Source organism: Empedobacter sp. ULE_I140 (assembly GCF_053482575.1).
This window is the reverse complement of the sequence record NZ_JBQMTX010000001.1, coordinates 1,903,156-2,364,528: the sequence shown is the minus strand read 5'-3', so window position 1 is coordinate 2,364,528 and position 461,373 is coordinate 1,903,156. Positions and strand designations below refer to the sequence as shown.

Annotated in this window: 437 protein-coding genes, 10 pseudogenes and 1 riboswitch (1 of these 448 only partly in view); of the genes and pseudogenes, 254 read left to right on the top strand and 193 right to left on the bottom strand. The window is 30.7% G+C overall.

Annotated features, from left to right (window positions below):
- Positions 1-212 precede the first annotated feature (212 nt).
- Positions 213-1,007 (top strand): alpha/beta fold hydrolase, encoded by a 795-nt coding sequence (locus ACTS9J_RS11260; protein ID WP_219035213.1) that lies wholly within the window; start codon positions 213-215, stop codon positions 1,005-1,007.
- Positions 1,008-1,059: 52 nt separating this feature from the next.
- Here the strand turns inward: ACTS9J_RS11260 and ACTS9J_RS11255 are convergent, their stop codons facing one another.
- Positions 1,060-1,341 carry a hypothetical protein gene (locus ACTS9J_RS11255; RefSeq protein ID WP_219035212.1) on the bottom strand — a complete coding sequence of 94 codons (282 nt, stop codon included), beginning with the start codon at positions 1,339-1,341 and terminating at the stop codon, positions 1,060-1,062.
- A 112-nt stretch (positions 1,342-1,453) separates the two neighbouring features.
- Here ACTS9J_RS11255 and ACTS9J_RS11250 point away from each other — a divergent pair, with 112 nt between their 5' ends.
- From ACTS9J_RS11250 to ACTS9J_RS11240, 3 genes are all read left to right on the top strand, one after another.
- Positions 1,454-2,332 carry an IS982 family transposase gene (locus ACTS9J_RS11250; RefSeq protein WP_219034401.1) on the top strand — a complete coding sequence of 293 codons (879 nt, stop codon included), beginning with the start codon at positions 1,454-1,456 and terminating at the stop codon, positions 2,330-2,332.
- 249 nt (positions 2,333-2,581) lie between these two features.
- Positions 2,582-2,848, top strand: a complete 267-nt coding sequence (locus tag ACTS9J_RS11245) for a transposase (protein WP_219033924.1) — start codon at positions 2,582-2,584, stop codon at positions 2,846-2,848.
- Between the two features lie 23 nt (positions 2,849-2,871).
- Positions 2,872-3,759: an IS3 family transposase gene (locus ACTS9J_RS11240; RefSeq protein WP_448353039.1), complete on the top strand. Its 888-nt coding sequence runs from the start codon at positions 2,872-2,874 to the stop codon at positions 3,757-3,759.
- Here the strand turns inward: ACTS9J_RS11240 and ACTS9J_RS11235 are convergent.
- Complete coding sequence (locus ACTS9J_RS11235) at positions 3,746-4,081, bottom strand: hypothetical protein (protein ID WP_219035349.1); 336 nt, start codon at positions 4,079-4,081, stop codon at positions 3,746-3,748. The genes ACTS9J_RS11240 and ACTS9J_RS11235 overlap by 14 nt on opposite strands.
- Before the next feature lie 609 nt (positions 4,082-4,690).
- Here ACTS9J_RS11235 and ACTS9J_RS11230 point away from each other — a divergent pair.
- Positions 4,691-5,512, top strand: coding sequence for a hypothetical protein (locus ACTS9J_RS11230; RefSeq protein ID WP_286496213.1), 822 nt, complete (start codon positions 4,691-4,693; stop codon positions 5,510-5,512).
- A gap of 52 nt (positions 5,513-5,564) precedes the next feature.
- On the opposite strand, the gene ACTS9J_RS11225 is transcribed toward ACTS9J_RS11230, so the two are convergent.
- The 3 genes from ACTS9J_RS11225 to ACTS9J_RS11215 form a co-directional block, all read right to left on the bottom strand.
- Entirely contained in the window at positions 5,565-6,857 is a 1,293-nt protein-coding gene (locus tag ACTS9J_RS11225; RefSeq protein ID WP_448353252.1) for a serine hydrolase domain-containing protein, read from the bottom strand.
- A gap of 167 nt (positions 6,858-7,024) precedes the next feature.
- Positions 7,025-7,459, bottom strand: coding sequence for a hypothetical protein (locus tag ACTS9J_RS11220; protein WP_291063257.1), 435 nt, complete (start codon positions 7,457-7,459; stop codon positions 7,025-7,027).
- Positions 7,460-7,609: 150 nt separating this feature from the next.
- Entirely contained in the window at positions 7,610-8,551 is a 942-nt protein-coding gene (locus ACTS9J_RS11215) for an MBL fold metallo-hydrolase (protein ID WP_291090253.1), read from the bottom strand.
- 118 nt (positions 8,552-8,669) lie between these two features.
- Here ACTS9J_RS11215 and ACTS9J_RS11210 point away from each other — a divergent pair, with 118 nt between their 5' ends.
- Both ACTS9J_RS11210 and ACTS9J_RS11205 read left to right on the top strand, forming a co-directional pair.
- Positions 8,670-11,555, top strand: a complete 2,886-nt coding sequence (locus ACTS9J_RS11210) for an alpha/beta hydrolase family protein (RefSeq protein ID WP_448353251.1) — start codon at positions 8,670-8,672, stop codon at positions 11,553-11,555.
- 172 nt (positions 11,556-11,727) lie between these two features.
- Positions 11,728-12,216, top strand: a complete 489-nt coding sequence (locus ACTS9J_RS11205; protein ID WP_448353250.1) for a hypothetical protein — start codon at positions 11,728-11,730, stop codon at positions 12,214-12,216.
- On the opposite strand, the pseudogene ACTS9J_RS11200 reads toward ACTS9J_RS11205, so the two are convergent.
- Together ACTS9J_RS11200 and ACTS9J_RS11195 are read right to left on the bottom strand one after the other, a co-directional pair.
- Positions 12,196-12,291: pseudogene (locus tag ACTS9J_RS11200) on the bottom strand (IS982 family transposase); the annotation flags it as partial. The gene ACTS9J_RS11205 and the pseudogene ACTS9J_RS11200 overlap by 21 nt on opposite strands.
- Positions 12,271-12,549: pseudogene (locus ACTS9J_RS11195) on the bottom strand (IS982 family transposase); the annotation flags it as partial. The pseudogenes ACTS9J_RS11200 and ACTS9J_RS11195, both read right to left, overlap by 21 nt.
- Positions 12,550-13,328: 779 nt before the next feature.
- Between ACTS9J_RS11195 and ACTS9J_RS11190 the strand changes: the two are divergent.
- A complete protein-coding gene (locus ACTS9J_RS11190; protein ID WP_448353249.1) occupies positions 13,329-14,366 on the top strand; it encodes a hypothetical protein in 1,038 nt (345 codons plus the stop codon).
- Positions 14,367-14,378: 12 nt separating this feature from the next.
- Here ACTS9J_RS11190 and ACTS9J_RS11185 read toward each other — a convergent pair whose 3' ends face one another.
- A complete protein-coding gene (locus ACTS9J_RS11185; protein ID WP_448353248.1) occupies positions 14,379-14,594 on the bottom strand; it encodes a hypothetical protein in 216 nt (71 codons plus the stop codon).
- Positions 14,595-14,928: 334 nt separating this feature from the next.
- Here ACTS9J_RS11185 and ACTS9J_RS11180 point away from each other — a divergent pair, with 334 nt between their 5' ends.
- The 9 genes from ACTS9J_RS11180 to ACTS9J_RS11140 all read left to right on the top strand — a co-directional run bounded on the left by ACTS9J_RS11180 (position 14,929) and on the right by ACTS9J_RS11140 (position 27,581).
- A complete protein-coding gene (locus ACTS9J_RS11180) occupies positions 14,929-17,268 on the top strand; it encodes a type I restriction-modification system subunit M (protein WP_448353247.1) in 2,340 nt (779 codons plus the stop codon).
- Positions 17,269-17,271: 3 nt separating this feature from the next.
- Positions 17,272-18,465: a restriction endonuclease subunit S gene (locus tag ACTS9J_RS11175; RefSeq protein ID WP_448353246.1), complete on the top strand. Its 1,194-nt coding sequence runs from the start codon at positions 17,272-17,274 to the stop codon at positions 18,463-18,465.
- Positions 18,466-18,498: 33 nt separating this feature from the next.
- Entirely contained in the window at positions 18,499-19,329 is an 831-nt protein-coding gene (locus ACTS9J_RS11170) for a hypothetical protein (RefSeq protein WP_448353245.1), read from the top strand.
- Positions 19,330-19,339: 10 nt separating this feature from the next.
- Entirely contained in the window at positions 19,340-20,134 is a 795-nt protein-coding gene (locus ACTS9J_RS11165) for a hypothetical protein (protein WP_448353244.1), read from the top strand.
- 20 nt (positions 20,135-20,154) lie between these two features.
- Positions 20,155-21,228, top strand: coding sequence for a DUF4917 family protein (locus ACTS9J_RS11160; protein ID WP_448353243.1), 1,074 nt, complete (start codon positions 20,155-20,157; stop codon positions 21,226-21,228).
- A gap of 16 nt (positions 21,229-21,244) precedes the next feature.
- The gene (locus tag ACTS9J_RS11155) at positions 21,245-24,259 is read left to right on the top strand and encodes a type I restriction endonuclease subunit R (protein WP_448353242.1); all 3,015 of its coding nucleotides are present in this window, start codon (positions 21,245-21,247) and stop codon (positions 24,257-24,259) included.
- Positions 24,260-24,612: 353 nt separating this feature from the next.
- Positions 24,613-25,242 carry a hypothetical protein gene (locus ACTS9J_RS11150; RefSeq protein WP_448353241.1) on the top strand — a complete coding sequence of 210 codons (630 nt, stop codon included), beginning with the start codon at positions 24,613-24,615 and terminating at the stop codon, positions 25,240-25,242.
- Positions 25,243-25,747: 505 nt separating this feature from the next.
- Positions 25,748-26,278, top strand: a complete 531-nt coding sequence (locus ACTS9J_RS11145) for a YqiA/YcfP family alpha/beta fold hydrolase (RefSeq protein WP_286485445.1) — start codon at positions 25,748-25,750, stop codon at positions 26,276-26,278.
- Between the two features lie 67 nt (positions 26,279-26,345).
- Positions 26,346-27,581 (top strand): porin, encoded by a 1,236-nt coding sequence (locus ACTS9J_RS11140; RefSeq protein WP_180904677.1) that lies wholly within the window; start codon positions 26,346-26,348, stop codon positions 27,579-27,581.
- Positions 27,582-27,852: 271 nt separating this feature from the next.
- Here the strand turns inward: ACTS9J_RS11140 and ACTS9J_RS11135 are convergent, their stop codons facing one another.
- From ACTS9J_RS11135 to porX, 4 genes are read right to left on the bottom strand one after another with little or no spacing between them, the layout of a single operon-like run.
- Positions 27,853-28,212: a hypothetical protein gene (locus ACTS9J_RS11135; protein ID WP_147280013.1), complete on the bottom strand. Its 360-nt coding sequence runs from the start codon at positions 28,210-28,212 to the stop codon at positions 27,853-27,855.
- 17 nt (positions 28,213-28,229) lie between these two features.
- Positions 28,230-29,435, bottom strand: a complete 1,206-nt coding sequence (locus tag ACTS9J_RS11130; protein ID WP_448353240.1) for an alanine dehydrogenase — start codon at positions 29,433-29,435, stop codon at positions 28,230-28,232.
- A 6-nt stretch (positions 29,436-29,441) separates the two neighbouring features.
- The gene (gene tsaE, locus ACTS9J_RS11125) at positions 29,442-29,846 is read right to left on the bottom strand and encodes a tRNA (adenosine(37)-N6)-threonylcarbamoyltransferase complex ATPase subunit type 1 TsaE (RefSeq protein ID WP_291090274.1); all 405 of its coding nucleotides are present in this window, start codon (positions 29,844-29,846) and stop codon (positions 29,442-29,444) included.
- Positions 29,847-31,400 (bottom strand): T9SS response regulator signal transducer PorX, encoded by a 1,554-nt coding sequence (gene porX, locus ACTS9J_RS11120; protein ID WP_291063273.1) that lies wholly within the window; start codon positions 31,398-31,400, stop codon positions 29,847-29,849.
- A 276-nt stretch (positions 31,401-31,676) separates the two neighbouring features.
- Here porX and ACTS9J_RS11115 point away from each other — a divergent pair, with 276 nt between their 5' ends.
- The 5 genes from ACTS9J_RS11115 to efp all read left to right on the top strand — a co-directional run bounded on the left by ACTS9J_RS11115 (position 31,677) and on the right by efp (position 36,764).
- Entirely contained in the window at positions 31,677-32,867 is a 1,191-nt protein-coding gene (locus ACTS9J_RS11115; RefSeq protein ID WP_291063275.1) for an HD domain-containing protein, read from the top strand.
- An 87-nt stretch (positions 32,868-32,954) separates the two neighbouring features.
- Complete coding sequence (lpxD, locus tag ACTS9J_RS11110) at positions 32,955-33,980, top strand: UDP-3-O-(3-hydroxymyristoyl)glucosamine N-acyltransferase (protein ID WP_115001039.1); 1,026 nt, start codon at positions 32,955-32,957, stop codon at positions 33,978-33,980.
- A 6-nt stretch (positions 33,981-33,986) separates the two neighbouring features.
- Complete coding sequence (locus ACTS9J_RS11105; RefSeq protein ID WP_135835139.1) at positions 33,987-35,375, top strand: bifunctional UDP-3-O-[3-hydroxymyristoyl] N-acetylglucosamine deacetylase/3-hydroxyacyl-ACP dehydratase; 1,389 nt, start codon at positions 33,987-33,989, stop codon at positions 35,373-35,375.
- Between the two features lie 17 nt (positions 35,376-35,392).
- Positions 35,393-36,178, top strand: a complete 786-nt coding sequence (lpxA, locus tag ACTS9J_RS11100; protein ID WP_115002092.1) for an acyl-ACP--UDP-N-acetylglucosamine O-acyltransferase — start codon at positions 35,393-35,395, stop codon at positions 36,176-36,178.
- Positions 36,179-36,197: 19 nt separating this feature from the next.
- Positions 36,198-36,764, top strand: a complete 567-nt coding sequence (gene efp, locus ACTS9J_RS11095) for an elongation factor P (RefSeq protein WP_038336113.1) — start codon at positions 36,198-36,200, stop codon at positions 36,762-36,764.
- Positions 36,765-36,813: 49 nt separating this feature from the next.
- Here the strand turns inward: efp and ACTS9J_RS11090 are convergent, their stop codons facing one another.
- Complete coding sequence (locus ACTS9J_RS11090; RefSeq protein WP_286496220.1) at positions 36,814-38,520, bottom strand: M64 family metallopeptidase; 1,707 nt, start codon at positions 38,518-38,520, stop codon at positions 36,814-36,816.
- A gap of 157 nt (positions 38,521-38,677) precedes the next feature.
- On the opposite strand from ACTS9J_RS11090, the gene ACTS9J_RS11085 reads away from it, so the two are divergent.
- Both ACTS9J_RS11085 and ACTS9J_RS11080 read left to right on the top strand, forming a co-directional pair.
- Positions 38,678-39,334, top strand: a complete 657-nt coding sequence (locus tag ACTS9J_RS11085; protein WP_125349808.1) for a SanA/YdcF family protein — start codon at positions 38,678-38,680, stop codon at positions 39,332-39,334.
- Between the two features lie 10 nt (positions 39,335-39,344).
- Positions 39,345-39,716 carry a hypothetical protein gene (locus ACTS9J_RS11080; RefSeq protein ID WP_038336116.1) on the top strand — a complete coding sequence of 124 codons (372 nt, stop codon included), beginning with the start codon at positions 39,345-39,347 and terminating at the stop codon, positions 39,714-39,716.
- 56 nt (positions 39,717-39,772) lie between these two features.
- Here the strand turns inward: ACTS9J_RS11080 and menD are convergent, their stop codons facing one another.
- A complete protein-coding gene (gene menD / locus ACTS9J_RS11075) occupies positions 39,773-41,443 on the bottom strand; it encodes a 2-succinyl-5-enolpyruvyl-6-hydroxy-3-cyclohexene-1-carboxylic-acid synthase (protein WP_280051849.1) in 1,671 nt (556 codons plus the stop codon).
- A gap of 82 nt (positions 41,444-41,525) precedes the next feature.
- Positions 41,526-42,269, bottom strand: a complete 744-nt coding sequence (fabG, locus tag ACTS9J_RS11070) for a 3-oxoacyl-[acyl-carrier-protein] reductase (RefSeq protein WP_038336119.1) — start codon at positions 42,267-42,269, stop codon at positions 41,526-41,528.
- A 147-nt stretch (positions 42,270-42,416) separates the two neighbouring features.
- Between fabG and ACTS9J_RS11065 the strand changes: the two genes are divergently transcribed.
- Both ACTS9J_RS11065 and ACTS9J_RS11060 read left to right on the top strand, forming a co-directional pair.
- Positions 42,417-42,800, top strand: a complete 384-nt coding sequence (locus ACTS9J_RS11065) for a hypothetical protein (protein ID WP_221856850.1) — start codon at positions 42,417-42,419, stop codon at positions 42,798-42,800.
- Between the two features lie 95 nt (positions 42,801-42,895).
- Complete coding sequence (locus ACTS9J_RS11060; protein WP_448353239.1) at positions 42,896-43,273, top strand: hypothetical protein; 378 nt, start codon at positions 42,896-42,898, stop codon at positions 43,271-43,273.
- Between the two features lie 59 nt (positions 43,274-43,332).
- On the opposite strand, the gene metK is transcribed toward ACTS9J_RS11060, so the two are convergent.
- Positions 43,333-44,592, bottom strand: a complete 1,260-nt coding sequence (gene metK / locus ACTS9J_RS11055) for a methionine adenosyltransferase (RefSeq protein WP_038336123.1) — start codon at positions 44,590-44,592, stop codon at positions 43,333-43,335.
- Positions 44,593-44,922: 330 nt separating this feature from the next.
- Here metK and ACTS9J_RS11050 point away from each other — a divergent pair, with 330 nt between their 5' ends.
- The 3 genes from ACTS9J_RS11050 (at position 44,923) to msrA (ending at position 46,970) form a co-directional block, all read left to right on the top strand.
- Positions 44,923-45,801 (top strand): IS982 family transposase, encoded by an 879-nt coding sequence (locus tag ACTS9J_RS11050; protein WP_219034401.1) that lies wholly within the window; start codon positions 44,923-44,925, stop codon positions 45,799-45,801.
- 107 nt (positions 45,802-45,908) lie between these two features.
- The gene (locus ACTS9J_RS11045; RefSeq protein ID WP_115001022.1) at positions 45,909-46,370 is read left to right on the top strand and encodes an Lrp/AsnC family transcriptional regulator; all 462 of its coding nucleotides are present in this window, start codon (positions 45,909-45,911) and stop codon (positions 46,368-46,370) included.
- Between the two features lie 66 nt (positions 46,371-46,436).
- Complete coding sequence (gene msrA / locus ACTS9J_RS11040) at positions 46,437-46,970, top strand: peptide-methionine (S)-S-oxide reductase MsrA (protein WP_448353238.1); 534 nt, start codon at positions 46,437-46,439, stop codon at positions 46,968-46,970.
- 28 nt (positions 46,971-46,998) lie between these two features.
- Here msrA and ACTS9J_RS11035 read toward each other — a convergent pair whose 3' ends face one another.
- Entirely contained in the window at positions 46,999-48,354 is a 1,356-nt protein-coding gene (locus tag ACTS9J_RS11035; RefSeq protein ID WP_125349811.1) for a DEAD/DEAH box helicase, read from the bottom strand.
- Positions 48,355-48,464: 110 nt separating this feature from the next.
- On the opposite strand from ACTS9J_RS11035, the gene argS reads away from it, so the two are divergent.
- Complete coding sequence (argS, locus tag ACTS9J_RS11030; protein ID WP_286475224.1) at positions 48,465-50,237, top strand: arginine--tRNA ligase; 1,773 nt, start codon at positions 48,465-48,467, stop codon at positions 50,235-50,237.
- A 63-nt stretch (positions 50,238-50,300) separates the two neighbouring features.
- Positions 50,301-50,771, top strand: coding sequence for a DUF1810 family protein (locus tag ACTS9J_RS11025; protein WP_135835150.1), 471 nt, complete (start codon positions 50,301-50,303; stop codon positions 50,769-50,771).
- Between the two features lie 86 nt (positions 50,772-50,857).
- Here the strand turns inward: ACTS9J_RS11025 and ACTS9J_RS11020 are convergent, their stop codons facing one another.
- The 3 genes from ACTS9J_RS11020 to ACTS9J_RS11010 form a co-directional block, all read right to left on the bottom strand.
- Complete coding sequence (locus ACTS9J_RS11020; protein WP_219035089.1) at positions 50,858-52,063, bottom strand: IS256 family transposase; 1,206 nt, start codon at positions 52,061-52,063, stop codon at positions 50,858-50,860.
- 97 nt (positions 52,064-52,160) lie between these two features.
- Positions 52,161-52,400 carry a helix-turn-helix transcriptional regulator gene (locus tag ACTS9J_RS11015; RefSeq protein ID WP_219035088.1) on the bottom strand — a complete coding sequence of 80 codons (240 nt, stop codon included), beginning with the start codon at positions 52,398-52,400 and terminating at the stop codon, positions 52,161-52,163.
- Between the two features lie 282 nt (positions 52,401-52,682).
- On the bottom strand, positions 52,683-53,378 hold the full coding sequence (locus tag ACTS9J_RS11010; protein ID WP_291048991.1) for a hypothetical protein: 696 nt from the start codon (positions 53,376-53,378) through the stop codon (positions 52,683-52,685).
- Between the two features lie 174 nt (positions 53,379-53,552).
- Between ACTS9J_RS11010 and ACTS9J_RS11005 the strand changes: the two genes are divergently transcribed.
- Together ACTS9J_RS11005 and ACTS9J_RS11000 are read left to right on the top strand one after the other, a co-directional pair.
- Positions 53,553-54,080 carry a hypothetical protein gene (locus tag ACTS9J_RS11005; RefSeq protein WP_147280012.1) on the top strand — a complete coding sequence of 176 codons (528 nt, stop codon included), beginning with the start codon at positions 53,553-53,555 and terminating at the stop codon, positions 54,078-54,080.
- Between the two features lie 29 nt (positions 54,081-54,109).
- Positions 54,110-54,607, top strand: a complete 498-nt coding sequence (locus tag ACTS9J_RS11000) for a hypothetical protein (protein WP_244957947.1) — start codon at positions 54,110-54,112, stop codon at positions 54,605-54,607.
- Positions 54,608-54,859: 252 nt separating this feature from the next.
- Here ACTS9J_RS11000 and ACTS9J_RS10995 read toward each other — a convergent pair whose 3' ends face one another.
- Complete coding sequence (locus tag ACTS9J_RS10995) at positions 54,860-55,909, bottom strand: acyltransferase family protein (protein WP_416410610.1); 1,050 nt, start codon at positions 55,907-55,909, stop codon at positions 54,860-54,862.
- A complete protein-coding gene (locus ACTS9J_RS10990; protein ID WP_291062134.1) occupies positions 55,909-56,514 on the bottom strand; it encodes an IMPACT family protein in 606 nt (201 codons plus the stop codon). The genes ACTS9J_RS10995 and ACTS9J_RS10990 overlap by 1 nt, the downstream gene beginning before the upstream one ends.
- 92 nt (positions 56,515-56,606) lie before the next feature.
- Between ACTS9J_RS10990 and ACTS9J_RS10985 the strand changes: the two genes are divergently transcribed.
- Positions 56,607-57,074: a hypothetical protein gene (locus ACTS9J_RS10985; RefSeq protein ID WP_313254566.1), complete on the top strand. Its 468-nt coding sequence runs from the start codon at positions 56,607-56,609 to the stop codon at positions 57,072-57,074.
- 39 nt (positions 57,075-57,113) lie between these two features.
- Here the strand turns inward: ACTS9J_RS10985 and ribD are convergent, their stop codons facing one another.
- The 6 genes from ribD to ACTS9J_RS10955 are packed head-to-tail and all read right to left on the bottom strand — an operon-like array spanning position 57,114 to position 63,583.
- On the bottom strand, positions 57,114-58,166 hold the full coding sequence (ribD, locus tag ACTS9J_RS10980; RefSeq protein WP_291062130.1) for a bifunctional diaminohydroxyphosphoribosylaminopyrimidine deaminase/5-amino-6-(5-phosphoribosylamino)uracil reductase RibD: 1,053 nt from the start codon (positions 58,164-58,166) through the stop codon (positions 57,114-57,116).
- 9 nt (positions 58,167-58,175) lie between these two features.
- Entirely contained in the window at positions 58,176-60,038 is a 1,863-nt protein-coding gene (locus ACTS9J_RS10975; protein WP_416410612.1) for a DUF349 domain-containing protein, read from the bottom strand.
- A 54-nt stretch (positions 60,039-60,092) separates the two neighbouring features.
- The gene (locus ACTS9J_RS10970) at positions 60,093-60,830 is read right to left on the bottom strand and encodes a shikimate dehydrogenase family protein (RefSeq protein ID WP_416410614.1); all 738 of its coding nucleotides are present in this window, start codon (positions 60,828-60,830) and stop codon (positions 60,093-60,095) included.
- Complete coding sequence (locus tag ACTS9J_RS10965) at positions 60,827-61,504, bottom strand: DedA family protein (protein WP_038336669.1); 678 nt, start codon at positions 61,502-61,504, stop codon at positions 60,827-60,829. The genes ACTS9J_RS10970 and ACTS9J_RS10965 overlap by 4 nt, the downstream gene beginning before the upstream one ends.
- A 6-nt stretch (positions 61,505-61,510) precedes the next feature.
- Positions 61,511-62,821 (bottom strand): UDP-N-acetylglucosamine 1-carboxyvinyltransferase, encoded by a 1,311-nt coding sequence (murA, locus tag ACTS9J_RS10960; protein WP_125349822.1) that lies wholly within the window; start codon positions 62,819-62,821, stop codon positions 61,511-61,513.
- 24 nt (positions 62,822-62,845) lie between these two features.
- Entirely contained in the window at positions 62,846-63,583 is a 738-nt protein-coding gene (locus ACTS9J_RS10955) for a DUF4290 domain-containing protein (RefSeq protein ID WP_416410616.1), read from the bottom strand.
- A gap of 484 nt (positions 63,584-64,067) precedes the next feature.
- Between ACTS9J_RS10955 and ACTS9J_RS10950 the strand changes: the two genes are divergently transcribed.
- Positions 64,068-65,273 (top strand): amidohydrolase family protein, encoded by a 1,206-nt coding sequence (locus ACTS9J_RS10950; protein ID WP_448353237.1) that lies wholly within the window; start codon positions 64,068-64,070, stop codon positions 65,271-65,273.
- A gap of 187 nt (positions 65,274-65,460) precedes the next feature.
- Positions 65,461-66,387, top strand: a complete 927-nt coding sequence (locus ACTS9J_RS10945; RefSeq protein ID WP_416410619.1) for an alpha/beta fold hydrolase — start codon at positions 65,461-65,463, stop codon at positions 66,385-66,387.
- Between the two features lie 24 nt (positions 66,388-66,411).
- On the opposite strand, the gene ACTS9J_RS10940 is transcribed toward ACTS9J_RS10945, so the two are convergent.
- Positions 66,412-68,088: a PNGase F N-terminal domain-containing protein gene (locus tag ACTS9J_RS10940; RefSeq protein ID WP_416410621.1), complete on the bottom strand. Its 1,677-nt coding sequence runs from the start codon at positions 68,086-68,088 to the stop codon at positions 66,412-66,414.
- Between the two features lie 72 nt (positions 68,089-68,160).
- Positions 68,161-69,327: an acyl-CoA dehydrogenase family protein gene (locus tag ACTS9J_RS10935; protein ID WP_416410623.1), complete on the bottom strand. Its 1,167-nt coding sequence runs from the start codon at positions 69,325-69,327 to the stop codon at positions 68,161-68,163.
- Between the two features lie 141 nt (positions 69,328-69,468).
- On the opposite strand from ACTS9J_RS10935, the gene amaB reads away from it, so the two are divergent.
- From amaB to ACTS9J_RS10880, 11 genes and pseudogenes are all read left to right on the top strand, one after another.
- Positions 69,469-70,998: an L-piperidine-6-carboxylate dehydrogenase gene (amaB, locus tag ACTS9J_RS10930; RefSeq protein WP_416410625.1), complete on the top strand. Its 1,530-nt coding sequence runs from the start codon at positions 69,469-69,471 to the stop codon at positions 70,996-70,998.
- 12 nt (positions 70,999-71,010) lie between these two features.
- Complete coding sequence (gene lat / locus ACTS9J_RS10925) at positions 71,011-72,300, top strand: L-lysine 6-transaminase (protein WP_291052399.1); 1,290 nt, start codon at positions 71,011-71,013, stop codon at positions 72,298-72,300.
- Between the two features lie 60 nt (positions 72,301-72,360).
- A complete protein-coding gene (locus ACTS9J_RS10920; protein WP_291048964.1) occupies positions 72,361-73,140 on the top strand; it encodes an HAD family hydrolase in 780 nt (259 codons plus the stop codon).
- Between the two features lie 144 nt (positions 73,141-73,284).
- A complete protein-coding gene (locus tag ACTS9J_RS10915) occupies positions 73,285-74,037 on the top strand; it encodes a GLPGLI family protein (RefSeq protein ID WP_291048962.1) in 753 nt (250 codons plus the stop codon).
- Between the two features lie 6 nt (positions 74,038-74,043).
- On the top strand, positions 74,044-74,769 hold the full coding sequence (locus ACTS9J_RS10910; protein WP_448353236.1) for a GLPGLI family protein: 726 nt from the start codon (positions 74,044-74,046) through the stop codon (positions 74,767-74,769).
- A 14-nt stretch (positions 74,770-74,783) separates the two neighbouring features.
- Entirely contained in the window at positions 74,784-75,014 is a 231-nt protein-coding gene (locus ACTS9J_RS10905; protein ID WP_448353235.1) for a hypothetical protein, read from the top strand.
- Positions 75,015-75,068: 54 nt separating this feature from the next.
- Positions 75,069-75,947 carry an IS982 family transposase gene (locus ACTS9J_RS10900; RefSeq protein ID WP_448353131.1) on the top strand — a complete coding sequence of 293 codons (879 nt, stop codon included), beginning with the start codon at positions 75,069-75,071 and terminating at the stop codon, positions 75,945-75,947.
- Positions 75,948-75,965: 18 nt separating this feature from the next.
- Positions 75,966-76,520 (top strand): annotated as a pseudogene (locus ACTS9J_RS10895) (GLPGLI family protein); the annotation flags it as partial.
- Positions 76,521-76,788: 268 nt separating this feature from the next.
- A complete protein-coding gene (yaaA, locus tag ACTS9J_RS10890) occupies positions 76,789-77,544 on the top strand; it encodes a peroxide stress protein YaaA (protein WP_038336050.1) in 756 nt (251 codons plus the stop codon).
- Positions 77,545-77,610: 66 nt separating this feature from the next.
- Positions 77,611-79,929, top strand: coding sequence for a hypothetical protein (locus tag ACTS9J_RS10885; RefSeq protein ID WP_448353234.1), 2,319 nt, complete (start codon positions 77,611-77,613; stop codon positions 79,927-79,929).
- Positions 79,930-79,932: 3 nt separating this feature from the next.
- Positions 79,933-80,346, top strand: coding sequence for an SRPBCC family protein (locus tag ACTS9J_RS10880; protein WP_221855866.1), 414 nt, complete (start codon positions 79,933-79,935; stop codon positions 80,344-80,346).
- 33 nt (positions 80,347-80,379) lie between these two features.
- Here the strand turns inward: ACTS9J_RS10880 and ACTS9J_RS10875 are convergent, their stop codons facing one another.
- Positions 80,380-84,102, bottom strand: coding sequence for a metallophosphoesterase (locus ACTS9J_RS10875; protein ID WP_448353233.1), 3,723 nt, complete (start codon positions 84,100-84,102; stop codon positions 80,380-80,382).
- A 24-nt stretch (positions 84,103-84,126) separates the two neighbouring features.
- On the opposite strand from ACTS9J_RS10875, the gene ACTS9J_RS10870 reads away from it, so the two are divergent.
- Positions 84,127-85,320: a Pycsar system effector family protein gene (locus ACTS9J_RS10870; protein WP_291090032.1), complete on the top strand. Its 1,194-nt coding sequence runs from the start codon at positions 84,127-84,129 to the stop codon at positions 85,318-85,320.
- Here the strand turns inward: ACTS9J_RS10870 and ACTS9J_RS10865 are convergent, their stop codons facing one another.
- Positions 85,321-85,788 (bottom strand): DUF6265 family protein, encoded by a 468-nt coding sequence (locus tag ACTS9J_RS10865; protein ID WP_448353232.1) that lies wholly within the window; start codon positions 85,786-85,788, stop codon positions 85,321-85,323. It abuts the gene before it with no gap.
- Positions 85,789-85,951: 163 nt separating this feature from the next.
- Here ACTS9J_RS10865 and ACTS9J_RS10860 point away from each other — a divergent pair, with 163 nt between their 5' ends.
- Positions 85,952-87,760, top strand: a complete 1,809-nt coding sequence (locus ACTS9J_RS10860; protein ID WP_125349835.1) for a chloride channel protein — start codon at positions 85,952-85,954, stop codon at positions 87,758-87,760.
- 52 nt (positions 87,761-87,812) lie between these two features.
- Here the strand turns inward: ACTS9J_RS10860 and ACTS9J_RS10855 are convergent, their stop codons facing one another.
- Positions 87,813-88,652, bottom strand: coding sequence for a GNAT family N-acetyltransferase (locus ACTS9J_RS10855; RefSeq protein ID WP_185144180.1), 840 nt, complete (start codon positions 88,650-88,652; stop codon positions 87,813-87,815).
- 589 nt (positions 88,653-89,241) lie between these two features.
- Here ACTS9J_RS10855 and ACTS9J_RS10850 point away from each other — a divergent pair.
- Positions 89,242-90,567: a DcaP family trimeric outer membrane transporter gene (locus ACTS9J_RS10850; protein WP_291052391.1), complete on the top strand. Its 1,326-nt coding sequence runs from the start codon at positions 89,242-89,244 to the stop codon at positions 90,565-90,567.
- Between the two features lie 15 nt (positions 90,568-90,582).
- Positions 90,583-91,965: an MFS transporter gene (locus ACTS9J_RS10845; RefSeq protein WP_180904577.1), complete on the top strand. Its 1,383-nt coding sequence runs from the start codon at positions 90,583-90,585 to the stop codon at positions 91,963-91,965.
- Between the two features lie 124 nt (positions 91,966-92,089).
- Here the strand turns inward: ACTS9J_RS10845 and ACTS9J_RS10840 are convergent, their stop codons facing one another.
- From ACTS9J_RS10840 to ACTS9J_RS10815, 6 genes are all read right to left on the bottom strand, one after another.
- The gene (locus ACTS9J_RS10840; RefSeq protein ID WP_019975917.1) at positions 92,090-92,377 is read right to left on the bottom strand and encodes an HU family DNA-binding protein; all 288 of its coding nucleotides are present in this window, start codon (positions 92,375-92,377) and stop codon (positions 92,090-92,092) included.
- Positions 92,378-92,509: 132 nt separating this feature from the next.
- A complete protein-coding gene (gene fmt, locus ACTS9J_RS10835; protein ID WP_257468211.1) occupies positions 92,510-93,451 on the bottom strand; it encodes a methionyl-tRNA formyltransferase in 942 nt (313 codons plus the stop codon).
- Between the two features lie 2 nt (positions 93,452-93,453).
- Positions 93,454-95,316, bottom strand: coding sequence for a RecQ family ATP-dependent DNA helicase (locus ACTS9J_RS10830; protein ID WP_221855933.1), 1,863 nt, complete (start codon positions 95,314-95,316; stop codon positions 93,454-93,456).
- 151 nt (positions 95,317-95,467) lie between these two features.
- Complete coding sequence (locus ACTS9J_RS10825) at positions 95,468-97,510, bottom strand: S9 family peptidase (RefSeq protein ID WP_286495778.1); 2,043 nt, start codon at positions 97,508-97,510, stop codon at positions 95,468-95,470.
- Between the two features lie 36 nt (positions 97,511-97,546).
- Positions 97,547-98,308: a hypothetical protein gene (locus tag ACTS9J_RS10820; RefSeq protein ID WP_280036346.1), complete on the bottom strand. Its 762-nt coding sequence runs from the start codon at positions 98,306-98,308 to the stop codon at positions 97,547-97,549.
- Positions 98,309-98,315: 7 nt separating this feature from the next.
- Positions 98,316-99,074, bottom strand: a complete 759-nt coding sequence (locus ACTS9J_RS10815) for a hypothetical protein (RefSeq protein ID WP_291072382.1) — start codon at positions 99,072-99,074, stop codon at positions 98,316-98,318.
- Positions 99,075-99,262: 188 nt separating this feature from the next.
- Here ACTS9J_RS10815 and ACTS9J_RS10810 point away from each other — a divergent pair, with 188 nt between their 5' ends.
- Positions 99,263-100,015: an SDR family NAD(P)-dependent oxidoreductase gene (locus ACTS9J_RS10810; RefSeq protein WP_291072381.1), complete on the top strand. Its 753-nt coding sequence runs from the start codon at positions 99,263-99,265 to the stop codon at positions 100,013-100,015.
- Positions 100,016-100,098: 83 nt separating this feature from the next.
- On the top strand, positions 100,099-100,755 hold the full coding sequence (gene fsa / locus ACTS9J_RS10805) for a fructose-6-phosphate aldolase (protein ID WP_125349844.1): 657 nt from the start codon (positions 100,099-100,101) through the stop codon (positions 100,753-100,755).
- A 386-nt stretch (positions 100,756-101,141) separates the two neighbouring features.
- Here the strand turns inward: fsa and ACTS9J_RS10800 are convergent, their stop codons facing one another.
- The 3 genes from ACTS9J_RS10800 to ACTS9J_RS10790 form a co-directional block, all read right to left on the bottom strand.
- Positions 101,142-102,251, bottom strand: a complete 1,110-nt coding sequence (locus ACTS9J_RS10800) for an endonuclease (protein WP_125349845.1) — start codon at positions 102,249-102,251, stop codon at positions 101,142-101,144.
- Between the two features lie 85 nt (positions 102,252-102,336).
- On the bottom strand, positions 102,337-102,858 hold the full coding sequence (locus tag ACTS9J_RS10795) for a hypothetical protein (RefSeq protein ID WP_115000770.1): 522 nt from the start codon (positions 102,856-102,858) through the stop codon (positions 102,337-102,339).
- 21 nt (positions 102,859-102,879) lie between these two features.
- A complete protein-coding gene (locus ACTS9J_RS10790) occupies positions 102,880-104,160 on the bottom strand; it encodes a UDP-N-acetylmuramoyl-tripeptide--D-alanyl-D-alanine ligase (RefSeq protein WP_448353231.1) in 1,281 nt (426 codons plus the stop codon).
- 221 nt (positions 104,161-104,381) lie between these two features.
- On the opposite strand from ACTS9J_RS10790, the gene ACTS9J_RS10785 reads away from it, so the two are divergent.
- On the top strand, positions 104,382-104,909 hold the full coding sequence (locus ACTS9J_RS10785) for a GNAT family N-acetyltransferase (protein ID WP_286495783.1): 528 nt from the start codon (positions 104,382-104,384) through the stop codon (positions 104,907-104,909).
- 74 nt (positions 104,910-104,983) lie between these two features.
- Here ACTS9J_RS10785 and gldJ read toward each other — a convergent pair whose 3' ends face one another.
- The gene (gene gldJ, locus ACTS9J_RS10780) at positions 104,984-106,618 is read right to left on the bottom strand and encodes a gliding motility lipoprotein GldJ (RefSeq protein ID WP_448353230.1); all 1,635 of its coding nucleotides are present in this window, start codon (positions 106,616-106,618) and stop codon (positions 104,984-104,986) included.
- 158 nt (positions 106,619-106,776) lie between these two features.
- Here gldJ and porU point away from each other — a divergent pair, with 158 nt between their 5' ends.
- From porU to ACTS9J_RS10760, 4 genes and pseudogenes are all read left to right on the top strand, one after another.
- Positions 106,777-110,640 carry a type IX secretion system sortase PorU gene (gene porU, locus ACTS9J_RS10775; protein WP_416425955.1) on the top strand — a complete coding sequence of 1,288 codons (3,864 nt, stop codon included), beginning with the start codon at positions 106,777-106,779 and terminating at the stop codon, positions 110,638-110,640.
- A 33-nt stretch (positions 110,641-110,673) separates the two neighbouring features.
- The gene (porV, locus tag ACTS9J_RS10770; protein WP_448353229.1) at positions 110,674-111,879 is read left to right on the top strand and encodes a type IX secretion system outer membrane channel protein PorV; all 1,206 of its coding nucleotides are present in this window, start codon (positions 110,674-110,676) and stop codon (positions 111,877-111,879) included.
- A gap of 126 nt (positions 111,880-112,005) precedes the next feature.
- Positions 112,006-112,911: pseudogene (locus ACTS9J_RS10765) on the top strand (pirin family protein).
- A gap of 7 nt (positions 112,912-112,918) precedes the next feature.
- Positions 112,919-113,320 (top strand): OsmC family protein, encoded by a 402-nt coding sequence (locus tag ACTS9J_RS10760; RefSeq protein ID WP_291061660.1) that lies wholly within the window; start codon positions 112,919-112,921, stop codon positions 113,318-113,320.
- Positions 113,321-113,370: 50 nt separating this feature from the next.
- Here ACTS9J_RS10760 and ACTS9J_RS10755 read toward each other — a convergent pair whose 3' ends face one another.
- Together ACTS9J_RS10755 and ACTS9J_RS10750 are read right to left on the bottom strand one after the other, a co-directional pair.
- On the bottom strand, positions 113,371-114,276 hold the full coding sequence (locus ACTS9J_RS10755) for a polysaccharide deacetylase family protein (protein ID WP_448353228.1): 906 nt from the start codon (positions 114,274-114,276) through the stop codon (positions 113,371-113,373).
- Positions 114,277-114,355: 79 nt separating this feature from the next.
- A complete protein-coding gene (locus tag ACTS9J_RS10750) occupies positions 114,356-115,171 on the bottom strand; it encodes an HAD family hydrolase (RefSeq protein WP_291096588.1) in 816 nt (271 codons plus the stop codon).
- A 218-nt stretch (positions 115,172-115,389) separates the two neighbouring features.
- Here ACTS9J_RS10750 and ACTS9J_RS10745 point away from each other — a divergent pair.
- A pseudogene (locus ACTS9J_RS10745) lies at positions 115,390-115,650 on the top strand (transposase); the annotation flags it as partial.
- Between the two features lie 225 nt (positions 115,651-115,875).
- Here the strand turns inward: ACTS9J_RS10745 and ACTS9J_RS10740 are convergent.
- Entirely contained in the window at positions 115,876-116,205 is a 330-nt protein-coding gene (locus ACTS9J_RS10740; RefSeq protein ID WP_219034982.1) for a DUF190 domain-containing protein, read from the bottom strand.
- A 34-nt stretch (positions 116,206-116,239) separates the two neighbouring features.
- Positions 116,240-117,547, bottom strand: a complete 1,308-nt coding sequence (locus tag ACTS9J_RS10735) for a voltage-gated chloride channel family protein (RefSeq protein WP_448353227.1) — start codon at positions 117,545-117,547, stop codon at positions 116,240-116,242.
- A 29-nt stretch (positions 117,548-117,576) separates the two neighbouring features.
- Positions 117,577-117,645, bottom strand: a riboswitch (Fluoride riboswitch).
- A gap of 63 nt (positions 117,646-117,708) precedes the next feature.
- Between ACTS9J_RS10735 and ACTS9J_RS10730 the strand changes: the two genes are divergently transcribed.
- The 20 genes and pseudogenes from ACTS9J_RS10730 (at position 117,709) to ACTS9J_RS10635 (ending at position 134,447) form a co-directional block, all read left to right on the top strand.
- Positions 117,709-118,623, top strand: a complete 915-nt coding sequence (locus ACTS9J_RS10730) for an IS481 family transposase (protein WP_280046477.1) — start codon at positions 117,709-117,711, stop codon at positions 118,621-118,623.
- 23 nt (positions 118,624-118,646) lie between these two features.
- Positions 118,647-118,802: a hypothetical protein gene (locus tag ACTS9J_RS10725; RefSeq protein ID WP_448353226.1), complete on the top strand. Its 156-nt coding sequence runs from the start codon at positions 118,647-118,649 to the stop codon at positions 118,800-118,802.
- Between the two features lie 790 nt (positions 118,803-119,592).
- On the top strand, positions 119,593-120,246 hold the full coding sequence (locus ACTS9J_RS10720; protein ID WP_448353225.1) for a MarR family winged helix-turn-helix transcriptional regulator: 654 nt from the start codon (positions 119,593-119,595) through the stop codon (positions 120,244-120,246).
- Positions 120,247-120,257: 11 nt separating this feature from the next.
- Positions 120,258-120,662 (top strand): hydroxyisourate hydrolase, encoded by a 405-nt coding sequence (gene uraH / locus ACTS9J_RS10715; protein WP_291049426.1) that lies wholly within the window; start codon positions 120,258-120,260, stop codon positions 120,660-120,662.
- Positions 120,663-120,671: 9 nt separating this feature from the next.
- Positions 120,672-122,144, top strand: a complete 1,473-nt coding sequence (locus ACTS9J_RS10710) for a phytoene desaturase family protein (RefSeq protein WP_448353224.1) — start codon at positions 120,672-120,674, stop codon at positions 122,142-122,144.
- Positions 122,145-122,150: 6 nt separating this feature from the next.
- Entirely contained in the window at positions 122,151-122,987 is an 837-nt protein-coding gene (locus ACTS9J_RS10705) for a phytoene/squalene synthase family protein (RefSeq protein ID WP_448353223.1), read from the top strand.
- Positions 122,984-123,442: a hypothetical protein gene (locus ACTS9J_RS10700; protein WP_448353222.1), complete on the top strand. Its 459-nt coding sequence runs from the start codon at positions 122,984-122,986 to the stop codon at positions 123,440-123,442. Before ACTS9J_RS10705 ends, ACTS9J_RS10700 begins: the two co-directional genes overlap by 4 nt.
- 3 nt (positions 123,443-123,445) lie before the next feature.
- Positions 123,446-123,904: an SRPBCC family protein gene (locus ACTS9J_RS10695; RefSeq protein WP_448353221.1), complete on the top strand. Its 459-nt coding sequence runs from the start codon at positions 123,446-123,448 to the stop codon at positions 123,902-123,904.
- A gap of 4 nt (positions 123,905-123,908) precedes the next feature.
- Positions 123,909-124,367: a sterol desaturase family protein gene (locus ACTS9J_RS10690; RefSeq protein ID WP_291049439.1), complete on the top strand. Its 459-nt coding sequence runs from the start codon at positions 123,909-123,911 to the stop codon at positions 124,365-124,367.
- Positions 124,364-125,065, top strand: a complete 702-nt coding sequence (locus ACTS9J_RS10685; RefSeq protein WP_291049442.1) for a lycopene cyclase domain-containing protein — start codon at positions 124,364-124,366, stop codon at positions 125,063-125,065. The genes ACTS9J_RS10690 and ACTS9J_RS10685 overlap by 4 nt, the downstream gene beginning before the upstream one ends.
- The gene (locus tag ACTS9J_RS10680) at positions 125,049-125,612 is read left to right on the top strand and encodes a lipocalin family protein (RefSeq protein ID WP_291049445.1); all 564 of its coding nucleotides are present in this window, start codon (positions 125,049-125,051) and stop codon (positions 125,610-125,612) included. Before ACTS9J_RS10685 ends, ACTS9J_RS10680 begins: the two co-directional genes overlap by 17 nt.
- A complete protein-coding gene (locus tag ACTS9J_RS10675) occupies positions 125,602-126,900 on the top strand; it encodes a cryptochrome/photolyase family protein (RefSeq protein ID WP_448353220.1) in 1,299 nt (432 codons plus the stop codon). Before ACTS9J_RS10680 ends, ACTS9J_RS10675 begins: the two co-directional genes overlap by 11 nt.
- A gap of 397 nt (positions 126,901-127,297) precedes the next feature.
- Positions 127,298-128,326, top strand: a complete 1,029-nt coding sequence (gene hemH, locus ACTS9J_RS10670; protein WP_291049451.1) for a ferrochelatase — start codon at positions 127,298-127,300, stop codon at positions 128,324-128,326.
- Between the two features lie 572 nt (positions 128,327-128,898).
- A pseudogene (locus ACTS9J_RS10665) lies at positions 128,899-129,062 on the top strand (IS982 family transposase); the annotation flags it as partial.
- Positions 129,063-129,288: 226 nt separating this feature from the next.
- Complete coding sequence (locus ACTS9J_RS10660; protein ID WP_448353219.1) at positions 129,289-129,957, top strand: catalase; 669 nt, start codon at positions 129,289-129,291, stop codon at positions 129,955-129,957.
- Position 129,958: 1 nt separating this feature from the next.
- Complete coding sequence (locus ACTS9J_RS10655; RefSeq protein WP_448353218.1) at positions 129,959-131,413, top strand: catalase; 1,455 nt, start codon at positions 129,959-129,961, stop codon at positions 131,411-131,413.
- Positions 131,414-131,689: 276 nt separating this feature from the next.
- The gene (locus tag ACTS9J_RS10650) at positions 131,690-132,205 is read left to right on the top strand and encodes a pyridoxamine 5'-phosphate oxidase family protein (RefSeq protein ID WP_448353217.1); all 516 of its coding nucleotides are present in this window, start codon (positions 131,690-131,692) and stop codon (positions 132,203-132,205) included.
- Between the two features lie 128 nt (positions 132,206-132,333).
- Positions 132,334-132,585, top strand: a complete 252-nt coding sequence (locus ACTS9J_RS10645) for a GlsB/YeaQ/YmgE family stress response membrane protein (protein WP_019976198.1) — start codon at positions 132,334-132,336, stop codon at positions 132,583-132,585.
- Between the two features lie 77 nt (positions 132,586-132,662).
- A complete protein-coding gene (locus ACTS9J_RS10640) occupies positions 132,663-133,658 on the top strand; it encodes an SDR family NAD(P)-dependent oxidoreductase (protein ID WP_286496329.1) in 996 nt (331 codons plus the stop codon).
- A 195-nt stretch (positions 133,659-133,853) separates the two neighbouring features.
- Complete coding sequence (locus ACTS9J_RS10635; protein ID WP_291069958.1) at positions 133,854-134,447, top strand: hypothetical protein; 594 nt, start codon at positions 133,854-133,856, stop codon at positions 134,445-134,447.
- 33 nt (positions 134,448-134,480) lie between these two features.
- On the opposite strand, the gene ACTS9J_RS10630 is transcribed toward ACTS9J_RS10635, so the two are convergent.
- The 3 genes from ACTS9J_RS10630 to ACTS9J_RS10620 form a co-directional block, all read right to left on the bottom strand.
- Positions 134,481-135,032, bottom strand: coding sequence for a ferritin (locus ACTS9J_RS10630; protein WP_280046562.1), 552 nt, complete (start codon positions 135,030-135,032; stop codon positions 134,481-134,483).
- Positions 135,033-135,147: 115 nt separating this feature from the next.
- Positions 135,148-135,534, bottom strand: coding sequence for a DoxX family protein (locus ACTS9J_RS10625; RefSeq protein ID WP_115000510.1), 387 nt, complete (start codon positions 135,532-135,534; stop codon positions 135,148-135,150).
- A 78-nt stretch (positions 135,535-135,612) separates the two neighbouring features.
- Positions 135,613-136,827: an NAD(P)/FAD-dependent oxidoreductase gene (locus ACTS9J_RS10620; RefSeq protein ID WP_291049470.1), complete on the bottom strand. Its 1,215-nt coding sequence runs from the start codon at positions 136,825-136,827 to the stop codon at positions 135,613-135,615.
- Between the two features lie 177 nt (positions 136,828-137,004).
- Between ACTS9J_RS10620 and ACTS9J_RS10615 the strand changes: the two genes are divergently transcribed.
- From ACTS9J_RS10615 to ACTS9J_RS10605, 3 genes are all read left to right on the top strand, one after another.
- Positions 137,005-137,847, top strand: a complete 843-nt coding sequence (locus tag ACTS9J_RS10615; protein WP_286496319.1) for an alpha/beta fold hydrolase — start codon at positions 137,005-137,007, stop codon at positions 137,845-137,847.
- 3 nt (positions 137,848-137,850) lie between these two features.
- A complete protein-coding gene (locus tag ACTS9J_RS10610; protein WP_260392044.1) occupies positions 137,851-137,979 on the top strand; it encodes a hypothetical protein in 129 nt (42 codons plus the stop codon).
- A gap of 109 nt (positions 137,980-138,088) precedes the next feature.
- Positions 138,089-139,003: an IS481 family transposase gene (locus tag ACTS9J_RS10605; RefSeq protein WP_280046477.1), complete on the top strand. Its 915-nt coding sequence runs from the start codon at positions 138,089-138,091 to the stop codon at positions 139,001-139,003.
- 215 nt (positions 139,004-139,218) lie between these two features.
- Here ACTS9J_RS10605 and ACTS9J_RS10600 read toward each other — a convergent pair whose 3' ends face one another.
- Complete coding sequence (locus ACTS9J_RS10600) at positions 139,219-139,839, bottom strand: DUF6088 family protein (protein ID WP_448353216.1); 621 nt, start codon at positions 139,837-139,839, stop codon at positions 139,219-139,221.
- Positions 139,840-140,225: 386 nt separating this feature from the next.
- Here ACTS9J_RS10600 and ACTS9J_RS10595 point away from each other — a divergent pair, with 386 nt between their 5' ends.
- From ACTS9J_RS10595 to ytxJ, 4 genes are all read left to right on the top strand, one after another.
- Positions 140,226-140,435, top strand: a complete 210-nt coding sequence (locus tag ACTS9J_RS10595; RefSeq protein ID WP_286476319.1) for a helix-turn-helix transcriptional regulator — start codon at positions 140,226-140,228, stop codon at positions 140,433-140,435.
- Positions 140,432-140,752 carry a HipA N-terminal domain-containing protein gene (locus ACTS9J_RS10590; protein WP_219035451.1) on the top strand — a complete coding sequence of 107 codons (321 nt, stop codon included), beginning with the start codon at positions 140,432-140,434 and terminating at the stop codon, positions 140,750-140,752. Before ACTS9J_RS10595 ends, ACTS9J_RS10590 begins: the two co-directional genes overlap by 4 nt.
- A 1-nt stretch (position 140,753) precedes the next feature.
- A complete protein-coding gene (locus ACTS9J_RS10585; RefSeq protein ID WP_286476321.1) occupies positions 140,754-141,740 on the top strand; it encodes a type II toxin-antitoxin system HipA family toxin in 987 nt (328 codons plus the stop codon).
- Between the two features lie 117 nt (positions 141,741-141,857).
- Positions 141,858-142,184 carry a bacillithiol system redox-active protein YtxJ gene (ytxJ, locus tag ACTS9J_RS10580; RefSeq protein WP_286476323.1) on the top strand — a complete coding sequence of 109 codons (327 nt, stop codon included), beginning with the start codon at positions 141,858-141,860 and terminating at the stop codon, positions 142,182-142,184.
- On the opposite strand, the gene ACTS9J_RS10575 is transcribed toward ytxJ, so the two are convergent.
- On the bottom strand, positions 142,173-142,592 hold the full coding sequence (locus ACTS9J_RS10575; RefSeq protein WP_225541533.1) for a hypothetical protein: 420 nt from the start codon (positions 142,590-142,592) through the stop codon (positions 142,173-142,175). The genes ytxJ and ACTS9J_RS10575 overlap by 12 nt on opposite strands.
- A gap of 149 nt (positions 142,593-142,741) precedes the next feature.
- Between ACTS9J_RS10575 and ACTS9J_RS10570 the strand changes: the two genes are divergently transcribed.
- The 11 genes from ACTS9J_RS10570 (at position 142,742) to ACTS9J_RS10520 (ending at position 157,573) form a co-directional block, all read left to right on the top strand.
- A complete protein-coding gene (locus ACTS9J_RS10570; RefSeq protein WP_225541534.1) occupies positions 142,742-142,951 on the top strand; it encodes a hypothetical protein in 210 nt (69 codons plus the stop codon).
- 100 nt (positions 142,952-143,051) lie between these two features.
- On the top strand, positions 143,052-144,650 hold the full coding sequence (locus tag ACTS9J_RS10565) for a type I restriction-modification system subunit M (RefSeq protein ID WP_448353215.1): 1,599 nt from the start codon (positions 143,052-143,054) through the stop codon (positions 144,648-144,650).
- Positions 144,647-145,834: a restriction endonuclease subunit S gene (locus tag ACTS9J_RS10560; protein WP_448353214.1), complete on the top strand. Its 1,188-nt coding sequence runs from the start codon at positions 144,647-144,649 to the stop codon at positions 145,832-145,834. The genes ACTS9J_RS10565 and ACTS9J_RS10560 overlap by 4 nt, the downstream gene beginning before the upstream one ends.
- 34 nt (positions 145,835-145,868) lie before the next feature.
- Complete coding sequence (locus ACTS9J_RS10555; protein ID WP_286476328.1) at positions 145,869-146,285, top strand: hypothetical protein; 417 nt, start codon at positions 145,869-145,871, stop codon at positions 146,283-146,285.
- 119 nt (positions 146,286-146,404) lie between these two features.
- Positions 146,405-147,349, top strand: coding sequence for a hypothetical protein (locus tag ACTS9J_RS10550; protein WP_286476330.1), 945 nt, complete (start codon positions 146,405-146,407; stop codon positions 147,347-147,349).
- 32 nt (positions 147,350-147,381) lie between these two features.
- Complete coding sequence (locus ACTS9J_RS10545; protein ID WP_291050962.1) at positions 147,382-149,262, top strand: DUF262 domain-containing protein; 1,881 nt, start codon at positions 147,382-147,384, stop codon at positions 149,260-149,262.
- 3 nt (positions 149,263-149,265) lie between these two features.
- Positions 149,266-151,635 (top strand): DUF262 domain-containing protein, encoded by a 2,370-nt coding sequence (locus ACTS9J_RS10540; protein WP_286476334.1) that lies wholly within the window; start codon positions 149,266-149,268, stop codon positions 151,633-151,635.
- 1 nt (position 151,636) lies between these two features.
- Positions 151,637-154,804: a type I restriction endonuclease subunit R gene (locus ACTS9J_RS10535; protein ID WP_286476336.1), complete on the top strand. Its 3,168-nt coding sequence runs from the start codon at positions 151,637-151,639 to the stop codon at positions 154,802-154,804.
- 11 nt (positions 154,805-154,815) lie between these two features.
- A complete protein-coding gene (locus ACTS9J_RS10530) occupies positions 154,816-155,214 on the top strand; it encodes a hypothetical protein (RefSeq protein WP_221854658.1) in 399 nt (132 codons plus the stop codon).
- Between the two features lie 166 nt (positions 155,215-155,380).
- Positions 155,381-156,199 (top strand): hypothetical protein, encoded by an 819-nt coding sequence (locus ACTS9J_RS10525; RefSeq protein ID WP_221854659.1) that lies wholly within the window; start codon positions 155,381-155,383, stop codon positions 156,197-156,199.
- Positions 156,200-156,367: 168 nt separating this feature from the next.
- Positions 156,368-157,573 carry an IS256 family transposase gene (locus tag ACTS9J_RS10520; RefSeq protein ID WP_219035089.1) on the top strand — a complete coding sequence of 402 codons (1,206 nt, stop codon included), beginning with the start codon at positions 156,368-156,370 and terminating at the stop codon, positions 157,571-157,573.
- A 67-nt stretch (positions 157,574-157,640) separates the two neighbouring features.
- Here ACTS9J_RS10520 and ACTS9J_RS10515 read toward each other — a convergent pair whose 3' ends face one another.
- Genes ACTS9J_RS10515 through ACTS9J_RS10505 form a run of 3 tightly spaced genes read right to left on the bottom strand, consistent with a single transcriptional unit; the run spans position 157,641 to position 160,119 of the window.
- Complete coding sequence (locus ACTS9J_RS10515; protein ID WP_286476340.1) at positions 157,641-158,099, bottom strand: LexA family protein; 459 nt, start codon at positions 158,097-158,099, stop codon at positions 157,641-157,643.
- On the bottom strand, positions 158,100-159,368 hold the full coding sequence (locus ACTS9J_RS10510) for a Y-family DNA polymerase (RefSeq protein ID WP_448353213.1): 1,269 nt from the start codon (positions 159,366-159,368) through the stop codon (positions 158,100-158,102).
- A 55-nt stretch (positions 159,369-159,423) separates the two neighbouring features.
- Entirely contained in the window at positions 159,424-160,119 is a 696-nt protein-coding gene (locus tag ACTS9J_RS10505; protein WP_448353212.1) for an SOS response-associated peptidase, read from the bottom strand.
- A 124-nt stretch (positions 160,120-160,243) separates the two neighbouring features.
- On the opposite strand from ACTS9J_RS10505, the gene ACTS9J_RS10500 reads away from it, so the two are divergent.
- Complete coding sequence (locus ACTS9J_RS10500; protein ID WP_448353211.1) at positions 160,244-160,780, top strand: hypothetical protein; 537 nt, start codon at positions 160,244-160,246, stop codon at positions 160,778-160,780.
- Between the two features lie 7 nt (positions 160,781-160,787).
- Here ACTS9J_RS10500 and ACTS9J_RS10495 read toward each other — a convergent pair whose 3' ends face one another.
- The 6 genes from ACTS9J_RS10495 to ACTS9J_RS10470 all read right to left on the bottom strand — a co-directional run bounded on the left by ACTS9J_RS10495 (position 160,788) and on the right by ACTS9J_RS10470 (position 166,144).
- On the bottom strand, positions 160,788-161,324 hold the full coding sequence (locus ACTS9J_RS10495; RefSeq protein ID WP_225542508.1) for a hypothetical protein: 537 nt from the start codon (positions 161,322-161,324) through the stop codon (positions 160,788-160,790).
- Positions 161,325-161,517: 193 nt separating this feature from the next.
- Positions 161,518-162,375, bottom strand: a complete 858-nt coding sequence (locus ACTS9J_RS10490; protein WP_286500666.1) for a toprim domain-containing protein — start codon at positions 162,373-162,375, stop codon at positions 161,518-161,520.
- A 218-nt stretch (positions 162,376-162,593) separates the two neighbouring features.
- A complete protein-coding gene (locus ACTS9J_RS10485) occupies positions 162,594-163,742 on the bottom strand; it encodes a VapE domain-containing protein (protein ID WP_286500665.1) in 1,149 nt (382 codons plus the stop codon).
- A 113-nt stretch (positions 163,743-163,855) separates the two neighbouring features.
- Positions 163,856-164,134, bottom strand: a complete 279-nt coding sequence (locus ACTS9J_RS10480) for a helix-turn-helix transcriptional regulator (RefSeq protein ID WP_284583556.1) — start codon at positions 164,132-164,134, stop codon at positions 163,856-163,858.
- Between the two features lie 79 nt (positions 164,135-164,213).
- The gene (locus ACTS9J_RS10475) at positions 164,214-165,014 is read right to left on the bottom strand and encodes a hypothetical protein (RefSeq protein WP_286500663.1); all 801 of its coding nucleotides are present in this window, start codon (positions 165,012-165,014) and stop codon (positions 164,214-164,216) included.
- Positions 165,011-166,144, bottom strand: coding sequence for a tyrosine-type recombinase/integrase (locus ACTS9J_RS10470; RefSeq protein WP_448353210.1), 1,134 nt, complete (start codon positions 166,142-166,144; stop codon positions 165,011-165,013). The genes ACTS9J_RS10475 and ACTS9J_RS10470 overlap by 4 nt, the downstream gene beginning before the upstream one ends.
- Before the next feature lie 388 nt (positions 166,145-166,532).
- Here ACTS9J_RS10470 and ACTS9J_RS10465 point away from each other — a divergent pair, with 388 nt between their 5' ends.
- The 6 genes from ACTS9J_RS10465 to ACTS9J_RS10440 all read left to right on the top strand — a co-directional run bounded on the left by ACTS9J_RS10465 (position 166,533) and on the right by ACTS9J_RS10440 (position 169,637).
- Complete coding sequence (locus tag ACTS9J_RS10465; protein WP_125350794.1) at positions 166,533-166,865, top strand: hypothetical protein; 333 nt, start codon at positions 166,533-166,535, stop codon at positions 166,863-166,865.
- 81 nt (positions 166,866-166,946) lie between these two features.
- Complete coding sequence (locus ACTS9J_RS10460) at positions 166,947-167,771, top strand: hypothetical protein (protein ID WP_448353209.1); 825 nt, start codon at positions 166,947-166,949, stop codon at positions 167,769-167,771.
- Between the two features lie 3 nt (positions 167,772-167,774).
- Positions 167,775-168,131, top strand: coding sequence for an SHOCT domain-containing protein (locus ACTS9J_RS10455; RefSeq protein ID WP_448353208.1), 357 nt, complete (start codon positions 167,775-167,777; stop codon positions 168,129-168,131).
- Between the two features lie 4 nt (positions 168,132-168,135).
- A complete protein-coding gene (locus ACTS9J_RS10450; RefSeq protein WP_448353207.1) occupies positions 168,136-168,762 on the top strand; it encodes a hypothetical protein in 627 nt (208 codons plus the stop codon).
- 110 nt (positions 168,763-168,872) lie between these two features.
- Entirely contained in the window at positions 168,873-169,424 is a 552-nt protein-coding gene (locus ACTS9J_RS10445) for a DUF6934 family protein (protein WP_448353206.1), read from the top strand.
- A gap of 33 nt (positions 169,425-169,457) precedes the next feature.
- Positions 169,458-169,637 carry a hypothetical protein gene (locus ACTS9J_RS10440; protein ID WP_448353205.1) on the top strand — a complete coding sequence of 60 codons (180 nt, stop codon included), beginning with the start codon at positions 169,458-169,460 and terminating at the stop codon, positions 169,635-169,637.
- A gap of 65 nt (positions 169,638-169,702) precedes the next feature.
- Here the strand turns inward: ACTS9J_RS10440 and ACTS9J_RS10435 are convergent, their stop codons facing one another.
- The 11 genes from ACTS9J_RS10435 to ACTS9J_RS10385 all read right to left on the bottom strand — a co-directional run bounded on the left by ACTS9J_RS10435 (position 169,703) and on the right by ACTS9J_RS10385 (position 180,689).
- On the bottom strand, positions 169,703-170,719 hold the full coding sequence (locus tag ACTS9J_RS10435; RefSeq protein WP_448353204.1) for a DUF6371 domain-containing protein: 1,017 nt from the start codon (positions 170,717-170,719) through the stop codon (positions 169,703-169,705).
- Complete coding sequence (locus ACTS9J_RS10430; RefSeq protein WP_448353203.1) at positions 170,719-172,314, bottom strand: DNA primase family protein; 1,596 nt, start codon at positions 172,312-172,314, stop codon at positions 170,719-170,721. Before ACTS9J_RS10430 ends, ACTS9J_RS10435 begins: the two co-directional genes overlap by 1 nt.
- On the bottom strand, positions 172,314-172,670 hold the full coding sequence (locus ACTS9J_RS10425; RefSeq protein WP_448353202.1) for a helix-turn-helix domain-containing protein: 357 nt from the start codon (positions 172,668-172,670) through the stop codon (positions 172,314-172,316). Before ACTS9J_RS10425 ends, ACTS9J_RS10430 begins: the two co-directional genes overlap by 1 nt.
- 67 nt (positions 172,671-172,737) lie before the next feature.
- Positions 172,738-173,757, bottom strand: a complete 1,020-nt coding sequence (locus ACTS9J_RS10420; RefSeq protein ID WP_280049986.1) for a hypothetical protein — start codon at positions 173,755-173,757, stop codon at positions 172,738-172,740.
- Positions 173,754-174,887 carry a site-specific integrase gene (locus ACTS9J_RS10415; RefSeq protein ID WP_171622153.1) on the bottom strand — a complete coding sequence of 378 codons (1,134 nt, stop codon included), beginning with the start codon at positions 174,885-174,887 and terminating at the stop codon, positions 173,754-173,756. The genes ACTS9J_RS10420 and ACTS9J_RS10415 overlap by 4 nt, the downstream gene beginning before the upstream one ends.
- A gap of 44 nt (positions 174,888-174,931) precedes the next feature.
- Positions 174,932-175,312, bottom strand: a complete 381-nt coding sequence (locus ACTS9J_RS10410; RefSeq protein ID WP_448353201.1) for a helix-turn-helix domain-containing protein — start codon at positions 175,310-175,312, stop codon at positions 174,932-174,934.
- A gap of 268 nt (positions 175,313-175,580) precedes the next feature.
- Positions 175,581-176,978 (bottom strand): tRNA uridine-5-carboxymethylaminomethyl(34) synthesis GTPase MnmE, encoded by a 1,398-nt coding sequence (mnmE, locus tag ACTS9J_RS10405; protein ID WP_115000468.1) that lies wholly within the window; start codon positions 176,976-176,978, stop codon positions 175,581-175,583.
- A 464-nt stretch (positions 176,979-177,442) separates the two neighbouring features.
- The gene (locus ACTS9J_RS10400) at positions 177,443-178,177 is read right to left on the bottom strand and encodes an SIMPL domain-containing protein (RefSeq protein WP_291065994.1); all 735 of its coding nucleotides are present in this window, start codon (positions 178,175-178,177) and stop codon (positions 177,443-177,445) included.
- A 65-nt stretch (positions 178,178-178,242) separates the two neighbouring features.
- On the bottom strand, positions 178,243-178,875 hold the full coding sequence (locus ACTS9J_RS10395) for a thiamine diphosphokinase (protein WP_448353200.1): 633 nt from the start codon (positions 178,873-178,875) through the stop codon (positions 178,243-178,245).
- Positions 178,868-179,434, bottom strand: a complete 567-nt coding sequence (locus tag ACTS9J_RS10390) for a cob(I)yrinic acid a,c-diamide adenosyltransferase (protein WP_125350685.1) — start codon at positions 179,432-179,434, stop codon at positions 178,868-178,870. Before ACTS9J_RS10390 ends, ACTS9J_RS10395 begins: the two co-directional genes overlap by 8 nt.
- Before the next feature lie 37 nt (positions 179,435-179,471).
- Positions 179,472-180,689: an MDR family MFS transporter gene (locus ACTS9J_RS10385; RefSeq protein ID WP_219034569.1), complete on the bottom strand. Its 1,218-nt coding sequence runs from the start codon at positions 180,687-180,689 to the stop codon at positions 179,472-179,474.
- A 123-nt stretch (positions 180,690-180,812) separates the two neighbouring features.
- Between ACTS9J_RS10385 and ACTS9J_RS10380 the strand changes: the two genes are divergently transcribed.
- The 4 genes from ACTS9J_RS10380 to ACTS9J_RS10365 all read left to right on the top strand — a co-directional run bounded on the left by ACTS9J_RS10380 (position 180,813) and on the right by ACTS9J_RS10365 (position 185,920).
- Positions 180,813-181,661, top strand: coding sequence for a DUF6929 family protein (locus tag ACTS9J_RS10380; RefSeq protein WP_125350687.1), 849 nt, complete (start codon positions 180,813-180,815; stop codon positions 181,659-181,661).
- A 121-nt stretch (positions 181,662-181,782) separates the two neighbouring features.
- Complete coding sequence (gene secD, locus ACTS9J_RS10375; RefSeq protein WP_448353199.1) at positions 181,783-184,698, top strand: protein translocase subunit SecD; 2,916 nt, start codon at positions 181,783-181,785, stop codon at positions 184,696-184,698.
- 92 nt (positions 184,699-184,790) lie between these two features.
- Positions 184,791-185,345, top strand: a complete 555-nt coding sequence (locus tag ACTS9J_RS10370) for a twin-arginine translocase TatA/TatE family subunit (protein ID WP_236688155.1) — start codon at positions 184,791-184,793, stop codon at positions 185,343-185,345.
- Positions 185,345-185,920, top strand: coding sequence for a phosphatase PAP2 family protein (locus tag ACTS9J_RS10365; RefSeq protein WP_448353198.1), 576 nt, complete (start codon positions 185,345-185,347; stop codon positions 185,918-185,920). Before ACTS9J_RS10370 ends, ACTS9J_RS10365 begins: the two co-directional genes overlap by 1 nt.
- A gap of 286 nt (positions 185,921-186,206) precedes the next feature.
- On the opposite strand, the gene ACTS9J_RS10360 is transcribed toward ACTS9J_RS10365, so the two are convergent.
- Together ACTS9J_RS10360 and ACTS9J_RS10355 are read right to left on the bottom strand one after the other, a co-directional pair.
- A complete protein-coding gene (locus ACTS9J_RS10360) occupies positions 186,207-187,355 on the bottom strand; it encodes an AI-2E family transporter (protein ID WP_291090959.1) in 1,149 nt (382 codons plus the stop codon).
- Positions 187,356-187,500: 145 nt separating this feature from the next.
- Positions 187,501-189,669, bottom strand: a complete 2,169-nt coding sequence (locus tag ACTS9J_RS10355) for a S46 family peptidase (protein ID WP_291090957.1) — start codon at positions 189,667-189,669, stop codon at positions 187,501-187,503.
- 146 nt (positions 189,670-189,815) lie between these two features.
- Here ACTS9J_RS10355 and ACTS9J_RS10350 point away from each other — a divergent pair, with 146 nt between their 5' ends.
- From ACTS9J_RS10350 to ACTS9J_RS10300, 11 genes are all read left to right on the top strand, one after another.
- A complete protein-coding gene (locus tag ACTS9J_RS10350; protein ID WP_291090955.1) occupies positions 189,816-190,580 on the top strand; it encodes a hypothetical protein in 765 nt (254 codons plus the stop codon).
- A 42-nt stretch (positions 190,581-190,622) separates the two neighbouring features.
- Positions 190,623-191,336 (top strand): lipoyl(octanoyl) transferase LipB, encoded by a 714-nt coding sequence (gene lipB, locus ACTS9J_RS10345; protein ID WP_291063248.1) that lies wholly within the window; start codon positions 190,623-190,625, stop codon positions 191,334-191,336.
- Between the two features lie 60 nt (positions 191,337-191,396).
- Entirely contained in the window at positions 191,397-194,114 is a 2,718-nt protein-coding gene (locus ACTS9J_RS10340) for a helix-turn-helix and ligand-binding sensor domain-containing protein (protein WP_291069938.1), read from the top strand.
- 178 nt (positions 194,115-194,292) lie between these two features.
- The gene (locus tag ACTS9J_RS10335; RefSeq protein WP_291046557.1) at positions 194,293-197,223 is read left to right on the top strand and encodes a SusC/RagA family TonB-linked outer membrane protein; all 2,931 of its coding nucleotides are present in this window, start codon (positions 194,293-194,295) and stop codon (positions 197,221-197,223) included.
- A gap of 19 nt (positions 197,224-197,242) precedes the next feature.
- On the top strand, positions 197,243-198,676 hold the full coding sequence (locus ACTS9J_RS10330; RefSeq protein ID WP_448353197.1) for a RagB/SusD family nutrient uptake outer membrane protein: 1,434 nt from the start codon (positions 197,243-197,245) through the stop codon (positions 198,674-198,676).
- The gene (locus ACTS9J_RS10325) at positions 198,676-200,016 is read left to right on the top strand and encodes a glucoamylase family protein (protein ID WP_221855170.1); all 1,341 of its coding nucleotides are present in this window, start codon (positions 198,676-198,678) and stop codon (positions 200,014-200,016) included. The genes ACTS9J_RS10330 and ACTS9J_RS10325 overlap by 1 nt, the downstream gene beginning before the upstream one ends.
- A gap of 10 nt (positions 200,017-200,026) precedes the next feature.
- Positions 200,027-202,273: a glycoside hydrolase family 3 N-terminal domain-containing protein gene (locus tag ACTS9J_RS10320; RefSeq protein WP_291046564.1), complete on the top strand. Its 2,247-nt coding sequence runs from the start codon at positions 200,027-200,029 to the stop codon at positions 202,271-202,273.
- A 93-nt stretch (positions 202,274-202,366) separates the two neighbouring features.
- On the top strand, positions 202,367-202,819 hold the full coding sequence (locus ACTS9J_RS10315) for an endonuclease/exonuclease/phosphatase family protein (protein ID WP_219034582.1): 453 nt from the start codon (positions 202,367-202,369) through the stop codon (positions 202,817-202,819).
- Entirely contained in the window at positions 202,816-203,205 is a 390-nt protein-coding gene (locus ACTS9J_RS10310; protein ID WP_349676128.1) for an endonuclease/exonuclease/phosphatase family protein, read from the top strand. Before ACTS9J_RS10315 ends, ACTS9J_RS10310 begins: the two co-directional genes overlap by 4 nt.
- A gap of 5 nt (positions 203,206-203,210) precedes the next feature.
- Positions 203,211-204,665, top strand: a complete 1,455-nt coding sequence (locus ACTS9J_RS10305; RefSeq protein ID WP_219034584.1) for a glycoside hydrolase family 30 protein — start codon at positions 203,211-203,213, stop codon at positions 204,663-204,665.
- Between the two features lie 103 nt (positions 204,666-204,768).
- Positions 204,769-205,620 (top strand): carboxylesterase family protein, encoded by an 852-nt coding sequence (locus ACTS9J_RS10300; RefSeq protein WP_219034585.1) that lies wholly within the window; start codon positions 204,769-204,771, stop codon positions 205,618-205,620.
- A gap of 372 nt (positions 205,621-205,992) precedes the next feature.
- Here the strand turns inward: ACTS9J_RS10300 and ACTS9J_RS10295 are convergent, their stop codons facing one another.
- From ACTS9J_RS10295 to ACTS9J_RS10280, 4 genes are read right to left on the bottom strand one after another with little or no spacing between them, the layout of a single operon-like run.
- Positions 205,993-206,919: an alpha/beta hydrolase gene (locus ACTS9J_RS10295; protein ID WP_448353196.1), complete on the bottom strand. Its 927-nt coding sequence runs from the start codon at positions 206,917-206,919 to the stop codon at positions 205,993-205,995.
- A complete protein-coding gene (locus ACTS9J_RS10290; protein ID WP_448353195.1) occupies positions 206,916-207,512 on the bottom strand; it encodes a hypothetical protein in 597 nt (198 codons plus the stop codon). Before ACTS9J_RS10290 ends, ACTS9J_RS10295 begins: the two co-directional genes overlap by 4 nt.
- A complete protein-coding gene (locus tag ACTS9J_RS10285) occupies positions 207,493-207,972 on the bottom strand; it encodes a PH domain-containing protein (protein ID WP_448353194.1) in 480 nt (159 codons plus the stop codon). Before ACTS9J_RS10285 ends, ACTS9J_RS10290 begins: the two co-directional genes overlap by 20 nt.
- Complete coding sequence (locus ACTS9J_RS10280) at positions 207,965-208,237, bottom strand: DUF2089 family protein (RefSeq protein ID WP_038331614.1); 273 nt, start codon at positions 208,235-208,237, stop codon at positions 207,965-207,967. The genes ACTS9J_RS10285 and ACTS9J_RS10280 overlap by 8 nt, the downstream gene beginning before the upstream one ends.
- Before the next feature lie 125 nt (positions 208,238-208,362).
- On the opposite strand from ACTS9J_RS10280, the gene ACTS9J_RS10275 reads away from it, so the two are divergent.
- The gene (locus ACTS9J_RS10275) at positions 208,363-208,905 is read left to right on the top strand and encodes a lipocalin family protein (protein WP_219034590.1); all 543 of its coding nucleotides are present in this window, start codon (positions 208,363-208,365) and stop codon (positions 208,903-208,905) included.
- 60 nt (positions 208,906-208,965) lie between these two features.
- Here the strand turns inward: ACTS9J_RS10275 and ACTS9J_RS10270 are convergent, their stop codons facing one another.
- Together ACTS9J_RS10270 and ACTS9J_RS10265 are read right to left on the bottom strand one after the other, a co-directional pair.
- On the bottom strand, positions 208,966-210,336 hold the full coding sequence (locus tag ACTS9J_RS10270) for a peptidylprolyl isomerase (RefSeq protein WP_291053327.1): 1,371 nt from the start codon (positions 210,334-210,336) through the stop codon (positions 208,966-208,968).
- Positions 210,337-210,472: 136 nt separating this feature from the next.
- Positions 210,473-211,339, bottom strand: a complete 867-nt coding sequence (locus ACTS9J_RS10265) for a hydroxymethylglutaryl-CoA lyase (RefSeq protein WP_125350348.1) — start codon at positions 211,337-211,339, stop codon at positions 210,473-210,475.
- A gap of 64 nt (positions 211,340-211,403) precedes the next feature.
- On the opposite strand from ACTS9J_RS10265, the gene pepT reads away from it, so the two are divergent.
- Together pepT and ACTS9J_RS10255 are read left to right on the top strand one after the other, a co-directional pair.
- Positions 211,404-212,645, top strand: a complete 1,242-nt coding sequence (gene pepT, locus ACTS9J_RS10260; protein WP_221855767.1) for a peptidase T — start codon at positions 211,404-211,406, stop codon at positions 212,643-212,645.
- 88 nt (positions 212,646-212,733) lie between these two features.
- Entirely contained in the window at positions 212,734-213,402 is a 669-nt protein-coding gene (locus tag ACTS9J_RS10255; protein ID WP_125350349.1) for a head GIN domain-containing protein, read from the top strand.
- Positions 213,403-213,435: 33 nt separating this feature from the next.
- Here the strand turns inward: ACTS9J_RS10255 and ACTS9J_RS10250 are convergent, their stop codons facing one another.
- Positions 213,436-214,527 (bottom strand): DUF3810 family protein, encoded by a 1,092-nt coding sequence (locus ACTS9J_RS10250; RefSeq protein WP_448353193.1) that lies wholly within the window; start codon positions 214,525-214,527, stop codon positions 213,436-213,438.
- Positions 214,508-215,482, bottom strand: coding sequence for a bile acid:sodium symporter family protein (locus tag ACTS9J_RS10245; protein WP_115002064.1), 975 nt, complete (start codon positions 215,480-215,482; stop codon positions 214,508-214,510). The genes ACTS9J_RS10250 and ACTS9J_RS10245 overlap by 20 nt, the downstream gene beginning before the upstream one ends.
- 169 nt (positions 215,483-215,651) lie before the next feature.
- Here ACTS9J_RS10245 and ACTS9J_RS10240 point away from each other — a divergent pair, with 169 nt between their 5' ends.
- Both ACTS9J_RS10240 and uvrA read left to right on the top strand, forming a co-directional pair.
- Positions 215,652-215,990, top strand: a complete 339-nt coding sequence (locus tag ACTS9J_RS10240; RefSeq protein WP_038331633.1) for a hypothetical protein — start codon at positions 215,652-215,654, stop codon at positions 215,988-215,990.
- Positions 215,991-216,141: 151 nt separating this feature from the next.
- Complete coding sequence (uvrA, locus tag ACTS9J_RS10235; protein ID WP_448353192.1) at positions 216,142-218,943, top strand: excinuclease ABC subunit UvrA; 2,802 nt, start codon at positions 216,142-216,144, stop codon at positions 218,941-218,943.
- A 41-nt stretch (positions 218,944-218,984) separates the two neighbouring features.
- Here uvrA and ACTS9J_RS10230 read toward each other — a convergent pair whose 3' ends face one another.
- The 5 genes from ACTS9J_RS10230 to ACTS9J_RS10210 all read right to left on the bottom strand — a co-directional run bounded on the left by ACTS9J_RS10230 (position 218,985) and on the right by ACTS9J_RS10210 (position 222,483).
- Positions 218,985-219,449, bottom strand: a complete 465-nt coding sequence (locus tag ACTS9J_RS10230) for an OsmC family protein (protein ID WP_219034594.1) — start codon at positions 219,447-219,449, stop codon at positions 218,985-218,987.
- Positions 219,450-219,545: 96 nt separating this feature from the next.
- The gene (locus ACTS9J_RS10225) at positions 219,546-220,271 is read right to left on the bottom strand and encodes a hypothetical protein (RefSeq protein ID WP_448353191.1); all 726 of its coding nucleotides are present in this window, start codon (positions 220,269-220,271) and stop codon (positions 219,546-219,548) included.
- Entirely contained in the window at positions 220,268-221,077 is an 810-nt protein-coding gene (locus ACTS9J_RS10220; RefSeq protein ID WP_038330640.1) for a hypothetical protein, read from the bottom strand. The genes ACTS9J_RS10225 and ACTS9J_RS10220 overlap by 4 nt, the downstream gene beginning before the upstream one ends.
- Positions 221,078-221,099: 22 nt before the next feature.
- Positions 221,100-221,927 (bottom strand): hypothetical protein, encoded by an 828-nt coding sequence (locus ACTS9J_RS10215; protein ID WP_219034596.1) that lies wholly within the window; start codon positions 221,925-221,927, stop codon positions 221,100-221,102.
- Positions 221,920-222,483 carry an RNA polymerase sigma factor gene (locus ACTS9J_RS10210; RefSeq protein ID WP_448353190.1) on the bottom strand — a complete coding sequence of 188 codons (564 nt, stop codon included), beginning with the start codon at positions 222,481-222,483 and terminating at the stop codon, positions 221,920-221,922. The genes ACTS9J_RS10215 and ACTS9J_RS10210 overlap by 8 nt, the downstream gene beginning before the upstream one ends.
- Before the next feature lie 313 nt (positions 222,484-222,796).
- On the opposite strand from ACTS9J_RS10210, the gene ACTS9J_RS10205 reads away from it, so the two are divergent.
- Both ACTS9J_RS10205 and ACTS9J_RS10200 read left to right on the top strand, forming a co-directional pair.
- Entirely contained in the window at positions 222,797-223,747 is a 951-nt protein-coding gene (locus ACTS9J_RS10205) for a M20/M25/M40 family metallo-hydrolase (RefSeq protein ID WP_448353189.1), read from the top strand.
- Positions 223,748-223,806: 59 nt separating this feature from the next.
- Positions 223,807-226,002 (top strand): B12-binding domain-containing radical SAM protein, encoded by a 2,196-nt coding sequence (locus ACTS9J_RS10200; RefSeq protein WP_448353188.1) that lies wholly within the window; start codon positions 223,807-223,809, stop codon positions 226,000-226,002.
- Between the two features lie 209 nt (positions 226,003-226,211).
- On the opposite strand, the gene ACTS9J_RS10195 is transcribed toward ACTS9J_RS10200, so the two are convergent.
- From ACTS9J_RS10195 to ACTS9J_RS10185, 3 genes are all read right to left on the bottom strand, one after another.
- A complete protein-coding gene (locus ACTS9J_RS10195; RefSeq protein WP_291069913.1) occupies positions 226,212-227,204 on the bottom strand; it encodes an OmpA family protein in 993 nt (330 codons plus the stop codon).
- 183 nt (positions 227,205-227,387) lie between these two features.
- Positions 227,388-227,780 carry a DoxX family protein gene (locus ACTS9J_RS10190; protein WP_038330750.1) on the bottom strand — a complete coding sequence of 131 codons (393 nt, stop codon included), beginning with the start codon at positions 227,778-227,780 and terminating at the stop codon, positions 227,388-227,390.
- 2,192 nt (positions 227,781-229,972) lie between these two features.
- Positions 229,973-231,610, bottom strand: coding sequence for a helix-turn-helix domain-containing protein (locus tag ACTS9J_RS10185; protein WP_448353187.1), 1,638 nt, complete (start codon positions 231,608-231,610; stop codon positions 229,973-229,975).
- A gap of 346 nt (positions 231,611-231,956) precedes the next feature.
- Between ACTS9J_RS10185 and ACTS9J_RS10180 the strand changes: the two genes are divergently transcribed.
- The 4 genes from ACTS9J_RS10180 to ACTS9J_RS10165 all read left to right on the top strand — a co-directional run bounded on the left by ACTS9J_RS10180 (position 231,957) and on the right by ACTS9J_RS10165 (position 235,068).
- Positions 231,957-232,196 (top strand): hypothetical protein, encoded by a 240-nt coding sequence (locus tag ACTS9J_RS10180; protein ID WP_448353186.1) that lies wholly within the window; start codon positions 231,957-231,959, stop codon positions 232,194-232,196.
- A 28-nt stretch (positions 232,197-232,224) separates the two neighbouring features.
- Positions 232,225-233,298, top strand: a complete 1,074-nt coding sequence (locus ACTS9J_RS10175) for a DoxX family protein (protein WP_448353185.1) — start codon at positions 232,225-232,227, stop codon at positions 233,296-233,298.
- 83 nt (positions 233,299-233,381) lie between these two features.
- The gene (locus ACTS9J_RS10170; RefSeq protein ID WP_448353184.1) at positions 233,382-234,266 is read left to right on the top strand and encodes an IS982 family transposase; all 885 of its coding nucleotides are present in this window, start codon (positions 233,382-233,384) and stop codon (positions 234,264-234,266) included.
- A gap of 511 nt (positions 234,267-234,777) precedes the next feature.
- Positions 234,778-235,068 carry a DUF6520 family protein gene (locus ACTS9J_RS10165; protein ID WP_221855747.1) on the top strand — a complete coding sequence of 97 codons (291 nt, stop codon included), beginning with the start codon at positions 234,778-234,780 and terminating at the stop codon, positions 235,066-235,068.
- Between the two features lie 39 nt (positions 235,069-235,107).
- On the opposite strand, the gene ACTS9J_RS10160 is transcribed toward ACTS9J_RS10165, so the two are convergent.
- The 4 genes from ACTS9J_RS10160 to ACTS9J_RS10145 all read right to left on the bottom strand — a co-directional run bounded on the left by ACTS9J_RS10160 (position 235,108) and on the right by ACTS9J_RS10145 (position 243,206).
- Positions 235,108-237,612, bottom strand: a complete 2,505-nt coding sequence (locus ACTS9J_RS10160) for an alpha/beta hydrolase family protein (protein ID WP_448353183.1) — start codon at positions 237,610-237,612, stop codon at positions 235,108-235,110.
- A 59-nt stretch (positions 237,613-237,671) separates the two neighbouring features.
- Positions 237,672-239,039, bottom strand: coding sequence for a RagB/SusD family nutrient uptake outer membrane protein (locus ACTS9J_RS10155; protein ID WP_313572659.1), 1,368 nt, complete (start codon positions 239,037-239,039; stop codon positions 237,672-237,674).
- Positions 239,040-239,067: 28 nt separating this feature from the next.
- Positions 239,068-242,025 carry a SusC/RagA family TonB-linked outer membrane protein gene (locus ACTS9J_RS10150; RefSeq protein WP_448353182.1) on the bottom strand — a complete coding sequence of 986 codons (2,958 nt, stop codon included), beginning with the start codon at positions 242,023-242,025 and terminating at the stop codon, positions 239,068-239,070.
- Between the two features lie 203 nt (positions 242,026-242,228).
- A complete protein-coding gene (locus ACTS9J_RS10145; protein WP_038337380.1) occupies positions 242,229-243,206 on the bottom strand; it encodes an IS110 family transposase in 978 nt (325 codons plus the stop codon).
- Positions 243,207-244,579: 1,373 nt separating this feature from the next.
- Here ACTS9J_RS10145 and ACTS9J_RS10140 point away from each other — a divergent pair.
- From ACTS9J_RS10140 to ACTS9J_RS10125, 4 genes are all read left to right on the top strand, one after another.
- Positions 244,580-245,074 (top strand): transcriptional regulator, encoded by a 495-nt coding sequence (locus tag ACTS9J_RS10140; RefSeq protein WP_038330667.1) that lies wholly within the window; start codon positions 244,580-244,582, stop codon positions 245,072-245,074.
- 65 nt (positions 245,075-245,139) lie between these two features.
- Positions 245,140-245,337 (top strand): hypothetical protein, encoded by a 198-nt coding sequence (locus ACTS9J_RS10135; protein ID WP_038330669.1) that lies wholly within the window; start codon positions 245,140-245,142, stop codon positions 245,335-245,337.
- A gap of 274 nt (positions 245,338-245,611) precedes the next feature.
- Positions 245,612-247,519 carry an ATP-dependent nuclease gene (locus ACTS9J_RS10130; protein ID WP_201772819.1) on the top strand — a complete coding sequence of 636 codons (1,908 nt, stop codon included), beginning with the start codon at positions 245,612-245,614 and terminating at the stop codon, positions 247,517-247,519.
- Positions 247,520-247,879: 360 nt separating this feature from the next.
- A complete protein-coding gene (locus ACTS9J_RS10125; RefSeq protein WP_448353181.1) occupies positions 247,880-248,590 on the top strand; it encodes a hypothetical protein in 711 nt (236 codons plus the stop codon).
- A gap of 155 nt (positions 248,591-248,745) precedes the next feature.
- Here ACTS9J_RS10125 and ACTS9J_RS10120 read toward each other — a convergent pair whose 3' ends face one another.
- Complete coding sequence (locus tag ACTS9J_RS10120; protein WP_181816276.1) at positions 248,746-249,633, bottom strand: IS3 family transposase; 888 nt, start codon at positions 249,631-249,633, stop codon at positions 248,746-248,748.
- Positions 249,634-249,656: 23 nt separating this feature from the next.
- Complete coding sequence (locus ACTS9J_RS10115; RefSeq protein ID WP_038336637.1) at positions 249,657-249,923, bottom strand: transposase; 267 nt, start codon at positions 249,921-249,923, stop codon at positions 249,657-249,659.
- A gap of 75 nt (positions 249,924-249,998) precedes the next feature.
- On the opposite strand from ACTS9J_RS10115, the gene ACTS9J_RS10110 reads away from it, so the two are divergent.
- The 6 genes from ACTS9J_RS10110 (at position 249,999) to ACTS9J_RS10085 (ending at position 254,395) form a co-directional block, all read left to right on the top strand.
- On the top strand, positions 249,999-250,679 hold the full coding sequence (locus tag ACTS9J_RS10110) for an HNH endonuclease signature motif containing protein (RefSeq protein WP_052217440.1): 681 nt from the start codon (positions 249,999-250,001) through the stop codon (positions 250,677-250,679).
- A 232-nt stretch (positions 250,680-250,911) separates the two neighbouring features.
- A complete protein-coding gene (locus ACTS9J_RS10105; protein WP_448353180.1) occupies positions 250,912-251,754 on the top strand; it encodes a DUF2726 domain-containing protein in 843 nt (280 codons plus the stop codon).
- A gap of 336 nt (positions 251,755-252,090) precedes the next feature.
- Positions 252,091-252,225: a hypothetical protein gene (locus ACTS9J_RS10100; RefSeq protein ID WP_448353179.1), complete on the top strand. Its 135-nt coding sequence runs from the start codon at positions 252,091-252,093 to the stop codon at positions 252,223-252,225.
- Positions 252,226-252,355: 130 nt separating this feature from the next.
- The gene (locus tag ACTS9J_RS10095) at positions 252,356-252,622 is read left to right on the top strand and encodes a transposase (protein ID WP_038336637.1); all 267 of its coding nucleotides are present in this window, start codon (positions 252,356-252,358) and stop codon (positions 252,620-252,622) included.
- Between the two features lie 23 nt (positions 252,623-252,645).
- Positions 252,646-253,533, top strand: a complete 888-nt coding sequence (locus ACTS9J_RS10090; protein ID WP_181816276.1) for an IS3 family transposase — start codon at positions 252,646-252,648, stop codon at positions 253,531-253,533.
- Complete coding sequence (locus tag ACTS9J_RS10085) at positions 253,505-254,395, top strand: calcium:proton antiporter (protein ID WP_448353471.1); 891 nt, start codon at positions 253,505-253,507, stop codon at positions 254,393-254,395. The genes ACTS9J_RS10090 and ACTS9J_RS10085 overlap by 29 nt, the downstream gene beginning before the upstream one ends.
- Before the next feature lie 289 nt (positions 254,396-254,684).
- Here ACTS9J_RS10085 and ACTS9J_RS10080 read toward each other — a convergent pair.
- The 8 genes from ACTS9J_RS10080 to ACTS9J_RS10045 form a co-directional block, all read right to left on the bottom strand.
- Positions 254,685-255,859, bottom strand: a protein-coding gene (locus tag ACTS9J_RS10080) for an IS3 family transposase (RefSeq protein WP_448352912.1) whose coding sequence is annotated in 2 segments (ribosomal slippage) — positions 254,685-255,592 and positions 255,592-255,859 — 1,176 coding nt in all. Because the reading frame shifts where the segments join, the coding sequence is not laid out codon by codon here.
- Positions 255,860-255,941: 82 nt separating this feature from the next.
- Positions 255,942-256,241 (bottom strand): hypothetical protein, encoded by a 300-nt coding sequence (locus ACTS9J_RS10075; protein WP_291047609.1) that lies wholly within the window; start codon positions 256,239-256,241, stop codon positions 255,942-255,944.
- 549 nt (positions 256,242-256,790) lie between these two features.
- Entirely contained in the window at positions 256,791-257,477 is a 687-nt protein-coding gene (locus tag ACTS9J_RS10070) for a type 1 glutamine amidotransferase domain-containing protein (RefSeq protein ID WP_448353178.1), read from the bottom strand.
- 8 nt (positions 257,478-257,485) lie between these two features.
- Complete coding sequence (locus tag ACTS9J_RS10065) at positions 257,486-258,121, bottom strand: nitroreductase family protein (protein ID WP_115000174.1); 636 nt, start codon at positions 258,119-258,121, stop codon at positions 257,486-257,488.
- An 8-nt stretch (positions 258,122-258,129) separates the two neighbouring features.
- Positions 258,130-258,495, bottom strand: a complete 366-nt coding sequence (locus ACTS9J_RS10060; protein WP_038330681.1) for a DUF1304 domain-containing protein — start codon at positions 258,493-258,495, stop codon at positions 258,130-258,132.
- 10 nt (positions 258,496-258,505) lie between these two features.
- Positions 258,506-258,928, bottom strand: coding sequence for an organic hydroperoxide resistance protein (locus tag ACTS9J_RS10055; protein WP_038330684.1), 423 nt, complete (start codon positions 258,926-258,928; stop codon positions 258,506-258,508).
- Positions 258,925-259,350 (bottom strand): MarR family winged helix-turn-helix transcriptional regulator, encoded by a 426-nt coding sequence (locus ACTS9J_RS10050; RefSeq protein WP_038330686.1) that lies wholly within the window; start codon positions 259,348-259,350, stop codon positions 258,925-258,927. The genes ACTS9J_RS10055 and ACTS9J_RS10050 overlap by 4 nt, the downstream gene beginning before the upstream one ends.
- A 164-nt stretch (positions 259,351-259,514) precedes the next feature.
- Positions 259,515-259,787 (bottom strand): DoxX family membrane protein, encoded by a 273-nt coding sequence (locus ACTS9J_RS10045; RefSeq protein ID WP_221856559.1) that lies wholly within the window; start codon positions 259,785-259,787, stop codon positions 259,515-259,517.
- Between the two features lie 1,602 nt (positions 259,788-261,389).
- Between ACTS9J_RS10045 and ACTS9J_RS10040 the strand changes: the two genes are divergently transcribed.
- A complete protein-coding gene (locus ACTS9J_RS10040; RefSeq protein WP_221856558.1) occupies positions 261,390-261,635 on the top strand; it encodes a hypothetical protein in 246 nt (81 codons plus the stop codon).
- Positions 261,636-261,891: 256 nt separating this feature from the next.
- Here ACTS9J_RS10040 and ACTS9J_RS10035 read toward each other — a convergent pair whose 3' ends face one another.
- Both ACTS9J_RS10035 and ACTS9J_RS10030 read right to left on the bottom strand, forming a co-directional pair.
- Complete coding sequence (locus ACTS9J_RS10035) at positions 261,892-262,797, bottom strand: LysR family transcriptional regulator (RefSeq protein ID WP_221856556.1); 906 nt, start codon at positions 262,795-262,797, stop codon at positions 261,892-261,894.
- Between the two features lie 18 nt (positions 262,798-262,815).
- Positions 262,816-263,196, bottom strand: coding sequence for a hypothetical protein (locus ACTS9J_RS10030; protein ID WP_260509637.1), 381 nt, complete (start codon positions 263,194-263,196; stop codon positions 262,816-262,818).
- 97 nt (positions 263,197-263,293) lie between these two features.
- On the opposite strand from ACTS9J_RS10030, the gene ACTS9J_RS10025 reads away from it, so the two are divergent.
- The 26 genes and pseudogenes from ACTS9J_RS10025 (at position 263,294) to ACTS9J_RS09900 (ending at position 290,821) form a co-directional block, all read left to right on the top strand.
- Entirely contained in the window at positions 263,294-264,466 is a 1,173-nt protein-coding gene (locus ACTS9J_RS10025; RefSeq protein ID WP_286496244.1) for an MFS transporter, read from the top strand.
- 9 nt (positions 264,467-264,475) lie between these two features.
- Entirely contained in the window at positions 264,476-265,591 is a 1,116-nt protein-coding gene (locus tag ACTS9J_RS10020) for an alkene reductase (RefSeq protein ID WP_448353177.1), read from the top strand.
- Positions 265,592-265,734: 143 nt separating this feature from the next.
- A complete protein-coding gene (locus tag ACTS9J_RS10015) occupies positions 265,735-266,253 on the top strand; it encodes a zinc-binding dehydrogenase (protein ID WP_286496246.1) in 519 nt (172 codons plus the stop codon).
- Between the two features lie 246 nt (positions 266,254-266,499).
- A complete protein-coding gene (locus tag ACTS9J_RS10010; protein WP_125350263.1) occupies positions 266,500-267,111 on the top strand; it encodes an NAD(P)H-dependent oxidoreductase in 612 nt (203 codons plus the stop codon).
- The gene (locus tag ACTS9J_RS10005) at positions 267,108-267,392 is read left to right on the top strand and encodes a putative quinol monooxygenase (RefSeq protein ID WP_221856550.1); all 285 of its coding nucleotides are present in this window, start codon (positions 267,108-267,110) and stop codon (positions 267,390-267,392) included. The genes ACTS9J_RS10010 and ACTS9J_RS10005 overlap by 4 nt, the downstream gene beginning before the upstream one ends.
- 3 nt (positions 267,393-267,395) lie before the next feature.
- Positions 267,396-268,379 carry an aldo/keto reductase gene (locus tag ACTS9J_RS10000; protein ID WP_221856547.1) on the top strand — a complete coding sequence of 328 codons (984 nt, stop codon included), beginning with the start codon at positions 267,396-267,398 and terminating at the stop codon, positions 268,377-268,379.
- Positions 268,380-270,298: 1,919 nt separating this feature from the next.
- Positions 270,299-270,401: pseudogene (locus ACTS9J_RS09995) on the top strand (IS982 family transposase); the annotation flags it as partial.
- 299 nt (positions 270,402-270,700) lie between these two features.
- On the top strand, positions 270,701-271,858 hold the full coding sequence (locus tag ACTS9J_RS09990; protein ID WP_448353176.1) for a homogentisate 1,2-dioxygenase: 1,158 nt from the start codon (positions 270,701-270,703) through the stop codon (positions 271,856-271,858).
- A 207-nt stretch (positions 271,859-272,065) separates the two neighbouring features.
- Positions 272,066-273,196, top strand: a complete 1,131-nt coding sequence (gene hppD / locus ACTS9J_RS09985) for a 4-hydroxyphenylpyruvate dioxygenase (RefSeq protein ID WP_125350265.1) — start codon at positions 272,066-272,068, stop codon at positions 273,194-273,196.
- A 145-nt stretch (positions 273,197-273,341) separates the two neighbouring features.
- Positions 273,342-274,130 carry a phosphatase PAP2 family protein gene (locus tag ACTS9J_RS09980; protein ID WP_291062426.1) on the top strand — a complete coding sequence of 263 codons (789 nt, stop codon included), beginning with the start codon at positions 273,342-273,344 and terminating at the stop codon, positions 274,128-274,130.
- 129 nt (positions 274,131-274,259) lie between these two features.
- Positions 274,260-275,519, top strand: a complete 1,260-nt coding sequence (locus tag ACTS9J_RS09975) for a dihydrolipoamide acetyltransferase family protein (protein ID WP_291062428.1) — start codon at positions 274,260-274,262, stop codon at positions 275,517-275,519.
- 5 nt (positions 275,520-275,524) lie between these two features.
- The gene (locus tag ACTS9J_RS09970) at positions 275,525-277,579 is read left to right on the top strand and encodes an alpha-ketoacid dehydrogenase subunit alpha/beta (protein ID WP_448353175.1); all 2,055 of its coding nucleotides are present in this window, start codon (positions 275,525-275,527) and stop codon (positions 277,577-277,579) included.
- A gap of 116 nt (positions 277,580-277,695) precedes the next feature.
- Positions 277,696-279,033: a phenylacetate--CoA ligase family protein gene (locus ACTS9J_RS09965; RefSeq protein WP_221855025.1), complete on the top strand. Its 1,338-nt coding sequence runs from the start codon at positions 277,696-277,698 to the stop codon at positions 279,031-279,033.
- A gap of 4 nt (positions 279,034-279,037) precedes the next feature.
- Positions 279,038-279,610, top strand: coding sequence for a TetR/AcrR family transcriptional regulator (locus tag ACTS9J_RS09960; protein WP_038335706.1), 573 nt, complete (start codon positions 279,038-279,040; stop codon positions 279,608-279,610).
- A 1-nt stretch (position 279,611) separates the two neighbouring features.
- A complete protein-coding gene (gene paaE / locus ACTS9J_RS09955) occupies positions 279,612-280,694 on the top strand; it encodes a 1,2-phenylacetyl-CoA epoxidase subunit PaaE (RefSeq protein ID WP_286496253.1) in 1,083 nt (360 codons plus the stop codon).
- 22 nt (positions 280,695-280,716) lie between these two features.
- Complete coding sequence (gene paaA / locus ACTS9J_RS09950) at positions 280,717-281,682, top strand: 1,2-phenylacetyl-CoA epoxidase subunit PaaA (protein ID WP_038335708.1); 966 nt, start codon at positions 280,717-280,719, stop codon at positions 281,680-281,682.
- Positions 281,683-281,686: 4 nt separating this feature from the next.
- Positions 281,687-281,974: a 1,2-phenylacetyl-CoA epoxidase subunit PaaB gene (gene paaB, locus ACTS9J_RS09945; RefSeq protein WP_038335709.1), complete on the top strand. Its 288-nt coding sequence runs from the start codon at positions 281,687-281,689 to the stop codon at positions 281,972-281,974.
- 3 nt (positions 281,975-281,977) lie between these two features.
- Positions 281,978-282,754: a 1,2-phenylacetyl-CoA epoxidase subunit PaaC gene (gene paaC / locus ACTS9J_RS09940; protein ID WP_286496255.1), complete on the top strand. Its 777-nt coding sequence runs from the start codon at positions 281,978-281,980 to the stop codon at positions 282,752-282,754.
- Positions 282,748-283,236, top strand: a complete 489-nt coding sequence (gene paaD, locus ACTS9J_RS09935; protein WP_291062437.1) for a 1,2-phenylacetyl-CoA epoxidase subunit PaaD — start codon at positions 282,748-282,750, stop codon at positions 283,234-283,236. Before paaC ends, paaD begins: the two co-directional genes overlap by 7 nt.
- A gap of 6 nt (positions 283,237-283,242) precedes the next feature.
- The gene (locus ACTS9J_RS09930; protein WP_291062439.1) at positions 283,243-284,028 is read left to right on the top strand and encodes an enoyl-CoA hydratase-related protein; all 786 of its coding nucleotides are present in this window, start codon (positions 283,243-283,245) and stop codon (positions 284,026-284,028) included.
- A gap of 3 nt (positions 284,029-284,031) precedes the next feature.
- Positions 284,032-285,189, top strand: coding sequence for a 3-hydroxyacyl-CoA dehydrogenase NAD-binding domain-containing protein (locus ACTS9J_RS09925; RefSeq protein ID WP_291076573.1), 1,158 nt, complete (start codon positions 284,032-284,034; stop codon positions 285,187-285,189).
- 15 nt (positions 285,190-285,204) lie between these two features.
- Entirely contained in the window at positions 285,205-285,621 is a 417-nt protein-coding gene (paaI, locus tag ACTS9J_RS09920) for a hydroxyphenylacetyl-CoA thioesterase PaaI (RefSeq protein WP_291076575.1), read from the top strand.
- Positions 285,622-285,698: 77 nt separating this feature from the next.
- The gene (pcaF, locus tag ACTS9J_RS09915; protein ID WP_448353174.1) at positions 285,699-286,904 is read left to right on the top strand and encodes a 3-oxoadipyl-CoA thiolase; all 1,206 of its coding nucleotides are present in this window, start codon (positions 285,699-285,701) and stop codon (positions 286,902-286,904) included.
- Between the two features lie 156 nt (positions 286,905-287,060).
- Positions 287,061-287,654 carry an acyltransferase gene (locus ACTS9J_RS09910; RefSeq protein WP_448353173.1) on the top strand — a complete coding sequence of 198 codons (594 nt, stop codon included), beginning with the start codon at positions 287,061-287,063 and terminating at the stop codon, positions 287,652-287,654.
- Positions 287,655-287,805: 151 nt separating this feature from the next.
- Positions 287,806-289,857, top strand: a complete 2,052-nt coding sequence (gene paaZ / locus ACTS9J_RS09905; protein ID WP_291075514.1) for a phenylacetic acid degradation bifunctional protein PaaZ — start codon at positions 287,806-287,808, stop codon at positions 289,855-289,857.
- 208 nt (positions 289,858-290,065) lie between these two features.
- Positions 290,066-290,821: an enoyl-CoA hydratase/isomerase family protein gene (locus ACTS9J_RS09900; RefSeq protein ID WP_219035115.1), complete on the top strand. Its 756-nt coding sequence runs from the start codon at positions 290,066-290,068 to the stop codon at positions 290,819-290,821.
- 52 nt (positions 290,822-290,873) lie between these two features.
- Here ACTS9J_RS09900 and ACTS9J_RS09895 read toward each other — a convergent pair whose 3' ends face one another.
- Positions 290,874-291,770: a hypothetical protein gene (locus ACTS9J_RS09895; RefSeq protein ID WP_416411042.1), complete on the bottom strand. Its 897-nt coding sequence runs from the start codon at positions 291,768-291,770 to the stop codon at positions 290,874-290,876.
- An 87-nt stretch (positions 291,771-291,857) separates the two neighbouring features.
- Between ACTS9J_RS09895 and ACTS9J_RS09890 the strand changes: the two genes are divergently transcribed.
- Complete coding sequence (locus ACTS9J_RS09890; RefSeq protein WP_125350278.1) at positions 291,858-292,292, top strand: FKBP-type peptidyl-prolyl cis-trans isomerase; 435 nt, start codon at positions 291,858-291,860, stop codon at positions 292,290-292,292.
- A gap of 46 nt (positions 292,293-292,338) precedes the next feature.
- On the opposite strand, the gene ACTS9J_RS09885 is transcribed toward ACTS9J_RS09890, so the two are convergent.
- The 4 genes from ACTS9J_RS09885 to ACTS9J_RS09870 all read right to left on the bottom strand — a co-directional run bounded on the left by ACTS9J_RS09885 (position 292,339) and on the right by ACTS9J_RS09870 (position 296,307).
- A complete protein-coding gene (locus ACTS9J_RS09885) occupies positions 292,339-292,470 on the bottom strand; it encodes a hypothetical protein (RefSeq protein WP_257468234.1) in 132 nt (43 codons plus the stop codon).
- Positions 292,471-292,555: 85 nt separating this feature from the next.
- Positions 292,556-294,841, bottom strand: coding sequence for a GH92 family glycosyl hydrolase (locus tag ACTS9J_RS09880; RefSeq protein WP_291047571.1), 2,286 nt, complete (start codon positions 294,839-294,841; stop codon positions 292,556-292,558).
- Between the two features lie 89 nt (positions 294,842-294,930).
- Positions 294,931-295,587 (bottom strand): 3-oxoacid CoA-transferase subunit B, encoded by a 657-nt coding sequence (locus ACTS9J_RS09875; protein WP_219035112.1) that lies wholly within the window; start codon positions 295,585-295,587, stop codon positions 294,931-294,933.
- A 6-nt stretch (positions 295,588-295,593) separates the two neighbouring features.
- Entirely contained in the window at positions 295,594-296,307 is a 714-nt protein-coding gene (locus ACTS9J_RS09870) for a CoA transferase subunit A (protein WP_038331757.1), read from the bottom strand.
- A gap of 209 nt (positions 296,308-296,516) precedes the next feature.
- Here ACTS9J_RS09870 and ACTS9J_RS09865 point away from each other — a divergent pair, with 209 nt between their 5' ends.
- The 4 genes from ACTS9J_RS09865 (at position 296,517) to ACTS9J_RS09850 (ending at position 299,603) form a co-directional block, all read left to right on the top strand.
- A complete protein-coding gene (locus ACTS9J_RS09865; RefSeq protein WP_448353470.1) occupies positions 296,517-297,392 on the top strand; it encodes a sensor histidine kinase in 876 nt (291 codons plus the stop codon).
- Positions 297,385-298,071, top strand: coding sequence for a LytR/AlgR family response regulator transcription factor (locus ACTS9J_RS09860; protein WP_291047557.1), 687 nt, complete (start codon positions 297,385-297,387; stop codon positions 298,069-298,071). Before ACTS9J_RS09865 ends, ACTS9J_RS09860 begins: the two co-directional genes overlap by 8 nt.
- Positions 298,072-298,158: 87 nt before the next feature.
- Positions 298,159-298,995 carry a hypothetical protein gene (locus tag ACTS9J_RS09855; RefSeq protein ID WP_291047555.1) on the top strand — a complete coding sequence of 279 codons (837 nt, stop codon included), beginning with the start codon at positions 298,159-298,161 and terminating at the stop codon, positions 298,993-298,995.
- On the top strand, positions 298,995-299,603 hold the full coding sequence (locus tag ACTS9J_RS09850; protein WP_291047553.1) for a class I SAM-dependent methyltransferase: 609 nt from the start codon (positions 298,995-298,997) through the stop codon (positions 299,601-299,603). The genes ACTS9J_RS09855 and ACTS9J_RS09850 overlap by 1 nt, the downstream gene beginning before the upstream one ends.
- 34 nt (positions 299,604-299,637) lie before the next feature.
- On the opposite strand, the gene ACTS9J_RS09845 is transcribed toward ACTS9J_RS09850, so the two are convergent.
- The 4 genes from ACTS9J_RS09845 to ACTS9J_RS09830 form a co-directional block, all read right to left on the bottom strand.
- On the bottom strand, positions 299,638-300,393 hold the full coding sequence (locus tag ACTS9J_RS09845; protein WP_286496360.1) for an acyl-CoA desaturase: 756 nt from the start codon (positions 300,391-300,393) through the stop codon (positions 299,638-299,640).
- A 521-nt stretch (positions 300,394-300,914) separates the two neighbouring features.
- The gene (locus ACTS9J_RS09840; RefSeq protein WP_219035105.1) at positions 300,915-301,778 is read right to left on the bottom strand and encodes a hypothetical protein; all 864 of its coding nucleotides are present in this window, start codon (positions 301,776-301,778) and stop codon (positions 300,915-300,917) included.
- Positions 301,779-302,378, bottom strand: coding sequence for a hypothetical protein (locus tag ACTS9J_RS09835; RefSeq protein ID WP_349679587.1), 600 nt, complete (start codon positions 302,376-302,378; stop codon positions 301,779-301,781). It lies immediately after the preceding gene.
- A 334-nt stretch (positions 302,379-302,712) separates the two neighbouring features.
- Positions 302,713-303,887 (bottom strand): IS3 family transposase gene (locus ACTS9J_RS09830; RefSeq protein WP_260392374.1). Its coding sequence is split into 2 segments (ribosomal slippage): positions 302,713-303,620 and positions 303,620-303,887, totalling 1,176 coding nucleotides; the frame shifts between segments, so codons are not numbered across the junction.
- Between the two features lie 200 nt (positions 303,888-304,087).
- On the opposite strand from ACTS9J_RS09830, the gene ACTS9J_RS09825 reads away from it, so the two are divergent.
- Positions 304,088-304,543 (top strand): DUF4442 domain-containing protein, encoded by a 456-nt coding sequence (locus ACTS9J_RS09825; protein WP_286496307.1) that lies wholly within the window; start codon positions 304,088-304,090, stop codon positions 304,541-304,543.
- Between the two features lie 353 nt (positions 304,544-304,896).
- Here ACTS9J_RS09825 and ACTS9J_RS09820 read toward each other — a convergent pair whose 3' ends face one another.
- A complete protein-coding gene (locus ACTS9J_RS09820) occupies positions 304,897-306,378 on the bottom strand; it encodes an aminotransferase-like domain-containing protein (protein WP_291069759.1) in 1,482 nt (493 codons plus the stop codon).
- Between the two features lie 86 nt (positions 306,379-306,464).
- Here ACTS9J_RS09820 and ACTS9J_RS09815 point away from each other — a divergent pair, with 86 nt between their 5' ends.
- Positions 306,465-308,324 carry a TonB-dependent receptor plug domain-containing protein gene (locus ACTS9J_RS09815; RefSeq protein WP_291049283.1) on the top strand — a complete coding sequence of 620 codons (1,860 nt, stop codon included), beginning with the start codon at positions 306,465-306,467 and terminating at the stop codon, positions 308,322-308,324.
- A gap of 126 nt (positions 308,325-308,450) precedes the next feature.
- Complete coding sequence (locus ACTS9J_RS09810) at positions 308,451-309,437, top strand: lipoate--protein ligase (protein WP_219035158.1); 987 nt, start codon at positions 308,451-308,453, stop codon at positions 309,435-309,437.
- A gap of 413 nt (positions 309,438-309,850) precedes the next feature.
- On the opposite strand, the gene ACTS9J_RS09805 is transcribed toward ACTS9J_RS09810, so the two are convergent.
- The 9 genes from ACTS9J_RS09805 to ACTS9J_RS09765 form a co-directional block, all read right to left on the bottom strand.
- Positions 309,851-310,483 carry a response regulator transcription factor gene (locus ACTS9J_RS09805; RefSeq protein WP_125349324.1) on the bottom strand — a complete coding sequence of 211 codons (633 nt, stop codon included), beginning with the start codon at positions 310,481-310,483 and terminating at the stop codon, positions 309,851-309,853.
- A gap of 3 nt (positions 310,484-310,486) precedes the next feature.
- Positions 310,487-312,757, bottom strand: a complete 2,271-nt coding sequence (locus tag ACTS9J_RS09800; protein ID WP_448353172.1) for a histidine kinase — start codon at positions 312,755-312,757, stop codon at positions 310,487-310,489.
- A gap of 122 nt (positions 312,758-312,879) precedes the next feature.
- Complete coding sequence (locus ACTS9J_RS09795) at positions 312,880-313,473, bottom strand: hypothetical protein (protein ID WP_291049288.1); 594 nt, start codon at positions 313,471-313,473, stop codon at positions 312,880-312,882.
- Positions 313,474-313,769: 296 nt separating this feature from the next.
- The gene (locus ACTS9J_RS09790) at positions 313,770-314,330 is read right to left on the bottom strand and encodes a hypothetical protein (RefSeq protein ID WP_147279990.1); all 561 of its coding nucleotides are present in this window, start codon (positions 314,328-314,330) and stop codon (positions 313,770-313,772) included.
- Positions 314,327-314,509, bottom strand: a complete 183-nt coding sequence (locus ACTS9J_RS09785) for a YqaE/Pmp3 family membrane protein (RefSeq protein ID WP_038330492.1) — start codon at positions 314,507-314,509, stop codon at positions 314,327-314,329. The genes ACTS9J_RS09790 and ACTS9J_RS09785 overlap by 4 nt, the downstream gene beginning before the upstream one ends.
- Positions 314,506-315,177: an NAD(P)H-binding protein gene (locus ACTS9J_RS09780; RefSeq protein ID WP_115000417.1), complete on the bottom strand. Its 672-nt coding sequence runs from the start codon at positions 315,175-315,177 to the stop codon at positions 314,506-314,508. The genes ACTS9J_RS09785 and ACTS9J_RS09780 overlap by 4 nt, the downstream gene beginning before the upstream one ends.
- A gap of 3 nt (positions 315,178-315,180) precedes the next feature.
- Positions 315,181-316,059, bottom strand: a complete 879-nt coding sequence (locus tag ACTS9J_RS09775; protein WP_038330496.1) for a flavin reductase family protein — start codon at positions 316,057-316,059, stop codon at positions 315,181-315,183.
- Positions 316,060-316,068: 9 nt separating this feature from the next.
- On the bottom strand, positions 316,069-317,037 hold the full coding sequence (locus ACTS9J_RS09770; RefSeq protein WP_448353171.1) for a fumarylacetoacetate hydrolase family protein: 969 nt from the start codon (positions 317,035-317,037) through the stop codon (positions 316,069-316,071).
- 87 nt (positions 317,038-317,124) lie between these two features.
- The gene (locus tag ACTS9J_RS09765; protein WP_286496299.1) at positions 317,125-318,000 is read right to left on the bottom strand and encodes a hypothetical protein; all 876 of its coding nucleotides are present in this window, start codon (positions 317,998-318,000) and stop codon (positions 317,125-317,127) included.
- A 178-nt stretch (positions 318,001-318,178) separates the two neighbouring features.
- On the opposite strand from ACTS9J_RS09765, the gene pepE reads away from it, so the two are divergent.
- Genes pepE through ACTS9J_RS09750 form a run of 3 tightly spaced genes read left to right on the top strand, consistent with a single transcriptional unit; the run spans position 318,179 to position 319,734 of the window.
- Entirely contained in the window at positions 318,179-318,901 is a 723-nt protein-coding gene (gene pepE / locus ACTS9J_RS09760; protein WP_286496298.1) for a dipeptidase PepE, read from the top strand.
- 43 nt (positions 318,902-318,944) lie between these two features.
- On the top strand, positions 318,945-319,265 hold the full coding sequence (locus ACTS9J_RS09755; protein ID WP_125349335.1) for a hypothetical protein: 321 nt from the start codon (positions 318,945-318,947) through the stop codon (positions 319,263-319,265).
- Positions 319,255-319,734: a S41 family peptidase gene (locus ACTS9J_RS09750; RefSeq protein ID WP_448353170.1), complete on the top strand. Its 480-nt coding sequence runs from the start codon at positions 319,255-319,257 to the stop codon at positions 319,732-319,734. Before ACTS9J_RS09755 ends, ACTS9J_RS09750 begins: the two co-directional genes overlap by 11 nt.
- A 20-nt stretch (positions 319,735-319,754) precedes the next feature.
- Here the strand turns inward: ACTS9J_RS09750 and ACTS9J_RS09745 are convergent.
- Positions 319,755-321,112, bottom strand: a pseudogene (locus ACTS9J_RS09745) (IS3 family transposase).
- A gap of 35 nt (positions 321,113-321,147) precedes the next feature.
- On the opposite strand from ACTS9J_RS09745, the gene ACTS9J_RS09740 reads away from it, so the two are divergent.
- Positions 321,148-321,462 carry a S41 family peptidase gene (locus tag ACTS9J_RS09740; protein WP_448353469.1) on the top strand — a complete coding sequence of 105 codons (315 nt, stop codon included), beginning with the start codon at positions 321,148-321,150 and terminating at the stop codon, positions 321,460-321,462.
- 118 nt (positions 321,463-321,580) lie between these two features.
- Positions 321,581-322,981 (top strand): dihydrolipoyl dehydrogenase, encoded by a 1,401-nt coding sequence (gene lpdA, locus ACTS9J_RS09735; RefSeq protein WP_115000751.1) that lies wholly within the window; start codon positions 321,581-321,583, stop codon positions 322,979-322,981.
- Positions 322,982-323,177: 196 nt separating this feature from the next.
- Here the strand turns inward: lpdA and ACTS9J_RS09730 are convergent, their stop codons facing one another.
- Positions 323,178-323,921 carry a hypothetical protein gene (locus ACTS9J_RS09730; protein WP_416410980.1) on the bottom strand — a complete coding sequence of 248 codons (744 nt, stop codon included), beginning with the start codon at positions 323,919-323,921 and terminating at the stop codon, positions 323,178-323,180.
- A gap of 71 nt (positions 323,922-323,992) precedes the next feature.
- Here ACTS9J_RS09730 and ACTS9J_RS09725 point away from each other — a divergent pair, with 71 nt between their 5' ends.
- Both ACTS9J_RS09725 and ACTS9J_RS09720 read left to right on the top strand, forming a co-directional pair.
- Complete coding sequence (locus tag ACTS9J_RS09725) at positions 323,993-324,691, top strand: pseudouridine synthase (protein ID WP_038331486.1); 699 nt, start codon at positions 323,993-323,995, stop codon at positions 324,689-324,691.
- 114 nt (positions 324,692-324,805) lie between these two features.
- On the top strand, positions 324,806-325,399 hold the full coding sequence (locus ACTS9J_RS09720; protein ID WP_038331490.1) for a hypothetical protein: 594 nt from the start codon (positions 324,806-324,808) through the stop codon (positions 325,397-325,399).
- Positions 325,400-325,430: 31 nt separating this feature from the next.
- On the opposite strand, the gene ACTS9J_RS09715 is transcribed toward ACTS9J_RS09720, so the two are convergent.
- The 5 genes from ACTS9J_RS09715 to ACTS9J_RS09695 all read right to left on the bottom strand — a co-directional run bounded on the left by ACTS9J_RS09715 (position 325,431) and on the right by ACTS9J_RS09695 (position 330,408).
- Complete coding sequence (locus tag ACTS9J_RS09715) at positions 325,431-326,567, bottom strand: DUF6438 domain-containing protein (RefSeq protein ID WP_448353169.1); 1,137 nt, start codon at positions 326,565-326,567, stop codon at positions 325,431-325,433.
- Positions 326,568-326,642: 75 nt separating this feature from the next.
- Positions 326,643-327,350, bottom strand: coding sequence for a ZIP family metal transporter (locus ACTS9J_RS09710; protein ID WP_221855878.1), 708 nt, complete (start codon positions 327,348-327,350; stop codon positions 326,643-326,645).
- Positions 327,347-328,093, bottom strand: a complete 747-nt coding sequence (locus ACTS9J_RS09705) for a class I SAM-dependent methyltransferase (RefSeq protein WP_038331749.1) — start codon at positions 328,091-328,093, stop codon at positions 327,347-327,349. The genes ACTS9J_RS09710 and ACTS9J_RS09705 overlap by 4 nt, the downstream gene beginning before the upstream one ends.
- The gene (locus tag ACTS9J_RS09700) at positions 328,084-328,461 is read right to left on the bottom strand and encodes a Fur family transcriptional regulator (protein WP_221855881.1); all 378 of its coding nucleotides are present in this window, start codon (positions 328,459-328,461) and stop codon (positions 328,084-328,086) included. Before ACTS9J_RS09700 ends, ACTS9J_RS09705 begins: the two co-directional genes overlap by 10 nt.
- A gap of 165 nt (positions 328,462-328,626) precedes the next feature.
- Complete coding sequence (locus ACTS9J_RS09695; protein ID WP_221855883.1) at positions 328,627-330,408, bottom strand: aminopeptidase P family protein; 1,782 nt, start codon at positions 330,406-330,408, stop codon at positions 328,627-328,629.
- Positions 330,409-330,686: 278 nt separating this feature from the next.
- Here ACTS9J_RS09695 and ACTS9J_RS09690 point away from each other — a divergent pair, with 278 nt between their 5' ends.
- The gene (locus tag ACTS9J_RS09690) at positions 330,687-331,892 is read left to right on the top strand and encodes an IS256 family transposase (protein ID WP_219035089.1); all 1,206 of its coding nucleotides are present in this window, start codon (positions 330,687-330,689) and stop codon (positions 331,890-331,892) included.
- On the opposite strand, the gene ACTS9J_RS09685 is transcribed toward ACTS9J_RS09690, so the two are convergent.
- Together ACTS9J_RS09685 and ACTS9J_RS09680 are read right to left on the bottom strand one after the other, a co-directional pair.
- Positions 331,864-332,400 carry a hypothetical protein gene (locus ACTS9J_RS09685; protein ID WP_448353168.1) on the bottom strand — a complete coding sequence of 179 codons (537 nt, stop codon included), beginning with the start codon at positions 332,398-332,400 and terminating at the stop codon, positions 331,864-331,866. The genes ACTS9J_RS09690 and ACTS9J_RS09685 overlap by 29 nt on opposite strands.
- Before the next feature lie 456 nt (positions 332,401-332,856).
- Positions 332,857-333,264, bottom strand: a complete 408-nt coding sequence (locus ACTS9J_RS09680; protein WP_416410982.1) for a hypothetical protein — start codon at positions 333,262-333,264, stop codon at positions 332,857-332,859.
- 157 nt (positions 333,265-333,421) lie between these two features.
- Between ACTS9J_RS09680 and ACTS9J_RS09675 the strand changes: the two genes are divergently transcribed.
- The 4 genes from ACTS9J_RS09675 (at position 333,422) to rimO (ending at position 337,725) form a co-directional block, all read left to right on the top strand.
- On the top strand, positions 333,422-334,579 hold the full coding sequence (locus ACTS9J_RS09675) for a THUMP domain-containing class I SAM-dependent RNA methyltransferase (RefSeq protein ID WP_416410985.1): 1,158 nt from the start codon (positions 333,422-333,424) through the stop codon (positions 334,577-334,579).
- A 5-nt stretch (positions 334,580-334,584) separates the two neighbouring features.
- Entirely contained in the window at positions 334,585-335,019 is a 435-nt protein-coding gene (locus ACTS9J_RS09670; RefSeq protein WP_416410983.1) for a DUF2750 domain-containing protein, read from the top strand.
- 6 nt (positions 335,020-335,025) lie between these two features.
- Complete coding sequence (locus ACTS9J_RS09665) at positions 335,026-336,063, top strand: glycosyltransferase (RefSeq protein ID WP_416410984.1); 1,038 nt, start codon at positions 335,026-335,028, stop codon at positions 336,061-336,063.
- Positions 336,064-336,420: 357 nt separating this feature from the next.
- Positions 336,421-337,725, top strand: a complete 1,305-nt coding sequence (gene rimO / locus ACTS9J_RS09660) for a 30S ribosomal protein S12 methylthiotransferase RimO (RefSeq protein WP_125349344.1) — start codon at positions 336,421-336,423, stop codon at positions 337,723-337,725.
- Between the two features lie 63 nt (positions 337,726-337,788).
- Here rimO and ACTS9J_RS09655 read toward each other — a convergent pair whose 3' ends face one another.
- From ACTS9J_RS09655 to ACTS9J_RS09645, 3 genes and pseudogenes are all read right to left on the bottom strand, one after another.
- Complete coding sequence (locus tag ACTS9J_RS09655; protein WP_038335727.1) at positions 337,789-338,139, bottom strand: hypothetical protein; 351 nt, start codon at positions 338,137-338,139, stop codon at positions 337,789-337,791.
- 21 nt (positions 338,140-338,160) lie between these two features.
- Positions 338,161-339,843, bottom strand: coding sequence for a pseudouridine synthase (locus tag ACTS9J_RS09650; protein ID WP_448353167.1), 1,683 nt, complete (start codon positions 339,841-339,843; stop codon positions 338,161-338,163).
- Positions 339,844-340,038: 195 nt separating this feature from the next.
- Positions 340,039-340,916: pseudogene (locus ACTS9J_RS09645) on the bottom strand (IS982 family transposase).
- A 207-nt stretch (positions 340,917-341,123) separates the two neighbouring features.
- Between ACTS9J_RS09645 and ACTS9J_RS09640 the strand changes: the two are divergent.
- Complete coding sequence (locus ACTS9J_RS09640; RefSeq protein WP_286496431.1) at positions 341,124-341,327, top strand: hypothetical protein; 204 nt, start codon at positions 341,124-341,126, stop codon at positions 341,325-341,327.
- On the opposite strand, the gene ACTS9J_RS09635 is transcribed toward ACTS9J_RS09640, so the two are convergent.
- Complete coding sequence (locus ACTS9J_RS09635) at positions 341,324-341,770, bottom strand: hypothetical protein (protein WP_147279982.1); 447 nt, start codon at positions 341,768-341,770, stop codon at positions 341,324-341,326. The genes ACTS9J_RS09640 and ACTS9J_RS09635 overlap by 4 nt on opposite strands.
- Before the next feature lie 23 nt (positions 341,771-341,793).
- Entirely contained in the window at positions 341,794-342,276 is a 483-nt protein-coding gene (locus ACTS9J_RS09630; protein WP_115000270.1) for a hypothetical protein, read from the bottom strand.
- A gap of 505 nt (positions 342,277-342,781) precedes the next feature.
- On the opposite strand from ACTS9J_RS09630, the gene ACTS9J_RS09625 reads away from it, so the two are divergent.
- The gene (locus ACTS9J_RS09625; RefSeq protein WP_221854443.1) at positions 342,782-343,126 is read left to right on the top strand and encodes a hypothetical protein; all 345 of its coding nucleotides are present in this window, start codon (positions 342,782-342,784) and stop codon (positions 343,124-343,126) included.
- Positions 343,127-343,181: 55 nt separating this feature from the next.
- Here the strand turns inward: ACTS9J_RS09625 and ACTS9J_RS09620 are convergent, their stop codons facing one another.
- On the bottom strand, positions 343,182-343,403 hold the full coding sequence (locus tag ACTS9J_RS09620; protein WP_038335762.1) for a heavy-metal-associated domain-containing protein: 222 nt from the start codon (positions 343,401-343,403) through the stop codon (positions 343,182-343,184).
- A 149-nt stretch (positions 343,404-343,552) separates the two neighbouring features.
- Between ACTS9J_RS09620 and ACTS9J_RS09615 the strand changes: the two genes are divergently transcribed.
- Positions 343,553-344,875, top strand: coding sequence for a solute carrier family 23 protein (locus ACTS9J_RS09615; protein ID WP_221854442.1), 1,323 nt, complete (start codon positions 343,553-343,555; stop codon positions 344,873-344,875).
- Between the two features lie 66 nt (positions 344,876-344,941).
- Here the strand turns inward: ACTS9J_RS09615 and ACTS9J_RS09610 are convergent, their stop codons facing one another.
- Positions 344,942-345,991 carry a 2Fe-2S iron-sulfur cluster-binding protein gene (locus ACTS9J_RS09610; protein ID WP_125349352.1) on the bottom strand — a complete coding sequence of 350 codons (1,050 nt, stop codon included), beginning with the start codon at positions 345,989-345,991 and terminating at the stop codon, positions 344,942-344,944.
- 99 nt (positions 345,992-346,090) lie between these two features.
- On the opposite strand from ACTS9J_RS09610, the gene ACTS9J_RS09605 reads away from it, so the two are divergent.
- Both ACTS9J_RS09605 and ACTS9J_RS09600 read left to right on the top strand, forming a co-directional pair.
- Positions 346,091-346,456, top strand: a complete 366-nt coding sequence (locus ACTS9J_RS09605) for a methylglyoxal synthase (RefSeq protein ID WP_019973715.1) — start codon at positions 346,091-346,093, stop codon at positions 346,454-346,456.
- A gap of 110 nt (positions 346,457-346,566) precedes the next feature.
- On the top strand, positions 346,567-346,962 hold the full coding sequence (locus ACTS9J_RS09600; RefSeq protein WP_125349351.1) for a hypothetical protein: 396 nt from the start codon (positions 346,567-346,569) through the stop codon (positions 346,960-346,962).
- Between the two features lie 53 nt (positions 346,963-347,015).
- Here ACTS9J_RS09600 and ACTS9J_RS09595 read toward each other — a convergent pair whose 3' ends face one another.
- From ACTS9J_RS09595 to ACTS9J_RS09585, 3 genes are all read right to left on the bottom strand, one after another.
- Positions 347,016-347,447, bottom strand: a complete 432-nt coding sequence (locus ACTS9J_RS09595; RefSeq protein WP_125349350.1) for a hypothetical protein — start codon at positions 347,445-347,447, stop codon at positions 347,016-347,018.
- A 94-nt stretch (positions 347,448-347,541) separates the two neighbouring features.
- On the bottom strand, positions 347,542-348,198 hold the full coding sequence (locus ACTS9J_RS09590) for an NAD(P)-dependent oxidoreductase (RefSeq protein WP_125349349.1): 657 nt from the start codon (positions 348,196-348,198) through the stop codon (positions 347,542-347,544).
- 53 nt (positions 348,199-348,251) lie between these two features.
- Positions 348,252-348,659 (bottom strand): RrF2 family transcriptional regulator, encoded by a 408-nt coding sequence (locus tag ACTS9J_RS09585; protein WP_221854439.1) that lies wholly within the window; start codon positions 348,657-348,659, stop codon positions 348,252-348,254.
- A gap of 108 nt (positions 348,660-348,767) precedes the next feature.
- Here ACTS9J_RS09585 and ACTS9J_RS09580 point away from each other — a divergent pair, with 108 nt between their 5' ends.
- The 7 genes from ACTS9J_RS09580 (at position 348,768) to ACTS9J_RS09550 (ending at position 354,622) form a co-directional block, all read left to right on the top strand.
- Positions 348,768-349,343, top strand: a complete 576-nt coding sequence (locus tag ACTS9J_RS09580) for a Crp/Fnr family transcriptional regulator (RefSeq protein WP_125349347.1) — start codon at positions 348,768-348,770, stop codon at positions 349,341-349,343.
- A complete protein-coding gene (locus tag ACTS9J_RS09575) occupies positions 349,336-349,935 on the top strand; it encodes a hypothetical protein (protein WP_219035245.1) in 600 nt (199 codons plus the stop codon). Before ACTS9J_RS09580 ends, ACTS9J_RS09575 begins: the two co-directional genes overlap by 8 nt.
- Positions 349,936-350,015: 80 nt before the next feature.
- A complete protein-coding gene (locus tag ACTS9J_RS09570; protein WP_038335748.1) occupies positions 350,016-350,771 on the top strand; it encodes a DUF4241 domain-containing protein in 756 nt (251 codons plus the stop codon).
- A 385-nt stretch (positions 350,772-351,156) separates the two neighbouring features.
- Entirely contained in the window at positions 351,157-352,035 is an 879-nt protein-coding gene (locus ACTS9J_RS09565) for an IS982 family transposase (protein WP_448353166.1), read from the top strand.
- A 338-nt stretch (positions 352,036-352,373) separates the two neighbouring features.
- Positions 352,374-353,123 carry a GLPGLI family protein gene (locus tag ACTS9J_RS09560; protein WP_448353165.1) on the top strand — a complete coding sequence of 250 codons (750 nt, stop codon included), beginning with the start codon at positions 352,374-352,376 and terminating at the stop codon, positions 353,121-353,123.
- Between the two features lie 128 nt (positions 353,124-353,251).
- Entirely contained in the window at positions 353,252-353,551 is a 300-nt protein-coding gene (locus ACTS9J_RS09555; RefSeq protein WP_115000261.1) for a DUF3861 domain-containing protein, read from the top strand.
- Between the two features lie 6 nt (positions 353,552-353,557).
- Positions 353,558-354,622 (top strand): NAD(P)H-dependent flavin oxidoreductase, encoded by a 1,065-nt coding sequence (locus ACTS9J_RS09550; RefSeq protein ID WP_448353164.1) that lies wholly within the window; start codon positions 353,558-353,560, stop codon positions 354,620-354,622.
- Here the strand turns inward: ACTS9J_RS09550 and ACTS9J_RS09545 are convergent, their stop codons facing one another.
- Positions 354,623-355,195 (bottom strand): TMEM175 family protein, encoded by a 573-nt coding sequence (locus ACTS9J_RS09545; protein WP_038335776.1) that lies wholly within the window; start codon positions 355,193-355,195, stop codon positions 354,623-354,625.
- A gap of 139 nt (positions 355,196-355,334) precedes the next feature.
- Here ACTS9J_RS09545 and ACTS9J_RS09540 point away from each other — a divergent pair, with 139 nt between their 5' ends.
- Positions 355,335-355,886: a DUF1697 domain-containing protein gene (locus ACTS9J_RS09540; protein WP_448353163.1), complete on the top strand. Its 552-nt coding sequence runs from the start codon at positions 355,335-355,337 to the stop codon at positions 355,884-355,886.
- Between the two features lie 78 nt (positions 355,887-355,964).
- Here ACTS9J_RS09540 and ACTS9J_RS09535 read toward each other — a convergent pair whose 3' ends face one another.
- Both ACTS9J_RS09535 and ACTS9J_RS09530 read right to left on the bottom strand, forming a co-directional pair.
- Entirely contained in the window at positions 355,965-356,525 is a 561-nt protein-coding gene (locus ACTS9J_RS09535; RefSeq protein WP_115000255.1) for a TlpA family protein disulfide reductase, read from the bottom strand.
- Between the two features lie 70 nt (positions 356,526-356,595).
- Positions 356,596-357,189 (bottom strand): thioredoxin family protein, encoded by a 594-nt coding sequence (locus ACTS9J_RS09530; protein ID WP_448353162.1) that lies wholly within the window; start codon positions 357,187-357,189, stop codon positions 356,596-356,598.
- Between the two features lie 111 nt (positions 357,190-357,300).
- Here ACTS9J_RS09530 and recG point away from each other — a divergent pair, with 111 nt between their 5' ends.
- The 4 genes from recG (at position 357,301) to ACTS9J_RS09510 (ending at position 362,093) form a co-directional block, all read left to right on the top strand.
- Positions 357,301-359,406 (top strand): ATP-dependent DNA helicase RecG, encoded by a 2,106-nt coding sequence (recG, locus tag ACTS9J_RS09525; RefSeq protein WP_448353161.1) that lies wholly within the window; start codon positions 357,301-357,303, stop codon positions 359,404-359,406.
- Positions 359,407-359,584: 178 nt separating this feature from the next.
- Positions 359,585-359,749, top strand: a complete 165-nt coding sequence (locus ACTS9J_RS09520; protein ID WP_181816300.1) for a hypothetical protein — start codon at positions 359,585-359,587, stop codon at positions 359,747-359,749.
- Positions 359,750-359,989: 240 nt separating this feature from the next.
- The gene (locus tag ACTS9J_RS09515) at positions 359,990-361,513 is read left to right on the top strand and encodes a catalase (RefSeq protein WP_180906765.1); all 1,524 of its coding nucleotides are present in this window, start codon (positions 359,990-359,992) and stop codon (positions 361,511-361,513) included.
- A 61-nt stretch (positions 361,514-361,574) separates the two neighbouring features.
- Entirely contained in the window at positions 361,575-362,093 is a 519-nt protein-coding gene (locus tag ACTS9J_RS09510; protein WP_448353160.1) for an ankyrin repeat domain-containing protein, read from the top strand.
- Between the two features lie 57 nt (positions 362,094-362,150).
- Here ACTS9J_RS09510 and ACTS9J_RS09505 read toward each other — a convergent pair whose 3' ends face one another.
- Complete coding sequence (locus ACTS9J_RS09505; protein WP_038335783.1) at positions 362,151-364,022, bottom strand: Nramp family divalent metal transporter; 1,872 nt, start codon at positions 364,020-364,022, stop codon at positions 362,151-362,153.
- A gap of 97 nt (positions 364,023-364,119) precedes the next feature.
- A complete protein-coding gene (locus tag ACTS9J_RS09500) occupies positions 364,120-366,027 on the bottom strand; it encodes an AMP-binding protein (RefSeq protein ID WP_115000246.1) in 1,908 nt (635 codons plus the stop codon).
- Between the two features lie 361 nt (positions 366,028-366,388).
- Here ACTS9J_RS09500 and ACTS9J_RS09495 point away from each other — a divergent pair, with 361 nt between their 5' ends.
- The 5 genes from ACTS9J_RS09495 (at position 366,389) to ctlX (ending at position 372,334) form a co-directional block, all read left to right on the top strand.
- Positions 366,389-368,623, top strand: a complete 2,235-nt coding sequence (locus ACTS9J_RS09495) for a RelA/SpoT family protein (RefSeq protein WP_291048205.1) — start codon at positions 366,389-366,391, stop codon at positions 368,621-368,623.
- A gap of 43 nt (positions 368,624-368,666) precedes the next feature.
- On the top strand, positions 368,667-368,948 hold the full coding sequence (locus ACTS9J_RS09490; RefSeq protein ID WP_038335788.1) for a hypothetical protein: 282 nt from the start codon (positions 368,667-368,669) through the stop codon (positions 368,946-368,948).
- A gap of 466 nt (positions 368,949-369,414) precedes the next feature.
- Positions 369,415-370,392 carry an amidohydrolase family protein gene (locus ACTS9J_RS09485; RefSeq protein WP_291122982.1) on the top strand — a complete coding sequence of 326 codons (978 nt, stop codon included), beginning with the start codon at positions 369,415-369,417 and terminating at the stop codon, positions 370,390-370,392.
- A 78-nt stretch (positions 370,393-370,470) separates the two neighbouring features.
- The gene (locus ACTS9J_RS09480) at positions 370,471-371,385 is read left to right on the top strand and encodes a dimethylarginine dimethylaminohydrolase family protein (RefSeq protein WP_291048210.1); all 915 of its coding nucleotides are present in this window, start codon (positions 370,471-370,473) and stop codon (positions 371,383-371,385) included.
- A 1-nt stretch (position 371,386) separates the two neighbouring features.
- A complete protein-coding gene (gene ctlX / locus ACTS9J_RS09475) occupies positions 371,387-372,334 on the top strand; it encodes a citrulline utilization hydrolase CtlX (protein WP_286494812.1) in 948 nt (315 codons plus the stop codon).
- A gap of 62 nt (positions 372,335-372,396) precedes the next feature.
- On the opposite strand, the gene ACTS9J_RS09470 is transcribed toward ctlX, so the two are convergent.
- The 6 genes from ACTS9J_RS09470 to pafA form a co-directional block, all read right to left on the bottom strand.
- On the bottom strand, positions 372,397-373,230 hold the full coding sequence (locus ACTS9J_RS09470) for a sulfurtransferase (RefSeq protein ID WP_313303705.1): 834 nt from the start codon (positions 373,228-373,230) through the stop codon (positions 372,397-372,399).
- Between the two features lie 69 nt (positions 373,231-373,299).
- Positions 373,300-373,737 (bottom strand): copper resistance protein NlpE, encoded by a 438-nt coding sequence (locus tag ACTS9J_RS09465; RefSeq protein ID WP_416410920.1) that lies wholly within the window; start codon positions 373,735-373,737, stop codon positions 373,300-373,302.
- A 21-nt stretch (positions 373,738-373,758) separates the two neighbouring features.
- On the bottom strand, positions 373,759-374,535 hold the full coding sequence (locus ACTS9J_RS09460; protein ID WP_416410919.1) for a hypothetical protein: 777 nt from the start codon (positions 374,533-374,535) through the stop codon (positions 373,759-373,761).
- Between the two features lie 70 nt (positions 374,536-374,605).
- Entirely contained in the window at positions 374,606-375,775 is a 1,170-nt protein-coding gene (locus ACTS9J_RS09455) for a porin (protein ID WP_286494816.1), read from the bottom strand.
- Positions 375,776-375,829: 54 nt separating this feature from the next.
- Positions 375,830-376,891, bottom strand: a complete 1,062-nt coding sequence (locus ACTS9J_RS09450; RefSeq protein WP_286494817.1) for a linear amide C-N hydrolase — start codon at positions 376,889-376,891, stop codon at positions 375,830-375,832.
- A 406-nt stretch (positions 376,892-377,297) separates the two neighbouring features.
- Positions 377,298-378,944: an alkaline phosphatase PafA gene (gene pafA / locus ACTS9J_RS09445; protein WP_286494818.1), complete on the bottom strand. Its 1,647-nt coding sequence runs from the start codon at positions 378,942-378,944 to the stop codon at positions 377,298-377,300.
- A 104-nt stretch (positions 378,945-379,048) separates the two neighbouring features.
- Between pafA and ACTS9J_RS09440 the strand changes: the two genes are divergently transcribed.
- On the top strand, positions 379,049-379,501 hold the full coding sequence (locus ACTS9J_RS09440) for an SRPBCC family protein (RefSeq protein WP_448353159.1): 453 nt from the start codon (positions 379,049-379,051) through the stop codon (positions 379,499-379,501).
- Between the two features lie 50 nt (positions 379,502-379,551).
- Here the strand turns inward: ACTS9J_RS09440 and ACTS9J_RS09435 are convergent, their stop codons facing one another.
- Positions 379,552-379,758: a hypothetical protein gene (locus ACTS9J_RS09435; protein ID WP_038334195.1), complete on the bottom strand. Its 207-nt coding sequence runs from the start codon at positions 379,756-379,758 to the stop codon at positions 379,552-379,554.
- A 136-nt stretch (positions 379,759-379,894) separates the two neighbouring features.
- Here ACTS9J_RS09435 and fumC point away from each other — a divergent pair, with 136 nt between their 5' ends.
- The 3 genes from fumC (at position 379,895) to ACTS9J_RS09420 (ending at position 382,286) form a co-directional block, all read left to right on the top strand.
- The gene (gene fumC / locus ACTS9J_RS09430; RefSeq protein ID WP_180904387.1) at positions 379,895-381,292 is read left to right on the top strand and encodes a class II fumarate hydratase; all 1,398 of its coding nucleotides are present in this window, start codon (positions 379,895-379,897) and stop codon (positions 381,290-381,292) included.
- A gap of 128 nt (positions 381,293-381,420) precedes the next feature.
- Positions 381,421-381,855 carry an antitoxin Xre/MbcA/ParS toxin-binding domain-containing protein gene (locus tag ACTS9J_RS09425; RefSeq protein ID WP_038334185.1) on the top strand — a complete coding sequence of 145 codons (435 nt, stop codon included), beginning with the start codon at positions 381,421-381,423 and terminating at the stop codon, positions 381,853-381,855.
- Positions 381,856-381,857: 2 nt separating this feature from the next.
- On the top strand, positions 381,858-382,286 hold the full coding sequence (locus ACTS9J_RS09420; RefSeq protein ID WP_286494819.1) for an RES family NAD+ phosphorylase: 429 nt from the start codon (positions 381,858-381,860) through the stop codon (positions 382,284-382,286).
- A 60-nt stretch (positions 382,287-382,346) separates the two neighbouring features.
- Here ACTS9J_RS09420 and ACTS9J_RS09415 read toward each other — a convergent pair whose 3' ends face one another.
- The 3 genes from ACTS9J_RS09415 to ACTS9J_RS09405 form a co-directional block, all read right to left on the bottom strand.
- Positions 382,347-384,749 (bottom strand): heavy metal translocating P-type ATPase, encoded by a 2,403-nt coding sequence (locus tag ACTS9J_RS09415; RefSeq protein WP_286494820.1) that lies wholly within the window; start codon positions 384,747-384,749, stop codon positions 382,347-382,349.
- An 85-nt stretch (positions 384,750-384,834) separates the two neighbouring features.
- Positions 384,835-386,091 carry a sensor histidine kinase gene (locus ACTS9J_RS09410; protein ID WP_286494821.1) on the bottom strand — a complete coding sequence of 419 codons (1,257 nt, stop codon included), beginning with the start codon at positions 386,089-386,091 and terminating at the stop codon, positions 384,835-384,837.
- A gap of 65 nt (positions 386,092-386,156) precedes the next feature.
- The gene (locus tag ACTS9J_RS09405; RefSeq protein ID WP_286494930.1) at positions 386,157-387,503 is read right to left on the bottom strand and encodes a sigma-54-dependent transcriptional regulator; all 1,347 of its coding nucleotides are present in this window, start codon (positions 387,501-387,503) and stop codon (positions 386,157-386,159) included.
- A gap of 191 nt (positions 387,504-387,694) precedes the next feature.
- Between ACTS9J_RS09405 and ACTS9J_RS09400 the strand changes: the two genes are divergently transcribed.
- From ACTS9J_RS09400 to ACTS9J_RS09385, 4 genes are all read left to right on the top strand, one after another.
- Positions 387,695-388,936, top strand: a complete 1,242-nt coding sequence (locus ACTS9J_RS09400; RefSeq protein ID WP_448353158.1) for an efflux RND transporter periplasmic adaptor subunit — start codon at positions 387,695-387,697, stop codon at positions 388,934-388,936.
- Between the two features lie 117 nt (positions 388,937-389,053).
- Positions 389,054-389,764 (top strand): ABC transporter ATP-binding protein, encoded by a 711-nt coding sequence (locus tag ACTS9J_RS09395; RefSeq protein ID WP_286494823.1) that lies wholly within the window; start codon positions 389,054-389,056, stop codon positions 389,762-389,764.
- Positions 389,765-389,769: 5 nt separating this feature from the next.
- Entirely contained in the window at positions 389,770-391,917 is a 2,148-nt protein-coding gene (locus ACTS9J_RS09390) for an ABC transporter permease (protein ID WP_286494824.1), read from the top strand.
- Positions 391,914-392,387: a TolC family protein gene (locus ACTS9J_RS09385; RefSeq protein ID WP_286494825.1), complete on the top strand. Its 474-nt coding sequence runs from the start codon at positions 391,914-391,916 to the stop codon at positions 392,385-392,387. Before ACTS9J_RS09390 ends, ACTS9J_RS09385 begins: the two co-directional genes overlap by 4 nt.
- Before the next feature lie 166 nt (positions 392,388-392,553).
- On the opposite strand, the gene ACTS9J_RS09380 is transcribed toward ACTS9J_RS09385, so the two are convergent.
- Genes ACTS9J_RS09380 through ACTS9J_RS09365 form a run of 4 tightly spaced genes read right to left on the bottom strand, consistent with a single transcriptional unit; the run spans position 392,554 to position 398,863 of the window.
- On the bottom strand, positions 392,554-393,591 hold the full coding sequence (locus ACTS9J_RS09380) for a cytochrome-c peroxidase (protein WP_291048244.1): 1,038 nt from the start codon (positions 393,589-393,591) through the stop codon (positions 392,554-392,556).
- Between the two features lie 7 nt (positions 393,592-393,598).
- Positions 393,599-395,197, bottom strand: coding sequence for a DUF6850 family outer membrane beta-barrel protein (locus ACTS9J_RS09375; protein WP_291048247.1), 1,599 nt, complete (start codon positions 395,195-395,197; stop codon positions 393,599-393,601).
- 12 nt (positions 395,198-395,209) lie between these two features.
- Positions 395,210-396,214, bottom strand: coding sequence for a DUF4876 domain-containing protein (locus ACTS9J_RS09370; RefSeq protein ID WP_219035311.1), 1,005 nt, complete (start codon positions 396,212-396,214; stop codon positions 395,210-395,212).
- 27 nt (positions 396,215-396,241) lie between these two features.
- A complete protein-coding gene (locus ACTS9J_RS09365; protein WP_448353157.1) occupies positions 396,242-398,863 on the bottom strand; it encodes a TonB-dependent receptor in 2,622 nt (873 codons plus the stop codon).
- A gap of 49 nt (positions 398,864-398,912) precedes the next feature.
- On the opposite strand from ACTS9J_RS09365, the gene ACTS9J_RS09360 reads away from it, so the two are divergent.
- Positions 398,913-399,077 carry an NUDIX domain-containing protein gene (locus tag ACTS9J_RS09360; RefSeq protein WP_219035308.1) on the top strand — a complete coding sequence of 55 codons (165 nt, stop codon included), beginning with the start codon at positions 398,913-398,915 and terminating at the stop codon, positions 399,075-399,077.
- Between the two features lie 644 nt (positions 399,078-399,721).
- Here ACTS9J_RS09360 and ffh read toward each other — a convergent pair.
- Together ffh and hemB are read right to left on the bottom strand one after the other, a co-directional pair.
- Entirely contained in the window at positions 399,722-401,083 is a 1,362-nt protein-coding gene (gene ffh, locus ACTS9J_RS09355; RefSeq protein WP_416410212.1) for a signal recognition particle protein, read from the bottom strand.
- 535 nt (positions 401,084-401,618) lie between these two features.
- A complete protein-coding gene (gene hemB, locus ACTS9J_RS09350) occupies positions 401,619-402,614 on the bottom strand; it encodes a porphobilinogen synthase (RefSeq protein WP_038334133.1) in 996 nt (331 codons plus the stop codon).
- A gap of 196 nt (positions 402,615-402,810) precedes the next feature.
- Here hemB and ACTS9J_RS09345 point away from each other — a divergent pair, with 196 nt between their 5' ends.
- Both ACTS9J_RS09345 and trmD read left to right on the top strand, forming a co-directional pair.
- Complete coding sequence (locus ACTS9J_RS09345) at positions 402,811-403,269, top strand: hypothetical protein (RefSeq protein WP_291048257.1); 459 nt, start codon at positions 402,811-402,813, stop codon at positions 403,267-403,269.
- A 43-nt stretch (positions 403,270-403,312) separates the two neighbouring features.
- Positions 403,313-403,999: a tRNA (guanosine(37)-N1)-methyltransferase TrmD gene (gene trmD, locus ACTS9J_RS09340; RefSeq protein ID WP_125349373.1), complete on the top strand. Its 687-nt coding sequence runs from the start codon at positions 403,313-403,315 to the stop codon at positions 403,997-403,999.
- Between the two features lie 42 nt (positions 404,000-404,041).
- On the opposite strand, the gene ACTS9J_RS09335 is transcribed toward trmD, so the two are convergent.
- The 3 genes from ACTS9J_RS09335 to ACTS9J_RS09325 all read right to left on the bottom strand — a co-directional run bounded on the left by ACTS9J_RS09335 (position 404,042) and on the right by ACTS9J_RS09325 (position 406,023).
- Positions 404,042-404,827 (bottom strand): alpha/beta fold hydrolase, encoded by a 786-nt coding sequence (locus ACTS9J_RS09335; RefSeq protein ID WP_291048260.1) that lies wholly within the window; start codon positions 404,825-404,827, stop codon positions 404,042-404,044.
- A gap of 75 nt (positions 404,828-404,902) precedes the next feature.
- On the bottom strand, positions 404,903-405,613 hold the full coding sequence (def, locus tag ACTS9J_RS09330; RefSeq protein WP_291062519.1) for a peptide deformylase: 711 nt from the start codon (positions 405,611-405,613) through the stop codon (positions 404,903-404,905).
- Entirely contained in the window at positions 405,610-406,023 is a 414-nt protein-coding gene (locus ACTS9J_RS09325) for a DoxX family protein (protein WP_291062517.1), read from the bottom strand. Before ACTS9J_RS09325 ends, def begins: the two co-directional genes overlap by 4 nt.
- Positions 406,024-406,145: 122 nt before the next feature.
- Between ACTS9J_RS09325 and ACTS9J_RS09320 the strand changes: the two genes are divergently transcribed.
- The 4 genes and pseudogenes from ACTS9J_RS09320 to ACTS9J_RS09305 all read left to right on the top strand — a co-directional run.
- A complete protein-coding gene (locus ACTS9J_RS09320; protein WP_291062516.1) occupies positions 406,146-406,961 on the top strand; it encodes a hypothetical protein in 816 nt (271 codons plus the stop codon).
- 96 nt (positions 406,962-407,057) lie between these two features.
- Positions 407,058-407,486: a hypothetical protein gene (locus ACTS9J_RS09315; protein WP_448353156.1), complete on the top strand. Its 429-nt coding sequence runs from the start codon at positions 407,058-407,060 to the stop codon at positions 407,484-407,486.
- A 143-nt stretch (positions 407,487-407,629) separates the two neighbouring features.
- Positions 407,630-408,508, top strand: a complete 879-nt coding sequence (locus ACTS9J_RS09310; protein ID WP_219034401.1) for an IS982 family transposase — start codon at positions 407,630-407,632, stop codon at positions 408,506-408,508.
- Between the two features lie 89 nt (positions 408,509-408,597).
- A pseudogene (locus ACTS9J_RS09305) lies at positions 408,598-408,759 on the top strand (DUF4130 domain-containing protein); the annotation flags it as partial.
- Between the two features lie 17 nt (positions 408,760-408,776).
- Here ACTS9J_RS09305 and ACTS9J_RS09300 read toward each other — a convergent pair.
- On the bottom strand, positions 408,777-409,877 hold the full coding sequence (locus ACTS9J_RS09300) for a putative type IX sorting system protein PorV2 (RefSeq protein WP_286494835.1): 1,101 nt from the start codon (positions 409,875-409,877) through the stop codon (positions 408,777-408,779).
- Between the two features lie 105 nt (positions 409,878-409,982).
- Here ACTS9J_RS09300 and ACTS9J_RS09295 point away from each other — a divergent pair, with 105 nt between their 5' ends.
- The 4 genes from ACTS9J_RS09295 to ACTS9J_RS09280 all read left to right on the top strand — a co-directional run bounded on the left by ACTS9J_RS09295 (position 409,983) and on the right by ACTS9J_RS09280 (position 413,952).
- Positions 409,983-410,723, top strand: coding sequence for a CDP-alcohol phosphatidyltransferase family protein (locus tag ACTS9J_RS09295; RefSeq protein ID WP_291066562.1), 741 nt, complete (start codon positions 409,983-409,985; stop codon positions 410,721-410,723).
- On the top strand, positions 410,720-411,478 hold the full coding sequence (locus tag ACTS9J_RS09290) for a 3'-5' exonuclease (protein ID WP_291062542.1): 759 nt from the start codon (positions 410,720-410,722) through the stop codon (positions 411,476-411,478). Before ACTS9J_RS09295 ends, ACTS9J_RS09290 begins: the two co-directional genes overlap by 4 nt.
- 3 nt (positions 411,479-411,481) lie before the next feature.
- A complete protein-coding gene (locus tag ACTS9J_RS09285; protein WP_291062544.1) occupies positions 411,482-412,090 on the top strand; it encodes a fumarylacetoacetate hydrolase family protein in 609 nt (202 codons plus the stop codon).
- 92 nt (positions 412,091-412,182) lie between these two features.
- A complete protein-coding gene (locus ACTS9J_RS09280; RefSeq protein ID WP_448353155.1) occupies positions 412,183-413,952 on the top strand; it encodes a MutS-related protein in 1,770 nt (589 codons plus the stop codon).
- Positions 413,953-413,954: 2 nt separating this feature from the next.
- Here the strand turns inward: ACTS9J_RS09280 and ACTS9J_RS09275 are convergent, their stop codons facing one another.
- Positions 413,955-414,620, bottom strand: coding sequence for an HAD family hydrolase (locus ACTS9J_RS09275; protein ID WP_448353154.1), 666 nt, complete (start codon positions 414,618-414,620; stop codon positions 413,955-413,957).
- 218 nt (positions 414,621-414,838) lie between these two features.
- On the opposite strand from ACTS9J_RS09275, the gene ACTS9J_RS09270 reads away from it, so the two are divergent.
- The 8 genes from ACTS9J_RS09270 to recN all read left to right on the top strand — a co-directional run bounded on the left by ACTS9J_RS09270 (position 414,839) and on the right by recN (position 422,017).
- A complete protein-coding gene (locus tag ACTS9J_RS09270) occupies positions 414,839-415,306 on the top strand; it encodes a hypothetical protein (RefSeq protein ID WP_225540007.1) in 468 nt (155 codons plus the stop codon).
- A 225-nt stretch (positions 415,307-415,531) separates the two neighbouring features.
- Positions 415,532-416,410, top strand: a complete 879-nt coding sequence (gene dapA / locus ACTS9J_RS09265; protein ID WP_416410217.1) for a 4-hydroxy-tetrahydrodipicolinate synthase — start codon at positions 415,532-415,534, stop codon at positions 416,408-416,410.
- An 11-nt stretch (positions 416,411-416,421) separates the two neighbouring features.
- Entirely contained in the window at positions 416,422-416,928 is a 507-nt protein-coding gene (locus ACTS9J_RS09260; RefSeq protein ID WP_448353153.1) for a ferritin, read from the top strand.
- 81 nt (positions 416,929-417,009) lie between these two features.
- Entirely contained in the window at positions 417,010-417,891 is an 882-nt protein-coding gene (locus ACTS9J_RS09255; protein WP_291074479.1) for an outer membrane protein assembly factor BamD, read from the top strand.
- Positions 417,892-417,918: 27 nt separating this feature from the next.
- Positions 417,919-418,242 carry a DNA-directed RNA polymerase subunit omega gene (locus tag ACTS9J_RS09250; RefSeq protein WP_019973784.1) on the top strand — a complete coding sequence of 108 codons (324 nt, stop codon included), beginning with the start codon at positions 417,919-417,921 and terminating at the stop codon, positions 418,240-418,242.
- Positions 418,242-419,441, top strand: a complete 1,200-nt coding sequence (gene coaBC / locus ACTS9J_RS09245; RefSeq protein ID WP_280035658.1) for a bifunctional phosphopantothenoylcysteine decarboxylase/phosphopantothenate--cysteine ligase CoaBC — start codon at positions 418,242-418,244, stop codon at positions 419,439-419,441. The genes ACTS9J_RS09250 and coaBC overlap by 1 nt, the downstream gene beginning before the upstream one ends.
- 8 nt (positions 419,442-419,449) lie before the next feature.
- Entirely contained in the window at positions 419,450-420,358 is a 909-nt protein-coding gene (gene porD, locus ACTS9J_RS09240) for a type IX secretion system protein PorD (RefSeq protein WP_115000576.1), read from the top strand.
- A complete protein-coding gene (gene recN / locus ACTS9J_RS09235) occupies positions 420,359-422,017 on the top strand; it encodes a DNA repair protein RecN (RefSeq protein ID WP_416410219.1) in 1,659 nt (552 codons plus the stop codon).
- A gap of 71 nt (positions 422,018-422,088) precedes the next feature.
- Here the strand turns inward: recN and ACTS9J_RS09230 are convergent, their stop codons facing one another.
- The 5 genes from ACTS9J_RS09230 to ACTS9J_RS09210 form a co-directional block, all read right to left on the bottom strand.
- Positions 422,089-422,961, bottom strand: coding sequence for a nucleoside phosphorylase (locus tag ACTS9J_RS09230; RefSeq protein ID WP_125349389.1), 873 nt, complete (start codon positions 422,959-422,961; stop codon positions 422,089-422,091).
- Between the two features lie 65 nt (positions 422,962-423,026).
- The gene (locus tag ACTS9J_RS09225; protein WP_115002063.1) at positions 423,027-423,356 is read right to left on the bottom strand and encodes a translation initiation factor; all 330 of its coding nucleotides are present in this window, start codon (positions 423,354-423,356) and stop codon (positions 423,027-423,029) included.
- An 86-nt stretch (positions 423,357-423,442) separates the two neighbouring features.
- Complete coding sequence (locus tag ACTS9J_RS09220) at positions 423,443-424,171, bottom strand: hypothetical protein (RefSeq protein ID WP_221854480.1); 729 nt, start codon at positions 424,169-424,171, stop codon at positions 423,443-423,445.
- Entirely contained in the window at positions 424,159-424,398 is a 240-nt protein-coding gene (locus tag ACTS9J_RS09215; protein WP_038334320.1) for a hypothetical protein, read from the bottom strand. Before ACTS9J_RS09215 ends, ACTS9J_RS09220 begins: the two co-directional genes overlap by 13 nt.
- A gap of 156 nt (positions 424,399-424,554) precedes the next feature.
- The gene (locus ACTS9J_RS09210) at positions 424,555-425,256 is read right to left on the bottom strand and encodes a DUF1826 domain-containing protein (RefSeq protein ID WP_221854482.1); all 702 of its coding nucleotides are present in this window, start codon (positions 425,254-425,256) and stop codon (positions 424,555-424,557) included.
- Between the two features lie 111 nt (positions 425,257-425,367).
- Between ACTS9J_RS09210 and ACTS9J_RS09205 the strand changes: the two genes are divergently transcribed.
- The 6 genes from ACTS9J_RS09205 (at position 425,368) to ACTS9J_RS09180 (ending at position 428,873) form a co-directional block, all read left to right on the top strand.
- Positions 425,368-425,583 (top strand): hypothetical protein, encoded by a 216-nt coding sequence (locus ACTS9J_RS09205; RefSeq protein ID WP_038334324.1) that lies wholly within the window; start codon positions 425,368-425,370, stop codon positions 425,581-425,583.
- Between the two features lie 60 nt (positions 425,584-425,643).
- Positions 425,644-426,288 carry a peptidylprolyl isomerase gene (locus tag ACTS9J_RS09200; RefSeq protein ID WP_221854483.1) on the top strand — a complete coding sequence of 215 codons (645 nt, stop codon included), beginning with the start codon at positions 425,644-425,646 and terminating at the stop codon, positions 426,286-426,288.
- A 101-nt stretch (positions 426,289-426,389) separates the two neighbouring features.
- Complete coding sequence (locus ACTS9J_RS09195; protein ID WP_115000587.1) at positions 426,390-426,743, top strand: YkvA family protein; 354 nt, start codon at positions 426,390-426,392, stop codon at positions 426,741-426,743.
- Positions 426,744-426,906: 163 nt separating this feature from the next.
- A complete protein-coding gene (locus ACTS9J_RS09190; RefSeq protein WP_038334338.1) occupies positions 426,907-427,368 on the top strand; it encodes a MaoC family dehydratase in 462 nt (153 codons plus the stop codon).
- A 95-nt stretch (positions 427,369-427,463) separates the two neighbouring features.
- Positions 427,464-428,378 carry a tRNA (adenosine(37)-N6)-dimethylallyltransferase MiaA gene (gene miaA, locus ACTS9J_RS09185; protein ID WP_125349391.1) on the top strand — a complete coding sequence of 305 codons (915 nt, stop codon included), beginning with the start codon at positions 427,464-427,466 and terminating at the stop codon, positions 428,376-428,378.
- Between the two features lie 3 nt (positions 428,379-428,381).
- On the top strand, positions 428,382-428,873 hold the full coding sequence (locus tag ACTS9J_RS09180) for a 3'-5' exonuclease (RefSeq protein WP_038334348.1): 492 nt from the start codon (positions 428,382-428,384) through the stop codon (positions 428,871-428,873).
- Positions 428,874-429,356: 483 nt separating this feature from the next.
- On the opposite strand, the gene ACTS9J_RS09175 is transcribed toward ACTS9J_RS09180, so the two are convergent.
- From ACTS9J_RS09175 to ACTS9J_RS09150, 6 genes are all read right to left on the bottom strand, one after another.
- A complete protein-coding gene (locus ACTS9J_RS09175) occupies positions 429,357-429,683 on the bottom strand; it encodes a DUF493 family protein (RefSeq protein WP_448353152.1) in 327 nt (108 codons plus the stop codon).
- A 95-nt stretch (positions 429,684-429,778) separates the two neighbouring features.
- The gene (locus ACTS9J_RS09170; protein WP_221854488.1) at positions 429,779-430,300 is read right to left on the bottom strand and encodes a GNAT family N-acetyltransferase; all 522 of its coding nucleotides are present in this window, start codon (positions 430,298-430,300) and stop codon (positions 429,779-429,781) included.
- Positions 430,300-430,626: a DMT family transporter gene (locus ACTS9J_RS09165; protein ID WP_219034623.1), complete on the bottom strand. Its 327-nt coding sequence runs from the start codon at positions 430,624-430,626 to the stop codon at positions 430,300-430,302. The genes ACTS9J_RS09170 and ACTS9J_RS09165 overlap by 1 nt, the downstream gene beginning before the upstream one ends.
- A gap of 74 nt (positions 430,627-430,700) precedes the next feature.
- Positions 430,701-431,261: a Crp/Fnr family transcriptional regulator gene (locus tag ACTS9J_RS09160; RefSeq protein ID WP_448353151.1), complete on the bottom strand. Its 561-nt coding sequence runs from the start codon at positions 431,259-431,261 to the stop codon at positions 430,701-430,703.
- 83 nt (positions 431,262-431,344) lie between these two features.
- Positions 431,345-432,049, bottom strand: a complete 705-nt coding sequence (locus ACTS9J_RS09155) for a phosphoadenylyl-sulfate reductase (RefSeq protein WP_115000595.1) — start codon at positions 432,047-432,049, stop codon at positions 431,345-431,347.
- Between the two features lie 791 nt (positions 432,050-432,840).
- A complete protein-coding gene (locus ACTS9J_RS09150) occupies positions 432,841-433,095 on the bottom strand; it encodes a hypothetical protein (RefSeq protein WP_038334370.1) in 255 nt (84 codons plus the stop codon).
- A 120-nt stretch (positions 433,096-433,215) separates the two neighbouring features.
- Between ACTS9J_RS09150 and ligA the strand changes: the two genes are divergently transcribed.
- Both ligA and ACTS9J_RS09140 read left to right on the top strand, forming a co-directional pair.
- Positions 433,216-435,210, top strand: a complete 1,995-nt coding sequence (ligA, locus tag ACTS9J_RS09145) for an NAD-dependent DNA ligase LigA (protein WP_416410226.1) — start codon at positions 433,216-433,218, stop codon at positions 435,208-435,210.
- Positions 435,210-435,767, top strand: a complete 558-nt coding sequence (locus tag ACTS9J_RS09140; protein WP_448353150.1) for a hypothetical protein — start codon at positions 435,210-435,212, stop codon at positions 435,765-435,767. The genes ligA and ACTS9J_RS09140 overlap by 1 nt, the downstream gene beginning before the upstream one ends.
- A gap of 28 nt (positions 435,768-435,795) precedes the next feature.
- Here ACTS9J_RS09140 and ACTS9J_RS09135 read toward each other — a convergent pair whose 3' ends face one another.
- Positions 435,796-436,761 carry a D-2-hydroxyacid dehydrogenase family protein gene (locus ACTS9J_RS09135; protein WP_448353149.1) on the bottom strand — a complete coding sequence of 322 codons (966 nt, stop codon included), beginning with the start codon at positions 436,759-436,761 and terminating at the stop codon, positions 435,796-435,798.
- Positions 436,762-436,798: 37 nt separating this feature from the next.
- The gene (locus tag ACTS9J_RS09130) at positions 436,799-437,332 is read right to left on the bottom strand and encodes a hypothetical protein (protein ID WP_291048334.1); all 534 of its coding nucleotides are present in this window, start codon (positions 437,330-437,332) and stop codon (positions 436,799-436,801) included.
- 112 nt (positions 437,333-437,444) lie between these two features.
- On the opposite strand from ACTS9J_RS09130, the gene ACTS9J_RS09125 reads away from it, so the two are divergent.
- The 5 genes from ACTS9J_RS09125 (at position 437,445) to ACTS9J_RS09105 (ending at position 443,599) form a co-directional block, all read left to right on the top strand.
- Positions 437,445-437,666 carry a hypothetical protein gene (locus ACTS9J_RS09125; RefSeq protein WP_371875736.1) on the top strand — a complete coding sequence of 74 codons (222 nt, stop codon included), beginning with the start codon at positions 437,445-437,447 and terminating at the stop codon, positions 437,664-437,666.
- Between the two features lie 9 nt (positions 437,667-437,675).
- Positions 437,676-437,780, top strand: coding sequence for a hypothetical protein (locus ACTS9J_RS09120; protein WP_409450540.1), 105 nt, complete (start codon positions 437,676-437,678; stop codon positions 437,778-437,780).
- 180 nt (positions 437,781-437,960) lie between these two features.
- Positions 437,961-441,407, top strand: coding sequence for an ATP-dependent helicase (locus tag ACTS9J_RS09115; protein WP_219034629.1), 3,447 nt, complete (start codon positions 437,961-437,963; stop codon positions 441,405-441,407).
- Between the two features lie 62 nt (positions 441,408-441,469).
- On the top strand, positions 441,470-442,753 hold the full coding sequence (gene hemL / locus ACTS9J_RS09110) for a glutamate-1-semialdehyde 2,1-aminomutase (RefSeq protein WP_125349521.1): 1,284 nt from the start codon (positions 441,470-441,472) through the stop codon (positions 442,751-442,753).
- A gap of 288 nt (positions 442,754-443,041) precedes the next feature.
- Complete coding sequence (locus ACTS9J_RS09105; protein WP_291048342.1) at positions 443,042-443,599, top strand: hypothetical protein; 558 nt, start codon at positions 443,042-443,044, stop codon at positions 443,597-443,599.
- 31 nt (positions 443,600-443,630) lie between these two features.
- On the opposite strand, the gene ACTS9J_RS09100 is transcribed toward ACTS9J_RS09105, so the two are convergent.
- Complete coding sequence (locus ACTS9J_RS09100) at positions 443,631-443,945, bottom strand: DUF4286 family protein (protein ID WP_284583689.1); 315 nt, start codon at positions 443,943-443,945, stop codon at positions 443,631-443,633.
- A 111-nt stretch (positions 443,946-444,056) separates the two neighbouring features.
- On the opposite strand from ACTS9J_RS09100, the gene ACTS9J_RS09095 reads away from it, so the two are divergent.
- Positions 444,057-445,439, top strand: coding sequence for a dipeptidase (locus ACTS9J_RS09095; protein WP_448353148.1), 1,383 nt, complete (start codon positions 444,057-444,059; stop codon positions 445,437-445,439).
- A 96-nt stretch (positions 445,440-445,535) separates the two neighbouring features.
- Positions 445,536-446,687: an FAD-dependent monooxygenase gene (locus ACTS9J_RS09090; protein ID WP_291051677.1), complete on the top strand. Its 1,152-nt coding sequence runs from the start codon at positions 445,536-445,538 to the stop codon at positions 446,685-446,687.
- Here the strand turns inward: ACTS9J_RS09090 and ACTS9J_RS09085 are convergent.
- Positions 446,674-447,168 (bottom strand): hypothetical protein, encoded by a 495-nt coding sequence (locus tag ACTS9J_RS09085; protein WP_291051680.1) that lies wholly within the window; start codon positions 447,166-447,168, stop codon positions 446,674-446,676. The two genes, ACTS9J_RS09090 and ACTS9J_RS09085, sit on opposite strands and share 14 nt — an antisense overlap.
- Positions 447,169-447,174: 6 nt before the next feature.
- Positions 447,175-447,477 (bottom strand): hypothetical protein, encoded by a 303-nt coding sequence (locus tag ACTS9J_RS09080; protein ID WP_221856190.1) that lies wholly within the window; start codon positions 447,475-447,477, stop codon positions 447,175-447,177.
- A 168-nt stretch (positions 447,478-447,645) separates the two neighbouring features.
- On the opposite strand from ACTS9J_RS09080, the gene ACTS9J_RS09075 reads away from it, so the two are divergent.
- The 3 genes from ACTS9J_RS09075 (at position 447,646) to ACTS9J_RS09065 (ending at position 449,952) form a co-directional block, all read left to right on the top strand.
- The gene (locus ACTS9J_RS09075) at positions 447,646-448,485 is read left to right on the top strand and encodes an aldo/keto reductase (protein WP_286494862.1); all 840 of its coding nucleotides are present in this window, start codon (positions 447,646-447,648) and stop codon (positions 448,483-448,485) included.
- A 121-nt stretch (positions 448,486-448,606) separates the two neighbouring features.
- Positions 448,607-449,701, top strand: coding sequence for a hypothetical protein (locus ACTS9J_RS09070; protein ID WP_221856186.1), 1,095 nt, complete (start codon positions 448,607-448,609; stop codon positions 449,699-449,701).
- Positions 449,689-449,952 carry a hypothetical protein gene (locus ACTS9J_RS09065; RefSeq protein ID WP_125349508.1) on the top strand — a complete coding sequence of 88 codons (264 nt, stop codon included), beginning with the start codon at positions 449,689-449,691 and terminating at the stop codon, positions 449,950-449,952. Before ACTS9J_RS09070 ends, ACTS9J_RS09065 begins: the two co-directional genes overlap by 13 nt.
- 120 nt (positions 449,953-450,072) lie before the next feature.
- Here ACTS9J_RS09065 and ACTS9J_RS09060 read toward each other — a convergent pair whose 3' ends face one another.
- The 7 genes from ACTS9J_RS09060 to bioB all read right to left on the bottom strand — a co-directional run.
- On the bottom strand, positions 450,073-450,834 hold the full coding sequence (locus ACTS9J_RS09060; protein ID WP_448353147.1) for a LytR/AlgR family response regulator transcription factor: 762 nt from the start codon (positions 450,832-450,834) through the stop codon (positions 450,073-450,075).
- A 56-nt stretch (positions 450,835-450,890) separates the two neighbouring features.
- Complete coding sequence (locus ACTS9J_RS09055; protein WP_221856182.1) at positions 450,891-452,210, bottom strand: RagB/SusD family nutrient uptake outer membrane protein; 1,320 nt, start codon at positions 452,208-452,210, stop codon at positions 450,891-450,893.
- 12 nt (positions 452,211-452,222) lie between these two features.
- On the bottom strand, positions 452,223-455,564 hold the full coding sequence (locus ACTS9J_RS09050; protein WP_221856180.1) for a SusC/RagA family TonB-linked outer membrane protein: 3,342 nt from the start codon (positions 455,562-455,564) through the stop codon (positions 452,223-452,225).
- Between the two features lie 9 nt (positions 455,565-455,573).
- Positions 455,574-458,153, bottom strand: coding sequence for a zinc-dependent metalloprotease (locus tag ACTS9J_RS09045; RefSeq protein ID WP_038335737.1), 2,580 nt, complete (start codon positions 458,151-458,153; stop codon positions 455,574-455,576).
- Positions 458,154-458,232: 79 nt separating this feature from the next.
- Positions 458,233-459,702: a histidine kinase gene (locus tag ACTS9J_RS09040; RefSeq protein ID WP_416425660.1), complete on the bottom strand. Its 1,470-nt coding sequence runs from the start codon at positions 459,700-459,702 to the stop codon at positions 458,233-458,235.
- 326 nt (positions 459,703-460,028) lie between these two features.
- On the bottom strand, positions 460,029-461,300 hold the full coding sequence (gene bioA / locus ACTS9J_RS09035; protein WP_291048364.1) for an adenosylmethionine--8-amino-7-oxononanoate transaminase: 1,272 nt from the start codon (positions 461,298-461,300) through the stop codon (positions 460,029-460,031).
- Positions 461,288-461,373: the 3' end of a biotin synthase BioB gene (gene bioB, locus ACTS9J_RS09030; RefSeq protein ID WP_291095949.1), read on the bottom strand. The gene runs 910 nt beyond the window's last position; only the last 86 of its 996 coding nucleotides appear in the window; the start codon falls outside the window, past its right edge; it ends in the stop codon at positions 461,288-461,290. The genes bioA and bioB overlap by 13 nt, the downstream gene beginning before the upstream one ends.

The window sequence follows — 461,373 nt, the reverse complement described above, 5'->3', positions numbered from 1 at the left end:
TTTTATACATTTGACTAACAAAGTAATTAAAAAATGAAGTTTACGTGCTTATATATGTCGATTCGCAAACAGGTTTGGAATATCCAGACGTGGGAAAGTCATGTATACTAAAAAGAGATTTTATTTTTTAATATATTTTATGTTCCCTGTCGAGTTTCGATGGGGATTTTTTTTGAACAAAAACAACAATTACCAATATAAAATTAAAAACAATGCAAAGTTTACAACAAGTAACGATCCCAGTTTGGCCCTTAGAGGACAACACAATCTTAAACAATGTTTCGGTAACATTTCAACTTTTTGGACTTCCATTAGGAACAGCTCCAGTCATTTTGATTAACCATTCCTTACATGGAGATTCAGATTGTACCTATCATTGGGATGGAGTCATGGGGAAAAACAAAGCAATTGATCTTAATGAGTATACGGTAATCTGTATAGATATTCCTGGAAATGGCGTTTCCGAAACCATAAAGTACGACTATATTCCACGCGATCACATTACAGCACGCGATGTAGCGGTATTGTTTTGGTTGACGTTATTTGAATTGGAAGTAGACGAGATTTTTGCCATTATTGGTGCAGATTTAGGTGGAGGATTAGCGTGGGAAATGGCATGTTTGTATCCAAATAAGGTGCTGAATATTATTCCGATAGCAGCAAGTCCTAAGACTACAGATTGGTTGGTAAAAGAGCCAACAGCTAAAAGCGAATACCTGAAATCTATTTTTTATTCGATAGATATATCACGCAATAGAGGCGATATATTGCAAGTTTCGCAATACATCAAATCAAAAATACATGTGATTTATGTGAAGAATGGAAACTTGTTCAACAAAGCAGAATTGAAACGTTATTACGCCAAACTGCAAGAGTTTAACAAACATGTACAGTTCCACGAAATAGAACAAATAGAAGACAACGAATTACTAAAAGCAAACATCGATAAGGTTGAAAAAATAGTAGACGGTATCCTCGAAAAAGAGTTTATCAATAATGTCGCATAAAAACTAAAGCTCCTGATAAGGAGCTTTTTTTTAGTGAATTTTATATAATATATTAAGAAATAGTCTTCTTGTCTAAATTTATAATTTCTTTGTCTAATAATTCTTTAAATAAATCAATAGTATTATCAATATATTTTCTTGGATTACCAGAAGCAGTTATATAAAATTTGTTTAATTTATTAACTATTTCATTATATTTTAAATCATAATTGTCAGAATCATAACTATCAATAAGAGTCTTATACCAATTTATTGAGTTATGGGTTAATTTTCCATATTTTAAAGGAGTTTTATATTTAAAGAAAGATTTGTATAAGTATTTTAAATCTTTCAAATTTTCATGATTTTCTAATAAATAATACCCGTTGTGCATTTTGATTAATAAAGAATAAAGTTGTTCATTTGATTGAAAATCAGTAAATTGTTTTAATTACAAAACATTTACAATGAACAACTTACTTGCAAATTACGAAAGAATATTGGAAGTTCTTCGAAAAATATCAACAGATACACTTTTAATTTATCAACGTAGAAGACCTAAACTTTTTGATTTAGAACTCATCAGTCTTGTCTTAACAGCTGAATTTATGGGTATTGATAGTGAAAATCATTTATTTCGAAATCTTCCTAATGCGTTAAGTTGTAAAATTGAGCGTAGTATTTACAATCGTAGAAAACGTAGATTATCAGAGCAAATTAATAGTATTCGCCTCAAATTAGCGAAAGAATTTAATGAATTTGAAAATTGTTTCATAGTTGATAGTATGCCGTTGGAAGTGTGTAAAATAGCAAGAATTAATCGCTCGAAAATTTGCAAAGAACATCAGTATAGTGCACCAAATAGAGGTTTTTGTGCTTCTCAGCAAATGTCTTTTTATGGCTATAAACTTCATGCTATTTGTTCTTTAAATGGTGTTTTCCAGAGTATTGATATCAGTCCCGCATCTGTTCATGACATTCATTTTTTGAAAGATGTTAAAACTCAAATGTATGATTGTTTGCTACTTGGGGACAAAGGTTATTTGTCGCAAACAATTCAAATTGACTTATTTAATGAAGCTAATATTCGATTAGAAACACCGAAAAGATCCAATCAAAAAGAGTATAAACCTCAGTTTTGTCCATTCAAAAAGTATCGAAAAAGAATTGAAACGTTATTTTCTCAACTATGTGATCAGTTTATGATTAGACGAAATTATGCAAAGACTTTCGAAGGGTTTAAAACCAGAATTTTAGCTAAAATTACTGCTCTTACTGTGGTTCAGTACATTAATAAAACATACTTTAATCGAAATATTAATAATCTAAAAACCCAAATTATTTAAAATGCACAACGGGTTAAATAATTATCTATTGTATTATGAAAAACTACGCCTAAATGATTAACATCTTCTTCAAGTAAATATGCATCGATTATTGGTTGTCCAAAATAAATTTGTTCACTTTTATTAACACTAATCTCTCCATATGCAATACCTCCTTTTATTGGAATTCCATTTTTAATACATTCCCCATGTAATCTTCCCTAAAAAACGGAACGTTTAAAAATATAGTTTATTAACTTAGGGATAATTATGAAACAAAGCAATTTTACAGAAGTTCAGATCGTCAAGATCTTATCAAAACAAAATCAAGGCAAAACAGTCAATGAAATTTGTCGTGAACATGGAATAAGCCAACCCACTTTTTATAAATGGAAGAGTAAATATGGCGGAATGGAAGCCCATCAATTAGCTCAATTAAAGGAACTAGAGAAGCAATTGTCCCGATATAAAAAAATTGTAGCAGAGCTTACTTTAGAAAACGTAGTTTTAAAAGATGTTATCGAAAAAAAGCTATAACGCCTTGTGAAAAACGAGAATTGGTGTTGTATTCAAAAGCAAAACATCAACTAAGTTCTCGCAGGGCTTGTCGTCTATTTAGCTTAAGAACATCCGTTTTTTATTATCAAAAAGTACGTAAAGATGAGGATGATAAAATACGTTTTCAATTGATAGCACTATCTAACGAGCATCAAACTTGGGGCTTTTGGATGATGCATTATCGTTTACGAAATTTAGGCTTTACTTGGAACCATAAACGAGTTTATCGAATTTATACTTCGATGAAACTTAACCTACGTAATAAACGTAAAAAAAGACTTCCTGCAAGTATTAAAGAGCCGCTTTTACGTCCGATTTATCCAAATGTAACGTGGAGTATGGATTTTATGCATGATAGTTTAGAAAACGGAAAAAGCGTGAGAAGTTTGAATATTATAGACGATTTTAATCGAGAAATTTTGAGTATTTGTATCGACACAAGTTTACCTTCAGCTAAAGTAATTTCTGAACTAGAAAAACTAATCGAATGGCGAGGGAAACCTGAGAAAATTAGAGTAGATAATGGTACAGAATTTATTGCTGAAAAACTAAAACTATTTTGTCAAAAAAAAGCCATTGAATTATATTATATTCAACCTGGGAAACCTACGCAAAACTCTTTGATTGAAAGATTTAATAGAACTTTTAGAACAGATTTTTTAAATGCTTATTTATTTGAAAATATCAAAGAAATGAAAAATTATACAGAAATTTGGATGTGGATGTATAACAATGAAAGACCACATAGTTCTTTGCAATATCTTTCTCCTAGAAACTTTTTATTGAAATATGGTAAGGTCAAAAATCCTAATGATTTTCCTACATTTCAAATTAATCAAAATAATAATACAATAATATTAAATAAAAACTCTACTTTTAAGTGTTCTTAACAAGGGGAAGATTACACCCAAATAAATATCTGACCATAATAAGGAAATATTCAAAATTATATTTATCATCATTTTTAGAGAAGATAACAATTGAATCAGAGAAGTTAACGATATACACTTCAGTATCACTATAGCATCCATCAAGATGAGTACTATAATTTGTTTTTTCTATACTTTTTTTGAATTTGTTAATAGAGGTTAATCTAGAATAAATTTCATCATGAGTATTTCTCATAATACTATCTTTGAAACCTAATATATCTAAAAAAGCTACAAAACGAAAATCAGTTGTTTTCCAATTTGTTTTTATTGTATTAGTCATTAAATCTTGATTTTATTTACTTTTAAAATAGTTAATAATATTTTTTTTTACACTCAAATATACCAAAAAATCACAATCAAACCCCTTATTGTAAAACTACAATCCTACAAATTTTCTCCCACTTTTGCTCGTGTTTTCTTTTACTAATTGTCAAAAAAGAATATATAAATAACGTTGCATAACCCAAAAAGCTCCTGAGAGGAGCTTTTTTTGTGGAGTATATACTATTTTAAAAACTAAGGTTTTCACTACTTCGCATTCTACGTAAGCATAAAAAAAAGCAGTAATCATATAAAATACTGCTTATATAGCTTAAAACTAAACTTCGATAACTCCATAAGAATTAAAAGCTAACTTCGGTTCCGTTCAACAGGCTTCCATCTCATGCCCTCTGGGCAAGACGAAAGCTTAGTTATTGTGCGACGTTTTTATTCTAAACAGATGTGTTTTAACTTACCCGAGTCCTCGGTTGATTATAAACAGGTGTGTTTTACCTTATCCGAGTCCTTGGTTGATAACAAAGAAATTTATTTTTAACTATAATTAGTGAGTTTTAGACGAATTAAAACGTTTATTTTTGGCGTAATATTAATTGAGACTTTCTAAAAAATGAAAAAACTATTTTTATTGACAACATTCTTTATGGTGTCAGCACTTTTTGCTCAACAAGCGACTAATACGTTAGAAGGCGTTTTTACAACAAAAGCAAAAGATGAATTATATAATCCATTGAAATTTGATGGAAAAGGAAGAGTAACAATCGGTGAATTTGATGAGGTTGGTTACGAATTTACAGAACGCAATGATTCGGTTATAATATTTGTCGAAAAAACGGTTTTTATCTTCAAAAAAGAGAAAAATCAATTAAAAGGAATTTCAGATTGGGTGGATAAAAAAGTGTATAAATCAAATTTGAAATCTTTCGAAAATAAACCTCAATCAGATTCTAAATTAGCACAACGTGCAAATTGGATGGCAGAGAATTATGATATTAATTTTAAAAATAATGCAACCTATTTGTTTGATTTTGATGAAGAAAGTTTAACTAAAAAATTAAAAGAAAATGAAGCTGCAAATGCAAAACTGTGTAAAGAAGGTTTTGATGAAAGTTGTAAAGTAGTTTTTGCCTATAAATTTGCTGAACAATCTGGTGGTGTTTTCGAAACATTAAGTGCAACAGAAGAGTTGAAATTAAAACCAAATAAAGAGTTACAGCAATTAGCACAACGTGTGATTGATTTAGGAAATCCAGATGGATACGGATTATTTTATACGTATTACTATTTTACAGGAGAAAAGGAAAAAGCGGAAGAGTTTTTACAAAAAGGATTAGATTTAGGATCTAAGTATTGTACAGAGATTTCATTAAATTCTGCTTTAAGTGAATTTGGAGAAGGCTTACAATCGGAAGTAGAAGAATCAGAAGATTAATTCGAACAAATTATCATATAAAATAAAAGCTCAACATTAGTTGAGCTTTTTGTTATTTAGTCAATAAATATTTTGCAACAGCATGATAAGCTGGTAACGAATACGGGTCGTTCGCACTATTCGATGCAACCGGATTGGAAGCAAATCGCACAATAACCATTTCCGCTTTTGGATCAACATAGATCGCTTGACCATGAACGCCACGCGCCATAAATGCTTGATGCTCATTATTGGTTACCCACCACATATCTTTGTAGCTCCAGCCTTTTAGAAGTTTATAATCTGCCTTTGCAAAAGCTTTTTGATTTCCTCCTTTTTTTATTTCGTCAACCAATTTTTTAGGCAAAATTTGATGATTATTAAAGTAACCATTGTTTCTTATCATTTCTCCAAACATTGCCAAATCTCTAAGGTTTGCATTAAATCCACCTCCTGCAAAAGCAATTCCAGCACCATCAATCTGGTAATATCCATCAAAGTTAGTTCCCAACGGTTGCCAAAATTTTTCAGATAGAATTTGAGCCAAAGGTTTATTCAATACTTTTGTAATAATCCAACCCATCACATCAGTATTCACTGTTTTATAACCAAAAGCTTCGCCATGTTTACCATTTTTCTTGACTGTTTTTAGATAATCATAATAATTTGTAGGTCCATTATAATTAGCAGGTTTAGGAAAAGGATTTCCAGCAGCCGAAAAAGCCCACACTTCTGCATTCGGATCGCTGTAATCTTCACTATACTGTAAAGCTGTGGTCATGTCCAAAACTTGACGAATCGTAGCATCACCAAAAGCTGAGGTTTTCAATTCAGGAATATAATCACTACATTTTTTATTCTCATCTAGAATACCTTCGGCAACTAACATTCCGCCCAATGTACCCGTTAAGGTTTTACTAACCGATATCAAGGTATGAGTTCCGTTTTTGTTTAGTTCTCCAAAGTAATTCTCATAAACAATAGCGCCTTTGTGTAAAACAATAATTCCATCGGTATAATTTTTTTGCAAAGATTCTTTCCATGTCATAGTTTCTTTAGTTTCTAAAGGAGTAAAAGTCACATTATCGATAGATTGATCCAATTTAGTTGCCCAAGTATATCTGTTTTCTTGTGCCGAAGCAACATTTACAGTTGGGAAAAACTCGCGCATATGACAAACGCTGTAACGCAAAGCCGGAAAGTTAAAAAAGCTACCATCTATAGCGGACAAAATATCTTCTTTTGCAGGTGGAAACCCTTTCATCCAATTAAAATTCTTTGGATCCGATTGCTCTGCAGTCAAGAATTGTTGTCCATAATTCATTTGCGTCATCACTAAAATTAAACAAACTAATATTTTTTTCATAGTTGTACTATCTATTTGGTTGATAAATGAAGTAGAGGAGAAGCTTGCTTCTCAAATTTACGAAAACCATTTTAAACTTTATTTTATTAAAAATCGGTGAATTCGAAAGAATAATAAGGTCAAATAACAAGACGAATTCACCGACAAGCTTTGAAGCGTTCGATTGATTAGATCTCAACTTCTCGTTCAGAATTTGTGCAATTGCTATGAACGATATAATCGATTAGTTTTCCATTTTCAAAACACAGCATCAAATCTTCTTCATAAATAGATGTATGTGTCAATTGATTAAATTGTAATAATTTTCCTTTTGGAATTTTAATAATTCCAGAATACCAGCTCGCAAAAACTTCTTCTCTTTTTGGAAATAAATAATTCAATTCAACTTCATCTAAATCATCCAAATATCCTCTGAAATTAATCAAAAACAATTCGTCATTTCTCAATTCCCATTTCCCATAATATCCTCTCCAGCACGTTGGCGAAGGCGGAGTAAAATAAGGTGGATGATTTAATTTTCTAAAATAATGATGTAATGGTTGTTCGGCTATAATATATTGTTGGTTGTCGATTAATAAAATTTCTCCTATTTGCGCGGTCATTTTTTCTTATGGTTTATTCAAATGTAGAATAGACACACGAATTAATGAAAAATCAATAGCGTTAATTTATCAAAATAATAAAAATTGACCGACTAAAATAAAATGATTAAAAATTATCTTGACTTTAAATGATAAATTCGTAATTATTATTTATTTTAGAATTATTCTTTCACCTTGTTGAGGGAAAATATAATTGATGTTGTATGGATTATCTTTTAACAATTCGTCTTTAATTTTTTGCTCATAATCATCTTTTGGCTTGATATGAGTAACGATGATTGTAAAACCTTTCAACTTACTTTTTCCAACTTCTTTCGCTAATTCACCTAATTCTTCGTTCATCAATTTTGGTGTTAAATGACCAAATAATAATTTTTCAGGTTGAGAATTAGGAAAAGAAACTTCTAACATCATTGTTTTCAGTTTACCTGATTTAATTTTAGGCGCAATTGCTTTCCAAATAGTTGCTAAATTTTTAGTTCCTTCGATACGATCTGCTCCTGTATCACCAAAATATAAGACTGCATTTGAGCCATTTTCGACTAATATTGCCGAACTTTTCAAAGGATTTACATGACTCAATTCGTAAATTGTTCCTGTAAAATTAGTTTCTTCTATTGTGAAAGGTGTTCCTATTTCTGCATATTTGTAGTAATATTTATTCAAAATTGGCGATTCGCCTTCATTGGCAAAATTTGCCCAAGCATCATTAGTAAAATATTTATTTTTTAAAACTGAAATTGTTTCAGAAATACCATAAATAGGCTTGTTTGCATCTTCTGGAGAATTAATAATCATGCCTGAAAGATGATCCAAATGTCCATGTGAAATAAAATATCCTTTGATATAATTTTTCAGAACTTTACTATTTTGTTCTTCAAAAGTACCTTTCTCTATTGCTTTATTGATTCCAGAAAGAATTGTCCCAGCATCCAATGCCAAATAGCTATTTGTCGTTTCTTCACCAATCAAATAAGAAGAAAGATTGCTTTCGTTGCTACCACCATAAACTCCAAGTGGAACAATCTGAATATTTTGTGCTGATGCAATCATCGAAATTCCAAATCCAATACTTAATAGATATTTTTTCATAAAAAGAATTTTAACAAAAATACAACTGAAAGTATTATTAAACTAAAATATCCTCATAGTTTCTAAAAACTTTAGTATTTTCACACTTCTATAAAATTAACGCATAAAATTAGTTAGAATGAAATCGAAATTATCTACTAAAATATTGAGAAATTATGCGACTCAACTGATGACAAAAAAAGCAATGTATGCAGCGGCAATCGCTTTATTGGCAACAAATGTTGATGCGCAAAAGAAACCATTAGATTTGACTGTTTTTGATGAATGGCAATCAATTGGAATGAAAGAATTATCGAACAATGGTTCGTGGGTTGCTTATCAAGTTAATGCACAAGAAAGTGATAATACATTGAACTTTTTTGGTTTGAAAACGGATAAAAATCTAAGTTTTCATCGTGGTGAACAAAGTGTTTTTACAGCAGATTCTAAATTTACTGTTTTTAAAATTCGACCTTTTTATAAAGATTTGAAATTGGTCCGAATCAAGAAGAAAAAGGAACATGAAATTGCTAAAGATTCGATCGGAATATTAAATCTTGCAACTAATCAAGTCGAGAAATTACCAAATATAAAATCATTCAAAACACCGAAAAAAGGAGGTTCTTTTTTAGCTTATTTATTAGAAAAAGAAGAATCGAAGAATGATAAAAATGACAAGTCAGATTCTACAAAAACGAAGGATAAAGCTTCTAAACCAGCTGGAAAAGATAAAAAAGATACGCCGTTAGAATTGGTGTTGAGAAATTTGATTTCTGGCCAAAAAAAATCTTTCAAAAATGTGATGAATTATGAGTTTAGCGAGAATGGTAAGCAATTAATTTTTTCGACTAAACAAGAGAAAAAAGATAGTTTAGATAAAACTAAATATGGTGTTTTCTTGGTAAATACCGCAACTTTTGCACAAAAGCAATTGGTTGATACAATTGGAGATTTCAAGCAATTTGCGTTTGATGAATTAGCAAATAAAGTAGCGTTTGTTGGAACTTCTGATGATGAGAAAAAAGAAAACAAAACGTATTATTTATATTATACTGCAACAAATAATTCACAGCAAATTAAGAAATCTGAATTATTAGGATTGAAAAAAGATTGGCAAGTTTCAGAAAATCGTCAACCAAAATTTAGTAAAGATGGAAATTCTTTATTCATTGGTTTGATGCCAAAATTAGCAGACAAAGACACAACTTTAATTGCTGATGATTATGCAAACGTGGATGTTTGGAGTTACAAAGACGATTTTATTCAACCACAACAATTAAAGAATCTTGAGCGTGAAAAAAAGCGTTCGTATTTATCAGTGATTGATTTATCGAATCCTGTAAAAGTGATACAATTAGCGGATTTGGATATGAATCAAGTAGAAATATTGAATGAAGGAAATTCAAATTTTGCTTTAGGAACTTCTGATAATGCCTATCGATTAAGCTCTAATTGGGATGTAACAGGTCGTAAAGATTATTATATCATTAATACGAAAACGGGACAACGCGAGTTATTTGCAAAAGCTTTGGCTGGAAAAGTAGAGATATCGCCAAATGGAAAATTTGCTGTTTTTTATAATGCCGAAAATGGTTTTTGGTCGAGCTATAATATCGAAACAAAGGAAACAAAAGTTCTGAATAAAAAGTTAAAAGTGAAATTCTATGACGAAGAAAATGATTCGCCAACTTTAGCGCAAGAATATGGAGTTGCCTATTTTACTGATAATGACGAAACGGTTTTAATCAAAGATCGTTATGATATTTGGGAGTTTGATTTGGCTGGAAATCGTCGTCCAGAAAATATGACAAATGGTTTCGGTCGTAAACATAATATTACGTTTGATATCAATCAATTGAATGATGATATAAAATCACTTAATCGTGATAATTTAGTTTATTTAGGTGCTTTTAATAATCAGAATAAACAATCTGGAGTTTATCAAACTATCATTTCGAACGCAAAAAATCCTGAAAAAGTTGTAATGTCGAATACTTGGGGAACGCAAAAAATGACGAAAGCGTTGAATGCGAACGAATTTATTTATACAAAAGAATCGTTCCAAAATTCGCCTGATGTATATGTTTCAACTAATTTTAAAGATGAGAAAAAGATCTCTGCAATCAATCCGCAACAAAAAGATTATTTGTGGGGGAACGGTGAATTGGTAACATGGAAAACGTATTCGGGTAAAGAAGCAACTGGAGTTGTGTACAAACCAGAGAATTTTGATCCAAATAAAAAATATCCAATGATTGTTTACTTCTACGAAAAACTTTCGGATAATTTGAATCGTTATCAAGCGCCTGCGCCAACGCCTTCTCGTATTAATCATACATATTTTGTAAGTAACGATTACATTGTATTTACACCAGATATTTCGTATACGATTGGTCATCCAGGGAAATCTGCTGAAGATTATATCAATTCTGGAGTAGAAGCGTTGAAGAAAAATACGTGGGTAAATGGTAGTAAAATTGCCATACAGGGACAAAGTTGGGGAGGATATCAAGTGGCACATTTGATTACTGCAACCAATATGTATGCTGCGGCTTGGACGGGTGCGCCAGTTGTGAATATGACTTCTGCTTATGGTGGAATTCGTTGGGGAACGGGAATGAGTCGTCAATTTCAGTACGAGCAAACACAAAGTAGAATTGGTAAAACGTTGTGGGAAGCGCCAGAATTATACATCGAAAATTCGCCTTTGTTCAATATGCCAAAAGTTACGACGCCAGTTGTAATCATGCATAACGACGAAGATGGTGCTGTTCCTTGGTACCAAGGAATTGAGATGTTTATGGCATTGCGTCGTTTACAAAAGCCAGTTTGGATGTTGAATTATAATGGTGATGATCATAATTTGATAAAACGTGCGAATAAAAATGATATTCAGCAACGTCAAGTGCAATTCTTTGATCATTATCTGAAAGATAAACCTGCTCCAAAATGGATGACAGAAGGCGTTCCAGCAATTAAGAAAGGTATTGATTGGGGCTTTGGATATGAAAATACAATTGATTAAAAACTAAATAGTTAATTATGTAAGTGGTTGACTGTTAAATTAAAGGATCGTTTCAAGTTGATTCATTTTAATTCAATATAATTCACTTTGGTTCAATAAATCTCCCCCTATTTCTCCCCTTGAGGAATAGGGGTATTTTCGTTGTAGTTAAATCAAAAACCAATGTTATAGTATGATTAATTATCATTTGAAAAGTAAGCAAAATAATAAGTCTCAATCTGTAGACGCGTACCTTACGGGGTATTTTAAAAATCCTAGCGACCGTTTGAAAATTTCAGTAGGTAAAACTATTAACCCAATAGATTTCGGAGATGCCGAAGCTAATTTTAAATTCGATAGAGAAAAAATTAATAAGTCAAAGAAGCATGGGGTTATAATATTTAAAAGAGCGCTGGAGGATTTTGAAACAGCGACATCTAAGACGGAGACTTATTTTATTGCGATGGGGTATAAACCAACAAAGGAAGACTTTAAAGAACATCTACTAATAAATTTAGGAAGAAAGGTAGAGATTAAGGAAGAAGATAACAGAATATTATTAGTTGATTTTATCGAGCAATATTGTGATGAGCGAGTAAAGATGACGTTGAAAGGACAGAATCCAATTAAGGAGAATTCATTAAATAAACTCGTAGTGCATTTAGGTAATATTAATTTTTAAGTTGTTAATATTTCGATTTAAGTATATTTTATTAATGTACTGATTCAATGTTAGTGCAGTAATTTTAGTTAGAATACTATTAATTTGCTCTGATAATCTTCGTTTTCTACGATTGTAAATACTACGCTCAATTTTACAACTTAGCGCTTTAGGAAGATTTCGAAATAAATGATTTTCACTATCAATACCCATAAATTCAGCTGTTAAAACAAGACTTATGAGTTCTAAATTAAAAAGTTTAGGTCTTCTACGTTGATAAATTAAAAGTGTATCTGTGGAAATTTTTCGTAGAACTTCCAATATTCTTTCGTAATTTGCAAGTAAGTTGTTCATTGTAAATATTTTGTATTCAAATTAATTTACTTATTTTCAATTAAATGGACTACTTTATTATTTATTAATCAAATGTATAACAGGTATAAATCTTTAGTTATAATACGATCTTTGAGTTTAATAATAATTTACAATTTTTAAAATATGTAGCTTTATTTATACTGGAAATTCAGGGAGATATCCAACCCTCTCAATACTCATATCTAGAAACATAATGTTTACATTTCGATACACGAACACCGAACAAACCATACGGAACGGATATACAATGGATACAGAATGGATACAGCGCGGATACACAACCGATACAGAAAAGTGTCATTTTCGATATACACCGATACAGGAATTTAACACTTTTTAACACACTGTTTCTCTAACCACAATATAAACATAGGTTTTTTTAACCGTTTTTCACTTTAAATAATTTGAGTTTTTAGATTATTAATATTTCGATTTAAGTGTATTTTAATAATGTACTGATTCAATGTTTGTGCAGTAATTTTAGCTAGAATACTATTAATTTGCTCTGATAATCTACGTTTTATACGATCGTAAATACTTCGTTGAATATTACAACTTAGCACTTAAGGGAGATTTCAAAATTAATGATTTTCACTATCAATACCCATAAATTCAACTGTTAAGACAAGACTTATGAGTCCTAAAAAGAAGTTTAGGTCATCTAAATTTATAAATTAAAAAGTGTATCTGTGGATAATTTTCGTAGAACTTCCAATATTCTTTCGTAATTTGCAAGTAAGTTGTTCATTGTAAACACTTTGAAGTTAAATAAATTTACTCTTTTTCAATCAAATGAACAACTTTATTATTTATCAATCAAAATGCACTACGGGTTAAATAAATATAGGGAGCAAGGAACTCACATCAAGAACTATCAGGAATATCTTAAACGACAAATTTATATTGATGAGTTTAGCTATGAAATGTATATGAATTTTCTGGAGGTAATTAATAAAATAGCAATTGGTAAAATTGTTTTAAAACATAATCACATTAAGAGTAAAAGTCGTCTTACAAATAAATTAGGTTATTCTTTGGATACCGTAAATACGATAACAACTAAATTAAGGTATATTTTAAAGCAAGCGCGTATTCGTGGTTATAATTTACATCCTACATTGTTTTTAGATGATGAAAGGTTGGTGGTTGGGACTGGTAAAGGCTCAAGAGATTTTTATTTTAATGAAGAGCTTCTTATTAAGATTTATAACCATCAACCCAAATCTAAAGTTACCCAGCATGCAAAAGATTTTATTATGATTGCATCAACGACAGGAATGCGACATCAATCAGTAGCATTGATATTTGAAGAGAAACCAATCGAAATTATTACGCCATCTGGGGAAAGGTTTTTTGCTATCAAAAATCAGGCAGATAAAACTGGGATCAAATTACTTTCTCCTGTAATGAAGCCAGCGATGGATGTTTATAGGCGATTAGGAAAGTTTCCCTCATATAATAGTGTAACAACAATAACACGGCAAATCAGAAAGTTATTAGTAGAAATGGAGGTTGATGATGAGGTTAATTTGACAAAAACCATTTTTGGTGTAGGTGAAGTTAAAGAAACTAGAAAGTTGAATGAAGTGGCAAGTAGTCATGTTTGTAGAGCAAGTTTCATTACAAATGCACTAAATCTAAGAATGGAAAGAGAAAATGTAAAAATGATGACACATAAAGGAATAAATGATGGATCTGCATTTTCACTTTATGATAAACGAAGTGAGTTAGATCGAGCGATTCAGTTTTACGAGGCGAGTAAGGATTTAAATTCAACATTTTTTACATATAAATAGAAAAAGAGGAGCTTATGCTCCTCTTTTGTGTCTAAGTAACCAACTTACAACATCTTCTTCAATATACATTTTCAGTGATTTTTCGTCTTTTTCGTCCGCTCGGAAAAAGGGTAATCCTTTTTCTTCATAACGTTGTAGAGTTGATCTTGACCATCTCAACATTTTGCGAATATCTGAGCTGTAGAGTATATCTGTTAACTTGTAATTTTTTTTTGACTTCTCAGCCATCTTTTCAAATCTTAAAATTAATGATGTGCTTTCACATAATGATTATTAATTTTTGATCTTTTAAAAAGATCATTTGTTTATTCTACAAATAGATTTAAGATTATTATTTTTTATCCTTAAAATTTGAATTACAAATATATAAATAAAAACCTAATTATAAAAATTATTTATGATTTTATTGTAACCAATAAATAAAATTGATACAAAACTTATTCTTATCTTTTTATCAATTTTTTATTAGTGCTAAAATTATTCAATTAAGTATTGTTGTTTTGTAATAAAATGGTATCATTTATTTTCGTAATTTCGGTGGATTAAATCTTTAGAAAGTAAAATGACACACCAATCACATAATAAATTAGTTAGCTTTATTTGGTCGATCGCAGACGATTGTTTACGCGACGTTTATGTACGAGGAAAATACCGCGATGTAATTTTACCATTCGTAGTTTTACGTCGTATCGACTCGCTTTTAGAAGTTACCAAAGACAAAGTTCTTGAAGAAGTTAAATTCCAACGTGAAGAGCTTGGGCAAGTAGAATTAGATCCACAAGGGGTAAGAGATGCATCGGGTTATGTATTCTACAATACCTCATCGTGGACAATGGAGAAGCTAAAAGGTACAGCTACTAATTCTCAACAAAAACTAATCGCTAATTTTGAAGAGTATCTGAATGGTTTTTCATCGAATGTGAAGGAAATTATCGAGAAATTCAATTTAGTTGCTCAGGTGCGTCACATGGCCTCTAAAGACGTTTTATTAGATGTTTTAGAGAAGTTTACTTCACCATATATCAACTTAACTCCATTTGAAATTAACGATCCCGTAGGTCGTCCTTTACCAGCATTATCCAATCTTGGTATGGGGTATGTTTTCGAAGAGTTGATTCGTAAATTCAATGAAGAAAATAACGAAGAAGCAGGGGAACACTTTACACCTCGTGAAGTGATCCAACTGATGACTGCTATGGTTTTCGAACCAATCAAAGATAAATTACCTCCTGTTATTACGATTTATGACCCATGTTGTGGTTCTGGAGGAATGTTGTCGGAGTCAGAGAATTTCTTAATCGAAGATAGTGGAATCAGTTATGCTGGTGATATTTATCTGTACGGAAAAGAAATCAATGATGAAACCTATGCGATATGTAAATCGGATATGATGATCAAAGGGAAGAACCCAGAAAATATTCGTGTGGGTTCTACTTTATCCACGAATGAATTTTCGGGTGAGAAATTCGATTTTATGCTATCCAATCCACCATACGGTAAATCATGGGCTTCTGAAGTAAAATACATCAAGGACGGTAAAGATGTCATTGATACTCGTTTCCAATTCAAATTAAAAGATTACTGGGGAAATTGGGAAGTAGTGGATGCAACGCCAAGAACTTCGGACGGACAATTACTGTTTTTAATGGAAATGGTGGATAAAATGAAAGCACCAACTGCCAATAAAATCGGAAGTAAAATTGCATCCGTTCACAACGGTTCATCTTTATTTACTGGTGATGCAGGTTCGGGTGAGTCCAACATTCGTCGTTACATTATTGAGAATGATTTATTAGATGCCATCGTACAATTACCCAACAATATGTTTTATAACACGGGGATTACAACGTATATCTGGTTATTGAACAATAACAAACCAAAAGAACGTCAGGGATCTGTGCAATTGTTAGATGCAAATAATTTATTCCAGAAATTACGTAAAAATTTAGGTTCTAAAAACTGCGAATTAACGCCAGCACAAATCCGAGAAATTGCTCAAGCTTATTTGGATAATATAGAGGAAACGAAAGAAGGTTCTGAATTAAAAATCAAACGTTTTAAAAATACGGATTTTGGTTATTACAAAGTAAACATCGAGCGTCCAAAACGTTTACGTGCTCAGTTTACGAAAGAAGCTTTAGAAACTTTACGTTTCGATAAAGCTTTGGCTACGCCAATGCAATTAATTTACGATACCTACGGTGATTTAGCGTATGTAGATTTATCATCGAAAATAGAGGAAATTGCTAAACGTGCAGAAAAAGAAGATTGGGGTTTAAATAAAAAACAGATTGCGAAGTTAGTGGATCCTGCGACTTGGCAAAAACCAAAAGCTATTTACGACGCTGCGCTAGCTTTATGGAATCACGTTGGTGATGATGTTTTTATGGATTTTAACGCCTTTAGTTCGTTAGTGGATGATGTTGTTAAGAAGCATAAAATCAACCTTTCAGCAGCTGAGAAAAAGGCAATCTTAAACGCCATTTCTACTTACGATGCAACAGCAGAAAAAGTAATTAAAAAAGTTGAAAAACTTTCTGGTGACAAGTTAGATCAATTGCTTGATAAATTAGGATGTACGGTGGATGAATTACCATTCTTTGGCTATTACCCAACGGCTAAAGCAGGTGAATTTATTACGTATGAAACAGAATCTGATTTACGCGATAGTGAACAAATTTCGCTAAACGAAGAAATCTTAACGTATTTCCAACGCGAAGTAATTCCTCACGTAGAAGAAGCTTGGATTAATCTCGATTCAGTGAAAATTGGGTACGAAATATCGTTTAACAAATACTTTTACCAACACACACCTTTGCGTGCAATAGAAGACATTACAGCCGATTTATTAGCCTTAGAAGAACAAGGGGATGGTTTGTTGGCAGAAATCCTAAAATTTTAAGCCATGCAAACATACGAACAGTACAAAGAAAGTGGGATCGAATGGATTGGACAGATTCCTGAGCATTGGGAATGTAAACGTTTAGGTAACTGGTTTGAAGAGAGAAGAAAAAAAGTTTCAGATAAAGATTTTGAACCATTATCAGTAACTAAAAATGGTATTGTTCCACAACTTGATAGCGCTGCAAAATCAAATGATGGTGATAACCGTAAATTGGTAATTGCAGGTGATTTTGTAATCAATAGCCGATCTGACAGAAAAGGATCAAGTGGTCTTTCATATTTAGATGGTTCAGTTTCATTAATTAATATTGTGATGAAACCAAGGGGGATTTACCCTAAGTTTTCTGAGTTCTTATTAAAATCAAATGGTTTTATTGAAGAATTCTACAGAAATGGTCACGGTATTGTTGCTGATCTTTGGACAACAAGATACGATGAAATGAAGTTCATTTTTTTGGCTATCCCCCCAATCCACGAACAAGAAGCCATTGCAAATTTCTTAGACGAAAAAACAGCGAAGATTGATGCGTTGGTACAAACCAAAGAGCAACAAATCGAAAAGCTAAAAGAATTGCGCCAAGCAAAAATTCATCAAGCCGTAACCAAAGGTTTAGATGCCAATGCACCCACAAAAGATTCGGGTGTAGAATGGATTGGAGAAATTCCAGCGCATTGGGAGATGAAGAGGTTGAAGCATCTTATGAGAATTAATAATGGGTTAGATTATAAACACGTTCAGGTTGATGAAGGTTACCCAGTTATCGGTTCTGGTGGTCAATTTGCTTACGCATCTAATTATCTATATGATGGTGAAGTATTATTTTTAGGTAGAAAAGGTACTATTGACAAGCCTCTTTATTTTATAGGAAAATTTTGGACTGTTGATACAATGTTCTATTGCGTGGTAAATAATAAGGGAATTACAAAATATTTATATTATTTCTCAACAACAATTCCATTTAAATATTACTCAACGGCAACGGCATTACCAAGTATGACTCAAGGGGATTTAAATAATCATAATATTCCAACTCCCCCAATCAAAGAACAAGAACAAATTGTTGCTTATTTGGATGAAGTCACAGGAAAAATAGACGAAGCCATTACCCAAAAACAAGAACAAATTACCAAATTAAAAGAATACAAACAAAGCTTAATCAACGATGTGGTGACGGGGAAAGTTAAGGTTTGTTAATCAATACCAACTAAACGACTATAAATAAACACTATGAGCCAACATATAGAAATACATACCCAACAATTAATAGATCCAGATCATTTGTATTATTATTTAGAAGCTACTTTAGGTAGTATTAATGCAATTAAAAAATCTGATGAAGGATTATACTTTTATATTCAGGATCAATCAACGCGAGGTGTAGATTTCTGGAAAGAAAATTATGGGTACGAAATACGTTGTACCTCTATGTCGTCGCAAGCAGATTATTCTATAGCTAAAGTGTTGGTTCAATATTTTTTAGACTTTCAAAAATCAGCTGTAATTTTATTCGACAACGAACCTTGGAAATATAATAATGTTGAAAAATTACGTTTCAATACCTTAGAAAGTGACGCTAATATCATTAAAATGATGGTGCAACTGAACAATGAAACGATTACTTTATTTGGTACACAACGTCAATTTCATATAGGAGTTAATGTTCTAAATAAGTTACAGCCGGAAGTAGAAGGTTGGGATCAAAGATTGATGGATTTGTTTTTGAAAGTTCAATATCATTTACCAGAAAGTGAGAGCGATCAAGTAATGATGATTGGTAATGATGAAGAAACAAAAAAAGAGGTGAAATTGGTTAATCGTTCAACAAATTATGTTTTAAGTAAGTATGATTATTTATTATTTTCTGATGAAGAAACCAACGGAACTATAGATAATATGGTTTTGGTAACCAATGATGTATTAAATCAAAATTTACCAGAAAAATGGGAACTTATAGATGAATATACAGTCGTTGCCCCTTCTTTAACTGTTGAAGAATATTTGCTTTTAAAAGAACAACTTAAACCATATAACCAAATTCATGTTTTCGCAAAGAGGTAAATAAATTGTTATGAAAGGAAAATCTATTTTTACCAAAGAAGAGGCTGTTCGTCTAGAAGCTTTAATAAAGCAAAAATGTGAAGCCGAATCTTCTCAACAAAAAAGTATCCGGAATAAAATTCGTGATTTAGGTTTTTATGCTTCAGATTTTGGTATTTCTGGTGGTTACACGGTAACAGATTTTAAACGAGTGGTTAAAATTGTAGGTGATACTAATAAGTCGGTTGTCTCTAATAAAGTTTTCAAAAAAGTAAAGGTAAATACACCAATTAATGTCGTTAATAAAGAAACTTTTGATTTTACAGTTAATTTAAAAAATAATGTCATTTCTAGTTTAAAAAAGTTAGGATATCAAGGTTTTGTAACAATAGAAAGTGTTTATAAAGATTTAAGCTTGATTCCCAAAACTAAAGGTGTTTATATCATTTATTCAGAAAACATCAATCCAAAATTTGAAGAGGTTGGTACAGGAGGTTTTTTTAAACAAAAAAATCCAAATGTATCTCTGGATGAGCTGAATCAAAATTGGGTAAACCAATCAAACATTCTTTATATCGGTAAAGCTGGATCGTTAACAGGATCGGCAACTTTATATTCAAGATTAAAACAATATTTTGATTTCGGTAACGGAAAATCGGTAGGGCATTGGGGTGGTCGGTTGATTTGGCAAATCAACAATCCGTACCAATTAAAAGTTTGTTGGCTACCCACACCAAATAACGATCCGAGAGAAATAGAAAAAAAATTAATCAAACAGTTTATTACGCAATTTGGGCAACGACCTTTTGCTAATTTAACAAACTAATAAAATATCTAAAAATTACTATGGCTAAAAATAATATATCTTTTGATTTGAAATTTGATGATTTGTCGAGCTATCAATCTGTATTAATGAAACTAAATAGTCGAGTTACTCCAAAGCATTTAATAATGGGGAATGGATTTAGTATGGCTTATGATCATAAAATTTTTTCATATAATGCTCTGTATGATTTTATTGAAAAGTTAGAAGATTCTACTTTGTTTAAATTGTTTGAAGTAATTAATACTAAGAATTTTGAATTAGTAATGAGACAACTTGATAATTTTATTGAAATTGCCAAAGCGTTCGATAATACAGGTTCAATGATTGAGGCGTTAGAACATTCTAATCAAAGATTACAAGAGAGTCTTATTGAAGCTGTAAGTTCATTACACCCTGAACACGTTTTTGAAGTACCTAACAATGAAAGTCAATCTTGTTACAACTTTTTGGATGAATATTTGTCCAATGGAGGAAAAGTTTTTTCCACAAATTATGATTTACTTCTATATTGGATATTAATGAGAAATAATTCCAAAAAATCTATAGATGGTTTTGGACATGAACTTTTAAATCCTGTAGAAATGAGCAAAGGAGATGATCCAGTATATGATGATTTATTATGGGGGAAGTATAAAGACGAGCAAACTGTTTTTTATTTGCACGGAACTCTTCCAATATTTGACACAGGTACAGAGATAGAAAAAGAAATTTATAGAGATAGTAAATATTTACTGACTAATATTAAGGAGAGAATGCATCGTAAAGAATATCCAGTTTTTGTTACAGCAGGTAATGGAACTGAAAAATTGAATCAGATTTATCATAATAGATATCTTACTTTTTGTTATGAGAGTTTATCTAAAATAACAGGTTCTCTTATTTCTTTTGGTTTTAACTTTGGAGAATATGATGAACACATTATTGAAGCTTTGAACAAAGCTGCAAAACGTGGTGCACAATCGGGAGATAAACTTTTTAGTGTTTATATTGGGGTTTATTCTGAAGGTGATTTAGAACATATCAAGAATATTCAGCACAAATTTGATTGTAAAGTAAATGTATATAATGCACAGACTGCAAATATTTGGAGGTAATTAAAATGATTATTTAATGTCAACTCACTATAACGAACAAGCACTAGAATCTTCAATTGAAAAATACCTTGTTGGTATTTCCATGGAAGATTTAAAAAACGAAGGTAAATCCTTATCCGTATTCAACGAAGATAATCAAAGCTATATTACTGCAAACAAATATTACATTGGATCGCCAACTGATTTTGATAAAAAGTATGCCATTGATAGCAAGCGTTTCTGGGATTTTTTAGAAAGTACACATAAAGAAGAATTAGAAAAATTAAAAGTTTCTCCAGATTGGCAATTAAAGATCTTGGAACGTTTCGAGCGAATGATCAAGAAAAAAGGATTGTTGCATTTACTTAAAAAAGGATTGGATGTCGACAATGCTCATTTCACTTTATTCTACGAAGCTCCAAGTGCAAGTAGTGCGCAATCGATCAAAGATAACTTCAAGAAAAATCAATTTTCAATTACGCGTCAATTAAGGTATTCTTCGGTAAATACGGGTGAAGAAATTGATATGGTAATTTTCATCAATGGTTTACCGTTTTGTACGATTGAACTTAAAAATCCTTGGACAGGACAAACAGCTGCTGTACAAGGAATTCATCAATATAAATTTACACGAGACTTTAAACAACCATTATTAGAGTTTGGTCGTTGTTTGGTGCATTTTGCTGTAGATACAGACGAAGTGTATATGACAACGAAATTACAAGGCAAAGACACTTTTTTCTTACCTTTCAATAAAGGAAACAACTTAGGGAAAGGAAACCCTGTTAATCCAAATGGGCATAAATCGGCTTATTTGTGGGAAGAAGTTTTTCAAAAAGAAAATATTGCCAAAATCATACAACATTTTATGTTGTTAGAAGGTGCAGACAAAGATCCGTTAAGTAAAAAGTTTTACATCTTTCCTCGTTATCACCAATTGGATGTGGTATCAAAATTAATTGACGATGTACAAACAAATGGCGTAGGTGGAACATATCTTATTCAACATTCTGCTGGATCTGGAAAATCAAATTCAATTACTTGGGCTGCATTCCAATTAATTGAATTAGAAAATACAGATGGCAATCCAATGTTTGATTCTGTTATTGTAGTAACAGACAGACGTATATTAGATAAACAGCTGAGAGATAATATTAAGAGCTTCTCAGATATTAAAAATATAATTGGAGCTGCTTATTCATCCAATGACTTAAAACTCGCACTAGAGGGCGGAAAAAGGGTGATTATCACAACCATCCAAAAATTCCCTTTTGTAATTGATAATGTTGATGAAATGGGAGATAAACGTTTCGCTGTAATTATAGATGAAGCACATTCATCACAAGGTGGAACCGCTGCGGATAAAATGAACCAAGTTCTGGGGAAACTAGAAACAAATGAAGAAGGTGAAGTAGATGGTCAAGATTTAATTCTTCGTGCAATGGAAGCCAGAAAAATGAGATCTAATGCATCTTATTTTGCTTTTACAGCAACGCCTAAAAATGCTACTTTAGAACGATTCGGCGTTAAACAGGATGATGGTTCATTTAAGCCTTTTCACTTGTATTCGATGAAACAAGCAATAGAAGAAGGATTTATCTTGGATGTTTTATCGAATTATACCACATATAAAAGTTATTATCAACTTCAGAAATCAATAGAAGATGATCCTGAATTTAATACAAAAAAAGCCCAACAAAAATTAAAAGCTTTTGTGGAACGTGATGAGCGAACGATAGAAGCAAAAGCAAGAATTATGCTAGATCATTTTGTACAACAAATTTATGATCGAAAATTATTAAAAGGGAAAGCGAAAGCAATGGTTGTAACACAAAGCATAGAATCTGCAATTCGTTATTACAAAGAAATCAAGAAAATTTTAGAAGAAAAAAATAATCCATTCAAAGTGGTCGTAGCATTTTCTGGAACAAAAATGATTAATGGTGTTGAACATACTGAGTCTGGAATGAATGGATTCCCTGACACGGAAACGAAAGATAAATTTGACACAGATGAGTACAAGATATTAGTTGTTGCGAATAAATACCTTACAGGATTTGATCAACCTAAATTAACAGCAATGTATGTAGATAAGAAACTACAAGGAGTTTTATGCGTACAGGCTTTATCGCGTTTAAACCGTTCGAATCCAAAATTGGGTAAGAAAACAGAAGATTTATTTGTGTTGGATTTCTTTAATGACTCGGAAGATATCAAACGATCATTTGATCCGTATTATACCTCAACATCGTTGTCAAAAGCAACTGATGTGAATGTATTACACGAATTGAAAGAAGAACTTGATGATTCTGGAGTTTATGAATGGTACGAAGTGGAAGATTTTAATACCAGATTTTTTAAAGGTGAACCAGCAGAATTGCTAAGCCCAATTATAGATGTTGCGGCACAACGATTTAATTCAGATTTAGATTTAAATGATGATGAGAAAGCTGATCTAAAAATTAAGGCTAAACAATTTGTAAAGGTTTATGGACAAGTAGCTGCCATTATTCCGTTCGAAAAATTGGAATGGGAAAAATTATTTTGGTTTGCCAAATTTTTAATTCCTAAAATGATTGTAAAGCGCAAGGAAGACGAAATACTAGACGAATTGCTAGAATCTGTTGATCTTGCTACTTATGGTATCGAACGAGTTAAATTGAATGAAAAATTAGATCTTGATGATAACGAAACTTCTTTAGATGCAACTGGCAATTTACCACGAGGTGCGCATGCTGATGATGATAAAGCTAGACTAGAAGAAATTATTCGTGATTTTAACGAACGTTGGTTTGCGAACTGGGATGCTACCCCAGAAGATAAACGTCAATTATTCTTTACATTTACGGATAAAGTTATTACCCATCCAGATTATGAGACAAAGTATCTTAATAATCCAGATGAGCATACCAAACAATTGGCGTATAAAAAGATATTTGATGAGGTTGCATTAAGTATGCGTAAATTTCAAATAGAGTTTGCGAAGAAATTAACTGATGAGCATTTCAAGCAGGATATGCTGAATAGTACACAAAGATTTTTAAGAAGATAATTGAAGCAGGATTAGTTCCTGCTTTTTTATACTCCTCCCTCTGGAGTCCTCCTTCCGTATCCTGTTAAATTACCCTCCCTACCTTATAGGTAATAATTTGGAGCAGGTTGTCGAAAAAAATATTTTATAAAATTTATTATTAATAGTCTATTTAATTGGACATAATTTTCAATAATATTGAATATTAAGGTTTTTGTATAATTTTTTTTTAAAAAATATAAATTCATAAATAATTGTATTTTAAACACTTGATATTTATTGTCAAAATTATTTTAGGTCATAACTTGACTTTTTTGCAATTGGTTACTATGTATATATAAAAAGGGCTCATTACGCTCTTATGTAAGATATATATGAAAGAATATAAACCAATAAGATACTTTGTAGAAAATAACCTAACTACTCTTGGTTCAAAACAATTAATGAGAAATGCTTCTAAAGCCTTTATAGCTGGCGATAATTCCGTAATTAAATCTCTGACAAAAAATAATAAAATACAATATGAAATTTTGATAGACGAAATAGAGAGAATAGGAGCGCGAAAGAGAAAACCAAAGGAATCAAAGAAACCAGTCAAAATTATTAAAGAATTTGAATCTAAAACTTCAAGAAATTATATTACTGTTGTAACGATCAATTTCAAAGACTCATCAGATGTTGTATTTTATGATGATTTGGTTTTAAAATTTTTTGAATACTCTAAAAAAGATGATATGTACTATAGCATTGAAATTGATGACGATGGTTATACCCATGTGCATTTTGCTTCAACTGGAGACATTAATTCCACATATAATTATCTTAACCAGATAATAAATATTGAACTGAAATTAAATCAAAAAATAGCGATAAGTAAGAATGGGGAAAAATCGTTTGCTCCAGTTGAGATATCGCCAATGAGAGACCACCAATGCTTTTTAGATTATATTAGCAAAGAATCATTTATTATTTACTTGAACGTAGTTACTCAGAAATGGGCTTAAATACTGGTTATTAATGATAATTTTTATTTTTGTGTAAATTATCTAGTTCTTATTGTAAATAATTTGATGATCAATTGAATAGATTTGTATTTGAAATTTTACTTGGGATAAATTGGTAACTTTTAATAATATTTATAGAGTTAAAATTATTGTAGATATTACGTAATAAAGATATGTTAATATAAGTATTTTTCATATCTTTATTGAAGAAATAGTGGACTCTTTATAGAAAACCAATTTATCCAAAAATCCCCCTAATTCTCACTCTTGATAAAAACACATTTTTTAAATCATTTAATTTCAGTGGTTTAATGCATTAAGAAAGGAATTGATTGGGGCTTCGATCTTGAGAAATAACTTTACAAAATAATAAAAGCGATCAAATTTATTTGGTCGCTTTTTTTGTCAAAAGAATTTCTTACAACACAATTATATTGTTAAATTTACAATTCATTTTGATTAACTTATTGAAAAAGTTTAATTTAAAGGTTTAATTGCACTGAATATGAATACAAATAATCGACAAATTGTTTATATCCATGGACTAAATAGTTCGGCAAATTCAACTAAATTCAAAACTATTCTAAAAAAATATCCTTCAGCGATTTGTATTGAATGGAAAACGGAGGAGAATATTGCAACTATTTTATTTGAAGCTTACGAACATTTAAAAGGTTTGGTAAATGATTTGGCAATTATAGGAAGTTCTACTGGAGGGAATTTTGGTTGGCAATTGCAACAAAAATTAAAGGAAAATGGAAAATCGAGCGAATTGATTTTGTTAAATCCTTTGGTTGATGTTTCAATGAAAGTCGAAAATAATTTTCCTGAAAATCTTTCGCAGTATTTAGTTGATATGAATCGTTTCGAAAATACAACGGTTTTTCTTTCTGTGCATGATGAAGTTTTGGATTTTGAAAAACTAAAAACTTTCTTCGAAATTCAACAAAATATTTTTCCACAACAAATCGAAATCATAGAAATTGATGACAATCATCGAATACGTAACTTCGAGTCATTGTTAACGTTAATTTAATTTACGCTTTACAATTATTTAATTTTATTAACTGCATTTTTGCACACGAATCAAGAAACAAATAAACATGAGGCAATTTTTAATATTAATACTTATTGTATTTTCAATCAGTTCGTATGCGCAAGTAAAAGATTCTACAGAATCTAAAAAGAAAACTGTACAGGATTTTAAGAATATGATGTCGCCCTATTATAGCTATGGTAACGGATTGGGAATTACTTCTCCAGATAGTCTTTATCAGGTCAACATTAGATTTCGTATGCAAAATCGCATTAGTTATAATCATAACGATGGAGAAGAAGATAATATTGATGGACAAATTCGTCGTTTAAGATTGCGTTTTGATGGATATATCGGAGATCCAAAATTTGGTTATTCGATGCAATTATCTTTTGCAGCAGGTGATGTAGGAAAAGCAGAAGAGGGGAAGAATACGAATATTATTCGTGATGCGATGATCTTCTATTACCCAAATAAACATTGGAGTTTAGGATTTGGTCAAACAAAACTTCCAGGAAATAGACAACGTGTTAATTCTTCTGGAGCATTACAATTAACGGATCGATCTATCAATAATGCAGACTTTAATATCGATCGCGATTTTGGATTTCAAGTCTTATACAATAAAAGAAATCAAGAAAAATTCTCATATATTTTGAGAGGAGCTATTTCTACTGGTGAAGGACGAAATTGGACAAATTTTAAAGATACTGGTTTAGCTTATACAGGAAAAGTTGAGTTGTTTCCACTTGGAGAATTTACAAAAGGAGGGAGCAATTATGAAGGTGATTTAGTTCATGAACAAACACCAAAATTGATGCTTTCGGGAGCTTATAGTTATAATGATAGAGCGCATAGAACGGCGGGAATGTTAGGAGATGATATTGTAGGTGGAGGAACAGCTAATATAAAATCATTGTTTTTGGATGCGATGTTAAAATATCGTGGATGGAATTTGATGTATTCTTATATGAATCGTAATTCGGATAATGTATTATTTTATAACCCTGCGGATATTTCTGATTTTAATTATATTTATAATGGAGAAGGGATGGATTTTCAAGGTTCGTACACATTTCCGAAACATTGGGAGGTGATAGGACGTTATTCAACTCAAACAGTAGATAAAGATATTTTTGAGTTTACGCCAAATACAAACCAATTCACATTAGGTTTGACAAAATATATTTGGGAACATGCTTTCAAATTACAAGCAGAATTTACGTACGAACAACAAAAATTCTATAATTTGGAAAAGAAAAACAACTGGTATGCGCGTTTTCAGATAGAAATTGGAATTTAAGATATCTTATTGTAAATTAAATATCTTAGAATAAAATAAAGGTTTGATATTTGATAATATTTAATAAATTTGCAGTCTAATATCAACCCATGCAAGCCAATAAAAAAAGAAAAAGTTTAAACCGAAACGTAGAGTTCGGAACTAAAAAAGTACAATTTAAAGATGTAATTATTGTCGCAATATTAATCTTCGTAATTGTTTTAGTAATTTTGAAATTTATAAATTAATCATAAAACAAAAAAACCACTTCAAACGAAGTGGTTTTTTTGTTTTATTTCTTTTTGATGGAAACTAATTTCGAATCTTCTTTACAAATTTCTAATACAAAATCATAATCTTTCGTATTGTCTTTGCTTTTATAGTTTGCCAAATATTCTCTACAAGGAACCTGATCTTTTTTCGAGTGATCAAAATCAACTTTACTTCTTTTGAATAATTCTTTTTTCAAGAATGTAGAATCTAAATTTTCTGCTTTTAAAAATGCCTGAGCTTCTGGTGAAATAGCTAATCTTTTTGAAAAAGCTTCATCCAAAACCCTTGCATTTGGAAAGTAATTACATGAGAAAGCACGAGGTCCAAACGCCATTGCGACGAAAACTAACCCAATTCCAACTCCCATCAAATACTTCATAAATCTTTGCGTAAACGTCATATGATCAATAAATTAATGTCGTGAAATGGTAAATCAAACCAATCACATAAGTTCTTTTTTACAATTCTTCCTTTGTACAAATATACGCCATTTCTTATAGTTTTATCCGATTGTACCACATTCGCAAAACCAGATTCTTCTGAAATTTGGAATAAATAGGACAAGAAATAATTGCTCAACGCTTTGGTAGAGGTACGTGCGACGCGAGAAGTGATGTTAGAAACCGCATAATGAATTATATCATTCTTAATAATAATTGGATGATCATGAGTTGTTAATTCAGATGTTTCGAAACATCCACCTTGATCAATGCTCACATCAATAATCACAGCGCCAGCTTTCATATTTTGCACCATCATCTCAGTTACAACACAAGGTGTACGTGTTTCTCCTCGAAGAGCACCTATTGCTAAATCGCAACGTCGCAAAGCTTTTCCTAATTCTTTTGGATCTAATGTAGAAGTAGAAACTCGTTGACCGATATTTTGCTGTAATCGTCTTAATCTTGTTAATGAATTATCAAAAACACGAACCGAAGCGCCTAAACCTAAAGCTGTTCTTGTCGCATTTTCTGCAACCGTTCCAGCTCCAAGAATCACGACTTCTGTTGGTCGAACGCCTGTTACACCGCCCATCAAAATTCCGTTTCCTCCGTTTGTAGAAGACATCAATTCGCTTGCGACTAAAATTGCCGTTGTTCCTGCAATTTCACTTAATAAACGAACGACTGGTAAATGATTTTGTTCATCACGAATAAATTCAAATCCAACAGCGTTTACACGTTTTGTAATTAATTTCTGAAAATATTCGCGTCTTAAAGTATTTGTTGGGACAGATGAAATAATCAATGCATTTGGTTTCACCCAATCAATTTCATCTAAAGTAAGTGGACCAACTTTTAGAATAATAGGTTTCTCGAAAACGGCTTGCGTATTGTAAGAAATTTGCGCGCCTGCTTCCGAATATTCTTTATCCGAATAATTTGCACCTTCTCCTGCTCCGGTTTCTATCGTAACTTGATGTCCATTATTGACTAAAATTTCGACTGCATCAGGAGAAAGACAAATTCTTTTTTCTTGATTATTTGTTTCTTTTGGAATTCCAATATCAAAGCGTTCTTTCTTATGAGGAATCTCTAAACGCTCGGGTTGAGGAATAAGATCTTCCTGAGAAAAAGGCGTGAAAATATTTTTTCCGTCCATATACTATTAACTAAAATTTAAATGACGAACGCCATCTACATTTTTCAATGTAATTGTGTGGTGCTCATCTGGTATAAAGTTAGCAATTTTATTTGGCCATTCCATTAAACAATATTGATTAGAATATAAATATTCTTCAATCCCAAAATCTAAGGCTTCATCTTCATGATTTAGACGATAAAAATCGAAATGATAAACTTTTCCTTTATCTGTGTCATATTCATTTACAATCGAAAAAGTCGGGCTCGAAACTTCATCATTTGTTCCCAAAGCTTTTACAAACTCTTTGATAAAAGTTGTTTTTCCAGCTCCCATTTCTCCTTCGAAAGTGATTAATTTATACTGAAGTTGATCGATTATTTTTTGAGCAACTTCTGGTAATTCGTCTAAATTATTGATGATAAATTCCATTTAAATTTTTGGTGTTAAAACAACCATTGGGATAATTATTTCCTCCAACGAAATTCCACCGTGTTGGTAAGTGTTTTTGTAATAATTAACGAAATGATTGTAATTTTTTGGATACGTTAAAAATAAATTTTCTTTTGCAAAGATATACTTTGACGTAACATTAACCTTAGGTAAAAGGAATTTTTCTGGTTGCTCAACCGCCAAAACATCTTTCGGATCGTATTGCAATTGTTTCCCCAATTTATAACGCAAATTTGTACTCGCTTCTTTGTCGCCAATCACCTTCGTAGGCTCTTTTACGTAAATTGTTCCATGATCGGTTGTTACAATAATTTTCATCTTTTCTTGCGCCGCTTTTTTCACAATTTCCATTAAATATGAATTCTCAAACCAATGTTTTGTGATCGAACGATACGTTTTATCATCACGAATAATTTCTCCAACAATTTTGTTGTCTGTTTTCGCATGCGAAAGAATATCGATAAAGTTGTAGACAATTACATTTAGATTATTCTTTTTGTAATTATTAAAATCATCTGCAATTTTTTTCTCGAAATCAGAATTTAAAATTTTGAAATAATTATACGATAAATCGCCAAAACCAAGACGTTTTAATTGTTCTCCTAACAATTCTTTTTCGTACATATTTTTATTTCCTTCATCGGTATCATTCAACCAATATTCAGGATATTTTTTCTCAATTTCCAACGGCATTAAACCCGAAAAGAACGCATTCCTCGCATATTGAGTTGCCGAGGGTAAAATACTATAATATAAATTTTCGGCTTCTGAATTATAATAACGATTGAAAATTGGCTCAATAACTTTCCATTGATCGTAGCGTAAATTATCCACCATAATCAATAAAACATTTTTATCTTTTCCAAGATGAGGTCGAACCAATTGATTGAAAATTGTATGCGATAAAACGGGACGATCTTCGTCCTCGTGCAACCAATCTTCGTAATTACGTTCTATAAATTTGAAGAAAGCTGCATTTGCTTCACTTTTCTGGTTTTCGATGATTTGAGAAAGTGCTGTATCTTCGATATTTTCAAGTTCAAGTTCCCAAAAAACTAATTTTTTATAAATTTCTTGCCAATCCTCATAATCGCGTGCATTCATCATATCCATTGTGATATTTCTGAATTCCTGTTGATAATTGATCACTGTTTTTTCAGAAATAATTTTCGATGCGTCCAAAATCTTTTTCAAACTCAATAAAATCTGATTTGGATTAACCGGTTTAATTAAATAATCTGCTATATGTGAGCCAATTGCATCTTCCATGATATGTTCTTCCTCACTTTTTGTGACCATAATAACAGGAAGATTTGGACGTAATTCTTTAATTTTTGGTAAAGCTTCCAAACCGCTTAAACCTGGCATATTTTCGTCGATTAAAACCGCCGCAAAGTTCTCTTTTTCTATTTCTTCTAATGCATCAGTCGCATTATTTATCATTGTAGTTTCGTAACCTTTCTTCTCTAAAAAAAGTTGGTGTGGTTTCAATAAATCGATTTCATCATCAATCCATAAAATTTTTATAGCCATTTGTTATATTTTTATTTTTTATATTGATTTCTACTTTTAGAATTATTCCAAATATAGCGATTACGGAAATGTTAAAATCAAAATTGTATGTTAAACAAAATTGTAGTTTTCCCAAAATTTGCGATGATTATTTAGCATAAATAATTCCAAAAATGATTTTTATCTAAAATATTTTATAAAAACTATTCTTAATCAAAAAAGTAACGTTCTGAATGAGTAAAAATTCTTATCTTTGCCGACAAAACAGTACGTTTGAATCCATTAAACAATAATAAGTTGAAGATAGTAAATGATCCAGTTCATGGATTTATTACGATTCCAAACGAGCTTATTTATCAGATTATTCAACATCCATATTTTCAGCGACTTCGTAGAATTACGCAAACTGGATTAACAGAAATGGTTTATCCAGGAGCGAGACATTCTCGTTTTCATCACGCTTTAGGTTGTATGCATTTGATGCAAAAAGCCTTAAATATTCTCAAAAGAAAAAACGTCGACATTACTCCAGAAGAAGAAAATGGAGCTTTAATCGCGATTTTATTGCATGATTTGGGACACGGACCTTTTTCTCATTCTCTTGAACATTCTATAATTAATGGTTCGCATCACGAAGAAGTTTCGCTTCGTTTGATGGAAGAATTGAATCAAATTTTTGATAATCGATTAGCTCTAGCTATTCAAATTTTTAAAGGAAATTATCCGAAAAAGTTCTTGTCACAATTAGTTTCGAGTCAGTTGGATTGCGATCGCATGGATTATTTGAAGCGCGATAGTTTTTACACAGGAGTGGTAGAAGGAAATATCAATCCGGAACGAATTATCTCAATGATGAATGTCTCGAATGATGAGTTGGTGATAGAAGCAAAGGGAATTTCGTCGGTCGAGAAATTTTTGATGGCGCGTATGTTTATGTACATGCAAGTGTACATGCATAAGAAATCGTTTACAGCAGAGAATTTTTTGATTAGCGTTTTGAGAAGAGCGAAAGAATTGACAAAAGCGGGAGAAAATCTTTTTGCAACGTTTGCTTTTAAATATTTTTTAGAAGAAAATGAAGTAGGAAGTTTATCGAAAGAAGGATTAGAAATTTTTACCCGTTTGGACGACTCGGATGTTTTATCAGCGATAAAAGAATGGCAGTTTCATGATGATTTAATTTTGAGTAAATTATCAAAAAATATCATTCAGCGTACATTACCAAAATCATATTTGATGGATACAAAATTATCCGAAGAAGAAATTTTGGTTGAAAAAAATAGAGTAGAAAATGCTTTAGGAATTGATGATGCAAGTTATTTTGTGGAACAAACAACGATAAAAATTATTCCGTACGAAAAATCAAAAAGTCCAATAAAGGTTTTATATAAAAATGGTGAGGTAAAAGAAATTTCGAGTTCAGAAAAAAGTTTGTTAACGCAATTTTTGCAACAAGAAATTACAAAATATCATTACCACAGCGTTTAAATAGTGATTTGAAGAATTTGACAAAAAAGTTAAATAACTTAAATAATCATTTTATAAATTTAAGAATAATTATTAGTTTTGCAGACTATGAAATTTAAAGCTGCAGAGATTGCGCAATTATTGCAAGGAACCGTAACAGGTGATGCAAATGTAGAGGTTTCCACATTATCGAAGATAGAGGAAGGAAAAGAAGGTTCGATTTCGTTTTTGGCTAATCCGAAATACGAGCATTTTATCTATACAACAAACGCTTCTATTGTGATTGTGAGTAAGGATTTTGTGGCAACAGATTCTATTTCGTCTACATTGATTGTGGTTGAAGATGCATATCAAGCCTTTACAAAGCTGTTGCAGTATTACAATACGATAAAAAATAATAAAGTTGGAATAGAAGAATATACGAAAGTAAATTCTACTGCGCAACTAGGAGATAATGTATATGTTGGAAGTTTTTCTTATATTGGAGCTAATGTTTCGATTGGGAATAATGTAAAAATATATCCAAATGTAACGATTGGCGATCATGCTAAGATTGGTGATAATACCGTTTTACATTCAGGCGTACAAGTGTATGAAGAGTGTGAAATTGGTCAAAATTGTATCATTCATTCTAATGTTGTGATTGGTGCTGATGGTTTCGGTTTTGCGCCAAATCCAGATGGTTCTTTCGAAAAAATTCCTCAAATAGGAAATGTTTTGATTGAAGATAATGTCGAAATTGGAGCAGGATCAACAATAGATAGAGCAACAATGGGATCTACAATTATTCGTAAAGGAGTAAAATTAGATAACCAAATTCAAATTGCTCACAACGTTCAAATTGGAGAGAATACTGTTATTGCTTCGCAAAGTGGAGTAGCAGGATCTACAAAAATTGGACGTAATTGTATGATTGGAGGTCAAGTTGGTATCGCAGGTCATTTGACAATCGGAGATTTTGTACAAGTACAAGCTCAGAGTGGTATTAATGGTGATGTAGAAAGTAAAACGCAATTGTATGGTTCGCCAGCAATCGAAGCGTCAAGCTTTAGAAAATCGTATGTACATTTTAGAAAGTTTCCAGAAATTGTGAAACGAATCGATAAATTAGAAAAAGAGAACAAACAAAAGTAAAAGTTAATGTCTGATAAACAAAAAACTTTAGCGAATGAAGCCGTTCTAAAAGGTGTTGGCTTACATACAGGTAAATTTGTTACCTTAACATTTAAACCAGCCGAACCAGATACAGGATTTGTATTTGTTAGAACAGATTTAGAAGGTCAACCTCAAGTAGAAGCTGATGCACAATATGTTGTGAGTACAGCTAGAGGAACAACTTTAGAGAAGAAAGGAGTTAAAGTACATACAACAGAGCACGTTTTGGCGGCTTTGGTAGGTATGGATATTGATAATTGTTACATTGAAATTGACAATGCAGAACCACCAATTATGGACGGTTCTTCTCGTTTTTTCGTTGAAGCAATAGAATCTGCTGGAATTGTAGAGCAAGATAAAGACAGAGAATATTATAGAATTAAAGAAATTGTAACGTATGTAGATCCAGAAACAGGATCAGAAATCACTGCGATTCCTGCAGATGAATACCAAGTTACAGCAATGGTAGATTTCGGAACGAAAGTTTTGGGAACTCAAAATGCAACTTTAACATCTATCAAAAACTTCAAACAAGATATCTCTCAAGCAAGAACATTTTGTTTCTTACATGAGTTAGAGCAATTGTTGGAAGCTGGTTTAGTAAAAGGTGGAGATTTAGACAATGCAATTGTTTATGTTGACAAAGAAATTACGCCAGAAACAAAAGAAAAATTATGTAAAGCGTTCAATAGAGATGATGTTTCTATTCGTCCGAATGGAATCTTGGATCACTTGACTTTACACTATCCAAATGAAGCTGCACGTCACAAATTATTAGATGTTGTGGGAGATTTGGCTTTAGTAGGTAAAAAATTGAAGGCTAAAATTATTGCAACAAAGCCTGGACATCATACCAATACAAATTTTGCAAAGAAATTAAGCAAACAAATTAAATTAGCGCAACGCAATAAAGTGCCAGAATTTGATTTGACAGCAGAACCAGTTTATGATATTAATGATATCATGAAGTTATTACCACATCGTCCACCATTCTTATTGATTGACAAGGTAATTTCTAAAAGTGCAACAGGTTTAATCGGCGTGAAAAATGTAACGATGAACGAGCCTTTCTTTGTTGGACATTTTCCTAAAGAACCTGTTATGCCAGGTGTATTGCAAATTGAAGCAATGGCACAATTAGGAGGGTTATTGATTTTAGGAGAATTAGAAAATCCTCAAGATTATTCAACTTATTTCATGAAAATTGAAAGTGCTAAATTTAAACGCAAAATCATTCCAGGTGATACATTGGTGTTTAAATTAGAGTTGGTTGAACCAATTAGAAGAGGAATTGTTCATATGCAAGGAATTGGATATGTAAACAATCAAATTGCTGTGGAAGCAGAAATGATGGCAGTTATTACAAAAGAATAATTAAAGAAATGGAAGTTATGAATCATCCGATGGCATATGTTCATCCAACTGCAATAATAGGTGAAAATGTTACAATCAGCCCTTTCTCTTCTGTTTACGAAGATGTAGAAATTGGTGATGGAACATGGATTGGTCCTAATGTAACAATTATGTCAGGAGCACGTATTGGAAAAAATTGTAAAATTTATCCAGGTACGGTAATTTCTGGTGAGCCTCAAGATTTGAAGTACGAAGGTGAAAAAACTTTAACATATATTGGTGACAATACAACAATTCGTGAATGCGTTACTGTAAACAAAGGAACTAATGCATTAGGTTATACTAAAATTGGTGACAATTGTTTGATTATGGCAACTGCACATATCGCGCACGATTGTGTTGTAGGAAATAATGTCGTAATCGTAAATGCGGTTGGTTTAGCAGGACATATAGAAGTTGGAGATTTCGCTTTTATTGGTGGTTATAGTGCAGTTCATCAATTTACAAAAATTGGAGAACATGCTTTTGTAGCTGGTGCGACACAAATTCGTAAAGATGTTCCTCCGTATGTTAAAGCTGCAAAAAATCCTGTTGCTTATGCAGGAGTTAATGCAATTGGATTGAGAAGAAAAGGTTTTACATCAGAAGAAATCTTCGAAATTCAAGGTATTTACAGAATTTTATATCAACAAAAAAATAATGTATCTCAGGCTGTAGAACAAATCTTAGAAAAATTCCCAGATTCACATTATCGTGAAGTGATCCTTGATTTTATCAATACAAGTGATCGTGGAATTATGAAAGGATATAGCTCGGGAGTTTAATAAAATAACAATAGAATAAATGGCAACAACTTCTGATATCAGAAAAGGTTTATGTATTATTTTTAATAATGATACGTATAAAATTATCGAATTTTTACACGTAAAACCAGGTAAAGGACCTGCTTTCGTTCGTACAAAATTAAAATCATTAACTAACGGAAAAGTATTAGACAATACATTCTCTGCTGGTCATAAAATTGAAGAAGTTCGTGTAGAAACACGTAACTACCAATATTTATATGAAGATGATAATGGTTTCCACTTCATGAATAATGATGATTTCTCTCAAGTTTATTTAAACAAAGATTTGATTGATAATTCGCAATTTATGAAAGCTGGTGACGAAGTGAAAATCTTGTTCCGTGCTTCTGATGAAACAGCTTTAGCAGCTGAGTTACCAACTACAGTTGTAATGGAAATTACATACACAGAGCCAGGTCTTAAAGGTGATACAGCTACAAATGCTACAAAACCTGCAACGACAGAAACTGGTGCTGAAATCCGTGTTCCTTTATTCATCAACGAAGGTGATAAAGTAAAAATCAACACAGAAGATGGTTCTTATGTAGAACGTATTAAAGAATAATTATTCTGAAATATAGATAAAAAAAGCGACCTTTTGGTCGCTTTTTTTATTACAATTTTATTGTAACTTTTTCGCTAGAGCATGTCGTTTCTTTATCTATTTTCTTGACAAAAATTGTAGAACCTAAGAATTCATTTTTGATTGTGATAGATGATGAATCACTCCCTTTATAAACCGTTTTATTCTCTTTTGGATCGAAATTATAGATTCTATTTCCATCTTCATCCAACCATTCGAATTTATATTTCTTATCGTCAGTATTTTTTAAAGTAAGTATAATCGTTCCGTCTTTTTTATTCTGTTTGATACTAACTTTTTCAGAAAAATTAATTTTTTCTAAAACAGTAATTTGAATTGCTTTTCGTTCAGATTTTTTGTTGTTCCAATTACTTTCAACATAATAAGTCTTATTCTCAGTAATAGTTGGACTAATAATATTGCTTCCTTTTACAAATGGTTGAGTAGAATTTAGCTCATCATACCAAAAATATTCAACTTTTGCTTCTGGATTTTTCACCGTTAGTGCCTGATGTTCATTGTAACAACTTTCTTGTTTTTCACCCCATGTCAAAACTGGTGGAGTTAAACTCTCATTATTAGGTTTTGTAATTTCCCATTGCGTTGTGTACATATGATTCGCATGATTTTCTTTTCTTACTAATTGCGTTGTATCCGTCACTTCAGCTCTTAAAATATTTTTTTCTAAGTTGAATTGACCTTTGTTTAGATGAATAGAATCTAAATTTTCTGCAATCAATTTATTATTCAAAATCCATTTTACTTTCAGGGTATTTGGAACTGGTTTTACTAAATTAAGAGTAAAAGCATTCATGTTTTCTGTGTTAACAGGAGTATCAACAGCGGGTTTTGTAGAAATAATTGGATTTGTTTTTTGATGAATTACTTCAATAAATTCTTCTTGACAAACATTACAAAAAGGCGCGATTAAATATTGCATTTTACAGAATTCGTGCGGACGAAACCATTGTGCTCTTGCATCTTTTTCGCCATATGCATAAATTCCAATTCCATTTGTCCCAATCCAATTTTTCCAAGGAACATCTTGTATATTCTGTGTTTTATTTGGACCAGGAACCGTATACAACGGACCAGACCAATATTCGTCTGATAATTTTGCAAACGAATGTCCAATTTCGTGAACAGCGATATCATTACTTTTAAAATTAACTGTTGTCGTCGCAAATTCTCCTCCAGAACCACCATAAAAAGGAGAATTAACAAGAATTACAACTTGACTATAATTGGGAATATTATCTTTCAGAACTTGTAATACCTTTTCATTTTTCGTTGGAACAACTAAACGATGAATTCCAGAAATATCAAAACTACTTCCGAAAATTGTATTTGGATTAGTTTTCGGAACTTCATATTTCTTTACAAATTTATTATAACGTTCAGGTAACTGATCCCAATCTACTTTTTCTGTGGGACATTCTTTGGTAGAATATGGGTGAATTGCACCAGATTCCTCAGAAATACTATTTATAACAAATACATTAAAATAATTGATATATTGACTTAATGGTTCCGTTTTGAAAAAATAGTCTGTAAATCGTTTTGCATCTTCTTTATAATATTTTAATTCGTCTTTTGTATAACCATCTGCTAAAACAACAAGGTTGATAATGTTTTTATCACTTCCCTGATATTGTAAGGTATCAATTTCGAATTTTTGTGCTGATAGAGTTGAAACTGTAAATAGAGTGGTGGCTAGAAAAAATAATCTTGTTCTCATAGTTGTATTTTGAAAAAATAATACGCAATATAGTAAGATAGATTTTTTTAATGAAATTTTGATTTTAAATATTTATTATCGGATAGGAGTTCTTAAATCATTATAAAACTGAAGAATATATTGTATTTTTAACACAAGAAATAATCTTGAACCAACTATGAAAATCAAAACCAAAAAGTTTCTGAAAAAATCTTTTTATACTTTACTTATTTTAGGAATTGGAAGTCTTTTGTTCACAGCTTTTGCAAATTATAAAATAGAAAACTCAACGGAAGAATTTGTCACAGATAAATTAGAGATTTTACCTAAAACCAAAGTTGCGATTGTATTGGGAACAGCGCCAAATTTGGTGAGTGGTTATCAAAATTATTACTTTACGTATCGTATAGAAGCTGCAACAGAATTGTATCAATCAGGAAAAGTAACGTACTTTATTTTGAGTGGAGATCATGGTCGAAAAAACTACAACGAACCTGAAGCAATGAAACAAGCCTTAATAAAAAATGGAGTTCCAGAAAATGTGATTTATTTGGATTATGCAGGTTTTAGAACATTAGATTCTATGATTCGTGCAAAGGAAATTTTTAGTCAGAATGAATTTATTGTAGTTTCCCAAGAGTTTCACAATCAACGAGCAGTTTATATTGCACGTCAAAACGGAATTAATGCGTATGGTTACAGTGCAAAAGATGTCAATAAACATGCTGGATTAAAAACAAATATCCGCGAGTATTTTGCTCGAACGAAAGTTTTTATTGATAGCTTTTTTGGTGTTCAACCAAAGTTTTTAGGAGAGAAAATTGAGATAATTTAATTTTTATTCAATGAATAAAGATATAAAGCAAATAATGAGTAAAATGCTTCTAATTCAATCTTCTGATTGCATTTTTATTTATGGTAAACACAATTTTAAAATAAATAATGAATTAGATTTTACTTTTGATTTTGAAGAATTAGTAGAGTTAAATATTGTAGAAAATAATATTGAGAAGAATCTTTTTACTTCCATCATTAGTCATTGTAAAGGAATTATTAAAAATAATTTTATTGTTGATTTGACTAGTTACAGAAACGCTGAGAATTTATATGTGTATTTAAAGGAAACATCCGAGTATTATGTTATCATTTCAATCGGAGAATACCAACCTAGTTTATATAGAATTTATATAGAAGGTGTCTTTTTGAAAATGTTTTAGGAAAATTATTTGAATTAAAAAGAGAAACCAAACTAATGATTTCTCTTTAATATTTTTTACTTCAAACTACTAAAATATCCTCTCAAAATAGCATCGTTAGCAGAATTTCGTGTATCAATTTCTAAAATCTTCGGGCGATTACTTTCTGCATAAAAATCTTCAAAAGTATTTTCTAAATCAGTTAAATTTGAAACAACTTGGTATTCAAAACCATACATTTTAGCTAAATGTTCGGCAGTGAAATGATGTTTTGTTTCAAAATAATCTTCAACAACATCTGTTTCAGATGGGCCAGGAATAAATTTGAAAATATTTCCTCCGCCATTATTGATCAAAATAATTCTGAAATTATTCGGCATGTTTACATTCCATAACGCATTCGAATCATAGAAAAACGAAATATCTCCCGTAATCATCACCGTATTTTGACCAAAAGCGATGCAAGCCCCAATCGCTGTAGATGTAGAGCCATCAATTCCACTTGTTCCGCGGTTACAAAAAACAGGATTCGAATTGTTGTGATCATACAATAATCCGTAACGAATAATGGTTGAATTTCCGTACTGAATTTGCCAATTTTCAGGATAATTTCTAATAATGGAATCAAATGCTTTCAAATCACAAAATGGAATCATATTGATGTAATTTTTGTGTTTGATATTATTCGCTTCTCGTATCGAATTCCATGTGTTGTAATATTCTGATTCTTTTGGATTAACAAACGGAACAAATTGTTCTAGAAACAATTCAGGTTTCGTCTCAATTTTATCTGTTAATGCTTGGAAAGTGTCTGGTTGCCAATATTCATCTAAATGCCAATGTTGCGTTGGCTTTTGATCACGTAAGAATTTTTTAATCTTTTTGGAAACGACATTTTGCCCAATTGTCAATAAAATATCAGGTTTCAACGCTTCTAATTCTTCTTCCGAATAAGGGAAAATAACTTGATCTATTTTATTGAAAAATCGTTCATCATGAATATTTGATGTTACTTCTGTTAACACAACAACCGAATCATCTTGCGCCAATTGTTTTACAAAATGATCAAATTTGGCATCAGGATGATGTAATCCGACCAAAATCATTTTACGCGTCGAAGCATTCCAACGTTTCATCAAATCAATTACATCAATTTCTGGATAATCTTTTGCAGGAATTGTAATTGTATCAATTTCAATATCTGGTGTTGTTACAGATTCGTACAAAGGCTCAGAAAAAGGCATATTGATATGAATTGGCGCAGATTTGTGCATACAATCAATCAACGCATATTTCGTCAACAACATATTTCGCGTTAAATCATCCGTTTCTTCACTTTCGGAAAGTTGTACATTATGAACTGAATGTTTCTCAAAAATATCTTTTTGGCGAATGGTTTGTCCATCAAAATTATCAACCAAATGCTCGGGACGATCTGCAGAAAGCACGATTACAGGAACATTTTGAAAAAAAGCTTCCGTAATTGCTGGGTAATAATTTGCCGTTGCCGAACCAGAAGTACAACAAACAACAACAGGTTTCTGAATTTGCTGTGCCATTCCCAAAGCGACAAATCCTGCCGAACGTTCGTCGATTACACTATAAGTTTTGAAACGTTTGTCATTCGCAAATTGCATTGTTAATGCTCCGTTTCGAGATCCTGGCGATAATACGATATGATCAATTCCGAAAGCCAAAAAGGTTTCGGCAATCAATTGAACATTTAATTTATTTGATATTTTTCTCAACGTAGTTGTCTTAAATTATAAAAGGTTTTGATTAGCAAATTTACTAAACAAAACCTTTCAAAAAGTATGATATTTTTAAGAATTAAGTATGTAAACCTCCATCTACACTCAAAACTTGTCCTGTTACATAACTTGATAAATCTGAAGCTAAGAATAAACATGCATTTGCAACGTCTTCTGGTTGTCCTCCACGTTTTAATGGAATTCCATTGCGCCATTCTTCAACCACTTTTTGATCTAAAACTTCTGTCATTTCAGTTTCGATGAAACCTGGTGCAATTGCATTACAACGAATGTTACGAGAACCTAATTCTAACGCAACAGATTTAGAGAAACCAATTAAACCAGCTTTAGATGCAGCATAATTTGCTTGTCCAGCATTTCCTTTGATTCCAACAATAGATGACATGTTCACGATAGATCCAGAACGTTGTTTCATCATTGGTTTGATCACTGCTTTTGTTAAGTTGAAAGCCGAATTTAAGTTTGTTTGAATTACTTTTTCGAAATCTTCTGCAGACATTCTCATCAACAAATTATCTTTTGTAATTCCAGCATTATTAATTACAATATCAACTTGACCAAACTCAGCAATTACATCTTCCACTAATTTTTGAGCAGCTTCGTAATCAGAAGCATCAGATTGATATCCTTTTACTTTACCGAATTGTCCCAATTCTTCTTCCAAAGCTTTTGCTTTTTCTACAGAAGAAGCATAAGTAAAGGCAACGTTAGCGCCATTTTTAACAAAAACTTCAGCAATACTTTTTCCAATACCGCGAGTTGCGCCTGTAACGATTGCTGTTTTACCTTGCAATAAATTCATGTTTATAGGTATTATATATTGCTTCAAAAATACGATTTTTTACGAGAGTTAAAAATGTTAAAATTTACTTTATCAATTTTCTTTAACATTTTATGGTATTATAATTGAAAATATTGATTGTTATAACCAAATTAAAAATATAAAAACATGAAGAATCTATTGAAATTTTTAGCGGTAACATTTTTTGCCTTATTTGTATTTACGGCTTGTAGCGATGATGATGATCCAGCAAACAATGATTTCTTTGCAGGAACTTATAAAGGAAAAATAAGTTATGTTGATGGAAATAATACCCTTTCTGCTGATAATGGAAGTGTATTTGTAACTAAAATTGCAAGTGGAACAAAGTATAATTTTGCTTTTTCTGATAAAATTCCAGATTTGAACGGAGTTGAGTTCGAGAAAAAAGGAGACAATACTTTAGTAAGTGTTGGGGCAACAGAATTATCTTACATTAGAATTGATAATTCAAAATTAACTATTCTTTATACAAAAGATGGTAAAACTTGGACTGCGAATGCAACAAGATAATTTTTAGGAATAATAATAAAAGACGTTCAGTTGTGAGCGTCTTTTTTTTGTACAATATTTTGAGTTGAAAATAGTTAAATATAAAATGATGTTTTATGAGAACGATTGTATGTTTTGCTTCTTTATTAATGCTGATATTTTCTTGTAATAATGAAGATGATGGTCTGAATACTATTTATAAAGAAAAATATGAAAGACGATTTATAATTTTTCAAGATTCTTTAGGAGGAATTGTTCAAGATAGTGTAGTAGTGCAAGTTTCTCAATCTAAGAATTTATATAATTTTGATTTTATCACATCTCAAAAAATTGATCCGATAGAAAATATTCAAATGGAAATGACAGGAAGCAATTCGTTACGAAATGTGGGATGGACACCGACAAAACTGATTATGCTTTCTAGAGATAGTATCAATATTTCTTACAAAGATGGAAAACGATATTGGTTAGTCAATTCGATTAGTGAAAATTAATCATAAAAAAATCCACTCAATATTGAGTGGATTTTTTAAGTATGATTTAAAATTTCAGATTATAATCCGAAAGCTGTTTTAATTTGATCTACGAAGTCTAATTTTTCCCAAGTGAATAATTCAACTTCAACTTCAACAACATCTTGTCCATTAGCAGATTCAAAACGTTTTGAAACTGTTTTTGGTTCTCTACCTAAGTGTCCGTAAGATGCAGTTTCTTTGTAAATTGGGTTTCTTAATTTTAATCTTTGTTCGATAGCGAAAGGCTTCATATCAAAGATTTCAGAAACTTTTGTAGAAATTTCTCCTTCAGTTAACTCAACTTTTTGAGTTCCGAATGTATTTACTAATAAAGAAACTGGAGCAGCAACACCAATTGCATAAGAAACTTGTACTAAAACTTCGTCAGCAACACCAGCTGCAACCAAGTTTTTAGCAATATGACGCGCAGCATAAGCAGCAGAACGGTCAACTTTTGATGGATCTTTTCCTGAGAAAGCACCACCACCGTGAGCACCTTTACCACCATAAGTATCTACAATAATTTTACGACCAGTCAAACCTGTATCTCCGTGAGGTCCTCCAATAACGAATTTCCCTGTAGGATTGATATGATAAGTAATACTATCTGTAAATAAATCGCGTAAATGAACAGGTAATTGCGCTTTTACACGTGGAATTAAAATACTTACTAAGTCATTTGTAATTTTATCTCTCATTGCTTCTTCGTTTGCGAAGTCATCATGTTGAGTAGAAATTACAATAGTATCGATACGAACAGGTTTGTTGTCATTATCATATTCAATTGTTACTTGAGATTTAGCATCAGGACGTAAATATGGTAACAAATCTTTTTCGTATTTACGGATATGCGCTAATTCTTTCAATAATCTGTGCGATAAATCTAACGCCAAAGGCATATAGTTTTCAGTTTCGCTTGTAGCATAACCAAACATCATTCCTTGGTCACCAGCACCTTGCTCTTCGTCAGATTGTCTGTCTACACCTTGGTTAATATCTGGAGATTGTTCGTGAATTGCAGATAAAATTCCACAAGAATTTGCATCGAACATATATTCACTTTTCGTGTAACCAATTTCAGCAATTGTTTCTCTTGCTACACGTTGTAAATCAATGTAAGAATTAGATTTTACTTCACCTGCTAAAACAACTTGTCCAGTCGTTACTAAAGTTTCACAAGCTACTTTACTTTTTGCATCAAATGCTAAAAAGTGGTCAAGAATTGAATCAGAAATTTGATCGGCAATTTTATCTGGATGCCCCTCAGAAACTGATTCTGACGTAAATAAATATGACATTTCTATACTTTTTTTTAAAATGATAGAGGGAAGGAGAAAACTGAAGTCCTGTTTTAGCAATTGTTTTATGAGGTTGCAATCAGTCAAATCTTTCCTCTCGATTTTTCGAGCTCAAATATACAATGAATAATATGAATAAAGAAAGATATTTAACATTTATTAGTATATAAAAATTATAGAGTTTAACTTTTTATCTTTTTTTAGAATAGAACAAAAACGGTGTGTTTTAATAAATTATAAATATACCCGTTGTGCATTTTGATTACTAAATAATAAAGTTGTTCATTTGATTGAAAATCAGTAAATTGCTTTAACCACAAAACATTTACAATGAACAACTTACTTGCAAATTACGAAAGAATATTGGAAGTTCTACGAAAAATTTCCACAGATACACTTTTAATTTATCAACGTAGAAGACCTAAACTTTTTGATTTAGAACTCATAAGTCTTGTTTTAACAGCTGAATTTATGGGTATTGATAGTGAAAATCATTTATTTCGAAATCTTCCTAATGCGTTAAGTTGTAAAATTGAGCGTAGTATTTACAATCGTAGAAAACGTAGATTATCAGAGCAAATTAATAGTATTCGCCTCAAATTAGCGAAAGAATTTAATGAATTTGAAAATTGTTTCATAGTTGATAGTATGCCGTTGGAAGTGTGTAAAATAGCAAGAATTAATCGCTCGAAAATTTGCAAAGAACATCAGTATAGTGCACCAAATAGAGGTTTTTGTGCTTCTCAGCAAATGTCTTTTTATGGCTATAAACTTCATGCTATTTGTTCTTTAAATGGTGTTTTCCAGAGTATTGATATCAGTCCCGCATCTGTTCATGACATTCATTTTTTGAAAGATGTTAAAACTCAAATGTATGATTGTTTGCTACTTGGGGACAAAGGTTATTTGTCGCAAACAATTCAAATTGACTTATTTAATGAAGCTAATATTCGATTAGAAACACCGAAAAGATCCAATCAAAAAGAGTATAAACCTCAGTTTTGTCCATTCAAAAAGTATCGAAAAAGAATTGAAACGTTATTTTCTCAACTATGTGATCAGTTTATGATTAGACGAAATTATGCAAAGACTTTCGAAGGGTTTAAAACCAGAATTTTAGCTAAAATTACTGCTCTTACTGTGGTTCAGTACATTAATAAAACATACTTTAATCGAAATATTAATAATCTAAAAACCCAAATTATTTAAAATGCACAACGGGTTATAAATATATTTTCTGTAAATGATTATTTTTTTTAATCTATATAGATAATTATTCAAAATAATATTGTTACTTTAGAAAAAAATTAATTGAAATGAAATTTGACACTCTCGATCAACAGCTTCTAATGTATCTACAAGAAAACAGTAAAATTACCTATAAAGAATTATCTGATAAGTTAAATTTATCGTCAACCGCAATCCATGAAAGAATCAAGAAATTAGAAAAGTCAGGAATTATTTCTAAATATGTTGCGCTTGTAAATAGAAGATTAATTAACAGAGAACTTTTGGTATTTAGCCATATTAAGTTACAACAACATTCTGCTGATAATATCAAGATTTTTGAGAACGAAATTGTGAATTTAAAAGAAGTTCAGGCGAGTTATCATGTAAGTGGTGATTACGATTATATTATCAAAATGTCTTTCGAAAATATGGACGAATACAGAGATTTTATGGTAAATAAACTAACAACAATAAAGGTAATTGGTAGTACTCACAGTACTTTTGTGATTGGTGATGTAAAAGATGATACCGCTTTCCAATTGGTATAAAAATATAAGAATGGTTCTGATAAATTAGAACTTTTTTTCGATTGAATAAGTAAAAATAGAGAAGACATGAGCAAGGAAATAGCAGTTTTAGGAGCTGGTTGTTTTTGGTGTGTGGAAGGAATTTTTAATTCGATAAACGGAGTAGAACAGGCTATCTCTGGATTTGCAGGAGGGAATGTAGAAAATCCTACTTATCGTCAGGTTTGTGATACAGATACAAATCACGCGGAAGTTGTTGAAGTTACTTTTGACAATGAAATGATTTCGTACAAAGAATTATTAGAAATTTTTTGGAATATACATAATCCAACACAGTTAAATAGACAAGGAAACGATGTTGGTACACAATATCGTTCGAGTATTTTTTACACATCAGAAGAACAAAAAAAGCAAGCGGAAGAATCGTTAAAAGAGTTTGATAACGGAACTTTGTATGAAGATAAATTCGTTACAACAATAGAGCCTTTAGATAAATTTTGGCCAGCCGAAGATTATCATCAAGGTTATTACAATGAAAATCCAGATCAGCCATATTGTTCGGCAGTTGTTGGACCAAAAATTGCAAAATTTAAATCTAAATTCAAACAGATTTTAAAATAAGAAAAGCGACCAATTGGTCGCTTTCATTTTATTTTCCTTTTTTACGTGCTTTCGCTTTTTGTTTTTGCTGACCACGGTTTTTAGGTTTAGATTTTGGTGGTTTACGTTTTGTAGGACCACCTAAATTCACCTTTTTATTTTTATCTTTTTTCTCGTGAAATGCTGCACCACGTTCTTCAATTTTTACAGTTGTAAGTTGTTTCATTTTTACAACATCTTTCTCAAATTCACGTTTTACAGGATTTATTTTTACGTCCTCTTCAGGAAAAGGAAGTTCGTTAATCTCTTTATCCATCAATGCTTCAATAGCATCTAAACGTTCAATTTCCTTTTCAGAAAAATAAGAAATCGCTTCTCCTTTTTTATCCGCACGTCCTGTACGCCCAATTCGGTGAATATATTGTTCTGGAATTTCTGGAATTTCGAAATTGATAACATGCGTAACATCAGGAATATCCAAACCACGAGCCATAATATCTGTCGTGATAATTCCTCGGTATTCATCTCTGGTAAAGGCTTCCATTGTTCTCAAACGATAATTTTGAGATTTGTTAGAATGAATTACTCCAAATTCATCTGGATAAATTTCATCTAAATGATTAAAGATTAAATCAGCATGTTTTTTATTGTTTGCGAAAATTAAAACTTTCTCAAATTTTGCTTTGTCTCCTAATTGATGAACAATTAAATTCAATTTTGTATTGAAATTCTCAACTGGAATAGCCAATTGAGTGATTTTTTCTAATGGTGTTCCTGAACGAGCTAAGGAAATTTCAATAGGATTTTTGAAATATTCGTGTAACATATCATCTACTTGATCTGTCATCGTAGCAGAAAATAAAATGTTTTGACGTTTTTCGCTCATCATTGTAAATAAATGAATCAGTTGCGGACGAAAACCTAAACTCAACATTTCGTCAAATTCGTCAACCACTAATTTCTTCATTTCTTTGAATGATAATACATTGTCTATCGCCAAATCTAAAACACGACCTGGTGTTCCAACCAAAATATCAACGCCTTCATACACCAATAATTTTTGAGTATTGATGTTTACACCACCATAAATTCCTAAAACACGAACATTGATAAACTCTGTTAATTGCTCTAAAATATCGGTAACCTGAACAACTAATTCGCGTGTCGGAACCAAAATAACAATCTTTGGTTGATTCGTTTTAGAGTATTGATAAGTATTCAACAAGGGTAATAAGTAAGCCATTGTTTTACCTGTACCTGTTTGGGCAATTCCCATTATATCTCGTCCAGAAAGAATCGGTTTGAATGATTTTTCTTGAATTGGAGTTGGGGTTGTGATATTCAACTTTTCTAAAGCCGAACTCAATTGTTTTGTTAATTCGAAATCCGCGAATGTAGCTTTCATTTTGCAAAGATAAGTTTTCTTGATGACTTCTTAAAAACTCAATGTGCAATCCGTTCAAATTCGTTGAAACTTCGTACTTTTGCATTTCGATTAAGTAAAAAGGAATAAAAATGAGTTTAAAACAATACATCACGCAGAATGTTTTAGAAGCGATTCAAAACGTTTATCAAATTAACCCTGAATCTGTTGAAATTCAGTTTACAAGGAAAGAGTTTGAAGGTGATTATACATTGGTTGTTTTCCCATTAATCAGAACTTTGAAAGGTAAACCAGAAGAAATCGGTGCTAAAATCGGTGAAAATTTGGTTGAAAATAATAAAATTACAGCGTTTAATGTTGTAAAAGGTTTCTTGAATATGAGTTTAAGTTCAGTAGAATTTTTAGAAAATTTTACTCAAAATGCTCAAAATTCAACTTTTGGAATTACAAAAGTTGATGAAAATTCGAGAACGGTAATGGTAGAATATTCATCGCCAAATACAAACAAACCTTTGCATTTAGGACATGTCCGTAATAATTTGTTAGGATTTTCGGTTTCTCAAATCATTGAAGCAGCAGGAAATAATGTGATTAAAACACAAATTATTAATGATCGTGGGATTCACATTTGTAAATCTATGATTGCTTGGGAAAAATTTGGAAATGGTGAAACACCAGAATCTGCAAATATGAAAGGCGACCATTTGGTTGGAAAATATTATGTGGAATTTGACAAACATTATCGTCAAGAAATCAAAGAATTAGAAGCGCAAGGAAAAACGGAAGACGAAGCGAAAAAAGAAGCTCCAATTTTCTTAGAAGCACAAGAAATGCTGCGTCAATGGGAAGCACATGAACCAAAAGTTATTGAGCTTTGGCAAAAAATGAACGGTTGGGTGTATGATGGTTTCGCTAAAACGTACAAACGTCTTGGTGTTGCTTTTGACGAATATTTATACGAATCGAATACCTACATTTTAGGAAAAGATATTGTTGAAGATGGTTTAAACAAAGGTGTTTTCTACAAAAGAGAAGATGGTTCTGTTTGGATTGATTTGACTGCAGAAGGTTTGGATGAAAAATTAGTTTTACGTTCAGACGGAACTTCGGTTTATATCACACAAGATTTAGGAACTGCAGTAGAGCGTTTCAAAAATAATCCAACGTTAGAAGAATTAACGTATGTTGTAGGAAATGAGCAAGATTATCACTTCAAAGTTTTGTTCTTAATCTTGAAAAAATTAGGTTATTCTTGGGCTGATGCTTTACATCACTTGTCTTACGGAATGGTTGATTTACCAAACGGAAAAATGAAATCTCGTGAAGGAACAGTTGTAGATGCAGATGATTTGATGCAAGAAGTTTATAATACAGCAAAAGAGATTTCTGAAGAATTAGGGAAATTAGACGGAATGTCTGATGATGAAAAAGCTGAGTTGTACGAAACAATTGCGATGGGTGCTTTGAAATATTACATTTTGAAAGTAGATCCTAAGAAACGTATTTTATTCGATCCGAAAGAATCTGTTGATTTTAATGGAAATACAGGACCTTTTATTCAATATACTTTTGCGCGTATTCAGTCATTATTGAGAAAAGAATCCCCAAAAGAATTTGATGCAAATGCAATAGAATTGAATGATGCAGAAAAAGAAATTATTCGTGCATTATACGATTTCGAAGATACGATAGAAAAAGCAGCAACAGAAATGAGCCCTGCTTTGATTGCGAATTATGTGTATGAATTAGTTAAATTATTTAATTCATTCTACCAAAACAATCCAATCTTGAAAAATGAAGATGAAAACGTGAAAAATTTCCGTTTATATCTTTCTCAATGGGTTGCAAATACAATTCAGAATTCGTTACGTTTATTAGGAATTGGTGTTCCAGAAAGAATGTAATCGACTTATAGAATAAATAAAATGCCTCATCAATTTGGTGAGGTATTTTTTTAACTTTACAATATGAAAATAGGAGATTTACTGAAACAAAAAGATCCTCACGATAAATTTAATTTGAAACGATTTCACGATGCGCAAAGTTTTGTGTATGATGAAATCTTAATGGAAGTTCATGCAGGAAAAAAACAAACGAATTGGATTGTTTTTATGTTTCCTCAATTAGTTGGATTAGGTTCGAGTGATTCGTCATTAGAATTTTCGATTTCTTCAAAAGAAGAGGCGAGAGCTTTTGTGAAAGATGAAGAACTTTGGGGAAATTATTTAGAAGTTTTATCTGTATTATTAATGCAACATAAAGGCGTAATTCCGCAATTAATTTTCGGAAAAAATGATGCAATGAAACTGAAATCAAGTTTGACTTTATTCAACTTTATAGTTCCGAAAGAAAAAATTATCAAAGATGTTTTGAAGTTTTTTTATGCAGATCAAGTCGATAAAAAAACATTAAGTATATTGAAACAAATGAATAAATAAAAAAATCTCGAGCATTTGCTCGAGATTTTTTATTTAGACACTGTCCAAAATTTTGTGTAAATATATTTCAGGTGGGTTTGACTTTTTTATAGTTGAACCCTTTTTTCAAATATAGTTAAAAATTGATTTAAAATTATTCCCCAATTATGAATTGGTTGTGTCCATTTTTTTGAGATTTGCATTAACGATAGATAAACTGACTTTTTGAGCGCGTCATCTGTTGGGAATACTAGTTTATTTTTGGTATATTTTCGGACTTTTCCATTCAAATTTTCGATAAGGTTGGTGGTGTAAATAATTTTTCTGATTTCAATAGGAAAGTCAAAAAATACAGTTAATTCGTCCCAATTATTTCTCCAAGATTGCATTGCGTAGGGATATTTTTGAATCCATTTTTCTGCAAAACGATCTAATTCTAAAGCAGCCATCTCTCTGTTTGGCGCATTGTAAATGAGTTTCATGTCTGAGGTAAATTCTTTTTTATCCTTCCAGACTACGTATCGAGCAGAGTTTCTAATCTGGTGAACCACGCAAATTTGTGTGTTCGCTTGAGGGAAAATATTGGTTATAGATTGTGTAAATCCGTTTAAATTATCAGTTACTGTAACCAAAATATCTTCTACGCCACGCGCTTTTAAATCCGTCATCACACCTTGCCAAAAAGCAGCAGATTCGTTCTCTCCAAGCCACATTCCAAGGATTTCTTTGTGACCTTCACGGTTTAAACCAACAGCTAGATAAATCGTTTTATTGATTACTTTTCCGCCTTGACGAACTTTAAACACAATGCCATCCATCCAAACAATGCAATAAATAGATTCTAGAGGACGATTTTGCCAATCCAAAACTTGACTATTTACTTTATCAGTAATGATGGATATTGCTGATGTAGAGAGTTTATAGCCGTATAATTCGTAAAGTTCCTGCTCAATATCCGAAACACTTAGACCTTTAGCGTATAACGAAATAACCATATTTTCAACAGAAACTGATTTGGATTGATGTTTTGGGACAATAATTGGATCAAAACTTCCTTCTCGATCTCGAGGAACCTCTATTGTAGATTCCCCATATTCGCTTTTTAAACGTTTTGAAGTTGTGCCATTACGTGCATTGGAATTGTCACTTTTCTCATTTTTTGAGTAACCTAAATGGGCTTCAAGTTCGCCTTGTAGCATGGCTTCTAATAAATCAGAATGCAATTCTTTTAATAATTTACTTAGATCTTCTTGGGTTTTGATCCCTTCTAAATGACCTTGATCTTGGATGAATTGGGCTACAGATTTTTTCATAATAAACTGTGTTTTATAAATTTAATAAAATAAATAAGGTGAGTTACTAAACCCACCTTAATTTATGTTTACACAGTTTTTTGGATATTGCCTTTATTTACAACGAATTACGACTTTCTATTCCCAAAGTATTGTAAATAACCTTTAAATGATATTTCACGGTATTCTCAGAAATATAGAGTTCAGTTGCAATTTCTTTATTTGTAAATCCTTTCTTCACTAATTCGATGATATCCAGTTGTCTTTCCGAAAGATTATAATCACTTAAAATGATTTTCTTTTCAACTTGATTTGCGTTATTCGAATGATTAATCAAATCAGAAAGTTTATTTCTCATCCGTTCATTTTCATTTTCAACAAGTTTTCTTTTTTCGATGTTTATCTTGTAGAATTTATAAAGAACAATTAATAATATGATTAGAATTGTAGAAATAATAACTAGAAATAATCGGATATTTTTTTGATTTCGAACTTCTAAATCATTTCGTTTATTAATAATTTCTCGTTCTAAATTTTGTAATTTTCCACTTTGATTAATTGCATCATAATCAGTTGCAAGATCATTTACAATTAATCTTGTTTTGTATGCTTTTTCCCAATCTTCATTCTGCGCATAATACTAAGTAAGAGATTCATACATATTCAAAATATAAAGTTTTATACTATAATGTTTTGCATAATACAAACCTTTGTTAAAAGCTTCTAAAGCCTTCTTATTGTCCTTTGTTTCTGTATATAAGTGTAAAAGCTTTCTATAAATATTAGGTAAATGTTTGGGAGATTTTTGCTTCAAAATTTCTATACCTTCCAAATAATCTTTTTCTGCCTGAATATAATTTTTATTTAAACTATTCATTGTGCCTAAAACAGAAATATAAAAGCCATAAGTTTCTGCATCCAAATATTTTAAATTAGATTTATTTACTTTTTGAAGCAATTCCTTAACCTTATCATATTTTAAATAATCAAATTGGATGAAGATTCGTTCAATTAAAACTCTTGTCTCAACTTCGACTTTATATTTCGAACTCTTTAAACCATATTTTTCAGCAACGTTTAAATTTTCTTCTGCTTCTGGATAATTTAATAATGTTTTATACGTAAGATATTTTAACAAATACAAATTATATAAATCGTAATTCGTTACGTTTTTAGAATGTATAATACTATCCAATTTGATAATTGATTTATCAAATGAACCAATTTCATTATAAGATGAAATTTTTTTCTTTAGAATTTCGGAATTTATAGTGTTTCCTGTCCCTACCTGGGTAAAAAATAGAGTAAAGAATATAAAAAGTGTTTTGTTATTCATTTTTATTATATAACTGATATTTAGTAAAGTAATTCAACTACCTGTAGGTAGTAATCGTTAAACTACCTCATAACTACTCCTGCAAAAATAGGAATTTAAGTACTGAATCCTAAAATTTGCAAAGAATTTATTTAGCACATAAATCTGGTGTTAATAGCTAATTATTTATTAAAAATGAAGATTATTTTATCTACTTTATTACTACTGTTGTGTAGTTTAGGTTTCTCTCAAAATTTGGATTACAAAAATTTAAAACAATTTATTGGAAATCGTGTAAATGAGTTAGAGGATTTTTATAAGGTTTCTTCTACATCTATTGAAGATAATTTTGGAAACCAAAAAGTAATGTACAATTCAGTAAAAATTGAACCATATACGTTGAATATTGAGGTTGAAACTGAAGGGAAAAATATAAAGCGTATTGTGGTCAAAAATTCTGAAAATAGAACAAGTTTCTTTAAAAATATTGCAGAAGAAATAGAAAAAGAAGCTCCAATTAAGAAAAACTATAAGACGTATTATATCTCTTTAGTTAAGAACTCTACAAAAAAGAAAATTTATCAAGAATCAATTGATCAATTAATTGATTTATTGAAAAAACCGACCACCAATCTAAAAGAAAATTATGGTTTACTGGAATCTAGTCCTCTAAAAACCATAATTACAATCAACGAAACTGAAAGTATTTTAGAAATCAATTAAAATTAAGTCAATATTTAAAACAATTAACAATGAAAAACATTTTTATTTTAGGGTTAGGTCTTATGGCTTCGCTAGCATTTGGACAAGTAGATAAAATTTACAAACATTCTGGTGAGATTATCGAAGGTCAGATTAAGCGTGTGGGAGAATTTACAGTAGAATATACGTATGATGGAGAAGATGCTATACAGTCTTTGAGTAAATATTCTGTTAATAAAGTATTTTACGGGAAAAGCACTCGTATTGAGGATGTTTCTGATAAAATTGAAATTACTGACGATAAAGATTGGGGGAAAGTGATTATTTTGGAAGATAAATCTTTGGTTGCAGGTTTGAAAAAAGGAGATGATTTAAAATCTAAAACAGGTATGATTAACTTCAGAACTGGAAATGGAAAAGATGAGCGTGCAGAAAAAGTTTTAAAACAACAAGCTGCAGAAGTTAGATGTCCATTTATTCTACTATTATCTGATAAAATGACAGGTAAATCGGCAAAGAAAACAGGAAGTTGCTACAAGTACCAGTAATAGGATTACTAAGAACTTTTAACTATATAATGTACTATTAATTATTTGACAAATAAGTCGTGGTAACTCGCGGCTTATTTTCTTTTAAAAAATGAACAAAGAAATAGTGTATTCACGAAAACGCAAACGAACTACAAATTTTGGTTCAAAAAAAATAAATTACTTAGATATTTTGATTGTTGTTTCAATTATTATTGTCACAATCTCAGTTATAATCAACTATTTGAATTAATTTTTTAGAAATACTCGCTACTACTTCACTTTATCTTTGATCCACTTCGCAACGGGTTTCTCAAAATATTCAAACGTTAATGCACTTAAAATTAAAGCAATTACGAAATAAATTCCAATTTTCTGAAAATCATTGATTTTCGGTAAATATTGATTTCCATATTTTATCACAATCATATGAATCATATAAAATGCAAAACTAATTTCACCTAAATAAACCAATGTTTTATGTTGAAGAATTCTCGAAAAGAAACCTTTTTGTAAAGCAAAAATTAGGACAATTCCAACCATCGGAATCCAATAATAAATTCCGTAACGAAAAGCTCTCGCAACATCATTGTGGAAGTAGAAAAAGATTGCCAAAACAGCAATTGCAGCGATTTCTATTAAAGTTCCTCTCGAAAAATTGATAGGCGTATCTTTTATCTTTTTATAGATTTGACAGGTAATAATTCCTAAAATAAAATCGAAACTGCGAACAATTGGATTGATGTAAAAAATCGCTTTTTCCAATTTCATATTTGTTCTGAAATAAGGTTCTGCAAAAATAATAATCGGAATAATTAGTAATAAAATATATTTCAGTTTCGGAAATTTATGTAACCAAATCACATAAAAAGGAAACATTAAATAGAAAAATAATTCGGTCGAAATACTCCACGAAACGTTATTAATAGAGAAATAAAAGTCTTTTACCGGAATGTAAGATTGTAATAAAAATAAGTTTGCACCTGCAATATCCCAATGAAAATAACCTTGCCAAACATTGATGATAATAAACGGCAACATAACACAAAAGGTTAGGACATGAAGCGGATAAATACGAGCAATTCGCGCGATATAAAACTTCTTTTTATCAAAATTTGGATTGTCGATGACTTTCTTTTCGTAATTAAGCGCCAAAACAAATCCGCTCAAAATAAAGAAAAAACCAACACCAAGATAACCTTCGAAAAAGACGTTATTTTTTAGATAATTATACCAAGCTAAATCGGTTTTTACAAACGTTAAATGGCTTAAAAAAACAACAAAAGCAAAGAAAAAACGTAAAGAAGTTAAGCTGTTTAGCATCAGTCAATAATTTTAATTTCCATTTGATAATACTCGTCAAACATGCGAATAAATTCTTCCAATTTACTTTCTCTTACCGAAATTGTAAACATGCATTTATCAGAAAAATGTTTGTCTTTAATATCACCAGAAATACGATCGACATTGCGCTCTACAATTCCTTGTTGATCATAGTTAAAAACCATTTTCACACGTTTTGAAACAAATTTTTCTACAATATTTGCTTCTTCTAACACAACTTGTGCCGCATATTTATAGGCTTTTACCAAACCAGGAATTCCTAATTTTGTTCCGCCAAAATAACGTACAGAAACAATTAAAACATTGGTGATTTCGCTTGATAAAATTTGATTATAAATTGGTAAACCAGCCGAACCACTTGGCTCTCCGTCATCATTTGCACGATGATTTTTACCATCTATTCCAAGAGCGTACGCGTAACAATGATGATTTGCATCGGGATGAATTTCGTGTAATTGATCCAAATAAATTTTGATGTCATCTTCATTCTCAACTGGATAAGCAAAATTAATAAACTTACTACCCAATTCTTTGAAAATTACATCTTCCACCGCTTTCTCGATTGTACGATAATTGTCCGTCATGTTGTATTGAAAAGTAGCGCAAAGATAGTTTAAATAGTACTTTTAAAGAAAAAAGGTTTTATATTTATGAATGGTGAAAAAATTTAATATAAATGAAAGCTTATTTATTTTTATTCATACTAATGTGTTCGAGTATTCTTTTTTGCCAGAGTATTTCAAAGAAGGAATTTAAAAGGATCATTAATAATTCAATGAAAGATTATAATTATAGAATTATTACAGATAATCAAGATAGTATGTTTTACAAAACTGAAAATCTGAAGATTTATAATAGTTCAATTGGAAAATCTAAATTTCAATTTTGTCGTACAATAGAATTTAGATTTTTGAAAAATAATAAAGCAAATTTAATTGATTGCCAAAATTGTAATGAACCATCATTTTGCTATGTAACAAAAAAACAAAATATTTTTAATTATAAAATTGATAATATTGGTGGGAAATTAATATTTAAGCTACAAAATAAATTTTATAAAATGAGTTTTCTTGTTGAATCAATAAATAACATAGAATTTGAGAAGAATAAATTTTCTGAAATAATTATTAAACGAAAATTTTAATAAATTCAAATAAATCATAAATAAAAAAGAACCTCATTTCTAAGGTTCTTGTATATCTAATCTATTTTCGAAAATATTTAATTCATCATTCAAAAAACGATGCTTTTCAGTTCGAATTCCTTTCAGTCGAGGAGCTAAAATTCCTTCATTCCAAATGGTATCCGAACTCAAAATTCGTGCTTCATCCCACAAATTAGCATCAATAAAATGTTGTATGGTATCACTTCCACCTTCAATAATCAAGGATTGAACATTGTTTTCGTATAAATAATCCATCACTTGTGGCAATATTTTTTGCGTAAAATCTAATTGAACAAGTTCTAAATTTTCTTCAGAACAATTTTCAATCGAATTAAAAATAACAGTAGGTTGTGTTTGATCAAACAAATGGAAACTTCTCGGAATCGCTAAGTTTTTGTCAATCGCAATTCTCAACGGATTATTTCCTTTCCATAATCGTGTGTTAAGTTGTGGATTATCAATTAAAGCAGTGTTTTTTCCAACCAAAATAGCTTGTTCTTCCGTTCGCCATTTATGTACTAACTGTTTTGTATATTGGTTTGTAATCCACAATTGTACATCATCACGCCCCATGTATCCGTCTTCTGTTTGCGCCCATTTTAAGATAATATATGGACGTTTTTTCTGATGAAATGTTATAAAACGCTTATTGAGTTTGATACATTCTTTTTCCAAAACACCCAGCGTTACATCAACACCATTTTTCAGCAAACGCAAATAACCTTGTCCATTTACTTTCGCAAAAGGATCTAGAGTTCCGATTACAACTTTTGGAATCTCTTTTTCTATAATCAAATCCGCACAAGGAGGCGTTTTTCCGTGATGTGAACATGGTTCTAACGTAACATATAACGTAGATTCCTTTAATAATTCTTGATTTTTAACCGAATTAATTGCGTTCACTTCGGCGTGTGGTCCACCATATTCTGACGTAAAACCTTCGCCTATAATTTTGTTGTTATGTACAATAATAGAACCAACAAACGGATTAGGATATGTTGTTCCTAACCCGTTTGTTGCAATTTGTATACAACGAGCCATATATTGCTCATCGATAGATTGTTGTGTCATGCCTAAAAATTATGCATTAAAATCAATATTGAATAATGTTTTCAGTTTGATTTCTGCTTCAATTAATTTTTTACGTTTATCGTCAATTTGTTTGTAAACATCTTTTAATAAAGGATTGTTCTCATTTGCATTCGAAAAGAAATGTACATTATTATCCAATTGATTGATTTCTTTTTCTAAATCCTCAATTATTTTACGTGTTTTTCTAATCTCATCATCCAATAAATTACCATTATTTCCAGATTTTACTTTATTGACAAATGATTTCAACTTATAATCGTTCAATTCATTTTTAGAAAGATTTAAAGCATCTAATTTTTTGTGGTAAACATCTGTAAATTCTTGATTGATTGAAATTTTTTCTGATGGAACTTTTCCTAAACTTGTCCAATTATGTTGAATTTCTTCTAATTGTTTCAACGCTTCATCCTTGTTTTCAGAAATCGTTTGATTTTTGAAATCGTTTAAGAAAGCTTGTTTCTTTTCGAAATTTAGTTCCAATTTTTGATTCGCTTGTTCGTGACGTTTTTTGTAACGATCAAAGAATTGATTACATGTATCTTTGAATTCTTTCCAGATTTTGTCTGAATTTTTTCTTGGAACATGTCCAATTTTTTTCCAATCATTTTGGATTTTTTTAATCACTTGTACAGAAGCATTCCAATCCGTGCTTTCCGTATGTTGTTTTGCAATTTCTAACAAAGCCAATTTCTTTTCAAGATTCAGTTGTTGCTCTGATTTTAGATTTTTATAGAAATCATTTTTGATGTGATTAAATTGTCTTGTCACTTCTTTGAAAGCTTCCCAAGTTGCAGAATTTTTATCTTTCGGAACACGTCCAATTGTGATAAAGTTCTCACGCAAAGAGTTTATTTCAGAAATAGCTTTTTGCCAATCGCCATGCGATTTTGTTGTTGCTTGCTCAGAAATTTCTTTGATACGAGCGATAATTTGATTCTTCTTTTCTAAATTATCTTTTTGCTCTTGTTTTATTTTTTCATTCAATTCCCCTTTACGGTCATGAATTTTATTTGTTAATTCTTTGAATTTTTGCCACGTTGGTTCGCGCAAATCTTCTTGTACAGGGACGGCTTCTTCTTTCCATAAACGATGCAAATATTGCAATTCATTCAAAGCTTTTTGCACGTTTTGCTCTCCAATTAATTCTTCTGCACGTTTGATAATCGATTGACGAACTTCCAGATTATGTGCATAATCTAAGGTTTGCAATTCCTTATTCATATCCAAATATGTGTAGAAATTATCTAAATGAAAAAAATAATTTTTGAATACATTTTCAGCATTTTTGCTCGGAATTCTTCCTGCATTGTGCCAACGAGTTTTTAACTCACGAAATTTCTTGAACATTACTGCCGAAGAATCACTTGGTTCTTGATACAAGGCTTTTAATTCGTCAATAATTTCTAAACGTTCCTTTAAATTATCCGATTCCTTTTTTTCGTTTTCTTTATGAAAAAGTGCTAATTGATTTTTAAAATCGTTGTAAACAGCATTAAATTTTGCTCTAAAAGATGTTTCGTATTTAAAATCTAATTCATTACCACCTTCACTTAAGAAAGCCTCTTTTTTCGCAGCTTCATCTTCTTCTAATTTAGCTTTGAATGCATCACGAATTTGATTAAAATGCTCGCGAATCTCTTGAACATCATATTTGCTTAATAGATTTTTTGCTTCGTTAATCAAAACATCAAAACTAAATGTTTCGTAATCTTTGAACGAAATATCGCTTATTTTTTCTTGGTTCGTTAACTCTTCCGTTTTATAAGATTCCGTGTTAGAGTCTTTTGTAGTTGCAGGTTTAGGTAATTGTTCTCCGTCTGCATTTTGCAGGTTATCCATTTCAGTATTCATAAGAAGATATGTTTTGTTTCTCAAATCTAATAAAATTTGAGGACAATATCAAGTCTATTTTGTACGATTATTCCAAATTTCCCAAGCTTTTTCGGCTTGTAGAACCAACATTTCGTGACCATTTTTTATTTTGGCTCCATTTTGTTGACCATTTTCTAAAAATTTTGTCAATGGTGGATTGTAAATTAAGTCGTACAATAAATGATTTTCGTTAATATATTGATAGGGTAGAAGTGGAGCGTTTTCAATAGTTGGAAAAGTACCAACTGGCGAACAATTCACAATAACTTGATGATTATGAATGATTTCTTTATTTAATTCATCATATGAATAATGATTTTCGGTTTTTGTTCTCGAAACAATTTTATAGTCAATTTTCAATAAATCAAGAATATATAAAACCGCTTTTGCAGCGCCTCCATTTCCTAAAATCAACGCTTTTTTGTGATGAGGTTCTAAAAGAGGTTCTATCGAATGATGAAAGCCGTAACAATCTGTATTATGCCCGATTCGTTTTCCATCTTGTATCAAAACAGTATTTACCGCACCAATTGCTTTGGCTTCTGGCGATAATTCGTACAAAAATGGAATGATTTCTTGTTTGTAAGGAATTGTGACATTAAAGCCCACTAAACCTTCGGTTTCGAATACTTTTTCTACTTCATCGATTTGCTGTAAATCAAAAACATTGTAGACAGCGTCTACAATGTTCTCGTTTTTAAATTTTTCAGCAAAATAAGATTTAGAAAATGAATAAGAAATATTTCTTCCGATTAATCCAAATTGTCTCATTCTTCTGTTTTATTTTTATTGAATTGAGCTTTCACGATTCGGATAATTAACGGCATATTCGCCAATAATATAATTCCGAAAATGAATTTCTCTAAATTATTTTTTACAATGTCAAACTGACCTAATGTGTGTCCCAAAAGCGAAATAACGCCAACCCAAAGCACCGCGCCTATAAAACTATAAGTAATAAATGTGCGATAATTAAGGTTTGTAACACCACAAATAAATGGAATTATAGTACGAACAACAGGCATAAAACGAGCAATAATAATTGCTTTTTTACCATTTTCGTTAAAAAATTCTGTTGCTTTTTCGATATGTTTCTTTTTAAGAAACCATGAGTCTTTTCGTCCTAAAATCCAACCGCCAAATTTTCGTCCAACATAATAATTTACGTTATCACCAAGAATTGCTGCAACCATTAGTAATGGAATAATATATTCGATATGCAAATGGTTTTGGTCATCGCTTGCTGCAATCATTCCAATCGAAAAAATTAGTGCATCTCCAGGTAAAAAAGGCATTAAAAATGACATGATAATTAAACCAGTTTCGGCGAAAATTATCAGGAATAAAATAACATATATCCAATAACCGTAATTATTGATAATGTCCATTAATACCTTGTCTGGGCGTTGAACAAAATTGGTGATAAACTCAATAATAGATTGCATTTTTTTTTAAGCTCTAATTATATCAGCTCCAATAGCACGTAAACGTACATCGATATCTTCGTAACCACGGTCAATTTGATCGATATTATGAATAACAGTTTTTCCTTTCGCAGAAAGTGCAGCAATCAATAAAGACATACCGGCACGAATATCTGGCGAGGTTAGTTCGGCTCCTTTCAACGGAGTTTCGTGATTAAGACCAATTACTGTTGCACGGTGCGGATCACATAAAATAATTTGCGCCCCCATATCGATTAATTTATCTACGAAGAATAAACGAGATTCGAACATTTTTTGGTGAATCAAAACACTTCCTTTTGCCTGTGTTGCAATTACTAAAATAATTGATAATAAATCTGGTGTAAATCCTGGCCATGGCGCATCAGAAATAGTTAAAATAGAACCGTCAATAAAACGCTCGATTTCGTAATGTTCTTGAGCTGGAATATAAATATCGTCATCGCGACGTTCTAATTTGATTCCTAATTTTCTGAAAAAATCTGGAATAACACCTAAATTTTCCCACGAAACATTTTTGATTGTTAATTCAGATTTTGTCATTGCTGCTAAACCAATCCAAGATCCAATTTCGATCATATCTGGTAAACATGTATGTTCAGTTCCGCCTAATTTCTCAACTCCTTCAATCGTTAAAAGATTAGAAGAGATTCCAGAAATTTTAGCACCCATTCTGTTCAACATTTTACACAATTGTTGAATGTAAGGCTCGCATGCAGCGTTGTAAATAGTTGTTGTTCCTTTCGCCAAAACTGCAGCCATAATAATATTTGCAGTTCCTGTTACAGAAGCTTCTTCTAATAACATATACGAACCTTGCAATCCGTTTTCGTCGACTTCTACACCATAGAAATCTTCGTCAGGATTGAAACGATATTTAGCTCCTAAAGCAAAGAAACCTTCGAAGTGCGTATCTAAACGACGACGTCCAATTTTATCTCCTCCTGGTTTTGGCATAAAAGCTTCTCCGAAACGAGCTAAAAGTGGTCCCATTAACATGATCGATCCACGTAAAGCAGCACCATCTTTGCGAAATTGTTTTCCTTTTAAATAATCTAATCGTAATTCGTCTGCTTGGAAAGTGAAATCTCCTTTTCCATTTTTTTGTGTTTTTACGCCTAAATCACCCAAAATTTCAATCAAACGATTGACATCTCGGATGTCTGGAATATTTTTAACACGAACTTGTTCATTGGTTAATAAAACCGCACATAAAATTTGTAGTACTTCATTTTTAGCACCTTGCGGAGTAATTTCTCCTTTCAAAGGTTTCCCTCCCTTTATTTGAAATGTAGCCATTTACTTGTATTAAATAGTTTTGATTTAACCTTTATTGTTTCGAATGTTTTGGTTTCGATTGTTGTTATTTTGATTATTTCGGTTATTGTTGTTTTGACGATTATTCGAATTTTGGTTATTATTTCGATTGTTGTTATTTTGATGATTACGATTATTGTTTTGGTAACTTCTATTGTTTTGATTGTTGTTTGAATGATTATTATTCGAATTCAAACGATCAGGTGAAACCAAATGATCATCAACTTTTCTCAAATCAATTTTACCATCAGATAATTCGTACAAATGATTAAAAATAACTTGATCATCAACAGTATCTTTATTCCAAAGTAAATAACATTTTTTCATGTGATTGGCAATCGCAAAGTACAAACCTTCGCGTTTTTCGCCTTCTTCCCACGTTACAGCAACATCAATCATTTTACGAATATTGTTTCCGTAATATCTGTATTTATAGATGCTTTTTGGATATTCTACTTTATTTGGTTTACTATTTACCGTATCTTTTTTTGTCGGAATTGGATAAGGAGATTTTACATCCAAATCAAATTCTGCCATGATAAAAAGTTGATCCCAAAGTTTATGTTGAAAATCTGGTACATCGCGCAAGTGAGGATTTAATTCTCCCATTACTTCAATTATAATTTCGGCAAATCCGTTGCGTTCTGTTTCGTCTGTTATTGTTTTACAATGATTTACCATTTCTTGAATATGACGACCATATTCTGGAATAATCAATTGCGAACGAAGTGTATTATATTCCATTAAATTTTCTAATGTATTGGTTACAAATTTACAAAATTCTATCCGATTATTTGGGTAGAAAAGGTGTATTGATTGCTAATTTTTTATTAAATTTTATTCCTTAAAAAACGATTATAGTCGGAAGAAGATAAGCCGTAAAACAAGATTTTGTCTATTTAATTCAAAACAGTTAAAAATCTTTATCACCAAGGAAAATTAAGTTAAAACCTTTTGGTTGTCAACAAATATAGTATTTTCTTTTAATAAAAAGTAAATTTGGGTTTTTGTTTGAATGATTTAAATGAATATATTTTTAATTTAAACTTTATCCTCAAATTACACGCATTCAACGTATCTTTAGGGCAATTAAACAATAAATTATGAAAATAAAGTCGATAATAGCACTTTTTTTTCTCGCTACCACTTTTACTTTTGCTCAAACAAAACAGTTCCTGATTGAAAATGTTAGGATTTTAGATCATCAAACTCAAGCATTAACATCGCGATGAATGTTTTGGTTTCTGGTCAAAAAATTGAAAAAATTAGTTCTGCAAAAATTTCTTCACCTAATCAAGATGTTGTAAAAATTAATGGAGGAGGAAAAACATTGATGCCAGGTTTAATTGATGTTCATGTACATATGGTATTTGGTTCATTGACGATGACGCAAATGATGTCGCCAGATATGTCAGAAGAAATGTTAATGAATAAAGTTGGCGAAGCTTCCCACAAAATGTTGATGCGCGGTTTTACAAGTGTTCGTGATGCTGGAGGGCCAATTTTTCCTTTGAAATTAGCCATTGATAAAGGTAAAGTTGCAGGGCCTAGAATTTGGCCTTCAGGCGCAACGATTAGTCAAACGGCTGGTCACGGAGATTTTAGAACTCCTGATGAACGTTCTCGTAGATTCTTTGGAAAAGCATCTCGTGCAGAGGAATTAGGAGCTACTTTTATTGCTGATGGAAGAGATGAAGTTTTGACAGCAACAAGAGAAAATTTACGCTTTGGTGCGAGTCAAATCAAATTGATGGCAGGTGGTGGAACGTCTTCTGCTTATGATCCGATTGATGTTACGCAATATACTTTTGACGAAATGAAAGCGGCTGTTGATGCTGCTGAAGATTGGGGAACGTATGTAATGGTACATGCCTATACGCCGAGAGCTGTGCAACGCGCTGTGGAAGCAGGAGTGAAGTCAATTGAGCATGGTCAAATGTTAGATGAAGAAACTTTGAAAATTCTTGCTAAAAAAGGTGTTTGGTTAAGCCTTCAAAATTTGATGGATAATAATGAAAACATGGACGAGCAGCGAAAAGAAAAACGTAAACCAGTTTTGGATGGTCAAGATAAAGTTTGGCCATTAGCAAAAAAACTTGGTGTGAAGCTCGCATGGGGAACGGATTTCTTGTTTGAACCTGAGTTGAATGATGAGCAAAATAGTTATATTTTACGTCTTCAAAAATGGTTTACAAATGCTGAAATTTTGAAAATGATAACACAAGATAATGGAGAACTGTTGCAATTATCTGGTTTAAGAAGTCCATATCCAGGGAAATTAGGTGTTGTAGAAGAACAAGCTTTAGCAGATTTGATTTTGGTTGATGGAAATCCTTTGAAAGATTTATCATTAATTGCTAATCCTGATAAAAACTTTTTAGTAATTATTAAAGATGGTCAGATTTATAAGAATACAATTAAAACGAAAAAGTAAAATTATCGTACATTATAAAAAAAAACGAGGTTAATTTTTATTTACCTCGTTTTTTTAGTTGTAAAAATTAGAAATTTTAGATCTTATTTATCGGCTTGAAATTTGTTGAAAAAGTCAATGGTTTATTTATAAAAATGTTGATTTTGAATAAGTAAAACTGTAAATTAATAATTAAATCTTAATAAAAATGTCAATACCAGAGAATGTTTATTATAGAGTAATTCTTCCAGAAGATGAAATTATAGCTACTTTACTTATTGTCCATGGTATGCAAGAACATAGTGGGCGATATGAAAATTTTGCAAAGTACTTGGCTGACAAAGGAATTCTAGTTTTGTTATATGATCATTTAGGACATGGAAAAACAGCTAAAATAGAAGAAGATTACAGTTTTTTCTGCTTAGATAATCCAAAAGAAAATTTAATAAAGACGGCAAAAGAGTTAGCTAAATTGTTAGAGAATAAATACCCTTTATTACCGCATTTTATTTTGGGGCATTCAATGGGATCGTTTATAACACGTTGCCTACTTCAAGAATATGGAAATCACTTTGATGGTGCTATAATTATGGGAACAGGAGGTAGAATTCCTGGAATTAAATTATTGAGTAGTTTTTTAAGTCTTCTAAATAAATTGATTCCTCATAAAAGAAGTCAATTACTTAATACTATTTTTTTAAAATCGAATAATAAACATTTTCAAAATGAAGAAAATTTTCATGAGACTAATTGGCTTAGTTTAGATGAGTTAAATCGTTTAAATTTTCTGAAAGATCCTCTTTGCGGAATACCTTTCACTGTTAACGGTTTTTATACTTTGATTAATTTAAATATACAAGCAACAAAAAAGAATTGGGCAAAAGATATACCGCAATCTTTACCTATTTATTTTGTGAGTGGAGCAGATGATCCAATTGGTGATTTTGGTAAAGGAGTTTTGCAATCGTATAAAGATTTAAAGCAAAATGGATTTCAATATGTAACAATGAAACTATATCCAAACTTGAGACATGAAATATTGAATGAATCTATCAAAGATGAAGTATATCAAGATATTGTAGATTGGTTAACGGTTTTGATAAATCATAAAAAAATAGAGCAAAAAGACGTTTAATAAATCTTTTTGCTCCAAAAAAAATTATTCTCCTAAAAGAACACCAGAAACATTCCAATAACTGAAACTATTTCCTTCAGGTTTTCCTTGCGGAATTTTTATTTGTATACTATGTTTTCCGGCTTTTAAATTGCCCAAATCTATAAAATAAGGATTTGTAATTGTTCCTGGACACCAATTAGAACGACTATAATCAGATGATGATAAACCATTGTCAAAATTACCAGAAGCTGGATTGTAAGCGCGATAAGAACCACAATCTTGTCTCCAAGGAACTATATTAAATACTTTTTGTCCATCAAGAAAAATACTATTTTCTTTCGGAACAAATTCATCACCATTTTCCCAACCGCCATGTCCAGTTGTTGTAAAACGTAATTTAGCATTATTGTAATCTTCTTTCAACGTGAATTCTACTGTAAAACCATTCGGATTTTCGAACAAAGTAGAGTATTCTTGTCCAGCCATTTCCATCACATTTGCAGTATTGAAAATTGGTAAAGCCTTTTTAATTGGCATTGTTGTAGAACCTGATGGATGAACAGAAATATTGGCAGAAATAATATGTCCGCCTTGATCATAATTTCCAATGAAGAAACCAATCAAAACTTCTTGATCAGATAATAAACCTTGAAATTCTGTGATTTCTTGACGATATTTTGCTTCGGTTTCCCAAGTTTGATTTTTTAATTGAATATGATTGAATTTATTAATTCCAAAAGGTGTGAAAAAGCGCATTAATTCTATCGTTGGTGAATAATTTTCTGTCAAAAAATAACCTTGATATTTCTTGTTATTTGCTGATGTATAAATTGGTAATTCATTGATTCCTTTTTGCAAACCATCCATAAATGTAATTTTAGAATCACGCGGGATCAAAAATACAGAACCTGTTCTGTCGTAAGCATCACCATTTGATTGTTGCGAAACATTTAAGAAAACTTGGCTTCCTTCTTTAATTTGAGGAATTTTAATTTTTCGAACTACAACAGTTCCATTTGCAAAACGATAAATTGAATCATTTGACGAAAAATCTTTACTAAAGTTAACTTGTTGATGTGATAAAAGTGGAATATCAACGAATTTACTTTTCCAAATAATGTCTTTATATGTCAACAAATCAACTCGATTTTGATGCAATTCTTTTTGGATAAATTGACTTGGAATCAAATCTTTTTCGCGTTCTATTTTCGAAGCTCGAATCGTTGAATTATTATTTCGTGTAAGTTCTAACACAAAACCTAAATTCATTCCAACCATTGTTGGAGAGGCATTCAATTCCATATTGTCCACAAACCAAACGTCTATTGTATTCGAATTGATATTTGTTGTTGCTTTTTTACAACGTAAACCTAAAATTCGTTTTGTTTCTTTAGAAATCGTGAAAACAGATTTATTAAACGAGACAGAATCATTTGTAATAATAGAATTAGTCGGGTCAAATTGCGTAATCATTGAGATGATTGATGGATTTGTTTTGGAATAATAAAACATTTCATCAGGATAATTTGTCGAAGAATTAAAGCTTTGTTGCTTTCCAATAATTGTTTCTTTTGTATTCGCAATAACTTGTATGGGGTTATTTTCTTCGACTTTCTTTCCGTTCGAAAAGCGTTCATACGTAATTTTGTAGGTTTCCTGTGCATCAAGAACAATAGCCTGAATACAAAAAATTATAAGTAGAATTGATTTCAATTTCATGTGTGATAAATAAAAAAGGTTTACAAACGAATTGTAAACCTATAAAAATATCTGATTGTATGAAAAAATATCTTATACAAAAGCATTAATACCTGTCACATCTGCTCCAGTAATCAATAAATGGACATCATGCGTTCCTTCGTATGTAATTACAGATTCAAGATTTGCAGCATGTCGCATCATAGGGAAATCGCCTACAATTCCCATTGCTCCAATAATTTGACGAGATTCTCTCGCAATATCAATAGCCATTTTTACATTGTTGCGTTTTGCCATAGAAATTTGTTCAGGAGTTGCTTTATTTTCGTTTTTCAACGTTCCTAATCGCCAACATAACAACTGAGCTTTCGTAATTTCTGTAATAAATTCAGCTAATTTTTTCTGCTGTAATTGATAAGAAGCAATCGGTTTTCCAAATTGTGTTCGTTCTAATGAATATTTCAAAGCTGATTCGTAACAATCAATTGCAGCACCAATTACACCCCAAGAAATTCCGTATCGAGCCGAATTTAAACAAGATAGTGGTCCCCGTAAACTACTCACTTCTGGTAAAATTTGAGATGCTTCAATTTTTACATTTTCGAAAACTAATTCACCTGTTTTTGAAGCTCTTAATGACCATTTATTCAAAGTTTCTGGTGTTGTAAAACCTTGCATTCCACGTTCTACAATAACACCACGAATTTTTCCTTCTTCATCTCTTGCCCAAACAACTGCAATATCACAAATTGGTGAATTTGTAATCCACATTTTTGCTCCATTTAAGATATAATGATCACCATTTTTAGTTAAACGAGTTTCCATTCCGCCTGGATTTGAACCGTGATTTGGTTCAGTTAATCCAAAACTTCCAACGAATTCTCCTGAAGCTAATTTTGGTAAATATTTGCGTTTTTGTTCTTCTGATCCAAAAGAAAAAATTGGATACATCACTAATGAAGATTGTACTGATGCAGCAGAACGAACAGCCGAATCGCCGCGTTCTAATTCTTGCATGATTAATCCATACGACATTTGATCTAAACTAGCGCCTCCATATTCTTCAGGAATATATGGTCCTAAAGCACCAATTGCACCTAATTTTTTCATTAAATCTGGAATATCTTTATGATGTTGCGCAGCATCATCTATCACAGGTTTTATTTCGTTGTCCACAAAATCTCGAACAGATTGACGAATTAATTTATGTTCTTCGGTTAATAAATCATCAATCTTAAAATAATCTGTAGTTGAATTCATTTTATGCGGTTTTATTTTATTAAATCTAACGATTATTCATTAAATTAAAAATTATTCTGAATAATATTTATTAAAAATTTTAATTTATGAAACTTTTGACTAATTTAGGTAAAAGTTAAAAACACAAAATAACACAAAAAAATGATAGAAAACGAATTAAAAGAATTAGGTATTTCTTCCGAAAATTTCGGAACATCGACAGGAAATACTTGGTTTGGAAAAGGTGAAGAGCTTTCTTCTTACTCGCCAGTAGATGGAAAATTGATTGGAAAAGTTAAGTCATCAACAAAAGATGATTATGAAGTAGTGATAAAAGAGGCACAAGTTGGTTTCAAAGAATGGCGAATGATTCCAGCACCGAAACGTGGAGAAATTGTGCGTCAATTTGGAGATAAACTTCGTGAGAAAAAAGCTTCTTTAGGAAAATTAGTTTCGTATGAAATGGGAAAATCCTATCAAGAAGGTTTGGGCGAAGTGCAAGAAATGATTGATATCTGTGATTTTGCAGTTGGATTATCGCGTCAATTATATGGTTCGACAATTCATTCGGAGAGACCTTTGCATCGCATGTACGATCAATATCATCCGCTTGGAATTGTAGGGGTGATTTCTGCGTTCAATTTTCCAGTTGCTGTTTGGTCTTGGAATACGTGTTTAGCGATGGTTTGTGGTGATGTTGTAGTTTGGAAACCAAGTGAAAAAACACCTTTGTGTGCGGTTGCATGTCAACATATTTTAGCAGAAGTTTTAAAAGCAAATAATATTTCAGAAGGCGTTTCTTCTTTGATAATGGGCGATAAAACAATTGGTGAATTAATTGCACAAGATGCTCGTGTGGCTTTGGTTTCTGCAACAGGTTCTACGCGAATGGGAATTGAAGTGAATAAAGTGGTTGCGGCTCGTTTGGGTAAAACAATTTTAGAATTAGGTGGAAATAATGCGATTATTGTTACGCCAAATGCAGATTTAAAAATTATGTTGACTTCGGCTGTTTTTGGTGCAGTTGGTACGGCTGGACAGCGTTGTACAACAACAAGAAGATTGATTGTGCACGAATCTATTTATGATAAGGTAAAAGAATCGTTGATAAATGCTTACAAACAAATAAAAATAGGTAATCCGTTGGATACAACAAATCATGTTGGTCCGTTGATTGATAAACATGCGGTTGAAATGTATTCAAAAGCATTAGAAAAAATTAATGAAGAAGGAGGAAAAATTATCGTTGAAGAAGGAATTTTAGAAGGAAATGGTTTTGAAAGCGGTTGCTATGTAAAGCCTGTAATTGCTGAGGTTGAGAACCATTTCGAAATTGTTCAACATGAAACTTTTGCTCCAATTTTATATTTAATCAAATATTCTGGAGATGTGTTAAATGCAATTGAAATTCAGAATAATGTGGCACAAGGTTTATCGTCTTCTATCATGACAAATAATCTTCGTGAAGCTGAATTATTCTTGAGTCAGCAAGGTTCTGATTGTGGAATTGCAAATGTAAATATTGGAACTTCTGGAGCAGAAATTGGCGGCGCTTTCGGTGGAGAAAAGGAAACTGGAGGTGGACGCGAGTCAGGTTCTGATGCTTGGAAAGCGTATATGCGACGACAAACGAATACAATTAATTATTCGACAGAAGTGCCATTGGCGCAAGGAATTAAGTTTGATTTTTAAAAATTTACAGAGATGAGTACAGTACACGAAAGATTAGCAAAACATATATTGGCAGATGGATATCCGATTGTAATGGATATGGATAAGTCGCATGGATCCTATGTTGTAGACGAAAATGGCATTGAATATTTGGATTTATTTTCAATGTTTGCTTCGACTGCGATTGGTTATAATCATCCACATTTGATGGCGAAAATAGATTTTTTAGGTCGAAATGCAGTCAATAAACCTGCGATGTCAGACATTTATACAAAAGATTACGCCGATTTAATTGATACATTTGAGCGTGTAGCGATGCCGAAAGAATTGCAATATTTATTTTTTATTTCTGGTGGAACATTGGCAGTAGAAAATGCATTGAAAACGGCTTTTGATTGGAAAACAAGATTAAACTTTTCGAGAGGAATTGAGAAAGAAGCAAGTGATGTTATTCATTTTAAACAAGCTTTTCATGGGCGTTCTGGTTATACATTATCGCTAACGAATACGAAAGATCCTCGTAAATACGAATATTTTCCAAAGTTTGATTGGCCAAGAATTGAAAATCCAAAACGAATTTATCCTGTTACAGAAGATAATTTATGCAAGGTTGTTGAGGCTGAAAAACGTGCGATTGAACAAATTGAAAATGCTTTAGAAACACGCAAAAATAAAGTTGCTTGTATTATTATTGAGCCGATTCAAGGTGAAGGAGGAGATAATTATTTTCGAAAAGAATTCTTTCAGAAATTGAGAGAAATTTGTGATAGAGAAGAGATTTTATTGATTTTTGATGAGGTACAAACAGGAATGGGAATGACTGGTAAAATGTGGGCTTTTCAGCATTATGATGTGATTCCTGATGTGATTTCGTTTGGAAAGAAAACACAAGTTTGTGGAATTTTAGCGAATAAAGAAAAGTTAGATCAAATTCCGAATAATGTTTTCAAGGAATCAAGCCGTATTAATTCGACTTTTGGTGGAAATTATATCGATATGTTGCGTTTCAAATTAATTTTAGAAGTGATTGAACAAGAAAAATTAGTTGAAAATGCGGAAGAGAAAGGAAAATATATTTTATCAAAATTGAATGAAATAGCAAAAGAAACGAAGAAAATTCATTCGATTCGTGGATTAGGATTGTTCATTGCGTTTGATTTTTCATCAGATTTGGATCGTTCAGAATTCATCAAAACATGTTTCGAAAATCATATGATTATTCTTCCTTGTGGTGAAAACTCGGTGCGAATGCGTCCTCATCTCAATATTTCCGAAGAAGATACCAATAAAGCAATAGAAATTATTAAATTAGCATTAAAATAAACAGCAAAAGCAACCAAACAAAGGTTGCTTTTTTAATTTTGTAAAAGATAAAACTAAAGTATGATAGATTCTTTTTTCTTCGATTTTGACGGAACATTACAAGGTTTTGAAAACCATGAAATCAGTGATTCGACAATCGAAGCGTTGAAATTATTGAAACAAAAAAACAAAAAAATATACATCGCAACAGGACGAAATATGGTGGATATGCCTGAGCATATTTTTGATTATGGTTTTGATGGTTACATCAATAATAATGGAGGAATGTGCTCCGACGAAAACCGTCAATCATTTTTTGTAGATTACATCAACCCTAATGATATAGAGGCTTTGTTACAATATGATGATGAAAATCCTTTCTCATTTTCGTATATGACGAAAGAAGCGTTTAGTATCAATCGTGTGAATGAGAATGTAGAAAAATCGTTTGCTTATTTTGGAATGGAACTTCCAGAAGTGGTTGATCCTCGAACTTTGCCGAAAGATAATATTATGCAAATGAATTTTTTTGTGAACGAAGAACAAGAAGATTATTTGATGAAAAATGTGTTGACAAACAGTGTAGGAACACGTTGGATAGAATATTTTGCTGATATAAATCCGAAAAATATTAGTAAAATGCGTGGAATAGAGCGAATGGCTGAACGCGATAATTTAGATTTAACTAAAACAATGGCTTTTGGTGATGGTGGTAACGATATTAGTATGTTGAAAGGTTGTAAAATAGGCGTAGCAATGGGCGATGCGAAAGAGAATGTTCGTGAAGCAGCTGATTATTATACAACTTCTGCAGATAATCACGGAATATGGAATGCACTGAAACATTTTGAGGTAATTTAGAAACTTATTTTAATTTTTAGAAAAAAAATCCAGCCTAAGTTGGATTTTTTTTCTTTTCACAATGTTGTGTTAATTGCGCATTCTATTGTTGTAGAATTAAAAAATAAAAATTATTTTAGAGTATTAATTAAAAACTACAATATAATGAAACAATTATTACTAGCTGGATTTTTACTTTTTTCGAATTTTGGTTTTGGGCAAGAAAAGCTTATTGTCGATTATAAATATGATATAAAGCATGATGAAGAAAAAATAAAGGAGTTTGAAAGAGAGCAAGCACAAAAAGGAGGAGGTACAATAAAAATTGGAGGGTCTCCAAATATTTATTATCAATTAGAATATAGTGATCATCAGTCCGTTTACAAAAAAATAGAAACCATTAATAATGATCAAAATGGTAGCTCTATGGGGGCTTTTTCAATTAATATTGGAGGAGAATATAAAGCTTTGATTAATGAAACAAGTAAGAAAGAGTTTCGTCAAGAAGTCGTTTTAGATAAACAGAATTTTATTGTGGTTACGCCATATAAAGACTATGAATGGAAAATTACAGATATTGAAGATACGATTTTGGGTCACAAAGTAAAAAAAGCTATTGGTAATGATAAAGGCAAGCAAATAGCAGCTTGGTTTGCACCAGATATTAAGGTTGATGCAGGACCAAATCAAGTGAATGGATTGCCAGGTTTGATTCTGAAAACGGTGAGCGAAACGGGTGGTAAATTTGGTTCGATTATGACTTATGAAGCGGATAAAATTACCTTAAATCCTAAGAAAATGTCTAAAACTAAACCTATGAAAGGTGAAGAAATAACACAAGAAGATTTTAAAAAATTGCAAGATGAATCTCGTCAAAAAATGAGAGAATCTTTTTCAATAGGAGTGGATAAAAAATAATTTTGAATGAAATATTTAGTAATTTTTATAAGCCTTTTTTCTATTGTGTTACAAGCACAAGATGCATTAGAAATTGAATACGAGGAGGTTTCTATTCCTCGTCTTTTTGGGAAGGATGGAAAGGAAGAAAAATTGGGTGATGATTTTATAAAAGCACTTTCTGTTCCAAAAACTTATGTACTACAAATAGAAAAAGGAAAAAGTGTTTTTTCTAAGATTGAGAAAATTAATAATTCTCAAGGGAATGCGTTAGTTACGATGTATGGTATTTTTTCGTATAATTTTGAACAAGATTTCAATCAAAATAAAATGAAACAAGAATGGATGATAGAGAATAAAAAATACCTTGTAACTGATACCATTTCGACACATTATAAATACGAATTAACGCAAGAAAAATCGACTTATTTGGGTTTTGATGTTAAACAAGCAGTTGTAAAATATAATGACAATAATAAATCAATCATTTGGTACGCACCAAGTTTACCCAAACGTTTTGGTCCAAAAGAATTTATTAATCTTCCAGGTCTGGTATTAAAAATAGAATCTATTCGAAATGGAATTATTGATCCATCTTATTTTTTGAAAGCAACTTCTGTTACAACAAAAGATCATTTAGAATTTAAGAAATTATTCAAGGCTAAGGAAATTTCTAAAGCCGAATTTGAAAAGCTGAAAGCTGATTATAACCAACAAAGTTCGAATGAACACCAAGGTGTAGATAAAGATTAACCTAAATAAAAATTATGAAAAAATTATTATTGATTGTATTAAGCAGCTTATGTTATTTTGCAAATGCGCAAGATGTTTTAGAGGTAGAATATGATGTATATACAGTATATGACGCAAGTAAAACTCAAGGTTCAGTTACAATTGACAACCGAAAATTAAGTAGAGATGAAACGATTAGATACTTTACTGAACAAATGAAAATTCCTAAACCTTACCCGTTGTGCATTTTGATTAATAAAGAATAAAGTTGTTCATTTGATTGAAAATCAGTAAATTGTTTTAACTACAAAACATTTACAATGAACAACTTACTTGCAAATTACGAAAGAATATTGGAAGTTCTTCGAAAAATATCAAGAGATACACTTTTAATTTATCAACGTAGAAAACCTAAACTTTTTGATTTAGAACTCATAAGTCTTGTTTTAACAGCTGAATTTATGGGTATTGATAGTGAAAATCATTTATTTCGAAATCTTCCTAATGCGTTAAGTTGTAAAATTGAGCGTAGTATTTACAATCGTAGAAAACGAAGATTATCAGAGCAAATTAATAGTATTCGCCTCAAATTAGCGAAAGAATTTAATGAATTTGAAAATTGTTTTATCGTTGATAGTATGCCGTTGGAGGTGTGCAAAATAGCAAGAATTAATCGCTCTAAAATTTGCAAAGAACATCAGTATAGTGCACCAAATAGAGGTTTTTGTGCTTCTCAGCAAATGTCTTTTTATGGCTATAAACTTCATGCTGTTTGTTCTTTAACTGGTGTTTTCCAGAGTATTGATATTAGTCCCGCATCTGTTCATGATATTCATTTTTTGAAAGATATAAAATCTCAACTGTCAGATTGTGTGCTACTTGGTGACAGAGGCTATTTGTCACAAACAATTCAAATTGACTTATTTAATGAAGCCAATATTCGATTAGAAACACCGAAAAGATCCAATCAAAAAGAGTATAAACCTCAGTTTTATCCATTCAAAAAGTATCGAAAAAGAATTGAAACGTTATTTTCTCAACTATGTGATCAGTTTATGATTAGACGAAATTATGCAAAGACTTTCGAAGGATTTAAAACCAGAATTTTAGCTAAAATTACTGCACTTACTGTGGTTCAGTACATTAATAAAACATACTTTAATCGAAATATTAATAATCTAAAAACCCAAATTATTTAAAATGCACAACGGGTTAAACCTTATATTTTAATAACAAATAAAACGGCTTCTAATTATAATCAAAAACCAACACTAAATAGTGGAAATTCAGTAAGCTACAGTAGTAATCAAGGAAATGGATTATATTACAAAAACTTACTTGAAAACTTTTATATGCACGAATCGGTTGGCTTTGGGATGGATCGAATTATCAAAGATTCTATTCCTAAAATTAATTGGACTATAACGCGCGACAAGAGAAAAGTCTTAGGCTTTGATGTTCGTAAAGCAACTGCAAAAATCAATAAAGAAGAGTTTACAGCTTGGTTTGCTACTTCTTTGTCTTTTCCTTCGGGACCTGATAAGTATATGGGATTACCTGGTTTGATTTTAGAATTAGAAAGAAAAACGAACGACGATGCTGATATGGTTATTACTTATAATGCAACATCTGTAAAAGAAGCTAAGAAAAATGTAACAATAAATCAACCAAAGAAAGGGAAAATTGTTGATTTCAAAACGTATAAAGCAGAAATGGATGCTTTTTTTAAGAAACAACAAGAAATGAATAGCCAAGGAGTAGATAAAGATTAAGTTTATAGTATAGAGAACAATAAATAAATCAACCAAAGGAAAACAGATAAGTCAGTCAGATTTCGAAAAAATGATTGACGAAGAAAACCGAAAATTTAATTAAATCCTTTTTGATATTAATTAATAGTTATTTATAATCTGTGAATATTTTTAATCAATATAATTACACTTTTTCTAAAGCAAACAATTCTTATCTTTGTTAAAGAAGAGTTGAATTAGATTTTATTCTAACAGAATACTTTTTTTATTAATTAAGATTTTTTGATACATGAAAATATTACTTTCGCCAGCGAAGATGATGAATTTGGAAACGAATGCTAAATGGAGAGCAACAACACCTCAATTTTTAGAACATTCGCAAAAAATTATGGATGTTATGAAAGAGATGAGTACAACTGATCTCGAAAAATTAATGAAAATTTCGAAAGATATTGCAGAAATGAATGTGGAGCGTAATCAGGTTTGGAATGTTAAACCTACTGCGAAACAAGCTATTCCAGCAGCTTTAGCTTTCAAAGGTGAAGTGTATAGAGGTTTGAATGCTGAGACGTTAAACGACGAAGCACTTGATTATTTCAATAAACATGCATTTTTGTTATCTGGGCTTTATGGAATGTTGCGTCCTTCGGATAAAGTAATGTTGTATCGCTTGGAAATGGGTTCGAAATTAGATGTTCATGGTTCGAAAAATTTGTATGGTTTTTGGAAAGAAATTTTGACACCTTTTCTAAATTCGAAACTAAAAAAAGGAGAATTTATCTTAAATTTAGCAAGTAATGAATATGCTAAAGTTTTGGATAAAAAATCGTTAAAAGTTCCGATGATTGATGTAGAGTTTCAAGATTACAAAAACGGTGAATTGAAAAAAATCATGATGTATTTTAAACATGCTCGTGGTGCAATGGCGCGTTATTGTGCAGAAAATAAAGTTGAAACTTTGGATCAAGTGAAAGCATTTGACGTGGATGGTTATCGTTTTGATGAGAACCTTTCTACCGAAGAAACTTTGGTATTTACAAGATAATGACTAAAAAAAATAATAACTTGAAGACTGCTTTATTAGTAGTCTTTTGTTATTTTTAAATCATATATGAAAGAAAATTTTATCGATAAATTACCCATCAAAATTATTTACTCGTTCCAATCGCTGATTGAAGAATTAGAACGATCTGAATACAACTTTGGAGAGTTTAAAGCTTTTTTAGAATATCTGAAAGCTACTCGACCAGAGTTGATTGATGGTGTTGAAACATTTGAAGATTTTCAGAAAATTATTAAAGATGTTGAGCCAATTATTGAGAAAATTATTCCTAAACCATTTGTAAAATATAATTTAAAAGCGATAACTTTTCCTTTTTCTGACAAATTTATTTTTGCAACAGATCGACTTAAAGAGTTGATTGATAATAATGAATCACGACTAAAATTCAATTTTGAAGATTTAGATTATGATACATTGTATAAGTATTGTTGTTGTTTCATCTTGTCTAAGTATTATCATAAAAATTTAGATTTTAATTTATCAAATCAGTTGGTTATAGACAATCAAAATGGTTACAGAACATACCTTGGAACTGATATTAACCACGATTATTTTCAGATTTATCCATCCCAAGATAAATTTAAATTGACTGAAGAGGAAATTGAAGAGTTGTTGAATAATTATGAAGATACAGCTTTGTGGATGAGAAAAATTCCAATTGGATCTTGGATTGCAAAAGGGTTTAATCTTGTTTCATTTTTTGACAATACGACTGAAATTGCACTTTCTAACTTAAAATCTAAATTATTATCTTATGGAGAACCTTTTAATATTGTTCGAAATGATATTATTTCTGCATTAAAATCTATTTTTAGGATCAATAATTTAGAAGTTGGTTTTTCGGCTTATAATTCGGATAAAAATCAATTAGAAATTAGTCATTTATTACAATTGAATGATAGCTTACTGATTGATAATCATAAAAAAATAAAACTGAATGAAGTTTTTTGTGCTGATTTAGAGAACAAAATATCGAAATCAGATTATTATGTTGTTTCTAATATTGACGCAGCTTTGGAGAAGTTTCCACAAGATAAAATGTTGAGAATGGCAAATGAATCTGGTCTAAAAAGTTTGATTCTTTATCCATTGAAAAACGGAAAATCTCATTTAGGTATTTTAGAAATAGGCTCGAAAGAAGCTGGAGTTTTCAATCGAATTAATGCAAACCTTTTACGCGAAATCACGCCTCTTCTAGAAGAATCTATTTATCGCTATACGGTTGAGTTTGAGAATCAAATCAATGCTTATATACAAACCGAATATACGTCGTTGCATCCAAGTGTAGATTGGAAATTTAGAGAAAAAGCTCGCGAACACATATTGCATCCGGGAAACACAAAACAAAAATCGCAGATTTCTTTTCAAAATGTATATCCAATTTATGGTGAATTGGATGTGAGAAATTCGTCAGTGATTCGAAATCAATGTTTAAAAAAGGATTACACGAATCAGATTAATTACTTGATTTTGATTTGTAACGAGTTATATAATCGTACAAAAAAGAATAAATTTTTGGATTATAGTGACGATTTGACTGATTTTTTGCAACGAATAGATAATGTAGATAAAATCTATTTCGAAAGTGAATTATTTGATTACATTACGTTGCATATTCATCCTGAAATTCCCAAATATGTAAAGGATGATGAGAAATCGATTATCGAAGAATATCTAAAAAAATTAGATTCTACAACGGGATTATTTTACGTAGATCGCAAAAAATTTGACCAAACAATTGTAATGACAAATTCACTTTTGTCGAACAAATTAGACACTTTTCAGAAAGATGCTCAAGATGTATTTCCGCATTATTATGAGCGTTTCAAGACAGATGGAATTGATTACAATTTGTATGTTGGGCGAAGTATTGCGCCGTTCAAAAAATTTTCCTATCAAAATATTCGAGAAATTAGATATTGGCAACTACAAGCGATGATAGCTTTGGAACAATCTTACAAAGAAATTCAGAAAAAAACACCATTAAAAGTTGAGGTTGCTTCGTTGGTTTTTGCAACGAATACCACTTTAGATATTTTGTTCAAATTAGATGAGAAACGTTTTGATGTTAATGGATATAACAATGCAAAATATGAAATAATCAAAAAAAGATTGAGTAAAGCTTTTGTGAAAGGAACAAATGAACGAATCAATTTGCCACATAAAATTTGTATTATATATACCGAAGATATTCTAAAAGAAGAATACTCAAATTATATCAATTTATTAATTGATAAGAAATTTTTGAAAAAAGATGTTGAAAATTTGGAAATTGATGATTTGCAGGGTATAAGCGGTTTGCAAGCAATTAGAGTTTCGATTAATTATAAAAATAAACTCGAAAAATATACTAAAATAGAAGAATAAAGAATGGAAAAAGATGATGTATTGCTTAATATTTCGATAGATAGTACTGCCGAAAATATTTGGAAAGTTTTGACAGATGAACAAGCGTTTAATGAATGTTTTGAAAACATAAAAATGACATGTAACGAATGGAAAGTAGGAGAGAAGATAAAATTTGTAACGCAAAAAAATAATGAAACGTTGGTAGATGAAGCCTTGATTACATCTATTATGGAGAATGAACGTTTGCGATATAATTATAAAAAACATAATACAGACCATGAGATTGAAGTAATTTTTAATCTAAAATCTTCGGGTAATTTTACTTATCTATCAATTGAAGGAAAAGATTTTGCAGATGATTATGAACGCTCACATTCAGAGAATGCGTGGATAAATATGATGCAAGCAATCAAGAAATATGTACAAAAAAAATAACCTTCAAATTTTTGAAGGTTATTTTTTTATATGTTAAAATCCGAAATTCAATCCAAAAACGATTCGCCCTGGATCTTCACCTTTAAAGTATGAAACTGTTGCGGTAATAGATTGTGCTCCGTTTATCCAAAGTCCGCCACCCATAGATGAATGCCATTTATTTGAGTCTTCTCCGTTTAACCAAACTCGTCCATAATCAGCTCCAACAAAAACGCCTAATCGTAATGGAACAACGGCTTTGAAACGTAAAGCATCAAATCGTAAATCAGATGTTTGTAAGAAAACTTTGTCTCCTGCAAAACGACCTAATCGATAACCACGTAAATCCTGATCTCCACCTAAATTAGCCATTTGGTAGAATTCCATAAAATTACCCCAAACTGCTTTACCTTTTAGCATAGAAGCAACTGTTAATCTTCCATTTGCAGAGATTTTGTGTGTGAAACCTAAGTTAAGTTCTGTGTAAAAATGATTACGTTCAAAATCTGTCAAGTTAGAAATCCATTTCGCATTAGCTAAAAATGTCATGCCTAATTTTGGTAATGATTCGTTATCGTAATTTTTGAACAAATATTTAGCTCCAATTTCTCCGAAATGTTGTCCTTTGAAAACGTCTCTATTAATTGATGGGAAATCTTCGACAATACGATCTTTATTCTCTTCAATCTTTTTGTAACTATAAATTGCAGAAAAATCTAAACGACCATTGTTATTCATAATCTTGAAAATAGACGGTCCAATGCTATAACTTTCTAATCGAACACGGTTATAATCCATTCCAATTTCTTCTTGATTATTCATGGTCTCGTTTCCTAAACCAAAGAAATTTGTACTATAAGTTGGGCTCGTGTAAGCTGCATTAAGATCTAAATTCCATTTACCCAAAGCTTTTGTAAACGTTCCTTTATATTTGGCATCCCAACCGCCTGTCGCAAAATAATAACTTATTTGCAAATTGTGACGTTGCGAATATGGTTTACGATCAAAACCGTTGACAGTGTAGGTTGGCGATAAACCAATTTTTATTCCGTCATCAGGATTGTAGCCAATATTAGGTAACATAGTAAAGAAATTATACATCGGTTGTTTGTAATCGTATGTATTAACTTCGTAATCGTTGACAAAATTTTTCGATGTTAAAAAGGTAGATTCAGATGCATCGCTTCCGTTAGCGTAATCATATACTTTTACTTTTGCAGAACGCTTTACTTCGTATATATCGTCATCTATTCCACCAATAATACGAACTAAAATAGCGTTATTTGGCTTTCCTTCAACCTTGAATTTATCTTTTCCGTTTAATCCATATAAACGAATTTCTTTTGTTTCTTTTTTATTAAAATCTTCATCAAGAATTAAAGTTCGATCTTGTCCTGAATAGATTTTTACATTTGTTTTTCCCTTTGGTAAACGAGTGATCACAAAATCTTCATCTTCGTCTGTTCCTTTCAGAATAACTAATTTGCGAAGAACTTTATTATATTCTTCAGCAAATTTTTCTAATTTAGATTTTCGGGCAATAAGATTATTAATCACTTCTTGATCATATTCTTGTTTTGTTTCTTCAGGAATTAATTCAAATGATTGTTTGATATAATCATCACTCAAATTATCTTGAATATATTTTGCTTCTTTTTTCCATAAATCAAGATTGGATGATTCTAAAATGGCTAAATCCAACGGATAAGGTTCTCTGTTGAACCATTTTACATTTTTGATATCATCTTTGTAATCTTGCATATGTCTAAGCGGAGGAATTTTCATAATCAAATGAAAGAAAAGTCCGTCATAACGTGGAAATGCTTGGTCTCTATCACGTGGAATTGGTTTGTAAACAGTTTGATTATTTTCTTTGTAAACGCCCCAACGCCATTGATCAGAATGTCGATCCCAATCACCAACTAACATATCAAAAAGTCGTGCACGAATGTAGGCCTGTTTTTCCACGACAACATCTTTGTTTTTGTGAATCGCAGCCAACATATCATCTGTGCTAACAATATGTTTTGGTTTTCCGAAAACACCGTCTTGATATCCGGACATTGGTCGTTCTTCTATCATGTATAATTCATCACCAAAATTTTCATTATATGCTTTCAAGGCTTCTTGTTTTGGAATATAATATAATTTTGGCGTAGAATGCATAATATTGATTGGTTTCATCAAATTAGCAACTGTTAATGGATAATATGGATGATTGGTTGTGTAGAAATCCATCAAAAATTTCTCTGTGAACGAATCTTCAAATTCATCTGCAACATATTTATTTTTAAATGCTACTTGCTGAATAAATTGCGTGGCACTTTTCTTCACCGAGCGCATATTGTATTCTTCACCTTTTGCATTTGCCAATCGTAAACTTTGCGTTTGATGTTCACCACCCATTCTAACAGGGGTTAAACCTCCATTTAGATGACTTAAATTAACAGTATTAGCAGTAATTGTTTGTCCATATGTTCGACGATAATGACGACCAAAAAAGAATTTATACGGATCAGATTTACGTGTAACGTCTAATGGATATACACTTGTTTCTTTCGTTTTTGGCATTTTTTTATCATCATAAACTTGAGCCAAATATTCCTTTTTCTTTTCTGTAATTTGTTTTGCTAATAATAATTCGATTCCACCGTCTTTAAAACCATAGAAATTAGCTTTAGAAGCACCATTATCATACAAATCTAAGACAACAAAACCATTATCTCCGTAAGAAAAATCGTTTTTACCAACCGCTTTTGCCGATTCTTTTTTAGAACCAGAACCGCTGATAATTTGTTTGACATTGTTTTGCTGAATGTATTGCAAGTTGTGATCATGTCCAGAAACAACAATTACATTATTTCTATTTTCGATTAGTGTTGCAATACGAGAAGCCATTTCTCTGTATTTGAAATTATTAACATCTTGAGGACTAAGACCTGTTGTACTTCTTAATAAATTAATAAAAGATCCGATTACAGGTAATGGAACTTTGAAATTATCTCCTAATGGATAAAACTGTTTTTTGAAATCAAATTGTCCACCATGTGTTCCGTTCGAATATAACGGATGATGCATCGTGATAACAGTTGTTCTGTTTTGATATTTGTTCAATTGCGATTCTAATTCTTCGAAGAAAGCTTCTCGTGATTTGATATCACATTTTTCATTTAGACCAGGATGTTTGTCCCAATCTTGTAAATACCATTCAGAATCTATCGCAATAATTCCGATGCTATCATTTACATTTATTTTATCAATTGGACACGCATCTTTTGGTAAAAATGATTTTTTATTACCCAATTGTTTTTTGACTAATTTTTCTTGTTCTTTTAATCCTTTTACACCATTTCGCCAATCATGATTTCCTGGAATAAAAAGGGTTTTTCCTTTAAATTCTTTCGCTAAATCAATCTGAAATTGAAGTTTCTCTCTACTTGTTGTATATTCAGCTTTTGTAGAATCCGTTACAATTCCATTTTCGTAAACATTATCACCTAAAAAGAAAAGATAAGAAGAAGAGTCAGCTTTCGCTAATTGATTCTTTAAAATTTCTAAATTTTGTTTATTTTTTGGTTGATCAAGATCTCCTGCATCGCCTATTAAATAGATAGATTGAATTTTATTTCCTTCTACATTTTGTACTTTTTCTGTCTTAATGTTTCTACCATATTGAGGATGTTGCGTAGCGCAAGATGTCATATAAAGGCAAGAACCTACTAAAGCCAAAAAAGGATAATTCAATTTTTTGTTGTTCAGTGTTGGTAATAATTTCATACATTTAAGCGTTAAAAACTTGTGATGAACCAATTGTTATTAAATTTAGAAAACTATGTTTTCAATCTGTTCAAAGATAATCTTTCTTTAGATTTTACGTATCATAATTTTATGCATACTGTAAAAGTTGTAGAAGCTATAAAAACTTTGAGCGCGGAGGAACAAATCTCTACAGATTTACAAGAGAAATTATTAATTGCTGGTTGGTTTCATGATACGGGATATACAAAAACCGTGCAAGGTCATGAAAGTGAAAGTGCAAATATTGCAAAACAATATTTGAGCGAGCATAATTTTGACGAAAATTACATCAAAGAAGTTCAAGATTATATTTTAATCACAGCGCTAAATAATGTTCCGATAAATATAGGTGAAGCAATTGTAAAAGATGCAGATAACTTTCATTTAGGACAAACTGAATATCCTAAAATTTCTGAATTATTACGTGATGAAATTGCCAAAATTTGTCACAAAGAATTTTCTGATTACGAATGGCATGTAGAGAATAGAAATTTTTTTTTAAAGGTTCATCATTTTTATACGGATGCTGCAAAAAAGCTTTGGCAGAAAGGAAAAGAAGAAAATTTGATCTTTACACAAAATAAAATCAAAGAGATTGAATTGATTGGTGATATTCCTAATAAGTATGAAATCAAGAAAAAGAAAAACGATAAGATTCAACAACCAGATCGTGGTGTTGATACACTTTTTCGTGTAACATTAAATAATCATACTCGTTTAAGCGATATTGCTGATAGTAAAGCCAACATTTTATTGTCTGTAAACGCCATCGTGATTTCGATTGCACTTTCTACTTTGGTTCCAAAATTAGGAAGTCCAAAGAATGAATATTTACTTTTACCTTCAATTGTAATGCTTTTATCAAGCGTTGTTTCAATTATTTTTGCAATTTTAGCAACTAAACCAAATGTAACATACGAAAGTTTTAACGAAGAAGATATCAAAAACAAAAAAGTGAATTTGCTTTTCTTTGGTAATTTTTATCAAATGTCGCTTGATGCTTACGAGGATGCTATGCAAGAACTGATGAAAGACCGCGACTATGTATATACGTCTTTGACAAGAGATTTGTATTATTTAGGAAAAGTCTTGGAACGTAAATATCGTTTGTTAAGCATTACGTACACAATTTTTATGATCGGAACTATTTTATCTGTTCTAACGTTTGCTTACGCGATGATCACAAATGTAGCTTAATTATTTCTTTACTTTTTCGAAATCGAACGCAATATTACTTGATTCATCATTACTAATTTCAGCTTTTAACTGATGACCAATTTTCCAATATTTGATAAGTTTAGGAAAATCATTCTCTTGATTTTCTAATGTAAACGAATTTCTATCAGAATTGATTAACTCAAAATCAGTTGTCTCTTTTTTAGTTTTGTCCAAATTAACTTTCAATATCCATTTATCATCAATCTTTGTGATAGTAAGATGTTCCTGCGAAATTGTATCATTATTTTTGTTTGTAAACCCGCAACCTAAAAAAGTGTTTTTATCAACTTTTTTCCAGTTTTCATACGTTTTTCGATCCGATTTTTCATTTGTTCTAATCCATTCTCCAACCAAAAAATCAAAACTTGGTTTATCAGCAGAAGTTTTAGTTGATTCGCAAGAATTCAACAAAAAAATAAATAAAAGAAGAAAAGTAAATAGTTTCATATTAGTGTGCTTAATAGTAAAAATAATCAATTTGAAATAGTTAAAATGATAGAAATGATTTTTTCTCAAAAATTTTATTCTTTTATGTATTATTGGTTTACTTTTTGTATAATTCGTGGCAGTTAAATTAGGCAATAAACAAAAGGTACACTATTTTTGAAGTATGCGACTTTCTACAAAACAAAAGTTTTTTCAATACATTAAAAAATCATTTAATTTTTTTCAAAACTTGTTGAACCTGTTAAAATTGGTTTTATCAGAGCGACAATTTTTGTATTTATCGTGTATTTTAGTAGCTATTTCATCTGCTTTTGCAGTGATTGTGCTAAAAACTTTTGCGCACAATGTTTTTCAATTTACTATTTATATTAATAATTTAGTCAAACTACCTTATATCAATAGTATATTGCCAATTATAGGTATTTTGTTGACGGTTTTTGTTGTGCAGAAATTTTTGGATGGTTCGATAGAAAAGGGAACTTCTCAAATTATGATTGCTGTAGCTAAAAAGTCTGGAATAATGCCTAAAAAACAGATGTATGCTCAGATTTTAACGAGTTCCTTAACAGTTGGTATGGGTGGTTCGGCTGGTTTAGAATCTCCAATTACAATTACTGGTGCAGCTTTTGGTTCTAATTATGCACAATATTACAGATTCAAATACAAAGAAAGAACACTTTTGTTGGCTTGTGGTGTTGCAGCTGGTATTGCGACTGCATTCAATGCACCAATTGCAGGTGTTTTGTTCGCGATAGAGATTGTATTAGCGGATATGAGTGTTACTGCTTTTATTCCTTTATTGTTATCTTCTGCAACAGGAGCTTTAATTGCCAATTTAACATTAAAAAGCAATATGTTATTATCCTTTCGTTATGCGTTAGGATTTGATTATCATAATGTTATTTTCTATGTGATTTTGGGTGTTTTAGCGGGGTTTGTTTCAGTTTACCATGCTCGATTATTTCGTAAAGTTGAACATTTGATAGGGAATTATTCGGATAATGTATATTGGCGAGCGATTGTTGGAGCGGGAAGTTTAGCAATATTGATTTTCTTTTTCCCAACATTATTTGGTGAAGGTTATGAGAGTATAAAATATTTAGCAAATGATGAAGCTGGTTTTATTTTAAATAATTCATTGTTAGAGAGTTTTAGAACGAATCAATGGATAGTTTTAGGATTTGTTTTTGTCACAATTTTAATCAAATCTATTGCAACAGGTTTAACTTTAGGAAGTGGAGGAAACGGAGGAAACTTCGCGCCTTCGTTATTTGTTGGGTCATATCTAGGTTTTTTCGTTGCAAAATTCTTTAATTTAATCGGTTTCAAAGAAGTTCCAGTCGGTAATTTTACTGTTGTTGGAATGGCAGCTGTTTTAAGTGGGTTATTTCATGCGCCATTAACAGCAATTTTCCTAATTGCCGAAATTACGGGAGGTTATGGATTAATTATTCCCTTAATGATTGTTTCTTCGATAAGTTTTGCAATTTCAAAACGATACGACAAATATTCGATGGATATATACGCAATAGCAGAAAAAGGAATTGTTTTTACATCTGATAAAGACCGAAATTTGTTTAATAAAATTGATTTGTTTTCGATTTATATCAAGAATATCAAAACATTGACGGTTTACAATTCAATTGAAGATATAAAAGAAATTTTTTCTACTACAACACAAGATTTTATTCCAGTCCTCAATGAAGATAAATCGATTCATGGAATTATAGTTTTAGATAATATTCGATCATTTATTTTTAATGATAATATTGATAAAAGTTACTTAGAATGTATAACAGAAGCAACTTCGACATCTATTTTTACGAATGCTGCTAACGTGATGAAAATGATGGAAGCAAAAAAAATAGATTATATTTTACTCACTAAAAAAGGTAAATTTGAAGGTTATGTAACCGAAAGTTTATTATTAGAAAGTTATCGAAGTAATTTGAATAAGTTGAGAATTGAGTAGAAATATTTAAATATAATATACAAAAAAAGCCTCTATTTTTAGAGGCTTTTCATTATAATTCTTTTTTCATTTCATATTGTTTGTCGTACAATTCTAATCCCATCGATTGAATAAAATCATTTGTAGAGATTTCTCTTTCGTCAACATTAATCATTTTAATCTCTTTATTTTTCAAATCGCTGAAAAGGATGGAAGCTAAATAACGATTTCTATAATCGTGATGAACACCAAATTGATAAATACGTGTATTATTTTTGTTGATAATTTTATAAGCAACTAAAATTCCATCTTCATAAATTCCATTTATTTGACAATCTTCGATGATATTTTTTACACTTTGAATATCATTTTTCCAAGTAGGTTTTATGTCCCAAAAGTTTTCACTTGTAATCAAATCTAAATCACTAAATTCTATAATTTCATGTAATGGATTTACGACCAAAATTGGAATTCCTTTATAACTATTTAAAGTTCTTGTTTTTTCGAAACCACAAGCTTCATAAGCGTTAATAGCAAAATCATTTTTAATATTTACTTCTAAAAATATGTTTTTCACTTGTTGTTCTTTCAATTTTGGAAAACTAAAATCTAACATTTGTTGTGTGATTTTTTTTCCACGATGTTCAGGACAAACGCCCGTTCCACCAATATAAGCTGTTTTTACATCATTATAATTTCTAATTCCATAAAGTAAAAAGCCAACTAATTTTCCATCAATACTAGCACCTACAGAATAATCAAGATTGATATCTTCCATTTTTAATTTTCCCTGAAATTGTTCAGTTGAAAGATTGATAGAAACGTAATAATTTTGATAAGAAAGATTATATAAGGCTGATAATTCTTCCAAATCAACATGAGTTAATGAGTGTATTTCAATGTTTGTTTGCATAGCTGTAATTTGCATAGCAAAAATAGCCCCAACATTTAAGTTTTTTCTAAAAAAAATCTTAAAAAATTAATAAAGATTGAATTTTATTTGAACTATGTAATCCGAATTTGATAAAAATATAATTTATTTAATAATATTGACTGAATAATTATACATAAATTTTAAAAATAGTGTAGAGGATAATATATAGAATTAAGAAAACTTCTTTTTTTATGATTTAACATAAGCTTATTATTGATTATGCTGAAGAAAATTCTGTAATCAATAAATTTGCATACATTTTTAAAACTAAAACTACGAGAGAAGTCTAACTTTCTCCTCATTTGTTGAAACAATTATTCTTCTCTCGATTTTTTTTTGAAAAATACTCCTCTAAGAATTCAAGTAAAGTGTATTTCGTACACTAATTAAAATACCAAATTCTCAAAATTTCTTTCCAAAACTTATTTCAAAATATCTATTTCTCAAAAAATATTTAAACATATGATGAATTTAATAAAGCTTTGAAAAATTATTAAAAAATGATTAACGAACATTTGTTAGTTTTTTTCTTTTGATTATTTTAGTCGTTCAAATTATCACAAAAAAAATGAGTAAAAATTTAACAAAATTGGCTTGTCTAGCTATATTTTGCAGCTATAGCTATGTCTCTGCTCAACAGAAAACGACAGATAGTGTGGTTGTAGAAAAAGTAGAATTAATACAACCAAGAGAAAACAAAGACAAAGTTGATGTGCAGTTTTATGGATTTATCAGGAATGATATTTTTATGGATACGCGTCAAATGATTGGAGCAGGAGAGGCTTTGGTTCCGCTTTATCCAAAAGATCGTTTATCGGATGTAAACGGTGCTGATATCAATGCAGCTTCTAAATTTCACATGTTATCGATTGTTTCGAGAGCTGGTGTTAATTTGAAAGGTCCAGAATTACTTGGAGCTAAAACTTCTGGTATTTTAGAGGGAGAATTTTTTGGAGCAACAGAAGGAGGAATCAACGAGTTTCGTTTGCGTCACGCATATGTGATGTTGGATTGGGAGAAAACGCAATTAGGGATTGGACAATATTGGCATCCTTTCGTTGTGTTAGAAGCTTTGCCAAATGTTGCAAATTATGGAACTGGTGCGCCTGTTTATGCTTTGAATCGTAATCCTCAAGTTCGTTTAACGCATAAATTCACAGACAAATTTAAAGTTATTGCTGCTTTACATTCTCAACGAGATTTTACTCCAAATACAGAGCCCTTTCGAAATAGTGGAATGCCAGCGGCTCATCTTCAATTTCAATATAAATCACAAGTTTTTACTGCCGGAATTGGTGCGCAATATGAAAATTTGAAGCCAAAATTATCTTCAGGAAATCCTCCTGTTAAGTCTAATGAACGAGTTGAAAATGTTTCGTTTATGGCTTATTCTAAGTTAAATACAAAACCTTTACAAGTAACTTTCGCTGGATATTTGATGCAAGATGCGTCGTCTTTTGTACAACTTGGTGGAATTGTAGGATATCAAACAAGTCCGACGGCTGTTGAAACATATAAACCAATGAATACGCATAGTATGTGGATTGATTTGCAACAAAACTCAACAGGTAAATTTTCGTTCGGATTATTTGCAGGTTATGTTAGAAATAATGGTGTCAAAAATCCTGTAGAAGGAGCAATTGCATCAACATCTTATGGTGTAACGACAAATTGGGGCGCAATTTCGGCAACTCCAGGTACACGCACTGTAAATTATTTGTACAAAATAGTTCCTCGTTTAGATCTTACCTTAAGCAAAGCCTTAAAATTTAGATTAGAATATGATCGAAGCACAGCGCAATGGGCAGATGCGACGATAAAAGGTACGGGAACCGAAAATAAATATTTAGCAAATAACAATAGATTTCAACTGACAACATTATTTAACTTCTAATATTACACAAAAAACATGAGTACAAATACTTTAGATACTTCGCAAACAGTAGCGAAGAAGGATAATATTTTCCAAATTATTTTAGCATCATCTGTCGGAACATTAATCGAATGGTACGATATGTTCTTGGCAATCATCTTAGCTAGTGTATTATCAACACAATTATTTCCTAACGATGGTTCGTCACATTTCTTAGAAACACTTGCAGTAGTGGTTTCATCATTTATGTTCCGTCCGATTGGATCATTAATTTTTGGAAGTATTGGAGATCGTATTGGTAGAAAATATTCATTCTTAGTTTCTTTAATTATGATGGGAGCAGCTACATTCTTGATTGGTTGTATTCCAACTTTTGATAGTGTAGGTTGGTTTGCTCCTGTTTTATTATTGTTTTGCCGCATTATGCAAGGACTTGCAATTAGTGGAGAATATGCAGGTGCGGTAATTTATGTAGCAGAACATGCTCCAGCAGAGAAACGAGGATTTTATACAGGGTTTATTCAAGCAACTGTTCCAATTGGATTATTATTATGTTTAACAGTTGTTTTCTTAACACAATCATTTTTATCAGAAGAGGCTTTTGCAAGTTTCGGATGGAGAATTCCATTTTTGTTTAGTGGAATATTAGTGATTTTGAGTTACTTTATTCGTCAACGCTTACATGAAAGTCCAATTTTTGAACAATTAAAAAAAGAAGGAAAAACATCTAAAACTCCAATTAAAGATGCTTTTACAACTCCAGGAAACGTAAAGTTAATGTTAAAGGCTATTTTTGGAGGAAATGCGGCGCAAAGTACAATTATGCAAACAACGTTATTCGTAACACTTTTCTTTTTGCAAAGAGCGGTTAATTTACCTTACGAAACAGTTTTAATTGTTGTTTTATGTTCTACATTATTTAGTTCATTTTTTTATCAATGGTTTGGAGCCTTGAGTGATAAAATTGGTCGTAAACCTGTTATGTTAGGAGGAATGATTTGTAGTTTTATTTTAATTCCATTATCATTTTTCTTATACATGAAATTAGGAAATCCTGAAGGATTGAAAGAAGTTCATGATATTTCGAATTTAGCAGTTTTCGGAATTGTTATTGTAAGTTTAATTACTTCAATTGCAGGAGCAGCAACTTACGGACCACTTGGCGCATTTATGTTAGAAATTTTCCCAACTAAAATTCGTTATACAAGTATGGGATTTGCACAAAATATGGGAAATGGATTTATTGGTGGAGCAACGACTTTTGTAACGGAATTAATCAAAAGTACGATTATCGTTTCGGCTGCTATGTCGCCTTATATCGGATTAGCTTATCCATTGATATTAATCTTTATTGCGATTTTAGTGAATTACTTTACAATTCCAGAAACATACAAAACAGATTTAACAGAAGATAATTAAAATCAATAATAGACAAAATGTAAAAATCCTTCAAGTAATTCTTGAAGGATTTTTTTAGAGGAATTAAATTTCAATGCAAAAAAAATCCACTCAAACGAATGGATTTTTTATTGTATCAGAAATATTATTTTTTCTTTTTTGTATCAACTGCTCCTGATAATTCAGATCCAGCTTTAAATTTAGCTACTGTTTTAGCAGCAATTTTAATTTCTTTTTTAGTTTGTGGGTTGATACCTGTTCTTGCAGCTCTCTCAGAAGTTGAGAAAGTACCGAATCCTACTAAAGCAACTTTGTCTCCTTTTGCTAAAGCTTTAGTTACATTTTCTGTAAATGAGTTTAAGGCTTTTTTAGCAGCTTCTTTAGAAATTCCAGCGTCAGCTGCAATCGCATCGATAAGTTCTGATTTGTTCATAGTTGTAACTTTTTAAATTAATTTATACACAAATATACTCTTTCCCTTTATTTGTGCAAGTTTCAACGCAAAAAATTTCAAGAAAAATGCAAAATTTTATGAAATCTGTGTCAAAAATCAGTAAATAAGTACTTATTTTACGAATAAGGTATCCTCGTTTTGATGTCCATTGATGAAATCTTTGGCTGTCATACGACGCTTTCCTTCCGGTTGAAGTTCTAAAATTTCGTAAACTCCTTGAGGTAGATTGATATAAAGGTTATTTTTTTGTAAAATTAATTGATAATCTTCTCCTTCAACAACAATATCCGTTTTTAGACCTGCATATATTTTTAACGATTTATAATTTTCGCCATTTCCAAAAGTTGTCCATGCACATGGATAAGGAGAAAGTCCTCTAATCTTATTGTGAATAGTATTGATTGAATCGTTCCAATCTATTTTACAATCTTCCTTAAAGATTTTTGGAGCATGTTTTAATTCTGTTGTTTCATCTTGCGGATGAGGTTTTAATGAATCATTTTCTAAACCATCCAACGTTTTCACGACTAATTTCGCACCGATATGCATCAATTCGTCATGAATTTTTCCTACATTATCATTTTCTCCAATTTCTACTTTATCAGAAATTAAGATATTTCCAGTATCAATTTTTTCATCAATTAAGAAAGTTGTTACTCCAGTTTCTTGATCGCCATTCATCACAGCCCAATTAATTGGTGCAGCTCCGCGATACTGAGGAAGAAGTGAACCGTGTAAATTGAATGTTCCTTTCGACGGAATTGACCAAACAACTTGTGGCAACATACGAAAAGCTACAACAACAAAAACATCAGCATTCCAGCTTTTTAATGTTTCGATAAAAGCTTCGTCTCGTAATTTTTCTGGTTGAGCCAAAGGCAAATTATGTTCAACTGCATATTTTTTGACATCAGAAATATTCATTTTTTGTCCTCTACCAGACGGTTTATCTGGAACAGTAACAACTCCAACTATTTCGTGATGACTATTTGTATTGATTTCATTCAAAGATGTCGCCGCAAATTCGGGCGTACCCATAAAGACTACTCGCATTTTTATTCTATTAGTTTATAAGAATTGAATCCAATTGGTTGAACTCGCATTTCGTCTATCAAATATTGCAATTCTTCGACGATTTTATCTTTTGGCGAATTTATGAATTTTGAAAGGATTTCGGCTTGCGTTTTTGTACCTTCTTTCAAATATTCAATTAAATCGGTTGAATTAAAGTTTTCATTTTGTTTTTTGGATTGACAAACATCGCATTTACCACAATTTTGATCAGATTTTTGATTAAAATATCCAAATAATAAACGTTCTCTACAAATTGTATTTTGTTCGGCATAATAAGCCATAGCTTGCAAACGTTTCCAATTATTCACTTGAATTGCTTCGAAATCTTTCCACAATTTATTTTTAAACGCATTAGAATCGCGCGGAACAAGAAATCTAAATCGCGCTAAAAATCGATCCGAATAATCAATAGAACCATTTTTTGCATATTCGTGTAAGCTATTCCTAATGTCGCCAATACTCATATGCAATTCAAACGCCATTTTACTTTCCGAAATTTCTCTATTATAAGTGTAAATTCCAGGGTAATGACGTTGTAAATAATCAAAAATTCGGTTTTCATTCAAATTAATTGAATGTGGTGACGCCAAAATTTGAATGCTACTATTTTGTGAATAATTTTTTTGCTGAATGATTTCTTTCGTATTTAAAAACTCTAAAAATTGAAGAACCATTTTAAGATTTAAACCAAATTTTTCGGCAAATTTTGGAAGATCCAATTGATAATTCATTTCCGTTAATTCGCCTTCCGCTAATTGCAATTGACTAAACAAACAATTCCCAATTTTGATAAAATCTTGTTGCGAAGGTAAATTCGCTTTGAAAATATTTTCTGCTTGAATTCGATCATCAGGATTGTACAAATAAATTCCATACGATTCCTGTTCATCACGTCCAGCGCGCCCAACTTCTTGGTAATACGCTTCTATTCCTTGTGGCAAATCGATATGAAAAACGGTACGAACATTTGGTTTGTCTATTCCCATTCCAAACGCATTTGTCGAAACCATAATTCGCGAATTACTTAACATCCAATCTTGCTGTTTTTGCTCTTTTTCGTCTTTGGTTAATTTGGCGTGAAAAAAATCGGCATCAAATCCATTTTGACTTAAAAAACTTGCAATCTCGTAGGTTAATTTTCGATTTCGAACAAAAATAATACTCGAACCAGGATATTTTTTTAAATAATAAATCAAATCATTTTTCTTGTCAGCAGAAAGGAAAACATTGTACGAAAGGTTTTCTCTTTTTAAAGAAGATTTGAAAACTTCAGGATTATTTAGCTCTAATTTTTCTATAATTTCTTGCTGAATTTTTTCTGTAGCTGTAGCTGTCAAAGCTAGGATTGGAACTTTAGGAAGAATAGTTTTTAATCTTGAAATTCGATGATATGCAGGTCGAAAATCGTGTCCCCATTCAGAAACGCAATGTGCTTCGTCAACAGCTAGTAAACTAATATTGATTTGTTTCAATCGCTCGATAAAAATTCTACTTTGCAAACGCTCTGGCGAAACATATAATAATTTGATTTTATTGTTTTGACAATCGTCCAAAATTTTTCCAATCGTATTTTGGTCAATTTCATTGGTAATATATGCCGTAGAAATTCCTTTGGATTGTAAATTCTGAACTTGATCTTTCATCAACGCAATAAGCGGCGAAATGACCAATGTTAATCCATCAAAAATAATCGCAGGAACTTGATAACAGATAGATTTTCCGCCACCAGTAGGCAAAATTGCTAACGTATCTTTCTCTTCCAAAACACTTGAGATGATTTCCTCTTGCGGCGTTTTGAAAGAAGGATAATTCCAATACTTAAAAAGAATTTCTTTTGGTGTCAAATTACAAAGCTTTGTTGTAAATTTAGGTAAAATCTGTGATTTATTAGAAGAATTAATCGATTATACCTTTTCTATATTTTACAAAAAGTGGAATTTCATTCATTAAAAAATACAAAAAGCCAACAAATTTGTTGACTTTTTGTATTGAAATTTATTCTGTAATCCCTTCTAACATAAATAAGAAAGCATCTTCTTTTGCATCTTCTTTCAACGATTCAAATCGGCCAGAAGCACCACCGTGTCCTGTATCCATATTTGTATCTAAAAGTAGAATGTTATTATCTGTTTTTAAATCTCTTAATTTCGCTACCCATTTTGCAGGTTCCCAATATTGTACTTGAGAATCGTGCAAACCTGTCGAAACATAAAGGTTTGGATAAGCTTTTGCTTCCACGTTATCGTATGGCGAATACGATTTCATGTAATCGTAATATTCTTTTTCGTTCGGATTTCCCCATTCATCATATTCCCCTGTTGTCAATGGAATAGAATCGTCTAACATTGTTGTCACAACATCTACAAAAGGAACTTGCGCAATTACCCCATTGAATAATGTTGGCTCGTAATTAATCACAGTTCCCATCAACAATCCACCAGCAGAACCACCCATCGCGTACAAGTGTTTTGATGAAGTATAATTTTGTTGAATCAAATATTTTGCTGCATCAATATAATCAAAAAATGTATTTTTCTTTTCTAACATTTTTCCATCTTCATACCATTCGCGACCAAGATATTGACCACCACGAATATGCGCAATCGCATAGATAAAACCTCTATCCAAAAGACTTAATCGAACCGAACTAAAATAAGGCTCGATCGTGTAACCATATGAACCATAGGCGTAAAGTAGAAGAGGGGTTTCGGCAGAAAGAGGTGTATCTTTTCGACGAACTAATGAGATTGGAACCATTTCTCCATCGCGAGCTTCTGCCCAAATACGTTCAGAAATATAATTTTCTTTATCAAAATCACCTATAACAACTTGCTCTTTTTTGATTTCGAATGTTTTATCATTCATGTTAAAATCAATCACAGAAGAAGGAGTTGTCAACGATGTATATCCGTAACGCAAAATGTCAGTATCAAAATCTGGATTTGTGCCAACATTTGCTGTATAGGTTTCTTCGTTAAATGGCAAATAATAATCAGTTGAATTATCCCATGCTTTGATATTCATCTGCAATAAACCATTTGTGCGCTCTTCGATAACCAAATAATTCTTGAAAATTTCGAAACCTTCAATCAATGTTTCTTCGCGATGAGGAATTACATCAATCCAATTTTCTTGTTCTGTTTTTTCGACAGAAGTTTTCATTAATTTGAAGTTAAAAGCATCATCTTTATTGGTTTGAATATAAAATGAATCACCAAAATGTTCGATTGAATATTCTAAATCACGTTCTCTTTTTTGAAAGATTTTAAACTCAGCATCTGGTTGATTAGAAGGAATATATCTAAACTCGTCAGAAACAGTACTTGAAGATCCAATAATGATGTAATCTCTTGATTTTGATTTGTAAACAAACGCATTGAACGTATCATCTACTTCTTCAAAAACTAAAATATCATCTTCTTGTTTTGTACCTAATTTGTGTTTCCAAATTTGATAAGCACGCAATGTTTCATCTTTTCTTGTATAAAACAAGGTTTTATTATCAGCGGCCCAAACAGAACCTCCAGTTGTATTCTCTATTTTATCAGAAAGAATTTCTCCAGTTGTTAAATCTTTGATTTGAATCGTATAAATTCTTCGCGAAACATTGTCAACCCCAAAGGAAACCAATTGATTATTTGGTGCCATCGAAATTCCACCCAATTGATAGTACGAATGACCTTCAGCCATTGTGTTGACATCAAAAAGAATTTCATCTGGATTCTCTAAACTATCTTTTCGACGTTTGTGAATTGGATATTCTTTTCCTTTTTGATATTCCGTCAAATACCAATAACCATTCAATTTGTACGGAACAGACGAATCATCTTCTTTGATTCGCGCTTTCATTTCCTCAAAAAGTTTGGTTTGTAAAGCTTCTGTTGGTTGTAGAATAGCTTTTGTGTATTCGTTTTCTTGGTTCAAATAATTGATAACTTCAGAGTTTTCACGATCATTCAACCAATAATAATTATCGATGCGGATATCTCCGTGTTTTTCTAATTTTTGTTCTATTTTTTTCGCAATAGGTGCTTGCATTTTCTAAAATTTAAGGTGCAAATGTACTATAAAAACTTACTTTGAATAAGTTGTAGTTGACCAAGATTTATCACCTGTTTTATATTCGATGATGATATTATTTTCGTTCAAATAGCCAATTGTTTGGTAATTTCCGTTTTGAGAAATCACTGTCACATGGAAAATATTTTGTTGAGCAGCTGGATAAAATTGTGCAATAACTTGTGAATTTTCTTGATCTATTAAGACAAATTCGTTGTTATTTGTACTTGCTGTAGTGTAATTTTTTCCGTTTGATTTGTAGACGTTTTTGTTTTCTACAGTTTTATTTGACACTTGCGTAACGACTTTATTCGTTGTTTCTTTAACGGTTGTAGTTGTTGTATTTTCTGTTTTAGTTATAGGTAAATCTTTCGCATTTTGTTTTCCAACCTGATTCATAGCAAATGTTAAGGCTTCTTGATAACCTTTTGTAAAATCTTTTTCCTTTGACGAACCTTCATAAGTTGAAATCACATTATTATTACAGTCTGTAAACGTTACTTTTAATTTATTTTTAAAAGCAACAGAAGTATTTTCAATATTTGCTTTTGTAGCTAAACAAGGATTGATTTGCACATCTAACGGAATAGAATTTTCATTTACTATTTCATATTCTTTTTTTCTCAAAGCAGTTTTCAATCCTGTATTCAATTGATAATCTTCTTTTACGAAATCTTTAAATAGTTGAGGAATGATAACATATTTGTAATCAGCTACATTTTGTGCTTGTAATGACGATAAAGCAATAAGAAATAAACTTGATAATATAATTTTCATAGCAAGATTATTTAGCCGATAATTTAACTTCTTTCCAACTATTATTTTCAGAAACCTCATAGGAAATCGTATTTCCACTGATGTATCCTACCGAAAAATAATTCGAATTTCCTTTTGTAACAATTACTCTGTAAATTCCATTTTTTAGGGTCGGTTCAAATTTTGCAACAACTTGATTTCCGTTTTCGGACATCAACATAAAACCACCATTTTGTAGTTCAATTTTTTGATAAGTAGTTGTTCCATCTGTCAATAAATTCGTAGCAGTGACCTGATTTCCTTTTGGTTCTGGCATATATGCAGCTGTTGTTTCTGTTTGGGGTTTTTCTAATTTCACCATTGGAACGGAGGCCTTTGCATTTTGAGATTTCAAAGGATTTAAAGCTAATTTTATTGCTTCTTGGTAACCTTTGTCATATTCTTTAATCTTAGAAGTTCCTTCAAATTTTTCAATATTTTTATTAGAACAATCTGTAAAACTTACCTCTAATTTATTATTCAAAAAACTTTTAACTTTTAAAATATCCGCATTCAAAGCTAAACAAGGATTTTGCACAACTTCTTGTGGCCAAGCAGATTTATCAGAAGGTAAAACTTCGTATTTTTTCTGCGTCAAAATATATCTTAATCGATTATTTAATTGATATTCATCTTTATCAAAACTAGAAAATTTTTCAGGAACATTGATGTACTTATAATCACTTGTTTCTTGTGCATTTATCGTAGAAAAACTACATAAAAGTATAGCAGCTATTAAATTTTTCATTTAAAAAGTTATTTGTATCAAATATAATAAAATAGAATTGTTTTAACCTAAATGTATTTGTTATGCTGAATTTTTCATTTCAAAATAGTTAATAAAATTGAATCATTTCAAATAATATTATTTTAAAGAAATGATTTATAGATCTGATTATAAATGATTAACTTTATTTAAATTAAAATCATAAAATTATGTCAAGTTTAAAAGATAAAGTTGCGATTGTAACTGGAGCTAGCTCTGGAATTGGGAAAGCTGTTGCTGAATTATATGCCAAAGAGGGTGCGAAAGTTGTGGTTTCAGATATTAATGAAGAAGGTGGAAATGAAGTAGTAGAAATTATCAAAAAGAATGGAGGAGAAGCGATATTTTTTAAAGCGAATACTTCTTCGCCAGAAGATAATGAAGCATTAGTAAATAAAACGCTTGAAGTTTATGGAAAACTTGATATAGCTTGTAACAATGCTGGAATTGGAGGTCCTGCTGAGTTGACTGAAAATTATCCACTAGATGGTTGGAAAAAAGTAATAGATATTAATTTTAATGGTGTTTTTTACGGATGTAAATATCAATTACAAGCAATGGAAAAAAATGGAGGAGGTTCTATTGTTAATATGGCTTCTATTCATGGGACTGTTGCTGCGCCAATGAGTTCGGCTTATACTTCTGCAAAGCATGGAGTTGTAGGTTTGACGAAAAATATTGGTGCAGAATATGGACCAAAAAATATACGATGTAATGCAGTTGGGCCAGGTTATATTATGACGCCTTTATTATCGAATAATTTGAGTCCAGATCATTTAGAATTGCTTGTTACAAAACATCCAATGGGTCGTTTGGGGCAGCCAGAAGAAGTTGCAGAATTAGTTTTATTCTTAAGTTCGGACAAAGCATCTTTTATGACAGGCGGTTATTACCTTGTTGATGGTGGATATACAGCAGTTTAAAATATTTTTGAGCGAATCTTTAAGATTAAATGGTTTTCTATAATTTAATCCTTAATTTTGCCTGAACGAAATACAAACAAACAATGAAATTTTTTATCGATACAGCTAACTTAGCTGACATTAAAGAAGCCCAAGATTTAGGAGTTTTAGATGGTGTAACAACAAATCCATCTTTAATGGCAAAAGAAGGAATTACAGGTCAAGAAAATATTTTGAATCACTATAAAGCAATTTGCGAATTAGTTGACGGAGATGTTTCTGCTGAGGTAATTTCTACTGATTTCGAAGGAATGGTAAAAGAAGGAGAAGCTTTAGCAGCTTTAAATCCTCAAATCGTAGTTAAAATTCCTATGACGAAAGATGGTGTAAAAGCGTGTAAATACTTTTCTACAAAAGGAATTAGAACTAACGTAACTTTAGTTTTCTCTGTAGGACAAGCATTATTAGCTGCAAAAGCTGGTGCAACTTACGTTTCTCCATTTATCGGACGTTTAGACGATATTTCGACAGATGGTTTAAACTTAATCGAAGAAATTCGTTTGGTTTATGATAACTATTTGTACGAAACTCAAATTTTAGCAGCTTCAGTTCGTAATACAATGCATATTGTAAACTGTGCAAAAATTGGTGCTGATGTTATGACAGGACCTTTATCATCAATTTTAGGATTGTTAAAACACCCATTAACAGATTCTGGATTAGCACAATTCTTAGCTGATTATGCTAAAGGAAACCAATAATTTAAAATAGAATTTTCTATATATGAGTCGCTTAATTTTAAGCGACTTTTTTTATGAATTTATATTAATGAAAAGCTTTTAATTATTAAGTTGATAAAAATAGTGTTAATAAATAAAAAAAGATATTTTATTATGAATAATATAAAACTATTAATTGTAAATTGATAAAAGTATTAGAAACTAAAACATTTCTTATTAGTATGTTAAAAACATTTATTTTGTTATCAGTCACGCTTGGTATCCCTTTTGTATTAATCATGTTTCTTTACGGAAGCACATTTTTCAAGAAAGATATCAATAATGACTAATAATTTTTTCCATTTACTAGAATAAAAATCCTTCACTTGTATGAGCGAAGGATTTTTTTTATGATGGTTGATAAATGATTATTTTATAACAACTCTTTTATTGATTTCCATTTGTTTTCCAACAACTTTGATGATATAAACACCTGGAGTTTTGAAATTAACTTCAACTTCTTTTTGATTTGATGAATTAGAAACTTCATTAATTAATTGTCCGTTGAAATTAAAAACAGAAACTTTCTGAATTGATTTCGAATTATTTTCAAGTTTAACTTTAATCGAACGATTTGTTACATTGTAAACTGAAACATCATCACGCTTTTGATATTCGAAATCTCCAGTTCCTAAATTTGAACCCCAAATTTTTTCTGCATATTCAGGATGATCAATAAATGGGTTTCTGTTTTTTTGGTATCTGTAGACTAAATTATTAATATCTTTTTCACGATCAGAAACAGGATCATTTAAATGCCAAGTCATTAATATTTTCAAGAAAGTGTCTGTAAAAACTTTATCTTTTGTTTTATTAAACATAGCATAAGACCAACTCTGAATACCATTTTCTTGATAACGAGTAGCAAAATAAAAATAAGCACGAGCTATATCACCTTTAAACTCATCAATTGGTTCGAAAACTGTTCCAGAAAATCCCGCAGAGTATCCAGAGTTTTTATTACTTCCTAATTTAGAGCCATTTAAAGAAGTGTATGTTGCACTTTCAACAACTCCATAAGGAAAATTATCTCTTTTATTATTAACATAACCATCAGTTGGCCAGATATGGAATGCATCTGCAACCATAGGAGAGTTTTTATTAAAAACACTTTGAGGAATAATATGCTCTCTGTTGTAGCAGTCTCCTTCATTTTTATAACCAGAACTGCCACATTGATCTGAAGATTTTATAAAATTATAAGGATCAATTTTTTTCGGTATCTCTGAATAAATATCATAAATAGAATTATCTTTTTCATCATATTTATCTAAAAAACCATTATCAGAATCTGTTCTATTATAAAGTGTCCATAATCCGCCATATGTTAAATCTGTATGGTTTTTTATTATTTCATATAGCTGTGTTTTTAAGGTAAAGCTGCTACCAGTTGCAGTGTCGTAATAGTTACTTGGTGCTTGCGCTGACGCTAAAACACTTACTGTAAATATAGATAAAGAACATAAAATTTTTTTCATAAACAATTTAGCTAAAAAAAGCTGTGATTTCGACAGCTTGTACTTTGTATAAATTTATGAAATTTAAAGTTTACTAATTGTTAAATTATTTACTGTAATTTTGATAAATCACCAATGAATCTTGAATTTGTTTATTTAATAATTTGTATAAGTCAGGTTGATTTAAAGAAACTCCAGCTATCGATTTCAATTTTTTCTGAAAATTCTTAGAACCTAACAAAAATTTTGCTCGATAAGAATCTTTATTCATGACTTTTTTGGCTTGTAAATCTTTAAAATCTTTTCTAATTTTTCGTGCATATAATTCAGACAAGTCAAATTGCAACTGCATTTCTTTTAAAATTTCTGTATGTTGCATAGATAGCCACGAATTACTTTCATCAAATTTATTGGTAACCCAAAGTTCAGGAAGTTCTCCTGTAGATTCTGCAATTTGCCAACCTAATTTTGAATCTAAAAATCCTTGAGGAACCTTTGTTTGAATAGGTTTCTTTTTGAAGTTTTTGTAATTAAGCTTCATATCTTTTTTCCATTCAATTACAGATTGAGCTTGAAGAGAATGATAACAGAAAAGAGTAATTATAAAAAAGAATATTGATTTATTCATCAGATAATCAGGGTGTTGATTTTAAATGTTTTCTAACAAATCAAGTCTCATCCCATGAGAACCTTTTATCAAAATATTTTGAGTTTTGATTGGATTTTCTTTCAAACATTCTTCAAAGGCAACACGGTTTTCAAATTTTTGTACTTTTGGATTATTCGTAATTGTTTCACCAAAATTATGTCCTAGAATAAAAATTTGATCAAAATCTAAACTTTCAGCTAAATCTAAAATACGTTGATGCTCAGATTTTGATTCTTCTCCAAGCTCGAACATATCACCAATAATAACTGTTTTAGAACCTTCAAATTTTGCAAAATTATTTAACGAAGCTTCCATACTACTTGGGTTTGCGTTGTAAGCATCCATCACAATTTTGTAATTTTCTTTATTGATAATTTGTGAACGATTATTTGATGGAAAATAATTTTCGATTCCTTGTTGAATAGTTTTAGCATTAATCCCGAAATGTTGTCCAATTGCAATTGCACACGAAATATTGCTAAAATTATAGTTTCCTGTTAAATGAGATTGAATTTTTAAATCTTGGTATTTAACCGCCAAATATTCAGTTTCATTTTCTATCAATTCGATTTGAACATCTGCATTATGTTGATCAGAAAATGTAATTCGATTAATATCTTCAGTTTTTTCAACTTGAATTGGATCATTAAAATTGACAAAAGCAGTTCTGTTATTTGCTCTCAAAAAATCATACAATTCAGATTTTCCTTTAATCACACCTTCAATTCCTCTGAAACCTTCTAAATGTGCTTTACCAAAATTGGTGATATACCCATAATCTGGTTGAGAAATTGAAGCTAATAACTCGATTTCTTTTTGATGATTAGCACCCATTTCTATCACGGCAATTTCTGTGTTTTCTGGAATAGAAAGAATTGTCAAAGGAACTCCGATGTGATTATTCAGATTTCCGAAAGTATAATGCGTTTTGAATTTCTCTTTTAAAACAGCTGAAATCAATTCTTTTGTCGTTGTTTTACCATTAGAACCAGTCAATCCAATAAATGGTATTTTAAGATAATTACGATAAGTTTTCGCTAAATCTTGTAGAGCTTCTAAAGCATCATTAACCAAAAAAATATTTTGAGATGTATTTTCAAATTCTTTTTCGTCAACAATTGCCATTGCAGCTCCTTGATTGATTGCTTCTTGAGCGAAAGTATTTCCGTTGAAATTAGCTCCTTTTAAAGCAAAAAAGATACAATTTTGTGAGATGTTGCGTGTATCAGTCGTAACGATTTTCGATTTAAGAAATTGTTCGAATATTTCTGTTGTATTCATGTTATCTAAATAAAATAGATGAGATTCTGTTTTAAAAAAAATAGAAAGAAATTATTCTTTTTATTTCGTACAAATATAAAATTTTATGATTCTATTTTTGACATTTAACGAAGTAATTTACGATAATTGCAAATAAATTAGATGAGATTAATCTTGGTAGCACAAGTTTCTCTATTTTATTTATTATATTAAAAAAATATCTCTAGGACTTTGATAAAAGTATGAAAATAAAAGAAATTACCATTAACGAATTAGAAACTGAACGATTGATTCTTGTTCCTTTTACGATTGATATTTGTGAAAATATGCTGTATAATGATTTTAATATGTTGTATGACAAAGGTTTTGTAAAAAGCAAAGACTGGCCGGATAAAGATATGATGGATACAGTGCCTAAAATTATTCAGAAATTATTAATTCATAATTACGTGACAGGCTTCGAATCCTGGATGATTATAAGAAAGGATACGAAAGAAATAATAGGTGATGTAGGATTTAAAGGGTATAATGCGGAGGAACAAAGTGTAGACATTGGTTATGGAATCATCCGTAAAGAAAGAAGAAAAGGATTTGCAGAAGAGGCGTGTAGAGGTCTTATAAAATGGGCATTTTCTCAAGAAATAGTAAAAGAAATAACAGCCAAATCTTTTTCAGATAATGTCAAATCGATTAATTTATTGAAAAAGCTTGGTTTTGAAAAGATTTTTGAATACAAAGAATTTGTGTATTGGTCATTGATCCAATCTTGAGAACAGAAAGAATTTAATTAACAAATAAAAACTCGATACTATAGTACCGAGTTTTTTTTTATTAAGAAAGATTTTTATCCTCTACGTTTACGTTTTGATTCGAAACTACCAGAGTATTCTTGTGCCACACGGAAACCAATCCAGTTTGTTGCACTTGCTTGGTGTAAGTAACGTCTTTGTCCTGGATCTATCCAGTAAATAGGGTCTTTCCAAGAACCACCTTTTACAACACGTGTTTCATCAGAGATGTCAGAAGTACGTTTAGAAGAATCTTTTTCTAAGATTACTCGACCTTTTTCATCTACTCTAAATTTACGTTGAGGAGCGTTGTACATGTCTTCTGTTGCTTGATCAGCAGATTTACCTTCCTCTATACGTGGTGATAAAGAAGAATTAGGGTCACCATCACGATAATTTGTTAAATCGTATTCTATTTGTTTTTTGTAAGCGCCTGGTAATCCTCTATAAACTAAACGTCCGTTGTCTAATGTATCATATTCAACATTTGTTTCGTCATATTTTTCAAAACCACCTGCGCCATTGTCAATTTTTGTTTTTAAAATATTTCCACGGTAGTAGTTGAAATCGTTTGCTTCTTCATCAATAATTGGACGATAAACATCAGAAACCCATTCAGCAACATTTCCTAACATTCCGTAAAGACCAAAATCATTTGAAGGATATTTACGAACATCACTTGTAATTGCAGAACCATCGTTACCAAATCCACCAATTCCAGAGTAATCTCCACGTCCTTGTTTGAAGTTGTCTAAATATTGTCCTCTTTGAGCACCTTTTGTAACTCTTAAGTTGTTTTGAGCAACATCTTTTCCTTTGTATTCGTTGTATTCACGATTTCCAGGTAAAGCTAATGCTGCGTATTCCCACTCAGCTTCTGTAGGTAAACGGAAAGGTTGCACTTCTAAAGAACTAGTAGCGCGATTCGCTTTTAAGATACGGGTATTTTGTGTTTTGATTTGATTCGCTCTCATAATTTTCGTCGAATCAATCGCTTCGTTTACATTTGTATCACCTAACTTATATTGCTCAGCACTAAATGTCTTATTTCCGTAATTATATTCTTCATTAGCATAGTAATCTTTTGATAAGATTCCTTTGTTCATCAAGGCTTTTTCGTTTGCGCGGTCTGTTAACCAATCACAATAGTTAACAGCTTGTAACCAAGAAATACAAACTACTGGATAATAGCTGAATTCTGGTGAAAATAAATAATTTTCTGTAGAGAAGTCATCACGAGATAATTGATTATTGAAAACCGTTTCATCTGGTAATGCTCCATTATAAATATCCCTGTATTGTGTGTCTTCTGGTGGGAAAACAACTTTTAACCAAGTTAAATATTCTCTATATTCGTAGTTTGTAACCTCAGTTTCACCAATAAAGAAAGATTTCACTTGCATACGAACAGGAGAATTATTCCAATCGTGTAACACGTCATCTTTCGTAATTCCCATCGTAAAAGATCCACCTTCGATGAAAACCATTCCAGGCCAAGCTTTGATGTTTTCTTTCTTTTTACCTGAAAAAAACCAACCTTTACTATCGTTTGGTTTCCATCCTGTACGACTTGTGAAATTTTTTGTTCCACCTCCTTTTTTCTTTCCTGAACTGCTTGCACAACCCATGAATACACTCATAGTAACAGCTGCAAGAGCAAGAGAAAAAATACGTCCTTTATTCATTTTCATAGAATATTTCTGGTTTTCGAAAATTAAATTTAATGCAAATAAAAGCATTTGACATTAATCTTACAACGAAAAAATGCTTTATTTCTTGTATCAAACGTAAGAATTATTTTTTTATTTTACGATTGAAAATATATTTGTCAAAATAGCGTTATTCAGACATGAAGAAATATTTTATTTTAGTTGCAACCTTGCTTCAATTTCCTCAATTGTTTAGTCAAAATTACAAAATAAATTGGGAGAATAATCAAACAATTTCTTTAACGAATGGAAATACGGTAAATGTGCCGTTTTTCTCGAATAAAGACAATTATTTTGTTGGAGGATATTTTCTTCCAGAATTTGTCGTTGAGTTAAATTCTACAAATCAAGAAGTTGAATTGTCAAATGTGCAATTTAAAGAAGTACAGAACGAATTGGCTGATTTGAACACCTTTTCGATTACAGATAAAATTAATTTTTCTTCATACAATATTATCGATAAAAATGGTCAGCAAAAATTAATTGTTAAAGTTGTGCCATTTGTCAAACAAAATAATAAAATTTTAAAAATAGAATCTTTTTCAATTGTTCCGAAATCAGCGCAATCTCGAAAAATATCTTCTCGAAAATTAATTGATAATTCGACTACAAGTGTTTTGAAAACGGGAGATTGGTACAAAATAAAAGTCTCGAAAGATGGAGTTTTTAAATTAGATAAAAGTTTCTTTACTAAAAATGGAATTCCGACCAATTTTAACCCAAAATCGCTAAAAATCTATGGAAATGGAGAAGGGCGTTTGATGGAGAATTTAACGGAAGATAGAACTGGAGCTTTGAATGAAATTCCAATAAAATTTGTTGGAGGTGAAGATGGAAGTTTTGATAGTAATGATTACGCGTTGTTTTATGCGAAAGGTCCGCATCAGTGGTACAGAAATAATACGACAACGTTGAAAGATGCAAAAGTTCGCTATAATTTGTATGATGATTTTGCTTATTATTTTATCAGTTTTAATGGAGAAGATGGCAAAAGAGTAGGAGAACAGGCGCTTACAGCAAGTCCTATAAAAACTTTTTCTACTTTTGATAATTTACAATTTCATGAAAAAGATTCGATTAACTTAAATGGTCTTGGGCAAATTTGGGTTGGAGAAAATATTGGTTTAAATGGAGGTTTCAAGAAAACGTTCAAAGCGAATGCTGTAAATGGTGGAGAAGCATATTTGCGTTATGCGGTGGTTGGAAAAAATGCAAACAATACATCATATAGCGTTAATTTAAATGGACAAACTTTTACTCATTCTTTAGGAAACTCTTTATTTGATAGAAATATTCAAGATAAAACAGTTTCATTAGGTTCAAATTCTATCGATATTGCGGTTTCTTCTAGCGGAACCAATCCTTCTGGATTAGCTTATTTGGATTATTTACAATTGCGTTTCAAAGATGGTTTAACATATAGCAATGAGCAATTCACTTTTCAGTTTTTAGAAGATATTAATAATGGAAGTGTGAATGCTTTTTCATTGAATAATGCTGCAAATGTTTCTGTTTGGAATGTTTCTGATATTCATTTAATTTCTTCAATTGTTCCGCAAAGTAATTTGTATAAGTTTAGCACAAATCATCTGAATCAGTTTGTCGCATTCAAGGATGAAAATGCTTTTACAGATGCAAAATATGTAGGGAAAGTAGCAAATCAAGATATTCGTAGTTTAACCGATATTAATTATATAATTGTCACGCATCCAAAATATTTGGATCAAGCTACTCGCTTGGCGAATTTTAGAAAAGAACATGATAAGATAAATGTTGCAGTTGTAACAACGGAACAAGTTTACAACGATTTTTCTTCTGGAAGTCAAGATCCTATTGCGATTCGTGATTTCTTTAAATTCTTAAAAGATAGATCAAGTCCAAATTTAGAATATGGTGTTTTGTTTGGAGCAACAACCTATGATCCAAAAAATAGAGTAAAGGATTTTACAAATTATCTTCCAACTTTTACAGACGAACCTTCTCTTGATATTGATGGTGCGATTGCAACGGATGATTATTTTGCAATGTTAAATGATAATGTAAAAATGTTATCGAATAGCGTAGACGGAATTTATAGTTACGATGCCAATTGGTTTGAAATAGCTGTAGGACGAATTTCTGCTTCTAATTCTACTGAGGCAAAGATTTTGGTTGATAAAATAGTTTCATATTACGATAAAGTTCAAGGAAAAGGGACTTCCTATGGCGATTGGCGAACAAAAATTGTTGCAGTTACTGATAATGATAATAATGTAAATACTCCAGGCTTAAATGCCAAAATTGATACTGAATTTTCTAAACCTGAGAATCAAATTTATACGATTAATAAAATATATTCGGGAGCTCATCAACCTGAAAGTACTTCTGCCGGAGTTAGATATCCAACCGTAAATCAAGCAATTTTGAATGGAATCGAGTTAGGTTCAAACTTCTTGATGTATTACGGTCATGGAGGTCCTCGTAGTTGGGCACAAGAGCGAATTATTACAGCAGAAGAATTAACAAATTTATCCAATTTTAATGCAGCTTATTCACGTTTACCTATCGTAACAACTGTGACTTGTGATTTTACAATTTGGGATTTACCGCAATATAATTCTGCCGGAGAAGCTATGTTGAAAAACGCAAATGGAGGAGCCTTGTCTATGATAACAACCAATCGTCCAATTGGAACAGGTTACGGAGATTCGATGAATAATTTTTTGATCGAACAGTTTTTCAAGAAAGTTGGAATAGAAAATCAAACAATTGGTAAAGCGCTTAATGAAGCAAAATTAAATTATTCTCCAAAACATCCAAATAACAAAAGTGTAAGTATTCTTGGAGATCCGATGTTAGTAATTCATCGTCCACAACAAGATATTGAAATATTAAGCATCAAAAATAAAAAAGATGTAGATGCTCTTGCTGGTGGTAAAATGCAAGCATTAGATTTTATAACGATTACAGGTAAAGTAAATCAATTATCTAATAATTCTATTGATAATAATTTCAATGGGAAAATTGCGATTAGCTTGTATGAAAAACCTGAAACGAAAACCATTTTATCGGAGTCTGATTGGGCTGGAAAAACTTTCGAAACAGAAAATAAAACAATTTATAAAGGAATAGGAAAAGTTGAAAAAGGTGAGTTTACGATTCAATTTTATGTTCCGAAAGATATCAATTATGAGCTAGGAAATCGTAAAATAAAATTTTATGCTTGGGATGAGAAAGATGGTAAAGATGCATCGACTTTAAAAACAATTACGATTGAAGGAATTAATGAAGAAGGATTAAATGATGATGAACGTCCGCAAGGAAAATTATATATGAATAATCTTCATTTTGCGAATGGAGGAATTACAGATCGTTCGCCTTATTTGGTTGGTTGTTTAACGGATAATTCAGGCATTAATGCAACTGGATCGAGTATTGGACACGATATTGTTGCAACGCTTGATGGAAAAGTGCAAGATGCTTATGTGTTGAATGAATATTATGATGGAGGTGATGCAAACCCATGTATCAATAAGAATTTTGAAGATTATCAGAAAGGACAAGTAATGTATCAATTGAAAAATCTTGAACTTGGTCAACATACTGTGAATTTAAAATTTTGGGATATCAACAATAATTCGAATACTGTAACGTTAGACTTTGTAGTAATGGAAAATGGAACAGGACAATTACATATCGATAAATTGCTAAACTGGCCAAATCCATTTACAAAGAATACGTTTTTCCATTTTGAACATAATTGTGATTCTGAGTTAGATGTAATGGTTCAGATATTTACAATTTCCGGAAAATTAGTCAAAACGATTCGAAAAACTGTGTCGGCAGAACCTTTTAGAGAAGGATATCGAACAGGTAAATATGCGATAGAATGGGATGGTTTGGACGATTTTGGCGATAAAATTGGGAAAGGTGTTTATATTTACAAGGTCAATGTGAAAGGTGTTGATGATACAGTTTGTAAAGGATCAGCCGCAGCAGTTGAAAAACTTGTCATTTTAAAATAATAGAAAAATAAAAATATAATCAATATAACACGAATGAAAAAAATTACCGCAAGCTTATTGATTTTAGCATCGGCTTTTACCTATGCTCAAGATACAGGAAGTAATAATACAGATAAAGATTATACAAAATCAAATCCAATTTTAACGGGAGCTCCATTCTTAAAAATTTCGCCTGATGCACGTGCAGGTGGTTTAGGAGATCAAGGTGTTGCGACATCGGCGGATAACTATTCTCAGTATTGGAATGCTGCTAAATTTGCTTTTGCACCAGATTACTCTGGAGTAGCGTTCACCTATACGCCATATATGGGATCATTGGTGAATGATGTTTTCTTATTAAATGCAACTTATTACACTTTCTTAGGACAAGATGAGCGTAGTACATTAGGAGCAAGTATCTATTATTTCAATATGGGCGAAATTAAGTTAAATAGCTTAAATGCAGCTACTGGACAAATTCAAGAAGATGGTACGGCAAAGCCTAATGAGTTCTCAATCGACTTATCATATGGTTTACGTTTAACAGATAATTACTCGATGGCGGTAACTGGTCGTTTCATTCGTTCCGATTTATCTAATGGAGTAAGCGATGGTACAGTTCAGCCAGCAAATACATTTGCAGTTGATTTAGCAGGTTATTATCAATCAGAAACAATGGATACCAACAATTTTGAAGGTAAATTACGTGGAGGTTTCCAAATCTCTAATATTGGTCCAAAATTAGATTATTCAAATTCAGAAGATAACGCATCTTATTTACCAACAACATTACGTTTAGGAGTTGGTTATGATTTTAAATTTGATGATTACAATAAAGTAGGTATCACAACAGAGTTTTCTAAATTGTTAGTTCCTACACCTCAATATGAATATGATGAAGAAGGGAATATAACAAATAGTTACTTCCCAAATAAAGGTGTAATGGAAGGTATCTTTAGTTCTTTTGGTGATGCACCAGGAGGAGGAAAAGAGGAGTTAAAAGAAATTATGTATTCTGTAGGTGCAGAGTATTCTTATAATGATGCTTTATTTATTCGTGCTGGTTATTTCCACGAAAGTCCAATGAAAGGAGATCGTCAACACTTGACATTAGGTTTAGGACTTAAATACAATTCGTTTACATTTAATGCATCTTATTTAATTCCAATGTCAGATACAAACAATGCTTTAGAAAATACATTACGTTTCGGTATTGCTTGGAATTTTGGTGGAGAAACACAAAATAGCTACGATTACTAGAAATCGTTAAGATTAAGTTATAATTGGTTAACCTTTTGGTTAGCCTTTTTTTATTTATTAACTTAAATCAAGTTTGAAATTAATAGTTAAAACTAATTTTACATCAATTAAAAAACTAAACTTATTATGTCTAACGTTGGATTAATTTTAGAAGAAAAAGCTGCTGATATAGGAAATTTTTTGGTAGGTAGGTTATTACCATTTCGTCAAAAAAGACATGTCGGACCATTTGTATTTATCGACCATATGGGACCAACAAAGCTGAAAGATTATCAAAATCTTGATGTTGGACCGCACCCACATATTGGTTTATCAACTTTGACTTATTTATTTGAAGGAGCGATTATGCATCGCGATAGTTTGGGAACTGAATTAGAAATTCAGCCTGGAGCTGTGAATTGGATGACTGCTGGTAAAGGTGTTGTGCATTCTGAACGAACTCCCGAATATTTACGAACAACTGAAAAAACATAGCATGGTTTACAAATTTGGGTGGCTTTGCCAAAAGAATTAGAAAATATGGAGCCAAGTTTTGTTCACGTTGAAGCAGATAAATTACCAAATTGGTCAAACGAAAATGCAGATTATAAATTGATTGCTGGTAAGTTTGGTGAACATACTTCTGGCGTACCTGTTTATTCTCCTTTATATTTTATTGAGATTAAAGCTAAAAATGATTTCAAAGTTTCATTAGGAAAAGATTTGTATGGAGAATCTGCTTTGTATGTATTAGAAGGTTCTATCAAAGATGGAGGAGAAACATATGGAACAAAACAATTATTAGTAGCGAAAGAAGCTACTTTGTGTGAGTTCGAAATTGCGGCTGGTTCTACCGTTTATATTTTTGGAGGAGAAGAATTACCAGAAGAACATTTTATCTTTTGGAATTTTGTAAGTTCTTCAAGAGAAACGATTGAAACGGCGAAGGAAGATTGGATTAATCATCGTTTTCCTAAAGTTCCTGGAGATGACGATTACGTTCCGATTCCGCAAACTCAACAAAAATCTAAAATAAAAGAAAACGAAAAATAAATTGATAATGAGTGATATTAATGTAACATCAACTTCGACAGATAAAAATTATATTTCGAATATTAAAACTGGGAAACACGAATTTAATGTAGATGAACCTTTAGATAAAGGAGGTTTGGATACAGCTGCAAAACCAAGCGAATTGTTGGGAGCTGCGTTAGCTTCTTGTACTTCGATTACATTGCAAATGTATATGAATCACAAAGAATTTGCTTACAAAAAAGTTGAGGTAGATGTCAATTTTGATATGATTACAACTGAGCCAATTACTTTTCAACGTCATGTTATCATAGAAGGCGATTTCGATGAAAAGCAACGAACAAGATTATTGAAAGTTGCAAATTCTTGTCCTGTGCACAAAGTATTAGAAAAAGGTCACGAGATAGAAACAACGATAGAGTTTATTTAATAAAAAAATCCACTTCATCTGAAGTGGATTTTTTTATCTTAATATTTTATCTAGCTAATCCTGGTTGGATATCCCGAAATTCCTTCGATTACAATTTTCGGATTACGTTTCAATAAAACAATTAATTGTCTTAATTTTTCTGCGTTATAATCTTCATTAAACATATCATCGTGCATTAAAATTACCAAATGATTTTTTTCGAATGTTTTATTTTGATCCAAACGATGTACAATTCCTTCGTATATTTTTTCAGGCGAAGAAAGTTGATGATTTGCAGATTTTTTTCCACTTCTTTCCCATTCATAATCCCAACCGTAAATATAATATTGATTTTTAGCCAATAAATCAGCTGCTGGAATTGCATTTTTTACTGGATCGTCTTTTTTACGTTTGTTCAAACGCCATGTGTTACGCGCAGGCAAACGCACCCAACGAGAATGTATATCTAATACCACCTCATTTTTGCGAATATCTTCGTAAACATTTTCTGGAACACTGTAAAAAGCTTTGTATTTGTTGCGAGCATGCGAAAAAGTATGGTTAGCAATTTCTACATTTGGATTAGCTTTATAATCTTCTACATGTTGTTTCAAATCTTTTGTAAAAGCATTAAAACCAACTAAGAAAACCGTTCCTTTTACATTTTCTTCGGTTAATATTTTATTGATATTTTTGCTTCCTTTGTAAGGCCCATCATCAAAAGTTAGGTAAACATATTGTTTTGTCGAATCAATAGGATTTTGCTTTTCTTCTTTTGCAATAGTATCTAATTGCAAAGCTGATGAGTCAATTTTTACTGTATAAATAGAATCAACATCATTCTGCAAAATCTCTTTTAGCTCAGAAGAAGTTGTTGTTTGATTTTGAATTGGATTATTTGCGTTTTTACAAGAAAAAACAAAAAGTAAAGTTCCAATTGCTAGAAAGCTTTTTAGATGTTTGTTGATAGTGAACATTGATTGTTTAGGTTTTGTGCGAAATTAATAATTTAATCTGATTTGAAATGTTAAATGATTGATGTTATTTATCAGATTATTAAGTATTTACGGTTTTTAATTGTTGTAAATATTGCTTAACAACTTGAATTACACCATCTTCATCGTTAGAAGGCGCTTTAAAATTCGCTATTTCTTTTACATTTTGATGCGCATTTTCCATTGCAAAACTATATTTTGCCAAATGTAACATCTCCAAATCATTCATAAAATCCCCAAAAACAATGATTTCTTCAGAAGAAATATCCAATTTATTCATCAAAGCTTGTAATGCAACTCCTTTGTTCGATTTTTTATTCATAACATCTAACCAAACTTCGCCAGAAACCACAACTTTTAATCCATATTTTTCAAAATCAACTAATTTTGGAAATACATTAAATTCTGTTCCATCAGCGTGATTTACTGCAATTTTAATAAATTGTTCATTTTCGATTTTAGTTAAATCATCAACCCATATATTTTTGTCGTAATAATTTTTAAAATATTCTAAAAAAGTTTCATCTTTCGATTCCACATAAGCGGCATTTTTGCCAGCCAAAACGATATTTGCGCCTTCTATTTTACGCACTTCTTCTACGATTTCTTTTACAATAGACCAATCCAATTCGTCAACAAAAATTTCTTCACCTTTGTAGGTAACATAGGTTCCGTTTTCAGCAATAATTGCCAATTCATCTTTTATATTTTCAAAATAAGAAATGATACTATAGTATTGACGACCACTTGCAGGCACAAATGTGATGTTGTTTTCTTTTAATTCTTCGTAAATTTTATTGAATTCTGGACTTAATGAATGATCAGAACGCAACAGAGTTCCGTCCATATCTGTCACGATTAATTTTATATTTTGCATTGATTTTTCTTAAATAAAAAGGTCTCATAATTGAGACCTCAAAGTTAGTTATAAATTTTTGGTTTGTTCTTCTTCGTTGTTCACGTGCTTAGAATTTTATAAAAAAATAAGAAAATTGTTCAATAGTGTAACTTTTTCTCCATGATATTATCGAGTAGTTTAAGTATTATTCAATATAAGTTTGTGTAGAGGAGTGACAAAAAAGAAGTTAATGTAAAGAAACACCTAAAAAAGCTAATCAAAAAGAGTATAAACCACAATTTTATGCGTTCAAAAAATATAGAAAAAGAATCGAAACCTTATTCTCTCAGCTCTGTGATCAGTTTATGATTAGACCGAAATTGTGCCAAAACTTTCGGTGGTTTTAAAACCATAATTTTAGCCAAAATTACAACTTTAACCACTATTCAATATCTAAATAATTTATGTTTAATAGAAATAGAAATAGTAATAAGCTAAAAATTAATCTTGTCGAATAATGCTCGATGGGTATTAAATAATGTTTGTTTACATGTTATAATGTTATTTTATAATTTATGAACCCGTTTTAATTTTATCAATAAACCTGTCATTTCGAGTGGAATTCTGAAAGAATTTTGTATCGAGAAAAAGGTTTTTGAAGATAAAATTCTATTCTTGATACAATTTTTTTCAGCCTATCCTGAGTTTATCAAAGGGTTCAACAGGCTTTATAAGTCCTTTTTTTATTGGTCAATCTTAAAACATTCATTATTTAGTAGAATAACATTTGTTTCGTTTAGCTCTTTTCTATTTTGCCCTATAAAATTTTTTAATTTTTCGGCAGTGTCCACAAGTTCAAGGCAAACTGGATTTTTTTTAGATGGAATTTCTGAAATATTGAAACTTATCTTATCGTTGTCTAAATAACCAGCTTTTGCAATAAAAATATTGGCTTGTTCAATATTCATTTCTTTCGCTTTCTTTAAAAGTAATTGTCCCAAATTGTTGCTCCAAAGTCGTTGCCATAAAGATTGTCCTTTGACTGTTTGTCCGTAGCCAAAATAAATTCTCATTACGTTTATATTGTTTGTATTCATATTCACAATTTTAAAGTTCATTTAATCTTTTTCCTTCGTGGTTCGAAAATCTTTTGTGCTTTGGTTCGCCAACCATTTGTTTGTTGTAAATGCTGTTATGTCCTGAAACTAAATATGCAACTACACAAGCAATTGCAACATACACTCCGCAATCAGCACCAAAAAGTTCAATTGCCATAATGCTACAAGCTAATGGCGTATTCGTTGCTCCTGCAAAAACGGCAACAAATCCCATTCCTGCTAAAAGTGCTGTTGGCAATGGAATGAAATAACTTAATGCGTTACCTAAAGTTGCCCCAATGAAAAACAGTGGAGTAACTTCTCCACCTTTAAAACTTGCTGCCAATGTGATGATGGTAAAAATCATTTTCAAGGCAAAATCATACATAGGTAATTGTTCTTCAAAGGACTGAACAATTGTAGGAATACCTAAGCCAATGTATTTTGTTGTGCCTATTGCCCAAACTGCAAGAGCAACAATAACACCGCCTATCAAAGGTCGGAAAGGTGGATACTCAATTTTTGATTTGAAAATAGAACTTGCCTTATGTATTGTTTTACTAAATGTTGCTGAGCATAATCCAAAAATAATTCCTGCAATGATTGCGTAAATGATATTTAAAAAAGAGATGTCGGGAACAAAATTGATGTAGTAATGAGTATGGTGTGTTTGCCAAAGTTTCGTAACTAAGTCTGCGAAAATAGCGGCTGCAAATGCGGGTAAAATAGCATCGTATTTTAATCGTCCGATTAAAAACACTTCTAAACCGAAAATTGCACCTGCCAATGGTGTACCAAATACAGACCCAAAACCTGCGGAAATGGCTGAAATGATTAAAATTTTTCGCTCGCTTTCAGAAAGTCGGAAAGGTTTACTGAATTGGTCGGCAATTGCACCCGCCATTTGTAGAGCTGTTCCCTCACGCCCTGCCGAACCACCGAATAAATGTGTTACCACGGTTCCGATATAAACAAACGGAGCCATACGGAAGGGAATAATTTGTTTAGGGTCGTGAATGGTATCAAGAAGTAAATTGTTTCCTGGTTTAATGTCTTTGCCCAAATAATAATAAAGTAAGCCAATGAAAAAACCACCAATAGGCAACAATGCAATTAACCATAAATGATTTTCCCGATAATTCGTAACCCAATCCAATGATTGAAGAAAACCTGCGGAAGCACTACCAACACAAAGTCCGATAAATAAGCAAATGAATGTCCATTTGAGGATGTAAGGAATAGTTGGATAACGTCTAAACAACGACCAAAGTTGTAAATTGATTTTTTTGCTGAATGATTTTTTTTGTTTTGTCTGCATAAACTACCTGATTAAATGTTAAACACTTAACTTAATCAGGCGTCATCAGCTTTTTTTATAGCGGTTGGGTAAGGAAGAACACCATTTCCTTTTTCGTCTGCTACTGTGGGTACGTCATATCCTCGTAGACTAAATTAGTAAAAAACTAATATAGCTTTATGATGATTAAAAAGACAAAAGAAATAGCAGCTTATTTAACTTATAGTAAAAAACTACAAGTTCTAAAATATGCCAAAGAATATGGAAATAACTCTATAGCATATAAATTTTTTGGCGTGAAAAAGAGTACATTTTATAAATGGAAAAAGGCATATGATGAACATGGAGAAGAAGGTTTACTTAGAAAAAAACCAACTCCTCGTACATTTCCCAATCAAATCAAGCAAGAAATTGTAAATAAAGTATTAGAACTTCGAAAAGAACATAAATTAGGGACTTGGCGAATTAAATGGTATTTAGAACGTTATCATGATATTTTAATATCAGAATCAAGTGTTTATCGTATTCTAAAACGCAATAATGTAGGTCGATTAGACAGAAAGGCAACTAGAAGAGCTATGCATAGTATTCGATATGAAAAAGAAACACCAGGTCATCATGTACAGGTTGATGTTAAATTTCTAATTTTTCAAGATGCAAATGGCCATAAAATCAAGAGATTTCAATATACAGCAATTGATGATGCTACACGAATTAGAGCGCTTAAAATCTATGAAAAGCACAATCAATTAAGTTCAATTGATTTCATAAATTATGTTGTAGATAAATTTCCTTTCAGAATTAATACAATTCAAACAGATAACGGACATGAATTTCAATCAAAATTTCATTGGCATGTTCAAGATTTAGGAATGAGACACCGATTTATAAAAGTAGGAACGCCTCAGTTAAATGGGAAAGTTGAACGATCTCATTTAACTGATAAAAAAGAGTTTTATCAACTTTTAAGCTATACTGATGATGTTGATCTAAATCAAAAATTAGAACAATGGGAAAATTTTTATAATTTCAATAGACCACATGGATCTTTTAAAGGAAAAACTCCTTATGAAATACTAAAATTAAAACTAAAATAATTATATTTAAAGTCTACGAAGTCATGAAGTACGACATTGGCAGGCTTAGAATGACATCAATCAAATTGTTTTTAAATAAAAAACCAAATCGTCAAGCTGATTTGATTTCAGCTTCTTATTATCGTCAGTCAGAGTGGGCGTTTGCAAAACGTTGTATCGAAGACTTAGAAGATAAATAACGAATGACAAAACCCGTTGTTAAAAGTGAATTTGAATATTAAAAAAGAATGATAAAAATCCGACGATTTAGGATCGAAATGCAATTCAATTCTAAATTATTGGAATAAAAAAAGTTGAGGTGTCTGAACGAAGTGAGTTATCAACTTTATGGAAATAATTTATTTAGTTGAATCATTGAGAGACTACTGTCGGCATCTTTTTTGTTTCGTTTTTGTGTCAAGACTTCCCCGAAGGGTATATGAATTCATTTAAAAACAATTAGTAACTCATGAATAAAAATGAAAAGAAGAGATTCTTTGGCAGGCTTAGAATGACATCAATCAAATTGTTTTTAAATAAAAAACCAAATTGTCAAGCTGAATTCAGTTCAGCTTCTTATTATCGTCAGTCAGAGTGGCGTTTGCAAAACGTTGTATCGAAGACTTAGACGATAAATAACGAATTATAAAAACCCAACGATTTAGAATCGAAATGACAACGAATTTGAATTAGAAAAGAGGATGAAGAAACCGGCATTAATACTCTCACGTTAAGAAAATGTTTGAATAACGTTAAAAAGGTTTTAGCCCGTAGCGTTTTTAAAATCTTTAGTGAAATGAGAATATTTTTAGTAGAGAGGTTTACAGCCAAGTCTTGCTTGTGACGAGTCTGCCGAAGTATTGATAAGTTAGAATTATACTTATAAAATTACATTGTTTTTTAATAAGCTCGGATATTATTTTTAATATATAGTATAATAATATTCTTTATTTGTTTTAAAATAGTATATTTGTAAACTAAATATTATATATGAATTTCCAATTAATCAAAGATGTAGTTGATTTAATAGAAGAGTTTGAAAAAGAAAATACGTGTAATGCTAATGCTTCTATTGATGATTTTAAAAAGTGGATTATTTTAAATAATCATCTAGAAAGTTCTTGTGATGTTCCTCATTGGATCGAAAAAGAGAAAATGAGATCGCCTGAAAGTGTTATAAGTACATTACTTGTTCATATGAATAGGTATGCGAAAAGTTATTCAAAATCTGCTATTATAGGATCGGATTTTTCATCTCAAGAAGATTTTATTTACTTAATCAATTTAAAGGCATTTGGGGAGATGACAAAAATGGATTTGATAAAGAAAAATGTGCATGAAAAACCAGTAGGGATGCAAATTATAAATCGACTAATTGCTAAAGGTTGGGTAGATCAAGCTTCATCTGAGCTGGATAAAAGAAGTAAAGTTATTCAAATTAGTTCAGTAGGTTTAGAAGTTCTTGAAGAACAAATGGATAAAATTAGGCTTGCGACACAAATTGTAGCAGGTAATTTAACTTATGTTGAAAAAATGGAATTAATAAATCTACTTCATAAACTCGAAGAATTTCATCAAGCAATCTATGAAAAGAATTTTGAAACAGAATCTCTATTAAAAGAGGCTTACAAACATATTAATTAAATACAACTAGTATGAAAAAGAGTATATTTTTCTTTCTACTTATCTGTTGTTCGTTGTTTTGTTTTTCGCAAACGAAAACGTATCAATTGTCCAGCCATATTTTAGATAACTCTACAGGAGAACCTGCACCATCTGTTTCAGTTACATTAGAGAAAATGAATGTGGACAATTCGTGGACAAAGGTAAGTACACAAATAACAGATAAAGATGGTAGAATAGGGAATTTTTTACCTTATGGTCAGAATAATGACGGTGTTTATAAACTCGTATTTCATATTCAATCTTATTTTGATAGTAAAAAATTGCAAACATTTTATCCTTTTATCGAGATTGTTTTTCGTATTAAAGGGAATAAGCATTTTCATGTACCATTGACTGTATCTCCTTATGGTTATTCTACATATAAAGGAAGTTAAAAACGAGATATGAAAAAAAGAATAGCCATTATTGGATCTGGATTTTCTGGTTTATCAGCTGCTGCTTATACAGCAAAAGAAGGACATGAAGTACATGTATTTGAGAAACATAATCAGCCAGGCGGAAGAGCAAGACAATTAAAAACAGAAGAAGGTTATGTATTTGATATGGGACCTAGTTGGTATTGGATGCCAGATGTTATACAAGATTTCTTTGAGGATTTTGGTTATGCCACTTCTTCCTTTTTTGAATTGATATCGTTAAATCCTCAATTTGAGATGATTTTTTCTAACGAAAAATTAGATGTACCTGAAAATTTTGAAGCACTAAAAGAAACCTTCGAAAAAATAGAGAAAGGAGCTAGTTTTCAATTAGAAAACTTTATGAAATCTGCCAAATTTAAATATGAAGTAGGAATGAAGGATTTTGTACATAAACCTTGTACTAATTGGACTGAATTTGTATCTATTAAAATTGCTAAAAATGCTTTGAAATTGGATTTACTTTCTAATTTCAGAGCATATGTTGCACGATATTTTAAAGATAAGAAATTGAGAGCTTTGATGGAGTTCCCAGTTATATTTTTGGGCGCATCTCCTGAAAAGATTCCAGCCTTGTATAGTTTGATGAATTATGGCGGTTATGTACTAGGTACTTATTATCCTAAAGGAGGTTTTTACCAACTGGTATTAGCAATGAAAAAAGTAGCAGAAGAACAAGGGGCGAACTTTCATTTTAATTCGAATGTTGAAAAAATAAATGTAAAAAATCAAAAAGTAAGTTCGCTTCTTATAAATGGTAAAATCCATGAATTTGATGAAGTAATTGCTTCTTCTGATTATCATCATACTGAAACACTTTTGAACGAAGAGTACAGAAATTATACCGCTGATTATTGGAGAGAAAGGACTTTTGCACCATCTTGTCTGATTTTTTATCTAGGTTTTAACGAAACCATTCCGCATTTAAAACATCATACACTATTCTTTGAACATGACTTAGATCTGCATATAGATAGTATATACGAAGATAAAAGATGGCCTGAAAAACCTTTGTTCTATGCTTGTTGTTCCTCAAAAACAGATCATTCAGTAGCACCTAATGGTAAAGAAAATTTGTTTTTACTAATGCCGATTGCTACAGGAATAAATGACAGTGAATTTGTACGTCAGAAGTATTTAACGGAAATGCTCTTGCGATTAGAAAAGCATACAGGTACTCAAGATTTACAGTCTAAAATTGACTTTAAAAAAAGTTATTGTGTCAGAGATTTTGTGTCCGATTATAATGCTTATGGTGGTAATGCTTATGGGTTAGCTAATACACTTAATCAAACAGCAGTACTAAAACCTAAAATAAGAAATAAAAAGCTAAAGAATTTATTTTATACTGGTCAGTTAACTGTTCCTGGACCAGGTGTTCCTCCCTCTATTATATCTGGTAAAATAGTGGCCAATGAGATCAACAAAATAAAAAATTAAATCCGTATGAAACAATTATTTGATGAGCTTTCTTATTCGGTGAGTAAGATGACAACTCAAAAATATAGCACAAGTTTTTCTTTGGGTATTCTTGCCTTAAAACCTTCTATTCGATCGGCTATTTATGCGATTTATGGTTATGTAAGGTTGGCAGATGAAATCGTAGATAGTTTTCATGGATATAACAAAGAGAAGCTTTTAAAAAGATTGAGAAAAGAAACTTTACATGCATTAAATGAGAGGATATCGCTTAACCCCATCTTACAATCATTTCAAGAGACTGTAAATAATTATAAGATTGATAAAGAGCTTATCGATCAGTTTTTGAGTAGTATGGAAATGGACTTGCAACAAATAGAATATGACTCGGACTTATACAAAACCTATATTTTAGGTTCTGCTGAGGTAGTAGGACTCATGTGTTTACAGGTTTTTACAGATGGTAATAAAGATAAGTATGCAGAATTAAAACCTTATGCGATGAAATTGGGCTCTGCTTTTCAGAAAATTAATTTTCTTCGAGATTTGAAAGAGGACTATCATATTTTGGGAAGAACTTATTTTCCGAATGTGGATATAAGTGGTTTTGATAATAAGATAAAATACGCAATTGAAAAAGAAATAGAAGAAGAATTTGATGAAGCGTTGATTGGGATTAAAAAACTTCCAGCTTCTTCAATTTTTGGTGTTTATCTTGCTTACAAATATTATCTTTCTTTGTTTAAGAAGATCAAAAAAAAATCATCCAAAGAAATTTTAAATGGAAGAATTAGAATAGCTAATTCTGAAAAAGCTTTTGTTGCGTTTAAAAGTTACATAAGATATAAAGCTGCTTGGTTATGATTAAAATGTTAGGGTTTCTCATGGTGGGATTTTTAGGTTTTATAAATCACACTGAGGTAGTTCTAGAAGAGCTAAGGGCTAATTATGCTAAGTTATCTAATGACAAAGAATTATGTGCAAATGTAATAGTTGAATTGGACGATATAAAAAATAAATCTGCTATTTATTTGGGTTATTTAGGTGGTGCTCAAACAATTAATTCCAAACATGTGTCTCATCCATTAAATAAGCTTAAAACTTTTAATAAAGGTAAAAAGAATATAGAGGAGGCTATACGTATAGAACCTGAAAATTTAGAATTGAGGTTTATTAGATTATCAGTACAAAAAAACGCACCCTCATTTTTGAACTACTATTCAAAGGTTGAAGAAGATACGCAAATTTTATCAGAAAACAGGCGTAAAATAACGTCTATAAATTTGCGTAGAAATATTGAAAAAATTTTAAACGAATAAGTGATGAAGTACCGTTTGTATAGAGAACAACAGTTGTATTGTGATATTGATACAGCTTGGCAATTTTTTTCTTCTCCAATGAATCTTTCGGAAATTACACCTAAAGATATGGCTTTTACAGTTTTGTCAGAAGATCAGGATCAGCCAATTTTTGAAGGTATGCTCATCGATTATACCGTTTCACCACTATTAGGTATTCCTCTAAAATGGCAGACAAAAATTGTTCAAGTAGAGCAACAGCAAAGTTTTACAGATTTTCAACAAAAAGGACCATATAAATATTGGAAACATTTTCATGAATTTATTCCTAATGAAAATGGAGTTTTCATGAAAGATACAGTAGAATATGAGCTTCCTTTTGGAATTTTTGGAAATATTGTTCATTTTCTTTTGGTGAAAAAAAAGTTGAATAATATTTTTGATTATCGTCAGCACGTATTAAAGAAATTATTTAATAAGTAGGTGTATGAATTTATTTTTGGTGTTGCTAGTATTTGTGCTTATGGAGCCTGTTACATGGTTTATTCATAAATATGTGATGCATGGATTTTTATGGTTTCTCCACAAAGATCATCATGACCATAGCCATAAAGGATCAGTTGAAAAAAACGATTATTTTTTTGTGATATTTGCGATTCCGACTATTGCTTTGATGTATTTTGGTTCGCTCAATAGTTATAATTACTTATTTTTTGTTGGGGTAGGAATTATGCTTTATGGTATGGCGTATTTTTTTGTGCATGATGTTTTTATTCATCAACGACTGAATTATTTTAAGCGAATAAAGAATCCGTATTTTCTTGCTCTTCGTAGGGCTCATAAACAACATCATAAACACCTTAGTAAAGAAAATGGAGAATGTTTTGGATTTCTTTATGTTCCTTTCAAATATTTTAAAATGTATTTTAATTCTGCACAAAAATGATGTCATATACGTATATTTTGATTTTATTTTTTACAATAATCATTTGTTTCATATCATCCTTTGACTCTCGTATTCTTTTTAACCGTCATTTTGGTTCATTTATAAAAGCTGCATGTGTAGTAGCTATTCCATTTATAGCATGGGATATTTGGTTTACATCTTTGGGTGTATGGTGGTTTAATACTGATTATACACTTGGTTTTGTAATAGGAGGCTTACCCATAGAAGAGTGGTTATTTTTTATTTGTATTCCGTTTTCATGTGTATTTACCTATTTCTGTTTTGATAAATTTTTTAAATTAGATTGGCTTTCGAGTTTTAATAACCTGATTGTTTTTTTTAGTTTGATTGTTTGTTCAATCGTCGCTTTACTATATTATGATAGAATTTATACCCTATTAACAGCTGTTATAACATTTGTTGTTTTATTCTACTTACATTTTGTTCGTCGTGTAGATTGGATAGGAAAAGCTTCGTTTGTTTTCACTATTCTTATGCTTGGTTTTTTTCCTGTAAATGGTATTCTAACAGGTACAGGATTAGAGTCGCCAATTGTAAATTACAATCCTGATGATTTTTTGGGAATCAGAATGGGAACTATTCCAATAGAAGATGCTGTGTATGGATATACGCAATTTCTTTTAGTACTTTATTTTTTTAAACAATTTAAATCAAAATCTCATGAAAGTAAAAAATAAAATACTATTGAAAATAGCATGTATAGGATTGTTAATATTTTCCAATTCATGTTCCTCTATTCCTAAAAAGGCAGAAGCTGTTCGAAATTTTGAAGTTGATCGATATTTAGGTACTTGGTATGAAATCGCTCGTTTAGATTTTCGCTTCGAGAAAAACTTGGACAATGTTTCTGCTTATTATAGTCTTGATAAAAAAGGGAATCTCAAGGTTTTCAATAGCGGATTTAATAAGGAAAAGCAAGCATGGAAGCAAGTAATAGGAAAAGCAAAATTTAGAGAGAATGAGCAAATAGGAAAGCTAAAAGTAAGTTTTTTTGGTCCTTTTTATGCTGGTTATAACGTAATTGCGTTGGATGAAAACTATCAATATGCTTTGGTTATCGGTAAAAATCTAAATTACTTATGGATTTTATCTAGGACGAAAGATATTCCAGATAATATTAAAACAAACTTTCTTGCATTAGCTTCAGAAATTGGTTATGATATATCCAATTTGATTTGGGTAGAACATAATCGAAATGATAATCCATTTTTAAATGAAAAATAAAATTTCCATTTTTTGGTTTCGAAGAGATCTTCGTTTAGAAGATAATGTTGGGCTGTACCACGCTCTTTCATCTGGAATTCCTGTGTTACCTATTTTTATTTTTGATGAAGGTATTCTACGACAACTGGATGATAAGAAAGATAGGAGGGTGGATTATATTCATCAAGCGCTTCAAAATATTAATGATCAATTAAAATCCTTTGGGACAAGTCTCCATGTATATTATGGTGATCCTTTCAAAATTTTTCAGCAACTTTCTACAGAGTTTGCTATTCATTCTATATTTTGTAATCGTGATTATGAACCTTTGACAATTAAAAGAGATACTTCGATTTACAATTATTTTAAGTTATATAACATTTCGTTTAAAGCATTTAAAGATCAGGTAATTTTTGACAAGAAAGATATTTTAAAGAAAGATAGTTCTCCTTATACAGTATATACGCCGTATGCAAAAAAATGGAAACAAATTTTGAAAACAGAAGATTATAAATGTTATAAGCCTGATTACAGTAAATTTTTGAAAACAGAATTCAAAACGATTCTTTCACTGAAAGAAATTGGTTTTTTAAAAACATCAATTTTATTCAAACAGCCAAAGCTAGATAAGGAAATTATTCAAAATTACCATAAATATAGGGATCATCCTGCTTTACAATGTACGACCCAATTAGGTATAGCTCTAAGATTTGGAACGATTAGTGTACGAAAATGTGTTGCGTTAGCGATAGAGCTAAATGAAACATGGCTAAATGAATTAATTTGGAGAGAATTTTTTATGCAAATACTCTATCATTTTCCATATGTTGTTCACCAACCTTTTAAGGCTAAGTATAATGCTATTAAGTGGAGGAATAATGAGCAGGAATTTAAGCTATGGTGCGATGGGAAAACAGGTTATCCTATTGTAGATGCAGGAATGAGAGAGCTTAATCAAACTGGTTTTATGCATAATAGAGTAAGAATGATAACAGCAAGTTTTTTATGCAAACATTTACTCATAGATTGGCGTTGGGGAGAGGCTTATTTTGCATCAAAACTAAACGATTATGATTTGTCTGCAAATAATGGTAATTGGCAATGGGTTGCTGGATCAGGATGCGATGCGGCACCTTATTTCAGAGTCTTTAATCCAACTCTTCAGACAGAGAAATTTGATAAAGAATCTCTTTACATTAAAAAGTGGGTATCAGAATTTGAAACTGATGATTATCCTTCTCCTATAGTTGCTCATAATTTTGCTCGAAACAGAGTTTTAAGCATTTTTAACGAAGCATTCAAGAAGTAAAATGAAAGAATAATAATGATTTAAAATATTAAACGATTATAATATATTTTTCCACATTTTCTGCTTTTGAAGAATTAATATCAAAACTTCACTACAAGGTATCTACATCCATACTGAAATTTCAAGCTGGATTCAATTAAGCACCTTATTGTCTTTAGTAAAAGTGAGGTTTGTAAAAACTTTCTATCAAAGATTTAGATTAAAAATAATGAATAATAAAAACACTTAAGGACAAGAGTATTTTGATTGTTATAAAACAATTATAAATATTTCCGATTTGTAAATGTTGTAATGCATTAATATACAAATTTCATTTAAATTGTAAATAGAGTGCATATTTATACATTTTTTTTAAAATATTTATTAAAAAAAATTAGTAACCATAAAAGTAAATAAATTGAGTAAAAAAGGAATATTATTAGTTAATTTAGGATCACCTAAATCTACATCCGTAAATGACGTAAAAGAATATCTTGGAGAGTTTTTAATGGATGAAAGAGTTATTGACTATAATTGGATTTTAAGAACACTTTTAGTAAAAGGAATAATTCTAAATACAAGACCATCAAAATCCGCAGAAGCTTATGAGAAAATTTGGACAGATGCGGGATCTCCTTTAATAGTCATTACTGAAAAAATAAAAAATAAATTACAAAATATTGTTGATATTCCTGTTGAAATAGGAATGAGATATGCTGAACCTAGTATAGAAAATGGAATTTCTAAACTAGTTGAGAAAGGAGTCAATAAGATTGTACTATTTCCATTGTATCCTCAATATGCTATGAGTACAACAGAATCTGTAGTAGAGAAATCAGAAAAAGTAAGAAAAGAAAAATTTCCATTTGTTAAAATAAATTATGTGGAACCATTTTATAATAAAGATATATATATAGATTGTCTTGTTGAAAGTATAAAAGACAAGTTTTCGAATGATTATGATGGGCTGTTATTTTCTTACCACGGTATCCCAGAAAGACATATTTATAAAACAGATCCTACAAGGACTTGTAATTTAAGTGACTGTTGTGATAGAGAATTTAATCCAAGTCATCAATTCTGTTATCGTCATCAATGTTTTGAGACAACAAAAAAAGTGATAGAAAAATTAAATTTATCTCGCGAAAAAACAATTGTTTCATTTCAATCTAGACTAGGAAAAGATAAATGGATTGAGCCATATACAGATTCTACTTTAAAAGTTTTACCATCAAAAGGAATAAAAAAATTGGCAGTTGTTTGCCCTGCATTTGTATCTGATTGTTTGGAAACTCTAGAGGAAATAGCAATGGAAGGAAAAGAAATATTTATTGATAATGGGGGAGAAGCTTATGAGTATATTTCTTGTCTAAATGATAATGATTCATGGATACATGTAATCAAAACTTTATGTGAAGAAAAAATAGATGATTTTTATTTATTATAATCTTAAACATTTAACAATTATAGATTAAATTCAAATATTCTACATAGACTTTTAATTGTTAAAAGTGATTCTATCAGTTATTAGTATGCTATTAAGCTAATAGATCTAAATTTTGCATATAAGATTCTTAAAATGTTTTTAAAAGATTAGCTATTTACAGAGAAGTGTATATAAATCAAAAATATTAATATAAGAATGGTTCTGTTATAAAGGATTTATAATAGAACCATTTTCATTTTTTACAAAACAATTGCTAAGCGCAAAGCGAAAGAAATTTATATATCAAATTGGTATATAGTTTCAAGAACAATGTTTATTATTGTTGTTCTTATAGTTTGTTATTTACTTCTGGCAAAATGGAATGGGAGAAACTTTAATGCAGGGTTATTATTGTTGTATTTCATCACTTCGTAGACAATAAATATAATTATTTTAGTATTGATTTCAGTATTTCATATGGAGTTTTTCCTTTAAATGATCCATGTGATCTATTGAAATTTAGCTGGTGTTTTCCAGGGGATTGATATCAATCACGCATCTGTTTATGATATTCATTTTTTGAATGATATAAATCTCAACTATGCGATCAGTTTATGATTAGACGCAATTATGCAAAGACTTTTGAAAGGTTTAAAACCAGAATTCCAGCTAAAATTACTACACTAATAGTGATTCAGTACATTAATAAAATTACTTTAATTGAAATATTAAAAATCTAAAAACTCAAATTATTTAAAATTCACAAGGGGTTTTTTAAATAGTTTATTGTTTTTATAAAGATGCTTTATTATCATTTTAAGAAAAAATGGCACTTTAATTGATTTATGTCATAATAAATTTATGTATAATATAAATAAATAACAATAAAGCTATAAGTTTTGTGTTGATTTTATTTTTTCTTATTACGTTCTATTCGTCATTTCTAATTCATTAATTAATATTAGCATATGAAAAAATCAAATATGAAAAAATCAAAAAAATCAGACCTTAAATCAGAACAAATGAGTCAATTTACAATTGATAATTCGAATCAAAAATTGACGACTAATGATGGTGTGTCTATTTATGATAATAACAATACATTAAAATTAGGAAAAAGAGGGCCTTCTCTACAACAAGACCATATCTTTTTTGATAAAATGGCTCATTTCGATCGAGAGCGTATTCCCGAACGAGTAGTTCATGCACGTGGAAGTGGTGCACATGGAATATTAGAGATTCATGAAGATATATCTGAATTTACCCATGCGAAATTTTTACAAAAGGGGATAAGTACACCTCTTTTTACTAGATTTTCAACAGTTGCAGGCTTCAAAGGTTCTACTGATTTAGCTAGGGATGTTAGAGGATTTTCAGTAAAATTTTATACAGAAGATGGTAATTATGATTTAGTTGGAAATAACATTCCTGTATTTTTTATTCAAGATGCTATGAATTTCCCTGATTTAATACATGCTGTTAAGCCAGAGCCAGATAAAGAAATTCCCCAAGCTGCTTCAGCGCACGATACGTTTTGGGATTTTATTTCATTAATGCCTGAATCTGCACATATGATAATGTGGGCGATGTCTGACCGAGCAATTCCTCGAAGCCTTAGAATGATGGAGGGGGTTTGGTGTACATACATTTAAATTGATTAATGAGAAAGGTAAAGCAACTTTTGTTAAATTCCATTGGAAACCTAAATTAGGAGTGCATTCTGTTGCGTGGAATGAAGCTCAAAAAATATCAGGATTTAATTCTGACTTTCACCGTCTAGATCTATGGGAAGCTATTGATGAAGGAAATTTTCCGCAGTGGGATTTAGGTGTTCAGCTAATTCCTGAAGAAGATGAATTAAAATATTCTTTTGATATCTTGGATGCTACGAAATTGGTTCCAGAAGAATTAGTTCCTGTAAAAATCATTGGAACGATGACCCTTAACCGCAATCCCGACAATTTTTTTGCTGAAACTGAACAAGTGGCTTTTGACCCTGGAAGAATTATCCCAGGTATTGATTTATCTGATGATCCTTTATTGCAAGGTCGTATTTTTTCGTATATGGATACACAGAATTATAGATTAGGTGGAACAAATTTCCATGAAATACCTATTAATAGATCATTAAACCAAAAGCATAATAATCAAAAAGATGGAACAGGGAGAATTGATATACTGAAAGGAGGTGTAAGTTATTTTCCTAACAGCAAAGCTTCTGGTTGCCCATATCATGCAATGTTAAAGGGAGAGGAAGGTTTTCAATCTCATGAACAAAAGGTAGAAGGGAAGAAAGTAAGGGCTAGATCTGATTCTTTTGCTGATCATTTCTCGCAAGCAACTTTGTTTTTTAATTCACAATCCAAACCAGAGAAACAACATATTATAGATGCTTTTAGTTTTGAATTGAGTAAGGTAACTGATCCAAAAATTAGAGAGAGACAAGTTGCTATACTTTATCAAATTGATAAAACTCTAGCGCAAAAAGTAGGCGATAATCTTGGTATTAAACCTCCAAAAGAGTTGGATGAACTTACATTAAGTTTTGCAAGGCAAAATCATCCCAATTATCCTATACAGCCTAAAAAACAAGAAATAAATTCATCTGATGCTTTGAGTATGAAAGTTAAAGAAGGTGAAGGAACTATTAAAACTAGAAAAGTAGCCTTTTTAGTGGATAATGGTGTTTCTAAAAAAAGTGTAGATCAATTAAAAAAAGCATTGGAAAAAGAGGGAGCTCAAGCGGTATTAATTTCATCTAAAGTTGGAGAGCTAACTTATGAAGAAGGAAGTAAAGAAAGGATTTCCCATAGTTATCTTACAGATCCATCTGTTTGTTATGATGCAGTGTTTACACCATCAGGCAAATCAATAGAATCTTTAAAATTGAATTCAGATTACTATGAATTTATCAATGATTCTTACAGACATTGTAAAATATTAGCATTTGCAAAAGGAGCAGGTTCGTTAATGGATAATTCATTTGTTAAACTTGATAGAGGAGTGATTTTAGAAGATGAAAATGAGAATTGGATTGCGGATTTTATTCAAGTAATGAAATTACATCGTATTTGGGACCGTGAAGAAGAAAGGAAGGTTCCTTCATAATAAAATGTTTAACGTGATGTAAATATAAAATTTAGACGAATGATATTACAACTTAGTCCTACAATACTTGTTGATACCCCTATTGGTAGAGGTCATACTATTTTTTAATTGATTATGGTATGCATCAAAATTCGTGTTGGGTTGTAACGATGGAAAAAAATGGCATTGTAAAACATTTTGATAGCAATGACATTATAGTTTGTACAAATTTTACTTTTCATATCAATGAGGAGAAAAATTGTTTTAATCACAATTCAGAAATAAAAAAATAAAATTATGGGAAATGCACAGTCACCGACAGAAAATTTGAGCGGAAATAAAGCCATTGAAAAGATAAAAACTATTGCTGAAACTGCCCGAACTTGCTTTTTTACCACCAATATTGGCGGTAATACTACAAGTAGACCAATGGCTCTTCAAGAAGTAGATGAGGCTGGTAACCTCTGGTTTTTGAGTGATGTTCGTTCACTGAAAAATGATGAAATTGAAGCCAATCCTAATGTAGAACTGTATTTTATAAATAATTCTAAATACGAATACATCTTTATTAAAGGAAAAGCCAGTGTTTCAAAAGATATAACTTTAATTGATAAATATTGGACCAATTTTGCAAATGCTTGGTTTGATGGAAAAGACGATCCTAATATCAGTCTAATAAAAGTTTCGCCAAACGATGGGTATTATTACGAAACCAAAGACAATAAGTTTATTGCCATGTCGAAAATGCTTTTTGTCGCCGTTACAGGAAGTACAATTGAAGACGGAGGAATTGAAGGAGAACTGAAACTATAAAGAATAAATTATTGTCTTCTACAATGTTAATTAATTAAAGAAAAATGCAGAAACAAACTATTTATGGCATTGCATTTGAAATATTATTTTTATTAACGCAATTTATTAATATTTAAAAATCACACATTATGGGAATTCTAACATGGATAATTTTCGGCCTTATAGCCGGAGCAATAGCAAAAGCAATACACCCTGGTAACGATCCAGGTGGTTGGATAGTAACAATAATTATTGGGATTATTGGAGCTGTTGTCGGTGGGTGGCTTGGATCGATGCTTTTAGGTGTCGATGTAAGCGGATTTAATATTTCTAGTTTTTTAGTTGCAATTGCTGGAGCAGTTTTATGTCTAGCAGTGTATAGAATGATTTCGAAAAAATAGACTGTCTAATTAACGATTAAAATACTGTAAAGTCTCAGAGCGCTGAGACTTTTTGTTTAATATTACTATTTATAATTATGAAAAATACAGTCATTGATTTAATTACTAAAACAGCGGTAATTACTGGCGCTTCTAGTGGTGTTGGCTTAGCTACAGCACACTTATTTGCTCAAAATGGATATCAATTGGTTTTGGCAGCACGAGGTGTAGAAGGTTTAGAAAAGGCGGTTTCAGAATGCAATGCTTTCGGTGGAAAAGCGGTTTATAAATCAACTGACGTTTCTAATGCAAATGAAGTAAAAGATTTAGTTGAATTTGCTCTGAAAGAATTTGGACGCATAGATGTGTGGGTGAATAATGCAGGTGTTATGGCAAGTGGAAAATTTGAGGAAATTCCTATGGACATAAACGAACAAGTAATCAAAACCAATTTAATGGGGTATATGCACGGAGCGTACTACGTTTTACCCGTTTTTAAAGAACAAAATCAAGGCATTTTAATTAATAATGTTTCCATTGGAGGATATATGCCAGCTCCATTTAGTTCGGTATATTCGGCAACTAAAACAGGAATAAAAGGGTTGATGAGTGGTTTACAAAGTGAATATAGTGTGTATCCCGAAATTCATATTTGCAACGTTTATCCACAAGTTCAACAATCTACAGGAAATATGCATTCCGCTAAATTCTCAGGTTTAGATTTTAAAATACCTCCGTTTGCAGCCGATCCTAAAGATACCGCAAAGGTGATATATAATTTAATAAACAAACCTAAAAATGATACCTTTCCAGACGCCACATCATTTATGTTAAAGCTTGCACATGGAGCTTTTCCAGAAACCTTTACCAATTTAGCAACAGGTGTTTTAAGGCTGATGATGAAGGTGAAAAAAGGAAAGGCTGATGAAGGTAATGTTTTACAACCTTCTACGGATCCACATGCTGTTTATGGAAAGATGGCTATTCCAGTACCAACAAAAACAAATCAAAAAATCATCGGAACATCGCTAGTATTCGCTGCAGGATTTTTTGTAGCGAAACATTTAAAAAATAAATCAAAAAAAACAAATTAATTTGAAACTGCTAAAATTCACATCCAAAGGTATTTATTGCATTCCAGGGAAGTTTTATATTGATCCTTGGCGACCTGTAGATTTAGCAGTTATCACGCATGGACATGCCGATCACGCCCGAAGTGGAATGAAAAAATATTTGTGTCATCATTTCACTAAACCTATTTTATTTTCAAGAATTGGTAGAAATATCGAATGCGAAAGTATTGGTTATGGCGAACAACTAACTATAAATGGGTTAAAGTTTCATTACATTCTGCAGGTCACATAATCGGCTCAGCACAAATTAGGATAGAGTATAAAGGTTATGTAAGCGTAATTTCTGGAGATTATAAATTGCAAGATGATGGGCTTTCTACGGCTTTTGAAGCTGTAAAATGCCACGAATTCATTACCGAAAGTACCTTCGGTCTTCCTGTTTACAATTGGCTTTCTGTGGCAGAACAAGAAAAAAACATACGTGATTGGGTAGATCATAATAGAGCGAAAGGAAAAACTTCGGTCTTTATAGGGGATTCTTTAGGGAAATCGCAGCGTATTATGAAAGCATTGGAGGGTATTGGAGAGTTAAATGTCCATTATTCCATTGCAAAATTGAATGAGGCTTACGAAAGTGTTGGTGTTACATTACCTGAGTACAAAACAATAGATTTACGTGATGACAAAAAGCATTTGGATGGAAAAATAATTTTGTTGCTACCTTCTTTGGTTGATAATCCAGTGATGAAGAAAATACCTAATATTTTCTCTTTATTTTCTAGCAATCAAAAATCCCTTAAGTTTTATTAAAATTAAGGGATTTTTGATTTTACAAGAATTAATTTATTCTGCTAATGGGTTGATTTGGTCTGCAGTAGGGAAATCTTGTCCAGTAGTCCCAATTGTTTTATTCAGTTCAAATTTTGCTGCATCCGACATTTTAGCTCCTCCTGCCAATTCAGCTTTGTCTAATAAATCAAGTGCTAATTTCTCTTCTTCTCTTTGTTCAGCAACCAACCATTGTAAGAAATTCCATGTAGCCCAATCTTCTTCATCCATGCTCATTTTGACAATTTTATAAATGGATTCTGTATTTTCAATTTCTTGTTTTAGAACAGCTTGAAAACACTCTAATACATTTTTTGGTTCAGGACCAGGTTTTTGTATAGCTTCAATTTTTACAATTCCTCCTCTTTCTTGTACGTATTCCATAACTTTAGCCATATGTACACGCTCTTCCTGTGAGTGTTTCATCATAAAATTTTTGATTCCATCCAATTGATTTTCGTCTGCCCAGCAAGCAAGCATCAAATACATTTGTGCAGAAAAGGCTTCTAAAGTGATTTGATCATTTAGAGCTTTTTGTAATGTGTTAGAAATTCTAGTTGTATTCATTTTGTTGATTTTATTTATAAATAATAAGTTGAATTTTCGAATCAAATACATCATTTACATATTAATATTTTCTAAAATATTGATGTATTCATATATTGATCTCTATTGAATATGGTTATTTTTGAGTTGATTTGATTGCCCAAAGCATGAGTAATGGTTGTAAAAATAGTCTTGCTAAACGCTTCTGATCCGTATCTAGACCAAATCCATTTCTATGATTTTTATATTGTGCCCAATTTCCAGGGAATACAGCAGCAAAAAATCCTGCAATAACTTTACCTACAAGTTCTTTCTTTTTGTCCGACACTAATATAATTGAACTACCAAGTACAATTTCTACCACTCCTGAATATACCACAGTATCATCTTTATCTAAGGGCACCCAATTAGGAACTTGAGCTTTAAACTCTTTTCTCGCAATTGTTAAATGGGTAATACCAGCTACCACTAAAAAAGCACCTAGGCTATAACGAGCTATATTTTGTTTCGTTTTCTTTTTCATAATTATATTTATTTAATATTTACCATCCAATTAGATTAGATATTCTTTCTGATTGTAGTTATAAAATTTATTTTTTTATTATTTAGTTGGTCGATCAAAACCAAAGGTTTCTAAGCGACTATCTTTTTGGTTAAGAATGATATTTTTTAAAACTTGAGCTGCAACCATCGAAAATGTAATTCCATTTCCTCCATAACCTAATGCAAATAATGTTCGATCACCTTTTTTCCATGGTCCCATATAAGGTAAACCATCATTTGTGGAGCTAAAAGTTCCGCACCAAGCCATTTCGGTATTGAATTCAATTTCTGGATATAATCGACTAAACTTACGTTCAAGAGTTTTGATTTTTGTTCGAAGTAAATCATCTCTTTTATCAGGATTTTGAAAATCTTCATCTTCACCACCAACGATCAATCGATTATCTTTTGTTGTTCGCATATAAAGATATGGTTCTGCTGTTTCCCATATTAAGCTACGATTTGGCCAAACCATTTTTTTATCAATGGGAGCCGAACAAATTGCGTAAGTAGATAATAAATTCATTACTTTTTTAGGTAGAAATTGACCTGCTTCAAAACCAGTAGCAACAATTACATATTTGCACGAAATAGTATGTCCATGCTCGGTCAATAGTTCGCAATTGTTCTTATTTTCGTCTATTTTTTCCACTTTTGTATGGGTAAAAATCTGTAATTGATGTTTTTCTTGATGATACTTTAATAAATTGATAGCGCCTTTATAAGCATCCATCTGGGCAGAAGTATCATTTTGCAATGCAGCAATTCCATCAATATTTTGGTAAGTTTTCAATTGCTTAGCATCTAAATACTTCACAGGCAAACCGACTTCTGTTCTTATTGCATATTCTTCGTCTAACAATTTTACACCTTGCTGATTACTCGCTAATAAAACTGTAGGAACACGTGTAAAATCAGCATCAATATTAGTTTTTTTGAATATATTTTCTATATCTGTAATAGAATCCAAGCAATTGAAATAAGCATCAATAGCAATTTTTTTGGGAACAATATTTACTAATTTACTTAACGGGGTATCAATTTCATATTGCAATTGAGCAGTACTTGCTGCAGAACTTCCTGTAGAAATAGTTCGTTTATCGATAAGAGCGCATTCTACACCTGCTTCACATAATTCGTGCGCAACTAAAGCTCCTGTAATGCCGGAGCCAATTATAGCAACATCTATTTTAAAATCATTTCGAAGAGGATAATATAAATCAAAAAATTCGTTTTTAACAATCCAAAAAGGTAATCCAGAATGTAAATCCATAGTTGCGAACTTGTTTAAGTTGAAATTTAGTTACCTAAAAAATCAAGCCAAATTTTGATTGTTGACTTTTTTATTACAGAAATCGCTAATATTTCATAATTGGCTTAATGATTGTGATGAATATGATCATAATCTATCAGTTAGATTATTATTTATAAACCACTTAAAAATATTATTATGGCTAAATTAAAACGAAAAGATTATAAACTAAATTATATCGATTACGGTAATAAACTTGCTCAACCCGTTATTTTGATTCATGGTTGGCCGCTTAGTTTACAATCGTGGGAATATCAAATTCCTAAAATTGTAGAAGCTGGTTTTCGTTGTATTGCCTATGATCGAAAAGGTTTTGGAAAATCTTGTGCGACATGGGATCGTTACGATTATGATGCATTGGCTGAAGATTTACATGCCTTGATTGATGATTTACAATTGGAAAATGTTGTGTTAGTAGGTTTTTCGATGGGTGGAGGAGAAGTTGTGCGTTATATTACCAATTATGGAAACAGTAATATTTCGAAAATAGCATTGATCAGTTCAATTATTCCACTCGTAAAACAAACTGATGATAACGAACACGGCGTTCCACAAAAAGACTTAGATCAGATTGTTCATCAACTTGAAACAAATCGTTTAGAATTTTTAGAAGGTTTTCATAAAGGTTTTTATAATCATGGCTTGTTAAAAAAATCTGTAAGCAAAGAACAATTAGATTTTGATTTTTCGGTTGCTTCGCATGCTTCACCTATTGCAACTTTGAGAGCTGCACGCTCTTGGATGGACACAGATTTTAGAGCTGAATGTAAAATGATAGATGTTCCAACATTAATTATTCATGGAAAAGAGGATCAAACTGTACCAATTAAAACAGCTGGAGATCAAGCTGCAAAATTGATCGCGAAATCGACTTACATTGTGTATGACGATGCGCCGCATGGATTGAATATAACTCATAAAGAACAGTTGAATATGGATTTGATTGAGTTTTTGTTAAATATCGAACATAAAAAAGAGTAGAAGATGGGAAAAGTAAATAAAACAATTGTTTCTAGTTTGGCAATTGCTGGTTTAGGAGGACTTTGCTATGCTTGGCTTAATTTTAGAAAAGTAAAAATACCAACTTATGTAGAAGGTTGTTTTAGTTTTTGATCAAAACAATAATGTTGATAATCAATCCAAACAGAATTTTGATGTAAATCATTGTGGGTAAGTCATATCCTCGTAGACTAAATTAGTAAAAAACTAATATAGCTTTATGATGATTAAAAAGACAAAAGAAATAGCAGCTTATTTAACTTATAGTAAAAAACTACAAGTTCTAAAATATGCCAAAGAATATGGAAATAACTCTATAGCATATAAATTTTTTGGCGTGAAAAAGAGTACATTTTATAAATGGAAAAAGGCATATGATGAACATGGAGAAGAAGGTTTACTTAGAAAAAAACCAACTCCTCGTACATTTCCCAATCAAATCAAGCAAGAAATTGTAAATAAAGTATTAGAACTTCGAAAAGAACATAAATTAGGGACTTGGCGAATTAAATGGTATTTAGAACGTTATCATGATATTTTAATATCAGAATCAAGTGTTTATCGTATTCTAAAACGCAATAATGTAGGTCGATTAGACAGAAAGGCAACTAGAAGAGCTATGCATAGTATTCGATATGAAAAAGAAACACCAGGTCATCATGTACAGGTTGATGTTAAATTTCTAATTTTTCAAGATGCAAATGGCCATAAAATCAAGAGATTTCAATATACAGCAATTGATGATGCTACACGAATTAGAGCGCTTAAAATCTATGAAAAGCACAATCAATTAAGTTCAATTGATTTCATAAATTATGTTGTAGATAAATTTCCTTTCAGAATTAATACAATTCAAACAGATAACGGACATGAATTTCAATCAAAATTTCATTGGCATGTTCAAGATTTAGGAATGAGACACCGATTTATAAAAGTAGGAACGCCTCAGTTAAATGGGAAAGTTGAACGATCTCATTTAACTGATAAAAAAGAGTTTTATCAACTTTTAAGCTATACTGATGATGTTGATCTAAATCAAAAATTAGAACAATGGGAAAATTTTTATAATTTCAATAGACCACATGGATCTTTTAAAGGAAAAACTCCTTATGAAATACTAAAATTAAAACTAAAATAATTATATTTAAAGTCTACGAAGTCATGAAGTACGACATAACATAATTTTTAATAAGTGTTACTTCCAGATGCAGAAAGTATAAAAGCCTTTATTTATCAATAGTGTAGGGGAGTGTGGTGTACTATTGGTGTACAAAAAGTATTAATATTTTAACGAAATATTAGCAATATCCGATAAAAGAATCAATCTTAATTATTACAATTTAATATTACTGATTAAATAATTCTTGATTTGTTTTGCTCTTTAATGATATTAATAATTTGTTTTTGAATCCAAACAGGAACGTACTTTAATTGTTTTTGAACGACTTCATTATTTAATTGTAGCACGTTAGGTTGTATTTGAATTAAGAATTCATCTGTCACGTTTTTTTGACCTATTTCTTTAAAAGCCTGAACAATTAAGTGTAATAATTCATCTTTGATGGCAAAGCTTTTAGGAACTGTTTTTTTTAATTGAATGGTACGATTTCCTATTTTTATTTCGCGTTGTGATCCATCAGTTAGATATACAGCTTTTAAAGGAACCTGAGTTGCTAATCCTAATAAATATAAAGCCAAAACTCCTGTAGGAGAAATACGTGCCTTATCTCGTTGTGCGATTTGTTTCGCAATTTCTTCAGTTGTGGGATAAATAGTACCTAACAACGGATCTTTTTTAGGTTTAAGATAAATACCTTGAGCTAAACGCTCAACTAAACCTTCATTTTCTAAACGAGAGAGAACTTTACGGATGTTATCTGAAGAACCATATTTTGAAAAATCATCTAAAAAAAATATTTCGCCAAAAGATGATTTTGAAATCTTTGTTTCTATTTGATTTTTAGCTGATTTCATTTTGTTTTTGGTTAATTTTATGTCACAAATTTAGTGAAAATTTGTGACAAAATTTAATTTTAAAAATGTAATTATAGTAATTCTATATCTTGTAACTTTCGCCCAAATTCATCTTTCACGTTTTTTTGACCTACTTCTTTAAAAATGCACTGTCTTTTTAAAGTTTATAAGTTTACAAATATAGCTTGGGTTAGCTTTTTCAAATCCATCTAACATCCCCATTATTTAGCTCTGTTTTCAAATTAAGATTTGTTAAGTGCAATATATTGCACTATTTATATGCTTTTAGACTAAAAACGAGCAACACTCTTTAGAAAGTGCAATTTATTGCACTTTTCTTGTTTTATATCTAATTTCTTTCTAAATTTACATTAAAAGTGCATTATATGACACTATTATTAATCGAACAGATAAAAGAACGTCGTAAAGTTTTAGATATTACACAAGAATCATTAGCAGATATTTCGGGTGTAGGTTTACGAACATTAAAACAATTTGAAAGTGGAAAAGGTAATCCCACCTTAGAAACATTACAAAAATTATGTGATGCCTTAGGATTAGAAATTAAATTAGAGGTTAAAACAATTGAATCATGAGAATTGCTCAAATTTTATATAAAGGAGAAAGGGCAGGAGTTCTAACGCAATTGGATAATGGTCGCTTTCATTTTATCTATAATGAAAATTGGTTATCAGATGATTCTAAACCATCAGTCAGTTTAACATTGCCTAAAAATCAAATTGAATTCGAATCAGAATCATTATTTCCTTTTTTCTATCATCTATTACCTGAAGGTGTAAATAAACGAATGATTTGTAAAACATATAAGATTGATGAAGATGATGCTTTTGGAATATTATTACAAGCATCGAAAGTAGATACAGTAGGTGCAGTAACAATAGAAAGAATGTAAAATGAAAATAGAATTAAATAATTGCCCAGGTTCTTTAAAAGAAAATTTTAATACCTACAGTTCTACTGTAGTAAAGAAGATGTTTAATGGAAAAAAAGTCGATCCAATTTTAAATTATACTTCGCCAACTGATCGTAAGGATAAAAGTAGTTTTAACCAAAATCAAACACATATTTCTATTTCAGGATTTCAAGAGAAATATTCTTTAATTCTTGATGGTAATGAATTACGATTAACGAATGAAATTGAAAGTGGTCTATATATTCTGAAACCGATATCTGATTTACCTAAAAATAGTGAATTTGCACCAGCAAATGAACATTTAACGATGCAAATCGCTAAACAAATTTTTAAAATTGAAACAGCAGAAAATGTATTAGTTTTTTTTGAAGATGGAAGTCCAGCTTATCTTACGAAGCGTTTTGATTACAATGAAAATGGTGAAAAATTAGCAGTAGAGGATTTCGCTTCTTTATTAGGGAAATCACCTGCGACAGATGGAGAACAATATAAATATGAGGGGAATTATTTGGAGTTATTTGATGCTTTAAAAAAATATGTACCTGCTTGGAAAATAGAAGCGCCTAAGCTATATACATTAATCGTATTCAATTATCTGTTTTCCAATGGAGATGCTCATTTAAAGAATTTTTCATTAATCGAAACTCAACAAGGCGATTTTAAATTAAGTCCAGCTTATGATTTATTAAATACTAAAATTCATATTGACGATTCAGATTTTGCATTAAAAGAGGGATTATTACCTAAATCAATTTCAAAAGGAAAAATAATAGACCAATTATTTTTGTTAGGTGAGAATGCAAAAATGACAGAAAAATCAATCATAAAAGTCATTCAAAATCTATCTTCTAAGGAAGATCAAGTGGTAGATTTAATTGGTAAATCGTATTTATCAGAAAAATTAAAACGTAATTATTTGCAAAGTTATCAGCGTCGATTGAAGAAACTGAGAATAGTTATAGATTGAAAAAATGAACAAGGAGATTTCCTTAGCACATTTTTTATAATTTATCCTATAAGCAAAATGGAATAGGTTATTCCTTCTTTTCAACGTAATTTTATAAGCGAAATAATAGAATCAAAAATGAAAAAAATAGATATTATAACTTTAGATCATTTAGATCAAATTGATCAAGCATCTTTTAATCAACCAAAAATTATTTATAAACACAGTACAACTTGTGGATTATGTGATATTATTTGGGATATTGTAAAAGAAAGCGATTTTGAACTGAATTATTTAGATTTATTAACGTATAGAACACTCTCTAATGAGATTGAACGACGATACAATGTTCAGCACGAATCACCGCAAATCCTAATTATAAAAGATGGAAAATGTGTGTACAATGCATCACATCGTAAAATAAAAAATGAAGAAATTCAGAAACAATTAGATTTATTCGATTAAAGAATCTTCGGTTTGATTTCCTAACAGGAAAACTAAATTACGTTCGTGTTCATCAATAAAATCTTCACCTGTATAAAAAGTTTCATCTACGACAACATATATCTTTAACCCCTTATTTAACTTTGAGTCTTTAAACACTAAATGACTTACAAAATATGTACTCAAATTATCATCGAAATTTTTGGTACGACTATCAAATCTAAATTGGGCATGATTTCGTGGTCCCGAATATTTAGTTTCAACTTCTACTTGATTTTCTTCTTTCAGAACATTGATATAATTTCTTAAAAACGAAAAAGCTTCTTCGCGAGCAACAATCGGATCATCATTATAAAATGAATTAATTGTTACTTCTTTTGTTTCTTGATCGAATAGTGTTTCGACTTCATAATGAACTTTTAATTTCATAATCTTCTATTTTAAAATTATGAAGCAAACCTATGACTACACAACTATCAGATTACGATAGTCTAAAAAATAATTATAAAAATATCTAAAAGACTTGTTTTGGCGGGATGGTTTATGACCTTTGTAATATAAATTAAAAACAAGAAAATATGCCTATAATTACAATTGAATTGTCTGATGAACAATTAAAAAAAGTGAAAGAAACCCTGAGTTATAATGGTAATTTAGATTTGAAAGAAGAAACTTTTAATGGAAGTTCAATTGAGTTGGATTTACTTCCATTTATACACATGATGACAGTAAAAGGGTATAAAGAAGAATATATTGGTGCTGTGTTCGTGGAGATTCCGAAGGAGTAGATTTTTAAAAATCAATAAATCTTATGAGGTTTCTATTTTTATGAGATTTGTTAGATGTTTATTGGTACTTTATTAGTAATTTACAGCAATTTTTTAGAAAATGACACAACAACATATCAAACAACTCGAAATAGAATTATGGGAAGCAGCAGACGAATTGCGTGCGAATTCGAAACTGACTGCTGGTGAATACAAAGACCCTCTGTTGGGATTGATTTTATTGCGATTTGCGGAGAATAAATTCATAGAAGCCAGAGCACAATTAGCAGAAACCCTTCCGATTAATCCACGCACCAAACAACGAAGAGAAGCCACCAAAGACGATTATGCGGCGATGGGTGCGATGTATTTGCCCGAGAAAGCGCAATATTCGTATTTAGCGGCTTTGCCCGAATCGGAAGATTTAGCCGAAGCAGTGAACGATGCGATGAAATTGATCGAGGCAGAATACGAAGATTTAGCAGGTATTCTTCCGAAAAACTTCCACGATTTAACGCCCGAAGATGATACGGATAGCAATCTACTGGCAAATCTAATTCGTATTTTCAATAGTGATTCGGTGCGCAATGCCAAAGGCGATGTATTTGGGCGTGTGTACGAATATTTCCTAATGAAACTCTCGATGATGGGTGCAGGTGCACAAGAAGGAGGCGAATTCTTTACGCCACCGTCTTTGGTACAGTTGATTGTCAATTTCATTCAACCGAATCATGGTATTATCCATGATCCTGCTTGTGGGTCGGGAGGTATGTTTGTGCAAACGGCACATTTTATCAAAGATCATCTCAATAAAAAAGTAAACGAAGCCATTACGGTGTACGGTACCGAGTACAAATCGAATACCACGAAATTGGCGAAGATGAACTTAGCGATACACGGCATTGAAGGGAAAATTGCTAACAACAATTCCTTTTATTCGGATCCACATGAGTTGTATGAAAAGTGTGATTTCGTAATGGCAAATCCACCGTTTAACGTGGACAAAGTAGATGCGAAAAACAAGTTTCTGGCAGAAGATAAACGTTTGCCTTTTGGTGCGCCTTTAACAGGAAAAGGAAGCATTGGTAACGGAAATTACTTATGGATTCAGTACTTTATGAGTTACCTGAATGATACTGGACGTGCCGGATTTGTCATGGCGTCTTCGGCAACCGATGCCGGAAATGCCGAAAAACGTATTCGTGAAGAATTGGTAAAAACCGGCAATGTAGATTGTATTGTTTCTATCGGAAACAATTTCTTCTATACGCGTTCGTTACCTTGTCATGTTTGGTTTTTTGATAAAGGCAAACGTCCTGAAAACAAGAATAAAATCTTAATGATCGATGCACGTAATGTGTTTCGAAAGGTAACGACCACGATTAACGATTTCTCGGAAGAGCAATTAGAAGGCTTAACCGCAATTATGGCGCTTTACAGAGGCGAAACGCCCGAAGTTTCTGCGGATAATACTTGGTTTAACGAACATTTCCCGGATGGAACCTATCGTGATATTGAAGGTTTGTGCAAGATTGTGAACTTGGACGAAGTAGCCGAACAAGATTATAGCCTTACACCAGGACGTTATGTAGGTGTGAATATTGATATTGATATGGATTTTGATTACCAAAGCCGTATGCAAGAGCTCCACAGCGAATTAGCAACCTTGAACAAAGAAGCCAACCAATTGATGAACCAAATTCAAGCGGTGAAATTATGAGAGAGGGTTGGAAAGTTATGCAATTGGGTGAATTGATAACTACAAAAAAGGGCTATGCATTTAAAAGTGCTTGGTATCAAGATAAAGGTGTGCCTGTTGTAAGAGTTTCAGATTTTACTGATAATTCTATTTCTGATGAAACTATTTTTTATATAAATGAGGAATTAGCTTCAGAGCATTCATCAGTTTTATTGAATACTAAGGATATAATTGTACAAACAGTTGGTTCTTGGCAACATAATCCAGCATCTATTGTAGGAAAAGTAGTTAGAGTTCCAAATAATTTGAATAATTCTTTGCTAAATCAAAATGCTGTTAAGTTAATTCCAAATGGACAAATAGAAAAAGATTTTCTTTATTATAGATTAAAAGACGAAAGTTTCAAATATCATAATTTAAATTTTGCACAAGGAGCAGCTAATCAAGCAAGTATTACATTAGAAACTATAAAATGTTTTAAAATCAATCTTCCCCCACTTGAAACCCAAAAGAAAATCGCTTCGATCTTATCGGGTTATGATGATTTGATAGAAAACAACATCAAGCGCATCAAAATTTTGGAAGAAATGGCACAGCAAACCTACGAAGAATGGTTTGTGCGTATGCGTTTTCCTGGGCACGAATCCGCAACCATCAATAAAGAAACTGGATTACCTGAGGGTTGGGAGACGGATTTTGTATCAAATCAATTAGGTAAAGTAAAATCTACAACAAAAATTAAATCTTCTGAATTTCAAAATGAAGGTAATATTCCTGTAGTAGATCAAAGTAGGTCTTTTATAGCTGGATTTACTAATGATGATAGTTCATTAATTGAATATTCTGGTATTCCATATATTGTTTTCGGTGACCATACTCGGATTTTGAAACTGATAAATTTTGATTTTGCTAGGGGTGCTGATGGAACACAAATAGTTCTTTCTAAAAATCCTAAAATGCCACAACATCTTTTTTATTTCTCATTGATGAATATTGATTTGTCTAACTATCACTATGCAAGACACTATAAATATTTAAAAGATTCAGAAATAATTATACCAACAGAAGGTATTGCCCAGAGATTTGAAGAATTAGCCAAAAAGAATTTTGATGCTATTCAAAATTTAAGAACACAAAACCAACGTTTACGCGAGGCGCGAGATATTTTGTTGCCGAGGTTGATGATGGGGATGATAGAGGTGTAAATACAACAAACAAAAACTAAACTACTATAAAAAAATGTTTACAGAATTAGAAAAATACAAAACAAACGGGCATTTTTTCTTCGAAAAAAATGACAACCTTAGAAATAAAAGTAAAGATGTTCCTAATCTACCAGGAGTTTACTATATCCTAAAATTAGCTAAAGGTAAAGTGGAATTGGTTTACATAGGAAAATCTGGTTCTATGTTACAAAATGGTCAATTCAAAGATCAATTATTGAATAAGAGATTAAATAATAAACAGGATGGTATTCGAAGAGAATACTATTTCTTGAATAAAATAGAGGAAGAAAACATTGAAGCTTTGGATATTTATTGGTTTGTTACCGTGGATGATGAACATAATGATTTACCAGGTTATGTTGAGGGATTGTTATTACAACGATACTTTGAAGTCTACGGCTGTTTACCACCATGGAATAAATCTTTTTAAACCAAAACCAACGTTTACGCGAGGCACGGGATATTTTGTTGCCACGCTTGATGATGGGGATGATAGAGGTGTGATGAATGACTAACTAAAACTAAACTACTATAAAAAAACTTTAAATTATGAAAATTGAAAAGAATGATAACTTCATAAATTGGTTAATAGCTAATAATATTACATCTAACGAAAGTGCTATAAGCTATGATTCTTACGTGCGTAATGCTTTATTGTGCCTTGAATTGAATATGTCACAAGTTCAAGATGTAAATGCAGTTGAAGAGGTAATTGATGTGTTATCAAGAAAAGATACTGCTCAAAAATATGAGAAATCTATAAAAACAATACAAAATTATTTATCAGGTTTACGTGCTTATGGAGAGTTTGTAAATGACACTTCTACTTATGTAGAGGGTACAGCTGTCAATCTTCCACTGATAGTAGATACAAGTTTAGATCAAGTGTATGTACAAGAAGATTTGTTTAAAAATTTCGTGTTTCGATTGATTACTCAAGATCGTTTTTACAATGATATATATTTCCCTATTAGTTTAATTAAACAGCTATTCTATAAAAATGATAAAAGAAAAGCTTTTGATCATATATTAGAAAAAATGATTAATTCTATCAAGATGTACGATTCAAAACAAAACGAAATCTTATTTAAAGATATTTTAGAATTAAAAATTAGTAACAATAAAGTTGTTGTTAACCAGACGAATAAAGAGATCGAAATATATACGCCAACTGAAAATGGCAATTCCAAACCTTTTACAATCGATAAATTAAGCGATATATCAATAGATCATGTTATTTCTCAACATGGTATAATGCTAGAATTAAAAGATAAATTACCGACTTTTAGTAGATTAACTGAAATTTTAAAAAAATCTTCAACTGAAGTTATAAATAGACCAACACTTGCCTTATATAAAAAGGAAAATGGTTTAGAAAATATTCTTCTTGAAATAAATATTAATGATTTAGAAAACGAATTAAATTCAATCATTGGTAAAACAGAATTAAGATTAATGGATAGAAAATTAAATACAAGTAAAGGGAAAAAATAAGCTAACACCAACCAATAAGAAGACTATAAATTATGAATAACATAATAAAACTTAAATCAATAAGTGAATTATTAGGTGAACGTTTTTTTGTTCCGGCTTATCAAAGAGGATATCGTTGGGATAGCTCTCAAATAAATGACTTATTAAATGATATTTACTCTTTTGCTATCAAAAAGAATAAAGCTGATAAGGAGTTTTATTGTTTGCAACCGATTATTGTAAAGTATAACGAAACAAACTATAATTATGAGGTTATTGACGGACAACAACGATTAACAAGTATAAAAATTTTACTTACTTATTTCAGTAATAGATTTTTAGTAGGTCGTTCATTCGAACAACGATACGGAAAATCAATATTTGAAATTGAGTATGAAACTAGACCAGAATTAAGTGAAATTTTTAATAATACTATTGAAAATTTCTCAAAAGCTAATATCGATTATTATCATATCACAAAAGCTTACCAATACATTGATGAGTGGTTTAAAACAAAGGTTAGTAAAGATGGATTGATGGAAGATGATTTGTTTGATTCAATTAATAGAACTTTAATATATAACTCGACCAATCAGAAAGAAGAAGGTATTGTACAAGTAATTTGGTATGAGTTAAAGGATGAAAAAATAAATCCAATCGATACTTTTATTCGCATCAATCTCGGAAAAATTCCATTAAATAGTGCTGAGTTAGTTAAAGCATTGTTTTTACAAAGTAATTTATTTGGAAATGATGAGTTGGCCAAAATAAAACAAAGAGAAATAGCACATCAATGGGATAGTATTGAACGTCAATTGCAAAAAGAGGAGTTTTGGGCTTTTATTAGTAACAAAGATTTTGATGCGAGGATAGAGCTATTATTGGAAGTTTTGTACATGAAGGCTATTGATGATGATGATGATCTTCGAGAATTATTAAAAAAGGAAAAAAATCCTGTATTTAGGTATTATAACCTACAAGTTGAAGCAATAAAAGAATTTAGTACAATTGCTAGATTATGGGAAGATATATATAAACTGTATAATACCTTATTAGATTGGTATAGTAATCCAACATGGTATCATTATATAGGTTATCTAATTTACACAGGAAATAGTTTGTATGATATTTACAAATTATCCATAAAAAATGAAATAATTCGAAAGGATGATTTCACTCAAGAATTAATAAGTGAGATTAAACTTGAATTTAAATCAATACACTATTTAAACTTTGAAGGTGTTATTGCCGAATTTGAACAGAATTATAAGGATAATAATTTAGTTAAACCTATAAAATTAGATTATAAAGACGGTAAAGTTTTTAATTTTTTACTGTTATTTAATATTGAAACAATTGTTCAGCAATGTATAAAGAATAATCTTATTTATAAGTTTCCATTTTTTCAGTTTAGTAATATGAAAGATGCGAACAATTTGAATACAACTTGGGATATTGAACATATTAGTTCATATAATGATAATCCTTTAAATAAAGTAAATGATCAAATAGTGTGGCTTAAAAATGCCTTAGAGGATGTTTTAGATATAGAAAAGGAAGATTACTACGAAGATATTACGAGTTTTATTAAAAAAGAAGGTAAAAATATCTTATTTGAAGATTTGAAAGAAAAAGTTGTTTCAAAGGCGGGAGATGATAACATTCCTGATGAATTTAAAAACGATATTGGCAATTTGACATTATTAGATGCAAACACCAACAGAGGTTATGGAAATGCATTATTTGTTACCAAAAGAAAGAAAATAATTAAAAAGGAAAAATCTGGGCTTTTTGTTCCTATAATTACCCGAAATGTATTCTTAAAATATTACGACGAAAATAGAATTAATAAATCAGTTTGGTCTATTGATGATATTATTAGTTATCGAGTTGAAATGCAAAAAACGCTTAATTCATTTTTACCTAAATTTTAAATCATGAAAAACTATACTTTACAAGACTTGCTTTTTGGGGAAGTGGAGTTCGAATATAACGGAGAAATAAAAAATTATAGTTTTGATGGTATCTCTATACCATTAATTCAACGTGATTATGCTCAAGGTAGAAAAAATGAAGAAATCATTAGGAACAGATTTATTACATCACTTTTTAATGCATTATCAAAGAATGAAATATTAGAGCTTGATTTTATTTATGGTTCCATATCAAAGTTAAATAATCTCAATTATTTTCAACCACTTGATGGTCAACAACGATTGACAACTCTTTATTTATTGAATTGGTACATTGCAAACACAGAGTTACATGGCAACGCTAGAGAAGATGTATTGAATAATCTTAAACGATTTTCTTATGAAACACGCACTAGCTCTACTTTATTCTGTCAAAAAATATGCACTATACATTTTACGGGGAACCCAAAGGATTATATAGTAAATTCATATTGGTTTCATGAAGAGTTTAAAAGTGATCCTACTGTGATTGCTATGCTGGAGATGTTAGGGAAAATTCACGACACGTATACGAAGCTAATTAAAACTGACGAAAAATATTTCAATAGATTATCTAATTTAAAATTTTATGTATTGCCGTTAGATGGATTTAATCTTTCTGATGAATTATATATTAAGATGAATGACAGAGGAAAACAGCTATCTCATTTTGAAAATTTTAAGGCAGATTTTATCAATTGGATGAAATCAGAAAAAAACAGGGAATATAATAAATTTAATGAATCTGTCAATTTTAAGCAAAAAAGCATGCCTTATTATCTTAAAATTGCTTCAAAATTGGATAATGCATGGTCTGATTATTTTTGGGAGAAGTCTATTGAAAACTCTAGTAGTTCAGAAATAGATTCATCTCAATTAGATACATACTTCCTGAAATTTATAAACAACTTTCTTCTAAGTGAATTTATAATAAAGAATGAATCAAAAGTAGAAGATACCGTTAGTTTTAACTTCTTGTATTCATCTCAAAGTAATATATATAATGACTGGAATAATTATGATAAATTATTTGATTTTGATATCGTTCTTCGATTAGAAATATTTTTAGATAAGCTTATTGAATTTAAAGATATATTAAAAAGAAATCTTGCTCCTTCTTGGAAATCAGATTTTAATTGGTTTGTAGACGATTTAGAAATAAGTCAAATAAATAGAATACTGTTTCATTCAATATATAAATATTTATTAAATAGCGATTTTAGTGAGCGTCGATTTAAAGAATGGATTAGAGTAGTTTGGAATATTATAGTTGACCCCGACATTAGAAGTATACTAGTGATGTTAAATGTAATTAGGGTTATTGATAGTATGAGTAGTTATTCTACTAATATTTTAGACAACTTAGTAGATAATTCTTTAGATGATGTTATTAATAATTTAAAAGATAATTTTTTACAAAATCAATTAATCGAAGAAAAAAATAAGGCAATTTTTATTCTAGGCCATGAAAATGAGCAAGAAGAAAGGTATAATGAAATTGTTAAAACTGAAAAACATGAATTGTTTCAAGGAAATATTAATTTCATACTAAAAGAAGTGCGAAACATTGAAGATTTGAAGCACAATAGGACGATTGCTAATAGTTTATTCAGTAAAGAAGGAGGTTTGAATGCGGTTGAAAATCAAAATCATGTATTGTTTAGATATGTCATCTCTCAATTTGAAACGCTTGATCAAATCACTGCCATTTATTATAGGGACGATTACGATTACTGGCAGTTATTATTAAGAAGAAAGGAATATATTGTTATTCAGAATATTATTTCAAGTCTTTTTAGTTACAAAGACATAAATGAAGTTAATCAACATCTTGTTTTTTCAATAAATAAAAAGTCAAGTATTGAAGATTATTCTCATTTGCATAACAGTTTATACTATGATAATGAATTTCATAAATGGTTCCAAAAGAGTGGTTTAGATGTTTTATGGTACTATTCTAATCATCTCTATATTAATAGATATCGATCTTCAAACGATAGAGTGTTGATCGATAATTTAAGAAATGAATTAATTAATAAGGTTGTAACGGAGCTAGATTTTGAATGTAATGCAAACTGTGGAGAAACCACTTTTTACAAAGGAAAAATGATTGATTGTGAAAAGAGACAAGATAATGGTGTGCATATTACCATAAAATTCTATGAGAATGATTTTATTGATGTTGGTATATGGAGTGGTCATAATTTACAATTAAAGGATTCAAATAAAGAAGAAGATTACTGGATAGAATGTCAAGAGTTTGAATATGAATCTTTAGACAATAACGAAGATTTGAATAGTGTTTATCAAAAAATAGTAGAAAATATTAAGATATTAAACCTAAAAACCAATTAACATGTCCTACGAATACTCAGAAGATCAATTGATAGAACAAGCTACAGAAGATGTACTGAAAGAGCTGGGTTGGCAAGTGGTAACGGCTTGGCAAAATGAATCCTTTGGTGAGGAAGGTTTGTTGGGGCGTGATAATAAAACAGAAGTAATTTTAGAGCGTCATTTATTGGCTGCTTTAAAGCGATATAATCCCGATTTACCCGATTTGGCTTACAAACGTGCGATTGAGAAGATCGGGCAGAGGATAGCTGGCCAAACTATTGCACAACATAACAAAGCGAAATATCAGCTCTTGAAAAATGGAGTTGAAGTTTCATTCATGAATTCTGAAGGCAAAGCACAGAAGAAAACCTTACGAGTTTTTGATTTCAACGACTATGAAAATAATGATTTCATAGCCGTTCGTCAGTTGGAAGTTACGGGCGAATTACACAACCGTAGACCAGATGTTGTTGGTTTTGTAAATGGAATTCCCTTAGTTTTTATAGAACTCAAATCACATGCGGTGGATTTGCGTTCGGCTTATGATGATAATTTCAAGGATTATAAAGACACCATTCCACATTTGTTTCACCACAATGCTTTTGTGATCCTTTCTAATGGAACTGACGCTAAAGTAGGAACGGTAACGAGTCCATACAAATACTTTTTGGACTGGAAACGTATTACAGAGGAAGCTGAAGGTGTGGTGAGCTTGGATACCATGCTGAGAGGAGTTTGTTCTAAACAGCACTTGATGGATATTTTCGAGAACTTCTTACTTTTTGATGAAAGCAGTGGTAATGTCGTCAAACTAATGGCGAAGAATCACCAGTTTATTGGAGTGAATCGTGTATTGGATAATGTCGAAAACATCGAAGATTTAGAAGGTAAATTAGGGGTTTATTGGCATACACAAGGTTCAGGGAAAACCTATTCTATGGTTTTCTTGTGTGAGAAAATACATCGAAAATTTGGTGGATCCTATACTTTTTTAATAGTTGTTGATCGTACCGAGCTTGAGAACCAAGCATATGATACATTCTCTGGAGTAGGCATTGTCAATAATAAGAATATAATAGCAGGAAAGAAGAGTGGTATTTCAGGACGTGAACATTTACGTGAATTGTTGAGCGAGAATCATCGTTATGTTTTCTCTTTGATTCATAAATTCTCGATAGATCCGGAAAAGGAAACCGAATATCCATTAATCACCGATCGTAAAAATATTATTGTAATTTCGGATGAAGCCCACCGTACTCAAGGTGGTAAATATGCTCGAAATATGCGTTTTTATGGTTTACCAAATGCGTCATATCTTGGATTTACTGGAACGCCAATTATTAAAGATGAAGAAGAGGTAACCAAGAATATATTTGGAGAATATGTGTCCGTTTATGATTTCAAACGCGCAATAGAAGATGAAGCGACGCTTCCATTAAAATATCTGAATAAAGGAGAACGCTTGAATATCGAAAATCCTGCTTTGGATGAGCAAATGGCTGAAATTCTAGAGAATGAAGATTTAGATGAAGATCAACAAAAGAAATTAGCTTATCTGTTCAAAAAAGAATATCCTATTCTTACCTCAGAATCACGTCTTCGTGCCATTGCCAAAGATTTAGTGTGGCATTTTAATGAACGTGGTTATCAAGGTAAAGCTATGTTTGTAGCTTTAGACAAACCTACTGCTGTGCGAATGTATGATTACGTAATGGAGTATTGGCCTGATTATCTATTGGAGTTGAAATCTCGAATAGATAAAGCAGAAGATATTCAAGAAGAACAAGAACTTCAACGTAAATACAAACAAGTAAGTGAAACTGAAGTTTGCGTGGTCGTAAGCTCGGAGCAAAATGAGGTAGATAAATTCAAGAAAATGAATTTGGATATCGAAAGTCACCGTCGCAAAATGGTAGAACGAAATTTAGAAAAGGAATTTAAAGATGAAGAGAATCCTTTCCGTTTAGCTATTGTTTGCGCCATGTGGATTACGGGATTTGATGCACCTTGTGTCTCTACGGTTTATTTAGACAAACCAATTAAAGGACATACTTTGATGCAAACCATCGCTCGTGCCAATCGTGTATATGATGATGAGAAGGAAAATGGTTTGATCGTCGATTATGGTAATGTTTACCAGCAATTAGAGAAGGCTTATGCTATCTATGGAGAAGGTGATAAGGGGAATAAATCTGGTGATAAAGAAGAAAAGCCTTTTGAACAATTAGAAGCTATGGGTAATGAGATCAAACAAGCAATTGATGAAGTTGTTAGTATGCTTTTAGAACTCAATTTTGATATTCAAACATTAATAGAAGCAAATTCGATGTCAAAAATAGCAGCCATTAATAATGGGGCAAATGCAATTTGTCGTAATGACGAGACAAGAGCTAAGTTTGAAATTTCAGCTCGTAATGTGTTTAGAAAGTACAAAGCTTTATTCCCTGAAAAACAGGCAAAGCAATTTGTGAAAGAATACAATGCGATTGATGCTTTATATAATAAACTGAATCAGAAAGTAAAATCAGCCGATGTCACAGAGGTCATTATGCGCTTGCAAGAAGTAGTGAATGAAAGTGTATCAATAGATGCAGTGTCTGAACCTGCTGATGTATATATTGATTTGTCGAAATTCAATATTGAAGCGCTTAAAAAAGCTTTTGAAAAACTACCACGTAAAAATGAGTTGGTTTACGATTTGAATAAAGCAGTGGAGCAAAAATTAGAACAAATGCTTCGTGAGAATCCATTGCGTTTAGAGTTTTACGAACGTTACAAAGAAATTGTTGAGGAATATAATAATGGTAAAACTGAAATTGAAGTTAAACGTAGTTTTGATCAATTAATGGAATTTTATCAGGACCTTTCAGCTGAGGATAAACGTGCATTTCAAGAAAATTTAGATCAGCCGACATTATCTATTTTTGATCTTTTGATAAAAGGAAAAAAGCTTACAGATGAAGAGAAGGAAACGGTTAAGAAAGTAGCAAAAGAAACACTAGAAATACTTCAAAAAGAAAAGCTTGATATCCCAAATTGGAAAGAAAGTCGTGAAATAAGATCAAGTGTAAAAACAACTATCTATGATAAACTTTTGTGGCTACCTGAAGAAAAGTATACAGATGAAGATGTAAGTTTGCGAAGCTTAGAGGTGTATCAGCATGTGTATTCATACTCTAATTTTTAAAACTTAAATTTATGTGTCAAGTTTATTCTGATGTCACGTTTTGTACCTGTTCTGATTTTAAAATCGATCAAGTTCAATCATTAAAAAAATACTGGGTTTTGTATCGTTTCAATGAAGCGTTAAACGTTGTAATTGTTGGCGAAATAATGTTAGATGATATGTTGAAAAAGTATAATCCAAACAATTTGGTTGACCTTGTGCTCAAAAAACTAAACGATAACACACTGTTTGATAAATCAATTGATTTTGAAGACAAAGATCGGTTACACGTTTCGCTTGAATTGAATCAAGTAAACTTAAACTATGGTTTTGAATTTGAAGACAATAGTTGGTCAGAAATTGAGTATGATTATTTTACTTGGGCAAGTTGTTATGAAGAAAAAAATGGAGGAGAGGTAAAGGTTTACTAATTCCTATAAATTATAAAACATGAGCCGATTAGCACGCTTAATCGGCTCATGTTTTTTTAATAGAGTTTTTTTCCTTTTAGAAAAACCTTATTTGCTGTAGAAATTCTTTTTTATTTATCAATCATTATTTTTTACTTTTGAAACTTAGCTTTAATCAATTGCATAAATGAAATACTCATTGACAATACTATTTTTCATTATTTTAAACTTCTCTTTCGCGCAAAATATAGAAAAATCAAAAATATATATTATTGGAACTGTACATAGCTCATCAACTATTTTGACGCCAGAAACACTTCTTAAAATATTAGATGAAATAAAACCTGAAATATTATTACAAGAAAGTGATAGTCATAACATGGCTATTTATTTTGATGATTTGGATCCAAATTCTAATGAAAGAAATGCATCGCTTAATTACATAAAAAAAAATCCTAAGACAGTAAACTTGTCTTTTGAATTTGAAGGTAGAAATTCCTACAGGAAAAATAATGGAATGACACCTACTGATGATCTAACAATTAATCTAATCGATAGTTTATATCATAAAAACTTATTAAGCGATGTAAATTCTGAAATTTATAAGAAATACAACGAAGCAAATAAGGTTTTAATTAAATATTTTAAATCTGATATAAAGACTTTAAATAGTATCGAATTTGAAGTTTTTAATAAATATAGACAACATCTACAGCATCATGAATTACCAAAAATAACTAACTCAGAAAAAATATTTTCAGAACGGTTTGTAACTAAACCAAATGGAGAAAAAATATCTTATAGAGAAGGATTTCAATTATGGTGTAAATTCTGGGACTTGAGAAATAATACTATGGCATCTAATATTATTAAAACAGTTTATGAAAATAAAGGTAAATCAATAGTAGTATTGACTGGTGCACAGCATAAATATTATTTAAAAGAATTATTAGAAAAATATTATGATGGAAATTATCAGTTAATTGAATATTTTGATAAAAAGTAAAGCAACAGATATATTCATTTTATATATAATTCTCAAATTAAAATAGTTGAAATTACGAATAAAACTAATCTAAGATGGCAATATCCAAAAAACTGTGTAAACATAAATTAAGGTGGGTTTAGTAACTCACCTTATTTATTTTATTAAATTTATAAAACACAGTTTATTATGAAAAAATCTGTAGCCCAATTCATCCAAGATCAAGGTCATTTAGAAGGGATCAAAACCCAAGAAGATCTAAGTAAATTATTAAAAGAATTGCATTCTGATTTATTAGAAGCCATGCTACAAGGCGAACTTGAAGCCCATTTAGGTTACTCAAAAAATGAGAAAAGTGACAATTCCAATGCACGTAATGGCACAACTTCAAAACGTTTAAAAAGCGAATATGGGGAATCTACAATAGAGGTTCCTCGAGATCGAGAAGGAAGTTTTGATCCAATTATTGTCCCAAAACATCAATCCAAATCAGTTTCTGTTGAAAATATGGTTATTTCGTTATACGCTAAAGGTCTAAGTGTTTCGGATATTGAGCAGGAACTTTACGAATTATACGGCTATAAACTCTCTACATCAGCAATATCCATCATTACTGATAAAGTAAATAGTCAAGTTTTGGATTGGCAAAATCGTCCTCTAGAATCTATTTATTGCATTGTTTGGATGGATGGCATTGTGTTTAAAGTTCGTCAAGGCGGAAAAGTAATCAATAAAACGATTTATCTAGCTGTTGGTTTAAACCGTGAAGGTCACAAAGAAATCCTTGGAATGTGGCTTGGAGAGAACGAATCTGCTGCTTTTTGGCAAGGTGTGATGACGGATTTAAAAGCGCGTGGCGTAGAAGATATTTTGGTTACAGTAACTGATAATTTAAACGGATTTACACAATCTATAACCAATATTTTCCCTCAAGCGAACACACAAATTTGCGTGGTTCACCAGATTAGAAACTCTGCTCGATACGTAGTCTGGAAGGATAAAAAAGAATTTACCTCAGACATGAAACTCATTTACAATGCGCCAAACAGAGAGATGGCTGCTTTAGAATTAGATCGTTTTGCAGAAAAATGGATTCAAAAATATCCCTACGCAATGCAATCTTGGAGAAATAATTGGGACGAATTAACTGTATTTTTTGACTTTCCTATTGAAATCAGAAAAATTATTTACACCACCAACCTTATCGAAAATTTGAATGGAAAAGTCCGAAAATATACCAAAAATAAACTAGTATTCCCAACAGATGACGCGCTCAAAAAGTCAGTTTATCTATCGTTAATGCAAATCTCAAAAAAATGGACACAACCAATTCATAATTGGGGAATAATTTTAAATCAATTTTTAACTATATTTGAAAAAAGGGTTCAACTATAAAAAAGTCAAACCCACCTGAAATATATTTACACAAAATTTTGGACAGTGTCTCTAAGATCAAGTCATCTCATTTCCTCTTATTCCTCACCAAATCAGTTACAACTCCCAAAATAATGACCACATCTTCATCTTGTAATTGAATGCAATTTTTGTATTTCGGATTAAGAGAAATCAGTTGTTTGTTGATGGCATCATAACGTTTGAACGTGTATTCGGAATTGTTGACTGATACCACAATATCATCATGATGTCTGGGTTCGATATCCGAACGAATGATAAGTAAATCACCTTTTAGGTATTCAGGATACATACTTTCGCCACCAACACGATTAAGATAAGTTGCTTCGGGATGATTCAGTAAAATTTCATCCAAACTAATATTATTTTGTACAAAATCAGCAGCAGGAGAGGGGAAACCTGCCGAAACATCACCAAAAAATTGAACAAATCGTTTTTCGCCATCTGTTTTGATAGGGATATTGATTAACTCTTCTGAGAATTTCGGAACTTGAATAAAATGTACCATTTAATAAACATTTAAAATATCTGTAAATCTTGTTGTGTAGCAAGGTGACAAACGTTCTTGCTTCATTTTCCATTTTCTACGCACATCTTGCGAAGCTAATTTAAGCATATGATCGCCATAATTCGCATTTAATTGATCCATTACACTCATCAAAGCTTTATGTTTTGGAGAATCTTCGTGAAATAAATTCATCTGTGCTTGATTATCGGGCGTAATAGCCGAAACGATAACGCCAGCTTTTTTATAATCAGGAACTTTGCCTTCGGTAGGCACCAATTTATCCAATAAAAATAAAGCAGATTTGGACAAAACAATGCTCGAATTCGAATCAAAATCTAAGGTTGTACTTAAAGAATTTGAAACAAAAGATTGTTTTTCATCAAAACGATTGGTCATCACAAAAACAGTAATAATGTTGCATTTTGATTGTTCTTTTCTAAGCTTTTCGGCACAAGAAACAGCAAAAGTAGAAACACGCTCTTTCAGATTTTCATAATCATTGATTGTTTTTTCAAAACTACGAGTAGTCGCAATTGATTTTTTGCGTTGAACTTCATCTAATTTTAAGACGCTTTCGCCTAATAATTCCTTTTTCAAACGCAATTCAACGATGGAGAAATTTCGTTTGATGTATTCATCACTCAATAATGTAAAATCATACGCATTTTTACAACCAATAAAAGCTAAACGTTTAGCTAAACGTCGCCCAATTCCCCAAATATCCTCACATTTTAACCATTTTAAGGCTTTGTCCATTTTCTCTTTCGAATCAATCATATAAACACCATTATGATGTTTAGGAAATTTCTTTGCTATTCGATTCGCCACTTTAGCTAAAGCCTTTGTAGGAGCAATACCAATACAAACAGGGATTTTGGTAATGGTATATATTTTTTGTTTAATTTCTTGGGCGTACTTTACCAAATCATAGTTATCAAAGCCTTTGAAAAGAAGAAAAGATTCATCAATCGAATAAATTTCAATATCAGGGCAATAGGATTTCAGAATAGTCATCACACGATTACTCATATCCGCATACAAAGCATAATTTGAAGAGAAAACATTGATTTTATTTAATCTAAAATTATTCTCGTATTCAAAAGCAGGAGCACCCATTGGAATTCCTAAATCTTTTGCTTCATTAGAACGTGCAATTACACAACCATCATTGTTAGAAAGTACTACAACAGGCTTTCCATTCAGCGTTGGATTAAAAACTCGTTCGCACGAAGCATAAAAATTATTGCAGTCAACTAAAGCATACATCATGTTACAAAGTTGAGCAAATAAAACGCTACAAGGTGTCGCGGAAAAGTGTTAAATATTATTCAAATAAACTCACTTGTCCATCTTCCCGTTGATAGCTGAAATCTGTAAATGGTACAATAGGTTTACAATTAAGCCAATTCATTAAATTTTCACCATCATTTAGGACTACTGGCATACGATGTTTAGTATTGTGGATATAATCCATAATGCCGACAGCTTCAGTCGTAACAATCGTAAACGTATCATCTGAATACAATCCTGCTAAACACATCAAATTGTTGTTGATTCCGATATCATATTTGATTTTGTCTTTGCCTTCGTGTCGCCATTCATAAAAGCCATCAACCAATATAACACAACGATTGGTGTAAGCATCTCGAAAAGATGGTTTTTCATCAATAGTTTCAATACGTGCGTTTAGTGTATTATTCGAATTAAAATCATTTCCAGCCCAATGCGGAACTAAACCCCATTCCAACAAATGAATAAAATCTTGTTGATTGGTTATCACAGGTAATTTCGGATGATCAAAACCTTTGAAATGAGGATTTGGCGTAAATGTTACCTCGGGTTTGAATTTTAATCTCGATTTCTTTTCAATCTGTTCTTTTGTTTTGGTAACTTTTACATGAAAACACATAGCATCTACTTTGGAATAAAGGTAATCATTTTCTATCTTTACATCATTAAAATAGTAATTACGTACGCGTAAGCTGTCGGAAATTGGTTCAAGAAAACTCGGAATCTTCATAAACCTAAATTCTTCGATGGGCTTACGCTCATGCCATATAGTGGCGTGGGCTGAGTCTTTCTGGGTTTAGGGTATCCGAGTACCTCTTGAACGGATTGTATTTAGTTTCACGCCATCTTTATTTATGGAATATCTACAAAAATTATCTGAACAAGGTAAAAGTCCTTTACAAGTTATTCATCTTATTTTCAATCGTATTTTGTTTGAAGAAAAAGATCAATCTTTAGAAAAACTAAATTATATTAAACTCAATCCTGATTTTGTAAACGAAGTAAAACTGTATCAAAAAACCAATGATATTGGAGTTAATAACCAATATCTACTTGATAAAATCAATAAATTTTTATTAATTGATAATACTTCCATCAAAACAGCAATAATATATTTGATTGTTAAATCTCCTAAATTAATGACGATTACAGAATATTTACTAATTCGTAATTCTTTAAATTTCGATTCGTTGGTTGCGTATACATTTAATGACTTTGAAAATTTCTTAAATCATAATAAACAAGATTATAGAATTAATATGTTTTTCTACTTTTATTTTCAAGATATTTATGATGTTCTCATAGAAAATGATCATATTTCTAAAGAAGAATATGATAAAAAAATAGAATACTTTTTGAATAAATCAGTTGAGTATTCTAATTTTCTTTAACACGATTTTAAAAATTATTTAGTTTTAATTTTAGCTGATCCATTAATCGATTATATTCAACTAAATCAATTTCTACAACATTTTTTTCTCCGTTAAATTTGCTCTTTTTTGCTTTATCTAATTCAAATATTTTAGATTTTATATCCTCAAAATTAATATTATTTTGAGGAGCTTCTTTTTGCGGTACAACACTTAAACTTTCTGCAATTTCTATCACTTTATGTGTATTAGAATTGGTTTGATTAATCATCTCAATCATCGTTTTATTGGTGTTAATATATTGAGTTTTTATTTCAAAAAGTGTAGGATTTAATCGTTTATTTATAAACTCACAATGAATTTTTGATATTGTTCTTTTGAGTTCAAAAATTTGTCTGTGCAAAGAAATATTTGCATCTCTTGGAGAAGTTTCGTTGTCAATAAAAAACTTAAAAATATCTTGAAAAAGATCATCATAAGTTGGATAATCATATAACCTTTTCATCTTAATAGCATGGTCTCTTATTGATTCATCTAATTTAAAAGTAACTAACTTATTTTTCATTTTACTACTTTGTTAACATTGTTAATACTATTGATATTTAATGTGTTATATTGTAAAGTAGTATTTTAAAGCATTTGCAAATACTACTTTTATTTTATAATAAACTGAAAATTAAGGAAATATGTAATTCAAATCGGTTACCCGCGATTACTGCTTGCTATTTCCTAATTTTACTAAAAATTCTAATTTTTGGCTATTTTTCAAAAATTATGAATTCATTTAAATCTTTATAATTTTTATAAAAAGATGAATTATCTTTTACTTTAGTTTTCAACTCGTTTTTTAAGAAATTTGTAGCAGATTTACCAGCTTCATCGTGATCAAAATAAGTCTGAATAGATTCATATTTATTTATCAATTCTATATTTTTTCTAAGCAAAGCAATTGAATTTAAAATCAAAAAATCGTAAAGAAATTCGTCCTTCGGAAATAAAAAAAGGTAACTGATGAAATCACTCCAACTTTCAAAAATTTTTAATTGATTTTGATTGTTTTTTATCAATGAAATATCTTTTTTTACTAAACACATTTTGACATATTTATTTCTAATTTCATATCCATTTTCATTGTTCGGAAATGCAATTGCGTAATATGTTTTCTGATTTAGTTTATAATGAATTTCTTTACAATATCGATTAACAATTTCCAAAGGCAATTTTCTTTCTTCTAAATATTGAACTAAAGGAAACGATGAAATTTCTTTCAATTTTAAAATTTCATATTCGTTTTTTATTTGATTTTTTTTGAATTGAAAATCATTTTGCTTTTGAAAAGAAAAAGAGTTCTCGTTAAAATATTTTAAAACTCCTTTTACATCTGTTTTCAAATAATATATAAAAAAATCAATATTTTTTCCTCCTAATCCGTTTCCATGATCAAACCAAATATCATATTTATAAATCTTCGAAATGTGAAATGATGGAGTAGATTCGTTTGGTCTAAATGGTGAAATTACCCATATTGACTTTTCTGTTTTTTTAATTGATTTTAACAAATATGTTTTTGTCAATATTTGTTCTAAATCAAGACTATTTATTTCATTAATATTCATAAAAAAAAGTTTAAAGTTGAATTTTAACCTACCTAACCTATTCAAGTCAATGTTAATCATGGTTACAGAGCTGTTTTTCAACCTGCTCAAACCTCTCCTTCTTATTCACTTTTTTCTTAAATGAATAGGTTGGAATAGGTTAATTTAATAAAGTTGCTCAAAATGAACCCTTATTAATAGAGGGTTTGAATAAGATGAATAGGTTGAATAGGTTGTTTTTAGATTTTTAAAAAATTTTGATAATAATCTGTGAACTTTATTTGATACATTTTCGTACGTTCAACACCGACTCGTTTTGATTTAAAACCAATATTGTTTAAAACTTTCCCTAATGAAACAGGGTTCTTATGTAAATAAACTTTTCTTAGTCCAAAACAAAGGTCAGTAGCTGTTATAAAATCATTTTCATTCTCACTTTCTTCAATAAATGATAGTAATTCTTCTTCCTCTTTAGAAAATGCCCTAAATCGCTTGTTTTTCTCTTCGTTGTAGTTTAATTCTTCTGAAGTAAGATATGGATTGAAATCGTAGTCTTTATAAGCTAAATGATAGGCTTGGCTCCAAACTTTATTAATATCAATTTTACTATAAGAAAAATCAAATGATTGAATTTCAAAAACCAACCAACGAACATTCGAATTATCTTTCAATATATGCGCTCTATTAGTTGAACCTAAGAAACTTGCTCTTCTAACGATTCGCTCAGATTTTTTAGCATACGGAAGTCGTTCATTAATCATTTCTTTTGAAATGAGTGATTTTACAAAATCTAAATCATTAGAAAGAAAATTTTGCATTTCGTCAAGGTTGATTATTAGGTTTGTAGCAACTTTAATGATAGAATCTTTATCATTACTAATGTTCTCAGTGATATAATCTTGAAGTGTAGGAGGACAGAGATATCTGATGAAACTTGTCTTACCAATATTCTGTTTTGGGCTATAGAAGATTATTGCATTTTTATTTACTATTTTTTTTTCACAAGCACATAAAATTGTTCTGACCAAAAATTTCTTGAATTGAAGTTTAAAAAAATCAACATCATTGTTTAATTCAATTTTTGAACATAAAGCATCTATATAATCTTTACCATCCCAATTTGGTAAATTATGAAAATAAAATTCAATAGGATTATAATGATCAATACTAGCTTTCAGATAAATTAATAGTTTATCGTAAGATACTTTAATTCCATTTTTCTCAATTTCAATAAATAACCTATCTACATTCAATTCATCCCAATTTTGAGAATTGATTGAAGTATATTCATAGGTTAAACTTATATTATTGAATCTTATAAGATATTTTGAATTAAGGAAATACTCTAGCTTATCGAATACAGAATTCGACATAACATTTTCATTCATAATGTTTCTGATTTTAAATGAAATGCCTTATATTTGCTTCACAGAATTTGAAACAACATAGCATTTGCTTTGTTAATGATATTAGAAGTGATTATTGGGGAATAATCACTTTTCTATTTTCTACTATTTGCATACTTTGAGGCTTCATTTTGCAATTGAAGTTTACTTTTCGACTTATTAGATAGTAGCCATTCATCTATTTCTTCTTTATCAAAAAATAAATGCTTTCCATTGGGTTTGGAATAGGGAATAATATTTCCTTGTACCATCTTGTAAATTGTCGATTTAGAATAGCCTGTATAATTTGCTAATTCGTCTGGGTTTAATACCTTCTTTTTATCAAGTAATAATGTTTCTATACTTAATAATTTTTCTAAAATTAAATTGTCCATTGGTATAATGTTTTTATGATTACACCAGTAAAACTACACTAACCGAAAAGTGGTAAAAGTTGGAACGGTTGGAATACCACTAAAATTTTTCAAATAATTTAACTATTTTATCATAATATCTTGAATTTGATTTATAACCTTTAGTGAATTGATCATAAGGATATATTTTATTATTCTTGGACTTTATAAAAAAAATTAAAAAATCATTTGTAATATCATTAAAAGTAATATTTTCATTCATTTCTAAATGATCATAGAATTCACGAAGAGCTGGAACTGTCATTTTAATCACTAAAGGTTTAATCAAGAAACTTTCTTTGAATTCCTTAAATTCCATATTTATATCTCCTAATAGATCATTATCAACAAAGAAATTGTAAATTTTTTTCAATTGTTCGTCAGTAAAAATAACTTTACATTTTTCTTTTAAGTTATTTGAAGTTTTACTATTCCGATTTGTTTTAACGTTATTTTCAGTATTTAAAATATTATAATGTTTTTCTAGTTGTATGTTTGTCTGAGTTGCTTTTAATATTTTTGAATTACCAATTTCATCAATATTAATTTGATTATGTTCTAGTGGGAATTTAATATTAATCCACCATGAAACTATTAGAAATGAGATATTAACTATCAAAAATAATATTATATCTAATTTATTCAACCCAGTATTCTTTATAAGTAATATTATAAATACAGAATTTGTAATTAAAAAAAGTAGAAAATGAAATAGTTTAATTCTTTCATTTTTTTGAGTAAAATGAAATTTACCTTCTTCTATAAAATTTCTTATTTTTTTATCAAAGATAAATTTATAATAAATAATAAAAGTTGTAATAATTATAACAGCAATTACTGACAATAGAATAATTTTTATCATAATTCTAAATTTAAAGTTGGTAATAAGTTTGATGCTTCTTTTAATCTTTTGTCAACGATTTTAGCGTAAATCTGTGTTGTACGAATATCTTTATGTCCTAAGACTTTCATAACGGTGTATAAATCTGCTCCAGCTTCTAATAATAGGGTTGCAGCTGTATGTCGAGCACAATGAAACGTAATATGTTTTGTAATTCCTGCTTTCATGCACCAACGTAATATTTCAGTATTAGTTCCTGTACCATAGTTTAGATTAACAAAGACTCTTGGATTCGCATAGTTTCGTTCAGCGAGAAGTTCTCGTGCTTGTTTACTAATGTACATATATTCTAAATCATCAGTTTTTTGTTGAGTAAAAAAGATTCGATGTTCATCATTTTCATCACGCACTTCATTCCAAGTTAGTTTGAAAACATCACTCCATCTTAAACCTGTTAAACAGCTAAAAAGAAATGCACGTTTTACGACTTCATATTTACAATCGGTAACAGCTAGACTTTGAAGTTCTTCAAAAGTTAAATATTCGCGTTGAGATTCTTTTTCTTCAAAAGGTTTTATTTTTAAGAGTTTATGATTTGTGATATAACCTTCTTCGTAAGCTTGTTTTATTGTTGCTCTAAATCTGTTGAAATAAGAATATTTTGAACCATGTTTTAAAGGTGTACCATGTTTGGTTTTTGCATCAACGTCTAAAAACCTTTTAAAACCATTTATAGAATCTATGGTTATTTCTGAAAGAGTAGTAGAAGGATGGAAGTATTGATCGATGTAACGTTTTACAGATTTCCAAGTTCCATAATTCGATAAATACGATGATCGATGTTCTTTTAATAGATCAAAATATTCATAAAGTGTAATATTCGCTTTTTCTCTATCTACCATACCAAACTTACCTTGTAGAAATTCTGTTTTTCGAATGGCTAATATATTTTCTGCTAATTCAAGATTTTCTTTATTTTTTTTCTTTTCATCAGCATTAGTTGGATTAGGATTAATATATAGTTTTAAATACTCAAATTCTCGGAGATGTTTTCTCTTCCCTTCTACAGTAGTTGTAGATCCTTTATAATATTCGAGATAAAGCGTAATTTTATTTTCTGAAATTTTTCTTTGTTTGAGCGTGATTTTCATAACGATTATATTTGATGGTGTACATTTGTACATCAAAATTTAAAAATTAAAATAATTGGTGTACAATTGGTGTAAGAAAAGGAATAACAACATCCTTTTAACTACCACCAAATATAAAAACAAAAAACCTAACAATCACTATATTAAGTAGTTGTTAGGTTTTTGTTATCCGTTATTATCCGATTTATTTCCCGATACAAAAAATGAAAAGTATCTAATAATAAGATTTTAAAATTAAAAGGTACAAATAGGGTACAAAATTGATTAAAACAGAACAATAATCAACATATATCAGAAAATATTTTTAGTAGATTCTTTCTGATATTTCTTGTTAAATATAAGCAATTTAATATTTCGTAACTTTATCTAAAGTAGAGATATTTAGATAATGGCTAACGGATTTAAAACTGGAGGAAGAAAAAAAGGTGTTGAGAACAAAGTAACATCTGATATTAGAGAAAAATTTAATCAATTGCTTACTGATAATCTTGAAACCATTTCTGATGATTTAAAAGAGCTTTCTCCTAAAGATAGAATCAACGCATTACTACAATTATCTAAATTCGTAATACCTCAGCTAAAATCTACTGAAATTAATCAAGTAAATCCAATTGAATCTCCTAAGATTAATATAATTCATTTAGGAAGTGGAGAAGAGCCATTACAAACAGAAAATGAAATAAACATCTGTTTTACAGAAGGGACTAACAGAAAAGAATAATTTTAAATTACGGTTTTCCATAATATAGATTATTGATTTTTTATTAATTTCGTAGATTACTAATATTTAGAATTTTACTTTATGAAAAACAAACTTTTACTTTTATCAACTTTATTAATTAGCACAACTTCATATTGTCAATTAGATACAATTTATTCTAACAATGAAAGATTGGCTGTAAATGTCAAAGAAATTACAGAAGATGCAGTAAAATATACTTATCCGAATGAAGATTTAATCAATACTTCTTATAAAAATACAATTCAAAAAATAGTTCTTAAAAGTGGTCGAGTTCAGATTTTTAATGAAGGTTCAGCATTTAATAAAGTAAACTCAATTCAAGATTTTGAAAAAGTAACAATTTCAAATGTAGAATCAGAAGTTAAAGGTTTATTCAAACTTGCTGATATAGGTGCAAAAGCAAAAGGAGGAAGTACTTTTTCGAGTATGGAGAAAGTAAGAAATAGAGCCTATAATAAAATTAAAATTCAAGCAGCTATGATGGGTGCAAATGTTATTTATTTAGCTCATCAAAATACAGAAGGCAATAAAATGGGAGGATATTGGCAAGCAGGTAGTACAACTGAAACGATTTTAACTGGTGTTGCATATTCAAACTCCGTTTTAGATAATAACGCTTTCAAATCTAAGTTATCTGATAAGACTACTTTTAGTGTTGTAAAGGAATATAGATTAGGTACAAGTAGTATGGAATATTCTGAATCAAATGTTCAAAAAACGTTTACGATAAATGAAATTTTAAAAGAAAATTCAGGTATCTATATTTTAGGGAATTTAGATAAGAAAGAGATTAAGTTTAGAGTAGCTTATTTTACTGAAGATGCTTTTTTTCTTTATTATAAGGATAAAAGTGATGCGAATTATCAATATGAAGTAAAATTCTAATTTATGGAAGATAATTTTATAGTATATTTAATGATATGGGTAGTTGTATCTGTAATTGTAGGTGTAATTTCAGCTGATAAAAAAATTGGTTTTTTGGGTGGTTTTATGTTGTCAATAGTTTTAAGTCCTTTAATTGGATTTATAGTTGTGTTATTGTCAAAATCTTTAGAACAAGAGAATAGAGAAAAGGAACTATTAGAGAGCAATAAAGAACAAACTCGATTATTAGCTGAAAAATCAAATAATAATGTTATTAGTATCGCAGATGAAATTGAGAAATTAGTTTCATTGAAAGATAAAGGATTATTAACAGAAGAAGAGTTTAAACAAGCAAAACGAAGTTTAATAAATAAAAATTAAGATTATGAAATACTTTTATTTTTTTATTTTTTTGTTATCAATATTTTCTTGTAATGAAACAAATAGTAAGGATAAAATCATTAAAGAAAAAACGCTACAAGAAGTTATTCAAGCTGAAAAAGATAGTATAATAAAAGACTCTATTAATACTTTATCAATAATACAAAACTTGAAAATCAATAAAGCAGTAAATGTTGATAGTATTAAAGTACAATTAATAGAAAAATCAAAATTTGTAAATAAATTAAAAACGGATTTTGAACATACAAGTTATACTACATATTTTAGAGAACATACTGCTGAAAAAGATGAAAGAATACTTTATTTAAAAATAAAGCTTTCTACTGATGTAAAACCAATTAATCCTGAAAACTTTTTTCCTAAAATAAATGTTTTTGAATATTTGAATAAGAAGAATAATATTCAATTTTATGGAGATATGTCTTATTCTTTAATTAATAAAACTGATTTGAACATTGTTTATCTAGAACAAATTTTTAATTATAAAAACTCTCAAAATTTCATCTGTTTTATTAAAATTCCAAAGGATAGAAAAGGTAAGTTAATTATAACAGCAGATAACGGACATAAGTTTAATAATTCTAAAGTTATTGATACAATAGAGAATTAAATTATTAGATTCTCAAATTCAGATAATCTATTAAAAGCAAAAGCCATTAAATGAATAAAAATTTAAATTAATTATTTTTATTTTTAGTAATATTGCATTTTTAATTATTAATGGAAGAAATAATAAATCAATCATATAATTATGAGTTAATCGAGAGCTCTGATAAAAGGGTAGTGTATAATTTTACGAGTAAAGGAGAAAAAGATATTATAAAAAGAGTTTTTTTTGATAAAATTTTTGAAAATTCAACAATTTATAATTTATCTTTTGGAAATGTTGTTATTACTGAAGAAGGTGAAGATATAACAGATAAGTCTAGAGATAATAATTCTGATGTTAATAAAGTTTTAAGTACAGTATTTAGTTGTACTATTGATTTTCTATCTAGGTATTCTAATTCAAGGGTTATATTATGGGGGAATACAGAATCGAAAAATAGACTATATAAAATGTCTATATCTAATAATTTAAAAGATTTTAATGGATATTTAAAAGTTTATGGTTGTATTTTTAATAACATGGAGTTAAATTATGATAATGAAGGTTTTAAGACACCTAATTTTGAAAATTTTAGTTTTAGTGATATAATAAGTTATAATTATGATAAAAATAATTCAAAAGATTATAACTTTGTCTTAATAAATGTAGACGATTTAAAATAAAACATTATATTTGATTATTAAAAATTTAGTTTTATGGATTTATTAAAAGAATTAATTGAAAAATCTAATAAAAAGACTGTGAAAATTAATGATAATTCAACCAATATTAAAAATTCAGTTGGTACGAAAAAAATGGAGGTCATTAATAAAATTATTAGTACAGATAAACTACGTGCTGAAGATGCAATTAAAAAACTTGAATTAATAAAATAATACAAACCTCATCAGAATTAATTGATGAGGTTTTTTAAAAACATACATTTTTTACATTATCTACATTAATTTAGATTTCGGAATGTTTTCCAATCGTAATTGGTTAAAATATCTGCTAAATCAATTCCTTTCTCTTTTTGCTTATCAGTAGCCAACTGCTCTAACATTTCAGAAACATCAAAAGTTGAATTTGGTAATTGTTCTTGAATTTTCTCAGCTCTTTCTTTCCATTCGTTGAAAGTTATACCATCTTTAGAAGTATCAGGAAATAAAACTACTTTTCTATTTTTTAGGGCTTTACATTTAGCATAGTTCAAACTTGATTTATTGTAAACTGCTAACCAAAGATAATTATTAGGGTTATCAGGTAAACCAAAGTAAATAGAGCCAATTAGAGCTGTTTTAGGAGCTTCTACTAATGCAATTGGATTATGAGGGTATTTGTTTAATAAATGTTCTCCAAATAAGCATCTAACCTTAGAATCATTTAATTCATAATCTTCAATCCATTGAGGTAAATCTATCTTTTCCTTATCATATTTTTTCGATAGAATTGTATGTATATAATTTATATTGATTGTATTGTTCGCAATGTTGAATTTCTTACATTGTATTGCATTAACCTTTTGATTAATATCTATAAATGGAAAAGTAATTGCTCCTCTCATATATCCTTCTGTAATTGTGCCTAATTGATACAATTCGATTAATTGATAAACCTCATCATAATTAAATGGATAAGTTAAGTTGCAAAGTAAATTTTGAATAAACGTATTACAATCATAATCCGATTTAGTTTCATCTAAAACGTGTTGAGGTATATAATAGTTTACTATTGGTTTTACTTGCTGAACGTTGTAATAATTGTAATTAAAACTATAATCATTCCCTTTCAAATGGTATTTATCTGTATAAGGATTCAAATAATAACCGCATTTAGATTCCCTATCACAACGACCATATTCTAAAGGTAAAACCTCTCCAGTTTCTGTATCAACATATCTTCTGTAAGTTCTCTTTTCGTTACAAGAAGGGCAAGATTCTTTCTTACCCTTCATAAATTGAAATCTATAATTACTCATTAGAAAGGACATTCTTTATTAAATTCAACATATACCATATTACCTGCTGAAGTACGTTTGATTTCAATATTTAAAGCATCTAATCGATTCTTGAAATTTTTAGAATTAACAGATGAAAAACCACCTTCTGAACAAAATTCTCTATATCTTTTATATAACTCAGATATTAATATCGGCTTATCCGTTGTTTTCTTGTAATCTTCATCAATAAACATTGCAACTGAATCAGATTCTAATTTGAATTGCTTAAGCATTTCATTTACTTCATCTACTTGCGTAAACCCTTGTTGTTCAATTAATCTTTCTAAACCTTCTAAAGCCCAATTTAAAATACCTGATAATTCATTGTCAATGATTTGGGTATGTAAACTTTTATCTTGTTCTTCTTCAGGAATAGTTACGTTAAAAGGAACAATGATAAACCTTCTGAAAAATCCTTTAGTTTGTTCAGTTTCTTTAGGTAGTTCATTACAATTGAATAAAAATTTAGCATAATTACTCATAATAAATGGTTCTCCATAAGGTAAACGAGCTTCAACTTCTTCTCCTGATGCCAATTGTTTAAAAATAGTTGGATTCATCTTAGAACTTATTTCAGGTGCGTAATTTAATAGTACATTTTCTAATTTTGCTCTTTGATAACCAGTTTCATTTGTTAGCGATTGTAAGCTATAAGATGTAATATTTTCTTTTCCTATCAATGCAGTAATCACTTCATAAAATACAGATTTTCCATTTGCACCTGAGCCATATAACAACATTACTTTTTCAATCTTTAATAACGAATTACCATTCTTTAAAAAGATACTTCCAATATATTCAGCTAATAGTTTTTGAACATCTTTATTTGGTAAAACTTTATCCAAATAATTATTAAACAAAGGACTTTTAGCATCTTTATCATAATTGAAATTCAATTGATAAGTAAGAAAATCATTCTGATTGAAATCTCTAAGAAACTTCTTTTTACCTGATAATTCAAAAGTGCCATTCTTTAAATTAATGAGAACTTTGTTCGCATCTTGTTGAGGTGCTTTATAATAACTATCTGCTAAAAATTGTTTGTGTAATTCATCTATTGTTCTATGATACTTTGCATCATATTTTTCAACTCCAAATTTTAAAGCTACATTTTTAAGAAAGTTTTGAAATTCTTCTTTTTCAACTTTTTGCCAAAAATTACCATTGTAAGCATATATATTACCATTGTGTTTGGATAGTCCGAATCGATTTTTTTTGATGAGTTTTTTAAGTTCATCAATAGAAACCATTACATAATGCTTTTGTAATAATTTACATTTTTTAATTAATTCTTTAACCTTTTTATAATCTGGAGAATCAACTTCTAAAACTTTTAAATGCTCTTCATAATCCTTTAATTTTGGAAAAACAATTGCTTTAAAATCTATTGGTTTAATCTCTTTCAATATCTCTTCATACAACTGAGAATGTTCAATTGCTGGAGTAATTTTGTGCTTATTAACGCCTGAAACAATAGTGCTTATTATATTATTCGTATCTTTAGGTAAATCCGAAGGAGCAAAGTTTAATTCAGATTCTAAGTTTGCCAAATTATTTGTTTTATTAACTTCCATTAGTTTGAGCCTTTTTTAGTTAATAAATACTGATTAGCTTGCTCCTCGATTTCTTGAAAAGATAACTTTTTACCTTGCTTCAAATATTCAATGATTTCACTTTTTAGATAGTAGTTTTTACCTAATCTTTTCATTGAAGGAATTTCTCCGTTAGAAGTTTTTGTTCTAATTGTCCCAATTGTAACTTTTAATAATTGAGCAACTTCATTTGCATCAAGAATTATTTCTTCATCTGAAATGATTGGTTGATTGAATCGAGCCGATTCTTTTAATTGTTTTTCTAATCCATTCATTTTCTCTAATAATAATGACATTGCATTCGGCAATTCATTAAAAGTAATTGTTTGTAAATCCATATTTTTTTATGTTATGGTACAAAGTTGAGAATGGGATTTGTTGGGATTTTGGGATTATTTTGGGATTCTATCTTTGGATAGCTTTATATATAATTTTTAAATCATCAACATCTTTGAAATGCTCTATTTGTCTAAGAAAAGTTAGATATTTTGTATCATTGATTAATTTATTTTCTTCTGAGTGTTTTTTTTGTATAAGATTAAGTTTTTTATTGAATTTTGTTTTTGCACCAGTTTTTAAATGAATAATAATCTCTTTATTATATTCTTTACCTTCAAAATACTTAGTAAATAAATCGAGGAAATTTGTATAATCATTCAAATTCTTAAAAAATTCATTCCATTCAATATATTCATCATAATTGGTTAACAATTCTCTAAGACTATTTGTTGTATCAGTATCCTCAGCAATATAATTATGATTGTTTATATTAGATTCAATCTCAACTAAATATTCAGAAAGTTTAATATTTAATTTACCTTTAGCAATAGCCCATTGGGTTTTCAACTTCTCAATTTCTAATTCTGAAAATTTAGAATAAACTAATCCAGTTTCTTGAATTACAATATCTCTATTTAAATCAGAATTAATTAAGTTGAATATAACATCATACTTAATGTTTAAGTTTTCAATTTTAGATACTAAGTTGTATATCGATTTAAAAGTTGATTTGGTATTTGATTTTTCTGTCTTTAAGTAATTTAAAAATTCTCTTTCATAAATACTATACTTTGAAAATACATTATCAATAATACTAATTGTTTTATGTTTAGTATAATCTTGAATATAATACTTAGACATATCATCTCCTTTTAAGAAAGCTTCTTTTCCTTTTTTAGATGATTTTTCTATGTTCTCAATATTATTTTCAGTACCATATTTTGAAAATCTATAAAATGTATTATCAAAAGCTTTTTCTTCAATTTTTAAATATTCCTCAAACAATAAATCAAAATATTTTTCATTGTTAATGATTTTTTCTGTCTGATAATTTGATTCCTCTTTATTTAATAAAGGGTTATAATAGGTATGAGTAAGTAGTTTATGTTTAAAAAGTTTTTTTAAATCAACATCTAAATCTTTCATAATTCAAGTATAATTTTATTAGTGGTTTGTTTTTTTGATTCGCTTACAATTTTAGCATAAATCTGTGTTGTTTTAAGGTTTTTATGTCCTAACATTTTAGAAATGGTAAATAAATCAGTACCATTTGCTAATTGTAAAGTTGCGTATGTATGCCTAAAACTATGAAAGGTTATATCCTTTGTTATTTCGGCATCTTTTAACCAATCAGTTAATTGTTTGTTGAGGTAAGCAGAATATTTTAATCCATTGAATACTTTCTCTGAATCTTTTTGTCTTTCTCCTAAAAGATTAAAAGCTTGTTCGGAAATTGGAGAATATTCAACTCCTTCTGTCTTTTTTTGAATAAAGTTGATATAGTATTCATCATTAGTTTTATAGACATTTTTCCAACTTAAATTTTTTACATCTGAAAACCTTAATCCAGTTAATGCAGAAAATATAGAAGCTCTTTTTAGTAAATCATTTTTACATTCTGTATTCGCTAATTTATTTAATTCTTCAATCGTTAAGTACGTTCGATTCGTTTCTTGTTCTTTAATGTTCTTAATCCTTGAATTTATATCTGTACTCAATATTTCATCTACAAAAGCTTGTTTTAAAGCTGTTTTGAATTTTGTGAAATATGATAATGCAGTATTTTGAGAAAGTTTAGTATCCTTTCTTTTTAAACTATTCGTAGTTAATAAGAAATGCTTATAATCTTCTGCAAAAGTCAAAGTTATATCCTTAAATAATAATTTACCATTTGTATAATGCTCTAAATACATTATAGCAGAAATCCAATTTTGATAGTTTGAGCCATGCCTTCTATCAGCTATCTTTTTTATGTAATCAATAAAGTTTTGGCTCTCTTTATTTTTCTTTTCAAGTTGAGCCTTTTCCATATCATTATAAATCTCAGGTCGATTCAATTCGATACTTCTTTTTGTAGCGATTTCTTCTGCAATTGCTTCTATGTTTTTATTATGTTGTTTTTCTATTTGTCCTTTTGGATTCTCATAAATAGAGAAACCTAAAAACTCTCTTCTTGTTGACTTTCCATTTCTAATAATAGGAGGATAGAAGTCTAAATACAAAGAAAGTTTTCCATTTTTTAAGGGTTTCTTTCTTAAAGTTACTTTTATTGCCATAGTTTATGTAGATAATGTTGATTATGTATGATTTTATAAAACTTTTAAAAAAGTTTTTCTACTTCTGATTTTTTAATTCTTGTTAACCTTTCATTTAGATTGGTTGATTTAATTCTTTTAGATTTTATTAATCTGTAAATAGTCTTTGTATTGCAATTCATAAGATAAGCAACTTCTCTTACAGAAAGATAGTCTTTATCTTTAATATTCAATAAATCAATTTGTGTTGTTTTAGCTTTGAAATTTTTATTAATTTTTTCTTTAGTATCAACTTCAATTTCTTTTTTCAGCTCTAATCTCTTTCTTAATTTATAATGTTTTGAATTGCATTTATGAGAACAATATTTAGTTGTAGTTTTTTGTGCTTCAAACATATTTCCACAATTCAAGCATTGTTTTAAAATCTTAATATTTGTACTACTCATTTAGCCTATTTTTAAAAGTATTTAAAATCCATTAAGGAGAAATAAGAGTATTTAAGGGACTTTATTTCGCCCAAAATGTCAAAATTTACTCAAATTTTTCTGCTGATTTTATCAAAGGTACAAATAAGGTACAAATTTTTGATACAAATAACTATAATAAACATATAACATATTTATTCTTTTGTATCTTTGAAGTATTAAAAAACCTCCTAAAATCAATGTTTTAAGAGGTTTTGTATATGTTTGTACTATGTTAGTATTGATGAGGTTACTTTCCGATACAAAACTTGCCAAATATCGTCCCTAATATATCTTGATCCACATCTATTTCACCTGTAATATGTCCCAAATATGTTAAAGCTTCACGGATATCCATTGCTAACAAATCCCCAGGAAGTCCCATGTCCATTCCTTGTTTGATCTTTCCAATTTGAGAAAGTGTGTTTTGTAATGCTTCTAAGTGACGAGAGTTCGTAACGATTGTATCATCCTGATTGGTACCTTTTAATTTAATTTGATGAATCAGATTTTCTTTCAATGCTTCGATATTATATTGATCTTTAGCTGAAATTTCTAAATGGACAACATCTTTAAACTCTTGTTTGATAGCATCAGAAATAGCTGATTCGTTATTGTTTACATCAATTTTATTGGCAACATTAAACAAGATTTTTCCTCTACGTTGCAAATCATCTAACTGATTCGCAATTTGATTATCAGCAGTTATATTGGCATCATACAAATAGATGATAATAGAAGCATTGTCTATTTTTTCGAATGTTTTTTCAATTCCAATCCGTTCTATCGTATCGCCAGCTTCTCGAATTCCAGCTGTATCAATAAAACGGAACCCAACACCGTCAATATAAATGGTTTCTTCAATGGTATCACGAGTTGTTCCTTCAATATCCGAAACAATAGCACGTTCTTCGTTTAATAATGCATTTAATAAAGTAGATTTTCCTGCATTTGGCGCACCAACAATAGCTACTGGTACTCCATTTTTGATAACATTTCCAAAAGCAAAAGAATCAGCTAAACGTTTTAAGATGGATTGTAATTTATTCAATAAATCATAAAATTGTGTACGATCTGCAAATTCAACATCTTCTTCAGAAAAATCCAATTCTAATTCCATCAAAGCTGCAAAATTGATCATTTGTTCTCTTAAATCTTTGATTTGATTAGAGAATCCTCCACGCATTTGTTTGATAGCAATTTCGTGCGAAGCCTTAGAATCCGAAGAAATAAGATCAGCAACAGCTTCTGCTTGTGTTAAATCCATTTTACCATTCCAAAAGGCTCTGAAAGTATATTCACCTGGATTGGCATTTCGAATGCCTATTTTATTTAAAAGTTCTAAAACTTTTTGCTGAATATAAATCGATCCATGTGTCGAAATTTCTACGACATCTTCACCTGTATATGAATGAGGATTTTTAAATATTGAGAATAATGCTTCGTCAACAATGGTATCTCCATCCATCACATAACCCAAATGTATGGTATGAGAAGAAGCGTCATTCAAAGATTTAGTTGAATTAAATTTTGATTGATAAATCTGAGCAACTTTAGAAATTGATTCTGGTCCAGAAATACGAATAACCGCTATAGCGCCCATTCCATTGGCAGTTGCCAATGCACAAATTGTATCGTTGTTTAGCATAAGGCAAATTTACAACATAATAAGTTGTTGGAAAATTATAATTTATATGATAATTTTTTAAAATGTAAAAATATTTACTGTTAATATATTAATACTTAAAAAGGGATGTTTTTTAACCTGAACTAATTACTGCTACATCTGATGCTATTGGGAAAGAATTTGAGGATCATGAAATTAAAATTTTTAGTCAAATGGTTTTAATCCTATGATTCTAAATTATCATCAACTTATAAAAAATTAGATTTTGATAGATAATTGGCACACTTTTAGTATTTCTTTTAGAAATTGGAATTTATAATGTCATCAAAGAAAAATTATGCTACAAAAAGAGGTTTTGGAATTGGTAATTTTAGAATTAAATTTGTAGATGTACTTATTGTAATATCTATTTTGGTATTACTTGTAGTAGTATTTAAATAAAAAAAAAGCTTCTTAATATTAAGAAGCTTTTTTTTATTGATTTTTTAATTTGAGTTATAACTTGCTCTCACAGTAATTTGAGCCGTTTTTTGGCGAGATGTGGTATTCAATGAACCACCAGCCGAATATTCTTCATTATCATTTTTTCCTGTAATCTGAAAAATACCCAAATCGGCTTGTTTTAATTTTCCTAAACTAGTGCCAGATTTTGTTGCAATATTTTCAGCGCGTTGTTTTGCATTTTCAGAAGCTTGTGCAATCAATTCAAGTTTTAAATCTTCTAATTTCGAGTAATAATAATTTGGATTAGATGAACTCAGCTCAATTCCTTGACTAATTAATGTAGAGATTTCGCGCGAAGCTTTTTCTATTTTATCCAATTCTTTCGATTCGATTGTTGCGTCTTGAGATAGATTATAACCAGTAAATTGACTAATCGAATTTCCGTTTGCATCTGTTCCGTACTGAAAATCTTTTGAAATATTTACCGCTTCAAAAACAATTTCTTTTGGATTGATTCCTTGCGAAATCAAAAAGTTTTTGACAACCGTTTGATCAGCTTTTAATTGATCCGAAGCAATGCGCAAATCATAATCTTTGCGACTAAAAGTTGCACGCCATTTGACTAAATCAGCATTAAAATCTTTCAAAGCATTTCCAGTAACATTGATCGATTCAGAACTTCTGAATTTGTATTTGTAAGCGTTTCCTAATATACATGTTGCAGCAATTAACCCAACGGCTAAAATAGATGCTACAATAACTGAAAATTTATTCATAGTAATTTGGTTTTCAGTAAATGTACAAAAAATACTAAAGATGTATTTCACTGAAAATAGTGAAATTAAGCAATCAAAATAGGAAATTCTTGATCGATGATAAAGATGATTAAATTACCTTCTGAATAATCAATTGTAACCACATCTTCATTGGCTTTGTTACGAGTTCCTATGCGAGAAAGTAAGTTCAAATCTTCGTTATTCAACGGATATTCCAAGCCTTTTGTGACAATGTTTTTACATTCAGGAAAGGGTAGGAGCGAAATTGTTCGTCCAAAATAGCCTTCTAACTTTGTTTCTTTTTCTGCGAAAAAATATTGACTATAATTATCGTAAAATAAAATATTGATTTGATCTTTGAAACGATAAGCCGCATTCAAATTTCCAATAAAATGATCTTGTTGACGACCACTTGCTCCAAAAACATCAACCTGTTCAAAACCTTTATCCAAAATGATTTGTAAGGCTTTTGCAAAATCTGTGTCATTTTGATCTGGAGTAGAAATAACTTCTGTTTCAGGAGGAAACTGACTGATTTCAAAAGAATCAAAATCGCCCGAAATAACATCGGGCGTTATATGTAATTTTTGTAAATAATGAAATGCACCATCTGTACAAAAAATCATATCATAATTTGATGTATCAGGCAGAATAGTAGGGATTTCGCCATTCAAAAATAAAAGTGCTTTTTTATTCACCTGGAATCCATTTTACTTCTTCGTGATTATTGTCTGTGGCAATTTTTCGCCCTAAAACGAACAGATAATCAGAAAGACGATTCAAGTATTTTTGTAATTCTGGACGGATTTCTTCTTCTTCAGCTAAACCAACTGTTAAGCGTTCTGCACGACGACAAATACAACGCGCAACATGTGCATGAGAAGCTGCTTGATTTCCACCTGGAAGAATAAAATGTGTCAATTGTTCCAATTGTCCTTCCAAATCATCAATCCATTCTTCCAATTGAACAATATCTTCTTCAGTAACGGTTTTCGGAATACGAGGTTTACCATTTGCCAAGTATAATTTATCGACTGGCGTTGCTAATTCAGCACCAAGATTGAATAAACCTTTTTGGATGATGATAATTTCTTCCTCTAATGCTGGATCAATTTCATATGAACGAATTAATCCTAAATAAGAATTTAATTCGTCAACTGTTCCGTAAGAATCAATCTTTAAACTATTTTTAGAGACACGTGTTCCTCCATATAAACCTGTTGTTCCTTTGTCTCCTGTTTTTGTATATACTTTCATGTGATTTCAACTTATAATTATCGAAGATAAGAAAATCTTAAATATTTTTTGGTAAAAGTGGTTTAGTAAAAAAGTGATATCCGATAGCTACGATAACTAAAATAACTGTGGTGATTATCCAAAGTATATTAAAACCATAATCGGTAGCAATGTGAGTTCCTAAAAATGGCGAAACAATAAAGGCAATTGCAGCTGTCATTCCGTTCAATCCCATGTAAGCTCCTCGGTTATTTTTTTGCGAACGAAAAGCTGTTACCGTTGACATCAAAGGTAAAACAAGCATTTCTCCAATAGACATTAGTCCAATTGCTAAATATAACATACCTAATGTGTGACTAAATGTGAAGATAAAATAACTAATTGCTGTGACAAATGAACCAAAAACTAAAAGTTGAGTAACTGAAAATCGTTTTTCGGTGTAATGGATCAATAACATTTCGAATACAACAATGATTATTCCACTGAATCCCATTAATAATCCAATTTCTGTTTGTGTTAAATGAACTACATCTTTGTAAAATAATGGAAGTGTATTTAGGATTTGGAAAAATGCAATAGAGAATAATACACAAAACAGATTGAATACTAAGAAAGGTGTATCAGTGTATGCATTACGTTCTTTTTCGACAACTGTTTTATCAGAAATATTTTCTGTAGCAGCATTTCGTTCTTTTCGTCCATTGAAAAAGACAAAGAATACAATTCCAGCAACCAAAGCAGCTCCTGCATTGCAATAGAATAATAAATCGTACGAATAATTAGATAAAAAACCTCCCATTGATGGACCAATTGAGAAACCTAAATTAACCGCCATTCTATTCAACGAAAAAGCACGAGTGATATTTTCTTTCTTTGCATAACGCGTGATGGCAACTGAGTTTGCAGGACGAAACATTTCGCTAATAATACTCAAAACAAGCATAATAACAGCAAAAGATTCTACCGTTTTAAAATAAGGTAAAATCAAAAACATCGGAGCACTCAGAAATAAACTGATGGCTTGTACTTTAAAGTTTCCGATTTTATCTGTTATCCAACCTCCAAGCCAAGAACCAATTACAGAACCAACTCCAAAACAACTCAAAACTATTCCCGAGTTTTCTAAAGAAAATCCTAATTCGGAGATCATATAAATTCCTAAAAATGGTAAAACCATCGAACCCATTCGGTTCAACAACATTACGATGGCTAACATCCAAGATTCTTTCGAAAGTCCGCTGTAAGCGTCAATGTAAATTTTTAGAATTTTTTTCATCTCTCAATTTTCTTTTAAGTGCTACAAATTTAAGTTCTTTTTTTTCAAAAAAATGGTTATTTATCAAGGTTTCTGATATTCTTTGATTACTTTTGAAACCTCTTAAAAATAAATCTTACATCTATGTTGTTTTACAATTTCATTCTTAAGGTTTTAATTGTCATAAATGGGCTTGGAGCGGCGTCTGGATTAGTGGTTGATAAACACCATGTTTACACGATTTCCGATGATAAAGCACATTTGTACGTTTACAATAAAAAGAAAAAAGAAGTGGATAAAGTTGATTTGAATCCAGAAGTAAAATCAAAACATATCACCAAAAAAGATAAACCAGATTTTGAAGCGATTACAAAATTTGACAATCATTTGTACATTCTTGGATCGGGCTCTAAAGAAAATCGTTTCGATTTGATTTCATATAACATCAAAACTAAAGAGGTACATAACGATAATTATAGTTTTCTTTTGGATGAATTTTTAAAGGTTTCAAATTTATCTAAAAAAGATCTTAACATCGAAGGAATTATTACAGATGGACATTGTACATATTTTTTCAACAGAGGAAATGGTCCTGCTGGCATAAACGGAATTTATAGAGTGGGAGGCAAGATAAATGATTTGAGAGGAAAATCAATTGACTTTTTTCCAATAACTTTACCTAAAATCAACAATGAAACGACTACTTTTTCTGATGCTATTTTGGTAGATGGAAAAGTTTTGTTTACAGCAACTGTGGAATCTAAAAGTACAACTCAGTTTAATGGAGAAATAAAAGGTTCTATTATTGGCGAATTAGATTTGGTTGCGATGGAAGTTACGCGTTGGCAAAAAATTTCTGATGATAAGAAAATCGAAGGTTTAGCGTTGTATAAAGAATCTGGAAAGAATTATACCTTGTATTTGTGCGAAGATAATGATGATGACTCCAATAAAGCGTCAATTTACATCTACAAATACCAAAAGGAAATCTAATTTTTTGAATAAAGAATTTCGAAATACGGACATCGATTTTCGATTTATTCTTAAAAAATTGTGAAAGTATTTTCAAGACTATTATATTTGTCCGTCAAAATTTATTTATCAATTAAACATTATGCGAGGAAGATGGCTCATTGCAGCATTTGCAATTATTTTAAGTCTCTTGTGTATCAGACAACTAAGTTATACTTGGTACACAACTAAAGTGGAGCATGAGGCGGCGCGCTTGGCGAGTAAGCCAGAAGACGAACCAAGAATTTTAGATAGCTTGGCTCAGCATCCTCTTGATTTGGGAATTATTAAGTACGATTATGGGTATGCCAAAAACAATGAAATCAATTTAGGATTAGATTTGAAAGGTGGTATCAACGTAATTTTACAAGTTTCTGAAAGAGATTTAATCGAGAATTTATCAGCGAAAAGTCAAAACCCTATGTTGGCAACGGCTTTGGACGCTACAGATAAAGCTCAAAAAACAAACGGTAACGTACCTTATGTCGAATTATTTTTTCAAGAATTTGATAAAATAAAAGGAGGAACAAAATACGCAGCTGCAGATTTGTTTGGAAACAAAAACAATGCGGATAAAATTGCGTACAATGCTTCTGACGATCAGGTAAAAGAAGTAATCCGTAAAGATATCGAAGCTAAAGTTGCAACAGCTTATGATGTAATTAGCTCTCGTATTAATCAATTTGGTGTTGTTGAGCCAGTAATTCAACGTTTAGGTGATAAAGGTGATGGACGTATCTTGGTAGAATTACCAGGTGTTTCTGACACAGACCGTGTAAAAAAATTATTACAATCTACAGCAAAATTAGAGTTTTGGCAAGTTGTTCGTCAAGATCCTACTGTTTTACAATACTTTTCTAGCGTTAATACAGAAAAATATAATGTAAAAAATGAGAAAGGACAAACAATCAAAACTTTAGCAGAAGTTATGCAACCAGCTGGTTCTAATGCAAGTTTTGTTGTTAATGTAAAAGATACAGCTGTTGTAAATCGTGTGATGCAAGACAAAGGTTTTGTACCTGGATTACCAGCAAATATTAGAGGATATAAATACTCTTGGGCGAATAAGCCAATGAATTTAGGTAAACAAGCAAATGATAAATCTGCTCCTAAATTATTAGAGTTTTATGTCTTAAAAGGTAAAAATGGAACGCAAGAACCATTAATCGAAGGAGATAAAGTAGTTTCTGCTGCTGGTGAACGTAATCCTGGTTCTCTTACAAATGAGCCTGTTGTTACAATGCAAATGAATCAAGTTGGAGCACAAGAGTGGTCTCGTATTACAGACGAGTTGAAACCTGCAGGTCCTGGACAACCAGGTCAAGGTGTTGCAATTGTATTAGACAATATGGTGTATTCTGCGCCAAACATCAGTAATCAAATTACAGGAGGTAACTCAGTTATTTCTGGAAACTTTACAATTGACGAAGCAAAAGATTTAGCAAACATTTTACAAGCAGGTTCTTTACCAGCTTCATCTAAAATCGTTTCTGCTGAGGTTGTTGGTCCATCATTAGGACAAGAAGCAATCAACAGTTCGTTAATCGCTTTTGGTTGTGCATTTGCATTAGTATTAATCTGGATGTTGTTCTACTACAGCCGTGCAGGTATTTATGCTAACGTTGCATTAATCGTTAACTTATTATTCTTATTAGGATTTTTAGTATCACTTAAAGCTACATTATCTTTACCAGGTATTGCCGGGATTATCTTGACATTGGTAACAGGAATGGATGCGAATATCTTGATTTACGAACGTGTAAAAGAAGAATTAAGAAAAGGAAAATCATTACGTCAAGCAGTAGATTTCGCTTATTCATGGAAAGGTGCTTTCTCTGCAATTATCGATGCCAACTCAACATCATTTATCACAGCATTAATTTTATTCTTCTTTGGTAAAGGTCCTGTTGTAGGTTTCGCAACAACGTTTATGATTGGTATTTTTACATCAACATTTACAGCGATTTTCATTACACGCTACTTTGTAGAAGGACGTTTAGCAAAAGGAAAATCTGTTCCTTTCTATACATCATTTACAGCACACTGGTTACAAAATATTAAAGTTGATTTATTAAAAACAAGAAAAATCTCTTATGCGATTTCAATTGTTTTAACAGTAGTTGCTTTAATTTCTATCTTCACAAAAGGATTTGACATGGGTATCGAATTCCAAGGTGGACGTACATATACAGTTCGTTTTGATAAACACGTAGATCCACAACAAATTTCTGAAAGTTTGGGTGATGTTTTCGTGTTAGATGGTGAAAAAATGATGCCACAGGTAAAAACGTATGGTGGTCAAAATCAAGTAAAAATTACAACAGCATACAAAGCGGATGAAGACGGAACAAATGTAGATGACGAGATCAAAGACAAATTATATATAGGTCTTAAATCTTATTTACCAGCGAATATGTCTGAAAAAGATTTCTCTGAAGATAATGCTACAATTGGTTTAATGTCTTCTGCAAAAGTAGGTCCTACAATTGCCGATGATACAACAAGAGCTTCTTATATAGCGGTTTCTTTAGCATTAGTTGCAATTTTCTTCTACTTAATCGTGATGTTCAAACGTTGGCAATTCTCATTATCAACTATCATCGCATTAGCGCATGACGTGATTATTGTATTAGGAGTTTTCTCTTTATTCAAAGGAATTTTACCTTTCAATATGGAGATCGACCAAGCGTTTATCGCGGCGATTTTGACGGTAATTGGTTATTCGATGAATGACTCGATTATTATCTTGGATCGTATTCGTGAGAATTTAACAGTTGAGAAAAACCACAGCTTGTACGATATTATTAATATTTCTACATCAGAAACATTATCACGTACAATCAATACGTCTTTATCAACGTTCTTAATCGTATTAATCATCTTTGCATTTGGTGGAGAATCAATCAAAGGATTTATGTTTGCGAAATTAATCGGTATCGTAATTGGTACATTCTCGTCTATTTTCGTTGCATCTCCTTTATTGTACGACTTTACTAAAAAAGGTCAAATGAATAAATAAGATTCAAATTTTAAATAAATTTTAAGAAAGCCATCAAAGAAATTTGATGGCTTTTTTTCTTCTACTAAATTTAGATTTTATACATTTGTTTAGTGAATAGTTTAGTAATATACCCAGCGTTTTTAGACTTCCAGGAAGTCGTGATTATTATGGTGGTTGCTGTAGTGATTTTTGGACCAGATAAAATTCCAGAAATTGCTCGTGGTTTGGGAACTGCTGTGCGCAAATTAAAAGAAGCATCTGAAGATATCAAGCAAGAGATTATGAATCCTGTTCAGGATGTTGATCCTACAAAAGAGATTCAGAATACCATAAAAGAGTTAAATCCAATGAACGAAGTCAAAGATTCTTTTGCGAAAATTAATCCAATGGAAGATTTTCAGAAATCATTTGACGAAGTCCGTAATCCAGTAGATGAAATGCATCAAGCTATTCATCAAGACAATACAGTAAATGCAGCGTTAAAAGATGATGCACCAACTATGAAAGCTGTAGATCCTGTACAGGATTTGGAATTGGATGTGCAAGAAACAACAGAACCTGTTATAGAAAATGTGGTTGAGCCAATTGTGGAAGAACCTGCGGTTGTTGTAGAACCAAAATCTGTAGACGAAGCATTAGGTTTAGGTGGATCAGTAAGTAGATAATGATACAAGATTATTTTGATTGGGACGTACAAATATTTTTGTATTTCAATAATTTAGGGAACGAAAAATGGGATTGGTTTTGGTTATTCGTAACCGATAAAAAAACATGGATTCCGCTGTATGTCATCTTTCTCATCTTACTTTATGTAAAACTTGGTTGGAAAAAAACCTTATTAGCTGGAGTTTGTATTGCTCTGATGATAACATGTGCAGATCAATTTACAAATATCCTGAAAAATTCTTTTCAACGTTTTCGTCCATGTTACACCGAATTGATTCAAGGATTATTTCGCCCGATAGATTGCGAGGGTAGAGGTAAATATGGTTTTACTTCGGCGCATGCATCTAATCATATGGCGATTGCAATTTTTATTGGAATACTGCTAAGACGCTATTACAAATGGTTATTGTATGTCTTAATTGTTTGGGCGTTAATAGTTGCTTACAGTAGAGTTTATGTTGGAGTACATTTTACGGGAGATGTATTTTTTGGATCGTTAATAGGAGTGGTTTTCTCTCTATTATTCTTAAAATTATATTATTACTTAGAAAAGAAATATTTGATTAAGAATTAAATGTATATTAATACAGAGATTTGTTCATTTTTAATATTTGTAATTTGTTTGTATTTTGGACTAAAATCATACAAAAAATTAGATGGAACAAATAGAAGCAAAGCTGAAAACTCAGCTACTTTATTTGGACTTGCATTTATATTCTTAGTAATATTTTTATTAGAAATATTTGATGTAATTAAAATTGATTAAATAAAATATATAAAAAAGTCTATAACAATTCGTTATAGACTTTTTCATTTTATACTGTTTATAATTTTATTAATTATGTAAAACAGATAGTGTGTTAATCAATTTGTTCGTCCTGTTTCTTAGCTTTTTTCTTCAGACGTTTCGCTTTCTTTTTGGCTAAAAATGTATTTAAATCATCATCAATTTCTGTTGAATCTTCATCACCCAAAAGATAACCCCAAGGTTTTAATTCAGTCACATTATCAAAAACAATTTTCATCAATGCAAGTATTGGAATTGATAAAAGCATGCCCATAATTCCCCACGTCATTTCTCCAATTACTAATCCAATAATCACAATCAAAGAATTGATTTTTACTTTAGAACCTACAATTTTTGGCATCACTACATTTCCATCAATTGCATGAATTGCAATAAATGCAATTATAACAAAGAACAATTTTGAAGCTGACATTGTAGCAAATGTGATTATTAGCGTTATAATTAACGAAATAACAATTCCTACATATGGAACTACATTTAGAACACCAGTTAAAATAGCTAAAACAAATTTGTATTTAAGTCCAAGAATAGAAAATGCAATAAAGGATAAAATTGATACGACTAACATTTGTAAAAACAAGCCAATCAAATATTGTTTGACCATTTTTTGAATAGATGTAATGACATTATAAACCTGGTCGTGTGTATTTGAATTGAATGCGTAATATAAGAATTTTACCAAATGACGACGATAAATCAACAAGAAAACAATGTATAAAAAGGTGAACAAAACTGTAACAGCCATCGATGAAACAATCGAAATTACTTTTTCGATTACAATTGTACTCGTTTCGATAGTGGTTTTGACATTCTTTGTCAAATATTCCATTTGCGCATGCGAATTAATACCAAATGTATGATGAATCCAATCTTGTAAATTCATAAAAGCTTCTATGATTTGTTTCTGAAATGTAGGCCATTCATTTGCTATTTCCGCCATTTGTATAGCAATCAAATAGAAAATTCCTAAGATAAATGCAGCGAAAAGCAAGGTGGTAATGATACTCGAAATAGCACGCGGAATGCGTAAATATCTTTCAAAAAATGCACAAACAGGTGCTAATAATATTGAAATTAAGAAGCCTAATATTAATGGAACTAAAATTCCTTTACCTATTATTGAAATAAATGTTAAACAAATGATTGACAATAAAGTGCAAGTTAGTTTTAAATAAAAAGGCCATTTTCTTATGACTTCCATAATTATGAGTGTTTTATTTTGACAATTTTTTAGATAAGTTGTATAAATATAGTTTTATTTCTTAAGATTTTATTTGAATCTTACGTATATTTCAATAAAAAAACCACGTTATAAAAACGTGGTTTTCAGAATATAGTGAAAAATATTATTTTTTCTTTGCATTTTTGTTTTCGTCAACGATGGTCATTTCATCAATCAAACGTTGTGCATTAGCATACTTGTCAACTACCCACAAAATGTAACGAGAGTCCACCATAATATTACGACAAATCTCTGGATCATAATTTAAATCTGACATTGTTCCTTCCCAAACACGGTCAAAATTCAATCCGATTAATTCTCCTTTTGCATTCAATGCTGGAGAACCAGAATTACCACCAGTTGTATGGTTTGTTGCAATAAAGTTTACAGGCAATTTACCATTTTTATCCGCGTATTTTCCGTAATCTTTTTTGTCATATAAACTTAACATTTGTTTTGGTAAATCATACTCATAATCACCTGGAATATATTTTTCCATTACACCTTCCATGTGCGTTACAGGTTCGTAATAAACCGCATCGCGAGGTTGGTAACCATCAACTTTTCCGTAAGTTACACGTAAAGTTGAATTTGCATCTGGGAAGATTTTCTTGTCTGTAAATACATCCATTTGCGCTTTCATATATGTACGCATCAACTTGTTGATTTTATCTTGATTCGCTAAATATGTAGGCGTTACTTTCGTTTGATTTGCATCTAAAATTAAACGAATTTGAGCAATTAAAGCATCTTCTTTTAAGGCTTTGATAAACTCAGCATCATTTTCAGCCAAAGTTTTGATATTTCCTAAAACAGATTGACCATTAATTTTTTTCGTTCCGTTGATTACCGAATTTCCTAAAGCTGTTTTGATATTTGCAGCTGTTGTAGTTGGTAATAAATTTTGAGGAACAACTTTGAAATAATTATCTGCTAAATCAGAAGAAATTGTTTTATCCAATTCTGGATTATAATCCTTGTGCATAGACGCAACTGTATTCAACGCTTTAGCTTTTGTTTCTGCGTAATTTTTTTGTCCAACCGAATTCAAAATATTGTTCAATGTTAACGCCATTCTGAATGTTTCTGAATTTGAGAAAAATGTTTCAGAATACATTGTGTACGCTAAATTATAATCTTGATTTGCTTTATTAACTTGATTTAATTCTGAAATAATATTCGAATATTCACCTTTTAATTTAGGATTTTTTGCAATACGATTCATAAATTCTTGCTCGTATTGTTGACGTTTTTCTACAGCTTTCGAACGGTTTAATCCTAAAACTTCACCAATCCATTTTTTATGTGCATTCGAAATACGCGCTTGTTTAGATGCATAAGCGATACGAGTTGCATCGTCTTCACGCATTTTTTTATCGATATGAGATAACGCAATTGTACGCACATTGATACGCGCAGGATCAATTACATCTTTTATTTGCTGGATAGAAGAAGCTGGTAAATATTCGTCCGTCGTACCTGGGAAACCATATACAAACGTGAAATCATTCTCGCTAATTCCCGAAATATTAATAGGTAAGAAATGTTTTGGTTTGTACGGAACATTGTTTGGTGAATAATGTGCAGGTTTGTTGTTTTTATCTGCATAAATTCTAAACATCGAGAAATCTCCTGTATGACGTGGCCAAACCCAGTTGTCTGTATCATTTCCATATTTTCCAATTGCAGAAGGTGGCGCACCAACTAAACGAACATCTTTGTATGTTTCTGTCGTAAATTGGTAATATTTATTTCCTTTGTAAAAAGGTTTGATAAATACTGAACGGTAAGATTCTGTCTTAGTTTTTGCATTAAAATCTTCAATATTTTTCTTGATGATTTTGTTACGATCTTCCTCCGACATATTATCGTTAACGCCAGCTAAAATTGCAGTAGTTACATCTTTAATATCTACAATAAAAGTAGCTGTTAAACCTTCGTTTGGTAATTCGTCTTTCAACTCTTTTGCCCAAAAACCATCTGTTAAATAATCATTTTCTAAAGACGAATGTGCTTGGATTTCTCCATAACCACAGTGATGATTAGTTAATAATAAACCATTTGGAGAAATAACTTCGGATGTACAACCGCCACCAAAGTGAGCAACTGCATTGTTGATACTTTTATCTCCAGTACTGAAAATGTCTTTTGATGAGATTTTCAATCCCATGTCTTTCATTTCCTTTTCATTCAATTCTGTTGGAATCCACATTCCACCACCTTGTTGTGCAAAAACACTAAAGTTTGCAAACAAAGCCATTAAAATAGATCCTTTAACGAATAATTTCTTCATTTTTATTTGATTATTTTGTTTACCGATTTCTTAGAATTCCAAAGATAAAGATTTTTATTCAATCGTTAATGTATGCTCAAAACCATTATTTTTAGTGAGATTATAAAAAATAATTTCGAGTATTTTTACAATCAAAATTTAGCTAAATGAAAAGAATATTAGTAGTTGGTTTAATGGTTTTAGGATTGCAATCGTGTACAATAAAAGAAGAATATGTCATAAAAGAGGATGGGAAAATTGATTATAATTATTCTTTAAATGGCAACGACCTAAAATCATTTATTCAAGATGAGTCAGGTTATAATGCGCTTTTGGATGAAAAAAAACAAGTTGTCGAAGATTTGAAAAAAGGTTTAACAATAGAAACTCTATTCAAAATAATGACAGATGACGAAGATTTTTTGAAAGATAAAAGAAGTAATGCAATCAATTATTTTGAGGAAAATAAGTTAGCATTCGAGAAGTTTAAACACCACAAAGTGTTTGTAGATTTTAATGAGTTAACTTATTCATCAGTATTAATTTCGAAACCAACTTCGATAAATAAGGAAAGTAAAGAATTGAATGATTTTTTGTTTAATTTATTTATCGCGATTGATAATCCGTTTAACACGAATTATTTAAATAATCAGAAAAATATAAACACGAACAGTTTTGAAATTGTATTCAATAAAAATGAATATGAAAAATTAATTAAAAGCCTAACAAGTAAATTTGATAGGAGAATGGAGGATAATATGATGTTCAATAAGATGTTTAATTATCAATTGATCATTCATGCACCAAAAAAAATAGTAAGTAGTACAAATGAAGATGCTAACCTTTCTTTTGATCAAAAAACGATCAAACTAAATTTTACATTTAACGATATTATTTCTGTTAAGAATAAATCAGTCAAAATTACTTATTAAGTTCTTAGTTTCGTAAATTTGACATTCGAAACACATTGTGAAATGAAACAAATTGTCGAATTCCAAGATTTAGGAATTAACAGAGATTACCAAGAGATTTGGGATTATCAAGAAAGTCTTTTAGCAGAAAATATAGCTGTAAAACAATATAATAGAGCGCAAGATAAGGAGGGAAGTTCAGATTTTAAAAATACTAGAAATCATCTACTTTTTGTAGAACATGCGCATGTTTATACACTTGGAAAAAGTGGACATTTAGAAAATATGTTGGCTTCGAGTGATAAATTAAATGAAATAAATGCAACTTTTGTGAAAACGAATCGTGGTGGAGATATTACCTATCATGGACCGCAACAATTAGTTGGTTATCCTATTATTGATTTGGATAATTTCAAGCCAGATATTCATTTGTATATGCGCAATTTGGAAGAAGTGATTATCAAAACTATTGCCGAATATGGACTAAAAGGTGAGCGTTCTCAAGGAGAAACTGGTGTTTGGTTGGATGTTGGTCGACCTTTTGCTCGAAAAATTTGTGCAATGGGTGTTAAGGCTTCACGTTGGGTAACAATGCATGGTTTTGCACTAAATGTGAATACAGATTTGCGTTATTTTGAATACATAGTTCCATGCGGAATTCACGATAAAGCTGTTGCTTCATTGGAAAGAGAACTTGGATATCAGGTAGATATGAACGAAGTGAAAGCGTTTACAAAAAAACATTTTGCAGAAGTTTTTGATGTAGAATTTAAATAAGATAATTCAAAAATATAATCTATTTTTAAAGACCGTTTTTACGGTCTTTTTTATTGCACAATGAGAAGCTTATTTATTCTATTTTTACTTGTTTCCACTTATAGCAAATCTCAATCGTTTGCGCCAATTATTTCGAATTATTCTAAAAGCGAATATTTGGGCGAATCGCCTATTTGGGATATTACAGAAAATAACAAGCAAGGAAAAGTATATTTTGCGAACAATAGAAATATCTTAGAATATGACGGTAATTTTTGGGAAAAATATTCGCCAAATAGCTTAACAATTATACGTTCTGTTTTTACAATGAATAATGTATTGTATTCAGGTGCATTAAATAATTTTGGATATTGGAAAACGATTGAAGGAAAGAAAGTTTACATTTCAATTTCAGATAAATTCAAAAGTTTTGAAGGATTAGAACAAGAAGAAATCTGGAAAATATTTTATCATAATCGTTCTATTTATTTTCAATCGTTCAATTATCTTTTTCAATTTGATGGTAAAACAGTTAAACGATACAAATTACCTGCGCTTTCTTCTTACGTTTATCTGGTGAAAGGTAAAATGTTAGTAGCGACTATTTCTAAAGGTATTTTCGAATTTAATAATGGACATTTTGAGCCGTTATTTGAAATTGAAAAAGGTAAATCAATTGTAATTCATGGAATAGAAAAATATGATAATGATTATTTAGTTGGTACATTAACAGAAGGAATTTTCAAGTACAACAAAACAGCTGGTTTACAAGAGTTCAATGTGGAATTCAATAAAATGCTAAAGAATTATTTAGTGTTAAAAATGATTCGATTAGAAGATAAATTAATCATTGGAACATCAAATAATGGGATTTATGTATATGATTTAAAAACTAATTCTTACAAAAATTACAATCAAAACTCTGGGTTAATCAGTAATACAATCCAAAATATAAGAATAGATTCTAAAGGAAATGCTTGGCTTGGAACGGACAAAGGTATTTCGAAAATAGAATTGAAAAACAAAACTCAACTTTTATATGATTACAATGGTCATTTAGGAAATGTTTTTTCGTTCGACTTTTATAAGGATAATATTTTGCTGGGAACAAATCATGGATTTTATAATTATTCAAATACTTCAAACCAAACAAATTCAGTTCTCGAAAAAGGTTTAATTTGGAATATAACAAATATTGATAATACAATTTATGTTTCGGATAGTTGGGGAACTTACATTTATTCAGGACTATTGAATAAGATTTCTTCTACAAATGGAGGTTTTAAATTGATCAAAAATGGAAATAAATTATATCAATCATCTTTTACGGGAATCAATGAATATATACAAGGTTCTCATAAAGAATCTACTAAAGTTTCTAGTTTAACTATTCCTATTATTGATTTTGTTATTGTCGAAAATAAAATTTTAGGAACTGGAAAAAATGGTGGTTTATATTTATTTGATCTTAAAAATAGAACAGGTAAGGAGATATTTTACCAACATAAAAAATTAGTTAATCCGCAAACTATTCTCGAAGATAACAAGGTTTTTGTACTGATTGACGATCAACATTTAGTCCGTTATGATATAAATAAAAATTTATTTTCTGATGAGAATTTAGATTCAAAATTAAAGAATATTAATCGAATTCGTTATTTAAAGGAGAATCGTTATTTAGTTGAAGCGGATAATATTCTGTATTATTCTAAAGTGGAACAGAATAAATTGATTCATTATTTAATTCCAAAAAAATTGTATGATGGAAAATTGGTTGATGACAATTTAACGGCTAAAATCAACGATCAGTTTTTATATATTAACCTCGAAAACGGATTATTGAAATATGATTTAAAATCTATACGTCGTGAATTACCAAAGATTAAAATTAAAGCAAAAATCAATCAAACGGTTTTGAATAATGAACCTAATATAGAGTATTCAAATAATTATATAGATTTTTATGTTTCAATTTTGAATGATGATTTTGCGAATTATCAATTATATTATCAATTAAATAACTCTAAAATTCAACCACTTAATCAGCCAATAATTAATTATAAACAATTAGAAAGTGGTTCATATCAATTGTCAATTTATGCTTTAAAAGATGGAAATTTTGTTGAGTTGAATCATTTTGATTTTCGGGTTAAAAAGATTTGGTATTTATCAAATTTGATGATATTATTTTATATTTTATTAATTGTTGGATCGATTTTGGCTATTTATAAGTATAACAGAATGAAGTTGAAACAAAGTTTCAGAATTAAACAAAAGCAATTTGAATATGAATTGAATTTGATGGAAATGAAACATCAACAAGAGTTGAAAGAATTGAATCATCATAAAGAAAAACAACATTTAGAAACTTCTTTACAAACAAAATCTACAGAATTGGCAGGACAAGCTTTGAAATTAGCTAATCAACGTGCTATGATCCTAGAAATTAATCAATTGTTTTCTCAATTGGAAATGAATGAAATCAATAAAAAGTTAAAAAAGAAATTTGAGAAAACGTTTTCGGAATATAGTTACAACAGAAATGAATGGCAAAATTTCGAATTAAATATTCAGGAAATTCACCAAGATTTTATTAAGAGATTAGCTGACAAGTATTCTAATTTAACTGCGAAAGACTTAAAACTGTGTGTATTCCTTCGAATGAATTTATCAACCAAAGAGATTGCTCCTTTAATGCACCTTAATTATCGATCAGTAGAACTACAACGATATAGATTACGCAAAAAAATGCAAATTCCTTCTGAAATAAACCTAAATAAGTATATGATTAATTTTTAAATATCGGAAAATAAATTACATCATAACTACATCATGTTGTAAATGTAATGATTTATAATTATTTGGTATTTAGTATTATATATTTTATTTTTTTAGAAAATTATTCTAACTAAAATTATTACTTGTTAATCAAGTGTTAAAACATTCTATTTTTGAAATAACCATTTATTGAAATAGAATGAAAAAATATTTTCTTCCATTATTTATTCTCGGGTCTTTCTGTGTAAATGCCCAAGTTACTAACGATTCTATACAGATAGGAGATCCTTTTGAAAGTGATTCTATTATACTAGATCAAGCCGTTGTGGTTGGATATGGTACTGTTAAGAAATCAGATCTTACATCAGCTGTTTCATCAGCTAATGCTAAAGACATTACGCAAATTGCAAGTACAACTGCCATGCAGTCTTTGCAGGGTAAATTAGCTGGTGTTAATATTATTAATACGGATACTCCAGGAGGTACACCAACTGTTTTGGTTCGTGGAATGGGTACAGCTTTGGGAGGTAAAGCTCCTTTGTATGTTGTGGATGGGTTAATTGTTCCAAATATTAATAATATTAATCCAAATGACATTGAAAAAATTGATGTTTTAAAAGATGCAGGATCTTCAGCTATTTATGGAGTTCGTGGTGCAAACGGTGTTGTTGTTGTAACAACTAAACGTGGTAAAACAGGAAAGATAAGAGTTAACTATGATTCATATATTGGAGTAAGAAATACTATGAATATGGTAGATATGGCTGATGCTAATCAGTACATAACTTATTTTAACGAGCAAAGAAAAGCAACAGGAGGTTCTTTGATTTCTACAAATCAACAATATAACACGAATTGGTTTGATGAAATGTTAACCACAGGACAGTTAGTTAGTAATAATGTTTCGTTGGCTGGTGCTGGAGAAAATATTAATTACATGTTCAGTATTAATAATTTCGAAGAGAAAGGAATTTTAGAAGGAAATAACTTCAAAAGAACAACTGTTCGTAGTAACAACGATTACAAATTGTTTGATGGAGTTTTAAAGATTAAACAAAACGTTAGCGCTACATTTTCTAGAGAAGTTCCTAAACCATATGGAGCATTTGATACAGCTTACCGTCAGTCACCATTAGTTCCTGTAAAATATGATAACGGAAGATGGGGTTTACCTATTTTTAATACAACTACAGGAGAAGTAACATACGTTGCAAAACCAGGAGAGGTGACAAGTAATTTGAACTCTCATGGTAATCCAATGTCTACTTTATTCTATGATAATCAAAAAGCTAATTCTACTACGCTTCAAGGAAATATTGAAGCTGAACTAAAATTAGCAAAAGGTTTAACTGTAACTTCTCGTGCTGGAGGAACAAAATATTGGTACAAATACAGAGAATTTAATCCAATTAAAGAAAGATGGATTGCAGGTAATCCAATTAGAACTGCTGCTGAATTTGAAGATTTAAAAGCGAAAAATCCAGCAAGTTCAACTTATATGAATAACTCTCTAAATCTAAATAATGTAGAAACATTTAGATGGTCATGGGAAAATTTTGTAACATTTGATCGCAAATTTGGAGATCATTCGTTCAATGTTGTTGCGGGAGTTTCTGCTGAAAAAATGGGTATTGGTCAATATTCAGATATCACAGTATATGATGTTCCTGATAAAGAACAATATTGGTCAGCTCATCATGCTTCTGGACAATACAAGGCTGCAATGGATCAAAATAATTACACTCCAATTGCTTATGCTTCTTATTTTGCGCGTTTACAATATAATTACGCAAATAAATACTACGTTTCTGGAATTATTCGTAGAGATGGCTCAAGTCAATTTAAACAAAACGAAAAATATTGGGGAACTTTCCCATCAGTTTCTGCTGCTTGGAATATTTCTAACGAAGAGTTCTTAAAAGATAGTAATGTAATTTCTTTCTTAAAACTTCGCGGAGGTTGGGGACGCTTAGGTAATGCAGATGTGCCATACAATTATACAACAATTTCTACTTCAACAGGTAGTGATAATGCGAATTATGTTTTTGGACCAGGTCAAGATTTAATTTATGGAGCTTATATCGGATCTCCAGCTTATGATATTTCATGGGAAATTGTAGATGAATGGAGTGCTGGTCTAGATTTCGAGTTATTGAAAGGTAAATTATCAGGAAGTTTAGATTACTACAACAAGACCACGAAAAATGCCATCTTAAATATTAAACAAATAGGATCGTCTCCTTATGAAAAAGATTTTTATGACCATGCTGCAAAAGTAGTAAATCAAGGTTTTGAAATTGCTTTGAATTATCGTAATGAAACAGCTGGAGGATTTAGATATTCGATAGGTGGTAACTTTAACTACAATGAAAATGAAGTGAAGTCTGTGAAAGAAGGATATTCTGGAATGACAGGAGGTTCTTTAGGAAATGGACAAATTGCAAAACGTTTAGAAGCTGGTCAACCACTTGGTTCTTTCTGGTTATATGAAGTAGAAGGTGTTTGGCAAACACAAGATGAAATAAATAGCAATGCTCATTTATCAAGTGCTCGTCCAGGACATTTACGCTACAAAGACCAAAATGGAGATGGAGTTATTGATGATCGTGATAAAAAATTCATGGGATCATATATTCCAAAATATAACTACGGAATCAATGTTAGTTTAGAATATAAAAATTTCGATTTAACGATTAGCGGTTACGGAGCTGGAGGTAACAAGATTTACAATGGTATCAAAAATACACGTTTAGGAGGGGAAAATATAACAGTTGATATGTTTAACGATCGTTGGACAGGAGCTGGTAGTACAAATTCTCATCCAGGAGCGGAGCGTGATCAAGTTGCTTCTTCTTACTATTTAGAAAAAGGTAATTATTTCAAATTAAGTAACATGACAATAGGATATAATTTTAGAGATAAAATTGATTTTATCAGAAACCTAAGATTATATGTTAGTGCACAAAATGTATTCATGATTACGAAGTATTCAGGATTTACACCGGAATTAACTTTAGATAATGTAAAAGGAAAACGTTATGATGGAAGTCCTTATGGAACGACAGGTATGGATTTCTCTGCATATCCAAATGTTAGAACATTTTTAGTTGGATTAAACGTAGAATTCTAATCTAGAAAATTTTAAAAAAATGAAAAAAAATATATTTAAAATAGTAACATTAGCTTCTATTCTTTCAATCGGAACATTAAGTTCATGTACAAGTGATTTTTTGAATGTAGATTCTCAAGAAAATATAGCTATTGATGATCAAGCTTCTCAATCTCCAGAAAAATATGTGAATGGTATTTACGGAATGTTTACAGATTGGGATTATGCATTCTCTTGGTTAGGAGTTACTGAAATGATTTCTGATAATGCAGATAAAGGAAGTTCCTCTACAGATAATGGTGGAGATAAAAGAGATTTAGACGAATTATTACATAGTTCTACAACTGGTTCTATCGAAGCTATGTGGAAACGTTTTTATAAAACAATTGGTAGAGCGTCATATTCTATAAAATATACGACAGAATCATCAATCACAGATGCAGAAAAAAATAGATTAATTGGGGAAGCAAAATTTTTGAGAGCTGTTTCTTATTTCTATTTGGTTCGTATGTTTGGAGATACTGTGATACAGGAGTTAGATGTTCCGGCGTCTTATTCAGTACGTAAACCAAAAGCAGAAGTTTATGCATACATTGAAGCAGATTTATTAGATGCAATATCAAAACTTCCTACTAAAAATGAATATGCTGCAAAAGATTTAGGACGTGCAACAAAAGGAGCTGCTCAAGCTTTATTGGCAAAGGTATATTTATACCAAGGAAAAAATCAACAAGCGTACGATATGGCTACAACCGTTGTTAATTCTGGTATTTATGATTTAGAAAGTGATTACGCAACAATTTGGAGAAAAGAAACTGAGAATGGTAAAGAGTCTTTATTTGAAATCCAAGCTCGTGGAGATGCTGTTGCGCATGGCGTTCAACAATATTCAGAAACTCAAGGAGCTCGTGGTACTGGAGGTTGGGGATGGGGATTCAATGTTCCTTCTCAAAATTTATTAGATGCTTTTAATGCTGAAGGAGATGCTATTCGTCGTGATGCAACAATCATTTTTAGAGGTGAAACTTTATATGACGGTCGTTTAGTTCCAACTTCTGTAGAAAACCCGATGTATAACGAAAAAGCGTATTCAAGTGCGAATCTTGGTTCTGCGGATGGAGACAAAAACATTCGTGTAATTCGTTTTTCTGAAGTTTTATTAATTCAAGCTGAAGCAGCAAATGAAATTGGGCAAGATGCTTTAACACCTCTTAATCGTGTTAGAACACGTGTAAAATTAGCTCCAATAGCAAGTATGTCTAAAGATCAATTACGATTAAAAATTTGGAATGAAAGACGTTTGGAGTTAGCATTTGAGCATGATCGTTGGTTTGATTTAGTTCGTACTGGTCAAGCAAAAGAGATGATGGCGAAAAATGGTAAAACTTTCGTTACTGGAAAACATGAATTGTTCCCAATTCCAAATGGACAAATTATTCAAACTCCAACAATGACTCAAAACCCAGGTTGGTAATGATTAAATTAAATAAAACAATAGTTACTTGCGCTTTTTTATGTGGCGCAAGTGCTTTTGCTCAAACAAAACAAGAAAATAAGCTGTTAGATAAAGTTCAAAAACAGACGATTCAATATTTTTGGGATTACGCTGAACCTCATTCAAAATTAGCTCGTGAACGTTTTCATCCTGATGGTTTTTATCCAGAAAATGATTCAAATATCATTACAACAGGAGGAACAGGATTTGGATTAATGAGTTTAATTGTTGGTATTGATCGCGAATTTATTCCAAGAAAAGAAGCAACTGAACGAATTTTAACAGGATTGAAATTTTTACAAAATGCAAATCGTTTTCATGGAGCTTGGCCACATTGGTTAAATGGCGAAACAGGAAAAGTAAAAGCTTTTAGTACATACGATAACGGAGGTGATTTGGTAGAAACTGCATTTCTTGCTCAGGGTTTAATTTGTTTGAAAGAGTATTTCAAAGATTCTAAAAATGAGAAAGAAATAGAGATTTCGCAATTAGCTGATCAACTTTGGAAAGAAATCGATTTCAATTTTTATACACGAGGAGAAAATGTGTTGTACTGGCATTGGTCTCCAAATTACGAATGGAAAATCAATTTTCCTTTAAAAGGATTTGATGAAACCATGATTACGTATGTTATTGCTGCGGCTTCTCCAAAACATTCTATCAATTCAGAAGTTTATTACAATGGTTGGACGAGAAATGGTGATATAAAATCAAATGATTCTGCATACGGAGTTCCATTGATTGTAAAGCATAACGGAGCTAATAAAAATGTTGGACCTTTATTTTGGGCACAATATTCATTTATTGGACTTAATCCGAACAATTTAATAGATGGAATTGGTATTGATTATGGAAAAGTAGTGAAAAATCAAGCAAAGATTCATTACATCTACAATCAACAAAAAACGGAAAGTTTCAAGAAGTACAAAAAAAATATGTGGGGATTAACGGCAAGTTATACCTTCAATCGAGATGGAACAGAAGGTTATACAGCACACTCTCCATTAAATGACAATAATGTAATTACGCCTACAGCTGCGTTATCGTCTTTCCCATATGCACCGAAAGAATCTATGGATTTCTTGAAGTTTATTTACGAAAAACAAAACAAAAGCTTGATTGGAGTAGCAGGTCCGTATGATGCGGTTGATGTAAAAAATGATCGAGTGATTACGAAATATTTGGCGATAGATCAAGGAACAATTACACCAATGATAGAGAATTATCGCTCTGGATTATTGTGGAAATTGTTTATGCAAAATGAAGATGTACAAAGAGGTTTAGACAAATTGAAATTCAAAACAACAGCCTCGAATTAAAATCAAAAAAATGAAAAAACTAATTTATTCAATTGCTTTCTTAGGATTAGCATTCAATACTTATGCGCAAAAAATAAAGTTTGATAAATCGAAATCGAAATCAGAGTTTATTGATTATGTGATGAGTCAAATGACGATTGATGACAAAGTGGGTCAGATGGTACAATATACCTATGATGGAGGTGATGTTACAGGCTCTGCAATTGATAAAAATTATATAAAATACACGAAACAAGGTATGATGGGGTCTGTATTTAACGCTACGACAACAGATATTACCAAAAAATTACAAAAAATTGCTGTTGAAGAAACACGTCTTGGAATTCCATTAATTTTTGGATACGATGTAATTCATGGTTATGAAACTATTTTTCCAATTCCACTTGGTGAAGCTTCTTCTTGGGATTTAAAAGCAATTGAAAAATCGGCTCGAATTGCTGCTGAAGAAACAGCTGCTGGCGGAGTTCATTGGACTTTTGCTCCGATGGTTGATATCGGTTTTGATCCTCGTTGGGGACGTGTTTCTGAAGGTGCAGGTGAAGATACTTTCTTAGGAAGTAAAATTGCAATAGCGCGTGTTAATGGTTTTCAAGGTAAAAGTTTATATGATTTAAATACCGTTTTAGCGTGTACAAAACACTTTGCAGGATATGCTTTAGCGCAGGCTGGTCGCGATTATGGTTCGGTAGAAATTTCTGATCGTTTCTTAAGAGATTATATTTTGCCGCCTTTCAAAGCGACTGTTGATGCAGGTGCTGGATCTTTCATGACGTCTTTCAACGAAATTGGAGGAGTTCCTTCTACAGCAAGTAAATATTTGTACGATCAAATTTTGCGTAAAGAGTGGAATTATAAAGGGTTTGTTGTAACAGATTATACGGCGATTCAGGAATTAGTTCCTCATGGAATTGCAAAAGATTTGGAAGAAGCAACTCTAAAATCGGTTGAAGCAGGAATTGAAATGGATATGATGAGTGGTGCTTTTCTTAATCATTTATCAAAATTGGTAAAAGAAGGAAAAGTAAAGCAAGATGTGATTGATACTGCGGTTCATAGAATTTTGGAAGCAAAATATGACTTAGGACTTTTTGAAGATCCATATCGTTATTCAAATGCAAAACGAGAGAAAGAAACGGTAATGAAACAAGAGTTTTTAAATGAAGCTCGTGATGTTGCGCGTAAATCAATGGTTTTATTAAAGAATGAGAAACAAATTTTACCATTAAAAGAATCTCAAAAAGTTGCGGTAATTGGACCTTTAGTTAAAGATGAAAAAAACATCATCGGAAACTGGGCTGCACGTGGAGATCGATACGGAAAAGCGTGGTCTGTTTGGGAAGGTTTGAACGATGTTTTAGGTAAAAATGCAAAAATTACTTACGCACAAGGAACAGAACTTAATTCGTCTAAAACTGATGGTTTTCAAGAAGCAATTAATTTAGCGAAAAACTCGGATGTAATTGTTGCGGTTATGGGAGAAAACGAGAATCAAACAGGTGAAGCTGCTTCTCAAACAAATATAGATTTACCAGGAAATCAGAAAGAATTATTAAAAGAATTAAAGAAACTTGGTAAGCCAATTGTTTTAGTTTTAATGGCTGGTCGTCCAATGACAATTTCGTGGGAAAATGATAATATGGATGCAATTTTATACGCATGGTATCCAGGAACAATGGGAGGTTTAGCGATTACAGATGTGTTGTATGGAAAATACAATCCTTCGGCCAAAACACCGATGACATTTCCTCGTTCTGTAGGTCAAATTCCAATTCATTACAATCAAAAAAATACAGGTAGACCTTATTTAGGAGAAAGTGATGCAGAGCAAAAATATAAATCTCGTTATACAGATTCTCCGAATTCGCCTTTATATCCATTTGGTTATGGTTTAAGTTATACAACGTTTGATTATAGTAACTTAAAAGTGAATAAATCAACGATGAAGAATGGAAAAGATGAAATAAAAGTCACTGTAAATGTTAAAAATACAGGAAACTACGATGGAGAAGAAGTAGTACAATTATATGTTCGCGATTTAGTAGGAAGTGTGACGCGTCCAGTTCGAGAATTGAAAGGTTTTGATAAAGTGATGATTAAGAAAGGAGAAACAAAAACAATTACGTTTACATTAACTCCAGAAGATTTAAAATTCCACGATATCAATATGAATTATGTTGCTGAAGCTGGAGATTTCGACATTTTTGTTGGAGGAAATTCAGACGCAACGCTTAAAACAAGTTTTACTTTAGTTGATTAAATTCCTCATTTATAGTTTTAGTTAGAAATTTAATTTATTTCTCATCCAAGTAAGTATTGTTGTGCTTACTTGGAATTTTTTAACATCACACACATGAAAAAATATATTAGTTTAAGTTTAGTTTTAATCATGACAATGATAGGTTTTGCACAACAAAATTTATCAATTATGTCTTACAATATTAGATTAGCGTCTGTTGATGATGGCGCAAATCATTGGAATATTCGCAAACAAAAATTGGTTGATTTAATCAAGTATTATGATGCTGATTTTGTTGGTGTACAAGAAGCGCAAGTTCCTCAGTTAGATTTTATCAAACAAAATAATTCGAGTTTAGATTTTATTGGATCTCCTCGAAATGATGATAAAAATGCTGAATATTCTGCTATTTTCTACAAAAAAGATCAATATAAAGTTTTAGAACAACATACTTTTTGGTTATCAGAAACGCCAGAAAAAATGTCGAAAGGTTGGGATGCTTCTTATTATAGAATTATCACTTACGGATTATTTCAAGATAAAAAAACGAAAATACATTTTGGATAATCAATACACATTTTGATAATGATGGAAAAATTGCGCGTCAAAAATCGTTAGAAATGATTGATAATTTAATTCAAAAGTTAACTGAAAAGAAAAACGTTCCAGCATTTTTTATGGGAGATTTTAATATGAATCAAAACGATGAATCTGTTAAATATATTCAAAACAAATATTTAGATACTCGTCTAAATGCGCAAATGGTTTATGGACCAGATTTTACATGGGAAGATTTTAAATTCAATGTAAAAGGAACAGAAATTTTAGATTACATTTTTTACAAAAAGAATTCAAAAGTAACGTGTAAAAGTTTCAATACGATTGATGATTTCTACGATTTCAAATATCCATCAGATCATTTACCAATTTTAGCCAAATTTTTAATTCAATAATAATTATGACAAAATCACATTTGAAATATCCTCTTATTGCAGCTTTATTGTTAAATTATTTTGCCGTAAATGCGCAAGATTTTAAACTTTCGAACAAGAAAATCGAAATATATACAACTGCTAAAAATACGAATCAACGTATCGCAAAATGGACAGATAAGTTAGCTGTAAAAAAGTTTCCACAACCAAAAGAAACAGATATTGCAATTTTTATTGATCCAAAACGTAAATTCCAAAAATTTGAAGGAATTGGAGGAGCTATCACAGATGCTTCAGCAGAAGTTTTAGCAAAATTGCCAAAGAAAGCGCAACAAGAAATTATCAAAGCTTATTATAGCGAAAAAGAAGGAATTGGTTATTCGTTGATTAGAACAACAATAAATTCGAGTGATTTTTCGAGCGATAGTTACACGTATGTAAAAGATAATGATAATGAGTTAAAAACTTTTGACATTGCACATGATTTGAATTATAAAATTCCGATGATTAAAATGGCAAAAGCAGAAATGAAAGATGCTTATCGTTTATATGCAAGTCCTTGGAGTCCGCCAGCTTGGATGAAAACGAATAACAGTATGTTAAAAGGAGGTTCTTTGAAACCTGAATATTACCAAACTTGGGCTAACTATTTTGTGAAATTTATCGAGAATTATGAGAAAATTGGTTTACCAATTTGGGGAGTTTCTATTCAGAACGAACCAATGGCAACGCAAACATGGGAATCGTGTATTTATACAGCTGAAGAAGAACGTGATTTCTTGAAAAATAATTTAGGTCCGACTTTTCACCAAAAAGGATTAAAAGACAAAAAAATTATTGTGTGGGATCATAACCGTGATTTAATTTACCAGCGTGCTTCAACTATTTTGAATGATCCTGAAGCTGCTAAATATGTTTGGGGAGTTGGTTTTCACTGGTACGAAACATGGAACGGAAGCGTGAATTTATTCAATAATGTAGCGTTAACTCACGAAGCTTTCCCGAATGTTAATCTAATTTTTACAGAAGGTTGTAAAGAACAATTTGATTACAATCAAATGGGAAATTGGGCATTGGGTGAAAAATATGGTTACAATATGATCAACGATTTTAACTCCGGAACAGTTGCTTGGACAGATTGGAATGTTTTGTTGGATGAAAAAGGAGGACCAAATCACGTAGGAAATTTCTGTTTTGCACCAATTCATGGTGATACTAGAAATGGACAAGTTACGTATACAAATTCGTTTTACTACATTGGTCAATTCTCAAAATTTATTCGTCCAGGTGCGCAAAGAATTGCAGCATCGTCTAATCGTTCAGATTTAATGACGACTTCTTTTGTAAACAAAGACGGAAAAGTTGTGGTGGTTGTGATGAATCAAACAGATAAACCTTATCAATATAATTTATGGATAGAAGGAGAAGCTGTTGAGGTGAATTCGCAAGAACATTCGATTAGCACAATCATTATTTCGTAAAAAAATAGAATAATTAAAGGGAAAATTATTTATAGTAAATTGCTTGACAAATTGACAACGTAAGAAGTTAAAGTCAAGCAATTTTTATTTAAAATAGAAGAAAATGAAATATTTAGTTGCCTTATTTTTAATGATAAGTTATACATATGCGCAGAAAACGATAGTATATGATAAAAAAAATAATTTAGCGTTTGATATTTATTATCCGAAAAACTATAAAGAGAATCAAACCTATAATGTATTTGCTTGGGTACACGGAGGCGGATTTTCAGGAGGAACAAGAGCGGATAAAGAAGAAATTGAACGAATGAAAGATGCTCAAGAAAGAGGTTTCGTAGCTGTTTCTATCTCGTATAGATTATTGGCAAATTCTTCGGCTGGTTTTGGGTGTGATTTGCCAAAACAAGAAAAGTTGATGATTTTTAAAGAAGCCTCTTTTGATGTTTTAACTGCGCTAAATTTTATTCAAAATAATTCAAAAGAACTTAAATTCTCGATTAATAAATTAATTTTAGGAGGAAGTAGTGCAGGAGCGGAGACTATTCTAAATGCTTATTATTTGAGAGATTTATGGTACGGAAATCAATTCAATCAAGTTAAAATTGATGGATTAGTAAGTTATGCAGGAGCGATTGTAGACAATCGTTATGTTACAAAATCGAGTGTTTTGCCAACAGTTTATGTACATGGTTTAAGCGATGATGTTGTACCAGCTTACAATGCGCCACACAGAAGTTGTTTGGATAATCAACAAGGGTTTTTTCCTTTAAATGGTTCTGCTACTTTAGAAGATTTGAATAGAAAATATAGTCAGGCATCTTTTGCTATTTTCTCTAATTCAGGAAAACATGAATGGTCTGGATTAAGAAAGCAATATTTAGACGAAGTTTTCAATTTTATTAATCAATCAATAATTGGAAATAAAAAAGTAAATAATCGAATAATTGTTGACTAATAAAAATATAAGTACATGATAAATTATTTAATGATTATAAATATAAAACAAACAAAGAGCAAAATTTCTTCTGCTCTTTATTAAAAAAAACTAACCAACCTTATACTATGAAAAATTTGTATAATCTTTAATCTCTTTTATTACGAATCACAAATAAGAATTGTAAATTTAAGAATAGAATTATTATTTTAAATTGATGTAGATCAAGAAATAATAGGTAAACAATCTATAGAATCTGATTCAGTTTTAGCTAATGGAACAATGACAATCACTCGAAAATCTGATAAAAAACTACAATGACAAATTTTGAAGGAGGAACAGCTTGTTAATTCTTAAATAAAAAGACAAAGCAATTTGCTTTGTCTTTTATAGTTAGTTTTTGAGGATAAAATTAGAAATGAATTCTACTAATTCTATATTTATTGGAAGTTCTGGGTTGTTGTAAGAAGATAAATCATCTTTTGAAGTAACATTTTTTAAAACGTGATTCATCCCTTTGATAATAACAGCAGATTTAGGAGATAGGTTTTTAGCGTTCTCCGTATCAACTTGAATATCCACATCACCTTGAATCACTAAAAAAGGAATAGTTAATTTATTGATTTCATTTACAGGATTATATTTAATCCAAGAAATTAAATAAGGTTGTACACTTTTACGAAATAATGAAGATAAATTAGGATTAATATTATTTACAGTATTTCCATTTTTCAAAGAATCTATAATAGCATACGATTCGGTTTTTAATTGTTCAGGAAGTAGATTTAATTGTTTTTTAAGTATTTGGTCAATAGATTCTCCTGCACCAGAAATCGAGATGAATTTGTCGACATTTTTTGAAGATGCAAGCATTCCAATTAATGAACCTTCGCTGTGTCCAGCTATTGAAATAGAACCAAATCTTTTATCTTTTTTTAAGAAAGTTATCCAATTCCTTGCGTCCTCAACGTAATCATCAAATGTAAGTTTAGACTCGTCCAAATTAGCAATAGAACTTTCTCCGATTCCTCTTTTGTCATAGCGAATAGATGCAATTCCTTTTTCAGCTAAACTATGAGCTAAATATTTCAAAGAGTTATTAATCATCATATTATTGTTTCCATTTCTATCTGTTGGTCCAGAACCAGAAATTAATAAAACAATTGGTATTTTAGATTTTGCATTTTGAGGTAAACATAATGTTCCAAATAATTTAACTTGATTTTCGTTAAGTTGAATATCTGATTCTGTGAAATCATTTTTTGATTGACCAAAAACTGTAGAACAAATAAGTATAAAGAAAAATAAAACTTTTTTCATATTTTTTGTGGTATTAATAATGATAATATTGTGGTTAAAACAATGATAAATAACAAGGTAGCAATGAAAGCAAAAACTTGTTTTGTATTTTTCATGTTTGTAACAGTTTTGAAACCTATGTATAAAAAATAGAGCATTATACACAAGAAAAATATCGCAATAAAAGCTACAATTACAAGTACAATCATTGTTGGGGCTTCATGTAAAACTTCGAGATTATTTGTTGTAATTCCTTTTAGAACTTTGTTCATACTTTTGTTTACAATTGGAATAAAATCCGTTATGAATACAATGTAATAAGCGATTCTTGAGATTAAAACAACGTTTACAATGTCTATAATTCGTGTTCTGTTATTGATGATTTTTCCTAAAATATAAAATAGGAGAATAGCAATCGCTAGATTTCTCGTATTTTGATACAACAAATCGAGATAAGAATAAGGAATTCCATTTTTCTTGATGCTTAAAAAATCAGGGAAAAAAGATTCAGTAATTTTGGCGATATAAGTGAAAAAGAAATGCGAAAATAGCCCAATAATGAATAGTATTTTTTCATCGAAATATGCAAATGGATTAAGGAGTTTTTTTATCATTTTTTAGTGTATTTATTGTGTTAACAAATTCATCTGGCTGATCGCAGCTCACCAAATATTTTACATTTTCTAATTCAATAGCAACAAGTTTTGTACGATTTTTTATATTGCATCGATAATTGTCCATAGATCTTCCTATCAAACCTATAAATCCTCTGCATCCAACGATTATCAAATTATTTTGAGATTTTCTTGTAATAACTTTCACTTCATTTATCGGAATAATATTCGTTTTTATTTTTGAAATAAGATAAATATTATTCAAATCAACTTTAATTTTATTTAAAGAGATTAAATAATAATACGCAAACAATGGATAAATAATGATTGCATAAATCACCGCAACATATACTTCTGTTTCTTTAAACAATATTCCTCCAATTAAGATTAATAATACAATTAAAATAGCAGTTGTAACCTTAAAAAATAGCGACATCGATACTGAAAATTCTTTATTCATCGGACATTGTTTTTATTTTATTAATCAAATCATCTACTTTATTTCGCATGGTTGGATAGCTGACTTCAAATTCTTTCGCCATGTCTTTTAAACTTCCTGAGTTGACAAAGAATTGCATAATAAATGCTTGTTCTTCATTTGTAAGTTTCAGAAATAAAGGAAGTTCATAGTTTCCTACAACTTGTGTTTCGCAATGGTTGCAAATTAATTTTTCGACCGCTAATTCTTCGGCACAGCTGGGACATATAACAGGAAGTTTTTTCATTTGGTTAAATAATATTAAAATTAATTTTAATAAAGTTAAATGAAATTTTAATTAATTCAAAATTTGAAATCATATTTTTTCAACTTTAATATTATTGATACATTTGCAACCTAAGTTTTAGTAAAATGAATTTTAAGAAATTAGCCCTTGCAGCATTAGCGTTAGGGACAACAGCATATATCGTTAATCACAATAAGAAAAATGTAAAATACAAACCTGCTCAAAATTTTGATTTAGGTGGATTTTTAGGACGTTGGTACGAAATTGCACGTTTGGAAAATAAAGCACAAAAAGGACAAACAAATGTGACGCATCGTTTTAATTTGAACGAAGAAAATGGGCAATTGGAAGTGATTGTGCGCGGCTACAATGCGAAGAAAAAAGGGTGGGAAAAGATTGAAGGAATTGCAGCACAAGATATCGAAAATGTTGGGTTGTTCTCGACAACGTTTTTACCAATTTTAGCAAAAAAATTATATGTAATTGATTTTGATAAAGATTACAATAATGTATTAGTTGCAAGTGAAGATTATAAAAAGTTATGGATTCTATCGCGTAAGAAAGAGATTTCGGATAAGGTAAAAGACAGATTTTTTGATTCGGCAAAGAAAGTAGGATTTGATCCAAGTAAGTTAATTTGGCCTTCTCAAGTTCCGATTGCGAAATAAGATTATTTATTTTTAAGACATAAAAAAAACCTCGAGAATTTCTCGAGGTTTTTTGTTTTATTATTTTTGGTTTTTCTTTTCCCAATCGATCGGGAAATTACAACTTTGGTATTCTTTTCCAATTTTAATGTAAGCATCACCAACTTGACGTTTTACCCAATCCATCAACAATGTACGTTCTTTATCTTGAACCGCAAATTTCTGAATTCTATAGTAATCATCTTGATAATTGATTTTATGCTCTGGATAAAATTTATTGATTTTTAAGATTCTTAAAGCTTTTCTGTTATCAAAATCATCTTCGAAAACTTGAGAAATATCTCCTTCATTTAATGTTGCAATTGCTGTAAACATTGGTAGAGGCAAAGCCATTTTCTCGAAACGATCGTCACCAGAATTTTGGTTCATGATATTTCCTGAGTTAAATTTTGTGTATTTATCATCAGAAAATCTTAATGCAGCATCTTTAAATGTCATTTTTCCGTCGTTAATTAAAACTCGAATTGAATCTAATTTATTATAAGCCTTTTTTATTTCGTCTTCTGTTGGTTTCAACGTAATCAAGATATGGCGCAAATCTAATTCTTGTCCACGACGTTTTTCTAACTTAATAATATGATATCCAAAATCAGTTTTGAATGGATCAGAAATTTCACCTTCTTGTAGGTTAAACGCCACCGCATCAAACTCTTTTACCATTTTACCACGAGAAACTTTTTTGTATTCACCTCCGTTACTTGCAGAACCTGGATCTTCTGAATATAAAATTGCTTTCGTTGCAAAAGAAGCACCTTCTTCAATTTCTTTTTTGATTTCTTTTAATTGATCAATAATCTTTTGTTGATTTTCTTGCGAAACTTCAGGATAAGTTACAATATGGCTAATCGAAACTTCGTCTTTTACGTCTGGTAACTCACCTTGGTGTTTTTCGAAAAACAAACGAACTTCTTCTGGCGTAGCATCAGCACCTTTTACAACCATTTCTCTTTTGTTACGTGCATAAATATTATCTTCTACGATATATTTAGTTTCGTTTTTCATTTCCGCCATTGTACGGAATCCGAAATAGTCTAAAATTTGTTTTTCTCCTCCAGCTTGAGCAATCCAACCTTCGATTTGGTTGTTTAATTGACGAGTTACCTCATCTTGTGTCACTTTGATTAAAGTATCTTGTTTTGCACGATCAACCAACATTTTGTCTAACATAATGTCATTTAGGAAATCACATTTGTCTTCGACTTGCATCCCTTGTTGTTTTGACATTAAATAATCTCGATCTACATCAGACTCTAAAACAATCTGATCTCCGACAACAGCAGCTATACCATCTACTTTAGCAAGACGTTTTGGTGTTGGTTTTGCTGTTTGTGCAAAAGTATTTACCGTAAATAATGCTGCAATTAGCAACATCATACTCGATTTAAATTTCATATACTTTAATTTCATTTTAATATTCTAAGCTCGATAAAAAAACTTACCGATGAGCAAATTTAACTTTTTTTGTTAAAGTCCAACATATTTTAATTTCCTTTAACAAAAGAATTGATTTTTTAGTTTATTGTTAAGATTAAACTAAGCCAAATGTACGCAAAGAAACATTCCAAGCAGATTCGAAATCAAAAAGATTCAAACCATGTTTTTCTTTGTGCTCATTTGCGAAACTAATTAATTTCTCGGTTGGCATATTTCCGACCATATCACTTTTTGACATTGGACATCCGCCCAAACCTTTTATAGCGCCATCAAAACGACGACAACCATTATCATAAGCGGCTTGTACTTTGGAATGCCATTCGGTATAAACGGTATGAAAATGTGCGCCAAATTCAATTTCTGGATAATGAGGAATCAAATTTTGGAACAAATCAACAATTGTTTTTTCGTCTGCAACACCAATTGTATCTGATAGATTGATTGAAGAAATTCCGATATCCGCCATTTTTTTAGACCATTCTTTTACGATTTCTTCATTCCAAGTTTCTCCATAAGGGTTTCCAAACGCCATCGAAAGATAAATTAACATATGTTTACCATTATCATTTGAGATTTGGTTGATTTCTTTCACCATTTCAAACGCTTCTTCACGACTTTTATTCGTGTTGAATTGTTGAAAATTCTCTGAAATAGAAAAAGGAAATCCAATAATATCCACTTTTTCGTGTTCTGCAGCTTTCATTGCGCCACTTTTATTGGCAACAACAACAGATAATTTCGATTTTGAATTGGTTTTATCAATATTATCTAAAACTTCTTTTGTGTCCGCCATCTGTGGAATCGCTTTTGGCGAAACAAAACTTCCACAATCTATCGCTTCAAAACCAACAGTCAATAAACGATTTAAGTAATCGATTTTCTTATCAGTCGGAATAAAATCTTTGCGTCCTTGCATTGCATCACGAGGACATTCAATAATTTTAAAAGTTAGCTCACTCATTTTTTTGGTTTATTTGCGCCTTAAAGGTAGATAATTTAGTAATTTTGACAAAAATTAAAACGCAATGCAAACAGAATGGAGAGAAAAGTTGGTAACACGCTTTTTGAAATATGTTAAAACTTACACTGAAAGTGAAGCTTTTTTAGATAAATTTCCAAGTACAGACCGTCAATGGGATTTAGCAAATTATTTGGTTGAAGAGTTAAAACAAATCGGTTTAGAAGATGTTTCAATAGATGAAAACGGGTATGTTTTTGGATATGTTCCTTCTACAGTTGATCACGAAGTGCCTACAATTGGGTTTGTTTCTCATATGGATACATCGCCAGATTTTTCTGGAGAAAATGTACAACCTCAAATTTGGGAAAATTACGATGGTGGAGATATCAAATTGAACGAATCAATGATTTTATCACCAAACGAGTTCCCTGAATTATCTCAATATAAAGGTCAAACAATCATTACAACTGATGGTACAACATTATTAGGTGCTGATGATAAAGCTGGTGTTGCTGAAATTGTAACAGCTGCAGAATATTTGATTGCTCATCCAGAAATTAAACATGGACGTATCGCTATTGGATTTACACCTGACGAAGAGGTTGGTCGTGGTGCAGATTTCTTTAATGTAGAGAAATTTGGTGCTGAATGGGGTTACACAATGGATGGTTCTGAAATTGGAGAATTAGAGTACGAAAACTTTAATGCTGCATCTGGAATTGTGACAATCAAAGGTAAATCTGTTCACCCAGGTTATGCAAAAGATAAGATGATTAATGCATCTAATATTGCAATGGAGTTTGCTGCACAATTACCAAACGACGAAGTTCCTGAATTAACTGATGGTCGCGAAGGATTCTTTCATTTAGCTAAAATTACAGGAAATGTATCTGAAGCAAAAATGGTTTATATTATCCGTGATCACGATATGGAGCAATATGAAGCGCGTAAAGCTTTATTTTTACAAATTGCTGCTGATATTCAAGAGCGTTTTGATCATGAAGTAATTACAGCAGAAGTTTCTGATCAATATTTTAATATGATTGAGAAAGTAAAAGAGAAATTCCAATCTGTTGAAATTGCAGAACACGCTTTGAAAGATTGTGGAGTTACGCCAAACATCAAACCAATTCGTGGAGGTACAGATGGTGCTCGTTTATCTTTTATGGGATTACCTTGTCCTAATATCTTTGCTGGAGGTCATAATTTCCACGGACCTTACGAATATGTTCCGGTAGAATCTATGGAAAAAGCAACAGAAATTATTGTACGTATTGCAGAATTAACAGCTGAAGGAGCGAAATAATTCTTACAATATATCTTAAAAATAACTTAAGTTTTCTTTTTTGGTTTAAATTTTGCATAATTTCAAATCAAATTAGAAAACTTTTTTTATGAAAAATATCGTATTATCAGCAGCCGCTATATTTTGTTCAACTTTTGCATTTGCGCAAGAAGAGATAAATGTTGGAGATTTTAATATCTTAAAAGTTTATGATAAAATTCCAGTTGAATTAATTTCATCAAACGAAAACCTAGTGAAAGTAGATGGAGTTAATGCGAGCGATGTTCAAGTTGAAAATAACAAAGGTGAACTGAAATTGAAAATGACAGGAACCAAATTGATGCAAGGAGGAGAAGCAACGGTTAAGGTTTATTACAAATCATTATACGAAATTCAGGCAAGTCAAGGTTCTCGCATTTATTCTGATGATGTTGTAAAATCACAAGCATTGTATTTGACATCTAACGAAGGTTCATCTATCAAATTACCAATCGAAACATCAAAATTAGAAGTCAAAATAAATTCTGGTGCTGAAGTAATTTTAACTGGTGATACTGAATTTCAGACTGTAATTGCAAATTCTGGAGGGAAATATTATTCGAAAACATTAAATTCTGATACAGCAAGTTTAACAACAAATGCAGGAGGAGTAATAGAAGCGAGAGCGGAGAAATCTGTAGATGCAAAAACTAGAGCAGGAGGAGTGATTGATATTTATGGTAATCCAACGCAACGTAATCAGAAAAAATTAGCTGGTGGAAAAATTAATTTTAAATGATTTAGAACTTTAACAATAATATAAAAGCAACGATTAATTCGTTGCTTTTTTTGTCTGATATAACAAATAAATCAATTCGACATATTTGCTATAACTTATAGTTCCTTCTTGATTATTAGCCTTCAAAAACTGATTATTTAACTCAGAAAAAGTATCGCTCGTAACACCTTCATATTTCAAATAATGTTTTAATTCGGCTTTTCTGTCTTGCTTTATTTTAGAATGCATATTATCCAATTCCATTTTCACAAAATACGGATCAGATTTGTAAATAGCACCTAAAAGCGTATAAATACTTTTATAATAAAACGAATAATTAATTTCAGGATTTCTAGATTTTGTACCTAAATAATAAGCTAAAAAATTAGCTTCACTTTCTGATGCAAATCCCATTTGGTGTCCATATTCGTGGAAAAGTATTGCAGGTTGTTTCAAATTTGTATTGTATCTGTTCAGATTTGCTTCTGCCGTAAAAGGGTTATAGTATCCCAAAATACCCATATAATTTTGCATTTCCGAAATCCAAGATAATTTGTATTGTGTATCTTTTAATAATCGATAATTTTTTAACCATTTTACATTATTTACTTGGTGTTGTAAAGCAAAAAATTCTTGATTATAATCTTTTAAATTAGATTTGAATTTTATCGTTGTTGTTGAATCATTGTGTTCGATTAAATTTCTTGCTGATATTGCTTTATCAAGTTCGTAGCAATAGATTTCTTTCAGAATTTTAGGTTGAATAACGATTTTTTCTTTGTCAATAGTTAACGTTTGTTTTTTGTACATCACGCTCCAAGCAAACGTGTAAATAAAATAGATACAGTTTACAAAAATCATAATGCAATAAATTGAATGCGAAACTTTTTCTTTCGATTTGAAAAAACTTCGAATCAATTTAAAAATCAATACAAAACCGATTATTCCAATGATTAAATAAAACAATTCTCCAACAGGAAAATGAACTGAATTCGTAATTTTTGCAATAAATCCTGAAATTGGAAATGTAAGATGATTGACGATGAAATCATCAACGCTTTCGATTGAAAATAGTATCGAAAATAAAATAATTTGAAATAGAAAAATAAGGATACTTCGATAAGTTTTATTCAACTTCTTTAGCATATTGATTAGCGATATAACTGATATAAATTAACTGAAAAGTGTGGTAAAGCATAACCGGAATCAAATAAATACCGATATCTCCCGTAAAAATAACTGCTGCAATTACCGAGCCATGAACCAATGATTTTTTAGTCGAACAAAATTGAATTGTGATATCATCTTCTCGATTAAAATTCATTTTCTTACCAATCCATTTTGAAAGTTTGAAAAAGAAAAAGAATAACGCAACTACAATTATGAAAACTGCCAACAACGGAAGAACGCCTAATTTTGTAAATAATCCATCCAAAAAAGTATGACTAAAACTGTTGTAAACAATAAGTACAATGGTTAGTTTATCTAAATTACCGAATTGCTTTTTATATTTATTGTAAAAGAACCCTAAATAAGGTTGAAGAAGAGCTCCGATAAAAACAGGTAAAATAATTTTAAGAACTAAATCCAAAAAAGTTCCTAATAAATCAAATTCACCATTACTTTTTGATAAAAACAAACTCATCCAAAGCGGTGTAACAACAATACCTATTAGTCCAGAAATACTTGCGTTAAAGATAGCACTTGGTATATTTCCTTTCGCAATAGAAACCATTACAACTGACGAAGAAACTGTACTTGGTAACGCGGCTAAATAAAATATTGCGACATACAGAGTAAAATAAATTGGGTAATTTTTTATGAAAGGATAGAAACACAAGACTAATAATGGAAAAAATATAAATGTGATGGATTGAATCAAGACATGCATTTTCCAATTTGCTAAATCTTTAAAAACTTCTTTCCAATTAAGTTTTAATCCATAAAAAAAGAATACTAAGATAACTCCAATATCAATTATTGTATTCAGATTGAAATCCTTGTAAGACCACAAACTAATATCTGGGAAAAAATATGCGACAACAATGGCAACGAATAAAAACAGAATAAAAGGGTCGGGTAATTTATTTAGAATTTTCAAAATCAATAAAATTTAAACAAAAATAATAAATAAGATGATAAACATTTACTAAATATTTACTAAATATTTAATACTTTCGTTTTAAAGTAGAAAAGGGTATAATGTTAAGTATTTGTAAATTGATTAACTTTTTTTTATATTTGTATTTAAATAACCTAAAATCTATCTTATGAATACGTGTCTTCAATGTAACCAAACTTTATTTGGTCGAAAAGACAAAAAGTTTTGTAACGATTTTTGTCGAAATTCTTATAATAATAATCTTAATCGTGATAAAGTAGAAATTGTACGAAATATTAACAACAGATTAAGAAAAAATAATCGTATCTTAAAAACTTTATTAGAAGAAGGAGCTCGTTCGGTAAATAAAAACGAATTGAGTTTGAGAAACTTTGATTTTAAGTACATTACAAATGTAGATGAATCAAAAAATGGCACAATTTTTTATGTGTACGATGTTGGATATCAAGAGTTAAACGAAGAAAATTATTTATTATTTCAGGAATAAATTTTTATTTTTTTATTGAAAAAAGCGCGTCAACATGTTGATGCGCTTTTATATTTTAACTAAATCTGTTCTTTTTTATACGTTATATTTTATGACTAATTTTTGTTGCGATTAAGTTTAACTTTCTAAAATAACTTAACTTTGTGCCAAGATGAAAAAAGATATCAATCAACTTGATCCGAAAGAATTTATTCTGATTAAAGGTGCAAAATTGCACAACTTAAAAAACATTGATTTAGCGATTCCAAAAAATAAATTAGTCGTGATTACTGGGATGTCTGGTTCTGGGAAATCTACTTTGGCTTTTGATACGTTGTATGCGGAAGGTCAGCGTCGTTATGTCGAAAGTTTATCGTCTTATGCACGTCAGTTTTTAGGAAAATTGGATAAACCTCAAGTTGATTATATCAAAGGAATAGCGCCTGCAATAGCGATTCAACAAAAAGTAAATTCTACGAATCCGCGTTCTACAGTTGGAACAACGACAGAAGTTTACGATTATCTAAAGTTGTTGTACGCACGAATTGGGAAAACATATTCACCGATTACGGGAGAATTAGTTCAAAAAGATTCGGTGACAGATGTAATTGATTATCTAAAAACTTTTGCGGCTGAAACTAAATTTATTCTTCAAATAAAATTAGTTGTGCCAGAGGAACGTTCGTTTGTTGAACATTTAAACATTCTTCAACAACAAGGGTTTACACGTTTGAGTGTAGATGGAAATCAAGTGAAAATTGAAGATTTAATTTCATTTAATTTCGAACCTCAACCCGAAAATGATATTCATCTTGTCATTGATCGTATCGCTTTGCCAACAGAGGACGAAGAATCTTTTTATCATCGTTTGGCAGATTCTATCGAGACGGCTTTTTTTGAAGGAAAAGGAGAAATAGCGATTGTAAATGTAGAAGATAATTCGGTAAAATATTTCTCAAATAAATTCGAATCAAATGGTTTGATTTTTAATGAACCAACTATTCATTTCTTTAGTTTCAATAATCCTTATGGAGCTTGTCCAACTTGCGAAGGTTACGGGAAAGTAATTGGAGTTGAGGAGAATCTTGTCGTTCCAAATAAATCGTTGTCAATCTACGAAGATGCGGTTGTAGCTTGGAAAGGTGAGAAAATGGGCGAGTGGAAAAATCATTTTATCAAACTTTCTCAAAAAGTAGATTTTCCAATTCATAAACCATATTTTGAGTTATCCGAAGAGCAAAAAGACTATTTGTGGCATGGAGATAACGACTGGGAAGGATTGGATGGTTTTTTTAAAATGGTTGAGGAGAATACATACAAAATTCAATATCGTGTAATGTTGTCTCGTTATCGTGGTAAAACAACTTGTCCAACTTGTAAAGGAAAGCGTTTGCGTAAGGAAACGAATTACGTGAAAATTGCGGATAAATCGATTAATGATTTGGTTGATTTACCTTTGAATGAGTTGAATGATTTCTTTACAAGTATTACATTTAACGAATATGATCAGCAAATTGCGGATCGAATTATATATGAGATTAAGTCGCGTTTAACGTTTTTGTTAGATGTTGGTTTAGAATATTTAACGCTAAATCGTGCTTCGAATACGTTGTCTGGAGGAGAATCACAACGTATCAATTTAGCAACTTCTTTGGGAAGTAGTTTGGTTGGTTCGATGTATGTGTTAGACGAGCCTTCGATTGGTTTACATTCGCGTGATACAGCTAAATTTATTACAATTTTACATCGTTTACGCGATTTAGGCAATACAGTGATTGTGGTAGAGCATGATGAAGATATCATGAAAGCTGCTGATTATATCATCGATATTGGTCCAGAAGCAGGAACAAATGGAGGTGAAGTAGTTTTTGAAGGAACCTATGATGAATTATTAAAAGGTGATACATTAACATCTAAATATTTGAACGGAAAATTAGAAATTGAAGTTCCTAAAAAACGTCTAAAATCTCCTAATTATTTGAAAATTATTGGAGCAAGAGAAAATAATCTAAAAAATATTGATGTTAAATTTCCTCTGAACGAATTAACCGTTATTACAGGTGTTTCGGGTTCAGGGAAATCTACCTTAATGAAAGATATTTTAGCACCAGCTGTTCAGCGTCATTTCGAGATTTTTGGAAATAAAATCGGTGATTTTGATGAGTTAGTTGGAGATCTGAAACAATTGGAAGGAATTGAGTTAATCGATCAAAATCCAATCGGGAAATCTTCGCGTTCTAATCCTGTGACGTATGTAAAAGCTTACGATGATATCCGAAATTTATTTGCCAATCAGAAAGCAAGTAAAGTGATGGGATTTCAACCAAAACATTTTTCGTTTAATGTAGATGGCGGACGTTGTGATGCATGTAAAGGAGAAGGGACAATTACCATCGAAATGCAGTTTATGGCTGATGTAGAGCTGGTTTGTGAAGATTGCCATGGCGAACGTTTCAAGAAAGAAATCTTAGAAGTTAAATTCGAAGGAAAATCGATTTCAGATATTTTAAATCTAACAATTGATGAAGCAATTGACTTTTTTGCAACGCATCAACAAAATAAAATTGTCGAGAAGCTGAAACCATTACAAGATGTTGGTTTGGGTTATGTAAAACTTGGGCAATCGTCGAATACGCTTTCTGGTGGAGAGGCACAACGTGTGAAGCTGGCTTTTTTCTTGACGAAAGGAGAAACGACAAATAAAACCTTGTTTATTTTTGATGAGCCTTCTACAGGTCTGCATTTCCATGATATTCAGAAGTTGATTAAAGCATTACGTGCTTTGATTGATTTGGGACATTCGGTTTTTGTAATCGAACATAATATGGATATTATCAAAGTTGCCGATTGGGTGATAGATCTTGGTCCAGAAGGAGGGAAGAAAGGCGGTTATTTGGTTGCCGAAGGTACACCAGAAGAAATTGTCAAAGTAATAGAGTCCTACACAGCTCAATTCTTAAAAGAGAAATTATAACAGAAATAAAATAAATTATTAAAACCGAGTTTAGCTCGGTTTTATTTTGCGTTACATTTTGGGTGATGATAAACAGGGAAATTGCACGAATTCGCAATAAAACACAATTCGTTTGCCTTTTTATGAAGTGAAAGCGCCAACTCGATTTGTGATGAATTAGAAATAATGATTTCAGGAAATAAATCTACTTTTATAATTTTTCCACTTCCATCAGGATTTATTTGCAATGTGGCCTCCGAATGATCTTGGTAAGAAATTACTTCGATTTTATGTTGTGTACAACAATATAAATACGACATCATATGACAAGAAGTCAAACTACTCAAAAGCAAATCTTCTGGATTGTATAAATTTGGATCACCTTTGAAAGTTTTCGCCGCAGAAACTTCTAAATCAGGTTTTCCTTCAATCGAAATGTAATGACTTTTTGTATAAATTCTGGTTGAAGAATCTGTTTGAGGCTCTTTCTTAATCCAATTTAGGGCAACTTTAAATAAATGATTCAAGGCTTAATTTTTATCAAAAATAATCTTTTCTAAAAGAAAAACACAACTGAGAATCCTCAATTGTGTTTTCAAAAAATGTTATAATTTATTTACTATTTACTTTCTTAAATAGACATTTCCATATTTCGAAGAAAATTCTTGCAATGGCTGTTTACCTACGTTTGCTGCAATTACAGAATGAAAATTATCTGATTTTATAGTTTTGATTGCAAAATCTAGATTCGTGTACATCTTCCCAAAAAAAGTTTCCACTTTTATTTCTCCAATTTGTTTTGCATTCATTGTTGCATCTACACTTCCATATGTTGATTGTGCGATAATTGGTGCATCAAAATTGATGACTTCAATTGTTCCATACGTTGACTCGATAGTCGTTTTCATATGTTCAGGAACTTTGATTTCCAATACAATATACATTTGTACTCCTGTAGAAACCGAAGAAGATTTAATGTCATTTGCATCAATATATTTTTGATAGTCCTCTTTGGTTTGAAATTGTTTTTTCTCATTACCAAAAGTTGCTGTCACTTGATTTGGAATGTCTTCTAGTTTTACAACTTTGCCTTCGATGGTTTTTCCTTGACTGTTTTTGCTTTCAGTTAACTTGAAATTCGAGTCATTTTTACCATTATTGATATTAACATTTCCAGAGATACTCACTTCGTTTTGTTTCCATGTTGTGATTTTAACGATTTGTGGATAATCAAATTTTAATGTTAATTCTTGACCTTTTTCAACTGAAAAATTCTTCTGAATTTTTGTTTGAGCGATTGATAAATTTGCCAATAAGCCCACTGCTAAAGATAAAATGACTGTTCTCATAACGCTCTCAAATATATTTTACTATAATCTGATCTGAAAAGGAAACTTGTTCCTCCGCCATTTAATGTTCCTGTTGCTTGATTGTTAATTTTTATCATTTCAGATGATTTATCAACTGTTTCTAATTTTAACGATAATTCAGGTGCAATCAAAATATCACCAAACGAAGTTGTTAATTTTACATTTGCTTTTGATGATTTCGGAATTGAAGCATCCACGTGACCATAGATAGATACAAGCGACAAAGGACCTTTTACATTTTGACTAAATTTAGCATCGATAGAACCATAAATCGTGTTGATTGTTGCAGGTCCTGTTACATTTTCTAACACTACATTGTTGTAACTTGCAGTTGCTTCAACTTCGTTTTCGATATTTTTGAATGTAATGGTACTTCCAAATTGAGATTGATGATTAAATGAAATTGTTACACCTTTTGGAACTAAAATTTTGATATTTGGAGGTGTCATTTGTTGTAGTTGTTTTACCTCGATTATACCATTTTTTTCTACAACATTTATTCCTAAATCAGTGTTGTCCTCAAGTCCTAATGAGTTGATCGAGCGCAATCCTTTTGCTCTTTCGTCATTATCTCGCGATCTTGTTTTTGTAGAAAAAACAATTTCGTTTCCGTTGTAACCTTCTACTGTTACTCGTCCAAGATCAAGGTTCATTTTTCCTTTACTTACAGCTAATTTGTACGTTTTCGAATTATCTTCATTCGCACTTTTCGATTCATTTTGTGCAAAAGTGTACGTAGACATCATCATAAAAGATGCAGCTACCAAAAATATTTTTCTTATCATTTTTTGATTTTTTTGTTAATTATTATTTTCTAAAAAGAACCGCGTACGCTTCGTCTTTCACAAACGGTTTTGTTGTAGGATCCAACACCATTTCTTGTAATTTATTTGTTAATTTCAAATCGATTTGATCGTTATTGATATGCGCAATCATTCCTATTAATTCCATTTGTACCATCGGATCATCTTGTTTCATAAAAATGTCTGTTAACTCTTTTGAAACGTCCGATTTAGGTAATTTTGAAGCAAGCGCTTCGAGTGCATTTAGTCGCACAATTGTATTGTTGTCATTTAAAGCTAAGTGGTATAAACTCTCTTTCAAATTGTGATCAATACTTGGTAAATCAGTTATTTTTGCAATTGCATCAATACGATTACTTGTTGATTCTTGATCATTTAATGAACTTAAAATTTCATTTTTAAGTGCTTCATCTATACCAATTAGTTCTTCTTTTGGTTGAACAATTTTTTCAACTTTTTTCTCTTTCTGAATTGTTACAAACTGAATTTCTTTTTTATTTTGTTCAGTTTTAATTTCAGTTGGATGAACAATTTCTGGTTGAATTTCTTCTACTTTTTTAACCTGCTTTTCTTTTACAATTTCAATTGTTTTTGGTGAATTTACTTGATCATTTTTTAATAAAAAATATCCACCAACACTCAATAAAACAAGCGCAGAAGCAGCAATACTCCAATTTTGAATTCTCCATTTCTTAGGCTGTTCAATTACCAAAGTTTTTTCTTCCTGTTTAGGAATCTCAGCCTGAATTCTTTTCCATAATTCTGCAGAAGGTTCTTTGTTTTCAAAGGCTTCTCTGTTTTTTTCGATATGTTTTTTTAAAGAATCATTCATTGCAAACGGTTTGTTGTAAGGTTTCGTAAATTTTCTTTTTTGCACGATGATATTTACTTCTCACCGTGTTGTGGCTCAATCCCAAAAGTTGAGCAATGTCTTCTTGCGGCATGTCTTCGAACAGAAATAGATTCACAATTGTTCTTGTATCCGTTGGTAATTCTTCAATTGCTTGTTGCAATTCTTCAATTTTACCATCCAACATTTGTTTTTCTTCCATGCTTTCTTCGCTGTCATCAATAATATTTGCTCCAGCAACATCAGAAAAATAAACATTGTTTTTTCGTAAATGTGAAATTGATTTATTAATCGCAACTCTACTGAACCAAGCACCTAAATTTTCGATGTTTTTCAACTTTTGAATATCAGAGAAAAGTGAAATAAAAATTTCTTGTGTCAAATCTTCCGCATCAGAAACTTCTGTGACCAAACGATAAACAGAATTGTAAACTGATTTCGAATAGCGATGATAGAGCTGAGTATAGCCAGCCTCTACACCAGATTCGCACCAATCTAATAGTTGTTTATCATTTATTGAAAAATTTTCTTTCTCCAAAATTTTCAAGGTTTCATTGTTGTTTCTATTGTATAGACGCAGCAAGTTTTTGAATGTTGCATCAATTTTTAAAAAAGTTTTTGAAATTTAACAATTATTGAATTATTCACCCTGATTTTCAGTGATAATAAGTAAAATTTTGAATATAAATTTTAAAAAGGTTTTAGTTGATAAAATTCTATTCTCGATACAATTCTTATTCATTCCATTCCTAAAAATCACTCGAATTGACGAATTTTAATTCAAAACGCGCAAGATATATTCTTGATTATTTTTCTATTTTTGTTAGACACATAGTTAGTCGAAATTGAATATGAAAAAAATAGTTATCATCTTATCTTTGGTTGTAGGAGCCAAGTCTTTTGCGCAAGAAATTGAAGTCAAAAATCTTAAAAAACACGTTTATTTTTTGGCTGATGACAAAATGAAAGGAAGAGGAACTGGAAGTGAAGAAAATTTGAAAGCTGCAAAATATATTGCAAAAGAATTCAAAAAATATAAACTTCAACCTTTAGGAGAAGATGGATATTTTCAAGGATTTGAGGCGAAGGTAAAAAAAGTAAAAGTTGTTGACAGTATTCGTTCTGCAAAAAATGTGATTGCTTTTTTAGATAATAAAGCGGAGAAAACGATTGTGATTGGTGCACATTACGACCATTTGGGAGAAGGAAAGCAAGGAAGTTCTTTGGCGAAAGATAGTTATGGAATGATTCACAATGGTGCTGATGATAACGTTTCTGGCGTTGCTGGTTTGTTAGAATTGGCAAGATTTTACAGTAAAAATAAAGTGACAGAACCTGTTAATTTTCTATTCATTGCTTTTGGTGCAGAGGAATTAGGTTTGGTAGGGTCACGTTATTTTGTGAAACATCCAACGTATGATTTATCGAAAGTGCATTGGATGTTAAACATGGATATGATTGGTCGTTTGAACAAAGAATCTGGCGTTTCAATTATAGGTTATGGAACTTCTCCAACTTTCGAAACAATTTTTAATGAAATTAATCCGACTGATTTTGTTAAATTTTATACAGGTTATGAAGGTAGAGGCGGTTCGGATCAAACTTCGTTTTATGAGAAAGATATTCCAGTTTTATTTTTCCATACAGGCGGTCACGACGATTATCACAAACCAACTGATGATGCAGATAAAGTAGATTATAAATCGTTGAAAGGAATTCTTAATCTCGAAAAAGCTGTGATTGAGGAAAGTTTTAAAATTGAAACGATGCCGTTTAGAAGCACTGATAAAACTGAAAAATAATTGATAAAAATCTAAAATTATTTTTTTTCAATCCGTATTTTTGCAACAAATTTCAACGATTGAAAACGGATCTTTTATTAATCACACCACCTTTTACGCAATTAAATACACCATATCCTGGAACAGTTTATTTAAAAGGATTTCTAAACACACTTTCATATTCAACTTTTCAAGCTGATTTAGGTTTAGATGTTATCTTACAATTATTTTCAAGAAAAGGTTTAATTGATTTATTTGAATTTATTCAAAATCAAGAGATTGAATTAGGTGATAATAGTAAAAGAATGGTGATGTTAAGCGACGAATATATCGCAACTATTGATCCTGTTATCCGATTTTTACAAGGAAAAAATTCGACCTTAGCTGATTCAATTATTCAAGATGGATATTTACCAGAAGCTTCTCGTTTTGCAGAAGTTGAAGATTTGGAATGGGCTTTTGGTTCGATGTCTTTTCAAGATAAAGCGAAGCATTTGGCAACGCTATATTTAGAAGATTTATCGGATTTAATCATTGAAGCTGTTGATGAAAATTTTGGTTTTTCTCGTTATGCTGAACGTTTAGGAAGATCGGCAAATTCTTTTGATGAATTGTATCAAGAATTACAGAAAGCCCCAACTTATATTGATAAAATTACACTTTCGGAATTAGAGAAATTAATTCAGAAAACGAATCCAAAAATGATTGGTTTTTCGGTTCCTTTTCCAGGAAATTTATATTCGGCTTTCCGTTGTGCGCAATATATTAAAGCAAATTATCCTGAAATTGTTGTGGACATGGGTGGAGGTTTTCCAAATACAGAATTGCGCTCTTTAAGCGATTCACGAGTATTTGAGTTCTTCGATTTTATTACATTAGATGATGGTGAAGCACCAACTGAGCAATTGTTAAAATATATCAACAATGAAGTTGAAGTTTCTGAGTTAAAAAGAACTTTTGCTCTTCAAAATAATCAAGTTTCTTATATCAATAATCAAACTGTTCGCGATTATAAATTTAGCGAAGTGGGAACACCAGATTATACGGATATCAAATTAGATCAATATATTTCTGTCATCGAAGTGGTTAATCCAATGCATCGTTTGTGGAGTGATGGGCGTTGGAATAAGCTGACAATGGCGCATGGTTGTTATTGGGGGAAATGTACGTTTTGCGATATTTCGTTAGATTATATCAAAATTTATGAACCAATTGCTGCAAAACAAATTGTGGATAGAATGGAAGAGTTGATTGAAACAACTCAAAATACAGGTTTTCATTTTGTGGACGAAGCTGCTCCGCCAGCATTAATGCGAGAAGTTGCGTTAGAAATTCTTCGAAGAAAATTAACTGTAACATGGTGGACAAATATAAGATTCGAGAAAAGTTTTACATATAATTTGTGTCGATTATTGAAAGCTTCGGGCTGTATTGCGGTTTCTGGAGGTTTGGAAGTCGCTTCGGATCGATTGTTGAAATTGATTGATAAAGGTGTAACAGTGGAGCAAGTTGCGGTTGTAAATCGAAATTTTACCGAAGCTGGAATTATGGTACATGCATATTTGATGTATGGTTTTCCGACACAAACAAAGCAAGAAACGATTGATAGTTTGGAAATGGTGCGTCAAATGTTCGAATTAGGAATTCTTCAATCAGGATTTTGGCATCAATTTGCGATGACAGCGCATAGCCCAGTTGGGTTGAACCCAGAAAAATATGAAGTAATTAATCATAGCACCGAATTAGGAACTTTTGCGAATAATGATATGATTCACGAAGAAAAATCAGGTTTAATTCATGATCAATTCTCGAATGGATTAAAGAAATCATTGTTTAACTATATGCACGGTGTTGGTTTTGAGTTGTCGCTGAATGAGTGGTTTGATTTTAAAGTTCCGAGAACGTCAATTCAACCAAATTATATCGAAACAGTTTTGAATAATGAAACTTTTGTAATGTATAAACCAACGCAAAAAGTAGTTTGGTTAGGAGGTAGACCACAAATAGAATTTGTAACGAAAACAAAAAAAGGAAAAACTTTTGAGAATGCAGTTTTACAATTTCATACCAAACAAGATTATCTTGAAATTGTTGTAGACAAAGAGATTGGCGAATGGTTGGTTGATTTTATTCAATACTTGAAAGAAAGTCCAAAAGCAGTTTCCTATCAACAAATGAAACAAAGTTTTGAAGAAAAAATACAAACCGATTTTGAGATTTTTATTTATTCAAAACAAGCCGAAAAATTAAAAGAAACAGTTTTACTGATTGTTTAAACATAAAAAAACCTTGAATTATTCAAGGTTTTTTTGGTAGATATGAATTTGTATTTAATGATTTTAAAGAACCATCAGAATTAAACATTCTTTGGTATAGAATCTAGTTCTTTAGTTTCTATAATGTTTGGAGCAACTTTTTTTAATAATGTACTACGGATTAGTATCAATATTTTTCATGTTTAATAAAATTAAAACATATATAGATTTTACTTTACTTTAACCAACTCTACACGTCTATTTTTAGCTTTATTTTCTTCTGTATCATTTGCTACCAATGGTTTTTCAGCTCCGTATCCTATAGCAGATAAACGTGTTTTATCAATACCTAAAGCAATTAGTTTTTGCATTACAGCATTTGCACGATCATTAGATAGTTTTTTGTTATGCTTAGCGTCGCCCGAATTATCAGTATGCCCTTCAATTGATATTTTTAATGTGTTATCTTTCTTTAAGGCATTTGCAATTTCAGTCACAATCTCATCACCTTCTTGCGTGATTTTTGCTTGATCAACATCAAAATTTATATATAAAATAGATTTTCCATTCTTAGTCAAATCCTCAGCAATTTCGTCTGCTGTTACTTTGGTGATAGTTTGCTTAAAGTCTGTTTCTTGTAGTACATTAAGCGAAGCACCAGCATTGTTAGAAAGGTATTGTATATATACATTTCCTTTATCTTTTGTACGTAATACCCAAAACTTCATATTTTGTCCAGCGTATCCCATATCGCCTTCGCCTCCTTTATTCGGATCTTGTTTATTGTAACGCTCATATTCTTCTTTGGTTATTTCACCATCAAACACTTTAACAGCCCCGATAGATTGTAAATAATCAGCCATACTTTTTTCAAAGAAATGTTGCGAAAATTCTTCTCCTTGTTTAGGTGAAACAAAAGTTTTATACAACTTTCCTTCAAAAGGTGTCATAACACCGTTAATAGGAAAAAAACATATGTCAAATTGTTTTACCAAAGGTTTGTTCATTTCTTTTAAACCTTGCGGAAGATTTATGAAAGGAAAATCTCCAATATCAGCTGTTGAAAATGGAATTTTGCTGATGTCAAATCCATTATCAGCAATCGTATTTTCTTGTTTTTGATTAGTATCTACTATAACATTATCCGTTTTCTTTTCTTCTGTTTTGTTGTTACAAGAAACAATCAAAGTAGCTGCAATCGCTACAATAAATAGTTTATTCATCGCTGTTCAAATATTAATTTTATAGTATTATTTGAGATAAAAATACTATAAATTATTATCATACAGTTATTTATTTACGTAATTATTTTAATCTTCTATTTAGATCTTTATTAAAAGTCATCCTCTTTCATTCAAATTTGTTTAATATAATTCAATTGTCGTAAGTTGGTTACTTCAAACAAGTTATTTAGTATTTTTAGTCGATTTCAAAGCCCATATAATTAGTAAAGGTTGCATGAATAATCGTGCTAATCTTTTTTGATCTGTATCCAATCCAAAACCATCTCTTTTGTTTTTATATTGAGCCCAGTTTCCAGGAAAAACAGCCCCAAAAAAACAAGCTGCTATTTTTCCAACTATTTCTTTTTTACTATCTGGAGCTAAAACAATCGTACTACCCAAGGCTATTTCTGCAATTCCCGAATACACAACTGTGTCATCTTTGGGTAAAGGAACCCAATTTGGTACTTGTGCCTTGAATTCTTTTCTAGCTATAGTTAAGTGAGCAATTCCTGCTCCAATCAAAAAAGCTCCTAAGGTATATCGTGCGATGTTTTGTGTCGTGTTATTTTTCATGGTATTCATTTTTAGAATGTTATTATTCAATAATGAATCAAAAATCGTACAACTAACACTTAATGGGTTTTGAATAGGTGAAAAATCAAGATTTTTTATTTGAAATTTATAGGGAATTAATTTATTATGTTTTACGCTTAACTTTTTACGTTTTTTTCTTTCTTGCTGTCACATTTATTATGTTGAAGAATAAGATGAAAATTGTTTTAAAACGTTTAACTTCTTGATATAATTTTCTACATTACATTTCGAAAATCACTCGAAGTGACGGTATTTGATGTGAGTATTGAAACTTGTTACTGAGTTTACGAAGTGTCGAAGTGTCGAACCGAATCCTCTAATTTTCTAACCACAATAGAAACATAGTTTTTTTTATTTTAGAAATTGTATAGTTCAGTAAACTGAAAAATATCGATTTATTTACTATGATTAAAACATTTCGATTCTAAATCGTCGGATTTTTAACTCCTTTTTCAATATTCAAAATCCTTTTTTTACAATGAATTTATAAATCGTCATTGCTGAAAAGTCGACATACGATTTGCAGACGAGCTTCAATCTATTGGATGAGAAGGGTTAAGAGATTCTTCATTTCGCTAAAGCTACATTCTGAATGACAATTTCTATCTGTCATTTCGAGGTATCGAGAAATCTTTTGTCACTTTTTTATTCATAGCTTATATATTTTAATTATCGGTATACATATGCCCTTCGGGGAACAATCAAAAAAACTAACGAATACTTCGGCAGGCTCAGCAAAAGCAAGACTTGTCTTTGATTTTCGACGGTCAAAATTAGTTTCAGCCATTCAATGTTTTAAATCATTATCATTCTTTCATTTTTTAAGCGCAAAAAACGAAACAAAAAACGCTTGGCTGTAAACCTCTCTACTAAAAATGTTATCATTCCACTAAAGATTTTACAAACCCTACGGGCTAAAATCTTTTTAACGCTGCATTCAAACATTTTCTTAACGTGAGAGTTTTAATGCCGGTTTCTTCATCCTTTTTCAATATTCAAAATCCTTTTTTTACAATGAATTTATAAATCGTCATTGCTGAAAAGTCGAGATTGTTGTAAATAAGAGTATTAAAGTCGACATACGATTTGCAGACGAGCTTCAATCTATTGAAACAAGCGTAAAAAAGATTAGTGAGCGTATGCGAATCATTTAATCTTTTTAGTGCGTGAAATGCTAATTGAACGTCGAAAATCGCGGTCTTGACTTTTTTGGTTTGTTTTTGTGTCAAGACTTCCCCGAAGGGCATATGAATTCATTTGAAAACAATAATAACTCATGAATAAAAATGAACATATAATTATTAATCAACTTGTAACAATTTTACCTAAGCTCCACAGGAGCTTCTCCTTTTAATTTCAAATTCTTAATCTCAAATGTTTTTTTTATCAAGACAAAAAATGAACGTAATAAAATAATTATCTTCTTATTATCGTAAATTATGATCAGAACCTCATTCTTAATCTTAAATACATACTACTTTTTACATACTACAATTCTCATATCTCAATTCTAAAATTGTAATTCTAAAATCGTTTACATACATTCTACTGCCACTATGTTGCCTTTATCTTGCCTTGATGTTGGGAGTATCCTGCCATTTGGAATTGTCTATGTTCTACGGTTAACGTTTCACGTGTTTTTCTTTCTTGTTGTCACATTGAGTAAATTTTCGTTTCATAGAAAAAGAAAATTGTATCGAAATGTCTTTTCTATGTCAGTTGTATGTACCTATGTGGTGAATATTCTTTTTTGTCATATCTTCCTTTCATTTTTTTGCTCATCCAAAAAAACGAAACAAAAAAAGATGCCGACAGTAGTCTCTCAATGATTCAACTAAATAAATTATTTCCATAAAGTTGATAACTCACTTCGTTCAGACACCTCAACTTTTTTTATTCCAATAATTTAGAGTTGAATCGCATTTCGATTCTAAATCGTCGGTTTTTTCATCCTTTTTCAATATTCAAATTCACTTTTAATAAAGAATTTTGTCACATTGATTATGTCGAAGAATAAGACGAAAATTGTTTTAAAATGTCTAACTTCTCGATACAATTTTCTACATTACATTTTGAAAATCACTCGAAGTGACGGTATTTACTATCTTTTTGAATAGGGGCAATGAACCTCGGTTTGAGAGTCTACCGAAGTATCGAGATGTCTTTTCTTTTTAATTGTTTTTGTTTAGATTGAATTTCAATTGTTTTATATATTCATAAGGGCGAAATGAGGTTACTTGAAAGAATACATTCGAAAATTGACGAGAAGATGAAAAACCTACTAATTCTGCTAAATCACCAATTGAATGTTGATGATACTGATCTGAATCCATTAGGAGATGAAGAACATAATTTATTCGAAGTTGATTGATGTAATTTGAAAAATTAGTTCCTTTTTCTGAGTTAATAATCTTTGATAAATATGCAGAATTGGTTTTAAATGATTTTGCTAATTGAGCCAAGGTTAAAGTTTTCTGTACAAATAAGTGATTCATTTCAAAATCATTCAACTGATTCAAAATATGATTTACAACTTCAGTCGGAATCTCAATAACAGGAGGTTCTTTTACTTTCTTTTTATCTATCGTAAGCTGTTTGAAAAAACGTTTGTAACTATACAATACCCCGATGGAACATAAAATGATCACAAAACCTATCAAAATAGGGTAGATGGTGATTTTGAATTCAACATTTTTCTTCAACTTCAATAATTCTTTTTCATCATATTCTTTTTGGAGAATAGGAGATAGCTTTACTGTATTTTGCTGAGTTAAATGATCTAGTTTTAGTAACTGATTGATATAATACAATTGGTTTGGGTAATTACGATTATTTTCAGAATTATGGATTAAGGCATCGTAAGCAGCACGAATATCGCTATCTAAAAAATCATATTCATTAAAAAGTTGATCTATTTTTTCAAAATATATCATTGCTTTTTGTACTTCATTTATTGCCTCGTAAGATTTACCAATATAAAAATAAGCCAAACTAAGTGAATTAGCATCTTGTTGATCTTTTAAATAATCTAATTCATTTGTTAGCGTGGTTATTGATTGTTGATACTCTTTTTCTAAATAGAATTGAATTCCTTTTAAATAGGTGAAATAATGAATGAAATAGTCGTTTTGCGAATCTTGACTCAATTTCAAACCTATATGATTAAGTTGATCAGCTTCTTTGTATTTATGTTGAGCCTGTAAAATTTGAACGGAATAATAAAGGCTATTTAGATAATAAGCTTGGTGATTGACATCTGAACTATTATTTTCAAAGTAAATATTGCATTTCTGAAACAATAGTTCCGCTTCACTAAACTGTTTTAATTGAAATTTAATTAAAGCAACATTAAAAAGGACTTTATGCGTTAAATAGTTGGATGATTTCTTATTCAATTTCTTTTCAGCCCATAAATAATTTTTTAAGGCTGGTTGAAATTTCTTGAACTGATAATGAACCAATCCTTTCGAAAGAAAACTTTGAACAATCAAATCATTATTCCTTGTCTGTTGAGCAACAACTATTGCACTATCAGCATATTTTAATTTGGTTGAATAATCCTGTGAATAGAAAATAGCTTCCTTATAGCCATAGCACAACGTTTCGCCATCATTACTAATTTTAGCTTTTAGGATATAAGCATTAATGTACTTCCAAACTTCGGGATTGTTCTTATCGGTTTGAAATGAATCAATTCTCTGAACCAGAAAATCATTTGTTTGTGTGCTTAGTTGATCAATTGCATAGACATTTTCGATGTTGAAAATAAGCCATAAAAATCCAATTAGAAGAGGTATAGATGTTTTCATAAGCATTGTTTTTTTAGATGAAAACAGTAGTAGATTTCCATGTAAGTTACTTATTTTAATCGAATTAGGTTTGTAAATTACCACAAATCACTAATCGATTACTCCATGAAATGTATGAATTTATAAATTTCACCCATTTATACAGCGTAGTAGCGTATCTTTTTTATAGTAAATTAAAAAATTAACATTTGGTAATTTATTGTTTATTAATAATATAAACGATTACAGGTAACACTTTTATAAAATCAACATAGTCTTTATGTTTTTGACGTGCTTCTTTATTGTTTTAATCATTATGCCTTCTAATTTTAAGCTAAGAATATAAATAATCCTAAAAAACACGACTATGAAAACAAAAAATTATTTATTCATTAGCATCATTAGTTTCCTATTTTATCAATGTATAGAGGAGGAGGAAGCTCCACAATTAAGATCAGATGGTTCATCTGTTGTAGAACAAAAACGCGAATCAGATTTACATATAGAATTGGATAGTATCGTTACTGCTGATTCTATTCAAGAAGAAGCTGATCCACCAAAAGATAAAGATCCTTATATCAAGCGTACTGAGGAAGGAGGTGAGTAGTTCACTTTAAACCCTAAAACACATTAAGATGAGAAAATACGATCCATTTATACAAACACTCATCTGCTACCTATTTATTGTGTTGTTCATTTATGCAGCGGCAAGCAAGCTGATGGATTTTGAGAATTTTCAAATTCAATTGGCTCAATCACCATTGCTTAGTGCTTATGCAGGATTTATTTCCTATGCAGTTATTACTGTGGAAATAGTGATTGCATTACTGCTTTGTTATAAAAGATGGCGATTAATTGGGCTTTATGCTTCGTTCGGATTAATGATAGCATTTACAGTATATATTTATCTGATATTAAATTACAGCGATTTCATTCCATGTTCCTGTGGCGGTATTTTAGAAAAGATGGGATGGAAAGAACATTTAATTTTTAATGTAGTCTTTGTTGGTCTTTCCATCATTGCTATTATGATTACAAGAGAAAGTGTAAAACGAAAGCTTTTCTTGAAATTAATTGTAATTGGTATTCTGAGTGCGGGTTGTGTTGTTATTTTATTCTTACAATCAGAAGCAAAGATGTCTAAACAGAATCCATTTATTCGGAAATATTTGAAAGATATTGTGATTGGTAAACATTCGTATAAGCTTAAAAATAATTCACACTATTTTATTGGTGTTACAAACAATAAGCTGTACTTAGGAAATCGATTTGCACCTCTTTATGTAACAGAAATCGATTTAGATAATTATCAATCTCGTGAGCTAATAATTAAAATCGACCAAGACGACTTTCCTTTTCGTACAGTTAAAATATTTATTTCATCTCCACATTTCTTTTTAGTAGATGGAACTGTTCCTGTAATCTTTAAGGGGGATATCAAAACATGGGAAGCTAAAGTATTATCAACAGATCCAACCCTTTATTTTTCGAAAGCTGTTATAAGTTCAACAGACGAGTTATTTGTCCGTAAGCAAGATTTTAAAACAAAGCAAAATATACTAGCACGATATAATTTAGCACCTTCTGTTCAACAATTTACCACTACATCAATATTTGGGGAAGCAACACAAGGGATTTTTGATACAGATGGCATTCCGTTGTTTGATTTACAACAAAATAAATTTCTATATGTAACCCGTTGGGTGTAATTATTTAAGTAAAAAAAATTGATCAGATATTGGTCAAGATACTGAAATTCAGTATCTTGAAGTCGCAAAACAAACCAATATCCATGTCAAAGATAGTAAAAAATTATTTTAGAGTTTTAGAAGTTGTAAGTTCGTTAGGATGTGAATTAAAATATAAATCTGGCGTTGGAAGAAAAGAAAAAATGACTGATTTAGAGGTTGTTGCATTAAGTTTGACGGCTGAATTTATGTCAATTGACAGTGAAAATTCTTTATTTAAAGAGATTAATGAACAGCAAATACCTAATTTAATTGAGCGAAGCCAGTTCAATAAAAGAAGACGAAAATTGTTTTTCTTTTTAGAAGAAGTAAGGACTAAGTTAGCATCTCGGTTTTTAGAATTTGAAGATTATTTTATAGTGGATAGTATGCCGTTGGAGATTTGCAAATTTGCACGCCATCGAAGAATTAAAATTTGTAAAAAAGATGTTGAAACTGCTCCTTCAAAAGGGTTTTGTGCTTCTCAAAATAGCTGGTTTTACGGATATAAATTACACGGTGTTTGTTCTATAAATGGAATTTTCCATTCATTGGATATTACAAAAGCAGAGGTTCACGATGTTCATTTTTTGAAAAACATAAAACAACAAATGTCTGATTGTGTGTTGCTTGGAGATAAAGATTACTTGTCTCAAAGCATTCAATTAGATTTATTTCAGACGGTAAACATCAAATTAGAAACGCCCAAAAGAAATAATCAAAAAGATTATAGACCACAACCTTATATCTTTAGAAAATCAAGAAAAAGAATTGAAACATTATTTTCACAACTATGCGACCAATTCAGAATTAGAAACAATTATGCTAAAACTTTTGAAGGTTTTAAAACAAGGATTTTAGCAAAAATAACAGCTTTAACACTAGTACAATATATCAATAAATTTATATTTGACAGACCAATAAACAATATTAAAAATCAAACAATTTAATTACACCCAACGGGTTCTATATGTATACTATTATCGAAACAATTATGTAGTTGCGAATAAAAATTTAGATGTAATCACCAGATCTCATACAATAGACACCACCCGTTTAGCACCACTTAAAGTTATAACGAATCAGCAAAATCAGCAAAAATTATTAAATCCTAATAGTGTAGTAAACCGCTTAGCAGCGGTAGACAATGGACTATTGTATATAAATTCTACTAAAAAAGGACAATTTGAAGATAATCAAGTATGGAAACAAGCTTCTGCAGTAGATATATATGATTATCAAAAACAATTGTATAAAGGCAGTTTTTATCTCTATGATGTTGATCGTCAAAAAACAAATGAATTTATTATTAACAATAACAATTTATATGCAATTATAAAGAATCAACTGGTTGTATATACGCTTAATACGAAAATCATACAATAAACTATCGGCCGATAGCAGGAGGATAACCGAACACCTGTATAATATAGTAGGTTAAAACCAAAATAATTACAAAAAATGAAAAATTTAAAACTTCAAACAGTATTGCCTATTGCAGCATTTTTATTGGCTGGAATAGGAGCGTTTGCTACACAGCAAACAAAAAGCAACGAATCTATCAAAGATGCTGCTTTAATCGATGGATTTATTCGACATAGTTCGTCTACAGATTGTGAAGAAATTAAAGTTGATTGTACACAAGAACGTACAGATCAACTTTGTATGACAGAAGAAGCAACTCCACAGCAAGTTTGGCAAAAAAATGGTGTTGGTCAGTGTGTTTTAGAATTATATAAACCAATTAATTAAAAATAGAGGTTCCGAAAGGAACCTCTTCTTATTTGTAGGTTATTTAATCCAACTACTTTTTGGTTCGTTTTTCAAATAAAAAGCAAACCATTGTTCTATTCTTTTTGTCAAATCTGTTTGATCTTCTTTACTTGTAACAAAATGTCTTGCTTCAGGATAGCGTAACATAACAATCTTTTTTTTGAGTTTCCTCAAAGCGGTATAAATTGTCATTGTTTGTTCTGGAGGTACAGTAGCATCATTTTTACCTGTCCAACTCAATATTGGTGTTGTGATTCTATTTGCATGATACAAAGGAGAATTTTTTATATAAAGTTCGGGCGCTTCAAAAAAAGGCTTTTTTATTCTAAATTGAAAATTTTCATAGCGCCAGCTTTCTGTTTTTTCGTAAGGTTCATTCCAAAAATAGTCTTTTACCAAGTCAAATAAACTTGCTCCTGTAACAGCAGCACTAAATAAATCGGTTTGTGTAAGTATAAAATTGGTTTCATATCCTCCAAATGACTGTCCAATCAATCCTATTTTTCCTTTTTCAGTTACACCTTCATCAATTAGTTTGTTCAGAACCCCTACAACTGAATTTGTAGCAGATGCACCAGTAAAACCTTTATCATATACCATATCAGGAAGTACAACAATATAACCTTGTTGCGTAAGATTTGATACGTTAAATCCTATGTTGTTATACATCGATGGATTGTGGTATTCTTTTACTGTTTGTGACAAATTTTCGTAGACACGAACTATAGCAGGATATACATTTCCTTTTGTGTAATTCGGTGGATAAAATATAGCAGCTTTTAATTTTTTTCCATCTATAGTTGTGTAATGCAATAATTCTGATGTTCCCCAATCATAAAGATAATGTTGTTTATTCGTTGCGAATAATTGTATTGCTTCACTTCTCATATCTTTTTTATACCACAATTCTGGTGGTAAATTATAGGCTTCTTTTAAGTAAATAAAATCTGTTGTTAACTTGGCTTGTTGCAACTTTGTATATAAAAAATCATGACTTGTCAATAGTAAATCAATTGTATGATTTGGTTTTAATATGGCATAAGATTTAATTCTTGTATTTAGATCATTTATAACCAACCTGTTGTTCTTTGTTTCGTCAATAAGACGGATATCCGACGTATTTTTTGATTTCGTCAATAACTCAAAACGAAAAACTTGTTGCGACTCTCTACCTTTTGTCAACTTAGTAGAAGCTAATGTCTTTACATTTATTTTCCAAATATCATAGGTGTCATATAGATAGAGGTATTGTTTATCATTTGAGATTCCTGCAATTCCCCATGCAATTTGTTGATAACCTTCATCTAGTAATTTGTTATCCCATTCGGCATATATGGAAGAAGTTAAATTTGTAGCTGTTTCAAGTTTTGTATTATACCACCACCAATTATTGTCATAGTAGTAAACAAAATCATCTGTTTGTCCTACATTTCCGAATAGATGAGTATTTGGATCAAATTCTTGAATAATTCTTTTCTTAACAGCTGTTTTCGAATCATAGAAATAAACATCATAATCGTTTATTAATTTATTATCTGTTGTGTTTTGATATGGGTTGTATAATAAGAGCTTATTACTATTCGATAAATAATGTATATTAGGTAGTTCATCGTCTGTAATCTGTTTTACAGTATTTTCTACTCTATTCCAAACCCAAGTATAAGGGGTATAACCACGTTCATCTCTCATTTTTCTAATTGGATAGATTAGCTGATCCGAACCATACCATATTTCTACAGAATCATTTGTTGTTCTGTTTATCAACTTCTTTTTGGCATTGAAATAAATGAATTCAGCATTAGCAGAAAGATACAATGTATTTGATGTTTGATCGATTTCGTCTTCTATCAAATTAGTATTCATACAGTCTAAGTTTTTACTTTTTAGATCAAAATAACAAATGCTAGACAAGGCGTTTTCGTTTTTCGATAATATAACGACACCATTGTCGTTCCATTTAAAATTAATGTAAGAACCAGCTTCTTTATGTGCTACCGCATTAGATGACAAAGGGTGAGAAAGATCTATGTATTCTAAAAAGATACTAGTATCAACTATTTTTTCATAAACCATTCGATTTGTTTCATTATCAAAACTATAATTACGCGTATTTTCAATGGTTTTTATACTATTACCTTTTATATCTCGCAAAACAATTCGTTGTGCATTGTTGTGTTTTTCTATGGAAATAAGAATATTCTTGTCCACTGAAACAACATATTTTTTTACATCAGGAATCTCAATATTTTCTAGCGTTTTTAAATTAAATACAGAAAGATTATTGTTTTTTAACCATAGAAATGAATTTTCTTTCATAAAAGAACCTTCTCTTACTCCAGCAATACTTATTTGTTGTTTCGTCAAGTTGTTAATCAAAAATACAGTATCTCTAGTAGCGTAAGATATACTAATAGTAGACCAATTACCTTTTTCAGAAATTTGCGAACCAATAACTTTTCCCCATTTATCGTATTCAGATTCTTTTACTGTTCGGTGAGTATGTTGTGCAGATACAAGCTTCATGTTAAATAAAAACATGAGGTGTATCAATACAATAAGACGCTTCAATATAGTTGTTTTCATTAGTATCCAGTGTTTTGTGTTAAATTCGAATTCTTTAATATTTCTTGTTCAGGAATTGGCCATTGTTGGCAATAGCTTTTCCAATTTGATTTTGTTGGAGTTAATAGTTGATCGATTAGATTCAATCGTTTTAAATCAAAAAAACGATGCCCAAATTCACAGAAGAACTCATGCTGTCTTTCTTGTAAAATAGCTTCTATAATTTCCTCATCAGTCAATGCGATATAAGCAGGTAAACCAGCTCTTGATCTAATTTTGTTTAGATCTTGTAAGGCACCTACTTTATTTTGTTGTTTTAGACGTGCCTCAGCACGAATTAAAAATTGTTCTGCTAATCGAAAAACAACCGAGTTTTCTGTTGTTGAAGAAGAGTTTGTTCTTTGTTTGTATTTATAAGCATGTTTCCAAGTACTTGTACCGTTTGTAACTTCTCTTACCCAGTTTTTTTGACGAATATCATTTGGTTCAAACTGCGTATTTACTTTTGTTAAAACAATAGAAGTAGGAGGACCAGTTGCGACATAGTATGTACCACCTTCATACGCATAATTACCAGCTTGCTTAGGAGAAATTTGCCAAATAATCGATTTATTCTCTTTCAAAAACTCTTGATTAACATCTTGTTGCCATTCTATAGAAGGAGTATTAATTACTGTAGAAGCCCATTTTTCAGCATTTACCCAATTTCCTTTATACAATTCTACACGTGCTAGTAAAGCTTGTGCAGTTACTTGATTAGGACGATTACGTTGTAGTGTTATTTGTGAAGATAATAGCGGTATAGCTACTTCTAAATCTTGTGTAATTTGTTCATACACTTTTGTTTTTTCTAAACGAGAAACACTTTTATTCAACTCATAATTCGTTGTTTTTATATAAGGAATATCGCCATAGGTATTCACTAAATAAAAATGGAGCAATGCTCTCACAAAAAGCGCTTCACCTATAAAACCATTTTTATCTGATGTAGATAAGCCTTTACTATTTTGACAACCTTCTATAATAGCATTTGCTATATAAATCTGATAATAGGTTTGCGACCAATATTGTAGTACAGTGGCGCTATTTGCTTGTAATGTATTATTATATAAATTTTGAGATTCTACTTGATTGATTTGATACGAATCCAATTCATCGGTATATAGACCAATAGAAACAGGAAAAGCACTCATTTGCCCACTTACAAAACCTTTTTCTCTCATATCTGCATATAGGTTAATAAGCGCAGCATTTGTTGTCTTTTTATCAGCAAAAACCAACTCACTATTGTATTGAGAAGTAGGAACATCAACATCCAAAAAGTCATTGCATCTAAAGAATAAGACGCTTATAACGACTGTTAAACTTAACGTATATATATTTTTCATTGTGCTAAATTTTATTATTCTTATTCGACTAAAAGTTTAATTTCATTCCCATTACGATGGTACGAAGAGGAGGGAGAAATCGGTTGTACTTAAATTCGGGATCACCACCTTTATAAGGCGTTAGAGTAAATAGATTTTGACCTTGTAGAAAGATTTGAGGTTTCAAGAAATGATCTTTTAAAGGAATATCATAGGTAATCGAAATGTTTTTCAATCGGATGTAAGAAGCGTCCACAATAGAAAGCGTACTACTTCGCATTAAATTATAATTAGCCGCTATTTGAGAATTTTTAGTACTATATGGTTGCATAGGTATACCATAGTCTACTAACTGATTGGTCATGGTACCAGCTATTGCTGTAGGCAAGTACAATTGTCGTTCTTGTTTTACGAACTGAAATAATACATCTAAACTCAACTGTTTGTACCGAATCTGATTGGCGATACCACCATAATAAGAGGGATTAAGATCAGTGAGTACAACTCGATCTTTCAGAGAAGTTATTTTACCATCTCCATCATAATCATAAAATTCATATTGATTATTTGTAGGATTTATACCTGTGTATTGATAAAGTTTGATGCTGTTAATAGATCGACCGATAACATAAGTATTGGCGTAAGCAGAGCTTTCAAGGTCTGGATATGATAGTAACTTGTTCCGATTAAAAGATAAATTAACCTCTGTTGTCCACTTCCAATTATTAGTCGTTATATTTTTGGAACCTAGTGTAAATTCCCATCCTTTATTTTCTACTGTTGCAGGTAAATTTCCAGAAAAAGAAGAAAAACCAGTTGTAGTAGGTAGAGCAATTCCGACCAATTGATTTCCTGATCTGTTTTGATAATAAGCCATAGAAAAATTAAGACGATCATGTAGAAAACCTAATTCTAGCGCAACTTCTAATTTACGATTTGTCTCCCAATGATAATTGGGATTATACAACCGAATAGGACTTAAACCAACTGTCCCATTATATGGATTGGATGTTGTTTGATAATTATCTAAATATTGATAATCTCCAATATTATCACTTCCTGTAATTCCATAGCTACCACGTAATTTCCCAAAACTCAACCATCTATTGTTTTTTATAAAATCCTCTTTTGTGAATAGCCAAGCCGCACCAATTGCACCAAAATTAGAATATCTATTCTGAGGACTAAAACGACTCGAGCCATCTCGTCTAGCTGTTACGTTAAGTATATATTTATCTTGTAAGATGTAATTCAATCGTCCATAAAAAGCTTGATAACGGTAATTTGTTTTTTCATCTAAGCCTATTAATTGTAAAGCAGCAGTAGACAAAGACAATAACATTTCATTCGAAGGGAAATCGGCGGCAGTTAAATACAGCCTATCAGTTGTTTGATCCTGAAAAGTTGCACCTATAAGAAAAGAAAAACGATGTTGATTCCATTTCTTATCCCAACTTAGTTGAGGTTCTATAATCCATGAAGAACGATTAGTTTGATTAGATTCTACACTTGATGATTCACTACCTTGTCCAGAAGAAGGATTATACATCGTCGACGGAAAAGTTCTCAACTCACGGCTATGCAATTGGGTAAACCCTAAATTGGTTTTAAAAGTTAAATCAGGTAAAATAGCATAGCTCAACATCATATTAGCGGTTAGATTATCTATTTTTGATAGAAATTTAGACTCTAAACTTGCTAAGGGATTAGTCCATGTATTATTTGCCCAATTCAATTGCCCATTCTCATCATATAAAGCAGGTGCATTGGGTGCTAATTCTCTTGCAATAGTTGTTAAATCAGTAGAAGGTTGATTGTTATTTTGATTGCTATAATTACCTGTAAATAAGAAATTAAACTTTTTATCCTTGTAGTTTAAAGCCAAATGAACAGCATTCTTCAAATATTTAAACTCTCCTGGATAAACAGTAGTTTCTTCGTGATGTGTACCATTCACGGTATAATTAAAAGTGGTGTTACCACCACTTATAGAAGTTTGTATCATGTTATATTCTGCTGTACCTCCAATTAATTCTTTTTGCCAATCGGTAGATCGGGTTGTATCCCATGTCCCGTTTATATCATAGGCATTTGTAGGATAAGTAGAAATACCATCATAGGCATAAGCCTGTCTACGCATATCAAGATATTGTTCGGTATTCATCAATTTCAACGGGCGTGTAATTTTTCCTATCCCCATCGATGTCCGAATACTTACCTGTGTAGCACCTACTTTTCCTTGTTTGGTTGTAACGAGTACCACACCATTTGCACCACGCGAACCATAAATAGCTGTAGCATCGGCATCTTTCAGTACTTCTATACTTTCTATATCAGCAGGGTTAATCGTAGATAACGGACTTGTAAAAGAAGGTCTGTTTCCAGAGGTAGATGTGCCTCCAATAGGATCCGAAGAGTAGGGGATACCATCTATAATGAATAAAGGTTGATTGGCATCGGGTCTTAAACTGTTTTGTCCCCGTATTTTTATCTGAAATCCACCTCCAGAACCACCACTTTCTTGAGTTATTTCTACTCCTGCCATCCGTCCTTGTAGTGTTGCTAAAAAATTATCTACTGGCTGATTCTCTATTTCCTTTGCGGTAACACGTGCAATAGACCCCGTACGTTCTTTGTCTTTTACAGCATAGTATCCCGCATTTATCACCACATCTTTTAGCTGAATTTCATCATCTTCTTTTGTGAAACTTACATTTATCACACTTCTATTCAGCACCTCTTCTTCACGAATAGGGAAATCCAATTGCTCAAAAATTAGTTTAGCATCATCATGTTGTAAGGTCAACGCATAATATCCATTCGCATCAGTTCGCACACTATTCTGTGTACCTTCCTCTGTTACGACCACGCCAGAGAGCAAATGGTTATGATCTTTCACCGTTCCAGTCACGGTTTTTCCTGTTTGTGCAAATAGGGGTGTAGCACAAACCAATCCCAATAGCACACTTATTGTATGCCTATTGAGTTTAAAGTAAAATTTTTTCATAATTTTACATCGTTTTTTAATTCAACATTAGTTTTAAAAGCTTCTCCTTTTCCAGTACATCGCGCCAACTTTGTTTTTGGGAAAGGGGTTTTATTTTTTTTACGTTTTACGGTCTACGCTTAACGTTTTACGGTTTTTGCTACGTATTACGCTTAACGTTCTACGTTTAACGTCTTTTTTCTTTCTTGCTGTCATTCTGATTTCTATGACAAAACCAAGTTATTTTTATAAATATTTTGATTTTTAATTAGTGCATAAATTCTGTGAATTATTTTATTTCTGACTGCGTTTAAGACCGACATTTTATTTTTCCCTTCTTCTACCTTTCGATGATAATAAATAGCCAAGTCATTATCTAAACGAATAGCACTCATTGCAGCTAAATGCAATAGTTTCTTCAAATCTTTATCAGCCATTGATGAAACTTTCGGTTTTCGCCTTATGGAAGTTCCAGATTGAAAATCAAATGGAGCTATTCCAGCATAGCAAGCCATTTGTCTAGGTGTATTTATGGTTGTAAAACCATCTGTTTTAATCAACATATTAAATGCTAAAACTTTTCCTACACCAGGAATTGATTGTATTCTTTTATAATGATTATGAAGCTGTTCATCTTCGTTAATTAATTGATAGATTCTTTCTTCTATTTCATTAATTTGTTTCGTTAAGACATCAATAAGCTTAGTGTTTAAGCGTAATACAGCTTTATCCATAGTTGATTTTAAGAATTGTTCATCTTTTGCTTGAGCTAGTAATCCTGCTCTTATTTTAACGCGATGTTTTCTTTCAGCATTCAATAATTTTATCTTTTCAATGACTTTCGAATTAGGCTTCCACTGTTGAAGATCCATATAATTTTTAAGTAAAAATACAGCAATACGTTCGCTGTCAATTTTATCATTTTTACCTCTAACTAATCCCATACTTTTTTTCAAATGCAAAGGATTGATGACATAAACAGCAAAAGAATGTTGAATTAATACGTTGTAAAGAAGGATGTTAAATCTCCCTGTATTCTCCATTCCAATTAGAATATTTTGTCTCTTAACAAATTGTTTCAAAAAAGATTTGATAGCTTTTTCAGTATTAGCAATAGTATCAAAACGATTCACTCCATTTTCTTGAATGCAGATGTCTAAAGTTAATTTACTCACATCAATACCAATAACAATTTTTTCCATAAATTTGAATTTAATGAGAAGAGAAACTTATCAATAACTCGATTCCTTACTAATGGGTTTTTAACCCGAATTTCTATTTGAGAATTTGATAAGAAAGAGTTGAGTCTTAATCAGAATATGAGATTATATAGCTCTGAACTCGTTATAGTGTACTCAAACTCTTTTCTCTTCTTTTTATACTACAATTTAAGATTTTCAAATCTAAAGGAGCTTGTCTCAGAATCGCATCTAATATGTCATTTCGAGGTATCGAGAAATCTTTCTATCACTTTTTTATGAGCAAAAAAGTAATCAAAAAACTCTTGTCTTTGATTTTCGACGGTCAAAATAAGTTTCAGCCATTCAATATTTTAAATCATTTGCTACGCAAACAGTAAAATATTTTAACCATTCTCTTCAACTTTTTGACACTCGCCTCCAAATCATATGACGTTTTCATAATCCTTTTTCAAATACATAATACATTGTACTTTTTACATCGTACAACTCTAAAATCTCAATTCTCATATCAAAAATCCTATCCCTTCCGATACACGAACCTCGAACAAACCATACGGAACGCATATACAATGGATACAGAATGGATATAGCGCGGATACACAATCGATACAGAAAAGTGTCATTTTCGATATACACCGATACAGGAATTTAACACTTTTTAACACATTATTTCTCTAATATTCTGTCATTTCGAGAAATCTAATTTGTACATAATTGAATCCTCTCAATACTAAATTCTAACATCTCAATACTAATAATAAGGTAGCAGAGCCCAATAAATTTGGAAAATGATATTAAACGTTTTAAATTTATTGTGCGAATAAAAAAGATAAAACGAATGCTTTCAAAGTCTCCTTACCGAGGCTCTGATAGAGAGCGTGTAAAGAAAGGATAACCCTTTGCTTTACGATCCGTGTTTTAAAAATGTTATCGGAGTATTGTTCTTTAAAAGAATGGGAAAAACAAACAGACTTTGTCTGGCGGTTTTTTACGGATGAATGGAAATTGTTTCGTTCTCATTTTGTGTTGGGTTTTATGGAACGATGTTTCTCTTATATGAAGATGTATTGCAAAAAAGCAAGGCGGCTTCACACTTTAGACTCAAGGGCGACCAAACCCATCTTAAAAACTCGAAAGTTTAAAAGTTACCTCTAAAGCATACGTGAAAACCGCCCATGCCATATACGAAAGTACAAAACTTTTTAGACATGGAGCGATTCCACGACAGTCTCGAGGTAAAATTGGTCGTTTTGAGCCGAGAACCCATCGTAAGTAATTTGTCTTTATGGACTAATTATCAATTCGCTATAACAAATATAATACTTTTTTAATTAAATGCAAATTATTTTCTAATTAAAAACCTATAGACATTAATGAATAGTAGTGGTTCTAAATATAGAGAGCAAATAGGAGCTAAGTTAAGATCTCATCGTTTGAAACTTTTTTTATCAATTGATGATATTATTCTTATGACTGAAATTTCAAAAAGTTCAGTTTTAAAAGTTGAAAAAGGAATTGCAAAAGATATAGATTTATATATTGAATATGCAAAAGCCGTTCAGTACCCATTAGAAACATTATTAGACTTTAAAATCCCTCTTAAACCTCTAAATGAATTATCAAAAGATAGGATAGAATCTTTAAAATTGACATCAAAAATTAGAGAGCATATAGTAAATACAAACTTTCTTAATAAAGGTAAAACTGTTGCTGAAATAAAAGAGGAGTTAGTTCGGTTGAAATTAGTACCAAAAGAAATAACTTCTGTTGCTATCGCTGGTGTTATGAGGAACTTAAAAAACGATGAGTTGGTCAGTTCAGAAGAAACAACTGGTAGAAAGGCAATTTATATAAAGCCTAAGAACTAATTATAATACTATAATGACTTCTAGAACTTTTTCTTGTCTTAAACAACAATAATAAATCTAATTTTATGAGAGATCCCAAACGAATAAAACCTTTACTTGAAAGAATCGAAAAAATATGGATCGAAAACCCAGATTATAGGCTTGGTCAACTAATAATGGTTATTGCTAGAACTGGTGAACATAATCCTAAATTATTTAATTTAGAAGAATCAGAATTACTTAAAAAGTTAGATGAATTTGAAAAAACACAAAACATTAAGTAATTAAAAACGTTTTATTTAAAAACAATATACTAAATTAGTCGTGTTAGCTTTTAGGTAAGTTTAATGTTAGTAATGGTACTCTGGAGTTAATTTTAGGTTTGTCTAACTCCAGAGTATTTTATATAAATACATCTGATTAATATAAGTAAAGGGGGGCTATAAAGAACCCTTTGTTATTCTATAATATTTTACACAACAATGGTTATAAATTAGATTAATTTGTATATTTGTTATTTATGCGAAACTAAAGCTATAATAGTTTCGTGAAAAAACAATGTTGGCAGCAATTTTAACGACATCACACAGTATGACATTTCCCTTTGACATAAATATAAATCTAGGACAAACTGGAATAGCCGGAATTAAAAATCCGACAATTAAAATTTACGGAGGTATAACTACTTTCCTAGGACCTAATGGTGCAGGTAAGACACAGCTTTTACGAGGATTAAAACAATCACTTCACACTCATCTGAATGGGAAGAAAATCAGATATGTTTCTGCTGGAAGACTTGGACCTATGGAAAACTACAGGTCTGATTATGACGGACAACGTGGACAACCAAGTTTTGACTCTGCAAGTTTTGGAGATAAATCTGCGACACAAAGAAGACATCAAACGGAGACTATTCTTGGAGATTTCGCAACTCTGTCAGAACGTCCTGATGTTTTAATAAAAGTACAAGAAAGACTTCGCAAACTATTCAAAAGAGACATTGTAGTAGATTGGGATGGGGGAAGATTAAAAATTTTTTTTTCAAGAGTTGATCAAACAACTACTAAAAATTATTCGTCCGCTAGAGAAGCTAGTGGTCTATTACACCTAGCTGCAATATTAGCTTCATTATATGATGATGAAGTTGGATGTTTATTAATTGATGAGCCAGAGGTCTCATTGCATCCACAACTCCAATCATTCCTATTAAATGAAATCAAAAAAGTTGCAGGAAGTAATACAGAAAAAGGTAAAAAACTAATCTTCATTTCAACTCATTCAACGGAATTTATTGAAGTTAATTCAGTAACTGATTTGGCTTCCATAATTTTCTGTAACGACATCCAAGAAAGTCCAATTCAAATCGACCCTTTACTTGGTGATTTTCAAAGTAAGAAATTACAAGCATTACTTACAAGGCTTGGTCAAGAACATAAACTAGCGCTTTTTTGCCATTCACCATTATTGGTTGAAGGTCCGAGTGATGAAATAATTTGCACAGCATTAAGCAGAAAACTATCCTTGAACTTGGAAGCTGCTGGCTCACAAATCCTTCCTGTGACAGGAAAAGGACAATTTCCAGTAGTAATTAAACTCTTTCGTTTAATCGGGAAAGAGCCTGCCCTACTTGGAGATGCAGATGCAATAGCAGATAATTTAGATATTATTGGAGTTTTTACAAGTCTGCCACTAGCGACAGAAATAGCTACTGAATTAGGACATAGAGATGCTGCAAAATTTGCAAAAGATATATATAATGACTTCTGTCAAATTGTATCAACTAAGTGGAATGATATAAAAATCCAAGCTGAACAACACTATTATTGGGTTAATAGAGATAAACAAAAAGATGAACTAATAGCAAAACGGAGAAGTGCTTTTTGCTGGTTATTTAATACCAATGATGAAGATATCAAGAGAGTGCAGAATGGTACAGAGTGGCTAGTGATTAAAGTACGTTTATCATCACTCTTGTCCTTTCTGGAAAAACTAGGATGTTTTATTCTCAGAAAAGGAACTATCGAAGCATATTATCAACATTCTGGGAATTTGACAGTTGATGAAAAACCAAATGCTGCATCTTATGAAGTCAATGGTCTAATGGAGGATACTGACGAAAAAGTAAAGTCGGATTATGGCGATATAATTCGTGCAATGAAATTTTGTTCTAACGTCAAAGAAATTAACGAAGCTGAAGCAATTAGAGACTTACTTTTAGCGATGGTTTCGCCAGCTCTTGCTACCATAAAAAAAGAAACGACAGATGCTGAGCTAAAAATATTTTCCAATAATTTATTTGGTTCTAAATCCAGTTTATTTAAACTTTCTAAACATATTGATGGAGAAGACATTTATCTTGAAGTAAATCTTTCAACAGAGATTCTTGAAGTAAGTGGCTTTCCAATTAAAATAAAAAAAGGAGCTAACCCAATTGAAGTAGTAAATAATTCACTCAAACTAAAATAAAAAACTGCTGCCAATAACTAAGCTTTCGTCTTGCCCGGAGGGTATGAGATGTTTTGAAATCACTGAACACAAATAAAAAGTAGTGAAGTAAAGCCTGTTGAACGGAACCGAAGGTCTGCATCAACATAAGTAATATTTTCACAACTCCAATTTTAGGTACAAAAACACAAAATAGTATAAATAATAACCTCTTTAAAAGCAATTTTAGAGAGGTTTTTTATTTTAAACAATAAGATGTAAAATGTAGTTTTGTTTGTATATTTATTACTTACACGAAGTACAGATTTTTTTTACGAAACTAAAGCTATAGTAGTTTCGTAAAAAATAATAATGTGACGCAATTTTAAACAAATATTAATTATGAATAAAAAGAAAATTCTACTAAAAACTAGTATTTTTTTTTGTCTAGTATCTTTTTTAATTCCATTTTTTTTAAAGAGCAATAATGATTCTTGGGTTACAGTTTTAGGCACAGCTTTTACATCTTTAGGTGCAATTGCAACTTTCATAACCTTATTAATAGCTATATTTTTATTTAATAAATTTTCGCTAGATAATAAATTTTTAGAAAACCAAACACTTAAAGTTTTAGAGCTTGCTGATTATTTAAAAGGTAAAACAATTAAAATAAAAACTGAAAATTTCACATATTATCTAAGATTTAATATAGACGACCCTAAATTAGAAAAGGAATTATTTTATGAAAAAATGAAATCAAAAACAGTTGTTATAAATTTTGACGATTTCAGCTTATTTACCGACACTATTCTTGAAATGAAAAGAAGTTATTGGTTACCACAAGAAATAAAAGAAAAATTAGAATTTTTAAACATTTACGGAATCAAAGAAATACCTGATAATTTAGAAGAAGCTAATTTTGCAAAAGTATTCTTTAAAGACAAAAGTAATAATGAAGATTTTTATGTTACATTACCAAATTTAACTGTTGAAGAATTATTGTTGAAAAAAAATATACTTGTTAAAGAAATTCACAATTGGCTTAATAAGTATTCTGAAATTAAAATTAATTTAAAATTAGAAGAACCAGAAAAATATATAGATGAAAAATAAAACTTCTGCTAATAACTAAGTTTTCGTCTTACTCAAAGAGTAAATATTAGAACAAAAAAACTCATTTGTTTTTAAGGAGGTTTATTTTTTTTAAGTGAAACCGTATTTTACTTGGATAAAAAATATTAATGAAAACAATTGTAATCTTCCCCTTGTTAGGAACATTTAAAAGTATAGTTTTTATTTAATATTATTGTATTATTATTTTGATTAATTTGAAATGTAGGAAAATCATTAGGATTTTTGACCTTACCATATTTCAATAAAAAATTTCTAGGAGAAAGATATTGTAAAGAACTGTGTGGTCTTTCATTGTTATACATCCACATCCAAATTTCTGTATAATTTTTCATTTCTTTGATATTTTCAAATAAATAAGCATTTAAAAAATCTGTTCTAAAAGTTCTATTAAATCTTTCAATCAACGAATTTTGCGTAGGTTTCCCAGGTTGAATATAATATAATTCAATGGCTTTTTTTTGACAAAATAGTTTTAGTTTTTCAGCAATAAATTCTGGACCATTATCTACTCTAATTTTCTCAGGTTTCCCTCGCCATTCGATTAGTTTTTCAAGTTCAGAAATTACTTTAGCTGAAGGTAAGCTTGTGTCGATACAAATACTCAAAATTTCTCGATTAAAATCGTCTATAATATTCAAACTTCTCACGCTTTTTCCGTTTTCTAAACTATCATGCATGAAATCCATACTCCACGTTACATTTGGATAAATCGGACGTAAAAGCGGCTCTTTAATCCTTGCAGGAAGTCTTTTTTTACGTTTATTACGTAGGTTAAGTTTCATCGAAGTATAAATTCGATAAACTCGTTTATGGTTCCAAGTAAATCCTAAATTTCGTAAACGATGATGCATCATCCAAAAGCCCCAAGTTTGATGCTCGTTGGATAGCGCTATCAATTGAAAACGTATTTTATCATCCTCATCTTTACGTACTTTTTGATAATAAAAAACGGATGTTCTTAAGCTAAATAGACGACAAGCCCTGCGAGAACTTAGCTGATGTTTTTCTTTTGAATACAACACCAACTCTCGTTTTTCACAAGGCGTTATAGCTTTTTTTCGATAACATCTTTTAAAACTACGTTTTCCAAAGTAAGCTCTGCTACAATTTTTTTATATTGGGACAATTGCTTCTCTAGTTCTTTTAATTGAGCTAATTGATGGGCTTCCATTCCGCCATATTTACTCTTCCATTTATAAAAAGTGGGTTGACTTATTCCATGTTCACGACAAATTTCATTGACTGTTTTGCCTTGATTTTGTTCTGATAAGATCTTGACGATCTGAACTTCTGTAAAATTGCTCTGTTTCATAATTATCCCTAAGTTAATAAACTATATTTTTAAACGGTCCGGTTTTTAGGGAAGATTACACAATATATAAACTTTATGGATAAAATTGAATATTTTAAGATTGGCGAAAATAGAAAACTACCTTTAAGATGTCCAATATTGAATTATTGTTGTAGAAGAATAAATACTATATATCTCAACTCAGAATATTCTAAATTTTTTCCAAATCAATCCATTACTGAAGCTTTATTTAGAGATGGTATTTTACCTACAGATTTTGAAAAAAATAAAATTGATATTCAGGGAGAATTACCTTCTATAATAAAAGGTGATACATATTATCATTTTAATGATATGTGTCCAGAGGTTAATTTATTTGATCCCATGAATTCATTAATGAGAGATAAAGCATGTGTAACAGGCAGCTATGATAGTGAATATAAATATGAAAAGTTCAAAATTATAAAATCACAACATTATTCAGAATGTCCCGAATTTAACTTCTCTTTATTTAAGAAAAAAAACAATAATTCTAAGCCAAGGAAAAATATACCAGCTAAAACACGTTCAATTCTTCAAAAAGAAATAAATTCGAAATGTCCAATTTGTAATAATGAAGATGTAGAGCATTTCCATGTTCATCATATTGATGAAAATCCTACAAATAATAATATTGACAATTTATTAATGTTATGCCCAAATTGTCATTCAAAAATAACTAAGAATGATATATCTTTTGAAGAGGTTGTCAAAATAAAATTTAACTTGAAAAGGTAATGTGCATCAGCTAATATAGATAAATGCTAATATTAGTTACAAAAACACAAAATAGTATAAATAATAACTTCTTTAAAAGCGATTTTAAGGAGGTTTTTTTATACTTACGTGAAACCGTAATTTATTGTTAAATAGTTGTTGTATGTTTGTTTTTAATTTTACGAAATGTAGATATAAGTGTTTTTTACGAAACTATATTTTGCTTCGTAGAAATAATGTTATAGGTATTTTTATGAGAGAAACCGTATTAAGCTATCTTCAACAAAAAGAATTTAATAAGATCATTGATATATTAAAGGATAATAGAATATTCAATAATTTAATTTCTGATGAAATTTTTAACATAATATTTTTTCAAAATTTTACAACCGAATTATTTAATCAAGAAGAATTGGAAGTAACATATCCAGCATTTTTATATCAGTGCCATTCATCAAATGATTATATCTTTGAATTTAATAAAGAAGATGAAGAAAAAATACTAATATTTTTAATAAACAAAACTAGAAATTACAACTACGCTAAAAAATTACCTCAGTACTCTGAATCAATATTAATTATCCAAGATCATAATAATAAAATGCAAGCTGAATCAGAAAAATCTGCAATGCTTGCTAAAAAACATAGAGATTTAGAAATTGTAGAGAAATATTCTAAAAATAGAGAATCTTTAATCAAATCTATATTCAACTCACCTCAAGAAAAAGACTTTTATAAAGCTTGTCAAAAAGTATTTGAGAATCATTTAATTTTGCCAAACGTTTCGTTATCTACATTATTCAATCAGAATATTGTTCAAGAAAAGTATAAGAGTTATTTCAACTATTTTCTTAAATCGTCAATTGACTGTGTTGTTGTAGATGGAGAAACCTATATCCCAATATTATTTTTTGAGCTTGATAGTAAAACCTATCATTTAGATGATGAAGCTAAATTGCGTGATGAAATAAAAAACAAATTGGTAACGGAATTTGGAAGTTCACTCATTCGTATTACTAGAAAAACTGGAAAAGAATCGGTAAAAGAATTTATTAACTTTCTTGAAGTAATAAAAGAAGAAAAACGCATTGTCTAGCATGTGTACTTTTGGAAAATCTAATTTTAGGTAAAAAAAAAACAAAATATTATAAATAATAACCTCTTTAAAAGAGATTTTAAGGAGGTTTTTTATACTTACGTGAAACCGTAATTTATTGTTAAATAGTTGTTGTATGTTTGGAATAATATAACGAAATTTAAAAATAAGCGTATTTATCTAAACTACGCTATATTTTACTTCTTGAAAAAAAATGACTAGATTGAAGTTAAATACAAATATTAATAAACTTTAAGTTAATATAGTTCAATAATGTATTATTGTAAGTATAATTGATTTAATAAATATAATTAACAATTAAAAAAAAACACTATTATGACAGAAGAACAAGCTAATGAAATGATTGATTATTTAAAATCTATTTCTGATAAATTAGAATCTATAAATGATCGTTTAGAAAATGTTGAGGACTATATTAAACACATAGACAGAAAAACTGATTCTAATTAAAATTTAAAAGACATATATTTAAAACTTGATGATATTATATCTATTATTGAACAAAGTCAATAATAGATATTGTAATCTTCCCTAAAAACCGGACCGTTTAAAAATATAGTTTATTAACTTAGGGATAATTATGAAACAGAGCAATTTTACAGAAGTTCAGATCGTCAAGATCTTATCAGAACAAAATCAAGGCAAAACAGTCAATGAAATTTGTCGTGAACATGGAATAAGTCAACCCACTTTTTATAAATGGAAGAGTAAATATGGCGGAATGGAAGCCCATCAATTAGCTCAATTAAAAGAACTAGAGAAGCAATTGTCCCAATATAAAAAAATTGTAGCAGAGCTTACTTTGGAAAACGTAGTTTTAAAAGATGTTATCGAAAAAAAGCTATAACGCCTTGTGAAAAACGAGAGTTGGTGTTGTATTCAAAAGAAAAACATCAGCTAAGTTCTCGCAGGGCTTGTCGTCTATTTAGCTTAAGAACATCCGTTTTTTATTATCAAAAAGTACGTAAAGATGAGGATGATAAAATACGTTTTCAATTGATAGCGCTATCCAACGAGCATCAAACTTGGGGCTTTTGGATGATGCATCATCGTTTACGAAATTTAGGATTTACTTGGAACCATAAACGAGTTTATCGAATTTATACTTCGATGAAACTTAACCTACGTAATAAACGTAAAAAAAGACTTCCTGCAAGGATTAAAGAGCCGCTTTTACGTCCGATTTATCCAAATGTAACGTGGAGTATGGATTTCATGCATGATAGTTTAGAAAACGGAAAAAGCGTGAGAAGTTTGAATATTATAGACGATTTTAATCGAGAAATTTTGAGTATTTGTATCGACACAAGCTTACCTTCAGCTAAAGTAATTTCTGAACTTGAAAAACTAATCGAATGGCGAGGGAAACCTGAGAAAATTAGAGTAGATAATGGTCCAGAATTTATTGCTGAAAAACTAAAACTATTTTGTCAAAAAAAAGCCATTGAATTATATTATATTCAACCTGGGAAACCTACGCAAAATTCGTTGATTGAAAGATTTAATAGAACTTTTAGAACAGATTTTTTAAATGCTTATTTATTTGAAAATATCAAAGAAATGAAAAATTATACAGAAATTTGGATGTGGATGTATAACAATGAAAGACCACACAGTTCTTTACAATATCTTTCTCCTAGAAATTTTTTATTGAAATATGGTAAGGTCAAAAATCCTAATGATTTTCCTACATTTCAAATTAATCAAAATAATAATACAATAATATTAAATAAAAACTATACTTTTAAATGTTCCTAACAAGGGGAAGATTACATTAGGAGCAAAAGGATTAGAAACTATTACGCTTGCTAGAGATACAGTTTATGCAGCTGTAATGATTATTATTAATGGAATTATAGGAGGATGTATCATTATAGGCTCTATAAAATTTAAAGTACAGAATTTTACGCTTCAGGGTGTAAGTACAGCATTAATTACTCTTACTTCTATTATCATTTTTGTACTTATTCTACCTAATTATACGATTAGTCATAATGGAGGTGAATATACATCTATGCAATTAGTTTTTGTATCTATTATTAGTTTAGGCTTATACTTTGGTTTTACAATGATGCAGACTATTCGTCATCGTAGTTATTTTATATCTCCAGAGAATAAATTATCTAAAAATAATGAGTTACATAAACTTCCAATAAAACCATCACGCAAGGAAATGTACATAAGTATTTTATTTTTGATATTGTGTCTTGGTATTGTTGTGTTATTGGCAAAGTTACTGTCAAAAGATGTAGAACATATTGTAAAATGGGCAGGTGCTCCAAAATCTCTAGTAGGAGTAATAATAGCAGGAATTGTACTTCTTCCGGAATGTTTAGCAGCTTTTCGAGCAGCAAGAAATAATCAAATTCAAACATCTTTAAATTTGGCTTTTGGTTCTGCCTTAGCAAGCATTGGGCTTAGCATTCCTGTAATTGCAATAACATCTGTAGTTACAGGGATAAGAATGAGTTTAGGTATTGATACTAAATCAACTATTTTACTAGGATTGTCATTATTTATTATTACTATTTCTTTAGCAACAGGGAAAACTAATATTATGCAGGGATTTGTATTAATATCAATTTTTCTAATTTATTTATTCACTATAATAATACCTTAGAAATCATATTATTTATTAGTTTTTTCTGATGGTAAACAATTATTAGCTAGATGTTTTATGTTAAAATTTCTTAAATATATAGAAGAAGATTGGAAATGTTAATGAGTGATTTTTTATATAAAAAAGATAATTTTTCTTAAGTTCATTACTATATGGACACACCCAATTGATAATTTGGGGTTATTTTTAAATCAACTCTTAATTATATTTGAAAAAAGGTTCAACTGTAATACAGTCAAACCCATTTGAAATATCATAATGGATATCCCCCTGAATTTTCCAGTGTAAGTTAAGCTACATTTTTTAAAAATTGTAAATTATTATTAAACTCAAAAATAGTTTTATAATTCAAAGCTTTATGTCTTCTATTTCTGTTATACCAAATTTCAATATACTGAAAAATTTGTTTTTTCATTTTCTCTCTTGTAATTAATTTATTTCCATAAATCATTTCAGTTTTTAACGATTTAAAGAAACTCTCAGCCACAGCATTGTCCCAGCAATTCCCTTTCCTTGACATGCTACGGATAACACCATAAGAATCAAGCGTATTTGCAAACTTCTTTGACGCATATTGTATTCCTCGATCAGAATGAAATAGCATTCCTTTTTTAATCGATCTATTCTTTATAGCCATACGCCATGCTGATAAAGTTGTATCTTCAGTACTCATCGTATTGCTCAAACTCCAACCAATGACCTTTCTATCATATAAATCGATAATTGTTGTTAAATATAAAAATCCTTCTTGAGTTTGAATATAAGTAATATCTGATACCCATTTCATAGAAGGTTTTGAAGCGTAAAAATCTCGATTAAGAAGATTATTTACAGTTAAATAATTATGTTTAGAATTTGTTGTAACTCTAAACTTTTTACTTAATTTACTTCTTAAACCAAGCTCTTGCATATATTTAGCAACTGTTTTAACTGATATTCTGTAACCTAAAGCATTTAATTCTGAATGAATTCGAGGACTTCCATATCTCTGCTTGAATTTAAAATATAGATACTTTATTTTATCTAGCATCAAATTTTTTCTCAAAAGTCGATTGGAGCAACCTTTATTTTTCCATTTATAATAGCTGCTGGAGTGGATTTTTAAGATAATACACATTTTCTCAATCGGAAATTGGCAATCGTGATTCTTTATAAATCTATATTTCATCGACCGTTCTTGGAGAAAATGCTGATTGCTTTTTTTAAGATATCACGTTCTAATTCTGCATCTTTAAGCTTTCTTTCTAATTCAACTATTCGCTCCTGTTCTGGCGTTAGTTTTAAATTACCTTTTCCTGGAAAACTATTGGATCCGTATTCTTGATAATCTTTGCGCCATTTGTATAATAAGGAGGCTTTTATTCCAAGTTCCCTTGCTAATTCCGATATATTACTTCTTTCATAACTCAATTCTACCGCTCGTAATTTAAATGAAGCATCGTAATGATTTTTTATTCCTTTCATAATTGTAAGATAAGTATTATATACCTTTTCTTACTCTGGAACTTTCGTTAGGATATCCATAATATAAAATTCTGAATAGCTTTTAAGCGTAATTTTTTACATTTTGAATATAATTTCTCACATCGTTTATAAAATTTTTAGATAAAAAAGAACCTTCTATACATTCTTTTTTATTTTTCTCATTAAGCAATACAATTTCTTTTAATTCATGATTCAAATTAAAAACCGCTTCTATTGCTAATAAGTTAAGTTCTACAGTATAATTAGCATCATCTATTTGAGTTTTATTTATAGCTTTACTTAAAGCAAATTGAGATTTTTGATATTCATTAATATAATATATTAAATTATCCAATTCATCATTAATTCTTCCAGTTGTCATACTTATTTTTTTAAAAGGTACACAATAATAATTAAACTCTCTACTTTATGTGTAATTATAACATAGAAATAACATAAATGGAAACATATTTAATAAATTCAAAAAAGTAATGAAAGAAACTCATCTCATTCTATACTTTTTCTCTTCAAATATTCAACATAAATGAAGGATTTGTTTTATTTAAAAAACAATAGAAGTTTTTGTTTAACAAAGTAAGGAATTAATGAAGGAAAATAAATGGATTTTTATTTGAAACGGCAGTGATTTTTACAGTTTATTGCTATAAATAAGAGCCTACTTAAAATTAAGTATCAAATAATTTGAAATAAATTATTTGATAAGTATTAAAATAGGCTCTTGAAATTCAATCAATTCATCATCATCATCACTTTCACAGTTGATTGAATTCTTTTATATAAAATATAAAATATAAAATTTGGGCGTTCCCTTTGGTCGGGATTTCCGTTGCAATCTTTTCTAATCAGGAAAGGATTTTCTCTACAATCCCTAACGCAAATACGAATCAATATTTATATTAAATAAAAATTTTTATAAATTACTTTGTAAGTAAGTAATCATTTTCTCAGCAACTTCTTCCGAAGATGCAGGATTTTGACCTGTAATTAATAAACCGTCTTCTACAACATGCACTCCCCAGTTTTCAGTTTTAGAGTAATGACCTCCTAATTTTTCTAATTCAACCTGAACTAAGAATGGAACAACATCTGTTAATTGTACAGCATCTTCTTCAGAATTAGAAAAACCAGTTACATTTTTTCCTTTTACAAAAGGTTCTCCATTACTTAAAGTAACATTCTTGAAAACTCCTGGAGCATGACAAACAGCACCAACTGGCTTACCAGCATTATAGAAATCTAAAATCAATTGTTGAGAATGCACATCATTTGCTAAATCCCATAGTGGTCCATGACCTCCTGGATAGAAAATAGCATCGTAATCCTCAGCTTTTTCATTAGCTAATACATGTGTATTTGCAATTAAAGCTTTAACATTTTCGTCTTTATTGTAACGCTCTGTAGCTTCTGTTTGTGCAGCTTCAGTTTCGCTATTAGGATCTATAGGAGCTTGTCCACCTTTAGGTGTAGCAATAGTAACTTCGTGTCCAGCATCTACAAATTTGTAGTAAGGAGCAGCAAATTCTTCTACCCAAAATCCTGTTTTATGTCCTGTATTTCCCAATTCATCATGAGAAGTAACAACAAATAATATTTTCATAATTTTAATTATTTAAATTCAACAATAAATTCTTCACTTGGTAGTCTAACTTTTTTCATAGATCCAATCCAGTCTAATTCAGGATCGGCAACACCAACATACATTAAAGATACACTTTTAAGACCTAGCTGGTCTAATTTTAAAACTTTATCTACAATAGCGTTATCAAAACCTTCTACAGGAGTAGCATCAACTTTTAACTCAGCTGCTTGTGCTAATGCAAGCCCTAACGCAATATAAGTTTGACGAGCAGTATGTGCAAAATTTTCCTCTGCTGGTGTATTCAAGTAAATACCTTTTATTTTATCTGTATAACTTCCGAAACGACCTCTTGGCAATCCTCTTTCATCTGTAGTAAAATCATATACTTTATCAATTCTTTCTGCTGTATAGTTGTCCCAAGCAGCAAAAATAATTACATGTGAACAATCTCTCATACATTCAGGATTAAGAGCTCCTTCTACTAATTGATTTTTTAAATCTTGGTTCTCTACAACTAATACTTTAAAAGGTTGTAATCCAGATGAAGTAGGTGCTAGTCTAGCAGCTTCTAAAATTTTATCAATTTTATCTTGACTAACTTTTTGCGATGGATTGTATGCTTTTACTGCATGTCTCCAATTTAAATCTTCTATTAATGACATTTTTTTAATTATTTAGTTAAAAACACAAACAACATGGTAATTAAAGCAGGAATACCTTGTATCAAAAATATTTTTTTACCAGAGGTTATACCTCCAAAAATACCTGCAACAGTAATACATCCTAAAAAGAATAGACGAATATTACAACTCCATTCATGATTTTCTATAAGAAAAGACCAAATAAGTCCTGCAATCAAAAAACCGTTATATAAACCTTGATTAGCAGCTAATGCTTTCGTAGGAGTAAATAAATCTTTTGGTAAAGATTTAAATGTTTTTTTACCTGCTGTTTCCCAAGCAAACATTTCCATCCAAAGAATGTAACAATGTTCAATTGCAACAACTGCGGTTAAAATACTTGCTATAATTTCCATATCATTTGTATTAATTTACAGAAACACTTAATATAACTTCAATATTTCCACGAGTTGCATTAGAATAAGGACATACTTTATGTGCTGTTTCAATAAGCTTTTGAGCTTCTTCCATTGAAACACCTGGTATATTAGCATGTATCTCAGCTGCAAGACCATAACCTCCGCTTTCTAATTGTCCGATAGCTACTTTTGCTGTAACGCTCGTTTCTCCTGTTTTTATTTTTTGCTGTTTGATCACCAAATTCAAAGCGCTATCAAAACAGGCAGAATATCCTGCTGCAAATAGCATTTCAGGGTTTAAAAAGTCATCATTTGCACCTCCTAATGCTTTTGGAGTACGTACTTGCATATCTAAAACACCGTTTTCACTTTTTACTTGTCCACTTCTACCTCCCGTAGCTGTAGCCTGAGTTTCATATAATTTTTTCATTGTTGTTTGTTTAAAATTTTATTTGCTATTTTTTTTAATTGTTTAAGCTCATCTACAGATATCGCCATTGATTCTAACAATTTTTCAGGAATATCTTTGGCTTTCTCTTTCAAAGCACTTCCTTTTTTGGTCAAAGAAATTACTACAATGCGCTCATCTTCAATATTTCTACTTCTAACAACCATTTCTTTTTGCTCCATTCTTTTTAGTAAGGGTGTTAGTGTACCGCTGTCTAAAAAAAGTTTTTCACCTAATTGCCCTACTGTTTGCTGTTCTTCTTTCCATAAAACCATAAGCACTAAATACTGTGGATAGGTAATATCAAGTGGATCTAAATACAAACGGTACATGTTGATTATCTTTTTTGAAAGCGCATATATGGGAAAACAAAATTGATTATCTAGTTCTAGCGTATCTTTCATAGTTGATCAATATTAAATTACATAACAAAGTTACAAAATTATATTGTACACAATATAATTTTGTAAAAGATTAACAAATATTTTTTTTAAATTACAATTTATAAACATTAAGTAATACCTTTTATAATATTTAAAAATAGAATTGATACTTATTCAAAAATACTTTAATCATAGAATCTAACGAAAATAAACCTCCTCCATCTATTATTAAAACAAGTATAACTCCGAGCAGCAAAACAAAATACTCTATACCTTCTCCGTTTTTTACCATACCAATTCATACTCCAGTCATTTTTAAAATGAACAAACAAAGCACCTACCATTATGATAAAATTTCCGGCTGCAGCTATTCTTGTTAAAAAACCTAAAAGTAAAGCTAATGCACCAATTGATTGAACCAATATTATTAAAAGTACAATAAAATAAGGTACTTCCATTTCTATAGTGTCTTTAAAATTTTTCTCTGGAAACCGTCATTGCTGAAGAGTTGAGTGTCAATTCGGCGTAGCGAGCGTTAAAAATGATTTACTGTTCACATTTTATATGTGAATGATTTAAAGCATTTAGCGAGTAGTCGTTATTGACCGACTTGTAAGCACGGACTTGTAATGCTTTGCATTCATGAATACCTTAAAAATAATAATAAATCATATGAATAACTTTTTTGATTCGTTTTTTTTATCAAGAAAAAAAATGAATATATGTACCTAAGCTCCACAGGAGCGTCTCCTTTTAATTTCAAATTCTTAATCTCAAATGTTTTTGCGTCAAGGTTCCCCGAAGGGCATATGAATTTATTTAGAAACAATAATAACTCATGAATAAAAAATGAATGAAATGTAGTTTTGGAGAACAGGAATAATCTTTCTATCACTTTTTTATTCATAGCTTATTTATTTTAATTATCGGTATTCATATGCCCTACGGGGAAATGAGCAAAAAAGTAATCAAAAAACTCTTGGCTGTAAATCTCACTACTAAAAATGTTCTCATTCCACTAAAGATTTTAAAAACCCTACGGGCTAAAACCTTTTTTACGTTGCATTCAATCATTTTTTTTACGTGTGAGTTTAAATGCCGGTTTCTTCATCCTTTTTCAATATTCAAATTCACTGTTAATAACGAAATCTAAAATCGTCATTGCTGAAGAATGGCTATTACTGTAAATAAAAATTTTTAAAGCCGACATACGATTTGCAGACGAGCTTCAATCCATTGAAACGAGCGTTAAAAAGATTAGTGAGCGATAGCGAATCGTTTAAGATTTTTAGTGAGTAAAATGAAGATTGAACGTCGAAAATCGCAGTCTTGACGTTTTTGGTTCGTTTTTGCGTCAAGGTAAAAATGAACGTATAATTATTAATTAATTTTTAACAATTTTACCTAAGCTCCACAGGAGCTTCTTCTTTTAATTTCAAATTTTTAATCTCAAATGTTTTTGCGTCAAGACTTCCCCGAAGGGCAGATGAATTCATTTGAAAACAATAATAACTCATGAATAAAAAATGAATGAAATGTGGTTTTGGAGAACGGGAAAAATCTTTCTATCACTTTTTTATTCATTGAATATTTATTTTAATTATCGGTATTCATATGCCTTACAGGGAAGAGAGCAAAAAAGTAATCAAAAAACTCTTGGCTGTAAATCTCACTACTAAAAATGTTCTCATTTCACTAAAGATTTTAAAAACCCTACGGGCTAAAACCTTTTTTACGTTTCATTCAATCATTTTTTTAACGTATGAGTTTTAATGCCAGTTTCTTAATTCTTTTTCAATATTCAAATTCACCTTTAGCATGGTCATTGAGCATTCTCGAAGTGCAGAATCTTTCTATATCACTTCTTTTCTAAATCAAATTCACTTTTAACAACAAATTTATAGATTGTCATTGCTGAAGAGTCGAGATTACTGTAAATAAGAATTTTAAAGCCGACATACGATTTGCAGACGAGCTTCAATCCATTGAAACGAGCGTTAAAAAGATTAGTGAGCGATAGCGAATCGTTTAAGATTTTTAGTAAGTAAAATGAAGATTGAATGTCGAAAATCGCAGTCTTGAAGTTTTTGGTTTGTTTTTGGATCACATTTGGTGGTGTAGGAATCTTGGCTTTTATTGATTTATTTCTTATTCCGTCCAAAGTAAACTCACATAATTTATTACTTGCACATGAAATTGATCGAATTGAAAAGCGAGAAAAAGAAGAATCACATGCGCGTGATATGGCTATGCTAAGTGCTATTGCAAATAATTCTCAACAAAATTCTATTCAAAAAACAGAATAAGATTAGTTCTATAAAAAGTTACACAGAAAAAAAGCTCTTATCCAAGAGCTTTTTTGTTAAAGAAATGTTTTGGATAAAATAAACTATATCTCGCTAAGTTTTTTAAGTGAGGTTATTTTATTACACAATTAAGGATAGGTAACATGGTAATTTTTTCTAAAAATAGGTACGACTAAAAGTTGAATTTTCCACTTTAGAAGAACATTTAAAATTCATACTTCCAGAAATATATTTTATAGAAAGTATGATTGATAGCTTACAGACTTGTCCATTTTTCTTTCAGCAAACCTTCTAACTGCTCAATTTCTTCTTGATACATCGTTTTTTTACGTGTTCCGAAATAAAGCGTATTCTCAACAGGATTTTGACCTTCCCAAATAATTTTAATTTTATCTTTCGCTAAAGCATCCGAACAAAGGAAATCAGGAACGATGGAAAAACCTGTATTGTCACTTAAACAACGAATAATCGAACTGATATTGGGTACAATATAATTTGGACTAAAATCGGGATGTTCACCAAAATTTTTTGTCCAGAAATCTCGTAAATGATTCATATCAGCGGCAGTGCTGTACCATAATTGTTGTTTCAAAAGATCTACTGCTTCTTTTATTTTTCCTTTTTTTAGTAATTCTTCAACTTCCGAAGTGTCTGTTTTATTTCCTGCAATTAACACAATTCGTTCTTTCGAAAACGGCTCATACGAAATATTTTGTTGTGTTCCTTTTTGCGGTGTAATGATTAAATCCAACAATCCATTATCCAAATCACTTTGCATCTGCGGATATTCTCCGAACTTGATAATCAAATTAAAAGGCAACTCTGCAATATGCTCCTCCAATGTGTATTGAAAAGTCTCAAAACACATTCCCACACTTATCGTTACCCGTTCATCTTGCGCACGTTTATGGAAATGTTGTTCTCCATTTTCGAGTTTTTTTAGTGGGTCGATAATATAATTGTAAAATATTTTTCCTTTTTCAGTCGGAACCATTTTACGTGCCGAACGATCAAATAATTTTGATCCCGTATAGGCTTCCAATGAGTTTAAATGCAGACTGACACCAGGTTGAGAGATAAACAATTCTTGAGCCGCCGCCGATAAAGTTCCTGTTTCGTAAATCGCTTTAAATGTGCGCAACCATTCTAAATTCCAATGCATAATTTTTTGTTTTTAAACTTAATCGTAGGGTAAATCATTTGGATCGACATCAATATAATCAGGCTTTGGAAGCATCGCTAATCGAAAAGCTTGTATAGAAGTCCATCCTTCTAAATGCGCTTTTACAACACGATGCATACCATCCATCAATTTACCTTCTGGACAAATAATTATAGGATAAGCAAGATCAGCTTCTTGGATCAATTTTATATGTTCGGTAATTGATCGACAAGTAGGCGAATCACCTTCATCGCTGTACCAATAAGTTTCGTTATACTCTTTGATGTCTTTTAAAGCAATTGTTTCTGATTGAAGCTCTTGCGTTAACTGAATCAATCGATCCACATCCCAAGCGTAAAGTTGCTGATTTATTCGACGAAAATGATATTGTTTTCTCATTTATATAATTATTATGATACAAAGGTACAATTTAAATTATTTTTAAAATAAAAAAAAATGATAGAAATTTGCAGTATCAATAATTAAAATTATAATAATGAATAAAAGTTTATTAGCATTAGCTCTTGGTGGATTGGCAATAGGGGTAACAGAATTTACAATTATGGGAATGTTACCAGATGTAGCAAAATATTTTGATGTATCTATTCCCAAGGCTGGATATTTGATCACTTCTTATGCCTTAGGAGTTGTTATAGGAGCTCCTTTACTTATAGTTGGTATGAGAAAGTATTCATCAACAAAAATGCTTTTAGGTTTGATGTTGTTATTCACAATATTTAACGCTTTGTCAGTTATAGCACCTTCATTTGAATTTTTAATGCTTTCTAGATTTATTTCTGGTTTACCTCATGGTGCTTTCTTTGGTGTTGGTTCAGTAGTGGCAAGTAAATTAGCTCGAAAAGGAAAAGAAGCTCAAGCTGTAGCAACTATGTATTCAGGTTTAACGGTAGCGAATTTATTAGGGGTGCCTTTAGGGACCTACATAGGACATCACTTTTCTTGGCGATATACTTTTTTATTGATTGTAATTATTGGAATTCTTACTCTTGTTAGTTTAAAACTATGGATGCCTGAGGTAAAAATTAAAAAACAAGAAAACCAAAATAATCCATGGAGCGATTTTGTAATCTTTAAAGATAGTAAAGTATGGTTTATGATTTTAATTTTTTCTGTAGCCCCAGGAGCATTATTTGCATGGATCAGTTATATCGCTCCGTTAATGACACAAGTATCAGGTGTACAAGAGCAAAATATGCCTTATATTATGGTATTAGCGGGATTAGGCATGTTCGTTGGTAACTTAATTGGAGGAAAACTCACAGATCGATTCTCTGCATCTAAGATTGTAATGATTGTTCTTTTCTTACAAATTTTAACTATGGGAACTATTTATTTTACGGCTCAGATTACTTGGTTGTCTTTAGTGATGACATTTATAACAGGTGTTGTTTCTTTTGCCTTAATCCCGTCTTTAACTTTATTGTTATTAAAGTCAGTTAAGAGTAATTCGGAATTACTTGTTGCTTCTTTAGGACCAGCTTGCTTTAATATCGCAAATGCTTTAGGAGCTTATTTAGGAGGTGTTCCCATAGAAAAAGGATATGGATATACATCAGCTGAGATTGTAGCTATTGGTATGGTTATATTAGGCATAATCATATTTAGTATTTATATGAAAACAAATAAAAATAAAGTCCAATTAATATAAAAAAATAGAATGATGAAAATTAATATTTTTAAACCAGCAAAAATTGGTTCGTTAGAATTAAAAAACCGTATCGCAATGGCTCCAATGACAAGAGCTAGAAATAAGGACGGAATACCAAAACAATATAATGCTGAGTACTATAGTCAGCGCACTGGAGCAGGTTTGATTATAACGGAGGGAACTGCAATTTCAACTACAGCCTCTGGTGTACTTCATATTCCTGGATTATATACACCTGCTCAAGTACAAGGTTGGAAATTAGTTACTGAAGCAGTTCATGCTAAAGGAAGTAAAATCTTTACTCAACTATGGCATGTTGGACGTATATCACATGTTTCTAATCAACCAGATGGGCAGGCTCCAGTAGCTCCTTCCAATATTCAAGCTAGTAATTCTTCTGCTTGGGGATATGACGAGAATGGAAAAGAAGGATTTGTGACAGCTTCTAAACCAAGAGCTTTAGAAACTAAAGAGGTCTATCAAGTAGTTCTTGATTTTGCTAATGCAGCTAAAAATGCTATTGAAGCAGGTTTTGATGGTGTTGAACTTCACGGAGCTAATGGATATCTTATCGAACAGTTTTTAAATCCATATGTAAATAATAGAACTGATAGATACGGTGGAAGCATTGAGAATAGAAGTCGCTTTTTACTAGAGGCAATCGATGCAAGTATTGAAGCAATTGGCGCGGATAAAGTTGGTATTCGTTTAACTCCTTATGGAGGTTTACATGAATTACCTCATTATGATGAGATAGAGGAAACTTATGAGTATTTAGCCCAAGAATTAAGTAAAAGAAAAATTGCTTATATCCATATTATGGATCAAAAATCAAGAGGAAGTTTTGCTATTCCAGAAGGGTTTTTAGAGCGTTTTAGAGCATGGTATGATGGAATAATTATTTTGGCAGGTGGAATGGACCGAGAAAAATCAGAAAAATTAATCAATCAAGGTGTAATTGATATTGCAGGTTTTGGTGAACCATTTATCTCTAATCCTGATTTAGTTGAACGTTTAGAAAATAATTGGCCTTTAACTGAACCAAAAAGAGAATTGCACTATGGATTAACTATGGAAGGATATCTTGATTGGAAAACCTATAAACAGGAAAATAGCTTACTATAATTTAGTATAATATGAAAGTATCTATAAATTGATTAATATGGAGATCCTCACAAGGTTTTTAAGCAAATAGAAGTGTTAAAACCACAGGTTTTACCAGATCAAGTGCTAATCAAAGTAAAAGCTAGTGCTATAAATCCCATGTTGTGTTACAACTAGCAAAAATTTGTGAAACAGAGGTTCATGCAATGGTTTCAAGTGTAAACAAAGCAAAATTAGCAAGTAAATTAGGAGCAGATTATACCATTAATTATAAAAAAAAGCATATAAATCAGATTATTGATAAGTATACTAATGGGCAGGGATATGATGTTGTATTTGATAATGTTGGAGGAGAGAATCTATTCAATAGTTTTGCGCTTGCTAAGATAAATGGTTCGATTGTCTCTACTCTTACTAGAGATAAAAAGATTGATATTTCAATTTTACACCAAAAAGCATTAAACCTTCATTTTGTATATATGATTACTCTATTGATTTATTATAATCTGCAAGGAATCGATAAATTAAAAGAAATAATGAATCAGTTAACTATTTGGGTTGGACAATCAAAATTAAAACCACTTATTAATAAAGTATTTGATTTTGATCATGTAGCTGAAGCTCATCTTTACGCTCAAAGTGGTCAGGGTTCAGGAAAGACCATCGTAAGTATATCCGAATAATTAAATATATCAAACACAAAATTTAACCTTATAGTTAGTCAGTTTTTTTCTATTGAGTGAAATCCCTAAAGTATACGATTATGATAAAAATGGCATTGGTGGAAGAAAAACAATTGTTATAGCTGATAAACAAAAGAGTCGATAAATTAATCTATCACTATTCTGATAAAAATATATAATTTAAATTATTTTTACAATAAAAAAATATGATAGAAATTTGCATTATCAATAATTAAAATTATACAAATGAATATATTTATTATCAACGGAGCGCAAAACTTTGCTCATTCAGGAGGAGCTTTCAATAAAACATTAAATAATTGGACAACAGAATTTTTACAAGAAAAAGGTTTTGATTTTCGTGTTACAAATATAAATGATGAATTTGATGCTTTTGAAGAAGTAGAGAATTTTAAATGGGCAGATTTGATTATTTACCATTTTCCTATTTGGTGGTTTCAAGTTCCAAATCGCTTGAAATATTATATCGACGAAGTTTTTACGGCTGGACATGAAAATGGAATTTATAGAAATGATGGTCGTTCACGCAAAAATCCAGCAATTAATTACGGAACAGGTGGATTGATGCAAGGTAAAAAATATATGGTTAATACGACATGGAATGCGCCAGAAACGGCTTTTACTTTAGAAGGAGAATTTTTCGATCAAAAAACAGTTGATGAGGGTGTTTTATTTGGTTTCCACAAAATGAATCAGTTTGCAGGACTAAGTAGAATAAACGGTTTCCATTTCCACGACTTGGAAAAAAATGCAACTGAAGAACGTATCGAAAATTACCGTATAGCATATAGAGAACATTTAGAAAACATATTCATTAAAGAAAAAGAATTGGTATGATTTACCTAACAGCAGTTATTAAAGCAAAACCTGAATATCGCGAAGATGTAACAGTTGTTTTGCAGAATATGGTTACAGAAACCCGAAAAGAAGACGCTAATATTCAGTATGATTTGCATCAAGGTTCGCAGGACGAAAATACATTTGTTTTCTACGAAATTTGGAGAGATCAACAGGGTTTAGATGAGCATAATCAACAGTCTTATATCTTAGAATTTGGCAAATTGGTTGTCGAAAAATTACAAGAAATACCACAAATTTATTTAACAAAAAAACTATAAAAAATGGAATACAGAAAATTAGGAAATACAGATTTAGAATTATCAGCAATCACTTACGGAGCCTTCGCTATCGGTGGAAATATGTGGGGTGGAAACGAGCAAAAAGATAGTATTGCATCGGTACAAGCTTCTATCGAAAATGGTGTAACAACTTTGGATACAGCGCCATTTTACGGTTTTGGATTGAGCGAAAAAATGATTGGTGAAGCTATAAAAGGTTATGATAGAACAAAAATTCAATTGTTAACAAAATTCGGTTTAGTTTGGGACGGAAGTAATAAGGGAAAAGGTGAATTTTTCTTTGATGCAGAAGAAAATGGAAAAGCAATTCCTGTTTATAAATATTCATCAAAAGAAAGTGTTATTAAAGAAGTAGAAGACAGTCTAAGACGTTTACAAACGGATTATATCGACTTATTGCAAATTCACTGGCCAGATACTACAACGCCAATTTCAGAAACGATGGAAGCCTTGGAAATTTTAATTCAACAAGGTAAAATTCGTGCTGCTGGTGTAAGTAATTACAGTGTGGATCAAGTAGAAGAAGCGCGTAAAACACTAAATATCGCGAGTAATCAAGTTGGATATAGTATGCTGAACCGCGGAGTAGAGCAGGACTTAGTTCCTTATGCTTTGGATAATGATTTAGGAATTATTGTGTACAGCCCAATGGAAAGAGGTTTACTTACCGGAAAATACTTTAAAGATGGAAAACTGAAAGATAATGACCACAGAAATGGTTATTTCCAACAATTTGATTTAGATAAAGTAAAAACTTTCCTTGAAACAATTACTCCAATTGCAGCAGAAAAAGGAGCTACACTTTCACAATTAGTTTTACGTTGGACAAGTTTACAACCTGCTATTTCGATTGTTTTAGCTGGATCAAGAAATGCTGAACAAGCGATAGCCAATGCAAAAGCAATGGATATTACTATTTCTGCTGAAGAAATGAAATTCATCAATACAGAATTGGCGAAAATCTAAAAATAAGAAAATAGATGAAAACAAAACCTATAATCAAATTTGTAGCTATTGGTTACGCACAAGATAAAACTTTAATTGATCCGAAAGATACCAGTTGACAAACATCACCTTATGGAAAAGGAGACGAAATAGGTGCTGCAAAGCTGATTACGCCCGAACTGGTTATGCAGTCGATTAAATTGGTAAAGCAAGGTTTACAATATTCAACCAGGAGAACAAGGTGGACAGACTTTAGGTTCTAATAAATTTAGTTTTAATGATGAATTGGTTAACGGTTGGACAGGTGTTGGATCACAGTTAAATGATATTGGACATATTGGAATTGATAATGTATATTACGATGGAAATAAAGCAACTGATTTTCACTTTTAACAATGAATTAAAAACCGTCATTGTTGAAGAGACAAGATTATTGTAAATAAGAGTACCAAAACCGACATACGATTTGCAGACGAGATTCAATCCATTGAAACGAGCGTAAAAAAGATTAGTGAGCGATAGCGAGTCATTTAATATTTTTAGTGAGTAAAATGAAGATTGAACGTCGATAATCGCAGTCTTGACGTTTTGTAATCACATACTCTGTTAGCACAGACTTTGCATTAAGGTAAAAGTTTAAAAATGTACCTGCTCTACTAGAGCTTCTCCTTTTAATTTCAAATGTTTTTGTGTCAAGTTAAAAATGAACATAGTTAAGCATTTAGTGAGTAGTCGTTATTTCTCGTCTAAGTCTTCGATACTACGTTTTACAAACGTCACTCTGACTGACGATAATAAGAAGCTGAAATGAATTCAGCTTGAGAATTTGTAATTGAAATACAATTTGTTTGTTGTCATTCTGAGTTTATCTAAGAATCTCTTTCTTTCATTTTTTATTCATTTCCTGTTCATTTTAATTATTGGTATTCATATGCCTTACAGGGAAAAGAACAAAAAAGTAATCAATATTTCGGCAGGATCAGTACAAGCAAAGACTTGGCTGTAAACCTCACTACTAAAAATGTTCTCATTTCACTAAAGATTTTAAAAACCCTACGGCTAAAACCTTTTTTACGTTACATTCAACCATTTTCTTAACGTGATAGTTTTAATGCCGGTTTTTATTAAGTTTTACGTTCTACGCTTAACGCTTAACTCTTATTAATATTCAAATTCTTTTTAACCAATGAATTTTGTCATTCTGGGTTTGTCTCAGAATCGCATTCAATATGTCATTTCGAGGTATCGAGAAATCTTTTGTCACTTTTTTATTCATTTGAATATCTATTTTAATTATAGGTATTCATATGTCCTTCGGGGAAGCTCATCCAAAAAAACATTTGAAATTAAAAGGAGGAGCCATGGTATGGCTCAGGTATTCCTTTTCTTTATTTTCATTTCTTCCTTTCATTTTTTATTCATTTCCTGTTTATTTTAATTATTGGTATTCATATGCCCTTCGGGGAAGAGCATCCAAAAAAACGAAACAAAAAAAGATGCCGACAGTAGTCTCTCAATGATTCAACTTACTAAATTATTTCCATAAAGTTGGTAACTCGCTCCACTCAAACACTCCAACTTTTTTATTTCAATAATTTAGAGTTGAATCGCATTTCGATTCTAAATCGTCGGATTTTTTTAATTCCTTTTTCAATATTCAACTCCATTTATAACAACGAGTTCTAAAACCGTCATTGCTGAAGAGTCGAGCGTCAATTCGGCGTAGTGAGCGTTAACAATGATTTATGTTCGCATTTCTTATGCGAATGTTCTAAAGCATTTAGTGAGTAGTCGTTATTGACCGACTTGTAGGCACGGACTTGATTTTTTTGGTTCGCTTTGGATCAGGCCAAAATGAATATATAATCTTTTCTCACCACAATAGAAGCATAGATTTTTGCTACATTCTAAGCTTGATGTAATACGTTTTCTTATAACAGCGAATTTTAGTTAGAATAAAGGTTTTAACAACCATTCAGCATCTCAATAAATTTCTTTTCAATAGAAACATAAAATAATCTCAAAATTAATCTAGTTCAATAATGCCCTACGGGTTATATGTAGTTTTTTAAAAATATTGAAAATAATTGTTGTAAAGCATTTTTTAGTAAGGTATTTTGTACAATCAAAAAATGTTTCTATCTTTGAGATAGCCACAGAAAAGAAATGCAAACAATTAAAGAAAATATTAAACCTTTATTTGTTGGAATGAATAAGCAAACTTCTGCTTTACTTTCCAAAATTGTATTTGCTCAATATTCACACTAGAATATTGCAGATTATTTGTTGACGAATCTCGTCATCTATATCCCTTTTCATCAAAATAACAAACAAAATACGATATGCCACTTTATCATCATTTGGGAGAATTCCCACAAAAGCGACATACGGTATTCCGAAAACCAAATGGAGAATTATATGCAGAAGAATTAGTTTCTACGCATGGATTTTCGAGTACGTATTCCAATGTTTACCACTGTTATCCACCAACTTTGGTAAAAGGGATTAGCGAACCTTATTCGGTAGAGCCAAAAATTGCTCGCGCAAAACATTTAAAGCATACCTCTTTAAAAGGTTTTAAAGTAAAACCTACCAAAGATTATTTAGAATCTCGTGTGCCAGTTTTGGTTAACAATGATTTGCATATTTCATTGGCTGCGCCACAAGAATCGATGATAGATTATTTCTACAAAAATTCGATGGCGGATGAAATAATTTTTATACACGAAGGTTCTGGAGTTCTGAAAACTGGTTATGGACAAATTGAATTTGAATATGGAGATTATTTAGTGATTCCACGTGGAATTATTTATCAGCTTCATTTTAATGATTCTAATAATCGTCTATTTATTACAGAATCATTTAGCCCAGTTGAAACACCTCGTCGTTATCGCAATCATTTTGGACAGTTAATGGAACATTCGCCTTTTTGCGAGCGCGATATTAAACGTCCTCAAAATCTTGAAACAAATGATGAACACGGAGATTTCAAGATTATGATCAAAAAAGAAGGATTAATTTATCCTTACGTTTATGGAACTCATCCTTTTGATTTTGTAGGTTGGGATGGTTATCATTATCCATGGGCTTTTTCTATTCATAATTTCGAGCCAATTACAGGGCGTATCCATCAGCCGCCGCCTGTTCATCAAACTTTCGAAGGTGCAGGTTTTGTGATTTGTAGTTTTGTTCCGCGTCTTTTCGATTATCATCCAAATGCGATTCCAGCACCTTATAACCATAGTAATGTCGATTCTGATGAGATATTATATTATGTGGATGGAGATTTTATGTCTAGAAAATCGGTTGAGAAAGGACAAATTACATTACATCCAGCAGGAATTCCGCATGGCCCACATCCTGGGACAGTTGAAAAATCGATTGGAACGAAAGAAACACATGAATTAGCTGTGATGATTGATCCTTTCAGACCATTGATGTTAACCGAACAAGCTTTAGAAATCGAAGATCCAGATTATTATAAATCTTGGCTTTATTAAGAGATTTTAATTTTGTTCTAAGTTCTAAGTTCTAAGTTCTAAGTTCTAAGTTCTAAGTTCTAAGTTCTAAGTTCTAAGTTCGTTGTCATTCTGAACTTGATTTAGAATTAAATATTTTAAGTAAAAGAAACTGAATAAATCATAAATAGTAAAACTTAATACATTTTACTTTTTACTGAATACAATAAAATAAAAAACACAATAAAAATGAGTACACAAACATTTGCTGAAAAAATAGCATTAGCACAAGACTTTCTTCCAATTAATGGAACAGATTATATCGAGTTTTATGTTGGTAATGCAAAACAATCTGCACATTATTACAAAACAGCTTTCGGATTTCAAGAAGTTGCATATGCTGGCCCAGAAACAGGAGTGAGAGATAGAGCTTCTTATGTTTTACAACAAGGGAAGATTCGTTTGGTATTAACTTCTGGTTTAAAATCAGATTCTCCAATTTGTCAACATGCAATGAAACATGGTGATGGAGTTAAAATTTTAGCACTTTGGGTGGATGATGCGTACGATGCTTTTGAGCAAACAACAAAACGTGGAGGAAAACCTTATATGGAGCCAACTACGATTACAGATGAGTTTGGAGAAGTAAAAATGTCTGGAATTTATACATATGGCGAAACAATCCATATGTTTATTGAACGTAAAAATTATGAAGGTCCTTTTATGCCAGGTTATGTAAAATCTGAATCAACATATCAACCAACTGATTGTGGTTTATTATATGTGGATCATTGCGTTGGTAATGTGGGTTGGAATCGTATGAATGAGGCGGTTGCTTGGTACCAAGATGTAATGGGATTTGTAAATATTTTATCGTTTGATGATAAACAAATCAATACGGAATATTCAGCATTAATGTCGAAAGTGATGAGTAACGGAAATGGTTATTCAAAATTTCCTATTAATGAGCCTGCAGAAGGTCAAAAGAAATCTCAAGTTGAAGAATATTTAGATTTTTACGAAGGAGAAGGAGTGCAGCATATTGCAGTTGCGACTAAGGATATTGTAAAAACTGTGACAGAACTTAAATCTCGTGGAGTAGAGTTTTTATCTGCGCCACCAGAGGCTTATTACGATATGATTCCAGAACGTGTGGGTGAAATTGATGAGGATATTAAGAAGTTACAAGATCTAGGAATTTTGGTTGATTGTGATGAAGAAGGTTATTTGTTACAAATTTTTACGAAACCAGTCGAAGATCGTCCAACATTATTCTACGAAATTATCGAGCGTCATGGAGCCCAATCGTTTGGAGCAGGTAATTTCAAAGCATTGTTCGAAGCCTTAGAAAGAGAGCAAGAACGTCGAGGAAATTTATAAATAGATATTTTTTTTAAAGCCATTGGATTATTTCTAATGGCTTTTTTCTTAATCAAATTTTAAGTTTTGTGTAAGGAGGTTTCAAATACATTTGTTCAATAAAATGAATGTGAAAATGAACCAAATTAAAACAAAAACGATAGTCATGAATTGTGTATTACTTTCAATATTTTCGATAAAAGGAAATGCACAAGATACAATTCAGCAAACTAAAACCGATTCTATTCAACTTGATTCTATTCCAAAGCAAACATTTAATCCAGAAGATAAAGTTTATCATTTCAACGCCAAAAAGTTGATTATTCCTGCGACTTTAATTACATACGGAAGTTTGAGTTTGGCAATTCCAGCATTGGATAATTTAAATAAATCTACTCAAAACGAAATTTTAGAAGATAAAACAAAAGGAAATAAATATGATAATTATACACAATATTTACCTGCAGCGGCGGTTTATGGATTGAATTTGGCTGGCGTTCAAGGGAAACATAATTTACGAGATCGTACAATAATTTTTGCAGCTTCTCAAATCATCAATACAGGTTTGGTAATGGGACTAAAGCACGCTGTGCAAGAGGAAAGACCCGATGGTACAAACAATCTTTCTTTTCCTTCTGGACATACGGCAAATGCGTTTTCTACGGCTCAATTTATGTTTCGAGAATACCAAGATTCTAATTTTTGGTTGAGTTTGGCTGGATATCCTTTGGCTGCTTTTACGGGTGTTTATCGTGTTATCAATAATCGCCATTGGGTTGGAGATGTTGTTGCTGGAGCGGGAATAGGAATTTTATCGACGGAATTGGCGTATTGGTTATTTCCTACGATTAACAATTGGTTTTATCCAAAAAATAAAGAATCAAAAGTGGCGACAATGGTTTTTCCTGTTTATCAAAATAATCAAGCTGGAGTTGGTTTGGTGATGAGGTTTTAATAGGTATGAGTTTTGGATAATCTAATAGCTACACTAAAAAAACAAAATTCCAATGAATATTTCAACTAACATTCATTAGTTTTTATAAAAAATGATTATATTCAACGCTCAAAACTGCAAACAAATAAAATGAAGAATATAGAACTAACGATTCCAAAATTGGGAGAAAGTGTTGAGTCTGTACAGTTGGTTCGTTTTACAAAAAACGTTGGTGATTTCATTCATGAGGATGAAGTAATTGCCGAAGTTTCGACGGATAAAGTAGATTCTGATGTGCCTTCTACAACTGCTGGAAAAATTATTGAGTTTAGATTTAATGAAGGAGATGAGATAAAAATAGGAGAAGTTTTCGCTTTAATTGAGCCTTCAGAAACTCAACAACAATCAGCTCAAAAAACTGAAAATGTTGAAGAAAAAAAGATTGAAACTGTTACAACTTTACAAACTATAAATTCAATCGATACAAATCAATTTTTATCACCTTTGGTAAAAAGTATTATCCAAAAAGAAAATCTTCAATCAACAGATATTTCACAAATAAAAGGTTCTGGTCGTGATGGAAGAATTTCGAAAAATGATGTATTAAATTATATTCAAAATAAACCATTTACAACTAATAATTCAAGTAATACTATAAATAAAAATAATATAGTTTCAAGTTCTTCTTATGGAGCGAAAGATGAAATTATTGAGATGGATAAAATGCGTCAATTGATTTCAAAACACATGAAAAAGAGTAAACAAACTTCGCCTCATGTGACGGCTTATGTAGAACCTGATGTTACGAATTTTGTGAAATGGCGCGAAGAAAATAAAGCTGCTTTTGAAGCTAAATACAAACAAAAATTGACATTTACACCGTTAATTGTAGATTGTGTTGTTCGTGCAATTAAAGATTTTCCAATGATTAATGTGTCAGTTGATGAAACTGAGACTAAAATAATCAAACACAATGAGATAAATATTGGAATTGCAACTGCTTTACCAAGTAATAATTTAATTGTTCCTGTCATTCATCAAGCCAATGAATTAAATTTAGAAGGTTTAGCAAAAGGTGTGAATTCAATTGTAGATAAAGCAAGAAATAATAAACTTTCGCCAGATGATGTTCGTGGAGGAACGTTCACAATAAGTAATGTGGGGACTTTTGGTAATTTGATGGGAACGCCAATTATCAATCAACCTGAAGTGGCAATTTTAGCGACTGGCGTGATCAAGAAAAAACCTGCGGTTTTGGAAACTGAATTCGGAGATATTATTGTGGCGAGACAATTTATGTATTTGTCACTTTCGTTTGATCATCGTGTGATAGACGGATCTTTGGGAGGCGTTTTCTTGAAACGAATTTCAGATTACATGGAAAATTGGGATGTTAACACGCAAATTTAATCAGAATGGAAACCACATTATCAACAACAACATTACTTAAAAAAGCATACGAATTATTGGTTACTGCAAAATCTTTAACCGAATTATACGAAGAAAATAAAGCTGTAACAAGCAAATATGTACATGCAACAGCGCGTGGACACGAAGCAATACAAATTGCTACAGGATTACAATTATTACCACAAGATTACTTAAGCGCGTATTACCGTGATGATGCCATGTTATTATCAATTGGAATTACGCCTTATGAATTGATGCTGCAATTATTAGCAAAACGCGAAGATATTTTTTCTGGAGGAAGAACCTATTATTCTCATCCAAGTTTGCGCCGTGATAATATGCCGAAAATTCCGCATCAAAGTAGTGCAACAGGAATGCAAGCGATTCCAACAACAGGAATTGCGATGGGAATGCAATACAAAGAGTTAGAAGGTCTTTGTGATGAAGAAGTAAAACCAATTGCAGTTTGTTCGTTAGGAGATGCGTCTTGTACGGAAGGCGAGGTGGCAGAAGCTTTCCAAATGGCAGCGTTGAAACAATTACCAATTTTATATTTGGTTCAAGATAATGAATGGGATATTTCGGCTTCGGCAGATGAAATTCGTGCACAAGATATCGCTCATTATGCAAAAGGTTTCAATGGTTTGGAAGTTTTTGTGGTTGATGGAACGGATTTTTTAGCTTCTTATGAAACGATTCAACGTGCAATTGAAATTATTCGTACAGAACGTCGTCCGATTTTGGTTCATGCAAAAGTTCCTTTATTGAATCATCATACATCTGGCGTTCGCAAAGAATGGTACAGAGATGATTTAGAGGAAGCACAATCTCGTGATCCTTACGATAAATTAAAATATACTTTATTAAATGAAGGTTTCGATGAAAATGATTTAATCGAAATTGAAAATAAAATAAAAGAACAAGTTCAGGCAGAATATCAAGAAGCGTTGAAAGCAGAAGATCCTCGCCCCGAAGATTTATATACGCATGTTTTTGCGCCAACATCGATTACTGAAGAAAAAGGAAATCGTTCACCAGAAGGTAAGGATAAAACAGTAATGGTAGATTCTGCATTGTTTGCGATTCGTGAATTGATGGCAGAACATCCAGAAGCTATATTATATGGACAAGATGTAGGGTTGCGTTTGGGTGGAGTTTTTCGTGAAGCGGCAACTTTAGCAAAACAATATGGTAAAAATCGTGTATTTAATACACCAATTCAAGAAGCATTTATAATCGGATCTACAGTTGGAATGTCTGCAGTTGGCTTAAAACCAATTGTTGAGGTTCAATTTGCCGATTATATTTGGCCAGGATTGAATCAATTATTTACAGAAGTAGCGCGTTCTAATTACTTATCAAATGGCAAATGGCCAGTTTCTATGATTTTACGTGTGCCAATTGGTGCGTATGGAAGCGGAGGACCTTATCACTCAAGTTCAGTAGAAAGTGTTTTGACGAATATCAAAGGAATTAAAATTGCGTATCCATCTACTGGAGCGGATTTGAAAGGTTTGATGAAAGCTGCTTATTACGATCCAAATCCTGTTGTAATGCTAGAACACAAAGGTTTATACTGGAGTAAGATAAAAGGAACAGAAGATGCCGCGACTGTTGAGCCAGACGAACATTATGTATTGCCTTTTGGTAAAGCACGTGAAGTTTTAACGGCTGAATCTTCTCAAAATCATAATTCTGTTTCGATTATTACATACGGAATGGGAGTGTATTGGGCAAAACAAGCGGCAAAGGGTTTTCCTAATCAAGTCGAAATTATCGATTTAAGAACTTTAGTTCCGTTAGATGAAGAAACAATCTTTAATAGTGTAAAAAAACACAATCGTTGTATTGTTTTAACAGAAGAAGCGAAGCAAAACTCTTTTGCACAGAGTATTTCAGGCTTAATTAATGAAGAGTGTTTTGAGTACTTAGATGCACCAATTCGTGTGTTAGGAGCGAAAGATATGCCAGCAATTCCATTAAATTCGACTTTAGAAGCAGAGATGTTACCTAATGCTGAAAAATTAAAAACATTGATTAATGATGTTTTATCTTATTAAAAGACAATAATTAGTATGAATTGTATTTTTTACACTAAAAAAAACTAACGTTTGTTAGTTTTTTTAGTTTTTTTGATTAAATTTGTTATTATCAAAAATCAAAATCTGCAAAAATTATGATATTTAATCCCGAGATAGAACAAATGCCAATTGAAAAATTGCGCGTTCTTCAAAACGAAAGACTTCAAAACATGTTGCAAAAAGTGTATAACAATGTACCTTTTTACAAAGAAGCATTTGATGCAGCTGGAATAAAACCAGAAGACATCAAAGGTGTTGAAGATCTACACAAATTACCTTTCACCAAAAAAACACATTTAAGAGAGAACTATCCGTTCGGATTATTTGCAGAACCAAAGAGCAACGTAATCCGTTTACATTGTTCAAGTGGCACAACAGGAAAACCAACAGTTGTAGGTTATACCAAAAACGACATCGAATTATTTTCAGAAGTAGTAGCGCGTTCTTTAGCAGCTTCTGGATGCGAACCAGGGATGACATTACAAAATGCCTATGGTTATGGTTTGTTTACAGGAGGTTTGGGATTACATTATGGAGCAGAAAAGTTAGGAATGACAGTTGTTCCTATTTCTGGTGGAAATACTGAAAAACAAATCATGTTGTTGAAAGATTTTCAGGCTGATGCGATTTGTGCAACACCATCGTATGCATTAACAGTAGCTGAGGAAATCAAGAAAAGAGGCGAATCATTAGAAAGCTTAAATCTTAAGTTTGCGATTTTAGGATCAGAACCATGGTCAGAAGCATTACGTCAAGAAGTAGAAGGAAGTTTAAACATCAAAGCTTCTAATATCTATGGATTGAGCGAAATTATCGGACCTGGTGTATCTAATGAAGATTATGAAGAGCAAGGAACAGGATCTTACATTTGGGAAGACCACTTCTTTCCAGAGATTGTAGACGAGAAAACAGGTGAGCCTGTGCCTTATGGACAACCTGGAGTTTTAGTGATTACAACGTTAACAAAAGAAGCTTTACCATTGGTGCGTTATTGGACGGGAGATATCACAACCCTTACGTACGAATATTCTAAGAAAAGAACGCATATCAAAATGGGACCAATTATTGGTCGTGCAGATGATATGATGATTATTAGAGGTGTAAATTTCTTTCACACACAAATCGCTGATTTTATTCCAGAATTTCCAGAATTATCGCCAAATTATCAAGTAGTTTTAACAAAACCTAAAAATATGGATGCTGTAGAAGTTGGATTTGAAATTAATCCTGACTATTTTGCAAGCCAAGGTTTCACTTGTGATAATTTGAACGACGAATCTAATCATGCATGTTGCAAATTAATCTCTAATATTCACAAAAAAATTAGAGACAATATTGGATTAGGAATGAATGTTAAATTGTATCAAGTTGATGAACTTCCGAAAAGTGAAGGAGGAAAATTAAACCGAATCATCGATAACAGACATTTATAAATATATGCCTAAACAAAGTAAAAAAGAACTGATTATTCAAGAAGCTGCCTTAATCTTTAAACAAAAAGGTTATTCGGCAACATCAATGCGCGAACTGGCTGAAAAGGTTGGAATGGAAGCCGCAAGTTTATACAATCACATTCGTTCGAAAGACGAAATTTTAGAAGAGATTTGTTTTAAAGTTGCTAATCAATATGTTTCTCACATTAGCTCGATCGAAGATACAAACGAATCAAATGTTCAGAAATTGAGAGATTTAATTCAATTGCATGTCAGAATGATTATTGATGAGCCAAACGAAGTTTCTGTTGCAAATAATGATTGGAAAAATCTTTCGGATACGAAAAAGGATTTGTATAAAACAATTCGAAAAGGATACGAAAAAAGAATCGCTAATCTTATCAAAGCAGGAATTGCAGCAGGCGAATTTAAAGACTTGAATGTTTCGGTTGCTTTATTTACTTTATTATCATCATTACGTTGGATAGAATTGTGGTACAAACCTGGACGAGATATCTCACCAGAGCAATTAGAAAATGACTTAATGACACTATTAATTAACGGATTTCAAAAATAATATGGCTATAAATTTTCACCAATTACGCGTTAAAAATGTAAAAAAGGAAACACCAGATTGTGTATCCGTTACATTTGAAGTGCCAGAAGAATTAAACCAAGAATTCAAATTCAAACATGGTCAATATTTAACGTTTAAGAATTTTCACAATAACGAAGAAATTAGACGTTCTTACTCAATTTGTTCAAGTCCTTTGGATAATGAATTAAGAGTTGCTGTAAAGAAAATTGAGGATGGAATTTTCTCGACATTTGTTAACGATACAATCAAAGTTGGCGATGTTCTTGATGTAATGACTCCACAAGGAAATTTCTTTACAGAAGTACACGAAGACAACAAAAAATTATATGTAGGAATTGTGGCGGGATCTGGAATTACACCAGTACTTTCTATCATCAAAACAGTTCTACAAACAGAACCTAACAGTCAATTTGTACTGTTATATGGAAACAGAAACAAAGGTTCGATTATTTTTAAAGAAGAAATCGAAGCATTAAAAAATAGATACATGGAACGCATTAGCGTTTACAATATCTTGAGTCGTGAAACGGCTGATGCTGAGATTTTGAGTGGTCGTATTGATAAAGCAAAAATTGAATATTTCTTGCAAAATATGATCGATCCAAAAGAAGTAAGCGAAGTTTTCCTTTGTGGTCCAGAAGAAATGATTTTAAGCGGTCGTGACGCTTTTGTAGAAGCAGGAGTTGATGCAAAACATTTGCATTTCGAATTATTCTATAGTGCATCTGCAGAAGCGAAAAAGGTAGAGCGTCAAAAAGCTGTAAAACAATCAGACGATACAATGAGTAAAGTAACCATCAAATTAGATGCAACAGCTTTACAGATTGATTTGGGTTACAATGGCGACACAATCTTAGATGCGGCTTTACAAAACGGAGCTGATTTACCTTATGCTTGTAAAGGTGGTGTTTGCGCAACTTGTAAGTGTAAAGTAGAGAAGGGTGAGGTAGAAATGGACATCAACTACTCACTTGAGCCAGATGAATTAGAAAGAGGATTTGTATTAGCGTGTCAAGCGCACCCTCGTTCTGCAGAAGTCGTGGTAGATTTTGATGCCAAATAATCAACTTTAAAAACGTTTAGAAATGAGTGCAAAAGAAATTGATTTTCAAGAAATCTTCGATAATAAGATTGAAAATGAAGTTCGTATCGAACCAAAAGACTGGATGCCAGACGCATACCGTAAAACATTAATCAGACAAATCTCTCAACATGCTCACTCAGAAATTGTTGGGATGTTACCAGAAGCAAACTGGATTACAAGAGCGCCTTCATTAAATAGAAAGAAAATCTTATTAGCGAAAGTTCAAGACGAAGCTGGTCACGGATTATACTTATATTGTGCTGCTGAAACATTAGGTGTTTCCCGTATTCAAACATTAAATGATTTACATTCAGGTAAAGCTAAATATTCATCAATCTTCAATTATCCAACCCTTACTTGGGCAGATATCGGAATGATTGGTTGGTTGGTAGATGGAGCTGCGATTCTGAATCAAGTTCCATTATGTCGTACATCTTACGGACCTTATGCTCGCGCAATGGTACGTGTTTGTAAAGAAGAATCTTTCCACCAAAGACAAGGTTACGAAGCATTAGTGGTATTATCAAAAGGAACACCAGAACAAAAAGCGATGTTGCAAGATGCAATGAATCGTTGGTGGTGGCCTACATTAATGATGTTTGGACCAAAAGATGAAGAATCATCAAACTCAGAATTATCAATGAAATGGAGAATCAAACGTTTTTCGAATGACGAATTACGTCAACGTTTCGTGGATATTTCTATTCCTCAAGCCGAATATTTAGGATTAACTATTCCAGATCCAGATCTAAAATTCAATGAAGAAACAGGGCACTATGAATTCGGAGAAATTGATTGGGAAGAATTCTGGAATGTTGTGAAAGGAAACGGTAAATGTAACAAACAACGTTTGGATGCTCGCCGTAACGCACACAACGAAGGAGCTTGGGTTCGTGACGCAGCAACAGCTTACCACGAAAAAAGAAAACAAAGAGAATTAGAAAAAGAACAACGCAAAAATGCATAAAAAGATGGAAAATAGAGATTGGCCTTTATGGGAAGTATTCATTAGAAGTAAACAAGGGTTAGACCACAAACACGTTGGGAGCTTACATGCTGCTGATGCTACAATGGCACTTGAAAATGCACGTGATGTATATACACGTCGTTTAGAAGGTGTAAGTATTTGGGTGGTAGAATCTGCTAATATCCATGCTTCTAATCCTGATGAAGCAGAACAATTTTTTGATCCTGCAGAAGACAAAGTTTACCGTCATCCAACTTTTTATGATGTACCAGAAGAAATTAAAAACATGTAATTTATGACAAGTACAGTTTATCAAAACAATCAAAATTACATCGATTTTATCTTGCATTTAGCGGATACAAATCTAATTTTGGCACAACGTTTATGCGAATGGTGTGGTCATGGTCCAATTTTAGAACAAGACATTGCAATGTCTAATATGGCGTTGGATTTATTAGGTCAAACTTCTAATTATTATAACTATGCGGCTGAAATGATCGGAAATGGAGCAACTGAAGATACGTTAGCAATGTTACGTGAAGAGCGTGAATATAAAAACTTATTGTTGGTTGAATTACCAAACGGACATTTCGGAGACACAGTTGCACGTCAATTCTTTTACGATTCTTACCATGCGTTATTGTTAGAGCAATTTTTGAAAGTAAAAGATCTTAAATTACAAGCCATCGCTGAAAAATCATTGAAAGAGGTAAAATATCACTTAAAATGGTCATCAGAATGGATGATTCGTTTAGGAGATGGAACACAAGAATCTCACGATAAAATTCAGGAAGCTGTAAACAATATTTTACCTTATGTAAAAGAAGCATTTTTATTAGCACCTTACCAAAAAGCTTTAGTTGAAGAAGGATTAATTTCAAGCCCAGAAGAATTTCAAGCAACTTGGTTAGCAAATGTAAAAGCAATTTTAGACGAAGCGACAATTGAAGCTGATGTAGAAAATGCGTTTGTACAAAAAGGAGGTAAAGAAGGTCTTCATACAGAGCATTTAGGATTTATCTTAACAGATTTACAATATTTACAAAGAACTTATCCAGATTCGCAATGGTAACCGAAAAAGAAATTTGGCACTACATGGAGGAAGTCGCTGATCCAGAAATTCCTGTGATTAGTGTAATCGATCTTGGTGTTGTGCGTAAAATTGAATTAATTGACCAAGAAAGTGTCAACGTTACAATTACGCCAACCTATTCTGGATGTCCTGCTATGAGTGCAATTTCAATTTCTGTTCGTTTAAAATTAATCGAAAAAGGATTCAAAAATATCAATGTCATTAATCAGTTGAGCCCTTCGTGGTCAACTGATTGGATGACAGAAGAAGGAAAGCAAAAAATGAAGGCTTATGGAATTGCACCGCCAACCAAAAATCCTTCGTCTGATGCGCTTTTTTCGGATGAACAAAATGTAGAATGTCCACAATGTGGCTCTACAGATACCAGACTTATCAGTCAATTTGGTTCTACGGCCTGCAAAGCTATGTATCAATGCAATAGTTGCCACGAACCATTTGATTATTTCAAATGTCATCACTAAAAAATTATGGAAAATTCAACATCAATCCTATACACACAAGAGGGAGGAATTGCTACGATTACGTTGAATCGTCCTTCTGTTTTTAACAGTTTTAATCAGGAAATGATTAAAGCTCTTCAACATCACTTGGATGTTGCAGCTCAAGATGTTTCTGTTCGTGCAGTGGTTTTAACTGGAACGGGAAAAGCATTCTGCGCTGGTCAAGATTTAGGCGAAGTTTTAGAAGAAATAGAAATCGACTTCAATAAAATCGTTCAGGAAAATTATAATCCATTGGTTCTTAAAATTAGAAACATGGACAAACCAGTTGTTGCTGCTGTAAACGGTGTTGCTGCCGGTGCGGGAGCAAATTTAGCTTTGGCTTGTGACATTGTTGTCGCGAAAGAATCGACAAATTTCATTCAAGCTTTTTCTAAAATTGGTTTAATCCCAGATTGTGGAGGAACTTATTTCTTACCTCGTTTAATTGGACTTCAAAAAGCAACTGCTTTAATGATGCTTGCAGATAAAGTTTCGGCGGCTCAAGCAAAAGAAATCGGAATGATTTATGAGTTTTTTGCTGACGATATTTTCGATGCTGAAGTTGCAAAGATTGCTGATAAATTAGCGAATCTTCCAACAAAAGGTTTGGCTTATACAAAGAAGTTATTGAATCAAACATTTAATAATTCAATCGAAGAACAATTAATTCAAGAAGGATTATTTCAAGCTAAATCAGGGAATACATCAGATTATCAAGAAGGTGTAGACGCATTTATCGAGAAAAGAAATCCTGTTTTTAAAGGCGAGTAAGAAATGAAAAAAATAGGAATTATTGGTGGTGGAGCAATGGGGTCTGGAATTGCGCAAGTTTTTGCTCAATCTGGTCATCCAGTTGTTTTATATGACACAAATAAAGAAGCTTTAGATCGTTCAAAACAAAACTTAGCGAAGACATTCGAGAAGTTAGTGGCGAAAAAAAAATATACAGCTGAAAAAGCACAAGAAATTCAAAACAATATCGAATATGCAGATAGCTTAACCGCTTTTGCATCGATTGATTTGATGATTGAAGCAATTATTGAAAATTTAGATATTAAAAAATCAGTTTTCAAACAAGTGGAAGAACTCGTTTCTGACGAATGTATTTTAGCGTCAAACACTTCTTCATTATCAATCGCATCAATTGCATCTGCGTGTTCAAAACCAGAACGTGTTATTGGAATTCACTTTTTTAATCCTGCGCCTTTAATGGCTTTGGTAGAGATTATTCCAGCCGTACAAACGCGAGAAGATTTAGCAGAAGAAGTAAAAGCATTGATTCAATCTGTTGGTAAATTACCTGTAATTACGAAAGATACGCCAGGATTTATTGTAAATCGTGTAGCTCGTCCATTTTATAGCGAATCAATTCGTTTATTAGAAGAAGGAGTTGCAGATGCAGAAACAATAGACTTTGCGATGACTTCTGTTGGAGGTTTCCGTATGGGACCATTCGAATTAATGGATTTTATTGGTCATGATGTAAATTATCGTGTAACCGAATCGGTTTTCGAATCATTCTTTTATGATCCAAGATTTAAACCATCTTTCTCTCAAAAACGCTTATTCGAAGCTGGATATTACGGACGTAAATCTGGTCGTGGATTTTACAATTATGCAGAAGGAGTGGAGAAAAAAGTACTATCTCAAGATCAAGCTTTATTAGAAAAAATATACAAACGTGTTTTGGTGATGTTAATCAACGAAGCAGCTGATGCTTTATTTTTAAACATTGCAAACCGTGAAGATTTAGATACGGCGATGACAAAAGGTGTAAATTATCCAAAAGGATTATTGAAATGGGCGGATGAATATGGACTGGAAAATGTACAAAATGATTTAGATGAATTGTATAATTATTACCATGAAGATCGTTACCGTTTAAGTCCAATTATCAGAAATTTCGTCAAAGAAAATAAAACATTCTACTAAAAATTATCAAAAAAAATGGAACCACAAAAGTTATTAAATAGAATGCTTGACCACGATAAATTTAGTGAATGGTTAGGTTTAGAAGTAATCGAAGTTAGAGAAGGATATGCAAAATTACAAGCAGCAATTCGTCCAGAAATGATGAACGGAGTAGGGTCTGTTCACGGAGGCGTAACGTTTGCGATGGCAGATTCTGCGTTTGCTTTTTCGTGCAATATGTACAATAATATTTCTGTAGCCTTAGATGTTCACATTTCGTTTACGAAAGCTGGACGCGAGGGAGATGTATTTACCATTGAATCTCAAGAAGTTTCGACAACGAAAAAAACAGGTATTTACGATATCAAAGTTACGAATCAACATAATGAATTAATTGCTTTATTTAAAGGAACTTGTTTTAGAACAGGTAAACCTTTAATTGAAGAGAATTAAGTAATAAGTTGTGGGTTATGAGTATTGAGTATTTTCAACTCAAAACTTAGAACTCATTACTCAAAACTAAAGAAACAATGAACCAAACATATATTATAGATGGAGTTAGAACTCCAATTGGTAAATTAAAAGGTGGATTATCTGCTGTTCGTCCGGATGATATGGGGGCAATGGTAATCGCCGAATTATTAAAAAGAAATCCATCAATTGATCCTGCTGCATTCTACGATGTAATTTTAGGGAATGCAAATCAAGCAGGAGAGGATAACCGTAATATAGCTCGTATGTCGGCTTTATTATCTGGATTACCTTACACAGTTCCAGGTGAAACAGTGAATCGTTTATGTGCTTCTGGCTTATCAGCTGCAATTGCAGCATCGAGAGCAATTCAGGTTGGTGATGCACAATTAATGATTTCTGGTGGAGCAGAATCGATGACACGTGCACCTTTAGTAATTTCTAAATCGGCTTCTCCATTTGGTGGTGATGCACAAATTTATGACTCAACTTTTGGTTGGCGTTTTATCAACCCAAAAATGAAAGAAATGTGGGGTGTTGATGGAATGGGAAATACAGCGGAAAACTTAGCAGAGCGTGATAATATTTCGCGTGAAGATCAAGATTTATTTGCGGTTTGGTCTCAACAAAAAACGGCTGCTGCCCAAGTGAATGGACGTTTAGCGAAAGAGATTGTTCCTGTTGTTATTCCACAACGTAAAGGTGATGCTATTATTTTTGATATAGATGAATTCCCAAAGAATAATACAACAATGGAGATTTTATCAAAGTTACGCCCAGCTTTCAAAGCAGATGGAACGGTAACTGCGGGTAATGCTTCTGGGCTTAATGATGGTGCGGCAGCGAATATTTTAGCTTCTGAACAAGCGATTAAAGATTTTGGTTTAGCACCAATGGCACGTATTGTTTCTTCTGGTGTTGCAGGTGTTGAGCCTCGCATTATGGGAATTGGACCAGTGAATGCAACTAAAATTGCATTAGAAAAAGCTGGTTTAACAATGAATGATATTGATGTAATTGAATTAAATGAGGCATTTGCAGCGCAATCTTTAGCATGTACGCGTGCATTAGGTTTAGTAGATAACGATTCTCGTATCAATCCAAATGGTGGAGCTATCGCTTTAGGTCATCCACTTGGAATGTCAGGAGCGCGTATCTTAAATTCTGCGGCTTACGAATTACAAGCAACAGGAAAACGTTATGCATTGGTTACAATGTGTATCGGTTTAGGACAAGGTTACGCTGTAATTATTGAAAGAGCATAAAAAATAGATTCTAGTATTGAGAAGTTAGATATTAGATTTTAGTGATGTTGAACTTGTTTCAGTATCACATTAACTTAATGAGATTCTGAAATAAACACAGAGTGACAATTAAATAAAATCTCATTACTCAATACTACTATCTCAAATCTACAAATTATGATTTACGAATTCAAAGGATATAAACCCGTTGTTCATCCAACAGCATTTATTCATCCGCAAGCTGTAGTGACAGGAAATGTGATTATTGGGAAAGATGTTTACATTGGTCCAGGTTGTGCGTTACGTGGTGATTGGGGACAAATTATTATCGAAGATAATTGCAATGTACAAGAAAATTGTACGATTCATATGTTTCCAGGAACAACAGTTCAATTAAAAGAAAAAGCGCATATCGGTCACGGCGCAATTATTCACGGCGCAACAATTGGTCGTAATTGTATGGTTGGGATGAATGCAGTTGTTATGGATAATGTTGTGGTAGAAGACGAATGTATTGTTGGTGCTTTAGCTTTTGTAAAGGCTGATACACATATTCCGACAAGAAGTGTTGTGGTTGGAAATCCTGCAAAAATCGTAAAACAAGTTTCGGATCAAATGATCGAATGGAAAGATCAAGGTACTCAACAATATATGCAATTACCAAGTGATTGTCATGATAGTTTAAAACCTTGTGAACCATTAACAGAAGTTCCAGATTATTATTACGAGTCAATGGCTTCGAATTATAAAACGTGGAATGAAAGTAAGTAAAATGTAAAAAGTATTATGTAAAATGTCATACTGAACTTGTTTCAGTATCACACTTAAATTTAATGAGATTCTGAGATGAACTCAGAATGACAAAAACTTATAACTTAATACTTACGACTTATAACTAAAAAAATACACAAACAACATAAAAATGGCTAAACAATTAGAAAATTATGCTTTAGGACAATGGACAAAAGGTTCGTCTGAAGGGCAAATGTTATATAACGCCATCAATGGCGAAGAAATAGGAACTGCATCATCAGCTGGATTAGATTTCGGTGCGATGATGGATTATGCACGTACAGTTGGTGGACCAGTTTTACGTAAAATGACGTTCCAAGAAAGAGGTTTAATGTTGAAAAAATTAGCCTTATACTTAATGGATCGTAAAGAAGAATTTTACACGGTTTCTTGGGCAACAGGTGCGACTCGTGCAGATTCTTGGGTTGATATTGAAGGAGGAATTGGAAACTTATTTGCCAATGCATCTTTACGACGTCAATTCGGAGATCAACCATTTTATGTTGAAGGAGAAACGCATAAAATCTCTAAAAACGGAACATTCTTAGGTACACATATTTTAACACCAAAACGAGGTGTTGCAATTCATATTAATGCATTCAATTTCCCAGTTTGGGGAATGTTAGAAAAAGTTGCGGTTAATTTATTGGCTGGAGTTCCAGCTATTGTAAAACCTGCGACAATTACTTCTTTCTTAACGGAAACTGTTGTTCGTGCAATCATTGAATCTGGAATTTTACCTGACGGTGCTTTACAATTAATCACAGGTTCAGCAAACGGAATTTTAGATAATGTAGAGTCAGAAGATGTTGTAACATTTACAGGTTCTGCTTGGACAGGACAAATGTTAAAAGCACATCCAAGAATTACTTCAGAAGGTGTTCCATTCAACTTAGAAGCAGATTCTTTAAACGCTTGTGTTTTAGGAGAAGATGTACAAGTTGGCTCACTAGAATTTGATATTTTTATTAAAGAGGTTACACGTGAAATGACAACTAAAGCAGGACAAAAATGTACAGCGGTTCGTCGTGCATTGGTGCCAGCTCATTTGGTTGAGGATGTTCAAATCGCTTTAGGACAACGTTTAGCAACGACTACAATTGGAGATCCAAATGTGGAAGGTGTTCGTATGGGAGCTTTAGCGGGAGCAGCGCAAGTAAAAGAAGTTCGTGAGAAAGTAGAAGAATTAGCTAAAACACAAGAAATTATTTTTGGAAACTTAGATAATTTCGAAGTAAAAGGTGCTGATAAAAACAAAGGTTCTTTTATTTCTCCAATCTTATTTTTAAACAACGATCCATTCAATAAAACGGACGTTCACAACATCGAAGCTTTTGGACCAGTTTCTACGATTATTCCTTACAACGGAACTGCCGAAGCAATTGACTTAGTTCGTATGGGGAAAGGATCTTTAGTTTGTTCGATTGTTACTGCGGATAATGATATCGCAACAGAATTTGTATTGAATGCAGGTTCTTTACATGGACGTATCGTTATTTTGGATGCAGAATGTATAAAAGAATCGACAGGTCACGGATCACCACTTCCATTATTAGTTCACGGAGGTCCAGGTCGTGCAGGTGGAGGAGAAGAAATGGGAGGTAAGCGTGGTGTATTACACTATATGCAACGTACAGCAATCCAGGGTTCTCCAAATAAATTGACGGCAGTTACGCAACAATACCAATATGGAGCAGATTATATCGAAGAAGATAAACATCCATTCGCGAAGCATTTCGAAGAAGTAAAAGTTGGTGATACATTAATCACAGCAAAACATACGATTCAACAATCAGATATTAATGCATTTGCAGCTTTATCTGGCGATAATTTCTATGCACACGTTGACGCAACTTCTTTAGAAGGAACTATTTTTGAGCGTAATGTTGCTCACGGATACTATTTATTGTCTAAAGCGGCAGGTTTATTTGTTTTAGCGAAAAAAGGTCCAGTTTTATTAAACTATGGTTTAGATGAATGTCGTTTTGTGAAGCCTGTATATCCAGGTTCTACAATTGGAGTTCGTTTTACGTGTAAAGAAAAAATAGATCAAGAGAAAAAAGATGAAAACGATGTGGCAAAAGGAATTGTTCGTTGGTTAGTTGATATTTACGACGAAACGGGAGAAACAGTTGGTATTGCAACAATTTTAACAATGGTTAAAAAATTAAATCAAGATTAATATAATGTGAGAATGTGGTAATTTGTTAATGAGAAGATGATTTAGAATCATTTTCAAATTGAAAAATTACGTGAAATATTTGTCATGCTGAGCATGTCGAAGCATCTCAAATTATTAATTGTTTTGATTCAAACAATTAAACATATAATGAATAATTTATTAGTTAAATTTGCTCATTACCACATTTAAAAAAATTATCAAATTAGATATGGAAGCATACGTAAAATCAGATATACAAAATGGAATTGGTACAATTGAATTCTTTCACCCGCAAAGTAATTCAATGCCAGGTTCTCAATTAAGAAATTTAGCAACAGAAATTGAAAAATTAGGAAACGATGACGAAGTAAAAGTTATTGTTTTAAAAAGTGCTGGAGATAGAACATTCTGTGCTGGTGCATCTTTTGACGAATTAATTTCAATCAAAGATCGTGAAACTGGTCTAGAATTTTTCTCAGGATTTGCACATGTTATCAACGCAATTCGCAAAGCACCAAAATTTGTTTTAGCACGTATTCAAGGTAAAGCAGTCGGAGGTGGAGTTGGAATTGCTTCGGCAGCAGATTATACTTTTGCAACAGAATTTGCATCTGTAAAGTTATCAGAATTAGCAGTAGGTATCGGACCGTTTGTAGTTGGACCTGCTGTAGAACGTAAAGTTGGAAATTCTGCTTTTACACAAATGGCGATTAATGCAACTGAATTTCAGTCGGCTGAATGGGCTAAAGAAAAAGGTTTGTATGCAGAAGTTTATGCAAATTCAGTTGAAATGGATGAAGGCATCGATATTTTAGCTAAAAAATTAGCTAATTCAAATCCAGAAGCAATGAAACATTTGAAACGTGTTTCTTGGGAAGGAACAGAAAATTGGGATGAGTTATTAATCGAGCGTGCAAAAATTTCGGGTGAATTAGTTTTATCAGAATTTACGATTAACGCGATTAACAAATTCAAAGCAAAATAAGAATACAATATAGTTTATAAAAAAATCCACTTCAAAATGAAGTGGATTTTTTTTATAATTTAAAATACTCGTCTTTATAATATTTACTTTTCTTTACATATAAAATATCTTTTTCTGGATTGAGAATTAGATTGAAACGTTTAATCAAATCGCCACCCATAATATTTTTGTGTTGAATTTTTATTGTACTATCAAAAAATGACATTGGTACATTTTTGAATGTTTGATTTGCCAATTCGAAATTAGGTAAAATTGATTTTTTGGAAAGTATTACATTACCAGCAGCATCATTTAGTTTTGATTCTCCAATAATTTCAAATTTTTCTAATAATTTATTTTCTTTGGCAAAATCATCCGAAATCATCAATGCTCCAGAAAAACCTGTGTGAATCATAAACTCTGTTTCAATCGGTTTTTTGTCAATAAATGGAAAAGCTTTTATATACAGTGTTTCTTGAGAATATCTCGAATTTAATTTTGTATACTTTTTTAGTTTGGTAGGAGCTTTATTATAAACATATAATTTATTCTCATCAAAATTGATTTCTAAATATTTTCCTTCAAAAAATTTCAAACCAATTTTTCCATCACTCTCATGTCCAGATTGTTTGTCAATAAAAATTGGAATTTTGCTGAACTCTTCATTACCAAATTTAATCACATTGCTTTGACTCATTTTCATATCCGAATATCCAGCCCAAGATGTCACATTGTTTAAGGTATCAGAAATCGAAATAGATTGCATTTTTTTATACGAATCTTCAATAATTGTAATATAATCAGAGCCTGTATGTAACATCAATTGCACCGTATCTTTTTGATTGATAATAACTGGTACTAAAATATTGTTGTATTTTGTTAATCGAAATGGTATTTCTTTTACGATATTCTGCCCGAAAATTACAATTGAAATAATAGTAAAAAGTAACGAAAATATTATCTTTTTCATTTAGTTGTATAATTTCATTAAAAGTAAACTAATTTGTAGAAATGATTAATATGCTATAATTAAAAATATTCCTTTTAAATTTGTGGTATGGGAGTAGCTGAATTATTACTAAAACGCAAACAAGAATTGATTGAAAAGAATAAAACTGAAGGTTTAGCTTTTCGAGAAGAATATAAATTGAAAGAAGGTGTAACCGAAACTGAAAGCGGATTATTGTACGAAATAATCACATTGGGCGAAGGAGTGAAGCCAACTTTATCCGATACAGTTTTGTGTCATTATCATGGAACAAATATCAAAGGTGAAGTTTTTGATAGTTCGGTTCAACGTAAGAAGCCAGCCGCTTTTCCTTTGGAAAATGTAATAAAAGGATGGGCGGAAGGAGTACAATTAATGCCAGTTGGAAGTAAATTTAGATTTGTTGTAAAACCAGAAATTGGTTATAAAGATCGCGAAATTTCAAAAGAATTAGGACCATATTCTACCATGATCTTTGAAGTAGAGTTGATGGGGATTTTATAAAATATTAAAAAACAAAAACCTCCAAATTTTGGAGGTTTTTTTATGCTTAATTTTTTGCGTTATTGCGACGTTTTTTCTTTAAACGATTCGTTTGAACTAATTGTTTATGTTTTGGATCTTTTAATTTATCCACTAAAACTTGTAAATGATTTTCTTCTTTTTTTGCCTTTTTAGCCATTTTTCTTGGTTTTAAATTTGATTTAAATTAATCATTATTCCTCAAGTAGTCAAACTTATTTATTTAATTATAAAATATTTAACGTTTATTTTTTAGGTTTGTCACTCATATAAAAAATGATTTTTCCGCCATTAACAATATCAAAATGATTCAAATTAAAAGATGAAAAACTCTTTCCGTTCAACTCTATTTTATGGATGTAAACATTCTTCTTCGATTGATTTTTCACTTCAATTTCAAATTGTTTTCCATTCTCTAAATTCAATATAGCATGATCTACCAAAGGACTCCCAATTGCGTAATCTGTCGATCCTTGCTGAACAGGATAAAAACCTAAAGCACTAAAAATATACCATGCACTCATTTGTCCAGTATCATCATTTCCACCCAAACCATCAGGCGTTGGCTTGTATTGCATATCCAAAATCATTCTGATTTTTTCTTGTGTTTTCCACGCTTGTCCCGCCCAATTATACAAATACGCAACGTGGTGTGCCGGCTCATTTCCATGAACATAACCTCCAATTATTCCTTCACGCGTAATGTCTTCTGTTTCCGCAAAATATTCGTCAGGCAAATGCATCGTAAATAATTTGTCCAATTTTGCTCCAAACTTCTTTTTTCCACCCATTGCTTCAATTAATCCATTTGGATTTTGAGGAACAAAAAAGCTAAAATTCCACGAATTTCCTTCAATAAAACCTTGTCCATGTGTATTCAATGGATCAAATTCTTTCTTGAAACTTCCATCCGCTAATCGAGGACGCATAAATCCAATCGAAACATCATAATTATTTTTCCAATTCTCAGAACGCTTCATAAATGTTTCATATACATCCATTCGATTCAATTTTTTTGCAGCTTGCGCAATCGACCAATCATCGAAAGCATATTCTAACGTATTCGAAATTGATGTACCATTTTTCTCAGCTGGAATATAACCTTTGTCGATATAATCGCCAATTCCTTCATAATCACGTTTATTTGCCGTAACAATACACGCGTCCAAAGCAGCATTTGCATCTTCGTTATAAACACCTTTTACAATCGCATCTGCAACAACTGTAACAGAATGATAGCCGCTCATACACCAGTTTTCGTTGGCATAATGCGACCAAATTGGCAACATTTTTATTGGATTTTGCTCATAATGTTTCATCATCGATTTTACCATGTCATTGTTGCGTTTTGGTTGAATGATATTGAACAACGGATGCAGTGCACGATAGGTATCCCAAAGTGAAAAAGTGGTGTAATTTGTAAAATCTTTGGCTTGATGAATTTCTTGATCCAAACCTTTGTACTGCCCATTCACATCCATATAAGTTGTCGGATTGATGAAGGTATGATACATCGCTGTATAGAAATTTATTTTATCATTTTCTGAAGCTTTAATCTGAATTCGATTCAATTCCTTGTTCCAATTTTCTTTTGCTTCGTTACGCACTTGTTCAAAATTCCAATGTGGAATTTCTGTTGTCAGATTTTCTAACGCATTGGTTTGACTGACTGGAGAAATCGCAAATTTGATTTTTACTTTTTCATCTTTTTCTGTATCAAAATCGAAATACATTTTGATCTTTTTTCCTTCGATTAATGGAAAATTCTGAGTTTCGTTCCATTTACGCCAAAAACCTTTGTAATCAACTTGTCCGTCTTCATTTTTCTGTCCATAATTTTTAAATGGTTTTGAAAAAGTCATCGCAAAATAAACCGTTCTATTTCTTGCCCAACCTCGTGTTTGTCTATAACCCGTAATCAATGTGTCATTCACCACGCGAACATACGTCCATGTATTTTTGTCATCATAATTATAAATTCCAGCATTCAAATCCAAAATAATATGCGAATCAATCGATTTTGGAAATGTATATTGATGAAAACCAACTCGAGTAGAAGCGGTCATTTCTGCCCAAATATTATAATCATCCAATTTGACTTTGTAATATCCAGTTTCGGCAGTTTCGTTTTGATGCGAAAATCGAGAACGATAACCGCTATCAGGATTTTGAGCAGTTCCGGGATTTAATTTTAATTTTCCAACGGTTGGCATAATTAAGAAATCACCCAAATCAGAATGTCCTGTTCCATTAAAATGTGTATGACTAAATCCAGTTATTGTTTTATCTTCAAAACGATAACCCGCACAATAATCATAAACTTTTGGATTGTATTTGTGGTTGATAGCATAAGGAATAGAATCTGTTTCTGGGCTTAATTGAACAGCGCCAAAAGGAACAGTTGCGCCAGGGAAAGTATGTCCCATTTTTTCTGTTCCAATCATGGGATTGACATATTTTACTAAATTCTGTTGCTGCGCAAAAGCAAGAGAATTGAGTGAAAGTAGAGCGATTACTAATTTTGTTTGCATCGATTTTTAAGTATTAATTTGAATAAAGTTAAACAAATCGAGCATAAAAAAAGGAAAGCTTTTTAACTTTCCTTTCGAATCTTTATTTTTTATAAAATCATTTCGGGAATTTCTCCTTCAATAATTAATTTTCCTTCAGTTGCATTTTTGATGTCTTCCACAGAAATTCCTGGTGCTCGCTCTAATAATTTGAAACCACCTTCTGGTAAAACTTCTAAAACAGCTAATTCAGTAACAATTTTTTTGACACATTTTATTCCTGTTAAAGGAAGTGTACATTCTTTTAGAAGTTTAGATTCTCCTGCTTTGTTCACATGTTGCATGGCTACAATAATATTATCAGCCGAAGCTACTAAATCCATTGCACCGCCCATTCCTTTTACCATTTTTCCAGGAATTTTCCAGTTGGCAATGTCTCCATTCTCCGAAACTTCCATTGCGCCAAGAATTGTTAAATTGATTTTTCGTGCGCGAATCATTCCGAAACTCATCGTCGAATCAAAGAAAGCTGAACCTGGTAAAGTTGTAATCGTTTGTTTACCCGCATTGATAAAATCAGGATCTTCTTCACCATCGATAGGGAAAGGTCCCATTCCTAATAATCCATTTTCTGATTGTAAAACAACATTTACATTTTCGGGAATATAATTAGCAACCAACGTTGGAATTCCGATACCTAAATTCACATAAAATCCGTCTTGTACTTCTTTTGCAATACGTTTTGCAATACCATTTTTATCTAACATTTTCTTTTATGATTTAGGTTGAACAGTTCTATTTTCGATACGTTTCTCGTATTTCGCACCTTGAATAATTCGATTGACATAAACGCCAGGCGTATGAATTTGATTTGGATCTAATTCTCCAATTTCTACCAATTCTTCCACTTCGGCAATCGTAATTTTTCCACACATAGCAGCTGGATGATTGAAATTTGCTGTTGCACCACGGAAAACTAAATTCCCCGCTGTATCACCTTTCCACGCTTTTACAATTGCAAAATCAGGCTCGAAAGCATATTCTAACAAATATTCTTTTTCGATTCCGTGAAAGGTAAATTTTCTGATTTCTTTTCCTTCAGCGACTTCAGTTCCAACTCCAGCAGGCGTAAAAATTGCAGGCATTCCATAACCAGCAGCCATTAAGCGAGTAGCTAAAGTTCCTTGCGGAATCAATTCAACCTCTAATTCACCTGAAAGCATTTGACGTTCAAATTCTGCATTTTCTCCAACATAAGAAGAAATCATTTTTTTGATTTGTCGTCCTTGTAATAATAATCCTAAACCAAAATCGTCTACACCTGCATTGTTACTAATACACGTAAGGTTATTGATTTTTTTGTCTACCAATCCTTGAATCAAGTTTTCAGGAATTCCAGAAAGTCCAAAGCCTCCAACAGCAAGCGTCATTCCGCTTTCTACGCCTTGTAGCGCTTCTTCGATGCTGTTTACTTTTTTGTTTATCATTTTTGTTGTGTTTGATCAAATATAATTCTAATGTTAAAGATAAATAAAAACCATTCATATTTCAATTAACCTACAAAAATCTTAGGTTAACCTCTTAAATTTAGATAACAAAATATCGATATATACTTTTGTTTAGAAGATTATATGAGGACATGATAAAGTTGTGCAAGGCTGAGAATCGAAATTTATTTGAAAATATCTTATTGTTAGTGTTCTTTTTGGTGAATTATTTCGTGTTAATTCCAAAATTATATTTTCAGAAACGTTATTTTTTCTACATCGTTATTCTCATCATTTTCTTTTTTGTGGTGTATAAAGTTCCAGAATTTGCGTTTCATTTTAACAAAGTTCCACCAAAAATTCCGCCTTTTAATCGTTTTGAGTCTCGAAAACCGCCTCGTAATTTTATGATGTGGAGCCCGAAAATTATTATGTTTTCGATGATGGCGATTGTTTCGCTTTTTATTCGACAAAATAAACGTTTTCAGGAAATGAAAAATGAAAAACAATTGTCTGAAATTGCTTATTTAAGAGCACAAATCAATCCACATTTTTTGTTCAATACGTTGAATAATATTTATGCTTTAACGCTTCAAAAGTCAGATTCTGCTTCGGATGCGGTGATGAAATTATCCAAAATGATGCGATTTGTAGTTTCAGATTCTTCCAAAGATTTTGTGCCTTTGCAACAAGATTTAGATTATATAAAGAATTATATTGAGTTGCAAAAATTGAGATTAACGAACAAAGAATCTGTTATTTTTGAGGTCGAAGGAAATTCTGCAGATTTAAGAATTTCGCCATTAATTTTAATTAATTTTATCGAAAATGCATTTAAATATGGTGTGATTGATGAAGCTTCGGAACCTGTCATTATTTCGATAAAAGTTGAGCAACAAACACTATTTTTGAACGTAGAAAATACCATTTCGAAAGAGGTAACTCCTGAAACTGAAAAAAGTGAAATTGGTTTGAAGAATACGAAAAAGAGGTTAGATTATTTTTATACAAATCATTATAAATTAACTATTCATAATGATTTATCTAAATTTATTGTTGAACTAAAAATTTTCTTGAATGATTAAAGTAATTGCGATAGATGACGAGCCTTTAGCATTAATGGTAATCGAAAATTATTGTTCGAGAAATGAACATGTCGAGTTAGTGAAAACATTCTCAAATTTGAAAGATGCACAGAAATATATCAATCAATTTCCAATCGATTTGATGTTTTTGGATATTCAGATTTCGCGTACGAATGGAATGGAATTTTACAAAAATTTAGAAAAGAAAATTCCTGTTATTTTTACTACGGCTTTTGCAGAATATGCGGTTGATGGTTTTAATGTTGCGGCGATAGATTATTTGTTGAAACCGATAGATTACGATAGATTTGAAGAAGCAGTGAATAAAGCGGTGCTGATTTTGGTGGATAAAAAACTGAATGAAGACAAAGAGTTTTTGACAATTCGAGCTGATTATAAACTGAATAAAATTGCGTACGATGATATCGATTTTATTGAAGGTTTGGACGATTATGTAAAAATTCATCTCGCAAACGGAAAACGAATTACTGCTCGAATATCGATGAAATCTATCTTAGAAAAACTGCCCGATCAACTTTTTGTCCGAGTTCATCGATCTTATATCGTTTCGATAAAAAAAGTGAAATCAATTCAAAATAAAGTCTTATATTTGAAAGACGAAGAAATTCCGATTGGTGAAACGTATAAAAATGTCATTCTAGAATTTTTCAAAATTTAAGAGGTTAAGAAAATGGAAAAAAAAGTGATTAGTCGATTTATCGTAAACATTTTTTTTTCCAATTTTTTTTTAATTCTACTTTCTATCGTGCTCAATATAGAGACGAATATCAAAATTGGTTTACCGTTTAATTCAATTGCGTATTACGCTTTTATTAGCACCATTACCGTATTGTTTTATTTGTATGCCTACAGAATTCCAAAATCTTTAAAATCATCAAGTAATCCAAGAACTCAGTTTTACATTACTCATCGTAAATCTGTTTGTATTTATACCGCTATTTTAGCCGTAATCGCTTTAGTTTCTGGAATTATTTTAGCGATAAATTGTTTACCGAATTACGAAATATTAACTTGGAAATGGTTGGCTGTTTTATTTTTTACGACAGTTTTATCCTTTGGTTATTATGATTTAAAATTAGGAATTTCATTACGTAAAACGATGTTGTTAAAACCATTTTTAATTGGCTGGACTTGGGCGATTACAACCGTTTTTTTACCTGTTTTATTTTTGATGTTGAAGAATGAAACGCATTATGTCATTGATGCAAAATTCTATTTTCTATTTTCTCAAACCTTTATGTATTGCGTTGTGAATGCGATTTTGTTTGATTTGAAAGATTATGAAGATGATAGCAACCGAAATTTAAAAACCTTTGTTGTAAAATATGGTTATCATTTTACGTTAAACCGCATTATTTTACCCTTAATATTTCTAGGATTTTTGAGTTTTGTAATCTTCGGAATATGTTATGGATTACCACTTCACCGCATATTGTTTATGTTAATTCCGATTGTTTTTTTAGCTATTTTCGCCTTTAAACTCAATCGTCCAAAAGCCATATTATATTATTTAATTGCGATTGATGGAATGATTTTGTTGAAAGCAATTTGTGGAATTTTAAGCGTAATTTTATTCGAATAATGAATTACAATTTTATTGCGCCATATTATCATTCATTGAGCCAGTTGATTTTTTTAAATCGTCAACATCAAGCTCATTTTGTGATTTTAAAATATTTGAAAAAGAATGATAAAATCTTGTGGGTTGGAGGAGGAGCGGGAAAATTTATCGCTGAAATAGAAAAGTTAAATCTAAAATTGGATATAGATTATGTTGATTTTTCTTCGAAAATGATTGATTTAGCGAAAATAGAAAAAACGTCGAATTTAAATATAAATTTTATTGTTGCGGATATTTTTGATTTCGAAACGGATAAAAAATATGATGTGGTGATGACTACTTTTTTGTTTGATCATTTTAATCAATCCAAAGCAGAAGAATTATTTAGTCAATTAAATTCGTATTTGAAAGTAGGAGGTTTGTGGTTTTATGTTGATTTTGTACAAAATCAGAAAGGTTGGCAAAAAAGTGTGACGAATGTGATGTTGAGCTTTTTTAGAATTGTTATTGGTTTGGATATTTCTCAATTGCCTAAAATGTATCAAAGTTTTCTACCCAATTTTAAAATCGTCGAACACAAATTCTTTTTCAAGAAATATATAGAAAGTATCGTTTATCAAAAGAAATAAAAAAAGCGATTCAATTTATTGAATCGCTTTTATTTTACATATAATCGGTGTCTAATTTACCTTTTTTGAACTGAATGATATTCATTTTATTCATTGCCCAAATGCATGGATACATTGGATCGAATTCCCATTTCTTAACTGCGAAATTAGGACGTCCGCCAAATTTATGGTGATTGTTATGTAAACATTCTCCCCACATTAACCAGTCAATCGGCATCAAGTTTGTCGAAGTATCTCCAACATCGTAATTACGGTAACCTAATTTGTGTGAAAACCAGTTGATGATTACACCATGTAGTGGGCTCATCAAAACTTGCATCGGAATGAATACAAAATACGTCCAAAGTGGAGCGTCAACAGCAACATAAATTAATATGTAAATGATTACCCAAGCTAAACGTACAGCATTATTTCCAGCAAATCTATCCCAAGAACGCCAAGAAGGAACACCTTTTTTGAATTTTTCTAAAACTTGTGTTTTATCGTGGTCAATTTCGTTGTAAACAATACGAGTTCTCCACATCATCGCAAAGAAATTTGGATCATATTGTGGCGAATGTGGATCCTTTTCTGTGTCTGCATACGCGTGGTGATGTCTGTGCATAACCCCGTATGTATAGGGACTTAGATAAGATGAACCTTGAAAAATCCACGCTAAAACGTGAAATATTTTTTCCCAAGCTCTTGACATCGTAAACATTGCATGTGATGCATATCGGTGATGAAAAAAAGTTTGGAAAAATAAAGAAGCATACCAATGTATAACAAAGATAATGATTACTGCTGTCATTACTAATTTTAAATTTTTACAAATATAATCGCTAGGATTGTGAATTCCACTAATTAAAATCATAGAACTCATAAAATTATTGATTATTTATAATGAAAAAATTTAATTTTTAATAGACTTTAATCAAATAAATTATCCATTTGTTAGTAAGGTTTTTACGTGTAAATATTTAATACTAAATGCATTGATTAAATAAATGTTAAAGTTACACACCTAAATAAGCAATTATTTCTCTTGCAATTGCTGCACCAGCTCTATTTGCACCCATTGAATGGGCAAGCCTTCTCTCACACGTTTATCTACAATTGCTACGGCTTCTTGCCCTAATTCTTCGGTGAATTTGTTATCTCTAAAATCGAGTGATCTTCTTTTTACCTATGTTGCATCGGTAGCTTTTGAGATTTCGTCTAATAATTGAACGACTTCCAATCACAACGATATCAACTTTGTAAAATAGTTCTGAATGATTCATTTTATAAAGCTAATTAAAAGTATTTGTAAAGTCATGTGAAGAAATCGTTTTATTTGGTTTTCTTCTGAATGCGATATGTAAATAGTGAAACTTTACATCCCCAAAGTTTTAGAATTTGAATTGCTTGTAAATGATTATCTTTTTCTTTTACAATTAATTGATCGGTAAATGAAGATATAAATTGAGCCCAATAATTGTGTTTAGCATCATTCAATAAAAAGTAGAAACCAGCATCTCCAAATTGTTTTCCGCTCGAATCTAAAATCAATTCATTCTCATGACTGACTCTAGGACTCATAATAACTGTTGCATTGCCTTTTGGTAAAGGAAAAACAGCTTTGATACAGGTTTTGCCAGAAGGAAGTGTACACGTCCCGTAAATTCCCGAATAAATAACTTTACCCGAAGTTTTGAATTTTCTCAACCAAATGGTATAAATAATTTCGTTGTTTTGCGGATGATTTAGTGTGATAATTTCACTTACTAAATCTTCAGATTGCGCGATATTTTTTGTCGGAATATTTAATTGATTAATTCGCTGACTAAATAATCGGTTGACCAAATAACCAAAAAATGAAAAATAAGGATTCCATTTTACATTGAATTCTAAATCATAATTTGCTGTAGATTCATAAAAATCGATCACTTTTTTTGGTAGAATTTCAAGTTGATTATCAGTGAAATTCAATTCATGAATAGATCTTAATAATCCTTTTGAAGTTGAATTTCGAGTGACAATTAAATTTTCATTTTTTGCTAATTGATAAATAAACTCTTCGCCAATTCCGTTCAATTCTCCGAAAGGAGCAATCAACCACGGATAATCTGTAGGATTAATTTTTCTTCCCCAAAGAATCACCCATTGTTGCGTAAACCAATCCTGAAATTTTTGCATTGTAAAAGCTAAATTCATCTAAATATTTTCTTTTTTTGGAAGAAAAGATTCGCAATTATTCCATTGTCCATGTTCAGAAATTGGTTTAAACCGGAGAGTTGTAAATTCAAAATGAAAATCCTTTCGATTACGCTCTTTCATTGCGTTAGCGTGTCTTTTTGGATCAGATATTTTGCTATGTCCATTTACCATATTTGTCATTTCTAATTGAGATTTCCAGATCGAAAATGTCGAAATAATATTGGGATATCGAATAGAAGCCAAAGAAAGTGTTGTGCCTTTGTGATCACGAACTAATTTCTCGACTAGTCTTCCCCAGCGCAGAAAACGAGGAATTTCTGTGTATTTCATTCGCGCAATTGTTACCGCAACAACAGGCTCATTTGTCATATTTACCTCGATATTTTTTGTCGGAATTTGAAAACCAGAAATATTTCCCCATTGTCTCAAAAAATCTAATCGAACATGCCAGCCTTTCGTCAAAAGTTTTCCGTATGAATTGGATTTTAGAAAATTTTCGAGTGATTTTTCATCTTCCCATTGTGCAAATACAATAATAGTTTGATTGAAAATCCTTGTTTTCGAAAAAATGGGCGAACCTAATTTCATTGTGGACATCGTTTCGGAATGTTTCAAACCATTTATTTTATTTGTTTTCAAAGGAAAAAACATCAATTTAAAAGCTTGAAAATAGCTAAGCTTTGCGATATGATACGAGAAAATATTCATCTATGCAAAATACTATTTTAAAAATGAAAAGATGAAGTTGTCATTAAATATTTTGAAAGGAATTTCAAGAAAATTAAATATCAATATATAATGTTCTCTTTACTTAGTTGAGGTAGTTTTCATATTTAATCACTGTTTATAAAAAGATGAAATAATTAGAAACTTCTAATTTGATTGACAATAATTTGTACTGTGGATATCCCCCTGAATTTTCCAGTGTAAGTTAAGCTACATTTTTTAAAAATTGTAAATTATTATTAAACTCAAAAATAGTTTTATAATTCAAAGCTTTATGTCTTCTATTTCTGTTATACCAAATTTCAATATACTGAAAAATTTGTTTTTTCATTTTCTCTCTTGTAATTAATTTATTTCCATAAATCATTTCAGTTTTTAACGATTTAAAGAAACTCTCAGCCACAGCATTGTCCCAGCAATTCCCTTTCCTTGACATGCTACGGATAACACCATAAGAATCAAGCGTATTTGCAAACTTCTTTGATGCATATTGTATTCCTCGATCAGAATGAAATAGCATTCCTTTTTTTATCGTTCTATTCTTTATAGCCATACGCCATGCTGATAAAGTTGTATCTTCAGTACTCATCGTATTGCTCAAACTCCAACCAATGACCTTTCTATCATATAAATCGATAATTGTTGTTAAATATAAAAATCCTTCTTGAGTTTGAATATAAGTAATATCTGATACCCATTTCATAGAAGGTTTTGAAGCGTAAAAATCTCGATTAAGAAGATTATTTACAGTTAAATAATTATGTTTAGAATTTGTTGTAACTCTAAACTTTTTACTTAATTTACTTCTTAAACCAAGCTCTTGCATATATTTAGCAACTGTTTTAACTGATATTCTGTAACCTAAAGCATTTAATTCTGAATGAATTCGAGGACTTCCATATCTCTGCTTGAATTTAAAATATAGATACTTTATTTTATCTAGCATCAAATTTTTTCTCAAAAGTCGATTGGAGCAACCTTTATTTTTCCATTTATAATAGCTGCTGGAGTGGATTTTTAAGATAATACACATTTTCTCAATCGGAAATTGGCAATCGTGATTCTTTATAAATCTATATTTCATCGACCGTTCTTGGAGAAAATGCTGATTGCTTTTTTTAAGATATCACGTTCTAATTCTGCATCTTTAAGCTTTCTTTCTAATTCAACTATTCGCTCCTGTTCTGGCGTTAGTTTTAAATTACCTTTTCCTGGAAAACTATTGGATCCGTATTCTTGATAATCTTTGCGCCATTTGTATAATAAGGAGGCTTTTATTCCAAGTTCCCTTGCTAATTCCGATATATTACTTCTTTCATAACTCAATTCTACCGCTCGTAATTTAAATGAAGCATCGTAATGATTTTTTATTCCTTTCATAATTGTAAGATAAGTATTATATACCTTTTCTTACTCTGGAACTTTCGTTAGGATATCCAATCGATGAATTGCATCTTCTCCTCCTAGTAGAATAAGGCGTAATGAATAAATAACTTTAGAATTAATTTCTTCAATAATTGAAGAAAATCAAATAAAACATTTACTTTTATTATATTAACCCTTTTTGATATAATGAGAATATGAACAAAGAATTTTTTAAAAATATACTGACAACTCAAATTCCGATTGCGTGGATTGCTGGAGTTCGTTTGGAATCGTGGGAAGAAAATAAAGTTTCGATACGAGTAAAATATGGATTCCTTAATCAAAATCCGTTCAAAAGTATGTTTTGGGCGGTGCAAGGAATGGCAGCAGAATTTTCTTCTGGTTTGATGGCAAATGCTAAGATTTCTAAATCAGGTGAAGATATATCGATGTTGGTTTTGGGAATGCAATCGAAGTATTTGAAAAAAGCTATTGGTAAAATTGTGTTTACTTGCGAAGATGGAGAAAAAATAGACGCAGCTATAAAAGAAGCGATCGAAACGAAGAAAGGTGTATCGCTAAATGTGACAAGTAGAGGCGTAGACGAGGAAGGAGATATTGTTTCAGAGTTTCAGTTTACGTGGACATTCAAGTTGAGAGATAAAAAATAATGAAACCAATACTTAAAACATTTTTAATTTCTGTACTATTTAGTTTTATTGTTTCTTTTGTAAGTTGTTTAGTATTATTTCTTCACGAATCCTACAAAAGTTATGGTTCAATTCGTATTGTAAATTTTTCTAGTGTTATGTATTTTATAATTCAGTATTCATTTTTAGTTGTTTTACAGTTGATTATACTTAATTTTTTGGTTGGAATTATGCTAAAAAAATTCAAAATCAGACTATCAAAACAATTTATAATTTATGCTTTTTTAGCGTTGATTTATTTTATAGGAATTAATTATTACATTGATTTTAGATTAATTGTAATTAATCCTACATAAAAATATAAAGGCTGAAATTTATTCAGCTTTTTTTGTGATTTCTTGTTTCAAAATTGAAATTACTTCATCTATTTCTTCAAAATTTAGATGCGCAAATCCAAGGCGAATTCCAGTTTGATGTTGGGTTTGATATAAAATTGTTTGTGGAATAAACAATTCATTTTTTAAACAATTTCGTTTTAATTCCATTAAATTTATAGGTTGATTAAAATTAATCCAAACAGCTAAACCTCCATTTGGACTAGTAAAACTGATAAAATCATTTAATTCCGTTTTCAATTTCTGACAAAAATAATCGCGTCGTTCTCGATAGGTTTTACGATGTTTTTTTAGGATTCGATTTATTTCACCTTCGCTAATCATTTCACCTAAAACTTGTTCGATAAATGGATCAACCTGTTGATCAAGAATTGATAAGTGTTTCTTCGCTTCAAGAATTAGATTTTTCGGTGCTACAATAAATCCAATTCGGTAACCTGGTGCAAGATAATGACCAAATTTTCCAGTATAAAGAACCATTCCATTTTGATCCGAACTTGCCAAAGGTAAAATTGGATGATTGCTGTAATGGAAATCAAAATCGTAATCATCTTCCACAATTGCAAAACCAAATTCCTGCGAAAGTTGTAGTAATTCAACTCTTCTTTGCGAACTTAATGTAACCGTTGTAGGATAATGGTGATGCGGTGTAACGTAAACAATTCGTATCGGAAATTGCTCGCATAATCTTCTTAAATCGTCGGTGTCAATTCCAAATTGATCCGTTTTTACTTGTTTGATTTTAGCAAATTGTGTCTGAAAAATCATGTTACTTTTATAGTAACTTAAATTTGCGACAGCGACAAAATCATTTTGTTTTAATAGAATTTCTGCGATCAAAAAAAGTGAAATTTCTGAACTTCTCGTTACCAAAATATTTTCTTTCGAAATATGTAAACCTCGTGTTAAATTGAGATAATTCGCTAAATTCTTTAAAAAATAATCATTTTTGGACTGATTTACTTTTGAAATTGAAGTTTTTCGTTTTAAAATAGCTGAATATAATTTAGCAGGAAGTTTTAATTCTGCTAACCGATGATCGATTGTTCCATCTGTTAAATATAATCGTTGATTAAAATTTTCGTACGGATTATCCAAAAGTATCGATTGTTCAAATTGAAAACCCGTTTTATCAGGATACAAATTGATTGAAAACTGTTTTGGAACAATCGTTTTCTGAAACTTTTGAGAAGATTGACTCAGTACATAACTTCCTCTATTTGGAACGATTTCTATCCAACCTTGGGCTTCAAGTTCCTGAAAGCTATTGACAATCGTATTGCGATGAAGCGTTAAAATATCACTTAACTGCCTCGTTCCAAGTAATTTTGTGCCGCTTGGAATATAACCTAATTGTATTGCTTTAGCCAACTGATTCGCTAATTGAAGGTAAATTGGTGTATCCGAATTACGTTCGATTTCGATAAAACTTTTGTATGGTATTTCAGCCGGACTATTCATTATCTGTAAACTGGTATATTATGGCAGATCGGAAAGGTACTACTTTTGCGTCAGATTTAACTCAATTAATTAAATAATTAGTAAAAATGAAGAAGATTACTATGGTATTGTGTTTAGCTGCACAAAGTATTTTTGCACAAAATGTGAATGATACCATTGCGATAGGTGAAGTTTCTATTTTAGATAACCGTCTGAATACGCCACTTTCTAAAGAAAATAGAAACATTTATGTATTAAGTAAATCAGAAATTAACAAATTACCTGCACGTTCTTTACAAGATGTGTTGCAGTATGCATCTGGAATAGATTTGCGTCAACGTGGTCCATTCGGAACGCAAGCTGATATCTCGATGGATGGTGGAAGTTTTGAGCAAACATTGATTTTGTTGAATGGTGCAAAAATTATGGATCATCAAACAGCTCATAATGCGCTAAATCTTCCCATTCCACTAGAGGCGATTGACAGAATTGAAGTGGTACGTGGTCCGGCTGCTCGTGTTTATGGAAATAATAGTTTGACAGGTGTGATAAATATTGTCACGCGTCAACCAAAGAAAACAGGAGTTTATGCGAATACTTATTTTGGAACAAATTTTAAGAAAGATAGTGAAGATACGGACGATACCTATACAAGTAGAGGTGTGCAACTTGGCGCGAATTTGGCAAAAGAAACGCATCAACATCAGTTGTATGTGAGTCACGATTGGGGAAATGGATACCGATACAATACAGCATACGAAAACAATAAATTGTATTATCAAGGAAACTTTCAGTTTGATGATGCAAATAGTTTAGTTGCTTCGTATGGTTATGTGAAAAATGGTTTCGGATCAAATGGTTTTTATGCTTCACCTGGTGATAAAAATTCGAAAGAATTAGTTGAAACAACGTTAGTTAATATTCAGTCAAAACATAAATTATCGGATCGAATTTCGTTAGCACCACGTGTGAGTTATCGTTACAATTTTGATGATTATCGCTATTATAAAAATGATTTGAGTAAAGCACGTTCTCTGCATTACTCAAATTCTATTTCGGGAGAAGTAAATTCGACCTATCAATTGAATAAAGATCAAATTGGAATAGGAGTTGAATACCGAAATGAGCAAATTTCATCAACTAGTATCAAAAATCATACACGCGATAATGTTGGATTTTATGCGGAATATAAAACGGATATTACACCAAAACTGAATGTAAATATAGGAACGTATGTTAACTATAATTCTCAATATGGTTGGCAAGCATTTCCAGGAATTGATGCGAGTTATGCGGTAAATTCGAACTTGAAATTAATGGTAAATGCAGGTACAAGCCAGCGAATTCCTTCGTTTACAGATTTATATTTGGATCAACGACCAGGAAATATAGGGAATGCAAATGTTGAATCTGAAAAGGCATTTCAAACAGAAATTGGTTTCAAATACAACAAAAGAAATTGGACGTTTAATGCCTATTATTTTTATCGTTCGATCACAGATTTTATCGATTGGGTACGTTTAACATCTAATGAACCTTGGCAAGCGCAAAATTTTGGAGATTTGAGAACACATGGATTTAATACGAAGGTTTCATATTTAGCAAACCTTTCTGCGAACCAGAGTTTGAAATTTTCTTTGAGCTATTCTTATCTTGATCCTGAGTTTAAAAATGTTGATGATCAATACAATTCTAAATATAAAATAGAAAGTTTAAAACATCAGTTAATCAATACAATAGATTATGCAATCGGAAGAACTACTTTAAGTTTAGCGAATCGTTATAATACACGTCAATCATATAAATCTTATTGGATTACTGATGCAAGAATTAATCATTCATTCAAAAATAATTTGAGTATTTATTTTGATGCACAAAACATTTTTAATACTACGTATAACGAAGCTGGAGCCATTCCGTTGCCAACAACTTGGATGAGTTTAGGAATTAAATTTACAGGGATTTAGATGATGACAAACATTTAATATTCTCTTTAATAGTTTATATTATAAATGCGATGAGACAACTTTTTTAGGAAAGTTGTCTCTTTTTCATTCCATAAATTTCTTCCTAACTTTGCAAAAATAAATTGTATGATTATCATCGATTCGCCATCTCATGATGCGTATTTCAATATAGCTTTAGAAGAATATTTATTGTACCACTATCCAACAGAAGATATTTTTTTGCTGTATATCAATGCTCCGTCAATAATTGTCGGAAAATTTCAGAATACATTGGCAGAAATTAACTTGGATTATGTGACTGAGAATAATATCAAAGTTGTTCGTCGCATGTCGGGTGGTGGAGCTGTTTATCATGATTTAGGGAACCTAAATTTTTCTTTTCACACATTATTAGGACAGAATGATTTTATGGATTTTTCAACATTTACCGAGCCTATCATCAAATTATTAAATAGTTTGAATGTTCCTGCAAAATTGGAAGGAAGAAACGATTTGTTAGTTGATGGTAAAAAGTTTAGTGGAAATGCAAAATTGGCTCGTAATGGAAAAATGATTCAACACGGAACGATACTTTTTAATTCGGACATGTCAGTTTTAGGCGATGCATTAAAAATTAATCCATTAAAATATGTGGATAAAGCCATCAAATCTAATCGTGCACGTGTGATTAATTTGATCGAATATTTTCCAAATGAAATGACGACGGACGAGTTGAAAGCTTTGTTGATTGATGAAATGTTAGAAACAAATGAAGGAGCGACAATTTATCATTTAACAATCGAAGATTTGAATGGTATTGCGAAATTGATTGAAGAAAAATACCAAACATGGGATTGGAATTTTGGTTTTTCACCAAAATATAATTTCAAAAATGCAAAGAAAATTCCAGCAGGTTTTATTGAAGTTCACTTGGATGTAGAGCGAGGCGGAATAATTGAAAAAGCTAAAATATTTGGTGATTTCTTCGCTTCAGAACCGATTGAAGGTTTAGAAAATAAACTAATTGGTGTTAAACATAACGAAGAAGAAATTACAAAAGTTCTGAATTCTATTGATGTAACAGATTATTTTGGAAAGGTTACAGTAGACGAAATTTTAGAATTATTTCGATAAAATTATAAGCCAAATTTTTATGAAAGTTTGGTTTTTTGATTTCAATTTTACTTCTAGATAAAAAATTCTGTTTCTTCTTAAGAAATTGTTGAATCCTTTCTGGATACTTGTTTTTTTACATTTTAGATGAAAAATCGTTTTGAAAACTTACTTGATCTAATTTTAACCTTCCTATTTCTCAGTTTTTTGCAAAAATAAAGACGGAAGAGCTCACGACTTTTAGTTAATTAGTAATATAAAAAAAATCGCTTAAGTAGAGAACTAAGCGATTTTTCAATAGATGTAGTTAAGGTAATAAGAATTGGTTAGTAATCTTATTTTGGGTTGTTTAGTGGTTGAAATATAGATTGTTATTTCTTTTTCAAAATTGATAAAAATTTTAGAATTAAAATATCCCTATTTATAGGTATTTTTTAAGGTTTTGAAATCAATCCATATTCTATTGCTGATGTGATTGCTGAACTTAAATTTGATGTTTTAAATTTTTCGATCAAATTTTTTCGATGACTATCTACCGTATGTGTACTAATAAATAACTTATCTGCAATTTGTTGTGTTGTTAATCCTTGTGCAGCTTCAATTAAAACCTCTTTTTCGCGACGCGTCAATTTCGGAATCGTATTCAAACCATCTTTTTCCTTTTTACTCATCACATTTTTGGTTTGTGAACAAAGAAATTTCTTTCCATCAAAAATAGAATTAATTCCTTCTAATATTTCGTCAACAGAAGCATTTTTCTGAATATAACCCGAAGCACCTTCTTCCAAACAACTATTAATTACAGCGTATTCATTGTGTACGCTCAACATAATAATGTGCATATCAGGATATTTTTTCTTGAAAGGTTTAATCAATTCAATACTATTAGTATCCGATAAATTGATGTCTAACAAAAGAATATCAATTTCTGTTGTTTTTAAGGCTTCTTGTAATTGTTGAGCCGAAGCATAACAATCGACCACTTGTAAGTTTTGTTGATTACTCAAAATATTTCGCAAACCTTCTAATAATAAAGGATGATCGTCTGTGATTGCTATTTTTATCATAAGTTATATTTTAGGAAATTGGAACTCTATACTTGTTCCTAAATCGATTTCTGAATGTATATTTAATTGTCCTTTTAAAAATTGAATGCGTGATTGAATATTATGTAAACCTGCTGATTTCGTTAGTTTTGTATTATTCATGTCAAAGCCTTTCCCATCATCTTCAACGGTTACAGAATAGTTTGTCTCATCTTCTACAAATTGGATGATAATTTGTGCTGCATTTGCATGTTTAATGGCATTATTTACTAATTCTTGAATGATACGATAGACCAATAATTGATTTTCTTTGTCAAGAGAATTAGTATAGCTCAAAAATTGAACATCAATATCCAATTGTTCATTTGACATTCGGATTGCATATTCTTTTAAGGCTTCTTCCAAACCATATTTCAACAACAAATCTGGCATTAAATTATGTGCTACACGACGCAATTCATCAACTGCTCCATCTAATTGATGAATGGATTTTGCCATATCCTTTTTAGAATGATTGTCAATTTTATCGTTGAGATGCGTTAATTGAATTTTTGTTCCAGAAAGTAAGCCACCTAAACCGTCATGTAAATCACGTGCAAGACGAGCACGTTCTTGCTCTTGACCATCAAGAAGTGCTGTTAAAGTAGATATTTTAGAATTTTGACGTTCTTGTTCAATTTCCAATTTATACAATTCTTCACGTTGTTTTAGATGTTTGTTGCGTTGTTTTAAGGCATAAAGCAAAAGAGCAAGTAAGGCGATGAAAAAGATAATCGAAAAGATGTAATATTTGTTTAATTTATTTTTGAAATTAAGTTCGGTGATATAATTAACCAATTCATCCTTTCTATTTTTATTTTCTAGTTTAGAAAGCCTTAAATTTTGTTCAGAAATCGTTAATTCTTGTGAACGTTTATCGGATTCTAATCGAGTTAATTTTAATTGTTTACGTTGAAATTCTTCACTTAATCTAGAATTTTCTAATTCTTGTTCTTGTTGAATTCCTAATGAATGCATTAGTTGAATTTGTTGTTCTTTTTTCTCAGCTTCTAATTGCAAACGAATCATTTGTTGTTGCTGACGTTCTTTATCAAACTGAGCTTCCAAACGTTTACTGATTTGCGCTTGCTCGTTATCATAAATTTCTTTGTAAGTGGAAGTGTACAATTTATAATAACGCAAGGCTTCTTTGTAATTTCCTTCACGATCTTCAATATCAGATAAACTCAAATACAGAGAAAGCAGAATATTCTTGTCTGGAATTGTATTCTCGTTGACTTTTATAAGCGAATTAAGTAAATAATTTTTTGCAGTAGAAACTTCGTTATTTTGTAAAGATAATTCTGCTAAAATACCATTAGCAGCAGCAACGTGATCGGATTGATGATTTTGTTCAGCAATTTCTTTGGCTAAATACGCATATTTGATAACTTTTACTTGATAGTTTTTGGGATAAAACTGAAGATATAAATTGGCTAGATTAATAGCTACAAACGACAAGTCTGTCGCTGTAGCCATTTCACTTTTGTTTTTATAATACGTATTTATAGCGTTAGTATAATATTTTTCAGCTAAATCTCGTACAAAAATATTTTTCTCATTTTGCATAAATTTTTGCTCGTACATGTATCCAATCGACATATAAGAAGCAAAAATTAAATTAGGATTATTTTGTTTAAGTGCTACTTCTAGAGCAAGTTTGCTGTACTTTTCTTGTAATTCATAATCATCCCATCTCGAATAAATTCCAGTCAATTCGTTATAAATAGAACTCATTCGTGTAAGAACAGTTGGCGTAACAGTAGCTTTATCTAGAAATTTAAGACCATCAATAAAGTTTTTTACAGCCTTAGAGTCTTCATTGTTTCTTAAATTCAACCATCCTTCGCAATATTTAACATATCCTTTTGTTGAATAATCAGTTGTGCGTCCGCTGTAATAAATTGCTTTTTGCAAATTATAATTTGTTGCATTCAAATTATCATCAATACGATTATTCATTACAGAAACAGCATGTAAATATGCAGCATATTTTCCATCACTCAGTTTTTCGGCGCTAGAAATATTTTGTTTCAAAACAGCGAAAGCTTTTTCTTTTTGATTATTAAATAATAAAGCTTGCGCATATTTTCCTGTTATTTCGTATCGTTCAATAGAATTAGGAGCTGTTTTATTATATTGATTCTCAAAATTAATCAGTACTTCTTGTGCATTAGCAATTCCACTAATAGCGCATAAAATGACGACTATAAGTTGAAATAAAAGATTTTTTAAAGCACTATTACTTTTTAACATATTGAGATGTTGAGTTTATTTGAGCTAATATAATGTCTTTTGTAGAATCAAAGAAACTAAAACAATCCGAAGAATGTTTTAGTTTGTACATAAGTTGAGGTAGGTTAGGATATAGATTATTGTTATTTCTTAAAATTAATATGAACGTCGAAAAATTCACCCTTTTGAAGAATTCCGTCTAAATTTCGATCAATAATTAAAGCAATATGTACTTGATCGTTGTCGTAAATATTCCAATCCATTTCAGCGTCATATTGATAAACACCTTTTAATGTCCATTTGTAAATATCCCAATTTCCAGACGTTCCAATTTTATCCACACGTTTTTCATTATTTGAAACATAATATAAATATTGATGTCCATCATACGATAAAAACGGATAATATATGACTTGGTTTTTCTCTGCAGCAAAACCACTACTAGGTTCAAAATATGGTATGCTTTCTATTTTTATTCCTTCTTGAAAATTAACATCAGCCGAACTATCAGTCACTAATGCTTGTGCAGCGTAAAACAGATTTTTCTTTTCTTGATAAGGTTTATTTAGATATTCAATACTAAATTCTTCAGGACGAAGCGTAATTGTTTGATCAGCTTGATTAATATTAAATGTTTTATTTCCTTGTTTTATTATAATATTATTAGTTGTATATTCTTGTGCATTTCCAAAAGAAGGCAAAAGACTACAAACCATTAGAACCATTATTTTTTTCATCTACTTTTCTATTCTGATAGTGCTAAATTATTTCGAAAATTCTTCAAAAAACTCACTATAATTATTGAATTTACTAGATTAAATCGTAAATAAAAGAAATAACGAATTTATTTTAACTAATGGTACAAGAATAACAACTGTGTACAAATATCAAAAAGTAGATGAAAATACGCTGGTGTTGATAGAATATCGTGATAAAAATAATGATGGGAAAGAAGATAAAATCTTAAATTATTATGAACGTAAATAACGCAAAAAGACAACTTAATTAGTTGTCTTTTTTATTAAAAATTATTTCAATTCTGAGAGAAAACAATATAATTCCCTGCTAATTTATCTTTATCAATATCAAACAAATGCAATTCAATTTCTTGTTGTATTTTCTTTAAATCATCAATTGGTATTAATATCGAAGTCTGAAAAATAACTTCTGGTAATTGAGAATCTTCTAAATAATCAATGAAAACTAAATCTCCAACATCTAAATCATTTTCATTTTTAATTTTCTGAATTGCAAAATCTAATTTTGAATACTTATTAGAAGAATATTTTGTTTGATATAAACCAAAATCTCGATTATAACTAATTGTCTTATTATTGATAATAATATTCTCTTTTCCATAAATATTCCACAGAAAATATCGAATAATAAAATAGAAAATAAGGAAGCTGATTATAGAAATTGGAATAATGAAATTTTGCGGCTCCGAATCAATTATTGAGATTAAACTAATCGGAATTGAAATCATCAATAAAATGCAAAAGAACAAAAAGAATTTTCTCCTTTTAGAAGGATTAATTTCTAAAGTGACGTACAAGTTAATGTTATCTTTTGCTATTTTATATTGATTTATCATCTATTCAATTCTTTTATTCTTGCTTTATTTCGGCTATCAAGGAGTGATGCAACAGCCCAAATTGCTGCGGGCAACCATCCAATTAAGGTAATTTGTAAGATTAAGCAAATAACGCCTTGTATTATTTTTCCTCTTAAAATGAATGATAACCAAGGTAGGAGTACGGCTAATATGATCATTGTGTTGTATTTATCGAATTAATTATTTCGTTGTAATGTAAAATTGAAACTTTATTTGATGTTGAATGCAAATCATTTTCAATAAGTGATTGAGCAACTTTTTCAGCTTCAATTGATTTATATTTAGATAAGTTTCCTCGTAAAAATATATTAATCAAAGGAAAAACTTTTGCACTGATATTCTCAGCTAAACGATATTCCGTTCGATTGCCAATTAACAAAGATGGACGATACAAGAACAATTGTTTGATAGTATTCTTTTGCAAAGTTTCTTCGGCTTCGCCTTTCATTTTTAAATAAAAATTAGACGAGTTCGCATTTGCACCAACTGCCGAAATATAATGAAACTTAGTTAGTCCTTTTTGACTCCCAAGCTTTGCAAACTGATTCGGAATATCGACTTCAATTTTATGATAAGCATCTAAATCAGGCGTCTTTTTTCGAGTTGTTCCCAAACATGAAAAAATAGAATCAATCTGCTCAATTTCATCTAAATTAATTTCTGAATTAAAGTCAGTTACGATTTCAATTAACTTTGGGTGATTGATTTGTTGAGGTTTTCGAACAATTGCGACAATAGTAGCATAATCAGGATGATTGAATAACTTTTCTAAGAGAAGAGAGCCAATTAAACCTGAGCTTCCTAAAACCAATGCAGTTTTGTTCATCGTCTAAATTTTCATCAACAACCAATACCACGCACCATTTACATCTCCTTGTTCCAAAAGTTTTGCTGCAACTTGATGACGAACCTCTGCAGATTTAAATTTCTTAATATCTAATCGTTGCGTCAATTGTTCTTTGAAATTACGAATCATTTCATTAGTTGGTAATTTTTCCACATTCCCTAATTGACCTAAATTATTGCCTGTTAAATAATTAGAATGCTTCACTTCATCAGGAAGTTGATCTATTCCCAAACCAATTGTGCGCGTAGGTTTTTCGACTTCGAAGATAGATTCCGGAATAACTCGGCAATAATAATCACCACCCATGCGAGCAACTAAATCCAAATCATAAGGCGAAACTTTATCATTTTCATCTAATAAATCCTCTTGCACATGCATGCGCACAATTTCTGCAATCACCAAATTAGCTGCACCTGGTTGATCTGTAACAGAAATTACTTCACGCACTTTACATTCAAATTGAATCGGAGACTCTGCTACACGAGGCGGTTTTACCAACTCTGAAGGTAATTCTGTAAAACCTGCTTTCTCAAATTCATTTACACCTTTTGGATATTCCACACTTGCCAACGATTGTTGCTGAACCATGTTATAATTGACAATATTAATCACACATTCTGGGTGTTCCCAAATGTTTTCTAATGTATGTTTTGTCGATCCATCTCTCATTTTTCGAAGTGGAGAAAACACGCAAATAGGTGGATTTTGTCCCATCATATTGAAGAATGAAAACGGACTCAAATTCACATTTCCATCTTTATCTACCGTACTTGCAAAGCAAATAGGACGTGGGGAAATGGCGTGTTTGAAAATGTCATCAAATTGACTTGTATTTGGCTCAAAAGATTTTGTATGTTGCATAAGTTGAGTTTATTGGGTGTAAAGATGAACAGAATTTACTAATTTTCCTAATCCTGTAACAGACATTTCGATGGTATCATTTGGTTGTAACCATTGTTCTTGATAAGCTGGATTCTGACGTTTTCCAGTGCCATTCAATTCAAGAAAACAACCTGTACCAACAGTTCCAGATCCTATAATATCACCAGGATAAAGTTTGACACCATACGAAATACGCTCGATAATCTCGGCGAAAGTCCAATGCATATCTTTGAAATTTCCATGAGAAACTTCGATATTATTAACAGAACAAGACATTTCTAAATCATAGCAATTTCCGATATGTCCTTCTTTAGGCTCAACTTTGTATTTTTCGATTTCGGTTGGAGTGACTAAATATGGACCAAACATAGAGGCAAAATCTTTTCCTTTTGCTGGACCAAGATTCAGTTTCATTTCTTCCATTTGTAATGCACGTGCGCTCAAATCATTCAAAACCATAAAGCCACCAATATATTCGTCCGCATGTTCTGCTTTGATATTGATGCCTTCTTTTTTGATGACAATTGCGACCTCAAGTTCAAAATCCATTCGATCGAAATGTTTTTCCATTGCATAAACTTTTCCTGGACCTTGAATAGCTTGATGATTAGAGAAATAGAACACAGGAAATTGATCAAATTCTGGAATCATATCCAAACCTCTATTCAACCGAGAAGTTTCTACATGTTGACGAAACGCATACGCATCTCTAAAACTTGAAGGATGAGGTATTGGAGCCAAGATTTGAGGCTCTTTTACTAGAGCTTTCTTATGTTCACCACGATTGATTTCGTTTGTAATCTGTTGACAAATTATAAGTGAAAAATCATCATCAGCTAAAATATCAATTAGGGTAGAGGGTAAGTTGTGATTAATCTGTGTCAAATCATAGATAGAGTCTTGCAAAACAAGACCTACTTTTTCTTGTCGATTGTCTAAGAAAGTAACGAATTTCATTATTTGTTGTTTGAGAGGTGAAGATACGAAGATGATTTTAATGTTGAAATAAGTGAAGAAAAAAAGAGAAAATTTATAGAACTTATTTTATTTATTCATAATAGAATCTATTTTCAACGTTAACTTATCAGCACCTTTTGCATTTAGATGATCTGAATTTTTGAAATCTTTTTTATTGAAATCTTTATTATTAATAAAATAATCGATGAAAACGACATTATCGTATTTCGATAAGCGATTAATATTATTTTTTAAGTTGAAATATTGAGGTGTATTTATGACATAATTTTTATATAAATTGGTTGTAGGAGTAGCCAATAGAACAATTTTTATATCATTTGATTTTGCTTGTTTTATAATTTGTTCTAAATCATAAAAATGTGTTTTTATAATACGTTGTACTTGATTTGAATTTAAATTTGCACGATGTCTTTCAAACGTTTTTTTAGCGTAAATACTATCATTCCAACTTGGTTCGTATCGCTTTTTTATATAACCATTAATATCTATTGTTAAATTATTTTTATCCTGAATCCAATAATCTTTTATTCGATTATAATTAACATCAATAGGTTCTGAAAAAATTTCGTAATTAAGATTAAAGTCGTTATTATTTATATCAATTTTCCAATAAATTGAATAATATTTTAATTTCTTTTGATTAAAATTATTCAATTGTTTTGTAAACGAAAAATACGAAATGGGAATAATAATGGTTTTTAAATTGGGTAAATATTTTCGATTTTGTTCAAAAATTTTATAATCTAAATCTAGTGATTGAGCAGAATGTGCAGCATTAAAAGTTTTATTGGTAAATAATTTTGGATTGAGCCCTGTAAAAGTATGTGAACTTCCAAGAATCAAAGTTTCTATTTGTTTTCCATTTTCTTTTAAATAATCTGCTTTGTATTTGTAATCGTTGGGAATTTTTCGAAGTGTTTGTTCTATTCCAATTATTATCATAATGACAACTATGAATAAAGGTATTATGAAGCGTACTATTTTTTTCATGCAGATTTAAAAATCTTGAAATTCTATTTTTTTAGAATTGCACAAAAGTAATCTAATTCGGTATAATTTTTTGTCAATTTTTTACCTACTTTCTTATTTTAAACTTACTTTTGAGTTAAAATTCAATAACATGATAAACCCAAATGATAGACTATTAGTGATAAGTACGAGTACTATTCACGGCTATAGTTTTTTAGAATATATAAAAGATGAAATCAAAGAATTTATTCAATCTGATGAAATTATTTTTGTTCCTTATGCGCGACCTTCGGGAATTTCGTACGATGAATATACGCAAAATGTAAAAGATGCTTTGCAAACGGTTGGGGTTTCTGTAAAAGGTTTGCATACTTTCGAGAATAAAAAAGAAGCAATTTTGCATGCGAAAGCGATTTTTATTGGAGGAGGAAATACATTTTTATTGCTAAAAACGTTGTATGAAATTGGTTTGGTAGAAGAGTTGAGAAGTGCTGTACATAACGGAACACCATATATTGGTACAAGTGCTGGAAGTAATTTGACAGGTTTAACAATTGGTACAACAAATGATATGCCGATTGTTTATCCGCCAAGTTTTGATGCGTTACAATTTTTACCTTTTAATATTAATCCGCATTATTTGGATCCTGATCCAAATTCTACACATAAAGGTGAAACAAGAGAAACTCGTATCAATGAATTTCACAAGTTTAATCATCAAGTTGTCGTTGGATTGAGAGAAGGAAGTTGGCTTCGTGTAGAAAATGGAGTAGTGGAATTGAAAGGAAAATTATCGGCCCGAATTTTTAGACAGAGCGAACAACCAATTGAAATTGAATCCGGTATTTTAGAGGAAAAAGTTTATAGTATTTAAAAATCATTTATCTTTAAATTTCATAATATGAATTTAGAGAACAATGAGGATAAATAAATTTTCTTTTATTTTTTTGATCCTTTTTACATTTGGTTGTAAAGAAAAGATCGTTAGTGAATCATCAGTTTCAGAGATTCCATCTGATTATGAAGAATTATTTTCTGTCATGAAAAAAGGCTTTATCGATAGAGATAAAATTGATTGGGAGAATTTGGAGAAAAAAGTAATCGAGAAAACTAAAATATCGAAAGATTCGGCGATTGTAGAGGCAATTACTTTATTAGGAAATAATCATACACATTATCTTACGAAAGATAAAGTGTTATTAACAGGTCGTTTTCCGAAAGCAAAAGTTGAAAGATAAAGTGTTATTAACAGGTCGTTTTCCGAAAGCAAAAGTTGATAGCGCTTGTTTGTTAAAAGTAGAAGATAATAATAAGTTAACTAAAATTCCTGACGTTGCGTATATTAGGATTAAGCGTCATGGGTACAATAAAACAATAAGTGATAAAGACTATATTTTCAATAATCTGAAAATTATTTCTGAACAAGCAAATTCTAATTATTGGATTATCGATTTGAGAGATAATACGGGAGGTTCTAATTGGGTAATGATAACATCTTTATTACCATTTTTTGAAGATAATGTATTAGGATATTCTAAAATTAATAATGATGATATTCCTTGGTCAAAAAAAGATGGATATTTTTTTAATGGAGTTAATAATTTATCAAAAGGATATATTAATTATCCGATAATAAATACAATTCATCCAAGGAAAATTTATGTTTTGATTGTACGTTGTCAAAATGATTTGGACACCTCTTTCTAAAAATTAAGAGAGTGTTTGGTTTATAAATTTATTATTTTTTCTTGAAAATACAACTGCCTTCTTTTTGCAATTGTTTGTTGTTTAATAATTGCTCTTTGTTCCAAAATTTTATCTGCTCTACCAAAATAAACATCCGAAGGTGTAAGGTTGTTCAAAGCCTCATGATACCTAGAATTGTTATAATTTTCTACAAACTTATTTAGAGCTTCTTTCAGCTCATCAGGATGATAATAATGATCTAATTTCACTACATTTTTCATTGTTCTATGATACCTTTCGATTTTCCCTTGTGTTTGCGGGTGTAGTGGTTTACCTCTAACATGCTCCATTTTTTGCGTATTTTTCAAGTAATCTTTTAATTCACTTGACACATAACAAGGGCCATTATCTGATAATAATTTTGGTTTCTGTTTTGTCTTTAATTGTGCTTTTTCAATAGCTGTTTTAACGGTTCTTTTTACATCTTCTGCTTTCATCGAACTACATAATTCCCAATGAATAATATATCGGCTGTAATCGTCTAAAATCGTGCTTAAATAATACCATCCCCATCCTATAATTTTAAAATAAGTAAAATCAGTCTGCCACATTTGATGAACAAAATTCGTTTTATCTTTAAATTCGTTTGCGGCTGAAATTAAAATATGATTGGGTGCTGGAATTAAATCTCTCTGCTTTAATATCCGATAAACACTCGATTCTGAGATATAAATCCCTAATTCATCGGTCATTTTAAAAGCCAGTTCTCTAGCAGATAATTCAGGATAATCCAACGCTAATTCTACAATTAAATCCTTTTGAGAATCGGGAATGCTGTTCCATTTTCGATGGGTTGAATAATTTTTTGATTCTAAACCTTCAAATCCATTCTCTAGAAAATTTGAATACCATTTATAGAAAGTACTTCGTGCAATTCCAAATTCCGCTAAAGTTCGTTTAACTCCAATTTCAGAACGAGTTACAATCTGTATAATTTCGTGTTTTTCACTTGCTGATAATCGCATATATTTCTTGAATTTTGTCTTTAATCCAACGAATCCAAGGTTTTTTTTACGATATCATAGCGAACAACTAAATCAGCTACAATCTCTTTTAAACGCTGATTCTCTTTGCGTAAATCACTTACATCATCACTTGTTGCTTCTCGTGTAATATCTCCAGATAATCGTTTTTTACCAGCTTCTAAAAATTCTTTATTCCACTTATAAAATTGAGATTGTGAAATAGCATATTTGCGGCAAAGTTCAGCTACTGAAATCTCAGCACGTAAGGCTTCCATCACAATTAAAATCTTTTGTTCCGCTGTAAATATTCGTCTTGTGTTTTGACGAATATCTTTTACAAATTTTTCAGGAGTTTTCTTTTTTGAATTTGCCATAATTAAAGTTAATGATTTTTAAAACACTACCTTAAATTTTAGGTCTTAGATGTCCACTTTTTGCTGACGATTTACATGTTTTGATTAATCATAGGACAAGTAGTGCGGGCGAAGCTACATTAATTACGTTAAAATCACTTTCGAATGTGAAAGTTCTAGGTAAGAAAACGATGGGAGCAGCTACTATGAATACGAATACAAAATTGTCTAATGGCGATATGCTTAATTTAACAGCTGGATATATGATGGATGCTAAAAAGAACATTTATCCATATGGAATTGAGCCAGATTATGAATTGTGCACAGAAGATGAAATTTTAAACTTTATCAAATCAGATATTAAAGAATAGCTTATTTTTCCCAATTTCCTAACAAAATTCATTACAATTTTATAACGAAAATCTATTCGATATTGGTTATATTTGTAGAGTTTAAATTAATTATAATAATAAATCAAAATAAAACTATATGAGTTCTTATGATGTAGCCGTAATTGGTGCTGGACCTGGAGGATATGTTGCAGCTATTCGCGCAGCGCAATTAGGATTTAAAACAGCAATTATCGAGAAAGAAAGTTTAGGAGGTACATGTCTTAATGTAGGATGTATTCCATCAAAAGCTTTATTAGATTCTTCTCACCACTATTACGATGCTGTAAATCACTTTAAAGAGCACGGAATCGAAATCGATGCTCCAAAAGTAAACTTCACTCAAATGATTGCTCGAAAAGCAGGTGTTGTAGATACTAACGTAGCTGGTATCAAATACTTGATGAGTAAAAATAACATTGATGTGTTAGAAGGTACTGGTGCTTTTAAAGATGCAACTCATATTGTAGTTACAGCTAAAGACGGTTCTACTCAAGAAATTGAAGCTAAAAATACAATTATTGCAACTGGATCAGTTTCATCTGAATTACCATTTGCACCAACAGATAAAACTCGTATCATCACTTCTACAGAAGCATTAGCTTTATCTGAAGTTCCAAAACACTTAATCGTTATCGGTGGTGGTGTTATCGGATTAGAGTTAGGATCTGTTTACTTACGTTTGGGTTCTCAAGTAACTGTTGTAGAATATGCAGACCGTGTTATTCCAGGAATGGATGGTGCTTTGTCTAAAGAGTTGACAAAAGTATTGAAAAAACAAGGAATGAAATTCCACACTTCAACTGGTGTAACTTCTGTTGTAAATAACGGAAATGATGTTACATTAAAAGCAACTTCTAAAAAAGGAGAAGAAATCGAAATTAACGGAGATTACGCTTTAGTAGCTGTTGGTCGTCGTGCTTTCACAGGATCTTTAGGTTTAGAAAACGTAGGAGTAGAGGTTGACGAAAGAGGTCGTATCAAAACAAACGATCACTTACAAACTAATGTTTCTAACATTTATGCGATTGGTGACGTTGTTGCTGGTGCAATGTTAGCACATAAAGCAGAAGAAGAAGGTGTTTTAGTTGCTGAGCAATTAGCAGGTCAAAAACCTCATATCAACTATAACTTAATTCCTGGTGTTGTTTATACTTGGCCAGAAGTTGCAGGAGTTGGTAAAACAGAAGAGCAATTAAAAGAAGAAGGAGTAGAGTACAAAGTTGGTTCTTTCCCTTTCAAAGCTTTAGGACGTGCTCGTGCATCTATGGATACAGACGGTTTTGCTAAAATTTTAGCTGATAAAAACACAGACGAAATCTTAGGAATGCATATTATTGGTGCTCGTGCTGCTGATTTAATTGCAGAAGGAGTTGTAGCAATGGAATTCCGTGCATCTGCAGAAGATTTAACAAGAATGTCTCATGCTCACCCAACATTCTCAGAAGCGATCAAAGAAGCTGCTTTAGCTGCTACAGACAATCGTCCAATTCACGCTTAATCAAATAGATTTAAGATAAATTCCTAAAAAGCTGTTCGTAAGAGCAGCTTTTTTTATAATTTTAAACTTTATAAACATCAAGAATGGAAAATATCACGACTTTATTCAAAGAAAATTGGGACACAATATTAATTACTGTTATATCAGTGATAACATTTTATTTTGTATTTAAATCGAAAGAACGAAAGAGAAGAAATTAATTTTCCTTAAAGTAAACTGGGTTTGGGTAAAGAAATTCATAATTAAATTCATCTTGTATTTTTTGACTTGAAATTATTTTTCCTTCACGACTTATAGAGGAAATAATTTTCTTATTTAATTGATATTCTAACACTTCTTCTTTAGTAGGATGTTCTGGTGAAACGATATTATAAATTGATGAATTTTTATTTGAATTAATCATTTTTTCGATCACTTGACAAACATCTAGATAATGTATATGATTGACCATTTGAGATAGATTAGAATGTTCTAAAGTTAAATATTTAGAAAGAAATCTATCGTTTCCCATTAGTCCGCCTAAACGTAAAATGATTAATTGATTATATTTTTCTTTTAATTGATTTTCAATTGAATAATAAGGATTATTTAAATGAATAGTTTCAATTGGATTTTCAAAAATAATTTCATTATTTTCAGAATAAATTGCTGTTGAACTAAGCAGAATAAGTTGATTATTATAATCTCCTAAAAAGTCAATTAAATGCTGAAATCTTTTCTGTAAATCGTCTAAATTATTTCTTCTTCCAAATGGAATTGTCACAATAACAAAATCATGATTGTGTTTAATTTTTTCAGATTTGTAATGATCAAAATCGATTGAAAAACAATTTTCTGCATCCGAAATACGTTTCGTAGTTTCAATCAAAAATTGCTTTTCTAAATACTTTTCTAATCTTGATCCCAACCAACCTTTTCCAATAATCAATCCTTTTTTCATTCAATTTTATTAAGCAATAAATATAATACTGTTCTATTTTCTAACCGAAAATAACTTTCTATTTTTGCCAAATGTTAGAAATTCTTTATCAAGACGAATATATTATTGCCATTAACAAACCAAGTGGATTGTTGGTTCATAAATCTTTTTATGCGCGTGATGCGTCTGTTTTTGCGGTTCAGGAATTACGCAATCAAATTGGTGGACAACATGTTTATCCCATTCATCGTTTGGATCGTAAAACGTCAGGAGTTTTGCTTTTTGCTTTAGATAAAGAAAGTTTAAAAATTATGAATGATCGTTTTGCAACACGCGAAGTTGAGAAAAAATATTTGGCTATTTTGCGTGGTTGGTCGCCAGAAGAAATGACGATAGACTATGATTTGACGAATGATGATGGTGTAAAGCAAAATGCAATTACCTATTTTCATCGTTTACAAACGGCAGAAATTGATTTAGAATATAACAATCATCCGACTTCACGTTATTGTTTGGTAGAAGCAATTCCCGAAACTGGTCGTATGCATCAGTTGCGTAAGCATTTTCGTCATATTTTTCATCCAATTTTGGGAAGTCGTCCGCATGGATGTAACAAGCAAAATAAATTGTGGTTAGAGAATTTTGGATTGAAAGGAATGATGCTTCACGCGCATGAACTAGTGTTTAATCATCCAATTACAAATGAACAACTTGTTTTGAATGCAAAGGTAAATGAAGAATTTTCTAAAGTTGGAGATATTCTTGGGTTAGATTTAGAAAAATATAAATAATCTTAATTAATATTTCTCAATTTATCATTTATATTAAATTTATAATTCAGAACGTTAAATAATTGAAATTGAGAATAATGTTTCATAAATTAGTAGAACCAAATATTCTTGCTTATGAAACATTATTTTTACTCATTTTTTACTTTATTTCTTTTATTTAATTGTTCAGAAAATAAACCTGAAATTAAAAAGCTCACTCAACAAGAATTAACAGAAACAACAGAATTTAAAGAAGCTTCACCCGAAAAAAAACAATTATTTTCTGAACTTACAGCTTTTCAGAAAGATTTACAAAGTAAGCAAGCTCAGAAAATTCCAGATTATTTGGATTGTCCAAAACGTATCGAAGAATTAGATTTGAATACTAAAAATACAGCGATTCGTACTGATGTTGAGGCAAATTCATTTCGATTATCGACAAATTTAGTTACAGATAATTTTGATTTGATTTACAATGAATTAGATTTGAATATTATTAATGAAGCAATAAAATCTATTCCAGAAACGGATTTATTGGCAAATGATAATGTATCGACAAATGTAAAAATTGGTGAATGCGATTATCATACTTCAATTTTGATGAAAAACAAAGAAGTCGAATTTAATATTAAATCTTCGACACCAAAAAATGAATGTAAAAAAGATCAAAAATGGAAATTTGTTTCGAATGGAGAAATTCTTGTTTTAGATCATCGAAAAATGTTATAATTAAAAAAAAGTTCAAATTTTGAACTTTTTTTTAATTTGTATAATAGTTATTATTCTCTAAAAAATTATAACCCAAATCATAATATTGTATTGGTTCATTTTTAAACTTTATTTGAAAGCGTTGATGATCCGTTTCCAATGATACTAAACTTTTTGGGTTAAAATATTTGTGCTCAGAATTCCAATAATAATTAGGTCTAAAATTGTTTATTTTTATAGTTTTAGATGTAAATTTAAATGGATTTGTTTGATGTTTCATCAATTCTGTCCATAAATAGAACATCTGATAATTACTAAAATCTTCTCCATTTTCTGTTTTATAAAAATAAAGAGGGTTTTGAATTGAAAAATAATTTTGAGATTGATACGGTTTTTTATCTTCCAAATAATAATCCATCAATCGTAAAATATCTAATAATTGTTTAACTTTCGGTGGTCCATCATTTAAATAGAATGAAATTTTCTTGATTACTTTTTCGTCTTTTACAAAGACTAATTCTTCGTAATTACCATCTGTTGCAAGCCTTTCATATTTATTTGGTAAATTCTTAATATCAATCTGATTTAATATTTTTTTAAAGTAATTAAAATATTCCTTATTAATTTTGCCTTTGTAAAGACCTTCTATATTTGTAAATTTTTCACCATCATATATAAAAGTCCCATCAGCCTCTATTCGATAATTATAAATAGGACAAGTTCCATAACAACCACTACTTGTAACGATTATTGCATCAAATTTGTTTTGATAAACTTGTTGTGCTTTTTCTTTAACAAGCATAAAGTTTTCGAAGTAAATAGTATCATTTGTAAATTTCTTTATTTTACCATACTCGATATCTTGTTTTGTTAGTGTATTGTACCAATAAATAATGGAATCTTTAATAATGAATTTTGTCTTATAACCTAAATAATTATTTTTTTTTGTTTTTTTATTATAATTGTGAAATTGATTAGCGTCAAACAATGTATCATTTTGAAAAGTGTATAAAACATTAGGTTTGAAAAAAAAATCAGGAGGAGGTAAATCTTCATCTATCATAGTTTCTTCAGGATAATATTCTTTTATCCAATTTCCTTGTAAAGCATTATTAGCTTTACCATCAAAGGAATTGTGACAACTTGTGATAATTATTAATAGTAGAATATATTGGCTTAATTTATTCATTTTAAACTTTATTTAAATAAATATAGTGATTATTAAAAATAAAAAAAGCAACTTTTAATAAGTTGCTTTTATATATTAATGAGAATGTACATGCATTGAAACGGTTAAATAAGCGAGAATAAAACCGACTAAAATAGAACCAAACTTCTTCAAATTAAATTTATGTCCTTCATTACTTTCAAATAAGATTACTGTAGAAATGTGTAAAAATATTCCCGAAACAATTGCACTCATTTCCAAAGAATAATTAGAAATAATGGTATGTTTTCCTAAGAAATACCCCATTGGAGCAGCTAAAGCAAACAAGGTCATAAACAAAAAACGCTTTGCGTTAGATTCTGTATGTTGACATAATGCGCTAAACAAAATCATTGAAACTGGAATATTATGAACAAAAATTGCCCACATAAAATTGTGAGATTCTGCATTTGCAACAGGAATTCCTTCGATAATCGAGTGTAAAAATAATCCGCCAAAAATTCCGAAAGGAAATTGCTCTTTTTTGTGTAAATGAATATGTCCGTGTTCAACGCCTTTACTGATCGTTTCTAAAATATATTGTACAACAACACCTAATAAAACAAACAATCCAATAGAATGATGGCTATGATTTTCGGATGGATGTCCATAGACTTGTGGCAAAATTTCTAAAACGGTCATCGCCAAAAAATACGCACCACTAAAGGTTAGTAGCAGTTTTGAGTTGTGTTTATTTTTGAGTAATATTCGAGAAAATAAAACTCCTATTAACACACTTGAAATTAAGATTAAACTTTCTTTCATTTGTTTAAAACTAAAATTAAGCGGTCAGAAGTTTGTTCATCAAAAGCATCAAGATTATAATTTCCAAATACTTTATCTAAAATAAAACCTTCCGTTTCGTATATTTTTTTGAAATCGTTGAAATAAATTAAACGAACAAACTCTTCAAAATGAAATATTTCGCCTTTATCTGTGAAATCAATTTCTTTTTTGATAAAACCATTTTCGACAGATTTTGTGATTTTGAATAAAATTCCATCAATCAGCTTTTCCTCATAAGGAATCATTGTCGAAACTACTTTTTCTGCATTCAGATAATCTAAAACAAAGATTCCATGTGATTTTATTTGTTGTTTTACAGCTTCAAAAACTTTAAAATTATCTTCATAATTTTCAAAATAACCAAAACTTGTAAAAAGATTGAAAACCGCGTCAAATTCGTTTGGATGATAAACTTCGCGCATATCATGTTTTTCAAATTTTAAATATTCATTTTCAAATTGTTTAGCGTACTTGATACTTTCTTCAGATAAATCGATTCCCAAAACATCAAAACCTAATTTATTTAATGTAATAGCATGTCGTCCCTTTCCACAAGCTAAATCTAACACTTTTGCGTACTGTGGAAGTTGTAAATATTTCGTGATTTTTTGAATAAAATCTTCCGCTTCTGTTAAGCTTCTGTTCTTGTATAAAATATGATAATATGGCGAGTTAAACCATTTTACAAACCATTGTAAATCCATTGTTGTTATTATTGGCAATTTGAGCAAGTTCCTGTGATGACGCAATTGCAATCTTGCATCGAAAATCCTTCGGGTAAATTAATTTTTATTTCTTCTTTCAAACAAATAAGTTGATTACAAGTTGTGCAACGAAAATGAAAATGATCGTGGTGGTGGTGTGTATGTTCACAACAGGTTTTGCACATCGCAAAATAATTTACGCCGTCATCTCCCACAACTTTATGCATCATTCCGTCTTCGCAAAAATTATTCAGAATACGATAAATCGTTGCTCTGTCCATTTTTCCTTGCAATTGTGTTTCAATTTGTTCCTGATTTAATGCAGTCGTACACGAATTGAACAAATCAATAACCGCTTGTTTGGTTGGTGTATTTCGTCTTTTCATTTCTTAATGCAAATATGTTGCAATAATACAAATTTTATGGGAAATAAAAAATCCTATTCACTTTCGAATAGGATTTTTTTGTCTAGCTGAATTTATTTTCAGTTTCTTATTTTTTTATGTCTGATTCTGAAACGAATTTAGAATGACTTTTTGTTGAAATTAAATTTACTTAGAAATAGCCTCACATTTTTCTTTTAACCAAGTTGTTTCTTTCTCATCTAAGAATGGAGAAATTTTCTCGAAAACAAATTGATGATAATTATTCAACCATGCAATTTCTTCGTTTGTCATTAAATTAACATCAATCAAATTTTTCTCAATTGGGAAAACTGTAATAATCTCAAACTTCAAGAAATCACCAAATTGAGTTGACATCGCTGGTTGAACAATCATTAAATTCTCTATTCTAATTCCGTATTCACCATCGCGATACAAACCTGGCTCGTTAGAAAGTACCATTCCAGCTTTAAGTGGCGTTAAATTTTCTTCTAAACGAATACTTTGCGGCCCTTCGTGCACACATAAGAAATGACCAACACCGTGTCCAGTTCCGTGTCCGTAATTGAAACCGTTTTCCCAAAGCGCTTTACGCGACAAAACATCTAACAAAGAACCACGAGAATTAATAGGAAAAATAGCTTGCGATAAACCAATATTTCCTTTAAGAACTAAGGTATAATCTGTTTTTTGTTGTGTCGTTGGTTCTCCTAACATCAATGTACGCGTAATGTCTGTTGTTCCTTCCAAAAACTGAGCTCCAGAATCAATTAGCAACATTTCTTTTCGTCCTAATGTATAAGCAGTTTCAGGTGAAGCAGAGTAGTGGTTCATTGCACCGTGATCAGCGTATCCACAGATTGTTCCGAAACTTACACCTTTACAATTTTCCTGTTGTAAACGGAAAAATTTCAATTGCTCATCAACTGTAACTTCATTAATGTTATTTTCGATATTTTCTTCTAACCACATGAAAAATTTCGTCAATGCAACACCATCTTTTACCATTGCATTTCTGAAGCCTTCTTGTTCGATTTCGTTTTTAACAGATTTTAGATTTGTTACTGGAGAAGCAACTAAATTAATTATTGAAGAAGTAGAAATGGCTTCATATAACGATTGATTGATTCGATTTCCGTCTACCAAAACATGTGATTTTTCGTTCTGATTTTTTAAATAATCATAAATCGCTAAATAAGGTTGAATTGTGATCCCTTCATTAGCTAAAGCGGCTTTTGTTTCGGCAGTTACTTTCGCTTCATCTATAAATAAATACGCATTTTCCGTATCTACAGCAGCATACGAAATTGTCAATGGATTATAGTTAACATCATTTCCACGAATGTTAAATAACCAAGCAATTTCGTCCAAAGAATTCATAATGTAAACATTTGTATTTGCTTTTTTCATTTCATTTCGTACTTCCGAAATTTTTTCTGAAGCAGATTTTCCAGCAAATTTTACATCATAAATATAGAATGGATTCTCTGGTAAAGCAGGACGATCTTGCCATGCTAAATCAATTAAATCAATATTTTTAACTGAAAGTTGATTGAATGAAAATTCATTAAAATTTTCTACAAAAGCATTGTGCGCAAACATTTGCGGATTAAGTCCTACAACTTCTCCTTCTTTTAGCTGAGAAATAATCCATTCGTTGATAGAAGGTGTTTCTGGCATTTTCATTTTCATCAACTCAAAAGTCGTGTCTTTTAATTGATCTTCTGCCTGAATAAAATATCTCGAATCTGTCCAAACAGCTGCTTTTTCTAACGTAACAACTGCAGTTCCAGCCGAGCCATTAAAACCTGAAATCCAAGTACGTTCTTTCCAACGATTTGGTAAATATTCGCTTCCATGAGGATCTGTTCCAGGAATTATTGTTGCGCTAATCCCATTTTGTTTCATAACTTCTCTCAAAGCTGAAAGACGATCTGTGATTTTTTCCATTTTATATCGAATTCTAAAAAGTTAAATTTTGATAGTCGAAAGGTACGAAGACTGGAAGGGAAGAAAAATAAAATTTTTAATTTAAGTTTAATCTCTTTTAATTTGATATGACGTATTTGGAAGTTTGTCAAGAACAGATAATTGTTTTGAATATTTTTCTAACTCAATTATTATATTTTCATTTTCGGCAATATCCAAAAAACTGTGTAAACATAAATTAAGGTGGGTTTAGTAACTCACCTTATTTATTTTATTAAATTTATAAAACACAGTTTATTATGAAAAAATCTGTAGCCCAATTCATCCAAGATCAAGGTCATTTAGAAGGGATCAAAACCCAAGAAGATCTAAGTAAATTATTAAAAGAATTGCATTCTGATTTATTAGAAGCCATGCTACAAGGCGAACTTGAAGCCCATTTAGGTTACTCAAAAAATGAGAAAAGTGACAATTCCAATGCACGTAATGGCACAACTTCAAAACGTTTAAAAAGCGAATATGGGGAATCTACAATAGAGGTTCCTCGAGATCGAGAAGGAAGTTTTGATCCAATTATTGTCCCAAAACATCAATCCAAATCAGTTTCTGTTGAAAATATGGTTATTTCGTTATACGCTAAAGGTCTAAGTGTTTCGGATATTGAGCAGGAACTTTACGAATTATACGGCTATAAACTCTCTACATCAGCAATATCCATCATTACTGATAAAGTAAATAGTCAAGTTTTGGATTGGCAAAATCGTCCTCTAGAATCTATTTATTGCATTGTTTGGATGGATGGCATTGTGTTTAAAGTTCGTCAAGGCGGAAAAGTAATCAATAAAACGATTTATCTAGCTGTTGGTTTAAACCGTGAAGGTCACAAAGAAATCCTTGGAATGTGGCTTGGAGAGAACGAATCTGCTGCTTTTTGGCAAGGTGTGATGACGGATTTAAAAGCGCGTGGCGTAGAAGATATTTTGGTTACAGTAACTGATAATTTAAACGGATTTACACAATCTATAACCAATATTTTCCCTCAAGCGAACACACAAATTTGCGTGGTTCACCAGATTAGAAACTCTGCTCGATACGTAGTCTGGAAGGATAAAAAAGAATTTACCTCAGACATGAAACTCATTTACAATGCGCCAAACAGAGAGATGGCTGCTTTAGAATTAGATCGTTTTGCAGAAAAATGGATTCAAAAATATCCCTACGCAATGCAATCTTGGAGAAATAATTGGGACGAATTAACTGTATTTTTTGACTTTCCTATTGAAATCAGAAAAATTATTTACACCACCAACCTTATCGAAAATTTGAATGGAAAAGTCCGAAAATATACCAAAAATAAACTAGTATTCCCAACAGATGACGCGCTCAAAAAGTCAGTTTATCTATCGTTAATGCAAATCTCAAAAAAATGGACACAACCAATTCATAATTGGGGAATAATTTTAAATCAATTTTTAACTATATTTGAAAAAAGGGTTCAACTATAAAAAAGTCAAACCCACCTGAAATATATTTACACAAAATTTTGGACAGTGTCTCATTTTCTAAGAAAAGAATATTATTTTTATTCGAAACTAAAAATTTATTATTCATAAATTCAATACTATTTACAGAATTTTTTTTAATAGAATATAGAGTTTTTTGCTTATAAGTTTCAGGATTTTTATTATTCTCAAATCCGTAAACTTCTAAATAGAATGAAGATTTTGGTATAGGTCTATCTTTCTTTTTCAAATGTAATGGTTCTTCATAAAATTCATTATCTATAATTCTATATTCAATATTTTTTAAATCTATATCAAACTTAAAAATTGTGATCGTTTTATTAATAAAGTTATCTAATTTAAAATCTTTTCTAAATTTATATTTTGATTCTCTATTAAAAGTAATGGAAATGATCTTATAATTACCTTTAATTAGAGAATCTAAACTTCTATTAATTTTAGCAGATTCTTGTCTTTTTATTTCTTCTTCTTGTTCTTTTAGTTTTAGCACTTCTCTTTCTTTTTCAGCGGCAACTTTTAATTCAAATGCTCTTATTAGATTGTAATCATATTTAGAGTGAATAAAATAACCTTTTATTAGATCATTTTCTATTATACCATAATTATTTAACTCTTCTAAATCTCTGTATGTATCTTCAGCATCATATACCCAACCTTCTAAGCTTTTTTCTTGAATATCAAAACCTTTTAATTTAGAATTTTCAATAATTGACTTATCGTTAGAATATTCATTACCAAATTGTATAGCTTCAGAAGTTATATCTTTATTGTTATTATCAAAATTAGTAACAACACCGTTTGAATTTATATCAAGAAATAAATCTCCAGCACCAAATGGGAATCTATATTTACCAACTATCTGTCCTTTATTATTAAAATATATAATAACAGGATGCTTATTGTCTTTCTTGTAAGTAAGAGTGCCTATTTGTACATTATTTTTAAATTATTCAGAAATTTCTTGACTATTTACATTTTCTAATTTTCCATTAAAGAACGTTTGAATTGTAGTTTTAGAATACCATTTTCCATTTCTTTTTCCTTTATTGTAAGATTTTATTATTTTGGTTGTTATAAGATTATAATAATTTTTATAGATAATATTTTTTTCAGTTTCATTCCAAGTCCAAATTCCATCTTTAAGCCCATCTATATAATTTCCTTTTACAATAGTAGAAGGATTTGTTTTCGTAAAAGAATATTGACCATGTTTCACTTTAATTAAATCTTTGTTTTCATAATAAGAATATTGTAAATTTTCTATTCCATTTGAATTTTTAAAAGTTTGAATTTTTTGCGAATAAGAAAAAGTAGAAATAAGAATAAATAAAATAAAATTTATGTTTTTTATCATAATAAAGGTTTTTCACAAAAATAAATATAAAAGTTAAAGACTTATTACGTGAAACCATAATAGAATAACAATTTCATATTTTCTATTAATTTAACTTCAAATATAATTATTCTAACTTCTCCATTTCCTTTATTTCCCGTACTTTTGTAAAAATTTTATTTCCTTGGAAAATTTCAGAATGATTGCGAAAACCTTTTTTGGTTTCGAAGATATATTAGCGCAAGAATTAAGAGCGTTGGGTGCAGCAGATGTTAAAGTTCAAAACCGAATGGTTGAATTTAATGGCGATTTAGGTTTTATGTACAAAGCCAATTATAGTTTGCGCACTGCACTTCGCATACAGAAACCAATTCTTACATTTTCTGCGAAAAATGATCATCAATTGTATGAGAAATTCAAGAAATTCCATTGGGAAAATTATTTGAATGTTGATCAAACTTTCATGATTGACCCAACTGTTTTTTCAGATTATTTTACGCATTCGCATTATGCTGCGTTAAAAGTAAAAGATGCTATTGTAGACCGATTTAAAGAAAAAGATGGTCGTCGTCCAAGTATCGATAAAGATTTTCCAGATGTGCGTTTCAACTTACATATTTCGCATGATAAAATTACGTTGTCATTAGATTCTTCTGGAGATTCTTTGCACAAACGCGGTTATCGTGAAGAAACTGGACCAGCACCAATTAACGAAGTTTTAGCAGCAGGTTTGTTGTTGCAAGCAGGTTATGATGGAAAAGGAAATTACCTTGATCCGATGTGTGGTTCGGGAACAATGTTAATCGAAGCAGCAATGATCGCGAATAATATTCCGCCGCAAATTCATCGTAAGCATTTTGCATTTCAAAATTGGCCAGATTATGACGAAACTTTGTTTACGCAAATTCGTAACACTCGTCTAAATCGTATAAAAGAATCTGAATATAAAATTGTTGGATACGAAATTTCTCCAATGATGGTGAAAATTGCTCAAGCGAATGTTAAGTCAGCAGATTTAGAAGATTTTATTGAAATTAGAAATCAAGATTTCTTTACATCTAAGAAAGAATTATTCCCAGTTTTATTGGTTTTCAATCCGCCTTATGATGAGCGTATCGAAAATAATAACCAAGAATTTTACAAACAAATTGGAGACACTTTAAAATCGAGTTATCCAAATACGTTGGCGTGGTTCATCACATCAGATTTACAAGCCAAAAAATATGTCGGTTTACGTCCTTCGAAAAAAGTAAAAGTGTTTAACGGTAAGTTAGAATGCGACTTTTTACAGTACGAAATGTATGAAGGAAGTAAGAAAGCTAAAAATCAAAATTAAGAAAAGTGAATCAATTTATAAAAGAAATTTGTCAAGATCAAAAAGTATATCTTTTAACTTCGGAAGAAGGTTTTGCTGTTTCGTATTCAGAGGAATTTGAGTATGAAGATGGCTCTAATTTAGAGGTTATTTGTTTTTGGTCGAATACAGATTTAGCTGAAAAAGCGAAACAAAATCAATGGGCAAATCATAAAATTGATTCAATAGATTTGAATACTTTTTTAGAAGAATGGTTGTTCGGAATGATTGAAGAGGTTTCTTTGGTTGGAATTAATTTTGATGAAACTCCGAAAGGAGAGGAGCAAAGTCCATTGGATACGATTTTGGCGATTGTTCACGAATTGAAACAATCAAAATCAACTTTCAAATTGAAGCATTTTAAGAATTTAGATGAAATTCAGAAAGTAACTTTAGAATTGAAAGAATCATTCAATCAATAATTTATTTTGGAAAAAGAAGATTTACAACTTTCGATAATTATTGCCGTTTACGAACGTCAAGATGAATTGACAGAATTATTGTCAAGTTTAACGAAACAAACGGATAAGTCATTCGAAATTATTATTGTAGACGATGGTTCTAAAAATAAATTGGATGCTGTTTGTGCTAAATTTGAAATTCAATTAGATCTTCATTATTATTACAAAACAAATTCGGGACCTGGGAAATCGAGAAATTACGGTATGGAAAAAGCGAATGGAAATTATTTCATTTTCTTAGATTCTGATACCATTATTCCGTCAATTTATATTGAATCTGTTAAAAAAGAATTGACAACTAATTTTGTTGATGCTTTTGGTGGTCCTGATGATGCAGATGAATCGTTTACAGATTTACAAAAAGCAATTACATTTTCGATGACTTCTTTTTTAACAACAGGAGGAATTAGAGGTGGAAAAAAACAAATTGGTAAATTTCAACCACGTAGTTTTAATATGGGAATTTCACGAAAAGCGTACGAAAAAACGGGTGGATTTGCTGATTTGCGTGTTGGAGAAGATCCAGATTTATCGCTGCGTTTGTGGGAAAATGGTTTTGAAACGCGATTATTTCAAGATTCGAAAGTGATACATAAACGTAGAACTTCGTTAAAGAAATTTGCGAAACAAGTGTATCAATTTGGAGTTGCACGCCCAATTCTTAATCAACGACATCCAAATTATATCAAACCAACTTTTTGGTTTCCAAGCTTATTTTTTGTCGGAACTTTAGTTGCATTTTTATTTTTATTGTTGAGTTTTATTCTTCCAAAACATCGATTTATTCTTCAAATTCCATTTGTTTTGTGGTTAATTTACATGTTTTTGATTTTTATTTTCTCAACTATTCGTTTTAAATCAGCGGTAGTTGGTTTATTGTCGATTCAAACAACTTTAATTCAATTTTTCAATTATGGTTATGGATTTTTAGAAAGTCAATTCAGGTTGAATATTCTCAAACAGAATCCTAAAAAAGTTTTTCCGAGTCATTATCATATCGATTAAATATAAAAAATAAAGGTCAAGAGAAATCTTGACCTTCTTAATTTCAAAGCATTGCTTTGAAATCTAATTTAAAATACTAATAAACTCAAATTTAACATTTATTGTTGAGATTAAACTATAAATGACTTGTTATATTTTGTTAATCAATTCGTTAAAATATATTTATTAAATAGATTTCAAGTAGAATATCGTAATAATTGATTAATCTTCTTAAATAGTTAGTTGTATAGAAATCTATTCTATTTAAATCCATTTAGGTTTAAAAAATTTTATTTTAGCTATTTATACTAGTTCCATTCAATCTTTTCGATTAGTTCTCTCAAATATTTCGTAATTTTGCAGACTTAAATTAGAGTAATGCGTACAAAATCGACTGGAAAAAAGAAAATTAATGTAATTACGTTAGGATGTTCTAAAAATGTATACGATTCTGAGGTGTTAATGGGACAGCTGAAAGCCAATGGGAAAGAGGTTGTACATGAACAATCTGGGGAAATTGTAGTGATTAATACTTGTGGTTTCATTGATAATGCAAAGGAAGAAAGTGTTGATACAATTTTAGATTATGTGCAACGTAAGGAAGATGGTTTGGTAGAAAAAGTTTTCGTGACAGGATGTTTGTCAGAGCGATACAAACCAGATTTAATTGAACAAATTCCAAATGTTGATCAATATTTTGGTACGCGCGAGTTACCATTATTGTTAAAAGCTTTAGGAGCAGATTATAAGCACGAATTAGTTGGAGAACGTTTAACAACAACTCCTCGTCATTATGCTTATCTTAAAATTGCAGAAGGTTGTGATCGTCCTTGTTCTTTCTGTGCAATTCCTTTGATGCGTGGAGGAAATGTTTCTCGTCCAATCGAAGATTTAGTTACAGAAGCTACTAAATTGGCAAAAAATGGAACGAAAGAATTAATTTTGATTGCGCAAGATTTAACGTATTATGGATTAGATATTTATAAAAAACGTGAATTAGCGACTTTATTAAGAGAGTTAGTGAAAATTGAAGGAATCGAATGGATTCGTTTGCATTACGCATTTCCAGCTGGTTTCCCAGAAGATGTTTTGGATGTAATTCGCGAAGAACCTAAAGTTTGTAATTATATCGATATTCCGTTACAACATATTTCGACAAAATTATTAAAATCAATGCGTCGTGGTACAACACACGAAAAAACAAATGCTTTGTTAGATGCAATGCGTACAAAAGTTCCTGATATGGCGATTCGTACAACGTTAATTTGTGGTTATCCAGGTGAAACCGAAGAAGATTTCCAAGAAATGAAAGCGTGGGTACAAGAGCAAAAATTTGATCGTCTGGGATGTTTTACTTATTCACACGAAGAAAATACACATGCTTATAATTTGGAAGATGATGTTCCAGAAGAAGTAAAACAACAACGTGTTGAAGAGATTATGGAAATTCAATCTCAGATTTCGTACGATTTGAATCAAGAAAAAATTGGAAAACAATTTAGAGTAATGATTGATCGCAAAGAAGGTGAGAATTTTATTGGTCGTACAGAATATGATTCGCCAGATGTTGATAATGAAGTTTTGATTTCTGCAATTGATACCTATTTACCAGTTGGTGATTTCGTAAATGTAGAGATTATTGAAGCTTACGAATTCGATTTAATTGGAAAAGTAATTGATTAATCAATTTTAGATAAATAAAAAACCACTTCATTAGAAGTGGTTTTTTTATGTTTAATTTTTTCTCTAATTTTTCAATATTTCATCAAAAAATTCTTTCGAATCGTTATCAAACGTAGGTTTTTGTAACAATAATTGAGAGATCTTTACAATTTTATCAAAATCTTGTTGAGTAAAATATTCACCAAAATGCTCGTTGCAAAAATCACCTAAATTTCCTAAAACGATATTCACTTCCTCTTCGCTCAACTCACCTTTTTGTTTCCAACGTTCACGGAACAAACTTGCTGCTAAATAAGAAGAAATATCGATCAAATCATCTATCGAAATGTTAGATCCGTTTTTCAATTTTGCCATAATCAACGTATCCATATCGCGATAAATCACTTCTCGTATTGTCAAATCTTTATTTTCCATTCTTTGTATTCTTTCACAAAATTAGAGATTAAAATTTGGTTCTACCTGAAATTTCATCAATTCTTTCGTTTTTGGATGTGTAAATTCCAAAGATTCAGCATGTAAATGCAAACGATTTGCTTTTTTTCCATATAAATCATCACCAATAATTGACGCATTTAGTCCCAAACGATGCGAAGCATGCATGCGCAATTGATGTGTACGACCAGTAATCGGATAAAAATAGACAAGTGTTTTATTGTCTTTTCTTGCAATGACTTCATATTTTGTTTGCGCCGTTTTTCCATGTTCATAACAAACCATTTGTCGTGGTCTGTCGTCCAAATCAACACGCAAAGGCAAATCTATAAAACCATTATCGTCCTCAATATTTCCGTCTAAAAGGGCAATATAACGTTTATGAACTTTACGTTTAATGAATTGTTGTTGAAGAATTTTATGACTCTCTTTATTTAAAGCTAAAACAAGAATACCAGAAGTTGACATATCCAAACGATGAACAATAATTGGACCTGTAGCCAACGGAAATTGATGTTTAATTCTAAGATAAACCGAATCTTTAATCTCAATTCCAGGAACCGAAAGAAACTCTTCTGGTTTATTGATAACAACCAGATCATCATCTTGATATAAAATTTCTAACTCTTCAACAGTTGAATTTTGCTTCAATAATAAGTTTTCATTCAGTTCAATTCCATCCAACATATGTCCTAAAATAGGCTCACATTTTCCTGTACAAGCTGGATAAAATTGACCGTGTTTTCTAACTTCAGACTTTGGCGAATCTCCCCACCAAAATTCAGCCATACAAATTGGATCTAAATCATTTTGAAATGCATATTGCAATAATTTGGGTGCAGCACATTCTCCTGCAGCAGCTGGAGGTTGTTGAAAAACAGTGTTCGAAAAAATCTCTAATAATCCTTTTTCTTGCTTAAACTTATTCAAGAATTGATATTGATTAAATAATTGATTTTGAAGAGAATTAGATTTTGTTTTTCGTTCTTCTTTTAAAGAACTGATTTCATTCTCAAAAACATTTATTTTGTTTAATAAAAGTTGTTTTTCAGCATCAAGTTTTTCACTCAAAAGTCTGAATTCATATTTATCCCGTAAGCTTTGTTTTACTAAATCTTCTTCAAAAAATTGAATTTCTTCTTCAGATAAAGTTGATGAAATTGTTTCGCGTTGAGATTTTCGGTCTTTTTTATTTGATTTTAAAAGTTGTTTTCCTTCTTCAATTTTTAACTTAGAATTGATTTCAAATTGAATAAAATCTTCTTTAAGTTGTAGATAGTTTTGATCATTTTCTAATGATTCTAAAATACGATTGATTTCATTCAAACGTTCTTCTTGTTCTAAGAAAAAACCATTTTTATTCAACATATCAAAAATAGGTGGAACAAAAAATTTGTGTTGATTAGTATTAGCCAATTTACCTGAAACTGCCGCTAAATATCCTACTTCATTCTTTTGATTTCGAACAACTAAAACACCAAACATTTTACCAATTGGAGTGGAAGATTGGTCATTTTCTAAACCAAAATTATGTTCAAAATCGGTTTGATTTTCCAAGTATTCTTGTAGCTCTCTACATGCTTGCTTCGCAATTTCAGTAGGTTCATAATAAAATGGATAATCAAACTTTTTGGGAAGTTCGTACGTAGTAATTGGATGTTTAAAATATTGAAAATAATTGGACATTTGCTTCTTTAAAATCGATGCAAAGATACAGTTTAAGCAATAAATTTTGAAATTGTATTACTCAATTCGTTCCAATAAATACCAATTATCTTTCAATTTTTTAGATATTTTATATTCATTTTGAAATTCATAACGATTTTTACTCTCTGGACTTTTAGTGTAAAATAATTTATTATAGTTAACCCGTTGTGCATATTAAATAATTTGAGTTTTTAGATTATTAATATTTCGATTAAAGTATGTTTTATTAATGTACTGAACCACAGTAAGTGCAGTAATTTTAGCTAGAATTCTGGTTTTAAATCCTTCAAAAGTCTTTGCATAATTTCGTCTAATCATAAACTGATCACATAGTTGAGAAAATAACGTTTCAATTCTTTTTCGATACTTTTTGAATGGATAAAACTGAGGTTTATACTCTTTTTGATTGGATCTTTTCGGTGTTTCTAATCGAATATTAACTTTATTAAATAAGTCAATTTGAATTGTTTGCGACAAATATCCTTTGTCTCCAAGTAGCACACAATCATACATTTGAGTTTTAACATCTTTCAAAAAATGAATGTCATGAACAGATGCGGGACTGAATCAATACTCTGGAAAACACCATTTAAAGAACAAATAGCATGAAGTTTATAGCCATAAAAAGACATTTGCTGAGAAGCACAAAAACCTCTATTTGGTGCACTACACTGATGTTCTTTGCAAATTTTCGAGCGATTAATTCTTGCTATTTTACACACTTCCAATGGCATACTATCAACTATGAAACAATTTTCAAATTCATTAAATTCTTTCGCTAATTTGAGACGAATACTATTAATTTGCTTTGATAATCTACGTTTTCTACGATTGTAAATACTACGCTCAATTTTACAACTTAACGCATTAGGAAGATTTCGAAATAAATGATTTTCACTATCAATACCCATAAATTCAGCGGTTAAGACAAGACTGATGAGTTCTAAATCAAAAAGTTTAGGTCTTCTACGTTGATAAATTAAAAGTGTATCTGTTGATATTTTTCGTAGAACTTCCAATATTCTTTCGTAATTTGCAAGTAAGTTGTTCATTGTAAATGTTTTGTAGTTAAAACAATTTACTGATTTTCAATCAAATGAACAACTTTATTCTTTATTAATCAAAATGCACAACGGGTTGATTCTTCTAACTTTTATCAAATTAAAATTAATTATCAAAAGACAAAACAAAATTTTTATTTGATAGTAAATTCAACTTATTTAATATTTGCTTGTGTAGAAAAAAATAGATGCTTTGATTTGAAATTTATTGACTTTCCTATTGAATTAATTTCACAATTAAAAGCCGAAGTAAATTCAAGTTTGATCCTTCTAAATCCAAAAGAATTAAATAAAAAAGTAAACATTTCTGATTTAGAATTATTAGGTGAATCAGAAATTAAACAGATCAATTATTGGAAAAGTAAAATACTGGGAGAGATTGTTTTCAATTGTTTTGATTAAACTTTTCGTTTAATAATTTTCTTACGTTTTCTTTTCTTAAAAATAATTCGAATTAGACGATAACCATATGTTACCTTTTTATTTTTTGTGATAATAGGAAATGCCATTGTGCACATCAACGAAATACAAGCAGTTGTACCTAATGCCCCTCCATAACCATTGAAAATTTTGCTCGTATAATGCAATAAAACTGCAAATAAAATTGGAGAAAAAACTAACGAAAAATAACTAATATTTATGGTTGATGATACCATTCCAATGAAAGTTCCGCCAATTACATACAACGGAATATTTTTGGTATAAAACTCTGGTAAAATTGTTGGAAAAAAATAGAAAAATCCACCGACAATCATTGCAATCATTGCAGAGGCACGAACTGGACCTTGTTTGAAACGAATGTTTAATTCATATGTTGTTAATGAAGCAATTATTGAAAACATCATTAATATTAAAAATTCAATAATCATTAGCCAATAATTAATTTAAACAACAACATACTCAACAAAACGCCTATAAATGCTAATGTTCCTAGCTTTCCACCCACACCAACAAATAAAGATTTTGTAGCAAAAAATAACAAGGCAGTAAAAACTCCAGCCGAAATAATCATCCAATAAACATACTGAAAATCAAGCGAAGTCATCCCAATGAAAGCACCACAATAAATTGGTCCTGCAATTTGTTTTAGATATTCTGAACGAGAATTAAACTTCGTTAAAAAAGAACCTAAAGTTCCTATAATTCCTGCAGAAAAAACACCGCCTAAACCTAATTTATTATTGATCAAATATGTAATTATTGCTGCAATAGGAATCCATAAAACCAAAGTTTTACGATCAAAAGAATATTCGTGATGATGCAGTGGAAACTTGCGGTAAACCACAATCAAAAGTAAACAAATTGCAGCAATAATGTAAGGAACAAGATAATGTTCTATTCTTTCGTTCATTATCGAAAATAAAAACAGAAACTGAATTATAAAAATAATCAGTATCGTGACAAATTTTATGATGCGTTTGGTTTGCACAATTATTTTTTGAAGTTGCAAAGTTAGTGACTTGTTTTAACAAAATAGAATAATTTTTATCAGTAAAGTTGTAAAAATTTCTTAAACTTAAGAACAATATGAAAACACTAGAAAATTTGAAATTTCAACATCATTTAACAAAGAATCTATTGAATGATGAATTTTAACAATTCGTGAGTTTCCACAAAAAATTCAGAATGAAATCACCTCTCTTTCAGAACCTAAATTCGAACAATAATATCGTTCTGAAGGCTGCATCAACGTTGGGTTACTTTGTTAAATTCTTTTGTTGAAAGTGATTGGGACAAAAAATTTCGTCATCAGTAAACAAATCTTGCGATTTATGCTTGGAATTGCAATCATCATTTGGCGCATATACAACAAGCTAATAAAAGTTAGTGTATCTTTGCAAAACATAATCTAACTCATGAAATACATCAATTATTTTCTATTATTTTTATCTACAATCATTAGTATTTTTCTGTTTTTTGTAAGCGCTAATCAAATTGAAGTTGTTCCGAATAAAAATGAAGGTTATAAAGGTGAACAAATTATGCTCATTGAAAAATCGAACGATATACAGTTTGTGAAAAATATAGCTGAAACTTCGGTAGATAAATATGATGTAATGTACAATCAATTATCTGATTTTGCAGCAAAAATGAATACTTGGATTATTTTATTATTTATTCTTCAACTTGCTATGGGCGTACTTTTCTTTCTACAATTTCGAAAAAATAAAAAATCTCAAGTCAACACAAGATTAACTTGAGATTATATTGACTTAAACTATCACAAAAAATAAGTCATTCTACCTAAAAAAATATCTATTCCTCAATTAATTCAGCTGAAAAACCAACTTCCTCAATTGTATCAATAATTTCTTCGTCTGTTGCTTGATTAATTTTTACAGACAAAACTTTGTCTGGATTATCAGTATCAACTTCCCAAGCTTCTAAACCATCTAACTTATCTAAAAAAGGTTTCACTTTGCTCACGCAACCACTACAATTTATATTTGTTTTGAATTTTAATTCTTTTGTTTCCATAACTCTTTGATTTTTGTCTTACAAATTTCGATAGAATTGTTCCAAAACCATTTACAAGATTTCGCTAAATAGTTATATGATTTCTATACTTATTAATCGTTTTGAGCTACTTTTGCATTCAAACAAAACAATTTCAATTTCTTTTACAAATGAGTCAACAAAATGACCAAAATATTATCTTAGCGATCGACGAAAAACCGAAGTTAGGACAAGGTATATTATTAAGTATACAGCATCTTTTTGCAATGTTTGGTGCAACAGTTTTAGTTCCTGCTTTGACAGGAATGTCTCCAGCAATTGCATTAATTTCGAGTGGAATCGGAACTTTAGTTTTCATCTTAATTACACGAGGAAAAGTCCCTTCATATTTGGGATCTTCATTTGCTTTTATCAATCCAATTATCGCAATGAAAGCTTTAGAAACAAACCCAGAAAGTGGAATTGCGACAGGAAGTTTCTTGGTTGGTAGTTTTTTGGTAGGAGTTACTTATTCATTGGTCGCACTATTTATAGCAACGGCAGGAACAAAATGGTTAATGAGACTTTTACCCCCTATTGTTGTTGGTCCAGTAATTATGGTAATTGGTCTGGGATTAGCTTCTACAGCAATCAAAATGGTGACAAATAATCCTTCTGGTGAATATGATTTAACCTATGTTATAATTGGTTTTGTTACCTTAATTATCACGATAATTACAGCAATTTTCAGTAAAGGTTTTTTGAGTGTAATTCCAGTTTTGGTCGGAATTATTGGTGGATATCTTTTTGCAATTACGATGGGAGTTGTCGACCTAAATCCTGTTATAGAAGCTAAATGGTTTATGATTCCAGATTTTACCATTCCTTTTGTAGATTACACACCAACTTTGTCTTGGTATGTTATTTTCTTAATGATTCCGGTCGCAATTGTACCAATCGCAGAACATATCGGACATCAATTAGTTTTGAGTAAAGTCGTGAACAAAGACTTAATCGAAGATCCAGGTCTTGATAAATCGATGTTAGGAGATGGTATTGCAACAATGATTGCAGCTTGTTTAGGTGGACCTCCAAACACAACGTATGGCGAGAATATTGGTGTTTTAGCCATTACAAAAGCTTTTAGCATTTATGTATTTATTGGAGCAGCATGTTTTGCTATTTTATTTGGATTTTGTGGTAAAGTTTCAGCATTATTAAGTACAATTCCAACACCTGTTATGGGCGGCGTTTCTATTTTATTATTCGGAATTATTGCTTCGAGCGGATTAAGAATGCTAATCGAGAATAAAGTTGATTTCAAGATTAAACGAAACCTTATTATTTCCTCTGTTATTCTTATCATTGGAATCGGTGGTGCAGCAATCCACATTGGAGATTTATTTTCTTTAGAAGGAATGGCTTTAGCTTCTATAATTGGAGTTGCTTTAAATTTGATTCTTCCTGGAAGAGAATTTGTCTCATTCAAAGAAATGTTTGATGAAGAAAATTAAATTATCATAAAATAAAAAGACGAAAATTTATAATTTCCGTCTTTTTTTATTAGATATTTTTTGTTCTTAAACTTCGTCAAAATCAATTGCTAAAGTAGCTGTTTTTGGACGAGAAATACACGCTAACGTCATTCCTTCTTCATAGTCAGAATCTGTTAATACATAGTTGTCTCCAATATGCACCTCGCCTTCTGTTATCTTACACATACAAGACGAACAAACACCACCTTTACATGAATATGGTGCGTCAATACCAGCATCTAACATCGTATCAATCAAATTTTTTCCTCTATCCCACGTCACTTCAGAAGTTTCTCCATCAAGCGTTACAGTAACTTGAACCGTTTGAGGTCCTTCGTCATGTTTTGTAAAAATATCTTCTGTTTTCACTGAAGGATTAAACATTTCGAAATGAATATGTTTCTCGATAATTCCCGCTTCATTGATTTTCTTCGCTAAAGTCAAAATCATTTCTTCTGGTCCACAAACCATTGCTTCATCGACTTCATTGATATCAATAATTTGATTCAAAATTAAATCAAACTTCTTCTCATCAATTCGTCCGTTGTAAATAAAATTCTCTTGATCTTGACGCGTATAGAAATGATGAATAAAAACATTGTTTGGATATTTTTGTTTCAATTCTGTCAAACGCTCTTTGAACATGATTGAGTTTTCATCTCTATTTACATAAAAAATATGAAAATTTACCCATTCTTCAGTCTGCAAAGTAAACTCTAACATACTCATAATTGGCGTGATTCCACTACCCGCCGTAAAAGCTAATAACGTACGTTTTTCGTTTGGTTTTGTTGGAATTGTAAAACGTCCACTTGGTGTAGAAACTTCCAATTGATCACCAACTTTTAGTTCATTTGCTAAATAAGAAGAAATTTTTCCATTTGGTTGAGATTTAACCCCAATGCTCCATTTTTTATCATTAGGAGATTCACACAAAGAATAATCTCTTCGTTCTCCATTAATATTAAGAGTGATATATTGTCCAGGTAAAAAATTGTATTCTTCGTGTAATTCCTCAGGAACATCAAACGAAATTTGAACAGCATCAGCCGTTAATTTTACAATTTCTTTTACTGTTAATAAATTAAATTTCATAGTCGTATACTATTTATAATTCTTAAAACAACTCGTTATTTAAGATTGTTCTGCTAACTTTGTACAAAAGTAAGATTTTAGATTAAATAGAAAAAATATATGGAAATAGCATTGATCGCTCATGATGGAAAAAAAGCTGAAATGGTCAATTTTTTAATGAAACATAAAGAAGCTTTAAACAAAAATAATATCACATTTATTGCTACAGGGACTACAGGAAAGTATGCAGAGCAAACTGGACTAAAAGTAACGCGCTATCTATCTGGTCCTCTTGGTGGTGACGCGCAAATTGCCGCTCGAGTTGTAGAAGGAAAAACAGATATGGTTTTCTTTTTTAGAGATCCGATGGGAAAACATCCGCACGAACCAGATGTAAATATGTTACTGAGACTGTGCGATGTACACAATATCCCATTAGCTACAAACCCAGCGACAGCAGAAATGTTATTGGATCATTTGAAATAATTATTCTTAAGCTAATCTTAAGTTTATTTTGGTTGTTTTGGTGGATAATTTATTTAATATTGAATAGAAATTTTAACTGAATATAAATAACAATTCAAAACCAAATTACAATGAATTTAATTAAAAAAACAGCTATCGCGCTTAGCTTATTTGCATTTACTGGATCTACTGTAGCATTTGCTCAAACTAAAACTCCAACTAAAACTGCTAAAACAGAAATGGCAAAAACAAAGGCTACAACTGATAAAAAAGTAACAGAAACAAAAAAGGATGTAAAAGCAACTACAACTAAGAAAACTGATGCAACTGCTAAAACAGTCAATGACAAAAAAGTAGCTTCAGAAAAAAAAGTGGAGAAAACGACTACTCCAAAAAAAGAAACAAAAACGACTGTAGCTAAAACAACTACTGCAGGGACTTACAATGGACACAAAGTTTATGTAGGACCAAAAGGTGGAAAATACTATATCAACGATAACGGAAATAAAACGTATATCAAACAATAGTTTTTATCCTAATAAAAATAATAAAGGCTGTCTATTTGTTAGGACAGCCTTTTTTAAATTATATTTTTATAATATATATTTTCTGGATTTTGAGGATCGATTAAGATATCGACATCTTTTCCTTTTTTTAAAATCTCATTTGCATTAACATCTCCAAAATATTCAAACTCTGTATAGTAAATTTTCTCATTATTAGGATGTTTATAAAAGACTTCAACTATATAATCTGGCAAATGATTTTCTCCTAATAAACCTCTTTTTATTTCAATAATATGTGCTTTTACTTTTACTCCTTTATTTAATAATCTTGAATGATTTAGGTAATCAAATAAATTGACGAAACCTAAATACCCCATAAACAAACTACAGAACAGAAAAACTACTCCAAGTAGTTGATTAAAAAATACACCAAGATTTAGAAAAGAGCATATTAGAACAAATCCTAAACTTAGGATTAAACTTCCTATTGCGATTGACAATTTCATTATTCTTGTATTTGTTATCTGTTTTTCACAAACCGTACCAAAAACAAAAAATTGTCCTATAAAAATAATTTTATTGTAAATTTACTCAAATATCTTAATAAGCTGCTGTAAATCTGCTTTTTATATGATTTGCATTTTCTATTTCATCTGCAATCACCACTGCAACATCTTCCACAGACAAAATACTACGCCCTTCTGCATTGAAAACTGGTACATCATTGCCTAAACGATATGTTCCTTTTCGCTCTCCAGATGTTCCTTGATGCATTTCTGGCGCTGGAGAAAACATTGTCCAATCCAACTCATTATCTTGTTTCAAGATATTATAATAATCTCTCGCTGCCAAAGCGCCTTGTTTTATTTGTTCAGGAAAATCTGGTGTGTCTACAATTTGTAATTCTTTTTGATCATTCACATACAAACTTCCCGCTCCACCAATAACAATCAAACGCTTTACACCAGCTAATTTAGTTGCTTCTTCAATTGCTTTTGCACCTTTCAAATAATCCTCATAAATATTTGGATTTGCCCAACCTGCATTAAATGCACTTACAACTACATCAGCACCTTTCAAATCTGTCGCCAAAGCCTGTACATCGTTTACATCTAACGCCACTTTTGCTACATTTTTACTATCTAAAACCTTGTCAGTATTTCGTGCAAATGCTTTGATAGATTGATTTCTATTTACCAATTCTTCTACGATATGTGAGCCTACAAAACCTGTTGCTCCAATTACTGCTACTCTCATTTTATTTAATTTTATATTGTAATTAATTTTGTTACATTTAAAGATAAAAAATTTTACTGAAATTCATCAGAAAATTGTTTTAAAGTTTTATGATTTAACGATTTAATTAAATCTGATTCAGCATTATCAAATAATCTTTCAAGATTGTCATTCATTTGTTTACCAACTGGACATTCTGGATTGGTATGATTCATTCGTCCAAAAACATTTTCTTGATTGACAATTTTATACACATCACCTAACAAAATATCAGCAGAATTTTTAACTAAATAAATTCCTCCTTCTTTACCTTTTTTCGAATCGATAAAACCTGCTTCTTTCAAGAATTTTATTTCACGACGAACCACAACAGGGTTCACATTAATACTTCCAGCAATAAAATCAGAAGTAATTAATTGTCCTTTAAATTTTTCAGTCAAAACTAAAATATGAATCGCCGTTGCAAATCTTAAATTATTCATTTCTCTAAATCGATGGGACAAATTTAGTACAAAATTTTCAATTGTAACAAATATTGATACAATTTTATTGATTAATTTCTCTTAAATTTGTTGCACATTCCTATACATATGGAAAATTATAAAAAACATTTATCAAATATTATTGATCTCACAGAAGAACAATGGGTAGAAATTGAAAAATTTTTGGTAGTAAAACACATCAAAAAGAATGAATTTATTTTAGAACCTGGTGAATATTCCGAAGATTATTTTTTTGTTGAATCTGGTGTTATTCGTTCTTATACAATAGATGAAAACGGAAAAGAACATGTTTTACAATTCGGAACAGAAAATTGGATTGTAAGTGATAGAAATAGTGCTTTTTGTAAGCAACAATCAAAGTTTTATATTCAAGCAATAGAAGATTCTACCGTTATTTTATTGAATGAAAAATTAAATAATCTAATCACTCGATTAAATCCAAATTATTTAGCTGCTCAAAATAAATTAATTCAAAATCATGTGCGCAGTTTACAAGATCGTATTAATTTATTACTTGGTGCATCTGCAAAGACTCGTTATTTAGAATTTATGCGTCTTTATCCCAACCAACTTTCTCGCATACCACAATGGATGATCGCCTCATATTTAGGCATCACACCCGAAAGTTTAAGTAGAGTTCGTAAAGAAATAGCACATGGATAGTTATAGTTTTGAAATTTTTGTACCAGAAAAACCTAAAAAAAATAATAAACAAATTGCGAAAGTAATCTTATCATTTCTCGCCGTTACTGTAATTAGTTTTGTGTTTTTGGAGCTGAAAGTTTTTAAAAATCAAACGTATTATTACATTTTTATTGGGCTTTTAGCTACTGCTGTTGCTTATTGGAATGGTTATTTTAAAAGACCTACTACAGAATTGAAAGGTAATTTTGATGGAAAATTGACATTTACAAAAGATACAATTTCTGTAAAGGATCAAACTTTTTCAATCAACGATTTATTTTCTATTGTCATTGATAATGAAGATTACAAAGGAAAAGCTGTAAAAGAATTTGGTGAGTTCGAAAACCCAGAAGGTTCGCACGGAATTAGTAATTTAATTACATTAAAAACAAAAGATAATCAATTTGTTGAAGCTTATTTTTTACAAAAATCATTAAATGAATTTTCTAAAATCGAATCATTTTTAATTCAATATTACAAAAACAATTTACTTTCTGAAGATGATTTAATTTCGATCATGCATTTAGAATATGATATTGATAAGAACGAGTTGAGAAAAAAATTAAGATAATTTAATTTTTCACTAACATATAAAAGTTAAGCTAGTCTCATTATTTAATGTAATTTTGTACCACTTAAAAACAATAATTTATGCAACCAACAGCAGAATGGTTAAAAACTTGGGAATCTAAAAGAGAATTCACTTTAGCTCCTAATGATTTAGAAAAATATTTTACAGATAAAGAAATTGGAGGTGTAGAAATCGACCAAATCGAAATGGGAGAAGTTTCTTTACCATCAGGTAAAATCTTTGTAAATGATCCTTTGGGTGAATATTTATCAATGGACAAAGATCCTTATTTCCTTGAAACGCCAAAAGGTAATTTTCCTGTAACTGCAAGCATCGTAAAATTTGAAGACGATGGTGATGTTGAGAATTTGATTGGTTGTATCAAAGTTGCTTTTACAAACGAAAAACCTGTTCGTTATGAAGAAGCAATGAAAGGAATTGAGTTGATTGACGAATTACAAGAAGGAGAATATTTTGGTTTTTCTATTGAAAGTGGTTTAGCAACAATTGTTGATGCAGAAGCAAAAGATTCTTTTGTAAAGTTTATTGATGAATTCGAAAGTAAAGGTGATGTAAATTTATATGATGATTATTTCAATGCATTATTTGTAGAAAACGCTAAAAATAATCCGAAATATCAATCAGAAGAAGGAGATTGGATCAATTGGACAATTCCAAATACAGAATTCAAATCGCCAATTTTTCAAGCTGGTTTTGGTGAAGGAATTTATCCCGCTTACTTTGGATACAATGAAAAAGGAGAAATTGTTGCATTTTATATTCAATTCATCGATGCTGAATTAGAAGATTCAGAAGATGATGATGAGTGGTTGTAATTAATTTTTTAGATCAAATAAAATTTAAAATCCTTCAAGAAATTGAGGGATTTTTTTGTTTAAAAATATGTATTTTAACATATTGTATATCATATTAAACAGAATGAGAAAACTTCTTATTAGCATATTTATTATAGAAACAATAAGCTGTTCTAAGAAAATTGATTATCAAAATACAATTTCAGCAATAGAATCCAATCAAGATTTATTTGATGATAATTACAGTTTAAGAGGGAAAACTAATATTTTTTATAATGATTCTATCCACTACTTTTATTTGGAATACGATACAATAGAATACCCGTTGTGCATTTTGATTAATAAAGAATAAAGTTGTTCATTTGATTGAAAATCAGTAAATTGTTTTAACTACAAAACATTTACAATGAACAACTTACTTGCAAATTACGAAAGAATATTGGAAGTTCTACGAAAAATATCAACAGATACACTTTTAATTTATCAACGTAGAAGACCTAAACTTTTTGATTTAGAACTCATCAGTCTTGTCTTAACCGCTGAATTTATGGGTCTTGATAGTGAAAATCATTTATTTCGAAATCTTCCTAATGCGTTAAGTTGTAAAATTGAGCGTAGTATTTACAATCGTAGAAAACGTAGATTATCAGAGCAAATTAATAGTATTCGCCTCAAATTAGCGAAAGAATTTAATGAATTTGAAACTTGTTTCATAGTTGATAGTATGCCGTTGGAAGTGTGTAAAATAGCAAGAATTAATCGCTCGAAAATTTGCAAAGAACATCAGTATAGTGCACCAAACAGAGGTTTTTGTGCTTCTCAGCAAATGTCTTTTTATGGCTATAAACTTCATGCTATTTGTTCTTTAAATGGTGTTTTCCAGAGTATTGATATTAGTCCCGCATCTGTTCATGATATTCATTTTTTGAAAGATGTTAAAACTCAAATGTATGATTGTTTGCTACTTGGAGACAAAGGATATTTGTCACAAACAATTCAAATTGACTTATTTAATAAAGTTAATATACAATTAGAAACACCGAAAAGATCCAATCAAAAAGAGTATAAACCTCAGTTTTATCCATTCAAAAAGTATCGAAAAAGAATTGAAACGTTATTTTCTCAACTATGTGATCAGTTTATGATTAGACGTAATTATGCAAAGACTTTCGAAGGGTTTAAAACCAGAATTTTAGCTAAAACTACTGCACTTACTTTGGTTCAGTACATTAATAAAACATACTTTAATCGAAATATTAATAATCTAAAAACTCAAATTATTTAATATGCACAACGGGTAAGAATCATTCATTTTCAGAATAACTTCTGTCTTGGTAAATGGATATTTAATTCTTTTCAGAATTTTCTCTAAATCTTCTGTTGTATATTAGGAGTGGAGTCAAAACCTGTAATTCCTTTTTGTAATTTCATAAATTTTGGTCGTCAATATATTTTAAAAGTAATATTTATTCTTTCAATTTATTTGATTCTCAATTTTAGGAAATTGTTAAATTTTTAAATTATATTTTATGAATCTGATATGATTTATTGTGCCTTATTTAACAAATTCATTACCTTTGTTTCTTTACTTTTGAGAATAACAAAACCATAAATTATTATAACATGAAAAAACTTATATTTTCGGTATGTTTTACAACTATTTCGTCTATTATTTCTTTTGCACAAACTAAAAAGGAGAACATAAAAGTAATCTACAACACAGATTTTATTTTAGATTTCGATAAGATCAAAAGTAGTATCCCTGCTGCGTATCAAGCGAGTTTCAAAAGTGAAATAGATCGCGGAATTTCGGTGAAATTTGTATTGGAGAGTAATGGTAAAATGTCTTCTTTCAAACCTGAAATTAAAATTGATAATAATCAATCCAATGACAATTCTATTGTGCAGATGATTATTGCTGCAGAAGCAAATCCACAATATAAAGATTATGAAAAAAATGAATTTTATAATGTGAAAGATTTTGGCGTGAAAACCTTTTTGATTAAAGATAAAATCTTTGATTATCAATGGAAAATAACAAAAGAAAAAACAGAAATAGCAGGTTACAATGCAACAAAAGCAATTGGAATAGACGAGGATGGAAAAGAGGTGATTGCATGGTATACAACGAGTTTGCCTTATAGAGATGGTCCTTATCGTTATGCTAATTTACCAGGTTTGATTGTGAAAGCAGAAATGTCAACAGATGAATTCAAGGCTGTTTTTACGATGAAAGAAATCGAAATTTTAGATAAAGATGTTGTGATTACTTTGCCAACAAAGGGAAAAGTTGTGACAGACAAAGAATTTATGGCGGAAATGAAAGCAATGAATGAACGTCATAAGCAAGTAAATCAAGGAGTTGATAAATAACAATAGAAGAGTTGCAGAAATGTGGCTCTTTTTTTGAATAAATATTATTGATTTAATCAATCAATTAAACGAATAATCATTTTAATTTTTGATAATTCTAATCTGTTACTTTTGGGAAAATTAGATTTATGACAAAGAAAGGAAATCACTACAAATTAACATTAGAACAGACCGAATTATTAGACAAAGATGCGCCATTACAAGCTCCAATTGTTTTAGATTTTATGAATCATGATGAGATTTTTAAGATTATTGAAATGATAAAATCTAAAAATCCGTTCGAAAATGAAAATCAATCAGTGGAATTTGCAATAGGTTTGAAGTTATTTTTGGAAGTGGTAATGAAGAATAAAAACAATCCAATTTTTGAGGATTTACTTCCTGCAATTAAAGCTTTTATGCCTAAATTGAAAGAAAATTTAAAGTAAAAAAAGATGATTTGGCAAAATGAACTAACAGCATTATTTGGTATAAAGTATCCGATTATTCAAGCACCAATGTTTGGAGTAACGACATCAGAAATGGTTGCTGCAGCAAGTAATTGTAACTGTTTAGGTTCTTTGCCAATTGCCGATTTGGATGCGGAGAATTCGTTGAAGCGAATCTATAAAACCAAAAAATTAACGAATAAACCTTTTGCTGTCAATATTTTTGCAAACGATATTCCTGAAATCACACCAGAATTAAAACAAAGGTATAATGCAACAAAAGATAAGTTAATTGAGCTTTCGCATCGACAAAACTTTGAAGTTGTTTTTCCTGAGATTGAAGCTGTAAAACCAAATGGTTATAAGGAACAAATAGATGTGATTTTACAAGAAAAATGTAAAATCTTGAGTTTCACTTTTGGTAATTTGGATGAAGATTCAATTAATCGTCTTAAAGAACATAACGTAACATTAATAGGGACTTGTACAACGCTGGATGAAGCGATACAATTGGAAAAATCAAATATTGATGTGATTTGTGTGCAAGGAATTGAAGCTGGTGGACATCGTGGAACATTTAATCCAGATATTTTGCCTCAAATTGGTGGCTTTTCATTATTTTCGCAAGTAAAAGATGTTGTGAAAAAGCCGTTGATTTTTGCTGGTGGAATTTATGATGCGAAAACACTTTTGGCGGCTAAACAGCTGGGTGCATACGCTTTTCAGATTGGTAGTTTGTTTTTGTGTTCCAATGAAAGTGCTTTAAAATCGTTCGAAAAAGAGCGATTAAAAAATGTGAAAGAAAATGAAATTATCTTGACAAAAAGTTTTTCTGGAAGATATGCACGAGGAATTGAGAATGAATTTATTCGTTTGTTTGAAAATTCTGAGTTTGTTTTACCTTATCCTTATCAAAATAAATTAACAAATGCGTTGAGAAACGCTTCTAAATCAAAAAAAAATACAGCGTTTACAAATTTATGGTTAGGACAATCTTTTAAAAATTTTGAAGAAGATTCTACATCAAATCTTCTTCAAAAATTAATTGATTCTGTAGAGGATTATCAATAATTATCGCATCGATTTTTCAATTCTTCTATCTGGAATCAGCCATAATAAAGCGATTAAAGCATAAATAATAATACCAATTTCGGGTTTTATAAATGAAATTCCGATTCCGACTAAATAACCAATACTAGAGGTTTTTTCTTTTAAACTTCTACTCACAGATTTTCCAATAACAGATTCCTTTCCTTCTTGTTTTATAGCAATTTTTTCAATAATCATAAATGCTACACTACTCATAAATAGGACAAATCCATAAAAAGCAACAGGAAAAGTTGAGTCGTAATTTTCGCCCATCCAACCAGTCGAAACAGGTAGCAAAGACAACCAAAAAAGTAGATGTAAATTACTCCATAAAATTCCGCCGTTTACTTTTTCAATTGCCTGAAAAAGATGATGATGATTGTTCCAATAAATTCCAACATAAATAAAACTGAACAAATAATTCAGAAATTTTGGGATATAAGGTTTCAAACTCATGATATCATCTCCAAGCGGAACTTTCAAATCCAAAACCATAATGGTAATAATTATCGCAAGAACGCCATCGCTAAAAGCCTCTAATCTGTTTGTAGTCATAGGTTTTATTAGTTTTTTATTATTCAGAATGATGCTAATTTATCAAAATTATTGTAACAATTAGGGATTTGTTTTAAAATTTCTATTATATTTATTTTCATAATTTTAAACAAAGTTTCTCGTAAATAGAGATAGTTTTATGAATACTTTTATTGCAATCCTGAGAGGTATAAATGTAAGTGGTAAAAAAATCATCAAAATGGATGTTTTGACCAAACTTTTAGAGGAACTTAGACTGGAAAATGTGACGACTTACGTGCAAAGTGGAAATGCTGTTTTTTCGACAAATTTGACTGATATCAAAGAAATTGGAGATTTAATTCACGATAAAATTGTAGAAAGTCTATCTTTTGAAGTTCCAGTTTTGATTCTTACCATCGAAAAGTTAAAAAACATTATTGAAAATAATCCTTTCTTAAAGGATTTGAGTATTGATAAAGAGTTTTTGCATTATACGTTTTTAGCCAATAAACCTGAGGAAATAAATACTGAAAAAGTTGAAAGTTCGAAAACTGAAGATGAACAATATTTTATTGCTGATGATGTCGTTTATTTATATTGTCCTTTTGGTTATGGAAAAACAAAGTTGACCAACAATTTTTTCGAAAAATTATTAAATGTAAGTGCTACAACCCGTAATCAAAATACAACAACTGCTTTATTGCAATTGGCATTGATGAGAGAAAATTAAAAAGAGAGTTAACTTACAGATATAAAAAAACCGTTATTAAATGATTAATAACGGTTTTTTTATCTTTTTTGAATGAAATTATTCAGCGATTAATTTATCTAATAAATCATTAATTTCTTTATCGTTCCAATCTCTTGTTTTTGTTTCTTTCAACACAACTTCACCTTTCTTATTTAAAATATATGTTGTTGGAAAAACCTTTGGCAACATATTATTAGAAATTGGACTATTTGGCTCATAAACAGGCATTGTATAATTATTTTTTTGCAAAAATGGATTGAAAACTGTTGGTTTATCCTGAATTGCAATCAATACAAATTTTACTTTTTGTCCTTTTGCTTCATACAATTTCTGAATTGTTGGCATTTCTGCTACACAAGGAGGACACCAGCTTCCCCAAAAATTTAGGAAAACAACTTCACCACTTTTCTTGAAATCAATCAAGTTTGTATTCGCAGCACCGTTATGACCAATTAAATCAATATCATAATCACTTTCTGTTAATTCTATATCAGAACCAGCAACGTGGCTATTATCTTCCATTTTACTTTTAAAAAATGTACCGATTGGTGTAAACATAATAGCGACTAAAGCGACAACTACAACGATGGCAAAAATAATTTGCTTATTTCCTTTCATTTTTCTTTTTCAATAAAATCTTACACAAAGATGCAAACAAATAACAAGTTGAACAAATTGAAAAAAATGATTAATTACCGATGTTTTCGTCAATCAAATCTAAAATTTCATTTACAATATCTTCACCTTTATTATTGTTGTAATATTTTTGTAAATCTTCGTGAAAATCATCTGCCGAATACGTATCAGGATTACTTTTGAAACGCGCTAACATTTCCATTCCAGCTTGTGGACGAGGACCAAAACGGAAAGCTTCTTCATTTTCTTCATTCACTCCAATAATAATCGGAATAGAAGCTGCACCATTTGTTTTGTATTTTTCCATCAACTCCATGTTTTCATCACGTAAAACATAATGCGTCGAAACTTGAAGCGTATTTGCCAATTTCTCCACAACAGGTAAAATTTGAGATGCATCTCCACACCAACCTTCTGTAATTACTAATAATTTTAAATTATTTGAAGTTGATTTAACGCGTGTTTCTTGCGCAGGATTTAAACTGAATGTTTTAAAAATTCTGTTCATGCGTTGCAATCCCAAAGCATAATATTGTACATACTCTTTCGGATCATCGTTTTCGATTTCGTTTTCCAAATCATCTTCAACGCGTGTGATATAATCTTCGTATGATAAACCTTTGTTGATGTATTCTGTTAAATTCATTTGATTCTAATTTGTTACAAATATAAAGCAATTCTACGAGCTTATTTTGTAACAATGATGACATTGCTTGTCGTTAAAATTTGGTAAATTGCGACTTTCGAAAGTAGAAAAATGTATCAAAATCCATTAAAAAAAACAATAGAATATTTAAAAGGTGCTGGACCTGAGCGTGCTAAAACATTGCAAAGTGAATTCAGAATTTTTAGATACGAGGATTTGATACAGCATTTTCCTTTTCGTTATGTTGATAAATCGAAATTCTATAAAATTTCTGAAATTTCATCAACAGCAGCCGAAATACAATTGAAAGGTAAAATTGTTAGTTTAGAAGAAATTAACCAAGGAAAAGTAAAACGTTTGATTGGAAAATTTCAAGATGGAACAGGAACTTTAGAATTGGTTTGGTTTAAAGTTTCTTCTTGGCAAAAGGAGAAATTAAGAAATGATCTTTTCAAAGAAGTTGTCATTTACGGAAAACCGAATGTATTCAATAATAATTTCAGTATCACACATCCTGAAATTGAATTAGTTGAAGATGCTAAAAATATTCCGCTTGGATTATTTCCAGTTTATCCGAGTACCGGAAAGTTGACAAAAAAAGGGATTACGAATCGTGTTCTTCAGAAAATGATGATGAATCTTTTTGCTGAAAATATTGAGATTCCTGAGAATTTACCTTTAAATGTTCTCGATCATTATAAATTAGTTGGAAGAAATGAAGCGTTAAAAGCAATTCATTTTCCGAAAGATGTAACGGAGTTAAACGCAGCAATTCGTCGTCTAAAATTTGAAGAATTTTTCTTTCTAAATCTTGCTAATCTCTTTCAAAAAGCAGTCAATAAACAAAAGAATAGAAGTAATCCTTTTCCAGAAATTGGTCATTATTTCAATACATTTTACAATGAATATTTACCTTTTGAATTGACAAATGCGCAGAAAAGAGTAATTAAAGAAATTCGTTTTGATCTTCGCCAACCTGCACAAATGAATCGTTTGTTACAAGGAGATGTTGGTTCTGGAAAAACGATGGTTGCATTATTAACGATGTTGATTGGAGTCGACAATGGTTTTCAGGCGGCTTTAATTGCGCCAACCGAAATTCTTGCACAACAACATTACGAAAGCATTACAGAATTATTGAATGGTTTGGATGTTTCGGTTGAGTTATTAACGGGTTCGGTGACAAAGAAAAAGCGTCAACCAATTTTAGAAAATCTTGAAAATGGAAAACTTAAAATCATTATCGGGACGCATGCTTTGTTGGAAGATAATGTGATTTTTCAGAATTTAGGATTAGCGATTATTGATGAACAGCATCGTTTTGGAGTCGCTCAACGTGCTAAATTTTGGAGAAAAGCTAAACTTCCACCACATATTTTAGTGATGACAGCCACGCCAATTCCACGTACACTTTCGATGACAATGTATGGCGATTTGGATGTTTCGGTGATTGATGAATTGCCAAAAGGACGAAAACCTATCAAAACACTTCATAAAACAGATGCGCATCGTTTAAGCGTTTTCAAATTTATGAAAGATGAGATTGCGAAAGGTCGTCAAATTTATGTGGTTTATCCACTGATTGAAGAATCAGCAAAGTTAGAATTGAAAGATTTGATGGATGGTTACGAGAGTATTTCTCGTGCTTTTCCGTTGTCAGAATATGCGATAAGTATTGTGCATGGTCGTCAAAAACCTGCGGATAAAGAATTTGAAATGAATCGTTTCAAAAATAATGAAACTCAAATTTTGGTGGCGACAACTGTGATAGAAGTAGGTGTTAATGTCCCAAATGCGTCGGTGATGATTATTGAAAATTCTGAACGTTTTGGACTTTCTCAATTGCATCAACTTCGTGGCCGCGTAGGTCGTGGAGCGGAACAATCGTATTGTATTTTGATGACGGGAGGGAAATTGAATGAAGTTTCGAAACGTAGAATTCAGACAATGTGTGAAACTAATGATGGTTTTCAGGTAGCAGAAGTTGACTTGGAATTGCGTGGTCCTGGTGATATGATGGGAACGCAACAAAGTGGAGTTCTCAATCTTAAAATTGCTGATTTAGCGAAAGACAAAGAAGTTTTGTATGCTGCAAGAAAATGTGTAGAAGCTATTCTTTCACAAGATCCGACACTTTCTTCTTCGATTTATGAGCCAACAAAAAAATATTTTATTGAAAATCATAAAGATAAAGTTGGTTGGAGTCAAATTTCTTAAAATTTAACATGAAGGAAACCATTTGTATATTTTTTGGTATAATTTATGTTTATTAAAAAACAAATACAAAATACTGAATTTTATTAGAAACTTTTAATTTTATCAGTTGTGTTAAATGAAATTAACATTAAAAATTATTTTTAACACAATATTAGCGTCAACCAAAAAATTATAGATTATGATGTACACAAATTTAGAACTTATCAGAACTCCACAAGGAGTAGAGGTTGAAGGAAATTCACTATGGATGTTCAATCAGCATTTGAATTTAATGGTATTAATAGCTAATGAATCGATAAAAATTAAACCTTCTATGTCTTTTCAACGATTTAGAAAAAATTAAATAATATCTCTCAAAACCGCTAAATAAGTGGTTTTTTTTTATTTCTAAAATTCTTCATCATTTTTATTTATTCATTTATTGCGAAATAATATATCACCTTTTTCTTCCTTGTAAAGGATTGGGTTATAATTATTATAAAAATTAATTATATCTAATAGATTTTATAGATTTGATTTATAATTATAACAGATTTAGTTTTGCTCTGTCTTAAAATGATAAATAAAGAATAAAACTATAATTATGATCAAAAGAAGTTTAGTATTAAGTTTAGCATTCCTTTCTACGATTGGATTTGCCCAACAATTAACAACAAACACAGGCGCTCCAGTTGGAGATAATCAAAATTCTAAAACAATCGGAAATAACGGACAAGTTTTGTTGGAGGACATTCATTTAATTGAAAAATTAGCAGCATTTGATCGCGAACGTATTCCAGAACGTGTTGTTCATGCGCGTGGAGCTGGAGCTTTCGGAGAATTTGTAGCTGATAAAGATTTTTCTGATGTGACAATGGCTGATTTCTTGTCAACAGCTGGTAAAAAAACACCATTATTTGTACGTTTTTCAACTGTAACGCATCAACAAGGTTCGCCAGAAACTTATCGTGATCCACGTGGATTTGCTGTTAAATTTTACACAGAACTAGGAAATTACGATTTAGTTGGAAACAATTTACCTGTTTTCTTTATTCGAGATGCGATCAAATTCCCAGATATGGTGCATGCTTTCAGGCCATCTCCTGTAACAAATGGCGCATCTGATCCAAATCGTGTATTTGATTTTTTCTCTAATTTACCAGAGTCTACGCATATGTTAACGTGGTTGTTTTCAGATTATGGAATTCCTGCAAATTTTCGTCAAATGGAAGGAAATGGTGTACATGCTTACAAATGGGTAAATGCAAAAGGTGAAGTAACTTATGTGAAATACAAATGGGTTCCTCAACAAGAAACGAAAAATTTAACACAAGAAGAAGCGAATAAAATTCAATCGACTGAAATAGAACATGCAACATTAGATTTACGTAATGAAATCGACAAAGGAAACTTTCCGAAATGGGATTTATATGTTCAATTATTGAAACGAGAAGATTTTGATAAATTAGATTTCAATCCTGTTGATGTAACGAAAATTTGGCCAGAATCTGTTGTAAAGTTAGTTAAAGTTGGAACAATGACATTGAATGAGAATCCAACGAATTATTTTCAACAAGTTGAGCAAGCAGCATTTGCTCCAGCTACGTTGGTTCCAGGAATTGAAGCTTCTGAAGATAAATTGTTACAAGGTCGTTTGTTTTCCTATTCTGATACACAACGTCATCGTTTAACGGGTAATTTCCAACAAATTCCTGTTAATGCACCAAAAAATAGTGTAAAAACATATAATCAAGACGGTTATATGTCGATCCGTGAGCAAAAAGGTGATGTAAATTATCAACCTTCAACTAATCTTCCTGAGGTTGTAGATAATGCAAAATTCAAGTATTCAAAATCTGTTTTTCCTGCAGGAGCTATAACAACTCAGCATGTCATTGATAAAGAAAATAACTTTGTACAAGCTGGAGATTTGTACAAATCATTCTCTAAAAAAGATCAAGATAACTTAATCAAAAATTTATCTGGAGCTTTAAATTCGGTTAAAAATAAAGTAATTGTTCATAAAATGATTGCACATTTTTACCAAGCAAATACAGAATATGGAACACGTTTGATGAAGGCTACAAATACTTCTATGAGCGATGTAAAGCAATATTTACCAAAATAATTTCTATTGGATTGGAGTCGATTGAGTTTGGCTCCATGACTTTCATAAAATCAATATTATCATGAAAAAGCATATATTTTTAGCCTTATTTCTATTCAGTTTTTCTTCAATTTATGCACAAGATTTGTTTAGTGCGGCGAGAGAAAATAATGTGAAGCAAATAGAAGAATTAATTTCGAATGGAAAACATGTAAATGAAGCAAATCAACGTGGATTTACACCTTTAATTTTAGCGATTTATAATAACAGTTCAGACGCTGCGAAAGTATTATTATCAAAAGGAGCAAATCCTAATGCGCAAGATTTATCTGGAAACAATGCGTTGATGGGAGCCGTCTTTAGAGGATTTCCTGAAATGGTAAATTTACTAATTGCGAATAAGGCTGATGTTAATCAAGTGAATTTTAATGGAGCTTCTGCTTTGATTTTTGCTGTAACATTTGGTCAAAATGAAATTGCCAAAAAACTAATCGAAGCTGGTGCAGATTTAAACATTAAAGATAATAATGGTAAAACTGCTTTAGATCATGCTATTTTACAAGAAAATAAAGAAATGATTGAATTATTATCGATCAAATAATTTTTATATTTTAATCTAATCAAAAAGCCATTCAGAAAAATTCTGAATGGCTTTTTATTATTTTGCAATAAAGACCGGAATATTAACGCGATGCCTTAATTTATTAATCGTTTCTCCAAAAATAAAATCCATAAAACCTCGGTGTCCGTGCGAACCAACAATCAACAAATCTGCTTGATTTCGTTTACAAATTTCAGCAATTGAATTGATTCGATTATTGTAACCTAATTCGATTTTAGTTTCATTAAACAAAGGTCGAATGATCTCTGCATATTGTTCTAAACGTTTCAAATCTGACAGAGATTCTTCATCATTCGTACGCTCTCCCGTGTATTTTGCAGAAGCACTTTCGACAATATGAACCAAAATAATGGTAGATTCTGTAGTAGCTAATTGTGTCGCATAATTAATCACTTTTCTATCCGTTTTCGAAAAATCTAACGCAACAACAATCTTTTTGAAATGTTGATTCGAAATTTCTTCTAACGTAAACTTCTCAAATGGTTCATGAATTTCCTTTTGATGTTCTTCATTTTTCTTCAACATAATTGGAATAAAAAATGTCAGCAATAATAAAACTAAAAGTCCTATTTCTAACGCTATAAGAAAAATATTTAAAGTGTAAGATTCACTATTTGCCATCCATTTATTAACTTCTTCATACACCAATTGCGCATTCAGAAATGAAATAATAAAAGCGATTGTCCATGCAAAAAATTTGGTTGTTGTATTGATTGCAAAATTCCCCATTTTCGCTTTATCACTCACAAAATGAATCAACGGAATTACCGCAAAAGCCAATTGCATACTTAGGATAACTTGACTGAAAATTAGTAAAGAACCGACTTCTTTTTCTCCAAAAATAAGAATGACTACAACTGCTGGAACTACGGCTAATAATCGTGTCAAAATTCTTCTCAAAACAGGATTAATACGTAGATGTAAATATCCTTCCATCACAATTTGTCCAGCTAAAGTTCCTGTAACTGTAGAGCTTTGTCCAGCTAAAATTAAAGCAACTGCGAATAATTTTGGAGCCAAATCTGTTCCTAAAGTTGTCCCCAATAATCTATAAGCATCGCTCAGTTCTGCAACATCGTGATAGCCGTTTTTATGGAATACGGATGAAGCTAAAATTAAGATTGCAGCATTGACAAAGAAGGCTAAATTCAGAGCAATTGCGCTATCCCAAAAGTTATATTTGAGGGCTTTTTTGATTGAAAAATCATCGCGTTTTATTTGCCGCGTTTGGACGAGTGCAGAATGTAAATAAAGATTATGCGGCATTACAGTTGCGCCGATAATACCAATGCTGATATACAATGCAGCGCTATTTGGAATAGATGGAATAAATCCTTTTGCAACTTCTCCAAAATCTGGTTTTGCTAAAAACATTTCGGTTAAAAAACATAAACCAATCATCGTGATTAAACCAACAATGAAAAGTTCCATTTTTCGCATGCCTAATTTTTGAAGATAAAGTAGGAGAAAAGTGTCTAAGAAACTGATTAAAACACCATAGATCAAATCTATTCCAAAAAGTAAATTTAGACCAATTGCCATTCCCAAAATTTCTGCTAAATCACAAGCTGCAATAGCTATTTCGGCTAAAATATACAAGATGAGATTCATTCCTTTCGGATAAGTTTCTCGGTTACATTGCGCCAAATCTTTTCGTCGAACAATTCCCAAACGTGTACATAAACTTTGTAATAACAAAGCCATTATGTTACTCATCAATAAAACCCAAATCAAAGTATAACCAAATTGGCTGCCGCCTGCTAAATCGGTTGCCCAGTTTCCCGGATCCATGTAACCAACGCTTATTAAGTAGGCAGGTCCAAAAAAACTTAGGATTTTTCTAAACTTTCCTTTTTTGATTTGAACACTTTCGTGCACATCTTCTAATGATTTGGATTGATTTGGCATTGAATGATATTTCTAATTCAAATTTATGTAAAAATGAATAAAAAAAGCAGTAATAGTAGGAATTACTGCTTTTGAAATAGTGAATGAATAAAATGGATTATATTGACGAAATCGCAAAGGCTAGACCTACGTTTCTTCTTGAAAATTCGTGAATTAATTCATCTAAAACTGTAGCATCATCAATTGTAGATGGAATTGTGAATGGTGTTCCGTCTGCAATTTGAGATAAAGTTTTGCGTAATATTTTTCCGCTTCGTGTTTTTGGTAGTCTGTTAACTATTATAGATGTTTTGAAACAGGCAATTCCGCCAATTTCTTTGCGTAATAAAGCAATCAAATCTTTTTCGATTTCTTCTTCCGATTTTGATGCGTTTTCTTTTGTAACAATCAAACCTATTGGAATTTGACCTTTCAATTCATCTTTAATTCCCACAACCGCACATTCTGTAATATCAGGATGAGAAGAAACCAATTCTTCCATTGTTGCAGTACTTAACCTATGACCAGCGACATTAATAATATCATCAGTTCGACCTGTAATAAATACAAAACCATTTTCATCTCTAAAACCTCCGTCACCAGTTAAATAATGATTCGGAAATTGTTGAAAATAACCTTTTATAAATCGGTGTTCATTTCGCCATAAACTTGTCATACAACCAGGAGGAAGTGGAAGCTGAATCACGATAGAACCTTCCTCTCGTATATCATTTTCTTGTCCTTCTTCATTTACAATTTTTATATTATACCCAAAAACAGGTAATCCAGCTGCGCCAGGTTCAGGCATTATATTTTCTATTCCAACACAAATTCCTAACATTGGCCAGCCGCTTTCTGTCTGCCACCAATGATCAATAACGGGTAATTTTGAAATTTCTTTTAACCAATAATAAGTAGATGTATCACAACGTTCTCCTGCTAAGAATAAACGTTTCAGACTTGACGTATCGTATTTTTGGAATAATTTTCCTTCTGGATCTTCTTTTCGAATTGCTCGAATTGCTGTTGGAGCTGTGAAAACATTTTTGATTTTATGTTCTTCAACCATTCTCCAAAAAGCTCCAGCGTCAGGAGTTTTGATTGGTTTTCCTTCATAAATAACCGTTGTAACACCATAAATTAACGGCGCATAAACGATATAGGAATGTCCAACAACCCAACCAATATCACTTGCAGTAAGAATTGTATCACCTGGTTCTAAATCATAAAAATAGTTCATTGTCGAATTTAGTGCAGTTGCATAACCTCCTGTATCGCGTACGACACCTTTTGGCGTAGAAGTTGTTCCAGAAGTATACAAAATATATAATGGATGTGTACTTGGAACTTCGATAGGTTCTATAGGTTGATGTTGATACATTTCATCATAGGTATGAACGTTTTCTGCTGATAAATCATCGGTGTGATTTGGACGTTCAAAAATGACAATGTTTTTTGGTTTGTAAAGTGTTAATTCAATTGCTTCATCAATCAATGGTTTATAGTTGATTTGACGATTAATTTCTACTCCATAAGACGCAGAAATAATAACATCAGGTTGAGCATCATCAATACGAATAGCTAATTCTGGCGCTGCAAAACCTCCAAAAACAACAGAATGTATTACACCAATTCTCGCACAAGCAAGCATCGCAACAATTGCTTCTGGAATCATAGGCATATAAATAATTGCTGTATCACCTTTTGATAATCCTAAGGATGTAAGACCTCCTGCAAAACGACTTACTTTTTCTAAAAGCTGATTGTACGTAATTTTTTGAACAACTTCTGTAACAGGAGAATCGTAAATTAAAGCAAATTGTTCTCCGCGTCCAGCTTTTATATTTTCCTCCAAAGCCAAACGGCTCATATTTATTTTTCCGTCAACAAACCACGAATAATATCCGTTTTCATTTTGTTTTAAGATTTGTTCAGGGTAAGTTGACCATGCTAATTTCTGCGCTTCTTCTTTCCAAAAAAGTTCAGGTTCTTCAATACTTTTTGAGTATAAAGTTTTGTAATCCATTTATGTGTGTGCTGTGTTTTATTTGTTTTGTTAAGTTAGAAAAATGTTTAGAATTAATAATAAAGTTTAAAATGTTTGTTTTAGGACAGTTAATTATTTATCAACTATACAATAAAAAGTAGTATATAATTGTAAATTGATAAAATCAGATTATATTAATCAACTTTTATTATTAAATTAATAGTGTAAAAAGTACGTTATAAATTAGATTGATTAAAAATAAAGACTTAAAAAACGTGATAAAATCAGTTGAATATTATAGTCAATAAAAAATAAAATATTGTATATTTAATCCTTCGAAGAAAGCAGATAAATAAAGGGAATTAAAGCTTTTTTCTAAATCAACAAAAACATAAGAAAGATGGATACGCCTCATGTTATTACAGACGAACAATTAGAGAGAGAGAACATTGAGATAACGAGACGTTATAAAGAGATGCTTCAAAATACATATGTCACTTTATCAGATGAAGATAAAAAGCTGATTCGTAAAGCTTTTGATTTGGCTGTTGATGCGCATAAAGATCAGCGTAGAAAAACAGGCGAGCCATATATCTATCATCCGATTGCTGTTGCCAAAATTGTTGCTGACGAAATTGGGCTTGGTGCTACATCAATTTCTGCGGCTTTAATGCATGATGTAGTAGAAGATACTGAATATACGTTAGAAGATATTGAGAAACTTTTTGGAAAAAAGATTGCAAAAATTATAGATGGATTAACAAAAATTGCTGTCTTAAATAAACAAGATGTTTCGATACAATCTGAAAATTATAAAAAATTATTACTGACTTTATCTGAAGATGTGCGTGTGATTTTGATCAAAATTGCCGATCGTTTACACAATATGCGTACGTTAGAAAGTATGCGAGAGGATAAACAGTTAAAAATAGCATCCGAAACTATTTTTATATATGCGCCTTTGGCTCACAGAATGGGATTGTATAACATCAAATCTGAACTAGAAGATTTGAGTTTGAAATACACTAAACCAGATGCATATTTTAATATTGAACATAAATTAACAGAAACTGAAGCCGAAAGAAAAAAATACATTGATGATTTCTGTAAGACTATTTCAGAAAAACTTGAAGCCGAAGGTTTAGAATTTGAGATAAAAGGTCGTTCAAAATCAATCAATTCAATTTATCGAAAAATGATTAATCAAGGAATTCCTTTCGAGGAAGTTTTTGATTTGTTTGCGATTCGTGTAATTTATCGTTCAGATAAAAAGAATGAAAAATTCTTAGCTTGGAAAATTTATTCGTTGGTGACGGATTTATTTATTCCAAATCCAAAACGTATGCGCGACTGGATTTCTCAACCCAAAACTACTGGTTATGAATCGCTTCACGTAACGGTTATGGGACCACAAGCGCGTTGGGTAGAAGTACAAATTCGTTCCGAAAGAATGGACGAAGTTGCCGAAATGGGTATCGCAGCACATTATAAATACAAAGAAAATATATCGGACGACGAAACGAAAGTTGATGAATGGATTCATCAAGTTCGTGAAATGTTGGAGCAAGAAGATACTAAGGATGCGATTGAGTTTATGGATAATTTCAAGTTCAATTTGTACTCCAAAGAGATTTATGTTTTTACGCCAAAAGGAGACTTGCATTCGTTACCAAAAGGAGCGAGTTCGTTGGATTTTGCTTACTCTATTCACACCAATGTTGGTGACCATTGTTTGGGTGCAAAAGTGAATGGAAAATTGTATCCGCTGTCGCATCAATTGCAAAGTGGTGATCAAGTAGAAATCATTACATCAACACAACAAAAACCAAAATTAGAGTGGTTAGAATATGTTGTAACGAGTAAAGCGAGAAGTAAAATTAAAGCTTCTTTAAACTCAGATAAACGTAAAGTTGCAGAAGATGGAAAAGAAATTATTCAACGTAAATTAAGACATTTAAAGGTTGATTTTAGTGAAAATACGATTAATCAGTTACAGCAATACTTTAAGTTAAGTTCGAGTCAAGATGTATTTTATAATGTTGCAATGGGAATTATTGACAACAATGATTTACGTAAATTTGCAGAACGAAATACTGGTTTCACAGGATTGATTAACCGTTTCAGAAAATCAACATTCAATACAACTAAAAAAGATAATATTTCTATCGACAAAACGAAATTAGATAGTCTTGTTTTTGGGAATGATGAAGAGCGTTTAGATTATGAATTAGCGAGTTGTTGTAATCCAATTCCGGGTGACAAAGTATATGGTTTTATCACAGTTTCAAAAGGAATAAAAGTACATAAGGTAGATTGTCCAAACTCAGTTTCGTTACAAGCAAATTATGCGTACAGAATTATAAAAGCGAAATGGATTGATTCTTCTCAACAAGAATTTAAAGCGTTGATTGAGTTACAAGGTTTGGATCGAGCTGGAATGGTGAGTGATATTACGTTAGTTATTTCAAAAAATAACTCGTTGAACATGCATAGTATTAATTTATCTGAGGATGCAGGTATTTTTGATGGAAAGATTACAGTTTCAGTTAAAAATAAAGCCGAATTAGAAAAAATCATGATGGAAATGAAAAATATTGAAGGAATTCAATCTGTAAAACGAACATATAAAAATTAGTTTTTATAAAATATTTAATTAACTTTATATAAATTAACGATTTATGAAAAAAATATTATTAGCTTTTGCATTTCTTCCAATGTTGAGTTTTGCACAAGAAAATTCAAATGAAAAAGTTTTAAATAGAATTGTACCAAGTTCTATATCTATTTCTGAATATGAAAATAGTAGACCTGCAATTTTTATTGATGGAGAGAGAGTTGATAAAAGTATTTTTACGAAAATGAGTCCAGATGAAATTAAATATATTACAGTAATCAAAACAGATAAAAAATATCCAAACGGAAAAATTGATATTGTTTCCAAAAAAGAGAAAGAATCATAACATAAAAGTTTGAGAAATTATGGAACAAATATTAATGATATGAAAAAATTACTATTAGCTTTTTTATTTCTTCCATTGTTGAGTTTTGCACAATCTAAAACTTTGAATGATACAATTCCTGGAATTAAAAATTCTAAATTAATCATTTCTTAACCAAAAAAAGATTTAAAAATAGGTTATTCAATTGACGGAAAAGATGTTGATTATGCAAGTTTTATTGCAGTAAATATGGATTTAGTAGATGATTTAAAATTTACAAAGCCTAATTCAAAATATCCAGATGGTAAAATAGAACTTTTTCTTAAAAAAAATAAACAAACAAAAAAGTCCAACTATTGTTGGATTTTTTTTGCTTGCTCATGTTACTAACAAAGGCACAAAGTTACAGAAATCTTTTTGATAATATCGCTTCATTTCTATTGAATAATCTTGTTAATTTTACATCCCGAAAACAAACAAACTCACGATGAACAAACAGAACTATAATCCAATTGAAGAAGTACTTGAAAAAATCAACGAAAAAGGAGGTTGGGTTAATACGCATTCACACTTAGATAGAGCTTATTCATTGACTTCGGACACTTTCGCATTATCAAATTCTTACTTAAAAGAAAAATGGCATTTAGTTGATGATATGAAACGTAATTCATCTGTTGATGATATTTATTTCCGAATGGAAAAAGCGATTAATTTCATGTTAGAGCAAGGTTGTCAAGCAATTGGTTCTTTTATTGATGCGGATGAAGTGATTGAAGATCGTAGTATACAAGCTGCTCAACGCTTAAAAGATAATTACGGAAAAGACATCGAAATGCGTTTTGCAAATCAAGTATTGAAAGGAGTTATCGATCCAAAAGCGCGTGAATGGTTTGATATGTCTTCTGATTTTGTGGATATAATCGGAGGTTTACCTGCAAAAGATTTCGGTCGAGAAGATGACCATTTAGATATTTTATTATCAACTGCAAAAGCAAAAAATAAATTGGTTCACGTTCATGTTGATCAATTTAACACAGACGAAGAAAAAGAAACGGAACAATTAGCTTTGAAAACGATTGAACACGGAATGCAAGGAAAAGTTTCTGCGGTTCACTCAATTTCTGTAGCGGCTCATCCAAGAAAATATCGTTACGAATTATATGATTTAATTAAAAAAGCAGATATGCACATTGTTTCTTGTCCAACTGCTTGGATAGATCACAATCGTACAGAGCGTTTGGCGCCTTCGCACAACTCGGTAACGCCAGTTGATGAAATGATTCCAAGAGGAATTAACGTTGCCTTCGGAACAGATAATATTAATGATATTTATAAACCTTTTTCTGATGGTCATTTACTTACAGAATTGAGAGTAATGCTAGAGTCTTGTCACTTTTATGATGTGGAACAACTTTCAAATATTGCAACAGTAAATGGTTTGAAAGCTTTAGGAATTCAAAAATAAAATGTATATTTATACAAAATTAAATCTCGCTATTGCGGGATTTTTTTTGGAACATAAAATTAAAAACTACAATAAATTATGCGATTAAATGTACAGAATGAAACGGCTCAACTGCAAACTGTAGTCTTGGGTCGAGCAGAATCTAACGGAGCTAATCCAACACTTGATCAGACGTTCGATGCCAAATCTTATGAAACCGTAAAGAATAATGATTATCCAAAAGAAGAAGATTTGATTGCGGAAATGTCAGAATTTGAACAAGTTTTGAAGAAATATAATGTTGAAGTTTTACGTCCAACATTGATCGAAGATTGCAATCAAGTTTTCTCTCGAGATGTCGGTTTTGTTATTGATGATGAATTCTTTATCTCGAATATTATTCCAGATCGTTTAGAAGAATTGCAAGCGTATCGCGAAATAAAACGTCAATTCAAAGGAAATAAAATCAATGCATTACCAGAAGAAGTTTATGTAGAAGGTGGCGATGTGATTTTGTATAACGATTATATTTTTGTTGGAACGTACAAACAAGCAGATTTCAAAAATTATAAAACAGGACGTACAAATGTTGAGTTTGTAAAGTATATCAAAGCTAAATTTCCGAATAAAAAAGTATTGGATTTTGAATTGAAAAAGAATGATGAAAATCCATATGAAGGAATTTTACATTTAGATTGCACTTTCAATCCTGTTGGGAAAGACAAAGCAATTATTTACAAAGATGGCTTTTTATTTGAGAATGAATATCAGCAAATTGTCGATATTTTTGGAAAAGAAAATTTATTCGAAGTAACAAAAGAAGAAATGTATTGGATGAATCCAAATGTGTTTTCAATTTCTCCTGAAGTTGTTGTTTCTGAGAAAAATTTTATACGTTTAAATGATCATTTAGAAAATGTATGGAACATAAAAGTGGAACGAATTAATTACCGCGAAGTTTCTAAAATGGGAGGTTTACTAAGATGTTCTACAATGCCATTAATCAGAAAATAACATGAAACAAAAACAATATACGTCAACTATTTTGATGGTTGAGCCAACAGCTTTTTATTACAATCCAGAAACGGCTGTTAACAATTATTTCCAAACAGAAACAACAGATTCTCAAGAAGATATTCAGAAAGAAGCGTTAGAAGAATTTCAAGGAATGGTTTCTGCTTTGCGTTCAAAAGGTGTAAATGTTATCACGATCAAAGATACTGCTTCACCGCATACGCCAGATTCAATCTTCCCAAACAATTGGATTTCTTTTCATGATAACGGAAATGTTGTGTTATATCCTATGTTTGCAAAAAATAGGAGACAAGAGCGTCGTGAAGAAGATGTATTGAGTTTGTTGGAAGAAAAAGGTTTTCATATTGATGATGTGATTGATTTTACATCGGCAGAAGAAGACGAAATTTTCCTGGAAGGAACAGGAAGTATTATTCTTGATCGCGAGCATGAATTGGCTTATGCATGTATTTCTCAACGAACTGATGAAGATTTATTGATTGAATTTTGTGAGGAATTAGAATATACGCCAGTTATTTTTCATGCGAATCAAACTGTAAATGGAGAACGCAAACCAATTTATCATACAAATGTAATGATGTGTATTGCAGATAAGTATGCGATTATTTGTTTGGATTCTATCGATGATAAAAAAGAAAAGAAAACAGTTTGTGAGTATTTATTAGAAGCTGGAAAAGAAATAATTGCAATTACAGAAGCACAAGTGCATCAATTTGCTGGCAATATGTTGCAAGTTGGAGGTTTAGGACAATCATATTTGGTGATGTCACAAACGGCTTATAATTCGCTTAATCAAGAACAAATTTCTAAAATTGAGGCTTATAATCCAATATTACCTGTTAAGATAGATTTGATTGAAAAATTAGGAGGAGGAAGCGCTCGCTGTATGATGGCGGAAGTTTTCTTACCAAAAAATAAAAACATTTAGCTTAAAATTTACAAATCCGAGTTTTTTACTCGGATTTGTAAATCATGCAAAATAGTTTTAAACTATCTTTCAATCGGTAAATTTTCGTCAGCGCCCCATTCAGACCAAGAACCATCATAAACTTTTACCTTATCAAAACCTGCAATTGTCGAAGCCAAGGCTAGGATGGAAGCTGTAACTCCAGAACCGCACGAAAAAATATTTTCTTTGGATGAATCTGTCAATTTTTCGAAAATTGCTTTCAGTTTTTCTTTTGATTTATATGTTGTATCAGCCAAAACATTTTCAAAAAATAAATTCTTAGAAGCTGGAATATGTCCGCTTCGTAAACCTTGTCTTGGCTCAGGAGAAGTCCCCTTGAAACGCCCTTCTGATCGAGCATCTATAATCATTTTTGAATCATCATTTATTGCATTTAACATAACTTGTGTATCAGCAAACCAATTCGATTGAAAGTCAGCAATAAAGTCACCTTTTATAGTAGGTAGAAAATAAGTAGAAGTTGTGACAAAATTATTATCCATCCAAACAGGTAATCCGCCATCTAAAACATATATTTCATTGTGTCCCATTACTTTGAACATCCACCAAACTCTCGGACTCGAATAAACTCCCCAACGATCATAACAAACGATGATAGAATCTTGATTAATGCCCAAATTTTGAGCTTCTTTTGTAAAAGTTTCTTCATCAACAAATGTATGAGGAAATTGCGAAGAATGATCAGAAAATTTTCCTTCCAAATCAAAGAAAAGAGAATTCGGAATTAATTTTAATTCTTGATCTTTTATTGATTGTCCAACTTTATCAATCGTACAATCTAAAATAATTAAATTTTTAAGATGTAGATTATCATGTAATTCTTGTGTTGATATGATTGGTGAATTGAAAGTCATTTCTGTTTTATTTTTTATAAAAGTAAAAAAACGCAACCATTTTTGGTTACGTTTTCTTATCTATCTTATTTATTTTTTCTTTAACTGATAATTTTGTGCTAAAGCTCCAGTAATTTCATTTCCTTCTAAATCTAATTGGAATAAAATATTCTCTCCAACGTTATAACGTTTATATTCATCGTCTTTTGTTTTTAATGAAATTGAATTACCATCATCAGTCCACGTAATATTACCTTGATTTTCAACCTTTAGGTTTTTGTCGATATATTCCTCTGTTAAGGTATATGTATTATCTTGATTTAAAGTTAATTCTGTTTTAATTCCTTCACAATCAGCACAAGGGATCACGCCCTCATAAGTTCCGTCCCAATCTAAAGCAGATTGAGAAGTGGAGTCATCGATTTTTTGTGATGATTTATTTTCAGTGGCAGGAGTACTTTCAGTCTTTTTTTCGCAAGCTGTGAATAATATGCTTGTAAAAGCACATAATACAAATAATTTTTTCATAATATATTTATTTTAAGGTTATTATTTTAAGTTAAAGCCAATTTTTATCATTGGTCCAAACATATCCATATCATAAACAAAGTTGGAATTGTTACTTCCTTTCTCGTAGTCCATACTTATGATTTGATAGCCCGCCATTGCGTAAAATAAATCAGAGAATTGATAACCAGCCAATCCTTCTAATTGCCATGCTAATTTTGAGCCGATTCCAAATCCTCCAATTTCTCCAGAAACATTATACAAAAACTTTTTGTATGGTAAACTTCTTGTTCTTGCAACTAACATTGGATCTACCCAAGTTTTAGAAATACTACGATCTAAATGCATTGGTTTTAAAGAAACTGGATTGATTAGATTTACATCAAATCCAGATTTAATATTTACAAGGTTCATACTAATACCAGCTTCTAGCCAAGGTGTAATTTTTCTCAATAAACCTGCTTCAAAAGAGAATTGTTTTGCTGTTAATTTACCATCCAAAACTAAAGGGTCTTTTTTAACATTTGCAGCTAAAGAAGCATAAATAATATCAGATGTAATCACCCAATCTTTGTTTTCGGCTTCAAAAATTAACATTCCAGCAAATTTCAAATGCTCAAAAAAGTCTGAAGGGGATTGACTTACATGTACATTCGGAAGTCGAGAAACACTCGCTTTTCCTTTCATATGAGGCAACATCATATTTGGCTCTACTTTGAAATGCCAAGAATCATCTGGCTGAATTGAGTCTTGAGCAAAAGTTTGCGTACTTGATGCTAATAGAATTAAAAATGTGCTTTTTTGAAAAAAGTTAAACATAATTTTTTAAGTTTCGTTTTATTAATTATTTCAAATGATAGAGAGAAAAGTTAAGTTAGTTGTGGTTTTATTATAGGTTAAGTTTCTTATTAAATTGTCTAGATAAATCTAGTTTCATTCCCAATGTAAAAACACTTTGTTCTTTTTTACCAATATAATTTTTACCAAAAGAGATACGCTGTTCTGTATATAATTGTACATATTTCATCGGATAATATTCTAATCCTGTAATGAAATCACTTCGTCTGAAATTTTTATCAATGATTATATTTTCTACAGATTTCTTTGTTTCAGGAACATATAAATTATAACCTCCTAAAATTGAAAATTTATTTAGTTTATATTTCAACGCTGTCTCAAAACCTTTTGCATCAAAAACATATGAAGGATTAATTGTATTTTCAGATTGATATGAAATAGGTATAAAATCACCATTTTGCTGTAAAATTCCAAGTAGACTAACATCAAATTGTTTACTCGTATATTTTAAACCAATTGAATAAAAAGTTGGATGTCCTGATAAACCTAAGATATGATTATCATCAATTAAGTTTTGAGCTATAAAAGCACGGTTAAATGCAGCTCCAATACTAATATTTTGATTTAATTCTAATTGAGCTGAAAAACCAAAACCATCAATAATCTTATCATCATTTCCACCTTTTGTTTGGATTTGAGCACCAAATTGAAAAGCTTTAATTTTATTTCTATAAATTATTGATTGATCTGCTCGTCCTGTTCCTAGCAAACCACCATCTGTTCCACCTGTAAAAGTTGCAGAAGCGCGTCCTCCAAATACATTAAAACGATCTGTATAAGCTGTAACATCACGGTAAACACTCCATTGTTTACCAAATGTTATTTTACCATATTTAGACAAATCAATACCTAAGTAACCCAAGCGATTACCAAAAACTTGTTGTTTTTGTTCTGAAACAATTGTCAAAAGATCACTATCTAAATTTCCATCAACATTAAACGACGAGTTACCTTTGAACATATTTATTTGGAGTTCAATACCAGCTACAAATGCAATATTTCCTTTTTTTAGATTAATTTCAATTCCAGCACGAGAGGCATTTTCTTGTAGCTCCATTACTTTATCATGCACAGCAAGATGACCTCTCAAACTAGTGTAAGGTCTTATCGAAATATCAATTGTATCATTTGATTTTTGAGCATAAACAATAGATCCTAATAATAAAAAGGCAGATATAAAATGTTTGTTATTGGCAATCATATTGAATGTTGATTTAGAACTATTTGCAAGAAAAATATTGATTAATTTTTCGATCTAAATTCCAACAAATGTAAATGGTTTTGTATCACTAAAAAGTTGTGAAGTTTCGCCAGCATACGTTTCATTTTTACTTACGCTTAATCGTTTTGTTTTTGCATTTTTACCAAAATCAATTTTCTTTAAATCAACCCAAAATGTATTTGGAGTTTTTGTAGTTTCAAAGTAATAAACAAGATTTTTATGATCAGAAACTGATCTCCATCTTGTAGACGATATGTTAGGTTCTGCTTCTGAAGAAATTCCTAACGGAACCGATACATTTCTGATAACACTAAAAACACTTGCAGTAGAAGTGCGAGTATCAGCGGTTTGCGGAATTGCATTAATGTAATATGATGCTCTTACATAACGATCAGCAGCTCTGTTAGTTCCTGGTAACATAATTGTTCCTGGAATCCCTTTCCAATATTGATTAATTGCTAATTGCTCATCAAAAACTGGAGAATTTGTCATTACTGTATAAGAAGGATCATGGTGTATTTTTAATTTCCCGTTTACATATTCGAAAATTGCATTGTCTCCATTTGCATCAGAAATTGAAAGATGTAAAGTTGTAAATTTTTGAGTACCTGGAATGTAGTCAGAAACAATTACAAATTTTTCTTTTCTCAAATCATCTACAGCTTCTTTTACTGTAGCATAATTATCTAAAACATATTGTGCCCAAGCTGCAATTGTAACACCTGGCTTTGTTCCTTTTGGATTAAATTGAGGATACTGGCTTTCTACTAACCACAAAACATTCGCAACAAGTCCTTTTTCGTTCATGCCATCTGTTGTCGCAATGTCCCAAGCACTTGCAATTACACTTCCGTATTTTGAAGTCCATTTTTCCGAAGCATTTCCAACGTTGCCAGATCGATCTATACCTCTAGGAAAAACCCAAATATTTGCATCAATTTCATCTTTCCAATCCATAGAACGAGCTGTGATTACAGTATTTTCTGGACCTTTATAGACAACTCTTGTGCAAGCATCTAGTTGTGGAGATAATAAAAAAAATAGGTTGGTAGAAAATAATGTCAAAGTTAATTTACTTAAAAAAGTCTTTTTCATTATGATGTATTTAGAATATTAAAGTTATTAATTTAATTGGAGAAAATTATACTCTTTTACTAATATTGTGCAGAATATTAAAAATTATCCATTTATACAATGTTGTTTTTGGAATATTATAACGTTCTATAATTTCTCATGATTTTGTATAATTATCTTCTATTACAAATCAACGAAAAATGCTGATTTTCCTCTTAAAACAAATCCCTCATTACCCCCTCTTATTTATATTTTTCTCATTATCAATAATATGAGCTTATTATTTATCAAAATAATGTTATAGATGTTAATCGTTAATTTCTTTAATTATAAAATTTAAACAATTGAAATAGAGTAAATAATAATTATAGAAACAAAAAAAAACGCAACTAATTAAGTTGCGTTTTTAGAATTATCTTTTATAAGATTATTTTGGATTTGTTACTTCAGAAACTGGTTCGCCAATATTTCCGTTTGGCTCTTCTATATGTAGCAAAGCGGCAACTGTAGGTGCGATATCTGTCATATAAACACGGTTATTATTTTTACCATGTTTTATACCCCAACCCATCAAAACAAATGGAATGTGAGCATCGTAAGCCCCCCAAGTTCCGTGTGTTGTTCCTCCAGCATTTTGTTTTCCGCCGTACCATTGTGGTTCTAAAATATAAGTAATAGCACCGCTACGTTTACGATTGTAACCGTTAACCATTCGTTCTTTGATAATCGCAGGAATAGAAGCTTCTCCAATTTTATCCATATCAGCTACGAAAGAAACACCATCAACTTTTTGCATAAACTTTACGATTTCTTCTTTGATATCTTCTTCGTCTAATTTATTTTGTTCGATCGTTTGATAATTCAAATGAACCTGATAATTTGTCAATGAGCGTACAATATCAGTAGATTTGAATTTCTCTTGTAATTTAGCATTTAATGCTTTTTTTACTTCTCCAGTTGGAAAGTATCCTGCATTACCTTTTTTATCTTGGAAATATTTAGGATTATGAGCTCCACCATGATCTGCAGTTAAGAAAACTAAATATTGCCCTTTTCCAACTTTTTGGTCTAAGTGATTAAATAATTGTTCCAAGTCTTTATCTAAACGCAAATAAGTATCTTCGGCTTCGATTGTATTTGGAGAAAATTGATGTCCAACATAATCAGTAGAAGAGAAACTAACCGCTAAAAAATCTGTAATTCCTTTCTCATTTTGACCTAATTTTTCGTTATCAATAATTTCAATCGCGATATCTTTTGTTAACGAATTTCCGAAAGGAGTAGAGCGAATCAAACCTAAACCATTTTCTTTTTTCAACGCTTTCAAATCATAAGGAAATTGCATTTTATCTAATCCTTTATAATTTTCGCGATATGGATTTCCATCTTTTTCACTTTGTACATAAGTATCAATCGGATAAAGTGTGTTCCATTTGTCTAAATATTTTTCAGGAACTTTTTTATCGTTGAATTTTTGTAACCATTTTGGCAACTCATTCATATAAAATGTACTCGAAACCCAGTTACCAGATTCTCCATCAAACCAAAAAGCAGCATCAGCAAAATGACCTGCAGGTAATATTCCTCCACGATCTTTTAACGAAACTCCATATACTTTTGAACGGAAATTTGTTGATAATTTTAATTGATCAGTAACTGTAGAAGTTAACAAGTTTTTTGGAGACATTTTTCCTGCTTTTGATGAAGTTCCAACCCCATTTACAGCATCATCTTGCGTACAATACATTTCTTGTCCTGTTGCTTGAATGATAAAATCGTTCCCAGCAATTCCGTGAATAGCAGGCACAGAACCTGTATAAATAGTGCTATGACCGATAGCTGTATAAGTAGGTATATAAGGAATATAGGTATTTTCGTTGCTAAAACCTTCGTTTAACATACGATTGAAACCTCCTGTAGAATATCTATCTTGGTAACGATATAAATAATCCCATCGCATTTGATCGACAACGATACCAACTACTAGTTTTGGACGGCTAACCTCTTGTTGCGCATATAGCGAAAGACCAGCAAATAACCCTAAAACACTTAAAAAAGTTTTATTAAATTTCATTTTAAAAATTTTACACATAGCAAATGTAACAATTAAATTTTGGGCTAAATTTAAATAATAATTAAAAAATTAGTAAATTAAACAAAATCATAAAAAAATAGAATATGAGTGCAAAGCCTGTAGAAATAGTAGAAATTTTTGATGTTTCAATTGATAAAGTGTGGAATGCCTTAACGACAAAATCTGCTTTTGATAAATGGTATTTTGATATTAAGAAGTTTGTTCCAGAAGTTGGATTCGAATTTGAGTTTTATGGCGGATCGTATTTACATCACTGTAAAATAGTAGAAGTAGAGCCGACTAAATTGTTAGCTTATACATGGAAATATCCTGTCTACGAAGGAAATTCTGTTGTTACATTTATTTTGGATGAATTAACAGATGAAATTGTTCCGCAAACAAAATTAACGTTGATTCATGAAGGAATTGAAACTTTTCCGCCTGATGATAAAAATTTCTCGCGCGAAAGTTTTGAAGCTGGTTGGACAGAAATTATCCGAATTAGTTTGAAAAATTATTTGGAAGGAAATTATGAAGAAAATTCGAAAGTCGAATAAATAAAAAAAGGAACTTCGTCAAGTTCCTTTTAATTTTTTTTTACAGCTTATTATTTTTTGAATAATACTGTGATTCCTTCTTGATTTGGTAAAATCGGACGAGGATCTTCTGCTGTTACTATTCCAGCTTTTTCTTTTCTTAAATTCGCAACCCAAAATGGAATCCAAGAAATAGCCATCGTTGCAAAAAAGATGATACCCCAGAATCCGCATAAAGCGATTGTTAAGAATAATAAGAAACCTAAAAATTGAATCATGATTTTATTTTTATGTGATACAAACTTAGTAAATAAAATTTATAGAAATACTAACATTAATCACTTTTCTTTCATCAAACGATTTCTTAAATTTGTGAGATAAGTAAACAATATATAAATAATAAAAAATACCAAAATGGAATACAGAATTGAGAAAGACACCATGGGGGAAGTAAAAGTTCCTGCAGATAAATACTGGGGTGCTCAAACAGAACGTTCTCGTAACAACTTTAAAATTGGTCCTGCGGCTTCTATGCCTCACGAAATTGTAGAAGGTTTCGCTTATCTTAAGAAAGCTGCTGCTTATGCAAATGCTGAATTAGGTGTTTTACCAGTTGAAAAACGTGATGCTATTGCTGCTGTATGTGACGAAATTTTAGCAGGAAAATTAGATGATCAATTTCCTTTAGTAATTTGGCAAACAGGTTCAGGAACTCAATCTAATATGAATGTGAATGAAGTTGTTGCTAATCGTGCGCAAGTTTTAGCTGGATTCAAAATTGGAGAAGGTGAACCAGTTCTTAAAGCGAATGACGACGTTAACAAATCTCAATCTTCTAATGATACTTTCCCAACAGGTATGCACATTGCTGCTTACAAAGCAGTTGTTGAAGTAACAATTCCAGGTGTTGAGCAATTACGTGATACATTAGCTAAGAAAGCTGAAGAATTTAAATCTGTTGTAAAAATTGGTCGTACACACTTAATGGATGCAACGCCATTAACATTAGGTCAAGAGATTTCTGGATATGTAGCGCAATTAAATCACGGTTTAAAAGCTTTAAGAAATACACTAGAGCATTTATCTGAAGTTGCTTTAGGTGGAACTGCTGTAGGTACAGGTCTTAACACGCCAGAAGGATACGATGTTTTAGTTGCTAAATACATTGCTGAATTTACAGGTCATCCATTTGTAACAGCAGAAAATAAGTTCGAAGCATTAGCTGCTCACGATGCAATCGTAGAAACTCACGGAGCTTTGAAACAATTAGCTGTTTCATTAAACAAAATTGCAAATGACGTTCGTATGTTAGCTTCTGGACCTCGTTCAGGTATTGGAGAAATTATCATTCCAGAAAACGAACCAGGATCTTCTATCATGCCAGGTAAAGTAAATCCTACTCAATGTGAGGCGTTAACAATGGTTGCAGCTCAAGTTATGGGTAACGATGTTGCGATTACAATTGGAGGAACTCAAGGTCATTATGAATTGAATGTTTTCAAACCAGTTATGGCTGCAAACTTCTTACAATCTGCACGTTTATTAGGAGATGCTTGTGTGTCTTTTGATGAGCATTGTGCGCAAGGTATTGAGCCAAATTATGCTCGTATCAAAGAATTAGTTGATAATTCATTAATGTTAGTTACAGCACTTAATACGAAAATTGGTTACTACAAAGCTGCTGAAATTGCTCAAACAGCTCACAAAAACAACTCAACGTTAAAAGAAACTGCAATCGCATTAGGGTATGTAACTGCTGAAGAATTTGACGAATGGGTAAAACCAGAAGATATGGTTGGTTCTTTGAAATAAGAATTTTTAAATCATTATATAGGAAGAGGTTGCTTAGGCAACCTCTTTTTTTGTTAAATTTATTTAAATTTGAGAAAAAGTTCCTTTATTAAGTGGAAAAATTGTAACTTTAATAAAAGTTTAGAATTATGGCAACTGTTAAACTAAAAAAATACGAACAAATCATAAATGAAATCCCTGAAGTAAGAGATTTTACGAGTGTTTATTTTTACGTAAATCGTTATAATATTGATCAAAAATATATTCAATATCTTGATGAATTATCAACGTTAAAAGACGAAATAATCTCAAGTTGGTTAAATATCACAACGCGTACATACAGAAATTATAAAACGAAAGATGTTTCTCTAAAAGATAATACAAAAGAGCATATTGTTTTATTGATTTCTTTATACAAACACGGTTTGGAGGTTTTCAATACAAAAGATGATTTCGAGAAATGGTTAACGACGCCTAATGTTTTGTTAGATAAAAAATCGCCAGCAGATTTTCTTGATACAGTTTCAGGTCTGAAATTTATCGATAATCGTTTGACTGCGATAGAATACGGAGAAAACGTCTAACAATGTTAGTTTACAATATTCGTAAAGCGAGATATTCAAAATCATTACAAGCTTCTGGAGTTGCCAACAGATGGAATAAAAATGATGAATTTGTTATTTATGCAGGAAGTTCTCGCGCGCTTTCAACCTTAAAATTGGTGGTGCATAGAAGTTCTATTAGCATTGATAACTCGTACAAATTATTAGTGATAGAAATTGATTGCGAAGAAGATGAAATTTATGAAATTAAAAAGTCTAAATTACCTAAGAATTGGCAATCTGTAGAGGCTTATCCCGAGTTACAAGAGATTGGTTCTGCTTGGTATCAGGATTTTAAATATTTGGTTATCAAAGTTCCATCGTCAATCATTCCAAAAGAATATAATTATTTAATCAATACAAAACATCCTGATTTTTCTTCAAAGGTTAAAATCAAAGAATTAGAAGATTAAAATCGACTAAATATTTAGCCGATTTTTTTATGAATATTTTAAAGTTTTTTTAAATCTTTTTTAAATCTTTTTATACTTTAACAATAAACTATTTGTTACAACACTTACACTACTCAAAGCCATTGCAGCACCAGCAATCATAGGATCTAACAAAAATCCGTTAATTGGATAAAGCACTCCAGCAGCGATTGGAATTCCTATTACATTGTAAATAAATGCCCAAAATAAATTTTGATGAATTGTTTTGACCGTTTGCGTAGATAAATTAATTGCATGATCGATTTTTGTCAAATCTCCGCCAATCAAGGTAACTTCTGCCACATCAATCGCAATATCAGAACCATTTCCCATCGCAATCGAAACATCCGCCTGAGCCAACGCTGCACTGTCGTTAATTCCATCACCAACCATTGCAACAACTTTTCCTTTTTGCTGCAAATCTTTGATAATACTCATTTTATCATTTGGTAAAGCATTTGCGACAACTTGATCAATTCCGACTTGTTTTGCAATTGCATTTGCCGAAAATTCGTTGTCACCAGTCACCATCCAAACTTCAATTCCTTTTTCGTGAAAAGCTTTAATAGCTTCAACAGAAGTTGCTTTTATTTCATCAGAAATTCCAATTAATCCCAAAACTTTTTTATCATTTCCAAAGAAAGAAGTAGTATAATTTTTAATCGAAAAATCTTGAATAGCTTGTTTTACATTTTCATCAATTTGAATATTTAATTCAGTAATCCAACTTGTTTTTCCAACATAATAAGTGTCATTTAAAATATTAGCTTTCAATCCTTTTCCAGATATATCTTCAATTTTTAGTTCAGGTAAAATATCTTGTTTTCCAATATGTTCTGTAATCGCTTTTGCCAAAGGATGTTGCGAATTATTTTCGATTGTATAAAGCATATTTTTAGCAGAATCATCAAACCAAATCAATTCTTGTACTTTTGGTTTTCCTTCTGTAATTGTTCCTGTTTTATCTAAAATAATTGTATCAATTTTCTTCGCTAATTCTAAACTTTCAGCATTTTTGATCAAAATTCCTTGCTCAGCACCTTTTCCCATTCCAACCATAATCGCGGTAGGTGTTGCTAAACCAAGCGCACAAGGACAAGCGATAACAAGGACAGTAATCATCGATAAAAGGGCCATTGTAAAAGCATTTTCTTGACCTAAAACTAACCAAGTAATGAACGTTAGAATTGCAATAATAATTACAATCGGAACAAAAACACCTGCAATTTTGTCTACCAATTGTTGAACTGGCGCTTTACTTCCTTGTGCATTTTTAACCGATTGAATAATTTGAGCCAAAAGTGTATCATTCCCTACTTTCAAGGCTTTATATTGAATAGGAGAGTTTTGGTTTAAGGTCCCTGAAAAAACATTTGCATCAATTCCTTTTTCAACTGGAATTGGTTCTCCTGTCAATGAACTTTCATCGATAAAAGATTCTCCCGAAACAATAATTCCATCAACCGCAATTTTATCTCCAGGTTTTGCAATAATCAAATCACCAATTTGTACATCTTCAATTTTCACTTCAACCTGATCTCCATCTTTCACAACCAACACAGTATTAGGTTGTAATCCGATTAATTTCTTGATCGCTTCGGAAGTATTTCCTTTCGCACGTTCTTCCATCAATTTACCAATCAAGATAAAAACGATGATTAAACCAGCAGCTTCAAAATAAGGATGCGCATGCAAACCTTTGCTGTGCCAATATTCTGGAAATAATGTATTGAAAACGCTAAAAAGATAGGCTACACTTGTACTCAAAGTAACCAAAGTATCCATATTAGCCGATTTATTTTTCAATTGTTTCCAAGCACCGACGAAAAATTGTTGCCCAAAAATGAAAAGAATTGGCGTAGAAAGTGCCCACATAATGTAATTTCCGTAAGGCATATCCATAAAAAACATTCCAATAATAAATAAAGGAACTCCAAAAATTAAAGCCCAAATCACTTTATTTTTCAGCGTTTTGTATTTTTCTTCGTGAAGTTGTTCTATTTCTTCATCTTGATTTTTAGACTCATCAATCACCAAATCATAGCCAACTTCTACTAAAGCATTTTTCAAATTTTCTGGAGAAACTAGAGTAGGAATGTACTCTATTTTTCCCATTCCATTTCCGTAATTCACTTCCGCATTTACAACACCTAACTGACGATTAAGATTCGCTTGAGAACTACTCGCACACGAAGCACACGTCATATTGAGAACGGGATACGATTTTTCGACAGAATCTATTTTGAAGTTATTTTGCTTTAAAGTTTCGTAGATTTTAGGGGAAACTTTCCATAATTTCTTTGCCGAAACGTTAATCGTTTTAGCATCTAAATTCACAGCATATTCATCAAGATTTTCTATTTCAGAAAGTAATTTATTGATGAGTTCAACATCTTTTTCTGAATTCAAATTGATAATCGGTATAGTAAGTGTTAGTGCATTCATAACAGTAATTTTATGGGACAAATTTCCAAAGATTTTGGCGAGAAAGTATTATATAATTAGAGGTTAAAGTTACACTTTTTACTAATTACTTTAAGATGATATTAAAACGTTTCACGCCATCATTTTGTTGATAATACAAATAACCTTTGTGCGCTTCTATAATGTTTTTGGAAAGTGTTAAGCCAATTCCTGCACCATCTTTTCGAGTTGTATAAAAAGGTAAAAATATTTTGGAAATGATTTCTTCATCAATCAATTGTCCAGAATCTTGAATAATAATTTGCAATCGATTATCAGTTTGTTTCGATGAAATTTCAATAGATTTAGTTTCTACATTTTCTAATGAATAAATCGCATTTTTGATTAAGTTAATCAAAACTTGTTCAAATAAGATACGATCAATTTCAACTTCAATATTTTGTGGAATTAAATTCTGAAAAACAATATTTTTTTGATGAAATTCAGCCGAAAAAGATTGTTCAATTCCTTGGACAATTTCATACAAATTTTGTAACGATTTAACAGGGTTTGGTAACATGGTCAATTTACGATATTGCTCTACAAACGTCTGTAAATGCTGACTTCTATTCATAATTGTATCCAAACTCAAACGAATATCATCATAATCATTTTTGTCTAAATGATTCGCTTCAAAATAAGTTTTTGTGGTATTTGCTAATGAATAAATAGGCGTCAAAGAATTGATGATTTCATGCGCAATAACTTTCATAATATTCATCCAAGCCTCTTTTTCAGTGGAATCAATCACGCGCTGAATCGAATCAATAAAAATAATCGCATATTCATCATGAGCAATCAACGTTTTTGTGTTCTGAATCAGATAAGTTTGTCGCTCTTCATCATTAATTTGTATGTCAATTGTACTTTTAAAATCATCAAATTCTTTATTTTCTAAAGTTTCACAAAACTGTGGAATCAATTTTTTTAGATAATTCCACGAACTTGATTTTGGAACGCTAAATATCTTTTGAAAATGATGATTGATAAATATAATTTTTCGATCATTTTCTTCTTTTTTAAGAATCAAAAAGCCAAACGGAACTGCATTCAATAATTGATGATAAATGATTTCTTTAGACGAATTTAAAACATGTTCTTCTCTAATTTTATGATATAATTTTAATACAGAATTGTCTTTTTTATATTGATTTTGATTAATATTTAAGCTAAAGTCATTGTACAATAAAGCATCTATAATTTTCTGATTTTTAGAAAGATAATTTTTAGAAAAATGAATTATTTCCGTAATCGAAACAATTGTAATAATACATACAAATGTAAATGAAAACCAATAATTTTTGATTCCAATAAAAGCCAACATAAACAAAAGAAATGCTAAAAAAAGTATTCTGAGTACTAACTGAAAAATAAGAGAATTGCGTTTCATTATTTATAATTCGTAATGTTATATTTTTCTAATTTTCGATATAAAGCAGCACGAGAAACACCTAAATTTTCGGCTGTTTTACTAATATTTCCTTCAAAAAAATGTAAACGTTCTACAATTTTATTTCGCTCTATTTCGTTCAAATTATTTGAATTATCTGTTATTTTTTGAGGAATAAATGTTGTGAAACCTATATTTTCAATCGTAATTTCATTTTCTTCAGCCAAAATAATTGCACGTTCGATTCTGTTTTGCAATTCTCGAATGTTTCCGTTCCAATCGTAGTTTTCTAATTGATGTAAAATTTGTTCATGGATAATAGGTTTTTCTACTTCATATTTATCAACATAAAGTTCTAAAAAATAATCAATCAAAGGTTTAATATCTTCTTTTCGTTCGCTAAGACTTGGCATTGTAACTGAAATTGTATTGATTCGATAATATAAATCTTCCCTAAAACGACCTTCTTTTACTGCATTTTCAAGATTCGCATTCGTAGCAACAATAATCCGAACATCAATTTTTCTTGGTAAACTTTCTCCTAAACGAATAATTTCTTTATTCTGAATTACTTGCAAAAGTTTTGCTTGTAAATGATTTGGTAAATTCCCAATTTCATCTAAAAAAATTGTTCCATTATTTGCTGCTTCAAATCGACCAATTGTATCTTCTTTTGCATCGGTAAACGCACCTTTTTTATATCCAAATAATTCACTTTCAAATAGATTTTCGTTTAAAGAACCTAAATCAACATGAACAAATTTTTCTGTATTTCGAGAAGAATTTTCATGAATTGATTTTGCCAAAACTGATTTTCCTGTACCATTTTCGCCTAAAATCAAGATTGTTGCATCGGTTTTTGCAATTTTATTGGTGATTTTATATACTTTTTCGATACTCGGAGAATTTCCGTAAAACAACTTATTTTCTTTCGCTTCTTTTATTTTCCTCGATTTTCTAAGTTGTTTTATCGCTTCTTTTATAAGATTAACTAATTTATCATTATCCCATGGTTTTAAAATATAATCAATCGCACCAAGTTTTAAACCTTCAACCGCAGTTTCTACACTTCCATAGGAAGTCATTAAAATTACTCTCGTTTTTGGTTGCGCATGTTGAATTTCTTTCAGCCAAAAAATTCCTTCTTTTCCATCTTCATAACCTGTTCTAAAATTCATATCCATTAAAACAACATCAATTTCATTTTCTACCAAGATTTGAGGAATCTTTTTAGGATCAGAACAAGTGATAATTGTTTCGAATTGGCGTTTCAAAAGTAGTCGACTTGCAATTAATATTTCTTCTTGATCGTCTAAAATCAGTATAGTGGCTAAAGTTTTCTTCATATTCAGTTTTGTCATGTGTCCGTTTCTGAACAAATAAGTGTTCGTTTTCGGACAGTCTATTTTTTATATAATTTTTTAAAAGAATTGATTTCAATGCTTTAAGAAATTATAAATTTTGGGCATATTTATTACGTATTGATAATTAGTAAAATAACCATAAATAAACGGTTGTTTGGTAAATTTAATAAATAATGGATACGAAAATCAATCAAAAAAATAAAAAATATAAACGCCTCGGAATAATTGCTGTAACGACCATAATTTTAGGCGGTTCGAGTTTTTATTTGATGAATCGACCGCGAACTTTAACTGTAAGTGCAAATGAATTGATGATAAAAGACGTTTCTGAAGATTATTTTGAAGATTTTGTTGTTTTTCAGGCACAAATAGAACCAATTAATTCAATCTTTATCAATGTGATAGAAGGTGGTTCTGTTCAAGAAATATTTGTAGAAAATGGTGAGAAGGTGACAAAAGGATTACCAATTGCACGATTATATAATCCGAATACGGAACTTAATTTTTTGACGCAAGAAACGGCAATTATTGAACAAATGAATCAATTAAATGTTGCAAAACTATCTATTCGGAATCAAGAATTAGATCTATCAAAGGATTTTGTAGGAATTGAACACGATTTTAATCAATCAAAATTAGATTATGAACTAAATCAAAAGTTATATGATCGAGAAGTGTTAGCAAAAAATGAGTGGGAGAATACGAAGGAAAAAATGCGCTATCAGCAAGAACGAAAAGCAATTATTCAAAAAAGTATGGTAAAGGAACGTGAATCAAATTCGATTCAATTAAAGCAAATTAATGAAGCTTTAGCTATCATGCAAAAAAGTCTAGTAACGCTTCGGAAAAACAAACAAAATTTCTTGGTTTTAGCACCTGAAACTGGTCGTTTAAGTTCTTTTGAAGCGACATTAGGACAATCAATAGAAGCAGGAAAAAGCATAGGAAAAGTGGATATTCTAAGCGGTTATAAATTAGTTGCAATGGTAGATGAATATTATTTGGATAGAATTCAAGAAAATCAATATGGACAAATCGAAATTAAAGGAAAAATCATAAAAGTGAAAGTGACTAAGATTTCTCCAGAAATAAAAAATGGAAAATTTAAAACAGAATTAGAATTTATTGATAAAATTCCTGAAAATTTACAAGAAGGTTTATCCGTAGGAGTAAAATTGATTTTATCCGAGAAAGAGAAGAAATTAGTGATTCAGAAAGGTTCCTTTTATACAACCACACAAGGGAAGTGGATTTTTGTTGTTAATAATGATAAAGCAACACGAAGAAAAATTGAATTAGGAAGAGAAAATCCGAGTGTTTATGAGATATCCTCAGGATTAAAAGTAAATGAAAAAGTAATTATTTCGAATTACGAAGATTATAAAGAAGTACAAGAATTAACGATAAAAAAATAATAACACACAATTTTAGCTGTCATTTCGAGCTTATCGAGAAATCTATAAAATACAGATTCCTCATTTCGCTAAAAGCTATGTTCGGAATGACAAAAAATAAATTAAAAAAATAACATCATGATTAAAATAGAAAACTTATCAAAAATATTTATCACAGAAGATATTCAAACAAAAGCGTTGAATGAGATTAATTTAATAATCAATTCTGGAGAATTTATTTCCATTATGGGCCCTTCAGGTTGTGGAAAATCAACTTTATTGAATATTATTGGATTATTGGATTCTTTCAATGGAGGAAGTTATACCTTGAATAACCTTGAAATGTCTAATGCAAACGAATCGAAACGCTCTCAAGTTAGAAAAGAAAACATAGGATTTATCTTCCAAAATTTCAACTTAATTGATGAATTATCAGTTTATGATAATATCGAATTACCTTTGATTTATTCTAAAGTTTCGAACTCGGAACGAAAAAAACGAGTGCAAGAAATTGCCGAAAAATTAAACATTGTCCATCGTTTGCAACATTATCCACAGCAACTTTCTGGTGGTCAGCAACAACGTGTTGCAGTAGCAAGAGCTTTAGTGATTAATCCTAAAATAATTTTGGCTGATGAACCAACAGGAAATTTGGATAGTATTAATGGAAATGAAGTCATGGAGCTTTTGACCGATTTGCATGCGCAAGGATCTACAATTTTGATGGTGACACATTCGGCTCATGATGCGGCTTACTCTGATAAAATTATTACCATGAAAGATGGTGAAATTCTTTCTGAAAAAATGAATCAGAAAAATGTAAATGTTTTTGAGAAAACTAAAATTTAAATTCAATGCTAAAAAATTGGCTTAAAATATACTTAAGAAATACGATCAAGAATAAAGGGTTTACATTTCTTACAATTCTTGGTTTAGCTATCGGAATTGCTGGTGTTATTTTTTCGACTTTATATTGGAAAGATGAAACGAGTTACAATCAATGGAATCCGAATATTGGTCGCGTATTTGAAACATTAACTGTATTTCAGAGAGGTGGAGAAACTTGGCCTACAAGTGTTGAACCTTTGCCTCGTTACTTAAAAGAAAAATCAGATAAGATAGAAAGTTATTGTTGGTTTGAAGGTTGGTATGGGCAAGAAACTTATTACGTCAATAATAAAAAAGTTTATGTTACTGGAATTACTAGTACAGATCAGAATTTTTTTGATTTTATTCCATTCAAGTTTATAAAAGGAAGTGTAGATGATTTTCGCAAAAACAGATATGGTGTTGCAATAGAAGAGAGTGAAGCAATCAAAATCTTTGGTAAAGAAAACCCTGTAGGGAAAATCTTGACAACATATGATGGAATAAAGATGCCGATTTATGGTGTTTTTAAAGCAGAAAAATACACAAGCTTTCAACCTAAAATGGTTATTTCTAATATTTATTCACGTTTAGAGGATATTAAGGATAACTGGGGAAATTATGGCACAGGACTATTTATAAAGCTTAAAAATCCTGCAGACAAACTAGAAGTAGAGAAACTGGCTACACAATTATTTTATGAGAATAATACAGTTAAAAATGCGCAACGAGAAGGAGTTTCAGTAGAAGAATTTTCAAAGATATACGAACCTGTTAAAGTACAATTACAGCCTTTAAAAGATTCGAGATTAAATGCCAAAGTTTCAAGACTTCCGGAAGGAATGGGAAACAAACTGTTTTTACAGATTAACCTGGGATTATCTTATCTGATTTTAATTTTATCCATCATCAATTATATTAACCTTTCCACTGCACAAGCAATTAGAAGAGCAAAAGAAGTAGGAATCAGAAAAGTGGTTGGAGCAACCAAACGAAATATTGTTGTCCAATTTATTGTAGAAACAACCATTACAACTGTTTTGGCATTTGTGGTTGCTTTGGCTTTGGTTGAAGTAGGTTTACCCAGTTATAATCAGCTGATTGACAAAAACCTGGAAATAGAAATTATCCCGTTTATCCCATATCTTGTAGCGATTTTCATTGTAGTTGTGATTATTGCCGGAATTTTTCCTGCCATTTATGTGTCAAATTTTAAAGAGCTTAACGTTCTAAAAGGGAATTTTTCAAGAAGCAAGAATGGAATTTGGTTACGAAATGGAATGTTGATTTTACAATTTTCTATTGCTACATTCTTTATTGTAGCTGGAACTCTTGTTATTCAACAAATGAATCATATTGCAAAAAAAGATTTGGGATTTTCAGGAGATCAAGTGATTAGTATTCCGTTTAAAAGACAGGATTTAGGAGAAAATAAGTTCAATTTTTACGAAAGTTTCCAGCAAGATTTAGCAAAAATTAAAGGCGTACAAAGCATTAATGCAACGGCATTTAAGTTTGGTTCCGGTGGAGCAATATCCAACACAAGTTTTAGAGTAAAAGATAAACAATTGGTAACAGATAATATGGCGATTGACTTTGGCTTTCTAAACATGATGAAAATTGAAGTAAAAGAAGGACGAGATTTAGATCCTAAAATCTCATCTGATACAATTTCCAGTGTTCTTATTAATGAAACCGCAAAAAAACATTTTGGAGAAACATTAAAGTTAAATGACGAGTTCGATTGGAATAATCAAAAATTAAAACTGGTTGGAGTAATAAAAGATTTTAATTTGGGAGAGCCACAGGCTAAGATTAGACCAATGATGTTTTTTCATTTTAAAGTTGTAAAGTGGATGCCTTCCAATCTTCAAAATATACTGATTAAAATAGACACAGAAGATACAAAAGAAACCATCGATAACATTGAAACGTTTTGGAAAGCTAAAGTTAATCAAGATTATCCATTTGAATATGAATTTGTTGATAAGCAATTTGCTCGTTCGTATGAGAATTACACAAAACAAGAGAAAATGTTCAAAATTCTAAATGTTATTGTGATTACAATCGCATTATTTGGATTGTTTGCGCTTTCATCTTACACAATCGAACGTAAATACAAAGAAATTTCTTGAATTATTCTTACGGAACTTTTTATGCGCAGAAAATTAAGAGTTTGGCGGATACTAATTTTCAGTTTGGAAATCAATTAAAAGACAACAAAAGTCAATATATTGGATTGAATCTTTCTATTCCAATTTATTCGAGAGGAAATACAGCGCAACAACGAGAATTGAAAAAAATTGAATTACAATTAAATGAAGTGCAAAAAGATAAAGAGGAAAAACGATTAAATGATCTCGTTAATCTTGAAATAAAAAAATTAAATTTATTGAAAGATTTGACCAATTCTTTAATTGAAATTGTAAAAACTTCTGAACAATCTTTTGAAACCACAGAAACAAAATATAAGTTTGATAAAGTTGATGCTTCTGTTTACAAATCGTCTAAAAATCAAGTGTTAAAATCAAAATATAATGAACTCAATAATAATTTGAGTCAAGTATTTATTCAAAATCAATTAAAAATTTTAGTTGAAAATTAAAACTATACAAAATAAAAAACGACTCAATTATTGAGTCGTTTTTTATTTATAATTTGTTATTTATTCGGTAATTGCGGTGGACGCATTTTGTATTGATTCTGTTTCAAACTCATCAAAAAAGCTTCTAATGCATCCATTTCCGAAGCAGTTAAATTCAATTTCTGAACTAACTCTGTTGTTTTCGGAAATAATGAATCATTTTCTGTTTCTCATTTGGTTGAAAATGGAACATTCCTGCATTGTACATATTGATTACACCACGAATCGTAGGAAAAAGTCCGTTGTGCATATAAGGAGCATTTTGAGGAACTTCTCGTAATGAAGGTGTTTTGAATTCACCAACATTCTTAGCCAATTTAGTTGTATTGTATAATCCTAAATCCTCGTATTCTCGACCATAATATGTCAAACCTATATTATGAAATTTATTATCCGAAAAATATGCTGTATTGTGACAATTGATGCAACGCGCTTTTGTACGGAAAAGATGTAAACCTTCAATTTCTTGATCAGTTAATTCATCCGATTTTCCTGAAATAAATTTATCAAATCTATTTTTTGGTGATAAAATCGTACGTTCAAAGGTTGCAATTGCTTTTGTAATACGGTCATTCGTTACTTTTTCGTCACCAAAAGCAGCTTTAAATAATTCTTTGTAACCATTAATTTCAGCAATTCGTTTTGTTGCAAAATCAATATGATGATTCATTTCTTTTTTATCACGAATCGGAAATTCAGCTTGTTCTTCCAATGTTTTTGCACGACCATCCCAAAACATCACTTTTGAGTAAGCAACATTCATCAAACTCGGCGAATTACGCGCTCCCAATTGTCGATCTTCGCCATAAGGAACACGACGACCATCACCCCAATTCAGCTCAGGATCGTGGCAATTTGCACAAGAAATTTGATTTGAATTTGATAAACGAGGATCAAAAAATAAGGATTTTCCTAACTCAGCTTTTTCTTTAGAATACGGATTATCTTTAGGAAAAGGAACTTCGCCTAATGTACCAATATCTTCAAAACCATCTTTCAAAACACTTTCGTCAACAGTTGGTTTAGGCCATTTTGACTGATCTCCGCTACTATACAATGCACGTAATTCGGTAACTGTATAACCTTGATCGATTATTTTGTTACTGTTAAACGCATAAAATAGAGTAGTCGCACCAAATGCAACGATTGGAAGCATTTTTTTCATCTTCATTCTAATAATTTAATTGAATTCCGAAATTCATTAAATACGTATTATCTGTATTGATTTCGGTAAAATTGCTCTTATTTGTTGCAAATATACCTTTTAACTGCGTATATACTTCGATTGTTTTATTGTTTTTTACAGGTAAAATGTAGCGAATAGAAGTTGAAGCATCAAAATGATTGGTTGTATTGTACGCATAATCATAAGCCGCTACATTGTCATAGAAAGTATCTTCGTTGATTCCAGTCATTTTTGTATAATCAAAATAAGAATCCAATAAAGCATAATAATTAAAAGCTAAACCAATATTTATTTTCGAATTATCATTCAACATTAAATCTTTATTTCCATAAATACCAACATCTAACGATTTAATTTTCATGTCATAAATAGCTAAAGCATCGTAATATTTGTTCTGATTATAGCTTGTTTTGAATCCAAGAAAATAATTCATTTTCGTAACATCACGATTAGCTAAGTTAACATCAAAATTTAGATTTTGTAAACGATTTTGATAATTCATTCCACCGATAGAAACATCGTAATTTTCACCATCTTTTCTCGAAAAATCTAAACGTGTATTGATTGTATTGTTATCAAATTTTGTCATAAAATTCGCATAAGCAAAATGCTCGTTGATATCCCAAACATAGATAAAGAACTTATCTTCTTTTGTTTTGCTATCATACATTCGCTGTTGATTTTCTTGGTAATTGTAACCTAAAATCAACTTTGTATTGTCTGAATTAAATTGATATCCACCACCGATTTTAGAAATGATATTTCGTGTAAAATATTCGTAAATTGTTTTTTCGTTATCTATTTTATTTCTCAATGGATTATTAATTTCGCGACCATAACCAGCCATGTAACGCAAATAGGTATTCGAATTTTCTTCTACATCTTGATTTCTACCTTTATACTTTAGACTATAATCTTTATCTTTTCGACCATATGAACCTAACACAAAAATCTGATGTCCCTCAAAAAGTTCATAACCAACTTGAATTTCTCCAACTAATTGATTGTTTTTAATCTCTGGACGAGGATCTAATTTACGCGCCATTTTGTTGACATTCAATTCAGCTTTTGCAGCCAAAGTTAAATTGCCAAAATTTTTCGAAACTCCACCACGAATCAAATATTGCTGATTATCCCAATCTGCTGCACGCGGAACGTAGAAATATTGAGGAGAAAGCACTTGTTGCTCATCTGTACGCTCGTCAGAAAGGTTCCATGAAAGATTTTTTTCATTGAATTTCTGCAAGTCAATCATTCCGAAAATTCTAAAACCATTTTCAGTTGTATATAAACCTTCGCTCAAAAAACCGTAACGACTTGTTTCTTCTGCTGTTTGTTTACGCGAAAATTGATTGTTTTTATGACTGAAATAAATTCCAGTATGCGTATAATCTTTAATCGGTAAAGAATGTGTCGCAACAGGTAATTGCCAATTCAAATCCTTTATAACTTGTTCAGCTTCGTTAGAAGTTACTTTTATCGAATCATTTTCTTGCGCAAATGATGTACTTCCTAAAAGTAAACAAGCAAAAGAAACAATTTTCAATAATTTGTTATCGTATGTTGTTAAATCAATTGATTTCATGTTTTTTAATTTCTATTGCGCAAAAATCTTTGGTTCAGCTTTGATGTTTACAAAATCGTTTGTCGAATTGTTTGTATCCTTCAAAATTATACGACCATTAATTGTTTTTTGAGTTTTACGAATAATAGATGTTGATGTATAAGATCCTGCTGTTAAATAGGCGTAACCAGCATCTTGTTTGTTCTGTAATTTTTTCGGAACCAATTTAGTTCCCATGTCTTGTGTTGTTTCTACAGCATCTAAAATAAAATAATTCGGCAATTGTAAATACTGATACGTCGTTTTATTTGATGGATTTTTAACTTTTCCAAAACCATTTATATCATTTTCATCAGCCCTAAAAAGAATATAAGCTTGACGACCTAAATTATCTAACAATAAATCTTTATTTCCATTTGCCCACCAAACAATATCTAAATCTGGAACAGCAGGATTTTGAATATCATATGAATATTGAGAACCTAAATAGCTCGTCATATTTACCTCAAAATCTGCATTTGATAAATCGACCGTCAACTCTGGTTTTAGAATTTCGATTACTTTACCATTTGCATCGGTGTAATTTCCTTTGTGATTTATCGCCGTTTGCGCAATTGTAATACTTTGTCCTGGTTGAACTGGATAAGTCGTTCCATTTCCTGGAATACGAACCGCATTCGCAACATACACATAACCTGTATTTGCTTCTGCACCTTTTGTGTTTCCTTCACCTTTAGACCAATCTAATTGTCCATTTGCTTGGGAATATGGTTGAGATTCGACTGTATTTGCGCCAAATAATTGTCCAAAAATTAAACCATCTGCATAAATTACTTCATTCGTCATTCCTGTTTGTATATTTTTTAGAATTGTTTTCGCATTTACAGGTAATTTTGAAGCATCAAAATCGCTATCAAAAGTAACTTTTGTTGTAAATGTAACGGGTTGAACCGCTGAATTTCCAAAATCATCATCAGAACAAGAATTAAATAATAAACTTGCTAAAATAGGAGTGAGAAGTATATATTTTTTTAACATAATAATCTTTTTTGAAATTGTTTAGAATTAGAAAGTATATTCAATTTTACCTCCCAATGAAAATTTTGCGATTTTTGAAACAATTCTTTCACCAGAATCGTTGATATAAGTAGGTTTTAAACCAAAAACATTTGTTGTATAAACAGATACTTTGAATCCATTTAAGAAATCTTTCGAAATACGTAAATGAAAATTATGCAATGAATTTTGTAATTCTGCTAATGTTTTTTGTGGAGCTTTAATCAAATGTCCGTATAATTCTGTATTTCCTCGATCTTCGACAGGAATTTCGTGATAAACAGAATTTTCATCTAAGTAACCAATTGGATTTCTATTGTTGTATTTATCGTGATTTTGAATAAAAATATGTTCTGTACGAAGAGATAAAATCAATCCAACTTTTTTTAAATGATAATTAAAATTTGTTCCAAACATTAAAGCTTCATCATTCGATTTTGGATTATAATAAACAGCATATTTCTCTTTTGCTAAAACATTTGTAGAAGCCGAATATTCATAAACAGGCTTATTATTTGTAGTTTTTGTATACGAACCATTCACTGAAATATCTAAATTTAGAGGTTTGATTCGGTTAAAATTCATAAACATTTCAATACCTTTATCTGTCGATTCTAAATTATTTTCCAAAGTATTATAAATAATTTGATAGGCTTCTTTCCCAATAACAGAATAAGTTGGAGTAGAAGTGGATGTGTCGACACTAATTGTAGAACCTTCTAAAGTTGCTACATGATCAACTCTTGAAATTCCATCCTTCAATTGATTATAATACCCTGTTACATTTAATGATCCAAAAGGTAAATTAACATCAAAACCAATTTCTGAATTGTAAGATCTACTTGGTTTCAAGTTTAAGTTATTTCCTTCCAAAAGAAACGTTTCAATCCACCCATATTGTTTATTGTTGACATAATAAATTCCGTCTCCCAACAAACGATCATAAATTCGATCTCCCGTGAATAGCTGATTTAACGAAGGTGCTTTAGAAGCAATACCGTATCCACCACGAATTCTAAACACTTTATTGAACGCATTAGATGTATTTATACGCGGTTGAAATGTGTTATTTCCATACTGATTATCGAATCTAAATCCTAAATCTAATTTGAAAACATTGTCATTTTCGCCAAATTTTACAATTCTATCTTCTGCATAGACAGACAATTGCCATTGCGTTTTGGTATTTTTGAAATTATAATCACGATAACCTAAACCACCTTTTGCACCGCTTAATGTATAATAATTAGGCGTTGTATTTTCGTCCGTATATGTCCCTCGACCTTTGTTAGAGCTTGATCGAGAAGATAAACCAACAGAAAAAGTATGGTTCCAATTATTTTTAGATTCGTAATTTTTCACACCTTCTATATTTAAGAAAGTAGACATCGGAATTCCTTCTACATTTTTGACAAACGTGTATTGATTTGGTAAAAATATCGCATCCGAAATTCCATTTTCCGTAGAAGTTGTAACCGCAGCAGTTGCGACATTATTCCAACGTTCTTCTTTCGAATTTTGCTTTTCATAACTGATATTTGCATCAACATTCAAAGCATCAATCCAATCTTTTTTCAAGTTCCATTTCAGATTATTAGATAATCGAATCGAAAACTTGTCATTCTTTATTTTAGGATCCGAAATATCATCTGGATCATATTTTATTTTATCATTATTGATTGCGAAACTTCCTTCTAAAGTATTAACCAATGTATTGATTTTGTTTGATGATTTCCACGCCGCATTTGTTGTTATACGATTATAGGATTTTAAATTATCGCGAACATCTTCATTAGAAGCCAAATAATTACCCGACAAACTCAAGAAATTTCTATCATTAATTTTAAAACCTTTTGACATATTATATTCAGTCGTCGCATCTAACATCGAAATGGAAGCGCGTAGGGGAGTTGCACTAACTTTAGAATTGATGATGATTAATCCTGAAGTTAAATCACCATATTTTGCAGGAGCTATTCCTTGAATAATTTTTACTTCATCGATATTAGCAGTTGTAATTTGACGTAAATCAACACCATAACTAGGGTTATTAAAATCATTGAAACCACCACCAGATAAGGAAGTAAACGCTTGCATATTTTCATTGTTCGAAATTGGAATATCGTTGACTACAATCGACGTCCCAAACGCTTTATTCTGAAAATAATCTTTGCGATCATTATTTGTATTACTTGACAAACTTCCTGATAATCCCAAATTATTTGAAGAAATCGCAGTTCTAAAAACAACATTTTTGAACTCGTTATTATTAAAATCCATTGTTACTTGTCCTGGTAATTGTTGCAAAACTTCGTTTAACGAAAACGCTTGCACATTTTCTATTGCTTCTTTACCAAGCGTAATCTCGGAATATTCTTTCTTTTTTTTTGGGAAAATATCAACTTGTTCCAAACGTAAAGTTTGATTGTATAACACAATCGAAACGTTATTTTCTGAAGAATCTACAACAATTTCTTGTGTTTCTTTTCCTTTTTGAGAAAAAGACAAATTAGTATTCTCGTTCGTTAATTCTATTGTAAAAAAGCCATCCGAATTTGTTTGTGTCCATCGTTTCGTTTGAGGATCCTGAACCTGAACGTTAGATAATTTTTGACCATTTTCATCCGTCACAGTACCAGTTAAAATTCGTTGGGCATTTACAAAACCAAATTTTAATAAAATGAGTAAAGAATATTTAATTCCAATTTCTGTAAAAGGAATCGTTATAATTAATGGAAAATATTTGTTAGTTAAAAACAATAGAAACGAATGGGAATTGCCTGGAGGAAGATTAGAACAAAATGAATTAGTAGAAGAAACTGTTGTTAGGGAAATCAACATTTAAAATTATAAATAATGGATATATAAAAGAGCTTAATAAAATACTTTATTTAACATAATATATATTATAATAATAATATTTCATAGAAATATTATTATTAATAATCTTTATTATGTAAAGTTGAATAATGTCGTCTACCTATTATTTGGGATTATCTATACAACTTTGAAGGTTTTAGATTAGGAATATATTTTAGAACAATATAATTTGCAAACTATTTAAAACTATAATATGTCCATAATAACTATTTTTTATTGTGTCTGTTACAAAAATATTTTTTGATAATTTATTTTGTAAACTTTTATACAATTTTATGTCTTTCTTCTCTAATTTAAATTGATATGAACCTCCATACTCTGTTTCCGCATAATCATCAAATTGATTAATTTCTATATTTACTTTTTAAATAAAGTTTATAGAATATGTGTATTCATAGTCATTTAATTTCCACTCTAGCTCATCATCTTTTGTATAATTATAATATACTATTATACCATCTTTCTCTCTAGCTCCATTAAGACAGTTTATAAAAATTCCGAAAAAAATAACTATTAAGAAAAATCTATTTAACATAATATATTTAGTTTAAAATAAAAAAACCTCTAACAATTAGAGGTTTTAATATACTATAAATTATTGTATTATTATTACATTTTTGGCATTCCTGGGAATCCACCTGCAGGCATATTTTTAGACATTGTTTCCATCATCTTTTTACCATTTGCAGAATTCATAAATTTCATCATTTTTCCCATTTCAGAGAATTGTTTCAATAATTGATTCACTTCTTGTAAAGATGTTCCAGAACCAGCTGCAATTCTTTTCTTACGAGAATTATCGATAATATTTGGATTTTTACGCTCTTTTTTCGTCATTGAGTGAATAATCGCTTCAACCCCTTTAAAAGCATTGTCGTCAATATCTACATCTTTCAACGCTTTTCCAGCTCCAGGAATCATTCCAACCAAATCTTTCATATTACCCATACGTTTGATTTGCTGAATTTGTTTTAAGAAATCATCAAAATCGAAGCTATTTTTTGCAATTTTCTTTTGCAAACGTTTTGCTTCTTCTTCGTCAAATTGCTCTTGAGCACGCTCTACTAACGAAACAACGTCACCCATTCCCAAAATACGATCCGCCATACGTTCTGGATAGAAAACATCTAAAGCTTCCATTTTCTCACCAGTAGAAATAAATTTGATTGGCTTATCAACAACAGTTCTAATCGTTAAAGCAGCTCCACCACGTGTATCACCGTCTAATTTTGTTAAAACAACTCCATTATAATTCAATACTTCATTGAAAGCTTTTGCAGTATTCACCGCATCTTGACCTGTCATAGAGTCTACAACAAATAAAGTTTCGGTAGGATTAACTGTTTGGTGAACGCGACGAATTTCATCCATCATTTGCTCATCAATCGCCAAACGACCAGCTGTATCGACAATAATTACATTATTTCCATTTTGTTTTGCTTGTGCAATCGCTGATTGAGCAATTTCTACAGGATTTTTGTTTTCTAAATCAGCATAAACATCTACACCAATTTGCTCTCCTAAAACTTGTAACTGATTGATGGCTGCAGGACGATAAACATCACCAGCAACTAATAATACTTTTTTGTTTTTCTTAGTTTTTAGTAAATTAGCTAATTTACCAGAAAAAGTTGTTTTACCAGAACCTTGTAAACCAGCAATCAATATAATTGTCGGATTATCGTCTACTTTCAGTTCAGTAACCTCACCTCCCATTAATTTTGCTAATTCATCATGAACAATTTTTACCATTAATTGTCCAGGATTAAGTGATGTAATTACGTTTTCACCTAAAGCTTTTTCTTTAACTGTATTTGTAAAATCTTTTGCAACTTTATAACTAACATCGGCATCAACAAGCGCTCTACGCACCTCTTTTACGGTTTCTGCAACGTTAATTTCTGTAATTTGTCCTTTTCCTTTTAAGGTATGTAATGCTTTATCTAATTTATCCTGAAGATTTTGAAACATTTTGAGTCAATTTTAGGACACAAATATAAAAAAATTATACCGAATAATATAAAATCACACAACAAGGGTTTTAATTAGGTTATAATGATTAACTTGCGTGCTCAAATTTTGGTTGAATGAAAAAAGGTTTAATACTATTTTTATTCTTTGTTACTGGAATAGTTTTCATTCAAACAAAGAATAATCAAACTTATTATTTTTTTTTCCATCGCTTATGGACAAGATAATGAGGTTTATGTAACAGATGTTTATGAAGCAAGCATCGACAACAAAGATATCTATGGTAAACTGGCAGATAGATATACAAAGTTTCAGAATTATTTATTAAAAAATGGAACGATTAGTTCTTTAAAAGAAATTCAAACGGGTTACGAAAAGAATTATCAGAAAAAAGAACAAGCAGAAGCTGAACAAAAATATTTTCTATCTACATTAGAAAAACAACAATTTAAAGCGAAAATGATTAATTATTCGCTATAAAACAAAAAAAATCCACTCATTTGAAGTGGATTTTTTATTTCTATTTTCAACTAATTTATTGATCATTCAATAATCTTGCAGCTTCTTTTGCAAAATAAGTTGAAATTAGGTCTGCTCCTGCTCTTTTGAAACAAGTTAAAGACTCTAAAATAACTTTATCATTATCTAACCAACCTTTTTCTACAGCAGCTTTAATCATCGCATATTCACCAGAAACTTGATAAACAGAAACTGGAACTTGTAAATTATCTTTTACTAATTTCACAATATCCAAATAAGCCATACCTGGTTTTACCATCAAAATATCTGCACCTTCTTCTACATCAGCAATTGCTTCTCGCAACGCTTCTTGTGAATTATGGTAATCCATTTGATAGGTTTTTTTGTCTTTCGGAATTTCTTGAGAATCAACCGGCGCAGAATCTAAAGCTGTACGGAAAGGTCCATAAAAAGATGATGCATATTTCGCAGCATACGTCATAATTCCTACATTATGAAAACCGTTCTCCTCCAACGCAGCGCGCATCGCTCCTATTCGACCGTCCATCATATCAGAAGGCGCAACAAAATCTGCACCAGCTTCTGCATGAGATAATGTCATTTTTACCAAAGCATCAACTGTTTCATCATTAATAACTTCTCCATTTTTGATGATTCCGTCATGACCATAAATTGAATATGGATCTAAGGCAACATCAGGCATTACAATCATTTCTGGAACAGCATCTTTAATTGCTTTGATTGTATTTTGCATCAATCCGTTTGGATTCCAAGCCTCTTTACCTGTATTATCTTTTAAGTTATCACTAACTTTACAATATATGTTAACTGATTTTATACCTAAATCCCAAATTTCTTTTACTTCTTTTACAGTATTGTCAAGAGATTGGCGGTAAATACCTGGCATTGCAGCAATTTCTTCCTTCACGCCTTCTCCTTCAGCCATAAAAATTGGTAAAATAAAATCGTTTGGTGACAAATGATTTTCGCGAATCATACTACGAATTGATTCGTTTTTGCGTAGTCGTCTATGTCTGTTATATAAAAACATTTGATTAAAATTTTAGACAAATTTACTCGATTTCATTTGAATAAGGCTAATGAATAATATCAATTATATTTATTGATTTTAAAAGAAAATCAATCATTTGAATAATCAATTAAAATATTTATCATTCATTATATTATTTGGATTAATATCTTGTAATAAAAGCAATTATAAAACGATTCAATTTAGAAGTTTTTCTATGGAAATTCCGAAAGATTGGAAAAAAGTGAAATTAGGCGGAATTGATAGTGAAGTTGGAGGAATTATTACTCCAAATAATGATACATTAATTTATGATTATGGTTTACTTGCAGGCGGAGATTTTGATATTAATGCTAAAATTGCAGATAGTATTTTTACAACTATTTTAAATAATAATCCTGATTTAGAATTGGAAAAAATCTCTGAATTATATATCAATAAACTTCATAAAACAAATATTGATTCTATCGTACATTCAAAATACCAGATTTCTTATATTGTTATTGATCATCAAAAAGCAAAACTTATACAATCAAATCATCATAAATTAATTGCAGTTTATATGGATACTATTAAAAACTCAACTTCAAAATTTAATTTTATTGGTTACAATTTAGATGAAAAGTCACAAGAAGAATTTATAAATTCTATTAAAACAATCAAATTCAAAAAATAGATTTAAACTTGCTCAAACGTAGCTAAACAAATATCTTTGCAGCATGCGAATAGATATTATCACTGTTTTACCCGAATTATTAGTTAGTCCATTTTCTGCCTCGATTATGAAACGTGCGCAAGACAAAGGTTTAGCTGAAATTCATGTTCACGATTTGAGAGATTTTGGAAAAGGACGTTATCGTCATGTAGATGATTATCCGTACGGAGGAACTTCTGGAATGGTGATTATGTGCGAGCCTTTGGACAAAATGATTTCGAAATTGAAAGATGAACGAACTTATGATGAAATTATTTATTTGACGCCAGATGGTGAAACGTTGAATCAAACAATTGCGAATGATTTGTCGTTGAAAGGAAATCTTATGATGATTTGTGGACATTACAAGGGAATCGATCAACGTATTCGAGATATGTATGTGACGAGAGAAATTTCGATTGGCGATTATGTGCTTTCTGGTGGAGAATTTGGCGCAATTATTTTGGCTGATTCTATTATTCGTTTATTACCTGGCGTAATTGGTGATGAGACTTCTGCCCTTTCAGATTCGTTTCAAGATGATTTGTTAGCGCCACCAATTTATACGCGTCCTGCCGAATATAAAGGTCTAAAAGTTCCTGATGTTTTACTTTCGGGTAACTTTCCTAAAATTGAAGAATGGTTGCATGAAAAAGCAGTTGAACGTACAAAAGAACGTCGCCCAGATTTGTTAGAAAAAAGATCAAAATAAACTAAAAAAAGCTTCCGAATTGGAAGCTTTTTTTAGTTTATTTTATTTAATTCGATGAATATATTCAATTACTTTATCGTTAAAAATTTGTGGTTGATCGACATTCACAACATGTCCACAATCTTCGATAACAATCAATTCTGAATGTTTGGTATGTGCTTTTATTAATTCCTGAATCGAAGGCAAAAACATATGATCTTCTGCTCCCATCACATATAAAGTCGGAATATTTAATTCAATTTTTCGAAACCATTTTAGCAATGGATTGACATCCGCAGTGAGTTTGAACCATTTCAAAAATTCTTTTTGATACAATTTCTTCGCCTCATTGATAAATAATAGCCTTGACTCTTTGTGCGTATTCTTTGGCATGATAGCGAAAGCAAAAATTCGATACAAGATTAAATAAGGCAACATATGTTTGAATGTATTTCCAACGTTAATCAAAAATTGACATTGAAAATTAATTTTCATAATTGCGCCTCCCATCACCATTGATTTGAATCGCTCCGAATAATCTTCTGCCAATTGTCGAATCACAATCGTTCCCAAAGACATCCCAACAAAATGTGTTTTATCGATATTTAAATGATCTAAAACATCAATCACATCTTTTGAAACTGATTTGAAAGTATAACGTTTTTCGAAAAGCGCTTTCAAGTTTTTCTTAGAACGTCCATGTCCTCTCAAGTCCATTAACAAAACATTGAAATGTTTGCGAAATTCACGTAATTGCTTGAACCAAATCGTAGAACTTCCTCCTGCTCCATGAACAAAAGTCACCCATTCTGTACTCGTTGGATGATTATATGTAGTGTATGCTAACAATTTTCTAAATAACTTTTCGCAAAATTAAACTAAAAACTATGCCAAGCATAATAATTTCTACGTTTTAAGAAATTTTTAATCGTCGTCATCGTCGTCATCGTCGTCATCAGCCAAAGAACTTGTCTTTTTCAAGTAGAAAACATCGTTCATCACTTCTGCTTTCACGTAATTTAGATTTTCTTGCTCTTTCATTCGATCTGTAAATAACGTTCCTGTTAAATGATCGTATTCGTGCTGAAAAATAACTGCTGTAAAGCCTTCAACTATTTCATCATGAAAATTTCCATCCAAATCATAATATTCCAATCGAAGAACCAAGCTTCTATATACTTTTCCAAAAATATCAGGAATAGACAAACAACCTTCTCGACCATGACGAACAATGTCCGAATACCAAGTAATTTTTGGATTGATAATAAACTCAAAAGGTTCATCTTCTTTATCAAAACGTTGCACCCAAACCGCGTTGCGATTAATACCAATTTGTGGAGCTGCAATTCCAACACCTTTACTCGCCTCATCTTGCACAGTCGCATACATGCGATTGGCCAATAATTTGATTAACGGATCTTTTGGATCAATATCAATACAAGTTGATTTTAAGATTTTTGTGTCTGCATTCGAAGTCGTTAATAAAACACGAAAAGGATCATAGGATTTCTTTTCTTTTATTAATGTCGTTTCTGCCTTTGTTAATGGCGTATAAAAAATGTTTTTCATATTTTTTGATTGAGCAAATAATGCAGAACTACAAATCAATAAGCTATAGGTTAATATTTTTATCATTTTTTAAGAATCAATTTGTCTAAAGAATATTTTCCTGCGCCTGATAAAAATATAACTAAATAATTGATTAAATAGAATAATCCTAATTCTTTTTTACCAAAATCATGATCTGCATGCACGATAAATACCGCAACTAACATCGTAATGATTAGTGGAATCACTGCCAAACGAGTAAATAATCCAACTAAAACTAAAAAAGCACAAAGAATTTCTGCAAAAACCGTTAAACCCAAAGATATTTCTGGTCCAAGTCCAATTGGATCACCAAATTCAAAATTTCCATTGACTAATTTTTGCAATTTTCCGAATCCGTGTGTAAACATAAATCCTCCTACTGCGATACGTAATAATAACAATGATAAATCGATAAATGCTGGTTGATTTCCTAAAAGTTTAAATTTTGTGCTCATTTTTTTATTTTTTTCAAATATAAGTTCTAGTTTTTACGTTCACCTTTAAATAGATCAAGGAATTTACATTTTTGGATTAATTTTGGTTAATCTTTCTATTCAAGAATAAAAAAATACAACGTATGTTTAAAAACATTGCTTTAATTACCATATTATTTTCAGGTTTTGCATTTGCTCAAAAATCTGAATTACAACAAAATGATGTTTTAGGAAATCCAACTTTTATCGAAGAATCGATGCAAAAAGCACGTATTCGCATGAAGTTTATTGAAGGTTATGAAACGGAATATTACACAAAATCAACGTATAATAAAGATGGTAATCCGACAAAACGTGATTATTTTGATGAAGCTGGAAATAAAACTTTTGCTGAAATATTTAATTATAATGAATCGAATAAATTGATTTCGAGTGAAATGAAAAACAATGACGAAAGTTTAGTTTTCAATTTTGATTACGAATATACAACAGAGGGTTACATTGTCACCAAGAGCGAAAATGATGTCAATGTTTCTAAAACGGAATATAAATTAGATCAAAATCAGAATATAACTTACGAAAGAGAAACTAATTTATTGGAAGATTCGGATGTTTTTATCGAAAAAACGTTTGAATATCAAAATGGATTTTTAGTCAAAACATTGGTAAAATATAACCAAGGAACTTATACGTTGAATTATAAGAATGACGCGAAAGGCAATCCAATAGAGGAAACTTATGTGGACAAAAACAATAAACAAGTCAATAAATATGTGCGAAAATTTGATGAAAACAATAATATTATCGAAGAAACGGTGATTGATGAAACAGGAAAAGTAAAGAATATATCAACGATTAAATATCAATACGATAATCACAAAAATTGGGTCAAACGAACGCAATTTGTAAAAGATATTGATCAACCAATTTCAAATACGACAAGGACAATACGTTACTAAAATTCAAGAGCCAAAACTAATTTGGCTCTTTTTTATTTGATTATTTAACTAAATATTTTTAAATTTATTCTAATCAATTATTTAACTTCATCTATTATGATCAATAATGTGGAAGAATTTAATCGACTTTTTCAGTTATACCAAAAAGATAATCGTTTCAATTTGTACATAAATGATTATCCTAAAAACGAATTTTTATTTCAATTTTATTCAGATGAGATTGAAGATTTAAACTTAGAATATGTTGATATTACTTCAAATTCTATCAAAAAAATTCATGATTATCGTGCAAAATTAAGCGATTTTTTTCAACCCGAAGAACTTCCAGCATTAGAGATTAAATCAATTTCAGGTTATTTTAGTCATTTTGATTTTTATTTTATGACCAATGAAAAAACCTTTGTATTTAATTATATTAATCGCGATTTTTTATCTCAACTAATTGATATTCTTCTTTCTGAATTAGATTGTAATATTATCAGCCGATTAAAGACTGAACTTTTAATCAATTTGGAGTACGATTAAATTTTTTGTTAAACTTTTTCAGCGATATTTATTCGTTTTGAAAAGATTAATTAAGATACCCGTTGTGCATTTTGATTAATAAAGAATAAAGTTGTTCATTTGATTGAAAATCAGTAAATTGTTTTAATTACAAAACATTTACAATGAACAACTTACTTGCAAATTACGAAAGAATATTGGAAGTTCTTCGAAAAATATCAACAGATACACTTTTAATTTATCAACGTAGAAGACCTAAACTTTTTGATTTAGAACTCATCAGTCTTGTCTTAACAGCTGAATTTATGGGTATTGATAGTGAAAATCATTTATTTCGAAATCTTCCTAATGCGTTAAGTTGTAAAATTGAGCGTAGTATTTACAATCGTAGAAAACGTAGATTATCAGAGCAAATTAATAGTATTCGCCTCAAATTAGCGAAAGAATTTAATGAATTTGAAAATTGTTTCATAGTTGATAGTATGCCGTTGGAAGTGTGTAAAATAGCAAGAATTAATCGCTCGAAAATTTGCAAAGAACATCAGTATAGTGCACCAAATAGAGGTTTTTGTGCTTCTCAGCAAATGTCTTTTTATGGCTATAAACTTCATGCTATTTGTTCTTTAAATGGTGTTTTCCAGAGTATTGATATCAGTCCCGCATCTGTTCATGACATTCATTTTTTGAAAGATGTTAAAACTCAAATGTATGATTGTTTGCTACTTGGGGACAAAGGTTATTTGTCGCAAACAATTCAAATTGACTTATTTAATGAAGCTAATATTCGATTAGAAACACCGAAAAGATCCAATCAAAAAGAGTATAAACCTCAGTTTTGTCCATTCAAAAAGTATCGAAAAAGAATTGAAACGTTATTTTCTCAACTATGTGATCAGTTTATGATTAGACGAAATTATGCAAAGACTTTCGAAGGGTTTAAAACCAGAATTTTAGCTAAAATTACTGCTCTTACTGTGGTTCAGTACATTAATAAAACATACTTTAATCGAAATATTAATAATCTAAAAACCCAAATTATTTAAAATGCACAACGGGTTAATTAAGATTTATTTTTTGCGAAAACTGATCCAAAATATAATGTTTTACCTTTAATTATTATTTTGATGTAAAAGAGAATTTATACCAAGAATTGTGGAAGTCTTATTTTAATTGGACAACAATTGAAACAAGGAAAAATTCGATGTTACTAATCCAAATGATGCCAAAACGCTTTTGGAAACACTTGACAGAGTATAAAATATCAATATTCAGAAAAATATACCTATCAATATAATTATGAGTAAAACTTATTTATCTCCATTTATCCATCTCGAAACGGACTGAGAAAATGTTAGAATATAATCCTAAACCGCTGTCTCCAAAGTTTGTCAAAGCATAATCAATCGAGATTCCTTTGTATTTGAAACCTACCCCAACATTTGGCTGAATTTGAGTTTTATCTTTTCCATCAAATTGCGAAATCTTCTGTAAATTGTTCAATCCTCCACGTACAAAAACCATGTCATCATAACCTAATTCAAGACCAACTTGTGGCGAAATCGAAAATCCTTTTCCAGAAATTGCGGCATTCGTTTGTTGAAATTCGATATTCATATCAACCTCTCCCAATAACGAAACTCGTTCATTAAAATCAAAACGTTTTCCAACTCCAAATTGCAATTTAGGCATTGTTAATTCGATATTCTCTCCAGGTAAATCATTCAAAATTGTTGGCTCACCTTCATTATTTGGTTCGTCAATCGTGATTTCTTTTACCTTTTGTTTATTGATACTCCACGCATTGAAAGTTGTTGTAATATCTCGTGCCATCAAACCAAAATACATTTTATTATCGGTACGATATTGCAAACCAAGATCTAAACCGAAACCAAATCCTTGCGCAAATTTCCCAATATGTCGATAAACGATTTTAGCATTTGCACCAAACTGAATATCTTTATTATTAAAGACATTTCCCGCATAAGACATTGTTAAAGCATAGTCTGCTGTAGAAAATTTAGAGATTTTATCGTAATTAATATTCCCTTGATTATCAATCAATTCTGTTGTATTCAAAATATTATCAACACCAAAACGTGTAAACGAAAATGCAATCGTAGAATTACTTTCTCTCAACGGAATTGCAACCGCCGCATAATCAAATTTTGCAATCGACTGAAAATATTCAGCATGCATTGCTGCAGCTTCCCAATCATAGGTAATTTCCGTTAATCCAGCAGGATTCCAATAAGCCGCATTTGCATTTCCAATATTCGCCACAACCGCATTACCCATTGCAAACGAGCGCGCATCTGCACCAATATTCAAAAACTCGTTCGAATATTTGCGTGTGGTTTGAGAAAAAGCAAATTGACTTGCCAGAACAGATAATATAAGGAATGTCTTTTTCAAAATTGATGAATTACGAATATAAAAACTCAAAAATAGTGGTTTTATTGTGTTTAAAAAGGATTCAGATTAATTTTTGTTTGTACTTTTGTGATGAAAAATTCATTTATGAAATTATTTACAATTCCAAATTTTCTAACACTACTTAATCTTTCATGTGGTGTATTATCAGCCATTTTCATGATTTCGAGCAATGCTCAAATCACAACCACCACAGTTACAATTGTGATGGTTTTGATGTTGATTTCATTAGTTGCTGATTTTTTGGATGGAATGGTTGCACGATTAATGAATATTGGTAGCCCGATTGGAAAAGAATTGGATTCTTTGGCAGATTGTATTTCGTTTGGTGTTGTACCAGGATTGATGTTATTTTCGATGTTCAATCATTTTTCAACTGATTTTATTTATGAAAATGAGAATTTAAAAATTGCTGCAATTTCTTTATTTGCTTTTTTAGTTCCAGCTTTTTCGGCGTTACGTTTGGCAAAATTTAATTTAGATGAAGATCAAGCAACGTATTTCAAAGGTTTGGCAACGCCATCAAATACCTTATTTATTTTCTCATTATTTTCTATCTATTACAATAATGGACAAATTATTAATCCTTCTGTTGATCCGTATTTATTAATTGCTGTTTCTATTGTATTTAGTGTTTTATTAATTGTCGATTTACCATTATTTGCCTTAAAATTTAAAGGATTGAGTTGGGCAGAAAATTATTATAAATACATTTTCTTAATCATTACATTAGGTTTAGTGGCTTGGTTGCAAGTTGCAGCAATTCCACTAATCATCTTATTGTACATCATCATCTCAATCATTTTTAGAAAAGAAATTACAAAATGAAATTAACTAAAAATATCTGTTTCTTTGATTTAGAAACAACAGGAACTAATGTTTCAAAAGACCGTATTGTCGAAATCTCTATCGTGAAAGCTTTAACAGATGGTTCAAAAGAAGTAAAAACTTGGAAAGTTAATCCTGGAATTCCAATTCCACCAGAAACAACTTTAATTCACGGAATTTCTGACGAAGATGTTGCCGATGCGCCTTCTTTCAAAGAGCTTGCCCCTGCAATTATGGAAATGATTAAAGATTCTGATTTGGCTGGATACAATTCAAATCGTTTTGATATTCCACTTTTAGCAGAAGAATTATTGCGTAATGGTTTTGATTTTGATTTATCGAAACATCGTCCAATTGATGTGCAAGTGATTTATCATAAAATGGAACCTCGCAACTTGAGCGCTGCTTATAAGTATTATTGTGATAAAGATTTGATTGATGCGCATTCTGCGGAAGCTGATACGTTAGCAACTTACGAAGTTTTGATGGCACAAATCGAGAAATATGATGAGCTTGAAAATGACAATAAATTTTTGAGCGAATTTTCATCTCAACGCAAAACGGCTGATTTAGCAGGATTTATTCAGTACAATGATAAAGACCAAGAAATCATTTCTTTTGGTAAATATAAAGGACAAGTTGTGACGGATATTTTTGCGAAAGATCCAGGTTATTATGCGTGGATTCAGAATGCTGATTTTCCTTTATATACAAAGAAAGTTTTTACACGAATCAAATTACAAAACGGTTTTTAAGCGATGAAAATTATTTGTGTCGGACGAAATTACGTCGAACATGCAAAAGAATTAAATAATCCAATTCCAGAATCTCCCATGTTTTTCATGAAACCAGATTCTGCAATTTTGCGAAAAGGTTTTCCTTTTGTAATTCCAAGTTTTACGAAAGAAGTTCATTTTGAAACGGAAATTGTAATTAAAATTGATCGTGTTGGAAAAATGATTCAGCCTCAATTTGCAGATCGTTATTTTTCAGAAATAGGTTTAGGAATTGATTTTACAGCACGCGATGTACAGCAAGAATTAAAAGAAAAACGTTTTCCTTGGGAAATTGCGAAAGCTTTTGATGGTTCTGCATTTGCTTCGGATTTCTATGCAAAAGAAAATTTTGATTTAGATAATTTAGCGTTCAAATTAGATCGAAATGGAGAAAACGTACAAACTGGAAATTCAAAAGATATGATTTTTCATATCAACACGTTGATTGCGGAATGTTCCAAATATTTTACCTTGAAAAAAGGCGATTTAATTTTTACAGGAACGCCAGCAGGAGTTTCTAAAATCAATTCAAAAGATACGTTAGAAGGTTATTTGAATGATGAAAAAGTATTCGAAATAAAAGTGTTGTAATTCATACAATTATATAAACAACAATTTAAAAGAGCGAAATTTCGCTCTTTTATTATTTATACCACTACCTTTAATCAGAAATAAAATTAAGAATGGAAGACTATCTAAAAATAGAAGAAAAACTACAAAATGATTTTAATATATTGAAATCTAAAAAGAATAAAATCAGCAATATCAGACTTGTTGCATTTATTATTTCAATTGTATTATTCTTGCTTTATGTTACGTCGAGCAACAATTTGTATTTGATTATTTCTTCTATTTTATTTATTGTTTTCATCGTTTTAGTAGTTAAAACTTCTAAAATTTCTTCGCAACTCAATTATTCAATTCAAGCATTAGAAATTATTAATCAAATAAAAACGGATGATTCTATCGATCAATTTGTTGAAGATAATTCTCAATTCAATAATGTTTACAACAAAGATTTAGATATTCTAGAAGGAAATTCAATCTTCAATCGAATCAATAAAACGCAAACTCGAATTGGAAATTTACAGTTGAAACATTTTTTATCGAATTTGATTTTAGACAAATCAGAAATTATTGATAGACAAAATGCATTTACAGAATTGGCTGAAAAAAGAAATTGGATTGTGACATTTTTGACATTTACAAAGCGATTAAACATGAATCAATTTTCAATTTTTGTGTTCGAAAATCGTGTATTCAATACTGATTCAATAAAATTATTTCCACTCATCTTTTCTGTTCTGAATATTTTGTGTTTTATCGCTTTAGCAATTATTGGTTTTCCGAAAGAAATTGTTTTTTATTGGATTTTAGGTGCAGTCATTGTTTCGAATGCAATTTACATGTTTTATAAGCAACAACTAAGACGAATTGTGGCTTATACGACAATGAAAGCAGATGAATTGGATAATTTATATGAAGTTTTTCGACATATAGAAAATGAAAATTTTGAATCAAAACTAAATGTAGAAATTCAAAATACATTTGTAAATCCTTTCAAATCATCGGATTTAATCAAGACAATTTCTTCAACAAAAGAAACTTTAGATGCAGCAAATTTCCCGATTGTCGGATTTGTGTTGAATACATTTTTCTTGTGGCTATTACATTATTCGATCAAATTTGAAAATGAAGTTCAAAAAACGGTTCATCAAATCAAACCTTGGTTAGATGAATTGGCTAAATTAGAGACTTTTGTATCGTTTGCTATTTTTAATGATAAATACAAAATGTTTACGTATCCAGAAATTGTTGAAGAACCTTATGAATTAAAAATTACGAATGGTTTTCATCCTTTATTAGATGAAAAAACAGTTATAAAAAATGATTTTGAAACCAATCGTCCAAACAATATTGCGATTATTACAGGTGCAAATATGGCTGGAAAAAGTACTTTTTTGAGAACAGTTGGAACAAATTTGGTTTTAGCGATGAACGGCGCAAAAGTGAGTGCAGAAAAAATGTCATTTTACCCAATGGATTTATTTACAAGTATCAGAACGGTTGATAATCTGTCTTCTGGCGATTCTTATTTCAAAAATGAAATTAATAAATTGAAAATTTTGATTGAACGTTTAGAAAATGATCAACCACAAATCATCATTTTAGATGAGATTTTAAAAGGAACAAATTCAGAAGATAAACTAATTGGTTCACAAAAATTTTTAGAAAAATTGATTAAATCTCCCACAAAATTGATTGGTTTTATCGCTACTCACGATTTAGAATTAACGAAAATGGAAGGTGAAAACCCGGATCATATTATTAATTATTGTTTCGAATTAAAAAACGTGGACAACAATTATTATTCAGATTATAAATTAAGAAAAGGCACAACCAAAATGATGAATGCCATTTTCTTAATGAAACAATTTAAGATTATTGATTAATCTTAAATTGTTAATTCAAATTCTTTAATAAAATTTGCATCAATCGCATTAAAATCATCTACAATACAATTTGCTTTTGAAATATCTTGTTGTTTCGAATTTTCACTTTTGTAACCTAAACAATACAAATTCGCACGGGAAGCCGCTTCCACTCCGTTTTTACTATCTTCGATAACTATACATTCAGCATGTTTAGATTTAGCCAAATCAGCTGCATGTAGATAAATAGCAGGATCTGGTTTTGACTTCGGAAAGTTTTCGCCAGAAATTTTATGTGTAAAATATTGATTCAACTCAAAACGATTAAAAACTCGATCAATTGTCGATTTTGAAGCCGAGGACGCCAAAATCAGTTCGATTCCATTATTGTATAAATCTTTAATCAACTTCTCTACACCGTCAATCAAATATAAATCTGGTTTTGTGTCAAAAGCTTCATTAAAGATGGTACGTTTTCTCAAAACCAAATCGTTCACTTCTTCTTTCAAATCGAATTTATCTTTCAGAATTTGATAAACATTCTTTGTCGATTGTCCTGTAAATGTAGCAAATAATTCTTCCGTAACTGGAATATTCAGTTCTTTATAATGTTCGAAATAAGCATATTTATGTACTGGTTCTGTATCGACGATTACGCCGTCCATATCGAAAATTACAGTTTTAATCATTATTGTTTTGTTTCTACAAAATTAACTTTTTTAAGAGAATAATGTAAAAGTTTAAACTTTAGAATGATTTTAAATTAACCAAATATCTTACTCATACAAAGCAATATATATAATTATTATTCGATTAAAAATGTTAAAACTTAACATTAAGATAACATTTGCACGCTTTTTGTAAAATAGATGGTATAACAAAGTTAAAAACTGAAAATTTAATAAAAATGAAAAAAGTATTATTAGTTGCTGTAATGGCATTAGGAATTTCTCAAGTAAATGCTCAAAACTATAAAAATGCTTTAGGTGTTGTTGTAGATTTAGGAGATGGAGAAACATTAGTAGGTCCACAATTCAAACACTCTTTTGATGGTAAAAACGCTGGTAATGTACAGGTGATGTTTGGAGATCATGTTACTGTTTTAGGTGCAGATTATACATATAATCAACCGTTTTCTGGTACAAACGGATTAGGATGGTATGTAGGGGTTGGACCTCAATTAAAATTTGTAGATAAAGGATATTATGAAGATAAAACAATATTTGGTATTCGTCCACAAGCAGGTTTAGAATATAAAATTCCATCTGCTCCTTTGGCTTTACATTTTGATTGGAAGCCTGATTGGAGATTATCAAATGATTCAGATTTTGAAGCTGGTCGTTTTTCTTTAGGATTTAAATATACATTTAACTAATTTAAAGTTAGAAATAATATGAGCCACTCGTTTTGAGTGGCTTTTTTTTATAAGTAAAATCATACAATCTTCGATTAATTTAATTTTAAACCTATAAATTAATTGTTATTTTTGGAAGATTTTGGATTTTATCTAAGACCAATTATAGATAATCGCTATAGTTTGTCTATTCAAAATATAATTCCGAAATTTACTTAGTAATAGATTTAATACATTTAATAGAAGATGAAACAATTAATTGGGACAGGAGTTGCTTTGGTTACGCCTTTTCAACAAGATGGTAAGGTAGATTATACTGCATTAGAAAAATTAGTAAACTACAGTATCGATGGTGGTGTTGAATATTTAGTTATTTTAGGAACTACAGCTGAAGCTGCAACGCTTACAAAAGATGAAAAGCTAAAGGTAATCGAAACAATAAAGAAAGCGAATGCTAATCGTGTTCCGATGGTTTTAGGTATTGGAGGAAACAATACTGCAGAAGTTATTAAAGAATATCAGGAAACAGATTTGAGCGATTATAGTGCAATTCTTACTGTTTCACCTTATTACAACAAACCGAATCAAGAAGGTATTTACCAACATTATAAAGCAATTGCTGAAAGTACAAATGCAAATATTATTTTGTATAATGTACCAGGTAGAACAGGATCTAATATTACAGCAGATACAACAATTCGTTTAGCAAATGAATTTAAAAATATCGTTGCAATTAAAGAAGCTTCTCCAGATTTCTTACAATCTACAGATATTATTCGTAAAAATACTCGCGAAGATTTTAACATTATCTCTGGTGACGACGAATTTGCTTTACCTATGACATTAGCAGGCGGTTCTGGGGTTATTTCTGTTATTGGTCAAGGTATTCCTAGAATCTTTACAGAGATGATTCGCAAAGCATTAAACAAAGAAGTTGATGCAGCTTATAATGCACATTACAAAGTTGTTGAAATAACACGTGCTATTTTCGAAGAAGGAAACCCTTGTGGGATTAAAGCTGTTTTAGACAACAAAGGTGTTTGTAAACCCTATACACGTTTACCTTTAGTTCCTGCTTCGGATAATTTGACAACAAAAATTAACCAATTATTATCAAACATCTAAAAAATAAAATTATGATAAAAGACTCAGTATTAAATGCGTTGAATAAACAAATAAAATTAGAAGGTGATTCTTCTCAATTATACTTAGCTATGGCTTCATGGGCAGAAGTAAAAGGATTAGAAGGGACAGCTAATTTCTTATACGCTCACGCTGATGAAGAACGCATGCATATGTTAAAATTAATAAAATTCATCAACGAAAGAGGTGGCAAAGCATTTGTACCACAAATTGAAGAACCAAAACAAGATTTTACTACGTTAAAAGAAGTGTTTACAGCAATATTAAAACACGAATGCTTTGTTTCTGAATCCATTAACGAAATTGTTGGGTTAACATTAGAAGAAAAAGATTATTCTACACACAATTTTTTACAATGGTATGTGTCTGAGCAAATTGAGGAAGAAAAATTAGCCAGAAATATCTTAGATAAGTTAGAAATGATTGGATCTGACAAAGGAGGTTTATATCTATTTGATCGTGATATAGTTACATTAAGCTCAGTAACAACATTGGAATAAATCAAAACTTTGAGATTTTATTAAGAGGATAAGAAAAAAATATTTTATACTTTAGTCCTCAAATTTTATTAAATTTGCAGAATGTTTAAAAAACTAAGCTTAGTAGTTTTAATTGGCGCTTCTTTAGTGTCTTGTAACAAGACCTATAACAAAGCGATGAAAAGTACGGATAAAGACGAAATCTTTACATTGGCTACACAATTGTATCAAGATGGTAAATATGATTTGGCAAACGAATTGTATGAAAAAATTTCTACATCATTTGTAGGAACAGAAAAATCTGCGGACATTGCCTATAATATGGCACAAGGTAACTTTAACGAAAAAAGTTTCCGTTTAGCAGGACATCAATTCAAAAGCTTTGCAGGAGCTTATCCTATAGATAGCCGCGCAGAAGAAGCTTTGTTCAAATCGGCATTTTCTTATTACAAAGATTCGCCAAAATATGACTTGGATCAAACAAGTACATATACAGCAATCAGTGAGTTACAAGGGTTTATCAATTCGTATCCAGAATCAGCACACGTTGCAGAAGCGAATAATTATATTACAGAACTTAGACAAAAATTAGAATTAAAGTCTTTCGAAATTTCTAAAGTTTATTACAAAACAATGAAATACAAGGCTGCTGGAGTTTCTTTTGACAATATGGTTGATGAATATCCTGATTCTAAATTTCGTGAAGAAGCAATGATGTATTCATTACGTTCTAAAACAGAATTGGCATTAAATTTCTCTCGTATCGAAAACAAAGATTTACGTTTACAAGATGCCAGAACGCAATATCTTTTGTTAACAAGATATTATCCGCAAACAAAATTTAAAGCAGAAGCTGATAAATTGATGGAGAAAATCGACAAAGATATGGTTGAGACTAAAAAACAATTAGCTGATATAGAAGTAGCTAAAAAGAAATTTGAAGCTGATCAAGCTGAATTAAGCAAAGAGCAAAATAATAAATAATAGTAAAATATATAAAATTCTTTCATTATGAATTTCAAGGATATCGGTGCAGCACCAACAACACAAACTTATGATCGTAATAAAATCGATGAGAAAACAGGAAACTTATACGAATCGATTGTAATTATGGGTAAAAGAGCAGAACAAATCAACCAAGAAATGAAAACTGAATTAATTCAGAAATTGGATGAGTTTGCTGCACATACAGATTCTTTAGAAGAAGTTTTTGAAAATAGAGAGCAAATCGAAGTTTCAAAATTCTACGAAAGATTACCTAAACCGACTTCTATTGCGGTTAAGGAATGGTTAGACAATGACGTATATTACAGAAATCCAAATGAGGATAAATAATGTCTGTTTTACATAGTAAAAAAATTCTTTTGGCAGTTTCTGCCGGAATAGCGGCCTACAAAGCCGCTTTTCTTGTTAGAGGGCTAATCAAAAAAGGAGCTGATGTTAAAGTTATTATGACGCCAGAAGCTCAAAACTTCGTTACTCCACTTACACTTTCCACACTTTCTAAAAATCCTGTCGAATGGGAATTTTTCGGTGATAAAGGGGATTGGAATAATCATGTGGAATATGCTCTTTGGGCAGATTATATGATTATTGCACCTTGCACAGCAAATACGTTGTCACATATGGCAGATGGAACATGTGATAATTTAGTTCTAGCAACTTATCTTTCGGCTAAATGTCCTGTATATTTTGCTCCAGCAATGGATTTGGATATGTACAAACATCCATCAACTTTAGAAAATATTGCTAAATTAGAATCTTTCGGAAATATTTGTATTCCTGCTGAAGCTGGAGAATTAGCAAGTGGATTAATTGGAGAAGGTAGAATGGCTGAACCTGAAAACATTATTGCGTTTTTGGAAAGTACAATCGAAGCTACTCTCCCACTTCACGGAAAAAAAGTAGTAGTTTCTGCTGGTCCTACATACGAAAACTTAGATCCTGTTCGTTTTATAGGTAATTATTCTTCGGGAAAAATGGGATTCGAGATTGCAAAAGCTGCTGCTAATTTGGGTGCAAAAGTTACCTTGGTTAGTGGTCCAAGTCACGAATCTGTTACAGGTTTTCCTATCGATCGAATAAATGTTGTTTCTGCTCGTGATATGTACGAAGCGATGCACGCTAATTTTGCTGATGCTGATGCTGTGGTAATGTCAGCGGCTGTTGCAGATTATCGTCCAAAAAAAATGGCTGAGCATAAAATTAAGAAAGAAAACGATGATAATTTAATTATCGAATTGGTGAAAAATCCTGATATTCTAAAATCGTTAGGCGAAATCAAAACACATCAATTATTGGTTGGTTTTGCATTAGAGACGAATAACGAAGAAGAATATGCAAAGAAAAAATTAGCCAAAAAGAATCTTGACTTTATTGTTCTTAATTCGATGCAAGATAAAGAAGCTGGTTTTCAGAAGAATACAAACAAAATTACAATTATTGATAAAGATTTATCGATGCAACAATTTGATGCAAAATCAAAAACAGATGTTGCAAAAGATATTTTGAATGTCATTTTAAATAAGTTATAAAATTTATTATGAAGAAATTAGCCTCAATTTTCTTTTCGTCGTGTTTAGCTATTTCGGCTTTCTCGCAAAATATTATTGCAGATGTAAAAGTCGATTATTCTCAGGTTCAGGGATCTAATACACAGGTTTATCAAACTTTAGAAAGATCATTAAAAACGTTTATTAATTCAACAAAATGGACAAATGATCGTTTAAAAACATACGAAAGAATTGAAGCTAGTTTCGTCATCAATGTAACGGAACGTGAGGGAAACAGAATGAAAGGTACTATTTTGGTACAATCTCGTCGTCCTGTTTTTAACTCAACGTACTATACGCCTGTTCTTAATTTATCTGACGATAATTTTACGTTTCAATACCAAGAATCTGAAGAGTTAATTTTCAATGATCGAAAATTCAGTGGAAAAAATTTGACAGATGTATTGACGTATTACATTTATTTAGTTTTGGGATATGATGCAGATACATTTGCGAAAGAAGGCGGAACAGAGTATTTCAAAATGGCGAAGAAAATTGCAGATTTCGGTCAAGCGAACAATAATTTCTCTGGTTGGAGCGAATTAGATGGAATAAAATCGCGTACAGCCTTAATTAACAATATTTTAAAATCGGATAATTCAACACTTCGAAATATCATCTATCAATATCATAGAAACGGCTTAGACATTATGTCTGAGAACGAAGTTCGTGGTAAAAATGCTATTGGAAATACTCTATTGCAGTTAGAATTTTACCAAAGAGGAAATTATTCTCAATTTTATCCTTTAGAACTTTTCTTAACAGCAAAAAATAGCGAAATTAGTCAAGTATTTTCAGGCGGACAGGTTTCTACGGTGAATATCGAGAAACTGAAAGGAATTTTAAATTCAATCGCGCCAAAATACAACGACAATTATTGGAATAAATTGAAAAAGTAAATGTTAAAAACTCTTCGCGTTAATAATTTCGCCATTATCGATCAATTGGAGATTGATTTTCATCAAGGTATGACCACAATTACCGGTGAAACTGGTGCTGGAAAATCGATTTTGTTAGGTGCTTTAAAATTAGTTTTAGGCGAACGTGCCGATTTAAAAGCCTTGAAAAATATTGATGAAAAATGTATTATTGAAGCTGTTTTTGAGATTAAAAATCTTGAATTGAATGATTTTTTCGAAGAAAATGATTTGGATTATGAAGACGAATCTATTCTGAGAAGAGAATTATTACCTTCTGGGAAATCGCGTGCTTTTATCAATGACACGCCTGTTAAAGTCTCTATTTTACAGGAATTATCAGAATTATTGATTGATATTCATTCTCAATTTAATACACCTAAAATTTTTGAAGCTGATTTTCAACTTTCGATGTTGGATATTTATGGAGAAAATAAAGACTTATTGAAAGAATATAGGAAAGATTTTAACCACTATATTTCAACAAAGAAAAAGATAAAAGATGCTCAAAATTCGTTAGAAAATCAATCGCAAGATTTAGAATATAAATTGCATTTGTGGGAAGAATTGAACAATGCTTCGCTAAAAAATGAGGAATTAGAACAATTGGAAATCGAGATAAAATCTTTATCAAATGTAGAAGAAATTATTTCGATTTTGAATGAAACTTATCAATTTTTGGAGCATCCTGAAATGGGAATAATTTCTCAATTGAATGAAGCAAGCAATAAATTGAATAAAATTTCGGATTATAATTCGCAATACAATTTGATTTACGAGCGATTGATTTCATCAAAAATAGAATTGCAAGATATTTCGGGTGAAATGAGTAGTTTGATAGATTCGACTGAAATTAATCCTGAAAGATTACAAGAAATTACTGATCGTTACGATTTGATTCATAAATTATTGCGTAAACATAATGTGATTTCTGTTGAAGAATTAATTGCTAAACGTGACGAATTAGAAAGTCAAACTTCTGGTTTTGATAATTTGAGTGATTTAATTATTCACTTAAATAAAGAATTGAATTCAATCTCAGAAAAACTTGAAAACCAATCAATTAAAGTTAGAAAAAATAGATTTTCTTCTATCGAAATTATCCGAAAAAATATCTTGAATACGTTGTCACAATTGGGAATGGAAAATTCTCAATTAACCATTCAATTAAACGAAACAGCAGATTTTACAGCAACTGGAAAAGATGAAGTTTTGTTTCTATTCTCAGCAAATAAAGGAATGGAACCTCGTATTTTTGAGAAATCTGTTTCTGGTGGAGAACGTTCTCGATTGATGTTAGCGATTAAAAAATTATTGGCAACTCATCAACATTTGCCTACATTAATTTTAGATGAAATAGATACAGGAATTTCTGGAAAAGTTGCGAATGAAACAGGAAAAGTAATGCAAACAATGGCAGAAAATATGCAGCTTTTAGTGATTACGCATTTGCCACAAGTCGCTTCAAAAGGAAATTATCAGCTAAAAGTTTACAAAGAAGTCGTAAACGAAACAACGCAAACAAACGTTATTGAATTATCTCAACAACAACGTTTAGAAGAAATTGCACAAATGATTTCTGGTTCAGAATTGACAGATGCAGCAATCAATCAAGCAAAAGAATTAATGAATTTGAATTAAAATTCTTAAATTATATAAAATCAAAAAAGCTCGAGAAAATTCTCGAGCTTTTGTTTTATATGATTCCGAAATTATTTTGTTAATCTTTCTAACGAATATTCAATCATTGCATCAACTGCTTTGTAAGAATCAGCACTAAATTCACCTAAAATTCTATTTGCAACAATTGCATTTATCGACAATGCTTCATGTCCCATCATTGCTGATAATCCATAAATTGCAGAAGTTTCCATCTCAAAATTAGAGATTCTTAAACCTTCGTAATTAAAAGTTGTTAAACGCTCATTAATATCAGCTGGATTTGGTTGCAATCTCAAATAACGTCCCTGAGGTCCGTAAAAACCACAAGCTGTAGCTGTTACTCCTTGAATTGTTTTTTCAGAAGCTAATTTATCTAATAACAAATCAGATCCTTTTACTAAATATGGACGCGCTTTATTCGGCGACCAATCAACATGTTTAATAAAAGCATCTTCTACCTCTTTATTCATCACCGCTTCACTCCCAACATAATAATGCAAAAGTCCATCTAAACCTAAACCGTGAGAACCAATAACGAAACTATCAACAGGAATATCCGCTTGCAAAGCTCCAGAAGTTCCCATACGAACAAATGATAATTTTCTGAAATCTTTTTTGATCTCACCAGTTTCCAAATCGATGTTAGCCAAAGCATCTAACTCAGATAAAACAATATCAATATTATCTGTACCCATTCCAGTCGAAATAACTGTTAAACGTTTACCATTCAACGTTCCTGTATGCGTCACAATTTCTCTTTTGCTTGCTGTGTGCTCGATTGTATCAAAATGTCTTGAAACTTTTTCGACACGATTTGGATCACCAACTGTTATAATAGTATCTGCTAAATGCTCTGGTCTTATATTACAATGGTAAACACTTCCGTCTGCATTTAAAACTAATTCTGATGCTGCTTTACTCATGATTTTATAATTAAAAATAAGAGAACAATATACAATTTTTATCAGTAATCTTTGTAAAGAAATTATTAACCACCTACTCTTTTCACTTTAAACCCTTTATCTTTCAGGAAAGCCATAATCTTATCGCGATAATCTCCTTGAATGATGATTTGTTCGTCTTTAAAACTCCCTCCAACACCCAAAAATTGCTTAATTTCTTTTGCTAAAAGTTTGAAATCTTCTGTTTCTCCTTCGTAACCTTCTATAATTGTATTTATTTTCCCTTTTCGTTTCTCAAACTTACAAATCAATGGTTCTTTCTGAATCCATAATTCATGTTGTTCTTCATTTGACACTTCTTCTGGCTCAGGTATATGATCAGGAAAAAGATTTTTTAATTGATCTTGTAAATCCATAGTATTTGATGTAATCCTTGTAATATATGGCGTTGTAAATTGGAATTCGTCCATTTGTACCATATATAATTACAAAGATAAAATTTTTATTGCAGTTGTTTTATAAACCAATTTGGAACTTTATCCGAAACTATTTCAAGTTCATTTCTCTTAACTTGTGCAAATAATCTCATTTCTTGAGTTGAATTATCAAAAATATAGCCTTTATCTACAATTTTTAAAGCTGGAAATAAATTCATTAAAGTAGAATGATATCGTTTAATCACCTTTTCATCTGGTACAGCGTGACCACCTTTTTCTACTCTATTTTCAATTCGAGAAATATTAATCAAAGGATCTTCAATACAGACAAAATACATATATGTTTTGAAACCACGATTTTTAGCATCCACTATTTCATCAATTTTAGAAGGATGACTCATTACCGTTTCAAATGAATAAGATTTACCTTTAATCAATAAGTGTTTTCGAATAAATGAAGTAATAAAAGACGCTTCGTAACTATGTGTAGATTTAGATTTATCAACCAAAACATTATTTCGAAACTGCACATCAATTGCTTTTCCTTCGTTATTTGCTTTTTCGAATAATGAAACTGAAGCAGGTTCAGTTTTAAAATCTTCAAAATCTTTTTCGGTAAGTTTTAGTTCATATCGATCCAAATCAATAAAACCTTTTAAAGAAATTTCTTTCTCAATCAAATCTGAATTAATAAAATATCCAGCATTAAATTTTGATGAGATTGAATCGAATAAAGTAGACTTTCCAGATCCATTTGGACCAGCAAAAACGCGTAAACGTTTTATTTTAGACATAATTTAGCTCCTTTTTTCAATTCAGCTGGAACTTTTATTCGATCTATTGTTTTAATCACCTTAATTTCTCCATTAGGTTTTCTCTCGATGATTCGATTTCCTTGAACATATTGAACTGATAAATCTAATGCTTCTGAAACTCTAATTGCAGCTTGCGATGCAGATTTAGCTAAACGATTTAACGCTCCTGCTTCTTCTAATTTTAGTATATCTGATTCTTTGTTCATAATAATAGAAATTAAATTAACAATAATTATTCATCAATAAATATACGCAAATTTAGTGAAACCATTGTAATAATAAAAGCTTGACTTCATTCAAAAGCCTAATCTTTTGAATCTAAATTATATAACTTTTATTAATGTTATTTGATTAATTTATTCCTAACAGATTAACAATAATCGATATTCATCTTTATTTTCTTTCGGCGCGCGATGTACACAAGGCAAAACTTTTTGTTCTGGATGATCAACTGCCAATCGCCAAAGATCCCCTAATCCTAAATTAATTGGGTCTACACCTGGACGAATTAGATAATGCAAATCAAAGAAATATTCCTTCAAAAAATCTTCAAAACCATCAATGTGTCCATCATATAATTCGAATAGTTTTTCTCTAATTTCTGGAATCAAAATTTTTTGTTCCACATCTTCATTTGCTACAATATCACTGGAAGCGCCATAGTAAGTGCACAAAAAAGTATCCGTAGGAATTGGCGAACGATCAACGTGAAATGAATAAACATCTGTCGAAATAAAATCAAATTCAGTATCGCGTTCGTAACATTTCAGTAAGTTTAAAGTTGGCGAAGCGCCAAAATCAGTTAATTGTTGTAAATCATTGATCAAAATATTTCTCGCTTTAATTCCTTCATTAGATAAATCTAAATCATTCAAATCATCAATAGAAATAACAGTAATATCATCTTTTAAAATCAATTGATTCACAATTTCCTCAAAATCACCTTCTAAATTTCGCCGCCAATTTATCGCATTATTTTTCCCAGAAAAAGCTGTATGTACAAGTTCATCAAACGAAGAAACGACAAGAACTTGTTGTTGATTAGAATTATTTTGAGTAATCATATAGCTGCAAAATTACTATTTATCAAAAAATAATTCAGCCTAAAAATTAAATTATTCCGAATGTAAATTCTCCGTTGCAAAAGTTGTATTTTTACCAAAGATTAAAAGACAATGGAAAAAGAAATTATCACCAAAACATTTACATATAAAGGCCACACCAAAACTTTTAGTGCAGAAGTGCAACCTTTACCACCTTTCAACCCAGAAACGATGGATCGCGTGAAATATGAAGAAACCAAAGAAGCACATTATATGCTTGCCGAAGCGGAAGTTTATAACCAGAAAACAGAATGGTTTTTTAAAATTGAACAAGAATTGCAAAAATAATGAAACGACACTTACGCTAAGTGTCGTTTTTTGTTTAAGTTTAATCCACAAAATTAGAACATGAAACAAATTACTCTAACATTATTTACACTTATTACGCTTTCGGCTTGTACTTCTAGCAAAACGGTTTTTCATAAAAAATGGACAACGAAACAGGCACCAGAAAATTTTGTTGCTCGATTTGAAACAACAAAAGGAAATATTGATATCGAAGTTGAAAGAAAATTATCGCCAAAAGCTGTTGATCGTTTTTATCAATTGGTTAAATACAATTTTTTCGAAGATGGAACTTTTTATCGTGTTGTTCCGAACTTTGTCGCCCAATTTGGAAATACAGACACAATTGTTTCTAATCAATGGAAAAAGTTTATTGTAGAAGATGAACCTGTTATTGCTGGAAATAATAAAGGAGCTTTGAGTTTTGCGCGCGCAGGAAAAAACACAAGAGATTTGGATTTGTTTATTAATCTGAAAGATAATCATCGTTTGGATACAATCAATTCCAATGATGTAGTAGGTTTTCCAAGTTTTGGAAAAGTGGTGAACGGAATGAATGTTGTAGAAAGTTTGTATGATGGTTACGCTGGACAAACAATGGAAGATGAAGAAATTTTTAACAGCACAAAATTAATGCGCGAAAGATATCCAAAGCTTGACAGAATATTGAATGCAAAAATCATTAAACTGAAAAAGAAAAACAAGTAAAACAATGTAACATAAAGTTTTAACATGACACAAAAATCAATTTAAATGTTTTGGCATGTACTTTGTAATACATAATACGTTTTTAAAACATATTTTGTGAAATGAAAAAATCAAAATTCTTTAAAGTCGCTGGAGAAGCAGCAATGGCAGCTCAAAAAGACAAATCTTTTTTTGAAAAAGTAAAGGCTTTTTTCAATATGTTAGGTGATTACAAAAAAGGAAGTTATAAACCTGACAACATGAATTTATTTCTTGGATTTGTAGCAACTTTATACATTATTTCTCCTATTGATATTATTCCAGAAGCGCTATTTGGACCTTTTGGTTTGATAGATGATTTTGGGATTTTACTTTTTGGAATGAAATATTTCAACAAAGAAATTATTAAATATCTTGCATGGAGAGATACGCAAAGAGCCTATGCAAATGTTGAAGATGCAAAAATTATTGAGTAGCAATAAATTAAATAGCTATAAAAAATCCGATTGAATTTTCAGTCGGATTTTTTATTTTTAGATTATTCAAAAAATGCTCTCTTTCTCATAAATAAAATTTATTATCTGACGATTATTCATTAGATTTGAGCAATACAATACTAAAAACTAAAACACCTGAATAATGGTAATTATTAATAATTTCGATGAATACAAAGCTTTCGAAGGTAAAGAAATCGGTAAATCTGACTGGCATATAATAAATCAAGAACAAATCAATCGCTTTGCTGATGCAACTTTAGATCATCAATGGATTCATACAGATCCTGAAAAAGCAGCTAACGAAGGACCTTTCAAAAAAACAATAGCGCATGGTTATTTAACGCTATCTTTAATTCCACATTTGTGGGATCAAATTGCGGAAGTGCGCAACATCAAAATGTTAATCAATTATGGAATTGAAAATTTGAGATTTGGACAAGCTGTTTTGGTTGATAGTGAGGTAAGATTAACTGCAAAATTGAAATCTATTACTAATTTGAGAGGAATTGCAAAAGTTGTCATCGAAGCAAATTTAGAAATTAAAGATAATCCGAAACCTGCTTATACGGCGGATGTGGTTTTCCTTTACCACTTTAATGATTAATTAAAGATCAATATAATTTACAAAGCTTCTATTTTTTATAGAAGCTTTTTCTTTTCATAAAATATCGAAGTATCTTGCGCTCGATTTCATATAACATGCAAAAAATTCAAAATAATAAAACCTTAATTTCTATTGTTGGACCAACTGCAATTGGTAAAACCAATTTGGCAATAGAAGTTGCAAAACATTTTCAATCCGAAATTATTTCTTGTGATAGTCGTCAATTTTTCAAAGAAATGAAGATAGGAACTGCTGTTCCTTCTGAGGAAGAATTGACTGAAGTGAAGCATCATTTTATTCAAAATATTTCTATTCACGAAAAATATTCGGTTGGTGATTTTGAGCGTGATGGCTTAGCTTTTTTGAATAATTATTTCAAAACAAATGACATTTGCGTCATGGTTGGTGGATCTGGTTTATATGAAAAAGCGATCACAGTTGGCTTTGACGAATTTCCTGATGTTAATCCTAAAATTAGAGAAGATTTGAATAATGAGCTTGCTGAATTTGGAATTGAAAAATTGCAAAAAGAATTGCAAGAAGTCGATCCAAAGTATTTTGAAGAAGTTGATATTTTCAATAAACAGCGTGTAACACGTGCTTTAGAAATTTTTAGATCTTCGGGTTTACCTTTCTCTAACTTCAGAAATCAAGATTTGAACAAACGTCCATTTAACATAATTAAAATCGGTTTAGAACTTCCTCGCGAAGAAATGTACGACCGAATCAATCGTCGAGTTGATATTATGATGAACGAAGGTTTATTAAATGAAGCAAAAAATTTATTTCCTTTAAAAGATTTGAATGCTTTGCAAACTGTTGGTTATCGAGAATTGTTCGACTTTTTTGAAGAGAAAATTACATTGGATTTTGCGATAGAAGAAATCAAAAAGAATACAAGACGTTTTGCAAAACGTCAAATGACATGGTTCAAAAAAGATGAAACTGTCAATTGGTTTTCTCCTTTCGAACAAGAAAATATCATTAATTTTATATCGAACAAAATATAAATTATGGAAAATTTTGTTGCCATCGATTTCGAAACTGCAAACAATTATCGTAATTCTGCTTGCGCGGTTGGAATTGTAACTGTGACAGATAATGTGATTACAGACGAGTATTACACGTTAATTCAACCACCACAAAATCAATATAATTATCATAATATTTTGGTTCATGGAATTCGTCCCGAAGACACAATTGATGCACCAAGTTTTGAAGACGTCTATTTTGAAATCAAACATCGTTTACAAAATCAGCTTGTTGTTGCACATAACGAATCGTTTGATCGTTCTGTTTTGAAGAATACAATGGAGTTTTATAGCCTCAATTACTCTCAACTTAACCTTGCCGAAAAGTGGGAATGTACATACAGAATTTTCAAACAGAAAGGAATTGTTCCTACAAAATTATCCGATTGTGCTCGCCGATTTAATCTTCAACTCAACCATCATGAAGCTTTATCTGATGCAAAAGTTTGTGCTCAATTATACTTATTAAAATAGTTTTACTAAAAATTTATCTGATTAAACATTTAAAAAACAATTCTACATTAATTATAATAAATTTATATTCAGCAATATATCCATTTATAAATATTTGTAAGTATTTACAAGTATTTAAAATTGATTAATAATAACTTTAATAACTCACTATTTCTAAGAAAATTTAATAAAGCAAAAATTCTATTCTAAATAAGTTGATTTTATGAAATGAATTGAGAATGCAAAATTTTGAAAATTAACTTTCAAAATTTTATAAAATGAAGTATAAACTAAAATTTAGTTCCGATAAATCTTTGCAAGTTGAAAAAAATAATAATTTAAAAAATTGATTTCAATTGTTTTTATCGAAGAAGTAAAATAATCACATTATGTATTTAACATAATAAAGAGGGTTACTCTGGGAACATTAATTTCATAATTGAAAAATTGATACCTCCCTACTCTTTTTAAAAAGATAAAAAAAGGTTGCATTTGCAACCTTTTTTATAACATTATAACGCCTTCTATCTTCGAAACTTCTTTGTAATAATTGATTACTATATCCGCATCAATCACATAAAGTTTAATCGAAATAGATGTATATTTTCTATTTTTTGAAGCTTTGTAATCAAATTCAGCATTCGTTCCTGCAAAAATATCTTTGATTTTTTCCATCGTTTCTTCACTTGAAGGATAAATGAATTTGAACAAATAATCAGCTGGAAATTTTTGTACATCATCTAATCTTTCTTTGAATTTTGCATAAAAATCTTGCTCATTGTGAGAGCTATCTGGTATTTCTTCGAATGTATAATCTCTATTTGTGTCCATATCTATTATTTTTTTGTTACAATGTCAAAAACAATACCACTTCACATTATTGATAAAATATAGAATTAATAAGACATTTTGACATATTATAAATCTTATAATTTTAATCTCATTAAATAATCTATTTGTTCATCATCACCAAGTCTGAAAATATGTTGATCGAATTTTTCGAAACCATTCTTTAAATAGAAATTAATCGCAGAAATATTCTTTTCCCAAACTCCTAACCAAATTGTATGCAAGTTGAGGTTTTTAGTTATTTCTACAGCTTTATTAAAAAGAATTTGTCCAATTTTCTTTCCTTGAAACAATTCTAACACATAAATTCTTTCAATTTCCAAAGAATTCATATCATAAACTTCTGTTTGAGCATCACCAATATTTAATTTCAGATAACCGACAATTTTTTGGTTAATCATTGCAAAAAAGAACAACGAATTTTGATTCTTCAATTCTTTTAATAATTGATCTTCTGAAAAACTTTCGTTCAAATATTTTTGCATATCCTCTTCTGTGTTAGAAGAAGAAAATGTATCTGCAAATGTCTTTTTAGAGATTTCTTGAAGTTCTGTAATGTGTTTTTCTTCAACTCTTTTTATTGTAATTTCTTCGTTCATTAATGCGAAACAAATTTTAATCCTACAATTGAACTAATTAATGTAAAAATAAAGAATATTCTCCAAAAATTAGCTGGTTCTTTGAATACAAAAATTCCGATTAAAACTGTTCCAACAGCGCCAATTCCAGTCCAAACAGCATAAGCAGTTCCCAAAGGTAAAGTTTGTGTTGCTTTGATTAATAACGTCATACTTGCAACCAAACATATTGCAAAAGCGCCATACCAAATGTACATTTCTGAGCCTGTTGTTTCTTTGGCTTTCCCTAAAGATGATGTAAATCCAATCTCGAATAATCCTCCTAAAATCAATAAAATCCAATTCATTTTGTTAATATTTTGATGCAAAGATGAATTAGAAAAAAATAGATTTTTTTTACATTTGTAAAAAAATTATTCGCTTAAATTTCTGTGCGAATCCTACTTAATGTCACTTGAGAAATTCCTAAATAAGACGCGATATAACCTAATTGCACACGATTAATCAAACTTGGATTTTCTTCTAACAATTTTTTATAACGATCAATCGCCGTTCCTAGTTGCCTAGAAATAAAACGCTCTTCAGTTTTTATCGATTCAATTTCAGCAAGTTTTCTTCCCCAATTTGCAATTTCTAAATTTGTCGCATAAAACAATTGTATGTCTGAAGATTTAATTTCATATAACTCACAATCTTCCATTAATTCGATTGTTTCGTAACTAATTTTATTTTCGACATAACTTCGCATCGATAAAATCAAATCGCCTTCTTTCCCAAACCAAAACGTAATTTCTTTTCCATCGTCTATCGTATACGCGCGAACAATTCCTTTTTTGATGAAATATAACTTTTTCTCAACTTTATCAGCATCAATAAGCGTGGTGTTTTTTGGTAATCGAATCAATTGAATTTTATCTGCTATCAATTGAATAGACTGTGATGAAAGTGGCGAAATTTGATTTAAGATTTGTTCTATTTCCATTATTGAAACTTATCTAGTAAAAGTAAACAAAAAACTCAACCTAAAATAGGCTGAGTCATTCAAATTAAATTAACACCTGAAGTCTACTTTGCATGTAGACCGCATTCTTTTTTACTATTGTCTTCCCACCACCATCTTCCGGCACGAAAATCTTCACCTTCGTTTATAGCACGTGTGCAAGGAGCACAACCAATACTTATAAAACCCTTGTCGTGTAACGGGTTGTAAGGAACTCTATTTTCTTTCAAATATTCGAAACAATCCCCTGTTGTAAAATCAATCAATGGATTGAATTTGAATAATTGTTTTTCTTCGTCAAACTCTATTTCGTGCATATCATGTCGATTATTCGATTGCTCCGCACGCAAACCTGTAATCCAAACTGATGCTTCTTTTAATGCACGATTCAAAGGAATTACTTTTCTGATATAGCAACATTGTTTTCTTAAATCAACCGAATCGTAAAAAGGATTAATTCCATTTTCTTCAACAAAATTTTCTAACTCCTCTGTTGGTGGATAAAATGGTTTAATCTTCGCTTGATATTTAAATTCTGTTTTGTTCCACGTATTGTACGTTTCCTGAAAAACACGACCTGTATCTAAAGTAAAAATCTTAATATTGTCTAATTTTTGACTTAAAATAACATGAGAAATAACTTGATCTTCGAAACCAAAACTTGTCGAAAAAACTATTTTTTCTTTAACGTTGTTATTCAAAAAAAATAATTTTTCTTCTAAACTTACTTGTCCTGTAACTTTTTCTAATATCTCTTTTAGTTGATTCATTTTCTTATATAATATCTATAGTTTTTATAGAGTATTTATTTTAACAAATGTATTAATTCCAATTTTCTAAAACAACACTAATCTCGACTAATTTTATAGATATAATATAATATAGAATCAATAAATTATACAAGCAAATTTTGTTTATACTTAAATCATCTTCGAGAGTGAATTTTCATATTCGTAAAATAGAAGAAAATCAGTCCAAATTGGCATTAAATAAAGGTTTTCATAGAGTATGGATTGCTAATTAATTCGAAAATCAATATAATTATTAAGATAAAAACATTTAAAATGTCTTAAGAATAAATTCTATCTAATCATCTTCGAGAACGAATTATGAATATCACAAAACTAAAAAGTCAAACTTTACAATGTTTGACTTTTTAATTTATATTTTTTGTAATGATAAATTAGGACAAAAATGGATGAAAATAACCAAATCCAATAACCAAAATGTGGTAAATCATATTCATGTATTTGTAAAATATCTAATCTTGTTAAATGATTAATTTCGTATAATGACATTTGAATAACAGCGATAATACCTAATATTCATCCTATTTTTATCTTATAAAAAATCCAAGAAAATAATAATGTAAAGTTCCCTAACCAACAGATAAAATCAATTGGCAACTCTGATATCGTTATATATCCTAATATTAGATATGTAATTCAAATATTCTGTTCTAGAATCTCCAGAATAATATTCAATAAAATCAATACTTAATAAGTGAACAGGCAAAATTAAACTCACCAAATAAGTTAAAATACTTACAAATAAAAACAGATTATTTTTCCAATTTAGCTTCAAACTCTTCTATTTGCTTTTCCAATTTTTTATTCTCTTTTTCCAATTTGTTTTGAGGACTAAACATTGCATAAACCAGCAAGCCTACTCCTACTCCAACAACAGCTCCAATTTTTTCGTTCTTATTAATTGCTTTCGAAATTGCAATTCCTGCTGCTGCTCCAGTTGTTACGATAGAAACTGTATTTTCAAAACCTTTTGATTTTGTGTCCAAAACTTCTAATAAATTATTCATAGTTGATTATTTTTCAATAAACGTTGCAATAAATATTCCTAAATATAAATCATTCCAAATTATTTTAAAAATTGTTCGTATTAATTCAAGTGTTTATCTTTGTTCGGTAACATTTTTAGAATGGAAATACAAGACAAAATTTTAGCGCTTCGAGAAGAGCTTACTCAGCATAATTATAATTATTACGTTTTAGATAATCCGACAATTTCTGATTTCGAATTTGATTTGAAATTGAAAGAATTAAAACGATTAGAAGACGAAAATCCTATCTTTTTTGATGTTAATTCCCCTACACAACGCGTTGGTGGAATGGTTACAAAAAATTTTCCGACGATTACACACGAATTTAGAATGTATTCGTTAGACAATTCATATTCAATTGAAGATTTACAAGATTGGGAAAAACGAATTGAGAAAACGTTAGGTGAAAAAGTAGAATTTGTTTGCGAATTGAAATATGATGGCGCTTCGATTTCTATTTTGTATGAAAATGGAGAATTGACGCAGGCTGTAACGCGTGGAGATGGAACACAAGGTGATGAAATCACGAATAATATACGTACTATACAATCTGTTCCATTGAAATTGAAAGGAAATTATCCTGAACGTTTTTATATGCGTGGCGAAATTACAATTCCGCTCAATAAATTCGCTTCAATTAATGAAGAACGCGCTAATAATGGTTTAGAATTGTATGCAAATCCTCGAAATACCGCTTCTGGATCATTAAAATTACAAGATAATACAGAAGTTGCGAAACGCGGTTTACAATGTTTCCCATATTATTTTATCGGAAATAATTTACCTTATTCTACACAATGGGAAATGCTACAAGCCGCTGATGAATTAGGTTTTAAGATTCCGCATACATCAAAATTATGTACTTCTTTGGAAGAAGTTTTAGCTTTTGTAGATCATTGGGATATCGAACGTAAAAATTTACCTTACGAAACGGACGGAATTGTGATCAAAGTAAATTCTTTTTCGCAACAAGATGAATTAGGTTATACTGCGAAATCTCCACGTTGGGCAATGGCGTATAAATTTAAAGCTGAAGCTGCCGAAACCGAATTATTGAGCATCGATTATCAAGTTGGTCGTACTGGAGCGATTACGCCTGTTGCAAATCTTGCACCTATTTCTTTGGCTGGAACAATCGTAAAACGTGCTTCTGTCCACAACGAAGATATTATTAAAAAGTTGGATATCCGCATTGGTGATATGGTTTATGTGGAAAAAGGCGGCGAAATTATTCCGAAAATTGTCGGTGTTAATACTGATGTTCGTCAACCTGGAACCGAAGAGATCGAATTTATTAAAAATTGTCCTTCTTGCGGAACAGAATTAATTCGTAATGAAGGCGAAGCACAGCATTATTGTCCAAATGAAAATGGTTGCGAACCTCAAATAATTGGAAAATTAGAGCATTTTGTTTCTCGAAAAGCAATGGATATTGAAAGTATTGGTGGTGAAACAGCTGTTTTGCTACACAAAGCAAATTTGCTTAATAACATTGCTGATTTTTATACTTTACAAAAAGAAGATATTTTGCCTTTGGAAAGAATGGCTGAAAAATCTGCTCAAAATATTATTAATTCTGTCGAAAAATCTAAAGAGCAACCTTTCGAAAAGGTGTTGTACGCAATTGGAATTCGTCATGTAGGTGAAACGGTTGCAAAAAAATTGGTTAAACATTTTCAAAATATTGATCGTTTGATGAATGCAACAATGGAAGAATTAGTTTCTGTAACGGATGTTGGAGAAAAAATTGCAATTTCGATTAAGGAATATTTTAAAGAAGAACAACATCAAATTTTGATTCAACGTTTACGTGATTACGGGTTGAATTTCGAGATTGGTGAAGAAGCAAAACCTTTGTCAGATTCTTTGGAAGGCAAAACGTTTTTGTTTACAGGAACTTTGACTAAATTCAATCGAACTGATGCACAAAAAATGGTGGAAGATCATGGTGGAAAAAATATTTCTGCAGTTTCTAAAAACTTAAATTTTTTGGTTGCTGGCGATAAAGCTGGAAGTAAATTGAAAAAAGCAGAAGAAATTGGAACAGTTGTCGTGTTGACCGAGGACGAATTTTTAAATATGATTAAAGGCTAATGGAATCAGGATTAATTGCTGTCATTATATTCGGAATTGTATTATTGATTTTGATTCCATTTATATATTATGGATTGAGAATGGCAGGCTACAACAAAGCTGCAATGATAGTTTCGCTTGCGATATTTTTTATTGTGATGATTCCGATGGTGAAATATGGTTACAGAAATCAAATGTTTTCTAATGATGATTTGAAAACCGATTTACACCAAGCTGGAATTGGGTTTAAAGGAAATTTAAAAATTGTTTCGACAGATATTTCTGGAATTAAAAACATGAAACAAGAAACAGTTTTGAATATGGATTCTGCCGATGTCAATACCATTATTAATCGAATAGAAACTGATCCTCGATTCAAAATTTCTCCAGTAATATTGAGTTTGAAAGAAGAATTAGGTTCAAATGCAAAACATAAAACCAATAGAAATTATCGTTTTAAGGATAATTTTATTTTAGAAACTTATGGAATGTCCGATGATTATACGATTCGATATTCAGAACTGAAATTTAGAAAAGGAAACGACACGGTTTTCTTCAAAAAAGAAGAAGTGTATTAAAAAAATCCGTCAATTGACGGATTTTTTATTAATCTAAAACTTCAAGATTTGCAATATTGATTGGATTTCCTTCAATATAATTCACAACATTTTCAAAAGCTTTTGAGAAATATAATTCGTAACTATTTTCTTCAACGTAACCCAAATGCGGCGTACAAATTACATTCGGATTCGTTAGAAATTCATTATTTTTATCATAAATTGGTTCAGAGTTATATACATCTAAAGCAGCATAAGTTGGTGTATTTTGACTTAAAGCTTTACTTAAATCATTTTTCTTAATTAGTTCAGCTCTAGAAGTATTTACAATAATTGCATCATGTTTCATTAATTTCAAATCTTCAAATTTCACAATACCTTTTGTTTGCTCATTTAATCGAATATGAAGTGTAACAACATCGCTTGTAGAGAAAAAATCTTCTTTAGAATTACTTGCTTGAAAACCATCCTCCAATGCTTTTTGACGAGAATTTTCACTTCCCCAAACTTGCACTTTCGTTCCAAAAGCTTTTGCATACTGTGCAATCATCTGTCCTATTTTTCCATATCCCCAAATTCCAATTGTTTTACCATTTATTGTAGAACCAATATTAGTCTGCCACTCGCCTTTTTTCATCGCTTCGATAGCTTGAGGTATTTTTCGAGTTGCATTCATTATCAACATCCAAGTTAATTCGGCTGGAGCAATAGGAGAACCAATTCCTTCTGACACAGCAACTCCACTACTTGTACAAGCGGCTAAATCTAAATGATTTGAAATTTTGACTGTTTGACTAATTAATTTCAAATTTGGTAAAAGGGATAATAATTCTTCATTTATTTTCGTACGTTCTCTTATCAAAACTAAAATTTGAACATCCTCAATTTCTTTTGCTAAATCCTTTGTATTTGTATATGAACGATTTAAAACCTTAACATCATAATCTTTTATTAAATCAAAACATTTCAAATACGGTACAGCATTTTGATAATCATCTAATATGGCAATTTTCATTGTTTAATTTTTAATAAATGTAGTTATTTTGATTTATCTAATTACTTTTCTCTTTCTTAATTATCTCATCAAATTCGTCCAAAGTATCTTTACTTTCAGTTTTGTAATTTTTAGATTTTCCTATAAAATGAATCAATTTTCTATCTTCAAAATAATAACGAAATTCTTCAATTTTCGATTTTTTATCATCAAATCCTTTCCAATATAAAGGAAAATTATAAGTTGTACCTTGTTCAAAAACAAAAGACAATTTATCATTTAACAAATAATATTCGGCTAAATATTGACCTGATTTTCCAAATTTTCGAACCACAATTTTTTCTAATTTATCGTTCAAAAAATAATAATTAATAAAACCACCTTCGGTAGAATCATCAGTTTCAATTTCTTTTATTTTTGTCCAAATTTTAATCGAATTAATTCGATTAAAATTTGATTTAATTGGATCTAATTTATTTTTAAAATCTTTTGAAATAATAACTTCAGAACTTTTAGAATCTTTTTGTTTTTGAGCAAATACATTAAATAAACTAAAAATAATAAACGAAATTAATAAAAGAGTTTTCTTCATTGTACTAAAATTATTTCCATAAAATTCAATAAAATAAACTAATTTTCAATCAATAATAATAGTGAATTTTATGCAATTTTGAGTCGCTCGTCATACCAATCAAATCAACTAAATAAAAAAATTCTATACTAAAGTTTTAAATTTTGAAATTCTTGGAGAGTTTCAAAATCATAATGGATATGATGGTATTTTTATTGGAAAACCAGATTTAAACTGGCATCTAAAATTTACAACAACTCACGAAAATATAAATCATCACTTTGATGAAGACAATTGTTTGGTATTTTATCCAACAACACAACAAGAATATGAAAAAATTATTGAGCGTTTATAATTTCATCATATCAAACCAATAAAATCTAAAAATCCATATTGGAATGATAACGGAATTTCTTTCTTAGATCCTGATGGATTTGCTGTCATTGTTTCACCTTTGAGAATTAAATAATTTGAAAAAATTCAAATTCTTAATAATCCGATGAATAAAAAATTAAATCCTTGGTATAAATTACAACAAGGTAAAATTAAAACTCCAAAATGGTTGTTTACAAGTGATGATTGGAAAACGTGGGATTAAACGTCTTTTTAATACAATATTTAGTCTTAATTTTACACCAAATTAATCGCCGTGAATCGAGAAGAAATAGGAAATCAACTGCTAAATGAAGTTTTACAAATTCAACTTGCCAATAAACCAATCAATTTTAAATATTTAGATTTAAAACGTTTGGTTGAAAATATTGCATTTGAGTTGACAAAAAACGAAGCTTTACAGTTTTCTAACTTTTTCTCGAAGCTATCTTTTATCTGTAATCAATACCAAGTTTCCACTAAAATTCATTCCTTTCGTAAAACGGCTCAACGAATTCTGAGCGAGAAATACGAACCGACAGAACACGAATATTTTACACATTATAAATATGTTGCAGATTTTATTTCTTCGATTTATGAAGTAATGATTCCAGCAGAAATTATCTACTATTTTCCTGAAAAAGAATTTTATACAAACAAAATTCTTACTCGAAATCGGGTTAAAAAATTGCGTGTTCAAGTGATTGAAATCAAACGAGATTGTTTGATTTGCGATCATGAAGATAATGAAACAGAAGAAAATATTACAGTTCAAATTGATGAGGATGGCGTAAATGAAAACTTTACTTCTGTTGAGGATTTTTGGGTTGGTGCACAATTAAATTTAGTCAATTCGACGATTGATGAAGAAGGAATTTATCATCCACGTTTTATCATTCTCGAACCAGATTATTTGGTTGATATTTCGGCAATTGCTGAATGTTTTCAGGATTATGGAACTTCTGAATTGCATTATATTCAGAAAAAATTTGAAGAATCGCCAAATAGTAAACACATTCGTTTAGGAAATTTTGCCAATTCAGTAGTCGATCATTTTTCAACAGAAAACATTGAAAACACAGATTTTAATGAGATTTTCAAGAATGATTTCAAAAATTATCCATTAGAATATACGGCTTGCAACGATTTGACGAATCCACAAGACTTGAAAGATTATTATCTGGAAGCAAAAGGTCATTTTGACCGTATTCAAAAAGTGTTGACCGAGGATTTTCCTCAATATGATATTTCGTTGGATCGTGCATTAATAGAGCCTTCATTTTTGTGCGAACAATATGGTATTCAGGGTCGTTTAGATTTATTAGACATTAATCCCGAAGGAAAAAATAAAATTATCGAGCTGAAATCTGGTGGTGCACCTTTTCCTGATGATGGAAAAAGTGTCAAGCCAAATCATGCGACGCAGCTCTTTTTATATTACCAAATTATTGGTGTTTTATATGATTTAGAGTTTAAAGATGTCACAAAAAACACCGAAGGTTATATCTTCTATTCGAAAGTATATCAAGGAAATTTACGTTTTGATGTGCCAACTTTAGCGCGAGTTCAACGTATTTTTGATTTACGAAATCGAATAATTATCAATGAAAATCGGTTAGCAAATCATGCATTAACCGATATTGAATCAACTATTTATTCGATTAAACCTGCCAATTTTATCAAACGAAAAATTAATCCTCGTTTCAAAGAAATTTTAGAAGAACAGTTGGATAAATTTATCTATCCGATCAAAAATAGTTCACCGTTAGAAAAAGCTTATTTTTATTCGTTTACGAATTTCATTGCGAAAGAGCAATATATGGCGAAACTTGGTTTGGGACAATCAACTTCTAACAACGGTTTGGCGAGTTTGTGGCTGAATACTTTCGAAGAAAAAAATAATAATTTCGAGATTATTTATGATTTAGAAATTGTAGAAAATCATATTTCTGATCCAAAACGTGAAATCAAGTTAAAAAGAACTAATCCTGCGAATGATTTTATTTCGATTCGCGAAGGTGATATTTGCATTCTTTATCCAAGAAATAATTTCAAAGATTCGGTTTTAACAAATCAGGTTTTTAAATGTACCATCAAAAGTATTTCGAGAGAATTTATTGTGTTGCGTTTTCGTTATCAGCAGCCCAACACACGCTTTTTTGATTCGTTTGATTCATCAGGAAAATGGGCTTTGGAACGCGATTTTATGGATTCTTCTTTTGTTTCGATGTACCGAAATCTGTATGGATTAATTCATTCTTCTAAAGCAAAAAAAGATTTGATTTTAACGCAATCTATTCCAAGAAATCAAATGGATTATGCGTATTTTAACTCAAATCTTTCGGATGAACAAAATCGAATCTTGAAAAAAGCGCTTTCTTCTAAAGATTATTTCTTGTTGAATGGACCTCCAGGAACAGGAAAAACATCGATTATCATCAAAGAATTGGTGAAAGAAATCTACGAGAAACAAGATTGTAATATTTTGCTTTTGGCGTATACAAATCGTGCGGTTGATGAATTATGTGAATCGATAAATTCGGCTATTTCTGATCAAATTGAACAAAAGTTCATCAGAATTGGGAATGAATTATCTACTTCTCCTGAATTTCATCCTAATTTATTGAATAAAATTATCGAGCAAAAAGATGTTGATTTAGAGCAAAAAGGAGAAAAATTTTCGAGAAAAACAATTCAAGATATTATTCGTAAACAACGCATTTTTGTTTCGACGGTTGCTTCAATTTCGAGTAAAAATGATATTCTGAAATTAAAGAAATTTGATACAATTATTATTGATGAAGCTTCACAAATTTTAGAACCACAAATTGTTGGAATTCTACCAAAAGCAGAACGTTTTATCATGATTGGTGATCACAAACAGTTGCCTGCAATTGTTTTGCAAAATCCTGAATTAGCAAAAACGAACAACGAATTATTAGAAAATATTGGTTTAATCAATCGTAAAAACTCAATTTTCGAACGTTTGTATGAATTTTGTGAGCGTAATAATAACGAAAATTCATTTGACCAATTGACTTATCAAGGAAGAATGCATGCTGAAATTGCAGATTTTCCGAACAATTATTTTTATGATGGAAAATTAAATGTTGCCTATGATATTCCAAATTTGAATGAAGAGATTAAGCAAAGTTTACATCGCCAACGTGCAGATTTACATTTTGAAAATCATAATCAATCAAATGATTTACAAAACTTTATTACGAATCATCGTTTTGCGTTTATCAATGTGGACGAAAATCCTTATTTGCCTTCAACGAATGAGCAAGAAGCCGATTTGATTGTGAAATTTGTACAAGAAATTATTCATTTATACGAAATCAATAAAAAAGAATTTGATGCAAAGAAAACAATTGGAATTATTGCGCCTTTCCGTAATCAAATTGCCTTGATTAAACAAAAATTAGAATTAGCAAATATTCCTAATTACGAGCAAATAACGGTTGATACAGTTGAGCGTTATCAAGGAAGTCAGCGCGATATTATTTTGTATAGTTTTGCGGTAACATATTATTCACAATTGAATGCGTTGGTGAATATGAATGACCAAGGAAATGTTGACCGAAAACTAAATGTGGCGTTAACACGTGCAAAAGAGCAATTATTTTTGATTGGAAATCAAACGATTTTGAAAGAAAATCAATTGATTAAAACATTAATTGAGTATTTAGAAAATAAATCTTCACATAAACTTATAATCTAATCAAAATCACTTCATAATTCATTTAAGATTCAGTAAATTTGTGCAACTATTTTTGTAAAATTATGTTGTATCAAAGAAGTAGCGCATTATTCAAAGACGCGCAAGAATATATTCCAGGAGGTGTAAATTCTCCTGTTCGTGCATTTAAATCTGTTGGAGGAACGCCAATTTTTATCAAAAAAGCCGAAGGTGCTTATATTTATGATGAAGATGGACGTGCTTACGTAGATTACATCAATTCTTGGGGACCAATGATTATTGGACACACAGATCCGCGTGTTTTGAATGCGACTGTTGAGCAGATGAAAAATGGTTTTTCTTTTGGTACACCAACTGAATTGGAAACTGAAATTGCAAAATTAATTACTTCTGTAGTTCCAAACATCGATATGGTTCGTATGGTGAACTCAGGTACAGAAGCTTGTATGTCGTCAATTCGTTTGGCAAGAGGTTATACAAATCGTGATAAAATTGTTAAGTTTGAAGGTTGTTACCATGGACATTCAGATTCATTTTTGATTAAAGCTGGTTCTGGTGCTGCAACTTTCGGAAATCCAAATTCTCCGGGTGTAACACAAGGAACTGCAAAAGATACGTTGTTGGCAGAATACAATAATTTGGAAGATGTAAAAGCTTTATTCGAACAAAATAAAGACGAAATTGCAGCTATTATTGTTGAGCCAATTGCAGGAAACATGGGATGTATTGTTCCAGAAAAAGGTTTCTTAGAAGGATTAAGACAAATTTGTGATGAAAATGGAGCTTTATTAATTTTTGATGAAGTAATGACAGGTTTCCGTCAAGCGATGGGAGGTTCTCAAGAACGTTTAAACATCAATGCAGATATTGTAACATTTGGTAAAGTAATTGGCGGAGGTTTCCCTGTTGGTGCTTTTGCTGCTCGTCGCGAAATCATGAATCACCTTGCTCCTCTTGGCCCTGTTTATCAAGCGGGAACATTATCAGGAAATCCAATTGCTATGCGTGCTGGTATCACAACATTGAATATTATCAATAATGATAGAGCATTATTCAATAGAATTGATAACGCTACAGAAACTTTAGATGTTGAAATTTCTAAAATCTTTGCAGAAAAAGGAATTCCAAATCATATCAATCGTTTAGGGTCGATGATGTCTGTTTTCTTTACAGAGCAAACGGAAATTAAAAACTTTACAGATGTGACCAAATGTAACCACGAAAGATTCAACAAATTTTTCCATCATTTATTAACGAACGAAGTTTACATTGCTCCTTCTGGATACGAAACTTGGTTTATTTCTGATGCAATTAAAGATGCTGAAATTAATAAAACATTAGACGCTGTAAGAAGCTTCGAAGGTTAAACATAAACAAAAAATGCAGTAGAAAAACTACTGCATTTTTTTATTCTATTTTGGAACTACATTTTTGCGTCCATCAATTTTTCTGTTTTATCAGGTGATTTGCCCATTTTAATAACAAACGCTTTGTTTGAATTATAATTTTTCGGAAGTAAAATATCGTAATAGGTATTTTTATCTAAATCGAAACCAATTCTGAAATAATTCAACTAAAGTCAAAAAAACATAAATCAAAAATTGATAACTATACAAATCAATGAAATTATTATATTTACTAAAATTCATAATGATATGATTACAAATTACTTTAAACTACTACTTGCATCTAGTATAATTCTTATTAATTTTGGATGTAAAGATGATGATGGTTTTTCGGAAGAAGATGTAGTTGAGACTTATAATATTGTGTCCTATAAAGCTAATATCCCAGTTGATTTAAACAATGATAAAAAAACATCAACTAATTTGTTGGATGAAATTGAAATTCTTAATAAACAAGAGAACTTTTTAGAAGTTAGACCTAAAGTAAAATTAATCTCCTTTAATTTTCCTCTAACATTAATAAATTATGATTATCCAAGTATACCAAGCGGTTATGCAGATTTTGTAAAATATGGATTTGTAACATCTACAACATTATCGGATAAAGTAATGGTTATAAAAGATAGTAGTTATACAGAAAGCAACTATACTGGTAACAAGGAAAATAAAAAAAATGTTTCTATTGAAAATTTAAAAATTATAGACTACAATCGTCTATCTACAAATATTACAAAGTCATATTATGATTTTAGCACCAAACAATGGATTGAATTGAATATTGAAGTTATTTTTCAAAAAAGAATATAAAAAAAGCTCGAGAATTTTCTCGAGCTTTTGTTTAATTATAATCCCCTATATGTTCCATTTCACTTTCGAAACTTAGTACTTTAGTCGCGTATTTTTGCAAACTTTTTTGTTTAATTTCTGATAAAAAATTATTCTTGAATTTATCTAAAGTCAATTCATCATTCACAAATAATTGCAAAGAATAAGAAACCGCCCCAGGTTCTATATGAGAAGTTATTTTTCCTAAACGAGCACCGATAAAACAATTTGATTTCAAATAATCATTAATATGCTCTTTCTGAATCCACGCAAACCAATCATCATGCACTTCTTGTTCAACAATAAAAGTTGTATTATATAATATCATTCTCTAATTTTTTGCAAAGATACAAAGGTTTTCGCATTATATTTTTCTTGAAAAAGAAAGTCTAATCAAGATTTTATTTTTAAATTTACCTATTATTCATAACAAACAAAAATGAACAATACGCAACAATTTATACAAGAGAATAAACAACGTTTTCTTGATGAATTAATCGAATTACTTAAAATTCCTTCAGTTAGTGCTGATCCAGCCTACACACAAGACGTAAATGATGCTGCCGAGATGGTTGCAAAATATTTAAAAGAAGCAGGTGCTGATAATGTTGAAGTATGCGAAACAGAAGGTTTTCCTGTTGTTTACGGAGAAAAAATAGTTGACGCTTCAAAACCTACTGTTTTAGTTTACGGACATTACGATGTACAACCAGCTGATCCTTTAGAATTATGGGAATCTGGACCATACGAGCCAGTAATCAAAAAGACAGAAATTCATCATGACGGAGCAATTTTTGCTCGTGGTTCTGCTGATGATAAAGGTCAAATGTTTATGCACGTTAAAGCTTTTGAGGCTTTAAACAAATCAAACGAATTACCTTGTAACGTTAAATTTATGATCGAAGGTGAAGAAGAAGTTGGTTCTCCTTCATTAGTAAATTTCGTTAAAAACAATAAAGAGAAATTAAAAAATGATGTGATTTTGATTTCTGATACTTCTATGATTTCAAACGAACAACCTTCTATTTCTGTTGGTTTACGTGGTTTATCTTATGTAGAAGTTGAGGTAAAAGGAGCTAATCGCGATATGCACTCTGGTGTTTATGGTGGAGCTGTTCCTAATCCGATTAATGTTTTAGCAACAATGATTGGAAAATTAATCAATGAAAAAGGTCACATTACAATTCCAGGTTTCTATGAACCAATTCTTGAATTAACAGAAGACGAAAGAGCTGATTTAGCTAAAATTCCATTTGATGTAGAAGAATACAAGAAATCTATTGGTATTGCTGATATCCAAGGAGAAGAAGGTTTTTCTACAATCGAAAGAGCTTCTATTCGTCCTACTTTAGATGTAAACGGAATTTGGGGAGGATATATTGGCGAAGGTGCTAAAACAGTTATTCCTTCTCATGCGTATGCTAAAATTTCAATGCGTTTGGTTCCTGGACAAGATCCAGAAGTTGTAACAAAACAATTTGCAGATTATTTCCCAACTTTAGCGCCTTCTTCTGTAGAAGTTAAAGTAAAACCACATCATGGAGGTAAACCTTATATTTTACCAACAAATCATCCTGGTTTTATCGCTGCTAAAAAAGCGTTAGCTGAAACTTTTGTGAAAGAAGCGTTAGCCGAAAGAGCTGGTGGATCTATTCCAATTGTTGCTTTATTCGAAGAAGAATTAGGAACAAAATCTGTTTTAATGGGATTCGGATTAAACTCTGACGTTATACACTCTCCAAACGAACATTATGGTTTATTCAATTTCTACAAAGGAATCGAAACTATTCCATATTTCTACAAATATTTTAACGAACAATAATTTCCGACAAAATAACTTCTGAAAAGCGAATCAAATTGATTCGCTTTTCTTTTTGGTTTATAGTAGAATGATTAATTTTGAACTTTATTTTTATCAATGAGTAAAAAATTCTTAATTGCGGGTGCAGGAATTGCGGGTTTAACTTTAGCAAAAGCTTTGCAAGACTTAAATTATGATTACGAAATCTTCGAGGCTTCGACAGAAGTTCGTGGAATTGGGGCTGGTTTTGGTTTGGCTTCTAATGCAATGAAAGCGTTTGAAATTCTTGGTTTAGCAGAAGAGGTTGCGCCTTTGGGGCATATGTTAGAAGATTTTGAAATTCAAGATTGGAAAGAAAAAACAATTCTGAAAGCGGACACAGAACGATTAAGAAAAAATTACAACAACGAAAATTTTGCCATTCATCGTGCAGATTTACATCATTATTTAGTCTCGAAAATTGATTCGAATAAAATTAAAACGTCAAAAAAAATAAAATTCTTTGAACAAAGTTTTGAGAAAGTTGTCCTTCATTTTGAAGATGGAACTTCTACAGAAGGTGATTATTTAATTGGTGCTGATGGGATAAATTCTACAATTCGTCAACAATTGTTAAAACATTCAACACCTCGTTATGCAGGCTATATTTGTTGGCGTGCTATTGTAGAGGATAAATCTTACAATTCAAAAAAGAGCATCGAAACATGGGGACCAAATGGTCGATTTGGTTTGACGCCATTAATCAATCATCAAATTTATTGGTATGCTTGTGTCAATACAAAACTAAATTCTGAAGTTTACAACTACGCTTTAAGTGATATTAAAAATCAGTTCAAAGATTATTCGGGACAAATCAGAAATACTTTACAAAAAACGAATCCAGAAAGCATCATTGCTACGCCAATTATGGATATAAAACCGATTAATAATTATGCATTTAATCGTGTATTGTTAATTGGAGATGCAGCACATGCAACCACACCAAACATGGGGCAAGGCGCATGCATGGCTGTTGAAGATGTTTGTGTTTTGTATGATGAACTAATCAAAAAAGATACTGATATTTTGTTAGCTTTTGAACATTATAATTTACGTCGTTTGAAACGAACACATTATATTATCGATACTTCTCGTTTGGCTGGAAAAGTTGCTCAAGTCGACAATAAATTTTTGATGAATATACGAAATTTTGCTTTCCGAAATTTACCACAATCTTTGATGCAAAGTCCTTTAGAAGACTTGTTGGAAGAAGATTTTATGAGAGTTTAGGATTATGCAAAACGAATTTTGTAGTGTTTCTTAACGTATATTTCTTGTTGACATAAGAAGTTAACAAATCTCCAAAACTCATATCACGAGTTTCTCTTTGATTAGTTGAAAATAATTTCACAATCTTAATCAAATATTTATTTAAGTCAATCAAATCAAAAGTAAATTCTTTTATCAACCAAAATAGAAAATATAACGGAATAAAAACTATATTTAAGACAACTTGGAATCCATTCGCTAATTCTCCTTCTGACAAAAAATGTTTTGAATAATCAAATTTAGAAAAATCAATATCATATTTTTCTATAAACGCTATCAAAAGTGATTCATTATCTAATCCTGATAAAAATAAATCTTTCTCAATCAGAACATCAACATTTTCAACTTTTTCTTTTGTTGTTTTTTCTAGAAAATTTTTGACTTCTATATACGATTGTCTCAAAGTTGCGAAATCAACATGTAAAATCTGTTTTTCTTCCATAATCACCTACTTCAACAGCACATTATCTTCTAATTCTTGCTTCGAAATCTGAAAATGTTTATCAAATTCTTGTTCAAAAGATTCTAAATCCATTGTAATTTCCCAATCACCAAATTCATTTTCAAACAAATCAGTCATATGTTCTTTTAAATCATCTAATTTTTGTTGAATAAATTCATTTTGCTGAATATCTTCTGCATCTTTCTTATCTAATACAACTTGTTGATTAATTTTTCTAAGAATCAAAGCATTAATAAATTCTTCATGTGTATTCATAAAATCCTCAATCGTACCTGTAAATTGTGTCATTTTTAATATTTTTTCCTATCACTTTTCGAGAATAAATATAGAACTATTTTATTAACAAACAATTAAATTTAAGATTTCTATAAATGAGTTTTAACATAAGAATTAACGTCTACTAATTATTGAAATTGGTTGTTTTGAGATAAATTTGAATATAAAAATATTGAAAAAATGGAAAACTTTAAACTATCAAACGGGATCGAAATTCCTGCAATTGGATTTGGAACATGGTTATTGGAAGGTGAAAAAGTTATAGAACCTCTAAAAATTGCATTAACAAAAGGATATACACATATTGACACGGCAGCAATCTACAAAAATGAAAAAGAAATTGGAACAGTTTTGAAAGCTGAAAATGTAGATCGTAGTAAATTATTCATTACATCTAAATGTTGGAATTCTGAGCGTGGATACGAAAAAGCAATGGCTGCATTTGAGCAAACTTTAGCTGATTTACAGACAGATTATTTGGATTTATATTTGATTCATTGGCCAGCAAATGAAACGCAATTTCCTGATACTTGGGCAGAATTGAATGCTGGAACTTGGCAAGCTTTTGAGGAAATTTACAAATCTGGAAAAGCAAAAGCGATTGGTGTGAGTAATTTCAATATCAATCATTTGGAAGCTTTATTTGAAACGGCTGAAATCAAACCAATGGTTAATCAAATTGAGATTCATCCAGGACATTCGCAACCAGAATTAGTCGATTTTTGTAGACAAAACGATTTGTTAGTTGAAGCATGGAGTCCGCTAGGTTCTGGAAGAATTTTGGAGAACGAATTAATTGTTTCTTTGGCTGATAAATACAATGTTTCAGTTGGTCAGATTTGTATTAATTATTGTTTGGCGAAAGAAATTTTACCACTTCCTCGCTCCTCTTCAGAAAAAAATATTGAAGCGAATTTAACTTCAAATAATTTTAAATTAAGTGTAGAAGATGTAAAAGCGATAGATGAAATGCCAGCTGATGGTTTTTCTGGATTGAATCCTTCAATGGTTGAATTTTAACAAGTTAAACAAATTCACTAAAATAAATTTTAAAAACCTCTGTTTTGCAGAGGTTTTTTCGTTTTAAATCTTCAAAAAATCAATACTTTTACTTTTTAAATGATAAAAAAAATTATTCGATATGAGCCAAAATCCTGAAAATCCATTCAAAACTTATTTTGATCAAACCCTTGAAAGATGTGGTTTTGATGAAGATTTGAAAGCTGGTATTTTATTTTTTTTAGGTGAAAGTATTATTGCTGCGAACACCAATCAATTGATGAATATGTTTGCGGAAGAAGAAAAGATTCAACAAGAATTTCGTCGTTTGTTTACGTTGTATGCTACGCCAAATGCTGACATCAATCCGTTTGAAGCTTTGGATACAGAACCAATAAAGCAAATTATTTATACATACAACGAAATTTATGTCAATGTAATTAGAAATAAATCATTTGATTTTGATAAAGTTATCAATGATAATTTAAAGTCAGAGTTTAAGTTAGATTTTATTAAAGAATTTGAAAATAAACAATATAAATTAGTTACAAATCATAATTTAAATACATCATTTTTCAAACAAATTGGAGCGTATCTTAATCAGTTTGAATTGAGTTATGAGGATATTTATTTGGCTGGAATTAATTATTATCAAACGAATCAGAAAGTAGATTTTGAAGGAATAAATGTATTGAATCTAAACATTATTGATAGTTTTTCACCGTTGTACACAACATTGTTTCATTATCCATTATTGTACACGTATTATCCAGCGAATCTGAACGCAAATCATTTGTTTAGTTCGATTTTGCAGTTTCTTTATTTACATACCAACACGGATATTGCGAAACATATTCACGCTTTTCACAACCATATTTTCTATGAAAATAATCCAAGAAGAGTTCGTAAAGGTTGGGAATTCGAAGAATTGGAACGTGGCGTTTTGATTTCGCAAACTTTTCATAATGCGTTAAATATTCGTAAGTCTCCTATTTTCGGAACTCGTCCTGATTTTTTAGCTTCGAATAATTATTTATTAAATGAATTGAAAGATCAAAATATTCCGTTAGAGAATTTTAAGGCCTTGATGACCAAAACAATTGAAGAATATTACGAAGCAGATATTGAAGAAGTAGTTGCTGGAAAGCTAAATCATGCTGAATTTTTACAATTATTAGCGATTATTTTCTACGAAACTTCTGCTAATGCAATGATTATTAGATCATGGAAAAACTAACAATTAATCAAGAAAATCGAATCAAATTAGAAGAACATTTTGGCGAAATTTTGCCAAGATTGCCTTTTGAAATGGTTTCATTTTATGAATCGAGTAATTCGTGGGAAGGACAAATTGAATATAATTTGAATTTGAACACGGGAGAATTGACGTACAATACCATCGAAAATGTAAAACATCAAATCGAAATTTTGCCTGAAATGATGCAACGTATCGAAAGTGAAATTATCTTGATGTTAGAGAATTTATAAACTAATATTTTAAAATCTTTTTCTCGATACAAAATTCTAAAAGAATTTCACTAGAAATGACGATTTTAATAAAAAGTAACATTATAAGTTAATTAAAATCTCACAAATGTGAGATTTTTTTTACCTATTCATCCAATCCATCCAAGCATTAATCTGTGTTTTACTAATAAAAATAGCTTGTTCAGCTTCGGATTTTGGTTGAAGATGGATTTCAATTTTTTGACTTGAATATCTTATTATTTCAGTAATTGCATCAATGTGAACAATAAATTTTCGATTGATTTTGAAGAAAATAGTTTCATCCAATTTATTTATAATATCCTTTATTGTATCATCATAAATATAGGTTTGTTCATCTTTCGTTTTTATAAAAAGATGTTTTCCCGAAGCAAAAAAATAAGCAATTTCGTGTTCTTCTACCGAACGTAATTTGTTACCATTCGTTACCAAAAAACGATGCATAATCTCGGACGGTGAATTTTCTAAAACAGCTATCGATTGTAATGTTGGTGAAATATCAAAACTAGTTCGAATAGTCTTGAATTTTTGCAATGCAATATGCAACTCCTCTACTTCAAAGGGTTTCAGAATATAATCTATCGTAAAATGCTTGAAAACTTTCATCGCATATTCATCATAAGCAGTGATAAAAATAATTGGCGTTAGAATCTCAACTTCCTGAAAAATCTCGAAACTTTTCCCATCACCCAAATGAATATCCATGAAGATTAAATCAACCGAATTATCTCTAAAAAACTCCTTTGCTTGCTTTGTTGAGCGCAAAATTGTAATTGAAGAAATATCAACAATCGATTGCTCCTCTAACAGATTTTTTAGATAAGTAACCGCCAATAATTCGTCCTCTACAATTGCAATTTTCATGAATGCAAAAGTATAAAAAAACCGTCTAAATGATGAATAAAGACGGTCTAAAAATGTTATAAATGAGGATTATTGAGCTTAGCTGCTTGTGGAATTTCTATTGTATAACGAACATCATTTTCTTGTAAAATATACTCTTTACCTGAAATTTGATGTATAATTTGTTTTTGATTTGCTCGACGTAAATCGTACCAACGTTGTCCTTCTAACGCAAATTCTCTAAAACGTTCATCTAAAATAAACTTCATCAATTCAGTAGAATTCATCGCAGAAATTTCTGTTTGTAATTTTGCAAAACCAGTTGCTGTATAACGATTTTGTAAAACTGAAAATAAAGTTGCTTTTGCTTGATCTAACTTATTTAATTTCAAATATGATTCAGCTTTGATAAAATATAATTCAGCTACGCGGAAAGACGTTTTGAACTCTGAATTTCCACCTTTGATAACTTTATATTTTGATCCACTTTTCTCAAAATAAAGCGGAAAACGTAGATCATTTTCTGTATCATAACTACTTAACAGTTCTGGTGAAGCATATGACATATACTGAATTGCAGGATTCAATGTATTGTCTAAAGCTAAAATAGATTCGGCAGATGTATAATGATTTGGAACTTGTTTTGTTGTGTTCAGATTCACTAAATCACCTTTGATTTTTAATGTAGAATCAGAAAAATCAATTGCTTTTTGCCATTCATTTTTATACAAAGCGATTCTTGCTTCTAAAGCTTTTAAAGCTGCATTCGAGAATCTATAATTTAATCCAGCTAATTGCTGATTCATTTTCATCAACTTTGTCGCTTGCAATAAATCAGACTCAATATGATTATAAACTTCTTGAACAGATGATGGTTTAAGCGTTGCTTCTAAATCTACTTTTAAATTTAGAGGAACACCTTTGTCTGTACTTGCTGTTGCTGAATTATATGGTTTTCCGTATAAATTCACCAAATCAAAATACGCATACGCACGTAACGCATAAGCTTCTGCTAATAATTGATCTTTTTCAGCAGAGTTTTCCATTGTTTTTGGTCCTTCGTTGATGATTTGATTGGCATAAAAAATCACCGTATAAAAACTAACCCAAGGAAATTGAATTGATATTTGATCTGGATTTGTATCCTTCCATTGTGCAATTTCTCGGTACGAAATAAAGTCATTTGAGTATTCATTCAATGTAACCTCATCCGTACGTAAAGCTGTCAACGACTTGTGTGTTGGATATTTTGAATAAGAATTCGTTAAAACCATACGGTAATCTTCTACCGTTTTTGGAATCACTTTTCCATCTGGTTCAATATCCAAGTAATTGTCACAACTAACTGCTGTAAAGCTAACTGCAACTATGCTTAATAATAAAAATATTTTTTTCATTTGATTTAAGATTTAGAAAGAAACATTAAGGCCTACTGTTACAGATTTAGCAATTGGTTGTGCATAAATATTTCCGTAAGTTTCTGGATCAAAATAACCTTTGTATCCATTACTAAATACAAATAAATTACGTCCTTCTAAGCTAAAACGAGCGCTTTTGAAACCGACAACCTCAGCATATTTGTTTGGTAAAGTATAACCAAGACGAATACTACTGATTCGCATATAACTAATTTCTTTCGCCCAAATGTCTAATAAATTGTACGCGTTTGCATTGTTTCCTGCAAACCATTTGTTCGCCATCCAACTATCGTTATCTCCTTTAATTGGACTTGTAATTCCTGGAAGTGTAGAACCTGCCTCGAAAATATCTTGCGTATAATTACGACCTGGATCCAATTCCATTCCACGATAAGAAGGTGTTTTCATCACCGTTTGTTTTAAATTGAATGCTGCAGAAATCGTTAAATCAAAATTGTGAATTTTGAAATTATTGATAATACCTCCTGTAAATTTAGGATCGCGATCTCCGATATAAGTAAATAATTTACGTTTTTCTTCGCTTGTTAATTTAGAATCCACAATTTCTCCTGGTAAAAAATCTTCGTATAAGTCATATAAAGCAAAGAATTCTTTTGCAGAAACTTTTTCATCTCCTTTCCAAAACATTGGATTTCCGTATTCGTCAAATCCAGCTGTTTTTAAAGCAAAAATTGCATTTACAGGTAAACCTTCACGAGATGGAATTAAACTATTTTCACGTTGTTGCTCTTTAAGAACTTTACTTTTGTTGTGCGCAAAATTAATTGTTGTCGACCATTTAAAGTTTTTCTTATCAATGTTGCGAGTTGTTAAAGCAATCTCAAAACCTTTGTTTGTCAATTCTCCCCAATTCACCATTGTATATTCAAAACCTGTTTCTAATGGTGTTTCGCGCATACTAATCATATCTGTTCCTTTACGATTATACACATCAACAGCAAGGTTGATACGATTTTTGAAAAGACCTAAATCTAACCCAACATTTGTATTCGTTGTTTTTTCCCAACGTAACAAATCATTCGGTAAATTAATCGCATTGATAATATCTTCTTTATTACCTGGTAAAATTGTTGCATCATTATATTCACCAATAAAGAAAGGTGAAGTATTACGATCAATATTTCCTTGTAAACCATAAGAAGCACGTAAACGAAGATTCGAAATAAAATCGATGTTCTCCATAAACGATTCTTTTGAAACTAACCAAGAAGCAGAAACTGCCCAAATTGGTAAGTATTTATATTTTTTATTAACTCCGAATAAATTTGTTCCATCATAACGAACACTACCAAAAACTGTATATTTTCTGTCTAATGTATACGAAGCTGTTGCAAATGTAGATACATAAGCATTTTCTTCCGTTGGCATCTCTCTGTACGTTTCGTAACGTTTATCTGCAGCAAAACTTGAATTTGGGAAAACGATTGGCGTTCCTGTTTTCGTCGTTTTATTGTAACCAAAAGCACGTGTTAAAGTCGTTTCGTTTTGTGTATGACGAATTTCTGTCCCAGCCATCAAATCAATTTCGTGACGATTGTTAATCGTAGTACTATATGTTCCTTGTAACTTCCAGTTATATTGAAAAAATTCGTTATCCCAATTTTGTTTAACTCCTCCGTCAGGTAAGAAATACAAATATTGTCCAGATTTATAATAACGCGTTCCTTCTTTCATTTTACGCGTAAAATAAGTTTCTTGCTCAGCGTATTTTTCTGTTTTGTTACTATCGTACTGAATTCCGAATTGAGATGTTAATTTTAAACCTTTTGCTAATTGATAATTAAGATCAATAATACCTTTTAACGAACGGTTTTTTAATGTATAATTTGTGTTTTCTCTTTCTTCGATAAAATTGAATGGAACAGAACGATCTTCAAATCCATCAATATCGTTGTCATAACGATAAGAACCATCTGCATTGAATGGAGATAAATATGGATTCGCATTTCGTGAATAATTAATCGGATTGATAGACGCATCTGCATCTGTTACAAAAGATTTTTTATCACTTGAAGTTGCAAAAATAGAAATCCCTACATCTAATTTATCGTTAAGTTTATAATTGTTTTTTAAAGTAAGATTATAACGTTCAAAACCTGTTCCGATCGTTGTTCCTTGCTCATCATAATATCCTAATGAGAAGTAATAATCAGAACGATCATTTCCTCCTGAAATACTCAAACCGTATTGTGTATTAATTGCATTACGATACAATAATTTTCCCCAATCGGTTGTGTTATTTCGTAAAGAATTAATTTGATTTTGCGTGATAAGATCTAAAGAATTAAAACCTCCATTTCGTAAAGCATTTAATTGACCATTCTTTTGCAAAATTCGCATTACTTCGCCTTTATCAGTACGATACGTTAAATCATCGCGACTAGCAAGCATTAATTCAAGATCAACTTTCTGAGAAGCATTTAGTAAATTTAAACGACCAAAATCTGGACGAGCTGTTACAAATGTATTCGCAGAAAAATTAACCGTCATAGCGCCTTTTTTACCGCGTTTTGTTGTAATCGAAATTACACCATTTGCAGCTCTTGCACCATAAATAGCTGTTGCAGCAGCATCTTTAAGGATTGTAATATCTTCGATATCGTTTGGATTTAATCCAGCGATAGAAAAGTTTTGCAATTGATCGATGTTATCTTTATCGTTAAAGTTTGGCACATCATTTCCTTCTAATGGTAAACCATCAATCACCCATAACGGATCTTGTGGACCAGAAAGAGAAGCCGTACCACGAATTCTAATTTTACTTGGTGAACCAGGCGAACCAGTTTCTGTAGAAACAGCTACACCAGCAATTTGTCCGCTTAACAATTGATCAACACTAGCAACACCAGCTTGTTGAATATCATCCATTTTTACAGTTGATACTGCCGATGTTAGTTTCCGTTTTTCAATTTTTTGATAACCTGTAACAACAACTTCTTTTAAATCATTATTTTCTGGAAGAACTTCACCTAAAGTTGATTTTAAGCTTACATGATATGTTGATAAATCTGTAGAAAGTTCAACTAATTTAGAATCGTAACCTAAATAACTAATTAATACAGATTTTGTACCTGCAGGTACTTCTAATGAAAAGAAACCATCTTCATCTGTAACAGTACCAACCGTTACACTTTCTATAATTCCTTTTTGATCTGTTTTTGTCGAAATTGATTGAGCTTCAATTTTAACAGACGCACCAGCAATTCCAACCAACGATTTTTCGTCTTGAACCGAACCTGTAATCACTCTCTTTTCTTGAGAAAACGCAATACTTGCCGCAAAAAGTGGCAAAAGAATGAGTGTCTTTTTCATTTCTATATCTTACTTTAAAGCTTCTTTAATACGAATAATTAAATCAGCATAATGCGCTTTTGTAGACGCATCTCCATTATTCTTTTTCTTGTTTAACAAAGTCAAAACACGTTGCAATTCTGCTCTTTTATAGGTTGTCACTTCCGACACTCTTTTCATAGAAGAATAGTTAATGTTACGCGCCATTTTTTCTTCGTCTAAATAATTACAGATAGTTGGTACTTGTAGGTTTTGGTCAATTGTAAGTCCTGCTACAGTTGTTTTTTCAAATAATTTGTTTGTTGAAACGATTAAGGCATCAACGTAATTTTTTTGAGTCATTTTTTCAAGAATAGTTAAGTTTGATTTTTTATCAAAAGCTGCACTTCTTACTTGATCAAATAAATTTTCAACTGTATAAATTTTTTCATTAGATTTTAATTCTTGGTGTTTCAATTCATTTTCTAACATGCGCAATAAGCGATCGTCAGTAAATAAATTATAAATCAATCCATATTGCATTTCTCTCGCTAATGTATACGGCGTTTGCTCGTAAGGTCCCATTGGCGAATTTTTGATTGCATACGTTTTATCTAAAATATCATTAAAGAATAACCATTTTGGTAATTGAATCACATTTTCGTTTAAATAATTAACTGCTTTACGTTGCATATCTGCAGGAACTGGTTCGTATGCTTTTTTATCAATTCCGAAATAAGTGTTGTTTAAATAAATCCCACCAACATTTGCTAAAACATGATTAGAATATAAATCCCACTGCCCTATTGTTTGGTAATAAAGTTTCCCTGTGTTGATATAGCTTTTTCCATCTTCGTACGTCCATTTCAAGATATTTTCTGAAACACGTTTTAGATTTTTCATTCCATATTCACTTGCCAAAACAGCATCATCACCTAAATCTTCTGATTGAGAACGCGGATCAATTGTACTTAAATAGCTTTGTTGTTCACCATAAAAATACATTGGATCATCTTCGTGCTTTTCAATCATTTTACGAAGCGATGCTTTTTCTGTTTCTTGATTTGGAAACCAACGATATCCCCATTCGATTGCATATTTATCATACAAACCGATTTTTGGCGTAATTGCTGTAACACCATCTTCTGGCTGTGCCACATAATTATAACGCGCATAATCCATAATAGACGGTGCAGTTCCACCCATTTTATCTGTAAATTCTTTCGAACGTAAAGATTCTACTGGATAAGAAAAAGAAGCGCCCATATTATGTTTCAGACCAAATGTATGTCCTACTTCATGAGAAGACACAAAACGAATTGCTTCTCCCATGTGTTCATCACTAAATTTATTTCCTCTTGCTTTTGGATCAATTGGACCTGTTTGAATACGCATCCAATCATGCAAAGAAGTCATTACATTGTGCCACCAAATAATATCCGCCTCTAAAATTTCACCACTACGCGGATCAACCACAGAAGGTCCCATTGCATTTGACTTTGGTGAAGCTGCATACGTAATTACTGAGTAACGTACATCATCAATATCAAAATCTTTGTCATCAGCAGTTGGTTCTTTTGCTATAATCGCATTTTTGAAACCAGCTTGCTCAAAAGCAACTTGCCAATCGTGTACACCAGCAATAATTTTTTGGCGCCATTGTTTTGGTGTCGAAGGATCGATGTAATAAATAATTGGTTTCTTAGGTTCTACTAATTCACCTTTTAGATATTTTTCCTTATCCTCGTCTTTTGGTTCCAAACGCCATTTTGTAATAAAGCGTTGATCTTCCATTTTGTGTTGAGCATCATTAAAAAACCAATGTTTTTCTGTGAAATATCCCACACGATTATCTGCTAACCTAGGTTGCATAGGAGTTGTCGAAAGTAAAACAATATTACTTGTAACACCTAAGGTAACAGCCAAATCTACCCCTCCTTCATTTACACTTGTCGTTAACTGAGACTTAACCACAATGTTTTCTGGAAATGTTTTCACATTTTCCACATACGATAGATTTGCCTTTACCGAACCTCCTAAACCTATGTTCGTTAATACATCATTAAAACTTTTTTGATTTCCATCAAAAATTTTGTTCACTTTAATCGCAACAGCTGTAGAATCATTATTTTGAGCTTCTATATCAAAAACCTCAATAATCGATTCTGAGAAATTATCCTTTACAGAAGCTGTGATTGCGTCATTTTTAGGTGAAGAAACTTGTGGAACAATTGTTTTGACCCACACTTTTTTAGCTACTTTATCATGATAAAAAGAAATCACTTTGTTTTCGTAATTCATTCCTTTGTTCAAGCCCGCTTCGTTAACTTCCATTGGAACTTGAGACAATTTATTCACAACCAAAAATTGGCGTCCAAATAAACTATCTGGAATTTCGAAATAGATATCAGTTTTTACTTGAATGGTATTAAACAAACCTTTCTTGTAGCTTCCTTTCTTGATTAATTCATCTATTTTTTTAACTTTCGTTACAGTAGAATCCTTTTTCTCTGTTTTATCTTTTTCAGCTTTTTTATCCTCTTTCTTTTGTCCATAAACAACAGCCGAAGACATTGCCAAACCAAGATATAGTGCTAATTTATAATTCTTTCTTTCCTTATTATGACTCATTCGAACATTAAATTATCATTAATTATGGCATAAACTTAAGCGCAGTTTTCTTATAATAATAGTTTTTTGGAGTGAGTGGTTAGTTTTTTGGAGTGAATGGATATTTTGGTTCGATATAAGGTAAAAAACAAATAAATTCTTCATTTTCTACTTTTGTTGAGAAATTATCAATTTGATAAAAATGATAGATTTTTTGTAAATAGTTTAAACCAAATTTCTCATTTTCTGTCGCTTTATTTTTTTTCTGAAAAGTATTTTTGACGATAATCAAATCAGATTTTACAACAATATTTATAGTCAAAGGTTGATCAATTGTAGCAATATTATGTTTTATTGCATTTTCTACAACAATCTGTAATGCCAAATATGGAATGTTTTTTTCTAAGCTTTTCGAATCTTCGATTTGTAAATCAAAAATCAATTCTTCCGAAAATCTACTTTTATGCAAATCCATGTATTGTGCAATAAAATCTAATTCCTTTTTTACAAGCACTATATTTTCCTTTGGCGGAACAATAAGATATCGGTAAATTTTAGAAAGATTCATCGTGAATTTCTGCGCATTCTCTTTGTTCAAACCAATTAACATATAAAGTGAATTCAACGAATTGAATAAAAAATGTGGATTAATCTGATTCTTTAATTGTTGTAATTGCGTTAGAGTATTCGCATTTTTAATCTTTTCATTTTCAATTGATAACCTATTTTTTTCTTCGATTACAAACGCTTTTTCCTTGTATGTTTTAGATGTTATTTTATTGAATAACAAAAAGATAATCATAATTAAAAAAACAGTTCCCAAGAAAATAAAACCTACATAAAATTTAGTTCGTTCTACATTTTCATCAATGATATAACTCAAATGATTCACGACAATATATCCATCAAAATTCTTGGTGTGTAAAGGTTTTATAAAACGTTTGATATCCGTATCTTTTATAAACTCGGACGAAGCATCATTCAACGTATATAAATCTTGCGAAAAATTAGAATTAATTGTGCTCGTTATCGTATCGCTTGGCTGAATATCTGTAAAATCGAAAACATTTTTCCCAATAAATTTTTCATTAGGATGCGTAATACAAATTCCATCTTTATTGAAAACATACATATAATTGGACGAAGTTGCATCTACTGTCGTAAAAAAATTATACAAATCAAACAGATTAATCGTCGAACCGTAATACATATTTTGTCCATTAGACAACTTGATAGAATCGTAATTTACCCAATACAATGTATCCTTATAATCCAACAAAAAATTATCAATCTGTTGATTTTTTGTAGCATATATAGGTTGAAACTCTTTAATATTTGGTTGATTGATAGCTTTTGAAAGGGTTGATTCATCAGGAAAATGATTTGTTTCTAAAGAATGAATAGAAAACCAATCATGGCGAATTAACTTTCGATTTGAATTTAATTCATTCAAAACCAAAAAATGATCTGCTACATTTTTTTCATTTGTCTTTTTAACAACTTTTTTTAAAACCTCTTGATATTCTTCGATGTTTTTAAACTCAAATTCAACTGCTTCATACTTTCTCAAAAAACTTTTTTTGACAAACTCATCATTATTTTTTTGACTTTCTTTATTAATCAAAAAACTCAATATAACAAGAGCAAAAACAGCAATAACACTTACAATAAGCGCTATAACATAAATGGATTTATTGGACAAATGGACTCGAAATCTAAAAGACAAACTATTTTTTTTGCAAAACTAAGGGAAGCTTTTTAATCTAAAAAATAAGAGAACATTTATCATAAAATGATAATTTTCAAATATTTGACAATATTATATAAACTAAAATCTCCCAAAAAGGGAGATTTTTTTATCTTTTTAATCTTATAAGCGTCATTTAGAACTTAACATTAAAACAATTCGATTAAAGCTTGACGAATCGTATCATAAATATAATTTAGATCATCAGTCGAAATACAATAAGGAGGAACTAAATAAATAATATTCCCTAAAGGACGCAATAATATACCTTTCTCTAAAAAGTAAGGATATAGCTTTTCGTGTATATCACTAAAATAAGATGTTTCTTCATTTGTATTCCATTCCAACGCCAAAATAGTGCCGCATTGTCTTATCACTTTTACTTTAGGATGATCTTGAATAGACACAACAAAATGTTGATGTTGATGTACAATATTTGCTATTTGCTGTTGTATAGAAGTCTGTAATAACAAATCAAGACTTGCTAACGCAGCGGTACACGCTAATGGACTTGCCGTAAAAGAATGCCCGTGAAATAACGTCTTATTCAAATCATCAGCATAAAAGGCTTGGTAAATTCTATCTGTACAAGTTGTAACGCCCAAAGGCAAAGTACCACCTGTTAAACCTTTCGAAAAACACATAATATCTGGAACTTCTGTCAAATGATTTGCTGCAAATAATTTACCTGTACGACCAAATCCTACAAAAATCTCATCTTGAATCATTAAAATATGATATGCTCTACAGCAACTCATCAATTGATCTAAATATTCAGCCTCATGCATCAACATCCCCGAAGCTCCTTGAACCAAAGGTTCGTAAATAAAACACGCTACTTTAGTTGCAACTTCTTTTATTTGCGATTTAATCGCTTCTATATTTTCTGCATTCGGCGTATCAATAAATATAACATCAAAAAGCTTTTCACTAAAAGGTTCTGTCCAAATTCCTCTTCCACTTACAGACATCGCGCCAAAAGTATCACCATGATAGGCATTTTTGAACGCTAAAATCACAGGTCTATCTTCTTTTTTATTGAAATGATATTGTAAACACATTTTTAATGCTACCTCAATCGCTGTTGATCCATTGTCGCTATAAAATGCTTTCTTTTGATTTTGAGGTAAAAGAGCCAACAAACGTTCAGACAATTCAATTGCAGGTCGATGCGTAAATCCTGCAAAAATAACATGTTCCAAAGTTGTTAGCTGTTCGTGCATTTTTTGTGCAATATACGGATGCGCATGTCCATGCAGCGTTACCCACCACGATGAAACAGCGTCAATATATTGTTTGTTATTTTCATCGTAAATATAACTTCCTTCTCCTCTTACAATTGGAATAATATTATTGGCTTTTTTCATCTGCGTATAAGGATGCCAATTCACCAACTGATCGCGTTCTTTTAATGTGTACATGTCTGAGTTGTTTCTTGTTTAACCATTGGTATTAAACCTAAATTTTCAAACATTTTCATATCCTCTGTTACCC

Bases quoted from the DNA above. Each gene is read 5' to 3' on its own strand.
- ACTS9J_RS11260 (WP_219035213.1), top strand. From the start codon at position 213: ATGCAAAGTTTACAACAAGTAACGATCCCAGTTTGGCCCTTAGAGGAC.
- ACTS9J_RS11250 (WP_219034401.1), top strand. From the start codon at position 1,454: ATGAACAACTTACTTGCAAATTACGAAAGAATATTGGAAGTTCTTCGA.
- ACTS9J_RS11245 (WP_219033924.1), top strand. From the start codon at position 2,582: ATGAAACAAAGCAATTTTACAGAAGTTCAGATCGTCAAGATCTTATCA.
- ACTS9J_RS11235 (WP_219035349.1), bottom strand. From the start codon at position 4,081: ATGACTAATACAATAAAAACAAATTGGAAAACAACTGATTTTCGTTTT.
- ACTS9J_RS11230 (WP_286496213.1), top strand. From the start codon at position 4,691: ATGAAAAAACTATTTTTATTGACAACATTCTTTATGGTGTCAGCACTT.
- ACTS9J_RS11225 (WP_448353252.1), bottom strand. From the start codon at position 6,857: ATGAAAAAAATATTAGTTTGTTTAATTTTAGTGATGACGCAAATGAAT.
- ACTS9J_RS11220 (WP_291063257.1), bottom strand. From the start codon at position 7,459: ATGACCGCGCAAATAGGAGAAATTTTATTAATCGACAACCAACAATAT.
- ACTS9J_RS11215 (WP_291090253.1), bottom strand. From the start codon at position 8,551: ATGAAAAAATATCTATTAAGTATTGGATTTGGAATTTCGATGATTGCA.
- ACTS9J_RS11210 (WP_448353251.1), top strand. From the start codon at position 8,670: ATGAAATCGAAATTATCTACTAAAATATTGAGAAATTATGCGACTCAA.
- ACTS9J_RS11205 (WP_448353250.1), top strand. From the start codon at position 11,728: ATGATTAATTATCATTTGAAAAGTAAGCAAAATAATAAGTCTCAATCT.
- ACTS9J_RS11185 (WP_448353248.1), bottom strand. From the start codon at position 14,594: ATGGCTGAGAAGTCAAAAAAAAATTACAAGTTAACAGATATACTCTAC.
- ACTS9J_RS11180 (WP_448353247.1), top strand. From the start codon at position 14,929: ATGACACACCAATCACATAATAAATTAGTTAGCTTTATTTGGTCGATC.
- ACTS9J_RS11175 (WP_448353246.1), top strand. From the start codon at position 17,272: ATGCAAACATACGAACAGTACAAAGAAAGTGGGATCGAATGGATTGGA.
- ACTS9J_RS11170 (WP_448353245.1), top strand. From the start codon at position 18,499: ATGAGCCAACATATAGAAATACATACCCAACAATTAATAGATCCAGAT.
- ACTS9J_RS11165 (WP_448353244.1), top strand. From the start codon at position 19,340: ATGAAAGGAAAATCTATTTTTACCAAAGAAGAGGCTGTTCGTCTAGAA.
- ACTS9J_RS11160 (WP_448353243.1), top strand. From the start codon at position 20,155: ATGGCTAAAAATAATATATCTTTTGATTTGAAATTTGATGATTTGTCG.
- ACTS9J_RS11155 (WP_448353242.1), top strand. From the start codon at position 21,245: ATGTCAACTCACTATAACGAACAAGCACTAGAATCTTCAATTGAAAAA.
- ACTS9J_RS11150 (WP_448353241.1), top strand. From the start codon at position 24,613: ATGAAAGAATATAAACCAATAAGATACTTTGTAGAAAATAACCTAACT.
- ACTS9J_RS11145 (WP_286485445.1), top strand. From the start codon at position 25,748: ATGAATACAAATAATCGACAAATTGTTTATATCCATGGACTAAATAGT.
- ACTS9J_RS11140 (WP_180904677.1), top strand. From the start codon at position 26,346: ATGAGGCAATTTTTAATATTAATACTTATTGTATTTTCAATCAGTTCG.
- ACTS9J_RS11135 (WP_147280013.1), bottom strand. From the start codon at position 28,212: ATGAAGTATTTGATGGGAGTTGGAATTGGGTTAGTTTTCGTCGCAATG.
- ACTS9J_RS11130 (WP_448353240.1), bottom strand. From the start codon at position 29,435: ATGGACGGAAAAAATATTTTCACGCCTTTTTCTCAGGAAGATCTTATT.
- tsaE (WP_291090274.1), bottom strand. From the start codon at position 29,846: ATGGAATTTATCATCAATAATTTAGACGAATTACCAGAAGTTGCTCAA.
- porX (WP_291063273.1), bottom strand. From the start codon at position 31,400: ATGGCTATAAAAATTTTATGGATTGATGATGAAATCGATTTATTGAAA.
- lpxD (WP_115001039.1), top strand. From the start codon at position 32,955: ATGAAATTTAAAGCTGCAGAGATTGCGCAATTATTGCAAGGAACCGTA.
- ACTS9J_RS11105 (WP_135835139.1), top strand. From the start codon at position 33,987: ATGTCTGATAAACAAAAAACTTTAGCGAATGAAGCCGTTCTAAAAGGT.
- lpxA (WP_115002092.1), top strand. From the start codon at position 35,393: ATGAATCATCCGATGGCATATGTTCATCCAACTGCAATAATAGGTGAA.
- efp (WP_038336113.1), top strand. From the start codon at position 36,198: ATGGCAACAACTTCTGATATCAGAAAAGGTTTATGTATTATTTTTAAT.
- ACTS9J_RS11090 (WP_286496220.1), bottom strand. From the start codon at position 38,520: ATGAGAACAAGATTATTTTTTCTAGCCACCACTCTATTTACAGTTTCA.
- ACTS9J_RS11085 (WP_125349808.1), top strand. From the start codon at position 38,678: ATGAAAATCAAAACCAAAAAGTTTCTGAAAAAATCTTTTTATACTTTA.
- ACTS9J_RS11080 (WP_038336116.1), top strand. From the start codon at position 39,345: ATGAATAAAGATATAAAGCAAATAATGAGTAAAATGCTTCTAATTCAA.
- fabG (WP_038336119.1), bottom strand. From the start codon at position 42,269: ATGAATTTATTGCAAGGTAAAACAGCAATCGTTACAGGCGCAACTCGC.
- ACTS9J_RS11065 (WP_221856850.1), top strand. From the start codon at position 42,417: ATGAAGAATCTATTGAAATTTTTAGCGGTAACATTTTTTGCCTTATTT.
- ACTS9J_RS11060 (WP_448353239.1), top strand. From the start codon at position 42,896: ATGAGAACGATTGTATGTTTTGCTTCTTTATTAATGCTGATATTTTCT.
- metK (WP_038336123.1), bottom strand. From the start codon at position 44,592: ATGTCATATTTATTTACGTCAGAATCAGTTTCTGAGGGGCATCCAGAT.
- ACTS9J_RS11050 (WP_219034401.1), top strand. From the start codon at position 44,923: ATGAACAACTTACTTGCAAATTACGAAAGAATATTGGAAGTTCTACGA.
- ACTS9J_RS11045 (WP_115001022.1), top strand. From the start codon at position 45,909: ATGAAATTTGACACTCTCGATCAACAGCTTCTAATGTATCTACAAGAA.
- msrA (WP_448353238.1), top strand. From the start codon at position 46,437: ATGAGCAAGGAAATAGCAGTTTTAGGAGCTGGTTGTTTTTGGTGTGTG.
- ACTS9J_RS11035 (WP_125349811.1), bottom strand. From the start codon at position 48,354: ATGAAAGCTACATTCGCGGATTTCGAATTAACAAAACAATTGAGTTCG.
- argS (WP_286475224.1), top strand. From the start codon at position 48,465: ATGAGTTTAAAACAATACATCACGCAGAATGTTTTAGAAGCGATTCAA.
- ACTS9J_RS11025 (WP_135835150.1), top strand. From the start codon at position 50,301: ATGAAAATAGGAGATTTACTGAAACAAAAAGATCCTCACGATAAATTT.
- ACTS9J_RS11020 (WP_219035089.1), bottom strand. From the start codon at position 52,063: ATGAAAAAATCTGTAGCCCAATTCATCCAAGATCAAGGTCATTTAGAA.
- ACTS9J_RS11015 (WP_219035088.1), bottom strand. From the start codon at position 52,400: ATGAGAAATAAACTTTCTGATTTGATTAATCATTCGAATAACGCAAAT.
- ACTS9J_RS11010 (WP_291048991.1), bottom strand. From the start codon at position 53,378: ATGAATAACAAAACACTTTTTATATTCTTTACTCTATTTTTTACCCAG.
- ACTS9J_RS11005 (WP_147280012.1), top strand. From the start codon at position 53,553: ATGAAGATTATTTTATCTACTTTATTACTACTGTTGTGTAGTTTAGGT.
- ACTS9J_RS11000 (WP_244957947.1), top strand. From the start codon at position 54,110: ATGAAAAACATTTTTATTTTAGGGTTAGGTCTTATGGCTTCGCTAGCA.
- ACTS9J_RS10995 (WP_416410610.1), bottom strand. From the start codon at position 55,909: ATGCTAAACAGCTTAACTTCTTTACGTTTTTTCTTTGCTTTTGTTGTT.
- ACTS9J_RS10990 (WP_291062134.1), bottom strand. From the start codon at position 56,514: ATGACGGACAATTATCGTACAATCGAGAAAGCGGTGGAAGATGTAATT.
- ACTS9J_RS10985 (WP_313254566.1), top strand. From the start codon at position 56,607: ATGAAAGCTTATTTATTTTTATTCATACTAATGTGTTCGAGTATTCTT.
- ribD (WP_291062130.1), bottom strand. From the start codon at position 58,166: ATGACACAACAATCTATCGATGAGCAATATATGGCTCGTTGTATACAA.
- ACTS9J_RS10975 (WP_416410612.1), bottom strand. From the start codon at position 60,038: ATGAATACTGAAATGGATAACCTGCAAAATGCAGACGGAGAACAATTA.
- ACTS9J_RS10970 (WP_416410614.1), bottom strand. From the start codon at position 60,830: ATGAGACAATTTGGATTAATCGGAAGAAATATTTCTTATTCATTTTCT.
- ACTS9J_RS10965 (WP_038336669.1), bottom strand. From the start codon at position 61,504: ATGCAATCTATTATTGAGTTTATCACCAATTTTGTTCAACGCCCAGAC.
- murA (WP_125349822.1), bottom strand. From the start codon at position 62,821: ATGGCTACATTTCAAATAAAGGGAGGGAAACCTTTGAAAGGAGAAATT.
- ACTS9J_RS10955 (WP_416410616.1), bottom strand. From the start codon at position 63,583: ATGGAATATAATACACTTCGTTCGCAATTGATTATTCCAGAATATGGT.
- ACTS9J_RS10950 (WP_448353237.1), top strand. From the start codon at position 64,068: ATGAATGTTTTGGTTTCTGGTCAAAAAATTGAAAAAATTAGTTCTGCA.
- ACTS9J_RS10945 (WP_416410619.1), top strand. From the start codon at position 65,461: ATGTCAATACCAGAGAATGTTTATTATAGAGTAATTCTTCCAGAAGAT.
- ACTS9J_RS10940 (WP_416410621.1), bottom strand. From the start codon at position 68,088: ATGAAATTGAAATCAATTCTACTTATAATTTTTTGTATTCAGGCTATT.
- ACTS9J_RS10935 (WP_416410623.1), bottom strand. From the start codon at position 69,327: ATGAATTCAACTACAGATTATTTTAAGATTGATGATTTATTAACCGAA.
- amaB (WP_416410625.1), top strand. From the start codon at position 69,469: ATGATAGAAAACGAATTAAAAGAATTAGGTATTTCTTCCGAAAATTTC.
- lat (WP_291052399.1), top strand. From the start codon at position 71,011: ATGAGTACAGTACACGAAAGATTAGCAAAACATATATTGGCAGATGGA.
- ACTS9J_RS10920 (WP_291048964.1), top strand. From the start codon at position 72,361: ATGATAGATTCTTTTTTCTTCGATTTTGACGGAACATTACAAGGTTTT.
- ACTS9J_RS10915 (WP_291048962.1), top strand. From the start codon at position 73,285: ATGAAACAATTATTACTAGCTGGATTTTTACTTTTTTCGAATTTTGGT.
- ACTS9J_RS10910 (WP_448353236.1), top strand. From the start codon at position 74,044: ATGAAATATTTAGTAATTTTTATAAGCCTTTTTTCTATTGTGTTACAA.
- ACTS9J_RS10905 (WP_448353235.1), top strand. From the start codon at position 74,784: ATGAAAAAATTATTATTGATTGTATTAAGCAGCTTATGTTATTTTGCA.
- ACTS9J_RS10900 (WP_448353131.1), top strand. From the start codon at position 75,069: ATGAACAACTTACTTGCAAATTACGAAAGAATATTGGAAGTTCTTCGA.
- yaaA (WP_038336050.1), top strand. From the start codon at position 76,789: ATGAAAATATTACTTTCGCCAGCGAAGATGATGAATTTGGAAACGAAT.
- ACTS9J_RS10885 (WP_448353234.1), top strand. From the start codon at position 77,611: ATGAAAGAAAATTTTATCGATAAATTACCCATCAAAATTATTTACTCG.
- ACTS9J_RS10880 (WP_221855866.1), top strand. From the start codon at position 79,933: ATGGAAAAAGATGATGTATTGCTTAATATTTCGATAGATAGTACTGCC.
- ACTS9J_RS10875 (WP_448353233.1), bottom strand. From the start codon at position 84,102: ATGAAATTATTACCAACACTGAACAACAAAAAATTGAATTATCCTTTT.
- ACTS9J_RS10870 (WP_291090032.1), top strand. From the start codon at position 84,127: ATGAACCAATTGTTATTAAATTTAGAAAACTATGTTTTCAATCTGTTC.
- ACTS9J_RS10865 (WP_448353232.1), bottom strand. From the start codon at position 85,788: ATGAAACTATTTACTTTTCTTCTTTTATTTATTTTTTTGTTGAATTCT.
- ACTS9J_RS10860 (WP_125349835.1), top strand. From the start codon at position 85,952: ATGCGACTTTCTACAAAACAAAAGTTTTTTCAATACATTAAAAAATCA.
- ACTS9J_RS10855 (WP_185144180.1), bottom strand. From the start codon at position 88,652: ATGCAAACAAACATTGAAATACACTCATTAACTCATGTTGATTTGGAA.
- ACTS9J_RS10850 (WP_291052391.1), top strand. From the start codon at position 89,242: ATGAGTAAAAATTTAACAAAATTGGCTTGTCTAGCTATATTTTGCAGC.
- ACTS9J_RS10845 (WP_180904577.1), top strand. From the start codon at position 90,583: ATGAGTACAAATACTTTAGATACTTCGCAAACAGTAGCGAAGAAGGAT.
- ACTS9J_RS10840 (WP_019975917.1), bottom strand. From the start codon at position 92,377: ATGAACAAATCAGAACTTATCGATGCGATTGCAGCTGACGCTGGAATT.
- fmt (WP_257468211.1), bottom strand. From the start codon at position 93,451: ATGCGAGTAGTCTTTATGGGTACGCCCGAATTTGCGGCGACATCTTTG.
- ACTS9J_RS10825 (WP_286495778.1), bottom strand. From the start codon at position 97,510: ATGCAAGCACCTATTGCGAAAAAAATAGAACAAAAATTAGAAAAACAC.
- ACTS9J_RS10820 (WP_280036346.1), bottom strand. From the start codon at position 98,308: ATGAAAATTATATTATCAAGTTTATTTCTTATTGCTTTATCGTCATTA.
- ACTS9J_RS10815 (WP_291072382.1), bottom strand. From the start codon at position 99,074: ATGAAAAATTTAATAGCTGCTATACTTTTATGTAGTTTTTCTACGATA.
- ACTS9J_RS10810 (WP_291072381.1), top strand. From the start codon at position 99,263: ATGTCAAGTTTAAAAGATAAAGTTGCGATTGTAACTGGAGCTAGCTCT.
- fsa (WP_125349844.1), top strand. From the start codon at position 100,099: ATGAAATTTTTTATCGATACAGCTAACTTAGCTGACATTAAAGAAGCC.
- ACTS9J_RS10800 (WP_125349845.1), bottom strand. From the start codon at position 102,251: ATGAAAAAAATTTTATGTTCTTTATCTATATTTACAGTAAGTGTTTTA.
- ACTS9J_RS10795 (WP_115000770.1), bottom strand. From the start codon at position 102,858: ATGAATAAATCAATATTCTTTTTTATAATTACTCTTTTCTGTTATCAT.
- ACTS9J_RS10790 (WP_448353231.1), bottom strand. From the start codon at position 104,160: ATGAATACAACAGAAATATTCGAACAATTTCTTAAATCGAAAATCGTT.
- ACTS9J_RS10785 (WP_286495783.1), top strand. From the start codon at position 104,382: ATGAAAATAAAAGAAATTACCATTAACGAATTAGAAACTGAACGATTG.
- gldJ (WP_448353230.1), bottom strand. From the start codon at position 106,618: ATGAAAATGAATAAAGGACGTATTTTTTCTCTTGCTCTTGCAGCTGTT.
- porU (WP_416425955.1), top strand. From the start codon at position 106,777: ATGAAGAAATATTTTATTTTAGTTGCAACCTTGCTTCAATTTCCTCAA.
- porV (WP_448353229.1), top strand. From the start codon at position 110,674: ATGAAAAAAATTACCGCAAGCTTATTGATTTTAGCATCGGCTTTTACC.
- ACTS9J_RS10760 (WP_291061660.1), top strand. From the start codon at position 112,919: ATGAGTGATATTAATGTAACATCAACTTCGACAGATAAAAATTATATT.
- ACTS9J_RS10755 (WP_448353228.1), bottom strand. From the start codon at position 114,276: ATGTTCACTATCAACAAACATCTAAAAAGCTTTCTAGCAATTGGAACT.
- ACTS9J_RS10750 (WP_291096588.1), bottom strand. From the start codon at position 115,171: ATGCAAAATATAAAATTAATCGTGACAGATATGGACGGAACTCTGTTG.
- ACTS9J_RS10740 (WP_219034982.1), bottom strand. From the start codon at position 116,205: ATGAGAATTTATTTTGGCTACGGACAAACAGTCAAAGGACAATCTTTA.
- ACTS9J_RS10735 (WP_448353227.1), bottom strand. From the start codon at position 117,547: ATGCAGACAAAACAAAAAAAATCATTCAGCAAAAAAATCAATTTACAA.
- ACTS9J_RS10730 (WP_280046477.1), top strand. From the start codon at position 117,709: ATGATTAAAAAGACAAAAGAAATAGCAGCTTATTTAACTTATAGTAAA.
- ACTS9J_RS10725 (WP_448353226.1), top strand. From the start codon at position 118,647: ATGAAGTACGACATTGGCAGGCTTAGAATGACATCAATCAAATTGTTT.
- ACTS9J_RS10720 (WP_448353225.1), top strand. From the start codon at position 119,593: ATGAATTTCCAATTAATCAAAGATGTAGTTGATTTAATAGAAGAGTTT.
- uraH (WP_291049426.1), top strand. From the start codon at position 120,258: ATGAAAAAGAGTATATTTTTCTTTCTACTTATCTGTTGTTCGTTGTTT.
- ACTS9J_RS10710 (WP_448353224.1), top strand. From the start codon at position 120,672: ATGAAAAAAAGAATAGCCATTATTGGATCTGGATTTTCTGGTTTATCA.
- ACTS9J_RS10705 (WP_448353223.1), top strand. From the start codon at position 122,151: ATGAAACAATTATTTGATGAGCTTTCTTATTCGGTGAGTAAGATGACA.
- ACTS9J_RS10700 (WP_448353222.1), top strand. From the start codon at position 122,984: ATGATTAAAATGTTAGGGTTTCTCATGGTGGGATTTTTAGGTTTTATA.
- ACTS9J_RS10695 (WP_448353221.1), top strand. From the start codon at position 123,446: ATGAAGTACCGTTTGTATAGAGAACAACAGTTGTATTGTGATATTGAT.
- ACTS9J_RS10690 (WP_291049439.1), top strand. From the start codon at position 123,909: ATGAATTTATTTTTGGTGTTGCTAGTATTTGTGCTTATGGAGCCTGTT.
- ACTS9J_RS10685 (WP_291049442.1), top strand. From the start codon at position 124,364: ATGATGTCATATACGTATATTTTGATTTTATTTTTTACAATAATCATT.
- ACTS9J_RS10680 (WP_291049445.1), top strand. From the start codon at position 125,049: ATGAAAGTAAAAAATAAAATACTATTGAAAATAGCATGTATAGGATTG.
- ACTS9J_RS10675 (WP_448353220.1), top strand. From the start codon at position 125,602: ATGAAAAATAAAATTTCCATTTTTTGGTTTCGAAGAGATCTTCGTTTA.
- ACTS9J_RS10660 (WP_448353219.1), top strand. From the start codon at position 129,289: ATGAAAAAATCAAAAAAATCAGACCTTAAATCAGAACAAATGAGTCAA.
- ACTS9J_RS10650 (WP_448353217.1), top strand. From the start codon at position 131,690: ATGGGAAATGCACAGTCACCGACAGAAAATTTGAGCGGAAATAAAGCC.
- ACTS9J_RS10645 (WP_019976198.1), top strand. From the start codon at position 132,334: ATGGGAATTCTAACATGGATAATTTTCGGCCTTATAGCCGGAGCAATA.
- ACTS9J_RS10640 (WP_286496329.1), top strand. From the start codon at position 132,663: ATGAAAAATACAGTCATTGATTTAATTACTAAAACAGCGGTAATTACT.
- ACTS9J_RS10635 (WP_291069958.1), top strand. From the start codon at position 133,854: ATGCGAAAGTATTGGTTATGGCGAACAACTAACTATAAATGGGTTAAA.
- ACTS9J_RS10630 (WP_280046562.1), bottom strand. From the start codon at position 135,032: ATGAATACAACTAGAATTTCTAACACATTACAAAAAGCTCTAAATGAT.
- ACTS9J_RS10625 (WP_115000510.1), bottom strand. From the start codon at position 135,534: ATGAAAAAGAAAACGAAACAAAATATAGCTCGTTATAGCCTAGGTGCT.
- ACTS9J_RS10620 (WP_291049470.1), bottom strand. From the start codon at position 136,827: ATGGATTTACATTCTGGATTACCTTTTTGGATTGTTAAAAACGAATTT.
- ACTS9J_RS10615 (WP_286496319.1), top strand. From the start codon at position 137,005: ATGGCTAAATTAAAACGAAAAGATTATAAACTAAATTATATCGATTAC.
- ACTS9J_RS10610 (WP_260392044.1), top strand. From the start codon at position 137,851: ATGGGAAAAGTAAATAAAACAATTGTTTCTAGTTTGGCAATTGCTGGT.
- ACTS9J_RS10605 (WP_280046477.1), top strand. From the start codon at position 138,089: ATGATTAAAAAGACAAAAGAAATAGCAGCTTATTTAACTTATAGTAAA.
- ACTS9J_RS10600 (WP_448353216.1), bottom strand. From the start codon at position 139,839: ATGAAATCAGCTAAAAATCAAATAGAAACAAAGATTTCAAAATCATCT.
- ACTS9J_RS10595 (WP_286476319.1), top strand. From the start codon at position 140,226: ATGACACTATTATTAATCGAACAGATAAAAGAACGTCGTAAAGTTTTA.
- ACTS9J_RS10590 (WP_219035451.1), top strand. From the start codon at position 140,432: ATGAGAATTGCTCAAATTTTATATAAAGGAGAAAGGGCAGGAGTTCTA.
- ACTS9J_RS10585 (WP_286476321.1), top strand. From the start codon at position 140,754: ATGAAAATAGAATTAAATAATTGCCCAGGTTCTTTAAAAGAAAATTTT.
- ytxJ (WP_286476323.1), top strand. From the start codon at position 141,858: ATGAAAAAAATAGATATTATAACTTTAGATCATTTAGATCAAATTGAT.
- ACTS9J_RS10575 (WP_225541533.1), bottom strand. From the start codon at position 142,592: ATGAAATTAAAAGTTCATTATGAAGTCGAAACACTATTCGATCAAGAA.
- ACTS9J_RS10570 (WP_225541534.1), top strand. From the start codon at position 142,742: ATGCCTATAATTACAATTGAATTGTCTGATGAACAATTAAAAAAAGTG.
- ACTS9J_RS10565 (WP_448353215.1), top strand. From the start codon at position 143,052: ATGACACAACAACATATCAAACAACTCGAAATAGAATTATGGGAAGCA.
- ACTS9J_RS10560 (WP_448353214.1), top strand. From the start codon at position 144,647: ATGAGAGAGGGTTGGAAAGTTATGCAATTGGGTGAATTGATAACTACA.
- ACTS9J_RS10555 (WP_286476328.1), top strand. From the start codon at position 145,869: ATGTTTACAGAATTAGAAAAATACAAAACAAACGGGCATTTTTTCTTC.
- ACTS9J_RS10550 (WP_286476330.1), top strand. From the start codon at position 146,405: ATGAAAATTGAAAAGAATGATAACTTCATAAATTGGTTAATAGCTAAT.
- ACTS9J_RS10545 (WP_291050962.1), top strand. From the start codon at position 147,382: ATGAATAACATAATAAAACTTAAATCAATAAGTGAATTATTAGGTGAA.
- ACTS9J_RS10540 (WP_286476334.1), top strand. From the start codon at position 149,266: ATGAAAAACTATACTTTACAAGACTTGCTTTTTGGGGAAGTGGAGTTC.
- ACTS9J_RS10535 (WP_286476336.1), top strand. From the start codon at position 151,637: ATGTCCTACGAATACTCAGAAGATCAATTGATAGAACAAGCTACAGAA.
- ACTS9J_RS10530 (WP_221854658.1), top strand. From the start codon at position 154,816: ATGTGTCAAGTTTATTCTGATGTCACGTTTTGTACCTGTTCTGATTTT.
- ACTS9J_RS10525 (WP_221854659.1), top strand. From the start codon at position 155,381: ATGAAATACTCATTGACAATACTATTTTTCATTATTTTAAACTTCTCT.
- ACTS9J_RS10520 (WP_219035089.1), top strand. From the start codon at position 156,368: ATGAAAAAATCTGTAGCCCAATTCATCCAAGATCAAGGTCATTTAGAA.
- ACTS9J_RS10515 (WP_286476340.1), bottom strand. From the start codon at position 158,099: ATGGTACATTTTATTCAAGTTCCGAAATTCTCAGAAGAGTTAATCAAT.
- ACTS9J_RS10510 (WP_448353213.1), bottom strand. From the start codon at position 159,368: ATGATGTATGCTTTAGTTGACTGCAATAATTTTTATGCTTCGTGCGAA.
- ACTS9J_RS10505 (WP_448353212.1), bottom strand. From the start codon at position 160,119: ATGAAGATTCCGAGTTTTCTTGAACCAATTTCCGACAGCTTACGCGTA.
- ACTS9J_RS10500 (WP_448353211.1), top strand. From the start codon at position 160,244: ATGGAATATCTACAAAAATTATCTGAACAAGGTAAAAGTCCTTTACAA.
- ACTS9J_RS10495 (WP_225542508.1), bottom strand. From the start codon at position 161,324: ATGAAAAATAAGTTAGTTACTTTTAAATTAGATGAATCAATAAGAGAC.
- ACTS9J_RS10490 (WP_286500666.1), bottom strand. From the start codon at position 162,375: ATGAATATTAATGAAATAAATAGTCTTGATTTAGAACAAATATTGACA.
- ACTS9J_RS10485 (WP_286500665.1), bottom strand. From the start codon at position 163,742: ATGAATGAAAATGTTATGTCGAATTCTGTATTCGATAAGCTAGAGTAT.
- ACTS9J_RS10480 (WP_284583556.1), bottom strand. From the start codon at position 164,134: ATGGACAATTTAATTTTAGAAAAATTATTAAGTATAGAAACATTATTA.
- ACTS9J_RS10475 (WP_286500663.1), bottom strand. From the start codon at position 165,014: ATGATAAAAATTATTCTATTGTCAGTAATTGCTGTTATAATTATTACA.
- ACTS9J_RS10470 (WP_448353210.1), bottom strand. From the start codon at position 166,144: ATGAAAATCACGCTCAAACAAAGAAAAATTTCAGAAAATAAAATTACG.
- ACTS9J_RS10465 (WP_125350794.1), top strand. From the start codon at position 166,533: ATGGCTAACGGATTTAAAACTGGAGGAAGAAAAAAAGGTGTTGAGAAC.
- ACTS9J_RS10460 (WP_448353209.1), top strand. From the start codon at position 166,947: ATGAAAAACAAACTTTTACTTTTATCAACTTTATTAATTAGCACAACT.
- ACTS9J_RS10455 (WP_448353208.1), top strand. From the start codon at position 167,775: ATGGAAGATAATTTTATAGTATATTTAATGATATGGGTAGTTGTATCT.
- ACTS9J_RS10450 (WP_448353207.1), top strand. From the start codon at position 168,136: ATGAAATACTTTTATTTTTTTATTTTTTTGTTATCAATATTTTCTTGT.
- ACTS9J_RS10445 (WP_448353206.1), top strand. From the start codon at position 168,873: ATGGAAGAAATAATAAATCAATCATATAATTATGAGTTAATCGAGAGC.
- ACTS9J_RS10440 (WP_448353205.1), top strand. From the start codon at position 169,458: ATGGATTTATTAAAAGAATTAATTGAAAAATCTAATAAAAAGACTGTG.
- ACTS9J_RS10435 (WP_448353204.1), bottom strand. From the start codon at position 170,719: ATGAGTAATTATAGATTTCAATTTATGAAGGGTAAGAAAGAATCTTGC.
- ACTS9J_RS10430 (WP_448353203.1), bottom strand. From the start codon at position 172,314: ATGGAAGTTAATAAAACAAATAATTTGGCAAACTTAGAATCTGAATTA.
- ACTS9J_RS10425 (WP_448353202.1), bottom strand. From the start codon at position 172,670: ATGGATTTACAAACAATTACTTTTAATGAATTGCCGAATGCAATGTCA.
- ACTS9J_RS10420 (WP_280049986.1), bottom strand. From the start codon at position 173,757: ATGAAAGATTTAGATGTTGATTTAAAAAAACTTTTTAAACATAAACTA.
- ACTS9J_RS10415 (WP_171622153.1), bottom strand. From the start codon at position 174,887: ATGGCAATAAAAGTAACTTTAAGAAAGAAACCCTTAAAAAATGGAAAA.
- ACTS9J_RS10410 (WP_448353201.1), bottom strand. From the start codon at position 175,312: ATGAGTAGTACAAATATTAAGATTTTAAAACAATGCTTGAATTGTGGA.
- mnmE (WP_115000468.1), bottom strand. From the start codon at position 176,978: ATGCTAAACAACGATACAATTTGTGCATTGGCAACTGCCAATGGAATG.
- ACTS9J_RS10400 (WP_291065994.1), bottom strand. From the start codon at position 178,177: ATGAATAAATTTTCAGTTATTGTAGCATCTATTTTAGCCGTTGGGTTA.
- ACTS9J_RS10390 (WP_125350685.1), bottom strand. From the start codon at position 179,434: ATGAAAGTATATACAAAAACAGGAGACAAAGGAACAACAGGTTTATAT.
- ACTS9J_RS10385 (WP_219034569.1), bottom strand. From the start codon at position 180,689: ATGAAAAAAATTCTAAAAATTTACATTGACGCTTACAGCGGACTTTCG.
- ACTS9J_RS10380 (WP_125350687.1), top strand. From the start codon at position 180,813: ATGTTGTTTTACAATTTCATTCTTAAGGTTTTAATTGTCATAAATGGG.
- secD (WP_448353199.1), top strand. From the start codon at position 181,783: ATGCGAGGAAGATGGCTCATTGCAGCATTTGCAATTATTTTAAGTCTC.
- ACTS9J_RS10365 (WP_448353198.1), top strand. From the start codon at position 185,345: ATGATACAAGATTATTTTGATTGGGACGTACAAATATTTTTGTATTTC.
- ACTS9J_RS10360 (WP_291090959.1), bottom strand. From the start codon at position 187,355: ATGGAAGTCATAAGAAAATGGCCTTTTTATTTAAAACTAACTTGCACT.
- ACTS9J_RS10355 (WP_291090957.1), bottom strand. From the start codon at position 189,669: ATGAAGAAATTATTCGTTAAAGGATCTATTTTAATGGCTTTGTTTGCA.
- ACTS9J_RS10350 (WP_291090955.1), top strand. From the start codon at position 189,816: ATGAAAAGAATATTAGTAGTTGGTTTAATGGTTTTAGGATTGCAATCG.
- lipB (WP_291063248.1), top strand. From the start codon at position 190,623: ATGAAACAAATTGTCGAATTCCAAGATTTAGGAATTAACAGAGATTAC.
- ACTS9J_RS10340 (WP_291069938.1), top strand. From the start codon at position 191,397: ATGAGAAGCTTATTTATTCTATTTTTACTTGTTTCCACTTATAGCAAA.
- ACTS9J_RS10335 (WP_291046557.1), top strand. From the start codon at position 194,293: ATGAAAAAATATTTTCTTCCATTATTTATTCTCGGGTCTTTCTGTGTA.
- ACTS9J_RS10330 (WP_448353197.1), top strand. From the start codon at position 197,243: ATGAAAAAAAATATATTTAAAATAGTAACATTAGCTTCTATTCTTTCA.
- ACTS9J_RS10325 (WP_221855170.1), top strand. From the start codon at position 198,676: ATGATTAAATTAAATAAAACAATAGTTACTTGCGCTTTTTTATGTGGC.
- ACTS9J_RS10320 (WP_291046564.1), top strand. From the start codon at position 200,027: ATGAAAAAACTAATTTATTCAATTGCTTTCTTAGGATTAGCATTCAAT.
- ACTS9J_RS10315 (WP_219034582.1), top strand. From the start codon at position 202,367: ATGAAAAAATATATTAGTTTAAGTTTAGTTTTAATCATGACAATGATA.
- ACTS9J_RS10305 (WP_219034584.1), top strand. From the start codon at position 203,211: ATGACAAAATCACATTTGAAATATCCTCTTATTGCAGCTTTATTGTTA.
- ACTS9J_RS10300 (WP_219034585.1), top strand. From the start codon at position 204,769: ATGAAATATTTAGTTGCCTTATTTTTAATGATAAGTTATACATATGCG.
- ACTS9J_RS10295 (WP_448353196.1), bottom strand. From the start codon at position 206,919: ATGAAAAAAGTTTTATTTTTCTTTATACTTATTTGTTCTACAGTTTTT.
- ACTS9J_RS10290 (WP_448353195.1), bottom strand. From the start codon at position 207,512: ATGATAAAAAAACTCCTTAATCCATTTGCATATTTCGATGAAAAAATA.
- ACTS9J_RS10285 (WP_448353194.1), bottom strand. From the start codon at position 207,972: ATGAATAAAGAATTTTCAGTATCGATGTCGCTATTTTTTAAGGTTACA.
- ACTS9J_RS10280 (WP_038331614.1), bottom strand. From the start codon at position 208,237: ATGAAAAAACTTCCTGTTATATGTCCCAGCTGTGCCGAAGAATTAGCG.
- ACTS9J_RS10275 (WP_219034590.1), top strand. From the start codon at position 208,363: ATGAATTTTAAGAAATTAGCCCTTGCAGCATTAGCGTTAGGGACAACA.
- ACTS9J_RS10270 (WP_291053327.1), bottom strand. From the start codon at position 210,336: ATGAAATTTAAATCGAGTATGATGTTGCTAATTGCAGCATTATTTACG.
- ACTS9J_RS10265 (WP_125350348.1), bottom strand. From the start codon at position 211,339: ATGAGTGAGCTAACTTTTAAAATTATTGAATGTCCTCGTGATGCAATG.
- pepT (WP_221855767.1), top strand. From the start codon at position 211,404: ATGCAAACAGAATGGAGAGAAAAGTTGGTAACACGCTTTTTGAAATAT.
- ACTS9J_RS10255 (WP_125350349.1), top strand. From the start codon at position 212,734: ATGAAAAATATCGTATTATCAGCAGCCGCTATATTTTGTTCAACTTTT.
- ACTS9J_RS10250 (WP_448353193.1), bottom strand. From the start codon at position 214,527: ATGCTAAAGAAGTTGAATAAAACTTATCGAAGTATCCTTATTTTTCTA.
- ACTS9J_RS10240 (WP_038331633.1), top strand. From the start codon at position 215,652: ATGAATACGTGTCTTCAATGTAACCAAACTTTATTTGGTCGAAAAGAC.
- uvrA (WP_448353192.1), top strand. From the start codon at position 216,142: ATGAAAAAAGATATCAATCAACTTGATCCGAAAGAATTTATTCTGATT.
- ACTS9J_RS10225 (WP_448353191.1), bottom strand. From the start codon at position 220,271: ATGAGAACAGTCATTTTATCTTTAGCAGTGGGCTTATTGGCAAATTTA.
- ACTS9J_RS10220 (WP_038330640.1), bottom strand. From the start codon at position 221,077: ATGATAAGAAAAATATTTTTGGTAGCTGCATCTTTTATGATGATGTCT.
- ACTS9J_RS10215 (WP_219034596.1), bottom strand. From the start codon at position 221,927: ATGAATGATTCTTTAAAAAAACATATCGAAAAAAACAGAGAAGCCTTT.
- ACTS9J_RS10205 (WP_448353189.1), top strand. From the start codon at position 222,797: ATGAAAAAAATAGTTATCATCTTATCTTTGGTTGTAGGAGCCAAGTCT.
- ACTS9J_RS10195 (WP_291069913.1), bottom strand. From the start codon at position 227,204: ATGAATAAACTATTTATTGTAGCGATTGCAGCTACTTTGATTGTTTCT.
- ACTS9J_RS10190 (WP_038330750.1), bottom strand. From the start codon at position 227,780: ATGAAAAATAACACGACACAAAACATCGCACGATATACCTTAGGAGCT.
- ACTS9J_RS10185 (WP_448353187.1), bottom strand. From the start codon at position 231,610: ATGAAAACATCTATACCTCTTCTAATTGGATTTTTATGGCTTATTTTC.
- ACTS9J_RS10180 (WP_448353186.1), top strand. From the start codon at position 231,957: ATGAAAACAAAAAATTATTTATTCATTAGCATCATTAGTTTCCTATTT.
- ACTS9J_RS10175 (WP_448353185.1), top strand. From the start codon at position 232,225: ATGAGAAAATACGATCCATTTATACAAACACTCATCTGCTACCTATTT.
- ACTS9J_RS10170 (WP_448353184.1), top strand. From the start codon at position 233,382: ATGTCAAAGATAGTAAAAAATTATTTTAGAGTTTTAGAAGTTGTAAGT.
- ACTS9J_RS10165 (WP_221855747.1), top strand. From the start codon at position 234,778: ATGAAAAATTTAAAACTTCAAACAGTATTGCCTATTGCAGCATTTTTA.
- ACTS9J_RS10160 (WP_448353183.1), bottom strand. From the start codon at position 237,612: ATGAAGCTTGTATCTGCACAACATACTCACCGAACAGTAAAAGAATCT.
- ACTS9J_RS10155 (WP_313572659.1), bottom strand. From the start codon at position 239,039: ATGAAAAATATATATACGTTAAGTTTAACAGTCGTTATAAGCGTCTTA.
- ACTS9J_RS10150 (WP_448353182.1), bottom strand. From the start codon at position 242,025: ATGAAAAAATTTTACTTTAAACTCAATAGGCATACAATAAGTGTGCTA.
- ACTS9J_RS10145 (WP_038337380.1), bottom strand. From the start codon at position 243,206: ATGGAAAAAATTGTTATTGGTATTGATGTGAGTAAATTAACTTTAGAC.
- ACTS9J_RS10140 (WP_038330667.1), top strand. From the start codon at position 244,580: ATGAATAGTAGTGGTTCTAAATATAGAGAGCAAATAGGAGCTAAGTTA.
- ACTS9J_RS10135 (WP_038330669.1), top strand. From the start codon at position 245,140: ATGAGAGATCCCAAACGAATAAAACCTTTACTTGAAAGAATCGAAAAA.
- ACTS9J_RS10130 (WP_201772819.1), top strand. From the start codon at position 245,612: ATGTTGGCAGCAATTTTAACGACATCACACAGTATGACATTTCCCTTT.
- ACTS9J_RS10125 (WP_448353181.1), top strand. From the start codon at position 247,880: ATGAATAAAAAGAAAATTCTACTAAAAACTAGTATTTTTTTTTGTCTA.
- ACTS9J_RS10115 (WP_038336637.1), bottom strand. From the start codon at position 249,923: ATGAAACAGAGCAATTTTACAGAAGTTCAGATCGTCAAGATCTTATCA.
- ACTS9J_RS10110 (WP_052217440.1), top strand. From the start codon at position 249,999: ATGGATAAAATTGAATATTTTAAGATTGGCGAAAATAGAAAACTACCT.
- ACTS9J_RS10105 (WP_448353180.1), top strand. From the start codon at position 250,912: ATGAGAGAAACCGTATTAAGCTATCTTCAACAAAAAGAATTTAATAAG.
- ACTS9J_RS10100 (WP_448353179.1), top strand. From the start codon at position 252,091: ATGACAGAAGAACAAGCTAATGAAATGATTGATTATTTAAAATCTATT.
- ACTS9J_RS10095 (WP_038336637.1), top strand. From the start codon at position 252,356: ATGAAACAGAGCAATTTTACAGAAGTTCAGATCGTCAAGATCTTATCA.
- ACTS9J_RS10075 (WP_291047609.1), bottom strand. From the start codon at position 256,241: ATGACAACTGGAAGAATTAATGATGAATTGGATAATTTAATATATTAT.
- ACTS9J_RS10070 (WP_448353178.1), bottom strand. From the start codon at position 257,477: ATGAAAATATTATTTGTTGTTACTTCTCATGATGAATTGGGAAATACA.
- ACTS9J_RS10065 (WP_115000174.1), bottom strand. From the start codon at position 258,121: ATGTCATTAATAGAAGATTTAAATTGGAGACATGCAGTAAAAGCATAC.
- ACTS9J_RS10060 (WP_038330681.1), bottom strand. From the start codon at position 258,495: ATGGAAATTATAGCAAGTATTTTAACCGCAGTTGTTGCAATTGAACAT.
- ACTS9J_RS10055 (WP_038330684.1), bottom strand. From the start codon at position 258,928: ATGAAAAAATTATATGAAACTCAGGCTACAGCTACGGGAGGTAGAAGT.
- ACTS9J_RS10050 (WP_038330686.1), bottom strand. From the start codon at position 259,350: ATGAAAGATACGCTAGAACTAGATAATCAATTTTGTTTTCCCATATAT.
- ACTS9J_RS10045 (WP_221856559.1), bottom strand. From the start codon at position 259,787: ATGGAAGTACCTTATTTTATTGTACTTTTAATAATATTGGTTCAATCA.
- ACTS9J_RS10040 (WP_221856558.1), top strand. From the start codon at position 261,390: ATGTCGAAAATCGCAGTCTTGAAGTTTTTGGTTTGTTTTTGGATCACA.
- ACTS9J_RS10035 (WP_221856556.1), bottom strand. From the start codon at position 262,797: ATGCATTGGAATTTAGAATGGTTGCGCACATTTAAAGCGATTTACGAA.
- ACTS9J_RS10030 (WP_260509637.1), bottom strand. From the start codon at position 263,196: ATGAGAAAACAATATCATTTTCGTCGAATAAATCAGCAACTTTACGCT.
- ACTS9J_RS10025 (WP_286496244.1), top strand. From the start codon at position 263,294: ATGAATAAAAGTTTATTAGCATTAGCTCTTGGTGGATTGGCAATAGGG.
- ACTS9J_RS10020 (WP_448353177.1), top strand. From the start codon at position 264,476: ATGATGAAAATTAATATTTTTAAACCAGCAAAAATTGGTTCGTTAGAA.
- ACTS9J_RS10010 (WP_125350263.1), top strand. From the start codon at position 266,500: ATGAATATATTTATTATCAACGGAGCGCAAAACTTTGCTCATTCAGGA.
- ACTS9J_RS10005 (WP_221856550.1), top strand. From the start codon at position 267,108: ATGATTTACCTAACAGCAGTTATTAAAGCAAAACCTGAATATCGCGAA.
- ACTS9J_RS10000 (WP_221856547.1), top strand. From the start codon at position 267,396: ATGGAATACAGAAAATTAGGAAATACAGATTTAGAATTATCAGCAATC.
- ACTS9J_RS09990 (WP_448353176.1), top strand. From the start codon at position 270,701: ATGCCACTTTATCATCATTTGGGAGAATTCCCACAAAAGCGACATACG.
- hppD (WP_125350265.1), top strand. From the start codon at position 272,066: ATGAGTACACAAACATTTGCTGAAAAAATAGCATTAGCACAAGACTTT.
- ACTS9J_RS09980 (WP_291062426.1), top strand. From the start codon at position 273,342: ATGAATTGTGTATTACTTTCAATATTTTCGATAAAAGGAAATGCACAA.
- ACTS9J_RS09975 (WP_291062428.1), top strand. From the start codon at position 274,260: ATGAAGAATATAGAACTAACGATTCCAAAATTGGGAGAAAGTGTTGAG.
- ACTS9J_RS09970 (WP_448353175.1), top strand. From the start codon at position 275,525: ATGGAAACCACATTATCAACAACAACATTACTTAAAAAAGCATACGAA.
- ACTS9J_RS09965 (WP_221855025.1), top strand. From the start codon at position 277,696: ATGATATTTAATCCCGAGATAGAACAAATGCCAATTGAAAAATTGCGC.
- ACTS9J_RS09960 (WP_038335706.1), top strand. From the start codon at position 279,038: ATGCCTAAACAAAGTAAAAAAGAACTGATTATTCAAGAAGCTGCCTTA.
- paaE (WP_286496253.1), top strand. From the start codon at position 279,612: ATGGCTATAAATTTTCACCAATTACGCGTTAAAAATGTAAAAAAGGAA.
- paaA (WP_038335708.1), top strand. From the start codon at position 280,717: ATGAGTGCAAAAGAAATTGATTTTCAAGAAATCTTCGATAATAAGATT.
- paaB (WP_038335709.1), top strand. From the start codon at position 281,687: ATGGAAAATAGAGATTGGCCTTTATGGGAAGTATTCATTAGAAGTAAA.
- paaC (WP_286496255.1), top strand. From the start codon at position 281,978: ATGACAAGTACAGTTTATCAAAACAATCAAAATTACATCGATTTTATC.
- paaD (WP_291062437.1), top strand. From the start codon at position 282,748: ATGGTAACCGAAAAAGAAATTTGGCACTACATGGAGGAAGTCGCTGAT.
- ACTS9J_RS09930 (WP_291062439.1), top strand. From the start codon at position 283,243: ATGGAAAATTCAACATCAATCCTATACACACAAGAGGGAGGAATTGCT.
- ACTS9J_RS09925 (WP_291076573.1), top strand. From the start codon at position 284,032: ATGAAAAAAATAGGAATTATTGGTGGTGGAGCAATGGGGTCTGGAATT.
- paaI (WP_291076575.1), top strand. From the start codon at position 285,205: ATGGAACCACAAAAGTTATTAAATAGAATGCTTGACCACGATAAATTT.
- pcaF (WP_448353174.1), top strand. From the start codon at position 285,699: ATGAACCAAACATATATTATAGATGGAGTTAGAACTCCAATTGGTAAA.
- ACTS9J_RS09910 (WP_448353173.1), top strand. From the start codon at position 287,061: ATGATTTACGAATTCAAAGGATATAAACCCGTTGTTCATCCAACAGCA.
- paaZ (WP_291075514.1), top strand. From the start codon at position 287,806: ATGGCTAAACAATTAGAAAATTATGCTTTAGGACAATGGACAAAAGGT.
- ACTS9J_RS09900 (WP_219035115.1), top strand. From the start codon at position 290,066: ATGGAAGCATACGTAAAATCAGATATACAAAATGGAATTGGTACAATT.
- ACTS9J_RS09895 (WP_416411042.1), bottom strand. From the start codon at position 291,770: ATGAAAAAGATAATATTTTCGTTACTTTTTACTATTATTTCAATTGTA.
- ACTS9J_RS09890 (WP_125350278.1), top strand. From the start codon at position 291,858: ATGGGAGTAGCTGAATTATTACTAAAACGCAAACAAGAATTGATTGAA.
- ACTS9J_RS09885 (WP_257468234.1), bottom strand. From the start codon at position 292,470: ATGGCTAAAAAGGCAAAAAAAGAAGAAAATCATTTACAAGTTTTAGTG.
- ACTS9J_RS09880 (WP_291047571.1), bottom strand. From the start codon at position 294,841: ATGCAAACAAAATTAGTAATCGCTCTACTTTCACTCAATTCTCTTGCT.
- ACTS9J_RS09875 (WP_219035112.1), bottom strand. From the start codon at position 295,587: ATGTTAGATAAAAATGGTATTGCAAAACGTATTGCAAAAGAAGTACAA.
- ACTS9J_RS09870 (WP_038331757.1), bottom strand. From the start codon at position 296,307: ATGATAAACAAAAAAGTAAACAGCATCGAAGAAGCGCTACAAGGCGTA.
- ACTS9J_RS09860 (WP_291047557.1), top strand. From the start codon at position 297,385: ATGATTAAAGTAATTGCGATAGATGACGAGCCTTTAGCATTAATGGTA.
- ACTS9J_RS09850 (WP_291047553.1), top strand. From the start codon at position 298,995: ATGAATTACAATTTTATTGCGCCATATTATCATTCATTGAGCCAGTTG.
- ACTS9J_RS09845 (WP_286496360.1), bottom strand. From the start codon at position 300,393: ATGACAGCAGTAATCATTATCTTTGTTATACATTGGTATGCTTCTTTA.
- ACTS9J_RS09840 (WP_219035105.1), bottom strand. From the start codon at position 301,778: ATGAATTTAGCTTTTACAATGCAAAAATTTCAGGATTGGTTTACGCAA.
- ACTS9J_RS09835 (WP_349679587.1), bottom strand. From the start codon at position 302,378: ATGTCCACAATGAAATTAGGTTCGCCCATTTTTTCGAAAACAAGGATT.
- ACTS9J_RS09825 (WP_286496307.1), top strand. From the start codon at position 304,088: ATGAACAAAGAATTTTTTAAAAATATACTGACAACTCAAATTCCGATT.
- ACTS9J_RS09820 (WP_291069759.1), bottom strand. From the start codon at position 306,378: ATGAATAGTCCGGCTGAAATACCATACAAAAGTTTTATCGAAATCGAA.
- ACTS9J_RS09815 (WP_291049283.1), top strand. From the start codon at position 306,465: ATGAAGAAGATTACTATGGTATTGTGTTTAGCTGCACAAAGTATTTTT.
- ACTS9J_RS09810 (WP_219035158.1), top strand. From the start codon at position 308,451: ATGATTATCATCGATTCGCCATCTCATGATGCGTATTTCAATATAGCT.
- ACTS9J_RS09805 (WP_125349324.1), bottom strand. From the start codon at position 310,483: ATGATAAAAATAGCAATCACAGACGATCATCCTTTATTATTAGAAGGT.
- ACTS9J_RS09800 (WP_448353172.1), bottom strand. From the start codon at position 312,757: ATGTTAAAAAGTAATAGTGCTTTAAAAAATCTTTTATTTCAACTTATA.
- ACTS9J_RS09795 (WP_291049288.1), bottom strand. From the start codon at position 313,473: ATGAAAAAAATAATGGTTCTAATGGTTTGTAGTCTTTTGCCTTCTTTT.
- ACTS9J_RS09790 (WP_147279990.1), bottom strand. From the start codon at position 314,330: ATGATAAATCAATATAAAATAGCAAAAGATAACATTAACTTGTACGTC.
- ACTS9J_RS09785 (WP_038330492.1), bottom strand. From the start codon at position 314,509: ATGATCATATTAGCCGTACTCCTACCTTGGTTATCATTCATTTTAAGA.
- ACTS9J_RS09780 (WP_115000417.1), bottom strand. From the start codon at position 315,177: ATGAACAAAACTGCATTGGTTTTAGGAAGCTCAGGTTTAATTGGCTCT.
- ACTS9J_RS09775 (WP_038330496.1), bottom strand. From the start codon at position 316,059: ATGCAACATACAAAATCTTTTGAGCCAAATACAAGTCAATTTGATGAC.
- ACTS9J_RS09770 (WP_448353171.1), bottom strand. From the start codon at position 317,037: ATGAAATTCGTTACTTTCTTAGACAATCGACAAGAAAAAGTAGGTCTT.
- ACTS9J_RS09765 (WP_286496299.1), bottom strand. From the start codon at position 318,000: ATGATAATAATTGGAATAGAACAAACACTTCGAAAAATTCCCAACGAT.
- pepE (WP_286496298.1), top strand. From the start codon at position 318,179: ATGATAAACCCAAATGATAGACTATTAGTGATAAGTACGAGTACTATT.
- ACTS9J_RS09755 (WP_125349335.1), top strand. From the start codon at position 318,945: ATGAGGATAAATAAATTTTCTTTTATTTTTTTGATCCTTTTTACATTT.
- lpdA (WP_115000751.1), top strand. From the start codon at position 321,581: ATGAGTTCTTATGATGTAGCCGTAATTGGTGCTGGACCTGGAGGATAT.
- ACTS9J_RS09730 (WP_416410980.1), bottom strand. From the start codon at position 323,921: ATGAAAAAAGGATTGATTATTGGAAAAGGTTGGTTGGGATCAAGATTA.
- ACTS9J_RS09725 (WP_038331486.1), top strand. From the start codon at position 323,993: ATGTTAGAAATTCTTTATCAAGACGAATATATTATTGCCATTAACAAA.
- ACTS9J_RS09720 (WP_038331490.1), top strand. From the start codon at position 324,806: ATGAAACATTATTTTTACTCATTTTTTACTTTATTTCTTTTATTTAAT.
- ACTS9J_RS09715 (WP_448353169.1), bottom strand. From the start codon at position 326,567: ATGAATAAATTAAGCCAATATATTCTACTATTAATAATTATCACAAGT.
- ACTS9J_RS09710 (WP_221855878.1), bottom strand. From the start codon at position 327,350: ATGAAAGAAAGTTTAATCTTAATTTCAAGTGTGTTAATAGGAGTTTTA.
- ACTS9J_RS09700 (WP_221855881.1), bottom strand. From the start codon at position 328,461: ATGAAAAGACGAAATACACCAACCAAACAAGCGGTTATTGATTTGTTC.
- ACTS9J_RS09695 (WP_221855883.1), bottom strand. From the start codon at position 330,408: ATGGAAAAAATCACAGATCGTCTTTCAGCTTTGAGAGAAGTTATGAAA.
- ACTS9J_RS09690 (WP_219035089.1), top strand. From the start codon at position 330,687: ATGAAAAAATCTGTAGCCCAATTCATCCAAGATCAAGGTCATTTAGAA.
- ACTS9J_RS09680 (WP_416410982.1), bottom strand. From the start codon at position 333,264: ATGATAAAAAACATAAATTTTATTTTATTTATTCTTATTTCTACTTTT.
- rimO (WP_125349344.1), top strand. From the start codon at position 336,421: ATGCGTACAAAATCGACTGGAAAAAAGAAAATTAATGTAATTACGTTA.
- ACTS9J_RS09655 (WP_038335727.1), bottom strand. From the start codon at position 338,139: ATGGAAAATAAAGATTTGACAATACGAGAAGTGATTTATCGCGATATG.
- ACTS9J_RS09650 (WP_448353167.1), bottom strand. From the start codon at position 339,843: ATGTCCAATTATTTTCAATATTTTAAACATCCAATTACTACGTACGAA.
- ACTS9J_RS09635 (WP_147279982.1), bottom strand. From the start codon at position 341,770: ATGATGTTTTCAATAATTGCTTCATTAACAACATATGAATTAAACATT.
- ACTS9J_RS09630 (WP_115000270.1), bottom strand. From the start codon at position 342,276: ATGAACGAAAGAATAGAACATTATCTTGTTCCTTACATTATTGCTGCA.
- ACTS9J_RS09625 (WP_221854443.1), top strand. From the start codon at position 342,782: ATGAAATACATCAATTATTTTCTATTATTTTTATCTACAATCATTAGT.
- ACTS9J_RS09620 (WP_038335762.1), bottom strand. From the start codon at position 343,403: ATGGAAACAAAAGAATTAAAATTCAAAACAAATATAAATTGTAGTGGT.
- ACTS9J_RS09615 (WP_221854442.1), top strand. From the start codon at position 343,553: ATGAGTCAACAAAATGACCAAAATATTATCTTAGCGATCGACGAAAAA.
- ACTS9J_RS09610 (WP_125349352.1), bottom strand. From the start codon at position 345,991: ATGAAATTTAATTTATTAACAGTAAAAGAAATTGTAAAATTAACGGCT.
- ACTS9J_RS09605 (WP_019973715.1), top strand. From the start codon at position 346,091: ATGGAAATAGCATTGATCGCTCATGATGGAAAAAAAGCTGAAATGGTC.
- ACTS9J_RS09600 (WP_125349351.1), top strand. From the start codon at position 346,567: ATGAATTTAATTAAAAAAACAGCTATCGCGCTTAGCTTATTTGCATTT.
- ACTS9J_RS09595 (WP_125349350.1), bottom strand. From the start codon at position 347,447: ATGAAATTGTCAATCGCAATAGGAAGTTTAATCCTAAGTTTAGGATTT.
- ACTS9J_RS09590 (WP_125349349.1), bottom strand. From the start codon at position 348,198: ATGAGAGTAGCAGTAATTGGAGCAACAGGTTTTGTAGGCTCACATATC.
- ACTS9J_RS09585 (WP_221854439.1), bottom strand. From the start codon at position 348,659: ATGAATAATTTAAGATTTGCAACGGCGATTCATATTTTAGTTTTGACT.
- ACTS9J_RS09580 (WP_125349347.1), top strand. From the start codon at position 348,768: ATGGAAAATTATAAAAAACATTTATCAAATATTATTGATCTCACAGAA.
- ACTS9J_RS09575 (WP_219035245.1), top strand. From the start codon at position 349,336: ATGGATAGTTATAGTTTTGAAATTTTTGTACCAGAAAAACCTAAAAAA.
- ACTS9J_RS09570 (WP_038335748.1), top strand. From the start codon at position 350,016: ATGCAACCAACAGCAGAATGGTTAAAAACTTGGGAATCTAAAAGAGAA.
- ACTS9J_RS09565 (WP_448353166.1), top strand. From the start codon at position 351,157: ATGAACAACTTACTTGCAAATTACGAAAGAATATTGGAAGTTCTACGA.
- ACTS9J_RS09560 (WP_448353165.1), top strand. From the start codon at position 352,374: ATGAAAAAACTTATATTTTCGGTATGTTTTACAACTATTTCGTCTATT.
- ACTS9J_RS09555 (WP_115000261.1), top strand. From the start codon at position 353,252: ATGACAAAGAAAGGAAATCACTACAAATTAACATTAGAACAGACCGAA.
- ACTS9J_RS09550 (WP_448353164.1), top strand. From the start codon at position 353,558: ATGATTTGGCAAAATGAACTAACAGCATTATTTGGTATAAAGTATCCG.
- ACTS9J_RS09545 (WP_038335776.1), bottom strand. From the start codon at position 355,195: ATGACTACAAACAGATTAGAGGCTTTTAGCGATGGCGTTCTTGCGATA.
- ACTS9J_RS09540 (WP_448353163.1), top strand. From the start codon at position 355,335: ATGAATACTTTTATTGCAATCCTGAGAGGTATAAATGTAAGTGGTAAA.
- ACTS9J_RS09535 (WP_115000255.1), bottom strand. From the start codon at position 356,525: ATGAAAGGAAATAAGCAAATTATTTTTGCCATCGTTGTAGTTGTCGCT.
- ACTS9J_RS09530 (WP_448353162.1), bottom strand. From the start codon at position 357,189: ATGAATTTAACAGAATACATCAACAAAGGTTTATCATACGAAGATTAT.
- recG (WP_448353161.1), top strand. From the start codon at position 357,301: ATGTATCAAAATCCATTAAAAAAAACAATAGAATATTTAAAAGGTGCT.
- ACTS9J_RS09520 (WP_181816300.1), top strand. From the start codon at position 359,585: ATGATGTACACAAATTTAGAACTTATCAGAACTCCACAAGGAGTAGAG.
- ACTS9J_RS09515 (WP_180906765.1), top strand. From the start codon at position 359,990: ATGATCAAAAGAAGTTTAGTATTAAGTTTAGCATTCCTTTCTACGATT.
- ACTS9J_RS09510 (WP_448353160.1), top strand. From the start codon at position 361,575: ATGAAAAAGCATATATTTTTAGCCTTATTTCTATTCAGTTTTTCTTCA.
- ACTS9J_RS09505 (WP_038335783.1), bottom strand. From the start codon at position 364,022: ATGCCAAATCAATCCAAATCATTAGAAGATGTGCACGAAAGTGTTCAA.
- ACTS9J_RS09500 (WP_115000246.1), bottom strand. From the start codon at position 366,027: ATGGATTACAAAACTTTATACTCAAAAAGTATTGAAGAACCTGAACTT.
- ACTS9J_RS09495 (WP_291048205.1), top strand. From the start codon at position 366,389: ATGGATACGCCTCATGTTATTACAGACGAACAATTAGAGAGAGAGAAC.
- ACTS9J_RS09490 (WP_038335788.1), top strand. From the start codon at position 368,667: ATGAAAAAAATATTATTAGCTTTTGCATTTCTTCCAATGTTGAGTTTT.
- ACTS9J_RS09485 (WP_291122982.1), top strand. From the start codon at position 369,415: ATGAACAAACAGAACTATAATCCAATTGAAGAAGTACTTGAAAAAATC.
- ACTS9J_RS09480 (WP_291048210.1), top strand. From the start codon at position 370,471: ATGCGATTAAATGTACAGAATGAAACGGCTCAACTGCAAACTGTAGTC.
- ctlX (WP_286494812.1), top strand. From the start codon at position 371,387: ATGAAACAAAAACAATATACGTCAACTATTTTGATGGTTGAGCCAACA.
- ACTS9J_RS09470 (WP_313303705.1), bottom strand. From the start codon at position 373,230: ATGACTTTCAATTCACCAATCATATCAACACAAGAATTACATGATAAT.
- ACTS9J_RS09465 (WP_416410920.1), bottom strand. From the start codon at position 373,737: ATGAAAAAATTATTTGTATTATGTGCTTTTACAAGCATATTATTCACA.
- ACTS9J_RS09460 (WP_416410919.1), bottom strand. From the start codon at position 374,535: ATGTTTAACTTTTTTCAAAAAAGCACATTTTTAATTCTATTAGCATCA.
- ACTS9J_RS09455 (WP_286494816.1), bottom strand. From the start codon at position 375,775: ATGATTGCCAATAACAAACATTTTATATCTGCCTTTTTATTATTAGGA.
- ACTS9J_RS09450 (WP_286494817.1), bottom strand. From the start codon at position 376,891: ATGAAAAAGACTTTTTTAAGTAAATTAACTTTGACATTATTTTCTACC.
- pafA (WP_286494818.1), bottom strand. From the start codon at position 378,944: ATGAAATTTAATAAAACTTTTTTAAGTGTTTTAGGGTTATTTGCTGGT.
- ACTS9J_RS09440 (WP_448353159.1), top strand. From the start codon at position 379,049: ATGAGTGCAAAGCCTGTAGAAATAGTAGAAATTTTTGATGTTTCAATT.
- ACTS9J_RS09435 (WP_038334195.1), bottom strand. From the start codon at position 379,758: ATGATTCAATTTTTAGGTTTCTTATTATTCTTAACAATCGCTTTATGC.
- fumC (WP_180904387.1), top strand. From the start codon at position 379,895: ATGGAATACAGAATTGAGAAAGACACCATGGGGGAAGTAAAAGTTCCT.
- ACTS9J_RS09425 (WP_038334185.1), top strand. From the start codon at position 381,421: ATGGCAACTGTTAAACTAAAAAAATACGAACAAATCATAAATGAAATC.
- ACTS9J_RS09420 (WP_286494819.1), top strand. From the start codon at position 381,858: ATGTTAGTTTACAATATTCGTAAAGCGAGATATTCAAAATCATTACAA.
- ACTS9J_RS09415 (WP_286494820.1), bottom strand. From the start codon at position 384,749: ATGAATGCACTAACACTTACTATACCGATTATCAATTTGAATTCAGAA.
- ACTS9J_RS09410 (WP_286494821.1), bottom strand. From the start codon at position 386,091: ATGTTGGCTTTTATTGGAATCAAAAATTATTGGTTTTCATTTACATTT.
- ACTS9J_RS09405 (WP_286494930.1), bottom strand. From the start codon at position 387,503: ATGAAGAAAACTTTAGCCACTATACTGATTTTAGACGATCAAGAAGAA.
- ACTS9J_RS09400 (WP_448353158.1), top strand. From the start codon at position 387,695: ATGGATACGAAAATCAATCAAAAAAATAAAAAATATAAACGCCTCGGA.
- ACTS9J_RS09395 (WP_286494823.1), top strand. From the start codon at position 389,054: ATGATTAAAATAGAAAACTTATCAAAAATATTTATCACAGAAGATATT.
- ACTS9J_RS09390 (WP_286494824.1), top strand. From the start codon at position 389,770: ATGCTAAAAAATTGGCTTAAAATATACTTAAGAAATACGATCAAGAAT.
- ACTS9J_RS09380 (WP_291048244.1), bottom strand. From the start codon at position 393,591: ATGAAAAAAATGCTTCCAATCGTTGCATTTGGTGCGACTACTCTATTT.
- ACTS9J_RS09375 (WP_291048247.1), bottom strand. From the start codon at position 395,197: ATGAAATCAATTGATTTAACAACATACGATAACAAATTATTGAAAATT.
- ACTS9J_RS09370 (WP_219035311.1), bottom strand. From the start codon at position 396,214: ATGTTAAAAAAATATATACTTCTCACTCCTATTTTAGCAAGTTTATTA.
- ACTS9J_RS09360 (WP_219035308.1), top strand. From the start codon at position 398,913: ATGAGTAAAGAATATTTAATTCCAATTTCTGTAAAAGGAATCGTTATA.
- ffh (WP_416410212.1), bottom strand. From the start codon at position 401,083: ATGTTTCAAAATCTTCAGGATAAATTAGATAAAGCATTACATACCTTA.
- hemB (WP_038334133.1), bottom strand. From the start codon at position 402,614: ATGTTTTTATATAACAGACATAGACGACTACGCAAAAACGAATCAATT.
- ACTS9J_RS09345 (WP_291048257.1), top strand. From the start codon at position 402,811: ATGGAAATTCCGAAAGATTGGAAAAAAGTGAAATTAGGCGGAATTGAT.
- trmD (WP_125349373.1), top strand. From the start codon at position 403,313: ATGCGAATAGATATTATCACTGTTTTACCCGAATTATTAGTTAGTCCA.
- def (WP_291062519.1), bottom strand. From the start codon at position 405,613: ATGATAAAAATATTAACCTATAGCTTATTGATTTGTAGTTCTGCATTA.
- ACTS9J_RS09325 (WP_291062517.1), bottom strand. From the start codon at position 406,023: ATGAGCACAAAATTTAAACTTTTAGGAAATCAACCAGCATTTATCGAT.
- ACTS9J_RS09320 (WP_291062516.1), top strand. From the start codon at position 406,146: ATGTTTAAAAACATTGCTTTAATTACCATATTATTTTCAGGTTTTGCA.
- ACTS9J_RS09315 (WP_448353156.1), top strand. From the start codon at position 407,058: ATGATCAATAATGTGGAAGAATTTAATCGACTTTTTCAGTTATACCAA.
- ACTS9J_RS09310 (WP_219034401.1), top strand. From the start codon at position 407,630: ATGAACAACTTACTTGCAAATTACGAAAGAATATTGGAAGTTCTTCGA.
- ACTS9J_RS09295 (WP_291066562.1), top strand. From the start codon at position 409,983: ATGAAATTATTTACAATTCCAAATTTTCTAACACTACTTAATCTTTCA.
- ACTS9J_RS09290 (WP_291062542.1), top strand. From the start codon at position 410,720: ATGAAATTAACTAAAAATATCTGTTTCTTTGATTTAGAAACAACAGGA.
- ACTS9J_RS09285 (WP_291062544.1), top strand. From the start codon at position 411,482: ATGAAAATTATTTGTGTCGGACGAAATTACGTCGAACATGCAAAAGAA.
- ACTS9J_RS09280 (WP_448353155.1), top strand. From the start codon at position 412,183: ATGGAAGACTATCTAAAAATAGAAGAAAAACTACAAAATGATTTTAAT.
- ACTS9J_RS09275 (WP_448353154.1), bottom strand. From the start codon at position 414,620: ATGATTAAAACTGTAATTTTCGATATGGACGGCGTAATCGTCGATACA.
- ACTS9J_RS09270 (WP_225540007.1), top strand. From the start codon at position 414,839: ATGAAAAAAGTATTATTAGTTGCTGTAATGGCATTAGGAATTTCTCAA.
- dapA (WP_416410217.1), top strand. From the start codon at position 415,532: ATGAAACAATTAATTGGGACAGGAGTTGCTTTGGTTACGCCTTTTCAA.
- ACTS9J_RS09260 (WP_448353153.1), top strand. From the start codon at position 416,422: ATGATAAAAGACTCAGTATTAAATGCGTTGAATAAACAAATAAAATTA.
- ACTS9J_RS09255 (WP_291074479.1), top strand. From the start codon at position 417,010: ATGTTTAAAAAACTAAGCTTAGTAGTTTTAATTGGCGCTTCTTTAGTG.
- ACTS9J_RS09250 (WP_019973784.1), top strand. From the start codon at position 417,919: ATGAATTTCAAGGATATCGGTGCAGCACCAACAACACAAACTTATGAT.
- coaBC (WP_280035658.1), top strand. From the start codon at position 418,242: ATGTCTGTTTTACATAGTAAAAAAATTCTTTTGGCAGTTTCTGCCGGA.
- porD (WP_115000576.1), top strand. From the start codon at position 419,450: ATGAAGAAATTAGCCTCAATTTTCTTTTCGTCGTGTTTAGCTATTTCG.
- recN (WP_416410219.1), top strand. From the start codon at position 420,359: ATGTTAAAAACTCTTCGCGTTAATAATTTCGCCATTATCGATCAATTG.
- ACTS9J_RS09230 (WP_125349389.1), bottom strand. From the start codon at position 422,961: ATGAGTAAAGCAGCATCAGAATTAGTTTTAAATGCAGACGGAAGTGTT.
- ACTS9J_RS09225 (WP_115002063.1), bottom strand. From the start codon at position 423,356: ATGGATTTACAAGATCAATTAAAAAATCTTTTTCCTGATCATATACCT.
- ACTS9J_RS09220 (WP_221854480.1), bottom strand. From the start codon at position 424,171: ATGTCTAAAATAAAACGTTTACGCGTTTTTGCTGGTCCAAATGGATCT.
- ACTS9J_RS09215 (WP_038334320.1), bottom strand. From the start codon at position 424,398: ATGAACAAAGAATCAGATATACTAAAATTAGAAGAAGCAGGAGCGTTA.
- ACTS9J_RS09210 (WP_221854482.1), bottom strand. From the start codon at position 425,256: ATGATTACTCAAAATAATTCTAATCAACAACAAGTTCTTGTCGTTTCT.
- ACTS9J_RS09205 (WP_038334324.1), top strand. From the start codon at position 425,368: ATGGAAAAAGAAATTATCACCAAAACATTTACATATAAAGGCCACACC.
- ACTS9J_RS09200 (WP_221854483.1), top strand. From the start codon at position 425,644: ATGAAACAAATTACTCTAACATTATTTACACTTATTACGCTTTCGGCT.
- ACTS9J_RS09195 (WP_115000587.1), top strand. From the start codon at position 426,390: ATGAAAAAATCAAAATTCTTTAAAGTCGCTGGAGAAGCAGCAATGGCA.
- ACTS9J_RS09190 (WP_038334338.1), top strand. From the start codon at position 426,907: ATGGTAATTATTAATAATTTCGATGAATACAAAGCTTTCGAAGGTAAA.
- miaA (WP_125349391.1), top strand. From the start codon at position 427,464: ATGCAAAAAATTCAAAATAATAAAACCTTAATTTCTATTGTTGGACCA.
- ACTS9J_RS09180 (WP_038334348.1), top strand. From the start codon at position 428,382: ATGGAAAATTTTGTTGCCATCGATTTCGAAACTGCAAACAATTATCGT.
- ACTS9J_RS09175 (WP_448353152.1), bottom strand. From the start codon at position 429,683: ATGGACACAAATAGAGATTATACATTCGAAGAAATACCAGATAGCTCT.
- ACTS9J_RS09170 (WP_221854488.1), bottom strand. From the start codon at position 430,300: ATGAACGAAGAAATTACAATAAAAAGAGTTGAAGAAAAACACATTACA.
- ACTS9J_RS09165 (WP_219034623.1), bottom strand. From the start codon at position 430,626: ATGAATTGGATTTTATTGATTTTAGGAGGATTATTCGAGATTGGATTT.
- ACTS9J_RS09160 (WP_448353151.1), bottom strand. From the start codon at position 431,261: ATGGAAATAGAACAAATCTTAAATCAAATTTCGCCACTTTCATCACAG.
- ACTS9J_RS09155 (WP_115000595.1), bottom strand. From the start codon at position 432,049: ATGAATCAACTAAAAGAGATATTAGAAAAAGTTACAGGACAAGTAAGT.
- ACTS9J_RS09150 (WP_038334370.1), bottom strand. From the start codon at position 433,095: ATGAATAATTTATTAGAAGTTTTGGACACAAAATCAAAAGGTTTTGAA.
- ligA (WP_416410226.1), top strand. From the start codon at position 433,216: ATGGAAATACAAGACAAAATTTTAGCGCTTCGAGAAGAGCTTACTCAG.
- ACTS9J_RS09140 (WP_448353150.1), top strand. From the start codon at position 435,210: ATGGAATCAGGATTAATTGCTGTCATTATATTCGGAATTGTATTATTG.
- ACTS9J_RS09135 (WP_448353149.1), bottom strand. From the start codon at position 436,761: ATGAAAATTGCCATATTAGATGATTATCAAAATGCTGTACCGTATTTG.
- ACTS9J_RS09130 (WP_291048334.1), bottom strand. From the start codon at position 437,332: ATGAAGAAAACTCTTTTATTAATTTCGTTTATTATTTTTAGTTTATTT.
- hemL (WP_125349521.1), top strand. From the start codon at position 441,470: ATGTTGTATCAAAGAAGTAGCGCATTATTCAAAGACGCGCAAGAATAT.
- ACTS9J_RS09105 (WP_291048342.1), top strand. From the start codon at position 443,042: ATGATTACAAATTACTTTAAACTACTACTTGCATCTAGTATAATTCTT.
- ACTS9J_RS09100 (WP_284583689.1), bottom strand. From the start codon at position 443,945: ATGATATTATATAATACAACTTTTATTGTTGAACAAGAAGTGCATGAT.
- ACTS9J_RS09095 (WP_448353148.1), top strand. From the start codon at position 444,057: ATGAACAATACGCAACAATTTATACAAGAGAATAAACAACGTTTTCTT.
- ACTS9J_RS09090 (WP_291051677.1), top strand. From the start codon at position 445,536: ATGAGTAAAAAATTCTTAATTGCGGGTGCAGGAATTGCGGGTTTAACT.
- ACTS9J_RS09085 (WP_291051680.1), bottom strand. From the start codon at position 447,168: ATGGAAGAAAAACAGATTTTACATGTTGATTTCGCAACTTTGAGACAA.
- ACTS9J_RS09080 (WP_221856190.1), bottom strand. From the start codon at position 447,477: ATGACACAATTTACAGGTACGATTGAGGATTTTATGAATACACATGAA.
- ACTS9J_RS09075 (WP_286494862.1), top strand. From the start codon at position 447,646: ATGGAAAACTTTAAACTATCAAACGGGATCGAAATTCCTGCAATTGGA.
- ACTS9J_RS09070 (WP_221856186.1), top strand. From the start codon at position 448,607: ATGAGCCAAAATCCTGAAAATCCATTCAAAACTTATTTTGATCAAACC.
- ACTS9J_RS09065 (WP_125349508.1), top strand. From the start codon at position 449,689: ATGGAAAAACTAACAATTAATCAAGAAAATCGAATCAAATTAGAAGAA.
- ACTS9J_RS09060 (WP_448353147.1), bottom strand. From the start codon at position 450,834: ATGAAAATTGCAATTGTAGAGGACGAATTATTGGCGGTTACTTATCTA.
- ACTS9J_RS09055 (WP_221856182.1), bottom strand. From the start codon at position 452,210: ATGAAAAAAATATTTTTATTATTAAGCATAGTTGCAGTTAGCTTTACA.
- ACTS9J_RS09050 (WP_221856180.1), bottom strand. From the start codon at position 455,564: ATGAAAAAGACACTCATTCTTTTGCCACTTTTTGCGGCAAGTATTGCG.
- ACTS9J_RS09045 (WP_038335737.1), bottom strand. From the start codon at position 458,153: ATGAGTCATAATAAGGAAAGAAAGAATTATAAATTAGCACTATATCTT.
- bioA (WP_291048364.1), bottom strand. From the start codon at position 461,300: ATGTACACATTAAAAGAACGCGATCAGTTGGTGAATTGGCATCCTTAT.